The following is a 448,727-nucleotide window of genomic DNA, read 5'->3' as shown; positions in this document are numbered from 1 at the left end:
GGAGGGCCGGGCCAGGGCCGAGCGGATGCTGCGCGAGGCGCAGTCCGGGATCGACCTGAACGACCTGGGCGAGACGCCGCGGCTGGGCCTGGCCGTGGTGGGCCGACTGGCGCAGGCCAACGGGTTCCAGGTCTCGCTGCGCCCGTCGGCCTACGGCGGGGTGCGGGCGGTGCTGATCATCCCGCAGGACCGGTTGACCAGCGTGCCGGGCGCCGGGATGGCGCACGGGATCGGGGCGGCCTCGGGGCCGCGGCGAGCCGGTGCGAACGGCTGGGCCCGGCACAGCGCGACCCGGTCCTTCCCGTCGCCGGAGCGGGGGCGGCACGCCGCGGCCGGGCCGGCCGGCACTCAGGTTCGCACGGCGCAGGCGCGCACCGACCAGTCCGGTCCAGGGTCCGCCGACGCGGCCGCCGACCTGCCGCAGCGGCGGCGTCGGGTGCCGCGGGCCGTGGCCGGCCCCGAGCGGGCGGCGCCGCTGCGGAACGTCGAGCCCGGCCTGTGGCTGGCCGCGTTCCAGAGCGGCGTGAGCGACCCCGGCGGCGCGGGCAGCGTCGGCGACTTCGGCAGCGCGGACCACAGCAGCGAACACGAACGAGGGGACGGGTGATGATCTCTCAGCGAACGACTATGGACTGGTTGCTCCGAGACCTCGCCGAGAGCGTCCCGCAGACCCGGCACGTGATCGTGCTCTCGGCCGACGGACTGCGGATGGCCCAGTACGGCACCGACACCGACACCGCCGACCGGCTCGCCGCCGCCTGCGCCGGGCTGCAGAGCCTGGCGCGCGCCGTGGCGGACGAACTGCCGCAGGGCGACGGCCGGATGCGGATGGTGGTGATCGAGATGGTCGGCGGCTTCTTCTACCTGATGGCCGCCGGCGCCCGCGCCTACCTCGCGGTGCTCGCGGAGGAGGGGGTCGACGCCGGACTGATGGGCCAGCGGATGCGCGACCTGGTCGCCCGGATCGGCGAACACCTCACCACACCGGCGCGCGTCGACGGGCCGACTGGATGACCGACCAGCACCACGGCACCACGCCGCCCGGTCCCGGGCAGTGGGGCGAGGAGGGCCCGGAGCGGCTCTACGTGATCACCGGAGGCCGGGCGGCCGCGCACAACCGCACCTCGATCGACCTGGTCTCGCTCGTCGTCGCCCGGATCGGGCCGGACCCGATGACCCCGCCCGAGCAGGCCGCGATCCTGCGCCTGTGCGAGACCCCGCTCTCCGTGGCGGAGATCTCGGCCTACCTGCGGCTGCCGGTGAGCGTCATCACACTGTTGCTCGCGGACCTGCTCACCGCAGGCGCCGTGCAGGTGCGCGGACCGGTCCCCGTCGCCGTCCTTCCCGACCGTGAACTGATCGAGGCAGTGATCGATGGACTACAGCGCCTTTGACACCGGGCACGACGCGGTCCCCAGCGGGCCGCGCCGCGAGCACCTGCTGCCGCACACGGCCACCGCCGCGGTGAAGGCCGTGGTCGTCGGCGGCTTCGGTGTCGGCAAGACCACCTTCGTCGGCGCGGTCAGCGAGATCCGGCCGCTGACCACCGAGGAGACCATGACCCAGGCCGGCGTCGGTGTCGACGACCCCGGCGGGGTCCGCACCAAGACCGCCACGACGGTGGCCATGGACTTCGGCCGGATCAGCATCAACGAGCAGCTGGTGCTCTACCTGTTCGGCACGCCCGGCCAGGAGCGCTTCTGGTTCCTGTGGAACGGGCTGTTCGAGGGCGCGCTCGGTGCGGTGGTGCTGATCGACACCCGGCGGATCGAGGTCAGCTTCGACGTCCTGGGGCGACTGGAGGAACGGGCCGTGCCCTTCGTGGTCGCCATCAACTCCTTCCCCGAGTCCCCGCACTACGACCTGGACGCGCTGCGCGCCGCGCTGGACCTGCCGCCGACCGTCCCGATCCTCAGCTGCGACGCCCGCAGCCGCGAGTCCAGCCGCGACGTGCTGATCGCCCTTATGCACTACCTCCGCTCCCTCTCTACCGCTGCCCTGGAGCCTTCGTGACCGTTCCCCCTGCCGACCGCTGTCCGGTCGCCGGACTCGACCCCGAGGCCCTTCGCGGGCTGTTCGGCCCCGAGGCGGAGACCGACCCGATGGGCCTGTACGAGAAGCTGCGCGCCGAACACGGCGCGGTGGCACCGGTTCTGATCGCCCCGGGCCTGCCGGCCTGGCTGGTGCTCGGGTACCGCGAGAACCTGGACGTGGTGCGCACGCCGTCCCGCTTCTCCCGCGACCCCCGGCGCTGGCACGCCCTGCAGGAGGGCCTGATCGGCCCGGACCACCCGCTCACGCCGATCGTCGACTGGCAGCCGATCTGCGTCTTCGCGGAGGGCGCCGAGCACAAGCGGCTGCGCGGTGCGGTCACCGACAGCCTGGACCGGTTCGACCGCCGGGGTGTGCGACGGCACGTCACCCGGTTCGCCAACCAGCTGATCGACTCCTTCGGCCCGGGCGGCAGGGCCGAGCTGGTGCACGGGTTCGCCGAACCGCTGCCGATGCTGGTCATGACCCAGCTCTTGGGCATGCCGGACGAGTTCGGGCCGCGGATCGTGGCGGCGGCGCGCGACATGATCCAGGGCACCGAGACGGCCGTGGCGAGCAACCAGTACGTGGTCAGCACGCTCACCCAACTGTTCGCCCGCAAGCGGGAGAACCCCGGGCCGGACTTCACCTCCTGGCTCATCGCGCACTACGCCGGGCTGGACGAGGACGAACTGGTGCAGCACCTGCGGCTGATCCTGATCGCGGCCTTCGAGACCACGGCCAACCTGATCGCCAACACCTTGCGAATGACCCTCACCGACCCGCGGTTCCGCGCCAGCCTGGCCGGCGGGCAGATGACGCTGCCCGACGCGCTGGAGCAAGTCCTCTGGGACGAACCGCCGTTCACCACCATCCCGGGCCGGTTCGCCACCGGCGCGACCGAGTTGGGCGGCCAGCGGATCGCCAAGGGCGACATGCTGATCCTCGGCCTGGCCGCCGGCAACGTGGACCCGGCGGTGCGACCCGACCCCGAGGAGCCGATGCACGGCAACCGGTCCCACCTGGCCTTCGGCGGCGGCCCGCACGAATGCCCCGGTCGGGACCTGGCCCGCGCCATCGCGGACACCGGCATCGACACCCTGATGTCCCGCCTGCCCGACCTGCGCCTGGCCGTCGCGGAGCAGGAACTCACCTGGCGCTCCGCTCTGATGTCCCGTCATCTAGTGGCGCTGCCGGTGGATTTCACGGCCAGGCCGGCCGCGAACCCCGCCCCCGCCCCCGTCCTCGCCCCCGTCCACGGCGGGGCGCCCGGGCCGTGCGAGGACCACCAGGACCGGCCGGACGCCCCGGCGGCGGTCAGCGCCCCGGTGGTTGCCCATCGAGGCTGGCTGCGGGCCATCCTGGACCGGGTGCTGCGCTGGCGTGATCCGAAAACAGGCCCTAGCTAGTAGGGCTTGGTCAGGTCCGTATCGGCGTGGGTATGTCGCGGTGGAGCCCGCCCGGGGGTCGCGCGCCGGACTGCCCCGGCCTCGACCGGGCCGCCACCTCGTGGGAGGGAGTGCTCCGACGCCGTGGCAGGACTGCCGCAGAGGCACGCCGGGGTCGGCTCATCCCAGGACGGCAAGGTCTTGTGTCTTGTGGGTAGAACCACGCATGCCCGAACGGTCCGCACTGTCCATCATGTCCTGTGTGACACACACGATGGGGAGAGTGCAGTGACCGCTACTGAACGGGGGAACCTGCCCGCCGCCTTCACCGGCTTCGTGGGTAGGCAGCACGAGATCGCCGAGATTCGCCGCCTGCTGTGCACTCGGCGGTTTGTGACGCTCACCGGCATGGGCGGGGTGGGCAAGACGCGGCTGGCACTGGAGGTGGCCGCCGCGGCCCGGGACGCGTTCCCGGACGGGGTCTGGCTGGTGGACCTCGCCCCGGTGAGCGGCCCCTCGGCGGTGACGGCCACGGCGTCCAGCGCACTGCGGGTCCCCGACCTCGGTGCCCTGCCCGTCCTGGACCGGCTCGCCGGCTACCTGGCCGAGCGGCGGGCCCTGCTGATGCTCGACAACTGCGAGCACCTGCTCGACGCCTGCGCCGAACTGGCCGGCACGCTCCTGGCCGCTGCTCCCGAACTGCGCATCCTCGCCACCAGCCGTCACACCCTGGACGTCCGGGGCGAGCAGGTGTTCGCCCTCCCGCCGCTTCCGGAGGACGAGGCGGTGGAGCTCCTGCGGGACCGCGCCACCGCCGTCCGACCGGACTTCCGCGTCGACGAGGCCGACCGCCCGGCGCTCGCCCGCCTGTGCGCGGATCTGGACGGGCTGCCACTGGCGATCGAGCTGGCCGCGTCCCGGCTGCGCACGCTGTCCGTCGGGCAGCTCACGGAACGGCTGGAGAACCGCTTCACGCTGCTCACCGGCGGCAGCCGATCGGGCCCGGTCCACCACCGCACCATGCGCGGGGTGATCGACTGGAGCCATGAGCTGTGCACCCCGGCCGAGCGGCTGCTGTGGGACCGCCTGACCGTCTTCGCCGGCGGGTTCAGCCTGGATGCCGCGGAGAACGTCTGCTCCGGTGGCGCCATCACCGGCGCCGAGGTGCTGGACCTCCTCGACCGGCTCGTCGCCCAGTCCGTCGTGCTGACCTACGAAGTCGACGGTCTGCCGCGCTACCGGCTGCTGGCCACCATCCGGGAGTACGGCCGGGAACGGCTCAGGGAGTCCGGTGAGCAGGACGAACTGCGCCGCCGCCACCGCGACTTCTTCCTCGCCCTCGCCGAGCGCGTGAACCGGACCTGGTACGGGCCTGGCCAGTCCGAGAAGCTGGCCGGACTGCGCGTCGAGCACGCCAACCTGCTGGCCGCCCTGGACTACGACGGCGATCCGCGGCCCCGGTTCGCCCTGGCCGCCGACCTGTGCTGGCACTGGTGCACCGGCGGCTTCCTCAGCGAGGGGCGCCGCTGGTTCGACCAGGCGTTCGCCGCCTCGTCCGAGCCCAGCCCGGAGCGGGCCCGCGCGCTCCTCTCCGCCACCTGGGTCGCGCAGACGCAAGGCGACCTGGCGACGGCCGACCGCTGGCTGGACGAGGCCGACGCGCTGGGGGAGTCGTTGGGTGACGCTTGGGTGCGGAACCAGGTGAGCGGGCTGCGCGGGGTCTCGGCGCACTACCGGGGGCGGCCCGAGGAGAGCATCTGCCGGTATGAGAATGCCTGGAAGACCGCGACGGCGCTGGGCGACGAGCGCGAGGCGGCCTCCTGGCTGGTCGCGCTGGCCGGCGGCCTGGCGTACACCGGCGACCCCAGGGCGGCGGAGACCGGCGGACGGGTCGTCACCGCCGCCGAGGCGAGCGGCGAGCGGTGGGGCCGGGCCCAGGTCCTGATGGCCCTGGGCCACGACGCCTGGGCCCGAGGCGACCGGGAGCGGACCGAGGCCCTGGTCGGCGCCGCGCTGGAGAGCATGCGGGGCTTCAACGACCACGCGATGCTCGCCAGGATGCTGGAACTGCTCGCCTGGGCCGCTGCCGACGGCGGTAACCCCTGGCGAGCCGCCCGGCTGCTCGGTGCGGCGGCCGTCTTGTGGCGCGACGCCGGCAGCTCGATCTCCGCGTTCGGGCCGCAGCTGGCCGAGCAGCACGCCCGGTGCGAGCGGGCCGCCATCGACGCGCTGGGCGAGGCGCCGTACGCCAAAGCCTTCGCCGAAGGCGGCGCGCTCAGCACCCCCTGCCAGGCGGTCGGCTTCGCCCTGGCCGCCGAATCCGACGGCGGCACCGAGCCCGGGGAGAGCGCCCCGCCCGTCCCCGAGGAACCCGGCCACCAGGCGCGGGCCGACACCGACCAGCAGCCGGGTGCCGGCACGGTCCGATTCGGCGACCTGGTGTACTGCTCCGCGTCACTGGAGGTGTACCGGAGCGGGGAACGCGTCCACCTGACCACGACCGAGCTGAAGCTGTGGCGCGAGTTCGTCGCCTCCCCCGGCACGGTGCTCACCCGGGAGATCCTGCTGGATCGGGTCTGGGACTACGCCTGGTCCGGCGACAGCCATGTGGTGGACGTCCAAGTGATGCGGCTGCGCGCCAAGATCGGCCGCGACCGCATCGAGACGGTCCGCGGCTTCGGCTACAAACTACGCGCCTGAGCCGGGAAGGCTCGTCACCCACCCGGCCGCCGCCAGGCGCCGCCCCAGGTCGGACAGCCGGTCCGGCTCGTCCTCGAGAAGGAGGAGCAGGGCCGGCTCACCGCCGCTGGCACCGGCGATGTCGCCGAGGACGAGCATGAGGGTGTTCAGGGCACGGTCCGGCTCGTCCGCGAGGAGCCCGCCGGCCCGCCGGACGAGGACGGTCGGCGGCGCGCCTGCCCGGCCGGTCGTGGCGGCTCTCGACACGGTCTCCCGCAGGCAGTCGCGAAAGGCGTTCCAGTTGTGGCCGAAGTAGGCAGGGAAGCCGAGCCCAGCTGCCCAGGCGGTGAACAGGCCGTGACTGGTACGGCAGTTGGAGCCGTCCACGGCCCAGGAAACCGGAACGTTGTCCGCTGACTCAGCCAGGGGGCGGATCCACGTGGTCGTACCGGCCATTGCGGTTCTCTCGCTCTCGGTTCTTGATGGCGGGGCGGGGGTGCGGCGGATGGGTCAGTCGTCCGCCGCACCCCCCGATCTGTAAGCGTTCCCCGTGCCTAGTAGTGCCTAGTACCGGCCCAGGTAGTTCCACGACTGGTAGTGGTCGAACGTGGCGAAGGTGTCGCCGTTGTTGGTGTTGCGAACGATCCGCCGCGCGTTGCGCGGGACCTGCGCGTTGGGGTAGTAGTCCATGTCGTACTCGACGTAGGGAGAGTAGTGCGTGTTGCCCCAACTGTCCCGGTAGGTCCCGTACGCCTGGAGCGGCGAGACGCCCCGGTGCTGCTCGAACGCGGAGAGGTTGTTGTCCCAGTCGTTGAACCTGCCGCCGTAGTAGATGAACTGGATGGGGTGGTTCGGCTCGGCGGGTTCGTAGTATCCGAGCCACCGGTCGCCGGTCGCCTCGCCGGGCCACCCCGCGTTCTGCTGGTAGGTGAGCCAGGCGTAGGTGTTCCCCTGGTTGTAGGTGTGGCTGCCCCAGTCGATCCGGTGGTTGGCCCAGAAGTCCGCCGCTTCGAGCGCGGCGTCCCAGTCCCACGGGCTGACGCCGGCCGGCGGGTTGTTGCAGGTCTGGGTGCAGGCACCCGACGGCGGCTGGGCGATCGCGGTGCCGGCTTCGGCGACCGTGCCGCCCACGAGGGCGAGCAGCACGCTCGCGACGGTCAGGACGCGGTGTCGGCCCTTGAGCCGGGGCTTCGCACGGTGGTCCGCGTCGGACGCGGACGCCAGGGAAAGAGCGGAGGACATCAAGTCTCCTTGGCTAGTTCCGGTGTGTCCCGGAGCTGTTCCCCCCGGGTGCTGCCAAGGAAATCGGTCGTCCGTGTCAGTGGGCTCTCCGTCGGATCACAGCTGCCTGGCGGACGGAACTGACACCCGGTCGTGAGAAATGCGGGAGGGGCCCGCGGGCGATCGGGCGGGAATTGTCCTTCAGGCGCCGGCCAGCTCCGCGTTCGCCCGCTCCGTGATCAGCGCCAGCACGCGGCCCGTGGCTGCGAGATCCTCGGCCGGATCCGACTCCAGCAGCTTCGCGGCCGTCAACTCCTCGACCGCGCAGGGCGAGGCTGCGGGGTTCGAGGAGTTCGTCCTCGGCCTGGCGGAGTTCGTGCTGCCAGCCGGAAGAGCTGTTGGCCGAGCTGAACCGCCCCCGGTCCGTCGGGTAGCGTCGAGCGCTGAGCTGGTGGCCAGGGTCGGGACGGCCGCCGCGGCGATCTACCGCACATGGGCCAACACGGCTGCAACCGTGGACTTCCCGGCACCGGTGAAGCCTGCGAACTGGACAACGCTCATGGGCGCCTATCGTCGACCAGCCGCAAGGCGGGGGCAAGGCCGTGCCTGACTGTCACCGTTGCCTGGGAGACTCGTTCGGTGATTCCGAAGCTGCCCTTGGACAGCCCTCGTTGGCGTGACCTTGACGGTGTGAAGGCCGAGGAGGTGAAAGCACTCCTGGAGCAGTTGGCCTCCGCGGCTGACAGCGAGGACGGCGATGCGTGGAGAAGGAGCTGGACCTCCCTGACCGGTGGTCTGCTGGACGACGCGACCGTCTCCGACGGCGCCTACGCGGCCCTGCCGCATCTCGTCGAGGCGGCAGCGGCCCTGCCTTCGGGGCAGTCCGTCGACTTCTGGGTGGACCTGGGCTGCATCGTGACCGCAGAGGACAGGCCCCCCGTGCCGGCCGACCTCGCGGCAGGGTTCAGCGCCGCATTGCGGGCTGCCGAGGGGGCCGCCATCCGAAGCCTCCTTTCCGCCGGTGCTTCCGCCCAGGACTGCGCCCAACTCGTGCTCGCCTGCGTGGCGTTCGCCGGCCACCACGCGGGCGACACGCTGTGGCGGCTTCACGGTCTCCGGGAAAGCAGCCTTCAGCTGGTGTGTCCCGGGTGCGAGAGCGACACCGAGATCCCCGATTTCTTCGTGGACCCGGCGCGTCCGTCCTCTGAGGCCCCGGAGTTGCCTGATCCCGCCCACTTCCGAGCGGGAGAGCATCCCTGGGGCGAGGTCGCCGCGGCCTTGCGGGACGAGGCGCTCGGGGAGGGGTGGGAGCCCTTCCTGCGGGTGGCACGCGAGGTCGCGGCGGCCGGGGTACCCCGCGAAACGCCGGGGCAGGCCGTCCTGTGCCTGGTCGCCGGCATGGTCGCGGTCAAGGGCAGCCCGCAGTGGGCCGGGAGGGAATGGGCCCGCAAACTGATGTTGCTCACCGGACACTTCCGCTGCTGGGACTGCGAGCGGACCTGGACGATCGCCGACGGCCTGTCGGAGAACCCGGACGGCGCGCTCCCCCGGCACCGTCCGACGCAGGCCTCCACGGACTTTGACGGGTCGCCTGCCTCGGCGGAGTCGGCGACCGCGACGGCGACGGCCGGCCGAACACGTGGAGCGGCGACCCGGTTCAGGCAGGACGGGAACGTGGTGCTCGCGGCCGACGGCACGCCCTGGGGCCGTATCGCCGTGTTCTCTGATTCGGCGCCCGGTCCGTCCGGGTCCGGGGGTGTCGATTCACTGACGGTGGTGTCCCGCCCCGGTCGGCCGATGCTCGTGGCGGGCGCCGGGGAGAATGGCGTGGTGTACCTGTGGGACGTGGCGGACGGCCGACTCGTCCATGACCCGCTGCCAGTCCATCCTGACCGCATCCGTTCGCTGACGGCCCTGTCCCTGCCCGACGGCCGCGTCCTGCTGGCGAGCGGTGGCGACACCGGGACGATCGCCCTGTGGGATCCGGTCACCGGGCAGCCGGTTCGCGAACCGGCCGGCGACTGGCCCGGCGGGGTGACCGGAATGTGCTCCGCGACCGTCCCCGACGGCCGTACCCTGCTCGTCACCGCCACCCCCCGAGGTGCGGTCCGGCTGTGGGATCCGAACACCGGTGAGTGTGTCGGGCGCCTCAATCCCTATGGCAGTCCGATCCAGTCGATCGCCGCCGTCCCGATCTCCGCCGGCCACACGCTGATCGCGGCCGCGGACACCGCAGGGCGCCTTCACGTGTGGGATCCAGCCATGGACGACCCCTGGGAGCCGGGCGCGGCCGTGCAGCTGAGTGCCCGTGCGCTCGCCGGTGCCGACCACCGTGTGGCGGCTGTCGCGGCGGTGCCCACCCGCGACCGAACCGTGCTGGCCACGGGAGACAACCGCGGCGTGGTCATGCTGTGGGACCTTGCCACCGGTGCCCCGATCGGCGACGCTCTGCCCGCCTCCGCAGGCACCGCCGGCGCGTCGGTCATCACCGCCACCACCCTGCGGGGCGGGCGCACGATCCTGGTCACCGGCACCCGCCACGGTCACCGACTGCGGGTGTGGGAACCGGAGACCGGTGCGGTGGAGCACATCGCCCTGGATGTGGCACTCACCTGTCTGGCCGCCGCGGGTGCGGACCTGATCGTCGGACACGCGCTCGGAGTCCTCGGCCTCCCGCTCAGCAGGCAGTGAACGCGGCCTAAGGTGGGTTCTCGTGCCCTTCACGTTGAGCCATGCGGCCGCGGTCCTTCCCCTCCTGCAACGCGGCCGGGGGCGCGGACGGTTGATCGGATCCGCACTCGTCTTCGGGGCGATGGCACCGGACGTGCCGTACTTCGCCGGTGCCTTCGCCTGGGGCGACCGGGCGCACGCCTGGTGGGCGGTGCCCACGCTGGACGTGGCGATCTCGGCGGCGCTGGCCGGGGTGTGGCACCTCGTGCTGCGAGCACCGTTGACCGCTCTGCTGCCCGCACGCTGGGCCGGCGCGGCCCAACGGCTGACGCGCTCTCACGGCCCTCGGATCCCCTGGCCCAAGGCTCCCTGGTTCGCCCTGTCGGCGGCGATCGGAGCGACCACGCACGTGTTCTTGGACGGGTTCACCCATCCCGGGCGGTTCGGGACACGGCTGCTCCCGGCACTGGAGACCACCCGGATCCTCGGCGAACCGCTGTACGCCGTGCTGCAGTACGGCTTGTCGGTCCTCGGCCTGATGGTGCTGGGCTGGTCGGTGCTGCGGGAGTTGCGCCGGTCCGCGCAGGCCGGCGGCCGCCCGGAGGTGGTTGCGAGCCCGGCGACCCGCCGGCTGGTTCTCGGCCTGACCCTCCTCGCGGCCGTTCTGGGCGCGGCCTACCGGATGGCCGAGTGGAACCGTCCCGGTCTGCCGCTGCTCTCCCTGATCCCGGTCATCGCCTTTGGTGCGGTCACCGGCGTGGCCGGCGCGCTGGTGCTCTACTCCCTGGTCGCGTCCCGGCAGCGCGGCTGAGCGGCGACCTTCGAGATCCCCTCGCGGAGCGCCTCCTTGCCCATGTCGTCGGCCCCGATCGCGCCCAGCGCGTCCACCAGCGGCTGGAAGTACACCTGGGGGAAGTACGCGGCGTCGCTGTCGGCGTAGTCGGGGACGGCCAGCTCGGACCACTCCACCTCGATCGGCACCTCGAACGCTGCCGCCTCGTCGATCCGCGACTTCCAGCCGGGGTAGTCCTCGTTCTTGAACCGCTCGGCGCTGATGCTCCCGACACGCTCTCGGGGCGATCCCGGCCGTAGGCCGGGGCGAGTTCTTCGCCTGCCGTGATCCTTCCGGTCGCGGCACCGGGGGACATTCGGCCCGGGCGTTCGACCAAAGCGACCGGCCGAACCTCCTCAACCGTCTCAACCGAGGCGATCACGTCGCTCATCAGGTGCTCTTCCCTGATCGGGAGATGCTCCGGCCACCGAACGGACCCACCGCCGACGAAGTGAGGAACAGAGTCCTCCGGCCGGTGAAATTATGTATTCGATTTACGTAGTTCTACTGGCGCCTCCGGAAGGCAACGTTGGGAGACTCGCCCCATTAGCTTCCTGACGGAGCCGTGGTGTCACGCCGGGGAGCTTGCTGCCTCCCCACTGGGGCAACCGTCCCAGCGGTCCAACGGGTAGCGAACGCTGTCTAGTAGAGCCCAGCAGAACATAGGAGAGTCCTCCGTTGGTTTCCAAGATTCGTGTCCTTCTGGGCATGCTCGTGCTCTTGGCGCTGGCCGTCGGCGCCATCGTCCTGCTCGCGGCCATGAAGGCCGATGCCACCTGGTTCACGATCGTTCCTCTCGGCATCCTCTTCATCGGCGCGTCCGTCCTCCGGTCGCTCGGATGGTTCGGCAAGAAGGCCGGTGACTGACCACGCGGCTCGCAGGGCACGCAGTTCTACTACGGCGCCCTGCTCACGGGGCAACAGCAGGTCCGTCCGCCAGGCTCATCCGAGTCGTAGGGACTCAAAATGGCCCCGTGGTCCCGGAATCGGCTCGGGCGGGGCGGGTGGTGCTGTGGGAGGAGTCCGCACGGGACGGCGCGCAGGCCAAGACGCTGATGGACGCGGACTTCCGGGTGCGCCTCGCGCGGGAGCAGGGGCGGTCGTTGGCACAGTGGCGGCACGTCGAAGCCCCGTCGGGTAGGTGACCTTTCCAGGTCGCCTTCGTTCGACGGGGCTTCGTTGTGTACCGCTGCGGCTCCGGCGGACATCGTCACACCGCCGTGGCCTGCACACCCACAAGATCATCCCGGCTGTGAAGCTGCCCCTGGTTCGGGTGTGCCGGTGTCTTGCTGGTGGTTGTTCAGAAGTGGAGCATCCACTGGAAGTCGGACTGCGCGTTGCTGATGTGGACGTGGCTGCGGGTGCCGTAGGCGAGGGGGTTGTTCCAGTTGTATTCCTCGACGTCGAAGGAGCCGTCGGAGTAGACGGCGTTGACGTAGGCGACGTGGCCGACCTTGTGGACGTCGTTGACGGCGATGGCACCGACGCTGGGGGTGGTGTTGACGGTGACGCCGACGCGGCGGGCGGCGTCGTCCCAGGTGCCGGCGTTGCCCCAGGTGGTGCCGCCCCAGGAGTTGCTGAAGTTCGGGACGCCGAGACGGCTGGCGATGCGGTATGCCGCGAAGGCGGTGCAGTTGTCGGCGGCGAAGCCGCGGGTGCCGTGGTCGAAGTCGTCGGTGGGGCTCTGGTTGCCGGTGCCGCCGCCACCACCGCTGAGGAACTGGTGAGAGGCCTCGTTGTTCTTCAGCGTGGAGTTGAGGTTGCCCTTGGCGCCGGGGGCGAAGTCCTGGCTGGCGCCGCCGAAGCCGCTGTTGAAGTAGACGCGGACGGTCTGCCCGGTGCGGTTCCACACCGATGCGGCGTTGTTCTTGACGCAGACACCCTGGCCGTTTCCGGCGCCCTTGAACTCGTAGCAGCTCGGCTGGGTGGCCCCGTAGTCGCTGACGGAGCCGGTGAAGTCGGAGACCGAGCCGGCCTGGTCGCTGTTGTAGTAGAGGCAGAACTCTCCGGAGTCGCAGACTCCGTCGCGGCCGGCGGCGAAGGCGGGGGCGGAGGTGGCGCCGATGAGGGGGACGGCCATGGCCAGTGCGGTGCCGGCGACGGTGAGCGCGGTGCGTATGTTCTTCAAGGCCTACTCTTTTCGTGACGTGTAATAGATGGGTTCTTTGGTCGTGCTCGGGTGGTGCCGTGCGCGGTCAGTGGGTGCGCTGGTACTGCTCCCAGGTCTGGATGGGGATGCGGGGGCCGTCGTCGGCGGCGTGGTTGGCCAGGCCGTTGAGGCCGAGGTAGTAGTCACCGGTCTGGTTCTGGGCCTGGGTGGACAGATCGGTGTCGCTGATCGCTGCGGCGTGGATGTGCCACGGCCAGTCGCCCTGGGTGGGGTTGCGGACCCAGGCGGCGAACCCGACCTGGCGCAGTGCCTTGGCGACGGCGGTGCGGGTGCTGCTGGACATGCCGTCGACGTTGATGTCCACGACGCCACCGCCGTCGTGGGTGCCCGCGGAGGTGGGATCGCCGCCGGGGTTGTAGGAGCCCTGGGACAGGGTGAGGTGGAAGCCCAGGAGGCGTTCGGCTTCGGCGAGCATGTTCTGGGTGCGGGTGTCGATGGTGTATCCGTCGCGCTGCAGGCGCGCGCCGGGCCCGATCTGGTGGGTGACGGTGTATCGGCCCTGCCCGAGCGCGGTGAGGGAGGTGGCGCCGGGCAGTCCGTTGGCGTCCAGGCCGGTGTAGCCGAGGGAGCGCTGGAAGGCGGCGTAGGCGGTGGTGGTGCTGGTGCCGAAGTAGCCGTCCACCCAGCGGGCGTCGAGGAAGCCACGGGCCTGCAGAGCCTGCTCGACGGCCAGGACCGAGTCGTGGGCCCCCGGAGTCTGCGTGCTGTCGGCGCGTCGGGGATCGATCTGGGCAGCCAGGACGGTGGCTTCCATGTCCACCACGGGCAGCGCGGTGGTGGTGGCCGCCGATGCCTCGGCAGAGGACGGCGGGGTCGCCGCGTGGGCCGGTGCGGCGCTCAGCACCAGGCCGCTCAGGACGGCGACGGCCGCGAGCAGTCGGGTTGCGGTGTTGCGGGTCTTGATGGCGGATGCCATGTGGTGGTTCCTTCTGGTTCGGTGGAGGATCGGCCCTGACCTCGTCCCGGTGTCGGGCACCGGCGGGTGAGCGGGCAGATGGAGGGCTCCCGGCTGGGGCAGCGCTCAGCGGCACCGCTGGTGGGTGCGGCCGTCGCTGGCGTGGTTGCTGCGGAGAAGGGCGTCGTCTGCGCAGGCGCGCTTGCCGCTGCCCGGCGAAGCCGGGTGAGTGGTACGAGAGTTCAGCCGTTGTGGGACCCGCGCCATGGCGGTCGCCGTGGCGCCGAGGGGTCAGCAGCGGACGTCGGTCTTGACGGCGACATCGCCGGGGTAGGGAATGGGGCCGGTCCCGTTGAAGCCCAGGGCCTGGGTGCACTGCGACAGGGTGGCGGCGCCGGAGGACCAGATCTCCACGTCGTTGTGGCCGCACATGGGGTCCTGGACGTCGTGTCCGCCGTTGGTGACGATGGCCGCGCACTCATCCCAACTGCTGTGGGAGGACCGGTAGCTCTGCCACACGTACAGGTAGGAGTAGTTCTTCCCGCAGCCCTTGTACTGCTTCACCGACGCGAACGTCTCCCCGCCGACGTTGAGGTAGGCGGTGCTGCCGATCTGCGTGACGCTGGAACAACCGGACGGAGTGGAGGCCTGAGCGGTCCCGGGAAGCGCGATGAGCGCCGGCACCGCAAGGGCCGCAACGGCAGCGATCTTGGTCAGGATGGGCATACGCATGGCGAAGCAACCTTCTTTCAGGGAATGGGAATGGAGGAGATGCCCTCGGCCGCCGCCAGGGCGTTGGAGTGAGCCTGTGCCGCGGACGGGCCGGACTGCCGAGTCCCCGGTGCCGGGTTGACGGGGAGGTCCGGTTCGAGTCGGGTCACGTGGCGCCGGTCCACCCCGCCGGCGCAGCCGGCCAGGGACCTCGGGGCACGCGGACACCGGCGGATGAGGCGGAAGAGTCTGTAGTGACGATCGCTGCGCCGGCGATCAGGGCTGTCGCGGTCGGGCGCGTTTTTTCCGAGCGGACATCACGCGTGCTCGGCCGACCCGAGGTGTTCGGGTGGAGGCGGGCAGGTGGTCCTCAAGCTCTCGGTGCGACCGCGCTCATGTGGCCAGGAGAGCCGTGGGCTTGGTTCGTGGAGGTCTTACGTGAGGACGAGGCGCCAGCCGTGCAGGGCCGGCGTGTGCTGCAGAGCGCGTTCGCAGACGCGGCGCAGGTTCGCGGCTGCCGCATCCGGAGTGGCTGCGATGATCGCGGCAGCGATGCGACAGCGGTTGAGGTCGACGCGGGTGCGGATGTGCTCCACCCGGTCTTCGTGTTGGCTGTGCACCCAGATCAGATCGGTGACCGCTTCAGCCGTCAGCTGCGATGGCGCCGGATCAGGACAGATGAGAGTCACCGCGACCAAATGCACGGAATCCGGTCAACTCTGTGAGGGCGGTGCGGGGCGACTGCTGTCCCAGTCGAAACCCGAGCCGGTGACGGTGCCTTGGGCGGCCGAGCGATCTGCGACGACGCCGCTTGCGGCGGTGGCGCCCAGGCCGAAGGTGAATGCCACGACCATGGCAGCGCATACGATGCGTATTGAGTGACCCACGACTGTTCTCTCCCCTGTTTCGTAACCAATGCCGTGCCCGTGAATTGTTCGCGGAATTCGTCCCGGTTCTCGTCCCGGTTCTTGTGGCGCTTTCCGCTGCTGAGAAAGATCCTGCCGTCCACGCAAGGCGATGTCACGGCTACAGAGATGGCACCAAGTCGCTTGGCAGCTAGGTGCAAGATCATTTAGAAGTCAGGGTGGTGGCCGCAGACGGTACGGGGACCGTGAGGTGCCGGCGGCGATCGTGTTCGCCGTGACGTCCGGGTGTACCTGGGCCCAACTGCCGCCGTGCCGACGTCCATGGCAGCCAGGCCCTGATACCGCTCGTCGACGCCATCCCACCGATCCGCTCGCGGCGCGGCCCGGGACGACGCCGGCCGGGCAAGCTCCACGGCGACAAGGCCTACGACCACCGCTTCATCCGCACCCACCTGAGACGACGCCAGACCCCAGCCCGCATCACCCGCTGCGGCATCGACTCCTCCCGGCAGCTGGGTCGGCACCGCTGGGTGATCGAGCGCACCAACCGCCTGACTGGGCCTCTTCTGCCGACTCCACCGCCGCCACGAACGAAAGCCCGACCACTTCGCGGCCTTCGCCGGTATTGCCGCCACTGTCATCTGTGCACGTAAAACCGCCAAATCCGAAAGAAGACATTGCGTCTCCGGCCGCCATGCATCGATGATGATCATCGACATCGAGAGGGGGAGCGGTGCTGCAAGCACTCGGACTGAGCGCGCTGACGGAGAACGTCTACAGGACCCTGCTAGCCGAGCCGGACTGGGGGGTCGACCGGATTGCCGCCCACCTGCACCTGTCGGAAGCAGAGACACGTGAAGCACTCGACGAACTGCTGGAACTGACGCTGCTGCGGCCCGCGGCCGACTCCCATGCTCTGCGGGCCGTCAGCCCGGAGGTCGGACTGACCAGGCTGCTCGCCCACAACCAGAACCAACTGCTCTTTCGCCAGCAGCAATTAGAGAGCACCCGCACCGTGATCGCGGCCCTTTCCGCCGAGTACATCGACCGACGACCCGATGACGAGATGGTCCTGCGGCTGGACTCGCTCGAAGCCGTCCGCGACCGCCTTGAGGAACTCGCAGCGACCGCGACCGAGGAATGCCTGTCCTTGATGCGCGGGGGAGCCGTTCGCCCCGATTCCATTCAAGCCGGCAAACACCCCAACCAGGTGGCACTGGAGCGCGGAGTGGTCATCCGCAGCATCTTCCAGGACAGCTTCCGCAACGACCCCGACACCCTGCGCTATGCCCGATGGTTGGCCGATCTGGGCGGTTTGACGCGCACCGTGCCGCTACTGCCGATCCGACTGGTAATCGTTGACCGCAGCATCGCTCTGGTCCCGACCGACCCCAGTGACGGCCGCCGCGGCGCACTGGAACTGCGCGGTGAGGCCCTCATCCAGCCCTTGTGCGCACTGTTCGACGAACTGTGGCGCAGCGGAGCCGACTTCGGTCAGCCCGTCGCCCGTGACGATCGAGACCTCACCGGGTCCGAGCGCGCTCTGCTGCAACTGCTGGGCCATGGCCACACGGACCAGTCCGCCGCCCGCAAGCTGGGCCTGTCCTTGCGGACAGTGCGGCGAATGATGCAAGACCTGATGAATCGTCTGAACGCCGAAAGTCGCTTCCAAGCAGGGGCCGAAGCCGTGCGGAAGGACTGGCTGTGACCCCGAAGCAGCGGCCATGACCCCTAAGCAGCGGTACCGACACCGAGCCAGGCCCTGGCAGCGCCTGCTGGGAACCGGCGTGGCGCGATCCTGGACCGGGCCGTCCGCCGCTCCACCGATGCGGTGATCTGCCGCCTGCGCTCCCGCATCGTCATCCCACGCTGATCCGGCCGGCCGGACCGCCGGGGAGCGGATAATCAGGGCATGACAGAAGCTCAGCGGCCAGCGGACTGGCGGGCCCGGAAGAAGGCCGCGACCCGCCAGACTATCCAGGAGCAGGCCACCCGGCTCTTCCTGGAGAAGGGCTTCGACGCCACTACGGTGGAGGAGATCGCGGCCGCCGCCGGTGTCTCCCACATGACCTTCTTCCGGTACTTCAGGACCGAGGAGGAGGTGGCCGCGAGCGACGACTACGACCCGCTGATCGGCGGCAGATCATCGGCCAGTACGCCGACGCGGGGGTGCGCGACATGATGCTGCTGCGCGGTGACCCGCCGGGCGACCCAGGCGGCTCATGGGTCGCACACCCGCAGGGTCTGGGCTATGCCGCCGAACTGGTCGACCTGGTCCGCCGGACCGGCCGGTTCAGCATCGGCGTCGCCGCCTTCCCCGAACGGCACCCCCGGTCCCCTGACTGGGAGAGCGACATCCGCCACGTCGTGGCCAAGTGCCGGGCATGCGCCGCTCGCGGCCGTCCACCAGCACCTGGCGCGGCGCCGCCGACCGGTCCTCCGGACCGAGCACGCGGTAGCGGACCAGAGCCTGTGCTGGTACACCGACCCGGCGCAGGCGGCGGATCTCGCCCAGCCCGGTGACACCGGCCAGGTAGGCGACCAGCCCGCCGAGGGCGAGGAACACCGCTAGGCCGACCATTGGACCCTCAGCCCTCCTCGGCCGGGGCTCGGCGGCGCGGTCGCTCCTTCAGTTGGCGAGGCTGTCGAGCGCGGTTGCGGCGTAGTGGGGCCAGGCGTGGGCGTGGGCGACGGGGATGGCGACCCAGTCCTTGAACGGGCGGTGCTTGCCGGAGGGGTCGAAGAGTTCGGCTACGGGCAGGGCGAGGGCCTCGGCGTGGGCGGGCGTGCCGTCGCCGAGCCGGAAGGCCAGCAGGTCGGCCTTGAGACAGGCGAAGGCCTTGCCGTGGGCCTTGAGGGCGCGTTTGCCGAACATCGCTCCGACGGTGGCACCGCGAGGGGCGAGGTCACTGGCGATCTCGTCGAACAGGTCGTCAGAGGGCATGCGTCGGGTCCTCGCTCCTTCGAGTCGAAACGTCTCGCGACATCCAACCGGCATGCGGCCCGCCTGTGCCAACCCGGCCACCATGGCCGTGTCATCGATGCGCGGGTGCCGTACCTCGTCAGCCTCGTCAGCCTCGGCGGCCTCGGCGGCCTCGTCGGCCTCGTCGGCGGACCCGGGCGAGGTCGCGTTCGCCGACGGCCCGCTACTTGGGTGGCAGGGTCGCCGCGAAGGTGCGGCCTTGGTCGATCCAGTCGCCGAGAGTCGCGTCCTCGGTGAGGGCGGAGGAGGCGACGAGGATCCAGCCGCGCATCGGGCGCCCGGTGACGTCGAAGAGGCGGACGCCCGGGCGGGCCAGGGCCGCGTCCGTGTCGTCGGGGCCGATCCTGACGATGAGTTCGTCGCTGTGGACTCCGACGGCCATGTTGCCGTTCAGGAGGAACGCGAGGCCGCCGAACATGCGTTTCTCGGTGAGGCCGGGGACCTCGCCCAGCTGTTCGCGGATCCGCTGGGCCAGGCCTTCGTCGATGGCCATGGCAGCCTCCTAGAGGGTGAACAGCGGCTGTGGCACGCCGGTCCCCGTCGGTGGTCCCCGACGCACGGGAGGTGTTCGCGCAGTTCCTCCGCCAGGGAGGTGCGCCATCGGAGCCGCCGCGGCAGACCGGCGGGTTCGCACACGGCGAGTAACGTCGGTAGAGCCGGAGCAGCTCGCTTCCGCGCCGTCCGTTCGCCGGCGCTGTGCCCCGATGTCCTGACGCACCGTCAGGTTGTCAACTCTGCTCGGTGCGGGCCCAGATGGCGTGCAGGGATCCGGCCAGCCGCTCGGGCTCGATCCGGTGGGGCGGGTCGAAGTGGTGCCGGTCCTCGAATACCTCGAGTTGGAAGTCCGGGAAGACCTTCGCGAGTCGGGCCGCCACTTCCCCGTACTCGTCGGGATTGCTCAGGCCGCCGAGGGCGAAGTACACGGGTTTGTCGAAGGCGGTGAGCCTGCCGCGGTCGAGGTCGTAGGTCTTGAACGTCTTCAGGAAGGCCCGGATGCCGGCCGGGCGCTTGGCCATCCAGGGCGGCGGGGGACCGGGCGGCGGCGGAGGTGGCACCACCTCGGGCTTGACGCCCAGTCGCGTGAAGGCGGCCATGAACTCCCGTGGCGGCAGTGCTTCCAGTTCGTCGTACTGCGCCCAGAGTGCGGTGTGCTCCGGGCTCCAGTCCCAGCTTCCCGCCCAGGCCGGCTCCAACAGCGCCAGGCTCGCCAGTCGCTCGGGGTGCCGCTGTGCGACGGCCAGCGCCGATGCGCCGCCACCCGAGTAGCCCACGAGGTGGAACGTGTCCCACCCCCGTGCGTCGGCCTCGCGCAGCAAGCCCGCGACCTCGGTGTCCAGGCTGTAGTCGGCCGGCGGTTCGTCGGTCGCATACAGCTCCAGCTCCTTCGCGACGGCGTCGACGTCCGGGCCCAGAGCAACGATCAGCGCACCGTAGGCGAGGTCCGCCGGGAGCACGCTGCCAGGCAGCAGGATGACCCTGTACGGCTTCATAACCTCATCCTGACAGCTGCCGACCCGCCTGCAACCGACGTCGAGAGCCTGGCCGGAGATGACCGAGCACGACTGGGAGAGCGACGAGTGGCCCGGGGCGGCCTCGCGCGACGGTACGGACCGGACCACGGGCTCTTCGCCCTTGAATCGCGGCCTGACACTGCGGAGCCGAGACTGGAGGGAGAAGCCCCCGTGTCTCGGTGAGGAGCACGTCATGTCCGGTCTCGTACGCAAGAGCCTCGACACGCCCGAGGAAGTCCGTCCCTTCGAGCAGAACGCGGGGAAGGTGGAGCTGGTCAACCTGGACGCCGGAGCGGTGGGCCGCGGAACCTTCGAGCCGGGATGGAAATGGTCGAGTCATGTCAAGCCCATTGCGGGAACGGAGAGTTGCCAGGCCTCGCACATGGGCTATGTGATCTCCGGGCGGATGAACATCGTCATGGACGACGGCGAGTCGGCGGAATTCGGCCCCGGCGACTTCATGATCTGCCCGCCGGGGCACGACGCCTGGGTCGTGGGCGACGAGGCCTGTGTCGTCATCGACTGGCAGGGCTTCGCCGACTACGCCAAGAAGTGACGCGGGCGCGCGCGGTGGTGGAGTCGATGCGGCCAGGAACAGGTCCCTTATTCGTCCCTAGCATCACTCGATCGACCGTTGCTCCCCCAATCGATAGGAGGCCCGATGATCGGCGTGCTCGTGACTTTCACGCAGACTGACAAGTTCGATCGTTCAACTCTCGTAAAGATTGCCGGCGAACTCCGAGGACCGTTCGAAGGCATGCCCGGCCTTCGCTTCAAGAGCTTCATGCTCGACGAAGACGGCGTTCAGGCAAGGAACTTCTACGTGTGGGATGACGAGGACAAAGCCCGTGCCTTCTTCACGGAGGAGCTCGTCGACAAGGTGGCGGGGATTTATGGTGTCCCGCCCAAAATCGAATACCTCGATATCGTGGGGTTCGTCGACAACTCTGGCATCTGATTCTCGAGGGGGCTGTCGCGCAAACCCCTCGCTACTGCCACCGCGTCGGCGAGCGAGGCTCGCATTGAGAGCGCTGCTACTTGTACCAGACGGCTACGCCGCCGTGACTGGAGCAGGTGCCCTGATGGTGCGCGGAGAACGAGTACGTGCCGTCATTGCACAAGGCAGTGGCGCCAGCGCCCGGGTTCGGGACACCACCGCTGGAACCACCTGACGAGGACGAGCCTCCTCCGGACGAACCCCCAGCGGAACTCGAGTTCGGGTCGGGAGAGGCGCCCGGAGGCATGGCGGTGACGGTGACGGTCACGGTAGCGGTTGCCGTCGCCGGCGCCGGGGGCGCCGCCGTGACGGTGACGGTGACGGTCGCAGTCGCGGTTATCGGTGCGGGAGCCGGGGCCGTGACCGTCGAGGCTACGGTCTTTACGGCGGTGGCGGTCACGGTGGGACGAGCGCTGACTTCGGCATGGGCGGCGGCAACCTCGGCATGGTTGCCTTCTGTCACGAGCATGGCACCGAGCAAGAACAGTCCGAAGCCACCTGCCCATACGCGCTTCCGCTTCCGCAGCGGCCGGGTGTCTGGCGGAGTAGGTGCCGACTGAAGTCCGGGCTGGCCCCAACCAGGAGGGAACTGCGCAGTCATTGCGCTCCTTGAGAGACGATGCAAGGTCGCCATGGTGTCCGACGGATGATCGGAGGCACGGGGGGTTGAGCCAGCCGTTAGACGATCGCAACGTACCCGGGGTGCAGGTACCAGCTGCCGCCTGATCTGAGCGGTTGTGCCCTTCGCGTGCCCGAGCAGGCGGATCCGAGCGGTGGAACACGGTCAGCGGCGGGCCGTTGAGCCGTCGGCATGCGAGCGGCTCGGAGGCGCATGAGAGCAGGTCAGAGCCGGTTTGCACGAGGGCAGTCGGCGAGAATCCCCGAGCGTGGCTGGGCGACGCCATCCGTGACTCTCACTACCGCACCGCGCACGACGCCGCACTGATCGCATGCGGGACCAACATGGGACCACACACGGCGCCCTGAGCCGAACAATGCCTCGGAGCCGGTCCTACGGTTTCGCAGCCGGTGTGCTGGTCCGCCGGAAGGGCCAGGCGAGGGTGGTGTGGAAGCGGCGGGGGTCGGGGTAGGAGGCCGGGTCGTCGAGGCCGAGGCGGTCGGGCACCCGGGTGGGCTCGTACACGAAGGTGCGGAAGGCGATGTCCCAGATGGCCAGTACCGAGCCGTAGTTGACCCGTTCGCTGGCGCCGTGGTGCCAGCGGTGGGTTTCGGCGCCGATCAGCAGGTAGTTGAGCGCTCCGGTGCGGAGGTCGGAGTTGATGTGACTGATCGTCTGCTGGAGGTTCAGCACCACCAGGGCCAGGAACGCGGCGTCAGGGGTCGCGCCGCTGAAGCGGAACACCAGCAGGGAGATCATGAACCGGGAGACCAGCAGGTCGATGGGGTGGAAGATCGGGTGCATGAGGAGGTACAGCTGGGACGGCGAGTGGTGGACTCCGTGCGCCCGCCACAGTCGGGGGATGGTGTGGGCGGCCCGGTGGTAGGTGTACCAGAGCAGGTCGAGGGCCAGCAGGACGACCAGGGCCTGGACGAGGAGCGGGAGGCGGGCGAGCGGTCCGAAGCCGCCGGCCGGGACGAAGCGGGCTGCGACGAGGGAGACACCCATGGTCGCGACCTGCTCGACCACGAAGGCCAGTCCGATGAACGGCAGGTCGCGGCCGACGAAGTTGTCCCGGGTCATCCGCCAGCGGTCCAGCAGCGGGTTGACCCGCTCGACGATGAGTGCGACCACGATGGTGCCGATGGTCAGTAGGCCGAGCGTGGCGTCCCGCGAGATCGCCAGGCGGTGAGTGACCGCCGCCCAGACGGCTGCGGCCGTGGCTGTCGCCAGCAGCGGGTAGGTACCGTAGGTCAGACCTGGCCGTGCCGGTGTGTCGAGTTCCATGCCGCCAACTTCGCAGCTGACCCGAGAGGCTTGCTTTCCCGTGGGTGCACCGCTTTTGCCTTCCCGCGCATCTCGGGACGACTCCCAGGCCGGCCCCATCAGCACCGACCTGGTGGAGGCGGAGTTGCAGGCATACGCCCTCGCGCGAGGAGTGGCGCTGCCGGATCCGCGAACGACGGACGACCGCGCAGACGACCGGGCGAAGGTCGACTGGCTCGCGCCGCTCTGGGACGCGCTGTGCCTGGTCGGTACGGCGCAGCCCGGGCTGGCGTTCGCCGAGTCGGCCGAGACCACCGCGCTGGGCGGGGTGTTGGCGCCGATCCTCGCGAACAGCCCCGACATCGCGGCGCTGTTGGACAACCTGGGGCGTTTCCACCCGCTGATCGGCCGCAACGAGCTGGTCGTACGGCGGCGCCCCACCGGCAGCGGGCCCGCCACGGTCTCGGTGAGCCTGCGGGCACTGGACGGGGGTGCGGCACATCCGGAAACCGTGGACGCCTGCTTCGCCATGCTGTGCCGAACCGTCCGCCGGCTCGCCGGGGAGGGCGCCGTACCGGACCGGGTGCTGCTGCGGCGGCCCGCCCCCGAGCGGGCGCAGGCGTACCGCAGTGTGTTCGGCCCGGTGTCGTTCGGGCAGCCGGCGGATGCCTGCGTGTTCGGGCCGACCGCACTGCGTGCGCCCGTGCGACAGGCTGATCCGGTGGTGTTGGCGATGCTCGCCCCGTACGCGGAGCGGCGGCTCGAACTGCACCACACGCGGTGGTCGGAGACGGTCCGAGCAGCCCTCCAGGAGGAAGTGGGGCCGGACGGCCCGCCTCGACTGGCCGACGTGGCACGCACGATGGCGGTGGGCCGCCGCACGCTCCAGCTGCGCCTGCAGGAGGAGGGCTGCTCGTTCTCAGCCTTGGTGGAGGCCGTGCAACGGGACCGGGCGCTGGCCCTGCTGGCCGAGCCCGAGCCGGCCGGACTGCCGCTGGGCGCCATCGCGACCCAGGTGGGCTTCGCCACTCAGGCGGCCCTCACCCGCGCGGTACGGAGGTGGACGGGGCTGACCCCCTCGGGGTACCGGCGCGCTGCGGGCGAGCGCCGCTAGGGGTCAGCCGGTCGCGGTTCCGTGGGGCGACTGCGCGGATGGCGGATGCTGGTGAGCACCTGGCGTGTCGAACCGGGCCCGTGACGGCGTCGTAGGGGGAGGCGCCGTCGCCGAGGAGGATGGCTCCATGCAGATCCGGATCGACGCCTACGACCTGCCGGGCCGCACCTGCGCCGCCGGCCCCGACTTCCCCGGCTACACCAACGTCCACGTGGCGGTCCAACGTCGGGACCGGCGCGAGGAACTGCTCGACTGCCAGCCCGGCGACGCCGCCTCGGCAACCTGGCGGCTGGAGTGCACGGCCACCCCCGGCCCGTTGGGCATCGACCTCAAGGGCCCGTACATCCAGGGTCGTCCGGGCGGCCGGTTCATCTACCTCTCGTGGGGCAGCGTCGACGAAGTCGGTACCTTCACCCTGTTCCGACGCGCCAAGCTCATGCTGGACGCCGTCGACCCGGCCACCGCTGCCGCCGCAACCCGACTCGGGCAGCTCACCGGACGCCTTCGCCTCACCGACGCCAAGGGCCATCCCCTGTGTGCCGCCGTCCGGCCACCGCTCGTCGAATGGTCCGCCGAGGCCACCCGGTGAGCTTGGCATCCTGGGGTGCTGTCGGTGCCGGGGCTCAGCCCTGCCCGGCTCCGTGCCGGTCACGGACCCGCGGTCGCCCACCGAGCCAGGTCCGGTCCGGGATTTGCTGACCTCCAGGCAGCCACGCCGCCGCTTGGCCCAGTCCGGCGCGCAGGGCTCGGCGCGCGGGTCGACGCTGCTGGGGGAGTGCTTGCCCCACCAGCCCGGACCACTGTGCCGAGAAATCGAGGCTTCCGTGACCCAGATGACCGAGCATCAGCTCGCCACCCTCGCCCACCCCGACCTGCTCGCGCGGGCCACCTCCCCGCACGACGGGATGGCCGGCCCGATGACCTTCGCCGATCTGGCGGCCATGCGGCGGACCCAGCCGTTGCAGAAGGTCCGCAAGAACGAGAAGGACCTCACCGCCACCGAGCGGTCCCGCCTGCTCGACGCGTTCAACGTGATCAACCAGTCCGGCGCGTTCGGCAAGTTCGTCGCCGTCCACGCCGACATGGGCCACCACCAGCACCGCATGAGCTCCTCGCCGACCGACCTCGGCGCCCAGCGGTTCCTGCCCTGGCACCGGGTGCTCCTGGACCAGATGGAGAGCGCGCTGCGCCGCATCCACGCCGACGTGACTATCCCGTACTGGGACTGGACGGTCGACCAGCAGGTACCGGTCTGGATGGCGGGCGTGCTGCCGACCGTGGTGGTGCCCGGTGCGATGGGCGGCGTCATCCAGGTGACCCGCTCGCCCGGCGACCAACAGGCGCTGCGGCAGATCACCTCCCGGATCGACGCGGTGATGGGCGTCGGCGACTTCAACACCTTCGTGGACGGGCTGGAGTCCGTGCACGACGACATCCACGTCTGGGTCGGCGCCACCATGTCGGACCTGATGACGGCGGCCGCCGACCCGCTCTTCTACATGCACCACGCCAACATCGACCGACTCTGGTGGACCTGGCACCCGACCCACCAGAACGAGAACCCGACACTGAACGGCGACAACGCGGTGATGGACCCCTGGCGGGTCACCGAACTCACCACCCGCGACATCGCCAACTTCCACTACTCCTACCGCTGACCCGCGACGGCGGCTGTGCCCGGGTTGTCCGGGTGCCCGAGTGCCGGGTGCCCGGGTGCCCGCGTCAGTGAGCCAATCGGGCCGCGAGGCCGTCGAGTACGCAGTCCAGGCCGAACGCGAACTCGACGTCAGGGTCGAGGTCCTCGCCTTCGTGGACGCGGCGGGCGAGCATCGGGTGTTCGCCCGCCGCGAGGACGGCGCTGATGTAGGGGCCGAGGCTGCGCTGCCACTGCTCCTCGGTCAGGCCGGTGCGCTGCTCGGCGCGCCGAGCGGCCTGCTGTGTGGCCACCGAGCCCAGCACGTACGCGTGCACGGCTACGAGTGCCTGTGAGGCCAGCGTGATGTCGGGGGTGAGCGCGACGGCGGCGCGCAGGGCGGATTCGGCCCGCCGCAAGGTGTTGGGGCCGAGCGAGGGCCTGCCCGCCAGTTCGGCCGCCAGCCACGGGTGGCGCAGCAGGGTCGCGCGCTGGGCGTGCGCGACCGCGGCCAGGTCGGTGCGCCAGTCCGGGGTGGGCTCGGGGAGCGGGTCCTCGCCCTGGGCGGCGTCGACCATCAGGTCCACCAGCTCGTCGCGGTTGGCGATGTAGCGGTAGAGGGTGGCCGTCCCGGAGCCGAGGTCGCCCGCGACCCGGCGCATCGACACCGCGGCCAGGCCCTCCGCGTCGGCGACGGCCAGCGCGGCGGCCACGTACTGGTCCACTCCCGGGGCGCGTCGGGCCGGTTCGGGGCGAGGCCTGGTCCACACCGACCAGGGAGCGGGTTCGGTCATCGGGTGCTTCCCTTCCTCGTTGACCGGCATTCTAGCTTCTGGCTACGGTGTAGCCATGACGGAAACAGCGTATCTGGAAGCGCCGGTCCTCGTGGTCGGGGGCGGCAGCGTCGGGCTGCTCACCGCGGCGTTGCTCGCCCACCACGGCATCCCCGCGGTGCTCGTCGAACGCCGCTCGGGGCCGTCGGTCCACCCGCGCGCGACCGGCATCGGGCCCCGGACGGTCGAGATCCTGCGTGAACTCGGGCTGGACACCGCCGTCGACGCTGTCGCCGTCGACCTGCGGGGTGCCACGGCCAAGGCGGTGGCGCGGACGGTCGTCGAGATGGGCGCGGGCGATGTCGTGGCCGTGCCCATGCCGGTTCCGTCCGCCACCGAGCTGGACACGACGCCGTTCAGGCTGCGCGGCGTCTGCGCACAGGACCGCCTTGACGCCGTGGTGGCGGCCGACCTGGCGCGCCGCGGAGCGGCTGTGCGCTGGTCGACCCGCCTGGTCGGCATCGCGCAGGACGCCGACGGGGTCGACGTCGAGCTGGAGGGGCCCGATGGCCGCTACTCGCTGCGCTGCGCGCACGTGGTGGCCGCGGACGGCGCGCACAGCGCTGTGCGGACCGCGCTCGGGGTGGGTACCTCCGGGGTGGGCGACCTGGGCAAGTCGAAGATCAACATCCTGTTCGGCGCCGACCTCCGACCCCACCTGCGGGGGATGTCCTTCGGCACCTGCACGATCACCACGCCGGAGGCGCACGGCCTGCTGGTGACCGTGGACGGTTCGACCACCTGGGTCTTCCACGTCAGCTGCGACGTGGACGAGGGAGAGCGCCCCGAGGACTTCACGCAGGAACGCTGCGTCGCGGTCGTCCGCGCGGCGGTCGGCGATCCCGAGCTCGACGTCGAGGTGCGCAGCGTGCTGCCGTGGCGGCCCCGGAGCGCCCTGGCCGACCGCTTCGCCGTCGGCCGCGTGTTCCTGGTCGGCGACGCCGCCCACACCGTGGCACCCATCGGTGCGTTCGGCCTCAACACCGGCGTCGCCGACGCCCACAACCTGGCGTGGAAACTGGCCGCCGTCCACCACGGCGAGGCGGGCGCCGGCCTGCTCGACACCTACGCGCAGGAGCGCGAGCCGGTCGCCGCGGCGACGCTGGACCAGGCGATGCGCAGGTTCGCCGACCCGGCGCTGCACTGGGGGCGTGGACCCGAGGCCGACGCCGCCAGGGCTGCGGCGGGGGTGTGGGCGGCGCCGGTCGTGCACCTCGGCCAGCGGTACGACTCGGCCGCCGTCGTCGATCCGCGGCCGGAACTCCCGTCCACGGTCGACCTGGTGGCGGCGCTGGACGGGTCGCCGGGTTCACGGGTGCCGCACGCGTGGGTCGACGGGGTCTCCACGCTCGACCTGGTCGCATCCCGGTGGACCCTGCTGGCGGGCGCCGCGGGCGACCGGTGGCTCGCGGCCGCGGCCGGCGTCGGCCTGCCGGCACACCGGGTCCGCGCGCCGTGGCTGTCCGACAGCGGGGCCCTGCTCGTGCGGCCGGACGCGATCGTCGCGATGCGGGTCACGGTGCCGGTGCCGGATCCGGCGCGGTTCCTCGCCGAGGTGCTGGACCAGGTGCTGGCCAGGCCGGTCGCGGTGCCGAGCGTCTGAGCGTGGGGCGGGGCGCGCCCACCCGTCGTCCGCCGCCCGTCGTCCGCCGTGCCCTGCTGGGCGCTCGGCGCTGCGCGACGGTCCGCGCCGCGGTCTCCGGCGCGCTCCAGCCACGCCCGACTGGAAGTGGTCCGTCCGCTACCGTGGCCTTGACAGACCGTCATCGGGAGAGCGCATGCCGTACATCGTCGATTTCGAGAACGTGTCCACCGTCGGCCTGGAATCCTCCCCGGTTGCGGAGGCTCTCGCCGGACTACGCGCCAACGAGGCGCGCTATTACAAGAATAAGTACGATCACGCTTTCACCGTCAGCCCCGCAACCGAGGCACCGGAGACGCTCGACTGGGTGAACCGCGTTCTCGCCCAGGAGCGTGACATCGTCATCTCCGCCCGCCCGCTCGAGGTGACCTCATTCGAGGTGGACGGTCTTCGGATGGCTTATGTGTTCTACGAGTCCGGCCTGTCGATCAACGTGATGTACGGCATTGAGAGCGGGACGAAGCGCGCGGTCGGGTTCAAACTCTCCGAAGGCATGGAGGTTCCCGAGGAACTGGCGTCACGCTTCAAGTTCGCGCGTCAGAAGTCGAAGCTGGCCGGTGTGATCCGCGGTTCCTACTTCGTGATCAAGGGCGAATACTGAGCCCGAATACGGGTCGGCAGTCACGGGGGCAGGATTTCGAGGGTTGCGCTGGTGACTTCGAGGGTTGCGCTGGACTCGGGGCGGTTCACCCCGAGATCGCGGCCCGCAGGTGGGACATGGCCAGGGCGCAGAGTTCTGCGGTGTGCGGGCCGTCCGTCGAGGTCACGCTGCAGAAGAGGCGGCCGTCGAGTCCGTAGACGGTCACGAGAGGGGCGCCGGACAGGCTGGTGTGGGCGGCGGCGTACACGGCGGTCAGCCGGAGGGGTCCGTAGCCGGTGGGGACGGGCACGCGCATGTTGCTGAGAGAGACGTCGAAGACGGTCCGTTTGGCCTCGCTGCGCCCGAGGAGTGAACTCATGGTCGCGCGGGGGAGGTAGCGGAGCAGGCGGTGGATCCGGACCAGGGGCAGGAGTTCCTCCGGCCGCAGGGCGCGGTGGATGTCGGCTCCGGCGCGGCGGGCGACCTCCCAGGGGTCGTGTCGGGCGGCGCCGTCGAGGGTGGTCAGGAGGCTGGTCGCGTAGAGCCCGAGGGCCTCGCCGGGGGAGGGGGTCAGCAGCCGCCGTAGGTCCGCTGCCACGGCGATGCCGACCGGGCCGTGCGGGCCGTGCGGGCTGTGCTGGCCGTGGCGGACATGGCGGACGTGGCGGACGTGGCGGACGTGGCGGACGTGGCGGACGTGGCGGACATGGCGGCCGACCGGGCCGACTGGGCCGTGCCGGCCGAGCTCGGCGAGGGCGCGGGCGAAGGCGGTGGACAGGGCGGCCGTGACGGTGGTTCGTTCGGCTCGGCAGCGGGCGAGTAGGGCTGAGGTCTCGGGTGCGTCCAGGGACCAGGTGGTGTAGGCGAGTTGGCTGCCTGCGCCGGCGGCGCGGGCAGCCCGGCCGCTGCCGCGCAGCAGGCGGGCCACCGCGCGCAGGTCGCCGAGTCCGGCGCGGCGGTCGGGGAGCAGGTCGTCGGCGGGGGCGGCGACGACCGGGGACATGTCGGCGGCCGGGTCGGCGATCCGGCGGAGCAGATCGCGCAGCACGAAGGCGGCGGACAGGCCGTCGGCGACCAGGTGGTGGTAGATCCCGACGAGGTCGAAGGAGTCGCCTGCCTCGACCAGGACGAAGCGGGTCAGCGGGCCGAGGCGGATGTCGAACGGCTGCTGGAGTTCCTCCTCGACGATCCGGGCCCAGCTGTCCGGGGTTGCGGCCTTGACGACGCGCAGCTCCGGGTCCGGTACCCGGTCAGTGGTCAGCCAGGCCCGCCAGGGGCCGGGGTCGGCGATCCGGACCGCGAGCAGCGGGTGGCGGTGACGAGCGGCGGACAGGGCTTCGCGCAGGAGGGCGGGAGTGGTCCGGCCGTGGACCCGGCCGATCACGGCCATGTTGACGGGGAGCACCTCGCCCGCGGCCCACAGGAAGCGCTCGGTCGGCGAGAGTCGTCGGCGCATGATCGGTGTCCCGGTTCCCGCTGGTCATTCCTAAGGCCGCGCACAATTCCTGAAAATCGGCCAGTGTGATGTATCGACTGTGGTGTATCGACATCCCAGTGCATGGCACACCGTCGTTCCCGGTGAGCGAGTGCAGGGACCTTTATGTTCAGGGACCTTTATACCGCGTCCCGAGGACCCGTCCTGACCTCAACTGTTCGATCAGTCAACCGCGTTCGATATCGATTCGCGCAGCGCTGCCCGCCGGTGTCGCTCCGCCGCGTCGGGCGTCCGGAGTCCTAGGGTCGCTACACATCAGGAAATCTCGTCGATGGAGCGGCCCATGCCGGATGTCTTCCGAAAGCAGTCGCAACACGACTTCTACCGCGCCATGGTGGAATCGGGGACCCGACCGTACTTCCGCGCTCTCTCCGCGCGCGGCACCGAAGTCCTCGTTGATGGAAAGCGCCTCATCATGGTCGGCTGCAACGACTACCTGGGACTGTCGACAGATCCCCGGGTGGTGGCGGCCGCCTCCGCCGCGCTCGGCCGCTTCGGCGCCTCGTGCTCCGGTTCCAGGGCGCTCAACGGCAGCCTGGCACTCCATGAGGAACTGGAGGGCAGGCTGGCGGTGTTCCTCGGCCAGGAGGCGGCGGTGGTGACGACCACCGGCTTCCAGACCAACCTGGCGATCGCGTCCTTCCTCGGAAGGAACGACGCCGCCTTCGGGGACATGTCCAACCATGCCTCCCTGGTGGACGGCATCCGGCTGGGGTTCGGCGCGCATTACCGCTACCGGCACTCCGACATGATCCATCTGGAGAGTCTGCTGCGCGCAGCAGACCCCGCCGTCGGCAAACTGATCGTCACCGACGGCCTGTTCTCGATGAGCGGCGATCTGTGCCGCCTGCCCGAGATCGTCGCGCTGGCCCGCCGCTACGAGGCCAGGGTCGTGGTCGACAGCGCCCATGACATCGGGCTGATGGGCGTCGGCGGACGGGGCGTGGCCGAGCACTTCGGGTTGCTGGACGGCGTCGACCTGGTCACCGGGACACTGTCGAAGTGCTTCGGCTCGTCCGGCGGGATGCTCGCCGGCCCCGGGGACGTCATCGACTACCTGCGCTACAGCGCTCGTTCACTCCTGTTCTCCGCTGCGATGCCGGCGGCGGCGGCCGCCGCCGGCATCGCGTCGCTGGACATCATCGAGTCCGAACCCCACCGCCGGCAGCGGGCCTTGGACCTGGCCGAGCGGCTGCACAACGGGCTGCGCGCCCTCGGCTACGACACCGGCCAGTCGGTCACCCCCATCATCCCGGTCCACGTCGGCGACGCGGAGCTGTGCCTGCGCGCCTGGCAGGAGCTCTTCGACGCGGGGGTGTTCACCAACGCCGTCGCCGCCCCTGCCGTGCCACGCGGCCGGGCGCTGCTCCGGGTGACCGCCCAGGCCACCCACACCGACGACCAGGTGGAGCAGGTGCTCGACGCCTTCGCGCTGGTCGGACGGCGGCTGGGCCTCATCCCGGGGGCCGCGCCCGAAGGGTACGAACCGGTACGCATCGCCCGGCAGCGCCGATCCGTGGAGGTGGCGCTGTGACCGCCGTCGTGACGGCGGTGCGGGGGCGCCGCGACACCACCGCCTTCATCAGACTGCCGTACCGTGTCTATCGCGAAGACCCGCACTGGGTGGCCCCGTTGGAGCGGGAGCGGCGCGCGTTCCTGAACCCTCGGCGCAACCCGTTCTTCGACTTCGGGACGGCCGAGCTGTTCCTCGCCCGCCGAGGTGACGAGGTCGTGGGCCGGATCGCCGCGGTCATCGACCCCCGGTACAACGCGCGGCACCACCCGGGGCACGGCCTCTTCGGCCTCTTCGAGTGCGTCGACGACGTCCAGACGGCCGAGGCGCTCTTCACGGCCGCGGCCGACTGGCTCCGCGGGCGCGGGATGACGGCGGTGCTGGGGCCACTGAGCTTCTCCACCAACGAGGAGTGCGGCCTGCTGACGGAGGGCTTCGACAGCCCACCCACGGTGATGATGGCGCACAACCCGCCGTACTACCAGCGGCTCCTCACCGAGTGCGGCTTCGCCAAGGCCAAGGACCTGTGGTCGTGGCGGCTGCCGATGCCGCGGGAGGGCGAGCTGCCACCCGTCTTCGACCGGGTCGGCGACCGGGCCCGCAGCCGGCAGAACGTCACCATCCGGCCCCTCGATCCGAAACGGTTCGACGAGGACATGGCCCAGGTCAAGGAGATCTACAACGCGGCGTGGTCCCAGAACTGGGCATCCGTCCCGCTGACCGACCGCGAGTTCGACCACCTGCTGGCGGAGTTGAAGCCGGTGCTGCGACCGGAGCTGGTGATCCTGGCCCAGGTCGACGGCGATCCGGCCGCGTTCACGATGTGGCTGCCGGACGCGAACCAGGCGCTGCGCGCTGCGCGCGGACGGCTGACCACCTTCGGGCTGCCGACCGGGCTGGTCCGGATGGCACGCGCCGCCCGTCGGATCGACCGCGTACGCGCCGTGGCCGGCGGCGCCAAGGAGAAGTACCGCCACTCGGGACTCGTTCCGGCCGTCCTCGCCCAGGCGCACCGCGCGGCGCACCGCCTGGGCTACCGCGAGACCGAGTTCTCCTGGGTCCTCGAGGACAACGCCCAGAGCAACCGGGTGATCCAGGCCACCGGCGCCGTCCGGTTCCGTACCCATCGCCTGTACCAGCGCGCCATCGACCCGGCCGACACCCGGCCGCAGGAACGGGGCACCCCGTGAGGTACCTGGTGACCGGGGCCACCGGCTTCATCGGCCGGAACCTGCTCCGCCAGCTCGCCGAACGCGGGGACGAAGCCACGGTGTTGGTGCGCGATCGTGGCCGACTGCGCGCCGACGCCCTGGCCGTGCAGGTGGTCGAAGGCGATCTCCGTACGGGACGCGGCCTGGACCAGGCGGTCAAGGGCGTGGACCGCGTCCTGCACCTGGCCGGAGTGGTCAAGGCTCTTTGGCCACGCGAGTACGCCGAGGTCAACACGGCAGGGACCGGGCGGCTGTGCGCGGCCCTCGCCGCCGCGCCGAGCCCGCCACGCCTGGTCTACTGCTCCTCCCTGGCGGCAGCCGGGCCGTCACTGCCGGGCCGTCCGCGTCGGGAGGAGGATCCGCCCGCGCCCGTGTCGGAGTACGGCCGCAGCAAGCTCGGCGGTGAGCGGGTCGTGCACCGGCTGGCGGACCGCGTGCCCGGGGTCATCGTCCGCCCGCCCATCGTCTACGGCCCGGGCGACCGCGAGTTCCTGCCCAGCCTGGAGGCCGCCGTCCGGCGCGGTCTCCTGCCCACCTGCGGACCGGGCCCGCACCACTACTCGGTGATCCACGTCGACGACCTGTGCCGGGCGCTGCTCGCGGCGGCGGACGCGCAGGTGGTGGTCCGGCCCGGTGACACGGCGGAGGGGATCTTCCAGGTCAGCGACGGTGTCCAGTACCGCCTGGCCGACTTCGCGGCAGCCGTGGCGGCCGCCGTCGGGTGCCGCCCACCGAGGCTGCTGCCGATGCCCGTCCCCGTGGCGACGGCCGCGGCGTTGGGCGCGGACCTGGCGGCCAGGGCGCGCAGCACGGCGTCGATCTTCAGCCGGGACAAGGTGAGGGAGTTGCGGCACAGCACGTGGACCTGCGCCACCGACCGCGCGGCACGCGAGCTCGGGTTCTCCCCGGCCGTCACCCTGTCGGCCGGGCTCGCCGAAGCAGTGGTGCCCAGTGCCTCCCGCCGTCGGCTGCGCGATCCGGCCGGGGGCGGCTCGCGGTGAAGGCCGATGGTCGAATCCTTGTCGTGTCTCTGTACGGGCGTCTTACTCGTAGGTAACTTACTCCGGAGTCAGGAGTGTGACCCGCCTCACGACTTCGGGGAGCCATGTACAGAAGAACCGTTCGACGCCTAGCCATCGTCGCCGTCACGGCCATGGCGCTTTCCGCCGCCCCCTGCGCCTGGGCCGCGACGACAAGCAGCAGCACCACGGGCGATGCCTTCTACACCTACGGCGGGAGTGCGCCGCTGTCCTCGTTCGCGCCCGGCACCGTGCTCAACTCGCGGACCCTGCAGTACCACATCGAGGGCATCGCCACGCCGGTCACCGCGATCCAGCTGCTCTACCGGACCACCGACGCCCAGGGGCGACCGGCCGCGAACGTGACCTCGGTGGTGCGCAGCATCACGGGCAACACCACGAAGGCAGTGTCCTACCAGTCGTTCTACGACTCCCTGAACCCGCAGGACGGACCCTCCCGGGCGATCGCCGGGAAGGTGACCCTGGGCGGGACGATCGCCAACTTCGAATCCGCCGCCCTCTCGGCACTGGTGCTGCAGGGTGACAACCTCGTCATCCCGGACACCGAGGGCCAGTCCGCGGACTTCGCGGCCGGGCCGGAGTACGCCTTCAACACCCTGGACTCGATCCGGGCCGCGATCAACTCCCCCTTGACCGGGCTGAACGGCGGGACCAGGTTCGGCCTGATGGGCTACTCCGGCGGCTCCATCGCCACCGACTGGGCGGCGGCACTCGCCCCGAGCTACGCGCCCGACGTCAACCGGAAGCTCGTCGGCTTCGCCGAGGGCGGGGTGCTCGTCGACCCGGCGCACAACCTGAAGTACGTCAACGGCTCACTGGTCTGGTCCGGCGTCATCCCGATGTCGCTCATCGGGGTCTCCCGTTCGTTCGGCATCGATCTGACGCCGTACCTGAACAGCTACGGTCTCCAGGTCTACAGCCGGCTGCAGAACGGCTCGCTGCTCGACGCACTCGGCCACTACCCCGGTCTGACCTGGCAGCAGATCGCGAAGCCCCAGTACGCCAACCCGGACTCGGTGGCCGCGTTCGTCGAGGCGGTGAACAGGGTCGACCTGGGCTCGGCCCCCACCCCGACCGTCCCCGGCTACATCGCCCAGGGTGACGGGGGCGTGCTGGAGGGAACCTTCGCCAACCCGCCCGGCGTCGGAACCGGCGACGGCGTCATGGTCGCCGGCGACGTGCGGGCGCTGGCCAACCAGTACTGCGCCACCGGCGACAGCTCGATCAGCTACGACCAGTACAACCTGCTCAGCCACGTCGGAGCGGCGCCGGCATGGGCGCTCAAGGCAGGCTCGTGGCTCAACGACCGGTTCGCGGGCAAGCCGGCCCCGTCCGACTGCGGACACATCCCGGCGGGAAACTCGCTCGCGCCGGAGCGGACAGTTCCCTCACTCTGACGATCCGTCAGTTCTCCCGGGGTCAAGGGGTCGCAGGCACAACCCCTGTCGTCCTGATTGGAGTTTGATCCAGAGCCGCGAGCAGCGGACGGGGCGCCGGGGCGACGAGTTGCGGATCGACGGTGAGCGTGGTGACGCCCAGCGGTTCGGCGAGGGCGCGCAGGGCGGGCTCGGCGAGGGCGATCCAGGGGTGGGCGGGGCCGAGGGCGGCGGTGAGCCGCTGTTCGGTGGTGAAGCCGACCGCTGTGCGGTCACCGAGCGGGGTGCGGAAGAAGCGGGCCGTGTGACCCAGTGGGCCCGGCCGGACGGGGACGAGCAACTGTCCGGCCGGGACGGGTTCGGAAGGCTCCGGGTCTTCCGAGCTGTGGTGCTGGTACATGGGTTCCTCCAGGAAGGTCATGACGTCCGACTGACGCTATCCCCGCATCCGGCGACGGGTTGCCGGGCCCTGACGTCCCCTTGATCCCGGCGGCCGATCTCCTGACACGGCATTGACGGCGGCCGTGCGTGGGGCGGCGTGTGTCAAGGGTTCGTCAGAGCGGGCCCGGATCGCGTAGCCGGCGCATCAAGGCCCGGTGCGGGCGGTGCGGATCGGGTTTCCACTGGTCAGGAACGGGCTTGTCAGCGGCCCTGAGAACGGGAAGAAGTGCGTGATCATGACCATAGTCAGCTACGAACTCGTCGGGTTCGACAGCTCCCCCTCCGGCAGCCCGCGCCGACCGGCCGCCCCCACCCGGACCGTGACCCGGCCGCGCGACCTCCTCCGGCTGCCCTCGCTGCCCCAGCCCGAGGGCAGCGGCGCCCCCATCGACCCCTCGCCGGAACGCTGCCGGGATTCGGCGGCCCGCTGTCGGATCGCCATGGAGTTCCTGGACTGACCTCCCGTCAACACGGCCCCTGTCCGCCCCATCACGAGGAGCACAGCCCTCCATCCACGAGGAACGATCGCCTGTCAGTCCCGTCCGCCACACTGCCGCCCATGAACACTCCTGGTGGGGCAGCCGGCATCGAATCGGGCCCGCAACCGAACACCGTCCTGCTCGACACACCGTGGGCTGAACTGAGCCACGCGTACGGGTCGGCCGAGGACACACCGGCCCTGCTGGTCGGGCTGCTGGACGAGGACCCCGAGGTCCAGGCCCATACCCTGGGCCAGCTGCAGATGTCCGTCCTCCACCAGGGCTCGCTCTACAGCGGTACCGCGCCGGTCGCGCTGTTCGTGGCCGGGATCCTGGACCATCCGCGCGCCTCGGCCGCGCACGAGAGCGAGTACCCGTGGGACGACCGGGTCCGCCCACTGCGTGCCGCGCTGCTGGAGTGGCTGGGAGAGATCGCCGAGTCGGTCGGCCACCACGACGACCGCGAGCAGGATCCCGAGTACCCCGACCCGGCCGACCTCGCGGCCTGTCGCGCCGCCCGCCCCGCGATCCACCAGGCCGTGGCTCCCTACCTGGCCGATCCCGACCCCGTCGTTCGCGAGGCTGCCGTCGGTGCCGTCGGCCACCTCCTCAAGGCTCCCGAACTCCGCGACCGGATACCCGACGCCGCCCGGCGGCTTCGCACCATCCTCGCCGCGAGCGGGGACCGGCGGGAGCGTGCTGCGGCCGTTCTGACCCTCGTCGCCTGGGCACAGGACACCGGCGATCTGCTCACCGACCCGGATCCGGCGATCCGCGCCTGTGCCGCCCTCGCCCCGCTCCCCGCCGAGGACCCGCGCCCCACCGCGATCCTTCTGGAGGCACTGTCGGACCCGCAGGCCGCCGACCACTGGTTCGACGCCGAACCGCTCCCGCAGCTGGCCGGCTGGTTCCGTTTCACCCTCCTCCAAGCCCTGCTGGCCCGTACCACCGCCCTGGAGGAAGTCCTCGACGCCGCCCTGGCCCTGATACCCATGGCCAACGACTACACCGTCGAACGTGACTGGGGACCGCTCATGCTGCGCGCTTTCCCCGAGGGCAACGGCGGCAACGCCGGTGAGGCGGCGCTCACCGACGCTCAACGCCGACTCCTCAGCGCCATCGCGGCCAAGGACGACTGCTGGGGCAACATCGGCAACAAGATCACCTGGCTGCGCAGAGCCGGACTCCCGACGGACCGCGCCGCTTTCCGCGCCCTTCTGGCAGCCGACGACCGGCCCCTCGACCGCTGACGGCGGGCGCACTCTGACGCCGGGAGCACTCCGCAGTCATGCCGTGCCCTGGACTAGGCCGGCCGGGCCGGTACCTGTGGATCAGTGGGCCGGTGCCGCCTCGCCCCGCGTTGCCAGCGCGCTGCGGTCGAGCAGCAGTAGGGCGAGGTCGTCGGCCTGGCAGCGGATTTCCGGGATGGCGGTGGTCTCCAGCAGGTTGCCTCGGCGCAGCGAGCCCAGCGTCCACAGCGGTGCCGGTGCCCGGTCGTCGGCGGGGCGCAGTCGGCCGCCGGCGGTGGTGTCGAAGCCGCCGCCGACGGGGGCCGGAGTGCCGAGGCCGGTGCTGAGCAGGTCGGTGACCAGGGTGTCGTCGATCCTGGTGAGGTCTGCCTCGGAGCCGGTGCAGTTCAGTACCGCGCCCACCCGCAGCCGGCGACCGTTGTCCAACCGGACCTCGACCACATCGCCGTGGGCGTCCGCGGTGGTCTTGGTGTCGGCCACGGTGCCCCGGCCGATGCTGACCTGGCCCGCGTCCACTGCGGTGCGCAGGGCCCTGGCACTGACCGGCGGGATCCGGTGGCGGTGGGTCTCCCAGAGCCGCAGGTCCTGGGCCAGCAGCCGCGCCTGGTCGGCGGGTGAAAGCTGCTGCCACAGGGCGCTGGTGACGGGACGAAGGCTGTCGACCCCCATCCGCCAGTCGCCGTGGACGCGGCGGCAGTAGGCGATCTGGCGCAGCACCGCCCGGCGCAGCCCGGCCAGCCCTGAGCGGGCGTCGAGCTCCGGGGTGGCCGGGGCGAGGATCGGGGTGGTGGCGTGCGGCTGGGGGACCAGGCCGTGCCGCGACAGCGCGTGCACCACGCGTCCGGGGCGCTGCAGACTGAGCGCCATGTCCACCATGGTCAGTCCGGTGCCCACGAGCAGCACATCGCGGTCCTCGGGGACCGTCGCCAGTGCGCCGGGTGCCCAGGGGTCGGCCAGGAACATCCCCGAGGCGCGCAGCTCCGGTGGTACCCAGGCCAGGCCGGGCGCGAAGTTGCCCAGGGCCAGCACCGCGGCGTCGAAGTCGAGCGACTGCCCGCCGCGCAGCCGCAGGCTCAGCGGCGAGGCGGCCGATGACGCGGCAGAAGGCTGGTGGGTGATGCCGACGACGCGGTCGGGCACCCGGACCAGGTCGGGGGCGGCGTGGTGCTTGCCGGCCGTTTCCAGGCTCTCGGCGAGGTACCGGCCGAAGAGGCCGCGGGGCACGAAGTCGTGCTCGCCGCCGCGGTCGCCGAGCCAGCGCACGAAGTGACCGGGATCGTCCCGGTGGGCGCTCATCCGGCCGGCCGGGACGTTCAGCAGGTGGTGCGGCGCGTCGGTGCCGAACGCCAGCCCCCGGCCGGCGGGTTCGGGGTCGATGAGCCAGATCCGGGCAGGCGCGGGCCGGCCGGCGGCCGCGTTGTGGAGCAGCCGCAGCGCTGTCAGGGTGCCGGCGGCTCCCGCGCCCACCACGGCGATGTCGTGAGCGGTCCTGCTGTGGTTCACTGCTCGCCCTCGGGTGCGCGGTAGATTCGGCGGATGCTGGTGCCCAGCCGGGCGATGTCCGCGCCGTAGACGTGGATCGAGATCGCCTTGGTCGGACAGGAGTTGCGCACCCGGTGGATGTCGCCGGGCGGTGCGAAGGCGGCGATCGCGCCGGTGGGGTTCACCACGTCCTCGGTCGGGACCAGCCGGGAGGTCCGCCCGTCGGTCATCAGCCGGTAGCGGCGCTCGCGCTCCTGCCCCTCGTACACACCAGTGACGCACCAGGAGACGTGGTCGTGGATCTGGGTCTGTTGGCCCGGCAGCCAGACCAGGGCGACGATCGAGAAGCTGCCGTCCCGCTCGGCGTGCAGCACGTGCTGCCGGTAGCCGTCGGGATCGCCCTCGCGCTGGTCGGCGGTCAGCAGGTCCGCGGTGTCGAGCACCGGAGCGAGCAGCTCGCCGACCAGATGGGCCGTCAACTCCGGTGGTAACCCGCGCTGGATGACCTCACGGATCTCGGCGACGAGGTCGTCGATCCGTGGCGTGGTCCGGGCGACGACTGCGCCGGACGCAGTGGGAGACGTCATGCTGCCACCATCGAGCCGACCGCGCTGTCCCGTCCAAGGAGGATTCGCAGTCCTTTGCCAAGCAGGGCTTATGAGTCGGTCGCGGGGTGGCGCGTGGCGCGGTGACCGGCGGTGCGGGCACCGGTCACCCGGAGTCGTGGGTCCGGCACGTCGCGTTCCATAAGCAGAAGTTGGGTGTCCCAGGAAATAGCTGATGAGCAGTCAACTCTCTTGCGCCACACCGGAATGGTCTTGCAGATCAAGGTTTCGGTTGGCGTGTTCCTGGCGAAGTACTTCAACCATGGGCTTGTCGCCGGTTGCCGGTCATCCTGCTGTTGCTGTCTTCCGTGCGCCCCGAGGTGGGCGGCCCGCTCCGGTGTTGGGCCTGCGGGTCGACGCCGAGGCGAGGCGGACCGCAAACGTCCTGGCCGGGGTGGCGACCCACGCCAGACCGGTCGATCGGACCGTCGCACTGCGGCAGGCCACTGCGGTTGCCGGTGAGTTGGTGGCCGCGCTGTCGGCGCTGGCTCCGGCGGTGGTCGGTGAGGCGGTGCCGGCGGAGTCGACCAGTCAGTCGTTCTTCCGGGTCCGTGAGGTGGAACTGTCGGACCAGCAGGCTGCCCTGCACGGTGTCCTGGTCATCCACCGCGGTCTGGCAGACCTGTGTGATGCTCCGCTGTCGGGTGCCGATCTGGCGGTGGAGGTGGCCGGGATGCGGCAGTCGGTGCTCGACCTCACCGGCGTGGCGCTCGACCTCACCGGCGCGGGGCTCGACGTGACCGGCGTGGCGCTCGACCTCAACGGCGTGGCGGCGGACGCAGAGCCTGGACCTGTCCGGTCGCCGGCTCTCCCTGAGCCCGCCGCCGAGCCTTCGTTGGAGAGCGAGTGGACTGCTCGGTGGCTCATCGGCCACCAGGTCCACGTCCTGTTCAACATCTGCGCCGCGGTCGCCGTGGCCGACGCCACCCGCCATCTGCGGCACGGCGAGGACGCTGCCGCGCTGCGACGGCTGGCAGACGCGACGGTGTACGTGCGCGGTTTCCCGGCGGCCATGACCCACGCCAGTACGATCCCGGCCGACTACTACATGGCGGCGGTCCGCCACACCATGGCGCCCCCGTCGGTGGACGTCCCGTTGAGCGGGCGCCAGCATCGCGGATACAAGCTGTTCCGGGCGGCGATGAAGGACCTGTTGTCGGTGGTCCCCGACTCCTACGAGCACCTGGCGGCCCGCGCCCCGGAGTTGGCCGAGGCACGCGGCGCTCTGCTGGAAGCCGACATCGTGGACGGCGAACGGCACGTCACCCTCGCGTACTCGATGGTGCATCTGCGCCGTTCCATCGCTAAGAAGCCGGAAGGCCCCGACAACGCCGTCGCCGAACTACGGCTCATGCGCCATCGCCGCGCGGCCCAGTACGCCGCCCTGATCCGATTCGGGGACCACTACATCGCCGACGCCGTGGCCGGCCTGCGCCACCCGTGAGTCCCGCGTGTCCGCCGCCCACACCCGTCGCAGGAGAGCTGATGCCCGGCACCACTGAACACACTGTCGCCGAACACACTGTCGCCCCCGACTGGGAACTCGATCCGGCCGATGCCGACGCGTGCGAGCGGCTCGCCCGCACCCTGTGCGGCAACCCGCACGACCAGGTCGACAGCCCCGAGTGGGTCGCCCGGGCCCGGGACGCCTGGGACGACCTTCCGCTACCGCTGCGCCGCGCGGTGCGCCGGTTCCGAAGGCACTCCGGCCCGCACGGCACACTGGTGATCGGCGGCCTGCCCGTCGATCAGGCAGCCCTGCCCGCCACACCGGCCGTCCTCGGCTCGGTCCAGCGCGAGGCCGCCGTCCCGGCCGCGGTGCTCACCATGGTGGCCTGCGGGCTCGGCGATCCGCTCGCCTACCAGGCCGAGAAGTCCGGTGCCCTGGTGCAGGACGTCGTCCCCGTGCCCGGGCAGGAGACCTTCCACGGCAACGCCGGATCGGTGCCGCTGTCCTTCCACACCGAGAACGGCTTCCACCCCCACCCACCCGACTACGTGGTCTTCCTGTGCCTGCGCGCCGACCACGACCAGCTCGCCGGCATGCGGGTCGCCGGCATCCGCGAAGCCCTGCCGCTCCTCACCCCGGCCGCCCGCCAGGCCTTGTTCGCACCGGAGTTCATCACCACACCACCACCCTCCTTCGGCACCGGCGCTGCCACCGGTGAGCCCGCCGCCGAGCCCCGGCCGGTGCTGTCGGGAGCAGCCGAGGACCCCGACATCCGGATGGCCCAACTCGTCACCACCCCGCTCACCCCTCGCGCCACCGCGGCGCTGGCCGAATTCGGCCGCGCCTGCGAGGCGACCGCCCGCACCCTGCGGCTGTCTCCCGGCGACCTGGTCGTCATCGACAACCGCGTCACCGTCCACGGCCGCACCGCTTTTCAGCCCCGCTACGACGGAGCGGACCGCTGGCTGCAACGCACCTACGTCACCACCGACCTGCGCCGCTCCCGCGACCACCGCCCGCACGACGGCCACGTACTCGCCCGCTGACCCGTGGGTTTCCGCACCACGGCTACCCCGGGATCCTCGACGATCTCTGAGTGTGCTGACCGGGAGGGGGCACGGTGATCACCGAACTGGAACGCGACATCGCCGGATACGTACGGGAGTACGCCGCGGGGAGCGCCCACGGGCTGGCCGACGCACTGTCGGAGGTGCTGCAGCCGCGGACGTTCGCAGGGTTGTTGGAGGGGATCGCGGTCGACGAGGCGCGGTTCGCGGCCGTGTTGGGGCGTTCGGTCTGGCATCCGAACGGCTTCGCGAAGATCGTGCTGCTCGTCGGGGAGCAGTTCCGGCTTCGGTTGCACACCTGGGAGGGCGGCGAGGCCGTGGGGGACGCGCCGCAGGAGAACATCCACAACCACCGCTGGGACTTCACCGCCGCGATCCTGGCCGGGGGCTATCGCCACCAGGAGTTCCAGCCGCGCGCGTCCGGCGCCCCCTTCCTCGGCTACCGGTACCAGCCCTCCGCCGACCGCTCCTCGTACGCGCTGGTCCCCCTCGGGCCTCGCACGCTGGACTGCGTCTTCGAGGCGGACCTCACTCGTGGCAGCCGTTATCTCATGTCCCGCACGCTCTACCACCGCGTCGTGCCCCGCCAGGGCGCCGGGACGGTGAGCCTGGTGCTGGAGGGACCGCACCAGCCAACCCCGGTGGAGGTCTTCGCCGAGCCCGGCGTGACGCTGCCGGAGGAGGCCCCGCTCCCTCGACTCTCGCCACAGCTGCTGGTCCGGCAACTGCGGGCGGCGGCCGAGTTGCTGCTGCCGTAGGCCTGAGATTGCCCTTTGAAGGAAGTGATGAGACGTGTGAAGTCGGCTCGGCCGACCTCTCACGCCAGTAGGAGACGATCCAACGGGGGCTCGCCTGCTGCTCGGCGTGGGCCGAGTTGGTGGCGGCGCGCCAGGTGGCGATGAGGTGCGCGGTCTTCGCCTCCAGATCAGGGTCGCGCCAGGAGCCCTGCAACGCGACCAGGACAGGCAGGTGGAAGGACCCCTTGATTCGGTGCTCGACGTGCACGAGGTCCGGAGCAAGGCGAAGTTCCCGGCGATGTACGGGCCGGCGAAGAAGAGCCCGAACAGTACGGTCTGACCTGGCCCGGCCTGATCCTCGTAACGACAAGCGGCCTGTGGCCCAACTACTCCGCCGGGTCGGTGCGGCGGCGGCGTTGGTGATAGGTGAGGAGGAGGCCGGCGAGGGCGGTGGCTGTGCCGGCGGCTTCGGCGAGGGCGGAGGCGGTCTTCTCGGGGTACCAGACCGGCTCGTACATGTTGGGCAGGGGGCCGAGGGGGCCGACGTCGACGTAGCGGTAGAGGAGGACGGCGCCCACGCCTGCGGCTGCCACGGCGAAGGCGAAGGCCCAGACGGCCACGCGGCGGCCGGCCAGGAGTAGGAGGGCGGCGCCCAGGGCGGCGGCGCCGGCCTCGATCCGGAAGAGCGTGCCCTGGCTGATGTCGTTGCGGATGTAGTCGAAGCTCGGCGCGAGGTCGGCGTGGACGTAGGCGTCGACCGTCAGCGCTGCGGCCGTGAGCAGTCGTAGCAGCCACAGGGCGAGGGCTGCCGTGCTCATCGACGCTACCTGGGGACGGTGGCGCCACGTTTGTGCTCTTGGGGCGGCCATACCTACGGATACGGCTGCGGCGGTCCGGTCGTTCAAACGGTGTGGGGACGGTGCTCAGGGCACCAGCACCAGCAGGACGGGTCCGGTGGCGAAGGTCATGGCGCTGCCGTCGGGCAGGGTGAACGAGGTGCCGGCGGCGGGGTCGGGCCTGTTCCAGTGAGTGCTCCAGACGCTGCCGTCGCGCAGTACCTCGGCCGGGCCGGAGCCGGTGGTCTGGGTGAACACCTCGTTGTCGGGGTGACCGGCGTTGTGGTCGGTGAACAGGCCGGGGACGATGCTGACGTGCTGGACCACGACGGTCGCGGTGCCGGACCAGGCCGGGTGGCCGTCCACGGCGACGTCGTAGCTGCTGCCGTTGAAGTGGACGCCGATGGACGCGGCGGGCAGGTGCCAGGTCATGCTGCCGAGCGGGCTGCCGCCGCCCGGTGCGGCGCCGAACACGAAGCCGGGGGAGCGGGCGGGTACGGACGGGAACTTGGCGAGGATCTGGTGCGGGTCGACGAAGGTGGGGTCCATGGCGCGGTGGGTGAAGGCGCCGGGGTCGGTGAACGGGGTGACGTTCTGCAGGTCGGCCTGGGCGAGGAGCGGGAGGAGACCGCTGATGGCTCCGCTGTAGGCGAGGTCGAGGTGCCCGTACTGCTGGAGGAGCGGGATGTCGGTCTGCCGGGCGGAGCGCACGGGGCCGATCATGGCGGGCAGGTGGTTGGCGTCGTAGACGGCAAGGAAGCGGGACAGGCCGCCCTCGACCTGGATCCAGTACACGATGTCGGCCTGCGCGAGTCCCTGGTGGATCGCCTGGGTGTGCGCGCCGACGTTGTCGATCTTCACGGCGAGGGTGTTGCCCGCCATGCCGGTGTTGTCGAGCGGGTTGGGGACCTGCGCGGGCGGTGGTGAGGCCGGCGGCGTGGTCGGTGGCGTGGTTGATGGCGCGGGCTGGGTCGGGGCCGGTGGTGGCGCCGACTGCGCGGGTGGCTTGGGTGCGGAGTGACCGCATCCCTGGACGGCGACGAGCCCGATTCCGGCTCCGGCCGCCGCGAGCGGCAGTCCGATCTTCACGTGGGTGCGCAGGCCCGCGTACCGGGCTGCCGGTGCGCCGGCCGGGCTGCAGGTGTTCACCGAAAGCCCCTTTCGCCTCTACCGGTTGATACGATCGATTGTCGTACTGATGGGCGGATTCACCATGGCCAATGCGCAGAGCGGGGCATCGGAGCGGGACGAGCTGCTGCCGCTGCGGGACGAGCTGCTGCCGCTGGACGAGGGCGGCGAGTCGGCCTGCTGGCTCGACCGGCTGTGCCCGGCCTGCGGGCGAATGCCGGACGGAGCGGCCCCCGCGCACTGCAGCGGCTGCGGCGAACCGCTGGGCCGGGGCTGACGCGGGGGGCGACCGTCTCGGTGGGCGTCCGGCCTGGTCGAAGGCCAGCGATGACGCGGGCCGGGACGCGGGCCGGGACGCAGGCGGGGACCTGGGCCGGGACGCGGGCGGGGACCTGGGCGGGGATGCAGGCACGGACGCGCGCAGGAAGGGCAGCGGACCGCACAGGTAGGCGGTGGTGCCCTCGGGCAGGTCGAGGCCACCGAGGCCACCGAGGCCACCGAGGCCGCTGAGGCCGCTGAGGCCGCTGAGGTCGGCGCGGCCGGTGCGTTCGGCGGGCCAGTCGCCCTCGGGCTGCTCGTACCAGACGTGGGCCTTTAGGGCCGCGTGAACCGATGCCGCAGCACGCCGCACCCGGGTCGGTGGGGTCGGTGTGCGCACGGTGCCTGCCGGTTCGCGGCCCCCGGCGCAACGCCCGACCGCCACTGATGCTTAAATCGACGCCTGCGTCAGAAGGGTTCAATGGTCCAGGGGGTGACGGTGGGAGCACTGGGTCTCGCACGGGGGATCGAGGCGGTGTACGCCGGCCGAGGAGACAGTGCGGAGCTGGTCGACCTGTTGCGGAGTGCGACCGTACTCTGCCCGCTGGTCGACGGTGAGCCGCTGGTGGCGGAGTTGGGCTCGATCCAGTGGATCTACGCGTTCACCGACGAGGCGGCGCTGGCCCGCTTCGCCGTGGCGCGCGGCGACGGGGACCGTGAGTGGGACTTCGCCCGGATCGAGGGCGACCTGCTGTTGGACGTGGCGGTGCCGGCGCTCGACGGGCCGGGCGGGGTGGCCGTGAACGTGGGCTCGCCGGCGCCGATGTCGTTCCCCTCGGTGGTGACGCGATGAGCAGCAACGCGCAGAGCAGCGGCGGCGCTTCGGGTGCGGGCTACACCGTCCACCCGAACGCGCTGGAGAGCGCGGCCAAGGGCATCAACGACGCCATCGCCGAGTTGAAGACGCTCGGCTTCGACGGCGAGGCGGTGGAGGGCCGCGGCTTCGGCCACATGTCCATGGACACCTGGCAGTTCGGGCACGACAAGGCGCACGCCGCATTCTCGCACTTCCTGGACCGTTGGGGCTGGGGCGTGCGCACGCTGGTCCAGGACGGCAACCAGATCGCGGTGCGCCTGGGCCTGAGCGCCGGCCTCTACTACCAGCAGGAGCAGTACGTGGAGGGCGTGTTGAAGGACGCCGTCAACGCCGGCATGGGCAACCCGCACCTGACCGACGAGCAGGTCGAGGCCCAGTCCTGGAGCAAGACCTGGGCGGACAACCCGATCAACGACGACATCATGCACCCGGACAACGCCCAGGACTTCGCCAAGGCCAACGAGAACATCAAGAAGACCTGGACGGCCGAGGGCAAGGACTTCGTGAAGACCGAGAAGGCACGCGGCGGCCTCGACCTGCTGGCCGGGCTGCTGTGAGTGACGTGAAGGCGGGCATGCCGCCGGGGGTCGGCTTCGCCTACTTCCTCCCCGAGATGGACCTCGGCAAGACCGACGACCCGAAGCAGCTGCTGCACGGCGACCCCGACCAGCTGCACAAGAACGCCGTCCACCTGCGCAAGTTCCAGATCGCCTTCGAGGAGACCTACTCCGGCCTCGCCGCGCTGGACACCGAGCACTGGCAGGGCAAGGCCGGCGAGGCGTTCCGGGCCAAGTACCTGGAGCACCCGAAGAAGTGGGCGGACGCCTCGATCGCGTGCGGCGACGCCGCGATCGCGCTGGAGGACTTCGCGCACATCGTGGCCTGGGCCCAGGACCAGGCCCAGCAGGCGCACGACACCTACCAGCGCGCCGAGAACACCAGCAAGACCGCCAAGTCGCAGCACGACCAGTCGGTCAAGGACTACAACCAGGGCATCGACAGCTACAACAAGGCCGTCGCCGCCGGGCAGTTCCCGGACCGCAAGCCGACCGACCCGGGCCCGTTCCAGGACCCGGGCGACGCGGACCGCAAGGCCGCCCACGACCAGCTCGCCGAGGCCCGCCGCCAGCGCGACGCGGCGGCCGAGAAGGTCGCGCGGGTGCTCGACCACGCCACCGAGCTCGCGCCCAAGAAGCCGGGCTTCTGGCAGCAGATGAAGGACGACCTGCACGACCTGGTCGAGGAGGCGCCGAACGAGGTCGTCCACCTGGCCGGCGGGGTGGTCAAGGGCGTGGGCGACATGCTGAAGTTCGCCCGCTCGCTCAACCCGGAGGATCCGTACAACATCACCCACCCGGCGCAGTACGTCGACGGCGTGTCGACCACGCTGGCCGGCCTGGTGAACGCCGGCCAGCACCCGACCAAGCTGCTCAAGGGCCTGATCGGCGACGGCTGGGGTTCGGACCCCTCACAGGCCTTCGGCAAGCTGATCCCCAACCTGGTGCTCACCGCCGCCACGGACGGCGCGGGCGCCGCCGAGGGGGTGTCGGCCGACCTCGCCGAGGCCGGAGCCAAGGACGTGGCCACGACCGCCGCCGAGAGCGGTGCGGAGAAGGCCGGGACCAGCGCCGCCGAGGACGCCGGCAAGTTCCCCGCCGACTTCGGCGCCCCGCTCTCCGTCCCGGCCGCCGGCGGTGCGCCGGTCCTCGACACCGCGGCCATGGAGAGCGCCCAGACCTCGCTCGACAACATCGCCAAGGGCATCGAGGACCTCGAGCCGGACCTGTCCCACGTCACCACCGACCCGGCCGACCCGCTCAAGGTCGCCGCCAACCCCAACGTGGACGTCGGCTCGATCAAGGGCAACCCGCTCTGGCGCACCAGCAACGAGCCGCTCTACCGCTGGGACGGCCGGACACCCGACGAGATCATCGCCGACCAGGGCTTCCAGCCCAAGGACGTCGGGAACACCGACCTGCCCCGCTACGTCAGCCACAACGAGGACTCCGCGTTCGTCGGCACCAGTCGCGACCCCGCCTACACGCGCAACAAGCCCTACCGGTACGAGATCGACGCGCCCGGCGGCATCGACGTCAACGCCACGATCCCCGACAACACCTTCGCGGCCGAGTCGGAGATCGCGATGCCCGGCGGCGTCAAACTGGAGAACATCAAGGGCTGGCAGCCGTGGGACGACGCCAGGAAGAAGTTCGGCCCGTTCGAGCCCAACCCGTACTACAAGCCGAGTGCGGGTGCCGGGGGAGCCGCGCCACCGCCCGTCCCGTGAACCGTAAGATCATCTGGCAGGTGGAGGAGAGGAAGCCCCGATCATGAGCGCGCAGCCCGAGCAGCAGCCGCAGGCCCAGCAGCAGGCCCCGCAGCAGGAGCCGCCGCAGCCGGAGCAGCGGCCCGAGCCGCCGCTCACCGAGGAGATGCGCGCCGCGGCCAGGAGCCGCCCCAACAGCTGGCTGTACGCGACCGATCCGGCGTTCGGGCCGGACGAGCAGGTGCCGCCGTTCGGGATCATCGGCGGCTGGCAGGTGGACGAGCACGGGGTCATCGCCGGGTTCTGGCACAACCCGCAGTACCGGCCCTCCCCCCAGTCGCTCGGCCTGCCCGCGCCGCACAGTCCGGCGGAGGCCGCGCTGCAACGGGCGGCCACCGGCTACGGCGACTCGGAGCAGCTGCTCGCCGAGCTGGCGCAGGCCCCGCTGCTGCTGCTCGCCCGGCCCGAGGACGACAGTCTCTACGTCGAGAACGGCGTGGTCGACGCCTGCACCTCCGCCGAGCTGGTCCCCCCGACCTGGCCCGGCTGGCGCCAGGTGACGGGCCGTCAGCTGGCGGCGGCGCTGCCGACGGGCGGTGTCCGGCTCAACCCGGGCAGCAGCGTCTGCGTCACCATTCCGCTGGCGGACGTTGCCGAGGTCGCGCCGTGACGGTCGGCGAGCTGCGGCTCCCGCCCCTGACTGCCGGCCGGCGGCCGGCCGGATCGGCCCTGCTGGGCTGGCTGGACGACCCGCACGCCCCGCGCCTGTGCCTGGTCACCGGCGTCTCGGGCAGCGGCCGGAGCCACCTGCTGCGCTGGCTCGCCACCGCCTGCCCGCCCACCGCTCCCCGTCCGAACCGGCGGGTGCACGTGGTGCTGGACGCCGCCGGGCTGAGCCTGCGCGGCGCCACCTGGCAGCTCGGCCGCGCCTTCGCCCGGGCCACCCGGACACCCGCCGCCCTGCTGGCCGAACTCGCCCGGCTGCCCGAGCCGCCGGTGATCGCCGTCACCGACCTGCAGCGCGCCGCGGACGTGGCGGGGATCGCCAACGACCTGCTCGGGCGGCTGCTGACACTGCCGCGCCTGCGCCTGCTGGTGGAGGGCGTGGCGGTGCCCGGCGTCCCCGAGCCGGCCGTGCTCGACCTGGACGACCCGCAGTGGACCGACCCGCAGCGGTTCGCGGCCTGGTGCGCCACGCTCGGCGCACGACCCGAGGAGGTCTACCCGAGCCCCGGCCTGGCCCTGCTCGCGGCCCGGACCACCGGCGCCGCCCCGGGCGCCGACGTCTGCCAGGCCTGGTGGGAGGCCGTACCCGAGGAGCTGCGCCCGGCCGTCCACGCCCTGGCCGCCGCCGACCGGCCCCTGACGCAACGCCAGTGGGCCGCCCTGCCCGGGGCAGGCGACGAGGACACCGTGCGGCGCGCCGCCGCGCTGCTGCCGGCCCAGCCGGGCGAGTCCGGTTGGCGGCTGTGCCCCGAGCGCCTCGGCGCGCTGGTCGCCGCCTCCGGCCCGGTGCCCGGCCCCGCCGAGCTGGCCGCGGCCCTCACCCGTCAGTTGCCCCAGGCTCCCGACGGCGCCCTCGACTTCGCCACGGCCGACCCCGAACTCGTCCAGCTGCTGGCCGAGTTCACCCTGAGCGCCGGTTCCTCCAGTGACCTGCTGACCAACTCCCGGCTGCTGCTGCGCGCCACCCCCGCGACGATCGGCCGGGTGCTCGACGAGGCCCCCGCCGAGGTGCTCGCGACCCTGACCGGCCGGGCCTGGGACTTGGCAGGGCCGGCGATCACGGCCGTCCCCGATCCCGGCTCCCGGGCGAACGTGCTCCGCCTCCACCTGCTCGCCGAGCAGCCGGCGCCCCAGGCCGACACGCCCTGGCAGCTGGTCTGGGCGCGCTGGTCGCCGCTGCTCGGCATGACGCTCGGTCAGGGGCCTTACGAGGACCGCCTGCTGGTCCTCGAACCGGACGGCCGGCTGCGCGAACTGGACCGGGCGGACGGCCGGGAGGTGGACCTCCCGCGCTTCCTGCCCGAGGTGTCCGGGGCTGCGGCGCCGGACTGTGTGACCTGCACCAGGGGTGGCGACCTGGTCCTGCTCGGCCCCGCCGGAGCCTTCCGGCTGGTACCGCCGCCGTCCGTCGGTTCCTACCGCCACCCCGCACAGGTCGCCACGTGGATCGCCAAGACCTTCGGCGCCACCCTCACCGTGCTCGCTCCGCCCTACGGTGAGAGCACTCCGGGCCTGGCGTCGGGTGACACCGCCGGATACCTCCACTGGTTCCGCACCGACGGCTCCGACCTGCCCTCGCCGGAGCCGCTCCACCAGGGCCCGGTCAGCGCGCTCGCCATCGCCTCGGTGGCGGCGAACGAGGACCTGCTGCTCGCCAGTGGTGGGCTGGACGGCCAGGTCCGGATCTGGGCCCGAGGCCGCCAGCCCCTGGCCACCCCGGCGGACGCCCGGGCCACCCCGGTCAGCGCCATCGCCATGGCCGACACCCCGCACGGCCCGCTGCTGGTCGCCGCCTGGGCCGACGGCTTCGTCCGGCTGCGCCGCCTCACTCAGGAACACCCGGTCGCCGACCTCCTGCTGGGCTCGCCGGTGCGGTTCGCCGCGGTGGACCGGCTCGGCCGGATCTTCCTGGCGACGGAGGACGGCATCCTCGGCCTGCGGCTGACCGACTGAGCGGCAGCCGGCGGCCCGTTCCGGGGGAGGAGGCCGCCGGCGAGGTCTTGACGCCGCATGGGCCCGGGGCGAAGGTGAGCAGCACACTTGAAATGTTACGTGTGCCATTGCACAGTTCGCTCGGCGCCCGCCAGGCGCCACCAGCAGGCTGGGCGGGGCCGCCGGGCCAGGGAGGGGGGCCCATGGAGTTGGAACTTCGGCACCTGCGGGTGCTGTGCACCATCGCCGACAGCGGGAGCGTGGGGCGGGCCGCCGTGGTGCGCGGAGCCTCGCAGCCGGCGACCAGTACTCAACTGCGCCGGATCGAGGGCATCCTGGGTGCGCCGCTGTTCGAGCGCACGGCCGCGGGCGTGGCGCCGACCAGCTTCGGCGTCGAGGTGCTGGCGGCCGCACGTGAGGTGCTGGCCCGGATCGACGGTCTCGGCCGGCTGCCGGGGGAAGAACCCGGGCAGGCCCGGCAGGAGGTGCGCCTGGCGGCGGTCGGCCCCCTGCTGCTGCCCGGGCTGCTCGGCAGGGCGCGACACCAGCGGCCCGATCTGCTGTTCGGCGTGAGCGCCGGCCACCGTTGCTCGGACATCGTCGAGCTGCTGGAGCTGGAGCAGGCGGACGTCGCCATCGCGGTGGACTACCCGGGTGCGGAGCTGCGGCACTCGCCGGCCGTGGCGCACCGCGGCATCGTCACCGAGCCGGCCTTGGTGGCACTGCCGGCCGGCCATCAGCTCTGCCACCGCGCCGAGATCGCGCTGGCGGAGCTGGCCGAGGAGACCTGGCTGCTCGCGCCCGAGGACGGTGCCGGCTGGCCCGGGGTCTTCCACCGGGCCTGCGCCGAGGCCGGTTTCAGGGCGGCGACGGTGCAGGAGTTCCACGGTGGCCGGATGGAGCTGCAGGACATGGTCGCTGCCGGGCTCGGGATCTCGATCGTCCAGCCGACCACCCGGCCGCCGGGCGACGTGGTCGTCAAGCCGCTGGCCGGCACGCCGATCCGGGTCCGGCAGCTGCTGCTCTGGCGGACCGCCGGGGTGGATCCCGAGGTGGTGGAGACGCTGTTCGGCGCCGCGACCGCGGCGTACCGGGAGCTGGTCGCCGGTTCGCCGCGCCCGTGGTGTTATGACCTGAGTATGAATGCCATATGACCTGTGACATTGTTCTGACGAACATTCGATGCCAGGATTCACGCCGAATCCCCCCTCGCCTCGCCTGATGCTCAGTGAGCTCCCCCCACAGGAGAAGGACTTAGCGTGCGTCTGCGTATACCGATCCCCACCCTCATCGCCGTCGTCGCCGGCTGCGCCACCGCCGCCACCGTGCTGCCGGCCCCCGCGTTCGCCGCGTCCGGCCCGGTCACCGCCAAGCCGGCGACCGTGGCCTCCGCCGTCCTCCCGCAGCCGCTCGGCCCGGTGGTCGCCGCCGGCTCCGAGGACCTCGCCCCCGCCGCCGCCCCGCTGCCGCCGGCCCTGCTCGGCCAGGCCGTGATGGGCCAGCCGGCCGGGACGGCCGTGCAGACCACACCCCGTTCGGCCGCGCAGAAGGCGGCTCCGGCCAGGCCCGCCGCGGCCGGCCCGGCCGCCGCACAGAGCTGCACCCCGGCCGACTTCGGCAGCCGGAGCGGCTCCGACCTGGTCTCCTTCGTCCAGAACTCGACCGTCGACTGCGTCAACACGCTGTTCAACGTCACCGGCACCGACGCGGGCAACATCTTCAAGCAGCAGCAGATGCTGACCGTCGCCCACGCCTTCCAGAACCTGGCGGGCAGCTACGCCGGCAACAACTCGACCGGCATCTGGCAGCTGGTGCTCTTCCTGCGGGCCGGCTTCTACGTCCAGTCCTACAACTCGGGCGCGGTCGGGAACTACGACGCCTCGCTCTACAACGCCACCAAGGCCGGTCTGGACGCCTTCTTCGCCGGCAAGCACTGGACCGACGTCACCGACGACAACGGCACCGTGCTCTACGACGTGCTGGTGCTGACCGACAGCGCCAACCTGCAGGGCAAGTACCTGAACGTCTACAAGCAGGTGCTGAACGGCTACGGCAACTCCTACAACGCGTTCCCGAAGATGGTGAAGGCGGTCAACGCCGTCCTGTCCGCGCCGCTGTGGCGGGCCAACTGGAACGCGGACTTCGTCAGCGCGGTCACGGCGGACCCGAGCATCGTCAACACCCTGAGCAGCTTCGCGATCAACCACAAGGACCTGCTCGGCGGGACGAACGCCTACCTCGACTACAACGCGGGCAACGACCTGGCCCGGATGGCCGGCGACAACGCCACCATCGAGGCCGTGGCCAGGCCGCTGGTGAAGACGGTGCTCGACTCCGCGCAGATGACCGGCCCCACCGGCCCGCTGTACGTGCACACCGCCTACCAGGCGAACCAGTACGACGGCACCCAGTGCTCCTACTACAACACCTGCAACCTGGCGGCGAAGCTGACCGCGGCGGTGCTGCCGAACCAACTGGTCTGCGACAACCGCACCTTCGAGACCGAGGCCCTGTCGGCGGCCGACCTGGCGGCGGTCTGCGCCAGCCTGCGCGGTGAGGACACCTTCTTCCACAACCTGGTCAAGGACAGCGGGCCGGTCCCCGGGCAGTACGACAAGACCATCATCCTTGGGGTCTTCGCCAACCAGGCCGACTACGTCAACTACTCCTGGGCGATCTTCGGCAACTCGACCAACAACGGCGGCCAGACCGTCATGGACCCGACCGACCCCAACAACCAGGCCGTGTCGGTGATGTACCAGAAGTCGTGGAAGGACGGCTTCCCGGCGAACGTGTGGAACCTCAACCACGAGTACACGCACTACCTCGACGGCATCTACGACATGAAGGGCAACTTCGGCACCGAGATCTCCGTCCCGGACATCTGGTGGATCGAAGGGGTCGCCGAGTACGAGTCCTACGCCTACCGCGGCACCACCGACACCCAGGCGATGACCGAGGCGGCCAAGCACACCTACAAGCTCAGCACCATCTTCCAGAACACGTACGACAACTCGGACTCGGTCCGCACCTACCCGTGGGGCTACCTCTCGGTCCGGTACATGTTCGAGAAGCACCCGGCCGACATCGCCACCATGCTCGGCCACTTCCGCACCGGTGACTACCAGGGCGGCTACGCGGTCTACAACTCGATCGGCACCGGCTACGACGCCGACTTCGACAACTGGCTCAACAGCTGCGCCGCCGGCGCCTGTTACGCGGCCGGCCCGACGGCCCTGTTCGACCAGTCGGTGAACGGCGCCACGGTAACCCTGACCGACAAGTCGGTGGAGACCGCCAGTTCGGCCCAGATCACCTCGTGGAACTGGACCTTCGGCGACGGCACCTCGTCCAACCAGCAGAACCCGAGCCACAGTTACGCGGCCGCCGGCACCTACACCGTCGACCTGACGGTGACCGACAGCAGCGGCAAGACCGCCAGCACCCCGTCCTCGGTCACCGTGACCGTCGGCAGCGGCCCCGTCACCCTGCCGACCTGCACCGACGTGCGCACCGACGCGATGGGCCAGAACTGCTCCCGGCCCAACCGCGCCGAGACCGCCGGCAACACGGACTACCTGTACGTCTACCTGCCGGCCGGCACCACCACGCTGAAGGTCTCCACCGCCGGCGGCACCGGCACCGCGTACCTGTACTACAACGCGGACGGCTGGGCCTCGCCGAGCGCCTTCACCGCCTCCTCCACCAACCCCGGCACCACCCAGAGCATCACCGTCACCAACCCCACGGCCGGCTACCGGTACCTCAGCCTCTACGCCAACACCGACTTCAGCGGTGTCACGGTCAGCACCCAGTTCTGAGCTTTGGAACCTGAGCACTGACCTCTGAGTTCGGCTCACCCCGGGCAGTCACGGCCAGGGCGGCTTTCCGCCGCCCCGTGACTGCCCGGCAGTCGTTTCCGCCCGGTGGGCCGGGGCCGGGGCTGGGGGGCCGCCGGCGTCGTCCAGGCATCACGCGTTGTAGCCGGTGACCCGGCCGGGGCCGTCGGCGCCGCCGTAGGTGGTGTGGGCCCAGGTGTCGGTGATCGGGGCGGCGGTGGCGTCGTTGGCGAGGTGGGGCAGGCCGTACATGTCCTCGACCGTCCGCAGGACGTTGTAGTGGTTGACGGTCTCGCCGTAGCTGCCGGGGTGGACGTCGGCGCCGTAGAAGACGGTGGGGATGTGGTTGACGGTCTCGAAGTCGTCCTCGTCGAAGGTGACGACGAGCAGGCTGTTGTGGGTCCGGGCCCAGCTCGCGTAGCCGCCCAGGGTGTTCCTCACCCAGGTGTCGCCCTCGAGGATGTTGTTGTCGTGCATCGACTCGGACTGGTTGCCGTGCACGAAGGTGACGGTCGGCAGCGCCGCGTAGCCCGCGTCGGTGGTCGGGAAGCCGCAGCCCTGACCGACGGTCGGGGACGGGCAGCTCAGCCACTTGTCCACCGGGTTCGGGCTGGTCGCCGTCCCCGGCAGGTCCGCGAAGCGCAGCCAGGCGGCGGGGGTGGCCTCGTCGGAGTAGTCGCGGAAGCTGTATCCGTGCTGGATCAACTCGTTGGGCAGGTTGTCCGCGTGCACCGACCCCGGCGGGGGTGGTGTGCTGTTGGTCAGACCCTGGGTGGAGCCGGACATCAGGGCGTAGTAGTTGGGCAGGCTGGGGTGCCGGACGCCGTGCGAGTCGCTGAACGAAGCACCCTGCTGGGCAAGGGAGTTGATGTACGGCGCCTGCGCGGTGTTGCCGATGATGGTGTCGTGGCTCTGGTTCTCCATCATCACGATGACCACGTGGTCCGGCTTCGGCAGCCCGGAGGCCGCAGTTACGGGGGCGGCCGCTCCGGCCGCGCAGCCGGCGAGGAGCGTCGCGACCGGCAGCGAGCCGAACACGCGGCATCGGTTCAGGAATCGGTTCACGGGTGTGCTCCTCGGTGGTGGAGAGCGGATTCCTGCTGCTGAGCGGCCGCAGGGTGGACGCAGAGGCTAGCGTGAGGATGCCCGCGAAACCGCGCCGATGAGAGCGGGACCGACACAATCCCCCGCTGATGTTCGGCTCGCGGACGGCGGGACGTTCCCCCGGCTTCACCGGTCGAGCCCGCAGCGGGTAAGCGGTTGCCATCGGGGACGGTGCGGAGACGGCGACGACCCCACGATCAAGGAAGGCCCCGGACTTCGATCAGGTTTGCGTGGTGCGCCCATGGCCTTTCCTGTGGCGGCAGTGCCTGAGCCGTGCAGTGCCTGGGGTGTGGGGTGTCTGCGTCCCGCTACGCGGGTCGGGTTAGGGGTACCCAATAGTGGCGGCCCGCATTGTTCGGGGTGGTCGGCTCGGCGACTGTTGCAGCAAGGGGATTTCCCCTGTGGAAGCCAGGAGCCTCAGATGTCCACCCCAACTGCCACCGCAACCGCCATCACCTGCCGCACGGCCTCTCTCCGCACCAGCACCGAGCCCTCGTCCGTGCCGGAGCTGCGGCAGTTCGCGCGGGCCGTGGCACAGGAGTGGGGAGTGCCCGGTGAGGTGGACGAGGCGCTGGCGCTGATCGTCACGGAACTGGTCGCCAATGCCGTCCGGCACAGCGGCAGTCCCGAGGTGGCGCTGCTGCTGTCCGTCACCGGCCTGGTGCTGACCGTCGAGGTCCGGGACCGCGGGCACTGGCGGGCTCGGGCCCGCAGACGCTGCGCCGAGGACACGGCGTGCAACGGGCGCGGCCTGCAGTTGGTGGCGGCGTACGCCTCGGTCTGCGAGGTCAGCCGGACCCGCAGCGGTACCCGGGTGGTGGCCGAGCTGCGACTCGCCGCCTGAGCGGTGGCGGAGGAAACGCGGCCAGGCGGGCGAGCCGGGCCGCGTTTTGGCGTGTGCCGGTGAATTCGGCCCAGAGCGGTGGCGTTGAGGGCCGGCGCGAAGGATGAGTGTCTGAATTGCACCGATTCGGGATGGTTTCACGAGGCCGTGCCCCCGACGGTGGGAGGCAGGAGTCGTCCACCAGTCGGGGAGTTCCCGCCGAGCTGACGGCCGCAGTTCTCCGCACCGTCCGTCGGCGGCTCACTCCGCGCCGTCGGCGGGCGGCGCTCCGCTGTGCCCAAACAGGGACCGCTTCAGAGGTTTAAAAGTCCGAAAGCTAGCATGGTGGGTACCGCCTAGCTCGAAAGATGGACCTGTGACTGTCAATGAGGACGTGTTCACGAACTGGAAGACCCGCGAGGAGATCGCGGAGTCGATGATCCCGATCATCGGCCGACTGCACCGGGAGAGGGACGTCACCGTCCTGCTGCACAGCCGCTCCCTGGTGAACAAGTCGGTGGTCAGCATCCTCAAGACGCACCGGTTCGCCCGCCAGATCGCCGGTGAGGAGCTCTCGGTCACCGAGACCCTGCCGTTCCTGCAGGCGCTCACCGCGCTCGATCTCGGTCCCTCCCAGATCGACATCGGCATGCTCGCCGCGACCTACGCCACCGACAGCCGGGGTCTGTCGGTGGCGGAGTTCACCGCGGAGGCGGTCGCCGGCGCCACGGGGGCCAACAAGCTGGACCGCCGCGAGCCGCGCGATGTGGTGCTCTACGGGTTCGGTCGGATCGGTCGCCTGCTGGCCCGCCTGCTGATCGAGAAGGCCGGTTCGGGCAACGGTCTGCGGCTGCGCGCCATCGTGGTCCGCAAGAGCGACGACGACGACATCGTCCGCCGGGCCTCGCTGCTGCGCCGGGACTCCATCCACGGCCAGTTCCAGGGCACCATCACGGTCGACGAGGCGAACAACAAGATCATCGCCAACGGCACCGAGATCGCGGTGATCTACTCGAACGACCCGACCACCGTGGACTACACGGCGTACGGCATCAACGACGCGATCCTGGTCGACAACACCGGCCGCTGGCGCGACCGCGAGGGCCTGTCGAAGCACCTGCGCCCCGGTATCGCCAAGGTGGTGCTGACCGCGCCGGGCAAGGGCGACGTCCCCAACATCGTGCACGGCGTCAACCACGACACGATCAAGCCGGACGAGCAGATCCTGTCCTGCGCCTCCTGCACCACCAACGCGATCGTCCCGCCGCTGAAGGCGATGGCGGACGAGTACGGCGTGCTGCGCGGCCACGTGGAGACCGTCCACTCGTTCACCAACGACCAGAACCTGCTGGACAACTACCACAGCTCGGACCGCCGCGGCCGTTCGGCGGCGCTCAACATGGTGATCACCGAGACCGGTGCCGCCTCCGCCGTCGCCAAGGCGCTGCCCGACCTCAACGCGAAGATCACCGGCAGTTCGATCCGGGTGCCGGTGCCGGACGTCTCGATCGCGATCCTCAACCTGCAGCTCGCGCGTGAGACCACCCGCGAGGAGGTCCTCGACTACCTGCGCGACGTGTCGCTGACCTCGCCGCTCAGGCGTCAGATCGACTTCATCAGCGCTCCCGACGCGGTCTCCAGCGACTTCATCGGCTCGCGCCACGCTTCGATCGTGGACGCCGGCGCCACCAAGGTCGAGGGCGACAACGCGATCCTCTACCTGTGGTACGACAACGAGTTCGGCTACTCCTGCCAGGTCGTCCGGGTCGTCCAGCACGTCTCCGGGGTCGAGTACCCGACCTACCCGGCCCCGGCGGTCGCGGGGGATCTCGCGCAGTGAGCTGACGATCCGTCAACGGTCACGGCGGCCCCGCCCCCGGTTTGGGGGGCGGGGCCGCCGTGTCAGTGGCTAGCTCGGCGGGGCCGGGGCGTAGCCGGTGGGGCGGGCGGTGAAGGTGCCGCGGCCCTGGGTTCGGCTGCGCAAACGGGTTGCGTAGCCGAACAGTTCGGCCAGCGGGACCACCGCCGTGACCACCGCGGTGCCGGCCCGGGCGGACTGGCCGGTGACCCGGCCGCGACGGGCCGCCAGGTCGCCGAGCACGCCGCCGACGGCCTCGTCGGGCACGGTGGCGGTGACCTCGACCACCGGTTCCAGCAGCACCATGGTGCAGGCGCGCAGGGCCTCCCGCAGGGCGAGCCGGCCGGCGGTGCGGAACGCCAGCTCCGAGGAGTCCTTGGAGTGGGTGGCCCCGTCGGTCAGGGTGACCCGCAGCCCGGTCACCGGGTGCCCGCCGAGCGGGCCCTCGGCGAGCGCGTCCCGGCAGCCGGCCTCCACCGCGCGGACGTACTCCTGCGGCACCCGGCCGCCGACCACCGTGGACCGGAAGGCGAAGTCCGCGTCGGCCAGCGGCTCCACGTCGAGCACGACATGGGCGAACTGGCCGGCGCCGCCGTCCTGCTTGACGTGCCGGTAGACCAGTGCGGACACCCCACGGCCGACCGTCTCGCGGTAGGCCACCTGCGGGCGACCGACGTTGACCTCCAGCCCGAGGGCGCGACGGATCTTCTCCACCGCGACCTCCAGGTGCAGTTCGCCCATCCCCGACAGCACCGTCTGACCGGTCTCGGGGTCGGTCCGGACGGTCAGCGAGGGATCCTCCTCGACCAGTCGGGCCAACGCCGTCACCAGGCGTTCGGTGTCGGTGCTGCGCCGGGCCTCGACCGCGACCGAGACGACCGGGTCGGCCACCGTCGGCGGTTCTAGGACCAGCGGGGCGGCGGGCAGGCAGAGGGTGGCGCCGGCCCGGGCCGCCTTCGGTCCGACCACCGCGACGATGTCCCCGGCCACGGCCTGGTCCACCTCCTGGTGCCGGTCGGCCTGGACCCGCAGGATCCGGGCGATCCGCTCGCCGCGTCGCGCGCCGGTGTCCAGCACCGTGTCCCCCTTCCGGACCGTTCCCGAGTACACCCGCAGGTAGGTCAGCCGCCCGGTGGCGGTCGAGTTGACCTTGAAGACCAGCGCCGCGAACGGCGCCCCCGGGTCGGCGGGCCGCTCCTGCACCGAGCCGTCCGCCGAACCGTCGACGGTGCCGCGCACCGCCGGCACGTCCAGCGGCGAGGGCAGGTAGGCCACCGCCGCGTCGAGCAGCGGCTCGATGCCACGGTTGCGGTACGCCGATCCGCAGAGCACCACCACGCCGTCGCCGGTACGGGTCAGGTCGCGCAGTGCGGCGGCCAACGTCGCCTCGGTCAGCGTCGACCGTTCGCAGAACTCCTCCAGCGCGAGCGGGTGGAGCTCCGCGACCGCCTCCTCGAGCAGCCGGCGGCGTCGCTGCGCCTCGTCCCGCAGCTCCTCGGGCACCGGCCCGTCGGTGAAGCCGTCGCGGTCGTCGGCCCAGACCAGTGACCGCATCCGCAGCAGGTCCACCACGCCGGTGAACCCGTCCTCCCGACCGATCGGCAGCTGCACCACCAGTGGTGCCGGGTGCAGCCGCTCGCGGATCGAGGCGACCGCGGTGTCGAGGTCGGCGCCGGCCCGGTCGAGCTTGTTGACGAAGGCGATCCGCGGCACCCCGTGCCGATCGGCCTGCCGCCAGACCGACTCGCTCTGCGGCTCGACCCCGGCGACGGCGTCGAAGACCGCGACCGCGCCGTCGAGCACCCGAAGTGAGCGCTCCACCTCGTCGGCGAAGTCGACGTGGCCGGGGGTGTCGATCAGGTTGATCCGGTGGCCGTCCCAGGCGCAGGTCACGGCCGCGGCGAAGATGGTGATGCCGCGGTCGCGCTCCTGGGAGTCGAAGTCGGTGACGGTGGTGCCGTCGTGGACCTCGCCGCGCTTGTGGGTGGTGCCGGTGAGGTAGAGGATCCGCTCGGTGACGGTGGTCTTGCCGGCGTCGACGTGGGCGAGGATGCCGAGGTTGCGGACGGCGGCGAGCGGACTGGTGACACGAGTGCTGAGGGAGGTGGTACGCACGGCCCATGGCCTTTCGGAAGCGATCCGGGAAAGAGGCGGGCGCGATTGCCTGACGAAGCGTCAACTGTCCGAAGACAGGAGCCTGTTGATCGTCAGGAGAGCCAGTGCCGGCCGCGCAGCCGGGACTGGGGGCGCGAGGACACCAGGATCACCTCGAACCGCGACTGGGGAACGACGACAGCGGTGCGGTAGCGCACGGCCGGTCTCCCCTCACTCGTCACGGTGCGCGCCGCGACGTGGTGGCGGCGCGCGATCGGTTGCGAGTGTAGCCACGCCGTCGTGGCGAGCGCCTCGGATTTTTCGGCGATCGAGCCGCGTCCTTCGGCGATCGAGCCGCAGTGGGCCCTGTCGTACTCTTGAGGTCGCCGTGACCCCAGGAGACCCCGCGATGCACCTACTCGTCACCGGTGGCGCCGGCTTCATCGGCTCGCACTACGTGCGGATGCTGCTCGGGGACCCGGGGCGGCCCGAGCTGCGGGTCACCGTCCTCGACAAGCTCACCTACGCGGGCAATCCGGCCAACCTCGCCCCGCTGGCCGGCGACCGCCGGCTGGAGTTCCGGCAGGGCGACATCAACGACCGCCGGCTGCTCGACGAACTCCTCCCCGGCGTGGACACCGTGGTGCACTTCGCCGCCGAGTCCCACGTCGACCGGTCGATAGCGGACGGCTCCGAGTTCGTCCGGACCAATGTGCTGGGCACCCAGAGCCTGCTGGACGCCGCACTGCGCCACGGCACCGGGCGTTTCGTCCACGTCTCCACGGACGAGGTGTACGGCTCGATCGAGCACGGCTCCTGGCCGGAGACCCACCCGCTGCAGCCGAACTCCCCGTACGCCGCCTCGAAGGCCGCCGCCGACCTGATGGTGCTCGCCTACCACCGCACCCACGGCCTGGACGTCTCGATCACCCGCTGCTCCAACAACTACGGCCCGAGGCAGTTCCCGGAGAAGGTGGTGCCGCTCTTCGTCACCCGGCTGATCGAGGGGCGCACCGTGCCGCTGTACGGCGACGGCGCCAACGTCCGGGACTGGCTGCACGTGGCGGACCACTGCCGGGGCATCGAGCTGGTGCGGGCGAAGGGGCAGCCGGGGGAGGTCTACAACCTCGGCGGCGGCACGGAGTTGTCCAACCGGGAGCTGACCGAGCGGCTGCTGCGGGCCTTCGGGGCCGACTGGTCCCGGGTCCGGCAGGTCCCCGACCGCAAGGGGCACGACCTGCGGTACTCGGTGGACTGGAGCAAGGCGCGCGAGGAGCTCGGCTACCGGCCGCGGCAGGAGCTGGCCGCCGGTCTGGCGGCCACGGTCGACTGGTACCGGGAGAATCCGGGCTGGTGGCGGCCGCTTCAGCAGCGCGCGGCCGCCACCGGCTGACCGGGCCGGGGCTCCACGGGAAGGGGGAGCCTCGGAGCCTCGGAGCCTCAGACGAAGAGCTTGTCCAGGAAGGCGGACAGCCTCGCGGTGGTGCGCTCGATCTTCTCCTCCGTGGTCAGCGACTCCTCCAGCCGCCCGCCCGGCTCGGCCTTCTTCTTGCCGCGGACGTAGAGCGAGCAGGCCAGGTCGGTGCAGATGTACTCGCCCACCGAGTCCGCCTCGCTGCCGGTCCGGCGCGCCTTGCGGGCGCTCATCAGCGCCACGCCGCTGGACGGGTGCGTGGTGAGGCAGAGCGAGCACATGCTTCGGCGCATCGAGCCGGTCTGGCGCGGCGCCAGCCGGAGCGTCACACCGATCAGCTCGCCGCCGTGCTCGGCGACCAGGTAGCAGCGGTCCGGCGCTCCCGGATCTCGCCAACCCAGGAAGTCCAAGTCCTCCCATGGCTGTTCGGCCAGGTCACGGGGCACGGCGAGCCGCTTGGCCTCGCCCTTGGAGCAGTTGACGAACGAGTTGCGGATCAGGTCTTCGGTCAGTTCCCTCATGCTTCGGACGGTAGCACTGCCTCATCCTATTAGGCAAAAACTTATTACCCCTAGGCATGGCTCGGGCGGCGGGCGAGGCCGACCCCGCGGAGCGGTTCTATACAGTTAATTGCGCCGCGATTTAACTGTCGTATTCGATTCCTTAATGTGCAGCCACGCTTTTTTGAACTGCGCCCGGAGCTACCGTCGTTGACATTCCGTGACGGCGCTACGCGCGATGAACGGGTGCGGCCTGCGGAAATGGTCCGGCGCTCTGGCCTGCGGCGTGAGAAGCCTGCGAGATTCCTGCGAAAGACCTGTTGACCGCTGTTAACCCATTCTGGTTTGCTTCAGCGCGACAGACGGCAGCGTGCTCCATCCAGATCTGACTGATCGACAGTTGCCGTGGTCCGTACCAATTCCGATTCCCGGCCGACCTTTCCCGGAATTCCCCACACGGGTGAGGTATGCCCAGCCGCCGCCCGAGTCCTGATCGGAGCGGGCGGCGGGCTCGAGAGAGGAACCCGTAACCATGGGAAGCCCCCACAGCTCCCGTATAGCGAGGCGTGCTGCGCTCACCAGCGCCGTCTCCCTCGCCGTCGCCGCGGCCGGCCTGATGGTCGCCCCGGCCCAGGCCGCCACGGTCAACACCCCGGTGGTCTCGGGCCAGGCCCACCACACCGCGGCCGTCGCCGGCTCCGGCATCACGAACGAGTTCAACCCGTACAGCTCGACGCTCACCCGCAGCACCCTGCCGGGCATCCAGCAGTACGAGGCCATGAAGCGGGACCGCCTCGCGCACCAGCTGCAGGCGGCGGCGACCGGTCAGCAGACCCTCTCCTACGGCGGCGGTGTCGACGGCATCGGCGTGCAGAGCGGCCACTCCAAGGTCTACCTGGTGTTCTACGGTAACCAGTGGGGTACCCAGAGCACCGACGCCAACGGCAACGCGAAGTTCTCCGGCGACTCGGCCGGGGCCGCGGGCGCCACCCAGCAGATGTTCAAGGGCATCGGCACCAACGGCGAGACCTGGTCGGCCGACCTGACCCAGTGGTGCGACGGCCCGAACGTGGCCACCGGCGCGACCAGTTGCCCGGCGAACGCCAACTTCATCCCGTACCAGAGCGGCGGCGTGCTCTCCGGCGTCTGGTACGACAACGCGGCCGCCTCGCCGGCCTCGGCGACCGGCCACCAGCTCGGCGTGGAGGCCGTCAACGCGGCCGCCCACTTCGGCAACACCACGGCTGCCTCGAACCGCGACGCGTACTACATCATCCTGTCGCCGCACGGCACCAACCCGGACGACTACCAGAACCCGACCACCGGGTACTGCGCCTGGCACGACTGGAACGGCGACACCACCCTCACCGGTGGCGCGGCGAACTCGCCCTACGGCGACATCGCCTTCTCCAACCAGCCGTACAACATCGACCAGGGCGCCAACTGCGGCGTCGGCTTCGTCAACTCGCCCGGCACCCTGGACGGTTGGACGATGACCCTCGGCCACGAGTGGCACGAGATGATGTCGGACCAGAACCCGGCGGGCGGCTGGACCAACCACGTCACCGGCAGCTCGTACAACGGCCAGGAGAACTCCGACGAGTGCGCCTGGCTGAAGCCCGGCACCACGGGTGGCGCGGCCAACGTCTCCTTCGGCTCCTTCGGCTCCTACGCCGAGCAGGCCAGCTGGTCGAACGACACCAACTCCTGCGCCATCACGCACGCCATCCTGACCCACGGCACCACCAACACGGTCACGGTGACCAACCCGGGCACCCAGAGCGGCACCGTCGGCACCGCCGCCAGCCTGCAGATCAGCGCCAGCGACTCGGCCTCGGGCCAGACGCTGACCTACTCGGCCACCGGCTTGCCGGCCGGCCTGTCGATCAACTCCTCGGGCCTGATCTCCGGTACCCCGACCACCGCCGGGACCTCCTCGGTGACCGTCACCGCGACGGACACCACCGGCGCGGCCGGCTCCACCACCTTCAGCTGGACCGTGGCCACCAGCGGCGGCGGCACCTGCACCGCGGCCCAGCTGCTCGGCAACGCCGGCTTCGAGACCGGTAGCGCCGCCCCGTGGACCGCCAGCTCCGGCGTCGTCGACAACAGCGCCTCCCAGGCCGCCCACAGCGGCTCCTGGAAGGCCTGGATGGACGGCTACGGCAGCGCCCACACCGACACCGTGTCGCAGACCGTCACCATCCCGGCCGGCTGCAAGGCGACGTTCAGCTTCTGGCTGCACGTCGACACCGCCGAGACCGGCACCACCGCCTACGACAAGCTGACCGTGGCCGCCAACAGCACCACCCTGGCCACCTACAGCAACGTCAACGCGGCCACCGGCTACGTGCAGAAGTCCTTCGACCTCTCCTCCTACGCCGGCCAGACCGTCACCCTCAAGTTCACCGGTGTGGAGGACTCCTCCCTCCAGACCAGCTTCGTGATCGACGACACCGCGCTCAACGTCTCCTGACGACGGCGCACTGAGACCCTGCTGGGGCGGACCTTCCGGTCCGCCCCCGCAGGCGTTCCGCCGTTCCTACTCCACGCCGCTCTGGCTGGTGAGGCCGGTGACGCGCAGGGTGATGTTGAGCCGGCCGCTGGTCAGGCCGCAGGCGGGGGCGGCGGTGCCCGGGTGGATCTTCGGGACGCCGTGGTAGGCGAAGCGGGACGGGCCGCCGAAGACGAAGAGGTCGCCGGAGGCCAGCAGCAGATCGGTGTAGGGCCTGCTCCGGGTCTCGGTGTTGCCGAACCGGAAGGTGCAGGTGTCGCCGATGCTCAGCGAGACGACGGGGGCGCTGGACTGCTCGTCCTTGTCCTGGTGCATGCCCATCCTGGCCTCGCTGTCGTAGAAGTTGATCAGCGCGGTGTCGGGGGTGTAGTCCTCGCCGGCGGTCGGGTCCTGGTAGGCGTCGGCCAGGGCGCGGCGGCCCAGTCGCAGCAGCCAGTCCGGCAGTTCGGCGACCGGCCGGCCGTTCACGTCCTCCGCGGTGCGGGTGTACCGGTACGGCTGCCAGTGCCAGCCGAGGCAGACGGTCCGGACCGACATCACGCCGCCCCGGGGCAGCCGGGTGTGCCGCATCGGGACCGGGCCGGTGGCCCAGGAGCGGCAGGCCGCGACCAGCTCGCGCTGTTGCTCCTGGTCGAGCCAGTCGGGGACGTGGACCGCGCCGGGCGCCACGGTCAGGCGCGGGCGGGGGAGCAGGGAGTCCATCACCTCGATGCTACCGAGGGGGTGGGGCCGAGGGGGTGGTACCGAGGGGGTGGGGCCGGGGGCTGTGGGCCGGTCAGGCCCGCAGTTCGAGCAGCCGTTGGGCGGCGGCCGCCCTGGCCGGTTCGGGTTCCTCCTGGTGGGCGGCGTTGCGGGCGTAGGCGCGCAGCAGGCTGTGGAAGCGGTAGCGGCCGGGGCCGGCGGACTCCAGCAGGTGACTGTCGACCAGGGCCTCCAATGCCTCCTCCGCCGCCGCGGGCGGCTGGTCGAGCAGCGCGGTTGCCGCGGCGAGGCCGATGGTCGGGCCGGGGGCCAGACCGAGCAGTCGGAAGGCGCGGGCCAGTGCGGTGCCCTGGGCGTTGTCGGCCTCGCGCAGCGCGGCGTAGGAGAGCGCGAAGCTCGCGGCCACCGCGAGGTCGCCGATCTGCAGTTCGCGCATCCGGTGGTTCTCGTCGGTCAGCAGGTCCGCCAGATCGGCCAGTCGCCAGTTCGGGCGGCCGGCCAGTCTGGCGCCGACGATCCGCACCGCGAGCGGCAGGCCCGCGCAGGCCTCCACCACCTGCTGGGCGGCGCGGGGTTCGGCCTCGATCCTGGTCGGCCCGGCGACCTTCGCCAGCAGGGCGAGGGAGTCCTGCGGGGGCAGTACGTCCAGGTCGAAGAGGACGGCCGAGCAGAGGCCGGCGAGCCGGACCCGGCTGGTGATCACCACGGCGCACCAGGCGGTGCCGGGCAGCAGCAGGCGCAGCTCGGCGGTGTCGCGGGCGTCGTCCAGCACGATCAGGATCCGCCGGTCGGCGACCACCGTGCGGAACAGGTCCGCCCGGTCCTCGGCCGAGCCGGGGATCCGCTCCGCCTCGACGCCGAGGGCGAGCAGGAAGGAGGCGAGTACCTCGCCGACCGGTCGCGGCTGCCCGCCGTGGCCGCCGAGCCGGGCGTACAGCTGCCCGTCCGGGAAGTGCTCGCGGACCCGGTGCGCGACCTGGACCGCCAGGGCGCTCTTGCCCAGCCCGCCGCAGCCGGACAGCACGGCGATCGGCACCCCCTCGGTGCGGCCGGTGAGCAGCGCCTCGAGCCGTCGCAGCTCAGCCATCCGTCCGGTGAAGTCGGCCAGACCGGAAGGGAGTTGGGCCGGGACGCCGGGCGGTGCGGCGGGCGGCACGGGCGGGCGCTCGGCCGACTCGGGCGGCGCGGCGAGCGCCGGGTCGGCGGCCAGGATCCGGTCGTGCAGGGCGCGCAGCGCGGGGCCGGGCTCAACGCCCAGCTCCTGCACCAGGATCCGGCGGGCCCGCTGAAAGGCGGCCAGCGCCTCCGAAGTCCGCCCGTCCCGGTACAGGGCCAGCATCAGCCGCTCGTGGACCCGCTCGTCCAGCGGCTCCTCGCGGGCCAACCGGTGGAGTGGCGTGAGCAGTTCGGCGTGCCGGCCGAGCTGCAGGCCGGCGTCGATCCGATCCAGTCCGACCGCGAGCAGCCGGTGCCGCAGCGGCTCGCTCCAGGCATCCCGCAGGGTGTTGGAGCAGACGTCCTCCAACGGGGCGCCGCGCCACAACGCCTCCGCCTCGGACAGGTGCCGGAAGGCCTCGGCCCAGGCGCGCTGGGCGAGCGCCCGGCGACCGCGCAGCGCGGCGGCCTCGAAGCGGTGGACGTCCAGCTCCTCGGGAGCCACCCGGAAGCAGTATCCGGGGCTCTGCGCCACGATCCGCGCGCCGGCCGCCGGGCCCAACTGCAGCCGCAGCCTGGTCATCGAGGTGTGCAGCGCGCCGCGCACCCCCTTGGGCGGCCGGCCGTCCCAGACCGCCTCGGTCAGCGCGTCGACCGACACCACCGTGCCGCCGTGCAGCAACAGGGTGGCCAGCAGGGTGCGCTGCCGGTTGCCGGCGATCACCACTTCACGCTCGTCCGCACGGACCGACAGCGGTCCGAGTACTCCCAACTGCATGACATCCCCCAGACTTCATGACAACCCCGGACTGCACGACAACCCCGGACTGCACGACAACCCCGGACTGCATGACAACCCCGCAACGGGTCACTGGTTCGCCGTCGGCCGCCAGTCGGCGAGCGGCGGCTCCGCGACAACTCGTCGGCAGAGCGCGTGCGCCGCCCGCCCGGCGGCGCCCGCACTCCCGGCCAGTACGAAGACCGCGAGATCGATCCGGCCCGGTCGGCAGAGCACCCGCAGGTGCTCCACACCGTCGGCCGGTTCGATCAGCGACTCGATCAACGCGGTCAGGCAGTCCGGGTCCACGCTCGCGGTGTCGGGTCCGGTCAGCCGAAGGGTGATCAGGTACATGGCTCCATCAGGGGGTCGGGGGGTGTCCGTAGCCCCAGCCGTACCCGTCGAGGGCCGCCGCCCGCTGAGTGGGCGGACGGTGGGCGGAGGCCGACTCGACGGCTCCCGCGCCGAGGGCGATCAGGACTACGAGCACCAGCAGGGCGATCCGAGGCACAACGACTCCGCGCTCAAGAGGCACAACGACTCCACGCTCAGTAGGAAGGGAACGAACACCTGTGAACGGGGAAGTAGAGGAGAGGAATGGTCGGGAATTCCGCCCGGGGAAGCTCTCTTCCGATGAGCAGCAGCCTGGCTGACCGAACACCGGCTGTCATCAGTTCGTGCCTGGCACGAACGTGTCTGGCACCATCGAGACATGACGACCCGCCGTCGAGGCCGGAGGGTGACCTGCCGCTTCGGGGCGACTAACCGCCAGGTCCCAGGCAGGTAACCGGCTGGTTGCGGCCCTTGCTCCGGCTTGGTGGGCCGGAGAGACTGGGGGCTCGGGCGGGGGCTACCGGGGGGCGTTCATGCTGGAGCTTTTGGGGGTGTCCAGCCGAGCCGAGGCGGTCTATCGCGCCATGCTGGGCGGGCCGGACCACGGCGTCGACGACTTGGCCACCGACACCGGTCTGCCCGTCACCGAGGTCCGCACCGCCCTGAACGAGCTGGCCGACCTCGCCCTGCTGCGCCCCTCCGCACACCGCAGTGGCCTGCGCGCGGTCAGCCCGCAGGTGGGCCTGGCCGCACTGCTGGCGGCGGCCGAGGCCGAGTCGGCGGCCCGGCAGGCGCAGATCGAGGCGACCCGGGCGGCGATCGCCTCGATCGCCGCCGAGCACGAGCACGGCCCGGACGGCGACGGCGCCCGCCGCCTGGAGGGACTGGACACCGTCCGCTTCCGGCTGGAGGAGCTGCAGCAGCTGACCGAGTTCGAGTGCCTCTCGCTCAACCCCGGCGGCGCGCACCTGCCGGACGCCAGGGACGCCGCCAAGCCCCTCAACCAGCAGGCCCTGGAGCGTGGTGTGGTGATCCGCGCGGTCTGCCGGGAGAGCTTTCGCAACGACACCGACACCCTCGCCTACGCGCGCTGGATGACCGGCCTGGGCGGCCAGATGCGCACCGTGCCGGCCGTGCCGATGCCGCTGGTCATCGTGGACCGCAAGGTGGCCATCCTGCCGATCGACCCGAGTGACGCCCGGGTCGGTGCCCTGGAGGTGCACAGCCAGGGCATGCTGGCCGCGGTCTGCGCGCTGTTCGAACAGATCTGGGTCACCGGCACGCCGTTCGGCCAGCAGGCGCCCACCGACAGCCATGGCTGCACCCCGATGGAACGCAAGCTGCTGGAGATCATCAGCGACGGCCACACCGACGAGGTGGCCGCCCGCAACCTGGGCATCTCACTGCGCACGGTCCGCCGGATGATGGCCGACCTGATGGACCGCCTGGATGCCGCGAGCCGCTTCCAGGCGGGCGTGAACGCGACCAAGCGGGGATGGCTGTGAGCTCGCGGGGACGGCTGTGAGCCGCGCTGCAAGCTGGGCCGCGCTGCACGGTGAGGTGGGCGGCGCTGCACGCTGATCTGTCGGTGCTGCGTGATATGACGGTGGAGATCAAGAGTTGATCAACCGTCAGCCACCCGCACCACCCCGCGAGGAGCGCCACCGTGTCCGAGCCGACCCCCACCCCCCTGCAGCCGCTCGACGAGGACTGGCAGCGCGCCCTTGCGGTGGTCGCGCACCCCGACGACATGGAGTACGGCGCCGCAGCCGCCGTCGCCCGCTGGACGGCGCAGGGCAAGGAGGTCGTCTACGCGATGGTGACCAGCGGCGAGGCCGGGATCGACTCGATCGACCCGGCCGAGTGCGGGCCGCTGCGCGAGGCCGAGCAGATCGCCTCGGCCGCCGTGGTCGGCGTCGAGACCGTGGAGTTCCTGCACCACCCGGACGGCGTCCTGGAGTACGGGTTGCCGCTGCGTCGCGACATCGCCCGCCTGGTGCGCCGGCACCGGCCGGAGATCGTGATCACCACCAACTTCCGGGAGACCTACGGCGGGGTCTTCCCCAACCAGGCCGACCACATCGCCGCCGGCCGGGCCACCCTGGACGCCGTCCGCGACGCGGGCAACCGCTGGGTCTTCCGCGAGCTGACCGAGGAGGGGCACCAGCCGTGGGACGGGGTGCGCCAGCTCTGGGCGGCCGGCTCGCCGCTGTCCGGGCACGCGGTGGACACCACCGAGCACTTCGAGGCGGGCGTGGCCTCGCTGGAGGCGCACGCCGCCTACCTGGCCGGGCTCGGCGGTCAGATGGCCGACGCGCGCGGCTTCCTGGAGTCGATGGGCCGCGCCACCGGCAGCCGGCTCGGCACCCGGCTCGCGGCCCCCTTCGAGGTGATCAATCTGAAGTTCTGACCGGGTGCGGCGAGGGCTGCCGCGCCGGGGTGACCGTCCAGTCCGGGTGGCCCGGCATCGGCGGGGTCCGGGTGCCGTAGAGCCAGTCGGTCAGGAAGGCGTGCAGGTCCTGGCCGGCCACCTCGGAGGCGGTGGCGAGGTACTCCTGGGTGCCCGCCGAGCCGTTGCGGTAGCGGGACAGGTAGGTCCGCTCGATCCGTTCGAAGGTCGGCGCACCGACCTTCTCGCGCAGGGCGTAGAGCACCAGCACGCCGCCGAGGTAGCGCTGCTCGTCGAACAAGTCGGCCGCGTTCGGCGCGGCGACCGGTCCGGAGTCCTGGCGCCACTGGTCGCCCTTGGCGTAGGTGTCCTTCATCCGGGCGTCCAGCGTGGTCAGCCCGAGGGAGTCCGGCCAGCCGCGCTCGTAGCGGTACTGCAGGCCGTAGAAGTCGGCATGACCCTCGTTCAGCCACAAGTCGGACCAGCTGCTGGGGGTGACGCTGTTGCCGAACCAGGAGTGGACCAGCTCGTGCATCATGTGCGAGCCGATCTTCGGCTCGGGCTGCAGCAGGAAGTTCGGCTTGTAGAGGGTCAGGGTCTGGGTCTCCAGGCCGGTGAAGCCGAAGGCGTCGGGATCGTCGGTGTCCACCGGGAGCAGGCCGTAGGTCTCGAACGGGAAGTCGCCGAGCCGCTGCTCCAACCAGCCGAGCTGACCGGGGGTCAGGGCGAGGGCCGGTTCCAGCGCGGCGGCCCGGGAGACCGGCACCACATCGCGGATCGGCAGGCCCGCCGGGCCCTGGCGCTCGCGCAGCTCGGCCCGGCCCACCGAGACCTGGAGCAGCTCGGTGGCCATCGGGTCGCGGTACTCGTAGCTGCGGGTGGTCCGCCCGCCCTGCTCGCTGACACCGGTCGGGGTGCCGCCCGCGACGCCGAGCAGCCCGTCCGGCGCGGTGACGCGCACGGTGAAGGGCGCCTTGTCGTCGGGCCGGTCGTTGCACGGGAAGACGGTGTGGGCGCTGTTCGGCTGCCCGGCCACCGCGAAACCGTCGGCGGTCGGCACCCAGCCGGTGTGCGGGAGGTCGGACGCGTGCGGGTCGGCCGAATAGGCGACGGTGACCGTGAGCGTACGGTCGGCCGGGACCGGGTGCTCCGGGGTGACCAGCAGCTTCTCGCCGCCGGTGGTGAAGGTGGCGGGCCTGCCGTCGACCTGGACGCTGTGCACGTCCAGGCCCAGCGCGTCCAGTTCGACCCGCTGGAGGGCCTGGCGGCTGTGCGCGGTGATGGTCGCGGTCGCGTCGACGGTCCTGGTCAGGTCGCGGTAGTCGAAGGCGAGGTCGTAGCCGAGCGCGTCGTAGCTGCGGCTGCCGAGACCGGGGAAGACGGGGTCCACCCAGGCCGCTCCCGGAGCGGCCTGGGCCGGGGGTACCGCGCCCAGCCAGCAGGCGGCGGCCAGGGCGAGCGCGCAGGCGGGGGCGAGCCGGGCGGCGATGGTCGTCATGATCGCCACTCTAGGCCGGGACTGACGGGGTGTCAGGTACATCCCGTCGGCCTTGCCATTCGGTCACCCGAGGCAGGGTGCGCCTCGGTGCGGGTAGGGTCTCGGAGGTTCGTCGATGGTGGGAGGTGCGGGCCGATGAGTCGAGGCGTGCGTACGCCGGGCCGGCTGTGGGACGAGGCCGACCTGGCGGACCGTCGGCTGGCCGGGGTGGCCCTCAACCCGGCTGCGCCCGTCGAGGTGCTGCTTCGGCTGCTCGCCGTCGGGGCTCCGGCGGTGCGGATGGTGCTGTGTCGGGATCGGGACCTGCCCGACGCGGTGGTCGACGCGGCGGTCGCCCACCCGGACCCGCGCACCCGGAGCTTCCTCGCGGGCAATCCGCACGTCGATCCCGCCCGGCGCACCCGGCTGCTGGACGACCCCGAATGGCTGGTCCGCGCGCACCTGGCCGGGGGCCCGGCGGCCGCGGAGGTGCCCTGGCCCAGGCCGCTGCCCGACTGGGCCGTGGTGCGCATGATCACCACGTACGAGGACGACCTGCTCGGCGCCCTCTACCGGCAGATCTCCATGGAGTTCCGCCGGGCGATGCCCACCCACCCGGTGGCGAAGGTCCGCGAATTCGGGTCCGGGCCGTGGGACGCGCTGTCGACCGGGGTACGGGCCGCCCTGCTGGCCGACCCCGACCCGCAGGTGCGGGCCGCGGCCGCCCGCCACCAGCGCCTGCACGACCCGGCGCTGGTGGAGCAGGACCTCCCCGAACAGTCCTGCCACGCGCGCACCCACCTGCTGATCCACGGCGCCCTCAGCCGCGCCGTCGTCGCGCGGGTGCTCTCGGCGCCCGGCGGCGATGAGGGCCGGAGGATGATCGCCGGCAACCCCAGCCTGCCGGCCGACGTGGTCGTCCTGCTGGCCCGTGACCCGGACCCCGAGGTGCGCGAGCGCATCGCCTGCCGCGGCGACCTGGGCGCCGCCGAGCGCCGTACGCTCGCCGTCGACCCCGACCCCGCCGTTCGGCTGGCGATCTCGCTGCACCCGGCACTGACCGAGCAGGAGCGCGCGGCGATCGACTACCAGGTCGACCAGACCGGCACCTTCGACTACTCCCCGGAGCCCTTCCACCCTCGGGACCCCGAGACGGTCCGCCGCCGGGCGCTCTCCGCCCACCCCGTGCTGCGCCGCGGCGCGGCCAGGGACCACGGCCTGCCGCCGGACCTGCTGGCCCGCCTGGCCGAGGACGAGGACCTCGGCGTGCGGGTGCTGCTCGCCCAGAACCACCCCGATGCCCCCGCCCCGCTGCTGCTCCGCAGCTTCCTGGAGTACACCGGCCATCGGCGCGAGCACCTGACGACCCGTCCGAACTTCCCGACCCACGGCCTGGCGGCCTTCGCCGACCACCAGGACCCCGCCGTCCGCCGACTCGCCGCCCGCGACCCCGACCTCGCCCCGGCCACCGCCGACCGGCTCACCCGCGACCCCGACCCGCAGGTCCGAGCCGCGTTCGCCGCCCACCCGCGCCTGCCGCAGCCCCGGCTGCTGGAACTTCTCGACGACGAGGAGCTCGCCCACGCCGCCGCGGCCAACCCGGCGCTGCCGGTGGGCCTGATGCACAGTCTGCTCGACGCGGGCACCCATTAGGAGAGCTCGGTCAGGAGCGCTCTGTTAGTAGTGCTCTGTCAGGAGTGCTCCGTCCAAGGCACGAACGGCCGGCCGGGGAGCGTCCCCCGGCCGGCCGGCACTGTCCCGTTGCGGGGTCAGTGGGTGTTGACGGCGGTGTCGTCGAGCACGAACGAGGTCTGCTTGGTGTAGTCCTCGCTCCCGGTGAACTTCAGTGTCACCGTCTGGCCGGCGTAGGCCGACAGGTCGAAGGTGTGCTGGGCGTAGCCGGTGAGGTGGTCCAGGTTGGAGTAGGTGTGCAGGGTCGACAGCACGGTGCCGGAGCTGTTGAGGACCTGCACCTTGAGGGTGTCGTAGGCGGTGGTGGTGGAGGTCTCCGCGGTGTCGACGTGCAGCCAGAAGCTCAGCTGCTCCGAGGAGCATCCGGTCGGCAGGGTCACCGCTTGCGACAGGCTGTCGGTGTGGGTGGCGCCGTAGCCGTCCAGCCAGGCGTCCCAGGTGCCGGCGTGCGGCGGTTCGCTGGAGGACTTGCTGATCACGCCGGAGGTCGTGGACCAGGGCGAGGCGCTGCCGGTTTCGAAGCCCGGATTGCCCAGGAGTTGCTGCGGGGTGCAGCCGCTGGGCGTGGCGCTCGCCTCGTTGCTCTGGGCGCTCTCGCCGATCGAGTTCACGGCGGTGACCTTGTAGTAGTAGGTCTGTCCGTTGGCGAGCCCGGTGTCGGTGCAGGAGAGCACCACGGCCAGGTTGCCGCAGCCGCCCGAGGTGAGCTGGGTCTCCGAGCCGCTGGAGGTGCCGCGGTAGACCTTGTAGGAGGTGATGTTGACGCCGCCGTTGCTGGCGGGGGCCTGCCAGTTGAGCGTGGCCTGCCCGTTGGCGGGCGTGGCGGTGAGCCCGGTCGGGGCGCCCGGGGGAGTGCCGGCGATGGGCGAGGCCGTGATCGTCACGGTCGAGGTGGCGGTCTTGGCGGGGGTGGAGCTGTCGGTCGCCGTGAGCGTCGCCGTGTAGGTGCCGGCGGCGCTGTAGGTGTGGGTCGGGTTCTGCGCGGCGCTGGTCGCGGAGCCGTCACCGAAGTTCCAGCTGTAGGAGTACGCCGGTGTCCCGCCGGTGGCCGTGCCGGTGAAGGAGACGTTCAGCGGCACCTGTCCGGAGGTCGGCGCGGCCGAGGCGCTGGCCGCCAGCGGGTTGCCGACCGCGCTGACGTTCAGCGCGACCGTCGAGGTGGCCGTGTGGGCCGGGGAGGCGCTGTCGGTGACGGTGAGCGTTGCCGGGTAGCTGCCGGCGGCGCTGTAGGTGTGGCTCGGGTTCTGCGTGGTGCCGGCCGCCGAGCCGTCACCGAAGTTCCAGCTGTAGCTGTAGGGCGCGGTCCCGCCGGTGGCCGAGCCGGTGAAGTTGACTGCCAGCGGCGCGTTGCCGGTGGTCGGCGAGGCGGCGGCGGAGGCGGACAGCGGGGTGGTGCCCTGGATCCACAGGTCCTCCAGCGGGTCGCCGAGGGCTGCCTGGTCGTTGGCGGTCATCGGGAAGGTGCTCAGCCCGAGGTTGCCGTTCGGGTCGATGACACCCGGGTGGACGTTGTTCATCACCCGCTCCATCGCGGCCAGCACGTTGTTCGTGGAGTAGGCGACGTGTGAGACGTAACCCTGCTTCATGTACGTGGGCGAGGCGACGATGACGGTGGGCACCCGGTAGGTGTTGCTGACGTGGTCCGGGCCGTTGCTGCCGTTCTGCGTGTCGTCCTCGGTCACCACGATCACCGTGTTGTCCTTGTAGGACGCGTTGTTCATGATCGAGTCGACGATCTGCTTGGTGACCGAGTCGTTCTTCGGGACGTCCTGGTAGGTGCCCGGGTGGTCGTTGAACAGCTCGACGTAGGAGTACGCGGGCAGGCCGTTGGCCGTCACGAAGTTCAGGTAGTTGTTCGCGATGACCTGGTCGTCGTCGTTCTGCGCCTTGCAGGTGTAGTTGTTGTAGTCGAGCTCCTCCGGGATCGTCGTGCCCGGGCGGTTGACCGGCAGTACCTCGAGGGCGTTGGTGGCGGGGTTGCGCCAGTAGCCGCTGCCGGTGCTGAGCATCCAGTAGAAGTCGCCCTCGGTCACCATCGACAGCTGGGGCGTTCCGCTGCCGACGCCGGTCTGCGCCACGCAGGGGTCGGTTCCCTCGCCCGAGGGGCCCGAGGCGCCCTTGAGGAAGCGGTCGAACTGGGTGCCGGTGGCGGCGGGGTAGGACTGCTGCTGCGAGCTGGAGGAGGACTGCCCGGAGAACAGCCACCAGTGGTTGGGGCCGCTCGGGGGCTGGGTGCCGGTGCTGTAGGAGTCGAGCAGCGAGTAGGTCTTGGCGAGCGAGTGCAGGTTCGGCACCGAGCTGATGTGGTTGGTGCTCTGCACGACGCCGTTGCACCCGGACTGCACCGTGGTGGCGCAGTCGCCGAGGTAGTCGTCGAAGGTGTGGTTCTCCCGGGTCAGCACCACGAAGTGGGTGAACGGCGGGAAGTAGGGGGCGAGCGGGTTGGTCGCCGCGGTGGCGGCGGTGCTCTTCGCGCCTGCGGCTGCCGCGGTGCCCGCGGCGGCCGACTGGTCAGGGTAGTTGTGCGGCTGTGGGAACTTGGCGAACTCCACGCCCGGTGCCGCGAATTGGGCGCCCGTGCAGTTGTAGTCGTCGGGCTTGTAGGACTGCGGACGCTGCCCCTCGGGCAGGTCCTTGGCGTCCTCGGGGTCCTGGTCGGCGTTCCAGTTCTTCAGCGTGCACGAGCCCACGCCGGTCGCGGGGTGTGCCGCGCCCTGCGCCAAGCCCTGGGTCCCACCGAGCAGAAGGGCCAGGCCGGCCAGGCCCGCCGCCCATGATCTGGACTTCTTCATCGGCACTCCCGTATCGAGTCGCTGTCTACGCGCGATGAATCTGTGCCACTAGCGGGAGTGTGGCGACGGATCGGGTCCACGACAAGAGGCCCGGATTGATCCAGTTTGCTCTTTTCGAGGCAGCCATCCCGCGTTCGTCCACCGTTGTCAGCGGCGCCACGGGAGCGCTGACGTCACTGAGGTCCCGCTGTCGGCGCCGGACGGCACCGGCAGCGGGACCTCAGTGACCTCTGTCCGGTCAGTGGATCTGACCGACCTGGTAGTCGCCGGCGGGCTGCTGGGTGATGACGTTGCCGCGGTTGAAGGCGTTGATGATGGCGATCTGGGCCACCAGGGCGGCGAGCTGGTCCTCGTCGTAGTGCTTGGCGGCGTTCGCCCAGACCTCGTCGCTGACGCCACCGGCCGCGTCGGCGATGCGGGTGCCCTGCTCGGTCAGCTCCAGGGCGGCGCGTTCGGCCTCGGTGAACACGGTGGCCTCCCGCCAGGCCACGACCAGGTTGAGGCGGGTGGAGGTCTCCCCGGCGTGCGCCGCCTCCTTGGTGTGCATGTCGATGCATCCGGCGCAGCCGTTGATCTGGCTGGCGCGGAGCATCACCAGCTGGCGAGTCGCGGCCGGCAGGGTGGACTCGGCGAGCGCCTGGCTCGCGGCGATGAGGTGCTTGATGGCCTTGGCGGCGACCGGGCTGGCCATGACGTTCAACCGGGCTTCCATGGTGCACTCCTGTGTCGTTGTTGACGCTGGCACCTCTTGGACAGAGCAGCTCCCGCAGTCGTGACACGAAGGAATGTGAGCCGCGTCACGCCGGCGTCCGCCGGTCGCATCGCGGCTGGCTAGGCTGGCCGGATGGCGATCCACGGCTTCGCGACCACCGAGTTCCAACTCGTGCTGCTCCGGCGGATGGCCGACTACTGCCCCGAGCTGGTCGAGCAGGCGCTGCACCGACTCGGCTCCTCCCGGGCCGAGCAGCGGGAGGCCAACAAGCGCTGGCAGGCGATGATCCGCTCGCCCCGATTCCCGCACGGCGCCCGCCGTTACGCTGCCGTGCTCGGGCCGCCGGAGGCGAGCTTCGGCCGGCAGATCGGCGACCTCGCCTGCACGGTGCAGCAGTGGGTGCTGCCGCTCTGGCCCGAGCTCCGCTTCGAGATCCTGCTCGGGCCCGGTTCCGGCTCCAGTTCTGGCTCCGGCGGCGGATCCGGTTCCGGCGCCGGTGGCGGTCCGGTGTGGAACGAGTGGTTGGTGCGTGCCCCCGGCGGGACGCCGCCCACCCTGCGGACGATCGCCGATCTGACCCCGTGGAGCTGCGTCGTCTCCGATGTCGCCGCCGCGTTCCCGCCTGCCGTCCCGCGCGAGGGCAGCGCTCCGACGCGCTGGCAGCTCGACTTCACTGCCCCCGACGCGGCCGGCCGACCACTCTCCTGCACCGCCGACTTCACCTGGGGCCTGCTGCAGGAGACCCGGATCGGAGGCTCGTGAGCAGCGTCCGCGCGTCTCGGTGAACTCCTCGGCCGCTGCCACAAATTCGTTGGACAGTGCGCACACCGAGGGCGAGGGTTGGCCGCATGGAACAGGAGCAGGTCTGGGACGTCGATGCCGCCCAGCGCTACGACACGCCGGGCGAGGGCATGTTCGCGCCCGAGGTGTTGCGGCCGACCGTCGACCGCCTAGCCGAACTCGCAGGCGACGGGCGGGCGTTGGAGTTCGCCATCGGGACCGGACGGGTGGCCGTTCCGCTCGCCGAGCGAGGGGTGCCGGTGACCGGCATCGAGCTGTTCCGCCCGATGGTCGACGAACTGCGCACGAAGGCGGACGAAGCGACGATCCCCGTGGTCCTGGGTGACATGGCGACTGCCACCGCCCCGGGGCCGTACACCCTCGTCTACCTGGTCTACAACACGATCTCCAACCTGCTCACCCAGGCCGAGCAGGTCGCCTGCTTCCGCAACGCCGCCCGCCACCTCACCCCCGGCGGCCGGTTCGTGATCGAGCTCTGGGTGCCTGAACTGCGCAAACTCCCGCCGGGCCAACAGGCGATGGTCTGGCAGTCCGAGCCCGGCTACATCGGCATGGACACCTACGATGTCGTGCAACAGCGGGTCGTGTCACACCACTTCAGGTTCGACGAGACCCGACAGGCCCACCTGTCCCGCAGCCCGCACCGCTACATCTGGCCTGCCGAGCTCGACCTGATGGCTCAGTTGGCCGGCTTCGAGCTGGAGACCCGCCACGCGGACTGGACCGGCTCCGAGTTCACCGCCGAGTCCCGCTCCCACGTATCCGTCTACCGCCTCCCGCCGCACCACGAGGGGCCGTCCGCCTAGGGCTGGACAGGCCCTAGCAGCCGTTCGGTCGGGTGCGAAGCTCCCCGCGCTGCGCGTAGCATCCGACGAGAAAAACGCACGCATGTTCACATCGGGGGAGTAGTAACCGTGCTCGAAAGATCGACGGACGCATCGCTGGCAACGGCCGTACGGGTGGTGCGCACGGCTGCGCTGATGGTGCTCGGGGGCCTGGTGCTCGCGGCGTGCACGGCTGTCCCGGTCAGCGCGAGGAAGGACGGGCCGCGCGAGCCACTGGCTGTCAAGTCCCGGCAGGAGGCGATGGACTGGATGACCCAGGTGCTCGGCCACGTGCGGCAGACGGCCGGGGGTCAACGCAGCACGGCGATGCCGACCTATGGCTACTTCACCTGCCGGGGAGCGGACGTTGCGGCGCCGGCGGACCCCTACGTGCTGAGCTACGCCGGCCGTCTGGACGTCCCGGACGACCAGCGCGTCGAGGTCATCCGCAAGGTGCGGGACGCGCTCGGCGGTGAGGGGCTCAAGATCAGCGACTACCAGGAGTCCTCGGCCGGGACCCCGTCCGCCGTTCCCACCGCCTCCTTCCGGGCCGACGACGACCGTGACCACCACACCGTCCTGCTGGAGAGCGCGGAGCCCGGAAAGGGAGTGAACATCGCGGTCAGCACCCCCTGCCTGAAGCCGCCGGCCGGCGCGGCCTCGCCCACCCCGACGACCACCGGCTGAGGCCGCCCCCCGATCGCCGGTCGGGCTAGGTCCTGTACACCGGATTGGCTCGCTCGATCTGCCGGGCGAGCCACCGGACGTACAGGTTGGCGTCGTGCTCCTCGTCGCCGTCGATGAGCGCCGTCGCGTTGGTCGGGCGGGCACCGCCGGTGGCCGCCATGAAGACCTCGGCGAGGAACCACAGCCCTTGCAGCCGCTTCTTCGGCCGGCTCGGGCCCGGTTCGCCCAGCACCTGCCAGGCCCACCCCACGGCTACGGCGGCCACGTTCGGGTCCGCGATCGGGCGGCCGCGCCTGGCCTGCCGGAGGACCTGGCGCCGCGTGTCGACCGGAAGTTGACGCCAGCGCACTCTCGCCAGGTGCCCACGGGTGATCTCTTGCTCGCTCAGCACCGCTGCACTGCCTCCCCCAGATCATGGCCGAGACCTATACTCGGCCAAGGTGGTGTCGGCGTCGACCCCGGGAACAGCCTGTGAGCCAGCACTTGGTGAGCCTCGACGAGATCAGTCTGCAGGACTGGCCCGCCGTTCACTCGTGGGCCTGCCTCGCAGAGGTGTGCCGCTTCCAGCCCTGGGGCCCGAACACCGAGGAGCAGACGCGGGCCTTCGTGGCGTCCGCGGTCAAGGCCTGGTCGCAGACTCCTCAGCACAGGTTCCCCTATGTGGCGCGCATCGGGCAGGACGTCGTCGGCATGGGGGAGCTGCACGTGCGTAGTCCCCGTCAGCGCAACGGCGAGGTCGCGTACGTCGTGCATCCACGGGTGTGGGGGCAGGGCATCGGCACGGCCATCGGGCGGGAGCTGCTCGCCCGCGGCTTCGGGCAGTTGGGGCTGCACCGGATCCATGCCACCTGTGACCCGCGAAACCTCGGTTCAGCGCGAGTGCTGGCCAAGCTCGGTATGACGTACGAGGGGCAACTCCGTCACACGGCACTGATCCGTGACGGCTGGCGAGACTCGATGATCTTCAGCATCCTCGAGGACGAGTGGCGCTCCGCAGGCCGGTGAAGCTACCGATCCGGGCCCGGTCAGGGCCGGTTCGGGTCGGGGTGCAGCACCATGAAGAGTGACCAGGCGGGCGCGGTCGGGTCGTCCGGGTGGGCGGCGAACTCCTCGACCAGGGCGCGGAGCCGGGTCTGGAACTCCGCCATCTCCGCCGGCGGCAGGCGCAGCCCGAGCCGGGTGGCGTCGACCTCGGCCGCGGGGACCAGGGCCAGCTCCTCCAGGAACGCGTCGAGTATCGACCGGTCCTGCGCGGGCGCCTCGAGCTGCCAGGACTTCCGCGTCGCCAGATAGGGGATCTCGCGTGCGCCGCGTGCGCCGCGTCGCTCCGCCTGGGCCTCCAGGAAACCGGTGCGCACCAGCGTCCTGGTGTGGTGCAGCACGCTGGCGGGGTCGCAGCCGAGGATCGCCGCGATCTCCTTGTTGGTGCGCGCCTCGCCGAGGCAGATGCGCAGGATCCGCAGGCGGAGCGCGGAGGCGAGCGCCTTCGCCTCCGCGTCGGTCGCCGGCCGGCGTTCGGTCATGGTCGCCAGCCTACTCAAGCGCCGGGAGGAAAGTGATTGACAAAACCCAATCACTCTTGAACGGTAGCTCCCATGACTGCTGCTTCCGAGCCCTCGCCCGACCGATCGGCTGACGGACCGGCCGACGGACCGGCTGACGGACCGGCTCACCGATCGGCCGACCGCGGCGGACTGTGGCGGCACGCCGACTTCCGTCGACTCTGGGTCGGCGAAACGGTCAGCCAGTTCGGGACGATGGTCAGCCAGTTGGCGCTTCCGCTGGTCGCCATCCTGGTGCTGCACGCCGGCACCTGGCAGGTCGGGGTGCTGGCGGCCTGCGAGACCGCGGCGTTCGTGGCGATGGGCCTGCCGGCCGGCGCGTGGGTGGAGCGGATGCGCTTCCGCCGGGTGCTGATCGTCAACGACCTGGTGCGGGCCGCCCTGCTGGCCTGGGTCCCGGTGGCCCAGCTCCTCGGTGTGCTGACGATCGGGCAGTTGTACGTGGTCGCGCTCGCCACCGGGGTGAGTACGGTCTTCTTCGACGTGGCCTACCAGTCCTACCTGCCCCAGCTGATCGACCGGGAGCTGCTGGTCGAGGGCAATGCGAAGCTCCAGGCCAGCGAGTCGGTGAGCCAGATCGCGAGCCCGAGCCTCGGCGGCGCGCTGATCCAGGCGCTCACCGCGCCGTACGCGCTGCTCGTGGACGCGGCGAGCTTCCTGTGGTCGGCCGCGTGGGTGGCGCGGATCGAGGTCCGGCCGCCACGTCCCGAGCGCAGCCCCGACGCCAACCTGGGCCGGGAGATCCGCGACGGTCTGCGGTTCGTGCTCGGCAACCGGATACTGCGCGCGATCGCCATGTGCACCAGCTCGGCCAACCTGTTCGGTTCGGTGATCTCCGCCGTGTTCTACGTGCTGCTCGCCCGCCAACTGCGGCTCTCGCCGGGCGTCATCGGCCTGCTCACCTCGACCGCGGCGGTGGGTGGCCTGATCGGTGCGCTGGTGGCCGGACGGTTCGCGGCGAAGGTCGGGCAGGGCCCGGCCATCTGGATGGCGAGCACGGTCGCCGGACCCTGCGCGCTGGTCACCCCGTTCGTGCACCGTGACTGGACGGTGGGGCTGCTCGCGGTCGCGCAGGTCGCGATGTGGATGGGCATCGTGGTCTACAACGTCAACCAGGTCAGCTTCCGGCAGGCGCTGTGCCCGCCCGGGATGCTCGGTCGGATGAACGCGACGATGCGGTTCCTGGTCTGGGGCACGATGCCCTTCGGGGCGCTGCTCGGCGGCCTGCTCGGCTCCACGATCGGAGTCCGCGCCACCCTGCTGGCCGGGGCGGTCGGCCAGTCCCTCACCTTCCTGCCCGCGTTCCTGTCGCCGCTGCGCCGGATGCGCGAACTGCCCTGCTACGCCGATCCGGTGGCGGAGGGAGACCGCACGGCCGGTCCGTTGGTGCCCAGCGAGCCCTGAGCGCGAGCGAGCCAGGGCTGCCCACCGCTGCCTACTGTGCGACCGTACAGCGGGCATGAGCCTTGCCTGTGCGATGCACCAGGGGACTTGTCCCTCGCATCTGCGGCAGAATGAGCGCCCGATGAGGGCCGCAAGCGGAGCTTTCTCCGCCGACCGGCGATGCCGCTGTGAACTGTGTGCCGAGGTCAGGGCGTTCGAAATCCGGACGGCCCCCTGAGGCCTTGATGCCCTCAAGAGCGGTCGGTTCCGACCGACGCTCCGTCGCGGCGGGACAGAAGTCCCATGCCGTCAACTCCACCGAGGGAGAAATCTGATGGGCCGGATGTTTCTGCGGCGTTCCACCGCAGGGAAGGCGCTGATCCTGGGCGCCCTGCTGACCGTGGCGGTGTCGGGAACCGCCTACGCCAACACCGTGAGCGTCACCGTGAAGACCCCCGGGGCCACCGCTGGACCCACCACCATCGACTCCGAGATCTCGACCCACGCGGACTGCAGCAGCGGCCTGATCGCCGGCGGCGGCATCAACCAGGCCATCGGCACCGGCTCGGGGGTGAACGGCAACCACGTGATGGGCAGTTCGCCCAGCCCCGACGGGACCACCGAGTACACCGGATCGACCGGGGTCGTCGGGACCGACGTGACGCACTGGCTCGGCATCGGCGGAACCGGTGGCCAGGTCAACTCCTCCTTCTCCACGACACCGTACGCGGTGTGCTTCAGCAGCAGCCTGATCAACCACACCCAGGTCGTGATGAACAAGATCAACGCGCCCACCACGGCCGCGACGGTGGGCCTGGTCACGGCGACCTGCCCGGCCAACACGCGCCTGCTCGGCGGCGGTGTCCGGACCACCCCGGCCAGCGTCGGCAACTTCAAGGCGATCGCCAGCTTCCCGACCTTCAACAACTCCGCGCACGACTTCGGCCAGAAGGCCGCGGCCGACGGTGAGACCAACCCCGACTCCTGGACCGCCGTCGGGTGGGACAACGGCACGGGCAACAGCACCAACGAGACGTACGCGTACGCGATCTGCAGCGGAAGCGGGATCAACGTCAGCGGCGCCACGGTCAAGGTCCGCTTCAGCGAGGTGAGCGGCCCGACCACGGGCAGCACCGGCCAGACCGCGACCGTCGGTTGCGGAGGCGCGGACGGGAACCTGGTCAGCGGCGGCGCCGCCATCAGCGGTGGAAACGTCACGACCACCGACTTCACCGGACCGGGCTCCGGCGGCGACCACCTCAACGGAAGCTTCCCCAGCAGCTCCGGCGGCAGCCCGGTCGCCGACGGGACCACCACGGCGGCGTACTGGACGGCCTCCACCCACACCGGGGGAGTGGGCTCGACGGGTACCCACACCGACGTCTGGGCGCTGTGCGCCAACGACGGTGTCTGAGACAGCCTCAACAAACCAGAAAGAAGAGGACATCCGTTGAGCAACAAGATGCTGCGCCGCTCCACCACCACCGGAAAGGTGCTGGTCCTGGGCGCCCTGCTGACCCTGGCGGTGCCGGGAGTCGCGGACGCCAAGACCGCCAGCGCCACCGTGGCCACCCCCGGCGCCACCATGGGCCCCGCCACCCCCTTCACCGGGGTCTCCTCGCACGCTGACTGCGACAGCGGTCTCATCTCCGGCGGTGGGGCGGACCAGACCACCGGGGAAACCCAGGACGCCAACGGCAACCACGTAATGGGCATGGTGCCCAGCCCCGACGGCAGCACCGAGTTCACCGACACCCCCGGCGTCGTGGGCACAGATGTGACGCACTGGATGGCGTTCGGCGGAAGCGGGAGCCGCAGCAGCACCGCGTTCTCCACCACCCCGTACGCGGTGTGCCTCAGCAGCAACCTGATCCGACACACCCAGGTGGTCATGAACAAGGCCACCGGGCCCTCCGTCGGACTGTCGGACCGGATCGTCACGGCGAGCTGTCCGACGGGCACGGTCCTGATCGGTGGCGGCGCACGGACCACTCCGGCCAGCGTCGGCAGCCTCAAGCCGATCGCCAGCTTCCCCACCTTCAACGACGCCGCGCACCACTTCGGCAATATCGCCGCGGGGGACGGTGAGACCAACCCCGACTCCTGGACCGCCGTCGGGGGGATCGGCGGCGGCCGCGACAGCGGCAACATGACCTACGCGTACGCGATGTGCAGCGAAGCCGGCATCAACCTCAGGAACGTGACCACGACGGTCCACTTCGCCGAGGTGAGCGGACCCACCTCGGCCACCGACAGCCGGACCCTGACCGTCGGCTGCTCCGGCCGCCACGAGGACGGCGACCTGGTCAGTGGCGGCGCCGCCATCAGCGGTGGCAATGTGACCACCACCGACTTCTCGAAGGCGGGTTCCGGCGGCCCCCACCTCAACGGGAGCTTCCCCAGCGACGCCTCCGGCAAGCCGGCCAGTGACGGAACCGCCCAGCCGGAGCACTGGACGGCCGCCACCCACAGCGGCGGATCGCCCGCACCGGGCAGCTACTCCGACGTCTGGGCGCTCTGCCTGAACGTTCAGCACGTGCCCGGGAAGTGACGGTCCCGGTGGTTCGGTGAGACGGCTCCGGCCGCTGTGAGGGGGTTCCCTGGCGGCGGCCGGACGAGTCCCTCGCCGCCTTCCTCGCCGCCCTCGAGGCCGGCGACAAGCTCCTCCTCACACCGTGAGGACGATCTTCCCCCGCCCACGCCCCTGCTCGCTCAAGTCCTGCGCCGCAGCGGCCTCGGCCAGCGGGAAGGTGGCGCGGATCGGCAGCTGAAGCGTCCCCGCACCGTGCAGCGCCAGTGCCTGGGCGAGCGCGTCCGAGGTCCGGTCCTCGGACGGGTCGCTGCCGGTGAAGCGGGTGCCCGTGGTCTCGGCCTCGACGGGGTTGACGATGCTTCGGTGCGCTGGCCGGCGCGCTGCGGCTGAGCGAGGACGAGCGCGACCACCTGCACCTGCTCGCCGGTCACCAGCCGCCCGCCGCGCGGCCTGCGGGGTCCCAGATCGCGCCGGGGGTGCGGTACCTGATGGAGCGACTGATCGACACGCCCGTGCAGGTGGTCAGCGACCTCGGCGACCTGTTGGCGCAGAACGCGGAGGCGGACGCGCTGCTCGGGACGGTGTGCCAGGTCCAGGGGGAGGCCCGCAACATCGTCTGGAACTGGTTCGCCAACCCGGTGTTGCGTGAGCTCTACAGCGAGGAGGAGTGGGTGGAGAGCGGGCGGCACCTGGTCGCCGACCTGCGTGCGGCGGTCGGCCGGCGGGGCGCGGACGCCGAGGCGCGCGACCTGGTCGAGCGACTGCGCGCTCGTAGCCCGCAGTTCGCCACGCTCTGGGCGCAGCACGAGGTCGGAGTCCAGCGCTCCCGGCTGATCCGGTTGCCGAAGGGCCAGGTGCGACAGCGGGCCGACGCGGTCGAGTACCAGGTGGAAACGCTGCTGACCCCGGCGGCCGACCAGCGCCTGCTGCTCTTTACGACTGCGTAAATCCCCAGCCAAACCAGGAAAACCGCATCCCGGGCAGCTGGCGGATGGATAACTTGGTGGGACCGCAGCGAAGTTCGAAGACGTCGCTCCGGATCCTGGGGGGATCTCGCCATGCACAAAACCGGCCGCCGACGTGTCCTGGGCGCAGCGCTCTGCACCGCGCTGCTCACCCTCGGAGTCACCGCCACCACAGCCACCACCACCGCCCAAGCCGACACCACCACCGTCTCCGTCGACACCTACCGCACCGGCTGGGACCAGAACGAGCCGGGCCTGACTCCGGCCCAGGTCAGCTCCTCCGACTTCGGCCAGCAGTTCAGCGCCCCCGTCAACGGTCAGGTCTACGCCCAGCCCGTGGTGATCGGCAGCACGGTCGTGGTGGCCACCGAGACCAACCACGTCTACGGCCTGGACGCGGCCACCGGCGCGGTCAAGTGGACCGACACCTACGGCGCCCCGTGGCCGGCCTCCGGCGAGACCACCCCGGGCGCGACCTGGTCCTGCGGCGACCTCGCGCCGTACATCGGGATCACCTCCACCCCCGTCTTCGACCCGGCCTCCGGGTACGTCTTCCTGACCTCAAAGGAGGACGGCGGCACCTACCACCAGGCGCCCACCTGGAAGATGCACGCGATCAGCCCGACCACCGGTGCGGAGAAGCCGGGGTTCCCGGTGCTGATCGGCGGCTCGCCGTCCAACGACCCGACCGTGGTCTTCAATCCGGTGGAGCAGGGCCAGCGCGCCGGCCTGCTGCTGATGAACGGCGTGGTGTACGCGGGCTTCGGCTCGGTCTGCGACCACGGCGCCTGGCGCGGCTATGTGGCCGGGGTGTCCACCGGTGGGGCGCAGACGGCGCTCTGGGCGGACGAGACCGGTACGGCGAACCACGGCGGCGGCATCTGGGCGGCCGGTGGCGGCCTGGTCGGCGACAACCAGGGGCACATCGAGTTCTCCACTGGCAACGGCGTGTCCCCGCCGGTCGGTCCGGGCAGCAGTCCGCCGAGCACCATGTCGGAGTCGGTGATCAGCCTCACCGTCCAGGGCGACGGCTCGCTCAGGGCGAGCGACTTCTTCAGCCCCTCCGACGCCTCCTTCCTGGACCAGAACGACCGTGACCTCGGCTCCGGCGGCGTGATGGCGATCCCGGACAGCTACGGCACCGCCGCCGTCCCGCACCTGGCCGTCACCGAGGGCAAGGACGGCCGGGTCTTCCTGCTGAACCGGGACAACCTCGGCGGCCACTCGCAGGGTCCGAACGGCAGTGACGTGATCGTGCAGACCCTGGGCCCGTACAGCGGCTGCTACTGCCACCCGGCGTTCTGGGGCGGCGGCAGCGGCTACGTCTACTACTCGAGCAACGGCGGTCCGCTGCAGGCGTTCCGGCTGGGCACCGACGGGTCAGGCGCCCCGGCGCTCGCCCTGGCCGGCCAGGGCGCGATCAACTTCGGCTACCTGACCGAGGGCTCACCGATCGTCACATCCACCGGTACGACGCCTGGTTCGGCCACCGTCTGGGTGGAGCGGGCCGACGACATGTACGGCAACAACGGCACCCTGCTGGCGTACAACGGCACGCCCAACGCGGACGGTTCGCTCAGCCTGCTCTGGTCGGGGCCGATCGGCATCGCGCCCAAGTTCGTCACCCCGGCCAGCAGCAACGGCCGGGTCTACATCGGCACCCGGGACGGCCACCTGCTCGCCTTCGGCCGCCCGGCGGCCTCCGCCCTGACCGGCTCCCCGGTCTCCGTCGGCAGCGTCAACGTCGGTGCCAGCGGCAGCGGGACGCTGACCGTGACGGCCACCAAGGCGCTCACCGTCAGCAGTGTGACCACCGCAGCGCCGTTCGCCGTCACCGCGCCGGCGCTGCCGCACCCGATGGCGGTGGGGGACACCCTCGCCATCCCGGTCGGCTTCACACCGACCGCCGCCGGCGCCTCCTCCGGCATCGTCAACCTGGCCACGGACGCGGGGACGGTCGGCTTCTCGGTCACCGGCACCGGGGTCAAGGCGGGATTCGCGACCAATCCGGCGAAGGTGAGCTTCTCCGACCAGCCCACCGGAGTGCCGATCTCGGCCACCGTGCAGTTCACCAACACCGGCACCGGCAACGAGACGGTGAGCGCCGTGCAGTCGCCGGCCGCGCCGTGGAGCGTGACCGGTGCGCCGGCGCCCGGCACCGTGGTGGCGCCCGGCGGGTCCTTCATCGAGAACGTCACCTACCTGCCGACGGCGGCCGGCAGCAGCAGTACCACGCTCTCGGTCAGCTCCACCTCGGGGACCTTCGCGGTGCCGCTCACCGGCAGCGCCGTCACCGGCCAGGGCCATCTGACGATCACGCCGAGCACCCTGGCCTTCGGATCCATCCCGGTCGGCACCCAGACGCCGCAGCTCAGCTTCACCGTCACCAATGACGGCAACATCGCGGTGACACTGAACAAGGCCAAGGCGCCGGTGGGCACCTTCAGTAGCCCGAACGCGATCGCGGAGGGCACCGTGATCGGCCCGGACCAGTCGATCGCCGTCCCGGTGGTGTTCAGTCCGAGCGCGGCGGGCGCCGCCGCCGACAGCTACGAGATCACCGGCAACACCGGACAGGGCGACCTGTACGTCCAGCTGACCGGCACCGGCCTGGCCACGCTGCCCGCGCCGCCGACCGGCTGGCAGGCCAACGGCTCGGCGACGCAGGCGAACGGCGCGATCCAGCTGACGACTGCCGGCTCCAACCAGTCCGGTTCGGCCTTCTACGGCTCCCCGGTCGCCACCGACGGCCTGACCGCCTCCTTCACCGCGCAACTGAACGGCGGCACCGGCGGCGACGGCATGACCTTCGCCCTGGTCGACTCGACCAAGGGCACGGCCACCGGCACCGGCGTGGGCGGCGGCGGGCTCGGCTTCTCGGGGCTGACCGGGCTGAGCGTCGACCTGGTCTCCTCCTGGAGCGGGCAGACCGGGATGGGCAACTTCCTCGGTATCGCACCCGGCCCGGGCAGCGGGCACGACAACCTGACCTACCTGGCCTACGCCAAGGCGCCCACCGACCTGCGCACCGGCACCCACGCGGTGGGCGTCACGGTCGCGGGCGGGCACGTCAAGGTCTCGCTGGACGGCACCGGCCTGCTGGACTACGTCCCGGCCGCCGGGGTGATCCCGAGCAACGCCTACGTCGGGTTCACCGGGTCGACCGGCTACTCCACCGACCTGCACGCGGTCGGCAATGTGGTGATCACCCCGCCGGCCACCGCCACCGGCAGCCCGAAGCCGCTGACCCCGACGCCGACCGCAGTCGCCTTCGGCTCGGCCACCGTGGGCAGTTCGGCCGCCCAGTCGGTGATCCTGGCCAACAACGGCACCGCCACCGAGACCGTGACGGCCGTCAGCGCGCCCGCCGCGCCGTTCGGTGCGAACCTGCCGAGCGTCGGCACCACCGTCCCGGTCGGCGGCACCATCACCGTTCCGGTCAGCTTCACACCGACCCTGACGGGAAGTCAGAACAGCACCTTCGCCGTCACCACCACCAGCGGGACGGTCACGGTCTCGCTGGCCGGCGCCGGACAGCCGGCCTCCAGCGGCGGCACGCTGCCCGGATTCACCGACAGCTCCTGGAAGTTGAACGGGGTGGCGGCCAACAACGCGGGCGTGGTGGCGCTGACCACCGACGGGATGCACTCCTCGAAGGGGTCGGTCGTCAACAGCACGGCGGTCTCGCCGCTCGGTCTGCATGCCGTGTTCACCGAGCAGATCAGCGGTACCAGCAGCTCGCAGGGCGACGGCATGAGCTTCGCGCTGCTCGACGCCTCCACCAACACCGCCAACTCCCTCGGCAGTGACGGCAGTGGGCTCGGGGTGGGCGGGTTGAACGCGCTGGTCACCGGGCTCTGCGTGTTCGGGAACTTCGGGGTGAACACCGCGCCGGTGCTGGGGGTCGGCACCGCACGGGCCGGTACCGGCGGGTTCGGCACGCTCGCCACCAGCACCACGATCCCGGCCCTGCAGGGCGCGAGCCATCAGATCGACATCACCGTCACCACCGCGAGCCATCTGGTGGTGAAGATCGACGGCGTCCAACAGCTGGACGTCGCGGTCACCCTGCCGAACCGGGTGCTGGTGGCGTTCACCGCCGGGGTGGGTGCCTCCACCGACACCTTCGCCGTCTCGGCGCCGACCATCTCCTTTGCCTCGTAAGGATGTTCGGCGCAAGGGCGGTCTGGCGGGTCGGCGGAGTTACTTTCGAGTCAAAAGCCCGTGAATTCGCCTCCCGGTGCTGATAGGTAGTCAATACTCATGGCTGGACCGAGTTCGGTTCGGTCCGTGCTGGGGGGAACTTTCCATGATTTCAGCAGTTGTCGTGCTGTGCTCACTCCTACTATTCGGGGTCGCCGTCTTCACGCTCTGGTGGATGCTGCACGCCTGGCGCACCCCTGAGACCCTCGCGGCGACCAGCTTCGCCGACCCGGACGGCACGGGGGCGCTCTCCTTCTCGCTGCTCGTCCCGGCCCGTCACGAACAGGCCGTGCTGGAACGCACGGTGCTGCGACTGCTGGAATCCAGCCACCCGGACTTCGAGGTGATCGTGATCGTCGGCCACGACGACCCGGACACCGCCGAGGTCGCCCACCGACTGGCCGCCGACCATCCGCACCAGGTCTTCGTGGTCACCGACACGCACGCCAAGAAGAACAAGCCCAAGGCGCTCAACTCCGCCCTGCCGCACTGCCACGGCGATGTGGTCGGGGTCTTCGACGCCGAGGACCAGGTCCACCCCGAGCTGCTCTCGCACGTGGACCACGCCTTCCGGGACACCGGTGCGGACGTGGTGCAGGGCGGCGTCCAGCTGATCAACTTCCACTCCAGCTGGTACAGCCTGCGCAACTGCCTGGAGTACTTCTTCTGGTTCCGCAGCCGACTGCACCTGCACGCGGCCAAGGGCTTCATCCCACTCGGCGGCAACACCGTCTTCGTGCGCACCGAGCAGCTGCGACGGAACGACGGCTGGGACGCCAACTGCCTGGCCGAGGACTGCGACCTGGGGGTGCGACTGTCCAGCCAGGGAGCGAAGGTGGTGGTCGCCTACGACTCCGCGATGGTCACCCTGGAGGAGACGCCCGACTCGGTGCTCTCGCTGTTCAAGCAGCGGACCCGCTGGAACCAGGGATTCCTGCAGGTCTACCGCAAGCGGGACTGGCGCTCGCTGCCCAGCATGCGCCAGCGGATGCTGGCCCGCTACACCCTGGCCACGCCCTTCGTGCAGGCGCTCTCCGGTCTGATGGTGCTGCTCGGGATCGGCGTGGCGTTCCTGGCCCGGGTGCCGGACCTGGTCGCGCTGGTCTCCTTCTCGCCGCTGATCCCGATGGTGGCGATGTTCGCCTTCGAGGCGGTCGGGCTGCACGACTTCGGCAAGCACTACCAGCTGCGGATCAGGTTCCCGCACTATCTCAAGCTCATCATCGGCGGCCCGTTCTACCAGTTGATCCTGGCCGGCGCCGCGATCCGGGCGGTCTGGCGCGAAGTGCGCGGCCGCAAGGACTGGGAACTGACCCGGCACGTCGGCGCCCATCTCGGCGTCGAGGCCGGCGCAGCTTCCTGAGGTTCCTGACGGGGGAGGAAGGCACGCGATGGCTACCGTCATCGAAGAAACGTTCGTATCCGATCAGCATCAACCGCTTGTTGAAGAAGCCGCGTTCGACCCGGGCGGCCGGCCGGCTCGACTCGCCCGACGACTGGGCGCCCGCCCCGACCTGCTGATCGTCACCGTGCTGGTGGCGGTGGTGGTGGCGGTGCAGGCACTCAACATCGGCAACTTCCCGACCGTCAGCGACGACGAGGGCACCTACCTGGCCCAGGCCTGGGCGATCCAGCACGGCCACGGCCTGGCCCACTACAGCTACTGGTACGACCACCCGCCGCTCGGCTGGGTGCAGATCGCCGCGCTCTCCTGGATCCCGGCGCTGCTCTGGCACGGCGCGCTGGTGGTGATGAACGCCCGGGTGATCATGCTGCCGGTCAGCGCGGCCGGCGCCGCACTCACCTACCTGGTCGCCCGACGGATCGAACTACCGCGCTGGGCCGCCGCGTTGGCCACCGTGGTGTTCGGTCTCTCGCCGCTCTCGGTGACCATGCAGCGGGAGATCTACCTCGACAACTTCGCCGTGGTCTGGATGCTCGCCGCCTTCGCCTGCGCACTCTCGCCGCGCCGGCACCTGTGGCACCAGATCGCGGCCGGGCTGTTCGCGGCCGTCTCGGTGCTCTCCAAGGAGACGATGGTGATCGTCGCCCCGGCGCTGCTGATGGCGGTCTGGCGCGGCACCGACCGGGCCACCCGCAAGTTCGCCGTGGTCGGCTTCCTCACCGCCTTCTCGATGATCGGCGTGCAGTACCTGCTGTACGCCGTACTCAAGGGCGAGCTGCTGCCCGGTCCCGGACACAACTCGCTGATCGGCGCGCTGCAGTACCAGCTGGGGCGCGGCGGCTCCGGGAACATCCTGCGCTCCGGCTCGGTCTCCAACCTCACCCTGCACTGGTGGCTGGTCCGCGACCCGATCCTGATCTTCGCCGGCCTGGCCGCCTCGGCACTCGCCCTGGCGGTGCGCCGGCTGCGCGAGATCGGGGTGGCCGCCGTGCTGCTGGTCGTGGTCGCGATGCGGCCCAACGGCTACCTGCCCGCGATGTACGTGATCCAGGTGCTGCCGTTCTTCGCCCTCGCCATCGCCGGAATCGCCGACTTCGGGGTGCGCACGCTGCTGCGACTGCCGATCGGGAGGCTCGCGCGCTTCGGTGCGAGCCCGCGCGACCTGGTCGCGGTGCTCGCCATCGCCCTGCTCGGACTGGTCGCCCCGCACTGGGAGAGCGGCGACGAGACCGCCGACACCGCGCTGTCCAACAGCAACTACGTGGCCGCCGCGCAGTGGCTGGACAGCAACATCCCCGACCCCGCGCACCGGCGGATCGTGGTGGACGACGCGATGTGGCTGGACGCCGTCCAGGACGGCTTCCAACCCGGGCTCGGCGCCATCTGGTTCTACAAGGTCGACCTCGACCCCGCCGTCACCAGGACCCTGCCCAACGGCTGGCGGGACCTCGACTACGTGGTGCTCACCTCGGTCATCCGGCAGGACCCCAACGGCCTGCCCACCGTGCGCGCGGCGATCGCCCACTCCACCACGGTGGCCACCTTCGGCACCGGCGACCAGCAGATCACCATCCAGCGGGTCGACCACGACGGGAGTGGCCAGTGACCACCACCACCCCTGCCGCCACCGCCGGGCCGATCGCCGCCAAGGAAGCCCCGACCGGCCCGCCGGGCGCCGGCCGACGGCTCCGGTCGGCCCTGGTCGACCGGCTGCCGCTGCTGATCGTCCTGCTGCTCCAGTGCGCGCTCGCCTACCGGCTGGCCAACACCGCCTTCGAGGACGAGGCACTGTACGTCTACGCCGGCCACCGCGAACTGGACCACCTGCTGCACGGCGTGCCGGTCGGGGAGAACTACGCCTCCTTCTTCTCCGGCGCGCCGATGCTCTACCCGGTGGCCGCCGCCGCGATCGACGGCGTGCTGGGGCTGGAGGGCGTACGGGTGTTCAGCCTGCTGCTGATGCTCGGCAGCACGGCCCTGCTCTGGACCACCACCCGGCGGCTGTACGGCAAGGCCGCCGCGGCCATCGCGGCCGCGCTGTTCGCCACCAGCGCGCCGACGCTGTTCCTTGGCCGGCTGGCCACCTATGACGCCGCGGCGGTCTTCCTGCTGGCGCTGGCCCTGTGGCTGGTGGTCAGGACGGCCCGCGGCCCGCTGCTCGCGGTGCTGGCCGCTGCCCCACCCCTGGTACTGGCGGCCGGGGTCAAGTACGCCGCCGCGCTTTACCTGCCGACCGTGCTGGCGGCCGCCGTGCTCGCCGTCCCGGCCGGGAAAGCTGTCACGGCTGGTGCGGCGAGTACGACTGGTGCGGTGAGCCCGGCGGGACTCGTCTCCGAGGCGCCGTGGCGTGATTGGCGGCGCGGGGTGCTGCGCGGCCTGCTGCTGGCCGGCGGGGTCGGCCTGCTGCTCTGGGGCGGGCTGCGGCTGGCCGGGCCACAGGTGCGGGCCGGGCTGTCGCAGACCACCGTCAACCGGGCCGCCGGGAGCGAGCCACTGGCGAACATCCTGCGGCTCTCACTGGTGTGGGGCGGCTGGGTGTTCGTGCTGGCGCTGGCCGGGGTCGGGTTCCTGACGGTGCGGCTGGTGGCGGTTCGACGCAGCGGGTGGGCGCCGGTGCTGCTGGCCGGGGCGCTCAGCGGGAGCGCCGTGCTGGCCACCGTCTACCAGGCGCACCTGGGCACCAGCGTCTCGCTGCACAAGCACATCGGCTTCGGGCTGCTCTTCGCGGCACCGGTGGCCGGGGCCGGCCTGGCGGGGCTGAGCCGGATCGGTCGCTTCGGACGCATCGGACGCCTCGGCGGCCTCGGACGTGGTGGCGTCCCCGGGATCGCGGTCGGCGTCTGCGGGCTGCTCGCCTTCTACGCCGGGCACGCCGCCGGGCCGATGTACGGCGGCTGGCCCAACTCCTCGGGGCTGGTGAGCACGCTGCGCCCGCTGGTGACCTCCGGTGATGCGATCTACCTGGTCGAGGAGGACGAGGTGCCGCGCTACTACCTGCGGACCCGGACACAGCCGCAGCAGTGGCTCAACACCTACTTCTTCCAGTACACCGGACGGGACGGCAGCACCCTGACCGACCTGCCCGCCTATCAGGCCGCGATCACCGACGGTCACTTCCAGCTGATCGTGCTGGACGACGGTCCGACCGCCGCCCTGGACAAGCAGCTGACCGGCGTGCTGGAGAAGGCCCCCAATTACCACGTGATTGCGAAGATTCCGGGTGCCACCAGCCACGGAATCCAGTACTTCACGGTTTGGCAGCATACGTAGCATCTGACGGGGCGAGATCTGACGGAGAGTGAGTTGCCCAGAAGGGGAGCAGTCCGATATCTCTAAGCGGCGCTTCGGGTGATGACCACCCGTTGCTCCCCCCGCTCTCTCCCCCTTAAGGATCGTCGTGTCCATACCCACGAACGAGGTCGGCCCGGACGCCCAGGCGCCCGAGGCCTACGGCTACCCGCCGGTTGCGCCGCAGCCGCAGGGCAAGAACGGCTTCGCGGTCGCGTCGCTGGTCTTCGGTCTGATCGGTGGCATCCTGTTCGGCCTGGTCTTCGGCTTCATCGGCCTGTCCCGTGCGAAGAAGGTCGGCAAGGGCAAGGCGATGGCCTGGGTCGGCATCGTGCTGTCGATCCTGTGGATCGCCCCGATCGCCTACTTCGTTCCGGTCCTGCTGAAGGCCACCGACCCGGGCTGCATGGCGGCCAAGTCGACGCTGAACACGTACAACGACTCCAAGCTCAACGCCGACCAGAACAACCCGGACGCGCTCAAGACGGACCTGCAGACGCTGACCAGCCAGCTGGCCGCGGACTCCGCCAAGAGCAACAACTCGGCGGCGAAGACGGCGATCAAGAACCTGTCCGACGACTTCCAGCAGCTGGTGACCGCCATCAACACCGGCACCGTGCCGGGCGACGAGCTGCAGGCGAAGATCAACGACGACGCCAAGAAGATCGACACCGAGTGCGGGACGATCGGCAGCTGAATCAGCTGACGCAACTGAAGCAACTGAATCTCCGCTGATTCAGCTGATCGAGCCAGGTGGCGGACGCAGTCGCGCGGGGGGCGACTGCGCCCGCCACCTTCGTTCTGTGGGCAATTCGGTTGATCGGCCGCTGCCGGTGGGATAGCAAGAGCCCATGATTAACGGTCAACGGATCGGGCTGCGGGCCCGGCACGAGAGCGATGTCCCGGTGCTGCAGAGCGAGCTCTACGACGATGTGGCGACCCGGTCCCGCGCCGACTCCCGCCCCTGGCGCCCGATCTCGCCGGGCGCGGCCGACTCCCCGTACGCCCCCGCGCCGTCGAGCGGCGAGGTGGCCTTCTTCTCGGTGGTCGAGCTCACCTCCGGGGAACTGGCCGGCGAGGCCCTGCTCTGGGGCATCGACACCCACAACCGGACTGCTCACCTGGGCCTGTCCCTGCGCCCGTCCTTCCGCGGGCGCGGGCTGGGCACCGACCTCGTCCGCACCCTCTGCCAGTACGGCTTCACCGTCCGCGGCCTGCACCGCCTCCAGCTCGAGACCCTCGCCGACAACTCCGCGATGATCGCCGCCGCCACCCGGGCCGGCTTCGCCGTCGAGGGCACCCTGCGGCGGGCGGCCTGGGTGTACGGGGAGTTCCTGGACGAGGTGATCCTGGGGCTGCTGGCCGAGGACTGGCAGCCGAAGCCGCAGCCGCAGGTGTAGCTGTCGCCGGGTCAGGCGAGCTGGTCGGCGACCAGGACGGCGAACTCCTCGGGGGAGAGGATGCGGATCCCGAGCTCCTCGGCCTTGGCCCGCTTGGAGCCGGCCTTCTCACCGGCGACCACCAGCGTGGTGCGCTTGGACACCGAGGAGGAGGCCTTGCCGCCGGCCCGCTCGATCAGCTCGTTCGTCTCGGTGCGCGAGAGTGCGGCGAGTGCGCCGGTCATACTGCCGGTCACCACCACGGTCTCGCCGGCCAGCGGGCCGGCCTCCCCCTCGGTGGCCGGCTCGGCCGTGGCGGCAGCCGGCTCCGACACCGCGGTACCGACGCCCTGCGCGATCAGCTTGTCCAACACCGGTGCGAGGTCGGCGAGTTCGGCGACGATGACGCTCGCCTTCTCGGCGCCGATCCCGGCCACCTGGGCGAGGGTGTCGGCATCGGCCGCGCGGATCGCCGCCATGCTGCCGAAGTGGGCCGCGATCCGACGCGACATGGTGCGGCCGGTGCCGCGCACCCCCAGCGCGCAGAACACCCGGGCCAGCGGGGCCGTGCGGGCGGTCTCGATCGCGGCGAGGAGATTGTCCGTGCTGGTCTCGCCCATCCGCTCCAGACCGAGGAGCTGCTCCCGGGTCAGCGCGAACAGGTCCGCCACATCGGCGACCAGACCAGCCTCGACCAGCTGGACGGCGCGAGTGCCACCGAGGCCCTCGATGTCGAGCTGGTCGCGGCCGACGGCGTACCGGATCGAGGCGACCGCCTGGCAGCCGCGTCCGCGCACGCAGCGCCAGCGCTGCTCGGAGGTGTCGATCGCGTCGCCGCAGCGCGGGCAGGCAGCAGGGAAGACGATCGGCGTCTCGGCGCCGGTGCGCTCCTCCAGCACCGGCGCCTCCACCCGCGGGATCACGTCCCCGGCCCGGTAGACGAACACCTGGTCACCGATCAGCAGGCCGCGCCGGGTGATGTCGGCCGGATTGTGCAGGGTGGCGTAGGTGACCGTGACGCCGTCGATCACCACCGGCTCCAGCACCGCCCGGGGAGCGATGATGCCGGTGCGGCCCACGTTCCACTCCACCGCCAGCAGCCGGGTCACCTTGTGCTGGGCCGCCAGCTTGCGGGCCACGGCCCAGCGCGGCGCCCGTGAGCCGGAGCCGGCCTGCTGCTGGTCGGCGGCCGCGTCGGCCTTGATGACCACGCCGTCGATCCCGAACGGCAGCGTGGCGCGCAGTTCGGCGATCTCCGCCACCCGCTGCTGGGCCTGCGCCAGCGTGGCGCAGCGCGCAGGGTGCGCCGCGGTCGTCGCCGCGGTGTTCGCGCCGAGGACGGCCAGGCGCTCCAGGAGGGCGCTGTGGTCGAGGTCCTCGACGCCCACCGCGCCGTAGGCGAAGAAGGTGAGCTCGATCCGGTAGGGCCGGTCCTTGGCCCGCAGGGTGCCCGCCGCACCGCTGCGCGGGTGGGCGAACGGCGCCGCGCCGTGGGCGACACGTACCTGGTTGGCGTGCTCGAACTGCTCCTGGGTCAGCAGGACTTCGCCGCGCAGCTCGATGTCCACCGGCTCGGTCAGCTCGGCGGGCAGACCGAGCACGGCGTCCGCCGCGTGGCTGATGTCCTCACCCGCCAGGCCGTCGCCACGGGTGAGCACCTGCTGGAGCCGGCCGGCGCGGTAGCGCGCGGCGACCGCCAGCCCGTCGAGCTTGGGCTCCACGCACCAGCCGTCCACCGGATGCCCGAGGCGGCGCTCCAGACCCTCCGCCCAGGCGGCCAGCTCCTCGGCGGAGAAGACGTTGTCGAGCGACAGCATGGGGACCGAGTGCGGGACGTCGCCCTCGGCCGCGCCGCCCGCCACCTTGCCGGTCGGCGAGTCGGCCAGCACCTGGTCCGGGTGCTCGAGCTCGTACGCCTCGATGGCGCGCACCAGCGCGTCGTACTCGTCGTCACCCAGCGGCGTGCTGCCGTCGGCGTAGTAGGCCGCGGCCGCCGAAACGGCGCTGGCGACGGCATCGGCGTAGGCGGTGGGGGAGGCCAGAACGGCTGCGTCCTTCATGGACATCATCATCTCCACCAGCACTGACATTGCCAGCCAGGCCGGCCTGCCAGGCCGTACACTGCGGAGGCAGCCGCAGTTCCGGGCCGATCAGGGGGATCCGAACGACATGAGTCCGTTGGGCCTGCTCCTCCTGCTGCTCCCGCTACTGAGTGTGGCGCTCATCGCGATCGGGCTGGCCATGAAGGCCAAGCAGCGTCGACTCCGCCAGCGGGCCGAGGCCGCAGCGCAGGCCCAGGTTCAGCAGGGGTACTACGGGTACCAGCAGCAGCAGCCCCCGGATGCCCAGCGCCCCTTCTGAGGCAGCCGATCTCCGGTCGCCCACCGGCGTGCCCGTCAGCCCTCGTCCGCCGTTGGCGGTCGGTCGAGGAGGTGCTGGTCGGCGGCGTCGCCGGTACGGGCGTCGGTGCGGCGGCCACGTGCCAGGTAGTCCCGGACGATCAACTCGACCGCGTCCTGCGGACTCCTGGTACCGGCCAGCAGCATCACCTCGATCGCCAGGTCGCTGTCCAGACTGATCGTGACCTTCGCCATGACTCCCCCTCAAGTCGCTGCGTGCAGCCTACCCGTGGCCCGTGGCCCGTGGCCCGTGGCCGGTGGCCGGCGGGCGGATACGCGTCACGAGCAGCGGCAGCGTCCGACCGGGGACGGAGCCTGACGGGGTCGCTCCGATTCGGGTGGCGCCCATCGCGAGGTAGAACGACTCGGCATTGGGGTCCGCCTCGATGGTGAGGCGATCGAACCCGAGCAGTCGCGCGGAGGCGGTGACCTGTTCGAACAGGCGGCGACCGATGCCCTGTCCGATGACCTCAGGCTCGATGAAGAGCATGCCCAGGGCGCCTTCCGGTGGGCTGCCTTCCAAGGTGGCGAAACCCAGGATGCGGCCGTCCCGTTCCGCCACCACGGTCCGAAGCTCTTCGACCTTCGAGGCGGGGACGGTCAGTTCGTCCCGGCAGGCCGCCATGAACGCCTCGTCGTAGCCCCAGTGGGCCTTGGACCGAACCGCCAGTTCACTGAGGATCTCGGCCTCGCCCACCTGCGCCGCCCTGATCAGCACGGTCGCCCCCCAACCTGCAGCCCTGCTGCCATGAATCGCCCGATCCTGCCGAGCCCGGTCTACCGGACCGCGACAACCGTCGCAACGGCTTTCCGGCTCGCCTCGGCGACGTACGCACGCCGCCGAGGCGGGCGAATGCCTCAGCCGAGGTCCTTGCGCTCCAGTTCGACGCCGAGCACCTCGCGGATGTAGTTCTCCACGAACCCCGGCAGCCAGGGATCGCGGCCCTGCTCGGTGAAGCGGGCCACCAGCGCGGCGTCCGGCTGCTCGGTCAGCAGCACGATCCGCCAGGTGTTCAGCGGCTGCTGCTCGCCGCCGGCCACGCCGTGCTGGACGTGGAAGAGCGGCTGCCGGGGATCCGCGTGCAGCGGCGCGCCGTCGGCGTCGGGGAACTCCGCCCGGCCGAGGAAGGTCACCGTCTGCTGCTCCTGGTCGAGGTACACCTCCTCCAGCACCAGCCCGTACACCTCGGGCTCGGCCCACAGACGCTGGTCCGAGCTGCGGACGAACTCGTCCCCGAGCGCGCCGCCCGGCCGCCCCGGCGCCCAGGACGCGTCACTGCCGGACCGGACCACGTACGGGATGAACACCCCGGGAGCGGCCGCCTTCCTGGTCTCCAGGTCCCAGAGCATCGCGCGGGTGAAGTGCACCGGCTCGCTGGTGACATAGCGCTCGGCCAGCACCTGGTTGACGTCGACGGGCGGGAACTCCGCCCGGGTGGCCCGCGGATCGGCCCAGGCCTGCTCGAACTCTGCCTCTGCTGCCAGTACGGACATCGCTGTTCCCCCTGTCGCTGCGCGCTCCCGTCCCATCGGGAGCCGCTACCCGCACCGAACGCCTCCGGTGATCTTCTGATTCCCGTGGCCAGCCGGGCCGGGTGCCGATCCGGGCCCCGCAGAAAAGCACTAGACCATTCCGGTGCGCCGGTGGAGACTCCCGGCGCTCTACGACCTGTTCGCCCGTCAACTCGCCGATCAGCAACAGGGCCTGATCGCCTCGCACCTGCGCGCCGTGCCGGACGCCGCACTGCTGCGGGCTCCCGGCGACGGCCGGCCCATCGACCGACTGGCCATCCGGGTCGCCGTCCTGGAGCTGCTCCGGGCGCTGGCCGGCCGCGATGGTCGAAGGGGACCATCGCGGCCCGGGTGCGTCCGACTCCGCGGCGAGCCGCAAGGAATTCCGGCCCGGCAACCGTGCGCATCGCACGGTTGCCGGGCCGGAATTCCTTGCGGGGCTTCAGGGTTCGGAATCGGTGGAGTCCGCGATCAGCTTCTCGGCACGGTCCAGGCCGAAGTCCATCGCGGTGAGCACGGCGGGGAGCGTGAAGCTCGGGAAGAGGTGCTGGTGGAGCGCGCGCAGACGGATCGGCAGGTCCTGGTAGTGGGTCAGCGAGTAGGACATCAGCTGCACCCCCGCGAAGGCGCCGACCAGCACCTCGGCGGTCTCGGCCGGGTCCACGTGCGGCAGCAGCTCGCCCTGTCGGCCGGCCGCCTCCAGGATCTGCCGGTTGTGCTGGGACCAGTCCTGGAACGGCCCGCGCTGGTCCAGCCCCTCGGCCTGCCGGTCCAGGGTGAGCCGCACACTGGCCCGCACCAGCGGATCGGTGCGCAGCCGGTACGCCAGGATCATGCTGGAGTCCACCAGCTCCTGCAGTCTGAGGCTCTGCGGCTGCGGCAGGCCCTGGCTGTGCTGCTCGTTGAGGATGCAGCGGACCAGGTCGTCCTTGGACTCGAAGTGGAAGTAGAGCGCGCCCTTGGTCACCTCGGCGGCCTTGAGGATCTCCGCGATGGTGGCGGCCTGGTAGCCCTGCTGCTCGAAGACCGCGGCAGCCGCCTCCAGGATCCGGCGGCGGGTGCGGATCGCTCGGTCCTGCTTGGCCACAGTCGCCCTCCTGAGGGGTCGCGGACGAGTTCAAGTGCCGACTGCGGGCACGCCTGTTCGAGTGCTGACGCTTGAAAAGAAAACCAACCTGTTCGTACGTTCTTAACCGATGTTGGGCGCTGTAGGCGGCGCTGTCAACCAGGGGAGAACAAATGGACAGGTCAGAGCTGCTGATCCAGCCGAGCAAACCGACCCTGAGTTCGGTCTGGTTTCCGGATATAGCCGCACAGAATCCGACCACGCAGAATCCGACCGAACAGAATCCGACCGCCGGGGTCGCCAAGGAGCTGGTCCACCAGGTGACGGCGGCCGAGGTGGTGCCGACCGGCTGGGCCAGGACCGGTGAGGACCGGTTCACCCTCACCGCCCGACTGCCGCACCAGTACCCCTTCTTCGCACCGGCCCCCGGCGGCGGCCAACTGCCGCTGCTGCTGGTCGAGGGCATGCGGCAGTGCGTCCTGCTGATCGCCCATGTCGGCTACGAGGTGCCGCTCGGACAGCAGTTCGTGCTGCGCGAGCTGGACTTCGGCTGCGACCCGGCGAACCTCGCGGCCGCCGTCGGGACCGGCCAATTGACCGTCGAGATGGTCTGCTCGCGGATCGTCCGCCGGGCCGGCCGACTGACCGCGATCCGCAGCGAGATGACCGTCTGGCACGGCGACCGGTTCGTCGGCCGCAGTCGCGGCGACATCACCTTCATCAGCCCGGCGGTCTACCGGCGGATGCGCGGCGAGCGGATCGGCGCGGCCCGGCCGGTCGAGACCGAGCTCAGCTCCGAGCTCTTCGCCGGACCGGTCGGCCTCGCGCCGCTCGGCCCGCGGGCCTGGCAGCTGAAGATGGACACCGCCCACCCGGCGCTGGCCCGTCGGCAGGACGACCACATCCCGGGCATGCTGCTGCTGGCCGCCGCCCAACAGGCCGCCCAACAGGTTGCCCAACTCGCCGCTGCGCCGGGCGTTCGACCGGCCTTGCCACAGGGCGCCTTCGTCCCGGTCGCCGGGGACATCGCCTTCGATCGCTATGCCGAGTTCGACAGCCCGGTGGAGATCGAGGCGGGCGAACCGGTGCGCGACGCCGCCGGCGGCAGCACGGTGCGGATCACCGGCCGGCAGGACGGCGCGGAGGTCTTCCGCAGCACGCTGGTGAGCGCGCCGTGATCCTGGTGACCGGGGCCACCGGCACGGTCGGGCGCGAGGTGGCCCGGCAGTTGGCCGCGCGCGGTCCGGTCCGCGTGCTGGTCCGCGACCCTGGCAGGCTGGCGGTCACGGGTCCGCAGCTGGAGACCGTGCGCGGCTCGTACGCGGACGGCGCGGCCCTGGACCGGGCGCTGACCGGAGTGACGGCGGCCTTCCTGGTCACCAACCACCCGAGCGAGCCCGACGACGAGCGATTCGTGCGGGCCGCCCGCGCCGCCGGGCTGGGCCACCTGGTCAAGCTCTCCGCCTTCGCGGTCGGCGACCCGACGGCGACCGACTTCATCACCCGCCGCCAGCGCGCCAACGAGCAGCTGATCCGGGACTCCGGCCTGCGCTGGACCTTCCTGCGCCCGCGCGCCTTCATGGCCAACGCGCTCGCCTGGGCGGGCACGGTCCGCGCCGAGGGCGTGGTGCGGGCCCAGCACGGCGGCGCACCACAGGCCGTGATCGACCCCCGGGACCTCGCCGAGGTCGCCGTCCGGGTGCTCACCGAACCCGGGCACCAGGGCCGGAGCTACCAGCTCACCGGGCCCGAGCCGATCTCCGCCCGGGAGCAGACCGCGCTGCTCGGATCGGCGCTGGGCCGGCCGCTGCGGTTCGAGGAGCTGACGGAGCAGCAGGCCCGTGAGCAGCTGACCCGGCGTTACCCGGCCGTCCTGGTGGAGGCGCTGCTGCAGAGTGCGCAACAGCTGGCCGCCGGGCGCAAGGCGCGGGTGGATCCCACCACCGAGCAACTGCTCGGCCGCCGCCCGACCGGCTTCCGGCAGTGGGCCGTGGACCACGCGTCGGCGTTCGCCTGGGACGCCGACCGGGAGGCTTGGGGCGCCTAGAACGCCTGGGATGCTTCGGAGTTGAGCAGGACCGGCAGGGAGCGGTGGCCGTTGGAGAGGAAGGAGCCCAGCGGCTCCGGCGTCTTGTCCGGTTCGGCCAGGGCGAGCGCGGGGAACCGCTCGAACAGCGCGCCGAGCGCGATCACCGCCTCCAGCCGGGCCAGCGGTGCGCCCAGGCAGTAGTGCACGCCGTGCCCGAAGGTCAGGTGCTCGCGTCGGCCCGGACGGGTGGCGTCGAAGAGGTCGGCCGTGGGGCCGAAGACCTCGGGGTCGCGGCCGGCCCCGGCGATCGAGATCAGGATCGGGTCGCCGCGCCCGATCACGGTCCGCTCGTCGATCCGGATCTCCTCGACGGCGTAGCGCAGCGGGATGTGGGCGCCCGGCGGCTCGACCCGCAGGGTCTCCTCCACCACGTCCGCCCAGCCGATCCGACCGGCCGTCAGCAGCGCCCGCTGCTCGGGGTGGCTGAGGATCGCGTGGATCGCCTGGTCGAGCAGGTTCACCGTGGTCTCGTAGCCGGCCGAGATCATCAGCAGCAGGGTGTCCACCAGCTCCTGTTGGCTCAGCCCGGTGCCGTCCTCGTCGTGTACCGCGATCAGCGCGCTGGCCAGGTCCTCGCCGGGAGCCGCCCGCTTCGCCGCGACCAGTTCGTGCAGTGCGGCGTACAACTGCTGCCCGTTGGCGGCGGCCTGCTCGGGGGAGACGGCGGTGAGGAAGGTGACGTCGATGGTCCGGCGCAGCCGCTGCTGGGAGGCCTCGGGTATGCCGAGCAGTTCGCAGATCACCAGCACCGGCAGCTCGGCGGCGAACTCGGCGCGCAGGTCGACGACTTGGCCAGGGGCGGTGGCGGCCAGCCGGTCGAGCAGCTCGGCGGTGAGCCGGCGGATCCGGGGCTTCAGCAGCTGGGTTCGGCGGGCGGTGAAGGCCGAGGAGACCAGCTTGCGCAGCCGGGAGTGCTCGGCGCCGTAGGCGGTGATCATGCTGCGCACCGAGACCCAGATGGCCAGCGGCCAGTCGGCCGGGACGCGACCCTCGATCCAGTCGGGCCAGTGCTGTTGCGCGTCCTTGGAGACCCGGGGGTCGGTCATCAGACGCTTGATCAGCTCCGCGCCGGTGACCGACCAGGCGGCCACGCCGCCGGGCAGCAGCACCTGGGTGACCGGGCCGCGCGCGCGGATCCGGGTGATCTCACCGTGGATGTCGCGGCCCTCGGCGTCGAGGGCGATCGGTGCGGCTGGGCAGCTGGTTGGCCGGGGGGTCGCCGTCATGGGAGCACGGTAGGCAGCTGCGGCACCGCCGGGTCAACGGCAACCTGACGCAGAACAAACCGACGTCTTGGTATGGAAGATTGCCGGGTATGAGCTGTTGTAGCGTCAGCGGGAGGGCTGGAGCGGGCCGGGGCAGACGCCAACTCCCTTGAAACAGCGGGAAGGGTATGTTTTTATGGGTCAGGTAGGCCCAGTTCTTGACGCGGGAAGGCGTGTACCTCCCATGGCCATCACCATCGACGCCTGGTTCGACTACCGCAGCCCGCTCAGCATGCTGACGGGCCGACTGCTGTGCGAGGCGGTCGCCGCCGCAGACGATGTCGAGCTGCGCTGGCATCCCCACGAAGGCGGCGAGGGCCAGGTCTGGGCGGGGCTGCCGTCCTCGAAGGTCTGGGAGCACAGCGTGCGCCCGCTGGCCGCGCGACTGGGCGTCCCGGTGGCGCAGGCTCGCCCCGCCGACTTACCGCATACCCGACTGGCTTGGCGCGGCTACCAGTTCGCCTGTGAGCAGGGTCGGGCGAGCCTCTACAACGAGCAGATCTTCGCGGCCCGCTTCGAGGAGGGGCTCGACCTGGGCGACCCGGCGGTACTGGTCCGGGTGGCCTGGCGCAGCGGTCTCGACCCGGAGGAGTTCCGCTCGGCGCTCGGCACCGAGCGCTACCTGCACCAGCACCTGGCGGCGCTCGCCGAGCAGCCGGTCGGTGCGCCGATCCGGCTCACCCCGACCGTGGTGGTCGGGGGGCGGCGGATCGAGGGGGTGCCCAGCGGCGAGCAGTTGGAGCGGCTGATCGAGCGGGCCCGCCGACTCGCGCCGCCCGTTCCGCTGCCCGCCGAGCCTGCCCCGGTTGCCCCGGTCGCCCCGACGGTCCCGGCTGCCCCGCTGGGCCAGGCTGCCCCGCTGGCCCGGGCTGTCCCGCTGGTCAGCGTCGCCGGCCGGCGCTGACCGCGGCGCCTCGCCCGTTCGCGGACTCCAACTGCCCCAGTACCGTCTCCAGCAGCGCGCCGAGCGCCTGCGGGACGCCCTCCGGAAGCCGGTCCAGCAGGTGCTCGTGCTCCACCGCCGCAACGGCCGTGACCTTCCCGGCCAGCGCCGCGCCCTCCTCGGTGAGCCGCACCCAGGAGCTGCGCCCGTCCGCCTCGTTGGCCTCCCGGTTGACGTAACCCCCTTGGGCCAGGCGGTTGATGACATTGCTGGTGCCGCCGGAGGAGAGCCCGCAGGCGGTGGCCAGGCCGGTGGGCCGCAGCCGCCGCTCCGGCGCCTCGTGCAGCGCGAGCAGCACATCGGCGTCCGCGTGGGTGAGTCCGGCCTCGGCGGCGGCCGCCTGGGTGGCGGAGTTGACCAGCTGGGCCAGTCGGGTCGCCTGCCGGGCCAGCCGGTCCAGCGAGATCGCTGGGGCCGGGTCTGGGTGGTCCATCTCTGTCTCCTCTCGTCCGGCGTCGCACCGTCGCCGGATCGATCCAAGCATCTCACCAAAAGGTTTCCGGGAAGTTTTCCGGATAGGTGCAAGTCCGTCAGTCGGTCCGGGACTTGGCCCCTGCGTCGGTTGCTGGCAAGGGCTCGGCGAGTTAGCATCTATCCAGAAAGCTTTACCAAAAGCTATCAGTCGAATGAAGGGCGATGGCATGTCCTCCCCGGAAAGCCTGCGCGCGCTGGACGGGCACGCCCAGTCCGAGCTGGTCCGCAGCGGTGAACTGACCGAAGCCGAGTTACTTCGGGCGGCCGTCGAGCGGATCGAGGCCCACGACGGTCGGATCGGTGCCCTGGCGGTGACCGACTTCGACCGGGCCCTCAGCGCGGCCGAGCGGTCCGCCGGCCGCCCCCGCCCCGAGCGGGCCGGCCCGCTGTACGGCGTGCCGTTCCTGCTCAAGGACCTCGGGCCGACCGTGGCCGACCTGGAGGCCACCATGGGCTCCCGCTTCCTGGCCGGCTTCGTGCCCAGTCAGGGCAGCGAGTTGACCGACCGTTTCCAAGCCGCCGGGCTACGGGTGTTGGGCAAGACCAGGACCCCCGAGTTCGGCGTGCTGCCCACCACCGAGCCGCGGCACCAGGGTCCGACCCGCAACCCGTGGGACCTGAACCGCAGTGCCGGCGGTTCCAGCGGCGGGGCCGCGGCCGCCGTCGCGGCCGGCCTGGTGCCGATCGCACACGCCAACGACGCCGGCGGCTCGATCAGGATCCCGGCCGCCACCTGCGGCGTCTTCGGTCTCAAGCCGACCCGGGCCCGCACCCCGCTGGGGCCCGCCGTCGGGGACCTGATGAGCGGACTGGCCGCCGAGCACGTCATCAGCCGCTCGGTGCGGGACAGCGCGGCGGTGCTCGACGCGATCGCCGGCCCCGCGCCCGGCGACCCGTACTGGGCCCCGCCGGCCACCGGCTCCTACGCCGGCGCGGTCCAGCGCGGGCTGCGCGGGCGGAAGTTGCGGATCGCGCTCAGCACCCGGGCCGGGCTCGGCCCACTGGATCCGGCCTGTGGCGCCGCAGTTGAACAGGCCGGCAAACTCTGCTGGGAGCTGGGCCACGAGGTGACCGAGGCCGCGCCGAAGGTCCGGTTCGCCGACCTGGTCGAGCCCTTCCTGGTGCTCTGGGCGGCCGGCGTCTCCTCCGCGATCAGCTCCTACGCACAGCTCAGCGGACGGACCCCGGCGCCGGACCAGTTCGAACCGCTGACCTGGCGGCTCTACGAGCAGGGCCGGACGCTCAGTGCGGCCCAGTACCTGCTGTCGGTGGCCACCCTGCAGCGGGCGGCGCGCAGTCTGGCCGGCTTCTACCGCGAGTACGACCTGCTGCTGTCCCCGGTCACCGCCTGGCCGGCGCCGGTGCTGGGCAGCTTCGCCATCGGCACCCCCGACCAACAGCTCATGCGCGCCATCGAGTTCTGCCACGAGACGCCGCTGGCCAACCTGACCGGACAGCCCGCCATGTCGGTCCCGCTGCACTGGACCGAGGAGGGCCTGCCGATCGGGACGCACGTCACCGGCCGGTTCGGCGCGGAGGCGACGCTCTTCGCGTTCGCCGCCCAGCTCGAAGCGGCCCAGCCCTGGGCGAACCGTCTGCCCGCAGCCATCCACCTGCGATCGGAGAGCTAGCCTTGCTGAAAATCACCGTGGTGACCAGAGGTTCGGCCGCCTGGCTGGACGCGGGGGAACTGGTCCGCCGAACCTATGCCGAGGCGTACGGGGCGCGGATCAGCCCCGACCCCGACGCCTTCTTCCTGGCCGCCGCCACCCGGGCCGACGGCACCCGCGCGATCGCGGGCTGCGCCGGCTGCACCTACGCCTCGGCCACACCGTTCTTCTCCGAGCGCTACCTCGACCAGCCGATCGAGTCCGCGATCGCGCAGCGCCTCGGTACGCCGGTGGACCGCGACCGGGTGATCGAGATCGGCCCGCTGGCCGGGCACGGGGGAGCCGGGCGGGAACTGATCCGGCTCACCCCGATCATCGCGTGGAGCATGGGGATGGAGTACCTGCTCTGCACCGTGACCGGCGCGCTGCGCTCCTCGCTGGAGCGGGTCGGGATCACCTTCACTCCGCTCGGGCCGGCCGACCCGGACCGGATCGACCCCGGACAGCGGGCCGCCTGGGGCAGCTACTACGACCAGCAGCCGCGCACCGGGTTCATCGAACTGCGAGCACTGGCACCGCTGTTCGCGGAGGCGACCGGACGGTACGCGTTCCTCGACCCCGAGGTGGGGCTGCTGGCCCAGGGGGAGGTGTTGAGTCGTGCGGGCCGTTGAGCAAGCGCTCAGTCAGTACGCGGAGAGCGACCAGCCACTGGTCCGGGTACTGGACGAGCAGGGCCGGGTCGTCGCCCGGCACAGCTATCGGCAGCTCACCCGGGCGGCCCGGGCGCTGGCGGACCGGCTCTCGGCCGGGCTCTTGGACCGGCTCTCGCCCGGCCTCTCGCTCGGCCTCGGACCGGATGCAGCGCGGGTCGGCGTGATCTGCGGCAACACGCCCGAGTACGTGGTCGCCGACCTGGCCCTGCTCGCGTTACGCGTCACCGAGATCCCGGTACCGCTGGCCTTCAGTCGCGAGCAGGCGGCCGGTCTGCTGGAGACGGCCGAGCTGTGCCTGGTGGACGCCCAGGGCGCCGCCCGGCTCGCCGAATGGGGTCCGCAGGTGCTGCCCGAGGGCTGCCCGGTGGTCGAGGTGACGGCGAGTCAACTCGGGGGTGACGTCGGCGATTCTGCGTACCTGGTCCCGCAGGGCGCCGAGGACTGGATCTGCAAGATCATCCACACCTCCGGCACCACCTCGCGGCCCAAGGGCGTACGGATCCGGGCTCACGGCATCGGCGCCCTGATCGACTCGCTGCACACCGTGATGCCGCCGAACGCCTTCGCCCGCTACCTCTCCTTCGTCCCGTTCAGCCTGCTGATCGAGCAGGTCACCGGCCTGTACCTGGTGCTGCTGGACGGCGGCTGCCTGACCCTGCTGCCGCCCGCCGCCGCACTGGTCGGCACCAGCGCCGGCGCCGTCGAGGCCGCACTGCCACAGCTGGCCGCCGCCCGCCCGACCGCCGTGGTCGCCACCCCCGCGCTGGTGGCCGCCCTCGCCGAGGCGGCCCGGCAGGCCGGTCCCGAGCCCTGGCGCACCCTGTTCGGCACCGACGCCGCCCCGCTGGTCTGCTGTGGCGGTGCCCCCGTCCACCCCGACACACTGCGCGAGTTGGCGCTCGCCGGCATCGACGTGTACGAGGGCTACGGGCTCTCCGAGAACAGCTCGGTGGTCAGCTGGAACACCCCCGGTGCCCGCCGGATCGGCACCGTCGGCCAACCGCTGCCCCACGTTCGGGTCCGGCTCGGCGAGGACGGCGAACTGCTCGTCAACAGCAGCTCGCTGTTCGCCGGCTACACCCGCGAGGACCCGTCCAGCTGCGAGCTGGTCGACGGCTGGCTGCACACCGGGGACCTGGCCACCATCGACGCGGACGGCTTCGTCACCATCACCGGCCGCAAGAAGAACATCATCATCACCGCCGCCGGGCGCAACATCGCCCCCGAGTGGGTCGAGGCGCAGTACCTGCGGCTGCCGTTCGTGCGGGCCGTCGCCGTGGTCGGCAACGACCTGACCGAACTGCACGGCCTGTTCGTCATCGACCCCGCGATCGATCCGCAGGACGCCCGGGCGGCGATCGCCGCGCACGGCGCCGAGCACCTTTCCGCCGTCGAACGAGTCGCCGCGATCCATCTGTTGAGCGCCGAGGAGCAGGACTGGCGCCGCTTCTTCACCGTCACCGGGCGACCGGTCCGCGCCGCGATCAGCGCAGCGCTCAGCACCGACAGGACGGCCGCCGTCGATAAGGCACCCGCCGTCGATCGGGCACCCGATGTCGAGCAGGTGCCCGATGTCGAGCAGGCACCGACCGTCGACAAGACACCCACTACCGACAAGGGAGTACTCATGACCAGCCACCGGCCCGAAGTCCAGCCGCACGGCACCGGCACCGGCAAGCTGCTGCGCCCGGCCCCGGGTGCGACCCAACTGCGCGACCTGGACCCGGCGTTCGTCATCGGCCTGCTCGCCGAGGCCGGCCACCTGGTGCTGCGCGGCTTCCAGCCCTCGATCGAGGACTTCTCGCTCTTCGTCAAGGAGCACTCCGACCGGGTGACCCTCGACCCGGCCCGCACCTTCCACGGCGGCGACGTCGCACAGAAGGTGGACGCCGGCACCGCCGAGCTCGGCCTGCACCTGGAGAACGGCAACAGCCCGTTCATCCCGGACCTGACCTGGTTCCTGTGCGAGAAGGCCGCTGCCTCCGGCTCGCAGACCACCGTCTGCGACGGCTACCGGGTCTGGGACGCGGCCGAGCCCGCCGACCGGGCCGCCTTCGCCCAGGACATCGTCTACGCCCGGCGGGTGGACGAGGCCAAGTGGAAGCAGTTCACCGTGCACCAGTTGGGCGGCACCAAGAGCGTCGACCAGGTCAGCTTCGCCGACTTCCAGCAGCTGGCCGCCGCCGACGGCGCGGGCACCACCGTCACCCTGCTGCCCGACGGCGCCGTGCACTACGCCTACCGCACACCCGCCGCCCGCAGCACCCTGTTCGGCACCCGCCGGGCCTGGGCCAACAGCATCTTCGGGCCGTCCTTCAACTACCAGAAGCCGACCATCACGTTCGCCGACGGGGCCGCGCTGCCCGCCGAACTGACCGAGCGGTTCGAGCAGTTGACCGCCGAGCTGACCGAGGAACTGGACTGGCAGGACGGGGACGTCGTGCTGGTCGACAACACCCGTGTGATGCACGGGCGTCGAGCGATAACCGACCCGAACCGGACCATCTACAACGCGCAGAGCTACCTGCGCCGCGACCTGCTCCCGGTCCGCAGCGCCTCCTGACCCTGGCCAGCAGGCCCCGACCCGCAACCGGGAGACCACCTTGTCCGTCCTGCCCGTCACGCCGGGCCCGCTCGGCCTCGACGACCCCGCCGTCAGCGCCGTGCTCGCCCGCCTCTACGCCACCGCCCGCCACACCGACCAGGAGGTGATGGCCCGCGCCTTCGCCGAGGCCGCGAAGCGCCCCGTCCCGCCCACCCCGGCCGAGGCCGCCGCGCTCTGCGCCGAGGCCTCGCTGCCGGTCCACCCGCAACTCGGCCGACTGCTCTACACCTTGGGCCGGATGCTGCGCCCGCGCAGCGCGATCGAGTTCGGCACCTCGTTCGGCACCTCCACCATCCAGCTGGCCGCCGCGCTGCGCGACAACGGCGTCGGGCACCTGGTCAGCACCGAACTGGACCCCGGCAAGGTCGACCGGGCCAGGGCCAACCTGGCCGAGGCCGGGCTGAGTTCGCAGGTCACCCTGCTGCTCGGGGACGCCCGCCGGACGCTGGCCGACCTGCCCGAGCCGGTCGACCTGGTGCTGCTGGACGGCTGGAAGGAGCTCTACCTGCCGGTCCTGGAGATCCTCGAACCGGCCCTGCGCCCCGGCGCGGTGATCGTCTCCGACAACCTGCCGATGCTCCCCGAGGAGTACCTGGAGCGGATCCGCGACCGTCGGCGCGGCTATGTCTCGCTGGACCTGCCGCTCGGCGACGGCATCGAACTCACCACCTGGACGGGGGTCCTGGGGTGACCGGGCAACTCGCGATCGTCGGTGCGGGACCGCGCGGGCTCTCGGTACTGGAGCGGCTCTGCTCCCAACTCGCCCACCGGACCGGGCAGACCGGGCCGACCGCCGTCACCGTGCACGTGGTCGACCCCTACCCGCCGGGCGCCGGGGCGGTCTGGCGCACCGACCAGAGCCGCCGGCTGCTGATGAACACCGTGTCCTCCCAGGTCACCGTCTTCACCGACGAGTCGGTGGAGCTGACCGGCCCGGTGGTGCCCGGCCCCAGCCTGTACGAATGGGCCCGGTTCCTCACCCTGATGGGCCCGTTCGACGACTACGCCGAACCGGTCCTCGCCGAGGCCCGCCGACTCGGCCCCGACGACTACCCGACCCGCGCGCTCTACGGCCACTACCTGGAGTGGGCGTTCCGCCGGATCGTCTCCACCGCCCCCGCCGGCGTCACCGTGCGGGTGCACCGCTCGCGCGCCGTCGCCCTGCACGACACGCTCGACGGCAGCCAGCGACTGCGCCTCGCCGACGGCACCGAACTGCCCGACCTGGACGGTGTGGTGCTGGCCCTCGGGCACACCGCCGCCCGCCCCGGCCGCACCGAGGCCGCGCTGATCGCCCACGCCGAGCGGCACGGCCTGGCCTATCTGCCGCCGGCCAACCCGGCCGACCTCGACCTGTCCTTCGTGGCTCCCGGCGAGACCGTGCTGCTGCGCGGCCTCGGCCTCAACTTCTTCGACCACATGGCCCTGTTCACGGTCGGTCGGGGCGGCCGCTTCGAACAGCGCGACGGCAGGCTGGTCTACCGGCCCTCGGGCCGCGAGCCCCGGCTGGTGGCCGGCTCCCGGCGCGGCGTCCCGTACCACTCGCGTGGCGCCAACGAGAAGGGCCCGCACGGGCGGTACTTCCCGCGACTGCTCACCGTCGAGCACGTGGCGGCGCTGCGCAAGCGCGGCGCCGCCGGTGAACCGGTCGACTTCCGGGCCGAGTTGTGGCCGCTGATCGCCCAGGAGGTGGAGAGCGTCTACTACGAGGCGCTGCTGCTCCAGTCGGGTCGGCAGAGCGCCGCCGGGCCCTTCGCCCGGCGGTACCTGGCCGCCGAGTCCACCGCCGAACGGCTCGCAGTGCTGGCCGAGTTCGGGATCGCAGCGGAGCAGCACTGGGACTGGGAGCGGATCGCCCGTCCGTACGGCGACCGGGAGTTCGCCTCGCCGGCCGAGTTCCGCCACTGGCTGCTCGACTACCTGCGACGCGACCTCGCGGCCGCCGCCGAGGGCAACGTCAGCGGCCCGGTCAAGGCGGCCCTGGACGTGCTGCGCGACCTGCGCAACGAGATCCGGCTCGCCGTCGACCACGCCGGGCTGGCCGGCGACTCGCACCGCGACCACCTGGAACGCTGGTACACCCCGCTCAACGCCTTCCTCTCGATCGGCCCGCCGGCCTCGCGGATCGCCGAGATGATCGCGCTGATCGAGGCCGGGGTGCTCGAGGTGCTCGGCCCCGAACTGCGGATCACCGCCGAGGCGGGGCAGTTCACCGCCGGCTCGGCGGCGACCGCCGGTGAGCGGGTGCGTGCCCGGGTGCTGATCGAGGCCCGACTGCCCGAGCCCGATCTGCGCCGCACCGCCGACCCGCTGCTCTCCCAGCTGCTGGCCACCGGCCAGTTGGCACCCCACCTGGTCCCGGCGGCTGACGGCGGCGCCGGACACCTGACCGGCGGGGTCGCGGTCACCGGGCGGCCGTACCGCACCCTCGACGCCCAGGGCCGGGCACACCCGAGCCGGTTCGCCTACGGCGTGCCCACCGAGGCGGTGCACTGGGCGACGGCAGCCGGGATCCGACCCGGCGTCAACTCGGTCACGCTCAACGACTCCGACGCCATCGCGGCAGCGCTGCTCGCGTTGGTGTGCGTGCCGGATTCCGCCGACCACCGATCCGACGACCTCTCCGAGGCCGGAGTATGACGATCCATCAGCAACTGGAGCACAACCATGAAGACTCTTGAGGACCAGCTCACCGCAGGCGCGCTGGAGCTGCCCAACCGCGTGGTGATGGCGCCCATGACCCGCAACCGGGCCGACGCCGACGGCGTGCCCACGGCCCTGATGGTCGAGTACTACGCGCGCCGCGCCTCGGCCGGCCTGATCATCACCGAAGGCGTGCGGATCAACCCGGTCGGTCACGGTCCGATCGGCCAGGCCGGACTGCACACCCCGGCGCAGGTCGCCGGCTGGCGCCGGGTGACCGAGGCCGTGCACCGGGCCGGCGGCCGGATCGTGGCCCAACTCGCCCACCACGGAAGGATCGCCCACCCCAGTCTGCTCCCCGCCGGGGCCCGCCCGGTCGGCCCGTCCGCCGTCGCCGCAGTCGGCGACGCCCGCACCGCAGCCGGGCTGCTGCCCACCGTGCTGCCCTCGGCGATGTCCGCGCCGGAGATCGCCGACACCCTGGACGACTTCGGCGCGGCCGCCGCAGCGGCCCTGGAGGCCGGCTTCGACGGTGTCGAACTCCAGGGCGGCAACGGTTACTTGATCCAGCAGTTCCTCTCCGACAGCGCCAACCTGCGGCAGGACGCCTACGGCGGTGCACCGGTCGACCGGATCCGCTTCGCGCTGGCGGCGGTGCGGGCCGCCGTGCGCGCCGTCGGTCCCGGGCGGGTGGGCCTGCGGCTGTCGCCCGGTAGCGGCTACAACGACATCCTCGAGCGCGACCCCGCGACCCTCTACGGTCTGCTCGCCGACCAGCTCAACCGCGAACCGCTGGCCTACCTGCACCTGATCGAGGATCCGGACGCCTCGCTCGCCCGGCTGCTGCGGGCCCGCTACACCGGCCGGCTGCTGCTCAACCCGTTCACCGGCGACGAGCCCACCGACCCCGCCACCGCACAACACCGGCTGCGCGAGGGCAGCGCCGACGCGATCAGCTTCGCCCGGCTCTTCGCCGCCAACCCCGACCTGCCCGAGCGGATCCGCCAGGGCCTGCCACTGAGCGCCCCCGATCCCGACACCTTCCACGAGGGCGGCGCCCTCGGCTACACCGAACTCGGAGTACCCGCCGTATGAGTGAGCAGACCGTGAGTGAGCCGGCAGTGAGTGAGCGGGCCGTGAGTGAGCGGGCCGTGAGTGAGCGGGCCGTGAGTGAGCAGATCGACCAGTACGCCGTCATCGGCGACCGCTACGAGGACTTCAAGGACACGGCCCCCCTGGCCGGCCCGGAACAGTACAACGTGCTTCGCCAGTTGGGCGACCTGTCCGGTGCCCGGGTGCTCGACCTGGCCTGCGGGCACGGCCACTACACCCGGCTGATCAAGCAGGCCGGCGCGGCCGAGGTGGTGGGCGTCGACCTGTCGCCGGTGATGGTCGAACTGGCCCGGGCGGCCGAGACCGGGCAGCCGCTGGGCATCTCGTACCACGTGGCCGATGCCGTCGACCTGCCCCGACTCGGCCAGTTCGACCTGGTCAGCGCCGTCTGGCTGCTCAACTACGCCACCACCAAGGCCGAGTTGACCGCAATGCTGACCGGCATCCGGCGCAACCTGGCACCCGGCGGCCGGTTCGTCGCGGTCGCCGTGTGGCCCGAGTTCGACCCGGCCGGGCCGGCCTGGGACGCGTACGGGCTGCGGGTGGTCTCGGAAACCCCCGACGGGGACCGGGGCATCCTGGTCACCGACCTGATCGGCACCGAGACCTCCACCATCACCACCTCACGGTGGAGCCACGAAGCCTTCGACGACTGCCTGGCAGCCGCCGGCTTCACCTCCTACGCCTGGCACCGGCCCGAGGTGCCCGAGGAGGCGGAGGCGCGGTACGGCGCCGCGTTCTGGGACAACTACCGGGCCAACCCGGTGCCGGGACTGCTGGTGGGCTCGGTCCCCGCTGAACTGACGGCCAGTCAGCGACTCGGCGCCGATCTGCAGCGGCTGCGCCTCGACTTCGAGGCCGGCCGCTGGGCGCCCACCGAGCTGGAGCGCCGACTGGCCCACCGCCTGGTCACCTCCGCCGCCGGGACCGGCCTGCTCACCGGAGTTGCCGTCCGGGACACCTGCTGGGAGGGCTCGGAGGCCTTCCTGCGGGAGAACGGCGGCCGACTCGCCGCACTGCTCGCCACGACGGCGACGGTGGTCGACACGGCCGGGACCAGCCCCGAGGCGGACGCCGTGCTGGCGCTGCTGGAGCGGTTCGAGCGGTTCGAGGGGGCCGAGGGGTCCGAGCGGGTCGAACAGCTCGAGCAGCACGCGCAGCTCGACTGACCTACCCGGGTGGGCAACCGCGCGCGCCGCGCGGTTGCCCACCCCGTTTTCCCGATCGAGAGGTTGCCGCCGATGACCACTGCCGTCCGGACCGAAGCGCCACCGTCCGACCCGTTCCGGGGGATCGGGCTCACCAGCGTCCACCTGGTGCCGATCGCCCGGCTGCGCACCGCCGACTCGCCCCGCGCCGCCGCCGAGGACCCCGGGCACCTGCGCTCGCTCGCCGTCGCCGAGAGCGCTCTGCCGCCGATCGTCGTGCACCGGCCCAGTATGCGGATCATCGACGGCACCCACCGGGTCAGGGCTGCCCTGCTGCGCGGGCGCACCGAGATCGAGGTGCGGTACTTCGACGGGACCGAGGCGGACGCCTTCGTACTGGCCGTCGAGTCCAACATCGGCCACGGGCTGCCGCTGAGCCAGGCCGAGCGCTCGGCCGCCGCCGAACGGATCCTCGCCTCGCACCCGCACTGGGCCGACCGCGCGATCGCCTCGGTGGCCGGCCTGTCCGCGCACACGGTGGCGGCGCTGCGCCGGGCCCAGCAGTCCGAGCAGGCCCGCCCCGCCGCCCGGCTGGGCCGCGACGGGCGGCTGCGGCCGGTGAGCACCGCCCAGGGGCGGCGGGAGGCCGGCCGACTGCTCACCGAAGCCCCGGACACCTCGCTGCGTGAGATCGCCAAACGCACCGGGCTGGCGCCGGCCACCGTCCGCGACGTCCGCGACCGCCTACTGCGGGGCGAGGACCCCGTTCCGGCGCCGCGTACGCCTGCGGCTGCGGCTGCGGTTGTACCTGTGGCCGGCGCTGCGCCTGCGGCTGGCTCTGTGCCTGCGCCTGCCGCTGTGCCTGGGCCTGCGGCTGCCACCGGCGCTGGTGTGTCGCCGGCCGCTGCCGCTAACCCGGCCGACCAGTACCGCAGGTTGGCCCGTGACCCGGCGCTCCACCAGCACGAGACGGGCCGTCAGCTGCTGCGCCTGCTGAGCATCGCCGCCCTCCCCGCTGCGGACTGGGACACCCTCGCCGAGGCCGTCCCGCCGCATCACGCTGCGGCTGTCGCCGAACTGGCTGCTGCCGCCGCCGAAGCGTGGCGGGCCTTCGCGGAGCGAGCGTCCTGAGCAAGCGCTTGCTTGGGGGTGGCGCATTGGTGGGTGGGCGTTTGCTTGGCCGGTGGCCAGTGACTGAGCGCTTGCTTGGGGGCGGCGCGTGGTGGGTGGGCGTTTGCTTGGTCGGCGGCCATTGACTGAGCGCTTGCTTGGGCGGCGCGTAGCGGGGTGAGCGCTTGGGCTTGGGCGGCGCACCCTGACGGAGCGCTTGCTCCGCCGGGGCTCTCTGGCTAAGCGCTTGCTTACAAGCCACGCGCTGATTGAGCGCTTGCTTAGCCGCCGTCCGGTGATTCACCCCTTGGTCGGCCGCGCGGGTCCTGAGTGAGCGCTTGCTCAGCCTCGCCCGTCCTGACCAAGCGCTCACTCAGGACGCGTCCCCGCCGTCCCCGCTAGCCCCGGCCCCGTCCCCCTCTGGAACAGTGGCCGCGTGCTGCTGCCCACCACCGCCAACCTGGTCGAGCTCATCGAGGTCGTGCGAATCGCCGACCCCGTCGGTTGGTACGCGTGGACGGATACCGTCCCGGGCGAAACCATCGGGCTCTGGGAGGACGCGCAGCAGGTGCTTGCACAGCTCGAAGCCCTGCCTCCGGGCACCAAGATGCGCTGTTTCACACCACGTTTCGCGCTCCGGGCCCACACCGGGCAGCACCCGGACTTCCCGAATCAGGTGCTCTTCGAGATCGCGTTCTGCTTCCAGTGCGAGGACGCCTGGTTCTTCGGCCCGGCCGTTACGCGAGAGTCGGCGCGTCAGACCTTCGACCCCGACAGTCCTCCGGCCCGTGAGCTACTGCGCCGGTTCCGCGCCGAGGATGCCTAGGGGCTGTCCGGCCGTCAGCGCAGCGGCGTGCGGTGCAGCGTGACGAGCAGTCGCCAGACCTGATGGGCGATCCGGTCGGAGTCGCCCTCGATCAGCCCGTGCAGCCAGTCGGCCAGCACCCCCGCGAAGGTGGCGGCCACGGCGGAGGCGATCAGTTCGGGCTCCGGGGCGCCGACCAGGCTGCGTTCGGTGTGGCTGCGGGCCCGTAGGTCCTCGTGCAGCACCTGGCCGAGCGGCCCCGCGCCGCCCGGGAGCAGCAGTGCCCGGTACAGGCCGGCGCGCGGAGCTAGTTCGGCGAAGAAGGCGAGCAGTGCCGGGGGCGGGGAGGCTGGGTCGGCGGTGCCGCGCCAGGCGTGCAGGGCGTCCACCGCCTCGCGGACCACGTCCGCACAGGCGTCGACGGCCAGCGCCTCCAGGTCGCCGTAGTGCAGGTAGAAGGTGGCGCGGCCGACCCCGGCCCGGCGCACCAACGCGGCCACGCTCACCTCGGCCAGCGGGTGCTGTGCGCACTCGTCCAGCAGGGCCCGGCGCAGCTTGGCCCGGGTCCGGGCGGCCCGGGGGTCCGCCTGCGGCTCCGGCGCCGGGCGGTGCTCCGGCAGCGGGTGGGCCCCCCTCGCCGGCCGTGCCCCCCTCGCCGGCCGCTTCTCCGGCGTCGGGAGGTGCTCGGTCACTGAGCGACGAGCACGGCGGCGAGCGCCACCGCCCCGGGCAGGGCCTGGGCGACCAGGATGCGCCGGTTCGAGGTGGCGCCGCCGTACAGGCCGGCGACGAGCACGCAGCTGAGGAAGAAGACCTGGACCCGGTACCCCGTGGGATCGGCGGCGATCAGGCCCCAGATCAGCCCGGCTGCCAGGAAGCCGTTGTAGAGCCCCTGGTTCGCGGCCAGCGGGGCGGTGGCCCGGGCCAGGTCGGCATCGAAGCCGGACAGCTTGCGCCCCGGCTGCTTCTCCCACAGGAACATCTCCAGCACCAGGATGTACGCGTGCAGGGCGGCCACCAGGCCGACCAGGATTTCCGCTGTCGTCTTCACTTGCACGTTCCCGCCGCTCGATTTCATGGACAGGTGTCCACTATACCTGGACAGTCGTCTAGTACGCCTCCCAGACCGAGCAGTCATGCGCGAAGAGCACCCGTCGCGGGTCGAACTCGTTGAGCCGCTCCAGCCAAGACGGGTAGCCGGGAAGCGGCTCTGCCACGCTCTGCTGGACGGCCCGGCGGGCCAACTGGTCCGAGCCGAACTGCGAAGCGAAGTCATGTGCCTGACCGGCGAGGACCACGGTGCCGTCGCTCTGCCGGACCACGAGCGACTGGTGCCCGTCCGTATGCCCTGGCGTGGGAACGATCCAGACCCCCGGCCACACCTCGGCCTCGCCGACGAGTTCCCGGTAGGTCGCGCCGGGGAAGTCCACCAGCTCGTCGATCGTGTAGCCGCCGCGGCGGGCTGTGGCCAACTCCACGGCCTGCACCAGGATCGGCGTGCCGGGCAGCAGGGGGTTCCCGCCGCAGTGGTCGAAGTGCAGGTGGCAGTTGACCACCAGTGAGATGTCCGCGAGGGTGACGCCGGCGGACGCGAGGGCGCCCTTGAGCGCCCGGCGACGGGGTCGGTAGTGCGCTTCGGTCTCGGGATCGGCGGCACCGATGCCGCTGTCGAAGAGGATCAGTCCCTCGTCGCGCCGCACCAGATAGGCGAGCACGGGTTCGACGCGCGGCTGCGGCCCGCCGGTCTCCGATGCGGGACGGACGAAGTAGCCCAGGTCGAGTCGACGTATCGCCGCGTTGCTGCTCATCCGACCATCCTGACGAGGCATGGTCGCCATGGCCGGGCTGTCCGCCGACGGCATACTCCCCGGCCGGGCTGTCCGCCGACGGCGGATTCCCTGGCCGGGCGGTCCGCCGACAGCGGACTCCGCAGCGCCCGGTCAGTACCGCACCGACCGCGGCTGCGGTCAGTACCGCACCGACCGCAGCCGCGGTCCGTACGGAGCCGCGTCCAGCCAGTGGCCGGCGCGGGTGGAGAGCGGGGACAGTGCGGCGGCGCCGCGTTGGACGAGACGACGGCGCAGGCTGCCGGCCAGCAGGTGGTCCAGTGCCGCGCCCGCCGCGAAGATGTTGCGCTCGGCGGCGGCCCGCCGGTCCCGTGCGTACCGCGCCACCGCCACCGCGCCCTCGCGGGTCGCCTGAGCCGCGGCCAGGGCGTCCGCGATACCGGAGTTCATGCCCCGGGCGCCGAACGGGGGAAGCAGGTGGGCGGCTTCGCCGGCGAGCAGGATCCGCCCGGTGGGGTCGGCGAACTCGCGGGCCAGGCGCCGCTGGAAGCGGTAGACCGAGGACCAGGTGACCTCGGTGCCCGCGCCCGGCGGCAGGACGGCGGGCAGCCACTCGGCGGCCCGTGCGGTCAACTCCTGGGCGTTGTCGCCGATTCGGCACTGGATGTCCACTCGCCAGCCGCCCCGGAACGGGACCAGCAGGACGTTGCGGCCGCCGACGGCGGGGTGGCGGTAGTGGAAGACCCGCTCGGGCGGCGCGGGTTCGGGGCCGTCCGCGACGTCGATCACCACGAACTCGGTGGCCGAGCTGCTCCCCTCCAGCGCGATGCCCGCCTCCTCGCGGACGCGGGAGCGGGAGCCGTCCGCGCCGATCACGAAACCGGCCCGGTACTCGGCGCCGGACCGGGCCGTCACCCGGACGCCAGGCGACCGACCGGCGCGCACCGACACCACCGGGTCACCGGCGACCGTCACCACGCCGGCGGCGGCGCAGGCCTCGCGGAGCATCCGCTCCACCTCGGTCTGCGGCAGGCTGGTGAACGGCGGCGGGCCGTCGGCGGCCGGCCGGTAGTGGCGGGCGTGCACCTCCCGGCCCGCCCAGAGCGTGCGCTTGGTGCCCCACACCAGTCCCTGGGCGGCGATCCGTTCGCCGAGCCCGGGGGAGACCCGGTCCAGCCGGTCGAGGGTGGCCCGGTGCACGAAGATCGCGCGGCTGCCCGCTCGGACCGTCCCCGGCGGTTCGGCCTCCAGCAGGACGGTCGTCAAGCCGAGCGCGCGAGCCGCGAGCGCCGCGCTCAGCCCGACCGGCCCGGCGCCCACCACCGCCACCTCAGCCGCCCCCGCTCCCACGCGGGTCACGAGGCGCGCTCCAGCGTGGCCGGCACCACCGCCGGGTTGAACCACTCCTCGACGTACAGCGGTTCCTCCGCCGCGAGCCAGAGCATGTAGCCCCGACAGACGGCCTGCCCGCCTTGGGACCCCGGCGCGTCCCAGTCGCCCAGCGCACACCAGAGCAACTCGCGCCGCTGGCCGGTCCCGCATGCGGCGACCGCCCGCCCGAGCGGCACCTGCGGTCCGGTGATCGCCGCCGCCAGCGACGGGTCCCCGGGCAGTTGACCCGTCACCAGGTTCCGCGAGACCACCAGCCCACCGGGCAGCACGAGTTCGGTGCGCCGGACCAGTCGGGTGCCCTTCAGCAGATGCTGCTCGCACACCCGCACCTCGAGCAGCGCGCCGAGCCGCTGCTCCAGCTGCGCGGTGGTCGAACCGCCGTGCAGCAGCAGCCGGCGAGTGAACGGATCACCGAACTCCTCGGCGGGGATGCCGAGTGACGGTCTGGCCACGGCGGCGGATATGGCAGACATGACTGTGGTTCCTCCCCATGAGCGAATGAGCAAGCAAGCATGACGACGCCGTGGCCGCCCCGGGCGGGCGACCACGGCGTGTTCCCCACCGAAGGCTCAGGCGGCCGGCTGGTACCCGCCGACCTCGAGCCGCTGGGTGATGGCGACCCGGTTGAAGGCGTTGATCACCGTGATCACCCAGACCAACTGGGCCAGCTGGTCCTCCCCGAAGACCTTCACCGCGTGATCGTAAACCTCGTCCGCCACCCGGTCCTGGTGAACCAGGGTGATCGCCTCGGCCAGGCGCAGCGCGGCCCGTTCCCGCTCGGTGTAGAAGGCGGTCTCCTCCCAGGCGTTGAGGGCGTAGATCCGCTGCTCGGTCTCGCCGGCGTGCCGGGCGTCCTTGGTGTGCATGTCGAGGCAGTAGGCGCAGCCGTTGATCTGCGAGGCGCGGATGCGCACCAGTTCGAGCAGCGGCTTCTCAAGTCCGGCGTCGAGGGCGGCCTTCTCGGCGGTACCGGCCAGTTTGATCATCACACCGTAGCTGTCGGCGGAGAGTTGACGAAGGTTCAGGCGCGATTCGTTCGTGGTGGTCATGGACCGAATATAGGTCGCCCGACGGGCCCGCGCTCGCTGACAGTCACCGGCAGTTGAACGGTCCGAAGCCAGTGGGCGGCTCCTCCCGGCAGGCGCTTGACAGCCAAGGTGTCTCGCGGAAAAGATAAATTCACGATGTCGAGCCGGCGTGCCGCGCCCTGTCCGCCGCCCGCTCGACCCCGCGCGCCTGACACCCCCTCAATCCGGGGTCGCGTCCCGCCGCGCCCAGAACCCGTCCGGAACCCGAGGTCCCGACAGCCCACCGGGACCGACCGACGAAACGGTTGGACGTACATGACTGAGCTGGCAACGCCCGAGCACACCATCACAACGAGCACACCCACAGCAGTCGGCACCGAGGAACACCTGCGCGAGATCCTGCGCTGGCACTTCGACCCCGCCACCGGCGCCCCGTTCTGGCTGCGCAAGGCGCCCACCCTGGGCTTCGACCCGCGCACCGATCTCGAGACCATCGCCGACCTGCGCCGATTCCCGGACTTCAGCGAGGAGTTGCGCACCGTCCCGGTGGAGCAGCTGATCCCGCGCGGCGCGCTGAGCCAGAGCTTCGAGGTCTTCGAGTCCGGCGGCACCACCGGCGCCCCCAAGCGCGTGGTGGACAGCACCGCGCGTTCCGAGAACGTCGAATGGGTCAGCCAGGTGCTGGCCGAGCACGGCTTCCCGGCCACCGGCCACTGGCTGCACGTCGGCCCGACCGGCCCGCACGTGGTCGGCCGGACCGTCCGGCACCTGGCCCGGCTGCGCGGCTCGCTCTGCTTCACGCTGGACTTCGACCCGCGCTGGGTGAAGCGGCTGATCGGCGCCGGCCGGCCCGAACTGGCCGCCGAATACCGGGAGTACCTGCTGGACCAGGTCGAACTCGTGGTCAGCAGCCAGCAGATCAAGGTGCTCTTCATCACCCCGCCGGTGCTGGAGGCACTCTGCGCCCGCCCGGAGCTCTACCAGCGGCTCGCCGACACCCTGGAGGGCATCCTCTGGGCCGGCACCAGCATCAGCCCGGAGTCGCTGCACCAGATCGAGACCGTCTTCTTCCCGAACGCCAAGGTCGCCGCCATCTACGGCAACACCCTGATGGGCATCGCCCCGCAGCGCCCGCGCCAGTCCGGCGACAGCCACCCCTGCGTCTTCCGTCCGTATGTGCCGCAGTCCGTGGTCGAGCTGGTGGACCCGGTCACCGGCGGGCCGGTCGGGTACGGGGAGCGCGGCCAGGTGCTGGTGCACCAGCTGAGCCGGGACATGTTCCTGCCCAACGTGCTGGAGCGGGACACCGCGATCCGGGTCCGCCCGGCGGCCGGTGACCAGGTCGACGGGCTGGCCGACATCGGGCCGCTGACCACCGAGCAGGCACCCACCGTGATCGAAGGGGTCTACTGATGAACACCGAAAGGGCGCACCGATGAACGCCGCCCAGTCAGCTCCGCCTGGCCGGCCGTCCCCGCCCGTCGTCAACCCGATCCTCGGCGGCCAGGCCGTCGAGAGCCGCGACCGCACCGAACTGACCGCACTGGACGGCTCGGTGCTCGCCTCGATCGGCCTGGCCCCGAGGCTGCTCGCCCAGGCCGCCGTCAACCGGCTGCGCACGGCGGCCCAGCAGGCGGCGCAGCAGCAGACCGGCGGACCGCCACCCGGCCCCGAACTCTTCGCCACCGCCGGCGAACTGTTCGCCAATGCCGAGTTGGACGGCGAGAGCCCGGCCGAGTACCGCCGCCGGGTGGTGCTGGCCACCGGCACCCCGGGCCCGGCGGTCAGCCGGGCGATCGAGAACATCCGCCGCTCGCTCGGCCTGGTCGAGCGGATCAACCAGGCCGAGCTCCCGCTGCCCTTCGCCGCCCCCGGCTACCGCACCCACTGGGTCCCGCGCGGCGCCCTGCTGGCCGCCATCGTGCCCAACAACCACCCCGAGCCGAACGTCAGTTGGGTACGCGCCCTGGCCATGGGCCTGCGGGTACTGGTCCGTCCTGGCAGCAAGGACCCGTTCACGCCACGCCGGTTGACCCTCGCCCTGCTCGCGGCCGGACTGGACCCGGACGCGCTGGCCTTCCTGCCCGGTGGCCACGAGGTCGGCGAACACCTGCTGGCCCAGGCCGACCTGGGGCTGATCTACGGGGGCCCGGCCGCCGTCGAGCGGTACGCGAAGCGCAGCGACGTGCTGGTGCGCGGTCCGGGCCGGAGCAAGGCGCTGGTCGAGGCCGGCGCCGAGCGGGACGAGCAGTTGCTCGCCGCCCTGGTCGAGTGGATCGCCGAGGACGGTGGGGTGCGCTGCAACAACACCTCGCTGGTCCTCACCAGCGGCCCGGTCGAGCCGCTCGCCGAGGCGCTGGCCGCCCGGCTGGCCGCGCTGCCCGTCCTACCGGTCCTGGACGAGCAGGCCACCCTGCCCGCCACCGGCGAGGCCGACGGCAAGGCGCTGGCCGACCACCTCGCGGCCCTGACCGGCGGTGCCACCGCCACCGACCACAGCAGCGCCCACCACGATTCGCCGCTCGCCCACCCCGGCGATGGCAGCACCGTGCTGCGTCCGCTGGTGGTCTCGGTCACCGACGGCGCCGACCCGCTGGTGGGGACCGAACTCGGCTTCCCCTTCGTGGTGGTGGCTCCCTGGCGGGCCGAGCAGGGGGTGCGCCCGCTGCGGGACTCGCTGGTGGTCAGCCTGACCGGCGAGCACGCGGGGCTGGCCGAGCGGGTCCTGCGCGAGCCCTCGGTGCGCAAGGTGGTCACCGGGCTGGTCCGCCCCTGGGCCGGCGTGCCGGAGACCCCGCACGACGGCAGCCTGTCGCAGTTCCTGCTGGAGCCCAAGGGCCTGGTCGACGCGGAGGTGACCGGATGACCGCCCCCGCACTCGGTCGCGGCACCACCCCCGCACCGGGCCGTGGCACCGCACCCGCCCCCGCACCCGGCCGCCACACCACCCCCGCGCAGCCGCAGCTGCCCAGCACCGACTGGCGCAACCTGCCCGCCGACCAGCAGCCGAGCTGGCCCGAACCCGCGCTCGCCGCCCAGGTGCAGGACCAACTCGCCCTGCAGCCGGCCCTCACCGCACCCGCCGACGTCCGCCGGCTCGGTTCGGCGCTGGCCCATGTCGCGGCCGGCCGTGCCTTCCTGCTGCAGGCGGGCGACTGCGCCGAACCCGTCGGCGCACCGGGCCTGACCGCCGTCCGGGGCAAGCACCGGATGATCGGCGCGATGGCCGAACTGATCAGCGGGCGCACCGACCAGGCCACCCTGACCGTGGGCCGGATCGCCGGTCAGTACGCCAAGCCCCGCTCCAAGCCGGAGGAGAGCACCGAGAGCGGGGTGCTGCCGGTCTACCGGGGCGACCTGGTCAACGGCCACGCCCCCGACCCGGCCGCGCGCACCGCCGACCCCCGGCGGATGCTGACGGCGTACCACACCGCCCGCGCGGTGCTCAACGAACTGCACCTGATCGCCCACGAGACGGCCTCCGCGCTCGCCCCGACGGCCTTCGTCCCGACCGCCTGGGGCCCCAGCGTCCCGGTGCTGCCCACCCTCGCCTGGGACGGCACGCTGCGCTCGGTGCTCAAGGGCTACGGCCAGACCGTCCCGACCGCCGAGGGCTGGCGCCGCACCGGGCTGTGGACCAGCCACGAGGCCCTGGTGCTCGACTACGAGCAGGCGCTGGTGCGGCGCGACCCGCACACCGGCGAGCACTACCTGCTCTCCACCCACCTGCCGTGGATCGGTGAGCGGACCCGGCGTCCGGACGGCGCCCACCTCGCCTTCCTGGCCCAGGTGGCCAACCCGGTGGCCTGCAAGATCGGGCCCGGCACCGGAGTCGAGGACCTGCTCGAGCTCTGCCACCGGCTCGACCCGCACCGCCGTCCCGGACGGCTCAGCCTGATCACCCGGTTCGGGGCCCAGCTGGTCCGGGACCGGCTGCCCGCCCTGCAGCGCGCGGTCCGCGCGGCCGGCCACACCGTGGTCTGGGTCTGCGACCCGATGCACGGCAACACCGTCACGACCGCCGGCGGGATCAAGACCCGGCTGATGAGCGACATCCTGGCCGAGTTGACCGGCTTCTTCGAGGTACTGCACCGGGCCGGGCAGCGGCCCGGCGGCGTGCACCTGGAGATCGCCGGCGACGCGGTCACCGAGTGCCTCGGCCAGGGCGGACCCAGCACCGAGGAGGGGCTGACCCGCGCCTACCGCACGCTCTGCGACCCCCGGCTGAACAACAACCAGGCCCTGGTGACGGCGCAGACCGTCGCCGAGCTGCTCGCCAAGGGCTGAGCGCCCGAGCCGAGTGGCCAACCCGCACCGACCCCCGCCCCCGCGACTCCGTCAGAAAGCCGCGTGATGCGCACTCTACTGATCGACAACCACGACTCCTACACCTACAACCTCTTCCAGTTGATCGCCGAGGTGAACGGTGTCGAGCCGACCGTGGTCACCAACGACGACCCGGCCGCCGAGCGGCTCGACCCGGCCGCCTTCGACAACGTGGTCATCTCACCGGGCCCCGGCCACCCGGCCCGCCCGCGCGACTTCGGCATCTCCGCCCGGATCCTGCGCACCGCCGAGACACCGGTGCTCGGCGTCTGCCTGGGCCACCAGGGCATCGGCCACGGCGAGGGCGCCGAGGTGGTGCCCGCCCCCGAGCCGCGGCACGGCTACCTGTCCACGGTCAGCCACGACGGCCGGGACATCTTCGCCGGGCTGCCGCAGGACTTCACCGTGGTGCGCTACCACTCGCTGAGCGTCGCCGAGCCGCTGCCGCCCACCCTGGAGGCCACCGCCTGGTCCGAGGACGGCGTGATCATGGGCCTGCGACACCGGCAACGGCCGCTCTGGGGCGTGCAGTTCCACCCCGAGTCGATCTGCACCGAGCACGGCCGCCGGATGCTGGCCAACTTCCGCGAGCTGACCCTGGCCCACCAGGCGGCCCACCCGCGCCCGGCCGCCGCCCGGCCCCTCGTCCCCACACTCGACGCCCCCACCCCGGTGGCACCCGCCGTCCCCGTCCCCGTCCCCGCCCACCCCGCCGAGCCGCTGGCCGGTCTGCGGGTGCACCTGCGCACCATCGAGACCGCCGTCGACACCGAGGCCGCCTTCACCCACCTGTACGCCGGGTCCGGCGCGCCGGCCTTCTGGCTGGACAGCGCCCACGTCGAACCGGGCCGCTCGCGCTTCTCCTTCCTCGGCGACGCCTCCGGTCCGCTGGCCGAGACGGTCCGTTACCGCACCGACGAGCAGCAGGTGGAGGTCCACCAGGCAGGCCGGCTGCCACGCCACGTACCGGGGACGATCTTCGACTACCTGCAGACCCAGCTGCGCCGCCGCCGCACCGACGTGCCCGACCTGCCGTTCGACTTCACCGGCGGCTACGTCGGCTACTTCGGCTACGAGCTCAAGGGCGACCTCGGCGCGGCCAACAAGCACCGCTCACCCAGCCCGGACGCGATGTGGATCTTCGCCGACCGGGTGATCGTGGTCGACCACCAGGAGGACAGCACCTACCTGCTGGCCCTCAGTGACAACGGACCTGACGCCGAGTCGGCTGCCGTCCGCTGGCTGGACGGCACCGCCGCCACGCTGCTCTCGCTGCCCGCCGCCACCTCCTCGGCGCCGCTGCCCGGCCCCCGGCAGAGCCCCGACGCCGAGGCCTGGCTCACCCACGACCGCGAGCAGTACCGGGCCCGGATCGCCGAGATCCACCAGCAGCTGCGGGCCGGCGAGAGCTACGAGGTCTGCCTGACCACCTCCGCCTGGCTGCCCGCCGAGGAGGACGGCTACGCCTTCTACCGCACCCTGCGCCGGGCCAATCCCGCCCCGTACGCGGCCTATCTGCGCCTCGGCGAGGTGGAGATCGCCAGCTCCTCGCCCGAGCGGTTCCTGACCATCGACCGGGCCGGCACGGTGGAGACCAAGCCGATCAAGGGCACCGTGCCACGCGGCGCCGACCCCGAGCAGGACGAGGCCCTGCGGGCCTCGCTGGCCGCCAGCGCCAAGACCCGGGCCGAGAACCTGATGATCGTCGACCTGCTCCGCAACGACCTGGGCCGGGTCTGCGAGGTGGGCAGTGTGCACGTGCCCCGGCTGATGGCCACCGAGACCTACACCACGGTCCACCAGCTGGTCTCCACCATCCGCGGCCGACTGCGCCCCGGCAGTGACGCGATCGACGTGGTCCGGGCCTGCTTCCCGGGCGGATCGATGACCGGTGCGCCCAAGCAGCGCACCATGGAGATCATCGACGGCCTGGAGACCGAGGCCCGCGGCGTCTACTCCGGTTCGATCGGCCTGCTCTCCACCAACGGCACCGCCGACCTCAACATCGTGATCCGCACCGCCGTCAAGATCGGCGACCAGTGGCGGATCGGGGCCGGCGGCGCGATCGTGCTGGACTCCGACGCGGACGAGGAGTTCGCCGAGATGGTGCTCAAGGCCTCCGCCCCGCTGCGCGCCTTCCGGCTCGCCGACCCGCTCGCGGCCTGAGCGGAGCCGGCCGATGAACCTGCTCGCAGCTCTCGAACAGGCCGCCGCCGAGGGCGGTTGGGCCGATCGTCCGGCCTTCCACGAAGGGGACCGGACCGTCAGCCACGGCGAGGTCCAGCTGCTCGCCGCCCGCGCCGCCGCCGTGCTCGCCGAGCACGGCGTCGGCCGGGCGGACCGGGTGCTGATCGCGCTGCCCGACTCGATCGGCTGGGTGGTGGCGTTCCTCGCCACCGCCCGGCTCGGCGCCACCGCGGTGCTGGCCAACCCGGCGCTGACCGCCGAACGGCTGCGCCACCTGGCCGCCGACAGCGCCGCCGTGCTGCTGCTCGCCGAACCCGAGACCGCCGCCCGGCTCCCCGGACTTCCGCACCTGAGTACCGTTCTGACGGATCATCAGAATGTGGGCTCCCGGGACGCCGCGCCGATCGCCGAGGTGTCCGACGAGCACCCGCTCTACCTGCAGTACACCTCCGGAACCACCGGCCTGCCCAAGGGCGTTGCGCACCGGCACGCCGACCTCGCCCGGTACTACCACGGCGCCGGCGCCCAACTGCTCGGCGTAGGCCCGGGCGACACCGCACTCTCGGTGTCCAAGCTCTTCTTCGCCTACGGTCTGGGCAACGCCCTGGCCTTCCCGCTCTTCTCCGGCGGCGCGGCCGTACTGGAACCGGGCCCGCCGCGCCCGGCCCGGATCGCCGAACTGGTGGCCCGGCACCGGGTCAGCTACCTCTACGCCGTCCCGTCCGCCTACGCCAACCTGCTCGCCGAGACCGAACCGGCCGCCTTCGCCAGTGTCCGGGCCGCGGTCTCGGCGGGGGAGCGGCTCAGCGCCGAACTGGCCGAGAGGGTCAGCGGGTTCCTCGGCGCCCCGGTCTACGACCAGCTCGGCTCCACCGAGGCGGGCCACGCGATCGCCAGCAACGGCGCGGGTGGCCACACCTCGGGCACGGTCGGCTTCCCGGCCCCGGGCTTCGAGGTCCAGGTGCGCGACCGAGCCGGTCGGGTACTGCCCCAGGGCAGCGCCGGCGAACTCTGGGTGCGCGGACCGACCGTGATGACCGGCTACCTCAACCTGCCCGAGGAGACCGCCCGCACTCTGGTGGACGGCTGGCTCAACACCCGGGACCGGGCGCTGCTCAACCCGGACGGCAGCTTGGTCCACCTGGGCCGCACCGACGACCTGGAGATGGTCGGCGGCATCACCCTCTCCCCGGTGGAGATCGAGCAACTGCTGGCCCGCCACCCGCAGGTGCGCGATGTCGCGGTGGCCGGGGTCGGCAACGAACGCGGCGCCACCAAACTGCGCGCCTATGTGGTGCCGCACGTCGGCGTTGCCGATCCCGCCGCGCTGGAGGGCGAGTTGATCGCGCTGGCCCGCACCCACCTGGAGCCCTACAAGGTGCCGCGCGGGGTCGACCTGGTCGACCGCCTGCCGCGCACTCCCACCGGGAAGCTGCAGCGCTTCCTGGTCCGCCAGGGCCGCTGGTAACCGACCGCCGGCCCCCGTACCCCCAACTCCTGCTCAGAGAAAGCAGACCCGCCGATGTTCGCCAAGCTCGCCCGCAAGCTCGCCACCGGCAACCTCCCCGACACCGCCTTCTACCTCGGCCGGCTCTGGGAGCAGGCCGCCGCCAAGCACCCCGGCGTGCCGGTCACCCTGGATCAGCCGCTGGCCACCTTCCCCGCGCTCGGCACCGACTTCAGCTACGCCGCCCTGGCCGACGTGGTGGACGACCTGGCCGCCCGGCTCTGGGAGATCGGCATCCGCCCCACCGAGCGGGTCGCCGTGCACAAGAGCGACAACTTCGACATCTCGCTGCTGGCCAGCGCGGTCTCCCGGGTCGGCGCGGTGCCGGTGATGGTCTCCTCCGCGCTGCCCGGCGAGATCGTCGCCCAGTTGCTGGCCCGGCTCGACCAGCCCTGGCTGATCACCGACGCCGCCAAGCTCACCGGTCCGCTGGACGGCGTCCCGGTCGGCGAGTTGACCCGCGAGACGGTGCTGGCCGGCACCGAGCCGCACCAGGGACTGCGGCTGATCGCCGAGCTCACCGGCCTACCCCGGCGCCCGGCCGTCTACCTGCACCCCACCCAGCCGCACCTGATCACCCACACCTCCGGCACCACCGGCGTCTCCAAGCTGATGGTGCACAACGCCCGCGGCCTCTTCCACCGGCTGCTGCCCCAGCAGTTGATCGCCTGGCCGATCCGCCGCAAGGAGACCGTGGCGCTGTGCATGTCCTTCGTGCACTCGCGCTTCTTCCACTCGCTGGGTGTCTTCCTCAACTACGGCAACCCGCTGCTGGTGCTCAACGACCCGGACCCGGACAAGATCGCCCCGATCTTCGTCCGGCACCGCCCGGGCCTGGTGGAGACCCACCCCAACAACTTCGTCCAGTGGGAGGACCTGGCCACCGCCCCCGGCGCCCCGCTGTCCAGCGTCCGCTACTACAGCAGCACCTTCGACGCCATCCACCCGCGCACCATCCAGCGCCTGCTGGCCGCCTCCACCCGCCCCCGCCCACTGCTGATCCAGCTCTACGGCCAGAGCGAGACCGGCCCGATCTCCGGTGCCTGGTACACCCAGAAGAGCGCCGAGAAGAACGACGGCCGCGACGTCGGGTACGTGCTGCCCGGCTTCATCAAGGTCCGGGTGGTGGACGAGCAGGGCCGACCGGTACCGCAGGGCCGGCCCGGCCACCTGGAACTGCGCGGCCGCAGCACCGTGATGACCTACCTCGGCGAGCACGAGCGCTACCTGCGCAACAAGACCGACGGCTGGTGGCGCCTGGGCGACATGGGCTACCTCGGCCGGTTCGGCAAACTCCACCTGATCGACCGGGAGATCGACCAGATCGAGGAGATCGACAGCAACCTCGAGGTCGAGGACGTGCTGATGTCCCGGCTCGAGGAACTGCTCGAGGCGGTCATCGTGATCGGCCCCGAGGGCCAGGCGGTGCCGGTGGTCTGCACCCGGCGGGACGCCCCGCTCGACCCCGAGCGCTGGGCCCGGGCCACCGCCGACCTGCCGCAGCTGGCCACCCCGCTGCACTGGCCGTTCACCGCGGTGCCGCGCACCTCCACCTGGAAGGTGCGCCGGGTGGAGATCACCCGGATGCTCCGCGAGGACACCGCGCCGACCGTCCCCGCCGCCCGTAGCTGACGAACCGTCACTTCCAGATCTGGAGAAGCTCCATGTCCCCTTCCCCCGTGCTGGTCGTCGGCGCCGGACCGGTCGGCCTGACCGCCGCGCTGGCGCTGCGCAGCCACGGCCTGCCGGTCACCGTGCTGGAGGCCGAGCCCGCCGACCGGATCCGGCCCGGCAGCCGCGCGCTCTTCGTGCACCGCGAGTCGCTGCAGCTGCTCGGCCGGATCAGCCCCGGCCTGGACCGCACCCTGATCGAGAACGGCGTCATCTGGCCGACCCGGCGCACCGTCTACCGCAGTCGCGAGGTCTTCGCCCGCAGCTACTCGCCGCAGGCGCTGCGCCCCGGCGCCACCCCGCCCTTCACCAGCCTGCGCCAGATCGAGACCGAGCGGCACCTGCTCGCCGCCTGCCGGGCGGCCGGCGTCGAGTTCGCCTGGGGCTCGGCCGTCACCGAGGTCGCCACCGACGCCGCGGGCGTGCGGATCACCACCGAGGACGGCACCGTCCACACCGCGCAGTACGTGATCGGCGCGGACGGTGCCCGCTCCCAGGTGCGCCGCTCGCAGCGGATCGCCATGACCGGCGAGCGCTCCGAGGCCTTCCACGTGGTGGTCGACATCGCCGAGGACCCGGACCACCCGCTGCCGCTGGAGCGGGTCTTCGTCTACGAGCACCCCGAACTCGGCGGCCGCAGTGTGATGCGGGTGCCGTTCGCCGGCGGCTTCCAACTGGACCTGCAGTGCAAGGACGACGACCGCCCCGAGGACTGGGCGGACGAGGCGGCGGCCCGGGCCTGGGTGACCAAGGTGGTCGGCGCCAGGTATGCCGACCGGCTGCTCTGGGTCTCCCGCTACCACTTCCTGCACGTGGTCGCCGAGCAGTTCACCGACCCCGAGCGCCGGGTGCTGCTGGTGGGGGAGGCCGCGCACCTCTTCCCGCCGTTCGGCGCGCGCGGCATGAACAGCGGCATCGCCGACTCGGTGGCGGCCGCCGAGGCGGTGGCGCAGGCGCTGGTCGCCCCGGAGCCGGCCGACCGGCTGGCCGCCGTCGACGCCTTCGCCCAAGCCCGCAAGGCCGCGGCCCAGTTCAACAGCGAGGCGGCCCGCACCGCGCTCGCCCACCTGCGCCCGCGCCGCCGACTCACCCGGCTCAAGCAGGCCGCCGGAGCCGCCCTGTCGCCGTACCTCGGCTCCTGCGGGGAGTGGCTGGAACGCGCCCCGTATGGGCCGCGCACCGGTGTGGCGGGCGTGACGGCCGGGCGGTACTGAGCGATGAGCACCGCTACCGCCGAGCGCTGGCTCGCCTGGGACGCCGATCGCGGCTTCGCGACCGAAGCCGAAGCCGACTCGATGTCTTCTGCCGAATTGGCGGAGCTGCTGGTGGCCGACTCCTGGTTGGTCGAGCACGGCGAGGTCCGCGACCTGGTCCACCACCAGGCCCGATTCACCGCCGCCTGCGCCCAGTTGGGCGTCTTCGCGCCGACCGTGGACCGGTTCTGGCAGCAGGCCGTCGCCGAACTCCCGCGCACGGGCGCCTGGTTCCCGCGGGTCGAACTGCGCGGCGGGCCCGCCTCGAGCTGGGTGCAGCTCGGGCTGCGACTGCGCCCGGCGCCGCCGCTGGCGAGCACCGTCCGGGTGCTGCTCTGGCCGGCCGCCGACCCGCGCCGCACGCCCTGCCGCAAGGGTCCCGACCTGCCACTGCTCGCCGAGCTGAAGGCCGCCGCCCAGACGGCCGGCGCCGACGACGCGCTGCTGATCGGTCGGGACGGCCGGGTCCTCGAGTCCACCACCGCCAGCCTGCTCTGGTGGGAGGGTGACCTGCTCTGCCTGCCCGACGCCGAGGATCGCCTACTGCCCGGTGTCACCGCTGAACTGATCGTCCGTCAGGCAACTGACCTGGGCATCGAGGTGCGCCGCCGCCCGGCCGGGCCGGCCGACCTGAACGGCCGCGAGGCCTGGCTGGTCAACGCCCTCCACGGGATCCGCCCCGTCACCGCCTGGACGGGCACCGGCCTGCGCCCGGGGCCGGCCGAGCGGGCGCCGAACTGGCAGCGCCTGCTGGCGACTTCGGCCCGTCCGCTGCCCACCCCTCACGGAGAGAAGCTCACATGATCACCCGAAGGACCCTGCTCGGCACCGGCGCCGGTGTCGCCGCCTCGGCCGGCCTGCTGCTCGCCGGCCCGGCCGCCGCCACCAACCGCCGCCCCGGCCGCAACTGGGACCAGCTGGCCACCGCCCTGACCGGCGACCTGGTCCGCCCCGGCGAGGCCGGCTACGACCAGGCCAGGAAGCTGGAGAACGCCCAGTTCGACACCGTCTTCCCGCAGGCCGTGGTCTACGCGGAGACCCCGCAGGACGTCCGCACCGCGATGCGTTTCGCCCAGGACCAGGGCCTGCACACGGCGGTGCGCAGCGGCGGCCACAGCTACGCCGGCTGGTCCACCACCGAGGGGCTGGTGATCAACCTGACCCGGCTGAACAAGGTGACCGTGGGCCGGGACACCGTCAGCCTCGGCCCCGGGGTGCAGGCGGTGGACGTGGTCCCGCAGCTCGCCCCGCACGGGCTCACCGTGCCGGCCGGGTTCTGCCCCACCGTCAGCCCCGGCGGCTTCGTCACCGGTGGCGGCACCGGCTGGCAGTACCGCAAGTACGGACCCGCCTGCGACCGCCTGGTCTCCGCCCAGGTGGTGCTGGCCGACGGCCGGATCGTCAACGCCACCGAGCAGCGCCACGCCGACCTGCTGTGGGCCCTGCGGGGCGGTGGCGGCGGCAACTTCGGTGTGGTCACCGAGTTCCGGATGGCGCCCACCAGGATCGCCCGGGTCGCCCACTACACCCTCACCTTCGCCTGGCAGGACGCCGCCCGCGCCGTGGCCGGCTACCTCGACTGGACCACCCAGGCCTCCGCCGACCTGGCCAGTGACGGCGTGCTGCTGCTGCCCGACGCGAGCCCCGGCGCGGTGCCGCTGGTCATCGTCACCGGCGTCCACCTGGGCGGGGTCGCCACCCTGGAACGGGACCTCGCGCTGCTCGGCTCGCTCACCGGCGTGGCCCCCGCCACCCGGGTGGTCCAGGACCTCGGCTACGAGCAGGCGATGATGCAGGTCTTCGGCTGCGGCGACAAGACCGTCGACTCCTGCCACACCGTCGGCAACAACGCGCACGCCGCGCTGCCCCGGCAGGCCTACGTCAAGAACCGCGGCCGGATGTTCACCCGGGTGCTGCCGTCCACCGGAGTGGACCGCCTGCTCGCCGCCTTCGACGCGGACCGGCGGGCCGGCCAGACCCGGATCGTCAGCCTGCTCGGCCTCGGCAAGAACGCCAACGCCCGCTCGCTGGACCACGGCGCCTGGGCGCACCGCTCGGCCCTCTACAGCGGCACCCTGACGGTGAGCCTGGCCGACCCCAACCCGCCGGCCGAGGAGCGGGCCGCCGCGCAGAGCTGGCTGGACGGGGTCTTCCACGCGATCGACCCGTTCTCCAACGGCCACTCGTACGTGAACTTCCCCGACACCGCGCTGACCGACTGGGCCGACGCCTACTACGGGCCCAACCTGCCGAGGCTCAGCCGGGTGAAGCGGCAGTACGACCCGCATGGCTTCTTCCGCTTCGCGCAGTCGGTGCCGGCGGCCTGAGCCAGGCCTGAGCCAGGCCTGAGCTTGGGCTTGAGCCGGACCTGAGCCGGGTCTGCCCCGGGCCTGACTCGGGATGCGGGGTGGGGCGGGTGCGGCGAGGGTGGGGAGCGTATGTGCACTCGCTCACCCCGCAAAGGATGGCCATGGACGTCACCGACCTCACCCCCGCCGCCCTCGCCGCCCTGGCGGCACCCCGCCCGCTCCCGGCGGTCACCGTCGCCGTTCCCACCCACCGGCGCGAGCCGGACAGCGAGCAGGACCGGCTCTGGCTGAAGAACCTGCTCGGCGAGGCCCGGCGCCGGATCGAGGCCGACGAGTCACTGGCCCGCTCCGACCGCCTGGACGTGCTGGGCCGGCTGGACAAGGCGGTCGAGGAGGCGGACCTGCGGCACGCCCAGGACGGGCTGCTGCTCTTCGCCGCCCCCGGGGAGCACCAGGTCTGGTCGATCCCGCGCACCGTGCCCGCCCGGGTGGTGGTCTCCGACACCTTCCTGACCCGCAACCTGGTCGCCGCCCGCGCGGTGCACGCGCCGTACTGGGTGCTCACCCTGGCCGCGCACCGGGTCCGGCTGTGGACCGGTGCCGGGCCCGACCTGGCCGAGGCCCGGGTCGCCGGCTTCCCGCAAATCCCGGCCAATCCGGAGAAGTTCGACCCCCAGCGGGAGGAGCGGATCGGCGACACACCGAACGCGTACAGCAACGAGGACACCAAGTCCTTCTTCCGTGAGGTGGACGGCGCGCTGGCCGGGCTGCTCAAGGAGGACCCGCGCCCGGTCTTCCTGGTCGGCGTGCCCGAGGCGGTCAGCCTCTTCGAGTCCGTCACCTCCAGTCACCCGTCAGCGGCCGGCCGACTCGAGAAGGGCGGCCTCGGCGACGGCCCCGCCACCGCGCTGGCCCCCGCCCTCGCTCCCGTCCTCAGCTCCTACGCCGCCGCCCAGGAGGCCGCCGCGCTCGCCCGATTGGACCAGGCCGCCAGTCGCAAGACCCTCGGCGCCGGCCTGGACGAGATCTGGCTCGCCGTCACCGGGGGCCGGGTCGCCGAACTCGTCCTGGAGGAGCACTACCAGGCCACCGTCCTGATCGCCGACGGTCACCTCGAACCCGCCCCCAACCCGGGGGGCGCGCTCGGCGGTGCGGAGCGCGACGTCCGCGAGGACGTGGTCGACGAGATCGTGGAACGCACCCTGCTGGCCGGTGGAGAGGTGAGCTTCGTGGCGGACGGCGCCCTGACTGAGCGCCAGTCGATCGCGGCGGTGCTGCGGTACTGAGCTGGGGAGGGGCGGGGAGGAGCTGGGGCGGGGCGAGCTGACTGAGCGCTTGCTCACCGCCCCCGCTCAGCAGGGCGTGGCGAGTGCACGGAAAATCCCGTGCCTGCCCGGCGGCCCGCTGGCAGACTCGCCCCTCATGACCATCGACGCAGCCCGACGTACCCCAACCGTGCCGGGACCGCTGAGCAAGCGCTCATTCAGATGGTTCTTCGTGGGGCGGGCGGTATCGCTGTTCGGCAGTGCGATGACGCCGGTGGCGCTCGCCTTCGCGGTGCTCGACCGCAGCGCCGATCCGCGCTGGCTCGGTTATGTGCTGGCCGCTCAGATGGCGCCGATGGTGGCCCTGGTGGTGGTCGGCGGCGGCTTCGGCGACCGGTACCGGCGCGACCTGGTGCTGCGGATCTCCAATGCCGGAGCCGGGCTCAGCCAGGCCGGCGTCGCCGCCGTGGTGCTGACCGGCGCGCGCCTGTGGTTGCTGATCCCGCTGGCCTTCCTCAACGGCGTACTGGAGGCCTTCACCACGCCCGCGCTGCGCGGCATCGTCCCCGAGCTGGTGGCGACGGAGGACGTCCAGCGCGCCAACTCCCTGCTCAGTACCGTGCAGAACGCCTCCCGGGTACTCGGTCCGACACTGGCCGGTGTGCTCGCGGCAACGGTCGGCGGCGGCTGGGGGATCGCCTTCGACGCGTTCAGCTTCCTGGTCGCGGCGGCCTGCCTGACGCAGGTCGCGGTGCCCGCCAAGCAAGCGCTCAGTCAGCGCCTGCTGCCGGAACTGCGCGCCGGCTGGCGCTACTTCCGCTCGCTGCCCTGGCTCTGGTCGATCACCGCCTGCTTCGCCCTGCTGAACGCGATCCAGCTCGGCGTCTGGCAGGTGCTCGGCCCCGCGATCGCACGGCACAGCATCGGCGAGGGCGCCTGGGGCGCCGTGCTCAGTGTCAAGGCGATCGGGCTGCTGGCGTTCAGCCTGGTGATGCTGCGTCTGACGGTGCGTCGACCGCTGGTCGTCGGGCTGAGCGGGTTCGCCCTGTCAGGGGTGCCACTGGTGCTGCTCGGCACCCGTGCCTCCGCGGTCTGGCTGGGTGCGGCGGCCTTCCTGGCCGGGACGGTCACCGCCCTCTTCGGCATCCTCTGGGACACCACCCTGCAGACCCGGATCCCCGGCGAGCTGCTCTCCCGGGTCTGCGCCTACGACGACTTCGGCTCCTACGTCGCCATCCCGATCGGCCAGCTCTCGGCCGTGGCGATCGCCACCGCCGTCGGCACCGGCCCGGTGGCGGTGGCGGGCGGCATCGCCTTCACAGTCATCGCCCTGCTGCCGCTGACACTGCGCTCGGTCCGGGCCGTCACCACGGTGGGAGCGGACCGACCAGCTGCCGCTGCGGCTGACCCGGGGGGCGCCGACTCCGAGGCTGTGAGCGATTCGCCCCGGCCAAGTATGTGATCTTGGGCCAGGGCAGGACCGACTACTCGAAGGCCGGGATCGCAGCTTGTCAGGGCTCGAACGGGTGCTGGAACAACTTCCAGTGGCCTTCGGAGACCACTTCGGCGGCGCCATCGACCACCTTGATGGCGGTCTGCTCGTCAATCGCATACGCCGGGCCGGCGATCCCGGTCGCCCATCGTTCCGCCTCGGCCATGGTGTTCTCCGGGCAAGCCGGATGATCAAGGTGCGGGAAGATCGAAAAATCCACCACACCCAAGGTGCTGTCGCCGCCGGTGGGCGGCCTCCAGCCCACGAAGATCTCCCCGATGCGGGGAGTCATCACCATGCTCCCGGCGCTGAGTCCCACGTAGACCGTGTCGGGCAGTGCCGGCAGGAGTTCAGCCAGCCCGGACTCCCGCATCCAGTGGCCCAGGTACAGCGCGTCACCGCCGTTGACCAACAGGACGTCGGCCTCCCGGACCCAGGAGACCCAGCGCGCCTCCTCGATGCTGGGCAGCGCGGTGAGCTCCAACACGCCCACCGACTTCCACCCCAGCTCGGTCATGGGGCTGGGAGACCGTCCGCTGATGAATCGCCACGGCCCGCCCGGATCGGCGTCGGGGGCTCCGTACCCCGCAGTGGGGATGCAGAGGGCGCTGGACTCGGCGATCGGCTTGCCCAGGAGGTCGATCAGCGCGTCCTGGATGCTCACGTTCTTGATGCCGGAGTCGGTGAGGAGAAGCTTCATCAGGTCCCTCCCGAGGAATGTCGTTGACGCAGGCAGTGCCGCCACAGGCGGATGCCTCATGTTGCCAGCAGCGGCGCTGCGCTCGGCGCATTCCAGGAGGCAACCGGCCTGACGCCGGCCGCACGCGTCAACCCCAGCCGGTCAGTGGCAGGTGTAGGTGAACGAGGTGGCGGCGGTGCGGGAGGTCGGGGAGTCCACCTGCAGGGTCGCCGTGGCCGCCATGGTGCCCTTGCCCTCGAAGGTCCACCGCAGCACCACGTCGGTGTGGTGACGGCCCTTCCGGACCGGCTGCTTGAGTTCCTCGGAGACCGTGCCGTCGCTGCGCAGCCAGCGGTAGGAGACGGTGCCCGCGCGGCCGTCGGTCTCCAGCGTGCCGACCACCACCGCGGTGCCGTCGCAGTTCGGGCCCGCGGGGTCGGTGCGGACCGAGACGGCGGTCACGGCGAGCGGCGGTGCGAACCGCTGCCAGGCCAGGTAGCCGAGCACCGCGAGCAGCAGGAGCACGGCCACCAGCAGCACCGGCCGCCTGCGGCGGCGCGGGCGCGGCGTGGCGACACCGGCGACCGGCTCGCCCGGGTGCGCGGTGCCGTGCCAGACGGCGGCCGCGACTGGCGGGACGGTCGCCGTGGTGCTCGGCACGCCCGGGCCGAAGCGGCGCAGTCCGTCGGTGTGCCCGTCGATCTGGGACGGCACCTCGTCGGCCGGGACGGCGGGGAGTACGACGGTGGCGACCGTGGTGTCGGGGAGCTCCACCGTGGTGGCCGGGGCGCCCCAGGCCTCGCCGTCGAGGTAGGTGGGGCTGTCGGTGTCGGTCTCGGTCGCGGGAGCCTTGCGGAGGTTGGTGGTGCGGTCGAGGCGGACCGTGCCGTCGAGGCGCACGGTGAGCTCGGGGTCCTGAGGTGCGGTCATGATGTCTTCCTGGAACAGGTCAGCGGGGCGGGTTGCACTGGAAGGCGTACTGCTCCTGGTAGCTGTCCTGCCCCCGGAGTGCGGCCGGATTGGTGTCGACCTGCAGGCCCCACGCAGTGGCGTTGTCCGCGAAGGTGTGGTTGACCGGGATCGAGGCCTTGGTCTGCCCCTTGGCGAGGGTGAAGGTCTGGGTTGCGACCACCGTCCTGGTGGTGCCGCCGTCGATCCAGCTGACGGTCAGTGTCCCGGCGGCGGCGCCGTCAGTGGTGACGTTGACCGTGCCCTGGGTGCCGTAGTTCCCGTAGCAGCCGTACCCGGTGATGCCCAGCGTGAAGACCCGCAGCACAGGAGCGGGGCTCGGTGACGGCGACGGGGTGGTGGAGGCGGGGGCCGGCGTCGTCGGTACCACCACCGGCGGGGTGGTCGGCGCGGGTGCGACGGTCACGCTCGGCGTCGGGCCCGCCGATGTGGGCTTGGGGCCGGTGGCGCCCGGCTTGGGCGTAGGACTTCCTGGGGTGGGAGCGGCCGTCCCACCGGGCGTAGGGCTCGCCGACGGTGACGGCGAGGTCGAGGCCGCAGCGGAGGCGGAGGCGGAGGCGGAGGCGGAGGCGGCGACGGTCGGGGAGGGCCCGGCCGAGGACGCGTCGCCGGCCGGTGCCAGCGAGGTCGTCAGCTCCGGCGCCGGAGCGGCCACCGAGGTGACGCCCGAGGCGTCCGCGCTGTCGGCCACGGCCATCTTCGCCATGGTCCCCGCCAGCAGGGCCACGCCCACTGCTCCGGCTGCTAGCCGGGCCCGGCGGCTCACCCTGGGGCGGCGCGCGGGGTGCGGGCCAGGGGCGGTGCTCGGCGCGGCGTCGGCTGCCGGACCGTCAGCACTCACCGCGCCGCCGATCACCGTGGTGCCGTCCAGCACGGTGGTGGCCAGCGCCGTGGTGCCCGCGCCGGCCGCACCGCCGGAGGGCAGCAGCAACAGCGGGAGCAGCGCCACCAGCGCCGCCAGTGCGTCCCGTCCGCGCTCCTCCCACTCCTCGCCGTACCCGGCGCGCGCCACCTGCTCGAGCTTCGCCACCAGCGCGGTCGCGTTCTTCGGGCGCTCCTGCGGCGTCTTGGCCAGGCCGGCCCGGATCAGCGGCCGGACCGGCTCCGGCGCCAGCTCGTCGGGGATGGGGGCCTCGGTGTGCTGGACGGCCAACTCGGCGATGGTGGTGCCGCTGTAGGGCTTGGCGCCGGTGAGGCACTCGAAGAAGGTCGCGGTGGCCGCGTACACGTCGGCGCTGGGCGAGGCGGGCTCACCCGCCCACTGCTCCGGGGCCATGTAGACGGGGGTGCCGGCGATGCCCGGAGTCTCGCCGCTGCGGACCGCGATGCCGAAGTCCACCAGCTTGGACGAGCCGTCGGCCGCGATCAGCACGTTCTCCGGCTTGTAGTCGCGGTGCACCACGCCGGCCGCGTGTGCGGCGGCCAGGCCGAGCAGCGAGCCCTTGAGCACGACCAGGGCCGCCTCCGGCGAGGTGGCTCCCTCCTCGCGCAGCAGGGCGCGCAGCGCGATGCCGTCCACCAGCTCCATGACGATCGCGGCGCCCTGCGGGCCCTCCACGTACTCGTAGAGCGCGGCGACCTGGGGCGAGCGCAGGTCGCCGAGCAGCACGGCCTCGGCACGGAAGGCGGTGGTGTCGCCGACCGCCGAGCTCAGGTACTTGATGGCGACCCGGGTGCCGGTGGCCTCATGCCGGGCCAGCACCACATGCCCGCTCGCGCCGGAGCCGAGCTCGCGCTCGTGGGTGTAGCCGGGCAGCGTCCAGAGGCCGTTGGCCTCGGCGGTGCTGCCCTCGGTCGGGCCGTTCATCTGCAGTCTCTCCCGTGGGGGTGGGCGCCGCCGCTGGACCGGAGGAGACCGGTGCGGTGGCTGCCGCGAACTCCCGCGGCGTAGTCAGCGACGTGCACCGTAGAGCCTCGGGTTCCCGGTTACGGTAAATCCGAGGTCACGATTCGGGTGCTTCGCACGCGACCGCAAATCCCTTCGTGTACCTGCGAGTTCGGCCTGCCGCGAGCGGCCCGCCGGCGTCGGCTACCGCTCCGCCACCAGCAGTGTCTGCAGGATCCGCCCGCAGTCCCCGTGCACGTCGTCCAGGCGGCCGGCGGCCAGGCCCGAGCCGTCGGGGCTGGCGGCGGTGGCGGCGCTGAGGCAGAGCCACTCGCCGACCGGGTCGCGGTGCAGGGCGAGGGTGATGTCGGTGTTGATCACCAGGCGGCGCACATGGTCGAGTTCGAAGGCGACGGCCCAGTTGCTGTCGGCGACGGTCAGGGCGCGGGTCAGCGCGGTGTCCGACTCGCCGGCGACCAGCGGCAGCCGCTGGCGGGCCCAGGCCGCACCGGGACCGGGCGTGTCGAAGCCGCCCTCGGCGAAGCGCCACTCCATCGCGCTGACGTAGCCGTCGAGGTGGGCGCCGCGCAGGCCGTGGAAGGGCTGCTCGGCCGGGAGCGGCGGCGGGCCGGGCTCGGGGCGCAGCGTCGGCGTGTCCGCCGGGCTCGCGGTGACCCGCCACGCCCGGGCCAGCATCACCGGCCTGCCCTCGGCGGTGATCTCGCCCTCCAGCAGCTCGGTCCGGGCCCCACCCCGGAGGGTGCGCACGTCCACCTGCAGCTCGCCCACCGGCACCGGGTACGGCACCTCCAGCGTGACCCGGGCGATCCGCATGCCCGGGCGGGCCCGGTGCCGCTCCAGCGCACGGCCGAGCAGCGCCGACGGCGGGCCCGCGTGCTGCGTCTTCGGGCTCCACGGCCCGGCGGTGGCGGGGGTGCTCTCGTACCGTCCGTCGCCGAGGTCGCGGTAGAACGCCTCGGGCAGCCCGGCCACCGATCCTGACGTCATCCCGGTTCCCTTCCTCGGCTCGCTGCTGCGCCCTTGGAGGCTACCCGGGGCGATGCGCGGACCGGACGGGAGGCGGGCACCGGGTCCGGCCGACCCCGTGATTCGGCCGGGCCCCGGCGGTGCGCGGTGGGGCGCAGCCGGGGTCGCGCTGCAGGTCTTCGCTTCCCCACGAAGGTCAACATCGCGTCCCCGGCTGTTCCCAACAATCGTCGGCTCGGTTAACGTTTCGGTCGCGTTGGTGTCGCGTGGAGTGAGGGTCACCCTGGCTGTCCGGAACGCGGCCTACCGGGGGGAATCATGGAGTTCGGGCTGTTGGGGCCGTTGCACGTGCACGACGGCACCCAGGCGCTGTCGCTGCCGGCCACCAAGCAACGGATCATCCTCGCTGCGCTGTTGCTGCGGCCCGGGTCGATCGTCACCCTTGACGAACTCATCGACGCCGTCTGGGACGGCGAGCCGCCGCAGGGCGCGCTGATCACCTTGCGCAACCACGTGATGCGACTGCGCCGCACTCTCGGCCCGGAGGCCGGCGGGCGGATCCGCACCCGGGCGCCCGGCTATGTGATCGAGGTCCGGCCGGGCGAGCTCGACCTTGACCTGCTGAGCAGCCACCATGCGGCGGGCCGGGCGGCCTGCCGGGCCGAGCAGTGGCACCTGGCCGCCGAGCAGCTCAACGCGGCGCTGCGGCTGTGGCGGGGCGAACCGCTGGTGGACGTGCCCAGCGAGACGCTGCGCAGCGCGCACCGCTCGCACTTCGAGCAGGTCCGCCTCGAGGTGCTGCGCTGGCGGATCGAGGCGGACCTGCAGCAGGGCCTGCACGAGCAACTCGTCGCCGAGCTGCGCACGCTGGTGCGCGACCAGCCGCTGCACGAGCGGTTCCGGGCCCAGTTGATGCTGGCCCTCTACCGCGCCGACCGGCAGAGCGAGGCGCTGGCCGAGTACCGGGCGGCACGCACCGTGCTGGTCGAGGAGCTCGGCGTCGAGCCGTCCGCCGAACTCGCCGAGCTGCACGACCAGATCCTGCACGGCGCCCCGACCCTCGGCCTGCACGCCGCCCCGACCCTCGCCGGCACGCCGGCCCGGCCCACCGCCGTGCCCCGCAACGACCTGCCGCGCGACGTGAGCGACTTCACCGGCCGGGAGGCGGAGTTGAGCCTGCTGCTGGCCGGCCCGCAGCCGGGGTCCACCGCCACCCGGGTGGCGGCGATCGACGGGATGCCCGGCGTCGGCAAGACCGCGCTGGCCGTGCACGCCGCCCACCGGCTGGCCGGGCAGTACCGCGACGGCCAGCTCTTCCTGGACCTGCACGGCCACACCGCCGGGCGCCAACCCTTGGACCCCGCCCAGGCGTTGGCGCGTCTGCTGACCGCGCTCGGGGTGCCGGAGAGCGCCATCCCGCAGGACGTCGAGGAGAGCGCGGCGCTGTGGCGGGCCGAGTGCGACGGCCGCTCGCTGGTCATCGTGCTGGACAACGCCGCCGACGCCGAGCAGGTCCGCCCGCTGCTGCCGGGCAGCTCGCGCTGCCAGGTGCTGGTCACCTCGCGCCGTCGGCTGTTCGGCCTCGACGGCGTCGACCCGCTCTCCCTGGACGTGCTCGAACCGGCCACCGCCACCGCGCTGTTCGTCCGGATCGCCGGTCCGGCGCGCGGCCAGGAGCCGGCCGCCGAGCTGGCCGAGGCGGTCGCGCTCTGCGGCCGGCTGCCGCTCGCCCTGCGGGTCGCCGCCGCCCGGTTGCGCAGCAGACCGGCCTGGACGGTGGGTGACCTCAACCGCCGACTGCGGGCGCACCGGGATCGCGCCGAGCCCGACACCGACCACCGCGAGGTGACCGCCGCCTTCGCCCTCTCCTACGAACAACTCGAGCCCGAGCAGCGGCGGATGTTCCGGCTGCTCGGCCTGTTGCCCGGCACCGACACCGACGGTGCGGCGGCCGCCGCGCTGGCCGCCTGCGACGAGGACGAGGCGGTGGAACTGCTGGAGCTGCTGCTCGACTGCCACCTGCTGCAGCAGCGCGCCAGCGACCGGTTCGGCCTGCACGACCTGCTGCGCGACCACGCCCGCCGGACCGTCACCGCCGAGGAGCCGCCGACACCCCGTCAGGCGGCGGTGCGCCGACTGCTCGACCACTACCGGTGGCGCGCGGCCGCGGCGATGGACGTGATCGTGCCGCAGGAGCGGTTCAACCGGCCCACCGTGGAGCCGCTGGGCCCCGGGTTCGACGCCGTCCCGGATGCCGTCGCCTGGCTGGACGCCGAGCGGGCCAACCTGGTCGCGGCCGTCGGCCTGACCGACTTCCCGGTCCACCAGATCGACCTGTCCACGATCCTCGCCCGCTACCTGGAACGCGGCGCCCACTACGCCGATGCGCTGACCGTGCACACCGCCGCGCTCACCGCCGCCCGGGAACGCGGCGACCGGTCGGGCGAGGCTGGCACGCTGCGCTTCCTCGGGCTGACCGTGATGCATCGCGGCATGCATGAGCAAGCGCTTGCTCATCTGCAGGACGCGGTCCGGGTGTACCAGACCCTGCCGCCCTCCCCGGGCCTGTCCGCGACCCTGCTCAACATCGGCGTGGTCTGCGGCCGGACGGGTCGGCTCGACGAGGGGGCGGAGTACTTCGCCCGCGGCCTCGCCAGCGCGCGCGAAGTCGGCGAGCCGGTGCAGGAGGCCACCGCGCTGCTCAACCTCGGGGTGATCCGCCGCCGCCAAGGCCGGTTCGCCGAGGCGCTGACCAACCTGGAACAGGCGCTGACGGCGAAGGAGCGGCTGGGCGACCGGGTCGGCGAGAGCATCGCCCGCGACAACCTCGGCGTGGTCTGCCGCCGCCTCGGCCGGCTGGACGAGGCCCTGGAACACCACCGCCGAGCCCTGGAACTCGACCGCGAGTGCAACGACCGCGGGGGCGAGGCGATCACCCTGGACAACCTCGGCCTGGTCCACCAGCGCCGCGGCGAGCTGGACGCCGCGCTCGAACTGTTCCAGCAGGCCCTGGAGTTGAGTCGGACGATCGAGGAGCGCAGCGGCGAGACCGTCGCGCTCGGCAACATCGGCACGGTCAGCCGCTCGCAGGGCCGACTGGCCGAGGCCCTCGCCCACCACCAGGAGGCGCTGGCCATCGCCCGCGAGCTGGAGTTCCCGCTGGTCCTCGCCGAGGCCCGCAACAACCTCGGCGAGACACTGTGCGCCGTCGGCTCCCCGAAGGAGGCGCTGGCCGAGCACCAGGCCGCGCTGGAGCTCGCCGAGGGCTGCGGCGACCCGTTCGAGGCGGCCCGCTCGCACGACTGCCTCGGCACCGCGCAGCACAGCCTCGGCGATTCGGAGGCCGCCCTCGAACACCACCGCCGGGCCTACGCCGACTACCAGCGGCTCGGGGTGCCGGAGGCGGCGGCGCTGCTGGCGGCCGGGTGCTGCGCGGTGGCTTCGAGCGGGACTGCCGCCGCGGAGAGCGCTGATGTCGCTGACGCCCCGGACGGCGTCGGCTAGCGGGCGACACGCGCGGGGGCGTGGTTAGCGTGACCGCATGACGCTGCGCGAGGTTGCTGTGCTGTGCGCCGACCTGGCCGGCGCTCGGTCGGCCTCGGCCTCGGCCTCGCCGTCGCCGTCGCCGGCGGCGTCCCCGGGGGCGTCGCTGTCGGCGTCGCTGCCGCTGGTGGTCGCGCTCGCCGGAGCCGTCGGCAAGCGGAGCACCACCGCCCTGCTGGCCCGGTTGCTCGCGGTGGCCCCCGCACCCGCCACCGGGGGCGGTGCGCCGAGCGTCGCCGTGGTGCTCAACGTCGGCTGCACCCAGGGCGCCAGCAAGCAGGCCAGCGCCACCGCCCTCGGCACGCTGCTCGACGCGCTGCCGGCCGACGGCCTCGCGGTACTCAACGCCGACGACCCGTACGCGCTCTCGCTCGCCGCCCGCAGCAACGCCCCCGTCCTCACCTTCGGCCGCACCAGCGGCGACGTCCGCGCCGCCGCCGTGACCCTGGACCAGCTCGGCCGTCCCAGCTTCACCCTCACCGACCCGCGCGGCGCCGCGGCTCGGGTCCGCCTCGGCCTGCCCGGCGCCGACCAGGTCAGCTACGCCGCGGCGGCCGCCGCCGTGGCCCTGGGCGTGGGCCTCGGGATCGACCGGGTGGCGGCCGCACTGGGAGGCCGGGGGGAGGGGTAGAGGCACCGGGAACGGGCGCGGGGCGGGGGACGGGTGGGCTCTGGGGACGGGCAGGGGTCGGGTGGGGGTCTGAGAGCGGGCGCGGACGGGCTGACGGGCGGGGAACGCGCGCAGCACCTGGGGACGGGTGGGGCGCTGGGCACGGGCTCTGGTCTGGGGACCGGCGCGGGGCTGGTGGGGGTCTGGGCACGGGCTCTGGGCTGGGTGCGGGTGGGGGCTGGGCACGGGGCGGGGCGGGGGATGGTCTGGAGTGACCATGGGCTTTGGCTCCCTGACGGGTGCTGCCCCTACGATGCGGGCCATGAACGCAGGGGGTCCGGGAGGACAGCGGATTGACGACCGGTTCGAGCTGGTGGAACGGCTCGGCGGTGGCGGCATGGGTCTGGTCTGGCGGGCCTGGGACACCGCGCTGCACCGGGAAGTGGCGCTGAAGGAGGTCCGCCCGCCCGACCCGGCGATGGACGGCGGCGATCCCGCAGCGACCGCCGTGCTGCGGGAGCGGGTGCTGCGCGAGGCGCGGTCGCTGGCCCGGCTGCAGCACCCCAATGTGGTGGTGATCCATCACATCGTCGACCGGCCCGAACTCGCGCACCCGTGGCTGGTGATGGAGCTGGTCCCCGGCGGCTCGCTCGACCACCGCCTCAAGCAGGGCGCGCTGCCTCCCGCCGAGGCGGTGCGGATCGGGCGTGGCGTGCTCGGCGCACTGCGGGCCGCGCACGCCGCCGGGATCCAGCACCGGGACGTGAAGCCCGGCAATGTGCTGCTGCGCGCCGACGGGTCGCCGGTGCTGACCGACTTCGGCATCGCCGCACTGTCCGGGGCGACCAGTCTGACCACGACCGGCGGCCTGATCGGCTCGCCCGAGTACATCGCGCCGGAGCGGATCCGCGGGGTGGAGGGGGATCCGGCCTCCGACCTGTGGTCGCTCGGGATGCTGCTGTACGTAGCGGTCGAAGGACACCACCCACTGCGCCGGGGCACCAGCCTGGCGACGCTGGCGGCGGTGCTGGACGAGCCGCTGCCGCCACCGGTGCGCGCGGGGGCGTTGGGACCGGCCCTGGCGGCGGTGCTGGCGCGGAACCCGGGGGAGCGGCCGGACGCGGCGGCGTTCGACCGGATGCTGGCGGCGGCGGAGTCGGCGGGGGTGTTCGAGGAGACGATGCAGCTTCGGGTGCCGCCTGCCCTACAGCTCGTACCCCTCGCTCCCGTCGCACCCGCCGTACCCGTTCCGCCGGTCGCACCCGCCGTACCGGTTCCGCCGGTCGCGCCGTACCGGCGGCGCGGGCCGTTGCTGGCTGCCGCCGTGGCCGTGGTGGTGCTCGCCGGTGTGCTGGTCTGGGGGCTCGGGCAGGGCGCGGACGGCTCGGCGGCGCAGGGGGCGAAGTCGGCGCACTCGGCGCCACCGAACCCGAGCACTTCGGCCGGCGCGCCGACCAGCACCGACCCGGCAACCACCCCGGCAACCACCCCCGCCACGACCCTCGCCCCCACCACCCTCGCCCCCACCACCCCTGCCGCCGCGCCCAAGGTCGACTTCCTCACCCCCGCCGGCGCTCGCGCGCTCGTCGACACGCTGCGCCCGGCGATGGGCGGCACCCAGGTCACCGAGCTCACCGTCTTCCCGGACCACGCCTCGGCCCAGGCGCCGAACGCGGCGAACCACAAGCTGTACGACGTGTTCGACTACACCAGCGGCGGCGCGGTGGAGCGGACCAGCGGCGGGGAGCTGGCCTCCGGCACCCGGACGGTGGACCTGCAGACCGTCGACTGGAACGCGCTGCCCGCACTGTTCGCGCAGGCCCCGGCCCAACTCGGCATCGCGCACCCCACCTTCCGGTACATCATCGTCGACCCGGACTGGACCAACGACGCGCCCACGATCCGCGTCTACCTCGCCGACGACTACGGCGGCACCTACCTGGCCGCCGACGTCAAGGGGCATGTGCTCAAGACCTACCCGCGCAACTCCTGAACACCCGAGCTCCCAAGCACCCGAGCTCCTGAGCACCCCACTCCCGATCTCCCCGGAGACTCACCCGGCGGCGGCGCGCGGCTCGGCCCGGACCTGCATCTCGGCCCGCCCGGTGACGAGCAGCCAGGCCGGTAGCGCCGCCACGCACAGGAACGGCAGCAGCCCGGGGTCCGGGACGATCGCGGCCGCCGTGAACAGGCTCAGCCAGCCGGCCCGGGTGACCGCCATCAGCAGGCCCTCCACCGCGCAGGCCACCGCCAGTGCCACCGGGACGTCCGGCACGGCGGTGTTGATCGCGCAGCCCAGCGCCGCCGCCACGAAGACCGCCGGGAAGATCCGCCCGCCCCGGAAGCCGCTGGTTCCGGCCACCAGCAGGGCCACCAGTTTGACCGCAGCCAGCCCGAGCAGGCCCCAGCCGCTGTGCTGGGTGTAGCTGGTGGCGAGCTCCTTGACCTGGTCGAGCCCCTTGAACAGGGTGAGCTCCCCGCCGAGCGCCCCGAGCCCGCCGAGCAGCAGGCCGCCGAGGGTGATGGTGAGCGCCGGGTGGCGGAGCCGCTGGAACAGCCGGTGGAGCGGCGCGAAGGCGTAGACGGCCGCCATGCCGACGGCCGCCGCCAGTGCGCCGACCAGCAGCGCCCAGCCGGCGTCCGTCAGGCCTCCGCCCGGGAAGCGGGGCAGGTCGATGACGAACTCGTTGCCCGCGATCTCCAGCGTGGTGATCGCCCCGGCCGCCGCCGACACCAGCGGCGCGAAGAGCCGGTCCCAGAGGGCCGGCCCGCCGGGCTCGGCGGGCGCCTCGGAGAGGATCAGCGCCGCCGCCACCGGTGTCCCGAAGAGCGCGCCGATCGTGCCCGCCGCCGCCAGGGCGACCCAGAGCACGGCCTTGGTCCGGGGCAGCAGCTTGTGGCCCAGCCAGTAGGCCAGTGCGATGTTGATCATCGTGATCGGGTTCTCCGGGCCGAGGCTCACCCCGCCGGCCAGGGCCAGTACCGTCACCACCGCGAGGCTGGGCAGCACCCGGGGCGGCTGCGGCGCCTCCACCAGGCTGGTCGTCGCCGGATCGGGCCCGCCGTGACCGGGCATCAGCCAGACCACCAGCCCCACCAGCACCCCGGTGACCGTCAGCACCAGCACGATCCACCAGCGGTCGAACCCGCCGAAGCCGAACTGCTGCGGCAGGTAGTGCCACCAGAAGTGCTCCAGCTGGCCGGCCAACTTGCTCACCCCCAGCAGCAGGAGCGCGGACACCACCCCCACCAGCACCGCCGGCACCACCAATGCGAGCAGGACGCGCGCCGACATCTGCTGGTGCTCTCCATCGCCCATCGGGCACTCCTTCGCGCAGCGGTCCCCCCTCGACCCTGTGAGCCTGCGCGTCCCCCGCGCACCCCGACACGGCCGTTGGGGTGAGGAATCGACCCGCACCGGGTGACGGCCCCTCAGCTACCGTGGTTGTCCGAACAAGGGGGCAAGCCATGTCGACACGGCTGACGGCTGTGGTGGTGGAGGCGCTCGAGGTGCGGGCGCTGGCGGAGTTCTGGGCACGGGCGCTGGAGTGGGAGTCGGCGCCGGGCGACGGGCGGGTGGTGGTGCGGTCGAAGGCGGGGGACGGGGTCGAGCTGTGGTTCGTCCCCTCGGAACGGCCGAAGCAGGGCAAGAACCGGCTGCACCTCGACCTGGCCGGCGGCGAGGAGCCGCCCTCGTCGGTGCGCCGGTTGCTCGCCCTGGGGGCCGAGCGGGTGGACATCGGGCAGGGCGCGGTGCCGTGGGAGGTGCTGGCCGACCCCGAGGGGAACGAGTTCTGCGTCCTGCCGGTGGCGGACACCGGCGGGCCGCTCGTTCAGCTCTGCCAGGACGCCGCCGACCCGCGGCAGCAGGGCCGGTTCTGGGCCGAGGCGACCGGCTGGACCGTGGTGGAGCAGGGGAGTCGGGGCGTCCGACTGCGCGGCGCCGACCCTCCCCCAGCCTTCGGCCGGGGGGACCCCCATGGGCCGACCCTGGTGATGGGGCCGCCGGTCGCACCCAAGTCCGGTACCAATCGGCTGCGGTTCGCCCTCACCGCCGCCGGGGCGGCGGATCAGCTGCTCACCGACCCCGAGGGGAACGAGTACCACCTCGTCACTGGTGGTGGGGGAGCCGCACCAGGGACTCGGGGGTGAGGTCGGCCGGCGTCGGGTAGCCGTCCACGGCCATCAGCAGGTCGGCCTCGGCGAGCAGGCTGCGCAGCACGTGGACGATGCCGTCCGCGCCGCCGAGCGCCAGGCCGTAAGCGTAGGGGCGGCCGATGCCGACGGCGGTGGCGCCGAGGGCGAGGGCCTTGACGACGTCGGCACCGGAGCGGATCCCCGAGTCGAAGAGGACCGGCAGGCCGTCGGCGGCCTTGACCACGCCGGGCAGGGCGTCCAGGGCGGGCAGGCCGCCGTTGGCCTGGCGGCCGCCGTGGTTGGAGCAGTAGACGCCGTCCACGCCGGCGTCCTTGGCGCGGCGGACGTCGTCGGGGTGGCTCAGGCCCTTGAGGATGATCGGCAGCGTGGTCAGCGAGCGCAGCCAGGGCAGGTCGTCCCAGGTCAACGGGTTGCCGAAGACGCCGACCCACTCCAGCACGGCGGCGCCGGGGTTCTCCTCGGGGGTCTGCTTGAGCCGGGCCCGGAAGACCGGGTCGGTGAAGTAGTTGGCCAGGCAGTGCCCGCGCAGCTGCGGGAAATTGCCGGTGGCCAGGTCGCGCGGGCGCCAGCCGGTGATCCAGGTGTCCAGGGTGATCACGATGCCCTTGAACCCGGCGGCCTCGGCGCGGTGCACCAGGCTCGCGGCCAACTCACGGTCGGTCGGCGTGTAGAGCTGGAAGAAGCCGGGCGTGTCGCCGAACTCGCCGGCGACCCGTTCCAGCGGGTCGACGCTCAGCGTGGAGGCCACCATCGGCACCCCGGTGCGGGCAGCGGCCCGGGCGGTGGCCAGGTCGCCGTGCCCGTCCTGGGCGCACAGGCCGATCACCCCGACCGGGGCCATGAACAGCGGCGACGGCAGGGTGAGGCCGAACAGCTCCACGCTCAGGTCGCGCTGCTTGGCCCCGACCAGCATCCGCGGGTGCAGGCCCCAGCGCTCGAAGGCCCGGACGTTGGCCCGCTGGGTGTGCTCGTCGCCGGCCCCGCCGGCCACGTACGACCAGACGGACGGCGGTAGCGCGGCCTCGGCCCGGGCCTCCAGTTCGGCGAAGGCCATCGGCAGGGTGGGCAACACCCCGCCGAGGCCGTGCAGGTAGATCTCGTTCTGGTAGTCGCCGAACTGCTGGGGCATGGGCTCGCCTCTCTCGGCCGGGACAGCGTCCGGGCTGCGCTGCGTGGGAACCCACCCTCGGCCTAGGGGGCGATCACCGTCAACGCCCCGGGCAGGACCCGGACCCGCGCGGGGAGGGTGGCGATCTCGTCGCCGTCCGCGCAGACCGGGATCGGGCGGTCGGCGTCCACGGCCACCTCGCGGGCGGTCCGCACGGAGACCTCGGGGCGGTCGGTGTGGGTGCCGCGCTTGGCCTCGTTCATGAAGGAGACGATCTTCGAGCGCGGGCCGTCGCCGACCACCATCACGTCGAGCAGCCCGTCGTCCGGCTTGGCCGACGGCACGATCCGCAGGCCGTGACCGTAGGCGCCGGAGTTGGCGAGGATCACGGTGTGCGCGCGGACCTGGCTGTGCACACCGTCCACGGTGAGGGTGTAGCCGGCCGCTCGCCAGGACAGGATCGCGCGCAGCGGGGCCAGGCGGTAGAGCAGCAGGGCGGGCAGTCCGCGGCCGGCGTTGATGATCCGGGTGGCGACGGAATCGATGCCGATGTACACGTTGCCCGGCGCGATCACCCCGTTGACCTCCAGCACGTCGAGATCGCGTGTCGACCCGGTCAACAGCAGATCGGCCAGCGCCGCAGGGTCCACCGGAATGTTCAGCAGCCGGGCCAGGTCGTTGCCCCGCCCGGCCGGGACGACGGCGAAGGTGCCGTGGCCGGTGACGGCGCCGGCCACGACGTCCCGCACCAGGCCGTCCCCGCCGACCGCGACCACCACGTCGCCGCGCTCGGCGGCGGCCTTCGCGCAGCCGATCGCGTGCTCCCGGCTGCGGGTCGGCTCGGTGTGCACGGTGGCGCCGGCCGCGCGCAGCAGCGCGGCGACCGGCTCCCAGCGGGCGGCGGCGTGGCCACCGCCCGAGATCGGGTTCACCACCGCGGTGAACCGGCGTGCCTGCGTGGCGGCGGGCACCTCAGCGGCCGCTCTCGTCGCGAGCCAGCAGCACGCCCGGGTTGAGGATCCCCGCCGGGTCCAGCACCCGCTTGACCGCCCGCAGCGCCTCGATCGCCAGCGGCCCGACCTCCTGCGCGTAGGTCTCGCGGTGGTCGGTGCCGACGCCGTGGTGGTGGGTGATCGCCGCGCCGGTGGCCCGGATCGCCGCGTTGGCGGCCGACTTCGCGGCCTGCCACTGGCCGAGCGGGTCCTCGGTCTGGGCGCAGGCGACGGTGAAGTAGAGCGAGGCCCCGGTCTCGTAGACGTGCGAGATGTGGCAGAGCACCAGCGGCGGGGTGCCCTGGGCGCCCAGCGCGTCGGTCAGCGCCGCGGTGACGGCGGCGCGCAGCGCGGGCAGGTTGGACCAGAAGGTCACCGTCTCCAGCGTCTCGATCAGCACGCCCGCGTCCAGCAGCGGATCCCGCAGGTACGGCGCGCGGTAGCGCCCGGTGCGCCAGGCCTCGCCGGGCTCGGTGCCCATCGGCTGCCCGCCGGCCGCCGCCAGCACCTCGCCGGCTCCGGCCCGCCGCGCGGCCACCTCGGCCGCCGTGCCCTCGTAGCCGGTGACGGCCAGGCAGCCGCCGGGGCCGCCGCCGAACATCGCGGCCGGGTCGGCCAGGTTGACCGAGGTCTCGGCCTCGTCGGACAGGCGCAGCACGGTCGGCAGCGGCCCGTCCTGGACGAGCCGGCGCAGCGCCGCCGCACCCTCCTCGAAGGTGTCGAACCGCCAGGCCTCGTAGACCCGTTCGGCCGGGACGGGACGGACCCGGACGGTCACCGAGGTGATCACGCCGAGGGTGCCCTCCGAGCCCAGCACCAACTGGCGCAGGTCGGGCCCGGCCGCCGACTTGGGCGCGCTGCCGGTGGTCAGGGTGCCGCGCGGGGTGGCCAGGACCAGGCCGACCACCATCTCGTCGAACCGCCCGTACCCGGCCGAGGACTGGCCGGCCGAGCGGGCCGCCGCGTAGCCGCCGATGCTCGCGCCCTCGTAGGACTGCGGGAAGTGACCCAGCGTCAGGCCGCGCTCGCGCAGCAGCCGTTCGGCCTCCACGCCGCGCAGGCCGGCCTGCAGGGTGGCGGTGCGGGAGACCTCGTCCACCGCCAGCACGGCGTCCAGCCGCTTCAGGTCCAGCGCGACCACGCCCGCGAAGCCGGCCCGCTCGGGGGCCAGGCCGCCGACCACCGAGGTGCCGCCGGAGTAGGGGACGACGGCGTAGCCGAGTCGCTCGCAGCACTCCAGCAGCGCCACCACCTCCTCGTGCGAGCCCGGGTAGGCGACGGCGTCGGGCGCGTCGGAGGCGTCGCCGGCGCGCAGGCGCAGCAGGTCGGGGGTGGACCAGCCGCGGGTGTGGGCGAGGCGGGCCGCCGGGGTGGCGGTGACGTGCTCGGCGCCGACCGCTTCGGCCAGCGCCGCGAGGTCCACGGCGGGCTCGGGCAGCGGGAGTCGGTCCAGCTCCACCGGCGGCTTCTCGGGGGTGCGGACGCCGAAGGCGGCAAGGGTCTCCTGGGCGGCGGCCGGCAGTGTGGTGCGGTGGGCGGGGTCGCCCCAGCGGTAGGGGTGGAAATCGGTGAGGGGCAGGTCTGACTCGGTCATCGAGGTCCTCAGGTCCTGGGCTGGGGGAGAGTGCGCTGATACACTTGTACATGTGGTGTCGCAGCGAATCAACACTCAGGTAGAACTCAAGGCCGCCAACGCCATCCCCGAGGAGCGGATCCTCGACGCGGCGTACCAGCTGCTGCTCAGCTTCGGCATGCAGCGCATCACGATGGCCGACATCGCCCGCCAGGCGGGCGTGTCGCGGGCCACCCTGTACCGCCGCTGGGGCGGCGTGCGCGAGGTGCTCGGCGCCCTGACCATCCGGGAGTGGACGGCGCTCACGCTCGCCGCGATGCCGGGGGAGGCGCGGGCGATCGGGCGGGCGGAGCTGGTGGACGGGGTGGTCCGGCTGGTCCGGGGGATCCGGGTCCACCCGCTGCTGCGGAAGATCATCGAGGTCGACCCGGACTTCCTCACGCCCTATCTGCTGACCAGGCGCGGCACCAACACCAACCACCAGCTGGAGATGCTGACGGGCGCACTGGGCCTCGCGGTGGCCGAGGGTTCGGTGCGGGCCGAGGACCCGGAGCTGTTGGCCCGCGCGGTGCTGCTGACCGCCTGGTCGTTCACCCTCACCGGCCCGGTCTTCACCGACACCCCCGACGGGGCCGGCCCCGAACTCGACCGGCTCGACGCCGAGCTGCGTCTGCTGCTCGACCGCTACCTGGCGCCCCAACAGCAAGGCGGACACGCATGAACACCTCACTCAACGCCGCCCGCCGCTCCCGCGAGCTGGCCGAGCTGCGCGGACCGGACGTCGGCCCGGTCGACGTCCTGGTCATCGGCGGCGGAGTCACCGGTGCGGGGGTCGCGCTGGACGCCGCCTCGCGCGGGCTGTCCGTGGTCCTCGCCGAGAAGCACGACCTCGCCTTCGGCACCAGCCGGTGGAGCTCCAAGCTGGTCCACGGCGGCCTGCGCTACCTCGCCTCCGGCGCCGTCGGCATCGCCCGCGAGAGCGCCGTCGAACGCGACATCCTGCTCCGCCGCACCGCCCCGCACCTGGTGCACGCGCTGCCGCAGATCGTCCCGCTGCTGCCCGGCACCGGCTTCGGCGGCGCCGCCCTGGTCCGGGCCGGCTTCCTGGCCGGGGACGCGCTGCGGCTCAGCGCCGGCACCCCCTCGGCGGTGCTGCCGCGCTCGCGCCGGCTGGCCCCCGCCGAGGTGCTGCGCTACGCCCCCACCGTCGCGGCCGCCGGCCTGCGCGGCGGGCTGGTCTTCTGGGACGGCCAACTCGTGGACGACGCACGGCTGGTGGTCGCACTGGCGCGGACCGCGGCGGGGTACGGGGCGCGGGTGCTGACCCGCTGCGCGGCGTCCGGGGCCAGCGGCTCCGGTGCGCTGCTGCGCGACGAACTGACCGGCGACAGCTTCCGGTTGCGCGCCCGCACGGTGATCAACGCCACCGGGGTGTGGGCGGGCGGGCTGGCCCCAGGGATCACCCTGCGGCCCAGTCGCGGCACCCACCTGGTCTTCCCGCAGTCCGCCTTCGCCGGCCTCAACGCCGGGCTCACCGTCCCGGTCCCCGGCGAGACCAACCGCTTCGTCTTCGCCCTGCCGGCGCCGGACGGCCGGGTCTACGTCGGGCTCACCGACGAGGACGCGCCCGGCCCGATCCCCGACGAGCCGCAGGCCTCCGAGACCGAGATCGACTTCCTGCTGCGGACCATCAACTCCGCGCTGCGCACCCCGCTCACCCGGGCCGACCTGCTCGGCACCTTCGCCGGCCTGCGCCCGCTGCTGGACGACGGCACCGGCCGCACCGCCGACGTCTCCCGCAAGCACGCCGTGCTGACCGCCCCCGACGGCCTGGTCACCGTGGTCGGCGGCAAGCTCACCACCTACCGCCGGATGGCCGAGGACGCGCTCGACGCCGCCCTCGCCCGCACCCGGCTGCCCGCCGGCCCCTGCCGCACCCGCACCCTCCCGCTGGTCGGCGCCGCTCCCCGGGCCGCGCTGGCGGAGGTGCCGGGCCCGCTGCGGCTGGTCCGCCGCTACGGAACCGAGGCCCCGGCCGTGCTGGCCGCCGGCGAGAGCACCCCGGTCGCCCCGGGCGTGGCGACCACGATGGCCGAACTCCGGTTCGCGGTGGCCCACGAAGGCGCCCTGGACGTCGCCGACTTGCTGGACCGACGTACCCGACTTGGCCTATCACCGTCGGATCGTGCGTCGGCGCAGGACGCAGCGGCGGCAGCACTGCGACAGTAGGGCCATGGGCGACAAGGACGGCGAAACGCGATACATCTTCCTCGACCCGGACGGGTCGGGCTCGGGCCTGGGCTGGGTGGCCGTGATCGTGGCGGCGCCCACCGGCGTGGTCTACCGCAACCAGGGCGGCGGCCACGGCTGCATCCCCTACGAGCAGGAGGGCTACCTGATCCCGCTCTTCGGGGAGGGACTGGACGAGGAGCTGCGGGGGATCTTCGTCGGCGAGCTGGACGGCTGGGGTTCGCGCGGACTGGACTGGCCGGCGCCGCTGCTCGATCGGCTGCGCACCGCCGTCGGCTTCCACGTCTACGGTTCCGCGAACCGGGAGGACCTGTTCCCCACCCCACTGGTGCTGGACGAGTCCCGGCTGACCGAGGCCGACGAGGCCTGGATCCCGGTCCACACCCCGGACGGGCCCGGTCAATTGGTGTGGGAGAACTCCGACTAGGGCGCTACCGCAAGCCGCATGACGGATGATCAACTGCACAGTGCCGACCGGCTGGTTCGGGCCGACGAGCTCTACCACGCCGCCGTCTTCGGCGCCCCTGCCGCGCCCGCCGAGCTCGGAACGGCGGCGGTGAGCCGCAGCATGGTGTCGGCCACCGCCTGCGGGGTGGGACGGTCGAGGGCGTCGACCAGCTGCCCGTCGGCCAGGAAGAGCACCCGGTCCGCGTGCGCGGCGGCCAGCGGGTCGTGGGTGACCATGACCACGGTCGCGCCCAGCTGGTCCACGGCCTGGCGCAGCAACTGCAGCACCTCGCGCGCGGTGCGGGTGTCCAGGGCGCCGGTCGGCTCGTCGGCGAAGAGCACCTCGGGACTGGTGATCAGGGCGCGGGCGATCGCCACCCGCTGCTGCTGGCCGCCGGAGAGTTCCCCGGGCCGACGCCTGCCGTGCTCGGCCAGCCCCACCCGGGTCAGCAGCTCGCGGGCCCGGCCCCGGTCCGGCCGACCACCGGCGAGGCGCTGCGGCAGCAGCACGTTCTGCTGGACGGTGAGGGAGGGGAGCAGGTTGAAGGACTGGAAGACGAAGCCGATCCGGCTGCGGCGCAGCTCGGTCAGCTTGTTCTCGCTCAGCCGGCTGATCTCGGTGCCACCGAGCAGCACCTCGCCGGAGTCGGGGCGGTCCAGCCCGGCGGCACACTGCAGGAAGGTGCTCTTGCCGGAGCCGGAGGGGCCCATCACCGCGGTGAAGCTGCCCCGGGGCAGGGCCAGGTCGATCCCGCGCAGGGCCTGCACGGCCCGGTCGCCGCGGCCGTAGCGGCGCTGCACGGCGCGCAGCTCGACGGCGGGGGAGTCCTGCGGGGTACGGGGTGCCATGGTGGTCCTTCCGAGGGCGGTTGACGACGCTTCCCACGCTAGGAAGTGACGGGCCGGTGGACCATGGAGGTCGCAGGCGTCCCCGCGGTGGGGTTAACCCCACTCGCCCACTCGCCCACTCGCCCACCGCGGACCTCAGGCGTCCTGTGCCGGGACCGTCCCGTCCGCGATCGCCCGGACCAGCTCGCCGTGGTCGGCCAATGTCTGGTCGGCGTAGCGCATGGCGAACTCGGCGATCGCGGCGTCGAAGGCGTCGCTGCCGCCCAGGTAGCCCGCGATCGCGATCCGGTCGCCCGAGCGCGCGTGCGCCCGGGCCAGCGCGTGGCCGCAGAGCGCGGCGTAGGCGCGCAGCCCGCCGGCCGTCATCCGGTCGACCTCGGCGGAGCCCTTCATGTCGCGCAGCTGCCGGCCGTAGAAGTGTCGGCCCCCGGGACCGGTCGTCCAGCCGAGGAAGATGTCCCCGGCCGCCTGCAGCAGCCGCTGCCCGGCGACCACCCGGTGGCCCTGGTGATCAGGCACCGGCCCGGTGGCGAACGGCGCGAGCACCGACTGCTGCGCCTCCTTGACCTGCAGGAAGAGCGGGTCGCGCGAGTCGCGGCCCTGCAGCAGCACGATGAAGCAGCGGGTGCCGACGCTCCCCACGCCGACCACCTTGACCGCCACGTCGGTGAGCTGGAACCGGTCGAGCAGCACCCGCCGCTCCTCCGGCAGGGTGGCCCGGTACTGGCTGAAGACCTTGCCGACGGCCCGGTACTCGGGCACCGCGACCGGCTGCACCAGCGGCGGGTCGGCGATGATCCGCGGCCGGCCGTCGCGCAGCTCGGTGAGCTTCTCGAAGGCCTGCAGGCTGGTCCGCCGGCGCGCGCGTTCGAGGTTCTGCTCGGCCCGTCGGCGACGCTCGCCGGTGAGCAGCGGCAACACCTGGGAGGTGTCCAACTTCTGGTACCAGACATCCAGCTCGCCCATCCCGGCGAGGCGGCGCATCGCCGTCCGGTAGGCCTCGGCCGACGCCTTGGCGGACGCCCGGGCGGCGCTGTCGCGGTCGCCGTTCTGCCGGGCGGCGACCGCGATGCTGGCGGCCAGGCGCTTGACGTCCCACTCGAACGGGCCGGGGTGGGTCTCGTCGAAGTCGTTGAGGTCGAAGAGCAGTGCCCGCTCCGGGGAGGCGTACATGCCGAAATTCAACAGGTGGGCGTCGCCGCAGAGTTGGACGACCAGGCCGGTGTTGGGGCCGGCCGCCAGGTCGGTGGCCAGCACGGCGGCCGCGCCGCGCAGGAAGGCGAACGGGGACTGCGCCATCCGGCCGTAGCGGATCGGCAGCAGCTCCGGGACCCGGTCCGCGCCCTGCTCGACCAGCACCGCGACCGGGTCGGGGCGCCCGGTGGCCGGGATCCACTGCCCGTGCGAGCGCCGCCCGACCACCTTCCGGGCGTCCTGCCCCAGCTTGGCCCGTTCCGCCGGACTCGTCACCGCGCCGCCTCCTGCGTCGTCGTGGATCGTTCCCACATCCTCGACGCCGGGCCGGCGCCACGCACTCCGGGCGCAGCTGAGAGAGGCTCCTAGCCGCCCGGGCGGCCGAAGAGCTGCTCGAGCGAGCGGCGGTCGCGCTTGGTCGGACGCCCGGCGCCGCGGTCGCGCAGGGCGAAGCCGCCGGCCTGCTCGGCGGTGGGGCGGGGCAGGCTCTTGTCGACGAAGCACTCGGCGGCCACCGAGGCGCCCACCCGCTTGCTGATCAGCCGGGCGACCACCACCACCCGGTCCCAGTTCTCCTGGCGCACCCGCACCTCGTCGCCCACCCGCAGCGCCTGCGCGGGCTTGATCCGCTCGCCGTTGACCCGGACGTGGCCGGCGCGGCAGGCGGCAGCGGCGAGTGAGCGGGTCTTGGTCAGGCGCACCGACCAGATCCAGCTGTCCACCCGGACCGAAGCTTCGTCTACAGCCATGCTCCGACTCTACCTGCCGGCCGGCCCGCAACGGCCGAGGACCGGCAGCCCCGGGAGAGGGGGCTGACGGTCCTCGGCCGACCAGGACGGATCAGGCGCAGTGGCTCCAGCCACTGGTCCACGAGGCGGTCTTGTACGAGCCGCCCCACTCGACGCAGGCACTCGGTGCGTGCTCGACCACCGGTCCGGCGTAGTAGGTGAAGGTGCCCGGGTTGTTGGCGGAGTTGCCGCCCTGCACCGCGAGGGTGGCGTTCATCGAGACCGCACCGGCCGGGTTGGCCGCCAGGGTGGTCACGCAGTTGTCGCCGGTCGCGCTGTTGTAGAGCAGGTAGACGGTGGCGTCACCCAGGTTGTGGGTGTCGATCACCGAGTAGCCGCTGCCGCAGACCTGCGCGGCGGAGTACGGGTTGCCGGTCGCGGGGGACGGCGACGGGGACCCGGTGCCGCAGTGGCTCCAGCTGCTGGTCCAGGACGTGCTCTGGTAGGAACCACCCCACTGGACGCAGGAGTTGGGGGCGTTCTCGACCACCGGTCCGGCGTAGTAGGTGAAGCTGCCCGGGTTGCTGGCCGAGTTGCCGCCCTGCACCGCGAGGGTGGCGTTCATCGAGACCGCGCCCGCCGCGCTCTTCGCCAGGGTGGTCACGCAGTTGTTGCCGGTCGAGCCGTTGTACAGCAGGTAGACGACGGCCGAGCCGAGGTCGTGCGAGTCGATCACGCCGTAGCCGCTGCCGCAGACCTGGGTCGGGGTGTAGATGTTGCTGCCGACGGGGCCGGGCGCGCCGGAGCCGCCGCCGCAGTGCGTCCAACCACTGGTCCAGGAGGTGGTCTTGTAGGTACCGCCCCACTGGACGCAGGCGCTGGGCGCGGATTCGGTCACCGGCCCCGCGTAGTAGGTGAAGCTGCCCGGATTACTGCCGGAAGCGCCGCCCTGGACCGCGAGGGTGGCGTTCAGCGAGACCGCGCTGCTCGGCGAACTGACCAGGGTGGTGACGCAGTTCTGACCGGTCGAGCTGTTGTACAGCAGGAAGATCACGGCGCCGTTGAGGTCGTGCGAGTCGATCACGCCGAAGCCGCTGCCGCAGACCGCGCTCGGGCTGTACGGGTTGCCGCTGGTGACCGGGGGCGGGTTGTTGCCGCTGCCGCTGGCCACCGGGGTGGTGTAGGCCTTGATGTAGTAGCCGTCGTAGGTGTCCACGGTGCTCGGTTCCGAGCCCACCGACTTCTGGCCGGCCGAGATGGTGGACGCCACCACGCTGGAGCTGACCGCGAATCCGGCCATCGAGCCGGTGCCGCTGGTGCCGTTCCAGTCGCCGTTCGCGATGGTGATCGAGCCGTCCGAGTTGACCGAGCTGACGATCGCCACGTGGTGGATCTCGGAGTCGTAGATGCTGCCGAACTCGACCGCGTCACCCGGCTGCGGGCTGTACGAGGTGGAGGTGTGCAGTGTGCCGTTGTTCTGTCCGTAGGTGTAGAAGCTGGACGCGGCGGCGGTCAGACCGCCGGTGTAGAAACCGGAGTTCTGCCAGACCCACTCGGCGAAGTCGGCGCACCAGTACTCGGGACCGCCCGAGTAGCCGCCGGAACAGCTGTGGATGAACTGCGAGCCGCCCAGGCTGTTGGTGGTCGGGTGGTTGGCACAAGTACCCGCGGTCTTGCCGATGTTGGCCGCGGCCAGGCTGGCGGCGTTGCCGCCGGCCGCGGCGGACGCGGTGGTGGCCGGGGCCAGTGAGACCAGAGCCAGCATCAGGATGACCGCGGCGGCGCCGGATATTCGGCGCAGCAGACGCGTGAAGGAGGACACCATTCTCCTCGGGGGAGCGGAGTTGACGGGACGCCCGCGCCGCCGGTGCCGGAGCCGAGAGGGAGTCTCGGGTCCGGCACCGCGTTGTGGTCGGTGCGAGTGCGGTCAGTCTCGGTGCCTGGTCTATCGCGGCCATATAGCGCAGCTGGGCGTCTGACGATCAGTCAGTAATGCTGCCGGTCAGTGCTGGTGGCGATGGCTCAGTTGGTGTCCGGGTAGCGGCAGGCCGCGTGTTCGGCCGTGCCTCGTTCGGCGGCGCTGAGCTGGGCGGGCTGCCCAGTGGCGTCGCCGGGTGACAGCAGGCGGGCGTCCAGGATGTCGGTCGGATCGCCGCCGCCCAGGCAGCCCACCGCCACCACCCGAAGCTGCCCGGCACGAGCGGCCTCGCTCAGCGATCCGAGTCGCCAGGCGTAGTCGAAGGCCTTCTCCAGGCTGCCGTTGAGCTTGAGCTGGTGCCAGCTGGGGGCGTCGGTCCCACTGGCGTAGTAGCCGGCGAAGCCGACGATGCCCAGATGGGTGCCGGTCGCCTTCAGGTCCACCAGGCCCTCGATGTTCGTCGAGCGCGTCACGGTCAGCGCGACCGAGCTGGGCGGCGGGACGTCGTTCGGGCAGGAGCTGGGCTGCAGGTCGCCCGGCGGGTCGCCGTGGATGATCGCGGAGGCGACCACGCCGCCGCCGACCAGCTGGAACCAGCGCATGTCCATCGAGCCGCCGGTACGGTCCCAGACCACGTCGCCCAGGCAGTAGCTGCTGAAGTTCAGCTGGCAGCCGGCCGGGACGGTACGGATGGTGGGCGCGTTCAGGCTGGCGCCGGAGTGGACGTGCGCGCCGTTGTCGTAGGTCTTGCCGGTGAACCTGGCCGGTGTCCCGGCCCCGGTGCCGGTGGTGCCGGTGGTGCTGGAGTTGCCGGTGCTGCGCGAGGTGGCGCCGGTCACCGGGGTGGCGTCCGGGCCGCAGGCGACGGTCGCGGCCTGCGGCTCCTGATGGACCGCCAGCCGGGTCGCCAGCACACCGCCGATCAGGGCGAGTGCCGCGGCGGCGGCCGCAACGACGATGGTGGTGCGGCGCTGCCAGGGCCAGCGGCGTGCTGCCCAGCGGCGCTGCGCCGAGTCGGGGGTGCTGGCGAGCTGGTCGAGGGTGGATATGTCGGTGTCGGTGTCAGTGTCGGTTTCGGCAGCGCTGTCGGCCGTGCTGTCGGCCGTGCCGGCGGCAGCGGTGTCGCCGGCTGGGGCCGACTGCTCCTCGGGGGACCGCTCCTTGACGGCCTGTTCCGGGGCGGGCTGCTGCTCGGGCGGGCTGTCCGGCGCCGGCACGCGCTGCTCGGTCAAGGTGCGGTTGAGCTCCGTCCAGCGCCGTTCCCAGAGCTCGACATCGCCGCCGCAGGCGCCGACGTACGCCAGCGTCACCTCCAGCGTCGGCTGCCGCATACCGGCGGCCGCGTCGCTCAGCGTGCTGGCGCTGAATCCGGCCGTGGTGGCAAGAGCTCGGTAGGTCGGGTTGCCCGCCTGCTCGCGCACGGACCGCAAGTCGTGCGCGAAGGCCTGCAAGGGCCCCTCGGTCGGGTCGATGGGACGTGGTTTGCGGGCCAACGAGTCTCCTGGGCTCTGCCCGTACCGTCCCCTGCTGAGAGACGGTCGGGGCTGTCGTCCGAACGCGCGTTCCTGGTGGTGGTACCTGATGGAAGGTCAGTGTGGCGGTGTGATGGTACTCGGCCAGGTTTTCCGCACGCGAGTCCGGAGGTTCACCGGCGGGCAGCCCGCTGTTACCGGGAGTGGCCGCGGTAGGTAACGAATGATCACCTCCCGGTGGCTCCAGGTAAAACCGAATGTTGAATATTGCCCCAACCCTTGTTGACCTGCGCATGCCTGGCTAGCCTCATCGCGAGCCGGCCGACCGAACGAGGATTCGGGCAGCTCACACCCCCACGCGCCCGGGCTTCACCCTGCCCTGGCCTCAGCACGCTCCGCCCCCGGTTAACCAGCCACAGGAGGCAGTTCGTTGTTCAGCTCCCCCACGTCCGCCCGGGTCCGTCAGCTCGCGTTCGCGCTCACCGGCACCGCGGCCCTCGCTGTCTCCAGCCTCGCCGCCGCCGCGCCGGCGAGCGCGACCGGCAACACCGTCTACACCAAGGGCGGCACCTCCTGGGTGCGTTCCTGCGAGACCCTGGCGGCCGGTGACACCATGGCCTGCCACGCGCTGAAGGTCACCAGCACCGTCCAGCACGTCAGCCCGCTCGGCGTCACCCCCAACGCGACGCCGTCCGGCTTCGGCCCGAGCGACCTGCTGAGCGCCTACAAGCTGCCCGCCAACGGCGGCGCCGGCCAGACGATAGCCATCGTCGACGCCTACAACGACCCCAACGCCGAGTCCGACATGGCGGTCTACCGCGCCCAGTACGGCCTCCCGGCCTGCACCACGGCGAACGGCTGCTTCAAGAAGGTCAGCCAGACCGGCAGCACCACCAACCTGCCGGCCAACAACTCCGGTTGGGCCGGTGAGATCTCCCTCGACCTCGACATGGTCTCGGCGATCGCCCCCAACGCGAAGATCATCCTGGTCGAGGCCAAGACCGCGTCGATGACCAACCTCGGCACCGCGGTCAACGAGGCCGTCAAGCTGGGCGCCAAGTTCGTCTCCAACAGCTACGGCGGTGGCGAGTCCTCCGCGGACACCAGCTACGACAGCTCGTACTTCAACCACCCCGGCGTCGCGATCACCGTCTCCGCCGGCGACTCGGCCTACGGTGCGCAGTACCCGGCCGCCTCGAAGTACGTGACCTCGGTCGGTGGCACCGCGCTCAAGCGCGACTCCAGCGCCCGCGGCTGGAGCGAGTCGGTCTGGTCCACCAGCTCCACCGAGGGCACCGGCTCCGGCTGCTCGGCCTTCGACGCCAAGCCGACCTGGCAGAAGGACACCGGCTGCGCCAAGCGCACCATCTCGGACGTCTCCGCCGTCGCCGACCCCGCCACCGGCGTGGCCGTCTACCAGACCTACGGCGGCTCCGGCTGGGCCGTGTACGGCGGCACCAGCGCCTCCGCGCCGATCATCGCCGGCGTCTACGCGCTCGCGGGCACCCCGTCCGCCGGCTCCGTCCCGGCCTCGTTCGCGTACTCGCACACCAGCGCGCTGAACGACGTCACCAGCGGCAGCAACGGCTCCTGCTCGCCGTCCTACCTCTGCACCGCTGGTGCGGGCTACGACGGCCCGACCGGCCTCGGGACGCCGAACGGACTGGCGGCCTTCACCGGCTGACGCCCCATCGCTCCACGGAGCCCGCCGAGCCCCCACACGGGGGCGCGGCGGGCTCCGGCGCGTTCTGTGCGCCAGACCTCAGAAACCCCAGGTGCCACGTATGCTGACTGATCGTCAGCCGGTCTTCCCGCTGCTGCCCGTTGCGTGTCGCCCGCTGCCCGCTGCCCGCTGCCCGAAGGAGAGCTCGCCCATGAAGATCGCGGTCCTGGGAACCGGTGAGGTCGGCCGTCGGCTGGCCACCAAGCTCGCCTCGCTCGGGCACGCCGTCACGCTCGGCTCCCGGACGGCGGACAACGCCGACGCGACTCAGTGGGCCGCCGAGAGCGGCGGTGAGCACGGCACCTTCGCCCAGGCCGCCGCCGGCGCCGACCTCGTGGTGAACGCGACCGGCGGGATGGTCTCGCTGGTCGCCCTGGAGGCGGCGGGAGCCGAGAACCTGAACGGCAAGGTGCTCATCGACGTCGCCAACGCGCTCGACTTCTCCGAGGGCTTCCCGCCCAAGATCGTGCAGCCGGAGGGCATCAGCCTCGGCGAGCAGATCCAGCAGGCGTTCCCGCAGGCCCGGGTGGTCAAGACGCTCAACACGATGGGCAACGCCCTCATGGTCGACCCCAGCCGGGTCCCCGGTCACCACACCGTCTTCCTCAGCGGCAACGACGACGCCGCCAAGGCCGAGGTCGCCCAACTGCTCCAGTCCTTCGGCTGGACCCCCGCCCAGATCACCGACCTCGGCGACCTCTCCAGCGCCCGGGGCACCGAGCAGTTCGTGTCACTCTGGCTGCGCCTGTACGGATCCCTGGGCTCGCCGGACTTCAACATCGCGGTGATCAAGCCGTAGCGTCACAGTCCGAGTGGTAGCGGCACTGGTGGCGCTCCGTCGGCGATCAAGGCAGCCAGGGGGGTGGCCAGGTCGCGGGGGGAGAAGAGGTCGGGGCCGGGGTGGGCGGCGATCTCGGGCAGGGGCCACCAGCGGAAGCCGGTGATGTTCTCGGCGGCGAGTTGGTCGTCGGACAAGGCGCCCCGGGGGTGGAAGGTCGTGGTGCGGACGAGGAAGTAGTCGTTGACCACTCCGTCGTAGCCTGCGGCGTGGCCGGGGTCGATGACCTGCTGGTGCCAGACATGCGGCGGGTCGGCGTCGACGGTCAGCCCGACCTCCTCGGACAGTTCGCGGCGCAGGGCGGCGAGCAGGGTCTCGCCCTCCTCGATGCCGCCGCCGGGCGCGGCCCACACGACGATGGGCCCGGTCGGCTTGGGAATGACGAACCGACAGAGCAGGATGCGGTCGTCCTGGTCGAGGACGACCGCGCGGACCGAGCGTCGTAGTTGCACCGGGGGCCGATCAGTCAGTGGAAGCGGGTGACGAAGCGGCGCTGCCACGGGGTCTCCACCGCGTGCGACGAGTAGTGGTGGCGGACGTAGGCGACCGCTTCGGCGCTGGGGACGCCGTCCAGGACGGCGAGGCAGGCCAGGGCGGTGCCGGTGCGGCCCCGGCCGCCGGCGCAGGCGAGTTCGACGCGTTCGGTCTCGGCGCGGGTCCAGGCCTCCTGCAGTGCGGCCCGGGCGGTGGCGGGGTCGGCCGGTAGCCGGAAGTCGGGCCAGCGGACCCAGCGGGCCTCCCAGGGGACGGGGGGCGGTTCGTGGCCGAGCAGGTGGAGCGCGAACTCGGGCTGCGGGCCGGGCGGGAGGGGCTTGCCGAGGGCGCGGCCACGGACCAGGCGGCCCGAGGGCAGCGGCAGCACGCCGGCTGCGGTCGGCTCCCAGGTACTCGAGGTGTCCCAATCCGCACTCACGGAGTGAGCCTAACCCGTCCCGTCTAAGCTCACTCCGTGACCGAACTCGACTTCCTGCGTGCCACCCGGACCTCCTACGACGCCATTGCCGCCGACTACACCGCGCGCTTCGTGGACGAGCTCGCGATCAAGCCGCTGGACCGGGCGATGCTGGCCGCCTTCGCCGAGTACGTGCGGGCCGGCGAACCGGGGCAGGTGGCCGATCTCGGCTGCGGGCCGGGGCGGGTGACGGCGCATCTGCGGGGGCTCGGGCTGGACGCCTTCGGGCTCGACCTCTCGCCGGAGATGGTGGCGCTGGCCCGGCGGGCCTACCCGGAGCTGCGGTTCGAGGTCGGGTCGATGACCGAGCTGGGCGGCCTGCCCGACGGGTCGCTGGCCGGGATCGTCGCCTGGTACTCGATCATCCATCTGCCGCCCGCTCAACTGCCCACCGTCCTTGCCGAGTTCCATCGGATCCTGGCGCCGGGCGGACAACTGCTGCTGGCCTTCCAGGTGGGCGACGAGCCGGTGCACCGGGAGGAGGGCTTCGGCCGTTCGATCGACCTCACCTTCCACCGGCGCCGGCCGGAGCAGGTCGTCGAGCTGCTGGCCGAGTCGGGGCTGGCCATCCGGGCCCGGCTGGTGCGGGAGGCCGCCGAGGACGGGATGGAGAAGGTGCCGCAGGCGTTCCTACTGGCCACGAAGAGCACGAAGAGCACCAAGAGCGGCTGAAGCGCCCGGTCACCCCACCGCGATCGCGTCGATCGACACCCGCCGCCCGCCCGCCAGCGTCACCACCGCCGCCGACCGGGCCGGCGGGTCGATCGCGAACACCTCGGCGTACACCTCGTTGATCGCCGGCAGGTCGGCCAGGTCGGTGTAGAACAGCGTGGTCCGCACCACCTGGTCCAGCCCGCTGCCGGCCGCCGCGAGCACCTGGGCCAGGTTCGCCAGCGCCTGTCGGCACTCCGCGGCCGCGCCGCCCTCCGGCACCGCTCCGGTGGCCGGGTCCAGTCCGGTCTGCGCGGAGACGAAGAGCAGTTCGCCGGCGCGTACGGCGGGGGAGTAGGGGCCGTGGACGGGCAGGTCGGGGCTGCGGACGATGTCACGGGACATGGCGGGATCCTCGGGTGCTCGAACTGCGGGGCTAGGACGCGTGCGGCCGGCGGACGGTTCTGACCCGTGGACACCCGGCCCGGTGACCCGGCCGCTCCCCTAGGCTGCCCACCGTGCGCCTGAACCGACAGTACCGACCGTATCGACAGGACCGACAGCACCGACAGGACCGACATGGCTGACTGGGACTGGTCGACCATCTCGGCCCTCGCCACCGCCGCCGGCACCCTGGTGCTGGCCGGGGCCTCGTTCGCCTCGATCCGCTCCGCCGACCGGGCCGCGCTCTCGGCCGAGCGGTCGGTGCTGGCCTCGCTGCGCCCGTTGCTGATCGGTTCCCGGCTGGAGGCGCCCGCGCAGAAGCTGATCTGGCAGGACGGGCACTGGACCCACCTGCCCGGTAGCGCGGGCTACCTCCGGCTGGCCGAGGAGAACCTGTATCTGGCCGCCTCGATCCGCAATGTCGGGCCGGGCCTCGGCGTGATCCACGGCTGGCGGATCGCCGCCGAGGACACCTACCTGATGACCGGCCGCCCGGACCCGGCCGAGTTCCGCCGCCAGTCCCGTGACCTCTATGTGGCGCCCGGCGACACCAGCTTCTGGCACGCGGCGATCCGCGACCCCGAGGACCCGGACTACGCCCAGTTGCTCGACCCGGTGAAGAACCGGCGGCGGGTCAACATAGACCTGCTCTACGGCGACTCGGAGGGCGGCCAGCGCACCATCAGCCGCTTCTCGTTGATCCCGGTGCAGCGGGACGAGGAGAGCTGGGTCTGCCAGGTGGTCCGGCACTGGAACGTCGACCGGCCCGACCCCCGCTGACGACCGGCCCGATCCGCGCAGAGGAGAGGAACGGCCTCAGCCGATCAGCGGAGCCTGCGTCGCCGCCCGCACCTGCGCCGCCGAAACCCCCGGAGCGGTCTCCACCAGGCGCATCCCGTCGGCCGTCACATCGAGCACCGCGAGGTCGGTGATCACCCGGTCCACCACGCCGCGCCCGGTGGCCGGAAGCCCCAACTCCCGCACGATCTTGGGGCTCCCGTCCTTCGCGGTGTGCTCCATCACCACCACCACGCGGCGCGCGCCGTGCACCAGGTCCATGGCGCCGCCCATGCCCTTGACGAGTTTGCCGGGGATGGTCCAGTTGGCCAGGTCGCCGGTGGCCGAGACCTGCATCGCGCCCAGGATCGAGACGTCGATCCGGCCGGCGCGGATCATGCCGAAGGAGGCGGCGGAGTCGAAGTAGGCGGCGCCGGACCGGACGGTGACCGTCTCCTTTCCGGCGTTGATCAGGTCGGGGTGCTCGGCGCCGGCCTCGGGGTAGGGGCCGACGCCGAGGATGCCGTTCTCCGAGTGGAGCACCACCTGGATGCCCTCGGGCAGGTGGTTCGGTACCAGGGTCGGCAGGCCGATGCCGAGGTTCACGTACTGTCCGTCGCGCAGTTCCCGGGCGGCCCGGGCGGCGAGCTGGTCACGGTCGAGCGGCATCTCAGCGCACCTCCAGGACATCACGGACGTCCGACGCGTCCGGGACGTCCGACGCCTCCAGGACGTCCAGGACGGTTCGGCGTTCGATCCGCTTGTCGGTGGCGTCGGCGGCCGCGATCCGGTCCACGTAGATGCCGGGCAGGTGGACGGCGTCCGGCGGGATCTCGCCCGCCTCGACGATCCGTTCGGCCTCCACCAGGGTGACCCGACCGGCCATCGCGGCCAGCGGGTTGAAGTTCCGGGCGGCCGAGTGGAAGACCAGATTGCCGTGCCGGTCGGCCAGTTCGGCCCGGACCAGGGCGAAGTCCGCGGTGATCGCCCGTTCCAGCAGGTAGCGGCGGCCGCCGAACTCCCGTACCTCCTTGGGCGGTGAGGCCAGCGCCACCTCGCCCCCGGGTGCGTAGCGCCAGGGCAGGCCGCCCTCCTCCACCTGGGTGCCGACCCCGGCGGGAGTGTAGAAGGCGGGGATGCCGCAGCCGCCGGCCCGCAGCCGTTCGGCCAGGGTGCCCTGCGGGGTCAGCTCGACCTCCAACTCCCCGGCCAGGTACCGGCGGGCGAACTCCTTGTTCTCCCCGACGTAGGAGGAGGTCATCCGCGCGATCCGCCCCTCGCGCAGCAGCAGTCCGAGCCCCCAGTCGTCCAGGCCGCAGTTGTTGGAGATCACCGAGAGCCCCGAACTGCCGCTTGCCACCAGTGCGTTGATCAGGGTCGACGGTATCCCGCAGACCCCGAAGCCGCCGACGGCCAGCACCGCACCGTCGCCGATGTCCGCGACGGCCGTCGCGGCCGATTCCACCACCTTGTCCATCCGCCCTGCCTCCAGTCGACTCGCCGTCGGGCGTGTTCACTTTCGCCAGCGGGCCGACTCGCTGTCCATGGCGATCGGACACACCCACCCGGGTGTCGGGGCGGTGCGCCACCACATGCCGCTCGGCGGGCCGAGGCCGGGAGGAAGAGCCGAACAGGGAGCAAACGGTAGTGCAACGGACACGGAGCGTATGAGAATATCCGCATCCGGCAGACGCGCCGACCCTGGGTGATCTAGCCTTCGCAGCGGCCAAACGGTCCTGCGGAGAGGGGATTTGACGATCATGCAGAACACCCGAAGGGTGCTGCGGTTACCGGCCGTACTGACCGCGGTCTCGACCCTTTTGCTCGGCTCGACGGCAGCCTCCGTGACCTCGGCCGCCGCGACGCCGGCGGCCGCGCCGCCACCCACCGTGGTCACCGCGACCGTCCCGGTCGGCGCCGGCCCGATCGGTGAGGCCCTGGCTCCGGACGGGAGCCGGCTCTATGTCGCCAACTCCGGTGACAACACCGTGAGTGTGGTCGACACCGCCCGCGCCGCGGTGCTCGCCACGATCCCGGTCGGCCCGCAGCCGGTGGCGCTCGCGCTGACGCCGGACGGCCGGCGCGTCTACGTCGCCGACAAGGGCGGCAACGCGGTGAGCGTGATCGACACCGCGAGTGCCACGGTCACCGCCACCCTCACCGGCTTCGCCCAGCCGCAGGGCGTCGCGGTCAGTCCCGACGGCACCCAGGTGCTGGTCAGCAACAACGACTCCAACACGGTGAGCGTGCTCAGCACCGCCGACCACACGCTGGTCCGCACCGACCCGGTCGGCGACCGTCCGGGGGCGCTGGCGATCTCCTCGGACGGCCACTACGCGTACCTGGTCAGCCCGTTCACCGACACCCTGACCGTGCTGGACCGCACCCGGACGGACGCCGTGCTGGGCACCGTGCCGGTCGGCCCGCAGTCCTTCGCGCTGGCGCTCAGCCCGGACGGCTCACGGGCGTACGTGACCGACAGCGCGGGCGCGGCGGTGACCGTGGTGGACACGGCGAGCCGGACGGTGGCCGCGACGGTGGCCGTCGGCGGCTCGCCGCTCGGCGTCAGCGTCTCGCCGGACGGCGCCTACGCGTACGTCGCCAACGCGGGCGACGGGACGGTGAGCGTGCTCAGCACCGCGACCCAGACCGTCGGCGCCACCCTGGTGGTGCCGGCCGGTGCGGTCGCCGTCGGCTTCGCCCCCGACCTGCTGCACGCCTATGTGCTCGGCAACGGGCAGGTCAGCGTGGTGACCCCGGTGCCGGCTGTCACCGCGGTCAGCCCGTCCTCCGGATTCACCACCGGCGGCACGGTGGTGACGATCAGCGGCAGCGGGTTCTCCGGTGCCACCGCCGTCACCTTCGGCGCGGCAGGGCCCGCGAGCGCCGTCTCCTGCACGGCGAACTCCTGCACGGCCGTTGCGCCGCCCGGCGCGGCCGGTACCGTCGACGTGCGGGTGACCACGCCGGCCGGCACCAGTGCGATCGGCGCCGCCGACCACTTCAGCTACCTGCTGCCGACCGCCGACGTGAGTGTCGGACTCGCCGCGAACCCGGTCCCGGCGCTGCTCGGCGCGCACATCGACTACACCCTGACGATCGCCAACCACGGCCCCGCCACGGCGGACTCGACCACGGTCAGCGCCCCGCTGCCGCTCGGCACCACGGTCAGCAGCCCCGACTGCACGGTCACCCGCGCCACGGTCAGCTGCGCCGTGGGCCCGCTGGCCAACGGCGCCTCGGTCACCCGGCACTTCACCGTCCCGGTCGGCCTGCTCGGCATCAACCTGACCGTCACCGCCACCCGCACGGCCGGCAGCCCCGCCGACCCCAACCCGGCCAATGACAGCGCGGCCCGCAGCTGCACCGCGTTCACCTCACTGTTCATCAGCTGCCACTAGCGCAACCATGACGTCGCCGCGGTGGGCGCCGCCCCGTTGGGGGTGGGGCCCACCGCAGCGACGTGTGAGCGTCCGATCAGGCGTCAGCCGCCGCCAGTCCGCCCTCCACCAGCGGGCTCCCGGTGCCCGGCGAGTGCCGCTCGACCGTGGCCAGGTCCCGGCCGCGGGTCTCCTTGGCGCAGATCACCGCCAGTACCGTGATCACCGCCGCGGCCGCCACGTACAGCGCGATCGGGGTGGCGTTGCCGTAGTCCTTCAGCAGCGCGGTGGCGATCAGCGGTGCCGGGGCGCCGGCCGCCACCGAGGAGAACTGGGCGCCGATCGAGGCGCCCGAGTAGCGCATCCGGGTCGCGAACAGCTCCGAGAAGAAGGCCGCCTGCGGGGCGTACATCGCGCTGTGGAAGACCAGGCCGACGGTGACCGCGAGCACCAACTGCCCGAAGCTGTGGGTGTCCACCAGGCCGAAGAAGACGAAGGCCCAGACGCCGACGCCGACCGCGCCGACCAGGTAGACCGGCCGCCGCCCGACCCGGTCGGAGAGCGCGCCGAACAGCGGGATCAGCGCGAACTGGATCGCCGAGCCGATCAGCACGGCGTTGAGCGCGCTCTGCTTGTGGAAGTGGGCGTGCGAGACGGCGTAGACCAGGACGAACGTGGTCATCACGTAGTACGAGATGTTCTCCGCCATCCGGGCGCCCATCGCGACCAGCACATCCCGCCAGTGCTCGCGCAGCACCGCGACCAGCGGCAGGCTCTCCGCGGCCGAAGCCGGCGAAGCCTTGGCGGCCGCCTCGCGCGCCTGCGCCGCCGCCAGGGCCTGCTTGAACAACGGCGACTCGTCCACGCTCAGCCGGATCCACAGACCCACCATCACCAGCACCGCCGAGAGCAGGAACGGCACCCGCCACCCCCAGGCGAGGAACTCGCTGTCCGACTGGACGCTCGTCATCAGCGAGAGCACACCGGCCGCGAGCAGGTTGCCGGCCGGCGCGCCGCCCTGCGGCCAGGAGGCCCAGAACCCGCGTCGGCGCTGGTCGCCGTGCTCCGAGACCAGCAGCACCGCGCCGCCCCACTCGCCGCCCAACGCGAAGCCCTGCACCAGTCGCAGACAGGTCAGCAGCACCGGGGCCAGGACGCCGACCTGGTTGTAGGTGGGCAGGCAGCCGATCAGCGTGGTGGCGCCGCCCATCAGCAGCAGGCTGAGCACCAGCAGCCGCTTGCGCCCGATCCGGTCGCCGAAGTGGCCGAAGACCAGGGCGCCGAGCGGACGGGCGGCGAAACCGATCGCGTAGGTGAGGAAGGAGAGCAGGGTGCCGGTGAGCGGGTCGCTGTGCGGGAAGAAGACCTTGCCGAAGACGAGGGCGGCCGCGGTGCCGTAGAGGAAGTAGTCGTACCACTCGACGGTGGTGCCGATCAGGCTGGCGCCGACCACGCGGGTGAGCGATCTGGACATGGGTGAACCGTCCTGGGGGAGGGGTGGGTGGGTTGACGGAAGGTCAGCGGGCCGTCCAGCCGCCGTCCATGGTGAGCGAGGTGCCGGTGACGTAACCGGCGGCCGGTGAGCAGAGCCAGAGCACGGCCTGGGCGACCTCGGCCGGCTCGATCAGGCGCTTGATCGCGCTGCGCTCCAGCATCACCTGCTCGACCACGTCCGCCGCCGGGATGCCGTGAGCAAGCGCTTGGTCAGCGATCTGACGCTCCACCAGCGGCGTGCGCACGTAGCCGGGATTGACGCAGTTGCTGGTCACCCCGTACGCGGCGCCCTCCAGCGCGACCACCTTGCTCAGCCCCTCCAGGCCGTGCTTGGCGGTCACATAGGCGGCCTTGAACGGACTGGCCCGCAGGCCGTGCACCGAGGAGAGGTTCACCACCCGCCCCCAGCCGCGCTGGTACATGTGCGGCAGGGTGCGGCGCAGGATCCGGAACGGCGCCTCGACCATCACCCGCTGGATCAGTGCGAACCGCTCCGGCGGGAACTCGTGCACCGGAGCGACGTGTTGCAGGCCCGCGTTGTTGACCACGATGTCGGCGTCGGCCGGCAGTTGCTCGACCGCGTCCGGGTCGGACAGGTCGACCACGTACGCCGTCCCGCCGATCTCGTCCGCGACCGCCCGCGCCGCCTCGGCGGCCAGGTCCACGACGTACACCTTGGCCCCCGCCCCCGCGAGGGCCCGGGCGCACTCGCGGCCGATCCCGCCGGCCGCGCCGGTGACCAGTGCGGTGCGGCCGGCCAGGGTCTGGGCTGATGTCTGAGTGCTCTCCATGGCCGGAAACGGTAGGGATCGTGGTCCGGCCGACCCATGTGGGCTGCAGCCACAGCAGCCGACTTCGGCATGGTGCGGACCGCCATGCCGGCCGGGGAGCACTGGCGGGATCTTGATGAAGGGTGGCATTCCCGCCGCTGGTCAGCGCCCTGCGGCGGCGGGCAACCTTGATCCATGACCACCGCTGAGAACGCCGCCGCCACCGCTACCACTTTCGAGTCGGCCGCCACCACCCCCGACGCAGTCGTCCCCGACACCAAGGACTGGACCTGGGTGCTGGAGCAGGCCTGCCCCGACTGCGGCCTCGACACCCCCGCCGTCGACCCGGCCGGCGTTCCGGCCCTGGTCCGCGCCAACGCCGCCACCTGGACCGCCCTGCTGGCCGGCGACCCGGCCGAGCTGCGCCGCCGCCCCGACCCGGCCACCTGGTCGGCCGTCGAGTACGCCTGCCACGTGCGCGACGTCTTCCGTCTCTTCGCCCACCGGCTTGACCTGATGCTCAGCCAGGACGGCCCGCTGTTCGCCAACTGGAACCAGGACGAGACCGCCCTCGCCGAGCGCTACGCCGAGCAGGACCCGGCCGTGGTCGGGTCCGAGCTGGCCGCGGCGGCGGAGCTGGTGGCCGCGGCCTTCGAGCAGGTGACGGGGGACCAGTGGCAGCGCACCGGCGACCGCAGCGACGGCGCGCGGTTCACCGTGGCCAGCTTCGCCCAGTACTTCATCCACGACCCGGTGCACCACCTCTTCGACGTGACGGGCATCCGGGTCGGCTGACCGTCACCGGTGACCGGATCGTTCCGCATCGGGTCCCGATCGGGCCTTGGACGGGAGCGCGTGAGCGACCACCATGGTGTCCATGAACACCGCGCTGATCGTCATCGACGTCCAGGAGTCCTTCCGCCGCCGCCCCAACTGGGCGGCGGTCTCCAACCCCGAGATCGTCCCCCAGGTGAACCGCCTGGTCGAGGCCGCCCGAGCCAACGGCGACCTGGTGGTCTGGGTGCTGCACAGCGAGCCCGGCAGCGGCACGGTCTTCGACCCCGAGCTCGGCTTCGTGCACCCGATCGAGGGGCTCGAGCCCGCCGCCGGCGAGCCGGTCGTCACCAAGACCTCGCACAACGCCTTCACCACCACCAACCTGCAGCAGCTGCTCACCGTGCACGGCGTGCGCGAGCTGGTGATCTGCGGCATCCGCACCGAGCAGTGCTGCGAGACCACCACCCGGGTCGGCTCCGACCTCGGCTACCAGACGGTCTTCGTCACCGACGCCACCGCCACCCACCCGATCGAGCACTGGGACGCCCCCGCCGGCCGCAGCCTGGACGAGATCCTCGCCGACCCGCGTACCCTGTCCACCGACCAGATCATCGCCCGCACCGAGTACGCGCTCGCGGGCCGCTTCGCCCGCATCGCCACCGTGAAGGAGCTGACCGGATCGTGAGGAGCGTGTCGAAGCCGTGACCCGGGTGCTCTTCCTGCTGGTGCCGCAGCTGCACCTGCTCGACCTCGCCGGACCGGCCCAGGTCTTCTCCGCCGCAGCCGACCTGGGCCACGGCTACGAGATCGACTACGTGAGCGAGCAGGAGGACGTACCCACCGCCCAGGGCGTCACGCTGCGAGCCCGGACCGACTGGCCCGAGCTGCGGCCGGACGACCTGCTGGTGGTGCCGGGCTGGCGGTCCCGGACACTGCGCCAGGCCGGCGAAATGACGGCCGCCACCCTCGACCGGCTGACCGCCCATCACGCGGCGGGCGGCACCGTGGCCAGCATCTGCGCGGGCGCCGACGCGCTCGGCCGGGCCGGCCTGCTGGACGGCCGGCGCTGCACCACCCACCACGACCTGCAGGACGAACTCGCCCGGCGCTACCCGCGCGCCACCGTGGTGCGCGACGTGCTCTACGTGATGGACGACCGGGTGGTCAGCTCCGCCGGCATCGCCAGCGGCATCGACCTGGCCCTGCACCTGATCGCGGTGCGCCACGGCCCCTACGACGCCGCCCGGGTGGCGCGCACCATGGTGGTCTACGCCCGCCGCAACGGCGACGAGCAGCAGGCCAGCGCGATGCTGCGGCACCGCGCCCACCTCTCGGACGCGGTGCACCGCGCGCAGGACCTGATCGACGCCCGGTACGGCGAACGCCTCGCCCTGGCCGAGCTGGCCGGCGCGGTCGGGGTGAGTGAGCGCACGCTCACCCGCCGCTTCACCGCCGCCACCGGCCTGACCCCGCTGCGCTACCAGCAGGAACTGCGGATCGAACGCGCCGAGCACCTGATCGCCCAGGGCGCCACCGCCGAGGCCGCCGCCCGTACGGTCGGCTTCCAGGACGCCCGGATGCTGCGCCGGCTGCGAGCCCGGGAGAGCGACTGAGGCGCGGGCGCCGCTGCCCGCGCCAGCTTCCCGCCGTTCTTCCCACTCTTCTCCGCGCCGTCCTCCCCGCCGGTTACCGACCGGGGGCGGCACCCGTCCACCACGGTCGTCGTCCGGGCCCGGATCGCCGCCACTTCCCCGGACAGGTTGCCGCCCCGGTCCACTGACGATCGTTCAGCACCAGGATACCCAAGTCAATCCTCGGGTTTCCTTCCACATCCCCAAGTGAAAGCTTGGGCTACCGTGGCATCCATGACCCTCGACGACCTCCGCGTCTTCGTCGCCGCCTGCGAGAGCGGCAACCTCAGCGCCGTCGCCCGCGACCTCTCCCGCACCCAGTCGGCGATCAGTCAGCACGTCCGCCGGCTGGAGGCCGAGCTCGGGCTCACCCTGCTGGAACGCCGGCCGCGCGGCGTGGTCCCGACCCAGGCCGGGCGCATCCTGCATCGCGCCGCCGCGCAGGGGATCGGGCAGTTGGACCTGGCGCTGCGTCAGCTCCGCGACCTGCGCGACGGGGAGAGCGGCACCGTGCGGATCGCCACCGGTGCCACCACGGTGCGGCACTTCATGTCTGCGGGCGTGGTCCGGTTCCGTCGCCAATTCCCCGAAGTGGACCTGGAGTTCCGCACCGAAACGTCCAGTCGCGGCTGCTTCGACGCGCTCGCCGCGCAGGAGGCCGACCTCGCCTGGATCACCATCGGCGCCGCCGCGCGGGGCATCGAGCAGCGCCCGGTGCTCTCACTGCCCTGGGTGCTCGCCGTGCACGCCGAGGATCCGCTGGCCCGGCGCAGCACCGTGGAGCTCGCCGACCTCGCCGGCGTCCAGCCGATCCGGCTCCCGCAGAACTCCGCGGGCCGCGCCCACCTGGACGGCCAACTCGCCCACCCCGCAGGCGAACCGGGAGCCACCACCAGCGTCGCCGACTGGGACACCGCGATCCTGCTCGCCGAACTCGGCCTCGGCCACGCCGTGGTCCCCACCCTCCCCGGCTGGCGCCCCGCCGACCATCCCGCGCTGCGGTTCGTCCCGATCCCGCACCTCCCACCCCTCACCGTCGGCTGGGCGGTCCGCCAGTGGGACGCACTCAGTCCGCTGGCCCGCGAGTTCGCGCAGCTGGTGGAGCGGACCCAGTCGGCACCGTGACACCGACGGCGGCGGAGCCCGGCGTGGGCTCCGCCGCCGTCGACCTGTTCAGGCGCGGGTTCAGGCGCGGGTTCAGGCCTGGTGGGCGCCCTTGCGGCGGCGCATGGCCAGGAAGGTGCCGCCGCCGACCAGCAGGAGGCCGGCCAGGGCGGGGGCGATGACGTTGGCGCCGGTGGAGGCGAGGCTGCCGGAGCCGGCGCCGGCAGCGACGGTGGTCGAGGCGGACGGGCTGCCCGCAGCACCGGACGCACCGGCCACGGTGGCCGAGCCGCTGGGCGAGGCGGTGACCGAGCTGCCGGCCGAGGGGCTGGTGGAGACCGAGGCGCCGGCCGACGGGCTGGTCGAGGACGGCGACTTCGACCCGGAGGTCTCACTCACCGACGGGGTCGGCGTCGGGGGCTTGGTGGTGCTCTGCGACGGGCTCGGCGTGGGGCTGGGGGTGGTGGTCCCCGTCGCCGGGCAGGTGTGCGAGAGGTTGAACCAGGAGACCTCGCCGCCCTTCACCTCGGCGGTTGCCGAGGTGAGCGTGGCACCGGGCGCCGAGGCGACGTAGGCGTGCTTGTCGGACGGCGGACCGAAGGTGGTGATGACCTGCTGGCCGCCGGGCTGGAAGGTGACCGTCAGCTTCACGAAGTCGGTGGAGTTGGTCGGCAGCACGAAGTGCCAGCCGTCCTGGTTGGCGGAGATGCCGGGGCAGTTGCCGTGCTCGCCGAACCCACTGGCGGTGATCGGGGTGGGCTGGTGCAGCGGCACCGTGTACGTACTACCGCCCGCGGCCAGGGCGGGCGCGGCGAACGGAACGACCGTCAGGGCCGCCGCGGCCATGGTGACGGCGGCCCGGACGGGCAGGGATATGCGCATGAGGACCACTTCGCTGTCCATTGGAGATGGGGCAGGGGGCCTGAGCGCGGCTTCAGGCTGGTCGGCAAGGTACAGCGGTCACGATCCCGTTACGAGGCCGGGTCGGTCACATTTCTCGATGCTTGCCCGTGGCGGCCTCGTCCCAGTACGGTGATCGGTATGAAGCGCGCTGCCATCGCCATGACGACGACGCCGGAGAGTGTCCCGGCGCGCTGACTGCTGATCTGGTCCGAAGCCCCGGGGCGAACGCCCCGGGGCTTCGTGCTGTGCGGGCGTTCGCCTCACCATCCGTGAGGGAGAGCCCCATGAGTGCCATGAACGACGTGAACGCCATGAACGCCATGAACGACGTGAACGACCGCCGTGTGAACGACCACCGCAAGCTGGGCCGGGAGCTCGGCCTGTTCGACACCGACCCGCTGATCGGCGCGGGCCTGCCGTACTGGCTGCCCGACGGCGCGGCGATCCGGCACAGCCTGGAGGAGTACATCCGGCGCGAGGAGCGCCGGGCCGGCTACCGCCATGTGTACTCGCCGGTGCTGGGCAAACGCGAGCTGTACGAGATCTCCGGCCACTGGTCGCACTACAGCGAGGACATGTTCCCACCCATGGAGATGGGCGAGGACGAGCTGGTGCTGCGGCCGAGCCTGTGCCCGCACCATGCGCTGATGTACCGCTCTCGCTCCCACAGCTACCGCGAACTACCGTTGCGGATCGCCGAGTTGGGAGGAATGTACCGGTCCGAGCGGTCCGGCGTGCTGGGCGGCCTGACCAGGGTGCGGTCGATCCAGCTGAACGACGCGCACATCTTCTGCACCGTCGAGCAGGTGGCCGAGGAGGCACGCGGTGCACTGGAGTTGATCCGGCGGGCCTACCGCGCGCTCGGCATCGAGCCGGTCCGCTACCGTCTCTCCCTGCCGGGGGAGGGCGGCAAGTACGTGGCCGACCCCGAGCTGTGGCGCCGCTCGGCCGCGCTGCTGGTCGAGGTGCTGGAGGAACTGGGCATCGAGTACCAGGCGGTGGCGGGCGAGGCGGCGTTCTACGGGCCGAAGATCGACGTCCAGATCGCCGACAGCACCGGCCGCGAGTCCACCCTCTCCACCGTCCAGGTCGACTTCCACCAGCCGGCGCAGTTCGACCTGCACTACATCGGCCCGGACGGCGCCAAGCACCGCCCGGTCATGGTGCACCGCAGCATCATCGGCAGCGTGGAACGGGCGGTGGCGCAGCTGATCGAGCAGCACGGCGGGGCCTTCCCGGCCTGGCTCGCGCCCACCCAACTGGCGATCCTGCCGGTCTCGGAGGAGCAACTGCCGCAGGCCGAGGCCCTGCTGCGGCAGGCCCGCGAGCAGGACCTGCGGGTCGAGCTGCTCGGCGCGCAGGACGGCAGCCTGGGCGCCAGGATCCGGGCCGCCCGGCTGGTCCCGTACCAGGCGGTGATCGGCCCCAAGGAGGCGGCCGCCGAGCAGGTCGCACTGCGCCTGCGCGACGGCCGCCGCCTCGACCCACGGCCCGCGGCCGAAGTCCTGTCCCGGATCGGCGCGTTGGTGGCGGAGCAGAGCACCGAGCTGTGGGTGCGGTGACCAGCACCGACAGGTCGAAGCTCAGGCGTCGAAGGCCGTGCTGCCGCTGAGCTGGGCCGTCCGGTCCAGCTCGGCGGCGACGGTGGCCAGCTTGGCGCGGATGGCACCCACCGCATCCGCGCCGAGCGCCAGGCGCAGCGGCGGTTCGGGCAGCTCCAGCGCGGCGATCAGGGCGGCTGCGGCCTTGGCCGGGTCGCCCGCCTGCTCGCCATGGCTGGCGGCCAGGCCGCTGCGCACCGCGCCGACGGTGGGCTCGTAGTCCTCGATCACCGTCGCGCCGTGTAGCGAGGGGCCGGCGAACTCGGTGCGGAAGGCGCCGGGTTCGAGGATCAGGGTGCGGATCCCGAGCGGCGCGACCTCCCCGGCCAGCGCCTCGGTGGCCAGCTCCAGCGCGCCCTTGGCGGCACTGTAGGCGCCCACGCCCGGGAAGGACATGAACCCGCCCATGCTGCTCACCTGCACGATGGTGCCGCTGCGCCGGGCGCGCATGTGCGGCAGCACCAGGCGGGTCAGTCGCAGCGCCCCGAAGAACATCACCTCCAGGATCGCGCGCAGCTCCTCCTCGCTGGTCTCCTCGACTGCGCCGACCAGGCCGTAGCCCGCGTTGTTGACCAGCACGTCGATCCGGCCGTACTGCTCGATCGCGCTCTTGACGGCCAGTTGGCACTGTTCGGCGTCGGTCACGTCGAGCCGGACGGCCGAGATCCGCCCGGGGAACTCCTCGAGGAGCGCCGCGATGCTCTCCGGCCGGCGCACACCCGCGATCACGACGTCTCCGGCGGCGAGCGCGGCTCGGGCGAAGGCGGCACCGAAGCCGCTGTTGGCGCCGGTGATCAGCCAGCGGCGGGCGGAGTCGGGCACCTGACTGTCAGTCATCTGAATCTCCATCAGATCAACAGGTTTTCGACCGAGCGTACACGGGCCTTTCGGTCGGGGGTCCGGTCGACCTGGTACGACTGAGCGGGTGAAGGGCGGCGCGGCCGGGCGCCCTACCAGGGCGGTGTGCGGCATGATCGACAGCAGCAACATGTCGCCGGGTGGAGTGGCCGAGCGGCGAGGCAGCGGCCCGCAACGCCGTGTACATGGGTTCGAGTCCTATCTCCACCTCCGCACAGCACAGCGGGCCGGTCGAACCTCGGGGTCGACCGGCCCGCGCGCGGGGACTGCGTCAGCTCAGCGCCCACTGCTGGTTGCTGCCGCCGTTGCAGGGCCACAGCTCAAGCAGCGCCCCGTTGGCCACGCTGCCGCCGGTCACGTCCAGGCAGAGGCCGGACTGGACACCGGTGATGGTGCCGTTGGCGTTGAACTGCCACTGCTGGTTGGTCTGTCCGTTGCAGCTCCAGGTCTCCACCTTGGTGCCCGCCGTGGTCTGGTTGTTGTAGGCGTCCAGGCAGAGCGTCGAGGAACCGTCGTAAACGGTCGCCTGGTTGGCCGCGGTGCGGGTGAAGACCTGGCCGGTGCCGCCGTTGCAGGTCCAGATCTCCAGCTGCGCACCGCGAGTGGTGGAGCCCCGCGGGACGTCCAGGCACTTCCCGGAGCCGAGGGCCGCCAGCGAACCCGCGTTCACGGTACCGGCGTTGCCGCCCGAGACCCGGTACATCACGGTGCCGTGCGCCGGGACCGAGGCGCTGATCGCACCGGTGGTGCTGCTGCCGGCCCCGCTCCACAGGTCGAGCAGGCCGTAACCGGCCGCGCCCGTCTTGCCGATGGCGGCGGCACTGGTGCTGATCGTGGCCGGCGAGTTGTTCTCGTTGAACAGCGTAACGGCGACGTCCCCGTTGGCCAGCGGCTTGGCCAGCACGTCCAGGCCGCCGGTGCTGGAGACCAGGTGGCCCTGCTGGCCGAGGGAGTCCTGGTCGACCGCGATGACCCGGGAGTTGGTCAGGGTGGCGAGCGTGTCGGCGCTCGCGGCCGCGATGTTGGTGCCGGAGATCAGCGGCGCCGCCATCTCGGCCCAGAGGCTGAACTCGCTGCGGTCCTCGGTGGCGGACATACCGTTGCCCACCTCCAGCATGTCCGGGTCGTTCCAGTGCCCGGGGCCCGCGTAGGTGCCCAGGCCCACGTTGGCGTGGAAGATGGAGAGCATGCTGTTGTAACTGGCGTTGATGTCACCGGTGGTGCGCCAGGAGTTGCCGACCCCGGATCCCCAGAGCCAGGGCGACTCGTCACCCCAGTTGCAGAGGCTGTACAGGATCGGACGCCCGGTCGCCTTCAGCGCGTCGCGCATCGCGGTGTACCGGGGCTGCGCGGGCAGGCCCTGGTTGTTGCAGTTGTCGTACTTCAGGTAGTCGACGCCCCAGGCGGCGAAGGAGTTGGCGTCCTGGGTCTCGTGCCCGAGGCTGCCGGGGTAGCCGGCGCAGGTGGCGCTGCCCGCGTCCTCGTAGATCCCCAACTTCAGGCCCAGCGAGTGCACATAGGCCGCGGTGCCGGTGATGCCGTCGGGGAACTTGACCGGGTCGGGGACCAAGGCACCGCTCGCGTCGCGGGTCTTGGTCATCCAGCAGTCGTCGATGTTGACGTAGGAGTAGCCCGCCGCCTGCATGCCGTTGGTGTGCATGGCCTGGGCGGTGGACTTGATCAGTGCCTCGGAGACGTCGCAGCCGTACGCGTTCCAGTCGTTGAAGCCCAACTGCGGGGTGGTGGCGAGCGAGTTGTCCAGCGCCACGGCGGCCGGCGCGGTGGCCAGTGCGACGGCGGGGGCGATGGGTACCAGCAGCGCGAGGACGGTGAGGGCGGCGGCCCGACGCCGTCCGAGTGGTCGACGCAGGAGGGACCTGGTCGCCTGGCGAACCTGCATGAACGCTCCCTGGGTGGGGGTGAGGTCAGCATGAGCCAATCTGTTGGAAATAGGGAACTCCTGTTTAGACTGAGCGTCAAGAAGCAGGTAGGGGTCGGCTGTTCTGTTTGAATGCGTTCGGTATCGCCGGCTACTCAGCTCACCAGCTCGCGCTCCAGCGGGGTGCGGAAGCGCGGCGTCACCCGGACCTCGCCCAGCCAGCCGGCCAGTCGCTCCGCCTCGACACCGATCGCCGCCCGCGCCTCGGCGCCCGGCTCGGAGAACAGCCGCCAGACCAGTTCACCGTCCGCGCGCTGCGCCCAGCCGCCCACCACCCGGCCGTTCCACCAGACGGTCGGACCGGCATTGCCCGCCCGGTCGAAGAGCGCGGGCACGTCCTCCGGTCGCAGGTACCAGTCCCGACCCCGCCAGCCCATCACCGTCGGATCCAGGGCCGGCAGCAGCGCGGCCCAGGACTGCTGCTCGGGTTCGGCCGACTCGACGTCACCAGGCAGCACCAGAGCGCTGGTTCCGTCCTCCAACCGGACCTCGGCCACGGCCAGATCGGCCAGCGCCTTGCGGGTGTCGCCGAGCGTCCAGCCCGTCCACCACTTCACGTCCGCCTCGGTGGCCGGCGCGTAGCGGGCGAGCCAGCGGCGGACCACCTCGGCCTTGGCCTCGCGCGCCGGCACGTCCGGCCACTGCGGCACCAGCGCCCATGGGTAGCTGCTGCTCAGCCAGGATCCGCGGGGCCGGCAGCGGCGGACATGCCCGTCCGAGGCCAGCAGTCGCAGCAGCCGACTGCCCACGCTCTGCCGACCCTCGTACGCCTTGCCCGCCGACATCAGCATGGTCTCGCGCAACGCCGGTACGTCCTTGGACAGTTCGGCGGTGGTCGCCTCACCCCGGGCAGCCAGCGCGGCCAGCACCGCGCGCTCGGTCGCGGCCAGCCGCGCCTCGTCCCAGCCCTCGGCGTGCGCGAGCAGGTGCTTGACCAGGGTGGCCCGCTCCTTCATCGCGATCGCCCGGGCCGTGGAGGAGCTGACGTACGGCGCGAACTCCTCGGTGACGGCGAAGATGGTGCGCCGCATCGAGAGCAGCTTCACCAGCGTGACGTCCTGGTAGAGCGCGCGCTCCACCTCCGCCGCCGAGGGCTCGGCGAGCCGGGCGCAGGCGGAGAGGTAGACCGTCGCCGCGTCGGTGGCGTGCAGGCCCACCACGGCATCGGCGACCTGCTCCACTGTGGCGGCCCGGCCGGCCGGCTGCAGCAGGTGCCGCCGGCCGAGCCGGGCTCGGCGTTGCGCGTCGGTGATCACTGGGGGTGTCATGGGGGGAGCGTAGCCGGACGGAGTGTCAGGAGCCGTGCTGGTGGCCGTGGTTACCGTGGTGCTCATCGTGCTCATCGTGCTGGTGGTCGTGCTGGTGGCCGTGGCCGTGGCCGTGGCCGTGGTCGTGCTGCTCCGCGTCCGGTGAGCCGCCCATCATCCGCAGCATCGCCGGCCCGCCGGTCCGCAGGAACCGCACCACCAGCACCAGGGCCAGCAGCAGGAAGGCGATGTTCAGCCAGGTGGTGTAGTTCCAGCTGATCCCCTCCATCGGGATCACCGCGTCCCGCTCGCTCGGCACCAGCCCCAGTCCGCCGAAGACGATCTCCACCAGGTACCCGGCCGCCACCATCGCCAGGTAGAAGGTGCCGGCCAGGAAGGCGGCCATCCGCAGCCCGTAGTACTTCCGGTAGATGTTGAGGATCGGCAGGATCAGCAGGTCCGCGAAGATGAACGAGACCACCCCGCCGAAGCTGATCCCGCCCTTCCAGAGCACCACCGCCAGCGGCACGTTGCCGATCGAGCAGACGAAGGAGACCACCGCCACCAGCGGCCCGACCAGCGGCCCCCAGATCTTGCTGGCCAGTGGGTGGCCCTCGAAGAAGAAGGCGTGCCAGAAGCTTTCCGGCACCCAGGCGGCGATCGCGCCCGCGATGAACAGGCCCGCCACCAAGTCCTTGAGGATCGCCGTCCACTCCATCACGAAGACGTGCGAGGTGGCGGTGAAGCCCGCCCGGGAGAGCAGCCGGCGGCGGAACGAGCCCTCGCCCCCGACCGCCATGTCCATCGCGGCATGCCCCTCCATCGACCCGGCGAGCCCCCGGTCGGCCTGCTCGCGGGCCTCGCGCAGCAGCTTGGACCGCAGCAGCAGCCGGAAGAGCACCGCGAGCACCAGGATCATGATCGGTCCGCCGACGAACTCGGCCGCCGTGAACTGCCACCCCATCAGCAGCGCCAGGATCACCCCGAGTTCGACCACCAGGTTGGTGGAGGCGATCTCGAAGGCCATCGCCGCGGTGAAGTCGGCGCCCTTGCGGAAGAGCGAGCGGGCCAGCGCCACCGCCGCGTAGGAGCAGGAGGAGGAAGCGGCGCCGAGCAGCGCGGCGTTGCCCAGGGTGCGCGGCCGGTCGTCGCCGAGCAGGCGGACGATGGTGGACTTGCGCACCACGGCCTGGACCACCGCGGAGAGGGTGAAGCCCAGGATCAGCGCCCAGGTGATCTCCCAGGTCATCGATCCGGTGATGGCGAGTGCGTGTCGAATCGCGGACATGGCCTCGACCTCCGCTTTCCTCGGTGGTGGGTGAACGACCTGGCCAACCATATACCCCCTGGGGGTATTCCGGCTTCGGCGTCGGAGTGATCCAGGTGGTCCGGGAGTCCCGGGGGCGCCGGACGCGACGGCGCCCCCGGACCACCCTGCGGCTCAGCCCGCCGCGTTCAGCGTCAACGCGGCCGTGTGCAGCTGACCGGCCGTCTGGAACTGCAGGAACAGTCGCCAGTCACCGGGCTCGGCCAACTCGGCGTGGAAGGTCAGCGTCGGGCCGCCGCGCTCCCCGGTCGCCGTGGTCTCCGGGTGCAGATGGGCGAAGGCCTGGTCGCCCGCGTGGAAGGCGGTCAGGTGCGCGTACGTCTCCAGGTACGGCTGGAGGTCCGTGACCGGTTGGCCGTCCTTGCTGACGGTGACGGTCAACTCGTGCGCCATCCCCGCCATCAGCCGCCCGCCCGGGACGGTGGCCGTCACCGTGTAGCCGTCCGGGGTGGTCGCACTGCCGGCGGGCGCGGGCAGCGGGACCTCGGACTGCGGACCGGGGACGGTCGCGGTGCGGCTCAACACGTACGCCCGGCCCTTGCCCGGGCCGCTGTCCGGTGTGAAGGAGGCGTAGAACCGCCAGGTCCCGGCCTCGGGCGCGGCCAACTGCGCGGTCCAGCCGCCGCTGCCGTCGCCGGCCAGGGTGGGGTGGAGGTGCTGGAAGCCGGTCAGGTCCGAGCGGATCGCGTAGAAGTGCAGGCGCTGGGTCTGCTCGACGGCGAAGTCGGTGAGCGGCCTGCCGTCGGGGGCGGTGATGGAGAACCTCAGCGCGGCTCCCTGGCCGGCCGGGAGAGTGTCGGGCAGGCCGCTGAGGCGGTAGCCGTCCTGGGCGTCGGCGAGGCCGTCGCTGGTGGCGGAACCCATGCCGGGCATGGTGGACATGGAGGGCATGGAGGGCATGGACGGCATCGCGCTGGGGGAGTGCGAGTCCATGGTCCCGGAGTGCGAATCCATGTTCATGGACGAGGAGCCGCAGGCGGTGAGCGCCAGCGCGAGGGCTGCGGCGCCGGCGACGGCGGCGAGGGTGCGGCGGGAACGGGAGAACGCGGACATGCTGGGGCTACTTTCCAGGTGCGCGCCGCCGCCAGGGGCTGTCCGGGGCGCGGCGCGAAGTGAGCAGGACACCGTGCCGGGCCACCGGAGATCCGGGGCCCGGGAGGTGTCGGCCTAGTTCCGCGCTACGCAGACCTGGAGCAGGAGTTGTCGCCCGCTGTCGGGCGGTCCCCGGCGCCGGGCGCGGCGGCCGAGGCCGAGCCTCGGCCTCGGCACACCGATCTGCAGTACCAGGACTGCCGCGACAGCCGCCGCGACAGGGAGCGGGACGCTGCTGCGGGCCTGGGTGGCCAGGCAGCTCCCGCCGTGCGCCGGAGCGTGCGCTGCGGCATTCGCGGTGGCGTGCGTGGCGGCCGGGGAGAGGCGCTCGGCCATCGGCTCGGTCATCGGGTCGGGGACCGGCGCGGCCACCGGCTCGGCCGGGTGCATCGCGTGGCTGGGCATGCTGACGGTACGCGCGCCGTCGTGGCAGCCACCGACGGCGGTCGCCGGGGCGCCGTGCATCAGGAACAGCCCGACCAGCACGGCGCAGAGCAGCAGTAGCCGGGCCCCCGCCCGCCTCGCTGTCGCGCCGTGCCCGCTCACCGATTCCCCTCCCGTGCCGATCTCTGCCGGCCACTGTACCCGTACCCCCCTAGGGTACCCGCACGGGAGGGAGTGCCCAGTCGACTGCACCCCCGCCGACTGCACCCCCGCCGACTGCACCCCCGCCGACTACGCCGCCGCCGACTACGCCGCCGCCTTCTGTCGGGCCACCTCCCCCACTCGCTCGCCCAGCCGGCGGACCACCCGGCTGCCCGGTTGGGTGGTGACGCTGCGCCGCAGGACGTCGAAGTGCTCGTCGCCGCGCGCCGTGGACAGCGCCGCGTAGTCGTCCAGGAACTCGCCCCAGGTGCCGGCGGCGGCCTCTATGTGGCCGAGCTCCCACTGACGGGTCGCCAGCACCCCGTTGGCGTGCAGCCGCCCCTGGCGCTCGTTGGCCGGGCGGACCCGGTTGGACTGGCGCATCGCCTTGATCGAGCCCGGTAGGTCGCCGAGCGCGTACAGCACGCTGCTGACGTGGAAGTGGTAGGCCGCCCAGTCGTAGCCGCCCACCGCGTCGTTGCGCCCGTCGGCCTTGGCGAGCGCCGCCTCGGTCTGGTTGAGCCGGGCGAAGGCGAGCCGCTGGTCCTGCACCAGGGCCGCGCCGTGCGCCTGCTGGCCGCGCAGGAAGGCCGTCAGCCGGGGCCCGGCGGCCGGCGCGCACTCGGCGGCCGCGTCCGCGTACTCCAGCGCCCGTGGCCCGTAGCCCAGGTTGGCCGCCTGCAGCGCCATGCCGCGCAGGGTGCGGCAGTACGTCACATGGTCCTGGCTGTCCTGAGCCAGCGTCAGCGCCTCGCTGAAGTACTGCTGCCCCAGGCCGTGGGCCCGTTCGTACATCGCCATCCAGCCGGTCAGGTAGACCAGGTCGGAGGCGGCCGCCAGCATCGACTTCTTGACCTGCGCGGTGCCGTCGGCGGTCAGCCACGGCATCACGGTGTTGGCCAGGAAGGCGGCGCTCATCGGACGTGCGTGGCCGCCGCCGAGCTCGTCCAGGATCCCCGCGATCCGCTCGGTCATCGCGCGGACCGTCTCCACCTCGCTCTCTCCGATCCGTACCGTCCGCCCGGCGCGGACCTCCTGGCGCGCGCTGTCCAGGCGCTGCGCGAGCTCGCTGTAGCCGGGCACCAGTAACGCAGCGGAGTAGAGCCCGGCGGCGAGCATGCTGCGCCGGGACGGATCCATGTCGTTGCGCACCAGGTCGGCCAGCCCGCCCAGTTCCCCGCCGTCCTCCGTGCCGGCGGGAGCCGGGCCGAAGCCGGCCTGCTGCGAGGTCACCGGCCGGCCGAGCCGGCGGGCGAAGGCCTCCGCGATCACCGGCCGGACGGCCGCCCTCGGTCGGACGCCCCTGAGCCAGTGCGAGACCGAGGAGTGGTCGTAGGTCAGTTCCAGGCCGGCATCCCGGCCGATGCGGTTGACCGCGCGGGCCAGTTGGTCATTGCCCCAGTGGGCCTCGGCCAGTAGAGCGCTCAACTGTCTGTTCGGCGTGCGTGTCATAGCTCCCCCGCTGATTCACGTCATTCACGACTCCGTCCAGCATGGACCGTTCTCTTCTTTGGCGTAAGTCGATTGACTGTGTATCAGTCGTGGGGGGCGGCACACGTAGGCTCGGCCGCCCCCCTGATCGTCGAGGAGATGCCGAGATGGAGCGCGAGTACCGTCCCCTCCGGGACGAATTCCACGTCACCGCCGGTGTGGACGCGGTGCGCAGGGCCCGTGACCGGATTGTCGCGGTGGCCCAGCGCTGGGGTGTGCCACTCTCCCGCGACGCCTTGGCGGACTTGCGGCTCTGCGCCAGCGAGGTGGTCACCAACGCCCTCGAACACGCGGGCGGCGACTGCCGGGTGACGGTCCGTTGGACCGGCGACCAGCTCCGGGTGGAGGTGGTCGACCGGTCCTGCCGCGCGCCCGTGCTGCTCGCGGCCGGCGACGAACTGCCCTCCGGGCGCGGCCTCGCACTGGTGGCAGCCCTGGCCGGCAGCTGGGGCTGGGAGCCGACGGCCGCCGGCAAGGTCGTCCACTTCGCCTTCGCCGCCGACACCGCCGATGCCCCGGTCTGGCGCGACCCGGTGACGGCAGGCGCGAGCCGGCGGCGCGGCTAGGCAGCTTCGTCCTGCCGACCCGTCAGTTCTTGGCGAACCGTGCGATGGTTTCCAGGACCGCCTGCGTCATCGCAGGGCTGCCTGTGTGCCCCGACTCGTCGACCACCTTCAATTCGGCGTCGGGCCAAGCCTTCGCCAGCTCCCACGCGCTTTTCAGGGGACAGCCCAGGTCGAGCCGGCCATGGATCAGCACACCCGGGATGCCGGCCAGCCGGTGGGCGTCGCGCAGCAGTTGCCCGTCCTCCAGCCAGGCGTTGTTGGAGAAGTAGTGGGCGCAGATCCGGGCGAGGGCCACCAGCGCGTCGTCCGGCCGGTCGCTGTAGGCACCAGGGTGGCCGAGCGCCTCATGGGCGATCACCGCATCCTCCCAGGTGCACCAGTCACGGGCCGCCTTCAGCCGGACTGCCTCGTCCGGGCTGCTCAGCAGCCGGTCGTAGGCTGCCAGCAGGTTGCCGCCCCGGTCCGCCTCCGGCAGCGCGTCGCGGAACGCCTCCCAGGGCCCGGGGAGCAGCCAGCCCAGGTCGCGGTAGAGCCAGTTGATCTCCTCCGGCCGGCTCAGCATGAGACTGACGAGGACGATCTCGGACACCCGCTCGGGATATCGCTCGGCATAGGCGAGGATCAGCGTCGGGCCCCAGGAGCCGCCGAACAACATCCAGCGCTCGATGCCGAGGTGCTCACGCAGCCGTTCCATGTCGGCGATCAGGTGCTCGGTGGTGTTGTGTTCGAGGCTCACCGCCGGGTCGGCGGCATGCGGCAGGCTCTCGCCGCAGTTGCGCTGGTCGTACCGGATGACCCGGTACACCTCGGGATCGAAGACCGTGGTCGTGCCGCCTCGGCGCCCTCCACCGCCGGGGCCACCGTGCACGGACAGGACCGGTTTCCCCTCGGGATTGCCGCTGACATCCCAGTAGATCCGGTTGCCGTCGCCGACATCGAGCAGGCCGTGGTCGTACGGGGGAATCCGGGTGAACAGCTGGTCCATGGCAGTCTCCTCCTGGCAGGCGCGAGAACGAACTCGCCAGACTAATCGGCGACTTGGAGGAGGTCTCCCGATTTCCTCCCAGTAGGAGCCGGAGTATCCGCAGTACCTTATAATGGCCGTAATTCGGACCGGTCGTTAAGCTGGCCACTATGGAGACCATTCCGATCACCGAAGCCAAGGGCCGTATCGCCGAGCTGGCCGACCGTGCTGAACGTGAGCACGACGAGTTCACCCTGACCAGGAACGGCCGCCCCTCGGTCGTGATCATGTCCGTGGCGCAGTACGAGTCGATGATGGAGACCATGGCCGTCCTCGCCGATCCTGACCTCGTGCGCGATATCAAGGAGGCCAAGGAGAATCCCGACGAGCACACCACCGGAGACGAGATGGCCCAGTTGATGGCCGCACGCCTCGGGAAGAAGACGAACGCCGCGTGAGCGCCGAGCGTTGGGAGATCCGGTTCACGGCCGCCGCCCGGTGTGCGCTGGCCGAGGAGCTGCCCGAGGAAGTGGCTGCGGCGGCATACGAGACGATTACCGGGGCCATCGCCGTCAATCCACACCGGGTGGGCAAGCCGCTCGATGAGCCCTATGACGGTCTGTACAGCGCCCGGCGCGGGACCTACCGCATTCTCTACGAGATCAACGAGGCCAAGCACACGGTCGAGATCATCGCCGTCCGCCACCGGCGCAGCGCCTACCGCACCTGATCGGTGACCGGTCCTGTTGGGTGTGCCACCGTGTGTCACCCCTTCAGCAGCTTCGCCTCCAGTTCCGCGCTGATCCCCGTCGGCGAGTTCTCGGTGCCCTCCGGTGCCCCGCCCGGCAACTGCCGCTGCCAGGCCCAGGTGTCCGTGACCGTTTCCTCGATCGGGCGGCAGCGCAGGCCTGTTGCCAGCGCCTTGCTGACGTCGCCCTGGTGCATGGTGTCGTACAGCTCGCCCGGCGGGATCCAGATTCGGGCGATTCGGGCCAGCCGCCAGGGCAATCGGCCGACGAACTCGGTACCACCCAGCATCAGAAGTCTCCTGCCGGCGACTCTGCCTGCACGATCACCGGTTGGGGAAGAGCGGCAAGCTCTCGGCGGAACCGTGGATCACGCCCCGGCGGCCGTCACCACGACCCGGGGGAGCAGCGCCCGGTACGCCGCCTCGTCGTACGTCCCCGCCAGCGGGCTCAGTACCGTCGCCGCCGAGAGCGCGACGGCCTCGGCGAGCCGCTCCGGCCAGGGCGAACCGTCGACCTGGCCGGCCGTGAGTGCGGCCACCGCCGAGTCGCCGGCGCCGGTCGGGTTGCCGGTGAGCTGCTCGGGCGGGGTGGCCCGCCAGCTGCCCTCGGGGGTGACGGCGAGCAGCCCGTCCGCGCCGAGCGAGGCGATCACCGCCCGGGCCCCGCGTACGAGCAGCGCCTCGGCGGCCTGCTGCGGATCGGTCAGGCCAGTGGCCTCGCGGAGCTCGTCCAGGTTGGGCTTGATCAGATCGGGCCCGGCCGCGAGGGCGGGGAGCAGCCAGGGCGCCGAGGTGTCGAGCAGGACCGGGATGCCGCGGTCCCGGGCGAGCGCGACGAGGGTGGCGTAGGCGTCCACCGGGAGGCCGGCCGGCAGGCTGCCGGAGAGGGCCACGGCGGCGCAGCCCTGGTCGAGCAGGCGGGCGTAGTGCGCCTGGAAGGCCGACCACTCGGCGGGGCTGACGGCAGGTCCGGGCTCGTTGAACATGGTCACGTCGGCGGCCACCGGGTCGACCACGGCGATGGTCCGGCGGGTCTCGGCGCGGATGGTCAGCAGCGCGTCGGTGAGCGGGGTGGCGGACGCCTCGGACGCGGCCAGGTCCGCCCGCAGCGTCGCGCCCGCCGTGCCGCCGACCAGTCCGGCGACCACGGTCGGTCGTCCGAGCCGGCGCAGCACCTGCGCCACGTTGACGCCCTTGCCGCCAGCTCGGGTGGTCACGGCCGCGACCCGGTTGCTGCGGTGCAGTTGGACGCCGGGCACCTGGTAGGTGACGTCGAGCGCCGCATTGAGGGTGACGGTGAGGATCGCGGCGGGGGCGGCCAACGTGGGCTCCAGGGACTCTAGATTGATCGATTCTGCGTATTTGATAGCAGTTTCACGCTGATTTGCGCAATGGCGGGTGTGTCGACCGTGCCTCCTCGGTGGGCCGGGCTCGGCGGGTGAGGATCAGGCGATGAACACGAGGAACGACGGCGAGTCGGCAGGCGAGGCGGGAGGCGAGACGGCAGGCTGATCGCGCTGCTCAACGCGCTCACCCCGCTGGTGGAGGCGGCGCCGGCGGTGCACGCGGAGGGCGGGCCGCTGCGCGCGGAACTCGCCGCGCAGGTGCGGCAGATCGCGGACACGGTGGCGGGCGGTGGGGCGGGCGATGGGGTGGCCGGTGGGGTGGCCGGCGGGGCGGGTACGCCGAGGCCGGCGGGGTTGGTCGAGCCGGCCACTCCCGCGACCCCCGCGACCCCCGCCACTCCTGCCGCCCGGGCCGCCGTCGCCGCACTGCTGCACGTGCGCGAGGTGCTCGCGGGGAAGCGCGAAGGCATCCAGTACGTCACCGCGCCCGGCGCACTGCGGGTGCGCTTCATGGCGTCCGCCCGCGAGGTGCTGGCCTCCGGGGACTCCTGGCGGTACGGCCTGCGGCTGGCGCTCTGCATGGGGCTCGCACAGGCACTGGTCTCCACCGTCGCGGTGCCGCGCTCGTACTGGGTGCCGCTCACCGTCACCTTCGTCCTCAAGCCCGACTTCGGTTCGGTCTTCTCACGCGCCGTGCTGCGCGCGGTCGGCACGGCGGCAGGCCTGGTGGTGGCGGCCGCGATCCTGGAGGTGGTGCCGCGCGGCTGGTGGGAGGTGCCGGCGGTGGCCGCGCTGGCGGCCTCGCTGCCGATCGTCTCGCGGAGCAGCTTCGGCCTGCAGACGGCGGTGATCACCCCGCTGATCCTGATCTTCTCCGACCTGCTCAGCCACCAGGGCGTCGGGCTGCTGGTACCCCGCCTGGTGGACAGCCTGATCGGCTGCGCGATCGTCCTGGTCGCCGGGTACGCGCTGTGGCCGGAGAGCTGGCACTCCCGGGTCGGCGCGCAGCTGGCGGACGCGGTGGACGACACCGCCCGGTACATCGACTGCGCCTTCGCCACCCCGAGCCCGGTCCCAGCCACCCGGACCCGGCTGCGCCGCCGCCTCTACCGCGACCTGGCCGGCATGCGCACCGAGTTCCAACGCGCCCTCGGCGAACCACCCCCGATGGGCGCCCACGCCGCCGCCTGGTGGCCGCTGTTGGTCGCGGTGGAACGGGTGATCGACGCCGCCACGGCAGCCGCCGTCCGCGCGGCCCAGGGTGCTGCGCGGCCCACGGCGGCGGAGGTCACCGCTGCCAGCACGGAACTGCGCGCCCTCGCCACCGCCATCCGCACCAGCGCCCCACCCCCGCCCCCCACGCCCACAGCCCCGACCGCCCCCCTGGCCCCCGTCCACCGTGAAGCCGCCGCCGCCCACGACGCCCTGGCAGGGCGGCGGGGGGAGTGACGGGCAGCCGGCCGCGGGCGGTGGGGCCGGCGAAGCCGGTGGCTGCCTCGTCTGGGGCTAGTGGGCCAGGGAGCGGAAGCGGGTGAGGCGGGTGTGGGGGATGTCCAGGGTGGCGGCGCGGGTCAGTTCGGCGGCCACGGTGCGGGCGAGGCGGCGGGTGAAGGTGCCGGCGTCCTCCTCGAAGGGCTCCGGGAGGATCCGGTCGATCACGCCCTCGCGCAGCAGCTCGGGGGCGCTGATCCGTTGCTGGTCCGCGAGTTGTGGAGCCAGGTCAGGGGTGCGGTGCAGGATGACCGAGGCGCCCTCGGGCGGCAGCGGCGAGAGCCAGGCGTGCTCGCAGGCCACCGCGCGGTCCGCCGGGAGCAGGGCCAGCGCCGCGCCACCCGCGCCCTCGCCGAGCAGCAGGCTCACCACCGGGGTCGGCAGCGTGCTCAACTCGGCCACGCAGCGCGCGATCTCGCCCGCCAGTGCACCCTCCTCGGCCGCCTGGCTGAGTTCGGCGCCGTGCGTGTCGATCACCGTCAGCAGCGGCAGCCGCAGCTCCGCCGCCAGCCGCATCCCGCGCCGGGCGGTGCGCAGTGCGCCCGGGCCGACCGGTCCGTGCACGGCCGCTGCCGCCCGGTCGTGGCCGACCACCACGCAGCTGACTCCGTCGAACCGGGCCAGCGCCAGGCGCAGCGCGTCGTCCCGCTCGCCGGCGCCCGTCCCGGAGAGCGGGACCAGCGCCTCGGCCTGTCCCAGCACTTCGGCCAGCCCGGGGCGTTCGGGGTCCCGGGTCAGGGTGACGGACCGCCAGACCGGGCCGGCCGGCTCAAGTACCGCAGACGTCTCGTCAGGTGCTGTTCCATCGGCGGCACCCGCGAGCACCCCGAGTGCCGCTGTCAGCCACTCCCGCAGCTGTGCGGGCTCGAGCACCGCGTCCACCGTCCCGAACTGTTCCAGGTGCTCGGCCTGCTGGACGCCCTCCGGGAACGGTGCGCCGTACAGGGCTTGGTACACCCGCGGTCCGAGGAAGCCGACCAGCGCGCCCGGCTCGGCGGTGGTGAGCTGGCCGAGCGACCCCCAGGAGGCGAGCACGCCACCGGTGGTGGGGTGGCGCAGGTGGACCAGGTACGGCAGGCCGGCCGCCCGGTGCGCGCCCACCGCGTTGGCGATCGCGATCATCCGGACGAAGGCGGGTGTGCCTTCCTGCATCCGGGTGCCGCCCGAGGCGGGGAAGGCGATCAGCGGCAGCCGTTCGGCCGTCGCGCGTTCGACGGCCCGCAGTAGGCGGGCGGCGGTGGCGGTGCCGATCGAGCCGGCCAGGAAGCGGAACTCGCTGAGCAGGACGGCGACCCGCTGACCGCCGATCCGTCCCTCACCGGTCAGCGCGGCCTCGTCGGCCCCGCTGCGGGCCCGGGCCCTGGCCAGGTCCTCGGCGTAGCCGGGCGCCAGGGTGGGGCCGTACACCGGTGGCGTGTCCCAGCTGCGGAACGAGCCGGGGTCGAGGACCTGGTCGGCGAAGACCAGCGCGGCGGGGCGGGCCGGCGGCACGCCCGGTACCTCGGCGGGCGCTACTGGTCTCACAGGCAGTACGGGCGTTACCGGCGGTACGGGCCTCGGGGTCGATTCGTCCACAAGGTCAAGTGTCCGCACCCGCTCACGGCGCGGACAACCCCCGACTTGATCACATCGGACCGCTGCGCCCCGGCGCCGCCGGCCCCGGTGACTGCTGTGCTCGCCGGGCCTCGATCCACTCGCTGCTCTCGGTCTGGCTGATCTCGATGGTCCGCTCCAGCAGCGCATCGGAGTCCCGCTCGGCGGGGCGCCGCTGCAGGTAGCGGGCGATCTCGTGATGGAGCGTCAACCAGGCCACCGACGTGCGGGTCCAGCGCTCGTTCGGCGTGAAGAGCTGCCGGTAGCCCGTCAGGAAGAGGGTGAGCGCGGCGAGCGTGGCGGTGACGGCGGCCGGCGCGTCCAGCGCGGAAACCACCACGGTGCCCGCCGTGCTGACCAGCGCCAGCAGCTCGCTGGCCTTGTGCTGGAACTTCGCGGTGTCCCGGGACTTCCGGTAGAAGGCGAGCTGGCGCTGGGCGAAGGCGAGCGCCCGGTCGTCACCGTCCTCGCCTCTGCGACCGTCCCCGCCCGCCGGCGGCTCGGCCACCGCGCTCCCGGGGCTGCGCCGCTCCACCATCACCACATCGCGCCAGCGCCCCTGCGACTGCCCGATCCGCTCCCGGGTGCCGACCACCCGGAATCCGGCCCGCCGGTGCAGCGCCAGGCTGGCCGTGTTCTCCGGGAAGATCCCGGACTGGACGGTCCAGATCCCGGCCGCGTCCGTCGACGCCAGCAGCGCCCGCAGCAGGGCGAGGCCCACCCCGCGCCCGCGCGCGTCGGGGTGCACGTACACCGAGTGCTCGACCACTCCCGCGTAGGCGCTCCGGTCGGACACTGGCGAGACCGCCGCCCAGCCGAGTAGCTGCCCGTTCTCGCCCTCGTCCAGCGCGACCAGCCGGTGCTCGGGCAGCTTCGCGGCGTCGAACCGCTCCCAACTCGGAGCCTCGGTCTCGAAGGTGGCGTTCCCCTCGGCGATGCCCAGGGCGTAGACGGCCAGCACCTGTTCGGCGTGCTCGGCGCGCATCGGTGTGATGTTCACGTTGCACGATCGTAGACCCGCCCCAATCGCCGAAACAGCGCCTCCGCCCCGGCAACCGCCCGTCCGACCCAGCCGCGCACTGCTCCCGTACCCGCCGCGCGGCCTCCGGCAGGAAGGGTGCGAGCTCCTCACCGAGCGTGCGGCAGGCGTCGAGCAGGGCGCGCGCCTGCGAGCGGGAGACCGAGAAGTCCCGCAGCCCGCCCGCGAGCAGACCGAGCACCTCGTTGCGGCGCGCGGCCGGCTCGATCCGCAGCCGGTTCCCGGCGATCGCCGCGCGCAGCGGCTCGGTGTAGCGGGAGAGCCGGAAGAACCAGTTCTCCTCCGCCACCCACTCGGCCTCGGTGCCGTGCTCCGCACAGCGCCCCTCGACCAGCTCCTGAGGTGTGTAGAACTGCTCGCAGCCCACGCAGTACCAGCCCTCGTACCACCGCCGGTAGAGGTCCCCGGCCGCCTCGCAGCGCCGCCAGAGCTCCGCCACCCCAACGGCGTGGCGCGGATCCCGGCTGGTCCGGATGAAGTCGTCGAAGCTCAGCGCGAGCGGCTCGCGCAGTGCCTCGAAGGCGGCGGCGTTGCGGTCCACGAAGGTCCGCACATCCACCCCCGCCGCCTCGGCGGCGAGCACGTTCTTCAGCGAGTTCTCGTCAGAGGGGCGGGTTGAAGCGGGAGTAGTCGGGGGCGGTCCAGTGCAAGGGGAGCGCGGTGGGGGTGGTCAGTGCCTCGTGGAGGGTGAAGTCGACCAGGCGTTGGGCGCCGGGGACTTGGGCGGCATGGGCGGGGTTCCAGTCGGTGTGGGCGGTGCCGGTCAGTTGGAGGGTGGTGCCGGTTCGCCAGTCGATGAAGAGGAGTCCGGCTGCGGGGTTCTCGGCGAGGTTGCCCAGGGTGCAGAACATGGCGTTGCCCACGTAGTCGGGCCAGCGGAGTCGATCGGGCGCGAGCAGTTGGACGAAGCCGGGGTTGCCGCCCCGGTGCGAGGTGTCGACGTCGCCGGACCGGTCGGCGGTGGTGATGAAGAAGGTGTCCGATGCGGAGATCAACTCGGCTTGAGAACCGGTCAGTTCGGTGGTTCGGATGGGCGTGCCAGGGGCCTGCTCGCGCAGTTCGTACGCGCGGCTCTGGATGTACTTCGGACAGTTCGCGAAGACCTGGTCCAAGGTCACGGTCAGTCCTGAACCATCCGCCGCCGCACGTCCGTTCATCCGCATCCGGCGTCGCTTGGACGGTTCCAGGGCGATCATCCCCACCGGGGTCGGTCGGCGCAGCACCGCCGCCAGCGGGTCGCTTGGGCTGGGCAGTGCGTCGACTCGTAGCCCGTCGGGGTTCTCCGCCGCGCCGGGCAGTGCGGCGAGGAAGCCCGGCGGTCCGGTGAGCAGGCTCGCCCAGAGTCGACCCTGCGGGTCGGCCGCGCCGATCGCCAGCATCGGCTGGGCGGAGAGGAATTCGGCGGCGACGGCCGGAATCCGTCGGCTCTTGGTCGGTCCGGAGTAGCCGGGCCGGTCCAATCCGGCCTGGCGGCGTACCAGTTGCTCGCCGGAGAGCTGTGGCGGACGGTCGAAGAGCGTGTTCACGGTGACCTCCGGGGTGAGAAGGGGCCGCCGCCGCGAGCGGCTGGTCGGGGCGGGCTCGCGGCGGCGGGGGCAGCGGGGCCGGCCGGGGTCTAGAAGAAGCCGCAGGTCGGGGCCGCCCCGTTCGGGGCGGTAGCAGACTTGGCGCCGCTCGGGGTGAAGACCTCCAGTCGGATGCCGTCCGGGTCGGCGAAGAAGACGCCGCCGGAGTCGGCTCCCTCGCGGTGCGGGACCACGCCCTCGTAGGCGAACTCGGCGCCCAGTTCGCGCAGCAGCTCCTCGACCGCGCGCACCTCCTCGATGGTCTCCACGCGGAAGGAGAGGTGGTGCAGTCCGGGGGAGGCAGGGGCGAAGCTGCCTTCGCTCTGCTGCCAGAGGGTGACCACCGGTTGGCCGTCGCGGCCGAGAAAGGCGAAGCGGCGCTCGGGCTCGTTGCCCTCGCCGAGCAGGTCGAGGCCGAAGACGCGCTGGTAGAAGGCGCGGGAGCGGTCGACGTCGGTGACGTTCAGGCCGATGTGACCGGTCTGGAAGGACGTGGCGGTGGCGAGCTGCGGCATGGAGAAACCTCCGTATGCGGGTCCGGACCAGCTCCGGACTAACCGGTTATATCGAGTATGGAGGTTAGTTCGCGGAAGCGTCAACCGCTTGAGTCGGCCAAGCCGGTTAGAATCGACCGCATCCTCGGATTGGAATGCCATGACCCCCCAGGCGCCGCAGCCCCCGCAAGCCCCACGGCCTCCACTGGACGATCCGCGCCCGCTGCCCGGTGAGCCGCTCGCGCTCGACCTGCTCAACACCCGCTGGAACAACGGCGGGAACCCGCGCGACCTACTGGACTCGCTGGACGGACTGGCCCTCTGGCTGGCGCTGAACGGCTTCGCGGACCAAGGAGTGCCGGCCGACCGGGCGACGCTGGACGCCCTGGTCGCCACCCGGGAGGCGCTGCTGCAGTTGGAGCTGGGGAGGGTGGCGGGCGAGCAACTGCCCGAGGCCCGCGCCGAGCTGAACGCCGTCCTCGCGCACGGCTCGATCCGCCGCACGCTGACCGCTGACGGGCCCGCCCAGCAGGTCGAGACCGACGCCCCGGCCTGGCTGCCGGCCTGGAGTGCGGCGGAGGACTATCTGCGGCTGCTCGCCGAGGCCCCCGACCGGATTCGCTCCTGCGCCAGCGAGTCGTGCGTGCTCCGCTTCTACGACACCTCGAAGAACGGCACCCGCCGCTGGCACTCGATGGCCACCTGCGGCAACCGGGCCAAGGCATCCCGGCACTACGCGCGCACCAAGGCGTGACTGTGGGCGCCAAGGCCTGACCCTGTGTGGCAACCGCCCTCGGACCGACTGAACCCGCGTCAGACGGAGCATTGACACGGACTGGTCCAGACCGCTTCAGTGGTCTGGACCACGTGGGCGGCGGCAGGGTCGCTCCCTGCGCTGCCCCCGGTGGACATCCCCCACTTGTGGCAGTCGAGGCAGGAGCATCCCCACATGCGCAGTCTCAGCAGAGCTGATTCCACCCGTCCAAGTCCCCATCCCCGCCCGCGTCGTGGCTCCCGCCGACTGGCCGCGGTCGCCACCGCGTGGGTGGTTGCGGTCGGTGGCGTGGCCGGTCTGACGGTCGGTCTGGCGCCCACCGCCTCGGCCGGCGAGTACCTGGCCAACGGCGGCTTCGAGAGCGGCGGCCTGAGCCCCTGGAGCTGCACCGGCGGCACCGGAAGTGTGGTCACCGGCCATGCGCACAGCGGAAGTTACGCGCTCGCCGGGGCGGCCACCTCGGCCGACGACGCGCAGTGCACGCAGACCGTCACGGTCACCCCGAACACCACGTACACGCTGAGCGCTTACGTCAACGGCGCCTATGTGTACCTGGGCGTCAACGGCGGCGGCAGCACCTGGACGCCGGGCACCGGCGGCGGGTACCAGCAGCTCTCGGTCGGCTTCACCACCGCGGCGGGCCAGACCAGCGCGACCGTCTACCTGCACGGTTGGTACGGGCAGGGCGCGTACTACGCGGACGACGTGTCGCTCAACGGTCCGGGCAACCCGAGCCCGTCGCCGACACCCACCCCGACCCCCACGCCGACCCCCACGCCCACCCCGACGCCGACCGCCACGCCGACTCCAACGCCCACTCCCACGCCGACCCCCACTCCCACCACCACCCCGCCCCCCGGTGGCGGCCTGCCGACCCACGCCCTGGTCGGCTACCTGCACGCCAGCTTCGCCAACGGCGCCGGCTACCAGAAGCTCTCCGACGTCCCCGACTCCTGGGACGTCATCGACCTGGCCTTCGGCGAGCCCGACTCGGTGACCTCCGGCAACATCCACTTCAACCGGTGCTCCGTCACCGACTGCCCGACCGCCGAGACCGACGCCGACTTCAAGGCCGCGATCCTCGCCAAGCAGGCCAAGGGCAAGAAGGTGCTGCTGTCCATCGGCGGCCAGAACGGCGAGGTCCAACTCACCACCGCCGCCGCCCGCGACGCCTTCGTCAGCTCGGTCTCCTCGATCATCGACAAGTGGGGCCTGGACGGCCTGGACGTCGACTTCGAGGGCCACTCGCTCTCGCTCAACACCGGTGACACCGACTTCAAGAACCCGACCACGCCGGTGATCGTCAACACCGTCTCGGCGCTGAAGTCGCTGAAGGCCAAGTACGGCTCGAAGTTCGTGCTGACCATGGCGCCGGAGACGTTCTTCGTCCAACTCGGCTACCAGTACTACGGTTCCGGGCCCTGGGGCGGCCAGGACCCGCGGGCCGGCGCCTTCCTGCCGGTGATCTACGCACTGCGCGGCGACCTCACCCTGCTGCACGTCCAGGACTACAACTCCGGCTCCACCATGGGTCTGGACAACCAGTACCACTCGATGGGCGGCGCCGACTTCCACGAGGCGATGACCGACATGCTGCTCACCGGCTTCCCGGTGGCCGGCAACACCGGCAACATGTTCCCCGCCCTGGCGCCCTCCCAGGTGGCGATCGGCATGCCGGCCAACTCCTATGCGGGCAACGGCTATGTCGCCCCGAGCGCGGTCGACCAGGCGCTGGACTGCCTGACCAAGGGCAGCAACTGCGGGACGTACACGCCGCGCAGCGGCAAGCAGCCGAACCTGCGGGGCCTGATGACCTGGTCGATCAACTGGGACCAGTACAACGGCAACGAGTTCTCCAAGAACTTCCACAGCTACTTCGGCTGAGCAGCCGGGCCGCCCATCCTGTGGGGCAGGGTGGGCGGCCCGCCGAGCAGTTCATGACCATCCGTCAGGGGCGCGGCGCCTTCTCGCCATGGACGGCCAGGTACTCGGCGGCCAGCCATGGGCCGAGGTCCGTCAGCAGCAGGGAGAGCAGCTCGGGGTCGGTGCTGCCGGTCCGGGCGGCGGTGGCGGCGGCACGCATCTGCCCGCCGCGGGCGGGGTAGTAGCTCGCGAAGGCCTCGGCTGACTCCAGCAGGTCGCTGGTCCACCCCCGCCAGCGCGGCATCACCAGGGTGAAGCCGGTGCGGACGATCTTGCGTGCCGCCCCTCGGCTGAGCGCCACCGGATCCGCGCCCGCCGCCGCCCGTTCCCGCCAGCGGGGGAGGAGCGGCGCGAGGTCGCCGTTGGTCTCCCGGGCCAGCAGGGAGTCGGGACGGTAGCGGGGGAGCTGCTCGGCCAGGTCGGGGCCGAGCAGCGGGGTGCAGAGGCAGGCGACGAACCAGCCGAGGTCGTACCGCTCCAGCTCACTGAGCAGCGTCTCGGCGGCGAAGAGCAGCACGCCGCCCCCGTTGAGCTGCGCGAACCGCCCGTCCAGGTCCGCCAGCAGCGCGTCCGCGGCGGCCCGGTCCGCTGCGCCGGGTGGCTGACGCAGCGCCAGCAGCAGGTCCAGGTCGGAGACGCCGGGCACCGCGGTGCCGCGCGGGATGCTGCCGTAGAGGTAGGCGCTGTGCAGCCGCTCGGGCCCGAACGCTGCCGCGATCCGCTCCCGCGCGGCGGCCACCACTGGTGCGAACGCCAGGTCCACCCGGCTCAGCGCACCCTCACGGATGATCAGCCCGTCCTCGTCCAGCCCACGTCCAGCAGTCATCCGCCCAGCAGTCATCCGCCCAGCCTGCCAGACCGCCGCTGCCTACCGGGACGGGCCCCGGACCGGCGCTTCGTCAGCCGAGGGCGGGCGCCCAGGGACCCGCCACCACCCGGGCCTCCGCATCGCCCGGCCAGGGCGGCACGGTGACACCGAGGATCACCAGGCCCGGCCCATCCGTCTGGCCCGCCTGGTCCGCGCGGAACTGGAAGTGGGTGCCCAGCGGAATCGTCACGGTGGTGCCGGGCAGCAGCGCCGTGACCTCCTCGCGCTCGCCCTGGCGGCGCCACAGCAGCCCGGAGCCGGACAGCACCTGCCAGATCTCCTGCACAGTGGCATGGGTGACGGCCCGGGTCACCGCGCCCGGCGCCAACTCGAACCTGGCCAGGCTCGCGGCGCCCGCCAACAGGCCGACCGGGCGGACCAGCGAACCGTCCGGCGCCACCACCGCGGGGGCGTCGGCCAGCTCCCAACTGTCAAAAGGTTCCATGGAACCTGAGTATCCGTCAGGCCGTCCGCTGCCAGGCCCGCGCCGCCGCGATCCGGCGGGCCGTGCTCGGGTGGGTGGCGAAGAGCAGTTCCAGCAGCCGCGGCGGGTCCACATCGGCCACATTGGTCAGCGCGAGGCGCCGCTGCATCGCCACGAACTGGTCCGGGTCCTCGGTCAGGTCCAGCGCGTGCTGGTCGGCCCGGGCCTCGATCCGCCGGCTCACCGCGGCCTGGGCCGGCCCGCCCAGCGCGCCGAGCAGCGCCGCGCAGGCCGCCAGCAGCGGCAGCGAGCGCGGGTCGGCGATGTCGGAGGCGCCGGCCGCGTCCAGCAGCGGGCGCAGCGAGGTCAGCAGGCCCAGCAGTGCCACCGCCCCGGCCGCGCCCAGCGCGCCGAGCACCGTCCCGAGCGGCACGTCGCGGTGCTTCACGTGCCCCAACTCGTGCGCCACCACCAGCTCCACCTCGCGCGGCGCCGCCGTGCTCAGCAGGGTGTCGTACGCGACGATCCGCCGGGTCGCGCCGAACCCGGAGACGTAGGCGTTGAGTGCCGTCGTCCGCCGCGAGGCGTCCGCGACCAGGACGTCCCGCACGGCCACCCCGTCCCGCGCGGCGAGGGCCAGCAGCGCGGTGCGCTGCTCGCCGTCCGGCATCGGGGTGAAGCGGTTGAAGAGCGGCTCCACCAGGAGCGGGAAGAGGAACGAGAAGAGCACGGTGAGCAGGGCCGCCGCGCCGGCTGCCGGCAGCCACCACCAGCGGGTGGACCACCCGGTCAGCGCGTAGCAGCCGAGCGCGGTGGGCAGCGCGAGGGCCAGCGTCAGCAGCAGGGAGCGCAGCAGGTCGACGGCCCAGCCGCGCCAGCCCTGGGTGACCAGCCCGTACCCGCGCCGCACCACCCGTACCCGGGCCGCGAACGGCACCGCGAGCAGCTGCCCGAGCAGCACCAGCGCCAGCGTCCCGCCGAGCACCAGCGCCGCCCAGGAGCCGCCGAGCCGCTCGCCTGCCCACTCCACCAGGTGCGCCCCCGCCGGGGTCAGCCCGAGGACCAGGGACAGCGCCAGCCCCGCCACCCGCCCGCCGAGCGCCCAGGGCAGTTGCGCCCGCCGCAGGGCGCGGCCACGGGCGAGTTGCTCGGGCGTGAAGTCCGGCTCCAGGGTGAAGTCCGGCTCGGATGTGAAGCCCGTCGGGTTGCTCACCAGTGACCGCCTCCCAGCGCTCTCAGCCTGGCATCACGTTAGACCGCCCAGCCTTGGACCGTCCGGCCCACCCGTCCCAGCAGCTCTCGTTCTGCCTCGGCGGTGAGGCCCTCCACCGCCGGGCCGCCGCGGGCGTTGTCCCAGGCGAGGATGTCGGCAAGGGTGTCGGCGAGCGGGCGCAGCGTCAGGCCGGCGGCCAGCGCGCGCGAGACGTCGACCCGGTTGACGGCCGCACAGTCGGGGTCGCCGATCCACATCGGCACACCCATCCAGGAGTCGACACCGGTGGCCAGCAGGCGTTCGGTGGGGACCCAGACCGGCTCCGAGACGGTGTCGACCAGCTCCCGGCAGGCCGCGAAGAACTCGCCGAACGGCAGCGTCCGGCCGGTCGAGTTGTAGACGCCGCCCCGCTCGGTGGTCACGCAGTGCAGGATCCATCGGGCCAGGTCGCGGACGTCGATGAACTGCGCTGGGTCGTTCGGGTCGCCGGGCAGCAGCACCCGGCCGCCGCGCTGGAAGCGGCGCGGCCAGTAGGCGAAGCGGTCGGTCTGGTCGTGCGGTCCGACGATCAGAGACGGCTCAGTACGAGGACGACTCTGCGGCACGCCCAGCCCGGCGCGGAATGGGGCCCCTCCCGGCCGAAGGCTGGGGGAGCCGCGCGCTGATCCGACAAGATCGGCCGGACAGGCCCTAGCAGCGGATGATCACGCCTGTCGAGCGCTTTTCGGGCTCGCCACCCGCTCCACCGCGACCATCGCCGCGTCGTCGCCGAGCCGCCCGCCCGCGTGGTGGAGCAGGTCCCGGCGCAGGTGCGACAGCAGCACTGCGGGACGCTCGGCGGACCAGGCCTGGAAGCGCTCGGTCAGCGGGTAGAAGACCCGTGCGCTGTCGCGGGCCTCGACCACGCCGTCGGTGTAGAGCAGCAGCCGGTCCTCGCCGGTGAACGAGAAGACGTCCGGCCGGTACTGCGGCTCGATCAGGCCGCCGAGCCCCAGCGGCGGGGCCGGGCTGCGGGCGTCCAGGGTCAGCACCCGGCCGTCGTGCAGCAGCAGCGGCGGCGGGTGCCCGCAGTTGATGATCTGGATCTCCGATCCGTCGTCGGGGATGTCCAGGATCACGGCGGTGATGAACGACTCGCCCGCGTCGGCGCGGGCACCGCCCGTCCCGTCCTCCTCCTCGTCCGAGGGCGGGTCGCCGTCGGTCGCCGCCGCGAGGTCCCAGCTGACGCTGCCGTCGAGGTAGGCGGCCAGCTCGGGCAGGGTGGCCTGCAGATGTGCGGCGGCCCGGAACGCCCCCAGCAGCAGCGCCGCCTCGCCGAGCGAGGTCAGCCCCTTGCCGCGGACGTCGCCGATGATCAGCCGGGTCCCCGAGGTGGTGCGGGCCGCCGCATAGAGGTCGCCGCCGATCTGCGCCTCGGCCTCGGCGGCCAGGTAGACCGAGGCGATCCGCAGTGAGCCGATCCGGGTCGGCAGCGGGCGCAGCAGCACCCGCTGGGCGGCGTCCGAGACCGAGCGCACCTGGACCAGCTCCTGGGCATGCCGGTCCTGCAGCGCCCGGAACGCCACCACCATGGCCGACACCACGATCAGCGAGGCGATCTGGGCCTCGTGGTTGGCGGTGGTCAGTCCGTCCCGCAGCACGCCGATCACGGTCAGGGCCGCCACCGCGAGCACCCCGACCAGGGCGGTCAGCCGCGGGCCGGCGAAGGAGGCGGTGATCGCGGGGGCCACCACCAGCAGCGGTCCGAGGTGGATGTAGACCGGGCTCAGGACGTCGACGACGGTGATCACCGCGATCAGCGCAAGCGGCAGGATCACCAGGGCGCGGCCGGATCGCCGGGGCCGGGAGAGAGGGTCGGAACGCCACCCGACAGGCACCTTTCCTCTCTACACCCCGCCCGATCGGCGCGCACCGCGAGGTAGGGTCGCGCCATGGGGGCTGGGTGGAGCTTTGACGAGGACGCCGCGGAGCACGGCAGGGCGGACGGCAGCGAGCCGGCGGAGGTCGAGCCGGACGTCCTGGAGGGGGACCGACGGCCCCGGCGTACCCGTCGCGGGCTGTTGCTCGGCGGGGCGGCGCTGCTGGCCGGCGGCACGGCCTGGGCGCTGAGCACCGACGCATCGGCGCCCGCACCGACTCCCAGGGCGGCGCCGGACTCGGCGGGCCCCCGGATCAGTGGCCCGAAGCCGCTCTGGACCTACCGCAGTGACGGGCTCCTGGACCTCGCCCGCCTGGACGCGCCGCCGCGCCGGCCGCTGGTCCTGACGGATCAGGAGCTGACGGTCCTCGCGCCGGCCAACGGCACCCCGGTGCGGCGCTTCACGCCGCCGGAGAAGGTCGACCTGCTCACCGCCGGCTCGCTGCTGCTGGCCGGTGGGGCGCCCGGCCTCGGTATGCTGAGCGACCGGATCTCCGGCTACGACCTGGCCACCGGCAGCACCGACTGGCAGTTCGCCCTCCCGGCAGCCCCCGACGATCCGACCCGTCCGGTCGAGTCCCCCGGCGGCGCGACGCGCAGTCTGGTGGCGAGGGCCTGCGACGAGACCACGGTCTACTGCTCCACCGAGGTCTACACCCTCAACAACATCACCGGCCGCTTCTTCGCCGTCTCGCTGCTCACCCGACAGGTGCGCTGGGAACAGAGCCAGCAGCTCGGCGAGATGTACGACGTGGTGCACCCGATCGAGGGCGGCCGACTGCTGGTCTCGATGGGTCCGCGGCTCTCCCTCCTCGACGGCCGCGACGGCCGGCGGCTGTGGATCACCGACCGGCTGGCCGACACGGTCGTCCAACGGGCGGTCGACGACCAGCGCAGCTACGAGGTGCTGGCCGACGGCGGTGTGCTGGCGCGCAGCCTGGCCGACGGAACCGAGAAGTGGCGGCTCGCCCCGCACCCGGGCTCCGGCGACCGCTACCTGCGCCCGCTGCCGTCCGGCGGCCGGCTCTACCTGTTCACCGACGGCGGCCGGGTCACCGCTGTCGACACCGCCGACGCGACCGCGCGGTGGGAGCACCAGCTGCCGTTCCGCCTCGACGTGCGCAGCCGCCCCGTCCTGGCGGGCGACCTGCTGCTGGTGCCCGGCCCGACCAAGGACGGGGTGGTCGCCCTGGCCGCGCACCAGGGCACCGTCCGCTGGACCTTCCAGGACGGCGAACCGGGCGTGGACGTCTGGGCGGTGGCCGCCGACGACCAGCACGCCTACCTGGGGCACGACCACGCGCTGCACGCCGTCCCGCTGGCCTGACTGTCCGTCAAGACACGGCCATGCCACCTTGGTTATCCGTCCAGCGGCCTCATCGGTCCCGTGTCGGAAACCGTCGACGCAGCTCCACCAGCGCCGCGACCCGACCCAGCCAGCGCGCGAACAGGTGCTCCCGGCCGAGGTCCAGGCCGGTCGCGGCCGCTGCCCTGATCCAGCCGCGCACCAGCGCGCCCGCCGGCTCGCCCGGGGCGGGCTCGGTGAGGTCCAGGGCGGCGGTGAAGCCGCCGGCCCGGACGTGACGGGCCAGGAAGCCCAGCGGGTAGGGTCCGAGCCCCGCCTGCTCGGCCTGGTGGCAGGCGGCGATCGCGGCCTCGGTGAAGAGCGCGCGGCGCGGACCGCCGTCGAGCAGCAGGCCGCGGGTGATCGCGGCGGGCACGTCCAGGTCCGCGAGTTCGGTGTCCGCACGGACCTGGCTCGGCTCCGCTCCCACCGCCCGGTCCACGTCGGTGTTCATTTCGGCTGCTCCAGCGCGTAGGTGTACTGGCCGTTGATGAACTGTTCCTGGGGCATCCAGGAGGTGAAGCCCTCGGGGTGGTAGACCTCCAACCGGTCGCCGTCGCGGCCGATGATCAGCAGCTGCGGGGTGTCCGCCTGCTGGAGGCAGACGGGGAGCCCGTCGTCGACTGCGGCCTCGATCCGGCGCAGTGCGGCCCGGCGGTCCTCCTCGGGGTGGCGCGCCGCCCCTTGTTCCCCGAACGCCTCGCCGCCGCTGCACAGTTGCTGCACCCGTTGGTCGAAGCTGCCGCCGGTGGTGAGGCTGAGCATCAGCAGCGGGTCCAGCCGGGCCAGCGCGAGCAGCGTGGAGACCGGGACGTCGTCGCCGCAGCAGCTTTCGGGCGCAGGCGCTTGGCCGGTACCGAGCGGTGGCATCAAGTGCCGGGTGAGCCAGGCGGGATCGGTCCCGTGCCGGCGAATGGTCGCGTCGAAGCGCTGGATGTCCGCGAGCGGATGCCCGGCCGCCAGCGCCTTCCAGAGATAGGCCGCCTCCTCGGGCGAGGCCACGTTGGAGAGCAGGGCGCTGAACTCGGCCTGGTCGGAACCGTTCAGGCCGGCGAAGACCTGGGCGGCCCGGTCGAGCTGACGGTCCGTCAGAATCGCCCCGGCATCCTCGGCGGTCTGCGGGTCCGGCTGCCGCGAGGTCGAGTCCGAGGCCAAGTCATGGGCCCTGGCCGAGAGTTCATCGAGGCGGACGGCCGTGCTGGTGCCCGAGCTTTCGGCCCGGGTGGCCGCCGCCAGCCGGGCCGCCACGCCGTTGGCGGCGTGCGTCAGCGCCTCGCGGTTGCCGGGCTGAGCCAGCGCGGCCGCGCGCAACCGGGCACAGCCCTGGGCGTCGGTGCGTTGGGCCCAGGCGAGGTCGTCCGCCCAGCGGTCGAGCAGCCGGGCGGCGTCGGCGAGGGCGTCGCGGGTGGCCGTCAGTGCCTCGGCCACCGCGCGTACCGAGCCGGCCGCCTGTTCGGCCACCGATCCGCTCCAGGAGTCGGGGAGCCGGTCCCGCGCCAGGTCGCCCAGCTCGGCGCCGGCCCGGTCGTGGGCGGCGGCGGCCCGTGCGTAGGCCCGGGCGCGCTCGCGGATCGCGGCGGGATCGCCGACCGGCGACCCGACGGCCAGCGCCTGCTGGACGGCGATGACCGGGACGGCGGGTCGGTCGGCGGGTCGGTCGGCCTGTTGCGCCTGGTGAACAGCCTGCTGAATCGCCTGCTGAATTGTCTGCCGCGCTCGTCTCAGGTCGGTGACCTTGCTCATGGCCCGGTGCCGATCGAGGCGAGCGAGCTGCTCACGGCCGCCTCCACCGCCAGGTAGTTGGCGCTGCTGGCGGCCGTCTTCTGGGCCAGTCCGTCCACCGCCCGCCGAGCCGCCTCGAGCCCCGTCGCCCAGCCGGCCTCGAACCCGGAGCAGGCCTCGGCCATGCCGAACTCGCCGAACTCGCCGAAGGCGGCGGGCTGGTGGCCCTGCGGCCCGCCGAACTCGCGCTCCGCCGCCCGCAGTTCCCCGGCCAGCTCGTCGAGCCGCTCCGCCAGCGCGTTCAGCTCCCCCGGATGCACCTGATACCCGTCCATCAGCCTTCCCCCCGTACGCTCCCACCCGCCGACGCCCGAGCGCCCAGCCGAGCATAACCGTGCACCGGCCGGGACCAGCGGACCCGCCGAAGCCGGGCGTTGGGAGGGCTCGCGCCCGTTGGTCAGGAGGTGCCGCGCCGGGTGTCCGTCCAGTCGCCCGAGGGGATCGGTGCCGGGTGCGCGAGCAGCTGGGCGGCGGCCGCGGGGCCGGCCAGGTAGACCCAGGCCACGACCGGTTCGGGGGTGCCCGGCACGGTGACGGACAGGCGGCGGCGGACGTAGAGGCCGGTGTCGTCCGGGCGGCAGTCCTCCAGCCGGTCCAGCGCGGCCAGTACCTGAGGAAAGGCGGCCGGGTGGATGGTGAGCAGCTCGCCGATCACCCGGGCGCCGGGGGAGGGGAGCGCGAAGGGGTAGCCGGGGCCCGCGTGCAGGGCGGTGTCGGGCAGCACGGCGGGGCGGATCAGCTCGCAGCGGCCGGCCAGGTAGCGGTCATGGTTGCGCAGGCCCGGGCGGAGCGTGCCGTAGACGAAGAGCGGCAGCGGCGCTGACACGGCGGGTGCCTCCTCTGCTGGGCGGCGGGCCTGGGGCGGCGGGCCTGGGACGGCGGGCTGGCGCTCGGAGGCCCGATGCGCTGTCATTGGCCGTCGACAGTACAGCACCAACCCTAGGAGATGCCCATGACGTCGGTCGGGACCCGACAGTCCGCCCCGCCGACCGCGCCGCGTAGCGCAGGGCGGATATCCGGCACCGTCTGGGCCGCGCTCGTCGTGGTCTACGTGGTCTGGGGCTCCACCTATCTGGGCATCCGGATCGTGGTGGAGAGCATGCCCGCGCTGCTCTCCGGCGCGGCCCGGTTCCTCTGCGCGGGGGCGCTGCTGCTCGCTGTACTGGGCTTCAGGCACGGGGCGGGCGCGCTGCGGGTGACCGGGCGTCAGCTCGGCTCGACAGCGGTGGTGGGCGTGCTGCTGCTGGTGGTGGGCAACGGGCTGCTGGTGATCGCGGAGGGCAGCATCCCGTCCGGACTGGCAGCCCTGCTGGTCGCGGCGGTGCCGCTCTGGGTGGTGCTGCTGCGGGCCGTCTTCGGGGAGCGGCCCGGCTGGGCGAGGCTGCTCGGCGTCCTGCTGGGCCTGGGCGGGCTCGCGGTGCTCTCGGTGCCGGGGATCAGCGGGACCGTCTCGCTCGGCGGCGTGCTGACCATCATGATCGCCTCGGTCAGCTGGGCGGTCGGCTCCTTCGCCTCCGCGCGGCTGCCGATGCCGGCCAACCCGCTGGTGGCCAGCGCCTACGAGATGCTGATCGGCGGCTTCGGCTGCCTGCTGGTGGCGCTGGCCCGGGGCGAGGAGCGCGGGCTGGACCTCGGGGCGATCACCACCCGGTCCTGGCTCGCGCTGGTCTACCTGGTGCTGGTCGGCTCGCTGGTGGGCTTCACGGCTTACGCCTGGCTGCTCCAGCGGGCCCCGCTCGGCCTGGTGGCCACCTATGCGTACGTCAACCCGGTGGTGGCGGTGTTCCTCGGCTGGCTGGTGCTGGGGGAGGGGCTCAGCCTCCCGGAGCTGCTCGGCGGGCTGATCGTGGTCGCGGCGGTCTGCGTGGTGGTGAGCACCGAGCGGCGTTCCCGGGCCTGACGACCTACGGTGGAGACGGGGCGAGCGATTGGAGTCCGTGATGCCTGGATCCGTCACCATCGGTCACATCGAGACCGCGGCCATGGTCGAGCACACCGACGCCGAGCGGCTGGCGGTGTTGCTGGACGAATTGGGTCACCTGCTGGCGATGGACGGCCCGAACCGGCTGACCGACGAGCAGGTCGCCGCACTCTGCGCGGGCCGCGCCCAGCAACGGTCCGAGCTGGCGCACTGGTGCCGCGGCCTGGCGGCGCAGCTGCACGAGAAGCACTGATCCGCCAGGAGCGTCTTCGCTACCCTTCATCCCGATCAACTCTCCCGTAGCCGATCAACTCTCCTGTAGATCAAGGTAGTTGCTGGCGGAAACGATGGACGGGCCGGTCGCGCTGTGCCACCCTCATCAGCTATGGGGGTAGTCACGCGGCCGGTCCGCCTCGTTTTCGTCCCGCTGCTGTGTCTCGCCGCGCTCGCCTGCAGCCGGGGCAGCGCGGGCTCGGTCGGCGGGAGTCCGGGCGCCGCGTCCGCCGTGGCGCCGGGTGCGCCGGACCCGGTGAAGAGTGCGGCGGCACCGGTGGCGCCGCTCAAGATCCCGGACATCGTCACCATCCTCGGCAGCCCCTTCGGTGACCACGATCCCGACACCGTGTGGCCCGATGTCCAGGAGCTCTTCAAGCAGGCCTGCGCTGCCGCCTACGGTACGAAGACGCTGTGCGTGCAGCTGAAGCGGTCGTACAGCGTGGCAGCCGACGAACACCATCCGAAGTGCGGGCTGGCCGGGACCCAGCCCGCTGTGGGCCGTACGGCGGCTCGCGGCTCGACGGTCCTGGTCCTCGGCTACGGCCCCTGCCCGGCGCAGTCCGGCCCGAACCCCGCCGACCCGAACCCTGGCAGCCCGGTCCCGGTCAGCCCGAGCGCCGTGGCGACCAGACCCGTCGGCTCCGTGCCACCGTCCTCGCCCGTCCACTCCACCTCGCCCGCCCACTCCGCCTCCCCGACCCACTCCGCCTCGCCCGCCACGCCGTGAGCACCGAGCCGCCGCCGGCCTCCGGACCTCGCCAACTCGCCCGCCTCATCGGTGCGATCGTGGCACCGACCAGTCTGATCACCGCGCTGCTCTACTACTTCGGCTGGCACCACGCCTACTGGTTCTTCGACTACTTCGGCGTCAACTCGACCGTGCTCGGGCTGAGTACGGTCGACTACCTGATCCGCAGCCTGGACGCCCTGTTCGTACCCATGACCGTGACGGCGGCTCTCGGGCTGCTGACCTTCTGGGGCCACGACCTGCTGCGGACCCGGCTCGCCGGGGCCCTGGGCCCGCGGATCCTGCGGGTCCTGCTGCCGGCCCTGGCGGGGCTCGGGCTGCTGCTCACCCTGGGCGGCCTGTGGAGCGTGTTCACCTCGACCTTCCTCAGCGACCACCTGGCGCTCGCGCCGCTGAGCCTGGCCCTCGGCGTGGCGCTGCTGGCCTACGGCGTCCAGCTGCGCCGGCGCAGCGGTTCGGGAGCCGCCCGGGCCCGGTCCGGCTGGGCCCCGGTCGCCGAATGGGCGGCGGTGTTCGCGCTGGTCGGTCTGAGCCTGTTCTGGGCTGCCAACGACTACGCGGCCGCAGTCGGCCGGGCTCGTGCCCAGGAGTTCGTAGCCGGCCTGTCCGGCTATCCGGCGGTCGTGCTGTACAGCGAGCACAGCCTCAGCCTCACCGCGCCGGGTGTCATGGAGACCCGCTGCCACGACGCGGACGCCGCCTACCGGTTCCGGTACGACGGCCTCAAACTGATGCTGCAGTCGGGCGACCAGTACGTCCTGCTGCCCGAGCACTGGCGGCCCGCCGATGGTGTGGCGATCGTGCTGCCGCGCAGCGGCTCGGTGCGCCTGGAGTTCACTCCGGCTGCCCGTGGCACCGGGGCAGCCGCCCCCAGCTGCTGAGCGCCGGCCCCGGCCGCCGAGCACCGACGCCAACCGGGCTTCCTGTCAGCCCCCTTGACAGTGATCGCCGGACCGTGAGTACATGCCAACCGTGCTCATACCCTCCCCCCGCCGCTCCCTGGCGCGTGCCCTCACGGCCCTCACCCTGGCCGTGGCCGCCGCGCTGACCGTTCCGACGAGCGCCGGCGCCGCCACCGCGGCAGCCGCACCCGGTCATGTGGAGACCAACTACGGCGACCCGGTCACCGCGCTGCCGCCGATCTCGCGGCCGGACACCCCGCACTGCACGGTCACGGCCATGCAGCACGACTTCGCCAACAGCTACGGCCAGCCCTTCACCGGCACCCTCACCCCGCCCACCGACTGCCCCGGGCCGTGGACCAAGGTGGTGCTCGACTGGTCCGGCAGCGTCGCGGGCCGCCAGTACGACCGGCTGGCGGGCGTCTGGATCGGCGGCGCCGAGGTACTGCGCACCAGCACCCCCGAGCCCGACCCGGCCGGCATCAGCTGGCACCTGGACCAGGACCTGAGCAGCTTCGTCCCGCTGCTGCGCACCCCGCAGCCGCTGGTGGTCGACCTCGGCAACATCGTCAACTCCACCTACACCGGCACCTATCACATGACCATGACGGTCACCTACTACCAGGCCGACCGCGCCCATCCGCCGGCCGCCACCGCCGACCAGGTGCTGCCGGTCTCCCAGTCCACCACCGGCCCGGGCTGGTGGACCCTGAGCAAGGGCCAGACCGCCAGCTCCACCCTGAGCTTCCCGCGCAACCTCACCGCCGCCCGGCTGCAGGTCTACGCCCGGGGCGGCGGCTGCGAGGAGTTCTGGTACGCCAACGTGCCCGACGACTTCGCGGCCGCGCACCCCGACTGGGGCCTGTGCGGCGGCGGCACCTACCGCGAGGTGCAGGTCCAGGTGGACGGCCGGCTCGCGGGCACCGTGCAGCCGTTCCCGGCTATCTACACCGGTGGGATCAGCCCGCTGATGTGGCGTCCGATCCCCAGCATCGACGCCTTCCGCACCCAGCCGTACGAGATCGACCTGACCCCGTTCGCGGGCACCCTGACCGACGGCCGCCCGCACACCGTCACGCTGGTCCCGCCGGCCGGGATCAGCGACGGCTGGACGCTGGACGGCAGCCTCTTCCTGGACACCGACCCGCTGCGCGCACAGACCAGCGGCGCCGTCACCACCGACGACATCACCGCCGCCCCGCAGATCAGCACCACCGAGACGGCTCAGCCGGACGGCAGTCAGCTGATCACGGGGAGCACCGGACGGGACTGGACGGTGGCCGGCTACGTCGACACCTCGCGCGGCCGGATCAGCACCCGGGTCGAGCACCACGGCGAGTACCGCAACACCGACACGCTGGCCGACCAGGGGCAGCGCCAGGTGACCAGCCAGCGCGACAGCGGCTGGACCGTGGTCAGCACCGACCGTGACGGCCACGGCCGGCCCGAGCAGCGGCGCAGCAGCTGGTCGTACCCGCTGGAGGTGACCAGCAGTTACATCCCGGGCGCCGCCGCCGACAGCTTCCTGGTGCGCGGTCAGGTCACGGTGGCCAGGCAGCTGGTGGACGAGACCCGGCACAGCGCCGGCCGCTGGCAGCAGCAGGCCCGCTCCGAGGACCGGCTGACCGCGCAGGGCGTGCTGGAGCGGCAGTCGGGCACCGTGGTGCAGGCCGACGGAAGTGCCACCGAGCACTACCTGGGCAGCACGCCGGAGGGCGGCTGTTATGAACACGAACTGGCCGCCGATCACGGCTACCTGACCGAGGATCGAGTGACGTCTTCGAAAGACGGACGCCATTGCGCGTAACACTCCTGTTAAACCTTCAGAAATTGTGCGCACCCGATATTCCCGGGCTGTCCTGACACAGCGTTATGTCCGCGTTAAGGCGGGCCTGAGAAGGTCCGTGCCCAGGGCAGTGGCGGTTCGTCAGTTCAAGATCGAACACATCGCGAGAAGGAGTGAGATCTCCGTCACATCCGCCTTCGCCCGGGTTTTCGGTTGACGTCCAGTGATGCATCTGTGACCTGCGAAAACTCGACGGGGCGGGAGTGGTGGCTGGACGATCAGCCAAGTCCGACGGTCGAGTTGATCTTGTTCTCCGGTGTGTTCTGCGCTTCACTCTTGCGGGTGTCAGCGGCGGAACGGGGTGCGGCCGTCTTTCCGAGAGTGCGATCAGGGCTGGGCACGGCCTTGGTACTTGAAGCCTGACGAGAATGAGAGCACCGTTGCGTAAGAGGATGGCGCGGGCGCTGAGGGTTCTGCCCGCCGCGGCCGCACTCAGTGGGCTCACCGGCTGCGGCACCGCCACCCACGGCGGCACCGAGCTCTGGACGGTCGGCGGGGCGGCCGCCGTGGTGCTGGTCGGCGGTACCGCGGTGGTGGTTCGGCGGATCACCGCCCGTCCGCTGGAGCGGGCCCGCGACCTGGCCGCCCGCAACCTCTCCCAACTGCTGGACGAACGGGCCGGTCTGCTGGAGGAGCGCAACCGGCTGGCCGCCGAGCGCGACGCGCACGGCGGCCGGGTGCAGGCGCTCACCGGCGAGAGACAGCAGCTGCTCCAGGAGTACGAGGAACTCCAGCGCCACCACCAGGAGCTGACCCGCCGGCTGACCGAGGCGGCCGCCGCCCAGGAGGCGAACGCCGAGCGGCAGGAGGAACTGCTGCGCGAGTGCGAGCTGCTGCTCGCCGAGCGCGACGCCCTGGTCAAGGAGCGCGACGAGCTGCAGGGCAGCGTGGACGCCACCTTCGTCAACCTGGCGATGCGCACCCTGACCCTGGTCGAGCGCCAACTGGTGCTGATCGAGGCGCTGGAAGGCCGCGAGGCCGACTCGGCCCAGCTGGAGAGCCTGTTCAGACTCGACCACCTGGCCACCCGGATGCGCCGCAACAGCGAGAACATGCTGCTGCTGGCCGGCCTGGAGAACAGCCAGCGCAGCCGCAAGACGGTGACCCTGCTGGACGTGGTGCGCGCCGCGGTCTCCGAGATCGAGCGCTACGAGCGCGTCAAACTCGGCTTCCTGGCCGCCGTCCGGCTCAGCGGCGCGGTCGCCGACGACACCAGCCACCTGCTCGCCGAGCTGCTGGAGAACGCCACCGCGTTCTCGCCGCCGCAGGAGCAGGTCGAGGTCGGCGGCTGGCTGCTGGACAACGGCGAAGTGATGCTCTCGGTCAGCGACCGGGGGATCGGCCTGCCCGCCGAGCGACTGCGGGCCCTCAACGACCAGCTCTCCGAGCCCACCCCGAGCGACCCCGCCGAGCGGCGCGACGCCCTGCTGGCCGGCGCGCTGACCGGGCGCAGCATGGGCCTGTTCGTGGTGGCGCGACTGGCCGCCCGGCACGGCATCCGGGTGCAGCTGCGCGAGAACGGGCAGGGCGGCGGTGTCACCGCGATGGTGGTGCTGCCGCGCGAGGCCCTGCATCAGGACGGGCTCGGCACGGCGGACCTGGACGACCAGCGGCGTGCCGAGCGCAGCGCGGCCGCCGGGGCCGAGCAGGTCCGGGTGGCGGCGGAGGCCGCGGCCGCTCCGCTGCTGACTCCGGCGCCGATGGTGGCGGCGGTGGTGGCGCCGCAGCGCGGGCCGGTGCCGGGGGACGGGACGGGTGCGGCGGGCGCTGCCGCCGAATTGCCCACCCTGCCGCGCCGGCGGCCGGCGCATGCGGCTCCCGAGAGCGTCGCGGAGGACCTCGCGCCCGAGGCGCCTGCTGCCGCCTCCCCCGCTGCTCCTGCTCCCGTCGCTCTCGATGCCGCCGCTCCCGTGGCCGAGCACGAGCGCGCGGACGCCCTCGACAGTCCGATCCGAGAGCTGACGATCAGTCAGAATCAATCCCCCACTGGTGCGGTGACCGCACTTGGCCTGCCCAGGCGGGTGCCCAGCGGCAACGGACTGCCGGGCACCGGCGAGGCCCCGACCTCCGGCCTGCGCCGGGTCTCGGCCGAGCCCGTCCCCGAGCCGGGCCGCGAGCCCGCCACACCCGACAACCCGCCCAGCGCCACACCGACCCGCTCCCGTACCTCCGCCGAGGAGCTGCGCCGCCGACTCGGCGGTTTCCAGAGCGGGTTGCGCCAAGCGGCCCGTGAGACCGCCGCCGAGGGAGCCGAGGGACAGGACCGATGACCGACGACTACCACCTCGCCCCCGCGAGCACGAGCAGCCCCGCTCCCGCCGTCAGCCAGGCCGCGATGAACGTCCGCTGGCTGCTCGCCGACTTCCTCGGCACGGTCACGGCAGTGACCGAGGCCGTGGTGGTCTCCTCCGACGGGCTGCTGCTCGCCGACTCCCAACAGGGCCGCAAGGCCGACCAACTCTCCGCGATCGTTTCGGCGTTGACCAGCCTGGCCGGTGGTATGGCGCGGGCTGTCGAGTACGGCGGGGTGAAGCAGACCGTGGTGACCATGGACGAGGGCCACCTGGTGGTGATGGCCATCAGTGACGGCTCCTGTCTCGGGGTCTACGCCTCGCTGCACTGCGATCTGGGTGTGCTGGCCTATCAGATGGCGCGGCTCGTCGAGCGCGCCGGTCATGCGCTGACACCGCAGGTGCGCAGCGAGCTCCACCGGGCGATGGCCGTCCGATGAGCGAAAATGGGGAGGCAGGGAGCATGTCCGGCACCGCCGGTACCAGTGTCAGTGCGGCCGCGGGCGGGTTGGGGCTCGGTCTGCGGACCGACACCGTCCGTGCCGGGCAAGGGCGTTCGTCCCGGGTCCGGCCGTACGCGATCACCCGTGGCCGGACCAGGTTCGGGCGGGTGCTGCTGGTCGAGACCCTGGTGTCGGCGCTCAACCGCCCGGCCGACCCGGCCGACCGCAGCCTGCCCGAGCTGGCCGCGATCTGCGATGTGACGCGGGGTCAGATGCGCTCGATCGCGGAGATCTCGGCGCTGCTGCGGATCCCGCTCGGCGTGGTCAAGGTGCTGGTCAGCGACCTGGCCGACCAGGGCCGGGTGCGGGTGCACGGGGTCGACTCGGCCGAACTGCCGGACGGCTCCGACGAGGTCCCCGGCGCGAACAGGCGGGTGCTGCTGGAGAGGGTGCTGGGTGGACTTCGCAAGCTCTGACGGTGCCGCTGTCCCCGGGGTGCCGCTGGTGGCAGGCCGTGCGACCTCCACCAAGATCGTGGTGGCGGGCGGCTTCGGCGTCGGCAAGACCACGTTCGTCCGCTCGGTCTCCGAGATCCCGCCGTTGACCACCGAGGCGGTGATGACCGAGGCCGGCGTCGGGGTGGACGACACCGCCGCCGTCCCGGGCAAGACCTCCACCACGGTGGCGATGGACTTCGGTCGGATCAGCCTCGAATCGGACCTGGTGCTCTACCTGTTCGGCACTCCTGGCCAGGGCCGGTTCTGGTTCATGTGGGACGACCTGGTGCGTGGCGCGGTCGGTGCGGTGGTCCTCGCCGACACCCGCCGACTGGCCGACTCCTTCCCGGCGTTGGACTACTTCGAGGGCAGCGGCCTGCCCTTCGTGGTGGCGGTCAACCAGTTCGACGGCGCCCCGGCCTACTCGCCCGAGGCGGTGCGCGACTCGCTCGCCGTGCCGGCCCGGGTGCCGGTGCTGATCTGCGACGCCCGGCAACGCGTCTCCACCGTCGAGGTGTTGACCGCCCTGGTGGTGCACGCGCTCGCCGAGGAGCCGGCCACCGTCTGACGAGAAGTCAGCGCCATAGGCCTGTCGGTCCGACCGGCCCGCAAGCAGGACGTTTCCCCACCCTCTCCCAGCACACCTAGCAAGAAGGCAGACAGCGATGCGCAAGATACTGATCGTCGGAGCCGGGCAGGCCGGACTCCAGCTCGCGCTGGGGCTCCAGGCCAACGGTTACGACGTCACGGTGATGACCAACCGCACCGCCGACGAGGTGCGCGACGGCCGGGTCCTCTCCACCCAGTGCATGTTCGACACCTCGCTGGGTCTCGAGCGCGATCTCGGCCTCAACTTCTGGGAGGAGGCCGCGCCGAGAGTCGAGGGCATCGGCGTCTCGGTGGCCGCGCCCGAGTCGGTGGGGGTCCCCCCGGCCGGAGGCTGGGGGAGGGTGATCGACTGGGTCGGCCGGCTCGACGGCTACGCCCAGTCGGTCGACCAGCGGATCAAGATGGCCGGCTGGCTGGAGGCCTTCGAACAGCGCGGCGGCCAGGTCGTGGTGCACGGGGTTGCGGTCTCCGACCTCGACTACTTCGCCCGCAGCTACGACCTGATCCTGGTCGCCGCCGGCAAGGGCGAGCTGGTCTCGATGTTCGGCCGCGACGCCGCCCGCTCGCCCTACGAGGCGCCGCAGCGTGCGCTCGCCGTCGCCTATGTGCACGGTCTCGGCCCGCGCCCCGAGCACGACTTCAAGGCGGTCCGCTGCAACCTGGTCCCGGGCGTCGGCGAGCTGTTCATGATCCCCGCGCTGACCGCCACCGGCGGCTGCGACATCATCTTCTGGGAGGGCATCCCCGGCGGCCCGCTGGACGTCTTCGGCGACGTCAAGGACCCGGCCGAGCACCTGCGGCTCACCCTGGACCTGATGAAGACCTTCACCCCCTGGGAGTACGACCGCACCCTGGGCGGTGTCGAACTCACCGATGCCGGGGCGACCCTGGCCGGCCGCTACGCCCCCGTGGTGCGCAACCCGATCGGCGAGCTGCCGAGCGGCGGGCTGGTGCTGGGCGTCGCCGACGTGGTGGTCGCCAACGACCCGATCACCGGCCAGGGTTCCAACAACGCCGCCAAGTGCGCCGCCGTCTACCTGGACGCCATCCTCGCGCACGGCGACAAGCCCTTCGACCGCGACTTCATGCAGGGCGCCTTCGACCGCTACTGGGAGGACGCCCAGCACGTCACCAAGTGGACCAACGCGATGCTCGCCCCGCCGCCGGAGCACGTCCTCAACCTGATCGGCGCGGCCGGCCAACTCCCCCCGGTCGCCCACCGGTTCGCCAACGGCTTCAACAACCCGGCGGACTTCGAGGAGTGGTTCTACGAGCCGGAGAAGGCCGGCGCGTACCTGGGCTCGCTGACCGGCTGAGCGGTTGCCGGCTGACCGGCTGACCGGCTGACCGGTTGCCGGCCGGCGCTGCTGTCGGCTCCCTCGTGACCGGACAGGTCCTGGAGGGAGCCGGCGGCGTCTCAGCTGAAGCGCGAGCTGCGCACCGGCCCCGAGGAGCGGACCCGTTCGCGCGGGCCGGTGAGCCAACCGGCGGCAGCGCGCGCGGCGAAGGCGGCCAGCGCCTTGTCCGGGTCCGGCGGGGTGTTGCCGTCGCCCTGGTCCGGGGTCGGGTCGGCCGCCAGGATCGCCTCGGCCAGCTCCTCGGCGGAGCGCTCGTCCGGCTCCTGCTCCACGGGCTTGCCGTCGGCGCCGATCTGCAGCCCCGGCTCCCAGGGCGCGATCACGGTCTGCACCAGCAGCGTGCAGACATCGGCGGTCACCGCCGGTGCGTCCGTCCAGCAGCTCGCGTGCTCGTAGAGCACCTCGCCGCTCGCCCGGGTGTGCAGGCCGCCCAGCAGTTCCGGGTCGCACTCGTTCAGGTCGTAGGCCACCACCAGGGTGTCCGGGGTCCCCGGTTCGTAGGGCGCGGCCGGCAGCCCGAGCAGCTGCGCCGCCGCCAGTCCGAGGGCGCGGCTGCCCCGGTCCGGCAGCAGGGCGACCGAGGCGGGCTTGCGTCCGGTGGCGTCCAGCACCAGTCGCAGTCGCTCCAGGCCGCGCAGGCAGGCGCCGAAGTCGTCCTGCAGGAAGGCCCAGCGTCCGGTCATGCCTTGGGTGAAGCCGTGCGGGGAGAGGGTGGTGAGCAGCCCGCCGGTCAGCGCATGGTGCCAGCCGCGCAGGTCCTGGTCGTCGACCGGCGGCACGGCCGCAGCCCGGGCCAGCATCCGGCCGACCCGCTCGCCGGGCTGCACCCAGACCCCCTCCGGGGCCGAGAGCGCATCGAACGTCCGCTGTGCCACTTCGACTTGGCCACTCATCAGGGCGTTGTAGACCACCAGGTAGCGGTCCGGCCAGTCGGTCAGCAGGGAGTCGTGCTCCAGCAGCAGCGCGAGCGCCTCGGTGTGCCGCTCGCCGCGCTCCAGTGAGGTCACCAGCTCCAGCAGCACCCCGCGAGGGTCGACCGTGCTCTTGGTCTTGCGCCCGAACAGGCCGGTGCGCTGCGGGGCCAGGCTGCTCCGCAGTGCCTCGCGCAGCGCGGGGACGGCCAGCGCGGGGACCCCGCGCTCCACGCAGGCGTAGCCGAACTGGTAGAGCCGGTCGGCCTCCTGCGGCTTGGCCGCGAGCGCTGCCGAGGCCTCGGCCAGGTCGGCGAACCCCGCCCCCTGGGCCAGCTTCGCCACCAGCGGCGCGATCTCGGCAGACGACAGCTCGTCCGCGGCCAGGCGCAGCGTCCGCATCGCGCCCTGCGCGTCGCCTGCCGCGAAGAGCTCCCAGGCCTTGGACAGTTCGGTGGTCATGGATCTCCTGCTCGGCGGGTCGTGGATGCCGCCGAATCATGACCGGCCGACCGGGTCGGCGGCAAACGGATAACCGACCGGACCGCGGCGGGGCCCGGCTTGACAGGCCCTGACTGGCCTGGCTGGCCCGGGCGGCCTGGCCGACCCGACCGGCCGGTCGATCTTGGAATCCGCTACAGTCATCGGCACCCCGCCGGACCGGCTCCTCGACGGGCTCGCCGGCCACGACTTCACCGCCCGCGAGATCGCCGCCCGGCACGCGCTCGGCCTGTCCGAACACGACCCCGCCGCCCCGCGGCCGGCGCGGGCAACCCGCCCCAATCGGTCTGAGGAGGCCGCGATGACCCGGTTCACCGTACGGCGGCGCTGGTCGGGCGACCTCGCCGGCTGCGAACGCGCCCTCGCCGCGGTACACCGCGCGGACGGCTACCCGGTCGTGTGGCCCGAGCACCCCACCGACTGGCTGGCCGATTCCGACCAGTTGGCGGCCTGGGTGGCCGTCGCGCCGGACGGCACGGTGGTCGGCCACGCGGCGCTGAGCAGCGGGAGCGGTTCCTCCGCCGGCGCGGCCTGGGCCCGGCGCAGCGGGGGAGCGGCCGAGGAGACCGGCGCGGTGAGCCGGCTCTTCGTCGACCCGGGCGCCCGGGGCCACCGGCTCGGCGCCCGACTGCTCGACAGTGTGGTCCAGCAGGCCCGTTCCTGGCTGCTGTTGCCGGTCCTGGACGTGGTGACGGCCAACACGGCGGCGGTCCGGCTCTACCAGCAGCAGGGCTGGGAACGGCTACTGACGGAGGATCAGCACTGGTCCAACGGAATGACCGTGGCCGTGCACTGCTTCGCGCTCACCGCTGCGGACGACGGGCGATGATGTCGAAGAGGTGCCAGTGCTTGGGGCCGCCGAAGGAGTCGCCGTCCGCGTCCTCCTCGTCCAGCCGGACCACCTCCAGGCCGGCCAGCGACTCCTCGACCTGAGTCCGGGTCAGGAAGGTGCCCGAGCTGCTGCCGGCGTAGGAGTCGTGCTCCCCGAAGAGGTTCACCGCCAGCCAGCCGCCGGGTCGCAGCGCCCGTCGGACCAGCGCCCACACCCGGTCGAAGTCCGCCGCGGCGCAGTACGGCAAGGAGTAGCCCGCGTACACCAGGTGCGCGTGCGGCAGTGCACGCAGCAGGCCGAAGGGCACGCTCTGCACGGTCAGCCGCGGATGGTCGGCCGCCCGGGTGTGGGCGAGCACCTTGGCCTCGGTGTCCGGGTGCATGTCCACCGCGTGGGTCCGGTAGCCGGCCCGCAGCAGCGCGTCGGTCTCCCGGCCCAGGCCGCAACCGAGGTCGATCGCGGTCCGCCCTTCGCCGGGCCCGGCCAGGGCGAGCACCTCACGGCACAGCGGTCGGACCTCGCGGGTGCGCTGGGCGTCGTTGTAGTCGGTCCAGTGGGCGCGGGCGTAGGGCGTCATCGCTCGACGCTACCGCCGGTACAAGCGGCTTGGTAGCGTCCCGGCATGACTGATGATCGGATTCCGGCGACGCCGGGGGATGTCACCGAGGCGGTGCGCTGCCTGCTGGCGGGGCTGGGGCCGGCGATGGCGGCGGACTGGTCGGTGCCGGCGCGGGAGTTGGAGTGGAGCTGCTGGGAGACGCTGGAGCACGTCGCCGACGCGCTGCTCGCCTATGCGCTCCAACTCGGCCCCGAACCGGCGCCGCTGGACCACTACGTGCCACTGCGCTGGTCGCGGGACCGGCCGGGCGCACCCGGCGGGGTGGTCCTCGTCGACCGGGCGGCCGGCCCGACCGGGCTGCTGGAGGCGGTGGCTGCCTCCGGTGGGTTGCTGGCGGCCGTGGTCGCGGCCCGCAGCCCCGAGGTGCGGGCGCTGCACGGCTACGGGGTGACGGACCCGGAAGGCTTCGCGGCGATGGGCGTGGTGGAGACCCTGGTGCACGGCTACGACGTGGCGGGCGGGCTGGGCCTGGAGCTCAAGGCGCCGGCCGGGCTCTGCACCCGAGCGCTGACCCGCCTCTTTCCCTCGGTCCCCGCAGGCCCCGACCCGTGGGCAGCACTGCTGTGGGCCACCGGGCGGATCGAGCTTGCGGAACGCGGGACGGGACGGCGCCTCTTCAAGACCTGGCACAGCGCGCCGCTACCGGAGGAGGGCGCCTAGGGCCGGACCTGGCGCAGCCCACGCGCCGACCGGGCCGAGGCGGCCGCTACAGTCTGAGCCCGCAAGAGGCGCACGAATGCGCGTGGAGAGGGTGGGGATTGTGGTGCAGGCCCAGACGGTGCAGCCGAACGACGTGATCGGGGCACCGGCACCCGCGTCCGCCTCTGTCCACTACCCGCCCTCCGGCACCAACCGGTTCGCCCGCTGGGCGCGCCTGTCCGGGCTGCTCGGGCTCGCGCCGGTGGCCCTGGTCCTCGGTGTCATCGGGCTGGTCCAGGTGCGGCGCACCGGACAGCGGGGCAAGGGCGCGGCGGTCCTGGGCCTGGTGGCCGCGCTGCTCTGGACCGGGATCTGGGCCAACCTGGCAACCGCGTTCACCCCGCACGTCCAGCGCGGCAGCAACGGCGGAGTCGCGGTGGCCCAGGCGGACAGCGTCCTCGATCTGCACGTCGGCGACTGCTTCCGGGACACCTCGCACGGCTCCGAGGACGGCCTCGACGCGGTGATCCTGGTCCCGTGCGACCACACCTACGACGGCAAGGTGTACGCCACCCCGGTGCTCGGCTACCAGAAGGACCTCACCTCGGAGATGGCCGCGAAGGCGGCCTGCCGCAGCGCCCTGCCCGCCGACACCCCGTCCGGCGCGGCGGCCGGCTTCCTCTACCCCAACGAACTGCTGTACGAGAAGGGCACCAGTCGGGCGAGCTGCTACACGAGGCCGTGAACTTGGCTGTCGGTACGCCCTCCTCGCCCGGCCGGTCGGAGCCGGAGTACCGCCCCGATGCGGGCGAAATCACACCGGGGCTGGACCATCATCACGAAAGCTGCAAAGCCGTCAGGAGCCCCCGAAGGTCCCATCCTTCACACCAGCCACGAAGCAGCTCCACGCGTTCGCGGGGAACACCAGGGCGGGGCCTTCCGGATCCTTGGAGTCACGAACGGGCATGACACCGACGAAGCCGGCGGCAACTTCGATGCATTCTCCGCCGCTCTGGCTGTAAGACGACTTCACCCACCCGGCGCCGCTGAGGTCGATGCTCATTGAAGTCCCTTTCGGACAGTGCTGATCATGGCGAGCGAAGCCACCGTTGAGAGCGACTCCACCTGTAGCTGATCGTAGTCTCTTTCCCATGCCGCGCAGGTGGTCGAGTTCCGCTCCAGGTAGCCACGCGAGTTGGTCTCGCTGTAGCCGACCACGGATCGGTCTGGGAGCGTCAGCAGCACAACAGGGAAGGTGAAGGGCACCAGCTCACCGAGGGTCAGCGGCGCTGTCTGAACAGTGATGTTCGGGCGCTCGGTCAGCATGGTCACGTGGTCCAGCTGCCGCGCCATCACCAGGGGTCCGCCAACAAGCCGGGTCACACAACTCTCGTCCATGACTGTGTGGATGATCGGCGGATTCGGTCGTTCAAGTACCCGGTGCTGCCGGGTGACGAGGAAAGCAACACGCTCGTCCGCCTGGGCCTGGGTGATGCTGCCACGTCGAACGGATGCAGCTGCCAAGGCTGCCGCGTACTCGGGGGTCTGGAACAGCCCCGGAATCACGCCCGTTTGGAAGGAACGCAACTTCCGGCAGCGCGCTTCGCAGTCGGCGAACTCCTCGAAGCCTTCCAGCAGGGCGGCGCTCTTGATCCGTCGAAAGAGCTCCACGAAGGTTCCGCCGGTCTCGAACACTTCATCGGCTCTTACAGCGAAGTTGGGTGTTGGTGGGCGCTTCACTCGTTCGATGAATGAGATCAGGGTGTCCGAGTACCCCATGCGCCTGCCCAGCTCCACCTGAGACCAGCCTCGTGCACGCCGTGACCTGCGAAGTTCAGCCGCGAACCTGGCCGCTGGGGATGATGTTGAGTCAGTTTCCTTGGTCGCAAGGGCCATCCCAGAATTTTACCCGCCAGATCGGTGCGGGTGGAACCTCTGGAGTTCGGCCACCCTGGCGCCGAAGCTTGTAGCCAAGCGACTACGGAAGGGAGTGCGCGGTGAGTGCGCGCAGAACGCCTCCATCGGCGCAGTACAAGCCCCAGGTGGGCGAGTTGGTCCAGGATGCGGAACACGGCGGTGCTGAGGGTGTCTACATGGGCAGGGTGAAGCAGGCGGCCTACCTTCGGCCGAAGGGTGGCGGCAAGGAGTGGGAGACTCCGCTCGCCAGCATCGAACCCTTCCCGGGGCCACGGCAGTTGGTGCTCTCGATCAGGCCGGACACCCGCTACGCCACCCCGAGGCCGACGCCGAGGCCGGCAGCGAAGTAATGGATCTGGTGACCGAGGTGCCCGCCCCGGAGGAGGTTCCGGGCTGCATCGAGTGCGCAACCTTCAAGCGGAAGCTGGGCGAAGCCGCCGGCGACGCCTCCGCCCAGGCAGACGTGCGAGTCCGGTGGCGACGGCATGCACGCACCGAGCACGGGCAGAGATTCCCGGGACTCAGGGATTAGCCGCCAACTACAACGGTGACTGTGCCCGCTCGGGGCATCTGCGGGTGGACCTGGGCAGCTCTCTGCGGTGCGCCAGATGCGGCGGCACAACCCCGAAGTGATCTCCCGGCATTCGCCGGGACCGCGACCCCACCCAAGAAATGACACTGTCTGACGAAGGAGTAAGTCCTATGACCCACAGCGACATTGACCCGATCGATCAGCCCCCGCGCCGCATCGGGTGCCTGGTGGTCATCACGAACCCGGCCGGTGACGTGCTCGGGGTGCAGACCACCTACAAGCCGAAGCCGACCCTGCCCGGTGGCGCTGCCCATCAGGGCGAGAAGATCGCCCACGCCGCCGCCCGGGAGCTGTTCGAAGAGACCGGGATCAAGCGCGAGATCACCCACTTCCTCGCGCTCGACCAGACCCCGGCCAACCCGGACAGCGGCGCTACCGAGGGGTTCAACGTCGTGTGCGACGGCGGAACGCTCACCGCAGACGAGGCGGCGGCCCTGTCCGTTCCCGTCGGTGCTGCTGCCGAGATCTCCGCTCTCGTGTGGCTGCCGGTGGACCAGCTCACCGAACTGTGCGAGCCGTATCAGGCACGGCGTATCAGGCACGCGCTCGCGGCCCGCGAGTTCGCCCTGCGATTGCCTGTGCTGTACGCCGGCGAGGCCGCCGCATAGCGGCCCCAGAGACCCTCCCCTCACTACTCGGCCGACTGGCGCAGTAGCTCACCCGAACTGACGCTGCGTCAGTCCTGCGGCCGTCGCCGCTCGTACAGCGTCAGTCCCACCGCCAGTGCCGCGGCGCCGATGCCCAGTGCGGCCAGCAGTCGGGCGGCGTCCGAGGAGTGGGTGGGGGCCAGCGCCGCGAGCAGCACCAGGGCGGCGGCGCCGCAGGCGGCGAGCGTCGGGAGTGGGCCGGCGGGCAGGTGCGCGTGGCTGCGGGTGTCCACGTGCAGGAGGTAGCCGAGCAGCAGGGCGGTGATCGCCGCCGCCAGGGCGAGCTGCGGCGGGTTCAGCGCTGCCAGCACCACCGCGGCGGTGGCCAGCACGGTGTTGCGGTGGCGCGCCAGGCGCAGCAGCAGTCGGCTCGACGGGGCCACCGGACGCGCCGTCTGCGGCGGCGCCGCCCACCAGGCGAAGCCGGCGGCGAGCAGCGACGGCAGGAAGTCCACCGGACGGACGGTGGCCCGGTCCATCGGGTTGCAGGCGGCCACCAGCAGCGCCACACCGAGGAACCGCGAGGGCAACTGGCGCCCCGCGAACCGAAGAAGAGTCATCCGCGTGCCGCCCGTCCCGTCGCCGCTCATCCCCGACCTCCGTGGATCCGGCCGCGCAGCAGCGGCGCGACCGCCAAGTCCAAGCTCTCGCCGGGCGCGTGGGTGACCACCGGCACGCCCCGGTTGCGCAGCGCGAACCGGATCGCGGCCCGGTCCTGGCGCCACAGCCGCAGCGCCGACCCGGCCGCCTGGTCCGTCTCGTCCACCTCCGGGTCCGCGATCGGGATCTCCACCACGACCAGCGGGTACCCGCGGTCCGCCAGATCGCCGAGCACGTCCAGCACCCGCTGGTCGGCCAGCGGCGTGATCGCGTACACCAGCGCCCCGGCGGGCAGCGCCGGCGGGGGCAGCCGCTGCAGGTCGGGCGTGCGGTAGCCGAGGTCCTTGCGCACCTCGAGCACACTCTGCACGATCCGGTAGAAGTGCTGCTCCCCGCTGCCGGCCCGCAGCCAGCGGGTCTGCCCGCCGATCGAGACCACCCCGATCCGGTCGTGCTTGCGCAGGTAGGCGCGGGTCAGCCCGGCTGCCGCGCGCAGCGTCTCGTCCAGCGTGGAGGCCCCGGTGACCGGGTCGTGGAAGTCGCCGAGCGCGTCGACCAGCATCACCGTGTCCACCGCCCGCTCGGCGCCGAACTGGGTCAGCTGGATGCTGCCGCGCCGGGTGGTGGACGACCAGTGGATCCGGCGCTGCCGCTCACCCCAGACGTGCGGCCGCACCCCGATCACCTCCACCCCCTCACCGTGCTGGCGGGTCGCGTGCTCGCCGAGCCGCTCGGGCAGTCGGACCGGGATCGGGGTCAGGCCGGCGTGGGTGGGCACCGGGAAGACCTCCAGCTCGCCCAGGTCGACCCGGACGGTGCGACGGGCCAACCCGCCCCGGTCGTAGATGTCCAGGTCGACGGTGCCGATGGTCCAGCGCCCCCAGCGGACGGCCGCGAACTCCAGCTCCACGCTCGCCTCGCCGATCCGCTCGGCGACCTGCGCCACCCCGGGCCCGACGGTGACCGCAGGATCGAGCAGCCCGGCCTGCCCGTCGTGCTCGACGGCGATCCGCACCGCGACCCGCTCACCCTCGAAGCACCGCCGGGGCTCGACGGTCAGCGCGGTCGCCAGCCTGGTCGGCCTGGTCTGCCCGGGCGCGGCGAGGGCGACCAGCACGGCGGGCCCGGCCGCCAGTGCGAGCAGCCAGGCATGCCCGGTGAGCAGCGCGGCGACGGCGGCGACGGTCGCCACCGTAAGCAGTCGCAGGGTCCGCTCGCCGGTCCGCCAGCCGGCCGGCGGGGCACCGGCCCGCGCTCCGGCCTGAGCGCTTTCCCGGCCGGGCTCCTGACGCACCGTCATGAGAGCACGGCGGCGGCCGGCACCGTCTGCGGCGTCGGAACCTCCGCGAGCAGCCGCGCCACCACGTCGTCCGCCGCCACCTGACGCACCCACAGCTCCGGCTTCAGGGTGATCCGGTGCGCCAGCGCGGGCACCGCCACCGCCTTGACGTCCTCCGGGGTCAGGTAGTCGCGGCCCTCCAGCACGGCCCGGGCCCGCCCCAGCTGCACCAGCGCCAAACCGCCGCGCGGCGAGGCGCCGACCTGGATCTGCGCGTCCGCGCGGGTCGCCCCGACCAGCGCCATCACATAGTCGACCAGGTCGTCCGCCACCTCCACCCGCTCCACCGCGGCCCGCATCGCCAGCACCCGGGCGGGGTGGCCGATCGCCCGCAGCACCGCCTCCGGCGCGGCCCGGTCGATCCGGGCCCGCAGCATCGAGGCCTCCAGCTTCGGCTCCAGGTAGCCCATCCGGACCCGCAGCAGGAACCGGTCCAGCTGCGCCTCCGGCAGCGAGTAGGTGCCCTCGTACTCGATCGGGTTGGCGGTGGCGATCACCACGAAGGGGTCGGGCAGCGGCCGGGTGGTGCCGTCGATCGACACCTGCGACTCGGCCATCGCCTCCAGCAGTGCCGCCTGGGTCTTGGGCGGGGTGCGGTTGATCTCGTCGGCCAGCAGCAGGTGGGCGAAGACCGGACCGGGACGGAAGACCATCTCGCCGCTGTGCTGGTCGTAGAAGGGCGCGCCGGTGACGTCCGAGGGCAGCAGGTCGGGGGTGAACTGGACCCGGCGGAACTCCAGGCCCAGGGTGGTGGCGAAGGAGCGGGCCAGCAGCGTCTTGCCCAGGCCCGGCAGGTCCTCGATCAGCACGTGCCCGCCGGCCAGGACGCCGAGCATGACCAGCTCCAGCGCCTCGGGCTTGCCGACCACGGCCCGCCCGATCTCCGCCAGCACCTCGCGGGCGAGCTCTCCGGCCTGCTGGGGCGTCAGGTCATCGGTGGTCATCGGAGGTCCTCGCAAGTGATGGGGTCAGTGGGGTCAGTGGGGTCAGAGGGATTCAAGCCGCCGCACCAGGTCTTCCAGTGTGCGGTGCGGCACGGTGGCCGAAGGGGCCGCGTGCTCGGGATCGATCCACGGCCAGGCCGTCGGGCCGACCAGCGCGGCGGCGCGGGCCGGTTCGGTCCAGAGCGAGACGCCGTGCCGCTCGGAGAGCCTGGCCGCGTACAGCCGTTGCAGCTGTGGGCGCAGCGCGGCCGGGTAGCCGTTCGGGTCCAGGCCGTTGCTGACGGTCCAGTACCACTCGCCGAGCCCCGGCGCCCTGCTGCTCATCAGCCGCTCGCCGCGCCGGTAGCCGTGGTCCTGGGAGGCCGCACCGGCCGTGTACCGCGCGGTCAGCAGCGCGGCGCTGCCGAGCAGCACCGCGCCCAGCCCGAGGCCGGGCAGGCCGCCGACCAGGCCGAGTCCGAGCTCGGCGGCCAGTGCCACCCCGGCCAGCACGGTGACGGAGTGCCGCACCGAGCCGACGGGGTGGTTGCGCGGGTCGGCGCCGGGCCCGTTCTCAGGCCCGTTCCCGGGGCCGGTTCCATGCCCGTTCCCGGGCCCGTTCCCATGCCCGTTCTCAGGGCCGGTTCCCTGGTTGCCGCTGAAGCTGCGCCTGACCCGCCCGATCGCCGCGTCCTGCCGGGCCGCGTGCGTCGGGGAGGTGTACCGCTCGTGGCGCTGCTGACGATCCATCAGACGGTCGCCTCTTCACTCTGGGGCCGGTGCTGGTCCAGGTAGGCCGCGATGGCGTCCAGCGCCGCCCGGGCCCGGCTCAGCTGGGCCTCGCCCATCGGGTGGCGCGAGTAGCGGGCCTCGCGGAAGAGCGCGGTGAGCGCCGTCGCGTCCGCGCCGCGCACGGTGCCGGCCGCCACCGCGCGCTCCAGCAGCTCAGTCGGACTGTCGGCGGCCCGGCGGGTCACGCCGGAGGCGGCCAGTGACTCCTCCATCGCCGCGTAGCAGGCGATCACGGCGGCCCGCGCGTCCGAGCCGAGCAGTGCCCGGCGGCCGAGCTCGACGGCCTCGGCCAGCCGCTCCTCGACGCCGGCCCGTGGCACCGGCTGCGGCGCGGCGGAGCGCCGCGGACGGCCGCGCAACTGACGCCAGACCAGGAAGGCCGCGGTCAGCCCCATGAGCAGCAGGCCGACCTGCAGGACCAGGCCGATCAGGTGGCTCAGGCCCAGGTGGTGCCCCGGGACGTGCGGCGGGTGGCCGGTCAGCGGGGTCGACGACGGGGACGGGGCGAGCACCGACGCGTAGGGATCCGGCCGCAGGTCGCCGCGGTAGGCTCCACCACCGGTGGGCCGGTTCTGCATCAGATAGCAGGCCAGCAGCAGCACCGGCACGCCGATCGCGGCGCCGGGCAGCAGTCGTCGGGCGGCCTCCACCAGGCGCTCGGCGCGCGGTGGCAGTTCGCGCGCTTCGAGCACGGCCGCGCGGTAGCGCCGGTTCACCCGCTCCAGCGCGATCAGCCAGCCGAGGATCAGCAGCAGCACCAGGCCGAAGGCGCCGGTGAGCGGTGCCGAACCGGCCGAGAACAGCCCACTGGCCGGGCGCAGTTCCAGTGCTGCGAAGCCCAGACCGGCGACGGCCAGCACGGCCAGTGCCGGATGCGCGGCGGGGCGTCGGTCCTGCTGCGGCTCCGGCGGTTGTTCGGTCGGCTCGGCCGGCTCCTGCGGTGCTCCCATGCGTGCTGTGCTCCCCCCGTGCGGGCCCCGGATTGCGCTCTGCGGCCCGGCAGAACGGCAGCTTCGCACAGCCGAAGACCGATTGTCAGCATCCGGAGAGTCGAACGGCCGAGGTCCTCGATTGATCGATTACGCTGTGCTGCGCCTGTGGCGCAGGTGGACCAGAGGGCAGGACGAGGCCAAAAGGGGGGCCGGGGGATGGCCGGATACACGGTGAAGCCGGACGAGTTGGACGGGGCGGGGAAGTCGGGCCAGGCGGTGGCGGGCGCGATCCGCGGGGAGCTCCCGGGGTACGCCCAGGAGCACTTCAGTGACCCGGTCAGCGCCGACGCCCCCGGCCAGGGGATGTACGGATGGAAGATCGGCGACGCGGCGAACTACTGCTCGGACGCCTGGCACTACCACCTGGAACGGCTGGCCGGCCAGCTCGACAGCGCCGCCGGCAACCTGGTCACCACCGGTGCGAACTACCGGAAGGCCGAGCAGACCGGCACCCTGGAGCTCGACGGTGCGGCGGGAGGCGCCCAGTGAGCGAGGATCCGTACTGGTCGAAGCTGCGGTCCGTCGACGTCAGCAACCTGCACGCCGCCGCGGACCGTTGGGAGACCGTCGCGCAGAAGTTCACCCAGCACGCCGGCGACTGGCAGGTCCAGACCCAGCAGCGGGTGCTCAACTCGGGTTGGACCGGCGACGCGGCGACCGCCGCCGAAGCCCAACTCGAGACTCTCGAGCACCAGTTGAGGAACTGCCAGCAGGAGCTGGAGAACATCCACCTGGAGTTCCGGGCGGCCGCCGACCAGGTGCTGCTGCTGAAGGCCGATCAGGCGGCACTGGACAACGAGATCAAGGCCGATGGCTACTACCTGGTCGAACCCGTCGGCCAGATGCCCGAGGTCCGCATCCTGATGGAGGACCAGGCGAGCGGCGACCCGGGCATGGTCGGCGCCGACCCCGAGTTCCAGAAGCTGTTGACCGAGAAGAAGGCCAAGCGGCCGGAGATCATCCAGAAGATCAAGGACTTCGACCAGCGGATCAGGGACTTCGACGAGGGCTGGGCGAGCACCCTCGACCACCTCGCAGAGGTCGGCAAGGGCGCCTCGGTCGACGATGCCACCGTCGCGCAGGACACCAAGAACGCCCAGTGGGCCGACACCGCCGTCATCCCGCAGGACATCCAGAACAACAAGGACCCGAAGGCCACCGCCGCCTGGTGGAACTCGCTGCCCGACGCCACCCGCCAGCAGCTGCTCAAGGACCACCCGGACGTGATCGGCAACGCCGACGGCATCCCCGCCCAGGACCGGGACGCCGCGAACCGGCTCTACCTGCCGCAGCTGCGCGAGCAGATGGCCACCCAACTGGCCGGCGGGCACCCGGATCCCGGGGTGACCCAGGCCAAGCTGTCCGCCCTGGACGCGCTGCAGAAGCAGCTCGACACCCCGTCCAACCCGCCGATGATGCTGCTCGGCGTGGGCGGCAGCGGCCCGATCGTGTCCTACGGGAATCCCGACAAGGCCACCAACATCGCCAGTTACGTCCCGGCCAAGGGCGGCCTCGACCAGACGTTCGTCGACGGCGACCTCGGCTACGGCCGCCAGCTCGCGGTGGCCGCCAACCAGGCCGACCCCAAGTCGTCCACCGCCACCGTGGTCTGGATGAACTACAACGCCCCGCCCCGGGTGGCCGGCACCTCGATCTCGATGGACGGCGGCGGGGGCGGCTACGACGGCGCGGGCGGCTCGTTCCACCAGTTCCAGAGCGGCCTGCAGATCACGCACGACGGCGCGCAGCCCAACTACACGGCGATCGGCACCGGCGACCACAACGGCACCCTGATGGGCGCCACCCAGTTCGACGACTGGACCGGCAACACCGTGGTGACCGGCGACAGCGGCTGGACCGAGGACATGGACGTGAAGAACGTCGCGCTGCGCACCGACGCCAACGCCAACCTCGGCGACCCTGCCACCCTCAAAGCCACCGCGAACGTGGTCACCGGGCACGCCGACCGCAACAAGCCGATGGCGGGCCAGTGATGACGGTGGATCAGATCGAGGCGGCGCACCGGTGCGAGGCGCTGCTGGACCAGACCCTGGACGCCGTGCGACCCGCCCTGACCTGGCAGCACGGCGTGCCGGCGGCGGGGGAGGGCGAACTCGGCTGGTTCGTCAGCCGCAACCGCAACGTGCTCACCGTCGTCTCGGCCGCCCGGCGCGGTGCCCTGCTCGGCGTGGTGGAACGGCACTGGCGCCGCACCGGCCACCCCGTCACCTCGGTGAACGCCGACCCGGTCCTGCCCGGCCTCTACGCCGCCACCGCGGACGGCTACCGCCTCGCCCTGGACTTCGGCACCGCGGGCAACGCGTACCTCACCGTGCTCTCGCCCCCGGTGGCCCCCGCCGCCGGCCGCCTCCCCCACCCGCCCGGCACCCCGGGCATCGCCCGCCACCCCGGCACCCACGCGGACATGGCACCGATCCCGTCGGTGCACTGCCCGTTCTGGTCGGCGAAGGGGTAGTTGCCGCCACCCACCGCCCGCCAACCACGGCCCGCCACCCACCACCCACCACCCGCCAACCACCGCGTCAGCCTTCGCGGCTGGGGAGCATGGCCAGGGCCCGGGAGCGCTGTGCGACGAGGTCGGCGTAGGTGCCGTCGCGCTCGGCCCAGCGGTGCATGAGGACGCCCTTCACCAGGATTTCGGCCGGGGTGGGGTTCTGTGCGAGCAGGTCCATGACCTCGGTGGCGAAGTCGTCGAGCGGCAGCGCGTGCGGGTTCACCCTTTCCTGACCTGCTGTGGCGACGGCCGGGGGGACGAGCTCGACGACGCCGACACCGGTGCCGTCGAGCTGTGCGCGCAGTGCTTCGGAGTAGGCGTGCACTGCGGCCTTCGAGGCGGCGTAGCTGGGCATGGGCGGGAACGGCAGGAAGGCGATTCCGGAGGTGACGGTGACGAAGGTGCCGGCGCCCCGCTGGACCAGGTGGGGGGTGAAGGCGTCGATGACGCGGATGGTGCCGAGCAGATTGGTGTCGATCGTCGTCTCTGCCACCTCGAAGTGCGCGGGGTCGCGCAGGTCCTCCAGGAGCATGACCCCCGACATGGTCACCACGGTGTCCAGCTCGGGGTACCGGGCGAGCACGGCAGCACGGAAGGACGAGACGGAGGCCGGGTCCGTGACGTCGATGCCGAACGTGCCGAAACCCTCCCCGTCGAGTTCCGAGAGTGCCTGCGGGCTGCGGCCGCCAACGGCCACGGTGCTGCCCGCTGCGGCGAACCGGCGGGCCAGCTCTCGCCCGATGCCCGAGGTTCCGCCGACGATGAGAACGGTGCGGTTGGAGAGATCCACGAGATCTTCCCTTCAGTCAAAACGGTGTCACCGCAGTCTCGAAGGCATTCGCCGGGTGTGGCAGGGCCCCCGTCTTCCCTGGTCCTGCCAGGGCCCCCGCTGAGACACGCGCGCCGCACTACGGTGTCGGTATGAAGGATGAGGAATCCGGCAACCGGCTCGGCGGCTACCTTCGTGCCCGGCGTGAGCTGGTCTCCCCGGCGCAGGCAGGACTCCCGCCCGGCGGCAACCGCCGCGTGCCCGGCCTGCGCCGTGAGGAAGTGGCCTTGCTGGCCGGAATCAGTCCCGACTACTACCTGCGCCTGGAACGGGGCCGTGACAGGAACCCCTCACCCCAGGTGCTCGAATCACTCGCGCGCGTCCTGCGGCTCGACGACATCGAGCGGACGTATCTGCTCGGCCTCGCGGCGGCACACCCCAGAGCGCCACGTCGTAAGCAGCCCGAGCACGTACCGGCGCGGGTGCACGAGCTGCTGACCCACCTTCAGATCCCCGCGTTCGTCGAAGGGCGCGCGTTCGATGTCCTGGCCTCCAACCCCATGGCCGTCGCGCTCTCCCCCCGGCTGCGGCCCGGCCAGAACCGGCTGCGTTCGCTCCTCCTCGATCCTGAGGAACAGGCCTTCCACCAGGACTGGACGAAAGCCACCGCCGATTTCGTCGCCACCCTTCGCACCACCATCGGGGACGACACCGACAACCCCCGGTTCGTCGAGCTCGTCGGAGAACTCGCACTGTCCAGTCAGCGGTTCCGCACCCTGTGGGCCCGCCACGACGTCCGCAGTCTCGACGGAGGCACGACCACGGTCCACCACCCCGTCGTCGGTGAACTACGCCTCCACCGGGACAAACTCCCCATCGACGACGTCATCCTCGTCGTCTACTACCCCGACAAGGACAGCGACAGCGACGAGAAACTGCGGCTCCTCGCCGCACTCTCACACACCGAATCGAGTACTACCTCACCCACCCGGCGGGAACAGTCCGGCTAGGCTCCCCGAACAGGGGGCGGCCGGTTGTCAGCAGACGGCGGTCGAGGGTGTGGTGAGCCTGGGGAGGGCTACTCATGTCGACTGCGCAGGAGTGGGGGCGGCCGGCGCCGGACCAGACCTTGGACGGGCTGCTGGCGCTGGTGGGGTCCGTTGTCAGCCTGTCCACCGCACCGCAGGGACTGGGTGTCCTGGTGCGCCGGGTGGTCGTGCTCGATCCGTTGGAACCGGGTGTGCGGCCGGGGGACCTGCTGGTGGCCGTCGGTGTCGATCCGCAGTCCGAGGAGGCCGCAGCCCTGCTGCGCACCGTCGGGCGCGGCGGGGCCGCGGGCGTGGTCTTCCGCGAGGAAGGGGTGGGCCCGCGCAGTGCGGTCCTGCGTGCGGCGGCCGCCGAGGCCGGGACAGCCGTGCTCCTCCGGACGGCCTGGGCCGACTGGGCGAGCGTGATCGGGGCGCTGCGGGCGGGGCTGGCGGTGGCGGGCGCACCGGAGATCGCCAATGTGCCGCTGGGTGACCTGGACCGGCTGGCCGAGGCGATTGCGCTCCTCGTCGGCGGGGCGGTCACGATCGAGAACAGGGAATCCCGGGTTCTCGCCTACTCCTCCACCGATGCGGAGTTGGACCCGATCCGTCAGCAGACCATCCTGGCCGGCCAGGTACCGCTGTGGCGGCGAGTGGCGATGCAGGAGGCCGGGTTCTTCCGCGCGCTGTGGGGCTCCGCCGAGGTGCTGCACCGGCGGGCCGAGGGGGAGATCCCCGAGCGCCTGGTGGTGGCGGTCCGGGCCGGCAGCGAGCCGCTGGGCTCGATCTGGGTGGCAGCGGCCGGGCAGCCGCTGCCGCCGACCGCCGCCGACGCCCTGCGCACGGCGGCGCAGGCGGCTGCGGCCCACCTGCTCCACGACCGCTCCCGCCGCAGCGGCCAGGACGAGCTGGTGCTGGACGCGGCGCGGGCGCTGCTCGACGGCCGGGGTTCCGCCGACGTGCTGACGGAGCGGACCGGGTTGCCCAGAGCCAAGCCGTGCGCCGTCCTGTCGGTCTGCACCGATCCCGCTCCCGCAGCAGCCGGCCAGACCGGAGACCGGCTGGCCAACCTGGTGTTCCGGCACTGTGCCGAGCGCGCTCTGCTGCCGGTCGTGGTGCCCTCGAGGCGGGGTGTCCTGGTGCTGCTGGGCAACCTGGAACAGGAGCCGGCCCCGGCCGCCGCCCAGGTGTCGGGGCTGAGCGAGTCACTGGCCGGGAAGCTGTCGGCCGAGCTCGGCCTGCGGGTCCGGGTCGGCATCGGAGAGGTCCGGGGCCGGCTGGACCAGGCGCCGGACTCCCGCCGGACGGCCGACCTGGCGCTGCGGGCCCTGCTGTTCGGCAACTCGCCGCGGTCGTTCGCGCGCGCCGAGGAGCTTGCCGACGCCGTGGCCCTGCTGTACCTGCTGGACGCGCTGCACGACACGGTGCCTCCGGTGGACACGCCGGTGTCCCGGCTGGTGAGGTACACGACGCAGCGGGGCGAGGGCGCCCTGCTGGACACGCTGCGCGCCTACCTCGACCACTCCGGCGACAGGTCCAAGGCCGCGGAGGCACTGGCCGTCCACCGCAACACCTTCAAGTACCGGCTGGACAAGCTGCCGAAGGTGTGCGGCATCGACCTGGACGACCCCGACGCCCGACTGCTGGCCCAGCTCCAACTACGCTTGCTGGGACGCGATCCCGCCGACGAGCTCTGACTCCGTCGCCCCGCACGGGGAAAGCGGAGCGGCTCCGTCGCGCCGCACAGCGAGGAGCGGGCCGGCACCGGTTCATTGGCCGGTGGCACGGTGTCGCCGCGGCAGATCCGGGTTTCGGGACGAAGACGCGGCCGCCCGCTGACGGGCAGTCTGGTGCTACGCCCCCGGGAGCGACCCGGGCCGCGCGCACCGACGAGCCCTCGGAGCATGGCACTATGACTGATCATCAGCTGAACACCCTTCTGACCGCCGAGCGGCGCGAACTCATCCTGCGCGCAGCGATCCGGGAAGGGCTCCTCGATCCCGAGGACGCGCTGCTGGCGGGGTTCATCGACCTCGACGCCGTCGCGGCGACCGTCGCCGCGCTGCACCGCGCGTTCCCGGACTCGGTCGAGGTGCTGCACACCTTCGCGGCCAAGGCCAACTGCCTGGTCCCGGTGCTGGAGCGGCTGCGCGGCCTCGGCATGGGCTGTGAGGTGGCCAGCCCCGGTGAGCTCGCCCAGGCACTGGCCGCCGGCTTCGCCGCCGAGCGGATCGTCCTCGACTCGCCGGCGAAGACCAGCCGCGAGCTGGTCCGGGCGCTGGACCTCGGGGTCGCGGTCAACATCGACAACTGGCAGGAACTCTCGCGCGTCGACGAGATCCTGCGGGCCCGCGAGTCCCGGGGGGCCGGCGAGTCCCGCTCCCGGATCGGTGTCCGGATCAACCCGCAGGTCGGCGCCGGGTCGATCGGCGCGATGAGCACCGCCACGGCGACCTCGAAGTTCGGCATCGCCCTGGCGGACGACGGCAACCTCGAACGACTGGTGGCGGCGTTCCGGGACCGGCCCTGGCTCACCTGGGTGCACGCGCACGTGGGGTCGCAGGGCTGCCCGCTGGACCTGATGGCCGAGGGAGTGGCCGCGGCTGTCGCCTTCGCCGAGAAGGTCAACAGCGAGCTCGGCCGACGCCAGGTGGTCGGTATCGACATTGGCGGGGGGCTCCCGGTCAACTTCGACAGCGACCCGATGGCCCCCGGCTTCGACGAGTACGTGGACCGCCTGTGGGCCCACGCGCCGGCCCTGTTCACCGGCGACTTCCAGGTGGTCACCGAGTTCGGCCGCTCGCTGCTGGCCAAGAACGGGTTCACCGCCGCGTACGTCGAGTACACCAAGAGCTCCGGTGGGCGCCCGATCGCGATCACGCACGCCGGAGCCCAGGTCGCCACCCGGACGGTGTTCATGCCACAGTCCTGGCCGCTGCGGATCAGCGCCCACGACCCGTCCGGTGGCCCGAAGAGCGGGGACCTGGTGCCCCAGGACATCGCGGGACCGTGCTGCTTCGCCGGCGACCTGGTCGCAACGGCCCGCCCGCTGCCGCTGCTGGAGCCCGGCGACATCGTCGCACTGCTCGACACCGGGGCGTACTACACGTCCACGCCGTTCGGCTACAACTCCCTGCCGGAGCCGGCCGTGCACGGCGTCACCGTCGAGGCCGACGGCACCGTGCGGTTCGAACTGCTGCGCGCCGCCCAGAGCATCGACGAGCTGGTCGCCCGGACCAACCGGTGACCTGGTGGGGTTCCTCGCTCCGCCACCGGCCGCCGGCCGCCGCTGAATTCCCGCGTCACCGACACCACTTGGGAGAAGCCATGAGTCGATCACCCCGTCGTCCGACACCTGCGGCCATCCCCGTGCCGCCCGGCCGCCGGATCCGGTCCGCCGACCAGGTCGTCCTGGTCGTCGTCCTGGTCCTCGCGTCGGGCCTGGCCGTCGCCGGCGTCCCGACCGCCACCGTCCTCGAACTGCTCGCCGGCGCCGGCTGCATCGCCGTGCGCCTGCTGCAGCGGGAACCCGCGGCCCTGCCTGCCGTGCATCCGCAGCAGTAGTCACGGGACGCCCGTCGGCCTCCATCGTGCGTGACGGTCCGTCGGTTCAGCAGGTGGGCCGTGTCGGCTCGTCCGCCACGGCTGACCGCCGCGCCTGTCCGGCTTCGCCCGGTAGGGTCGCGGCGATACTGTCCGGGACCCGGTCGAGGCCGTACTGGAAGCGCGCGTCCGGTTCCATCCACGGGGTCTGCGTCTCACGGATGATCCGGGCGAACATCGGGTGTTTCCCGCTGGTGATGAGTCTTTGCACGTACGGACCGATGTCGCTCATCCACTGCCGCATGTCCACATTCGTCCGGCGTGCCTCCTCTGCCCAGCCGACCTCGGTGCGTACGACGCCGGCGACGTATCCGCTGATCAAGCCGACGAGGCCGGCGACCTCGTCGATGGCCAACCCGAATCCATCGAGCGCCCCGTAGGTGAACTCCAGCACCCGTAGGGAGTTCGGCCCCCAGACCGGGTGGCCTTCGGTCAGCGATGCCAGCCACGGGTGGCGGCGCCACAGCGCCCGTCTTTCGTGGGCCAGCAGGGACAGGTCGGCCCGCCAGTCACCGGTCGGGCGGTCGGGTAGGCCCATCTCGCCGGCGGCCGCGTCGACCATCAGCTCGATCAGGTCCTCCCGCCGGGGGACGTAGCGGTAGAGCGACATCGCGCCGGTGCCGAGTTCGGCCGCGATCCGGCGCATCGACGCGGCGTCGAGTCCTTCCGCGTCCGCGATCGCGACGGCGGTCTCGGTGATCTGCGCTCGGCTGTACGCCGGTCGCGGTCCGGGGGCCGACCGCTGCGGGCGTTCGGGGCGCATCCAGATGCTCATGTGGTCTGGACATCCTGGTCAACAACGCCGGGATCCTCGGCGACCAGGGCGAGATCGACGGCGTGACCAGGGACGGCTTCGAGCGGCTGCTCGCCGTCAACGCCGCAGCCCCGTTCTTCATCACCCAACTCGCCCTGCCACGGCTGCGCGACGGGGGCCGGATCATCACGGTCGGCACCATGTTGACCCGCGGCCCGGCCATGGCCCGGGCGATCGACTACGCCATGTCCAAGGCGCCCCTCGATGTGCTCACCTCGGCCCTCGCCAAGCAACTGGGCCCGCGCGGCATCACGGTCAACATCGTGGCACCAGGGGTGATCGACACCGACATGCATCAGGGACGGCTGGTCGGTGAGGCCCTGACCTGGCTGGAATCCCTGTCGCCACTGGGACGGCTGGGCACACCGGAGGACGTCGCCGACACGGTGGCGTTCCTGGCCTCCGACGACAGCCGCTACATGACCGGCCACCGCCTGGACGTGTCAGGAGGGACAGCCCTTTAGGTCGAACGTTCGGCGTGAGAGCGGCAGCGGCCGCGCTGAAGATCTTCTTCCAGGTCAGAGCGGAGCGGGGTACCAGCGCCGGTGGACGATCGGCTCGACGCACAGGACCGCCGCGCCGGCGACCGTGCCGACCAGCAGGGCGGGCCAGCCGCCGCCGGTCACCAGGGCGCCGAGGCAGGCGGCGGCGACGGCGAGTGGGCGCAGCAGGGTCAGCGGTCCGCAGCCGAGGACGATCGCCACCGTGCCGGCGCGGAACGGCAGCACGAGGTACACGGCCAGCGAGAGCAGCACCGCGGCCGCGAAGACCGCGAGCGGCAGCAGGTAGCCGAGGCCGCCGGCGGCGAGCAGCGCGTAGGTGCGGGAGCGGTCGGCGGCGGTCAGCAGCAGGGCGACGGCCGCCGCCGTCGGGGCGAGCAGCAGGACGGAGCCGACGGCCAGCCCGCGCAGCGCCGCTCGGGCGGCGCCTCGGCGCTTGCGGATCCGGGCGTCGCGTCCGGCGTAGGCGCGGAAGCCGCTGAAGGCCGCGTCGACCAGGCCGAGCGCGGCGAGCGGCAGGGCGGGGGTCATCGGGCGACCTCGGCGAAGTGCTCGGGGCCGACGAGCCGACGAGAGGCCCGGCCGAGCGCCCGGCGAAGCGGCGCCTCCAACTGCGGGCGGACGCCGAGGATCGGGCGCAGCGTGGTGCAGAACGGATTGGACAGGGCGCGCGGCTCGTAGAGCAGTGGCCGGATTCCAGGGGCGGTGGCGGCCCGCAGCAGCGTCTCGTCACCGTGGGCGCGCCGCGCGGAGGCGTAGCCGTCGTGGCGACCCAGCGGGTGGCGCATCCGCGAACGGTGGAAGATCCACGCACCCAGCGGCGCCAGGCGGGTGGTGGCGATGTCGTAGTGGCAGAAGGCCAGCGCGGGGGAGGCGGCTTGGGCTTGGAAGAACTCCGCCAGGGCGGCAGCGGGGAAGTGGTGCAGCACACCGGTGGAGATGTAGACCGTGGCGGATTCGGGCAGGTCGAAGGCGTTGCCGTGGACGAACTGGCAGTCCAGCCGCTCCGCGTGGGCCAGCCGGGTGGCCTCGCCGACCAGGGCGGCGTCGAGGTCCACGCCGACCAGCTCGACGTCCGGCCCCAGGACGCGGGTGGCCGCCAGCCAGCGGACCAGGTAGCCGAGGCCGGAGCCGATGTCGACCAGGCGCACCGGCCCGCTGTTCGCCGCCCCCGCCTCGCGGATGGTGGCGAACAGCGGGCGGAGCAGGTGGACCATCCGCTCACCGATCCGCAACTCCTCGCTGAGGCGCTGCAGTTCGGTGTGCACGCTGATCAGCAGGCGGTCCACGGCCTCCGGGTCCAGCACGTCGTCCTGGTCCACCGGCAGCTGGGCGACGATCCGGGCCGCCGGCCGGTCACCGTGCGCCCGCAGGGTGGCCAGCACCTCCTCGCGGCGGACCGGGAGGCGCCGGCCGGTGCGCGGATCCACGGCGGTGATCAGGTCGGATATCTCAAGGTGAGCCACGGTGCGGAACCTTAGCGGCTCGGGCCGCTTGGCAACCCGCGCGGCTCGGGCCGCGGTTCAGCCCGGGCTGCGGTTCAGCCCGGGCCGCCGCTCGCCGTCAGCCGGCGTTGATGCTCTCCAGCATGTCCAGTCGCGAAGCCCGGCGGGCCGGCCAGATCGCGGCGGCCAGGCCCACCAGGGCGGCTGCCGCGACGAAGCCGAGGATCGGCAGCGGCGGGATCACCGTCGTCAGATCCTTGAAGCTGCCCGCGATGGTGCCGTTGCCCGCCCAGGCGGTCAGGATGCCGAGGCCGACCCCGAGCACGCCGCCGAGCAGCGCGATCAGCAGCGACTCCAGCCGGACCATCCGCCGCACCCCGCGCCGGTCCAGGCCGACCGCGCGCAGCATGCCGATCTCGCGGCGCCGCTCGAAGACCGACATCGCCATCGTGTTGACCACGCCCAGCACGGCGATCACCACGGACATGCCGAGCAGGCCGTACATGATGCTCAGGGCGGCGTTGACCATCTCGCGGTTCTCCTTCTTCAGATCGGCCTGGCCCTTGACGGCGATCAGCGGGTTGCCGCCAGTCGCGTCCTTGAGTGCCTGCTTCAGCGCGGCCGTTGCGCCGGCAGTGCCCTTGACCAGCACCCGGTCCGGGCCCTGGCCGGCGCTGTGCGGGGCGAGCACCGAGTCGGCCACCACCAGGCCGTCGACCACGCTGTTCGCGGCGAACAGGCCGCCGACGGTCAGCGTGCCGGAGCTGCTGTCCGGGTAGCTCAGCCGCAGGGTGGAGCCGACGGCCAGGCCGTTCTTGTCCGCGTAGTCCCGACTGACCAGCAGTTGGCCCTTGCCCAGCGCCTCGGGCGAGCCGCCGGTGACGTTCAGGGTGGCCAGCGCGCCGATGGACTGCGGGTCCACGCCCGTGACCCACCGGGTCCGCGAGCCGTCCTCCACCGGCACCTGCCGCAGCACGCTGCTCGCCGCCACCCCCGGCGCCTTCGCGATCTGCGGGCCGACCTCGGGTGCCAGCTGCGCGAAGTTCTGCATGGCGACGGCGTAGTCCGCCTTGAGGTCGGTGCCGGCCGCCTGGTCCACCGCACGGTTCACCGAGGCGCCCACCACGGTCAGCGCGGTGATCAGGGTGACGCCGACCGTCAGCGCGGAGGCGGTGGCGGCGGTGCGGCGCGGGTTGCGCAGCGCGTTCTCCCGGGCCAGCTTGCCCGGGCTGCCGTAGAACTTCTGCAGCACCGGGGCGAGCAGCGCGATCAGCGGCCGGGAGAGCAGCGGGGTGAGCACGAAGACGCCCAGCAGCAGGGCGGCGGCGCCCAGGCCGACCGTGTTGGTGGCGTGGCTGGACGAGCCGAGCAGCAGCAGGCCCAGGCCGACCGCGCTGATCACCGCGCCGATGGTGTTGCGCAGCAGCAGGCTCTTCGGCGTGGCCGGCTGGTCGCCGTTGCTCATCGCGGCCACCGGGGCGATCCGGGAGGCGCGCCGGGCGGGCAGCCAGGCGGCGGCCACGGTTACCAGGACGCCCACCGCGAACGCGGTCAGCACCGTACTCGGGGCGACGATCAGCGGCCCGTCCGGCAGATTGGCGTCGCCCGGACCGTTGAGCACCCAGCGCAGTCCGGCCGCGATCCCGGTACCGGCGGCCAGCCCGGCCGCCGAGGCGAGCAGCCCGACCAGCAGCGCCTCGACCAGCACCGAGCGGGTGATCTGCCGGCGGCTGGCGCCGACGGCGCGCAACAGGGCCAGCTCCTTGGTGCGCTGGGCGACCAGCATGGTGAAGGTGTTGGCGATGATGAACACGCCGACGAAGAGCGAGATGCCGGCGAAGACCAGCAGCGAGGAGCTGAGGTTCTTGGTGGCGGAGGCGATCTGCCGGTCCTGGTCGGCCTGCAGCTCGGTGCCGGTCTGCGCGGTGAAGTCGCCGTCCGACGGGAGCAGTTGGCGGACCTGGCCGAGCAGCGTCGACTGCTCGGTGCCGGGCTTGGCGGCCACGTCGATCTCGTTGAACTGTCCCGGGGCGAGGTAGAGGCGCTGCGCGGTCGCGGTGTCGAAGGCGGCCAGCGAGCCGCCGGCGTTCACCCGCGGGTCGTTGACGTGCAGCGTGCCGGTGAGCCTGAGCTGCATCACCGGACCGTTGACGGCCACCCGGACGGTGTCGCCGATCCGGTAGCCGCCCTTCGCGGCGGTCCTGGCGTCCAGCGCCAACTCGCCCTGCTGCTGCGGGCCTCGGCCCTCGGCGAGCGGGTAGCGGGCGTCCTGTCCGTCCTTGCCCGGCACGTAGTTGGTGCCGGTGGTGGAGAAGCCGTTGCCGATCAACGAGCCGGTGTGGTCGGCGACTCCGGCGAAGCCGCTGACCACGCCCCGGGCCTCGGCGGCGCCGGGCAGCGCGGCGATCCGCTGGCGGGTCTGCTCGGTGAGCGGCGCGCTGCTCCTCCGGTCGCCGCGCTGGTAGCCGTTGCTGACCGCGCCGTCGTCGGTGACCGAGACGGCGATGTCGGTGTAGCTCTTGGCGTTCTGGGACTTCAGGGCGCTGCCGAGGGTGTCGGTGAAGACCAGGGTGCCGGCCACGAAGGCGGTGCCGAGCAGCACGGCGAGGACGGTCATCAGCAGCCGGCCCTTGTGGGCGAGCACATTGCGCAGGGCGGTGCGGTACATCAGCTGGTCCGGCCCTTCGCGTCGAAGCGCCGCATCCGGTCGAGCACGGTGTCCGGGGTCGGCAGCGACAGCTCGTCGACGATCCGGCCGTCGGCCAGGAAGATCACCCGGTCCGCGTAGCCGGCCGCCACCGGGTCGTGCGTCACCATCACCACGGTCTGCCCCAACTCCCGTACCGAGCTGCGCAGGAAGCCCAGGATCTCGGCGCCGGAACGCGAGTCCAGGTTCCCGGTGGGCTCGTCGGCGAAGACGATCGCCGGGCGGCCGGCCAGCGCGCGGGCACAGGCCACGCGCTGCTGCTGGCCACCGGAGAGCTGGCTCGGGCGGTGGCTCAGCCGGCCGGACAGGCCGACCGTCTCGACGATCCGGTCCAGCCAGGCCCGGTCCACCTTGCGGCCGGCGATGTCCATCGGCAGGGTGATGTTCTCCAGCGCGTTCAGCGTCGGCAGCAGGTTGAACGCCTGGAAGATGAAGCCCAGTTGGTCGCGGCGCAGCTGGGTCAGCTGCTTGTCCCTCAGACCCACCAGCTCGGTCTCGCCGATCCGGGCCGAGCCCGAGGTGGCGGTGTCCAGCCCGGCCAGGCAGTGCATCAGGGTCGACTTGCCGGACCCGGACGGCCCCATGATCGCGGTGAACTCGCCCTGCTGGAAGGCCACGCTGACCTGGTCCAACGCGACCACCCGGGTCTCACCGCTGCCGTAGACCTTGGTCAGTCCGGTGGCGGTGGCGGCGGCGGTCCTGGCCCGGGCCTGGGTGGTAGTCATCTGTGCTCCGTAGTGCGGTGGTGTGTGGTGTGCGGTGGTGTGCGGTGGTGTGCGGTGGCGTGTGGTGACCCCTCCATCCTCGGAGGCGGTTTGCCGCGATCCGTGCACCCGTCGAACGGTTGCCCGTACCCCGGCCGGAGGGGCGGCGGGGTGGGCTCTCCTCCTCAGGTATGACACCGCCCCTGGGATTCGGGCCCGAGCGGAACCGGGAGTGCGGACGGCGCGTGGGGGTACGTTCCGGTCATGACCTACACAGCCGAGGCCACCGTCCAGCGCAATGCCGATGTCGTCCGCCGCTACCTGCGGGTCTTCGAGACCCGGGATCTGAGTGAGCTGCGGGCCGTGGTCGCCGAGGACGTCCGGGTGCACGGAGCGGGCCGGCACGTCCAGGGGCGCCACCACCCCGAGGGCGCGGTGCTCAGCCCCGGTCTGTCCGACTGCCGGGTCCGGGTGGACGACCTCTTCGCCGCGGCCGACCGGGTCACGGTGGCCTTCACGCTGACCTACCGGCACGACCGGACCGGGCGCGACCTCACGATGACCGGGGTCAAGTCCTATCGGCTGGTCGACGGCGTGATCGTCGAGTTCTGGGGCGAGACCGACCTGTTCGGCCTGCTGCGCCAGGCCGGACTGGTACCGGACGAGCTGCCGCCGTTCTGAGCGCGTGCCGCTGGGGCTGGGGCTGGGGCTGGGGCTGGGCCTGGGGCCGGGACTGCGATTAGCGCTCCAGCGCTCGGCCGCCCAGCCGGCGGAAGAGCCAGGAGGCCGGTCCACCGCGCCGGGCTCCCATGGCCGCCTCCGCCTCCCGGGAGGCGGCGACGGCCGCGAAGCCGTACTCGCGCATCTCGGCCTCGTACCCGCCGACGGCGGTGACCAGGTCACGGTCCTCGGCGAGTGCGGCGACCAGGGTGCGGCAGAGCAGCGCTGCGTCGCGCAGGGCGGTGTTGGCACCGGAGCCTCGGGCCGGGCTCATCGCGTGGATCGCGTCGCCCAGCAGGGTGACCCGGCTGGGCTGCCAGGCCGGCACCGGCTCCGAGGTGCGGATCCGGGCCAGGAAGGTCTCCGGCACGGCGGCCAGGGCGACCAGTTGGCGCAGGTCGGGGTGGAAGGAGCTGGTCAACCGCTGGGCCAGCGCGTGCAGTTCGGCGGGAGGCAGGGCGCTCAGCCGGTCGTCCGGCAGTCCGAAGAGCTCGCCGTCGCCCGTGACCGCCCACATCAGGTAGTCCGCGGTCGGTGACAGTGCCGGGGCCAGCTGCTCCGGCGGTTGCCGGAAGCGGACCAGCCCCGTCGCCATGCCGATCCGGCCGCCGACCACCGCCATGAACCCGTCCCGCAGCGGTGCCGGCAGCAGCCGGTCCGCGGCCGGGGTCAGCGGGGTTCGGCCGTAGATGCAGCGCCCGCCGGTGTCCAGCACCCGCGCGTGCGGCAGATACTGGCGCCGCACAGCCGAGTTGACCCCGTCCGCGCCGACCAGCAGGTCCGCGTCGGCCTGCCGCCCGTCGGCGAAGTGCAGGCGGACGCCGGCCTCCCGCACCTGATAGCGCGTCAGTTCGCTCCGGTAGCTGATCCGGTGCTCGATCCGGCCGGCCAGTACCTCGCGCAGGGTCTGCCGGTTGACCGAGGTGGACAGGGTCTGCGGTGCGTACGGGTCGGTGGCCGGATCGGTGCGCACCTCGTGCAGCAGTCGCAGTCGCTCGCTCACCACCGTGAAGCCCCGTCCCGGTTGCCCGCAGGTGGCCAGGAAGAGCTCGAACAGCTCCGGCGGCAGGCAGTCACGCAGCGCCACTCCCGCGCGCGCGTCCACGTGGAGCCGGTAGCCCTGGGGGCGCGTGTGCAGCGCGGCATCCCGCTCGTAGACGGTGACCTCGATGCCCGCGCGGTGCAGCCCCTGGGCCAGGCAGAGGCCGCCCAGCCCGGCGCCGACCACCGCGACCTTCAACTTCCCCATCTCCACACCCCCGACCCGCCATCCTCCCGGGGGCGCAGGGCCAGAGCAAGACGGGAACTGTCGATCGTTCAGGTAGCGGGGGAAGCTGATGGGGGCTCTCCCGACACGGCGGGCAGGGGAGTAGGCGATGAGTGCCGAGACCGACAACACCCTCGGGGCTGAATCAGGGGCTGAATCAGGGGCTGGGACCGGGGCTGGGACCGGGGCTGGGACCGAGGCCGGGAGAGCAGCGGGCGAGCCAGGCCGACGCTGGTGGTCCGGGCGGCGCGGCCGGGCACGCAAGCAGCGCCCGTTCTGGCAGGAGCTGCCGATCCTGGTCGGGGTCGCGCTGGTCCTGGCGATAGTGATCAAGAGCTTCTTCGTCCAGGCGTTCTCGATCCCCTCGGTGTCGATGCAGAACACGCTCCAGCGCGGGGACCGGGTCCTGGTGGACAAGCTCACCCCCTGGTTCGGCGCCCGGCCGCAGCGCGGCGAGGTCGTCGTCTTCAAGGACCCGGGCGGCTGGCTGGGTTCGCAGGATTCCACCTCCAAGGGCAGTGCGGTGGGGCGCGGAGTGCAGGAGGCGCTCAGCTTCGTCGGCCTGATGCCCGCGGCGGGGGACAAGGACTTGATCAAGCGGGTGATCGCGGTCGGCGGCGACACCGTGGACTGCGAGCAGGGCCAGCCGGTCAAGGTGAACGGCACGCCGCTGGCGGAGCCGTACATCTATCCCGGGGCGACCCCGTGCGACTACATGCCGGTCGGCACAGTGACGGTCCCCAAGGACCACCTCTGGGTCATGGGCGACCACCGCAACGATTCCTGGGACTCGCGCTACCACCAGTTGCACGGCCCCAGCGATGGGTTCGTGCCGGAGAAGGACGTCATCGGACGCGCCTTCGCCGTGGCCTGGCCGCTCGACCGCTGGTCCACCCTGCCCGTCCCCGCCACCTTCCACCAGCGCCCGCTGGCCGCAGCCACAGCCGCAGCCGCTCCCGCAGCCCCCGCCGCGCTGGGCCTGGCCGGCGCGCTCCCGCTCACCCTCGGCTACCGCCGCCTTCGGCGCCTGCTCGACAGCCGGCGATCGACTGCGACTACCGCCCGCCGCGCAGGAACTCCCGGTTCAACATCCCGATCGCATTGAGCGGGATGCCCTTCGGACAGGCGGTGGCGCACTCGCCGGTGTTGGTGCAGCCGCCGAAGCCCTCGTCGTCCATGGCGGCGACCATCGACCGGACCCGGCTGCGGCGTTCGGGGGCACCCTGCGGCAGCAGGCTCAGGTGGACCACCTTGGCGGAGGTGAAGAGCATCGCCGAGCCGTTGGGGCAGGCGGCGACGCAGGCCCCGCAGCCGATGCACTCGGCGTGCTCGAAGGCCAGGTCGGCGTCCTCCTTGGGCACCGGCGTGGCGTGTGCCTCGGGCGCGCTGCCGGTGGGAGCCGTGATGTAGCCGCCGGAGCCGATGATCCGGTCGAAGGCGGTGCGGTCCACCACCAGGTCCCTGACCACCGGGAAGGCCGCCGCGCGCCAGGGCTCCACGTCGATGGTGTCGCCGTCCTGGAAGTGCCGCATGTGCAGCTGGCAGGTGGTGGTCCGCTCGGGGCCGTGCGCCTGGCCGTTGATCACCATGCCGCAGGCGCCGCAGATGCCCTCGCGGCAGTCGTGGTCGAAGGCGACCGGCTGCTCACCGCGTAGGATCAGTTCCTCGTTCAGGGTGTCCAGCATCTCCAGGAAGGACATGTCGGGGCTGATCCCGGCCACCTGGTAGGTGGTCAGCGCGCCGGGGGCGTCCGGTCCGGCCTGCCGCCAGATCCGCAGGGTGAGGTTCATGCGTAGCTCCGCTGGGTGGGGTGGACGTACTCGAACTCCAACTGCTCGCGGTGCAGCACCGGCGGGCCGGCCGCCCGGAACTCCCAGGCGGCGACGTAGTCGAACTCCTCGTCGCGGCGGGCCGCCTCGCCCTCCGCGGTCTGGCTCTCGGTGCGGAAGTGGCCGCCGCACGACTCGGTGCGGTGCAGCGCGTCCAGGCACATCAGCTCGGCCAGCTCGAAGTAGTCGACCAGCCGGTTGGCCTTCTCCAGCGCCTGGTTGAGCTCCTCGCCGGTGCCCGGCACCTTGATCCGGCGCCAGAACTCGGCACGCAGCTCCGGGATCCGGGCCAGCGCCTTGCGCAGCCCGGCCTCGCTGCGGGCCATCCCGCAGTTGTCCCAGAGCAGTTCGCCCAGCTCCCGGTGGAAGGAGTCGGGGGTCCGGTCGCCGTCGACCGCCAGGATCAGGTTCAGCCGGTCGGTCACCTCGGCCTCCAGCTCCGCGAGTTGGGGATGGTCGGCGGGGACCGGCCCGGTCGGGGTGCGGGCCAGGTAGTCGGCCAGCACGGCCGGCAGCACGAAGTACCCGTCCGCCAGCCCCTGCATCAGCGCGCTGGCACCCAGCCGGTTGGCCCCGTGGTCGGAGAAGTTGGCCTCGCCGATCGCGAACAGCCCTGGCACCGTGGTCTGCAGGTCGTAGTCGACCCAGAGCCCGCCCATCGTGTAGTGGATCGCGGGGTAGATCCGCATCGGCACCTGGTACGGGTCCTCGGCGGTGATCCGCTGGTACATCTCGAAGAGGTTCCCGTACCGCGCGGCCACCGCCTCCCGCCCCAACCGGGCGATGGCGTCCGCGAAGTCCAGGTACACACCCTGCCCGCCGGGGCCGACCCCGCGCCCCTCGTCGCAGACCACCTTGGCGGCGCGCGAGGCGATGTCGCGCGGCACCAGGTTGCCGAAGGCGGGGTACATCCGCTCCAGGTAGTAGTCCCGCTCGGCCTCCGGGATCGCCGCCGGCGCCCGCTGGTCGCCGGCGGCCCTCGGCACCCAGATCCGCCCGTCGTTGCGCAGCGACTCGCTCATCAGGGTCAGCTTCGACTGGTGCTCGCCGGAGCGCGGGATGCAGGTCGGGTGGATCTGGGTGAAGCACGGGTTGGCGAAGTAGGCGCCGCGCCGGTGCGCCCGCCAGATCGCAGTGGCGTTGGAGTTCTTGGCGTTGGTGGACAGGTAGAAGACGTTGCCGTAGCCGCCGGTGGCCAGCACCACCGCGTCCGCGAGGTAGGTCCGCACCTCGCCGGTCACCAAGTCCCGCGCCACGATCCCGCGGGCCCGCCCGTCCAGCACCACCAAGTCCAGCATCTCGGTCCGCGCGTGCAACTCGACGCTCCCGGCGGCGATCTGGCGCGACAGCGCCTGGTAGGCGCCGAGCAGCAGTTGCTGGCCGGTCTGGCCCCGGGCGTAGAAGGTGCGGGAGACCTGGACGCCACCGAAGGAGCGGGTGTCCAGCAGCCCGCCGTACTCACGGGCGAACGGCACGCCCTGGGCCACGCACTGGTCGATGATCTCCACCGAGACCTGGGCGAGGCGGTGCACATTGGACTCGCGGGCCCGGAAGTCGCCGCCCTTGACGGTGTCGTAGAAGAGCCGGCGGATCGAGTCGCCGTCGTTGCGGTAGTTCTTGGCGGCGTTGATCCCGCCCTGCGCGGCGATCGAGTGAGCGCGCCTGGGGGAGTCCTGGAAGCAGAACTGCACCACGTGGTAGCCCTGTTCGGCCAGCGTGGCGCCGGCCGCGCCGCCCGCCAGACCGGTGCCGACCACGATCACCGTCCGCCCGCGCCGGTTGGCCGGGTTGACCAGCTTCGCCTCGAACCGGCGCTGGTCCCAACGCCCTTCGATCGGTCCAGCGGGCGCCTTGGTGTCGGCGATCGGCTCGCCCACCTCGTAGTCCAGGAAGGAGGTCATCGCACGACTCCCGTCATCACGGCGATCGGAACGGAGAGGAACCCGGCGGTCAGCAGCAGCGCCAGCCCGTTGGCGGTCAGCTTCAACACCCGGTCGCGGCGAGGGTTGTTGAGGCCCAGGGTCTGCGCGGCGCTCCAGAACCCGTGCCGTACGTGCAGCCCGAGGGCCAGCATGGCCAGGCAGTAGATCCAGCCGCTGTACCAGGTGGAGAAGGAGGCGACCACGTTCTGGTACGGGTGCCCGGCCTCGGCCCGCGGGTTCACCGTCAGCGTCGTGAGGTCCAGGATGTGCCAGACGATGAAGAGCCCGAGGATCACCCCGCCCCAGCGCATGGTCCGGGTCGCGTAGCTCGCCCTTCGGCGTGCATGCCGGTACCCGGTCGGCCGGGCGGCGAGGTCCCGCCGACTCAGCTGGTACGCGGCCACCCCGTGCACCACCACGGCGGCGACCAGGGCGAGCCGGGCGATCCAGAGGAACCACTCGTGCCCGAGGAACGGCTGGCCGATGGTGCGCAGCCAGGCCGCGTAGCCGTTGAGCTCGCCGGCCCCGAAGAAGATCTTCAGATTGCCGAGCATGTGCGCCACCAGGTAGGCCAGCATGACCAGTCCGCTGACCGCCATGGCCGCCTTCTTGCCCACGCTGGAGTGCCACAGCGTCGCCAGGGTGGAGCCGCGGGTGCTCCTCGTCATGAGTGCCATGTCGACGACGGTAAAGAGAGGGCTGTTGATCCGTCCAAGACATGATTCGCCTTGCCACGATAGATCTTCTCTATGATGGCAGTGTGCAGCTCCAGCAACTCCGCTACTTCCTCGCCGTGGCCGACCTCGGCCACTTCACCCGGGCGGCCGAGCGCCTGCATGTCGCCCAGCCCTCCCTCTCCCAGCAGATCCGCGCACTGGAACGGGAGCTGGGCGCAGAGCTGGTGCATCGCGGCCGAGGTGCCAGCACCTTGACCGACGCCGGCCAGGCACTGCTCCCGCTCGCTCGGCGGATTCTGGCCGACGCCGACAGTGCCCGCGCAGCGGTGCGCGAAACCGTCTCGCTGCGCCGCGGCCGAGTCCGGCTGGGCGCCCCGCCGAGTCTGTGCACGAGCCTGGTCCCCGATGTGCTGAACGCCTACCGGGCCCGTTACCCGGGGGTGGAACTGCTGGTCCGCGAGGACGGCTCTCGCGACCTGGTGCGGGTGCTCGTGGCCGGCGAGCTGGACCTGGCGCTGATCATCACCCCGTCTGACGGAGCCGGTCTGGCAGTGGTCGAACTCCTCCACGAGGACCTGGTCCTGGTCTCCGCCCACTCCCCGCGTCACCGCCGACGCGCCCGGATCGAGGACCTGCGAGACCAGCCCCTGGTGATGTTCCGCGAGGGCTACGACGTCCGCGAGGCCACCCTGGCCGCCTGCCGCGCCGCCGGCTTCACCCCCGAATTCGCCGTCGAGGGCGGCGAGATGGACGCCGTCCTCGGCTTCGTCCGCGCCGGACTGGGCCCAGCCGTGGTCCCCGGCATGGTCGCAGCCCGCAGCGGCCTGACGGTCACCCCGTTCGCCGACCCCGCAATGGGCCGCACCATCGCGCTCGCCCACGGCGCCGAGGTCCCGCTGAGCCGCGCGGCGGACGCGATGCGCGAGGCGCTGATCAGCTACGTGGCGGGAGGCGAGGCGCAGCTATCGCCCGGGACCCGGGTGCTGGAGTGAGGACCTAGCCCGACCGCACGGGCGGGCTGAGAGCGACTCGCTACAGCTGGAGAGTGATCCCGCCGCTCGGTACGGTAGCTTTCTGTAGCTGACTGGACACGAGCCGCGGGGGTCTGCGGTGGGGGACAACGGCAGGACGTTCGGATCGTTCATCTCGCTCCGGCGGTCGATGCTGGGGTGGACCCAGCTCCGCCTGGCCACTGAGGTCGGGCGGAGTGAGGACTGGATGTCCCAGGTTGAGCGGGACCTGCAGCAGGTCAAGGACCTCACGCTCCTGCAGCGGCTGGCCGAGGTACTGAAACTCGACCTCGCCGAGCTGATCGCGTTGCCGCAACCGGCCGCCGACCGCGTGAGATCACGCAGCCGGAAGTCCTCCTCCGCTACGCTGACGAGCACTTCCGCTGCTGAGGAGGACGATGTGCGACGCCGCCCGTTCATGGCCCTGGCGGCTGCCGCCCTGTTCCCCCCGGCCGCTGGGCAGCGGTCCGCTCATGTTGCGGCGTCGGCGCCGTTGGCCTCCCTGGAAGACCTCCTGCTGTACGGGGCAGACCGAATCCCGCCGCCTCGGCGTGACCCGACCCCGGCTGGGGTTGCCGCCTCGCTGGTGACCTCCCGTCAGGAGTTCCGGGCGGCCCGCTATGACGCTCTCGCTCAGGCCCTGCCCGGCCGGATCACTGCCGCTCAGGCCGTCGGCACGCCGGAGGGTTCCGCGCGTAACGTCGCCCAGCTCTACAACCTCGCCGCCCGAGTGTGCATCAAGATCGGCGACAACAACCTCGTCGCCATCACCGCCGACCGCGCGCTGACCTCCGCTCGGATCGGTGGCGATCCGCTGGTCACCGCCGAGGCCCAGCGAATGGTTTCCAGCTCTTGGCGCCGTCAGGGCAGCCTTCCTCGGGCAACTGACATCGTGGTCGTCGCGGCCGAGGAACTCCTCGCGGACACGTCCGTGCCGGAGATCGCCCGCCTGGCCACCCGCGGCGACCTCTACGCCACCGCCGCGTACACCGCCGCGAAGACAGGTGACCGCTCCTACGCGCACTCCCTGATCCGCGAGGCCGCCGACAGCGCCGCTGCTGCCGGCCTGGTCGATGACATCCAGGGTGTCGCCCTGCACGAGCTATCAGTGCACTACGAGCTCGGCGACGCCGGCCGGGCGATCGAGCTGGCCGCCACTATCGATCCCACAGCGCTGCCCACCGCCGAGCGACAGGCCCGCTTCTTCACCGACGTGGCGCGCGCGTTCGACCAATGGAACAAGCCCGAGCAGTGCTTCAAGGCGCTGTTGGCCGCCGAGCAGGCCGCCCCGCAGGAGATCCGCCGCGGTGCCGTCCGCGACCTTGCCTCCGCACTGCTGCGGCACGACCGCAAGCTGATCGGTGTCCGGGAGTTCGCCGCCCGCGCGGGCGTCCGGATCGTCTGACCCGTAGCTGGACTACGACTCGTAGTCCGGCTACGGAAGCGGTCCTGGGCCCGGCAGTTCACTGAGGACATCCACCAAGTCCCAGCTGCCGAAGGCCCCGCTGATGCCGATGCACAGGACCACTCCCACCCCCGCCTACTGCCCGTCTCGCGCGCGTCCGGCCGCCCCGGCCACCGGCGCGGATATGACCGCCTTGCACAACTTCGCGGCGCTGAACGGTCAGCTCCGCGTCTCCGTCGGCCCTGACTGCAACGTCGCGTGCTGGTTCTGCCACAACGAAGGCGATGTCCCGCCCGGCACCACCGTGGACGACGCCAGCCAGCAGCCGCGCCGGCGCGTCCTGTGCGCCGACCACTACGTAGTGATCATCGGCGCGCTGATCGGCCACGGCCTCAAGCGCGTCTACTTCACCGGCGGCGAGACCCTGGCCTCGAAGCTGGCCAGGCCCGTGCTGGAGGGCATGCACCAGTTCGCTGCACCCGACGTCACGTTCGCCCTCATCACCAACGGCATCCTGCTGCCCCGCTGCCTTCCGTGGCTGCGGGAGACCCCGCTCGACAAGATCAAAGTGTCGCTGCACTACTTCAGCGACGAGTCGTTCCGGGACATCGCCCGGACCCGGCTCCCGGTGGCGACCGTGCTGAACGGCATCGATACTGCGCGGGAAGTCTTCGGGCAGGTGGAGCTGAACACCCTGCTCCAGCGCCAGAACGAACACGAAGTCAGCAGCATCCTCGACTACGCGCTCCAGCGACGGCTGCCGATTCAGTTCATCGAGCTGGTCGACACCTCCTTCAACGCCCCCGGGCAGAGCTCGGCGGTCTCTGCCGACGCTCTGGTCTCCCATCTGCGGACGTTGACCCGTCATGAGCGGGTGGAGATCGCGGGGGTCGGCCAGGGCCGGCGTGTATTCACTGTCGACGGCCTGGAAGTCGAGGTCATTCACCGCGCGCTCGGCCGCCACCACGTTGGCCAGTGCGGCACCTGCCCGGTCCGGCCGCAGTGTGTTGAGGGTTTTTGGGCCCTGCGGCTCGACCATGCCGGCGGCCTGATGCCGTGCCTTCTCCGCGAGGATCTGCGGCTCGACCTCACCGCGCTGCTCGACCACGCCGATGCCCCAGCTGCCGTCGCGGCCTCCGTGGCCGCCCACGTCGCCGCATTCACGGAGGGAAGGTTGTGAGCCCCGGCCTACACCCCTGCTACCAGCCGGCTGTCACCGGTCGAAATGGCGCCCTGCTGGTCCTCGAAGGGATCAGCGGATCGGGTAAGTCCACGCTCACCCGACTGCTCGCCGACCGTCTGGCCGCCGACACCATGCACGTCATCCCTAAGCCCCTCGCGGGCCTCATCGGATACGTCAACGACCATGGCGGGGCCCTGACCCAGTTCGCCTTCCACCTGGCCGGGGCGCTGGACTCCGCCGACTTCGCCCGCCGTCGTCTGGTCAGCGGGAACCTGATCGCGGACCGGTGGATCGCCTCGGTGATCGTCAGCCACGCCGCAGTCAACAACCTCGACCTGGACGTGGCGACTGCCGCGTTCAGCCCCTACCTCGGCTATCTGCCCCGGCCCGATCTGACGGTGTACCTGGAGACCTCCGAGAAGGAGATCCGGCACCGAATCGAGACCCGCCCCCACCGGGCAACCACCGACCGGTTCCTGACCCGCAGGCCCGGCCTAGTGCCCCACATCCAGGAGCTGTACCGGCTGTTCGCCGCGACCGACCCTACCGGCGCACAGATCAGCACCGACGGACGTACCCCTGAAGAGCTGGCCGAGGAGATCCACGCCCTGCTGGAGGAGAGCCCCCGTGCTCAACCCTGTTGACCTGCCCACCCTCTTCGCCGAGGACCGCATCCACGGCTGCCACCCCGGAGAGATCCACCCCGCCGTAGCCTGGTGGGTCGCCTCCTGTCTCGTCCTGGTCACCGAGTCCCACGGCGTCGCACTGGTCCACGACGGCGCCGACCTGGCCAAGGAGTACACCAGTCTGTTCTGCCGAGGCGCGATCAACTGCCGGCACTACGCGGCGACCGTCTCCGTCGTCGGTGGGGGCGGGGAAGAGCTCCTGGCCTATGCGATCCGGGCGTTGCGGGTTCCCGGCGCACTGATCACCACCGCTGGGGCCCAGGTGACCATCCGCCTGTTCGCCGCTGACGGCACGCCGATCCGCGTCGGTGGCGGGTTGGAGCGGATCTGCGACCTGATCGCCCGCGGCAAGGTGCCCATCCCCGTCAACGACACCGCCCGGGGCCGAGTCGTCAACCGGCACGACATCGCCATGCACTTCGCCACTGCGGAAGGATGACCGTGATCGACGCCGCAACCATCATCGACAGCCGGACGAACATCCTCTTCGTCACGCTGGACTCCCTGCGCTACGACGTGGCCAGGGCGACCACGCACTCCGGCCAGACCCCCCGCCTGGCCGGCCTGCTGCCCGGCGGACAGTGGGAGGAGCGTCGCACGCCCGGCACTTTCACGCTCCCCACCCACCTGGCGTTCTTCTCAGGGTTCCTGCCCAAGCTTCCCCAACCCAAGCAGCCGCCGCGACTGTGGGAGTGCCGGCCGCCGGCCTTCAAGACCGTCGACCCCAGGACGTTCGTGTTCGACGCCCCGAATCTCCTGACCGGCCTTGGCCAGCACGGTTACCGCACGGTCTGCATCGGTGGCGTGACCTACTTCTCCCGCGAGACGCCGCTCGGCTCGGTCCTCCCGAACATGTTCGACGAGGACTACTGGCGGCCGGAGTTCTGCTCGCCCGAGCCCGACTCCACCCGCTACCAAGTCGAACACGCCCTCGACGTTGCTGCCAACCGCCTCGACCGGCCGCTGTTCCTGTTCGTCAACGTCTCGGCCACCCACGTCCCCCACGGCCACTACATTGGCGACAGCTCCGACTCCTGGCAGTCCCAGAGCGCAGCCCTCGCCTACGCCGACGCACACCTCGGCAACCTCATCGACACCCTCACCAGCACCAAACGGTGGTTGATCATCATGTGCGCCGACCACGGCGACGCCTTCGGCGAGGACGGCTACATGGGCCGCGGGATCGCCCACCCAACGGTGATGAACGTGCCGTTCGCCTGCATGGTGGTCTGAGCCCGTCCTACGCTCCGTCCATGACCGACACCCAGCTGCCCACCCGGGACGCGGCCGTCATCGCCGCTCGCGATTCCAACGGCCTGGTCGCCCTGCTGGCCGCGCCGTTCCCCCACCACGGTGGCGAGTACCTGTTCCTCCCCGGAGGGCGCCAGGAAGGCGACGAGACCCCGGAAGAGTGCGCGCGGCGCGAACTGCGCGAGGAGGCCGGGATCACTGCCGAGACGTGGCGTCCTCTGGGCTCCTACGCCATCGTTCCCGGCTCGACGGCACGCCTGCACCTCTACGAGGCCCGCGACCTGACCATCGGCCCGCAGGAACTCGCACCCGGTGAGGAGGGCTTCAAGCTGATGTGGTGGCCTATGCAGGACGCACTCGCCGCTGTTGAGGACGGGCGGTTCCTCCTCCAGGGCGGACCGCTGGCCCTCCTGCTTGCCGACCGGCACCCGGGTGCTGGGGGTGGACGCGTAGCGGGCCGCGGGCTGCCTTAGGGTGCGGTGGGTGTTGATCGGGGGAAGATGACAAGCAGTACGGAGACCAGTGGGCCGCTGGAGCAGCTGATCGGCCTCAACCGCCGAGCTGAGGTTGGAACTCGACGTCGCCGAGGAGAGGCGCGGGCTCTACGCCGCAAGGCTCAGCTTGCCGCTGGAGATACACCGTTTCTCGTACCGGGATTCGACACCCGGTTACATCGAGGACGTCCGCCTCAGCAGCAAGCGGTACCGGCGGGTGCACAACTGGTTCCAGGCGATCGTCATCATCGGCTCGCTCGGGACCACGAGCCTCGCCGGTCTGGAGAGTTACTACCCGCAGCTCAAGTGGGGCACGATCGTGCTGAGTTTCAGCGTGGGGGTGTCGGCGGGTTTCACCGGATACTTCAAGTTCCGTGAGCGGAGCTTCTACCTGCAGCAGACCGCCGACTCCATCGAGCAGGAGCTCAGTTCCGTCCAGCTGCGGATCGGGCCGTACGGCCAGGCGAACGACGAGGAGGCCATGCGCGTGTTCGCGGAGCGGGTCGAGAGCCTGAAGGACGAGCAGCGCAAGCGCGAGCAGCAACTCGACCAGCCGAGTCAGGGGCGCGACGGCGCGAGCCCCTGACTCGGCCGAGCGGTGCTCAGCCCATGCTCTTCGCGCCGTCCAGGGACTCGCGGATGATGTCGGCGTGGCCGGCGTGCTGGGCGGTCTCGGTGGCGATGTGCAGCAGGACCCGGCGGGCCGACCACTCGGCATCGGGCTCGAACCAGGGGGCCTTGGGGAGCGGCTGGGTGGCGTTCAGGTCGGGCAGGGCGGTGACCAGCTCGTCGGTGCGCCGGGCCACCGTCTCGTAGTCGGCCAGCACACCGGCGAGGGTCTCGCCGGGCAGCATGCGGAACTCGTCGGCGCGGCGGGCGTAGTCGGCCTCGGTGAAGGCGGAGAAGTCGGGCATCGCCGACGGTCCGTCAACGATGAAGTTCGCCCAGAGCCGCTCGACCGAGGTGACGTGCTTGATCAGGCCGCCCAGGCAGAGCTCACTGGCCGTGGTCCGCTGCCCGGCCTGCTCGTCGGTGAGGTCACGGGTGGTGAAGCGCAGGAAGTGCCGCTGCTTGGCCAGTGCGACCAGGAGGTCGGCGCGCTCGCCGGTCACGGCCGGGGCAGTGGTGGTCAGGGTCTCGCTCATGAGGTCTTCGCCTTCCGTTGCTGTTGCTCCGTCGGTCGAGTTCCACATTAGGGAGCACAGCGGTCACTTTCTGACCTGAATTCCCGGGAGAATCGTCGACATGGCGAACACCAGCACCCGCACCCTGCGACTGCTCTCCCTGCTCCAGACCCACCGGTACTGGCCGGGCGAGGAGCTGGCCGAGCGCCTGGGCGTCTCGCCCCGGACCCTGCGCCGCGACATCGACCGGCTGCGCGAGCTGGGCTATCCGGTGGAGGCGCAGCGCGGCGTGGACGGCGGCTACCAGCTCGCCGCCGGCGCGGCGCTGCCGCCGTTGGTGATCGACGACGAGGAGGCGGTGGCGCTGGTCGTGGGGCTGCAGGCCGCTGCCGAGGGGGCGGTGGAGGGCATCGCCGAGGCGTCGGTGCGGGTGCTGGCCAAGGTGGTGCAGGTGATGCCGACCCGGCTGCGGCGCAGGGCCGAGGCGCTGCGGGCGGTGACCGTGCCCGCGGACTGGGGCGAGGCGGCCGGCGCGGCCGCCTCCGGCATCGATCCGGAGGCGCTCACCGTGGCGGCGCTCGCCTGCCGGGACAGCGAGCGGCTCCGCTTCTCGTACACCACGGCCGACGGCCGGCACGCCGAGCGGGAGGTCGAGCCGCACCGGCTGGTCTGCCTCGGGCGCCGCTGGTACCTCGTCGCCTACGACCTCGCCAGGCACGACTGGCGCAGCTTCCGACTCGATCGCCTTGCCGCGCCGCAGGGCGGCGGCGCACGCTTCCGACCTCGGGAGTTGCCCGGGGGTGACGCCGCCGAGTTCGTCCGGGCCGGCCTGATCGGCGCGCCCCGCCCGTACCAGGTCGAGGTCGTGGTGGACGGCCCGGCCGCGGCGGTGCGCGAGCGGATCGGCCGCTGGGCCACGGTGGAGGAGGTCGACCCCGAGCACTGCCGGGTGCGGATGACCAGCGACTCCCTGGACTGGCCGACCATGGCGCTCGGCGCGATCGGGGTCGACTTCCGGGTCCTGGAGCCGCCCGAGCTGGTCGAGCAACTGCGGGAATGGAGTGCCCGGTTCGGCCGGGCAGCCGAGGAAGTCCCAGGACGGGCCTCCGTCGGACGGCGTACGCCAGCGCGCGGGCGGGAGGTCGGGGCGGTCGACTGGGAGAAGCCAATGCCCCTCAACGAGACGGAGTGATCATGGCGATCATCGCTGTGTTCGACATGCCCGGTGTGACCCAGGCCCAGTACGAGGAAAGCGCGAACCGAGTGACCAAGGGAGGCGGTCCGGCCAAGAAGAGCTCGGACTGGCCGGTGCCCGGTCTGATCGCCCACATCGCAGGCCCCAGCCCCACCGGCTGGTTCGTGACGGACGTCTGGGACTCCGAGGAGTCCTTCGCCAAGTTCGGCGAGATCATCGTTCCGATCCTGCGGGACCTCGGGGTCGGCGACGCTCAGCCGAAGGTGTTCCCGGCGTTCAACGTCGTGACCTCCTGACGTTCCGTTCCGATCCTCCGCTGAGGCGACGCCAGGTTTGGCGTCGCCTTCTTGCGCGGAGGAGCCGCGGCTCCGCCTTCTTGCGTGGAGGAGCCGCGACTGCTGCCGGACCGTCCTCCAACAGCCCGTCAGAGCGGGCGGTGCATGATGTGCAGCCCGACATAGCCCTTCGTCGGGTGCCGGAACCCCTCCGGCAGCGTGCCCAGCACCTCGAAGCCCAGCGAGCGGTACAGCTTCACCGCATGCACGTTGGTCTCGACGACCGCGTTGAACTGCATCGCCCGGAAGCCGGCCGCGCGCGCCCACTCGACGGTGTACTCGCACAGCGCCCGACCCACGCCCCGCCCGGAGTGCGCCGGGTCGACCATGTAGCTGGCGCTGGCGATGTGCGAGCCGTTGCCCATGTGGTTGTTGTTCATCTTCGCCGTGCCCAGGACCGTGCCGGCATCGTCGACGGCGACGACCGTACGGTTCGGGGCCGACAGCAGCCACCAGTCCCGTCCCTGGTCCTCGCTGAGATCGACGGGATAGGTGAAGGTCTCGCCCGCAGCGACGATCTTGTGGAAGAACGGCCAGATGGCGGGCCAGTCCTCGGTGTCGGCTTCCCTGATCAGCATGCGCACAGAATGCCGCTGCGGCCGCGGTGCCGCCAAGGTTTTTCGCAGGGCGGCAGCTCGGCCCGCAGTTGCGGCTGACCTCCTGACCTCCTGACCTCCTGACCTCTTGTCAGCTTGTCAGCCTGTCAGCCGCAACAGTGCAGCGACTCCTCAGACCGGAGCCGGCGTCGGTGACGGGGCGGGGGTCTGGACGGCGCTCAGGGCCTTCAGGCCGTTCAGCAGGGCCTGGCCGCCCGGGGAGCCGAAGCCGGTGCAGGCGTCGTAGCCGATGCCGGCCGCGTAGAGGCCGTTGTTGCCCTTGACGATGTCGCGCAGCACGCCGTTGGCCAGCTTGGTGTAGAGCAGCGGGTTGAGGAAGCCGACCGGGGCGCCCAGAGCCTGGTTGATCCGGGCCAGCAGCGCCGACCACTGGGGTGCGGCCGCGCTGGTGCCGCCGATCTGCACCAGGTGCTGCCCGTCCACGCTGATGATCATCACGCCGGTGGCGGGGTCGGCCAGTGCGGAGACGTCCGGCAGTGCGCGTCCCCTGCGGTGCGGCGGGTTGACCGAGGGCGGGATGTTGGTGCCGGCCTGCCACACGGGCACCGGGAACCAACTGCTGACCCCGCCGCCGGTGGCGCTGCCGGGGCCGTCGTCCCAGACCGTCTCGCTGACCACGGTGGGCCCGCTGACCACCAGTCGGGTGCCGCCCACGGCCGTTACGTGCGGGCTGGAGGCCGGGAAGTCGGCGTGCGCCAGGGCGTCACTTGCCTGGTCGCGCGAGCCGTCGTCGCCGGAGGCGCAGCAGCAGCTGATGTTGCGTTCGGCCGCCCGGGCGAAGGCCTTGTCGGCCGCGTTGGCCGCCATCCTGGTCCAGGCCGAGCCCGGGACGGCCTCCGGGTTGCCGTAGCTGTCGGAGATGATCGAGGGCCGGTTGGTGGTGTCGGTGACGATCGCGTTGAGGACGTCCACCCAGCCCTGCTCGGTGAACTCGCTGAAGTAGACGACGATCTTGGCGCCCGGCGCCAGCGCGCCGACCACCTGCAGGTCGAGCATGATCTCGCCGGTGGAGTCCATCCGGTCGGCCAGTCGGTCGTCGCGGCCCGGGTCGTTGCCCGGTCCGTGCACCACCACGTTGCTGATCTGCGGCATCGGCAGGTGCAGCACCTGGGTGAAGTAGGTCTGCAGGGCGTCCAGCTTGTAGCCACCGGAGGGTGTGCCGGGCGGGGTCTCGCCGTTGAAGGCGAGCACCGCCACGGTCTGACCGGTGCCGTCGAAGCCGACGGGGAAGGAGTACGGCCCGGCCAGCGCGTCCGGCAGGAAGGTGCCGGCCGGTAGCGCCTCGGCGATGGTGTCGGCCGCGGCCAGATCGGCCATCGGCATCCGAGCCGCCTGACGGTGCAGCAGGTTGGAACCCAGCGGCCGGTTGTCCAGACCGAGCACGGCGGTGACCACGCCGGCCAGCTCGGTCGGCACGTGCACCGCGCCCTCCCGGCCGCGGTAGGTGCGCCAGTTCTCGTCGCGGTCCTGGTAGCGGTAGCGGGCCAGGGTGACCTGGAAGGCTGCGGACAGGTCGGCCGAGGTGCCGGACAACCGCATGCTGCGGGCCACCGGGTTGACCGCGCTGACCATCAGGTTGTGCTCGGCGGCGAACCGCTCGACCGCGTCGAGGTCGGCCTGCGCGGCCCGGTGCGAGGCGTCGAACGCGGCGTCGTCCGGCACCACGCGCTGGGTCGGCGGCACCAGGGCCAGTTCGTTGGGGTCGGGCGCGGCCGGTGCGTCGGGGTCGCGCCGCAGGTAGACGGTGACGGACAGGGTCTCGGTCGGGCTGGCCGGGCCGGCGAACTTGGCGCCGGGGCGCGGGACGCGGTCGCTGTCCGGTAGGGCGAGGTAGGGGCTGCGCGACATGGGTGTCACCAGCTTTCGGCCCCGGTTCGGCGAGGCCTGGAGAAGACAAGCAGGGAGAGAGGCGTACAGGGCATACTTCGCATGTACGCATACGTCGGACATGTACTTTGTATACTTAGCTTTACCCTTGATAGCGGGGGAGTCAAGGGGGTACAGAGTCAAGAGCGTGCAGAGTCAGTGCAGGGTCGAGGGGGTGGCGGAGCGAGGAGGAGCCCCCCATGGTGGCGAGAGCGGCAAGTGGGGCCGTGCCCGCGCGCGGGCGGCTCACCCGGCCCAAGGTGCTGGCCGCCGCGATCGAGCTGGCGGACCGTCAAGGCCTGGCCGCGCTCACCATGCGCCGGCTGGCCACCGAGCTGGGGGTCGAGCCGATGGCGCTCTACCGCTACGCCTCCGGCAAGGACGCGCTGCTGGACGGCATGGTCGAGGCCTTCTACGGCGAGGTGCTGGACCAGCTGGGCCCGGTCCGAGCCGGCGACTGGCGCCGCGAGGTGCACCGGATCGCCCAGGTCTTCTGCACGGTCGCCGCCGCCCACCCGGCCGTCTTCCCGCTGGTGGTCACCCGCCCGCTGGCGATCCCGATCTCCCGTCGCCCCGCGCCGATGCTGCACCTGAACGAGCGGATGCTCGACCTGCTCTCCCAGGGCGGCTACGACGACCACACCACGCTGCGGCTCTACCGCTCACTGGTCGGCTGGGTGCTCGGCTACCTGCTGGTGGAGAAACGACCGGTGGTGGACAACCCGGACGAGCCCGACCCGCTGCTGCGACTCGGGTTGCACCGACTACCCGTCATCGAATACCCGCACCTGCGCGAGCTGGCCCCGCTGCTCGGCGACTACGACGCGCCGAGCGAGCTGGCCGGCGGCCTCGACCTGCTGCTGGAGCAACTGCCGACGGCCAAACCGGCCCGGCGGGCGAGGAGATCACGCAAAGCGGAATAGGTGGCGGCGCCCCGGAGAACGACCGGCTGGTCCGCGCCGCGCACGCGGCCGTTCCCGCCACCGCCTGACGGACCGTCCGCCACCACCCCCGCACCCTGACCGGAACCTCCTCCGGCCGGGGTGCGGCGGGTCGTTCGGGCGCGTGTCACACGGCACTCGACCGCGTCGGCGCGGCACAGTGGCAGCTAGCGCCTGTCCGGCAGGACCGGCCGGACCGGCGCTGGACGGTCGGGTGCGTGCAAGGCTCGAACGCCCACCCGTATCCTGACCTACCAGCACGGACCCGCAGGACGTGGACTACGCTGCACCCGCGCCCGCCGGGCCGTCTCCAGCTTCACCCCCCCTGCCGCAGCCCGCCCCGCCACGAACCGGACGTTCCCATGACAGTGCTTCCCGTGCAGAACGCTGATGTACCGCTGCAGGACCGCTCCGCCGGTCCGGCCGCAGACCCCGCACCGGACCTGGGCGAGAACCTGCTCAGGTACGCCGAGCTGGGCGGCTTCACGCTGGCCGCCGACACCCACGCCTGGTACGCCGCCGCCGGGACGGTCACGGGTGCGGAGGAGGCGCGCGCCGCCTCCACCGTGCTGGCCGAGGTGCGCGACTGCGACCTGGCGATCCTGCGCGAGGCCGCCGAGCGGCTCGCCGCCGAGGCCGCGCTGCGCGAACCGGCCACCGTCGCCGAGGTGGTGACCCTGGTCGCCCTGCTGCGCCGGGTCCAGGACACCGCCACCACGCTGCGTTCGGGTGCGTACGAGGCGGACCTGGACGCGCTCGCGGCAGCCACCGCCAACGGCAGCTGGCGCAAGGAACGCGGCCTCAAGCTCTCCTGGGGCAACCGCCGTCGGCTGCGCGCGGAGGCCCGCCGACTGGCCGTCGCCGACCGCCCGCGACGCGACGCGCTGCACGCCGCCCTGGTCGCCGCCGCCGCCGAGCGCGCCGAGTGGCAGGCACTGGCCCCCGCCGCCGGCACCTCCACCGGTGCCCGACCGGTCGACGCCGAACTGCTGGAGAGCACCGCGCTGGCGGCCGACACGCTGTCCGCCGCGCTGCGCGCGCTGGCACGGCTGCTGGCGGACCGTGAGCTGACGGAGCTTGGGTTCGAGGAGCTGGCCGCGCTGGTGGAGGCGCTCGCCGCAGACGAGGGCACGCTCTACCGCCTGCCCGAACTGCGCACGCTGCGCGGCGAGCTGGAGGCGGACGGCCTCGGCGAGCTGCTCACGGAGCTGACGGCCGCTCGGGCGGACCGGGCGGTGGCGCAGGCTGCGTATGCGGAGTACCTGCGGGCCGCAGCGGTTTCGGACGCGGCGGAGGTTGCGGCGGAGGCGGAGCTCGAGGACGAGGCCGAGGCGGAGGCGGAAGCCGAGATCGAGGTTGCGGCCGAGGCCGAGGCCGACGATGAGGTCGAGGCCGAGGTCGAGACTGAGGTTGAGCTCGCTGCTGAGCCCGAGGTGGCCGAGGTGGCCGAGGTGGCCGAGGTGGCCGCGCAGATCCTGATCCCGGGGCCGGCCCCGGAGCCCGCTGCCGAGGTGATCACCCCCGCCAAGGTGGAGGCGCCCGCCCCGGTGGTGGAGGAGGAGGCAGCCGCTCCCGCCCTCGAAGAGGAGGAGGCGCCCGCCCCCGCCCTGGAGGAAGAGCCCCTCGTCATCGAGGAGCCCGTTGCCGCCGAGGAGCCGGTCGCGGAGCTGCCTGTCGCCGAGGAGCCGGCTGTCGAGGAGCCTGTCGCCGAGGAGCTGGCAGTCGAGGAGCCTGTCGCGGAGGAGCCGGCTGTCGAGGAGCCTGTCGCGGAGGAGCCGGCTGTCGAGGAGCCTGTCGCGGAGGAGCCGGCAGTCGCGGAGCCGGTTGTTGAGGAGTCCGCTGTCGCGGAGGAGGCGCTCGTCGAGGAGCCCGCAGTCGCGGAGCCTGTCGTCGAGGCGCCCGTTGTCGCGGCGCCCGTTGTCGCGGAGCAGCCGGTCGCGGAGGAGGCGCTCGTCGAAGAGCCCGCCGCCGAGCCCCTCCCCGAGGAGTCCGGCGCCACCAAGCACGCCCGGCGCCCGAAGAAGCCCGACCTCACCCCGGGTCGCCCGGTCACCGCCTACTCCGCCGAGGAACTGCTCGCCCTGGTCCGTTGGATCGACGGCGACTCGGTCGAGCGCAGCGACGACGACCTGCTCCGCGCCGCCATGAAGGAGCTCGGCTTCGCTCGCCTCGGCCCCCGCATCAAGGAGGCCCTCGGCGCGGCGGTCTCCGCCGCCCGCTCCACGGACTGACCCGGCAACACCCCGCTAGCAGCACAGGGCCCGGCCCCGAGCGAAGTGCTCGAGGCCGGGCCCTGTGCTGCTCACCAACTAGACGGACTCACGGCCTCAGCAACTGCGCAGCTCCGGCGTCTGGTTCAGCAGCTGCGCCCGCATCGAGGTGAAGCTGCGGTACTCCGCCCCCTGCTCGGCGCCCATCGGGAACACCGCCACCCGGTGGCAGTTCATGAACGCCAGCCGCACCCGGAAGTGCCGCTCCAGGCTGCCCCGGATCGCGTCGCTGGCCATCGCCCGGAGCAGCTGGCCGCGCTCGGCGTCGGACGGCGGCTCGATCTGGTTGTCGGCGAACGGCACGTCACCGGCGGCGAGTTCGGCGGTCAGGCCCTCAACCATCCGGTACGCGAAGGGCAGCGACTCGCGCACCGTGGCGACGAAGTCGGCCTCGGCCACCTCGCCCGCCTCGGCCTGGGCGAGCAACTCGGGGGAGACAGTCAGAGACATGGGGGCACGTCCTCTCACAAGACCAGCACAGTTTGGAAAATGAAAGCCATTTCCAATAACTGATCCTGGATCACTCGCTGACGCCCTGTCAAACGACACGCCAGCCGACATGCCAGCCGACACCAGCCGACGCGCCAGCAGACGAGCCGGCGCCCCCGATCGGCTACTGCGGCTACTGCAGCGGCACCGTGGTCAGCGCCGTCGGCGTGGTCCCCTTGAGCGCCCCGGCCATCGAGTCCCGCCAGATCGGCCCGGCCAGCGTGCCACCGAAGGCCTGGTCCACCACCTTGCCGCCGATGCTCTGGCCGTCCAGCGGCTTCGGGCTGTCGGTGTCGGTCACCACGGTGGCGCCGGCCAGCTCGGGCGTGTAGCCGACGAACCAGACCTGCTTGCTGTCGTTGGTGGTACCGGTCTTGCCCGCGCTGTCCCGGTCGGTGAGGCCGGCCGGGCTGCCGGTGCCGTCCTGCACCACGCCCTTGAGCATGGTGGTCACGGCGTCCGCCGTGTCGGAGGACATCGCCTGGGTGCACTTGCCCTGCGGGACGTTGATCGGCTTGCCGTCCGGGCCGGTCACGCTGTCGATCGCCGTCGGCGTGCAGTAGGTGCCGTGCGCGGCGAAGGTCGCGTAGACGTTGGCCATCTCCAGTGGGGTGAGGGCGTTGGTGCCCAGTGCCATGGCCGGCGTCACGGCCAGCTTGTCGCCGCCGGCCTGCTGGTTGATGCCCAGCTTGTTGGTCATCTGCGCCACGCTGCACAGTCCGGTGTCCGCCTCGAGGGCGGCGAAGTAGGTGTTGACCGACTGCGCCATCGCGGGCGCCATGCTGAACGGCCCCACCAGCGACCTGCTGTCGTTGTGCACCTCGCCGCCCGCCTTGTACTTCCCGCCGGAGCAGTCGGTCATCGCCGGCCACTGCATGCTGTACGGCGAGGCGTAGGACTGCGAGGGCGTGATGCCGCCCTCCAGTGCCGCCGCCGCCACGATCGGCTTGAAGGTCGAGCCGGTCGGGAAGCCGATCCCGCCGCCCATCGACTTCTCGACGTTGTAGTTGATCTGGGTCTGGTTGGCGTTGAAGCCGTACGGCCGGCTCTGGCCCATCGCCACGATCTTCCCGGTGCCGGGCTGCACCACGGTCATCGCGGTGGCCGCCTTGTCGGAGGCGTAGACGTGGCTGGTCACCGAGGTCTGCAGGGCGGCCTGCGCCTTGGGGTCCAGGGTGGTGTGGATCTGCAGCCCGCCGCGCTTCCACAGCGCCTGGCGGGCCTGCGCGCTGGAGCCGAAGGCCGGGTCGGCGAGCACCTGGTTCTTCACGTAGTCGCAGAAGAAGCCCGCGCCCTGCTGGGCGGTGATGCAGCCCTGCTGCGGGCGGCTGACATTGAGCGTGACCGGGCTGTTGATCGCCTCGTCGGCCTGCGCCTGGGAGATCGTGCCGTACTCCGCCATCTTCTTCAGGACGGTGTCCCGGCGCTCCTTGGCCGCCTTCGGGTTGGCCACCGGGTCGTAGCCGCTGGGCGACTGCACCAGGCCGGCCAGCAGCGCGGCCTGCGGCAGGCTGAGGTCCTTCGCGGAGCTGCTGAAGTACCGCTGCGAGGCGGCCTCGATCCCGTACGCCTGCTCGCCGAAGAAGGTGATGTTCAGGTAGTTGGTCAGGATCTGGTCCTTGGTCAGGGTCTCCTCGACCTTGATCGCGTACTTCATCTCCTTGAGCTTGCGCCCGACCGTCTGCGCCTGGGCCGCCTGCACCGCGGCGGGGTCGTCGCCCGCCTCCTCCACGAAGACGTTCTTCACGTACTGCTGGGTGAGTGTGGAGGCGCCCTGGGTGCCGGCGCCCGAGGCGTTGTTGCTGATCGCCCGGAGCACGCCCTTGGCGTCGATCGCGCCGTGGTCGTAGAAGCGGTTGTCCTCGATGTCGACCAGGGCCGACTTGATCAGCGGGGATATCTGGTCGCTCGCCACCACCGTGCGGTCCCGGTCGTAGACGGTGGCGATCACGCCGCCGGCGTCGTCGTAGATGGTGGACGCCTGCGAGAGCGGGGGCGTGGTGAAGTCGTCGGGCAGGTTCTGGAAGTCCTCGACCGCGCTCTTGGCCGTCAGTCCGAGCCCGCCGACGGCGGGGACCGCGACACCCGCGGTCAGGACGCCGGCCGCCGCGCTGACGCCCAGGAACCTGGCGGTGAGCTTGCTGTTCCGGACAAACTTGCCCATCTGCGACGAAGTCATGCCGAAAACTCTAGGCACGAAAGATGAGTAAATCGGACCAAAAGGTGGGCGTCCTCTGTCACAAGCCTGCGACAATGTGCGTCTACGGATCTTCGAGGTGCCGCCGATGACCCCCGGTACGACCCCGCCGGCTCCCGAGCTCCCGGGGCCGCTGGCCGCGCTCGCGCCCTTCCTCCAGCACTACGGCTACCTGGCGGTCGGCCTGCTGGTGCTGCTGGACAACGCCGCGATCCCGGTCCCCGGGCAGACCGTGCTGATCCTGGCCGCCGTCTACGCCGGCGCCGGCAAGCTCTCGCTGGCCGGCGTGGTCGCGATCGCGCTGTTCGCCGCGGTGCTCGGCGACTGCCTCGGCTACCTGCTCGGCCGCTCCGGCGGACGGGCCCTGGTGCACCGCTTCGGCCGCTACGTCGGTCTGACCGGCGCCCGGCTGCACAAGTCCGAGGAGTTCTTCACCCGCAACGGCGGCAAGGTGGTGCTGGGCGCCCGGTTCATCGACGTGCTGCGGCAGACCAACGGGGTCATCGCCGGCACCACCGAGATGCCCTTCCGCCGCTTCCTGCTCTGGAACATCCTGGGCGCGGTCGCTTGGGTGGGCGTCTGGAGCGCGGTCGGGTACCTGGCGGGGAGCAACATCGACCAGGTCTACCGGCAGGCGCTGCGCTTCCAGCTCTACCTGCTGCTGGCCGTCGTCGCCCTGGTCCTCGCGCTACTGGTCCGCTGGGTGCTGCGAAAGCGCCGCGGCTCCGAGTGAGCTGTCCGTCAGCGCGGAGCGCCGCCCGGAGCGAAGCGCCGCCGTTCCGAGATGGGCCGAACGGCGGCGCCCTGGGCGGCGGTGGGGGAGGTGGTCAGGGGAGCACACGCTCCACGGCAGCGGCGCCGTCCCGCGCCAGCGCCTGGCGCGCCCTCTCGACGCGCTCCGGAGTGAGGTCCCGTCCGGAGGCCATCACCAGGTCCTCCGGGTCGACCGGGTGCTCGGCTCCGGTGTGCAGCAGGTGGTCGGGAGTGGGCGACTCGCTGTCGATGGGCTCGGACATGGGAAGCCTCCGTTGGTCGGGGCGCGGTCGGCCGGATGGCCCTGCACTCACGAGTGTGGAGCCGACATGCCCGCCCGCGCACCTGGGACCGGCGAGTAGCCACAAATGGCCGTGCCGGAACTCCGGATCGCGGTTCGCCCCCTTGGCCGTCCGGGCGCGCCCGCCCGCCCGGCCGTGCTTAGTCTGCGGTCATGACCAGCCACGAAGTGACGTCCCGGGTCGGGGCACGTTCCCGGGAGCAGGTTGAGGAGGCGCTCGCGCGCCTCGAGTACATCGGCGACACCCCGTTCGAGCCCTCGCACGCGCACCACGGCGCGCTGGACGGCTACCGCTGGGCGCTCGGCCGCAGCCGGCTCGCCCCGGTGACCGCCAGCGTCGCCAGCGGCCCCGAGGGCCCCTGCCCGGCGCAGCTCGGCGCCGAGCAGCAGGCCGCCCAGGTCCGCCATCTGGACCTGCGGATGGACGCCGAACTGCGCGACTACGCCCGCGGTGTGCACGACGCGCTCGCCTGGGTCTGCGGCCGCAGCGACGTCCAGCCCTGAGCCCCGGGGCCGGTCGGCGCTCAGCCGAGGCTGCGCCGCAGGAAGGCCAGCTGGTGGCCCAGCAGCTGGGAGTTGTTGGCGGCGTGCGTGGTCGCGCTGAGCGGCAGCACCTCGTGCGCCTTCCCGGCCGCCAGCAGCGCGCTGGACAGCCGCAGCGTGTGGGCCGGGAAGACGTTGTCGTCGGCCAGCCCGTGTATCAGCAGCAGCGGTCGGCGCAGCTTCGGCGCGTCCAGCAGCAGTGAGCAGGAGTCGTAGCGGTCGGGGTGCTCCTCGGGAAGGCCGAGGAAGCGCTCGCGCCAGTGGGTGTCGTACAGGCGCTGGTCGGTGACGGGGGCGCCGGCCACGGCGGCGTGGAAGACCTCCGGTCGTCGCAGGACGGCGGCGGCCGCCAGGGTGCCGCTGTACGACCAGCCGCGCATCGCCACCCGGCCGAGGTCCAGCTCGGGGCGGCGCTCGGCGGTCTCGTACAGGGCGGCCACCTGGTCGTCCAGCACCGGGTCGAGGATCGAGCCGGCCACCTCGCGCTCCCAGAGCGGGCCGCGCCCCGGCGTGCCGGCGCCGTCCACCACCAGCACCGCGAAGCCCTGCTCGGCGAACCACTGCGACACCTGGGTCAGCCCACTCTGCGCATGGACCACCTTCTGCATGGCCGGGCCCGCGTACGGATCGAGCAGCACCGGCAGCGGCTGGTCGCCCGGCCGGTGCCAGGACGGCAGGAAGAGCTGGGTGCGCAGCTCGCGGGGCCCGACGGCGGACAGTTCGACGCGCAGTGCGAGCGCCGGGGTCTCGGCCTTCGAGGTGATCGGGACGGCCGGCCCGTCGGGGCGTCGCACGGTGGTCCGGCTGCCGGGGAAGTCCAGCGAGCGGGCGGTGTGCACCAGCGTGCCGGCCCGCAGTGCGCCGGTGTGCTGCCCGGGCTGCTCGGTCAGGCGCCGGATGCCGCGCTCGGGGTGGTAGCTCCACAGATGCGCCTCGGTCGGCTCGGCGGAGGCGGCGAAGAGCACCTCCTCGCCGTCCACGTCGAGCACCTCGAACAGCTGCAGGCCGGGCTCGGTGACCGGCTTTCCGTCGACGGTCAGCTGCCTGGTCGCGCCCTCGTCGGCGAAGCCGAGCAGGGCGCCGGCGGCGGTGCGGGCGGGCAGGCCGGGGAGCAGCTGCACCCAGTGCTCGTCGTGCTGCTCGTGCAGGGTGCTGGTGGCGCCGTCGCCGGGGTCCACGGCGAGCAGGCGTACGGTGCGCTGGTCGCGGGTCTGCACGGCGGCGAACGGGCCGTGCGCGTCCCAGCCGGCCTCGGTCAGGTACTCGAATGCGGCCCGGTCCCAGCGGACCTCGGTGCGGGTGCCGTCCAGGTCGGTCAGCCAGAGGGTGACCTCGGCGTTGGGGCTGCCGACGGTCGGGTAGCGGACCGAGCGGGGGCGACGGGCCGGTTGGGCCGGGTCGGCGATGTACCAGACGGGGACCTGGGACTCGTCCACCCGGGCGACCAGCAGGCGTTCGCCGTCGGGGGACCACCAGTAGCCGCGGGTTCGGCCCATCGACTCGGCGGCCACGTGCTCGGGGCGCCCGAACGAGACCTCCGGCCCGTCCGGGACGGCCACCGCCCGGTCGCCGGTCCCGTCCGCCTCGATCACCCGCAGCGCGGCGCCGCTCAGGTAGGCGATCCGGCGGCCGGTCGGGTCCGGGCGCGGGTCCACCACCGGGCCCTCGGCGGGCAGCCGGCGGGCCGCGCCGGTCACGGTGTCGACCGTCCACAGGCTGCCGGAGAGGGCGAAGGCGGCCAGCGCGGCGGTGGCGTCGGTGGCGTACCCGACGATGCCGCCGCCCTGCTGGCGGGTCCGCTCGCGCCGGGTCCGCTCCTCCTCGGAGAGCCGCTCGGTCGCGCCGCCGAGCAGCTCGACCGGGTCCACCAGCAGGCGTTCGGCCGCAGTGTCCAGGTCGAGCGACCAGAGGCAGCCGACCGGGTCGTCGCCGGCCCGGCTGCGCAGGAAGAGGACGGTGGCGCCGTCCGGGCGAAGGGTGAACCGGCCCGGGACGCCGAGCGTGAAACGACGGGTGCGGATGAGCTGAGCGGGCAGCGAGGTGGTCGGCATCCTGACACTCTGTCACCTGCTGTGGTGCCAGGGGGCCCGATTTTTCAGTGCGGCAGCTTCAGCACGGCAGTTTCAATGCAGCCGTTTCAATGCAGCCGTTTCAGTGCGGCAGGCCGTTGGCGGCGGCGAGTCGGCCGAGTGCGTGGTTGAGGGCCGCGCGGTCCCGCTCGTCCAGGCCCGCGGTGAGCTCGGCGTCCAGTTCCTGAGCGGTGGTGGCGCAGCGGGCCAGCAGCGCCCGACCCTGCTCGGTCAGCACCAGGTGCTGGCGGCGCCGGTCGCCCGGGTCGCGCAGCCGCCGCAGTGCGCCGAGCGCCTCAAGCCGGTCGGCGACGGTGACCATCAGGCTGGGGGCCACGCCCATGCCGCGGGCGGCCTCCAGCTGGGAGACCGGGCCGTCGTCGTGCAGCAGGGTGAGCAGGCCGACGTCCTTCGGCTTGAGGCCCAGCGCCCCGATCCGCTCGGTGAACCGGGCGGTGACGATGCTGCCGAGGGCGCCGAGCCGGAAGGTCGTGGTGGCCGGCAAGGGGGTGACGTCATTCATGGGAGGAACGGTAGCATCTGGAAATCGTTCTGTCCTGGAATGATTTGGGAGGCGTGGCCGCTGAACCCGCTGCTGCAGTGGCTGGGGTAACGCACGATGGCCGGGGGATGACGAGCGTTCAGCCGAAAAGGGTGGCCAATCTGACCATCCGGGGTGCGGTCGCCGCGCGGCAGGGCCAGTCTGAGCATATGGGCGGAGTCGAGCGGCCACACAGGGTGACCGGAGCCGGATCCGCCCAGGACCCTGGAGTTCTCACCCTGGAGCTGACCCGATGACCTCGGACCTGACATCCCACCAGCTCACCGCCGCCCGGCCGCCGATTCCGATCGATTACCACCCGATCGAGGGGCCCGCCCAGCAGTTGCTGGTCAGTGGCGAACAGCTGCACGCCAACGCCTGTCTCTACTGCGGCACCGAGCAGCAGCTGCACACCGCCGGCCATGCCTACACCCACAGCGGCGGTCTCGCCTGGGTGGTGGTGGCCTGCGCCGCGCACCTCGCGCTCGGTCGGGCCGAGGTGCAGGCGGCGGCGCTGCCGGTCGAGACACCCGAGCCCCCGGGCGAGGACGTGCACTGACGGTCCGTCGACGGTCCCGCTCACCAGGCCTGCCCGGTGAGCGGGACCGCTCGTTTTCAGGACGGGGAGCCGAAGTCCTGGGTCCACCAGGGGCCGCCGGGGCCCAGGTGGACGCCGACGCCGATCTCCTTGAAGGCGCAGTTGAGGATGTTGGCCCGGTGGCCGGGGCTGTTCATCCAACTGTCCATCACCGAGGCCGGATCGCTCTGGCCGCGGGCGATGTTCTCGCCCCAGCTGCTCCACTGGTAGCCCGCCGCGTCGATCCGCTGCTGGGGGCCGGCGCCGTCGGGGTTGGTGTGGTCGAAGAACTGGCGGGCCGCCATGTCGTCGGACTGCCGCTGGGCGGCCAGCTGCAGCTTGGCGTTGGAGCTGAGCGGGCCGCAACCGTTCTGGGACCGCTGCGAGTTGACCAGGTCCAGCACCTGCTGCTGATAGGCCGCCACGTTCGGGCTGGTGGGCGTGCGGGGGGCGGCCGAGCTGCGGCTCGGCGTCGGTGCGGGGGTGGGGGCAGCAGTGGGGGTGGGAGTGGGGGTGGGGGCGGCGGTGCTCGGCGGCGCCGAGGGCGAGGGCGGGGTGGTACTGGGCACCGGCGCGGGCGTGACCGAGGGCAGGCCGCCCGCCACCGCGTCCACCAGCACACCCGCCGTGCCCGGGATGGCCTCCGAGATCGACTCGGCCTGCGTGGTCGGCGCGCCGCCGGCCCGGGGCGCCGGGTCCCCGGCGGGCCGCACTCCGTCCCAGACCAGGCCCGCCGCCGCCACGGTGGCCAGCACCGCGAGCGCGGCCACCGCCAGACGCCGACGTCGGCCGCGGGTCCTGGCCCGAAGGCGCGCTGCGCGCCGTCCGGCGGGCCGGGTGCCCGACCGGTTGCCGGCCCGGTGCCCACCAGCGCCGTGGGAGCCGGTCGGCAGGCTCGCCGACACCGGCTGAGTGGCGAGGTGCCGGGGCAGCGGCAGCAGCGCCAGGCCCGCCAGCAGACCCTCGGCCGGCACCAGGTCCCGCGCCTGCCCCTGGCAGGGCGCGCAGTCGCGGACGTGCCGGGCGATCCGCTTGCGCCACAGCGCTCCCGGCGTGCCGTCCCAAGCCGCCGTCAGCTCGGCCAGCCCGGGGCAGCCCGGCCGGGCTGCCAGCGCCCGGACCAGCGAGCGGGCCGCGTCGAGGCGCTCCTTGACCCGCTGCACCCGCACGGCGGTGTGCTGCGGGCTCAGCTCCAGCGCCGCAGCCAGCTCCGGGCGGCTCAGCTCGCCGGCCGCCTCCTGCCACCACAGGGCCAGCACCTCGCGGTCGGCCTCGTCCAGCCAGCGGGTCGCCTCGGCGACCTCGTGCCGCTGCCCGGACAGGCCGAGGCGGACGATCGTCAGGCCGACGAAGTCACCGGCCGGGTCGGCCAGTTCACTGGCCTGGTCGAGATCGAGCGGGCCGCTGGCCTGGGCGCTCCGGTCGGCCTGGCGGGCCCGGTGGCGGTGACGCACCTGGTTCATCGCGATCGCCACCAGCCAGCTGCGGAAGGCACCCGGCTCGCGCAGCCCGGGCAGCCCGTTCACCGCGTGCAGCATGGTCTCCTGCACCACGTCATCCGTGTCCGGATGTCCGTTCAGCGCCCGGCCGACGATGTTGTAGACCAGCGGGAGGTGGCCGGCGAGCAGTTCCTGCCGGGCACTCTCGTCCCCCAGCCGCGCCCGGTCCGCCACATCGCGGTACCTGTCCCTGTCCACCCGTGCCCACTCTCCTCAATGACCCGTCCACTGTGGGAGACCCGGTCGGACCCGGCCGATAACGGAAACCCTTCGCCGAATCACCAGGTTCCGCCGACCAACCGAACTCGCGACCGCAGCAGACCCTAACGGCTCGGGCAGGCGGACTCGTCGGCCGGGAGGTGGATGGGCAGGCTCACCACCAGTCGGGCGCCGCGCTCGGCCGGTTCGGCGGTGAGCGTGCCGCCGTGGTGGACGGCCAGGTCACGGGCGATCGCCAGGCCCAGGCCCGCGCCGCCGTGGTCGCGGCTGCGCGCGTCGTCCAGTCGGGTGAAGCGCTCGAAGACCCGTTCCCGGTCGGCCGGCGGAATGCCGGGTCCGTCGTCGGTGACCTCCAGCACCGCCAGCCGCCCGTCCTCGACGGTCCGCAGCTGCACCGTGACCTCGCGCTCGGCGAACCGCTGCGCGTTGTCCAGCAGGTTGGTCACCACCCGGGTCAGCCAGAGCCCACTGCCGGCCACCCGCACCCCCGGGGTCAGCTCGGCGTGGACCGGCAGCCGGTCGCCGCGCCGCTTGGCCACCGCCTCGCCGACCAGCTCGGTGAGGTCCACCGGGCGGGCCGGCAGCGGCTCGGCCGCGTCGATCCTGGCCAGCAGCAGCAGGTCGGCGGCGAGCTGCTGCAGCCGGTCGGTGTCCTCCAGCGCGCCGCCGATCAGCTCCGGCCAGGCCGCCGGGTCGCGCACCGCGAGCGCCACCTCCAGCTGGGTGCGCAGCACGGTGATCGGGCTGCGCAGCTCGTGCGAGGCGTCCGCGATGAACTGCCGCTGGCGCCGTCCGGAGGCGTCCAGCCGGTCGAGGGTGGCGTTCATGGTGACGGCGAGTCGGGCGACCTCGTCGTGGGTCTGCGGCACCGGCACCCGGCGGTGCAGGTCGCGGTCGCTGATCGCGGCCACCTCGGCCCGGATCGCCTCCACCGGGCGCAGCGCACGGCCGGTGACCCACCATGTGACGGCGGCCACCGTGAGCAGCAGCAGCGGCATGCCGACCACCAGCGCCGTCGTGGTGGTGGCGTCGGCGGCGTCGAAGTCCCGCAGCGAGGTGCCCGCGTAGACGGTGACCAGGCCGCCGCCGGTCTCGGTGGTCACCTGGACCACCCGCTGGCGGTGCTCCTCGCCGAGCGGGCCGATGTCCCAGGTGCTGAAGATCGTGCCGGGGGTGCTCGGCCGGCGGTCGACGATCGCCGGCCGGCCGGTCAGGTTCTGGCTGGCGCTCAGCACGGTGCCGTCGGCGGCCACCACCTGGAGGAAGTCGGCGCCGTGGGTGGGCGGCAGCAGCGGGGTGAGCCGGCCCTCCTGGGCGAGCTGGGCGACGCCGGTGGCCTGCGCCTCGGCGTCGCTCTCCGCGTTGTGCAGCAGGTTCGCGTCCAGCAGGCCGAGCAGCGAGAGCGCGGCGATGGCCAGCGCGATGGCGACCACCGAGCTGGCGCCGAGGGTGGCCCGGGCCCGGACCGTCATCGGCCGCAGCCGGCGCAGGCCGCAGCGGCGGGGTTCGGCGGGCGCGGCGGGTCGGCGGGGTCCGGCGGGTGCGGGTATGCGCGGTTCGGCGGGTGTGGGTATCCGGGAGGCGTCAGCCACCGTCGGCCGCCAGCCGGTAGCCGGCACCCCGGATGGTCTCCAGCGCGGAGCGCCCGAACGGCGCGTCGATCTTGCGGCGCACCGCGCTGATGTGGACCTCCACCACATTGGGGTCGCCCTCGAAGGCGCTGTCCCAGACCTGCTCCAGGATCTCCCGCTTCGGGACCACCTCGCCGGCCCGCCGGGCCAGGTACTCCAGCACCGCGAACTCCCGCGCGGTGAGCCTGATCGGCGTGCCGCCGCGGGTGCAGCCGTGCCGGGCCGGGTCCAGCACCAGGTCGCCGAACTCCAGCGACTGCGGGCGCCGCCGTCCGGTGCGCCGGGCCAGCGCCCGCAGCCGGGCCACCAGCACCACGTAGGAGAAGGGCTTGGAGAGGAAGTCGTCGGCACCGGTGTCCAGCGCCTCGGCCTCGTCGTACTCGCCGTCCTTGGCGGTCAGCATCAGGATGCCGGCCTCGTTGCCGGCCGCCCGCAGCCGGGCGCAGACCCGGTAGCCGTTGACGCCGGGCAGCATGATGTCCAGCACGATCACGTCGTAGTCGTGCTCGCCGGCCAGCCAGAGGCCCTGCGGTCCGTCGTGGGCCACGTCGACCGTCATGCCCTCGGCCTGCAGCCCGCGCTGCAGCGCCGCGGCCAGCCGCTGCTCGTCCTCCACCACCAGTACCCGCATGCGGATCAGGATCGCAGGCCCGGATCGGCGTTTGCTGAAGACCCCTTCAGCTCCCTTCAGCTCGCCTTCAGCTTCCGCGTCCCATGCTGTGGCAGGTCCGCTCGCGGGGGATGGCACGTCTGCTCGCGGACCTGGGGGACAAATCGGCTATCTCCGGTGATTCTCCTGGCAGTTGGCCGACCCGTCGGCGGGCCGACACCTGGTGTCCGGGTCCCCGCCACGCGGGCTCCGGCTGGACGGCCTACCGTCACGGGCCAGACCGATGGCACCGCGGACCGGCCCCGGGCCGCTCCGCCGGATCCTGTCGGCACAGCGCGCGGCGTCGGGCGGCGTACCACGCAGTGAACTCGTGGGCCCAGCAGAGCTGTTGGGCGCACCTTGGAAGGAGCCTGATGCGGTCCAGACAGCCGCGCCGGATCACCGTAGTCTCCGCGAGCGTAGGGGCGGGCCACGACGGCGCCGCCCGCGAGCTGGTGCGCCGCCTGCGCGAGGCCGGGTTCGACGCCGAGTGCCACGACTTCCTCGACCTGCTGCCGCGCGGCTGCGGCCGACTGCTGCGGGGCAGCTACGCCCTGGAGCTGAAGGTCGCGCCCTGGGCCTGGGGCTGGCTGCTGCGCGGCCTCGAGAAGCACCGCGGCTCCTCCGGACTGGTCGGCTCGCTCTTCGCCGCGGCCGCCGCCAAGCGGACCAGGGCGCTGATCGGCCCCGACGTGGCCGCCGTGGTCTCCACCTACCCGCTGGCCAGCCAGGCGCTCGGCCGGCTGCGCCGCAGCGGCGGTATCGGCGTGCCGGTCGCCACCTTCCTCACCGACATGTCGGTGCACCCGCTCTGGGTGGCCGAGGGCGTCGACCTGCATCTGGCGCTGCACCAGGTCGCCGCCGTCCAGGCGGTCAAGCACGGCGCCGCCGACATCGAGATCTGCGGCCCGCTGGTCGGCCCCGCCTGCCGCCCGGCCCGCTCCGACGCCGAGGTGCAGCGCGAACGGGCCCGCTTCGGCCTGCCCGCCGACCGGCCGATCGCCCTGGTCACCGCGGGCTCCTGGGGCGTCGGCGAAGTCGAGCTGACGGCCCGTGAGATCGCCGAGACCGGCGTCGCCGTCCCCGTCACCGTCTGCGGACACAACGAGGCGCTGCGCCAGCGCCTGGTCCAGTCCGGCACCGGGGTGGCGCTCGGCTGGGTGGCCGACATGCCCGCCCTGCTGCGCGCCTGCGACGTGGTGGTGCAGAACGCCGGCGGGCTCACCTCGCTTGAGGCGATGGCCAGTGGCGTCCCGGTGGTCAGCTACCGTTGCCTGCCGGGCCACGGGGTGACCAACGCGGCCGCGCTGGACGAGGCCGGGCTCGCGGTGTGGATCCGCGGCGAACGCCGGCTGGGCAAGGCGCTGGTCGAGGCGCTCGCCGCCGGCCCGGTCCGCGCGCCGCGCTTCGCGCCCGGTGCCGAGCAGCTGGTCGCCGCCCTGGCGGGCGGTGTGCCCGCACCGATCCTGGAGGTGGCCTCGTGAAGACGTCCCGGGCTCTCGCCCTGACCGCCGGCGCCCTCGCGGTCGGCCACAGCCTGCCCGCCCTCACCTCGCTCGGCCCGGTCCGCCCGCTGCTCGCGCCCCGGCTGAGCGGCCCCGGCGACCCCGGACACGTCGCGCTCACCTTCGACGACGGCCCCGACCCCGCCTCCACCCCGCTCTTCCTGGCCGAACTGGAGAAGACCGGCACCAAGGCCACCTTCTTCCTGCTCGGCCAGATGCTGCTCAAGTGCCCCGAACTCGGCCGCGAGTTGGTCGCCGCCGGCCACGAGGTCGCGGTCCACGGCTGGGCCCACCGCCCGCTGCTGATCCGCTCCCCCCGGGCCACCAGGGACGACGTGCGCCGGGCCCGCGAGCTGATCGCCTCGGTGACCGGCCAGGAACCCCGCTGGTACCGCCCGCCCTACGGCGTCCTCAACGCCTCGGCGCTGTACGCCGCTCGGGAGAACGGCCTGCGCACGGTGCTGTGGACGCACTGGGGCCAGGACTGGACCGCCCGCGCCACCCCCGCCTCCGTCCTGCGCACCGTGACCCGCGCCCCGCTGGCCGGCGGCACGGTGCTGCTGCACGACTCCGACTGCACCTCCGCGCCGCAGGCCTGGCGCTCGACGCTGGGCGCGCTGCCGCGACTGCTGGAGCTGTGTGCGGAGCAGGGGTTGAAGGTCGGGCCGTTGCGGGAGCACGGACTGGTCCACTGACACTGCTCACGCGGTGACCGGGGTGTCCCAGTCGATGCGGTGGGCGAACTGCCAGGCCAGCTTCTCCGGCTTGACGAACCTCATCGCCACCGACATCACCGCGTCCCGCAGCACCCGGCCGACCGGGCCGGCGGCCTTGTCGGAGTTGGTGCGGGCGGCGTTGCCGATGATCCGTTCGACCCGGCCGCGGCGCAGCTGCTGGTACCGGGCGAAGGCCTGGTCGTGCGGCAGGTCCCGTAGGCAGCAGGCCAGTTGGACGGCGCTCTCGATGGCGAGCGAGGCGCCCTGGCCGGAGCTGGGCGAGGTCGGGTGGGCGGCGTCGCCGAGCAGGACCAGGCGGCCGCGGCTCCAGTGCGGTACCGAGGGGATGTCCTCGAACGGGCCGGTGACCATCAGCTCGGCCGGATCGGTCCGGCGCAGCAAGTCCAGTGCCGGGGTCCGGTCGTCGGTGAAGGCGCGCCGCAGCACGGTCAGCCACTCCTCGGAGCTCACCGCCCGGGCCTCGGCCAGCGTCATCGGCTCGGGGCGCGGCAGGTTGGCGAACCATCCGCCGGAGCCGTCGTCCGCCACCTGGTAGCCGAAGAAGGCGCGCTTGCCGAAGCTCATGATCATCTTGTCCCGGGTGGACGGCAGTCCGCAGGCGCGCAGTTCACCGCCGAAGCCGAGCAGACCGCAGTAGCGGGGCGGCGGGGCGGCCGGGTCGATGATCGACCGGACCGTGGAGCGGATGCCGTCCGCGCCGATCAGGATGTCGGCCCGGGCCTCGGTGCCGTCCGCGAAGCGGGCGGTGACGCCGTCGCCGGTGTCCTGCGCGGAGACGAGGCGCTTGCCGTGCACGATCTCGATGCCGCGGCCGGCCGCCTCCTCGTAGAGCACCCGGTAGAGGTCGGCGCGCCAGACGAACTGCGCGGGCGGCAGCCCGGCCGGGGTGCCGAACTCGCCGAGCAGCTTGCCTTTCCAACTCTGCATCGCGATGGCCGTCATGGGCGTTCCGATGCCCATGACGGCCTCGCGGGCGCCGATCAGGTCGAGTGCGTTGAGGCCGTTGGGGGCGATGCTCAGGCCGGCACCGACCCCGTCGGCGGTGCTGCGGTAGGCCTCGTAGACGGTGGCCTCGATCCCGGCGCGGCGCAGGGCCATCGCGGCCACCGGGCCGCCGATGCCGCCGCCGATCACCAGGGCGGTGCGGGTGTGGGTGCCGGTGCCGGTGCCGGTGCTGGTGTGGGTGTCGGTGCGAGGGCTGCCGGGGTTACTGCCTTCGCCGCAGGCGCGGAGGGCCCGGGGGAGGCCTGAACCTGCCGCCCTCGGCTGGGTAGATTGGCGGCATGGGACCTCTACGGGCGGACGTGCGCCATTCGGCTTCAACCTGGCGACAGCCCGTGCCTTCCGAGGCCTCGCCGCAACGCGGTGCCCTGCTGGACTCGATAGCGCGACGAGTCCAGGACCTGGGCCAGGGGCGGCTGTTGGTCGGAATCGACGGGTTCACCGCCGCCGGCAAGACCAGCTTCGGCCATGAACTCGCCGAGCGGATCAGTGCCGCCGGGCGACCGGTCCTGCGGGCGACGCTGGACGACTTCAAGCAGCCGTGGAAGGACCGGCACCTCTACGACCGCGAGTCGGGCGAGGGCTACTACCGCAACGCCTACGACTACGAAGCGGTCCGGCGGTTGTTGCTCGATCCCTTCCGCACGACGAACGAGACCGCGGTCGCTCTGTGCAGCATCGATCCGCTGACCCAGCGCAGCCACGCCACCGAGACGACACCGGTCGCCCCGGACGCGGTGCTGATCGTGGACGGCGTCTTCGCCTTCCGGCCGGAGATCAACGGTTACTGGGACTTCCGCATCTGGCTCCAGGTGGACGCGGAGCTGTCGGTCCAGCGGGGCGCGGCCCGCGACGGGGACTGGGCCGGCTCCGAGGCCGAGTCGCTGCACCGCAACCGCTATCTGGTCGCCGAGCGCATCTACCTCCAAGAGGCCGACCCCGTCCCGCTGGTGGACCTCGTCATCGACAACTCGACCTTCGCCGACCCGTGGATCCGGATCGCCCGGCCAAGCGCGTGACGCCCGCTGAGCCGTCGTCAGTGGTCGCCGGTACGGTCGACCCCATGGAACAGGAACTCACCGAGCACCACGCCCCGCTGCCCGGACGGGTCGGCCACGTGGCCGGCATCGAGTCGCTCACCCTCGACGGGCACCGCTACTACTTCGGCTTCGACTTCAGGAGCGACCTGGTCGTCTCGCCGCTGATAGCCGACCCGGACGCGATGGCGGCCTTCGCCGCCAAGCACCTGCGGCAGGTCGACGGCCGGCACGACGAGGCCTACTGGGCGGACCTCGTCAGCGAGGCGGTCGAGTACTCGGAACTGGTCGCGGACGATGCGGACCGGGAGTTCACGACCGCAGGGCTCCGCGCCGAGCTGCCCGAACCGGACAGCCACCTGCTCTACCTGCTGGACGCGGTCAGCGACTGGGACGACGAGTCCGACCTGCCGCCGGACGTCCAACAGGCCTATGAGCGGCTGGGGTTCGAGGAGGACGAGTTCGCGGAGTGCATCGACGAGTGCCTGGAAGCCGTGCTGGAGGAGGGGTCGGCCGCCCGGTCCGACGAGTGGACCGTCCTCCGCTTCTACCTCACCTCCGCGACCGCGCACCTGCCGGGCAACTGGGTGCTGCTGTTCGGGCCGTTGGGTTTCGGCTCAGCTGGTCAGTCCGACAGGTCCCAGAGCAGCCGGTAGTAGCTGATCCGCTCCGGGTCGCGCTCGATTCCGTAGGCCTCGAGCAGTGGCTCCTCCCAACCCGGGCCGTAGTTCCACTGCGTGCTCCAGGTGGCGATGGCGAGGTCGGCCCAGCGGTCGGCGACACCGAGTGCGCCGAGGTCGACGTGTCCGGTGCACCTGCCGTCGTCGCCGACCAGGGTGTTGGGAGCGCAGGCGTCGCCATGGCAGACAACGAGCTTGTCGATCGGGGGAGTGTCGTCGAGCACGCCGAGCGCGCGCTCGACGGTGCCGAAATGCTGGAGGTCCGGATGCCAGTCCGCCGGGTTGGTCCGGCCCGCCGCCGCTCGTGATCGAACGCCCTCCAGGCGCCGTTCGGCCGACCAGTCGAACGGGCAGTCCGCGACCGGCAGTGCCTCGTGCAGTGCGCGCAGCCCGGCGCCGATCGCGCGCACCGCCGTGTCGGGGTCGCGCTTCCAGTGGTCGTCCACCGCCATGCGTCCGGGCAGGCCGGCCGTGACGATCCAGGACCCCGTCTCGTCCGCGCCCTCGTCAAGTACGGGTGGTACCACGGTGAACCGCGCCGCCCAGCGCAGCCGCACCACCTCGGCCGACAGGTCGACACCGCTGTCGGGCGGCGTCCACTTCACGAACTGCCGCGCCTCCAGGCCGATCTGAAAGGTCAGGCCGCCGAGCTCGTTCTGCCACACGGCCTGCACCGGCCGCCCGGCGGCGAGTTCGGTGACGATCCGTGGAACCTCGACCGGCCCTTGGGGCGCCATGGCGATCATCGGGCCAGTCTCGCCGGACCGGCCGGTGGCGGGCCACACATTTTCCCGTCCGCTGACCTCGCTCAGCGGGCGGTGAGGACTCCGGCGACGCGGGCGAGGTCGAGTTTGGTCTCGTCCTCACTGCCCGGGCTCGCGGTGTGGATCACGATCTTCAGGCCGGTGTCCGCGTCGGCGAGCACGTCGCAGTCGACGGTGATCGAGCCGACGGTCGGGTGCTGGATCGTCTTGCGGTCCTCGGCGCGGCGGCCGACGGCTCCGTCGCGCCACAGTTGCGCGAAGCGCGGGTTGCCGTCGAGGGTTCGGCGGATGGTCTCGGCCAGTCGCGGGTCCTCCGGGTAGCGGGCGGAGGCGCCGCGCAGATCGGCGACGATCGCCCGATCCGATGCGTCACTGTTCGCGGAGACCACCGGCCAGCCGGCGAGGCCACCTTGGTCCCCGGGAGTGGGGAACCGGGACCGGACCAGGCTGCGCGCCTCCGGCGGGACGGCGGACGGGTCACCGAGGACAGCAGCCCAGCTCCGGTTCCACCACACCAGCCGCCAGTCCGCGGCGAACACGGCGACCGGCGCGTCGCCGAGCCGGGTGAGGACGCGCTGCATGCCGGGCGGGATGTGATCGCTGATCAGCCCGTCGCCCGGCGGCTGGAGGCCGGCGAGCCGGTACAGGTGGTCGCGTTCCTCGCGGCTCAGCTGCAACGCGCGGGCGAGCGCACCGGCGACCTGCGGCGACGGTGTCGTCGCCCGACCCTGCTCCAGACGCACGACGTAGTCGACGGACACCCCGGCCAGCTCGGCGAGCTCCTCACGTCGCAGGCCTGCCGCACGGCGCACCCGCCCCGACGGCAGGCCGACCGCTGCCGGGGTCAGCCGGTCGCGCCACGCCCGGATGGTCGCCCCGAGGTTCGTCTCGTCAGTCGTCATGCGTCCATTCTCCGCTGAGCTCGGCCCGCGAGGGTGGTACTGCTTGTCCTACCGAAGGCCTTTCCCTGGATGACCCGCGCGCGCCCGCCGATGCTGGATTCATGACCATCACACTGATCACCGGAGCGAACAAGGGTCTCGGATACGAGACCGCCCGCCGGCTCACCGAGCTCGGCCAGACCGTCATCCTCGGCGCCCGCGACCCCGAGCGCGGCCGGGCCGCCGCCGACGCCCTCGGTATCCGCTTCGTCCAGCTCGACGTGACCGACGACGCGTCCGTCGCGGCGTCCGTCGCCGACGTCCAAGCGCACGAAGGCCACATCGACACGCTCATCAACAACGCCGGAATCATCGGCCGCGCGGTCGCCGCCGAGGAACTGACCGGCAGCGACGCCGCAGCGGTGTTCGACACGAACGTCGTGAGCATCGTCCGCATGACCAGCGCGTTCCTGCCGCTGCTCCGGAAGTCACCGGCACCGGCCGTGATCAACGTCAGCAGCGGCATGGGCTCCTTCACCCTGACCCACGACCCCGACCGCGTCGAGTCGACGATCGCCGCACCGCTCTACACCGCGTCCAAAGCCGCCGTCACCATGCTGACCACCCAGTACGCCAAGGCCCTACCCGGCATCCGCGTCAACGCCGCCGACCCCGGCTACACCGCCACCGACCTCAACGCCCACCGCGGCCCCCAGACGGTGACCGAGGGCACCGACGCGATCGTCACCCTCGCCACCGAGGGCCCGGACGCGGGCACGGGACGCTTCATCGACCGGTTCGGGGTGGTGGGGTGGTGATGGGGAGGATGCTCATGACCTGCTGGTCCGGCTGTTCCTTGACGGTCGGAGGGCGCGAGGCCACACTGGCTGTATGACAGTTGTACGACAGAGTGGAGGAGGCGTGGACACCGCAGCAGCGTCCAGCAAGAAGCCGGCCAAGAAGCCAGCCAAGAAGGCTCCCGCGAAGACACCCAACGCGAAGACACCCAAGCGGAAGCCGGGTACGGCCGCGCTCGGGCCCAGTCGGCTGGCACAGGTCCGGCTCCGCAGCGATGAGATGCAGGCCCTGGAGGAGGTGATGCGGACGTTGCACCTCGGCTCGACCTCCGATGCTCTTCGCGAAGGACTGCGGCTCCTCGCACGGGAAGCGGCGGAGGTGGGGGCCGCCCAGGAGATCCGTGCCTTCTACCGAGAGCAGCCGGCACCCCTGCCTGATGGCGTGGCCCAGCCGAGTGAGGCGGAACTCGCTGCCGCAGACGAGATGCAGTGGTAAGCCCTGGCACGGCGCTGCGCGGCGAAGTGTGGGTGTGCGCGCTGCCTCAGCCAGTAGGGCCACATCCAGTAGTCGTCCTCACCGTCAACCGGATCGCCGAACCGCTCGCCTCAGTCACGGTCGCGCTGATCACCGGCACCTCTGGTCCGCAGGTCACGCATGTCCCGATCGGGCCTGACGCGGGTTTGACGAAGTACGACGAGTCGTACGTGAACTGCGCAGACCTTCATACCGTGGCGAAGGCGCGGTTGCGGAGGAAGCTGGGGCTGCTGGCCCCGGGGGAGCTGCACCGCGTGGAGGACTCCGTCCGGCTGATTCTCGGGTTGAAGCACTGACCTCGTGCGGGCAGAAGGCTTCCGCAGGGCAGGACCGCTGACACGGTCCTGCCCTCTGGACTGGCGGAGGACACGGGATTCGGACTCGTGAGGGGTTGTCTCAACACGCTTTCCAACTTCCTCCCCGCGCGGTCCGCTCGGGTTCACGCGAGACCGGGGACGTTGCAGATCTGGAAGGTTCGAATGCACCGCTTGGCCGTCGACTCCAGTTCCGAGATCTCCAGGAGCCCCACCGGCAGCAACCCCCGATACCGCTCCCACCACCCCGTCCCCCGCTCGACCGCCATGGCCACCAGCGCCTCCACGAACTCGGAGTCGCCCTCCTCGTACAGGCTGGCCGGCGTCCGCACCCGTTCCGCCGTGACCGGGTACAGGCCCTTCTCGATGTGCGTGATCTTCGTGCGGTCCAGCCCGATGGTCGCGGCGGCCTCGGCCGCGGTCTTCCCTGCGGCGTCCCGCATCTTGCGCAGTTCGATGCCAACCCGCTGCTGACGGGCGGTCGGCGTGGTCCTCGGTGGCATGCGGGCAGTCTTACGCCTGATGCGGCGATCAGTCCACTCCACCCAGGACGGCCGAACGCCTGCCCGATGCTGGCCGCCTCTCAGGCGACGCGGCGCAGCCTCCGGATGGTGAAGTAGAGCAGCGCCGCCGTCAGGGCCAGGAAGATCCCGGTCTCGATGGACTGGAACTCCCAGAAGCGGCTGGCCGGCTGGTAGGTAAGGAAGTTGTACGCGCCGCGACCGGCGGTCACGCACAGGTCGTCAGGGCCGGCTCCGGGTGCGGGAGTGGCCTGGCAGCCGATCTGGCCGTCGCGGAGAATGAGCTTGTCGGCCGCGGTGCGCACGCCTTCGGAGTAGACCCAGGAACCGGAGAGGCGATTGACCAGCACCGGACTGTCCACCGCGTAGGTCAGCACCTTGGCGGTCGCGTAGTGGGGTCGCAGCACGACCTCGATCAGCACTCGGACCAGCGCGTACCCGCCCAAGGTGGCCGCCATCGCCGGCAACACCTTGTGCCAGACGCTGCCCGCGAAGATGCCCAGCGCCAGCGCGAAGAGGGTGTAGCCGATCGGCGCGATGCCCTGGACGTCGAAGTAGCCGTAGGCGAACCGACCCGGGCCGGTGATGGCCAGTGGCTCGATCCACCAGGAGACGAGCAGTGCGTAGCCGGTGGCGACCACCAGGCCCACGGCGCCGATCAGGCCGAACTTGACCAGCGCCCAGTGGCTGCGGCTGACGCCCTGGGTCCAGACCAGCCGGTGGGTGCCCTGCTCGACCTCGCGGGAGACCAGCGGGGCGCCGAAGAAGAGGCCGACCAGCAGGGGAAGCAGGAGCAGCAGGACCGCCACCACGGGCAGGGTGCCGAACCTGTTGGTGAACTGCTGCTGCACGCTGCCGCACTGGTGGGTGGTGGCGGGGATCAGGTCGGCGGAGCCGAGGGCGGAGCGGCAGGCGGCCAGGCCGGAGCTGTCGAAGAAGTTGTGCATCTGCAGGCCGGTGGGCACCAGGGCGGCGCTGATCAGCAGCAGTGCGATGGCCGTGAACAGGGCCTGCTTGCGGTGTTGACGCCAGGTCAGCCAGATCATGCGAGCACTCCCGAGGCGGTGCGGGCGGCCGCGCGGGTCTCGGCGGCGGCGAGGTAGGCGAGAACCAGGTCTTCCAGGGTGACGTCGTGCACGATCCAGGCCGAGTCGATCGGCGAGCCGTCGGTGCGCACCAGCAGGGTGGACTGCCGGTCGGTGTGGCTGGCCCGGACGACCTGCGCCACGCCGGGGATCGGTGCGCCGTCGGTGCGGGGGCCGACCAGGGTGCGGTGTCGGGCGAGCAGTTCGTCGACCTCCCCGGCCAGTTGGACCCGGGCGGTCTGCAGCACGATCAGGTGGTCGCAGGCGCGTTCCAGGTCGGCGAGCAGGTGCGAGGAGAGCAGCACCGTGGTGCCGGTCTCGGCGACGGCGCCCATCAGCGCCTGCATGAACTCGTGTCGGGCGAGGGGGTCGAGGGCGGCTATCGGCTCGTCGAGCAGCAGCAGCCGGGGGAGTTTGGCCAGCGCCAGGGCGAGCGCGACCTGGGCCCGCTGGCCGCCGGAGAGGCGGCCGACCGGCTTGTCGGTGGCGATGCCGAGCTGCGCGAGTCGGTCGCGGGCCAGTGCGCCGTCCCAGCGGCGGTTGAGCTTGCCGCCCATGGTGAGAAGGTCGCTGGCGGTGAAGTCCCGGTAGAGCGGGGTGTCCTGGGCGACGAAGCCGATCTCGGCCAGGGTCGCGGTGTTGCCGCGCGGGTCCTGGCCGAAGACCTGCAGCTGTCCGGCGTCGGGCTTCAGCAGACCGACCGCGAGGTGCAGCAGGGTGCTCTTGCCGGCGCCGTTCGGGCCGACCAGGGCGGCGATCCGCCCGGCCGGCAGCTGCAGTGAGCAGTCCTGCAGGGCCCAGGTGCGTCCGTAGCGCTTGCCCAGCGCGTCGATCTCCAACGCGATGTCCGTCATGTGTGCTCCCGCGTTCGTTGAGGGGCGTTACGGGTCGAGAGTGGCGCGCATGGTGGTGTCGATCAGGGCGGCGATGTCCTCGTGGGCCAGGCCCGCGGCCTCGGCCCGGCGCAGCCAGAGCACCAAGTCCTCGCGCAGGCCGGCGTGGTGGGCCAGGGCGGGGCCGGCCAGCGAGCCGACCAGGAAGGTGCCCACGCCCGGTCGGCCCTCGGCCAGGCCTTCGAGTTCCAGCTCCCGGTAGGCCTTGAGGACGGTGTTCGGGTTGATCGCCAGTGCCTGGGCCACCGAGCGCACCTTGGGCAGTTGGTCGCCGGGCTGGGCCAGGCCGACCCGTAGGGCCTGTTTGACCTGCAGAACCAGCTGCATGTAGGTGGCCACCCGCGAGCGGCCGTCGAGCACGAACTCGATCACCAGTTGTTCTCCTATTGTCTTACGACAGTAAGACAGCCTGCCGATGACGAGCCGCCCTGTCAAGCAGCGAGACAGCGGTGAGAGGCAGCGGAATACAGCAACGGGGCGCCCGGTCCAAAGACCAGACGCCCCGTCAGGAGGCAGAGCAGTGCCGCTACGCCTTCCGCAGCACCACCGGCAGGTTCCGGTGACCGTTCGAGATGAAGGACTCCACCGGCTTCAACTCGACATCGGCCAGCGCCAGTTCCGGGAAGCGGTCGAAGAGCGCCGGGAGCGCGATCTCGGCCTCGATCCGGGCCAGCGGGGCGCCCAGGCAGAAGTGTGCGCCGTGGCCGAAGGAGACGTGGTCCTTGCCGGCGCGCAGCAGGTCGAACTCGGCCGCATCGGGGCCGTGCACCGCCTCGTCACGCCCGGCGGCCGCGTAACCGGCCAGGATCGCCTCGCCCTTGCGGATCAGCACGTCGCCCGCCTGGATGTCCTCCACCGCGTAGCGCAGCGGCAGGTTGGCCACCGGCGCCGCCACCCGCAGGGTCTCCTCGATCACGTCGTTCCAGGAGGCCCGGCCGGCGCGGACCAGGGCCAGCTGCTCGGGGTGGGTGAGCAGCAGGTGGATCGCGTTGTCCAGCAGGTTGACGGTGGTCTCGTGCCCGGCGCCCAGCATCAGCAGCAGGGTGCCGACCAGCTCCAGCTCGGTGAGCTGGGCGCCGTCCCCCTCCGCCTCGTCGTCCCGGGTGGTGATCAGCACGCTGGTCAGGTCGTCGCCCGGCTCCTTGCGCTTGCGGGCGACCAGCTCGGCCAGGATCCGGAACACCTCCTCACCGTTGGCCTGGGCCGCCTCGGCGCTGATCGTGGTGTCGAAGATGGCGTCCACGCAGTCCCGCAGGCCGGGCTGCAGGTCGTCCGGGACCCCGAACAGGTCGCAGATCACCTGGATCGGGATCGGGTAGGCGTACTGCTCGCGCAGGTCGACGGTGCTGCCGGCCGGGACGGCGTCCAGGCCGTCCAGCAGGCCGGTGACGATCTGCTGGACCTGCGGGCGCAGTGCCTCGCTGCGCCGGGCGGTGAAGGCCCCGGCGACCAGCCGGCGCAGCCGCCGGTGCTCGGTGCCGTAGGCGGTGAACATGTTCTCCACCGAGACCCAGATGTTCAGCGGCCAGTCCGCGGGTATCTCACCGTTGATGTAGGCGGTCCAGTGCTGCCGGGCGTTCTTGGAGACCCGCGGGTCCGCCAGCAGCTGCTTGACCAGCTGCTGGCTGCCTACCGCCCACGCCACCACGCCGCCAGGGAGCTCCACCTGGGCCACCGGCCCGTCCTGGTAGAGGCGCCGGTTTTCGCCGGGGAGGTCGCTACCGCTGGGGTCGAGTCGGAAGGGGCAGCGGTCGGGTTCCATGTACGGCCTCCTGGAGTGTCGTCAGTTTCGGTCGGTGCTGCGAGCACCGTGGGCGTCTGTGTCGCGAGCACCGTGGTCACGGTGGCCGGTGGGAACCGCACCGGCAGGGCGGCCAGCGCGCGGTGGAACGGGCCGGGGCGCCAGACCAGTTCGTCGGCCTTGCCGGCCAGTTCGAGGTCCGGGAGCCGGTCGAGCAGTCGCTCCACGGCGACCGAGGCGATCAGCCGGGCGTGTCCCTGGGCCGGGCAGGCGTGCGGGCCCGCGCTCCAGGCCAGGTGGGCCCGGTTGCCGGTGCGGGTGCTGCCGGCCAGGGCCGGATCGGTGTTGGCGGCCGCGAAGCTGATCACCAGCGGTTCGCCCTCGGGCAGCCGGACGCCCGCCAGTTCGACGTCCCGCACCGGGTAGTGGACGGCGTAGTTGGCCATCGGCGGGTCGGTCCAGAGCACCTCGTCCAGCGCGTCCTCGACCGGCAGGTTGCCGCCGGCCAGGTCGCCGGCGAAGCGGTCGTCGGAGAGCAGCAGCCGCAGCGTGTTGCTGATCAGGTTGAGCTGCGGCTCGGTGCCCGCGCCCATCAGCAGCACCAGGTGGTGCAGCATCTCCTCGTCGTCCAACGCGGCGGGGTGGGCCATCAGCCAGCTGGTCACGTCCGCGCCCGGCTGGGCCCGCTTGATCGCGACCAGCTCCAGCAGGGTGGCGGTCAGCTCGGCGTTGGCCCGCTCGGCGTCGATCCCGTCGAAGATGCCGGACATGCCGCGCACCAGCCGGTCGCCGAACTCGGCGGGGGAGCCGAAGAGTTCGTTGAAGATCAGGAGCGGCAGCGGCCGCGCGTAGTCGGCCACCAGGTCGGCCTCGCCGTGGCCGGCGAAGGCGTCGATCAGCCGGTCGGCGCTGCGCTCGACGTAGGCGCGCAGCGCGTTCGGGTCGATCCGGTCCAGCGAGTCGTTGACCGCGCCGCGCAGCCGGTCGTGCGTGTCGCCGTCGGTGAACAGGGCGTTGGGGCGGTAGGCCATCATCGGCACGGCCGGGTTGTCCGGGGTCACCCGTCCGTCCGCCAGGCCCTTCCAGCGGCGCGGGTCCTTGGAGAAGGTCTCCGGGGTGCGCAGCACGTCCAGGCAGGCCCGGTAGGAGAGCACCAGGGTGGCGGTCGCGCCCGGGTAGAGCTCGACCGGCGCGAGCTGCCCGTACGCGGCGCGGAGGTTGGCGTAGACGCCGACCGGGTCGGTGGCGAACTCCTGGCCGTGGAGCGGGAATCCGGTGCCGCCGGGCTGGTGCGCGGGGCAACCGGGGGGAGGGGAGGGGGCGTTCACACTGGCTCCGCTGCTGGGGATCGAGTGAGCAGGTACTGGACGAGTGAGACCAGCGCCCGGGTGGCGGACTGCGGATCGCGGGCGTCACAGCTGACCAGCGGGGTGCTGGGCAGCAGGTCGAGGGCCTCGCGCAGTTCGGCCTCGGCGAAGTCGGGCGAGCCGGCGAAGCGGTTGACCGCCACCGCGTACGGGAGCCCGTGCTCCTCCAGCAGGTCCATCACCGGGAAGGAGTGCTCCAGGCGCCGGGTGTCGGCGAGCACCAGGGCGCCGAGCGCGCCCAGGGTCATGTCCCGCCACAGCGGTGTGAAGCGCTGCTGACCGGGCGCGCCGAACAGGTACAGCACCAGGGACTGACTGAGGGTCAGTCGCCCGAAGTCCATCGCGACCGTGGTGGTCTCCTTCTCCGGCACCCCGGTCAGGTCGTCCACCTGTGCGCCGGCCTGGGTCATCGGCTCCTCGGTGCGCAGCGGTTCGATCTCCGAGAGGGTGCCGACGAAGGTGGTCTTGCCGACCGCGAAGTGGCCGGTGATCAGCAGCTTGACGGCGGTCTGCACGCCCTCGCCCAGGTAGCGGACCTGGCCCGGGTGACCGACGCCCGGGTAGCCGACCTCGCTCGGGTAACCGATCTCGCCCGAGTAACCGACCTCGCTCGGGTGACCGACTTCAGAGCCGGGCGCGGAGACCATCCAGCACCTCCTGGAGCAGCTGGGACGTGGGGAGTTGGGCGCGCGGGACGGCGGCCCTGGTGAGCAGGTGGCCGCTGTCGACCAGGTCGCCGAGCAGCACCTTGGTGACACTGACCGGCAGCCGCAGGTGCGCGGCCACCTCGGCGAGCGAGAGCGCGCCGTGTGCGCACAGGTCCACCAGCCGCCGCTGCTCGGGGCTGAGACCCTGCACCGGCCGGTCCGGCACCGCGGTGACCAGGGTGACCAGGTCGAAGGTGTTGCGGGTGGGCTCGGAGCGCCCGTTGGTCACCACATACGGCCGCACCAGGCCCCGTTCGTGGCCCCGCGCGCGGCTCACCGCAGCGCTCCCGCTTCCGCGTCCTGCCTGGGCGGTGCGGTCAACTCCCGGCCGAGCCGGTCCACCAGCTTCTGCATCCGGTAGCTGACCGCCTCCATGTCCACCGCCTCCCCGGCCGAGACCGCCAGATAGGCGCCGGGGCCGGCCGCGACCAGGAAGACGTAGCCGCCGGCGAACTCGATCAGGGTCTGCCGCCAAGGGGTCGGCTCGGTGTCGAGGAAGCCGGAGGTGCTGCGGCTGATCGACTGGACGCCGGACAGTGCCGCCGCCTGGCGGTCCGCCTCGTCCTTGGTGATGCCGGCCGAGTGGGCGCGCAGCAAGCCGTCGGCGGAGAGCAGGATGGCGTGTCGGGCCTCGGGAACAAGCAGGACGTCATCGAGCATCCAACCGAGATCGTTGGTCGGGTGGCTGTTCAACGAGGGCTCCTAGCGAGTCAGTTGCGCGTCAGTGGGGTGAAGGGGCGGAGGGGTCGGAGTCCCGGCCGGCTCGGGTGCCGCGGGCGAAGGCGCCCAGTCGGCGGGCGGTGGCCTCGGCGTCGCGGGTCCAGTCCTCGGGGAGCCCGGCCTCGGGCAGCCCCCTGGCCTCGGTGGTAACCGGCGCGGCCGCGGCGGCCGCCTCCAGCGGCTCGCGACGCCGTCGCTTGGGCAGGCCGCCGGCCGTCCGGGGTACGGGCGGCATCGCCTCGGCGGCGGCCGGGGCAGGGACTGGGGCGGGGACGGTGGCGGGTACGACGGCCGGGACGGTGGCGGGTACGACGGCCGGGGCGGCAGCGGGGACGGGCGCGGCCACCTGCCGTACGGGGGCCGCGGTCGGGAGGTACACCGCCGGCGCCGGCGCCAGCTGGGTGAGCAGCGCGGTCGGCAGGAAGACCACCGCGCGCACACCGCCGTACGGCGAGCGGGTGTCGACCGAGACGCTGAATCCGTACCGCGCGGAGAGCACGCCGATCACCGGGAAGCCGAACTGCGGCGGGTCGCCGAGCCGGGTGACGTCCACCGAGCGCCGGCCGGAGAGCAGTTGGCCGGCCAGCTGGGCCTCGCGCGGGTCCATCCCGACCCCGGCGTCGTCGATCACGATGCAGGCGCCGTTGTGCGCCGGCTGCAGGTTGACCTCGACCGTGGTGTTCGGCTGCGAGTGCCGGGCCGCGTTGTCCAGCAGTTCGGCCACCGCGAGCACCACCGGCTCGACCACCCGGCTGATCACGGCCAGTTCGATCTGGGTCCGGACCTCGACCCGCTTGTAGTCGCGGATCCGGGACTTGGCCCCGCGCACCACGTCGCTCAGCGAGGAGGCGGCGCGCTGGCGGCCCGGCCAGGAACCGCAGAGCACCGCGACGGCCTGGGCCCGGCGCCCGAACTGGGAGTTGGCGTGGTCGATCTCCAACAGGTCGCGCAGCACGGCCGGGTGGTCGTGCCGCTCCTGCATCTCGGAGATCGCCATCTGCTGCTCGTTGGCCAACCCCTGCAGCGCCCGCATCGCGCCCTTGAGAGCCGTCTTGGCGTTCTGGTCGGCCCGCTCCTGGGCCTGTTCCACGGCGGCGCCGAACTGCTCGGCCACCGCCTGCAGGTCACGCGCGTACTCGGTTCCGGCCAGCAACGGGTCGGTGACCACCGGATGTTCCATGGCGGCGCCGACCAGTGCGGGCAGTTGGACGGCCGCCAGGCGGTGCGCCTCGTCGTCCCGGGCCCGGACCGCGGACCTCAGTCGGGCCACTGCCCTGGCCCTGGCCCGGGCGGTGCGCCACTGGTGGACGAGCAGGACGAGGGTCACCAGCAGCCCGGCGGCCAAGCACCAGGTCACCGTCTGCGGTATCTGTGACATCAAGTTCCTTGCACGGGCGGACGGTTCACCGTCCCGACGGACGACGAGCGGGTCGCCGGGCTCAAGAGCTCAGGCGCCGCTCATCTAATCAGATTGACGACGGAATGTCAGAAGACTGTCTCACTAGGTGACTTGGTGGACAGACATCCTCCGGTCGGCTGGCCGGAAACGATCGTCCGGCTGGCCGATCTTCCACCTCCGGTCGGCCCGCCCGGGGTTCACCGGCCCGTCGCCGGAGACCCAGCGCAATCGACCGCTGATTGACACCGACCCCAAGTACCATCCGGTCTATGACACAGGCAGCTCGGGGGATGCCTCCGGTCACCACGGAGCTCACGGAGATCACGGAGCTCACGGAGACTCCGTTCACCGACCACTACATCGTCTGCGGCGCCAACGCGCTCGCCCACCGCCTGATCCTGGAGCTGATCGAGCACTACGAGGTCCCGGTGGTGGCGATCGTCCCGGACCGGATGCGCGACCACGGTCCGCGGATCGAGCGGATCGAGGGCGTGGCCGCCGTGCTGGAGTTCGGCAGCGTCACCGAGGAGGCGCTGCGCGCGGCCCATGCCGGCGGTGCGCGCGGCATCGCCCTGGTGGACGGCGACGACCAGGCCAACATCCACGCCGCGCTCAGCGCCCAGGGGCTCAACCCGGAGATCCGGATCGTGCTGCGGATGTTCAACCAGCGGCTGGGCGAGCAGATCCAGACCCTGCTGAAGAACTGCGCCGCGCTCTCCGGCTCGGCCACCGCAGCCCCGGCCTTCGCCAACGGCGCGCTGGCCCGCCCCAACTCGGTGCGGGTCGGCGACCGCTACCTGTACGTCGCCTACGACGCCGACCTGAACGCCGGCCACCTCTGCGTGGCCGCCGACCGGATCGACCGGCAGGACCTCACCCGGCTGCGGCTGCTGCCGGAAACCCAGCCCGCCTCCTCCGACTTCATCAGACTGGCCGCCGCCTTCGGCGAGGGCGGCCCGATCGCGGTCGGCGGGGTGCCGCACCAGGGCGGTGACCCGCCGAGCCGGGCGGACGGCGTGGCGGTCCTGCAGACCCTGCCGACCGAGCCACGGCTGAAGGTCGGCTGGCTCAACCGGCTGGCCTACCGGTTCCTGGACATGCTGCGCTTCTTCACCGGCGTGCGGATCCGACTGGTGCTGGGCGCCGCCTTCGCCGCGATCGCCGCCTCGTTCCTGGTGATCTGGTCCTTCAACCACAACTTCGCCTGGACCGTCTACGTCACCCTGCTGGACATGGCCGGCGCCGCCCAGCCCGACCAGCTCGGCGACTCCACCGGTGGCACCGGCGGCAGTTGGCAGCGGGTGGCCCAGGTGGTGATCACCTTCTGCGGCATCACCTTCGTCCCGGTGGCCACCGCGATCATGGTGGACGTGCTGGCCTCCGGGCGGCGCGGGCTGCCGCGCAGCCCCAGCGTGGGCCTGCGCGGGCACGTGATCGTGGTCGGCCTCGGCAACGTCGGCACCCGGGTGGCGATCCTGCTGCACGAGGCCGGGGTGCCGGTGGCCTGCCTGGAACGCGACGCGCAGGCGCGCGGTATCGGTGCGGTCCGGGCGCTCGGCATTCCGGTGGTTATCGGGGACGGCCCGCTCGCTGACCAGCTGCGCCTGGCCCGGGCCCAACGCGCCCGCGCGGTGGTCGCGGTGACCAACGACGACGCCACCAACCTGGAGGCCGCGCTGGAGGCCCGGGCACTGCGCGAGAGCGTGCGGGTCGTGCTGCGGCTCTTCGACGACGACTTCGCCCAGCACGTCTACGCCACGCTCGGCAACGTCGCCTCCCGCTCGGTCTCCTACCTGGCGGCCCCGGCCTTCGCGGCGGCCCTGATGGGGCGTGAAGTGCTCGGCACCCTCTCGGTCTTCCGGCACGTGCTGATGATCGCCGAACTGACCGCCGAGGAGGGCAGCGCGCTGACCGGGATGAGTCGCAACGAGATCGAGGCGATCGGCGGGATCCGGGTGCTCGCCGTCCGGCTGGCCCGCACCCCCGACAGCTACCAGTGGGGCTATGCCGACCGCAGCCGGGGCCTGGCGGTGGGCGACCGGATCGTGGTGGTCGCGACCCGGAGCGGGCTGGCCCGGCTCAACAACGCGGCGCCGGAACCTCTGACGGTGGAGACCACGGCCTGACCGACCCGCATCAGCGCAGCAGCGAGGCGCGGCGCCACATCGCCTCGCTGCGGCGGTCGATGATGCCCAGATCGGTGAAGAACTCGACCGCCTTGCGGGCCCAGTCCACCTTGGCGGCCCGCCAGTGCGGGTTGGCCTCGGCCACCCGGCGGGCCTCGCGCGGGTCGAGGCCGGCCAGCGCGTAGACCCGCGGGTTGACGCACTCGACCACGGCCTCGTAGGCGAGCACCCCCAGCACCTGGCGGAACAGGGCTCGTCTGGCCGGGCTCATCCGGGCCCAGCGACGCTCCAACTCCGGCTTGGCGTAGCCGATGTGGCGGGCCTCCTCGATCACATGGATCTTCGCCACCGAGCGGGCCAGCGGCTGCAGGCTGTCGTCCCGGATCATCTCGCGCTGCATCGCGTCGGTGAACTCCTCCACGAAGATCGCGCCCGCGAAGGTCAGCGTGGTGTCGTTCAGCAGCAGATGGAACTTGCCGCGCCGGTGGGCCCGCCTGGACGGACGGGCCGAGGGGTAGCCGGTCTTGGTGATGTACTTGGCGAACATGGTGGAGTGCCGGCACTCGTCGGCCACCTCGGTGAGCGCGTACTGCGCGTGCTGGGTGGTCAGGTCGCTGTCGTAGACGTGCCGGACCAGTCCGTTCATCAGGATCAGCTCGAACCAGATGCCGGCCGAGGTGACGCTGGCCAGCTGGTGGGTGCTCAGCGTGGCCTGCTGGCGGGGTGTCAGCTGCTGCCAGAGGTGGGTGCCGTAGAGCGAGACCCGGTGCGGGGGCAGGGCGAACTGGTCGGGGTCGATCGGGGCGTCCCAGTCGATCTCGGTCAGCGGGTCGTGCGAGTGCTTGGCGGAGACCTTCAGCAGGCGCTCGGCATTGCGCTCGCGGGCGTCGGAGAGAGCTTTCACGATGCGGCTCCGGTCGGTTCGGTGAGGGTGGTGTCGGTGTGCCCGGTGTCGGTGCGCCTGCTGTCGGTGCGCCTGCTGACGGTGCGCCTGCTGACGGTGGTGTCGGTGGTGCCGACGGGGGAGGCGCCGCCGAGGGCGCGCAGCGAGAACGCGATCAGTGCGGGGACCAGGGCGTCGGGTGCCCGGCCGTCGGCGAGCGGGCCGACCAGGGCCTCGCCCACCCCGCCGACCAGCAGTGCGGCGGTCAGCTCCGGGTCCTGCTCGGGCAGTCGGCCGGCCGCCACGCCCTCGGCGATCCGGGCGGCGATCACATCGCGGAAGGCCCGGCGGAAGACCAGCCGCTCGGCCTCCACCTCGGGGTCCACCGGCTCGGCCAGCAGCGCGTAGGCCAGCCGTGGCGCACCCAGCGCCCGACCCGCGAAGGTGCCGATCACCGAGGCGACCTGGGCGTGCAGGTCACCCGCGAAGGCGGCCGCCTCGCGGACCGCGGCCACCTCCCGGCCGACCACGGTGCGAAACAGCTCGGCCACCAGCTCGGCCTTGCTCGGAAAGGACCGGTAGACGCTGCCGGTCGCGATCCCGGCCCGGTCCGCCACCGCCGCCACCGAGCAGGCGGCGTAGCCGCGTTCGGCCAGCAGCTCGGTCGCGGCGTGCAGCACCGCGGCTCGCTGCGCGTCGAGCCGGGCTTGGACGGCGGGCGTCTTCCGGTAGGCCATGCGAAGAAGTGAAGCAGCGATTCAGGCCTTCAGCAAGACCCGTGCGCGGAGGTCGTGATCCGGGCGGGAACGCCGGAGCGGGGCCGTGGCAGGCAGCCACGACCCCGCTCGACGGGCGGTGGGTCAGGACACGTTGAGCGCGGTGTCGTCGATCACGAAGCTGGTCTGCTGGCTGCTGTCCTCGGTGCCGGTGAAGGTCAGGGTGACGGTCTGGCCGGCGAAGGAGCTGAGGTCGAAGGTCTTCTGCACGAAGCCGGTGGCCGCGTTGACGTTGCTCCAGGTGGCCAGCGGCGAGGAGTTGGCCGCCAGCTTGAGCGTGTCGTAGACGGTGCTGCCGCTCTCGGCGGTGTCGATGTGCAGCCAGAAGCTGAGCGAGGCCCTGCAGCCGGCCGGGATGGTCACCTTCTGGGACAGCGTGTCGGTGTGGCTGCTGCCGTAGCCGTCCAGCCAGGCCTTCCAACTGCCGGAGTGGGCGGCCTCGGAGGAGCTGTTGTCGATCACGCCGGAGGAGGCGGTCCACGGCGCGGCGCTGCCGGTCTCGAAGCCGGGGTTGCCGAGCAGTTGGGCCGCGGTGCAGCCGCCGCCGCCCGCGGGGGCGATGGTCCAGCTGAACGAGGCGCTGCCGGCCGGGCCGGTGGAGTCGGTGGCGGTGACCGCCGCGTTGAAGGTGCCGGCGGTGGTCGGAGTGCCGCTGATCAGGCCGTTCGAGGCGTTGATCGACAGCCCGGCGGGCAGCCCGGTGGCCGACCAGCTGAGCGTCCCGGTGGCGGTGTCGGTCGCGTTCAGCTGCAGCGAGGCGGCGGTGCCGACGGTGCCGGTCTGTGCACCCGGGTTGGTCACCGTGACGCTGCCGGTCGGGCCGCCGGTGGACCAGGCGTCGGTGATCGAGGTGGCCTGGGCGGCGGCGCCCGCGTACGGCAGGCCGTACATGTCCTCGATGGTGCGCAGCACGCTGAAGTGGTCGATCCGCTCGCTGTAGCTGCCGGTCTTCACGGGCTGGCCGTTGATCAGCGTGGCGATCTGGTTGTCCCCGGCGCTGTCGTCCTCGTCGAAGGTGGTGATCAGCACGCTGTTGTGGGCCTTGGCCCACTGGACGTAGCTGTCCAGGTGGGTCTTCAGCCAGTTGTCACCGGTGGCGATCGAGCAGTCGTGGATGTCGTTGCAGAGGTTCGGGATCACCCAGGAGACGGTGGGCAGTTGGGTGAAGTCGGTGGGGAAGGCGGAGAACGGCTGGTTGTCCGCCGCCGGGACATTGCTGAAGTTGACCCACGGGTTGTGCTTGCGGGCGTACTTGCCGCTGGTGCAGACGGTGGAGCCGGCCGACGGCAGGTCCTCCGAGTAGCCGGTGAAGGTCAGGCCCTTGGCGATCAGCTGGGCGCCCTCGTTGTCGGCGCTGAAGGTGTGCGGACAGGAGTCGTCCGTGACGCCCTGGTTGGAGCCGGAGAACAGGTCCAGGTAGTTCGGCTCGCTGGGGTGCTCGATCGCGAAGGCATTGGTGAAGTTGGCGCCGGTGCTGGCAAGTTGGTTGAAGTAGGGGGCCTGGGAATTGCCGATGATCGAGCCCTCGGCGGTGTTCTCGAAGAGCACCACGACGACGTGGTCAGGACGCGGCACACCGTTGGCCGCGGCGGCGGACGTGGCAGCGGTGACGGAGCTGATGCCGGTGACGCTGGTGACCAGGCCGCAGAGCAGGCCCAGAGTGGCGGCGAGGCGGGTGGCCGGACGTGGCAGACGCAACGCGGACTCCTCGGAGAGGTGGATGATGGTTGTCATCTTTCGCAATTGACGGTGTCCCTACAAGGGCCCGAACGAAAACACCTTGCGAACTCCCCCTCTCCGAGGAGTAGTTGATCAGTCCACGGACTACACCGGCTGGGCCAGCGAGAGCCCGAACCGCCCCTCGGCGTCCGTCCACCACTCGTGCAGTTCGAAGTCGGCCTCGGCCAGTTCGGCCGCCACCTTCTCGCGGCGGAACTTGGCCGAGATCTCGGTCCGCAGCTCCTCGCCCTCGGCGAAGGCCACTGTCAACTCCAGAGCCGGGACGGCGACCTGCTGCTCGCGCAGGGAGCGCAGCCGCATCTCGATCCACTCCTGCTCGGCGTCCCAGAGCGCGACATGCTCGAAGGCCTCCGGGTCGAACCCGGCGTCCAGCTCGCGGTCCAGCACATTGAGCAGGTTCTTGTTGAACTCGGCGGTCACACCGGCCGCGTCGTCGTAGGCCGCGACCAGCACCGCCGGGTCCTTGACCAGGTCGGTGCCGAGCAGCAGCGAGTCCCCGGGCGCCAGTTCGGCCCGCAGCGCGGCCAGGAAGGCGGCCCGCTCGGTCGGCGTCAGGTTGCCCAGGGTGCCGCCCAGGAAGGCGACCAGCTTCGGGCCGCGCACCGCACGCGGCAGCCCGAGCGTGGCGGTGAAGTCGGAGACCACCCCGTGCACGGTCAACTTCGGGTAGTCCAGCGCCAGCTGCCGGCCGGCCTCGCGCAGCGCGCTCTCGCTCACGTCCACCGGCACATAGGTCTCCAGGGTGCCGAGGCCGTGCAGCGCGTCCAGCAGCAGCCTGGTCTTCTCCGAGGAGCCGGAGCCCAGTTCGACCAGGGTGCGGGCCCCGGTGAGGGCGGCGATCTCGGTGGCCCGCTCGGTCAGGATGGCCCGCTCGGCACGGGTCGGGTAGTACTCGGGCAGTTTGGTGATGTCCTCGAACAGCTCGCTGCCCCGCTTGTCGTAGAACCACTTGGGCGGCAGCCACTTGGCCGGCGCGGTCAGGCCGCGGCGCGCGTCCTCGCGCAGCGCCTTGGCGAAGTGGTCGGCGGGGAGCAGTCGGGTGAGCTCGAAGGCGGTCATGGCTAACGGTCCTCTCAGGCGGCGGTGACGAGGTCCAGCGGACGGACCGTCACCGCGTCGGGGGTGGCCAACAGGACGGAGTGATCGGGCACCGGGGTCCAGCCGGGCCCGTCGTCGCCGGGTTCGGAGGCGACCAGCACCGAGCGGCCGAGCTCCAGACGGTGGAAGAGCGTGTCGCCCCAGGTGGTCGCGGCGATCACCCGACCGTCGGTGACCAGCAGGTTCAGCCGGGCATCGGTGCAGCGGGCGACCTCGGTGACGGTCGCGGCCAGCGCCCCGGTCACCTCCTGCCCGGCGCGCAGCCGGCGCAGCAGCAGGGCCCAGACCAGCGCCGAGTCGCAGCGTGCCTCCAGGCCGAGCAGCTCGGCGGGCGCCAGCAGGGCGGCCAGTTCGCCGGCCGCCGCCGGCCAGCCGGTCAGCGCGCCGTTGTGGCTGAACAGCCAGCCGTCGCCGGTGTAGGGCGCGGCGGCGGTCTGCTCGGCGGTGGTGCCGGCGGTGGCCGAGCGGACCGCAGCCAGCAGCGCGCGGGTGCGGATCACCCGGGCCAGGTCGGTGAAGTTCTCGTCGGCCCAGATCGGCACCGCCCGGCGGTAGCGGGCGGGCTGCGGGTCGCCGTCGACGTACCAGCCCAGGCCGAAGCCGTCCACGTTGACCGTGCCGTAGCGCTGCAGCCGGGGCGACCAGGACTGGTGGTAGAGCCCGTAGTCCGGCTCCACCAGCAGCTCCGCCGGGCTCACCGGTTCTCCCAGGTAGGCGAGATGGCGGCACATCAGCTGCCGTCCGGGAGGTCGCGGGCGGTCCGGAAGCCGGCGAAGATCTGCCGCCGGATCGGATAGTCCCAGTTGCGGAAGGTGCCCCGGCAGGCCACCGGCGCGACCGCGAAGCTGCCGCCGCGCAGCACCTTGTACTCGGCGGGCTCGCCGGGCCTGGCGAAGAAGACCTCGGAGTACTCCCGGTACGGCCAGGCCTTGAAGCCCGGGTAGGGGGCGAAGTCGCTGGCCGTCCACTCCCAGACGTCACCGATCAACTGCCGTACGCCGTACGGTGACTCGCCGTCCGGGTAGCTGCCGACCGGGGCCGGCTGCAGGTGGCGCTGGCCGAGGTTGGCGTGCTGCGGCCCGGGCGCCTGGTCACCCCAGGGGAAGCGGCGCGAGCGGCCGGTGGCCGGATCGTGCCGGGCCGCCTTCTCCCACTCGGCCTCGGTCGGCAGCCGCCGCCCGGCCCAGCGGGCGTACGCCTCGGCCTCGTACCAGGTGACGTGCAGCACCGGCTCCTCGGCCGGCACCGGCTCGACCCGGCCGAACCGGCGGCGCAGCCAGACGCCGTCCTCGCGGGTCCAGTAGAGCGGCGCGGTCAGGCCGACGGTCAGCCGGTGCTGCCAGCCCTGCGGGCTCCACCAGCTCGGCTCCTGGTAGCCGCCGTCCTCGATGAAGCGCTGGTAGGCGGCGTTGCTGACCGGCACGGTGTCGATGGCGAAGGCCGGCAGGTCGATCCGGTGGGCCGGGCGCTCGTTGTCCAGTGCCCACGGCTCGGTGTCGGTGCCCATGGTGAACGGGCCTGCGGGGATGACGACTTCGGCGGGCAGCCGGCCCGGCGGCGCGGGCTCGGGGGCCGGTGCGGCCAACACGGCGGCGCCCTTGCGCAACTGATGCGTGATCAGCATGGTCTCGTCGTGCTGCTGTTCGTGCTGGGCGATCAGTCCGAAGGCGAACCCCGCTCGCAGCAGTGGCGGCCCGGCCAACTCCACGCCGCTCAGCAGGTCCAGCACCCGGCCGCGGACCTCGGCGGCGTAACTGCGGGCCTCGGCGGGGGGCAGCAGCGGCAGGGTCGGCCGCTCGGAGCGCGGGTGCTCGAAGGCGTCGTAGAGCGGGTCGATCTCGGGGTGCATCGGGTCGCGGCCGCCGACGTTGCGCAGCAGCCAGAGCTCCTCCTGGTTGCCGATGTGCGCCAGGTCCCAGACCAGCGGTGACATCAACCGGGAGTGCTGGGCGGTCAGTTCGCCGTCGTCCACGCAGTCGGTCAGGCCGCTGGTGCGGTCCCGCGCGGCGAGCAGCTCGCCGGCGATGGCCTCGCGCAGCTGCTCGTCGGTCAGCCCGATCAGTCCGGCGGGCGCGGCGGGCGCGGTCGGCCGGGTCGGTCGAGTCGGGTGGGCCGGGTGGGTCGGCTCGGCCGGGGCGGGATTCAGCGGGGGGGTCAGCACGGTGCATCCTCCTGCGGCGCGGAAGAGTCGAGCAGGTCGTCGGCGGGACATCGGCCCCTGGCGGTGTAGCGCTCGGCGAACTCGGTGACGGCGGTGCGCAGTTGCCCGTCCACACCGAGCCGGTCCAGACCGCCTTCGGCGGCGGCGAAGCAGCCGAGGGCGGCCCGGCGCAGCACCGGGTCGTCCACGCCCCGGGCGGCGGCCCTGGTCCAGGCGGGACCGCGCGGCCCCGGCTCGGTCAGCGCGGAGGCCAGCGGCTCCAGGGCGGCCAGCGCCGCGTCGGCGGCCCGGCGGTCGGCGAAGAGCGCGGCCGTAAGAGCGGCGGGCACCACCCAGCCGTCGCCCGGCTGCGCGTCGATCATGCGCAGCTCCAGGTAGCCGCGTGGGCGGACCGGTGGGAAGAGCGTGCTGAGGTGGTACTCGAGGTCGGCCAGGCTGGGGCGCTCGGCCTCCGGGCGGCGCAGCCAGCCGCGGAAGGTCAGGCCGACCGGCGCGTTCCAGGACTTCCCCTCGGGGCGGCGGACGCAGAGCACCTGGGCGTCCAGCACGTAGCGGGCCCAGGCCTCGCGCGGATCGCCGTCCACGGCGGTCGGGGCCAGCGTGCGGCTGGGGTCCATCCGCGACCAGACGGTCTGCCGGGTGGACCGGTAACCGGTCGGGCGCCCGTCCAGCAGTGGGGAGTTGGCGAAGGCGGCGACCAGTACCGGGCCCAGTCGGTGGGCCAGCAGCCAGCGCTCCCGGAAGCCCTCGGCCCCGGGCCGGTCGGTGCCCGCGTCCAGGCAGACCTGGGTGGAGGCCGTGGTGCACATCATGATCTTGCCCCACGGGCCGGAACGGCCGAAGTATTCTTCCATGGCCAGGTATCGTGGCTGACGGAGGGTCACCTGACGGTCCCTCGGGTGGGGTTCGGTACCGTAGCCGGCGAGGGTCAGCCCCTGGGCGGCGAAGGCGGCGCGCAGGGTGCTCAGGTCGCGCCGGGTGGTCTCCACGCAGCCGACCAGGTCCGCGGCGGCGGGCGAGCTCAGTTCGACCTGGCCGCCGGGCTCGCGGGTGACTCGGGAGCCGAGTGGTAGTAACGGGTGGTCCGGGGGGAGCCGCAGCGCGTCGAGCGCCGCGCTCACCCGGGCGGGGGAGGGGGCGGCATGCGGCCGATCGGAGTCATGGACAAACCATTCGAGCTCGACGCCGACCTGCCCGGGAGGCCCGATCTTGAAACAGGTGCTGGCGACATAGGTCTCGGCGGCGTTCTCCGTCAGTGGAGTGACCGTCGGGGGCGCCTGCGGCTCGGCCCCGAGGGAGGGACTGGGCTGCCGTACGAGGTTCACTGCATCACGTCCTCATGATCCAGAGTGGGGTGGCCCCGTCTTCTTGCCCAGTCTGCGGCGAGGCATACGGCGATGCCAGTGAGGTGAGCCGCATCACATATGCCAGAACGCGTGGCCGCTTCGGAAATATGTGGGGAGGTTCTCCCCGTTTGCCGTACAGTCGATGGAAGTGGGGAAGAAGTCCCCGGAAACCGGAGACCCAGGAGAGGAGCGCAGCCATGGACACCCTCGAGGCCCAGCCGATGTCGGCCGAGGCACCGGCGTCGGCCCAGACCCCGTTGTCTGACCGGACCCCGGTGGCAGCCCAGCCGATGTCCGCCGGGACACCGGCCAGGTCTGCCGCCCCCCGCCTGCGCGCCGACGCCACCCGCAACCGGGAGCGGATCGTCGCCGCCGCCCGTAAGCTCTTCGCCGACGAGGGCGCCGACGTCCCGCTGGACGAGATCGCCAAGCGTGCCGGGGTCGGCAACGCCACCCTCTACCGAAACTTCCCGGACCGGGCCACGCTGATCCAGCAGGTCGCGCTCTCCGTGCTGGAAAGCATCATGGAGCGCGCCCGGGCGGCCCTGGCCGACACCGGCGACCCGTTCGAGGCGCTGCGCGACTACGTGCACGCGGCCGCCGACGAGCGGATCGGCGCGCTCTGCGCGCTGCTTACCGAGCACGTGGTGCTCCACGAGGACGAGGAGCTCTTCGCCGTCCGCGCCCAGCTGGAGGACGCGATGGAGGAGCTGATGGCCCGCGCCCGCGCGGCCGGCACGCTGCGCGAGGACGTCGGCCCCGGTGACGTCTTCGTGGCACTGGCCCGGCTCACCCGTCCGCTGCCCGGCAGCGACTGCATGAAGCACGACGAGTCCATGTTCGTCCACCGTCATCTGCAGCTCTTCCTCGACGGACTGCGGGCACCGGCGCCCTCGGCCCTGCCCGGACACGCCATCACGCTCCAGGAGCTGCGGCGTCCATGACCGGTGCCGGGCGCAGACCCGGCCCTTGATCCCTCCGCGGACGCGGCCCCGACCCGCATCCGACCGTTCAGCACCAACCTGCCGTTAGGTGAGTACACCCATGTCACAATCCGTCGTCCCGCAGGCCGACCCCAACCGCTGGAAGGCGCTAGGGTTCATCGCCCTCGCCCAGCTCATGGTGGTGCTGGACGCCACCATCGTGAACATCGCCCTGCCGTCGGCCCAGAAGGCCCTCGGCTTCTCCGACGCCAACCGCCAGTGGGTGATCACCGCCTACGCGCTGGCCTTCGGTGGTCTGCTGCTCTTCGGCGGCCGAATCGCCGACCTGTGGGGCCGTCGGCGCACCTTCATCACCGGTCTGATCGGCTTCGCGCTGGCCTCCGCGCTCGGTGGCGCGGCCCAGAGCACCGGCATGCTGATCGGCGCCCGCGCGCTGCAGGGCCTGTTCGGCGCCCTGCTGGCCCCGGCCGCGCTCTCGCTGCTCACGGTGAGCTTCACCGAGGCCAAGGAGCGGGCCAAGGCCTTCGGCATCTACGGTGCCGTCGCCGGTGGTGGCGGTGCGATCGGACTGATCCTCGGCGGCGTGCTCACCGAGTACCTGAACTGGCGCTGGACCTTCTTCATCAACGTTCCGTTCGCCGTCGTGGCGGTGGCCGGCGCGGTGCTGGTGATCCGTGAGCCCGAGGGCAGCCGCAACCGCAACAAGCTGGACATCCCCGGCGTGCTGCTGGTCTCCACCGGCCTGGTCTCGCTGGTCTACGGCTTCACCCGGGCCTCCGAGAAGGGCTGGGGCGCGACCAGCACGATCGCCCTGTTCGTCGCCGCCGCAGTGCTGCTGGCCGCGTTCGTCGCGGTCGAGAGCCGGGTCAAGGCCCCGCTGCTGCCGCTGCGCGTGGTGCTCGACCGCAACCGTGGTGGCTCCTACCTCGCGCTGGGCCTGGCCATCATCGGCATGTTCGGTCTCTTCCTCTTCCTGACCTACTACATGCAGAACATCCTGGGTTACTCCCCGGTCAAGACCGGTGTGGCGTTCCTGCCGATGGTCGCGGGCATGATCACCGGCTCCACCCAGATCGGCGCCCGCCTGATGAACCGGGTCCCGGCCCGCTTCCTGATGGGCCCCGGCTTCCTGGTGGCCGCCGGTGGCATGGCGATCCTGACCAACATCAAGATCGACTCCTCGTACTGGCTGATCCTGCCCGGCCTGGTCCTGATGGGCCTGGGCATGGGGACCGCGTTCATGCCGGCGATGAGCCTGGCCACCTTCCGGGTCCGCCCGCAGGACGCCGGTGTCGCCTCCGCGATGGTCAACACCTCGCAGCAGGTCGGCGGCGCCATCGGCACCGCGGCGCTGAGCACGGTGGCGATCAGCGCGAGCAAGTCGTTCGGCAAGTCCCACCTGAGCACCACGGTGCCGCAGGCGATCCAGCAGGCTCAGGCCCAGGTGCACGGCTTCACCACCGCCATCTGGTGGTCCTTCGGCTTCCTGCTGCTGGCCTCCGCGCTCTCCGCGATCCTGCTGAACGGTGGCGGCGCGCAGAACGTCCAGGTCGCCGCGGGCAGCGAGGGCGAGATCGCCGACGTCCCGGTGATGGCGCACTGATCACCGGCCAACTGATCACTGACTGAGCACCGACGGCGATTGGCTGCTGAACACCTACGGCGCCGCCCCTCCGTACCGTACGGAGGGGCGGCGCCGTCGCGTTCAAACCCGATGGACAGCCGCGCGCGGTGCGTGATCGACTCGGTTGGCCAGCGGTTTGAGTGAAGGAGCAGCTGAATGACCGTCAGTCCCAGTGCCGGTAGTGCCAGTGGTGCCGGTAGCGCCGTCGGTGTCGGCGTCAGTCCCACCACCCCCGTCGACCGGCTGCGGCTGGCCGTCGCGCGTACGGCCGAGCTGGTACGGGGCCGCGCGGCCACCGGGCTGACACACGACGACGCCGACGACCAGCAGGGCACCGTCGCCACCAACGGCGCGATCGACTTCGACCCGCTGCGGCTGCTCGCCGAACTCGACCGGCAGGGCGCGCCGGTGGTGGTGATCGGCCAGGTGGCCGGCATCCTGCACGGCTCCCAGGAGCTCACCGGCGACCTGGACCTGCTCTGGGACGGCGCGCCCGAGCACGCCGCAGCGATGGCCGCCGCCTTCGCCGCGCTGGACGCCCGACTGACCGACGAGGACGGCGCCGAAGTCCCCAGCACAGCCGACTCCTTCCGGCTGCGCAAGCTCGACTTCGCCACCGCGAACGCCGCCGGTGACTGCTGCACCCCCGAACTGCCCTGGGGCTCGCTGGACGTCTCCGCCTTCGCCGCCCGCGCACTGACCACCCCCGGCCTGGACGGCACGGTGATCCGCTACCTGCGCCGGGACGACCTGATCGCGATGCGCCGCGCCATCGGCCGGCCCAAGGACCTGCGCCGCGCTGAGGAGCTCGAGCGACTGTCGGCGCGACCGGTGCAGCCGCTGTACCCGCCGAAGCCCCGCCCGGGCGACCGGGTCGCGGTCCTCTCGCCGGGGGCGGCCTTGCCCGCGATCTTCCCGCACCCGTACGAGCTCGGACTGCGGCGGCTGCGCGAGGAGTTCGGCCTGGAGCCGGTGGAGTACCCGACCACCCGGAAGCTGGGCGCCAGTCCGCAGGAGCGGGCCGCCGACCTGCACGCCGCCTTCGCCGACCCGAGCGTCAAGGCGGTCATCGCCAGCATCGGCGGCGATGACCAGATCACCGTGCTGCCGCACCTGGACCGCGAGCTGATCGCGGCCAACCCCAAGCCCTTCTTCGGCTACAGCGACAACACCAACCTGCTGCTCTTCCTGCGCAACAGCGGCGTCGTCAGCTACCACGGCGGCTCGGTGATGGTGCAGCTCGGGCGCGGCGGCTCAGTGAACCCCGCCACCGCCGACTCGCTGCGCGCAGCGCTGTTCGAGACCGACGCGGGGGAGTACGAGCTGCGACCGGTCAGCGAGGCGGGCGACCAGGAATGGGACTGGGCGACCCCCGAACTCCTCGCGAGGGAGCCGGTGATGGAGCCCGCTGAGGGCTGGGTCTGGCACAACGCCGACCAGGTGGTCGAGGGCGCCGGCTGGGGCGGCAACCTGGAGATCCTCTCCTGGCTGGCGATGGCCGACCGGGAGATCCACCCGGCCGAGGAGTACGCCGGACAGGTGCTCTACCTGGAGACCTCCGAGGAGATGCCGCGCGGCGAGGAGGTCTACCGGATCCTGCGCAACCTCGGCGAGCGCGGACTGCTGCGCCAGTTCCCCGCACTGCTGATGGCCCGGGCCAAGGCCTGGAACTTCCGGCAGCAGCTGGAGCCGGCCGCCAAGGTCGAGTACCGCAAGGCCCAGCGCGAGGCGGTGCTGCGGGCGCTGGCCGAGTACGCGCCGCAGACCATGGCCGTCTTCGACGTCGACTTCGGCCACACCGACCCGCAGCTGGTCCTCCCCTGCGGCGGCCGGATCCGAGTGGACGGGCCGGCCCGCCGGATCACCGTGCGGTACTAGAAGGCTATTTGAGTCGCCCGACCACCGAGCTGAGGTCCGCCGCCAGCCGCAGCTCGGTGGCGCGCAGCGCCGGGTGCTCCAGCCAGTGCAGGCGGGCGGCGTCCGGGCGGCCCTCGTGCAGGGGCGGCCAGCCGGTGGACGGGGTGAAGTCGTCCACCACCACCGTGCCACCGGGCGTGAGCAGCCGCTCGGGGTCGGCGGGGGCGCCGTCGCCCTTGCCCTGGCCGCCGCCGTCGAGCACCAGCAGGTCGAACGGGCCGCGCTCGTAGAGCTCGGTCCAGTCGCCGCAGACCACCTCGACCTGCGGCAGGTCGGCGAAGACCTCGGCTGCGGCGGCGGCCCGGCCCGCGTCACGCTCCACACTGATCAGCCGCACGTCCGGCGCCGCGCCGCTCGCCAGCCAGGCCAGGCCGACCCCGCACCCCGTCCCGCTCTCGCCGATCAGCCGTGGCGCGCCCTGGGCCAAGGTCCGCAGCAGCAGGCCCTGTTCGGGGCGACAGGAGTGGCCGAAGCCGTGCGCGTCGGCTGCCGCCAGGGCCTCGCGGACCGGTGGCGGCAGGTCGGTCGCGGTGCGGTGTGCGATGGTGCCGTGCGGGGACATGCGATGTGACCTTTCTGATGGACTGTCAGATTCGGTTGACGCTGCCGAGGTTGCCGGCGCGGTGCGCTCCTGTCGGGTTGTTGGTGGCGGTGTTGGTGGCGGTGTTGGTGGCCCGCTGGTTGCCAAAGGCGGCGGCAGGTATCAGTGACGCTTCGTCAGATTGGCTCGACGGCGGGAGGTTTCGCCGAGGGCTGCGAGGTCGCGGTCGCCGTCGCCGTGTGCGATGCCCTCCAGCAGGGCGTCGCGCAGCAGACCGGCCAGCGGGAGCGGGACCTGGGCGGCGGCGCCCGCGTCCAGGGCCAGGCCGACGTCCTTGAGGCCGAGGGCCAGCCGGAACCCGGCCGGGTCGTAGCGGCCGTTGGCGATCATGCCGCCGTAGCCCGCGTAGACCGGGCCGGGGAAGACCGTGCCGGTGAGTACTTCGAGCAGGTCGGCCGGGGCCAGCCCGTTGGCCTCGGCCAGCGCGGCCGCCTCGGCGAACGCCTCCACCGCCGAGACCAGCATGAAGTTGGCGCTGATCTTGGCGACATTGGCCAACTGCGGCTGCTCGCCGAGTCGGTAGGTCTGCCGGCCCATCGCCGCGAACAGCGGGGCCACCCGGTCCAGCAGCGAAGTCTCACCCGCCGCCAGGATGTTGAGGTTCCCGGCGGCCGCCACATCGGTTCGGCCGAGCACCGGCGCCGAGACGTACCCGATGCCGTGCTGCTGGTGCAGCTCGGCGGCCCGGCGGGCCAGGGCGGGGGAGACGGTGGCCATGTTGACGTGCACGTCCAGCCTGGCGGACTCCAGCAGCCCGCCGTCCAGCAGCAGCGACTCCACGGCATGGTCGTCCGCCAGCATGGAGACGACCACCTCGTTGGCCAGTGCCTCGGCCAGCGTGCCGGCGGCCCGGGCACCCTGCTCGACCAGTGCGGCCACCGGCTCGGGGGAGCGGTTCCAGACCTGCACCTGGTGCCCGGCCCTGACCAGTTGGGCGGCCATCTCGCGCCCCATCGCGCCCAGGCCGACGAATCCGACATTCACGGGTGGCTCCCTGCTCTCGGTGGTGGACTCTCCGTATCCTAAGCGTTCGTGATTTCGGGTGGCGCGGGGCAGTTGACGCCTGGTCAGGCCTGGTGCTGGGGCGCTTCCGGTGCTGGTGGGCAGGGGTGCGAGAGGTCTCGGTCCGGGTCTCACCCGCTACGCGGGGGCACCCCAGAAGTACCACGCGACCGTCAGCCGGGCCCGGGTGGAACTGGTCGGTCACCACGCGGCCGAACCCGGCGGGGACGACTTCACCGCGTTCGCCGAACGCCACCATGACCTGCTCGACAAGCGCCTTCTGTCCCGCTTCTACCACTCGGCGACGCTGGCCTTCGCCCAGGCAAGGACCGATTGGGTCGAGCCGGATCTCGCCCCGTTCCCGTGGCGCGAGGCCGGTCGGTGACAGCGGGGCACTGACGTGGACCGCCTGGGCACGGTCAGCACCGGCGATGCCGCCACGCCAACTCCGGATCTGCCATGGGCTCGTGGTGCGTTCGCCCGAGTAGCACCCGATCTACGCGGCACGGCCCCTTCGGATGCAAGTCATGGGCGGCATCCTGCCACAGCCCGCGATCGGCCGGGCAGGTCCTACAGCGCAGTGGCCGCAGTGGCCGCAGTGGGCGCCGGCTGAGCGGTGCCCTGCAGGGTGTCGCGCGCCTCCTGGGCCGACAGGCTGTCACCGTCGCCGTTGGCGATCTCGGCCAGCAGGGCAGGGTGGGCCACGTCCAGCGCCTGGGCCGGGTCCGTCTCGACGTCCGGGGTGATGCCGACGCCCTCCCAGTTGGTGCCGGAGACCGGGTTGATCGAGCGGGCGACCGGGATGGTCGCCTCCAGGTGCGGGTGCAGCGTGAAGCCCTGGCGCGGGTTGGCGCCGCCGCCGGTCCGCTCGCCGTAGACCAGGGCGCGACCCTGCTGCTGCAGGTCGTAGACCAGCTCCTCGCCGCCGGAGAAGGTGGCCCGGCTGGTCAGCAGGGCGAGCGGCTTGCTGCCGCCGAACTTGGCGCCCTGGACCTGCGGCAGGCTCCAGAACTGGCGCTCGCTGTCCTCCTCGCGGTCGTAGAGGGTGTTGAGGTGGGTCGGGCGGTCCAGCAGGTAGCTGCAGATGAAGGAGACGGTGTCCGGGTGGCCGCCGACGCAGTCGCGCAGGTCCAGCACCAGAGCCTCGGCCCGGGAGACCAGGTTGAGCGCGGCGGTCAGCGCGTCGGCGGTCATGTCCAGCGGGAACAGGATCGGCGCCAGCTTGAGGCGCACCACCCCGCCGGCGAGCCGTTCGATCAGCGGTACCCCGCCCAGCGACAGCTCTGCTGCCCGGTTCAGCTCCTCGCGCACCGCGCCGTCCTTCTCTGTCGGCACCTCGTACGGGTGGAACTTCAGTCGCAGGTGCCGGTCGCCGTTCACCGACTGCAGGTCCTCGGTGACCAGCCGGCCGAGCGCCTCGACGTCCGTGGCCTGGTGGTAGCGGCCGGCGGCGAGGCGGTCGGTGAGCAGTTCGGCGAGTTCGGCGCCGACCTCGGGGAAGACGTAGAGCTCGCTGGTGAGCCGCGCGGTTTCGGTGACGATCCCGGTGATCTCGGCGGGCTGAAGCTGGGCCATCTGGTTCCCCCGTGGTGCTGATGTTCGGTCAGGTCGAGGGAAGTAGAGCATGCGGCTTGCTAAAGCGTCAAGAAAAGCGGACGCTTAGGTCATGACCTCCGAGGAGCTGGACCTCAGTAGCCCCGAGCAGCACAAGGCGCTCGCCCATCCGATGCGCCAGCGGCTGCTCTTCGCCCTTGGTGGCGAGACCGGCACGATCAGCGGCCTTGCGGCCGTGTTCGGCGTGCAGAAGGGCACCGTGGCGCACCATCTGAAGGTGCTGCGCGAGGCCGGACTGGTCGAGGTGGTGGAGACCCGTCGGGTCCGGGGCGGCACCGAGCAGTACTACGGGCGTACGGCGCGCCGGATGGCGCTGGCCGATGACGCGGGAGTGGCGGCCGACCTGTTCGCGGCCGTGGGTGCCGAGTACGCGGCTGCTCCGCGTGAGCCGCTTGCACCATTGCTGACGATTCGTCATCTGAGGCTGACGCAGGCGCAAGCTGAGCGGTTGGCGGCCGCCTTGCAGGAGGTGGTGGACGGGGCCGAGGAGGCGGTGGAGGGGGACGCGGTGCACGCGGTGCTGGTGGCGCTGTATCAGCGGCGGGGGTGAGGTGTGGTTGCGGCGGGGGTGGACGCCGATGCCGCCGGAGACAATCAGGTTGTCGCCCGTGATGTAGCCGGCGCCAACGGTGAACACCACGGAAGCGCCTTCGTTCAGCTTGGCGAGAGCGGGGCCGATGACAGGCGGGGGATGGGCAATGGCAGATGACGGATAACAGGTGACGGCTGACAGATTTTGAAATCTGTCAGCCGTCATCGCGAGAACAGACGAGCTCAGCGCGCCATCACCGCACGTTCAGCTCACCACCCCCCCACCCAGTCAGCGCCGAGCGGCGCCGATCCGAGTGCTGTCGCCCGGCCCGAACGGCACTGGGTGGGCGACGGTGGCCGCGACGCCGGCGGGTACGGCCGGGCGAGCCGACGGGGCGCGCGAGACGCCCTCGGCCGTCGTCGTGCCGGCCGGACGGCTGACCGCCGTCGTGGCCAGGCGGGCGGCCTGCGGAGCAGTCGGCGCGGCGGCGACCTGGACGGTCACCGCGCTCTCGCCGGCCGCAGGCAGCAGCCAGCCCGAGAGCTCGCCGGCGTACGCAGTCCCGGCCGCCGTGCCGGCCGCACCGTTCGGCTGGACCTGCACCGCGCCGCTGGGCGCCGTCACCGGGACCGCGACCCCGGCGGGCGCCGAAACCGTGACGGTGTTCCCGATCTGATAGGCCGTCACCGTCCCGGCCGTCAGGGCCGAGCGCCAGGCCGCCTGGTTGCGCTGCTGGGCGGCGAGGTCGGCGAGCCGCAGGTCGGCCACCGGGGTGTTGGCGTTGAAGAGCGACTGGTAGGTGGTCAGGATCTGGTTGAGCAGCGGGTACGCGATCCGGTCCTCGGTGAAGTTGCCCTGGTAGAGCACCGTCGGCGTCGGGTCGTTGCCGAGCACCCGCTGCAGGGCGATCGCCGCCTCGGTGGGGACGATGGTGCTCTGGTAGCCGGTGGCGGTGTCCAGCGGCGCAGCCAGGCAGGTGCTGGTCGCGGAGCCGGTGCAGGCACCGCTGCCGCCCTGGGCCGCCGAGGTGTAGGTCCAGTTGTACTCGTCGGTCTCGGCCGCCGCGGTGGACGCGTTGTGGTAGAGGTCGACCTGGTGGCCGGGCACCGTGGTGGCGGCGCCGATCTGCCGACTGGCCGGCTCCACCGAGCCGTTGGCGCCCAGTGCGGTCACGCCGAGCGCGGCGAGCGCCGGGGTCAACGCCGGGTTGTCCTGCGGCTGCTGCGGCGCCACCGCCAGGCCGGAGTACTGGCTGCTGACCAGTTCGCCGGTGTCCACCGGCAGGCCCTTGGCCTGCGCCCAGGCGGTGTTGGCCTGGACCGCCGAGGTGATCGCCGCCTGGTCGGTCCACTGCACCGCGCCGCTCGCATCGGTGGCGCAGTTCCACGGCACCACGGTCACGTTCCGCACGCAGCCGAGGAACGGCCGGCCGTAACTGCCGTTCACCCAGCGGAAGGCGGCGGCGTCGGCCGCGAACTGCGCAGTGGTGGCGTCGGATCCGGTGGCGGCGACGGTGCTGTCACTGCCGCTGCCGTCGTAGACCAGGTCGAGGGTGAGGTTGTTGGCCGCCTCCCACTGCTTGGCGTAGTCCACGTCGGCGGCGCTCAGCCGGATCGGCGCCGCGTCCGGGCTGCTCGCCGGCGGGTTGCAGTTGACGTCGCCCACGGTGCACTTGAGGGTGCTGCTCCAACGGCTGTCGGAGAGCAGCACGTTCTGCACCTGGACCGAGAAGTAGTTGCGGTCGAAGCCGAGGTGGACGCCCTGGGTCAACCAGTCGACCAGCCCGCGCGCCAGCAGTCGCCACTGCCGCTGGTACGAGTTGTAGGCGAAGGTGACGACCAACTCGTCGTGGCCGTCGTGGTGGTAGACGCCGAGCAGGCTGCCGTTCGCGGTGGTACCCGGGATCGGCATCTCCACCAGCGGGGTGAAGCTCGCGCCGGCGTCCTGGGTGGCCAGCGGCGTCGACAGGAATCCGTAACTCTCGGTCACGGACGGATTGTTGTCCTCGAACGGGACCGCGCCCTTGAGGTAGCCGAAACCGCCGGCCGCGCCCGCCGCGCTGACCTGCGCGGTCATCCCGTCCAGGGCGCCCAGGTAGCCCGGGTTCTGCGGCCAGTTGAGACCGCTGTACGGCTGCGGATAGGTGCTCGCGTCCACCTGGCGGACGTTGTACGTCTGCTCGTAGGAGTCCAGTGCGACGGTCTCGGCCGAACCGGTGCCCAGCGCGTGCGCGGAGGAGAGCACCACGCCCTGGTACTTGGCCTCCACGCTGCCGTCGGGAAGAGTGGCGGTGAGGAAGGCCGCGTCGACGGTCGGACGGTTGTGGTCGTAGACGTTGAACGCGGTGAACGGGATGCCCTCGCCGGTCAATTCGGCGGTGATCGCGGCCACGGACGGGCCGCCGTCATCGATGACGAGGATGCGCAGGTCGGTCCGGAACGCGGGTGCGGTGTCCGCGTGTGCGACGGTGGTGGGTGCGCCGAACGCCAGCAGGGTGACGGTGCCCAGTGCGGCGGCCCAGCGTGTGGTGAAACCCCTCAAACCCATGTGGTTCTGCCTCCACGGAATGCGGCACCCGCGTCCCGCGGGCGCCTCGGACAGCAGTGCTGCGCACCCGGGCCAGTGCCCGGGTGCGGGTTCTTCCGGTGGATCCCCCCGTGGCGGGACGCCCCCCAGCGTCCCGCGGTCGGCGCGCGTCGCGTCGACGGCGTGACGCTAACCCAGGCGCGGCGGACAGGGCCAGGGGGCACAGCACGGCCGGGGCGGTGCGGCTGGCCGATTCCGCAGGGCCGACGGAGTCAGGACTGACGGTGCGTCAGCTTCCCTCCCAAGGCTTCGCCCGGGCCGTTGCGCCTAGGCCAGGGGCATAGGACGGGCACCGCCGATCCCCGCGCGTGCCGCGGGACGGCAGTGCCCGGGGAGCTGTGGCCGCGCTCGGCTAATGGCGTGAATTCACCGCTGGCCCGGGCAGCAGGAAGCGCGCAACGGATCACTCGTACCGGTAGAGCAGTGCCTCGCGCTCGCGCTGCTCGATCTGCTCGACCGTCAGACCGTCCAGCGTGGCGGACAGGTGGGAGAGGGTCACCTCGGCGGAGCTCGGGGCGGCCTCCTTGGGGAGCCACTGCCCGGGCTTCCAGACGAAGCCGCGCAGCAGCGACTTCGGGCAGTGGCCGTAGACCTCCTCCACCCGCACCACGATCGCGCTGCGCGGCGGCTTGCCCACCGCCGTCAACTGCTCGAGCAGCTGCGGCTCGGTGGAGACGCAGGCCCGACCGTTGACCCGCAGGGTGTCGTTGCGGCCCGGGATCAGGAAGACCAGGCCGACCCGGCCGGTGGCGACGATGTTCTGCAGCGAGTCCAGCCGCTTGTTGCCGGTCGCATCGGGTATCGCCAGCGTGTGCTCGTCCAGCACCGCGACGAACCCGGCCGGCCCGCCGCGCGGCGACACGTCGCAGCTGCCGTCCGCGCCCGCGCTGGCGATCAGCACGAAGGAGGAGCAGCCGATCAGCCGCCGCGCCACGTCGTGGATCCGGTCCACCTGCTTGTGCACGGCGGCCTCGCCCGGCATCTCGTAGACCTCGCGCAGTGTGGCGAGGTCGGGCACGGCGTCGGCTTGCAGGGCGTCGTAGAGACTGGCGGCGGGCTGCGAAGTAGTCGTCATACGGCGCAATCTAACCGAGGCCGCCCGCCCACCGGATACGGTTATTTCCGTGACGCCGACGGAGGACTCCCTGCTCACCGCCCTGACGGAGCTGCGCGCGGCGCTCGGACCGCACGGGGTACTGGCTCCCGACGACCCGGCGGCCGGCTTCGTGCGCGACGAGCGCGGTCTGCTGCCCGCGCACCCCGCCGCCGTCCTGCGCCCGCGCAGCACCGCCGAGGTGGCCGCGGCGGTCACCGTCTGCGCCCGGCACGCCGTCCCCGTGGTGCCGTTCGCCGGCGGCACCGGCCTGGTCGGCGGCGCGATCCCGCTCGGCACCGGCACTCAGCTGGTGCTCAGCGTCCGGGCCCTGGACCGGATCCGGAGCGTCGACGCGGCCGACTTCGCGCTCACCGCCGAGGCCGGCTGCGTACTGAGCGACCTTCAGCAGGCCGCGGAGGCCGAGGGGCTGCACTTCCCGCTGCGCCTGGCCTCCGAGGGCAGCGCCCGGCTCGGCGGCGCGATCGCCACCAACGCCGGCGGCAGCAATGTGCTGCGCTACGGCATGACCCGTGAGCTGGTGCTCGGCCTGGAGGCGGTGCTACCGGACGGCCGGATCTGGCACGGCCTGCGCGCCCTGCGCAAGGACAACGCCGGCTACGACCTCAAACAGCTGCTGATCGGCTCCGAGGGCACCCTCGGCATCGTCACCGCCGCCACCGTGCTGCTGGTCCCCAAGCCCCGCCACCACGCCGTCGCGCTGCTCGCCCTGCCGGGCCTCGACCCGCTCACCGGGCTGCTGGCGCTGGCCCGCGAATGGCTGGAGGACCGGCTCACCGCGCTCGAGCTGTTCGGCCGCACCGGCCTCGAGCTGCTCCTCGCCCACCAGCCGGGCAGCAAGGACCCGTTCGCCCACCCGCACCCGCGCTATCTGCTGGTGGAGGCCACCAGCACCCGCGACGGCGCCGGCCTGCGGGCCCAGCTGGAGGCCTTCCTGGCCGAGGCCACCGAACGCGGCCTGGCCGCCGACGCCGTCCCCGCCCTGGACCGCCCGCAGGCCCAGGCCCTCTGGGCGCTGCGCGAGGGCCTGCCGGAGGCGGAGAAGCGGGCCGGCGGCGCGGTCAAGCACGACGTCGGAGTGCCGCTCGGCGCCGTCGCGGCCTTCGTCGAGGCGGCCGAGCAGCGGATCGGCCGGGCTTTCCCGGGCGTGGCGGTCAACGCCTTCGGGCATGTCGGCGACGGCAACATCCACCTCAACGTGCTGGCCCCGCGGAGCCGGGCGGCGGAGGTCTCGGCGCTGGTCTTCGAGCTGGTCGCCGAGTTCCACGGCACGATCAGCGCCGAGCACGGGATCGGCGTGCTCAAGCGTGCGGCACTGCCCTACACCCGCACCCCGCTGGAGCTGGACCTGCAGCGCGCGGTGAAGCGGGCACTCGACCCGCTGGGGATCATGAACCCGGGGAAGCTGCTGCCCTGAAGGGCCGGTGCACCGGTCAGGCCTTCTGCGGCAGCCGGAAGGTGCCGATGATGACGGTCGATCCGAGCACGTCCGGGTCGATCGTGCTGATCAGCTGCTCGTACGACAGGGAGTCGCCGGGGACGGGGACGGTGGCGCTGTCGAGGGCGTACAGGGTGAAGATGTAGTGGTGCACCTGCCCGGTGGCCGGCGGGCACGGGCCGCCCCAGCCGACGACCGGGAGCCCGTTCGCGTCCCAACTGGTCGATCCCTGCGTGTACTCGAGCTTGCCGTGACCCTTCAGCCGGTCGACGTTCCCGGGGATGTCGTACACCACCCAGTGGTGCCAGCCGCCCGCGATCGGCGCGTCCATGTCGTTGACCAGCAGCACATAGCTCTTCGTTCCGGCTGGGGCGTTGTGCCAGTCCAGCTCGGGCGCCAGGTTCTTGCCGTCGCAGTGGGAGTGTTGGCCACCGTAGGTGCCGCCGAACTCGGTCCAGACCGGCAGCTTGCCGCCGTCGTGGAAGTCGGGGCTGGTGAGGGTGAACGGGGTGAGTCGGTTGCCGGGGGCGGCGCTTCCCGCCGAGGCGGCGCCGCCCAGTGCGAGTGCGGTGGCCAGCGCGGTGGCGGCGACCGCGGCGCGGCGCGACCAGTGGCGCGCGCGGGTGATGACAGGCATGGCGAACCCCCGTGTTCAATGTCTGATGATTGGTCAGGAATGGACCTGAGCCAGCTAACTGTGCTCCCCGGGTGGCGTCAAGAGAGCATGGAACGCAGTGGCCCCGCCACCCGGAAGCGCGGGTGGCGGGGCTGTCCAACACGGATGACGGTGCGTCAGCTGATCGCGAAGTCGTCGCCGTAGACGTCGCCCTGGGCGTACCAGCCGTGCAGGTAGACGGTCACGGTGCCGTTGGCGCCGGTGGTGAACGGGACGGTCAGCTTGGTCCAACCGCTGCCCGAGGCCCAGCTGGACCCGGTGGCGCCACCGCTGACGCCGAGGTACGCGTAGTCGCCCTGAACCCAACCGGTCAGCGTGTAGGCGTGGTTGGGCAGCAGGGTGACGGTCTGGTCGCACTCACCGGTCTGGCTCGCGGTGGGCGCGGCTTGCAGCGCGTGGGAGCCCGAGTGCACCGGGGCGGAGACCACCGCGCCGCCGCTCTGGCAGGTCCACGGGCTCAGACTGCCGCTCTCCAGACCACCGTTGACCAGGGCGCTGCCGCCGCTGCCGCCGGTGACGGTCAGCGTGTAGCCGGCGCTGTGGCTGCCGGAGGCGGCGGTGCCGGTGATGGTCAGCGGGTAACTGCCCGGGGCCACGGCCGAGGTGGTGCTCACCGACAGGGTGGCGGTGCCGCCGGCCGTGACGGTGCTCGGGCTGATCGAGGCGGTGACACCGGCGGGCGCGCCGGAGACCGACAGCGTCACGGTCTGCGCCGAGCCGGAGGTGACCGCGGTGGTGATCGTGGCGGTGGTCGAACCGCCCGGCTGCACCGAACCGGCGGCGGGCGAGTCGCTCAGCGAGAAGTCGTTGGACGGGGTGCCGCTGCCCGAGGTGAACGGCTCCAGCACGTGGCTGAAGTCCCAGGTGCCCTGGCTGATCCCGGAGCAGGTGTCGGAGCCGGCGGTGCCCACGCAGCCGCCGTTGTCACGCTGCAGCGCCCAGAACGAGAGGGTGTTGAGGCCCTTCGCGGTGGCCCAGGCCTGGACGTTCTGCGCGTCGGCGACCGTGGTGGTCTCGGCTGCGCCGAAGTCGTCGATGCCGGGCATCAGGATGATGCCGATCGAACCCCAGAGCTGGGCGGCGGTCTTGCTCGGGTAGAGCTTGGCCAGCTGGCCGTAGAGGCCGGTCGCGGCGTTCTCCGCGTCGGTGCCCATCACGTGCGAGGCGTTGTCGTAGTAGTCGAACGTCATGATGTTGACGACGTCGATCCGCGCGTTGTTGCTGACCGCGTTCTTCAGCACCGCCAGGCCGCTGGACGCCAGGCCGCTGGTGGTGGTCGGCAGGGTGTAGGAGAACTGGACGTTGCGCCCGTTCGCCGCCGCCCAGTCCTCGACCAGCTTGACCGCCTTGTTGCGGCGGTCGATACCGGTCGTGTTGGTCAGTGAGTTGTCCTCGGTGTCCAGGTCGATCCGGTTGACGTTGTAGGTCGTGATGACCTTCTCGTAGGCCGCCGCGATCTGGTTGACGTCGGCGCAGCTGTCGGCGATCTCGGTGCCGCCGTTGTCGGCCGCGTAGCCGCCGAAGGAGGGGATGACGTCCCCGCCGTTGGCCTGGATGGTGCTGATGTCGCTGCCGAAGCTGGAGTTGGCGATCGGGGTGCTGGTGTCGCCGTCCCAGTAGACGGTGCAGGAACCCTTGGTGGCGGCCTGGACGAAGGCCATGCTGAGGAACTTGTCGCCGGACTGCGCGGCCAGCGCCGCCGGGCCGCTGCCCGGTGTGTAGGCCTCGTAGTACGGGGCGAAGACGTGGGCGGGCAGCGGTGCGGCGGTGGTGGCCGCGTGGGCGCCGCTCGCGCCGACCAGCAGGCCGGCCGAGGCGGCCAGCGTGGCGCCGGCGGTCAGCGCGGCCTGGACGGATCTGTGAAGTCGCATCAGTGCTCCAGCAGACGTGATGGGGGAAGGAAGCGCACAACAGGATTTGCGCATGACAACCACCGGCGCCTGGGCGTCGGTCGGCGGTCATGGCAAGTAGCCGGGGGCGGTGGGCAGTTCAGGGCAGGGCAGGTCCCTGCCGGCCGGTGGTCACACCCCCACAGTGCATCCCGGTCGGATGGACGAGTCTTATCGTTGGACTAGACCAGTTATCTGTCAAGAGTCCTAACAATCGCTCGGTCCGATCCGACCGGTTCCGTCAGGTCGTCCTGGGCGCGGATCTGATGCTGGGTCAGGCCTTGCTGCCTGCGGTCGGCGCGTCAGGCTCCCGTGCCCGCCGTCAGCAGATCCCCGCCGTCAGCAGATCCCTGCCGTCAGCAGGTGCCCGCTGACGCCGAGCAGCGAGGGCTCCGACTCGCCGGCGCGCAGCGCGTCCAGCACCACCGCCCGCTCGGCCGGATCGTCCAGCCGCTGGTCGATGCCCATCAGCCAGGCCGCGCCCTCCAGGCCGTACTGACCGGTCGGAGTCAGCCCGGCCTCGGCGAACTCCGCCGGGACCTCGGCGGCCAGGTGGAAGTAGGCGGTGGTGAAGAGGTTGTGCTCGCTCGCCGGGCGCAGCGTCCCGGTCGCCACGCAGGCGTCGGTGGCGGCCTGGTTGGTCGGCTCGAAGTAGGCGCCGGTGCGCATGGTGTCGTGCAGTCCGGCGAAGCGGTTGATGGTCGCCGCGACCACCAGCCCGCCGGGCCGCACCACCCGGCGGGCCTCGGCGAGCGCGCGCAGCCGGTCGGCGCGCTCGGGCAGGTGGTAGAGCGGGCCGAGCAGCAGCGCGAGGTCCACCGAGTCGTCGGCGGCCTCAAGGGCGCGGGCGTCACCGTGCAGAGCGGTCACGCCGGGTAGCCGGCCGGCCTGCTCGACGTGGAGCGGAACGGGGTCGACCAGCGTCACCAGGTGCCCGTCGGCGGCCAGCCACTCGGCGTGCACGCCGGCGCCGCCGCCGACGTCCAGGATCCGCAGCGGCCCGGTGCCGAGGTCGGCCAACAGGCGTCGCAGCACGTCCTGGGTGCGCCACAGCTCCAGGCGGTTGTGCGCGCGCAGCAGGCGGCCGGCCTCCTCGCCGCGCGCGTAGTAGGCGAGGATCTCGGGGGCGAGAGAGTGCGTCATGAGAATCAAGCCTGGCGGGTGCGGCCGATCGGGGGCAAACCGGTTTCCCTTCGGCTGCTCACTGTCACCAAGTTGGTGACCATGCCCACAGGCGTTTCGGGACTACGATCGCGGGTCGTCGCCGACGGCGGCCTGGTTGAGCGGCTGTCCGGGGGCGGCCGGGCCAAGCTACTACCGGGCGTCGTAGCAGCCGGGTTTGCTGCCCGGCGGCGGGCCACGTTAAACCTGGACGAGTCGCCAAGCGCGCCGCCCGCATCGGGTCAGAGGATCCGGTGTCTTCAGTAACTCCGGTGGAGCGCTTTCCGTACGGGCACCGACCGACTCCGGGGTGCCCCACGGTCACTGACGCATCAACGCAGCACCGCACGGCCCTCGCGCCGCGCCGCTGCCGTGCGCCCGGGACCGGCTACACCGAAGAGGTATTCCTGTATGCGTAGCGCCCTGATGGCCACCGTTCGTCGACGATCCTCCGTGGTTCTCGCCTCGGCCGGCCTGGCCACCGTCTGTGCCGCGTCCGCCGTGGCCTTCGCGCTCCCCTCCGACGCCGCCACCGTTGCCGAGGCGTCGGCCCCCAAGCACACCGCCGCTGTGACCACCGACCAGCAGGCGCACGCGCTCAAGCTCACCCGCGACGCGATGCCGGCCGGCGTGACCCCCGTCACCGCCGCCGGTGACACCGGCAAGATCGAGGCCGCCCCGTACCTGAAGGGCGCCACCCAGTCCGGCGCCGGGCACACCGTGACCACCGCGCCGTACGCGGCCCCCGAGCAGGCCAAGCCGGCCACCCCGGCCGCGCAGCCGCAGCAGGCCCCGGCCCCGCAGCCCGCCGCCCAGCCGCAGCAGGCGCCCGCGCCGCAGCCGGCCGCGCAGCCCGCCCCGCAGCAGGACCAGCAGGCCGCCTCGCGCTCGCAGGAGCGCGCGCCGCTGGCCGCCGCCCCCACGGTCACCGACACCAGCCCGAGCGGCATCCGCGCGCTGGCGCAGAGCATGGTCCCGGCCGACCAGTGGAACTCCTTCGCCAACATCGTCAGCCACGAGAGCAGCTGGAACGTGACGGCCACCAACCCGTCCTCCGGCTCCTACGGCCTGGGCCAGGCGCTGCCCGCGAGCAAGATGGCCTCGGCCGGCTCCGACTGGCGCACCAACCCGGTCACCCAGATCAAGTGGACGCTGTCCTACATGAACGACCGGTACGGCAGCCCGAACGCCGCCTGGGCGTTCTGGCAGACCCACCACTGGTACTGATCGCCCCTGCACTGGCCGGCCCCTGCACTGGCCGGCCCCTGCACTGGCCGGCCCCTGCACTGGCCGGCCCCTGCACTGACCGGCGAGCACGCCGACGGGCCCCGGAGGAACTCTCCTCCGGGGCCCGTCGGCGCAGCCGTCCCAGTGGGTCCGGGCTCAGCCCAGCCCGTTGCTCTTCACCCAGTCCTTGGCCACCACCGCGGCGTCCTCCTTGTCCACCGCAACCCGCTTCATCAGCGCGGTCAGACCGGCGGTGTCCAGCTTGGCCGAGACCGCGTCCAGCGCCGCGCTCGCCGTGGCGTTCACCCCGGCCTTGTTGATCAGCGGGGTCACGTTCTGCGCGCCGAACAGGTTCTTCGGGTCGGTCAGCGAGACCAGGCCCAGCGAGACGATCCGCGGGTCGGTGGTGAAGACGTTGCCGACCTGGATCGTGCCGTCCTTGATCGCGTTGGCGGTGGTGTCGGCGGTCGGCTTCCACTCCTTGAAGTTCAGCCCGTAGACGTCCTTGAACTGCTGCTCCCGGCGGGACTTGAACTCCGGCGGGCCACCGATGGTGAACTGCCCGGCCTGGGCGGTCAGATCGGCGATGGACTGCAGGTTGTACTTGGCCGCGGTGTCCTTGCTGACGGTCAGCGAGTCCTTGTCCTCGGCGGCGGCGGACTTCAGGATCGCCAGACTGGCCGGCAGCGTCTTGGTCAGCGCGGCGTCGATGTCCTCGGTGCTCGCGGCGGTGGCCTTGCTGTCCAGGTAGGCGAGCAGCGCGCCGTTGTACTCGGGCAGCACGGTCAACTTGCTGTCCTTGATCTGCCCGTAGAGCAGCTCGCGGCTGCCGATGTTGAACTTCTCGGTCACCTTGACGCCCTTGGCCTGCAGGGCCTGCGAGTAGATCGAGGCGAGCAGCACGTTCTCCGGGAAGTTGGCCGAACCGACCACTACGGTCGAACCGCCGTCGGCGGAACCGGAGTTGCCGGTGGAGGAGCCGGAGGAGCCGGAGGAGCCGGAGTTGCCGCCGAGCGGGTCCTTGGCGGAGGAGGAGCAGGCGGTGGCGGCCACAGTGACGGCAGCGGCCAGTATGGCGGCGCGGAAGGTGCGCGAAAGCATCAACTGAGTCCTTTGCGAAGAGTGGAGAGTGGGAGAGGGGAATCCGGTCAGCCGCGCGGTCGGCGCAGCCCGGTGGGCAGCGCGAACCGGATGAGCGCGGCGAAGAGCAACTGGGTGGCCACCGCGAGCAGCACCACCAGCAGCGCGCCACCGACGGTCTGCGGGAAGTCGTGGGTGGCCAGGCCGTCGACCACATAGCGGCCGAGCCCGCCCAGGCCGACGTAGGCGGCCACCGTGGCGGTGGCGATCACCTGCACCGCGGCCGTGCGCAGCCCCGCGAGCAACGCCGGCAGCGCCCACGGAACACAGACCTGCCAGAGCACCTGACGGTGCGTCAGACCGATGCCGCGGGCGGCATCGCGCAGGTCCGGATCGGTGCCGCGGACCCCCTCGCAGGCCGCGACCAGCAACACCGGCGCGGCCAGCGCCACCAGCGGCACCAGCACGGCGGTGTCGCCGACGCCCGCCACCAGCACCGCCAGCGTCACCAGGCCGAGGGTCGGCAGCGCGCGGGCGGTACCGGTCAGCGCGGTGACCAGGCCGGCCGCCCGCCCGGTGTAGCCGAGCAGCAGACCGAGCGGGATCGCCAGCAGCGCGGCCAGGCCGAGCGCCTCGCCGGAGAGCAGCAGGTGCTCGCCGATCCGGTGCACGATCGAGTCGGCACCGTGCTGCCGGTCGGGCGAGCCGAAGAAGTCGGACAGCCAGGAGAGCCAGTTCACCGCCCCACCACCGCCTCACGCCGGGCCCACGGCGCCAGCACCCGGCGGGCCAGCAGCAGCACCGCGTCGGTGACCAGCGCGAGCGCGGCCACCAGCACGATCCCGGCCACGATCGGCGTCGGGAAGGTGAGTTGGAAGCCGGTGATGAACAGGTAGCCCAGCCCGCCGCGCCCGACCAGCGCGCCCACACTCGCCAGCGAGATGCTGGAGACCGCCGCCACCCGCAGCCCCGCCACCAGGTACGGCACGGCCGCGGGCAGTTCGACGGCGGCCAGTCGCCGCCAGGGTCCGTACCCGAGCGCCGTCGCGGCCTGGCGCACCGGCTCGGGCACCGCGCGCAGCCCGTCCACCGTGGTCGGCAGCAGCACGGCGAGCGCGTAGCAGGTGAGCGGGATCATCACGGTGGCCTGGGTGGCCAGGCCGGTGTACGGGATCAGCACCACGAAGACCGCGAGCGCGGGCAGCGCGTAGACCACGTTGAAGACCGCGGCCAGCGGCTGGTACAGCCGCGGGAACCGGGTGCAGAGCAGGCCCAGCGGGAGGGCGAGCAGCAGGCCGAAGAGCACCGGGAGCAGCGAGATCACCGCGTGGTCCAGGAGCAGGCCGCGCAGGTAGTCGACGTGGGTGCCGAGCCAGTGCCAGCGGACCAGGGGTTCATCGCCCATGGCCGGTCCCCGCCGCTATGTCGGTGGCGCCACCCGGATCGGCAGCGCTGTCGGCCGGCGCCCCGGGGTCCGACGGGGTGTCCACGACGCCACCGGCCGGCGCCTCGGGGCCCGAGGCGTCCAGTGCGTCCAGGACCGCCGCGCGGGGTGCCAGACCGAGCACCCGGCCCTGGGCGTCCACCGCCACGGCGGCGCGGGCCGGCGAGAGCACCGCGCTGTCCAGGGCGCTGCGCAGGGTGTCCGTCCCCGGGTGGTAGACCGCGACCTGACGGATCGTTTCCCCGGGCCCCCGCCACCCGCTCGGCCGGCCCTCGTCGTCCACCGTCAGGGTCCAGCCCTCGTACGGCTCGTCGGCGGGCCGCAGCGCGATCCCGCCCGCCGGGCGCAGCCCGAGACCGCGCAGCCCCCGGTCCCGGCCGAGGAAGTGCGCCACCTGGTCGTCGGCGGGGGCGGCGAGCAGCGTCGCCGGGTCGGCCACCTGCCCGATCCGCCCGTGCTCGCGCAGCACCACGATCTGGTCGCCGAGCCGCACCGCCTCTTCGATGTCGTGCGTCACGAAGAGCACCGTCTTGTTCAACTCGGCCTGCAGCCGCAGCAGCTCCTCCTGCAGACCGGCCCGGACCACCGGGTCGACCGCGCTGAACGGCTCGTCCATCAGCAGCAGCGGCGGATCGGCGGCCAGCGCCCGGGCCACACCGACCCGCTGCTGCTGGCCGCCGGACAGCTGGAACGGGTAGCGCTTGGCCGTCTCCGGTGCCAGCCCGACCAGCTCCAGCAGCTCCATCGCCCGGGCCCGGGCCCGCTTGCGGTCCCAGCCCAGCAGGTAGGGCACGGTGGCGATGTTGTCCAGCACCTTGCGGTGCGGGAAGAGACCCGCCTGCTGGATCACGTAGCCGATGCCGCGGCGCAGTTTGGCGGGCTCCAGCCGGGCCACGTCCGTCCCGTCCAGCAGCACCCGGCCCGAGGTCGGTTCGACCATCCGGTTGACCATCCGCAGGATGGTCGTCTTGCCGCAGCCGGACGGACCGACCAACACGGTGGTCCGGCCCGCGGGCACGCTGAGATCGAGCCCCTCGACGGCGACCGTGCCGTCGGGATGGCGCTTGCCGGCGCCGTCGAATCTGATCACGTGAGCTTCCTGCCTGGGTGCCGGGGCACCGGTTTCGGGTACGGCGGGTGAGACGGTGTCAGGGGCCGACATCCGAGGCTGCCTGCCCCCGCCAGGACCAAGGGAAACCCTGAACGGTGATCAGTGACGCATCCGACACGCCGAGCGGTACGGGGGACGGGGCCGGTCGCTACGGGGGATGGGCCAGGCCCGGCTCAGTCGCCCCCCGGCACGGTGGGCAGCCCCGCGGCCGCCCAGGCGACGAATCCGCCGTCCAGGTCGGTGGCGCGGTGCAGGCCGAGCTCGCGCAGCGAGGCCGCCGCCAGGCAGGAGGCGTAGCCCTCGGAGCAGACCAGCACCACCGGCAGCTCGTATCCGGTGGCCTCCGGGATCCGGTGACTCCCCGTCGGATCCAGCCGCCACTCCAGCACATTGCGCTCGATCACCAGCGCGTCGGGGATCTGGCCCTCCCGGGCCCGCTGCGCGGCCGGGCGGATGTCCACCAGCAGGGCATCCTGCCGCTGCCAGGCCTGGTGCGCCTCCACCGGCCCCGGTCGGTGCACGCCCGCCCGGGCCCGGGCCACCAGCTCGTCCACGGTCACCACTGCTCCGCCACCTCCACCACGGTCTGGCGCAGGCCGCTGGCCCGCAGCTCGTAGCGCGCGATCTCGCTGAGCGGCGGCGAGTAAGCGTGCAGGCTGACCGCCGGGCCGCCACCGGTGTTGCGGACGTCGTGCAGGAACTCGGGACCGAAGGCGCGGATGGACCCGGCCGGCAGTCGGCGGGTGTGCAACTCGCCGTGCTCACCGCCCAGCGAGAGCTCCTCCAACTCGCCGAGCGCCACGGCGTAGGCGCCGCGCGAGCCGCCGTGGTCGTGGAACCCGGTGGACTGGCCGGGCAGCCAGCTGATCAGCCAGACCTCGTGGTCCTCGGTCAGGCTGAGCCGCTCGTACCAGCGTTCCTCGGTGGAGAGGCGGACCTTGTCGATCCACTCCTGCGGCCGTTCGGCCAGCTCGGCGACCACCGCCCGCAGCGCGGCGGGGCTGAGCGGGGTGATCGGTGCGGGTACCGGTGCGGCGGTGGATGTGGGTGTGGGTGTGGGTGTGGGTGTGGCTGTGGGCGTTGGGCTCGCGAGATCTGTGCTCATGGCGGTCCTCGGGAAGCTTGAGTGCGCCGCGCACGGGTGGCGGACACAGGGCAGCGGTGAAGTGGTGGCGACATGGGTGCGCCCGTCCCCCGGCAGATGGTCACAGGGGTGAAACGCGGAAAAGCGGCGACAGAGGTCAGCCGGTCAGCAGGCACACATGTCGCTCGCCTGGCGTCGCAGATCGACGTGCAGGCGGCAGACGAGAGTGGTGCCGTGCTCCATGCCGCGATACTGGTTGATCGGCCACCGGCACGTCAAGCGAGCCATGCGGTTCGGCGGAACAGGGCGGTCCAGAGAAACGGCTCGCCGAAGAGCGGGGAGTCGTCCGGTTCGTCCCGCATCCGGCGCAGCTCGACCTGGGCGAGCTCGGAGAAGATCCAGCGCAGCGAGTCCGGCGTGTACGCGAGACCGCCGTGCAGCCGGGACTGGTGGTAGAAGTCCGCGTCGGGCAGCTCGGAGCCCATCGCGCCGGCCGCGAAGCAGGTGAGGCCGAAGTGACCGCCGGGGGCCAGCAGGCGGTCGAGCAGCGCCAGGTAGCTGATCCGGCGGTGCGGCGGCAGGTGGTGGAAGCACCCCGAGTCGTAGATCAGGTCGTACGGGCCGGTCAACTCGGCGCCGGTGAGCGCGAAGGCGTCCCCGCAGTGGAAGCGGATCGCAGCCCCCGCCTCGCGGGCCCGACCGGCAGCCCAGGCGAGGGCCGTCGGAGAGAGGTCGACCGCGTCTACCTGGAAGCCCGCAGCGGCCAGGTGCAGGGCGTTGCGGCCCGGTCCGCAGCCCAGGTCCAGCGCCCGTCCGGGGACGATCAGCCCACGCTCGAGGTAGTCGGCCAGGCTCTCGTCCGGCTTGGCCGCGAAGAACGGGACCGGCTTTGCGCGGTCGGCGTAGAAGGCGTCCCACCAGCGGGCCCCGTCGGCCGTCCAGCGGTCGGCGTCCGGTGCGAAGAGGCCGTCCAGGAGCTCCAGTACGTCCTCGATCGTTCGGATCTTCCGGTCCATCAAGTCCCCTCTCCCGATGGGGAGATGCTAGCCACGAAGGCGGCAGAAGCCCAGCTCGGGACGGGTGCGCCGATGCTCTGGGCGAGCGCCCGGAAGGCCGTGGCGGCACGGGGTGGGGGATCACCCGTGGGTGCGGACGCGCGGCGGCCCAGGCCCTCGTGCAGGGCCGTGGCGGGCGGGTTCTGGGCGGCGCCGGGGCGGGTTTCTTGTCGGGCGAATCGACCCCTGGCTCGGACCTCGACGGTTATCGTGGGGACGTGTCGCGTTCATGCGGCACCGTGCACGAGGACGTGGGGGCCTTCTGTGGACATCGACGCAGCCAGCACCATCACCGAAGCGATCACCGCCGCCGCCGGCGCGGCCGGTACCGCCGTCGGCCGCCAGGCGTGGGAGGCTCTGCAGGCCGTGGCCCGTCGCACCTTCAGGCGGGGCGAGCCGGGCGCCGAGCTGACGACCGTGTCCGAGGAGCCGGTGGACCCGGCCGACCAGCAGCAGGTCCGCGAGTTGATCACCACGCTGATCGACCGTCGTGAGCAGGACCCGGAGCTGGCCGCCGAGTTGGCCGACTGGGTGGGCACGCAGGTGTTCGTGGTGAAGATCGATCAGACCAGCACCGTCAGCAACACCGTCCGCGACAACGCCCAGGTGACGAAGCTGGTCCAGGGCCGGGACTTCGGCGGTTCGATCACTTTGTGAGCACCCGGGCGCTGCCGCCGGCGGTGTTGGTGTTGGTGACGGTGTCGGTGCGGGTCAGTTGCTGTGCGGGTCAGTTGTTCTGCGACGCGTCCGACTCGGCCGCGGCGGCCGCGCTCTCGGCGGCGTCGATCTTCTGCTGCATGTCGCCGAGCTGAGGGTCGCCGGTGGACGAGCCGGCTCCGGCGGAGGCGGCTGCGGCCGGGGCGGGCTGCTGCGGGGAGCCACCGGCCGCGCCGGAGCCCGAGCCGCCGCAGCCCGTCAGGGTCACCGAGGCCACCAGCACCGCCGCGGCGAGTCCGAGCGCATGCTTCACTGGGCGCCGCCCAGGCCCTGCGAGGTGCACCAGGTGTCCACCGCCTTGAGGTCGTTCTGACGGGTGGTCAGGGTCGGCACCAGGCTCTTGCGGAAGGTCAGCCGGTCGTTGAGGTAGGTGTACACCTCGGTGTGCCCGGCCTTCTTGGCCTCGTCCACCCGCTGCTCCAGGCGGGCGATCGAACCAGCCTCGGTGACCGGCCCGTTGAGCCGGTTCAGCGAGGCCTGGACGCGCTGTTCGGTCTTCGACAGGCGCTTGCAGATGCCCTTCGCACCGTCGCTGGTGGGCGAAGGCAGGGTCTTCGGGGACGGCGTGCCGCCGGCGGCCTGGGCGGGCGCGGCGGCTGCGAGCAGCGTGCCGCCCAGTGCGAGGGCGCCCAGGGCGGCGCCGGCCTTGCGGTAGGAGAGCATGACGAGGTCCTCCAGTCTCTGCTGGTACCCGGGCGGCGACCCCGCCCGACTGGGCAGGACGGTAGGGCTTCTCTTTGTGGATTCCTTGTGAGCCGCCGTGGCACCTGCGGCTGGGGCACCTGCCGTCGTGGCATCTGCCGCCGTAGCGCCTAAGGCAGTAGCGCCTACGGCTGTTGTGCGCCGCCGATCCAGTCCCGGCGGGCCGGCAGCGGCAGGGTCGGCGCGTCCGGGGCGACCAGCGGCAGCCGGATCTCGAAGCGGCACCCGCGCCCGCTAGGTGGCGTCCCGACGGTGACCGTGCCGCGGTGCAGCGCCACCTGTTGGGCGACCAGGGTCAGGCCGAGGCCCGTACCGGGGCTGTCCCGGCGGCGGTGGAAGCGGTCGAAGACGGCGGCCCGCTCGGCGACGGGGATGCCGGGGCCGTCGTCGTCCACGGTCAGCACCGCCTGCCCGCCCTCGCGGCGCAGCGTGACCACGATCGGCGCCCTGCCGTGCACGGCGGCGTTCAGCAGCAGGTTGTCGCAGGCGATCCGCAGGCCCGCCTCCCAGCCGAAGACGCGCAGCTCGCCGGTCGGCTCCACGCCGCCGGCCAGCTCCACGCCGACGGCCAGCTCCACGCCGACGGCCGACTCCGGTCGTCGCCGCCGCAGTTCGGCCACCGCGGCGGAGACCGGTTCGGCCAGGTCGAGCGGGCCGAAGGCCTCTTCCTCCACCAGGTCGCCGCGGGCCAGGGTGCGCAGTGCGGTGAGCAGGTCGAGCAGCCGGCGGTGGTCGGCCCGCAGGTCGGTGAGGATCTCGGCGCGTTCGGTGGCGGGCAGGTCGGGATGGGCGCTGAGGACGTCCAGGTTGGTCTGCAGGCCCATCAGCGGGGTGCGCAGCTCGTGCGAGGCGGCCGCCGAGAAGGAGCGCGCAGTCTCCAGCGCCTGCGCCGTTCGGTCGGCCTGCTCGTCGTAGCGGGCCAGCGCGCTCTCCAAGGCGGCGGCCAACTCGTCCACCTCGCCGATCCCGCTGCGCTGGTGGCCGAAGTCGGCGGCGCCGGCCCTGGGGTCGAGCGCGGCGGCCCGTCGGCCGAGTCGGCTGAGCGGCGCGGTGGCGCGCCGGGCCAGGCCGAAGACGAGCAGCCCGGCGAGCGGCGCGGTGAGCGCTGCGACCAGGATGATCCGCCGGCGCACCGCGTCGACCTGCGGGTTCGCGGCGGAGGACGGGGCGGCGACCCAGACCGTCCCGGGGTTGGCGCCGCTCACCGGACGGGCCAGCACCCGCCAGCTGCGGCCGTCGGAGCGGACCGTGACGGGGGTGAGCGCGCCGCCGGCCGCCGGCAGCGCGGTGGGCAGCGGGCCGCCGGCCGTGACCTCGGTGCCGTTGGCGTCGTCCACCCGGACGCCGACGTCGAGCGCGGCGTCCAGCACCTTGCGGTGCTGGTTCTGCTCGGCCGCCGCCCGCCCCTGGTGGTCGGCGTTGAGCAGCGCGCGGGCGTTCGGCAGGACGAGCTGCGCGCGCTCGCGCAGCTTGGTGTCCTGTTCGGCGCGCAGGTCGTGGTTGACCAGGCCGAGCAGCAGCGCGCCGGCCGCGAACACCAGCAGTGGGACCACCAGGGCGACCCAGAGCGCGATCCGGGTGGCGAGCCTCATCGGGCGGACTCCGGGGTTCCGGCGGCCCCGGGCGTCCGCAGCACGAACCCGACCCCGCGGACGGTGTGGATCAGGCGCGGTCGGCCGCCCTCCTCCAGCTTGCGGCGCAGGTAGCTGATGAAGGTGTCGACCGCGTCGGTGCGCACGTCGAAGTCGTAGCCCCAGACCCGGTCCAGCAGCTGGTCCCGGGTCAGCACCAGGCCGGCGTTGCGGGCCAGGTGCTCCAGCAGCTCGAACTCGCGGCGGGTCAGGTGCACCGGCTGGCCGTCCCGGCGCACTTCGCGGGTGGCGGGGGCGATCTCCAGCGGGCCGACCCGCAGCGTGTCGTCGCCGGCGATGTCGTCGCCGGCGACCGGTGGCCGGCGGCGCAGCAGGGCGCGCAGCCGCAGCACCAGCTCCTCCAGCGCGAACGGCTTGACCAGGTAGTCGTCGGCGCCCGCTTGCAGGCCGGCGACCCGGTCGGCCAGCTCGTCCAGGGCGGAGAGCATCAGCACCGGGAGGTCGCAGCCCTGCTCCCGCAGCCGGCGGCAGACCTCGGTGCCGGACAGGTCGGGCATCGAGACGTCGAGCACCAGGACGTCCGGCGGCTCGGCGGCCACCAGCTCCAGGGCGGCCCGGCCGCCGTCGGCCGAACGCACCGTGAAGCCGCTCAGCCGCAGACCGCGCTCCAGCGAGCGGCGGATCGTGTCGTCGTCGTCCACCACCAGCACCTTCCCGGTGCTGTCCGCGCTGACCATGGGCTCCTCCGTCTCTTGGCGGACCCCACGGTGACACGGGCGGATGAGAGTTTTCCACCAGGGTATGAGCAGGCCCAGGGGTCTGTCCGGGGGCAGTCGCAACCGAGCCGGGGCGACGTGCGTCTCGAACAGCAGAACATCACATCAGGGCAGGGGACCAGAGAACATGGGCATCGTCAGTTGGATCGTGCTCGGCCTGTTGGCCGGGGGCATCGCCAAGCTGCTGCTGCCCGGGCGTGACCCGGGCGGTCTGATCGTCACGACGCTGATCGGCATCGCGGGATCCTTCGTCGGAGGCTGGCTCTCGACGCACTTCCTGCACCGCCCGGTCAACAAGCACTTCTTCGACCTCGCGACCTGGGGCTCGGCGATCGCGGGGGCGCTGGTGCTGCTCATCCTGTACCGGCTGTTCTTCGGCAACTCGCGCCGCTGAACCGCTCCGGACCGCCCGGAGTGCTCCGGACCGCTCCGGAGCACTCCGGGCCACTTCAGCCCGAAGGGCCGTGGCGTTGGTACGCCACGGCCCTTCGCGTCCGCTGAGTGCTGCGGTCAGGAGATGCTGAGCGCGGTGTCGTCGATCACGAAGCTGGTCTGGAGGGAGGAGTCCTCCACACCGGTGAACTTGAGGGTCACGCTCTTGCCGGCGTAGGAGGAGAGGTCGAAGGACTTCTGCACGTAGCCGGTGGCCGCGTTGACGTTGCTGTAGGTGGCCAGGGTGGTGCTGTTGGCAGCCACGGTCAGCTTGTCGTAGGCGGTGCTGCCGGTCTCGGCGGTGTCGACGTGCAGCCAGAAGCTGAGCGAGGCCTTGCAGCCGGCCGGGATGGTCACCGTCTGGGAGAGGGTGTCGGTGTGGCTGCTGCCGTAGCCGTCCAGCCAGGCCTTCCAACTACCGCTGTGCGCGGCCTCGGAGGAGCTGTTGTCGACCACGCCGGAGGAGGCGGTCCACGGCGCTGCGGAGCCGGTCTCGAAGCCGGGGTTGCCGAGCAGCTGGATGGCTGCGCTGCAGTTGCCGCCGCCCGAACCGACGGTCCAGGAGAAGGTGGTGGAGCCGGCGGCGCCGGTGGAGTCGGTGGCGGTGACCGTCACCGTGTAGCTGCCCGCGGTGCTCGCGGTGCCGCTGATCAGGCCGGTCGAGGAGTTGATCGACAGGCCGGTGGGCAGACCGGTGGCCGAGTAGTTCAGGGCCGTGCCGGAGGCCGTGTCGGTGGCGTGGATCTGCAGGCTGACCGAGCCGCCGACGGTGGTGGACTGGCTGCCCGGGTTGGTCACCGTGACGGTGTTGCCGGTACTGGTGCCCGAGGCGAAGGCGGCGGTGCCGTTGGGGGTGCCGAGGCCGGTCGGGCCGTCGTAGCCGGGGGCGGCGGTGCAGAGGTAGGACGGGGAGCAGCTGCCGTTGTTGCCCGTGGTCACATCGTTCAGTGAACTGGTGTGGGAGTACGGGTACTTGGCGGGGTAGTCGGAGGCGCCGGGGGCGCCGGCCAGGGCGTAGACCGAGGCGATGATCGGCGAGGAGGCGCTGGTGCCGCCGTAGACCGCCCAGCCGGAGCCGCCGTAGGTCTGGTAGACCGCGACGCCGGTGGCGGGGTCGGCGACCGCCGAGACGTCCGCGATGGTGCGCTTGGCGCAGCCGCTGTCGGTCTGCCAGGTCGGCTTGGCGTCGTAGGCCGAGCAGCCGGAGCCGGTGCCCTCGGTGGAGTTGGTGTGCCAGACCGACTCGCTCCAACCACGGGCGCTGGAGTCGCGCTTGAGCGCGGTGCCGCCGACCGAGGTCACGTACTTCGAGGCGGCCGGGTACTCCGCGCCGTAGGCGGAGTCACCGGAGGAGACGGTGATCGCCACGCCCGGGTGGTTGAAGTACTGGCTGTCCGAGGTGGTGTCGGTGGAGTCCTCGGAGCCGCCGTAGCTGTTGGAGACGAACTTGGCGCCCTGGGCGACGGCCTGGTTGACCGCGGTGCCCAGGTCGCCCATGCTCGCCGAGGTCGCCTCGACCAGCAGGATGTGGCAGTTCGGGCAGACCGCGCTGACCATGTCGACGTCGAGCGAGATCTCGCCCGCCCAACCGCTGTCGGCGGTGGGGTAGTTGGTGCCGCCGTTCTGGTCGATCTTCTTGAAGCAGCCGTTCGCCGTGGTGCAGGCCGGCAGCCCGTACTGGGAGCGGTAGGCGGCCAGGTCGGACTCGGCGTTCGGGTCGTCCATCGCGTCCACGATCGCCACCGTCTGACCGGAGCCGGCCGAGGCGGGCAGCGCGTAGGCGGACGCCAGGTCGCTGGGGCCGAAGCCGGACGGGGTGGCGTTGGGGGACAGGGTGTGCGGCTGGACCAGGTCGGTGCGGGCCAGCGCGAGACAGGCCATCTGACCGGGGTGGGTCGGGGCGGCGCAGGCCCGCTTCACGGCGACCTGGCTGCTGCCGGCGTCGGCGCCGACGCTCGCCGTCGTGATGCCGGTGCCGGTGCCGGTGCCGGTGCTGGTACCCGCGGCGTGGGCGGTCGGCGCGAGCAGGCCCAGGACGGCGAGGCCCGCGGCGGGCAGCAGGGCGGTCAGCGCGCGCAGCTTGCGCGGGCGTGGACCGGCTGAGGAGTGTGTGCGCAAGAGAGAACCCTCCGTGGGGGTCGGGGCGCGTCCGGCCGGCCTGGGGTACGGCCGGCGGGTGGGGCGCGCCCGGTGCTGGCGGATCTCGGCACGTGCGGACGGACCGACGGCTCGTGGCCGCGGACCGGGGCGCCGTCTGCGGGTGCAGACCGCAGGCGGACGCCAACTGGCGTAGGGGGTACGGGTGGTGCGGGGGTGGTGCGAGAGACGCGCTGTGCAGAAGCGCGGGCGGTTGACCGCGGCCGCGTGAGGGGGAGCGCGGGGGAGGGGCGGCAGCATGGCACGGAGGAGTGTCAAGGGCATGACACACAGCAGCCCCGCAGCAGTCCCGGTGGTGGCGGGCTGATGCGGGGCCGACGTTAGTTGCCGTTGACATCGGGCGGCAAGGAGGCGGACGGATCCTTTGCCAGCCCAAAACTCTCAATTAGGCTGATCAGTCGTGGTGTTGACGATTCGACAGGTCTCGACCACCGGCTGACGGTGGATCACTTCGCGGGGGTTCGCCCCGGCTTCCGGCCCCCGGCGGCCGGCTTGCCCCAGGTACCGGTCAGACCGGCCTTGAGCAGCGCCCAGAGCGCTTCGAAGTCCGCGTCGGAGCGGCGCACGTCGGCCCACTCGGCCGCGTGCACCGGGTCGTGGAAGTGCGCGGTGGCCAGGAAGACCGAACGGGCCGTGCTCTGCACCGGCACCGCACTGAACTCGCCCTGCCAGATGCCGTCCTGGATGATGTGCGCGATCTGCCCGGTGAGCGTCTCCAGGTGGGCCGCGACGGTGCCGCTGTGCTCGCCGACCAGGGTGAGGTAGGTGGCGAACAGCTCGGGGTCGTCCAGCGCCTTCTTCCGCTTGGCCGCGAAGAGGGTGGTCAGCCAGCGGTGCAGCCGCTCGCCGGCCGGGCCGGTCTCCGCCGTGATCGCCTGCAGGGCGTCGTGCGCCTGGTCGAGCCAGCGCTGGGTGACGGCCTCGCGCAGCGCCGCCTTGCTGGGGAAGTGGCGGTACACGCTGCCGTGGCTGACGCCGAGGGTGCGGGCGATGTCCACCACGGTGGCCTTGGTCGGGCCGAACCGCCGCAGGACGTCCTCCGCCGCGCTCAGGATCTGCTCGGGGGTGAGAGTGCTATCGGTGGTCACGGGGTGGCTACGTCCTTACTGGGGGTTGCTCGGCTTGCTCGGGCTCACTCGGGTTCGCGAGCAGCGCGCCGCCCCCGGCTGGGAGCAGCGCCCTCGGTCCCGATCAGTGCTCGCTGTCCAGGTGGGCCATCTGTGCGGCAGCGTACCTGTCGCCGGCGGCGGCACCAGCCGGGACGGCCGCCTCGATGGCCGCCAGGTCGGCCGCGTCCAGCCGGATGTCCAGGGCGCCGAGCGCCTCGGCGAGCCGCTCGCGGCGGCGGGCGCCGACCAGCGGCACGATGTCCTCGCCGCGCGCGGCCACCCAGGCGATCGCGACCTGCGCGACGCTGGCGCCCTTCGCCTCGGCGATCCGGCGCAGCTGCTCCACCAGGGAGAGGTTGTGGGTCAGGTTGTCGCCCTGGAAGCGCGGGCTGGCGCCGCGGAAGTCGCCGCCGTGCAGCTCGCGGTCCGGCGCCCAGTGGCCGCTGAGCAGGCCGCGGGAGAGGACGCCGTAGGCGGTGATGCCGATGCCCAGTTCGCGGGCGGTGGGCAGGACCTCGGCCTCCAGGCTGCGGGAGATCAAGGAGTACTCGATCTGCAGGTCGCTGATCGGGTGCACGGCGGCGGCCCGGCGCAGCGTGGCGGCGCTGACCTCGGAGAGGCCGATGTGGCGCACGTAGCCGGCCTTCACCAGCTCGGCGATGGCGCCGACGGTCTCCTCGATCGGAACGTTCGGGTCCAGCCGGGCCGGGCGGTAGATGTCGACGTACTCGGTGCGCAGGCGGCGCAGCGTGTAGGCGAGGGCGGTCTTGGTGGCGGCGGGGCTGGCGTCGTAGCCGACCCAGGCGCCGTCCGGGCCGCGCTGGGCACCGAACTTGACGCTGATCTGGACCGACTCGCGGTCACGGCCGCGCAGTGCGTCGTGGATCAGCAGCTCGTTGTGGCCCATGCCGTAGAAGTCGCCGGTGTCGATCAGGGTGAGGCCGGCGTCGAGGGCGGCGTGGATGGTGGCGATGCTCTCGGCCTCGTCGGCCGGCCCGTAGAGGTCGGACATGCCCATGGCGCCGAGGCCGAGAGCGGAGGTGATCGGGCCGGTGCGGCCGAGTTGGCGGGTGGCGATGGCGCTCATTCGAGGCTCCGGGGGTTGGGGGAGTGGTCGGGTGGGGCTTGGCCGGGACGGTCGAAACCCTTGCGATGACAACTATGGCATGACGGATGACAGATTTCAATATCTGTCATCCGTCATCTGTCCGCGCGTCACTCGACTCGCGTCATGCACGCCGCGACTCGCCACTCGCGCCGCGTGCCACCCGGCTCGCGTCAACTCCACTTCATGCGCGCCCCCTTGACGTGCCCTCACACCCTCCCTACGTTTGCTTCTGCTTAATTCCGTTGGCTTTCTGATCGAAATCGCGCACAACCAACCACCCACCCACTCACCCCACCCACCCCCCACGGGAGGACGCACCCGATGCGCACCACTCCTCGTGCCACCACCCTTCGTGCTCTCCTCGCTCCGCTCGCCCTCTGCCTGGCTCTGCTCGGCATCCCCACCCCCGCCACGGCGAGCCCCACCGCAGCCACTTCCGCCGCCGCTACCGCTGCCACCACCAACCTCACCGTCGACGGCACCTCCCCCGGCCGCACCTTCGACGGCGTCGGCGCGATCAGCGGCGGTGGTGGCAACTCCCGCCTGCTGCTCGACTATCCCGAGCCCCAGCGCAGCCAGATCCTGGACTACCTGTTCAAGCCCGGCTACGGCGCCGCCCTGCAGATCCTCAAGGTGGAGATCGGCGGCGACACCAACTCCACCGACGGCGCCGAGTCCTCCATCGAGCACACCCGCGGCACCGTCGACTGCAACGCCGGCTACGAGTTCTGGCTGGCCGAGCAGGCCAAGGCCCGCAACCCCGCGATCAAGCTGTACGCGCTCTCCTGGGGCGCCCCCGGTTGGGTCGGCAACGGCAACTTCTGGTCCCAGGACATGGTCGACTACCTGATGTCCTGGCTCGGCTGCGCCCAGCAGCACGGCCTGGCCATCGACTACCTCGGCGGCTGGAACGAGCGCGGCTACAACGCCGCCTGGTACGAGAACCTGCACGCCACCCTGGCCGCCAAGGGCTACACCGGCACCAAGGTGGTCGGCGCCGACGACAACTGGTCGATCGCCACCGCCATGCGCTCCGACAGCGCACTGAACAACGCCGTCGACATCGTCGGCACCCACTACCCGTGCGGCTACATGTCCGCGATGACCAAATGCTCCAGCACCGCCGACGCCGTCGCCACCGGCAAACAGCTGTGGGCCAGCGAGAACGGCTCCGAGGACGCCGACACCGGCGCAGCCCCGATGGCCCGCGCGATCAACCGCGGCTACCTCGACGGCAAGATGACCGCCTTCATCAACTGGCCGGTGGTCGCCGCCCTCTACCCCAACCTCGGCTTCAACACGATGGGCCTGGTGACCGCGAACCAGCCCTGGTCCGGCGCCTACACGGTCGGCCGCAGTACCTGGGCCACCGCCCAGACCACCCAGTTCACCGCCCCCGGCTGGAAGTACCTGGACACCGCCTCCGGCTACCTGGCCGGCAACCGCGCCAACGGAAGCTACGTCAGCTACGCCGCCCCCGACCGCTCCGCCTGGAGCACCGTCTTCGAGACCATGGACGCCACCGCCGCCCAGACGGTGACCCTCAGGACGGCGAACCTGCCCGGCGGCACCCTGCACGTCTGGTCCACCGACTTCTCGAGCAACGCCGCCAGCGCGCACCTGGTCCCCGGCTCGGACCTCACCGCCACCGGCGGGAGCTACCAGCTCACCCTGCAGCCGGGCCACATCTACACCGTGACCAGCACCACCGGCCAGGGCGCCGGCGCCGCAGCCGCCCCGCAGCGCGGCCTGCTCGCGCTGCCGTACAGCGACAGCCTGGCCGGCACCGCGACCGGCCAGGAGGCCCGCTACTTCAGCGCGATGAACGGCGCCTTCGAGACCGTGCCGTGCGCCGGCGGCCGTGCGGGCCGGTGCCTGCGCCAGCAGGCTCCGACCACCCCGATCCGGTGGACCAACGAGCCGGCCGACCAGCCCTACGCCACCATGGGCGACCTGAGCTGGAGCGACTACACGGTGGGCGTGGACGCACTCCTGGAGAAGTCCGGCACCGCCGAGCTGCTCGGCCGGGTCGGCACCCAGGGGCGCAACAACAACGGCCTGAACGCCTACAACCTGCGGGTCGGCGACAACGGCGCCTGGACCATCCTGAAGAGCGACACCACCTGGTCGTTCACCACGCTGGCCTCCGGCACCGTCCCGGCGCCCGGCCTGAACAGCTGGCACCACCTGGCGCTGACCTTCCAGGGCGGCAGCATCACCGCCAAGCTGGACGGCACCACCCTGGCCACCGTCAGCGACAGCAGCTACGCCGCCGGCCAGATCGCCCTCGGCACCGGCGGCTACTACCCGGCCCAGTTCAGCAACCTGACCATCACCCCCGGTCCGGCCACCCCGCTGGACGGCAGCTACCAGCTGGTCAACGCCAACAGCGGCCAGGTGCTGGACGCCGCCAACCAGGGCACCATCGACGGCACCCCGGTCATCCAATGGACGTCCAACAGCGGCAGCAACCAGCAGTGGCGGCTGGCCGCCACCGGTACCGGCTACTACACGATCACCGGCGTGGCCAGTGGCAAGGCGCTGGACGTCCCCAACGCCACGGCGGTCCCGGGCACCCAGCTCCAGCTCTGGACGGCCAACGGCGGCGCCAACCAGCAGTGGCTGGTGGTTCCGGCCGGCGGCGGGCGCTACACGCTGGAGGCCCGCTCGGACGGTGACCTGCTGGACATCGAGGGCGGGTCGCTGAACACCGGCGCCCACGCGATCCAGTGGCCGGCCAACGGCGGCGCCAACCAGCGCTGGCAGCTGGTCAAGGTCGGCTGACCACCCGCCCGGCCCGCACCCACCGCGGCGGCCGCGGTACGGCTCACCCGTACCGCGGCCGCCGCCGCACGGGATCGCCCCGGGCGCCCGCCGCGGTCGGCGCTCAGTCGCTGACCCGGCTCCGGTTCTGGTAGGCCAGGTCCTGGTACTCGGGGTGGCGCTCCATCCAGCCGTGGATGAACTGGCAGGTCGCCAGCACCGCGAGCCCGCGCTTGCGGGCGTCGTCCAGCGCGGCCCGGGCCAGCGCACTGCCGACCCCCCGGCCCTCGAACCGCGACTCCACCACGGTGTGCGGGTAGACCACCAGGTCCTCGCTGCGCAGGTAGGTCGCGAAGCCGGCGGGCTCGCCGTCGATCTCGGCCTCGAACTGGTCCGCCGACGGGTTGTCACGCACGATCACGGTCATCCGGTTGCTCCTCGTAGCTGTGGCTGTGTCACCCATCATCCCCGCCGTCACCCGTCGGCCGAGGGCGGCGAGCTGACGTCCTGTGAGTCGCCGTGCTGGTCTCAGCGGCCGACCCGCCCGTCACCCATCCGGCGTGGATCGGTGCGCCCTGGGCCGTTCGTCGGGCCGACGGGACCGCGCGGGTCCATCGTGGAGGAGTGGGCTCGATCCGGTGACCGCGCCCGCACCGGCCGGTCCGGGTCGAGCGCCGCGACGCGCCATCAGCCGCGCCCCGAGGCCCCGCCAGCACACCTTGGCGGCCCCGCGCACGACCCCGGCCCGACCCGGCACCGCACCTGGCGGCAACCAGGGCCACTCGCCGGGGACCGAAGCGTTCTTCTAGGCTCACTTCGGCTTCCCCTGCCACGGTGACACCCACGCCGCCGCCCGGAGGCCGCTGCCCCTCGGGGGTCCCGGTCGTGTCGGGGCCTCCGGACCGAGCGAGGAGGACGCATGTCGACCAGCCGTTCCATCGCACCACACACCCTTCGGCCACCAGCGGTCCGCTCCCGGCGCCTGCTGCACTGTCCGGCCACCTCGATCGCCGGCGGGCGTCCGTCGGCCCGCGGTGCGCTGAGTACGGATCGCCTCCGCGGAGGTGCCCGATGAGTCCGCACGCCACCCCGTCGGCGCCCGCCGCGACCGGCTCCGGCGCCCAGCAGAGCACCCCGCAGAACGCCCAGCAGAACGCCCAGCAGGGCGCCCAGCCCACCACCGCCGACCCCGCCCCAGGTGCCACCCCGGGCGTCGAGGCGCTGCCCGGCCTGCCGAGCACCCTCACGGCCCGGGCCCGGACGCTCTCCGGCGCGGTCCGCCGCCGCTGTACCGAGCTGGCCGAGATCGAGTCCCCGAGCGGCGACGCCGAGCGGCTCAACCGGCTGGCCGAGGAGCTGATGGCCGGGTACCGGGCGACCGGCGCCGAGGCCCGTCGGGTGGCGGGCGCGGCCGGCGACCACCTCCTGCTGCAGTGGCCAGGACAGGACGAGAGCCTTCCGCACCTGCTCTTCGTCGGCCACCACGACACCGTCTGGCCGGCCGGGACCCTGGCCGACTGGCCGGTGACCGAGCACGACGGTGTGCTCAGCGGCCCTGGCGTGCTCGACATGAAGGCCGGTCTGGCCCTTCTCGAAGGCGCCTTCGCCCTCCTCGCCGACCTGGGGTTGCGACCGCACCGCACGGTGCGGGTGGTGGTGACCGCGGACGAGGAGGTCGGCAGCCCGGACGGCCGCCGCGTGGTGGAGCGCCAGCTCCCCGGCGCCGCCGCCGTCCTGGGCCTGGAACCGCCGCACGAGGACGGCCGCCTGAAGACCGCCCGCCGCGGCTCCACCCGGGTGCGGCTGATGGTGACCGGCCATGAGGCGCACGCCGGCAGTCACCCCGAGGACGGCACCTCGGCCGTGGACGAGCTGGTGGACCAGCTGGTCGCGGTCCGGGACCAGCTGGGCCACCAGCCGGGCACCGAGCTCAACACCGGCCGGATCCGTGGCGGGACCCGGGCGAACGTGGTGGCCGGGCAGGCGGAGGCCGAGCTCGGGCTGCGCTTCTCGACGCCGGAGGCGCAGGCCAGCACGTTGGACACGCTGGCCCACCTGACCGCGCTGCGCCCGGGAGCGCTGGTCCGCACCGAGGTGCTGTCCAGCCGGCCGGCCTGGGTCGAGCGGTCCGGCAACAACCTGCTGCTGCGGCACGTCCGCTCGCTGGCCGCCGCGCTCGGGCTGCAGCTGGACGGCGCGCCGGCCGGCGGGGCCGGGGACACCAACCTGGCCGGAGCCCGCGGCCTGCCGACCCTGGACGGCCTCGGCGCGCTCGGCGCGGGGGCGCACGCCAGGGACGAGCGGATCAAGCTGGACCAGCTGGCGCCGCGGATCGCCCTGCTGGCCGGGCTGCTCGCGGTGCCGCTGCCGCGGTTGCGCAGCCGTCCTGGGGCGGCGCCCGAACCGCTGCGCGGTCGTGGCCAGTAGCAGATCGCCGCGGTAGGTCACCGAAAAGGAGCGGGTCCTTCGGGCCCGCTCCTTTTCGGTTCTTGTCATCAGTAGGTCACTGGCTACACAATGGAACCGACCGAACGGTCAGTCGGGAGGAGTGGTGATGGTGCCAGTGCAGACGGCGGAGCCTTCGGATCCGGCGCAGAGCGCCGAACTCGCCGAGCGCTTCGAGGCGGTGATCGCCGCCGAGCAGCGGATCGAGCCGCGGGACTGGATGCCGGAGGCCTACCGGGCCACCCTGATCCGCCAGATCGCCCAGCACGCGCACTCCGAGATCATCGGCATGCAGCCCGAGGGCAACTGGCTCACCCGGGCCCCCTCGCTGCGCCGCAAGGCGATCCTGCTGGCCAAGGCCCAGGACGAGGCCGGCCACGGGCTCTACCTCTACGCCGCGGCCGAGACCCTCGGGGTGGACCGGGCGGAGCTGACCGAGAAGCTGATCAGCGGCCGGCAGAAGTACTCCTCGATCTTCAACTACCCCACCCTGAACTTCGCCGACGTCGGCGTGATCGGCTGGCTGGTGGACGGCGCGGCGATCTGCAACCAGGTCCCGCTCTGCCGCTGCAGCTACGGTCCGTACGCCCGGGCCATGGTGCGGGTCTGCAAGGAGGAGTCCTTCCACCAGCGGCAGGGCTACGAGCTGCTGATGACCCTGATGCGCGGCACCGAGGCGCAGCGGGCGATGGTGCAGGACGCGGTGGACCGCTGGTGGTGGCCGTCGCTGATGATGTTCGGCCCGCCGGACGGCGACTCGCCGAACACCGCCCAGTCGATGGCCTGGCGGATCAAGCGGCACACCAATGACGAGCTGCGGCGGCGATTTGTCGACATGACGGTCCCGCAGGCCGAACACCTCGGCGTCACCCTGCCCGACCCGGAGCTCAGCTGGAACGAGGAGCGCGGCAGCTGGGACTTCGGCGAGCCCGACTGGTCCGAGCTGATGCGGGTGATCAAGGGCGACGGACCCTGCAACACCCAGCGGATCGAGGTCCGCCGGACCGCCCACGAGGAGGGCGCCTGGGTCCGCGAGGCCGCGGTGGCGTACGCGCAGAAGGAGAACGAACGCAATGCCTGACCAGTCCTGGCCGCTCTACGAGGTCTTCGTCCGCCCCCGGCGCGGCCTCAACCACGTGCACGTCGGCTCGCTGCACGCCCCCGACGACCGGATGGCGCTGCTCGCCGCCCGGGACCTGTACACCCGGCGCAACGAGGGCGTCAGCCTCTGGGTGGTCCCGTCCACCGCGATCACCGCCGCCGCCCCCGACGAGCGCGACCCGTTCTTCGAGCCCAGCGGCGACAAGGTCTACCGCCACCCCACCTTCTACGACATTCCCGAGGATGTCCCGCACATCTGACCGGGCCCTCGAGCTGATTGGGCAGCCACCGATGACGGACGATCACGTCTACCTCACCCTCGCCGAGGGTGACCACGAGGCCGAGGCCCGCTGGGCCTACGGCACCGGCTTCGCCGACCCGCTGCTCGGCGTCGACACCGCGCTCGCACCCGGCGTCGACGGGGCCGACCTCTCGCTCTACTGCCAACTGCTCGGCGACGACGCCCTGATCCTGGCCCAGCGCCTGATCGAGTGGTGCACCCGGGCGCCCGAGCTGGAGGAGGAGGTGGCGCTGGCCAACCTCGGCCTCGACCTGCTCGGCCAGGCCCGGCTGCTGCTCACCCGGGCCGGCCAGGCCGACGGCAGCGGCCGCACCGAGGACGACTTCGCCTACTGGCGGGCCGAGCACGAGTTCCACAACGTCCGCCTGGTCGAGACCGAGAACGGCGACTTCGCCTACTCGATCGCCCGGCTGCTGCTCTTCGCCACCGCCCGCCGGGCGCTCTACGAGCTGCTCGCCGACCGGGCCCCGGACGCCGTGGTGCGCTCGGTGGCCGCCCGCGGCGTCAAGGAACTCGCCTACCACCAGGAGTACGCCACCGCCTGGCTGCTGCGCCTGGGCGACGGCACGCCGTACTCGGCGCAGCGGATGCAGGCCGGCCTGGACGCCGTCTGGCCGCTGCTCGACGAGCTGTTCACCGCGCACGAGGTGGAGCTGCGCCTCGGCCTGGACCCGGCCCAGCTGCGCCCCGCCGTGCTGGCCTCGCTGACCGAGGCGATCGAGCGGGCCACCCTGACCGTCCCCGCCGGCCGGGCGCTGGCCCGGGTCGGCGGCCGGGCCGGGCGCGAGGGCGTGCACACCGAGGCGCTCGGCCGGCTGCTCGCCGAACTGCAGTGCGTGGCCCGCGAACACCCGGGGGCGACATGGTGACCACCCCGGCCGGGCCCGCGCGGCCGGCCCGTGCGCACCGGAGGCCGACATGGTGACCACCCTGGCCGCCCGGCACGCCGCCGAGCTCGCCGGCGCCGTCCCCGACCCCGAGCTGCCGATGCTCACGCTCGCCGAGCTCGGCGTGCTGGCCGAGGTCGAGCAGGACGGGCCGACCGTCACGGTCTGGCTCACCCCGACCTACTCCGGCTGTCCGGCCGTCGCCGAGATGGCCGCCGACGTGCGGCACCGGCTGGAGCGGGCCGGCTTCACCGAGGTCGAGGTCCGGCTGCGGTTGGACCCGCCGTGGAGCACCGACCTGATCACCCCGGCGGGCCGCGCCAAGCTGGCCGCCGCCGGCATCGCCCCGCCCGGCCCGGCCGGGCTGCTCCGGCTCGGCCGCACCCGGCTGGCCGTGCACTGCCCGCAGTGCGGCTCCGGCGACACCGAGGAGCTGTCCCGGTTCGGCTCCACCGCCTGCAAGGCGCTCTGGCGCTGCCGGGCCTGCCGGGAGCCGTTCGAACGCATGAAGGAGATCTGATGGCGACCCGCCGCGCGCAGTTCCACCCCCTGCGGATCGCCGCCCTGGACCGGCTCTGCGACGACGCCGTGGCCGTCACCTTCGAGGTCCCGGCCCCACTGGTCGCCGACTTCGAGTTCAAGGCCGGCCAGAGCCTGACGCTGCGTCAGCTCGCGGACGGGGCCGACGAGCGGCGCTCCTACTCGATCTGCTCGCCGGTCGGCGGGCCGCTGCGGATCGCGGTGCGCGAGGTGCCGGGCGGGCTCTTCTCCGGGCAGCTGGTCCGCCGCGCCGCCGTCGGGGACACCGTCGAGGTGCTGCCGCCCGGGGGCGCGTTCACCGCCGACCTGAGCGTCCCGGCCCGGCACGTACTGCTCGCGGCCGGCTCCGGGATCACCCCGATGCTCTCGATCGCGGCCACCGTGCTGGCCGCCCACCCCGAGTCGACCGTGACCCTGCTCTACGGCAACCGGCGCAGCGACACGGTGATGTTCGCCGACGAGCTGGCCGACCTGAAGGACCGCTACCTCGACCGGTTCGAGCTGCTGCACGTGCTCTCCCGGGAGGCCAGGGACGCCGAGCTGCTCAGCGGCCGGCTGGACACCGAGCGGGTGCGCGCGCTGCTCACCGCCCTGGTGGACGTCCCGGCGGTGGGTCACTGGTGGCTCTGCGGGCCGTTCGGCATGGTGGCCGAGGCGCGGGCGCTGCTCGGCTCGCTCGGGGTGGCGCCGGAGCGGGTGCACCAGGAGCTGTTCCACGCCGAGGACGAGCCGATCGCGGACCGCCCGGCGGAGCAGGAGCCCGACGAGGAGGGCTTCGCCGAGGTCACCGTGGTGCTCGACGGGCGGCGCAGCACGCTGCGACTGCCGCGCGAGCGCAGTGTGCTGGACGGCGCCCAGCACTCCCGCCCGGACCTGCCGTTCGCCTGCAAGGGCGGGGTCTGCGGCACCTGCCGGGCGCTGGTGACCGAGGGCGAGGTGGAGATGCGGCGCAACTTCGCGCTGGAGGAGAAGGAGCTGGCGGCGGGTTATGTGCTGACCTGTCAGGCCCGCCCGGTCTCGGACCGGGTGACGGTGGACTACGACGCCTGAGCAAGCGCTTGTTCGCGCTGGCCGAGCGCTTGCTCTGCCTGAGCGAGCGCTTGCTCTGCCTGAGTGAGCGCTTGCTCAGGAGCGCCGATCAGCTTGACGATCCCGTTCACCGCCGCCCGTCCCGCCCGGTTCGCGCCGATGGTGCTCGCCGAGGGCCCGTACCCCACCAGGTGCACCCGTGGGTCGGCGGCCGCCCGGGTGCCGTCCAGCCGGATCCCGCCGCCCGGCTCGCGCAGCCCGAGCGGTGCCAGGTGGCCGACCTCGGACCGGAAGCCGGTCGCCCAGACGATCGCGTCCACCGCCAGCTCGGTGTCGCCCCAGGCGACGCCGTGCTCGGTCAGCCGGTCGAACATCGGGCGCCGGTGCAGCGCGCCGAGCTGTTCGGCCCGGCGCAGCGCCACCGAGGGGCCGAGCCCGGTCACGCTCACCACGCTGCGCACCGGCAGGCCCTCGCGCACCCGCTGCTCGACCAGGGCCACCGCCGCGCGCCCCGCCTCCGGACTGAACGGCCCGTTCCGGAAGACCGGCTCGTGCCGGGTCACCCAGACCGTCTCGGCGACCTCGGCCAGCTCCGAGAGCACCTGGATCGCCGAGGCGCCGCCGCCCACCACCACGACGCGCTGCCCGGCGAAGCCCGCCGGTCCCCGGTAGTCGGCGTAGTGCAGCTGCCGGCCGGCGAACCGGCCGGGGTAGTGGGGGAGGAACGGGCGGGTCCAGGTCCCGGTGGCGTTGATCAGGGCACGGGCCGACCAGTCGCCGGCGGAGGACTCCACCAGCAGCCGCCCACCGGCCTCACGCACCGCGCTCACTCTGGCCGGGCGCACCACCGGCAGCGCGTGCCGGGCCTCGTACGCGGCGAAGTACCCGGGCACCACCTCGCGGGCGGGCGCGTCCGGGTCGGGCGGCGGCAGCTCGAAGTCCGGCAGGTCGTGAAAACCGTGCACCGTGGCCATCCGCAGTGAGGGCGAGCGGTGCGCCCAGGCACCGCCCGGCGCGCGGTCGGCGTCCAGCACCACGAAGTCGCGGTACGGCGCGAAGCCGCGCCGGCGCAGGTGGTAGGCGGCGGAGAGGCCGGCCTGACCCGCGCCGATCACGACCACGTCGACTTTGGTTGCCGCATCAACAGTCACGCCCGTGAAACATCCCGGGCGCGGCTAATCATCCCGCAGTCATCGGGGGGCATCAGGGGGTCATCGGGGGCTCATCCCGCCGGGCTGATCACCACGGCCGTCCCGTACGCGCAGATCTCCGTCCCCAGATCCGCCGCCTCCGTGACGTCGAAGCGCATCGCCAGGACCGCGTTCGCGCCGCGCGCCCTGGCCTGCTCGACCAGCCGTTCCATCGCCTGGTTCCGCGACTCCACCAGGGTCTTCGTCAGACCCTTCAGCTCCCCGCCCAGCATCGACTTGAACGAGGCACCGATCTGCGTGCCCAGGTGCCGACTGCGCACCGTGAGCCCGAAGACCTCCCCGATCACCTTGTCCACCCGGTGTCCCGGCACGTCGTTGGTGGTGACCACCAGCACGTCCGTACCCGGCCCGGGACCGCCACCGTACTCGTCGAGGTTGCTCATCCCCCCATCCTGCGCGCCCGCTCGCCCCGATCCCGGCAGCGCCACTCGATGGCGTCGAGCCCGAAAACCTGGACCAGGGCGGTGAGCACCGCTGCGAAAAGCCGTACCGTTAGCGCATGGGCGAGCGTAGTGATCATCCGCAGGGGCCGGGCGCGACGGACAATCCGGGGGCGCTGGAGATCGAGGCGACCGTGGTCCTCGGGATCCGGGTCACCGACTGGCCCGCGTTGCGCGCCGCCGCCGTCGCCGCTGTCGAGGAGCTCGACTTCTCCGGGATCGACCCCGCCGCGCAACGCATGGAGCTGCTGCGCGAGGTGTCCGAGGACCCGCACGCCGCACTCGGCGCGCTGCTCCACCCGGACCGGCTGATCGGCGCGCTGCCGGGCATCGAGGCGCTCGGCGGCACCCTGGAGATCAGCACCACCGACGACTTCGCCCCCGACTTCGCCGAACTCTTCCCGCTGGACGGCGAGGACGGCGAGGCGGGCGACTGGACCCTCACCCCGCGCACCGCCTGCCTGCTGCACACCCAGCTGCTCGCGCTCGCCGACGCCGCCTACGACGACCTCGAGGAACACGGCGACGAACCGGTGATCGAGGGCGAGGACCAGGAGTGGGCGGTCTTCGCCCGGCTCCCCCGGACCAGCTGGCGGATGCACCGGGCCTGGCGCCGCGCGATGGCCCGCACCTTCGACGACCTGGCCGAGGACCTCGGACTCGGCGAGTGGCCGCTGCCGCGCTGCCCCGGCGAGGAACTGGCGCTGCGCTGCGCGCTCGCCGACGCCCGCTCACTGCTGAACACCCAGCCGCAGGCGGTGGCGGACCTGATGGGCGAGCTGCCCGCCGACCTGTACGACTACGACTGGGAGGGCTGCACCGACGAGCTGCTCGGGGTCTACGACATGGCCGGCCAGGACCCGGAGGAGGACGCCGCCGTCCGGCTGGAGAACCTGCTCGCCGCCACCCACCCCGAGGGCTGGTTCCTCAGCTACGAGGAGGCCGAGGAGCGCGACCCGGGCCGCGGCTACCGCAGGTAGCCTGGGCCGGTGACCTCAGCTACCACGCCCTTCGACGCCCCGAGCCCGGCCGACGACCCCAACGACCGCGATTCCCGGCCGCAGTACGTGCTGCCGCTGGTGGTCCAACTGGAGAAGGCCGACCCACCGGCCCGGACCGACGCACTGGAGACCTCGGCCCGCGCGGTGCTGACCCTGCTCGCCGACCCGCGCGCGACCGGCGAGGGCGAGTGGGCCGAGGCGGTGCTGGCCTGGGAGGACGCCCGGATCCGCAAGGTGGTCCGGCGGGCCCGCGGCGGCGAGTGGCGCAAGACGGGCGAACTGCCCGGCATCACGGTCACCGGCGAGCAGGCCCGGGTGCGGGTCTTCCCGCCGATCCCGCTGGACGGCTGGCCGAAGGAGCTGGCGAAGCTCCAGGTCTCCGGTACCGACCTCAGCGACCCGGACGACCTCGAACTGCCGGTCCCCGACCCGTCCGTCCCGGTGCTCTGGCTCAACCCCGAGCTCGAGATGAGCGCGGGCAAGACCATGGCCCAGACCGGTCACGCCGCCCAGCTCGCCTGGTGGCGGCTGGACGAGACCCAGCGCAAGGAGTGGGCCGGAACGGGCTTCGCGCTCGCCGTCCGCACCGCCGACCCCGCCCGCTGGGCCGCGCTGACGGCCAGTGGGCTCCCGCTGGTGCGCGACGCCGGGTTCACCGAGATCGCCCCCGGCTCCTGCACGGTGGTCGCCGACCACCCGGCGCTGCGCTGACGGCTCCTCGGGTGGCGGGCCCGAATCAGACGCTGGGCCCGAATCAGACGCTGGGCCCGAATCAGGCGGCGGGCCCGAATCAGACGCTGGGCCCGAACCGCCGCATGCCTCCGACGGCTCTTCGGGCCGTCGAGCGCGGCGAGGGCTCCCGTGCGGATGTCGTCACGCGGAGAACCAATACCGGGAATCAGGCCGCGACCAGCTCCTTCTCGCGGGCCGGTGTCTTGCCCTTGGGCTTCTTGTTCGGCAGCGAGAGCCGGAAGACCTTGCGCCACGCGGAGAGCACCTGCTTGGGCAGCGGCCCGGTGACGTACTCCAGCTCGTACTTTTCGAACAGCGCGCGCACCTTCACCGCGACTTCGGCGTACCGGTTGCTCGGCAGGTCCGGGAACAGGTGATGCTCGATCTGGTGAGACAGGTTGCCCGTCATGAAGTGCATGGCCCTGCTGCCGCTGATGTTCGCCGAGCCCATCATCTGGCGCAGGTACCACTGGCCGCGCGTCTCGCCGTTGACCGACTGGCGCTCGAAGACCTGTACGCCCTCGGGGAAGTGCCCGCACATGATCACCGAGTGGGACCAGATGTTGCGGACCAGGTTCGCGGTGAACGTGGCGGCGAGCGTGGTGAGGAACGACGGGCCCGACAGCAGCGGATGGATCACGTAGTCCTTGAGCACCTGCTTGCGGATCTTGCGGCCCACAGCCTTGGCCCGCGCGCGGAACTCCGGGTTCCTGCGGTGGCGCTTCTGCAGGTTCTTGCCGAGTTCGAGGTCGTACGCTGCGATGCCGTACTCGAAGAAGCAGGCGTTGACGAAGTTCCACAGCGGCTGACCGAGGTGGAGCGGGTGCCACTTCTGGTCCTCGTCGACGCGCATGATGCCGTAGCCGAGGTCGTTGTCCTTGCCGATCACGTTGGTGTACGTGTGGTGCAGCTCGTTGTGCGAGTGCTTCCACTGATCGGCCGGCGAGACGTGGTCCCACTCCCAGGTGGTGGAGTGGATCTTCGGGTCCCGCATCCAGTCCCACTGGCCGTGCAGGACGTTGTGGCCGATCTCCATGTTGTCCATGATCTTCGCCACGGACAGGCCGGCGGTGCCGAGCAGCCACGCGGGCGGGAAGATCGAGAACAGCAGCACGCCCCTGCTGGCCAGCTCGAGCTTGCGCTGCGCCGAGATGACCCTGCGGATGTAGGCGGCGTCCTTCTCGCCGCGGTCGGCGATCACCTCGTCGCGGATCACGTCCAGCTCGCGGCCGAGCTCCTCGATCTGCTCCGCAGTCAGGTGGGCGGTGGGGTCGATGGTGGTCAAGGCGCTTCTACCGTTCGATGTCGCAGGGGCCCGCCGCGGCGGACACGCAGGTCTGGATGAGGACGCCCGGCTCGGCCTCGGTGATCTCGCCGGTGCGCAGGTCGCGGACGGCGCCCGCCCTGAGCGGCGTGACGCAGCCGAAGCAGATGCCCATGCGGCACCCGGAGGGCATGAGCACGCCGGCTTCCTCGCCGATGTCCAGCAACGGCGTGGTGCCGTCCGCGTCGACGGTCTTGCCGGTGGCGCTGAACGTGACCTCGCCGCCGTCGTCGCCGGCGACGACGATGCGGGGGCGGAACCGTTCGGTGTGCAGGCGCTCTTGGACGCCGTGCTCGGTCCAGTGCTCCTCTGCGGCATCGAGCAGGCCCGCGGGCCCGCAGGCCCAGGTCTCGCGCTCGGCCCAGTCGGGCACGAGTTCGCCGAGACGGGCGATGTCGAGCCTGCCGTCCGTGGCGGTGTGCACCTCGGTGAGGCGCAGCTTCTTGTCCGCGACCAGGCCGTGCAGTTCGTCGCGGAAGATCACGTCTTGCGGCTGCGGCGCGCAGTGGACCATGACGACGTCGTCGAACTCGGTGTCGCGCAGCATGCCCATCACGGGCGTGATGCCGCTGCCGGCCGTCAGGTAGAGCACCTTGGCGGGCCGGGCCTGCGGCAGCACGAAGTCACCGGTCGGCTGGTCGAGCTGGATCAGCGTGCCCGGTGTCGCCCTGTGGACGAGGTGGTTGCTGACCTTGCCGTCCGGGATCGCCTTCGCGGTGATCGTGATGCGGCCGTCCTGGCGGTCTGTCGGTGAGGTGATGGAGTAGGCACGCCACAGGCGCCGCCCGTCGACGTCGACCCCGATCCGCACGTACTGACCGGCCGTGTGGCCGCGCCAGCCCCGTCCCGGCCTGATCACGACGGTCGCGGCGTCACCCGTCTCGGGGTGCACGGCCTCGATGCGCCCACGAAGGTCGGCGCCCGCACGCAGCGGGCTGACCAGGTCGAGGTAGTCCGACGGCAGCAGCGGCGTCGTGACCATCTCCAGCAGTTTCCACGCCCTGCTGCGGAGGGCTGCACTCGTCATGACTCCAGCTTGCTGCGCCTCGGGGCGTAAAGTCCTGACCATAGGACGTAAATCTGGTCGGCTGAATTGTTCGCAGGGAACAAGAACGTGAGCTATGCAATCCGGAGGGCCGGCGAGCTGGCCCTGGACGAGACGACGGTCACAGCACTTCGGGCCGCGCTGACGACCACCGCCGACGAGGTCGTCCAGGCGATCATCGACGAGGTTCCTTCCTACGCCAACGCCCTTTCGGGCCGCATGGGCGGCACCATCCGCCGAGCCGTCCGCACCGCCCTGGGGCACTACCTGGACCTCGCGAGCGGGAACGTCACCAGCGGTGACGCCGGCGACGCCGCATACGAGCTGGGCCGCGGCGAGGTGCGTGACGGCCGCTCGATGGACGCCCTGCTCAGCGCCTACCGCGTCGGCGCCCGCGTGGCCTGGCGGTGCCTGGCAGCGGGTGCCGTGCCCGCAGGTCTCCCCGCCGCCGAGGTCGCCAAGTTCGCCGAGCTGACCTTCGCCTACATCGACGAGCTCTCCGCCGCGAGCGCCGCGGGCCATGCCGACGAACTGGCCGCCCGGGGGAGGGCCCGCGAGCGCCACCTGGAACACCTGGCCCGCGACCTCCTCGCCGACGCGGGCCCGGACGTGCTGCTGGCCGCTGCTCAACGAGCCGGGTGGCAGCCTCCGGTTTCGCTGACCGCGGTCCTGCTGCCCGCCGCCCAGGCCCGGCCTGCCTACCGGGTGCTCGACCCGGGCACTCTCGTCCTCGACGATCTGCCGGACGCCACCGGTGTGCTGCTCGTCCCCGATGCCGACCGACCACACCTCTTGCGGCAGCTGACCGACCGCACCGCCGTGGTCGGCCCGGCCCGGCCATGGACTCGTGCGTCCGCCTCCTACGCGCGAGCCGTGCGCGCGCGCTCCCTCTCCTGCGACATTCGCGACACCGAGGACCACCTGCCCGAGCTGGTGCTGAGCGCCGACATGGACGCGTTCGCAGACCTGCGTGCCCGAGCCCTCGCGCCGTTGCGGACCTTGCCTGTCGCGACCGCACGGCGGTTGGAGGAGACGTTGCGGGCGTGGCTGCTGCACCAGGGCAGGCGGGACGAGGTGGCGGCGGCGTTGTTCGTCCATCCTCAGACAGTCCGGTACCGGATGTCGCAGCTGCGGGAGCTGTTTCCGGATCTCGCCTCGCCACACCGGGTCCTCGAACTGACCCTGGCGGTGGGTCTGCGGGGCAGCTGACGCGTACTTCGACCGTCCACGACTGTGTCTGGCCGCCTCGCCCGAGCGGTACGCAAGCACTCTGGTCGCCGACCACCCGGCGCTGCGCTGACGGCTCCTCGGGCGGCGGGCCCGGACCAGACGGTCGGCCCGGATCAGACGCTGGGCCCGAACCGCCGCACGGTGGCCGCGCCCAGCGCGGTGCAGGCGGCCAGCACGCCCCACAGCAGGCCGGGCCCGATCGCCAGCATCGCCGTCAGGGCGGCCGGCGCGGCGGCCCGGCCCAGGCCGTTGGAGAGCTCCCAGCGGGAGAGCGCGTGGCCGAGCCGGTCCGGCGGGGCGGCCGCCACCACCAGGGCGGTGCCGGCGCCGGAGTAGAGGATCTCGCCGGCCGTGTAGAGCACCGCGACGCCGCACAGTGCGCCCGCACCGGCCTGGCCGCCCAGCGAGCCCGCCGCCCAGAAACCCAGGTACGACAGGGCCAGCACCAGGCCACCCGCCGTCAGCACCGAGCGCCGGGAGCGCCGCGCCAGCCAGAGCACCACCGCCAGCTGGGTGGCGATCACCAGCACGGTGTTGCCCACGAAGATCCCCGAGGACCAGGCGGGCGACACGTGCAGCCGGGTGACCAGCAGCGCGGGCAGCGCCACCTCCAGCACGTCGAAGCAGAACGCGAAGGGCAGGTTGGCCACGCTCAGCACGGTGCTCCGACCACCGGCGGAGCCCGGCACCGACCCCGCCCCGCCCCCGACCCCGCGCCCGACCCCGCGCCCGACCCCGAGCGGGTCCGCCGGGCTACCGGCCCCACCACGTGCATCGACCAGACCAGCCCCGCCGCCAGCACGCAGGCCGCCGCGGTGACCACCGCCAGCGCCCGCAGGGTGCCCGCCCCGCCGGCCACCGCCACGGTGGCGATCAAAGCGCCGGCCCCGAGCCCGGCATTGCGCACCGTGCGCCCGGCCGCCAGCGCCGCGTCCCGGGCCCGGCCGTCGGCCAGCGCGGCCACCGTCGCGGCATGCGCCGTCGGCCAGTTCTGACTGCCCAACCCCAGCAGCACCGCGGCCAACGTGAAGCCCACCGGCCCGTGCGCCGCGAGCAGCACCAGCACCCCGGCGGCCCGGGCCAGCAGGGTGGCCGCCACCGGCAGGCTGCGGGCGCCCCGGTCGATCCAACGGCCCGTCAGCGGAATCGCCGCCCATCCGGCCAGCAGCCCCAGCGAGAGCGCCAACCCGGCCCGTCCGGCGCTCAGGCCGAGCACGCTCACCCCGTACAGCAGCAGGAACGGCCGCAGCAGCCCGGCGCCGAGCGCGTCCACCAGCAGCGCCAGCGCGTAGCGTCCGCCACCGACGAGTCCACCACCGACGAGTCGACGACCGAGGAACTTCGGCAGCCTGGCTGCCCGAGGGATCTCCTGAATCAGCGTCATGCCAGCGACGGTGGGGCACCGGGCGGCGCGCGGGCACGCGGATTGACGACTCCCGTCAACCCGTGCCGAGCCGGCCCGACGCCCCTGGCAGGATCGGCCCCGTGAGCCTCACCATCGACGTCACCGGGCTGCCCGACGAGCGGCTGCTCTTCGCCCCGTCCCCACTCGCCGAGCTGGTCGCCGTGCTGCACCTGCTCGCCGAGCCCGGGCACCACCCGACGCGGCACAGCTGGGCCACCGCCACGGCGGGGGCGCTCAAGCCCGAGCTGGCCGACCGGCTGGACGAGGCGGACTTCCTCTGGCGCCACTCCCGCGCCGACTTCCTGCTGCCGGCCCGCCCTGGCGCCACCTTCGCCGAGGAGCTGGACGCCGTCGACCGGCTGGACGACGAGCGGTACGTCGCGGCCGCGCTGATCACCACCTGCGGCTCCGCCCGGCTCAGCTACCGGCCGGCCGCCTCACCGCTGACCGACGGGCCCGCCCGGGAGCGGGCCCGGGAGCTGGCGCTGGCCCGGGGCCCGCGGCAGGCCGCCTTCACCGAACGGCTGCTGGCCGACCCGCCGGCCGTCCGGGCCCTGGTCCGGCGGCTGTTGGAGGACTGCGAGCAGGCGTTCTTCGCCGAGACCTGGCGTCAGATCGTGCCCACGCTGGCCGCCGACGCCCGACAGAAGGCCGACCTGCTGGCCCGGCACGGGGCCGGCCAGGCGCTGGCGGCGATCTCATCGGCCGTCACGCTGGAGCTGGACGGGAGCGGCGGCCGCCGGATCGTGGTGGACAAGCTGCAGGACAACGCGGTGAGCGCCACCCGCGCCGGCGGCGCCACTTTCATCCCCACCGTCTTCGGCCGCCCGCACCTGGTGGTGGTGCACGCCCGTGGCTGGCGTCCGGTGGTGCAGTACCCCGTCGCCGAGGCCGGACTGGCCGAGCCGGTCTCGCTGGCGCTGATCCAGCAACGGCTGGAGGCACTGGCCCATCCCGTTCGACTGCGGCTGGCCCGCACCATCGCCCGCGGCCCGTCCACCACCGGTGAGCTGGCCGCCGCCTGGAACCTCACCGCCCCCGAGGTCTCCCGCCACCTGGCCGTGCTGCGCAAGGCCGGCCTGCTGACCACCCGCCGGCGCGGCCGCTACGTGCTCTACGCGCTCGACCTGTCCACCAGCGCCCGGCTGGGGGCCGACCTGGTGGAGGCGGTGCTGCGCTGAGCGGGGGTGGGGTAAACCGAACCCGCGACTCTCGTGCTGGCACGATCGTTTCGCTGACGCGACGTCAGCACACTGGTGCCATGACGATCCGTAAGCGCATCCTTCCCACGGCCGCCGCGGTGCTGGCAGCCGCACTGCTCGGCAGCGCCGCCACCCCGGCCTTCGCCGCGCCCGCCGGTCCGGTGACGGCCCAGCGGGCGCACCTCACACTCCCGGACCCCACCGGCCGGTACCCGCTCGGCACGGTCTCGCTGCACCTGGTCGACGGCTCCCGTGCCGACCCCTGGGTGAGTACCGTGCCGCACCGCGAGTTGATGGTCAGTGTGGTCTACCCCGCCGTGCACACCCAGCGGTATCCGCTCGCCCCGCAGTTCACCCCGGGGGAGGCCGCCGCCTTCGACGCGTACACCGGGTTGCGGAACTACTCGGTCCCGGTCGGCACGGTCGACTGGGCCGCCACCCGCACCCACGCCCACCAGGGCGCCCCGGCCGACACCCGGCGCGGCCCGTTCCCGGTGCTGCTCTACTCGCCGGGCGGCGGTGATCCGCGCAACTGGGACACCACCCTGGTGGAGGACTTGGCGAGTCGGGGCTATGTGGTGGTGACCATCGACCACACCTACGAGTCGCCCGGCGTCCAGTTCCCCGACGGCTCGGTGCGCACCGGGGTGCTGACCGACGAGGTGATCGGGCAGGCCGTCCAGAACGGCACCCTGAAGGAGCTGCTGCAGAAGGTGTTGGACACCCGGGTCGCCGACACCCGCTTCGTGCTGGACCAGCTCCGCACACCGGGGACGCTGCCGTCGGGGCTGGCCCAGGCGGCCGACACCGGCACCATCGGCATGTTCGGCCACTCCGCAGGTGGCTTCACCGCCGCCGAGGCGATGCACGACGACGACCGGATCAAGGCCGGCGTCAACATGGACGGCCCGCTCGGCAACAACCAGTTGGAGAGCGGTACCGACCTCGCCCCGGTCGCCGCGGACGGGCTGGACCGCCCACTGCTGCTGATCGGCAGCCAGACCAACACCCACCACACCGTGGCCGCGTGGAGCGCCTTCTGGGACCGCACCCAGGGGTGGACGCGGGACCTCAACCTGCCCACCGCCAAGCACGGCGCACTGACCGACGCCGAGAGCCTCCTGCCGCAGATCGCCCGTCAGACCCCGCTGCCGGACGGCTTCCTCGCCGAGCACCTGGGCACCGCTGAGCCGTGCGCCACCATCGCCCTGGAACGCGGCTATCTGGCCGGGTTCTTCGACCAGCAGCTCAAGCACCAGGACTCCGGGCTCTTCGACCGCCCGGCGCCGCCTCCGGCGAACTTCGTCGAGTAGGCGGCGCCGGGTACGGGCGTCAGCGACCCCAGCGGACCTCGGGCTGGTGACCGTGGGCGACCTTGAGCAGGGCCTTGGCCACGACCTCGGTCTCGTCCTCGGTGAGGAAGGAGGAGAAGTGCTGCCGGATGCCGCGGACATAGACGGGCGCGGTCTCGCGGAAGGCCTGCTCACCGGCTGCGGTGATGCTCGCCCAGACCACACGCTTGTCGTTGGCGTCGGGGGACTTCTGGACCAGATCCTGCTTGGCCATCTCGTCCACCAGGCGGCTCACCCGGGTACGACTGAGCACCACACGGTCGGAGAGCTCCTGCATGCGCAGGCCGCCCGGGCCGGCGGCGCGTAGCTCGAGCAGCACGTCGTACCAGGTCAGCGGGATCGAGCCGCCTCGCTGGACGTCGGCCTCAATGGCCCGTAGGGCCGCGCTGTGCGCGAGCAGCATGGCTCGCCACGCTTCAAGTCCTTCATCACCTTTGCTCACGGGGAAGAGTCTATCGGGACTTGCGTGCGGGCGCACACACATTTTAGAGTGTGTGCACCCGCACAGATTCGTTCCGAGGGAGATCACCCGCATGGCTACCACCATCGAGCGCGACGAGGTCCAGAAGAAGATCCAGGACGGTGCCACCGTGCTGGAGGCGCTGCCGGCCTCCTACTTCGAGGACAAGCACATCCCCGGTGCGCTCAACCTGCCGCTGGACGACCTGGACAAGATCGCCGCCGAGCGGCTCACCGACAAGGACGCCGAGATCGTCGTCTACTGCTCCAACACCGCGTGCAGCAACTCCGGTGTCGCGGCCGACCGGCTGATCGAGCTCGGCTACACCAAGGTCTACAAGTACGCCGCCGGCAAGGAGGACTGGGTCGAGGCCGGCCTGGCGACCGAGACCGGCGCCTGAGTCCACTGGCGCTCGAGCCCGGATTCCGAGTCCGCCTTCTGACGAGGAGAAGTACCCACATGACCATCGAGAACGCGCCCACCCGCACGCTCGGCGGCGTCGAGCTGCCGGCGGCGGGGGAGTGGAAGCTGGACCCCGGCCACGCCGAGGTCGGCTTCGTCGGCCGCCACTTCATGCTGACCAAGGTCCGCGGCCGCTTCCGCGGCGTGGACGCCACCATCGTGATCGGCGAGGTCCCGGCCGAGAGCAGCGTCACCGCCGTGATCGACATCACCAGTCTGGAGACCGGTGACCAGGCGCGTGACGAGCACCTGAAGTCGGCGGACTTCTTCGAGGCCGAGAAGTACCCGCAGGCCGTCTTCAGCTCGACCTCGGTCAGCTGGGAGGGCACCGGCGGGACGGCCGTCGGGGATCTGACGATCAAGGACGTGACCCACCCGGTCACGCTGAACATCGACTACCTCGGCTACGCCCGGGACCCGTGGGAGAACGACCGGATCGTCTTCTCGGCCCGCGGCAAGCTCAACCGCGAGGACTGGGGCCTGACCTGGAACATGCTGCTGGAGTCCGGTGGCCTGCTGGTCTCCAAGGAGATCGAGCTGGTGCTGGAGCTCGAGGCGGTCCGGCAGGCCTGACCCCGCAGGCTCGGGGCGTCGGTCATGACTGTGTGGGGTGGCCCGTCGTTGGACGGACCACCCCACACGTCTACGAGCACGTCTGCACGTCTGCAAGCACCCGTGCGCGCCTGCGGTTACGTCCGCACGCCTGCCAGCACCCGTACACGCCTGCGGTTACGTCCGCACGCCTGCCAGCACCCGTACACGCCTGCGAGCGCGTGTTCAACTGGCGATGACGCCCCGCACCAACAGTGCTACCGAGGAGCGGATCCGTTCCGGCGTCACCTCGGCCGAGCGCAGCGCGTGGTGCAGCTCGCCGGCCACCGGGGCCAGCAGCAGATGGGCCGTCACCTCGGTGTCCAGCCCGGGACAGGACTCCGCGAGCAGCATCGACAGGTGCTGGCGCCACAGCTGGTAGGAGCCCACCCGATACCGCGCGCCGGGTGCCGCGGTCTCCGAGAGGCGAATCAACTCGAGGTTGCGTTCCAGCAGTTCGAGATAGGCGTCGAAGAACGCGATGATCCGGGTGGCCGCGTCGGCCCCCGGGCCGAGCGGCGGCGGTCCGAACAGGATGCGTTCCTGCAGCGCCCGGTCCTCGGCGTCCAGCAGGGCGGCCGCCAGCCCCGCCTTGCTGCCGAAGCGGCGAAAGAGCGTGCCCTTGCCGACTCCTGCCGCGGTCGCGATCGCGTCCAGCGAGACCGCGCCCACGCCCTGCTCGGCGAACAGACGCGCGGCCACCACCAGAATGCGGCCGCGATTGCGCGCGGCATCGGACCGCTCCCGTGGCGGACGGGGCCCGAGGTCGACGGGCACGCTGCTGGTTCGTGCCGGATTCATGCCGGTCATCCTAGGTGACGTTGTCCATCGGCCGACCTGACGGATCCGCAGTTGTACGCGCTTGTCCGGCTCGAACGCGTCTGCCTATATTTCCGCAGGACCGGACCATGGTCCGTTTCTCCTCACCACCTCTCTCCTCTGCTCCACCCTCACCTTCGCGTTCCATGCAGCCCACCCGCCCACCCGCGGGTGCCACGTTCACCCGTCCACCCACGGGTGACAGGAGGCCCCTATGAACCCGAACCAGAGCCAGACCGCGATCGATTCGGCCGTCGACCCGGCCGTCGATCTGCTCGATCTGACCCAGCACGAGATCGAGGCGCTGCGCACCAGGTACAACCTGGCCGACGCGCACACCCACCAGCAGCAGTCGCCGCGTCAGCGCGAGATCGTGGCCTCGTTGCCGAAGCTGTGGTACCAGGCCGAGGAGGGCCTGCAGGCCCACTACGAGCAGCGGTTCACCGAGGCGTTCTTCCGCCTGCACCGCCAGCCCACGGCGCTCGCCCGCAACAAGACCATGCTCTCCTACGCCGCCTCGATCTCCACGATGGTGGCCGGCATGTTCCTCAAGCAGCGCCGGATGGCCGTGACGCTGATCGAGCCCTGTTTCGACAACCTGCACGACGTGCTGGCCAACCTCGGCGTGGCCGCCTACCCGCTGGACGAGTCCGCGCTGCACGACCCGGACCGGATCTACAGCGAGCTCAAGCGCCGGGTCCGCACCGACGCGCTCTTCCTGGTCGACCCCAACAACCCCACCGGCTTCAGCCTGCTGCAGTTCGGGCGGCGCGGCTTCGAGGAGGTGGTCCGCTTCTGCAAGGACCACCACAAGGTCCTGGTGATCGACTTCTGCTTCGCCTCCTTCACGCTGTTCGACTCCGAGGCCACCCGCTTCGACGTCTACGAGCTGCTGGAGAGCTCGGGGGTGACCTACCTGGCGATCGAGGACACCGGGAAGACCTGGCCGGTGCAGGACGCCAAGTGCGCGATGATCACCTCCAGCGACGACATCCGCGAGGCCGTGTACAACCTGCACACCAGCGTGCTGCTCAACGTCTCGCCGTTCACCCTGAACATGCTGGCGCACTACCTGGAGGACGCCCGGCACGAGCAACTCGCATCGGTACGCGATGTGTTGAACCGCAACCGGGACCAGGTACGGAAGACCCTGGACGGCACCATCCTGCAGTACCAGGAGCCGGCCGTGAAGGTGAGCGTGGCCTGGGCCAAGGTCAACCACCCGCTGCTGACCGCCACCGACCTGCAGCGCCTGCTCTACGTCGAGGGCGTCTACGTGCTGCCCGGCCGGTACTTCTACTGGAGCGAGCCGAGCCGCGGCGACGCCTACATCCGCTTCGCGCTGGCCCGCGACCCCGAGATGTTCGCCGAGGCGATGGACATCACCCGTCAGGTGCTGGACCGCAATGTCGCCTGAACCGGCGGCAGTCGAGTTCGTCGACGCGACGCTCTTCCTCGGCATGAACAGTGCCGAGGAGAGCGTCCGGGTGGCCTGCAAGGCCTTCTTCGTCGCCCGGCTGGCCGGGCGGGTGACGATGAGCCTGGAGCAGGTCGGCCGCTGCGACGACCTGGTCTGGCAGTTCTCGCGCGAAGTGCAGGACGCCTACTACCCGTTCATGGACTTCCTGCACACCGTGATGGCGATCGACCGGACCGGCTACACCGAGGACGACCTGCGCCACGCTCCCGACAGCGCGAAGTACGGCGAGCTGGCAACCCACGAGCGGCTGGCCCTGGGCATGGTGATCAACCGCGGCGGGGTGCTGCGTACGGTGAGCTCCCGCCTCCTCGGACGACCCGAACTGCCGGCCCAGGCCGTTCAACCAACCCCGGAGCCGGCTGCCGAGCCGAGCTTCCCCCAACCGCTGGAGCGGCTCTACCAGCAGTCGCTGGCCCTGCGCCTGGCTCCCACGGCGTTGTGACTGGAGAGGAGTAGGACATGATCCGTGGAGTGACCGCCGCCCTGGTGACGCCGCTGACCCCCGGCGGTGCGGTGGCCGAGCAGGACGTCGCCCGGCTGGTCGGCTCGGTGCGCGAGCACGTCCGCGCGCTGCTGGCGAACCTGAGCACCGGCGAGGGCTGGGCCCTGACGGACAGTCAGTGGCTGGCCATGCTGGCCGCCACCCTCCGGCACGCCGACGGAGTGCCGGTGCTGGCCGGAATCCAGCGGGCGACCACCCGCCAGGTCCTCGATCTGGCCCTCGAGGCCCGGGAGTTGGGTGCGGCGGCGGTTGTCGCCACCACCCCCTACGGGCCGCAGGTCAGCCAGCAGGCCGCCTACCGGCACTTCGAGATCCTGAGTGCCGAGGCCGGCCTGCCGGTGATCGTCTACAACGAGAGCGCGCTCTCCAACAACACCACCGAACTGTCCACCCTGCTACGGATCTGCCGGCTGCCCAATGTGGTCGGGGTCAAGGAGTCCTCCGACGACCCGGCTGCGATCCGCCGACTGATCGAGGCGGCTCCCGGTGTCCCGGTCTGCCAGGGCATGGAGCGACTGCTGCTCGACTCGGGCCCGGTGGACGGCTATGTGGTCGCCCTGGCCAATGTCGAACCCGCCTTCTGCGCCCGGCTGTTCGACGCCCCACCGGCGGCCAGGCAGGCCATGGCGGCCGAACTGGCGGCGCACTGCGACCGGTACGAGCTGGACCGCGACGACTGGTACCGGCCGTTGAAGACGGCGCTGGCCGGCCGGGGCGTGCTCAGCACCGAGTACACGGTGGCCGATCTGACCTGTGCGGAGCTCACCGCCGCCGACGGCGGTGAGGCACCGTGACGGTGGTCGAGCCGGAGCCGCAGACGGGGACGGTGACCGAGCGGCCGATGCGACGGCTCTTCCTGCTCAACCGCGAACTGCCCAGCGTGGCCGGGCTGACCGCGATCCTCGAGCTGGAACGGCAGTGGATCGTGCCCAAGATCTGCCAACTCGCCCAGGCCATCGGTCCTGAGGTGACCAGCAGGGCCCAGTGGCTGGCCGCGCTGGACGGCCTGTTGGCCGCCGAGCGGCCGGGCACGCCGGCCGGCGAGTACCTGGCCGAACAGGCCGACCGCGAACAGTTCGCCGCCGTGGTACGGGAGTTCGCACTGGACGGGCTGACCGAGGCGCAGAACTTCTTCCCCGCCGTGCCCCGGCTGCCGATCCGCGCGCAGATGGCGGTGATGCGGGTGCTGATCGACGAGTTCGGCTGCGGCAACCTTCGGCAGACCCACTCGCAGCTCTACCTCGACCTGCTGGCCGAACTCGGCCTGCCGCAGGAGCTGGAGAGCTTCCTGGACACCACCTCCGAGGAGACCTTCGGCTTCCTCAACGTCTTCTACTGGCTCACCCAGCGGGCGCCGGCGGTGGAGTACTTCCTCGGTGCGCTGGCCTACCTCGAGGCCAGCATTCCGGACGCCTTCACCGTGCAGGCCCGGGCCTGCGAGCGGCTCGGGCTGGCGCACGGGCGGTACTACACCGAGCACCTGCACATCGACACCTTCCACCGGGAGGAGATGCAGGTGGCGATCCGCGAGCTGGAGGCGGCGCGCGGGTTGGACGCGGGCAAGCTGTGGGTGGGGGCGCTGCTCCTGTCCGAGCTGCTCGGCACCGCCTTCGAGGCGGCGGTCGAGCGGGCCCGGCGGGTGAAGGTATGACTGAGCGCTTGCTCAGCGAGTCCCCCGAGGTGACTGAGCGCTCGCTCAGCGAGTCCCCCGAGGTGACTGAGCGCTTGCTCGGGGAGTCCGCCGAGGTGGCTGAGCGCTTGCTCGGTGAGCCTGCTGAGGTGACTGAGCGCTTGCTCAGCGACCCCGCCGAAGTGACTGAGCGCTCGCTCAGAGAGCCCGCCCAGCTGACTGAGCGCTTGCTCAGCGACCCCGCCGGCGATCCCGTCCTCACCGAGCTGGACGGCGGCGAGCGCCTGCGGGTGCGGGTCGCCGGCCGGGAGTTCGTGATCGACGCCGCCTGCCCGCATCGCAAGGGCCGCCTGGTGCACGGCTACGTCAACGCCCGCACCCTGCGGATCACCTGCCCGCTGCACCGCACCACCTTCGACCTCGCCACCGGTTGCCCGGTGGCGGGGCCCACCACCGATCCGCTGACCGTGCATCAGACAACCGTGCATCAGAGTGGAGGCGCCCAGTGAGCTACCAGGTGGAGCAGGTCTGGCTGCCCGCTTCCGAGCGGCTGCTGCAGTGGGACGACAGCTTTCACGATCTGATGCTCGGCGACCGGCTGCGGATGACCGCCTACCAGGCCGCCATCACCGAGGCGGTCCGCCCGGGCGACACCGTACTGGACCTGGGCACCGGCACCGGGATCCTGGCTCGTTGGGCACTGGAGGCCGGCGCCGCCCGGGTCTACGGGATCGACCTCAACAAGTCGGTCCTCGACCAGGCCGCCGAGAACCTGGCGGCGGCCGGCTTCGGTGACCGCTTCGTCCCGTTGCACGGGCTCTCCTTCGACCTGGAGCTGCCCGAGCGGGTGGACCTGGTGGTCTCCGAGATCCTCGGCAACCTCGCGGACAACGAGAACGCACCGGTGATCCTGGACGACGCCCGCAGCCGGTTCCTCAAGCCGGGCGGGATGATGCTGCCGCGACAGGTGGAGAGCTACCTGGTCCCGGTGGCCGCTGAGCAAGCGCTCAGTCAGTTGGCCGGTGGCGAGGTGCAGGACGCCGGAGACAAGCGGGAGTTCGCCCGACTGCTCGACCGGCGCGGCGCACGCGGACCCTTCGACCTCTACTACGACACGATCCTGCCGCTCTCCGGCTACCTGGCCGCGCCCCGGCTGCTGCGCCGGTTCGAGTTCGACAGCCCGCTCGAATCACCCGACTACCAGGTTGAGTTGGCGTTCACGGCGCAGCGCGACGGCCGATTCACCGGTTTCAAGGGGTACTTCGCGGCCGCGCTCTCGGCGACCGTGGCCCTGGACATCTCCGGCGACCAGGTCGGCGAGACCACCTCGGACAGTTGGAAGCACTGCTACCTGCCGGTGGCCGAACCGGTGACGGTTCATCAGGGCGACCGGATCGTGCTCAGTTTCGCCCGGGTCACCGAGCCGGACGGCGACCGGACCTTCCGCCAGGGCTACCGCTGGAGCGGCCGGGTGATCTCCAGCCCGCGCTCCGGCACTCGCACCCTCACCCGCTTCGACCACCGCACCGCCTGACACTGCTCGGCCTGACACAGAACCGCCTGATCGCACCGCTTGACCGCACCGCTTGACCGCACAGCCTGACCGCGCCCGACAGCAAGGAGCCCCACCCATGCAGGACCCGCGCCTGCCCGTCACCGCCGACACCATCGCCGTCTACACCGACCTCAACTGCTCCTTCGCCCATGTCGCCGTGCACCGCCTGCACGAGACCAGGCGGCGGCTCGGTCTGGAAGGCACGCTCTGGTTCGACTTCCGGGCCTTCCCCCTGGAGTTGTTCAACCGGGAGGTCAACGCCCGCCCCGGAGTGGACTCGGAGATATCGGTGCTCGGCGCCCTCGAACCCGAGGCGGGCTGGCGCCTGTGGCAGGGCCCCGACTGGACCTACCCGGTCACCACGCTGCCCGCCCTGGAGGCCGTCCACGCGGCCAAGTCCCAGGGCTGGCACGCCAGCGAGCAGCTGGACCGGGCGCTGCGCCGGGCGTTCTGGGCGCAGGGCCGGTGCATCTCACTGCGCCACGTGATCCTGGAGGTCGCCGAGGAGACCGGCGCGGTGGACGTCCCGGTGCTGGCCGCCGCGCTGGACACCGGCTCGGCCCGCCACGCGATCATGTCCCAGTTCCACAGTGCCCAGGACGGTCGGGTCAACTGCAGCCCGCACCTCTTCCTGACCGACGGCACCGACAGCGCCAACCCCGGAATCTCGGCCCGTTGGCTGAACGGCGACTTCGGCAGCGGCTACCCGGTCATCGACCAGGACCAGCCGGCCGTCTACGAGCAACTCCTCACTCATGCCGCCTCGTTGCTGAAGTCCTGAGCCCGGCCGTCAGGCCTGGTACGCGTGGGTCTGGGCGGCCTTCACGGCCGCCCAGACCGCCGTGCCGGGCGCGAGGTCGAGCGCTGCGGCGCTCGCGGGCGTCAGGTCGGCGGCCAGCTCCAGCGCGCCGGTGAGCTCGGCGCGGACCTGGTCGCCGTGCAGGTCCAGGCCGGTGACGGTGAGTTCCCAGACGTTGCGGGCGCTGCCCTCGGGCCGGCTCCGGTGGAGGGTCACCGCCGAGGGCGGGAAGGCGACGAAGGCGGGGCCGGGTACGGTCTCGGCCGTGGCCAGCACCATTCCGTTCGCCAAGGTCACCTGCTGCGCGCCGCCCACCCCCTGGAAGAGGTTGAGCCCGACGAGACGCGCGATGTAGTCGGTCTGCGGATGCCGGGCCACCTCCTGCGGCGTGCCGGCCTGAACCTGCGCGCCGTCCTCGATCACCACCAGCCGGTCGGCCAGCACCATCGCATCCAGCGGATCGTGCGTCACCAGCACCGCCACCGCCTCGAACTCGGCCAGGTGCTTTCGCAGTTGAGAGCGCACATCGAGCCGGGTACGGGCGTCCAGGGCGGCCAGCGGCTCGTCGAGCAGCAGCAGCCGCGGCCGCACCGCCAACGCCCGGGCCAGCGCGACCCGCTGCGCCTGACCGCCGGAGAGCTTGCCGGGGCGGGCGGCGGCATGACCCTCCAGGCCCATCCGGGTCAGCCAGGTCAGCGCCTCCGCCCGCGCCGACTGCTTGGAACGGCCCCGGCAACGCAGCCCGAAGGCGACGTTGTCGAGCGCGCTCAGGTGCGGGAAGAGCAGGTAGTCCTGGAAGACCACGCCCACCGGACGCTTCTCGGCGGGCGTGTGCCGGTCCGCCGCCGGGTCCTCCAGCACCGTCCCGTCCAGGCTCAACCGCCCCCCGCTGAGCGGCAGCAAGCCGGCCAGCGCGCGCAGCGCCGTGGACTTGCCGGCGCCGTTCGGCCCGAGCAGCGCGACCACCTCGCCGGCGGCCGCCTGCAGCGAGAGGTCGAGCAGAAAGCCCGGCCGCTCCACCCGTAGCTGCGCATCCAGGGACATGACCTGATCCTCCGTCACGGCGTGCTCATCCAACGGCCGCGCAGCCCGACCAGTACCGCGATCGAGACCACGAGCAGCACCAGGCTGAGCGCGATCGCCGCCTGCGGATCGTTCTCCATCGCCAAGTAGACCGCCAGCGGCATGGTCTGGGTGCGCCCGGGAAAGTTCCCGGCGAAGGTGATGGTCGCGCCGAACTCGCCCAGTGCCCGCGCCCAGGCCAGCACCGCCCCGGCCCCCACGCCCGGGGCGATCAACGGCAGCGTCACCCGCCGAAAGGCCGTCAGCCGCGAGGCGCCCAGCGTCGCGGCCGCCTCCTCGTAGCGCGGGTCGGCCGCGCGCAGCGCCCCCTCCACGCTGATCACCAGGAACGGCATCGCCACGAAGGCCTCGGCGATCACCACCCCCGTGGTGGTGAACGGCAGGGTGATCCCGAACGCCGAGTCCAGCCAGCGCCCCACGATCCCGTTGCGGCCCAGCACCAGCAGCAGCGCCACGCCCCCGACCACCGGCGGCAGCACCAGCGGCAGCGTCACCAACGCGCGGATCAGCCGCCGCCCGGGGAACTCGGTGCGCGCCAGCAGCCAGGCCAGCGGCACCCCGAGGACCAGCGACACCGCTGTGGCGGCGGTGGCGCAGAACAGTGAGAGCTTCAGCGCCTCCCAGACCTCGGGGCTGGTCAGCTGCTCCGGCAACGCCCGCCAGGGGGCCCGGACCAGCAGTCCGACCACCGGCAGCACCAGGAAGAGCAGCCCGAGCAGCGCCGGTAGCAGCAGGGCTACCGGGATCCGGCTCCGGGAGGCGCGCCGACTCACGAGGAGGGCGAGGCCGAGGCCGAGGGCGAGGGCGAGGCAGCCGTCGGCGCCTGGAAGCCGGCCGCGGTCAGCACCTGCTGCGCCTCGGCGGACTCGACGTACGCCACGAAGGCCTTGGCCGCGTCGGGGTTCGTCGACTTGGCCAGGTCGGCGATCGGGTAGTCGTTGACGGCCTTGGCGGCCTCCGGGAAGTCCACGCCCTCGACCTTGCCGGCGTCGGCCTTCACATCGGTCTGGTAGACCAGCGAGGCGTCCACCTCGTTGAGCTCCACCTTGGTCAGCGCGCCCTTGACGTCCTGCTCCTGGGTGACCGGGGTGACCGAGACGTTGCCCGCCTTCAGCGCGGTCTGCGCGGCCGAGCCGCACGGCACCTGCGGGGCGCAGAGCGCGACCTTCACGCCGGGCGCGGCGAGGTCCTTGAGCGCGGCGATGTGCTTCGGGTTGCCCTTGGGGACCGCGATCTCCAGCGTGTTGCGGACGAAGACCTTCGGGTCGGACGCGTTGCCCTTGGCGTCGGTGACGGTCTTCATGGTGGCCGACGAGGCCGCCGCGAAGACGTCCGCCGGGGCGCCGCCGACGATGCTCTGGGCCAGCGCCGAGCTGCCGCCGAAGTTGAACTTCACGCTGGTGCCCGGGTGGGCGGCCTCGAACTTCTTGCCGAGTTCGGTGAAGCTGCCCTGCAGCGAGGCGGCGGCGAACACGGTCACGGTGCCCGAGAGCTTCGGCCCGGAGGCACTGGCCGAGCTGCCGGCCGAGCTGTCCGAGGAGGCCTTCGAGGACGAGCCGCTGCTGGAGCAGGCGGTCAGGCCGGCGGCCAGGGCGAGCGCGGCCAGCGTGGTGGCGGCGGTACGGGTCCGGGTGGTGGTCATGAGCGGTTCCCCTCCTGCCGCGCCCGACAGGGGCACGGCGGTGCGGTCAAGTGCGGGCCGGTCCGCCGCGCGGTGCGACGGAAGGGGGCGGCCCTGGTGCCGCCGGCCGGGTGCCCCGGGTGAGGGAGCTCCTCGCAGCTGCGGTCGTTGTGCCGATCATAGTGCCGCAGATGCGAGCCTTGAATCCCTTGTGCCTTCACACAGTCAGATTGACACGGACACCCTGCCCGAGCTGTGCGAATCGTGGGAAAACCGCTGGCCGGACGTGCCGACGACCCGTCAGAGTGGGGGCTCGCCGATTCGTCCAAGCCGAATCGCGCGAGCCGAATCGCACAAGATCGCAACCAGGGGGAGACGATGTCCACGCTGCGGGTCACCGCCGAGCGGCTGACCGTGCTCGACCACCCGAACGCCGACGCGCTGGAGCTGGCCCAGATCGGCCTCTACCGCGCGGTCGTGGCCAAGGGCGCCTACCGCACCGGGGGAGTACGCCGTGTACATACCCGAGCAGTCGGTGCTGCCCGCCGAGCTGATCGAGGAGCTCGGGCTGACCGGCCGGCTCGCCGGCCCGGCCGCCGACCGGGTGAAGGCGGTCCGGCTGCGCGGCGAGCTCTCCCAGGGCATCGTCTGCCGGCCGCGCGCGCTGGCCGGCACCGACCTGGCCGAGGCCGCCGCCACCGGGCAGGACTTCGCCGAGCTGCTGGGCATCACCAAGTGGCGTCCGCCGATCCCGACCGCGATGAACGGCGACGTCGAGGCCGCGCCCGACCTGCTGCCCTGGGTGGACATCGAGAACCTGCAGCGCTTCCCCGACATCTTCGAGCCCGGCGAGCCGGTGGTGCTGACCGAGAAGCTGCACGGCAGCTGCTGCCTGCTCACCTACCACGCCGCCACCGGCACGGTGCAGGTCTCCTCCAAGGGCATCGGCGCCCAGTACCTGGCGCTCAAGGAGGACGAGCGCAACCTCTACTGGCGTGCGGTACGGGCCCACGGCGTCGCCGAGGTGGCGGCCCGCCTGGCCGAGCAGCTGGGCGCGGAGCGGGTCGGGATCTTCGGCGAGGTCTTCGGCGTGGGCGTGCAGGACCTCGGCTACGGCACCTCGGCCCGCACCGAGCTGCCCGGCTACGCGGCCTTCGACGTCTCGGCGCTGATCGACGGTCAGCTGCGCTGGCTGTCCGCCGCCGAGCTGCTCGCGGGCCGACTGCCGCTGGTCCCCGAGGTCTGGCGCGGCCCGTTCGACCCGGCCGTGGTGCTGGCCCACGCGGACGGCCGGGAAACCGTCTCGGGCCGCGCCCTGCACCTGCGCGAGGGCGTGGTGGTCCGGCCGGTCGAGGAGCGGCACAGCGCGGTGCTGGGCGGCCGGGCGATCGCCAAGGTGGTCAGCGGGGCGTACCTGACCCGCAAGGGCGGCACCGAGTACGAGTAACAGCTCCGGCCCGGGCGCTCCAGGCCACGGGCACTCCGGGGTCGTGGGCGACGCACCGGAGCTGACGTGGTGTCAGGAAACGGCGGCGAGTGGACCGTACGCTGACAAATATGATCACGCACGAGGAGCAGCGGCGCCGCGAGCCGTCGCCCCAGGGGCGCTGGACCGAACTGCTCGGCAGCTACCGCCGGACCAGGGCGGCCGCCTTCGCCCGGGGCGGCGAGCCGGCGGCGGCTGCCGAGTCGGCCGCGCTCGGCCACGAGCTGGCGCTCGCCGCGCCGGCGCCGATCGCGGCGGGGCTCTTCGATCCGGCGGCGGAGTCCGAGGCCGGCCCCGGTGCGGTGGCGGGGGAGCGGGACGGCTGGGTCGGCCCGCTCTGGGAGGTGCTGGCCGGCCGGCACCGCTGGGCGGAGCTGGCCCCGCTGCCGATCGCCGAACCGGTCCGCACGCTGATCGCCCACACCCGGATCCTGCTCGGCGAGGAGCTGGCGGAGCTGGCGGAGCTCGGGGAGCTCGCGGAACCGGCGGCCCGCCGAGCCGGCCGAGCCCGCCGACCCGGCGCCGACTCCCCTTGCGAGGTCCCCCTCGCCCTGCGCCCCTGGGAGCAGGCCCGATGGGAGCCCGCCGACCGGGTCACCAGCTACCGCCCCGGTGGCGCGGCGGCCACTCCGCACTTCCCGCTCCCCGACAGCCGCGAGGGCCTGGCCCCGCTGCGGCTGCCCAAGCCGGCGGTCGCACTGCCCGGTGCCGCGCAGCCCGCCACCGTCGCGCTGCGCGGACTGTGCGAGTGGCTGGAAGCCCGCTGCGTGCGCGGCACCGCCCCGCAGGCCGCCGCACTGTTCGCCCCCGCCGCTCGCGACGCACCGGTCACGGCGGGCTACCTCCCGTTCGCCGCCGCCTACCCCGCGCTGGTGCGGGCCGGCTCGGGTGCGGGAGCCTACGGCCGCTCGGGTGGCGCGGCGCGCGGGCGGTTGGCCGTCTGGCGGGTGCTGGCGGCGATGGCCGACCCGTCCGGGCAGTGCACTTCCGCCGAGGTGGACGCCCTGGTGGCCCGGATGCGCTGCTTCACCTGGTGCGGGCCGGCGGACGAGATCTGGCATCTGCACCTGGCCCTGGAGGATCCGGCCACCGGTCTGGCCTGGGCGGTCAGCGGCTGCGACTACGACTGAGGCCGACCGGTCTCAGGACGGCCACGGTTCGGCGCAGGAGCCCTGGTGGTAGCAGTGGCCGGACCTGCCAGTCCTCCTGCCGCTGCTGCCGGGCGCGCTCGACGGAGTCGGTGATCTGGGTGGACGGTCGCGAGTGCTGACGGAGATTCATGTCCCCAGCGTGGCCGTCAAGTGGACCGCTTCGACAGGGCCAATCTGCCGAGAGTGGCCTGCTCTGGTGCCCGCCCCCACCGCTGTCATAGGCTCGTTGCCGTGATCAAGGGCGTCATGTTCGACTTCAGTGGCACGTTGTTCCGGGTCGAGTCGACCGCGGAGTGGGTGGCCGCGGTGGCCACCGCCGCGGGCCTCACGCCGGCCGAGGGCGAGACCGGGGCCGAGGCCGAGCTCGCCGAGTTGGTGCGGCGGTTGGAGCACTTCGGCGCGCTGCCCGGTGGCGTCGCCCCCAGCGAGCTACCCGCCGAGGTCGTGGACCTCTGGGAGGTCCGGGATCTGACATCGGCTCAGCACCGGGCCGCGTACACCGCCCTGACCCGGGCGGCCGCACCCCTGGCGGGCCTGGACGCGGACGCGCTGTACGACCGTCATATGAGCCCGGCCGCCTGGCGCCCCTACCCGGATGCCGAATCGACGCTGCGCGAGCTGCGCCGTCGGGGCGTCCCGGTGGCCGTGGTGAGCAATATCGGTTGGGACCTGCGCCCGGTCTTCCGCAGCCACGGCTTCGACCAGTTCGTCGACGCCTATCTGCTCTCCTACGAGTTCGGCGCGCAGAAGCCGGATCCGACGATCTTTCAGGCTGCGTGCGACCACCTCGGGCTGGCCCCGGTCGACGTGCTGATGGTCGGCGACCACCTCGCCGCCGACGGTGGCGCCACCGCCCTCGGCTGCGCCTTCCACCAGGTCGCCCACCTCCCGGTGGCGGCTCGCCCGGCGGCGCTGACCCCGATCCTGGACCTGCTGGGCTGATCCACGGCCCGGCAGCGGCGGCGGCCGGGCCATCGGCAGCCACCGCCGGTCAGCCGACCCGGACCGCCAGCGCCAGGAAACGGCTGTCCTCGTCCACGTACCGCTCCAGCCGCCAGCCGGCGCCGGCCAGCAGCGGGCGCAGGTTGGGCTCGGCGCGCAGGTCCTCGGGGGTGATCCGGCGGCCGTGGCGAGCGGCCAGTGCGGCCCGCCCGATGGGGTGGAAGAGCGCGAGCCGCCCGCCGGGGCGGGTCACTCGGGCGAGTTCGGCCAGGTTGGCGGCCGGCTCGGGCAGGTGGGCGATCAGGCCGGCGGCGAAGACGGCGTCCAACGCGGCCGTGCGCACCGGCAGTTGCCCGCAGTCGCCGACGACCAGCGCGGCCACCGCGGCGCGGCCCGCGCGGGCGGCCTGCTGGAGCATCTCGGGCGTCAGGTCGAGGCCCAGTACCGTGCCGTCCAGGCCGACCGTCCGGCGCAGCGCGGGCAGCGCCCGCCCGGTGCCGCACCCCGCGTCCAGCACCGCCTGGCCCGGGTGCAGCCCCAACTCGGCCACCGCCGCCTCGTAACGCGGGCCGTCATCGGGGAAGCGGACCTCCCAGTCGGCGGCGCGGACCGCGAAGAACTCCCTGGTGCGGGCGAGTTCGGCGGCATGGTCCAGCGGCGCGTCGTTCATGGTCGCGAGCCTACCCGTGACCCCCGGAGCCCCGTGTCGTTGAACCGGGCAGCGCGGCAGTCGACAGGGCATGAACTAAGGTTAGCCTTACCTAATCTTAGACTCTCCTGATCTTGGAGTCTGCTGTGACCCTCACCGCGCCCAGCACCGAGTCCACCGCGCCCGGCAGTGCGATCCTGCGCCGTCAGCGGGTCCGGGAGTCCGCTGCCCGCACCTATGCCCGCTCCTTCCCGATCGTGCCGGTCCGGGCGCACGGCATGACGGTGGAGGGCGCCGACGGCCGGCGGTACCTGGACTGTCTGGCGGGGGCCGGCACCCTCGCGCTCGGCCACAACCACCCGGTGGTGCTCGGCGCGATCCGCCGCACCCTGGACAGTGGCGCTCCGCTGCACCTGCTGGACCTCGCCACCGCCGAGAAGGACGACTTCACCACCGCCCTGCTGGAGAGCCTGCCCGCCGAGTTCGCCGCCCGGGCCCGGGTGCACTTCTGCGGGCCGGCCGGCACCGACGCGGTCGAAGCCGCGCTCAAGCTGATGCAGACGGCGACCGGCCGGCGGAGCGCGCTCGCCTTCACCGGCGGCTACCACGGCATGACGGCCGGCGCGCTGGCCGTCACCGGCAATGTCGCGGTCAAGGAGCCGCTGCCGACCGGCGGCGAGGTCGTCCGGCTGCCGTACCCGTACGCCTACCGCTGCCCGTTCGGCGTCGGCGGCGAGGCGGCCCACCGGCTGGCGGCCGTCTACACCGAGCGGCTGCTCGACGATCCGGCCGGCGGCGTGGTCCGACCGGCCGCGATGATCCTCGAAGCCGTGCAGGGCGAGGGCGGTGTGGTGCCGGCCCCCGACGACTGGCTGCGCGAGATGCGCCGGATCACCGCCGAGCGCGGCATCCCGCTGATCGTGGACGAAGTGCAGACCGGGGTCGGCCGCACCGGCGCGATGTGGGCGGTCGAGCACAGCGGGATCGTGCCGGACGCGATGGTGCTCTCCAAGGCGATCGGCGGCAGCCTGCCCCTGGCCGTGGTGGTCTACCGGGAGGAGTTCGACGGCTGGCGGCCCGGCGCGCACACCGGGACCTTCCGCGGCAACACGCTCGCCATGGCGGCCGGCGCCGCCACCTTGCGCTACGTGGCCGCGAACGGGCTGGTGGCGCGGGCCGAGCAGGTCGGGCGGTTCCTGGCCGCCGAGCTGACGGCCCTGCAGTCGCGGCTGCCGGTGATCGGGGAGGTGCGCGGGCGCGGGCTGATGCTCGGCGTCGAGCTGGTGGACGCCACCGCCGAGCCGGATGCCTGCGGGGCCCGCCCGGCCGACCCGGCGCTCGCGCTGCGGGTCCGCGAGGCCTGTCTGGCGCGCGGGCTGATCGTGGAGCTCGGCGGCCGGCACGACGCCGTACTGCGACTGCTGCCCCCGCTGACCATCACGGACGAGCAGGCGCGCGCCGTGGTCGACCGGCTCGCCGACGCGATCGCGGCGGCCGCCGAGCGGACGACCGGCGACTACACAGCTGGCGACCGGACGACCGGTGACCGGACGACCATCGCCGGGGTGACCAGGTGACGGCGGACCTGGACGCGCTCAGCGGAGGTGTCGACGGCCCCGCCGCGCTGCGCCCGCTGCTCGCCACCGTGCTGGACGCGCTGGCCGCCGGAGCCGCGCGGCGCGGCGGCCCGCTCCCGGCCGGCGACCCCGCGTCGCTGGCCGAGCCGGTGACCCGCGCGCTGGCCGCCGGAGCCGGCCCTGACGCACCGGCGGCCGACGCCCTCGCCACCCTCACCGAACTGCTCGCCCACGGCGCCGCCGACCCCGCCGACCCGGCCTGCGCGGCCCATCTGCACTGCCCCCCGCTGGCCGTCGCGGTGGCCGCCGATCTGGCGGTCAGCGCCCTCAATCCCTCGCTCGACTCCTGGGACCAGGCCCCCGCCGCCACCGTGCTGGAGACCGAGCTGCTCGCCGAACTCGCCGCGCTGGTCGGCTATCAGCCAGGCGAGAGTGCCGGCGTGCTGACCTCCGGCGGCACCGAGTCCAACCTGCTCGGCCTGATACTGGCCCGCGACCAGGCCCTGCGCACACCCCTGTCCCGCCCGGAACTCGACGGACTGGACCCGGCCCGGCGCCCCCGGATCTTCGCCTCCCGAGTCGCGCACTTCTCCGTGCAGCGGGCCGCAGCCGTCCTCGGTCTCGGCGAGCGGGCCGTGGTCGCGCTGCCGGTCGACGCCGAGCAGCGACTGGACGCCGGGGCGCTGGCCGAGGCCCTGGCCGCGAGCCGGCGGCTGGGCGAGACCCCGGTGGCGGTGGTCGCCACCGCCGGCACCACCGACACCGGCGCCGTCGACCCGCTGCGCCGCTGTGCGCAGTTGGCCGCCGAATACGGCAGCTGGCTGCACGTGGACGCCGCCTACGGTGGCGGAGCGCTGCTCTCCGACCGGCTCGCCCCGCTGCTGGACGGTGTGGAACTGGCCGACTCGGTCTCGCTGGACTGGCACAAGTTCGGCTGGCAGCCGGTGGCGGCCGGCGTCTTCCTGGTCCGCCGGGCCGAGACTTACGCCTCGCTCTCCCGGCGCGCCGTCTACCTGAACCCGGCCGACGACGAGCAGGCCGGCTACCCGAGTCTGCTCGGCCGCTCGCTGCGCACCACCCGCCGGGCCGACGCCTTCAAGATCGCGGTCACCCTGCGGACCCTGGGTCGGGCCGGCCTGGGCCGCCTGGTCGACCGCTGCCACGAACTGGCGCTGGCCGCCGCCGAGCTGGTCCGCGCCCGGCCCGAGCTGGAACTGCACGGCCACCCGCTGCTGAGCACGGTGCTGTTCCGCGCGCTGCCCCGCGATCCGGCCGCCCGAGCCGACCCCGCCGCCGTCGACCGCCACAACGCCGAGCTGCGCCGCCGACTGCTCGCCACCGGCCGGGCCGTCCTCGGTCGGACCGAACTGCCGTCGCCCGCACCGGGTGTGACGGAGGGCCTGGTCCGGCTGAAACTGACCCTGCTCAATCCGCATACCACCGAGGCCGAGCTGGCCCGGCTGCTGGACCAGGTGGTGCGCACGGCAGCCGAGATGCGCTGAGAGGGAAAGTCCCGCAGCCCACAGTCGGAGTCCGATTCCGTGCGCCGGGAATCGGAGGAAAACACATATCAGTGACACTCCGTGAGGCATTTCGGGAAGCAGTTGAACCCGGTCCTGACCAGTGAAAGCCGGTGGGCTGTTTTCGGCCGAGCGAGGCACGATATTCAGCCAACTACCAGGCACTACTTGCGTATCGCCGGAGCACGGGAGATAACGTCTAGTAGTCGCCGCCACACCGGGAGCACACGGCTCCCAGGGACTAGCGGCACAAGGGGAGTCCGTCATGCGCAACCGCGGCTTCGCGGTGGCTGCGTCATGTCGTAGCGATCGGGCGCGGCCGGTGACGGCCCCGGCGTCCGTGGTGTCCACCCCCGGCGGCGCGCCTCGGGCCTGCGCCGTACGTGAATTCAGCGTCACATTCCGATGAACGCGCGTCAATAGTCGCACCTGCTGCGCGATGTCCCGCGCGCCGTGTCATCTTCTGCATTCTTCCGCGCATCCGTGAACGGCTGCGCGCTTTTCCCGGTGCCCTCGGCGCCGGGCCTTTCCCCTGACTTGCTGTGAACTCAGCCATGCGACGCGGAGGCCGCGCGATGAGCAATTCGCTCCTCAGCACCAAGCCCTTGAGCACCCCGCCCTCGAGGACTCAGCCCGGCCCGTACGAGGCTTTCCCCTTTTCCGACCGCTGCCGCCAGGTGTGGGAGCTCGGTGACCATCTGCTGATCGGAGTCAGCCCCGGCAACAGTTACTTCAGCGCCCCTCGAATAGCCGAACTCGTCCGCTGGGGACGGGAGTTCTTCGCCGGCGTGGACATCGTCTACGCGGACCTGCACGTGGACACCCAGTTCGAGGCCTTCGGCTACACCCCCGAGCACGCCCGCCGTCGAGCCGCCAAGGAGGTCAAGACCACCGCGCGGCGGATCGAGCGCGGCGTGGCCGAGGCCGGCCGGGACGGGGTCGGCGTGCACGCGCTCTCCGACTTCCTGCCCGACCGCGGCTACCAGCGGCTGCGCGGCGAGATCGAGCAGGCGCTGCACGAGGACCCGGAGTTCCGGACGGCGGCCGAGGGCATGGCCCGGGGCTTCCTGGCCGCCCGACTGGCGCCCGAGCAGACCGTCACCGCCGAGCAGTTGGCCGCCGGGCTGCGGTACATCTGCGCCGAACTGCCGTTCTTCCTGGACACCCCGCGGCTGCTCGACGTGGCCAGCTCGATCTCCTGCTACCACGTCGAACTCCCGCTCACGCCCGTCCTGTTCGGGCGCGGCGAGGGGCTGCGGGCCGAGCCCGAACAGGGCTACGCGGTGGTCCGCCCCAGCCGGCTCAGCGCCGCGGCCTGAGCCCTTCCGCCCTCAGTACATCTCATCCAACTCCCAAGGAGCAGTGCCCTGATGACTCTTGCCGACCTGCCGACCTTCCCACTCTCCCGGCGCGGCGACGTGCTGCCCCCGGAGGCCGAGCGGCTGCGTGCCGAGCAGCCGGTGGCCCGGGTGCGGACCATGACCGGTGACGAGGCCTGGCTGGTCAGCAGCTACGCGCTGGCCAAGCAGGTCCTGGAGGACGAGCGGTTCAGCCTCAAGGACACCGCCAACCCGGGCGTGCCGCGCCAGTACGCGCTGACCATCCCGCCGGAGGTGGTCAACAACATGGGCAACATCAACAGCGCCGGCCTGCGCAACGCCGTGATGAAGACTCTCTCGCCGCGCGCCGACAAGGAGTTGGGCGGCTGGCTGGAGGCGGAGGCGCACCGCCTGCTCGACACGGTGATCGCCCAGGGCGGCCCGGCCGACCTGCGGGACGCCTTCACCGAGCCGTACTCGGCGGCGCTGCACTGCCGCCTGCTCGGGGTACCCACCGACGACTGGCGCCGGCTGATGTCGGGCATCGATGTCGCCTTCATCACCAGCCCGCAGCCCTTCGAGGGCTCAACTCCCAACTGGTACAAGGATCTCGGTTACATGCTCGAGAAGCTCAACGCCGATCCCGCGCCCAAGGAGGGCCTGCTCGGCCGGTTCGTCGAGCTGCGCCGCTCGCCGGACGTCTCGGATCAGGTCAGCGACGAGCTGCTGGCCACCGTCGCCCTCTCGCTGTTCGGCGCGGGCGCGGTCTCCACCTCCTCCTTCCTGCTGCACGCCATCATCATGCTCGCCCAGCACCCCGAGCTGGCCGAGCGCCTGCGCGGGGAACCGGCCCTGATCGGCCGCGCGGTGGACGAGATGCTGCGGGTCAACCTGTCGATCGGGGACGCGCTGCCCCGGATCGCGCTGGCGGATGTCCAGGTCGGCGAAGTACTCGTCAAGCAGGGTGAGTTGGTGCTGGTCCTGATCGAGGGTGCCAACTACGACCCGGAGGTCTTCCCGGACCCCGAGCGGATCGACTTCGACCGGCAGAGCAACCCGCACCTCGCCTTCGGCGGCGGCCAGCACTTCTGCCCGGCCTCGGCCCTCGGCCGCACCCACGCCGAGATCGCCATCACCGCCCTGGTCGAGCGGCTGCCCGCGCTGCGCCTGGCCCTGCCGGTCGACCAACTCGCCTGGCGCCCGGGCTTCATCAAGCGCCTGCCGGAGCGCCTCCCGATGATCTGGTAGCCGGACCGGAGCCAGCCGCGCCGCAGCCGACGGGGACCGGCTGCGGCGCTGCCCGTTCGGGCCGGACCTGTTGACGCGTTGGGGCGTCGGGGGTTGGCTCATGGGGTTCGCCGTCGGGCGACCGGCCGCGGGGGCGGCCGATACGGGAGGGGAATCCCATGTTCGGAATCGGTCGAAGCAGGATGCTGACCGCGGCCGGTGCCGTGGCCGTCACCGCCGCGCTGGCGGCCGCGGGTGCGACGCCGGTGGGTGCGACGCCCGCGCCTGCCGCACCGGTGCAGGTCTGCCTGGCGCCCGGCGGCGCGCAGCCGGACCAGGCCTCCTACCCGGACGGGCTCAGCGCCGACGGGCGCACCGCCCTCTTCGAGTCGCTCGCCACCAACCTGGTGCCGGGCGGCAACAACGGCAACGGCGGCATCTTCGCCTGCGAGCTGCGCAGCGGACGCGTCGAGCGGGCCGACGTGAGCGACTCGGGAGCCCAGCCCGACGGCTTCTCCTACGAGGGCGCGCTCAGCGCTGACGGACGGTACGTGGTCTTCACCTCGGCCGCCGGCAACCTCGCGCCGGGCGCCACCCCGGGGATCGAGAACGTCTACCTGCGCGACCTGCGGCGCCACCACACCGAGCTGATCAGCGTCGGCACCGGCGGCGGACCGCAGGTCGGCGGCAGCTCCCAGCCGGCCGTCAGCGCGGACGGGCGCTACGTCGCCTTCAGCTCCAACCGCGCCGACCTGGTGCCCGGGGACACCGACTCGGCCGCCGACGTGTTCGTCCGGGACCGCCGCACCGGCACCACGGTGCTGGTCTCCGTGCACAGCGACGGCTCCCCGGCCGCCGCGGGGTCGTTCCGGCCCTCGATCAGCGCGGACGGCTCGCGGGTGGTGTTCACCTCCCGGGACCGCGGCCTGGCGGGCAGCGCCGCCGCGCCGGCTGCCGTGTCGGCCGTCGCTGCGGCCGGGCAGGAGGCCGCGCCGCGCAAGGCCCGCTTCTACCCGCTCTTCACGCACGACCTGCGCACCGGCCGCACCGCCGTGGCGAGCGCCGAGCCGGACGGCACCACCGCGGACGTCACCGACGGCATGATCAGCGCCGACGGCCGCCATGCGGAGTTCACCTCGCTCGACAACAACTACCTGGCACCCAGTCAGGTGATGGTGCGTGACCTGGACCGCGGTACCACCACGGTGGTCAGCACCGCGCCCGACGGCACCGCGGGCGACCAGGACTCCTCGATGGTCGGGCTGAGCCCCGACGGCCGCTGGTCCTACTTCTCGTCCAGCGCCGGCAACCTGCTGCCTGGCGGCGGCGCCCCGGGCCAGAGCTTCGGCTACTACCGGCGCGATCTGCGCACCGGCCGCACCCAGCGCCTGCCGGGCATCCCGGACCTGGCGAACGCCGGCACCGAGGTGACCGGCTCGGCCGTCGACGCGGCGGGCAGCACCCTGCTGTTGGGCGCGGACGGCAGCAAGCTGCTGCCCGGCGACACCAACCAGACCCCACAGCTGTTCACCCTGCGCCTGCCCCGCCACTGACCGGAACGGGATCGGCGCAGGCCTTGTCACCTGACAGACAGCGCCTGCGCCGACGCCTCTGGGGCCGTCAGCGCCAGCGCCAGTGCCTGTCCGGACACGCCCTAGTCGTGCAGCCCCAGCAGGATCGCCCGGGTGCGCTCCCAGGTCTGCGGGTCGCAGGCGACCAGCAGGCCGTCCTCGCCGCCGGGCGGGTCGGCGCGGTAGGGGGAGCCGTCCAGTCGGGCCGAGACGCCGCCGGTCTCGCGGACCAGCAGGGAGCCGGGGGCGTGGTCCCAGGGCAGGGTGCGCCAGTACAGCAGGAAGTCCAACTCGCCGTCGGCGACCAGCGGGTACTCCATGCCGGCCGAGCGCCGACCCTCCGTCAGCTCGCCGAAGGCCGGTATTCGGGTGTGCAAACCCGGGAAGAGGCCGGGGCGGCGCAGATAGCGCTTGACCGACCCGCGCCACTTCTCGGGGTCGTGCCCGGCGGGCAGGCGGGTCAGCCGCCGGCCGTCGCGCCAGGCGCCCGCGCCGAGCTCGGCCGCGTACGAGGTGCGGGTCATCGGCTGCCAGATCCAGGCGGCCACCGCCTGGCCGTCGCGCACCAGCGAGACCATCACGGCGAAGTCGGGGCGGCCGGCGATGAAGTTGGCGGTGCCGTCCACCGGGTCGACCAGCCAGCAGGCCGGTTCGTTGTGCAGGGCGCGGGCCAGGGCCGGGTCGGCGGCCACCGCCTCCTCGCCGACCACCGGCAACGGAAGCAGCTCGCGCAGCCGCCGGGCGATGATCACCTCGGCCTCGCGGTCGGCGATGGTGACCATGTCGCCGGGGGCCTTCTCCATCACCTCGCCGGCCGCCAGCGCCCGGAACCGCGGCTCGACGGCCTCGGCGGATGCCTCGGTGAGGATCTCGGCCACCTTCTCCATGAGCACCCCGGCGCTCCCTTCGCTCGCTACCACTCTCGCACGCCGGGTCGCCCGCGACCTGCGGCGACCACCCGGTGGACGGACACGGCTCAGCGGCGGGCCGCCAGCCGTGCCACCTGACGGCGCCCCAGCTCGGTGGTGCGGCGCATGTGCCGGATCAGCAGCCCGAGCTCCGCCTCGGTGTCGCCGTCGAAGAGGGCGTCCCAGTCCACGGCCAGCTCCTGCCACAGGGCGCCGAAGCGGGTCATCGCCTCGGGCACCAGCTGGACCAGTACTCGGCGCCGGTCCTGGCTGTCCCGCTCCCGGGTGACGTAGCCGGCCCTCTCCAGCCGGTCGACCAACCGGGTGGCCGATCCGCTGGTCAGGCCGGTCAGCTCGGCGATCTGCCCGGTGGTCACGGCCTCCGGTTCGAGCGAGAGCAGGCTGAGGCACTGCACGTCCGTGGGGTGCAGGCCCAGGTGGTCGGCGACGGCCTGGTTGAACAGCACGTACGAGGCGACGTAGCGCCGCGACTCGGCGCGCAGCTCGGCCAGCAGGGCTTCACGGGTCATGGCAGCCTCCGTCGAAAATAGTTGCGCCACGCAGACATCTGCCCGTAGCGTTCTCTGCATGACGCAGGAATTCTACTCCGCGCCGGTCGCCGTGACCGGTGCCACCGGCGCCCAGGGCGGCGCCGCCGCCCGTGCGCTCCTCGCCGCCGGCCGACCCGTCCGCGCGCTGACCCGCGACCCCCTCTCACGGGCCGCTGTCGAGCTTCGCGAGCTCGGCGCCGAGCTGGTCCGGGCCGACTTCGACGACCACGAGTCACTGCTCGCCGCCCTCGACGGAACCGGCGCGCTCTTCGCGATGTCCACGCCCTTCGGCACCGACTTCGACACCGAGGTCCGCCAGGGCATCGCACTGCTGGACGCGGCGAAGGCCGTCGGCTCGGTGCGCCACATCGTCTTCACCTCGGCGATGAACGCCGACCTGGGGACCGGCATCCCGCACTTCGACAGCAAGTGGCGGATCGAGCAGCACCTGGCCACCCTCGGGCTGCCCTGGACGGTGCTCGGCCCGGGCGCCTTCATGGAGAACTACGCCAACGACTGGACGCTGGAATCCCTCCGCGAGGGCTACTTCGCCATCCCGATGCCGGCCGACAGCCCCCTCCCGCTGGTGGCCGCCGCCGACATCGGCGCCTTCGCCGCGCTGGCCCTGAGTGACCCGGCCCGCTTCGCCGGCCGCCGGATCGAGCTCGCCTCCCAGTGGCGCACCCCCGCCCAGATCGCAGCGGCGATCAGCGCGGCGAGCGGACGGGAGATCGCCGCCCGCGAGGTCCCGCTCGCAGTGGTGGAGACCTACTCGGCGGACCTCGCCGCGATGTTCCGCTACTTCCAGGAAGTGGGCCTGAAGGTGGATCTGGACGCGCTGCACGCGGAGAGCCCCCAAGTCGCCTGGCACACGATGGAGCGGTGGGCGGCCGAGCGGACCTGGGGGCTGGTCGGCTGACGGTTCGTCGGGCATCGAGCCACGGGCCGGAGATCGGCTGGCGAACTCGCTCGTCCCGGAGCCCCTTCAGGCGATGACCCCCGCCGGCTGGGCGTAGCGGCGCGCGGTGGCGGTGGTGGCCGCGAGCAAGAGGGCCGCGCCGGCGGCGCCGCAGCTCACGCCGAAAGGGGCGGCCGGGCCGCCGACGTCGGCTGCCCAGCCGGCCAGTACGGTGCCGGCCGACTGGGCGAGCGTGATGCTGCTGACCAGGCCGGCCATCGCCTCGCCCAGCCGGGCTCCGGGCACGGTCCGCTCGACCAGGCCGAACATGGTGATCATCTGTGGCGCGATGGCCAGTCCGACGCAGCCCACCGCCACCGCCAGGCCGCCCAACGTGTCGCCGATCAGCGGAAGCAGCAGGGTGGCGGCGAGCAGCAGTACGGTGCCCGCCCGCAGCCGGGCGGGCAGGTCGAAGCGGGTCGGCAGCGCGGCCATCGCGATGCCTGAGCAAGCGCTCACTCCGCCCATCAGGCCGTAGATCAGGCCGGCCGTGCCCGGGTGGCCGAGGTGCACGGTGGTCGCGGTGACGCCGACCTGGATCGAACCAAAGCCGACCCCGAGCAGCGCCATGCCGGCCAACAGCAGCACATACGGCACGGTCAGCAGCCGGACCGGCGCGCTCAAGGCGGGCCGGGTGGCGGTGACCACCGCGCCGGGCGGTGCGGTCGGGTGCAGGGCGAAGAGGGTGGCGCAGCAGCCGACCAGGGCGGCCGCCAGCAGCATCCCGGCGGCGGGTGCGAACAGCGCGGCGAGCAGGCCGATGATCGCGGGGCCGGTGGTGAAACTGATCTCGTCGATCAGGCCGTCCAGCCAGAGTGCGGCCGAGGTCTGCTCGGCCTTCCCCTCGGCAAGCCAGAGCCAGCGGCTGCGCGAGAGCGGGCCGACGGCCGGGACGGAGAGGCCGGCGGTAGCAGCGATCAGCAGTTGCAAGCCGAGTGCGGCGTCGAACTGGGAGGCGGCGACCAGGGCGAGCAGGGCCAGCGTGTTGACTGCGGCGGCCGGCAGGCCGATCCGCCGCTGGCCTCGCCGGTCAGCGGCTCGGCCCACCAGGGGCCCGCCGACGGCCTGGCCAAGCGCCAGTGCACCGGTCACCGCAGAGCCGCGCCAGACGCTGCCGGTCTGCTGACTGACCATCAGCAGGGTCCCGATCGGAGCCATCGCGGCCGGCAGGCGTCCGAACAGGGACCAGGTCAGGACCCGACCCCCGGTCAGTCCAACGGCGGTACGGAACTTCCCCACGGCGGCCATGGACGCCCCCCATCGGGTCGACCCGGGGCGCCCGCCTCCCCGTCGTCGACCCCACAGGTGAGCAACCAGCGGGTGAGTCTCGACGGTAGAACGGACCGAGCACGGACCGTAATCGTATGATCATCCAGTCCTCAGTGTCGGCGCTGCAGCAGCCCCTCGTACTCCGCGCGCACCCGCCGGTCCAGCGCCAGGCCGAACTGCGCGTCCGCCACCGTCCGGGCCAGCGGCCGGATCCGGTGCAGCTGCTCGGTCAGGTGGGCCGCCTCGCCCGGGGGCAGTGGTTCATCGCCCCGCAGGGCGCCGAGCAGCTGGTCGCGGATCAGGCCGACGAAGACCTCGGCCACCGCGTCGGCGTACTCCTGGGCCTCGCGGCTGGCGTCCAGCACGGCGGCCAGCGGGATGCCCTCGGCGATCAGCGCCACGGTGGCGTCCATCAGCCGGCGGCTGACGTGGGTGATGCCGTCCTCGGTGACCGTGATGTAGCCCTGGGCCAGCGACTTCGCGGTGTTGGCCTCGGTCAGCTGGTCGCCGAAGGCGGCGGCCAGTTCGTCCCAGCCGAGGGAGACCGGGGTCTCGTCCGACAGGGGCGAGGTGATCGCGTCGGCCAGGCCGATCAGCTCCGCGACGTCCTGGCCGCTCTCGCCCGCACCGATCAGTTCGGCGATGCCGCCCAGGGTGTGGCCGCGGTCCAGGAGTTCGGCGATCACCCGCAGCCGGGTCAGGTGCGACTCGCCGTACCAGGCGATCCGGCCCTGCTTGCGCGGCGGCGGCAGCAGCTTGCGCTCGCGGTAGAAGCGCAGCGTGCGGGTGGTGATGCCGGCGGCCTCGGCGAGCTCCTCCACCCGGTACTCGCGGGGCTGCCCCGGCTCGTTCTCGGTCTGCGCCACGCGGCCAGCATAGGGCGAGGCGCCCTGGAATTTCGCCACTCCTGCCCCCTTACTAGAACCAGTGTCAACAGCTACCCTACCAACCGTGCCAGTGATTACTGGCGCGATCACTCTCCTCTACGCTCACCCACCGAGCCACCCTCGTGCGCCCAGAGAGGACCCCGCCGGATGGCAGCCCGAACCCCCAAACCGCGCACCACCCCAGACCCGCAGCGCCACGACAGCGCAGTCCCGCACGTGCGGGTCGCCGTGATCGGCTCCGGCTTCGGCGGGATCGGCGCCGGCGTGCGACTGCGCCGGGCCGGGATCACCGACTTCGTGATCCTGGAGCGGGCCGACTCGGTCGGCGGCACCTGGCGTGACAACAGCTACCCGGGCTGCGCCTGCGACGTGCCCTCGCACCTCTACTCCTTCTCCTTCGCGCTCAACCCCGACTGGCCGCGCAGCTTCTCCGGCCAGGAGGAGATCCGCGCCTACCTGGAGCGGGTCACCGACACCTACGGCCTGCGCCCGCACCTGCGGCTGCGGCACGAGGTCACCGAGGCCCGCTGGGAGCCGGAGCAGACCCGTTGGCGGGTCACCACCAGCCAGGGCCAGTGGACGGCTGACGCCGTGGTCTCCGCCACCGGACCGCTCTCCGCCCCGCAGATCCCCGAGATCCCGGGCCTGCCGGAGTTCCCCGGCAAGGTCTTCCACTCCTCCCAGTGGGACCACGAGTTCGACCTCACCGGCAAGCGGGTCGCGGTGGTCGGCACCGGTGCCTCGGCGATCCAGATCGTCCCCTCGATCCAACCCAAGGTCGGCCGGCTGACGGTCTTCCAGCGCACCCCCGCCTGGGTGCTGCCGAAGATCGACCGCGAGATCAGCGCGCTGGAGAAGCGGATCCACCGCGCCGTCCCGGCCACCGCCGCGCTGCGCCGCGCCGTGCTGTTCGCCGTCCGCGAGCTGCAGGTGGACGCCTTCGTACGCCGTCCCGGCGCGCTGCGCCTGGTCCAGCGCCTCGCCGAGCGGCACCTGGCCCAGCAGATCGGCGACCCCGCACTGCGCGCCAAGCTCACCCCGGACTACCGGATCGGCTGCAAGCGGATCCTGCTCAGCCACACCTACTACCCGGCGCTCGCGGCCCCCAACACCGAGGTGGTCACCAGCGGTCTGCGCGAGGTGCGCGGCAGCACCCTGGTCGCCGCCGACGGCACCGAGACCGAGGCCGATGTGATCATCTTCGGCACCGGCTTCCACGTCACCGACATGCCGATCGGTTCGAAGGTCTTCGGCGCCGAGGGGCAGAGCCTGGCCGAGGAGTGGAAGGAGGGCATGGAGGCGCTGCGCGGCTCCACCGTGCGCGGCTTCCCCAACCTGTTCTTCGTGATCGGCCCCAACACCGGGCTGGGCAACAGCTCGATGATCCTGATGATCGAGTCCCAGCTGAACTACCTGATCGATGCGCTGACCACCCTTCAGTCGGTCGGCGCCACCGCCCTGCAGCCCACCCGGCGGGCCCAACGGCACTGGAACCAGCGCCTGCAGCACAAGATGGCACGCACGGTGTGGACCACCGGCGGCTGCCGCAGCTGGTACCTGACCGAGGACGGCAAGAACACCACCCTGTGGCCCGGCTCCACCGGCTCCTTCCGTCGCGCCACCCGCCGCCTCGACCTGACCGAGTACGACCTGATCAAGCGTCAGCCCACCCCGGCCGCCGCCCCTGCCCAGGAGGTCTCCGCATGACCCAGGACTTCCGGCGGACCCGGGTCCGCTCCGCCGACGGCACCTGGCTGAACACCCAGGCCTACGGCCCCGAGGGCGCCCCACGGGTGGTACTGGCCCACGGCTGGACCTGCAATACCGACTTCTGGGCGCCGGTGATCGACCGGCTGGCCGCCGACCACCGGGTGCTCGCCTACGACCAGCGCGGCCACGGCCGCAGCGACATCCCGGCCACCCGGCACGGCTACTCCACCCGGGCGCTGGCCGAGGACCTGGAGGCCGTGGTCACCCACTTCGTGCCGGAGGGCGAGCGGGCCGTGCTGGCCGGCCACAGCATGGGCGGGATGACGATCATGGCGGCCGGCGGCCACGGCGCGATCGCCGCGCGCACCGCCGCCGCGCTGCTCTGCAGCACCGGCCCGGCCGACCTGGTCGAGCACGCGCTGGTGGTCCCGGAGCGAGCGCCGGCCGGCCTGCGGCGACTGCTGACCCGGCAGATCCTGCACTCCCGGCTGCCGCTCGGGCCGGTCACCCCGGTGGGCAAGGCCGTGCTCAAGCACGCCGTGATGGGCAGGGCGGCCACCCGGGACCAGGTGCAGGCCTGCGCCGAGATCGTGCACGCCTGCCCGGCCTCGGCACGGGCCCGCTGGGGCCGGGTGCTGGCCGGGCTGGACGTACGGCCGGGCTTGACCATGCTGGAGGCGCCGGCCGCGATCGTGGTCGGCACCGCCGACAAGCTGACCCCGCCGGTGCAGGCGCGGGCGATGCGGACCGCGCTGCGCAGCAACGACGGCTACCTGGAGCTGCCCGGCGTCGGCCACATGGCGCCGCTGGAGCGCCCGGACGAGGTGTCCTCGGAGATCCGACGCCTCGTCAGCACCCACCTGAGCTCTGCCGAGAGGACTGAAGTCGCATGAGCGAGCGAAGCGAGGGACCCCTGAGTCGAGCTGCTGCGCCACTGAACGCGCAGGTGGTCGTCGTCACCGGGGCCGCCCGCGGCCTCGGTGCGCTGATGGCCCGCAAGATCGCCGACCGCGGCGCCCGGGTGGCGCTGGTCGGCCTGGAACCGGAGCTGCTCAAGGAGGCCGCCGCGCAGTGCGGTCCGGAGGCGAGCTGGTGGCAGGCCGACGTCACCGACCTGACCGAACTCAGCGTCGCCGCCCAGGGGATCAAGGAGAAGTACGGCCGGATCGACACCGTGGTGGCCAACGCCGGGATCGCGATCGGCGGCCCGCTGCTGGACAGCGACCCGGCCGCCTTCAACCGGGTGATCGAGGTCAACCTGCTGGGCAGCGTCACCACCGCCAGGGCCTTCCTGCCCGCGCTGATCGAGAGCCGCGGTTACCTGCTGCAGATCGCCTCGCTGGCCGCGATCACCCCGGCCCCGCTGATGAGCGCCTACTGCGCCAGCAAGGCGGGCGTGGAGTCCTTCGCCCACGCGCTGCGCGCCGAGGTCGCCCACCAGGGCGTCAAGGTCGGTGTCGGCTACCTCAGTTGGACCGACACCGACATGGTGCGCGGGGCCGACCAGGACGACGTGCTGCGCGAGATGCGGACCAAGCTGCCCTGGCCGGCCAACCGCACCTACCCGATCGGCCCGGCCGTGGACCGCCTGGTGGCCGGGATCGCCCGCCGCTCCGCACATGTCTACGCGCAGGCCTGGCTGCGCGGCATGCAGCCGGTGCGCTGGCTGCTGCCGCCGCTGATCGCCGCCGTCGGCTCCCGCGAAGTGGCCCGGCTCGCCCCGAGGTTGGCCGCCACGGCCGCCACCCGGCTGCGCGCGGTGGGCGCGGGCGGTGCGGCCGACGAGGCCGCCCGTGACCGGGGCCGGGTCGGCTGAGGCGAAGCCGAGCCCGGGGTCTTCCAAAGCAAGCCCCGGGCTCTCGGGGGCCGTTCAGACCCGCGCGGTGACCCGTCGGCGCAGCCGCTGGCCGCGCCGGTACAGCCGCTGCAGGCGCTGCACCGCGACGAACTCGTCCATCCGGTTGGCCAGCGTCAGCTGGTACTTCACCCGGGTCGGCCTGCTGCGCAGCCGGGCGATCCGCTCCACGCCGATCTCGCGCAGCAGCCGGGAGACGTGCTCCTGGTAGAGCGCGCGGTAGGCCTTGTCGCCGTCCGGCACCCACCAGAAGAACATCGGGATCTCCTCGACCAGGCAGTTGTGGTCGTAGGAGCGCAGGTTCTCGGCGAACTTCGGCTCGTCCCGCGAGCTCAGCCACTCGCGGACCAGCTCCATCGAGCGGACCCGGTCCACCAGGCCGCGCGGGTTGGTCCGGCCCTGGGTGATCGACGGGTCGTCGGGCTCGCGCTCGCGCCAGTTGTAGAGCACGTCGGAGAGCACGTCCACGCTCTGCGCCAGGTAGTGCAGCGGGACGCTGACCGGGGCGTCCTCGTAGAGGATGCCCTCCGGGTAGAGCAGCCCGGCGCCGTCGAAGAAGCTGCGCCGGTACACCTTGTTCCACGCGGTGCGGTCGGTGACCAGCGCCGGGACCTCGGTGACGTGGGTCTTCAGCAGGGTCCTGCGGAACGGCTTGGTGTGCGCGCCGGAGGGACGGTGCCCGGTGGAGTTGAACCGGTCGGCGTTGCAGGCCGCGAAGTCCGAGCCGGTCCGGTCCAGCGTCTCGGTCATCAGCTGGTAGGCCCCGGGCAGCAGGGTGTCGTCGCTGTCCACGAAGGCCAGGTACTCGGTGCCGTCGGTCAGGTGGCGCCAGCCGGTGTTGCGGGCCGCCCCCAGGCCCTTGTTCTCCTGCCGGACCAGGCGGAACCTCGCGTCCGCGGCGACGTACTCCGCGGCGATCTCCGCGCTGGAGTCGGTGGCACCGTCGTCCACCAGGACGCACTCGAAGTCGGAGAACGTCTGCGCGGCGATCGAGTCCAGACACTCCCGCAGGTAGCGCTCGACGTTGTAGATCGGGACGACGACGGAGAGGCGAGGGGCCATCGGCGGTGCGGGCCTTTCGATCGGGGGCGGGCCAGATCCTACTCGCACGCCGCACCGGGTCCGATAGCGTCAGTCCATGACAACTGCCCTCATCACCGGCGCGACCGCCGGTATCGGTGCCGCCTTCGCCCGCCGCCTGGCCTCGGACGGTCACGACCTGGTGCTGGTCGCCCGGGACACCGCACGGCTGACCGAGGCCGCCGAGCAGCTGCGCGAGCGGTTCGGCGTGAAGACCGAGGTGCTGACCGCCGATCTGGCAACGGATGAGGGGATCAGCGCGGTCGAGAAGCGGCTCAAGGACAGCGCCGAGCCGGTCGGCATCCTGATCAACAACGCCGGCTTCGGCCACCGCGGCGCCTTCCTGGAGGTCCCGCTGGAGCAGGAGCTGGACATGCTCAAGGTGCATGTCGAGGCAGTGCTGCGACTGACCAGCGCGGCGGTGCCCGGGATGCGCGAGCGCGGCTTCGGCGGGGTGGTGAACGTCGCCTCGGTGGCGGCCTTCCTGCCGCGCGGCACCTACGGCGCGACCAAGGCCTGGGTGGTCAACTTCACCCAGGGGGTGCTGCGCGACCTGGGCGGCTCCGGCGTGCGGCTGCTGGCGCTCTGCCCGGGCTTCACCCGGACCGAGTTCCACGAGCGGGCCGGGATGGGGACCAAGAACATCCCGTCCTGGAGCTGGCTGTCCGCCGAGCGGGTGGTGGACGAGGCGCTGCGCGACCTGGCCCGGGGACGGAGCCTGTCGGTGCCCGGGAAGCGGTACAAGCTCGTGGTGGCGATCGCCCGGCTGCTGCCGGCGGGGGGCCTGGGCGGGGTCTCGTCCAAGGCCGCGCGCACGTACTGACAAGGCCGCGCGTGTACTGAGCGGGCGCCGAGGGTTGCTGGGGGAATAGAGCGTGGGGGATAGCTCATTATTAGTTTTGCTAACAATGAGCTATCCTCTTCATGCTGCCTGCCAACGGAGGTCCGATGAGGCCCGACACCATCGACTGGACGCCGCCCGCCAAGGAGGCCGGCCAGCCCCAGCCGCCCGCCCAGCTGCGCCGGATCCTGGCGCTGTTCCGCCCCTACCGGGGCCGCCTCGCCGTCGTCGGGCTGCTGGTCGCGGCCTCCGCGGTGGTCTCGGTGACCACCCCGTTCCTGCTCCGCGCCGTGCTGGACATCGCGATCCCGCAGGGCCGCACCGGCCTGCTCAGCCTGCTGGTGCTCGGCATGATCGCGGCCGCCGTGGTCAACAGCGTCTTCAACGTCCTGCAGACGCTGATCTCCACCACGGTCGGCCAGCGGGTCATGCACGACCTGCGCACCGCCGTCTACAGCCACCTGCAGCGGATGTCGCTGGCCTTCTTCACCCGCACCCGCACCGGCGAGGTGCAGTCGCGGATCGCCAACGACATCGGCGGCATGCAGTCCACCGTCACCTCCACCGCCACCTCGCTGGTCTCCAACCTGACCAGCGTGGTCGCCACCGTGGTCGCCATGGTCGCGCTGGACTGGCGGCTCACCGTGGTCTCGCTGCTGCTGCTCCCGGTCTTCGCCTGGATCAGCCGCCGGGTCGGGCGCGAGCGCAAGAAGATCACCTCCGAGCGGCAGAAGCAGCTCGCGGTGCTCTCCTCCGCCGTCCAGGAGTCGCTCTCGGTCAGCGGCATCCTGCTCGGCCGCACCATGGGCCGTTCCGACTCGCTGTCCCGCGAGTTCACCGAGCAGTCCGACCAGCTCGCCGACCTCGAGGTGCGGGCCAGCATGGCCGGGCGCTGGCGGATGAACGCGATCCAGATCGTGATGGCCGCGATGCCCGCCGTCATCTACTGGGCGGCCGGCCTGACCGCCGCCGGTGGCGCCCCGATCGTCTCGATCGGCACCCTGGTCGCCTTCGTCTCGCTGCAGCAGGCACTCTTCCGCCCCGCCGTCTCGCTGCTCTCCACCGGCGTCGAGGTGCAGACCTCGATGGCGCTCTTCCAGCGGATCTTCGAGTACCTCGACCTGCCGGTGGAGATCGCCGAACCGGCCGAGGCGGTCCGGCTGCCCGCCGTGCGCGGCGAGGTCCGGTTCGAGCGGGTCGACTTCGGCTACGACCCCGAGCGGCCGGCCGGCACCCTGTCCGAGATCGACCTGACCGTCCCGGCCGGCAGTTCACTGGCCCTGGTCGGCGAGACCGGCTCCGGCAAGACCTCGCTCAGCTACCTGGTGCCCCGGCTCTACGACGTCACCGGCGGCCGGGTCACCATCGACGGCGCCGACGTGCGCGACCTCGCCTTCGAGACGCTCTCCGCCGCCGTCGGCGTGGTCGCCCAGGAGACCTACCTGTTCCACGCCTCGGTCGCGGAGAACCTGCGCTTCGCCAAACCCGAGGCCACCGACGCCGAGTTGGTCGAGGCGGCCCGCGCGGCCCAGATCCACGACCACATCGCCGGCCTGCCGGACGGCTACGACACCATGGTCGGCGAGCGCGGCTACCGCTTCTCCGGCGGCGAGAAGCAGCGCCTGGCGATCGCCCGGACCATCCTGCGCAACCCGCCGGTGCTGATCCTGGACGAGGCCACCAGCGCGCTGGACAACCAGACCGAGCGAGCCGTCCAGCAGGCGATCGACGCGCTCGCGGTGGGCCGCACCACGATCACCATCGCGCACCGGCTCTCCACGGTCCGACAGGCCGACCAGATCGCGGTGCTCGATCATGGCCGAGTGGTCGAACTGGGAACCCACCAGGAGCTGTTGGAGCTGGGCGGGCGCTACGCCGCGCTGCTGCGCCGGGAGGGGACGGATCCGCAGCGGGAACGGCCGGCCCAGGAGAGCCGGGAGGCCCAGGAGGCCCAGCTAGTCCACGAGGCCCAGGAGGCCCAGGAACTCCAGCAGGTCCAGCAGGTCCAGCAGGTCCAGCACGAACTGGTGCCTGTTCAGGCGGCCTTGGGCACCTCGTTGTAGACCTCGGCCAGCTCCTGGCCGGAGAGCGCGTGGATGGCCGCCATCACCTCGTCGGTGACCTGGCGGCGGACCCGCGCGTTGCGCGCCTGGCCGTGCAGGTGCGAGAAGTCCAGCGGCTCGCCGAAACGGACCGTCACCTTGCGGATCCGCGGCCGCCTGGTGCCCACCGGCTGGATCTCGTCGGTGCCCGCCAGCGCCACCGGCACCACCGGCACACCCGCCGTCAGGGCCAGCCAGGCCACCCCGGTCTTGCCCCGGTAGAGCCGCTTGTCCAGCGAGCGGGTGCCCTCGGGGTAGATGCCGAAGGCCTTGCCGTCGTTCAGCACCTCCAGTGCGGCGTCCAGCGCGGCCTGGGCCAGGTGGATCTCGCCGCGCCGCACCGGGACCGCCTCGATCGCCTCGAAGAAGCTGCGGACGATCCGACCCTTGCCGCCCTTGCCCTGCCAGTACTCGGCCTTGGCCAGGAAGCTGATCGGACGCGGCGCCGTCAGCGGGATCACCACGCTGTCGATGAAGGAGAGGTGGTTGCTGGCCAGGATCACGCCACCCTTGCGCGGCACATTCTCCAGACCCTCCACCTGCGGTCGGTAGATCGCCTTGGAGAGCGGTTTGAGCACGAGCTTGGTGACGAGCTTGATCATGGTCCCTCCCCGGGTACCGGTCTGCGCGGATCGGCCGGTCCGGCCCCATCGCCGTTCCTGGAAGGAACTTTCATACCATCAGCTCCCACGCGCGTGCCGGTGGCGTGAGCGGTGTCACAGCGGTTCCGGTGCGCATACTGCGCTTTACCGCGGCCGCCGCAGGGAGCGGGAGAGCCGGCCGGTGCGGCGCAGCTCGTCGTAGGGGAGGCGGGCGCCGCGGGCCGCCAGCCGGTACTGGATGCCGCGCAGGCCGCCGGGGTAGCGGTAGCCGGGCGGCCGGTGCTCGGCGAAGTGCGCGGTGATCCGCCGGAAGAACTCCTTGCGCAGCTCGGTCGGGACCAGGCCGGGGGAGTCGTAGACGGTCAGCGCCTGCTTCACCGTCCGGTCGAAGACCAGGGTGCGCAGGTCGGCCAGTTCCGGGTGCCGGTCCAGGAAGGCGAAGATCGCGTCGTACTGGACGAAGGCGTCGGCGTGCTTGGGCGAGGCGGTGGCGGTGATCGCGCCGGGGCGCCCGCGCCGGTAGTTGTAGCAGGAGCGGTCCAGGTAGCGCAGGTGCGGCGCGGCGAGCAGGGCCGGGTAGGTGACCGAGATGTCCTCGTAGTAGCCGCGCCCGAAGGCGACGTCCAGGCTGTCCAGGTAGGCCCGGCGGAAGACCTTGTTCCACACCGACAGCACGGTCTGCAGGATCGCCGGGTGCTCGCGCAGGGTGGCCCCCTCGGGGCGCTCCAGCGGGGAGCCGGCCAGCAGGTGGCGCCAGGGGTTGGGTTCGGTGCTGCCGTCGGGGTAGACGTGGTCGAAGCCGGTGAGCAGCACGTCGACGTCCTTCTTGCGGACCTCGGCGAGCACCGCGTCCAGCGCGCCGTCGGGCAGCCAGTCGTCGCTGTCCACGAACCAGAGGTACTCGCCCGTCACCTGCGGCAGGGCGGCGGTGCGGGCACCGCCGAGGCCCTGGTTCTCGGTGAGGTGCAGGACCCGCAGGCGCGGGTCGCGGGCGGCGTACTCGTCCAGGATCGCGCCGCAGCCGTCGGGGGAGAGGTCGTCCACCGCGACGACCTCGAAGTCGGTGGCGGTCTGGTCCTTGAGGATGGAGTCCAGGCAGCGGGGGAGGAACTGCTCCACCCCGTGGACGGGGACGACGATGCTGAGGAGGACGGGCACCGGCACACCCTATCGAGCGTTCACCGGTCGAGGGCATCGAGCATCGGCGGGTCAACGGCGACCGCCGGTGCCGCGCCCGTGGGCGGACGACACCGGCAGTCGGTTGTGGCGGCCCAGCCGACCCTCAACGGCCGACCGCCGATCCGCCACCCTCCCGGAGCCTGGCCACCGCAGCGTCGAGGCGGCCGGACAGTGGACCCAGGGGATGGTGGAAGCAATCAGATCATGTGTTCATCTATCGAACGCAGCTCAAGGCTTTCGCTCAGTGAATCCGCGTTGGAACAGATACTGCTTGGATGTAACGGGCTCGTCAATCCCCCATGTTCGTTCAGTTTCTGAATATTGGATTCAGGGCATTGCCGGGCATCCTCGCCGCTCCCGTGTTGACACTCAGTCTCATAAGAGGGAATGGCCGTCGCCGTGCCACGGACTTTCCGGAGCCGGAGTCTCCGCTCTGCCGGCGGACCCGAGACAAACGGACCTGACATGACGTCAGGGGAACGGCTTCGGTCGGTTTTGCCCTGATCGATGCTCAGTCGTGACCGAGCCAGCCGTCCCTGATGCCACGTGAGTTGTCATCACACGATACGGTGGCAGCACACCAGGACGGTTGCGTGAGGACCGTCTCTCACGGATAGTCTTCGCCTCACGGCCCTGGCGCCTCGTAGGGGTGGGAAACTATGGAACACATGCAAGTGCGGAGCAGGCCCCGCGTGCCGGCCATCCAGTGCGGTGTGGGCGCGACCGGGCGGCGGATCGACCGTCACCTGGCGGTGCTCGGCGCGCCCGCGGTCCCCGCGGTCGACACCGTCGAGGCCCTCGGTCTGATAAGGGAACTGACGCCCCGTGGCGTGAGCACCCTGGCCGCCCCGCGCCGCAGCACCACACGGATCCGCCTGCTCGCCCCGCTCCGGCGCCTCAAGCGCAGCCTCTTCGGCAGCCGGGGCTAGTAGGGCTTTCTGTCAGCAACCCGATGGGCGATCGCCCATCGGGTTGTCGGCGTGTCCGCACTGTGAGTGGGGTGTTGTCCTGGGCGCCGCTCCCGGCGCAGGATGGCGCCATGGCCGACAGCTTCCAGACCCAGACCTTCGAGATCACCACCGGCGACCGCGAGGTCGCGCTGGACATCACCGAGCGCTGTGCGGACTTCCTGACCGAGGTGGCGGCCGGCCGGGACGGCCTGCTCAACGTCTTCGTCCCGCACGCCACCGCCGGCGTCGCCGTACTGGAGACCGGCGCCGGCAGCGACCAGGACCTGCTGGCCCTGCTGCGCGAGCTGGTCCCCGCCGACGACCGCTGGCGCCACCGCCACGGCAGCCCCGGCCACGGCCGCGACCACGTGATCCCCGGCCTGGTCGCCCCGCACGCCACCCTGCCGGTGATCGGCGGGCGGATGGCGCTGGGGATCTGGCAGTCCGTGGTGCTGATCGACACCAACGGCGACAACCCGCACCGTACGCTCCGGCTCTCCTTCCTGGGATGATGGCCGGTATGACCGCCGACTCCGCCCCCTACTGCGAGCCCGCCGACGTCGACCCGCTGCAGGCGCTCACGCCCGCCGAGGACGCCGGCGGCCCCCGCGCGGACTGCGTGCTGTGCGGGGAGCCGACCGAGTACCCGGCCGGTACCGCCGGTGCCACCCTGTGCGCGGTGTGCGCCTGGCAGCAGGCCGGACGCATCGCCTGCTCGGGCTGAGACCCGGCCCCTTCTCGCGCCGCGGCCCGGCCCCTTCTCGCGCCGCGGCCCGGCCCGTCAGGGGGCGTCGGGGCCGGTGAGCTGGAGGGTGGAGCCCTGCCGGGACTTGCGGACCAGCAACTGGGCGGGAATGCGTTGGCGCAGGTCGGCGACGTGGCTGACGATGCCGACGGCGCGGTCGCGTTCGCGCAGGCCGTCCAGGACGTCCATGACCTCCTCCAGGGCCTGCTCGTCCAAGGTGCCGAAGCCCTCGTCGATGAAGAGGGTGTCCAGCGGCATGCCGCCGGCCTCGTCGGTCACCACGTCGGCCAGGCCGAGGGCCAGCGCGAGGGAGGCGAAGAAGCTCTCGCCGCCCGAGAGGGTCGCGGTGTCCCGTTCCGTTCCGGTCCAGGCGTCCACCACCAGCAGCGACAGGCCCGAGCGGCGGCCGCCCGCACCGCGTTCGTCGCTGTGCACCAGGGTGTAGCGGCCGCCGGACATCCGGACCAGCCGGGTGCTGGCCGCGGCCGCCACCTGCTCCAGCCGGGCGGCCAGCACGTACGACTCCAGACGCATCTTCAGCCGGTTGTCCACGCTGGTGCCGCCCGCGAGTTGGGCCAGCCGACTGATCTCGCCGAAGGCGGCGAGCCGGGGCGCCAGCTCCACCGCCAGGGCGGCCAGCTGCCGGCCGAGCGCGCGCAGCGCCTCGCACCGCTCGCGGGCGGCGTGCTCGGCGGCGGAGGCGCCCCGCAGGGCGTCGGTGGCGGCGTGCAGCGCCGCCTGGGCGCGCGCCGGATCGGCCGGGGGAGCGGCCGCGGCGGCGACCAGCTCGGGGCGGCTCAGCTCCTCGCCGACCGTCCGGTGCTCGGCGGCGCTGTCCTCCAGCCGCCGGCGCAGCGCCGCGAGCTGCTCGGCGGGCAGCACGGCGGCCGCCGCTTCCTGGGGTGTCGCGAACCCGGCCTCGCGGGCGGTCCGGGCCAGCTCGTCCGCGCTCTCCTTCAGCCGGGCGGCGGCCTGCTCGGTGGTCCGGGCGGCCTGGGCGGCGGCGGCCAGCGCCTCGGCCAGCCGGCCGAGCCGGGCCGAGCGCTCGGCCACTGACGGGGCGTCACCACGGGCCTCGGCGACCTGCTCGGCCAGCTTGGCGCGCTGGTCGGCCAGCGCCTCCAGACTCGCGGTGCGGGCGGCCGCGCGTTCGCGGGCCTGCTGCAGCTGGGCGGTGTACTGCTGCTGACGGTGGGCGAGGCGCTCGCGCTCCTGCAGCAGCAGGGTCAGCTGCTCGGCGGCGCGCACCGCGGTCCGGTGTTCGGTGGTCAGCTCGGTGAGGCGCAGGCCGAGCTGCCCGGTGGGCTCGTCGCCGGCTGTCGCGGTGGCGGTGGCCTGCCGCAGGCGAAGCTCCGTCAGCTCGCCCTCGGCCCGGGCGTGTTCGCGCTCGGCGGCCAGCTGGGCGGCTGCGGCGGCCTGCTCGTCGGCGGCTCGGACGGGCGCTGCGGTGCTGGTGGCCGGGGCCGGGTGCTCGGGGGAGCCGCAGACCAGACAGGCCTCGCCGGACCGCAACCGGCCGGCCAGCTCGGCGGCCATCCCGTCGAGTCGGCGCTGGCGCAGGTCGAGGGTGTGCTCGCGGGCGGTCAGGGCGGTGTCCCGCAGCTGCTGGAGGCCGCGCTCCTGCTGGTCGATGGCGGTGTGCAGCTGGTCGCGGCGCTGGGCGGCGGCGAGCCGCTGCTGGAGCTCGGTGCGGCGGGCGGCCAGCTGCTCGACCTGGGCGGCCGCCGCGCGGGCCGCCTCCTCACGGAGCGCGCGGGCCTCGGCCTCGGCCTCGTGGTCGGCCAGCCAGCCTGCGGCCTCCTCGGCGAGCTCCTCGGCCCGCTGCCGCTCCCCGGCCTCGCGCCGCTGCTCGCCGGCGAGGGCGGCGAGCCGGCGCTCGTCGGCGGCGGCCGCCTCGAGCCGGCCGATGGCGGCCCGGACGGCCGCCTCGGTGGCGGCGAGGCGGGGGGCGGGGGCCTGCGGGTCGAGCGGCTGGGAGGCGGGGCCCGGCGAGCTCGGCGATGGGGTGGTGGAGGCCTGCTGGTGGTGCGCCAGGCGGGTTCGGGTGTGCTCCTCCGCTGCCCGGGCGTGCTGGTACGCGGTGTCGGCCTGGGCGTGTCCGCGCAGCGCCGACTCGACGGCCAGCGCCGCCTGGGCCAGCGTCAGCCGTTCCCGTTCGGTGGCCTCCCGGGCTTCCCCCGCCGCGAGGGCGGCCGCTCGGCGGACCGCCTCGCTGTGCCGGGCCTGCCGGTGCGCCAGGTCCTGAGTGGCCGTCAGCTCGCGTTCGGCCGCGGCGTGCCGCTGCTCGGCCGCGAGCAGGGCCGAGCGGCGGACCGTGAGCCACTCCGCGGCGTCCCCGCGAAGGACCGCCGCCCAGCCGAGCGCGGCCTGGGCGAGGGCGTCGTCGGCTGCCTCGCCCTCGGCCGGGAGCCATTCCTCGGCCGGCCGGGCCGAACCGGCGCCGGCTCCCGCGGCCTGTTCGGTGCGGCTGACCAGTTCGCGCAGGCGGCGGCGGTCGGCCTGGACGACGGTCTCCTGTTCGCGGCGGCGCTCGCCGAGCCAGCCCTCGACCCGGCGGTACCGCTCGGTATCGAAGAGCTTGCCGAGCAGCTCGGCGCGCTGGGTGGCGTCGGCCCGCAGGAAGCGCGCGAAGTCGCCCTGCGGGAGCAGCACGACCTGGCAGAACTGTTCGCGGCTCATCCCGATCAGCCGCAGGATCTCCTCGCCGGTCTCCTGGTGCGAGCGGCTGGCGGCCCGCCAGCCGGGCTGCCCTTCGCCGGTGTCGGCGACCCACTCGCGCAGCAGGGTCTGCGCCTTCTCGGTGGTCCAGCCGGTGCCGCGCTTCTTGGGGCGGCGCTGTTCGGGCAGCCGGGTGATCTGCAGCCGGCGCCCGCCCAGGGTCAGTTCCAGGACGACTTCGGTGAGCTGCTGCGGGTCGGCGTGGTCGCTGCGCATCCGGTTGGCGCGGCGGCTGCCGGGCAGTTCGCCGTAGAGCGCGAAGCAGACCGCGTCCAGCACGCTGCTCTTGCCCGCGCCGGTGGCGCCGCGCAGCAGGAAGAGGCCGCCGGCCGCGAGCGCGTCGAAGTCCACCCGCTCGCGTCCGGCGAACGGGCCGAAGGCGGTGACGGTCAGCTGATGCAGCCTCATCGGGGCAGCTCCGCGCGGCGTTCTTGGTCGGTGCGGACCTGTTCGAATCCCTCGCGCAGCCAGTGGCGTTCGGCGCCGCCCAGTTCGACACCCGGCCGGACGTGCCGCACGAAGCCCTCGGCCACCTCCAGATCGCTGCGGCCGCGTACCCGGGAGGCGTAGGAGACGGCGCCGTCGCCGGGCTCCCCGGCGGGTTCGAAGAGCAGCTGCAGGGTGTGCGGGAAGCGGCGGCGCAGCCGTTCCATCGGTTCGGCGGGGCGGCCGGGGTCGGTGAGGGTGACCTGCACCCAGGACTCCTCGTGCTCGGCGTACCGGGCGTCGGTGAGCAGCTCCTCCAGCGTCCCGCGCAGGCAGGCGAGCGGGCGGGGGACCGGGCAGGGGATCCGCTCGGCCTCGACCGAGCCGTCGGCCGCGAGGTCGACCAGCCACATGGTCTTGCGCTGGCGGGCCTCGGAGAAGGAGTAGGCGAGCGGCGAGCCGCTGTAGCGCAGGTGCGGGGCGAGGGTCTGGGCGCCGTGCAGATGGCCCAGCGCCGCGTAGTGCACGCCGTCGAAGACCTCGGCGGGCACGCTCGCCACGCCTCCCACGGCGATGTCCCGCTCGCTGTCGCTGGCCGCGCCGCCGGTGACGAAGGCGTGCGCGAGGACCACGGCCCGGGTGCCGGACGGGCGCTCGGCGAGGTCGGCGCGGACCCGGTCCATCGCCGCGCCGAGCACGGCCGCGTGGCCGCCGCGCTCCAGGCCGAACCGTTCGCGGACCAGCAGCGGTTCCAGGTACGGCAGCCCGTAGACCGCGACCGGGCCGTGCCGGTCGGCCAGCAGGACGGGGGTGCCGACCGCGTCGGGGTCGGTGCGCAGGTGGATGCCGCTGCGCTGGATCAGGCCGGCGCCGACGCCGAGGCGGCGCGCCGAGTCGTGGTTGCCGCTGATGAAGACGGTCGGGACGTCGAGGGCGGCGAGGCGGTGCAGCACCTCGTCGAATAGGGCGACCGCCTCGAGGCCGGGCAGCGCCCGGTCGTACACGTCGCCGGCGACCAGTACGGCGTCGACACTCCGGGCCTCGACCACGGCCACCAGGTGGTCGAGGAAGACCCGCTGGGCGTCGTGCAGGCTCTCGCGGTGGAAGGAGCGGCCGAGGTGCCAGTCGGAGGTGTGCAGCAGTCTCATCGCCCCGACCTCGCCCGCATGCCCGCCACGCTCCCTGTCCGCACTCCCCGTCCGCCCGAATCCGTACCGAGTATTCCAGGAGCCGCCGACAGTCCTGTGCCACTCGTGAAACGCGGGACGCCGGGGACGCTCTGCGCGGGACCCGCTGCCGGGCGCTCCGGCAGCGGGTGACGGGAGTTACGGCGCCATGACGTAGCAGTAGAACCCGAACTGGGCGGAGCCGGTGGCACCGGTGACGACGTCGGTGACGGTCAGGTTCACGAGGTCCGCGGTGTAGGCCGGGCAATGGCATCCGGTGATCGGAGCGGTCCGACTGTGCAGGGGGCGGGCGGGTGCCACAAGGCTGTCCACGCAAACTCATATGAATGTACAACTGATTCCAGTCACCTCAGCTCATGCGCACCACGCCGGTGCCCCATGCGGGCGTGAGGACTGTTCATCGACCGCCTGTTCGGGGAAGATCAACAGGTCGGACCACGCGCGACCCCCGATCCACGCGACGGCGCCGGCCACCGCACCAGGACAGCCGGCCCGAGGTGCCCGAGACCCGGAGGGGGCCCCATGCAGCGGATCGAGTACAGCGCGGAGATCGCGGATCTGCTCGGGCGCATCCGGCGTCGGCCCGCCGCGGGGTGGCCCTGGCGGCCCGGGGAGCCGGTGCCGGACTGGCTGCCGGTGAAGCAGTCCTGGGGCTGGCTCTTCGCCCCGGACGGGCGGGTGCTGACCCTGGTCAACCCGAAGGACGGCATCGTCAGCCTGCCCGGCGGCTCGCTGGAGGCCGAGGACGGCGGTGACCCGGCGGCGGCCCTGGCCCGCGAGGCGGCCGAGGAGGCGCAGGCCGTGATCGGTCCGGCGCACTACCTCGGGTACCTCTACGACCGGATCGGCTCCGCCAACAACGGCCACGAGTGCGCCCGGGTCCGGATGGCGGCCGTGCTGCGCGAGGTCGGCCCGAGCCTGCCCGACCCGGCCTCCGGCCGGCACTACCGCCGACTGCTGGTCGCCCCCGGCCTGGCGGTCGAGCTGCTCGGCTGGGGCGCCCCGGGCCTGCGCCAGGCCCGCGCGGCGGTCCGCGCCGCGGTGACCCAGCTGGGCGTCCCGGCGGCGGCCAACGAGGTGATCGAGGAACTCCCGGAGGCGGGCTGCGAGGTCTTCCCGGTCGGGAGCTGAGCGGTCGGCTAGATTCGAGGGCGACCAAGGGGGGATCCGCATGACCGGGCCGCGCACGGGACTGTTCCACCATGTCGAGCTCTGGGTGGAGAGCCTGGTGCTGGCCGAGGAGCAGTGGGCCCCGGTGCTGCTCGCGCTCGGCTGCACGCCGTTCCAGAGCTGGGCGACCGGGCGCAGCTGGCGGCTCGGCTGGGGCTCCTCCGGGCCGGAGGCCGGGGGAGGGTACCTGGTGCTGGAGCAGTCGCCCGCGCTGCGTCCCGGTGAGCACGACCGGCTGCGCGCGGGGCTCAACCACCTCGCGGTGCACGGTTCCCGAGCCGCCGTCAGCGCCGCCCTCGCCGCGGGCTGGACGCTGCGGGTGGACACCGGCCCGACGGTGCACCTGGTGGACGGTCAGGGATTCGAGCTCGAAGTGGTTTGCGGCGACGACTGATCCGAACTGGTCAGTAACTGCCGCCGCCAGCTGACGCCATTTCGACATTGTGGCCAACTCCAGTGCCACTCAAGAGAATTCGCGTCAACATCTTTGGCATGGGCACTTCCCCAGATCCCGGGCCGCTGGTACCACGGAGTAACCCGCGTCACACTCCTGTGGAGGTGCAATGCGTCCCGTCCGTGTTGTCTCCGGTGCCGCCATGGCGATCGTCCTCGCCGTCGGCACCCTCTTCCTGGCCACCCCGGCCAACGCCGCGAGCATCAACTACGTCGCGCTGGGCGACTCGTACTCGGCCGGTGTCGGCTCCGGCAACTACGACAGCAACAGCGGTAGCTGCAGCCGCAGTTTCAGTGCCTACCCAGTGCTGTGGAAGAACGCGCACTCGGTGTCCGGCTTCAACTTCGTCGCCTGTTCCGGCGCCAGAACCGGCGACGTCCTCAACAGCCAGATATCGGCCCTCAGTTCCAGCACCAGCCTGGTCAGCATCACGATCGGCGGCAATGACGCCGGCTTCGCCGGCACCATGCAGACCTGCGTGCTCAGCGGCACCAGCGCCTGCCTGTCGGCGGTCGCCACGGACGAGGCGTACGCCCAGAACACGCTGCCCGGCCAGCTCGACCAGGTCTACGCGGCGATCCACGCCAAGGCGCCCAACGCCCACGTGGTGGTGCTGGACTACCCGCACCTCTACCAGGTCCCCGGCAGCTGCTGGTTCGGCATCAGCGACACCTCGCGCAAGGCGATCAACGGCGCCGCCGACACGCTCGACGGTGTGATCGCCAAGGAGGCCGCCAACGCGGGCTTCACCTTCTCCGACGTGCGGGGGGTCTTCGCCACCCACGAGATCTGCGGCAGCAGCAGCCAGTGGCTGCACAGCACCACGCTGCCGATCGACGAGAGCTACCACCCCACCTCGGACGGCCAGCAGTACGGCTACCTGCCGGTCTTCAACGGCGTCGCCTGACGCACTGTCAGCAGTTGAACAGGCGGCTGCCCGGGTGCACTTGAACACCCGGGCAGCCGTTCAACTGTTCAGTCGGTCAGCACGGACCGTCGTCCGCCCAGACGCCCCACTGGCCGCTGGCCGTCGGCACCTCGTTCAGCGTCCACCACTTCGCGTGGTAGTTGCGGCCGTTGTACGAGACCTTGTTCCCGTTGGTGTACGTGGTGGTCGCGCTCCACGCCGGCAGGGTGCAGACGCCGGGGTTCGGCGAGCCGGTGGTCGGCGGCGGGGTGGTCGGCGGGGTGGTCACCGGCGTGGCGCCGGCGAACTTCACCGTGTACTTGGTGAAGTCCCACGGGTTCTGCACCACGCTGGAGCAGGAGCCGGAGAGCCCCGGGTCGACCGAACCGCTGCACTGGCGGTCCCGGTTGACGGACCAGAAGGTGTAGCGGGCCAGCCCGTGCGCCGTCGCGAAGTCCAGCACCGTCTGGAAGTCGGCCTGGGTGAAGTACTCGGCCGCGTCGGTGCGCCCGTTCATCATCGAGATGCCCTCGTGGGCGTAGGCGGTCGCCGCGCTCCAGCCGAAGGTGTTCTGCAGGATGGTGTTGAACTGGGTCAGCGCCGCGGTCTGCGAGGCCGCGCCGTTGAAGCCGCCGTCGAACGGCATGATCGAGAAGTTGTTGGGCGTGAAGCCCTGCGACTTGGCCTCGTTCAGCATCTGGGTGCCGAACCAGCCGGTGCCGGCGGTGGTGCCCGCGGTGGTGATCGAGACGTACAGGCCCGGGTTGTCGGCCTGCAGGATCTTCGCCGCGCCGATCTCGTTGTGGATCGCCGCGGTGTTCTCGTACTCCGGCTCCTCCAGGTCGAAGTCGATCGCCTTGAGCGCGTACTTGGTGATGACCTTCTGGTAGCCGGCCGCCGTGGCCTCCGGGGTGCCGCAGGTCTGGCCGAGCTTGGTGCCGCCGTAGCCGCCGACCGAGACCGAGACGTCGCCGCCCTTGGCCCGGATCTGCGAGATCACGTTCGGCATGGTGGTGTCGGTGTCGATCGAGGAGGTGCCGCCCCAGGCGGGGCTGCAGCTGCCGCCGTCCAGGATGAAGGCCAGCTGGAAGGCCTTCTGCCCGGTGGCGTCCATCACCGCCCCGGCGTCCGGCGGGCTGTTGTCCTCGGGCATCAGGTACGGCGCGGAGGCGTACCAGTTGTTGCCGAGTGCGGAGCTCGCGGCGGTGGTGGCGAGCGCCGAGCCGCTGCCGGCGAAGGCAGCGACGCCGCCGGCCAGCAGGCCGAGCGCGGCCAGGCCGGCCAGCAGACCGGTGCGCTTGCGGCGGTGCCGGCCGCCGGGCTCGGCGGGCGTGGGGGCAGGGGGTAGCTGGGTGCGTTCCATCGGGAACCTCTCCAGGAAAAGGCAGTGGGGGACCGCCCCGCGCACGATGTGGGGGAGCGCGGGGCGGGTGACGCACAGGCGCCGAATCGGACTGCGTGCCCAATAAAGTGGACTAGACCAACTGATAGGTCAAGGGCTTCGCCGGGACTTAACCCGGACTTGAGGCGAAGCCAAGTCTCAGTGCAGGTAGGTGATCAGCCCGGCCGGCCGCAGACCGGCCGCGTTCGCCGCGTCCAGGGCGCGCTGCAGATCGGCCGCCAGGGTGTCGGTGAAGTGCATGATCACCACATCACCCGGCTGCAGCAGGCCGCCCCGGTAGACGGTGGAGGCGCCGAAGCTGAAGTCGGCGGTCGCGGTCAGCACCGTGCGCAGCCCGCAGTTCGCCGCCGCCTGCAGGGTGGCCGCGTTGTAGGCGAAGTACGGCGGGCGGAAGACGGTCGGCGTGCTGCCGTAGATCCGCTGGTCGATGTCGCGGGCGCTGCAGATCTCGGCCTGCTGCTCGGCCGGCGACAGCGTGGTCAGGTCCCGGTGCGAGACGGTGTGGTCCTGCACCGAGGAGCCGGGCACGGCGGTGACCTGCTGGAAGTAGTCCGGCTGGAACCCGGAGGGCATCGGCAGCGGGAAGGCGGTGATCGGCAGCTGGTGGTCGGCGATGAACCGTGCGGCCTCCGGCGTGCGGTACCAGCCGTCGTCGATGGTGAAGAAGACCACCCTGTCGGTGGTCGGCACGTTCCAGGTGGCCCGGGCCGGGTCCACCGCCGGACCGTCCAACTCCACGTCGTCCGCCCGGTATCCGCCCTGGTTGTACCAGCCGTGCAGGTAGAGCTGGACCGAGCTGGTGTCCGCGCCGGTGGTGAAGCTGGTGGTCAGCTGCTGCCAGCCGCCGTCGGTGCTCGCGGTCCAGGCGGGCGGCACGTCGTGCCCGGTGCCGGTGGCGCCGAGGAAGACGTACGAGCCGTTCACCCAGGCGGAGAGCGTGTACGTGGTGTCGGGTCGGACCGAGACGGTCTGCCCGCACTGGCCCGGGCTCGCCGCGCCGGCGGGGGTGACGGACAGCGCGGCCGAGCCGCTGTGCGCGTCGGCGGTGACGGTGGCTTCGCCGGCGCCGCAGTTCCAGCCCGGGATCGAGCCGTAGTCGGCCAGCGGCAGGGTGGGGATCTCGAAGCCGGGATTGGTGGCCAGGTTGACCACCGCCGGATCGAGCCCTGCCGGATTAAGCCCTGCCGGTTCGAGCCCTGCCGGTTCGACCACTGGCGGGGCGTCGGCGTGGGCGACCGGAACGGTCGGTCCCAGCAGGCCGATTGCGGTGCTCGCGGTGACTGCGGCCAATCTGCGCAGCATGGTAGGCACGACGGTGCTCCATAGTGTGGGGGCGACGTGTTGACCGAGGGTCGCGGTGGGGAGCCCGCTTGGCGTGCCGCACACAAGCCGAGGCAAACAATGGACTGGACCAGAGCAGCCGTCAAGGGAATCGCCAGTGAACAAACGATCAGCTGGGGAAGCGTCACCTTGCCCCCGGCCGAGGCTGCCTCAGGGGGTGTAGAGTGCCTCGATGTCCGCCGCGTACCACTCCGCGATGGCCTGCCGGCGCAGCTTGAGCGAGGGCGTCATCAGCCCCTGCGCCACCGTGAACCCGCCCGGCAGCAGGCGGAAGGCGCGGATCGACTCGGCCCGTGAGACGGCGGTGTTGGCGGCCGCCACCGCGCGCTGGATCTCCGCGTGCAGATCCTCGTCGGCCAGCGCCGTCCACTCGTCCACCGGCGCCCGCTGGTGCGACTGCTGCCAGTGCTCCAGGGCCTGCGGGTCCAGCGTGATCAGCGCCGCGATGTACGGGCGGTTGTCGCCCACCACCAGGCACTGGGCGACCAGTGGATGGGCCCGCACCCGCTCCTCCAGCGCGGCCGGCGCCAGGTTCTTGCCGCTGCTGGTGACGATCAGTTCCTTCTTGCGCCCGGTGATGGTCAGATAGCCGTCCTCGTCCAGCGAGCCGAGGTCCCCGGTGGCCAGCCAGCCGTCGCGCAGCGCCTCGGCGGTGCACAGCGGGTGGTTGAGGTAGCCGCCGAAGACGGCGCCGCCGCGCACCCAGACCTCGCCGTCGGAGGCGATCGCCACCTCGGCGCCCGGGATCGGCTTGCCGACGGTGCCGAACTTGGGCGCCCCGGCCGGGTTGGCGGTGATCGCGGCGGTGGTCTCGGTCAGCCCGTAGCCCTCGTAGACGGTCATCCCGGCGCCCGCGAAGAAGAGGCCCAGCTCGCGGCTGAGCGCGGAGCCGCCGCACATCACGCTGCGCACCCGCCCGCCCAGGGTGGCCCTGATCCGCTGGTACACCAGCCGGTCGTAGGCGAGGTGCCGCATCCGCAGCGAGGGCCCCGGGCCGGCGCCGTGCCCCAGCGCCTTGCGCTCGTTGGCCCGGGCCCAGCGCACCGCCGTCTCGGCGGCCTGGGCGAAGACCTCACCGCGCCCGGCGGTCTCGGCGGCGAGCCGGGCCGAGGCGTAGAGCTTCTCGAAGACATAGGGGACGGCGTGCAGGAAGGTCGGGCGGTAGGAGGCGAGCGCCGGCAGCAGGGTTTCCGCGCCGAGCTCGGCCAGGTGGCCCAGCCGGATGCCGCCGCGCACCGCGGCCACCTGCACCATCCGCCCGTACACGTGGGCCAGCGGCAGGAAGAGCAGGGTGGCGGGCTGCTCGCCGACCGCGTTGGTGAAGACCTCGCCCCAGCCGGCCAGCACGTTGTCGGCCTCGGCGGTGAAGTTGCCGTGGGTCAGCAGGCAGCCCTTGGGGCGCCCGGTGGTGCCGGAGGTGTAGATCACGGTGGCGATGGACTCCGCGGTGACCGCGAGCCGTTGACGGTGCACCAGGCCTTCCGGCACCGCAGCGCCCTCGGCGGTCAGCTCCCGCACGCAGTCGTGGTCCAGCTGCCAGATCCCGTCCAGCCGGGGCAGTGCGTCGCAGACCGCGCCGAGCGTCATGGCGTGGTCCTCGTTCTCCACCACGCAGGCCACCGCCTCGGTCTCGGCGAGGATCCAGCGCACCTGCTCGGCGGCGGCGGTGGGGTAGACCGGTACCGGGATGGCGCCGATCGACCAGAGCGCGTAGTCGAAGAGCGTCCACTCGTACCTGGTCCTGGACATCAGGGCGACCCGGTCACCGAACCGGACCCCGCGGGCCAGTAACCCCTTGGCCAGCCCGAGCACCTCGTCGCGGAACCGGGCGGCGGAGACCGGCTGCCACTGCTCGGCGCCGTCGGCGCGGGACAACTGGACCAGTTCGGGCGTGAGTTCGGCCGTCTCGTAGACCGAGTCGGCCAGCCCGCCCGGCGCGGGGGGCGCCAGCGGCGGGGTGTTCAGCACGCGCACGATCCTTTCGGCCCTCCCAGCCGCACCTGCGGACACGGTCGGTGGGGCGCCCGTCGACCCACCGTGACCTTGCCGAGGTCCGCAAGCGACGGTAGCGGATCGTCGGGGCGCTGCCCAGACTCCCGCGAATCCCCCATGGGATCGACACCGTCAGGACCCGACTGTGCCAACGGTCATGCGCCTGCCAACAACGGTTCAGGATCGATCGGCACAGGCCATCGAATGAGCTCGAATGGAGTAGTAAGCTCGCGCAGATCCACCGGCCCGGCGCCCCAGCCCGGCCGGTTGCGGGCACACCTGACCGAGGACTCCATGCGTCTGCGCAGCAGCTCGATCCGCGCGAAGATCATCGCGCTGCTCCTGGTGCCCATCGTGGCGTTGGTCGGCCTGTGGGCCTACGCCACGCTGGTCACCACCAGTGACTTCTGGAACCAGCTGAACATCGCCACGACCTACCACGCCTTCGGCGGACCGGTCGACCAACTCTCCCGCGACCTCCAGGACGAGCGCCGGGCCGCCGTCATCCGACTGGCCAAGCCGCGCGCCCAGGGCGTGCAGGACGACTACCAGAAGGCCCAGGCGGTCACCGACCGGGACATCCTGCTGCTGCAGCAGCGGGCCATCGGCTCGGACGCCGGCAAGCTGGACAGCACCGAACGGGCCCGACTGCAGGACGTGCTGAAGGCGGCCGGGCAACTGACCCAGCTGCGCCAGCAGGTCGGCCAGCAGGGACTGGCCTGGGAGTACGTGCTCGGCCGCTACAACGACCTGATCAAGCCCGGCTACGCCTTCCGCTCCGCCTTCGTCAGCCGCCAGTCGGGCCAGCTGCCCCGCCAGGGCACCATCCTGATCGAGCTCTCGCGGGCCCGCGACTACCTCTCGCAGGAGGACGCGGCGATGCAGGGCCTGCTCGCCACCGACGCCCCCGGCATCCTGCAGTACCAGGCGGTGCTCGACCCGATGCACAACCAGCAGGCGCTCTTCGGCGTCTACATCGGCGAGTTGGGCCAGCCCGACCAGGACGAGTACCTGGCGCTGCGCGGCAGCGACGCGTGGAACACGGTGGACGTGGCCGAGCACGAGTTCCAGGCCGCGGCCGAGCCGGCCGACGTGCAGCACAGCCTCTCCGCGCCGCGCTGGCAGGCCGCCACGGACCGGGTGCTCGCCGGCCTCAGCGCCGAGAACACCATACTGGCGGGCTCGCTCGGCGACCGGTCCCGCTCCTACGCGATGGGCCTGCTCTGGCGCGGCCTGATCGCCGGTGTGGTGGGCCTGGCGGCGATCGTGCTCTCGCTGCTGATCTCGCTGCGGATCGGGCGCGGGCTGGTCCGCGAGCTGATCAACCTGCGCAACGCCGCCCACGAACTGGCCGGCACCCGGCTGCCCTCGGTGATGCACCGGCTGCGTGAGGGCCAGTCGGTGGACATCGCCGCCGAGGCCCCCGAACTGAACTTCGGCTCCGCCGAGATCGGCCAGGTCGGCCGGGCCTTCAACGCGGTGCAGCGCACCGCCGTGCAGGCCGCCGTGGAGCAGGCCGAACTGCGGCGCGGCGTCTCGGCGGTCTTCGTCAACCTGGCCCGGCGCAGCCAGGTGCTGCTGCACCGCCAGCTGACCCTGCTGGACACCATGGAGCGACGCACCGAGGACCCGGCGGAGCTGGAGGACCTGTTCAAGCTGGACCACCTGACCACCCGTATGCGCCGGCACGCCGAGGGCCTGATCATCCTCTCCGGCGGCTCGCCCGGGCGGGCCTGGCGCAAGCCGGTGCGGATGGTGGACGTGGTCCGCGCGGCCGTCGGCGAGGTGGAGGACTACGCCCGGGTGATCGTCCGGCCGTTCCCCGGCACCGGGCTGCTCGGCAGCGCGGTCGCCGACGTCACCCACCTGATCGCCGAACTGGTGGAGAACGCGGCGGTCTTCTCGCCGCCGCAGACCCAGGTCACGGTGCAGGGCGAGGTGGTCGCGCACGGCTTCGCGCTGGAGATCGACGACCGCGGACTCGGGCTGAGCGAGCAGGCCCTGCTGGAGATCAACCAGCGCCTGGAGGTGGAGCAGGCCTTCGACCTGGCCGACACCGACCGGCTCGGGCTCTTCGTGGTCAGCCGGCTGGCCCGACGGCACGGGATCCGGGTCAGCCTGCGGGCCTCGCCGTACGGCGGCACCACCGCCGTGGTGCTGATCCCGCGCGAGCTGCTGGCCGAGGTGCCGGGCGGGGTGACCGGGCCGGCCCCGGACGGGGCGCCGAGCGCCGGGCCCGCCGTGCCCAAGCAACGCGACCTGGTGGCGGTGGCCGGCGGCGGCGCGGGCCGGGCGCGGCACCAACGGCCGGTCACCGGACCGCAGCCGGCCGGCACCGAGGCCTCCCGCACGCCCGGCGGGCTGCCCCGGCGGCGCTCCGGCCAGGGGCCGGTGCTGGTGCCGGCCCCGTCCGGCAACGGCCGGCACCGGCGCGAGGACGACGAGCCCGAGGCGGGCCCGGCCAGTACGGCCGCCGCCCCCGCTGCCGTCAACCCCGCTGCCGTCGATCCCGCCGTCGACGCGGTGGCCGGCGGGCTGCTGCCGCGCCGGGTCCGGCAGGCCAACCTGGCGCCGCAGTTGAAGGAGGTGCGGGAGCCGGAGCGGCCCCCCGCCGCGCGGGAACGCTCGCCGGAGGAGGCGCGCGCCGCCTTCAGCTCCTTCCAACGCGGCCTCAGCCGGGGCCGCGCCGAGCCGGTGCGGCCCCAGCCCGCGCCGCCCGTGCGGCCGGCGCCCGCGCCGCCGGCCGCCGCACCCATCCCCCGACGGGCGCTCGCGCCATCCCCCGTACCGCCGGCCCTGCCGGCAGCACCAAGCCCAGCACCACCCGCACCCGCGGAAGGACCTGATCGATGACCGCAATGACCCAGCCGTCCGGCGACCTCAACTGGCTTCTGGATGACCTGGTGGGACGGGTCGCGTCGCTGCGGCACGCGGTCATCCTGTCCAGCGACGGCCTGGCCACCGGTGCCTCGCAGGGCCTGGGCCGGGAGGACGCCGAACACCTGGCCGCGGTCGCCGCCGGGTTCCACAGCCTGGCCAAGGGCGCCGGGCGGCACTTCGACGTGGGCGGCGTGCGGCAGACCATGGTCGAGCTGGACGAGGCCTTCCTGTTCATCACCGCCGCCGGCGACGGCAGCTGCCTGGCGGTGCTGGCCGATGCCGACTCCGACATCGGCCAGATCGCCTACGAGATGGCCCTGCTGGTCAAGCGGGTGGGCGAGCATCTGGCGGCCGAACCGCGGCACCCCGCCGGATGACCGGGCCGGCGGCGGCGGAGGACTCGGCCGAGTCCCCCGATCCGGAGTACTGGTTCGACGACGAGGCGGGCCCGGTGGTGCGCCTGTTCGCGATGACCCGGGGCCGGACCAGACCGGTCGGCGACGGCTTCTTCGACCTGATCTCGATGATCTCGGCGAAGAACCGGGCCGACCGGGACCCGGACCTGCCCGAGCCGGTACTCGATCCGGAACACCTGGCGATCCTCGAACTGTGCGCCGACGAACCGCTCTCGGTCGCCGAGCTCGGCTCCTACACCGACCTGCCGGTCAGCGTGGTCCGGGTGCTGCTCGGCGACCTCGACGACGCCGAGCTGATCGACGTCACCCGCCCCGTCCCGCTCGCCGAACTGCCCGACGAGCGCCTGCTCCGAGAAGTGATCAATGGCCTCCGCGCACTCTGACGTCCCGTCGACCCCGCCGCCCGGCGCGCAGCCCGGCCCGCTGCCCCGGTCGCTGCCCGGTGGGATCGCGCTGAAGATCCTGGTGGCCGGCGGCTTCGGCGTCGGCAAGACCACGATGGTCGGCGCGGTCAGCGAGATCCGGCCGCTGCGCACCGAGGAGCGGCTCAGCGAGCTCGGCCGGCCGCTGGACGACACGGCCGGGGTGGAGGCCAAGGGCACCACCACGGTGGCGATGGACTTCGGGCGGATCGACCTGCGCCCCGGGCTCGCGCTCTACCTCTTCGGCACCCCCGGGCAGGACCGGTTCTGGTTCGTCTGGGACGAGTTGGCGCGCGGTTCACTCGGCGCGGTGGTGATCGCCGACACCCGGCGGCTGGCCGACTGCTTCCCCTCGGTGGACTTCTTCGAGCAGCGTGGGATCCCGTTCGTGATCGCGGTGAACTGCTTCGAGGGCACCCCGGTCTTCGCCCCGGAGGACGTCCGGGCCGCGCTCGACCTGGACCCGGGTGTGCCGGTGCTGCTCTGCGACGCCCGCCGCCGGGAGGACTCCCGCGACGTGCTGGTCCGCCTGGTCGAGCACGCGGCCGCGCGGCGCTGAGCGAGCGCTTGGTCGGCCCAGGGAGTGGTCTGATCCACCGTCGGCATGGATCGCGCCCGGCGGATCTGCTTCAATAGGCGCATGCACATCACCGTGGACAGCAGCCGAGGCCGTCAGGACCTCGAGCCGTTCTGGCCGTCCCGGCAGCCGCATCTCTTCGACCAGACCTGTCCGGGTTCGCTTCGCGCGTCCCGGCTCGCCCACCGCTGATCCCCGGTCACTGACCCCGGATCGGGTGCGGACAGCAGAGTCCCCCGACGCGCAGACGACGTCCACCCGAACGTTCCGCGCGAAAGAGCTGCTTCATGTCTACCTCCTCGGCCATCCTGACCCCGCCCGCCGCCACCCCGCACCTGCGGGCTCTGCGTTCGGTCTCCGCCCCGCCCACCACCGCAGAACGCCGGCACACCGGACCGGTACCGCCCGCCCTGCCGCCACGGCAGGCGGTCGGAGCGCAGGCTGTCAGCCCCGAGCTGCTCGGTGCGCTGCCGGAAGGCGCCACCGTGGTCGCGGCGTTGCCGCAGTCCGTCCTGCCGCAGGCGCTGCTCGCCCAGTACGGCGCCCAGTTGACGGCCCCCGACAGCGGGCAGCCGATGGTCGGCTACCTGGTGCTGGTGCCCGCCGCGCCGGCACCCGTCCCCGTGCCGCAGGCTGCTGCGGCCCCGCTGCACGCCCCGGCCGCGCTGCACGGCCTGACCGCGCTGCACGTTCCGGGCCCGGCCCCGGTTCCGGCGGCCGCCGACCAGCCGGTGACGCCGGCCGGTCGCGGCATCAGCGTCGACCTGGACCGGCGCAACGCCTACGTGGACGGCGAGCTGCTCGATCTCACCTACCTGGAGTTCGAGTTGCTCGCCCACCTCACCCAGCACCCGCAGCGGGTGCACACCCGCGACCACCTGGTGACCGCCGTCTGGGGCTACGGCCACGTCGGTGACGGCCGCACCGTCGACGTCCATGTCGCCCGGCTGCGCCGCAAGTTGGGTGCCGCCCACCGCGACAGCATCGTCACCGTCCGCCGGGTGGGCTACAAGTACGCGCCCAGCAGCCGGATCTGATCCGGCCGCGGCCACCTGTTCCGGCTCAGGCGCTCAACCGGTCGATCTCGGCCAGTTCCTCGGCGGTCAGCGGTCCTGCCGCCAACGCGTCGAGGTTCTGGTCGAGTTGGGCCACGCTGCTGGCACCGATGATCACCGAGACCACCCGCGGGTCGCGCAGCACCCAGCTGAGCGCCAGCTGGGCCAGCGTCTGCCCGCGCTGCTCGGCCACCTTGTTCAGGGCCCGCAGCTGGTCCAGCTTGGCCGGGGTGAGCGCCGCCTCCTTGAGGAAGTGTCCCACCGACATCCGCGAACCGGCCGGCACCTCGCCGCTGAGGTAACGGTCCGTCAGCAGGCCCTGGGCGAGCGGGGAGAAGGCGATCAGGCTGGTCTGGGTCTCGCCCACCGCGTCCAGCACGCCCTCCTCGACCCGCCGGTTCAGGATCGAGTACGGGCACTGGTTGAGCAGCACCGGGGTGCCCAGCTCGCGCAGGATCGCCACCGCCTCGCGGTGCTGGTCGGCCGGGTAGTTGGAGATCGCCGCGTACAACGCCTTGCCCTGGCGCACCGCCGAGGCGAGCGCGCCCATGGTCTCCTCGAGCGGCGTGTCCGGGTCGTAGCGGTGCGAGTAGAAGACGTCCACGTAGTCCAGGCCCATCCGGCCCAGCGACTGGTCCAGGCTGGCCAGCAGGTACTTGCGGCTGCCGCCGTCGCCGTACGGGCCGGGCCACATGTCGTAGCCCGCCTTGCTGGCGATGAACAGCTCGTCGCGGTACGGACGGAAGTCCTGGGCGAACAGGTGGCCGAAGTTCTTCTCCGCCGAGCCGTACGGCGGACCGTAGTTGTTGGCCAGGTCGAAGTGCGTGACACCCCGGTCGAAGGCCCGGCGCAGCACCGCGCGCTGCACCTCCAGGGGCTGGGCGTCGCCGAAGTTGTGCCACAGGCCGAGCGAGACGGCGGGCAGCTGCACGCCGCTGCGCCCGGCGCGGCGGTAGGTCATCGAGGCGTAGCGGGAGTCGGCCGCGAGGTAGGTCATGCGGCCATCCTGCCAGGTCGGCCGAGGGGGGATCAGGAGGCGGCCAACATGCGGAGCAGCTCGGGGAGCTTGCGCATGTCGTCGAAGACCACGGTGCCCGGGCCCGCCAGCCGCTCGGCCGGGATCATCCCGCTGTAGTAGCCGAAGGAGGGCATCCCGGCGGCGCGGGCGGCGGCCAGACCGAGCGGACTGTCCTCCACCACCACGCAGGCGGCCGGGTCGACGCCCAGGGCGCGGGCCGCGTGCAGGAACAGGTCGGGCGCCGGCTTGCCCTCGGCCACGTCCTCGGCGCCGCTGAAGATCCGCCCGGCGAACCGGTCGTAGAGGCCGGTCAGGGTCAGGCCGCGGCGGATCCACCGGTGGCTGCTGTTGGAGCCGACACAGCTCGGCAGATCGATCGCGGCCAGCGCCTCGACGATCCCGTCCACCGGGGCCAACTCCTCGGTGACCGCCTTGTCGTGCAGCGGCCGGAAGGGCTCCCACCAGTCGGTGGGCAGCGTGCGGCCCAGATGCGCCTCGATCTCGGCGGTCATCGCCGCGTGCGAGCGCCCGACGAAGCGTTCGATGATCTCCTCCTCTCCCATCGGCCAGCCCAGGCTCGCCAGCGCCACCGCATCCGTCCGGATCGCGATCCGCTCGCTGTCGATCAGGACACCGTCACAGTCGAAGATCACCAGTTCGATCATGTCCCGCACCCTAGTACGCTCGCGGTGGAGAAGAGGAGGTCCGCGATGCCCGGCGACACTGTGATGCCCGGGGACCCGGTGATGCCCGGCGACGCTGTGATGCCCGGCGACATCGGCAGCCGCGCCGATCTCGAGCAACTGCTGCGCCGCTTCTACGCCGCCGCCTTCGCCGATCCGCTGATCGGGCGGTACTTCACCGAGGTCGCCGCGATGGACCTCGAAGCGCACCTGCCGCGCATCACCGACTTCTGGGCGAGCTCGCTGCTGCGCGCGGCCGAGTACCGGCGCAACCTCTTCGCCCCGCACGCCGCACTGCACGCGCGCGAGCCGCTGACCGCCGCCCACTACGGCCGCTGGGTCCAGCTCTGGGCCGCTGCGGTGGACGGCCGCCACCAGGGCCCGGTGGCCGAGCGCGCCAAGTCCCAGGCCCAACGGATCGCCCGCACCCTGATCCGGCGCACCACCGGCGAGGACCCCGGCACCGGCGGCCCCGGCGGCTTCGTCCCGCTCTCCGCACTGCTGCTGCGCAGCACCTGAGCGGGCGCTAGTCGGCCACCGCGACGCGCAGTGGTGAGATCCGGGTGGCGACCACGTTGACCGCGCCCTGGTTGCGTTCCAGCCGGCCGTGGATCAGCAGGCCGGCCCGGTCCAGCGCGGTGCGGCGGTGCGCCTCCCAGACCGGGCGGCTGCAGACCACGTTGATCAGGCCGGTCTCGTCCTCCAGGCTGAGGAAGAGCACTCCGCCTGCGGTGGGCGGTCGCTGCCGGTGCGTCACCAGTCCGCCGACGATGATCTCGCTGCCGTGCGCGATCCCCGCCAGCTCGGCGGCCGCAAGCGCGCCGATGTGGCGCAGCGAGGGGCGGACATGTTCCACCGGGTGACTGGTGGCCGAGGAGCCGGTGGCCCACAGGTCGGCGATGGTCTCCTCGACGGGCGTCATCGCGGGCAGCTCGGGCGCACCGGCCCCCGGGGTGGTCCCGGGCAGCAGTCCGGGCCCGGTGGTCGCCAACGCACCGGCTGACCACAGTGCCTGACGTCTCGTCAGTCCGAAGCAGCGGAACGCGCCGGCCGTGGCCAGCGCCTCGAGCACCGGCGCCGAAAGGCCGGTCCGGTGCGCGAAGTCCTCCAGCCCCTGGTACGGCTGCCCGGCCGCGACGGCCTGTGCCTGCTCCTCGCCCAACCCGCGCACGGTGGCCAGCCCCAGCCGGATCGCCGGCGCATCCCGCGGCCCCTCCAGGGTCGGGCCGGCCGCGCTGAGGTTGACGTCCACCGGGTGCACGGTGACCCCGTGCCGGCGGGCGTCCGAGATCAGGCTGAGCGGGGAGTAGAAGCCCATCGGCTGGTTGGCCAGCAGGGCGCAGGTGAAGGCCGCCGGATAGTGGTACTTGAGCCAGGCGCTGGCGTACACCAGGTAGGCGAAGCTGATCGAATGGCTCTCCGGGAAGCCGTAGTTGGAGAAGGCCTCGATCTTGGTGAAGACGTCCTCGGCCACCTCGGCCGGGATGCCGCGCTCGGCCATCCCGTCCAGCAGCCGCCGGCGCAGCTCGGCCACCCGCTGGTGCGAGCGCTTGGACCCCATCGCCTGGCGCAGCCGGTCCGCCTCGGCGCCGGTGAACCCGGCGCAGTCGATGGCCAGTTGCATCATCTGCTCCTGGAAGAGCGGTACCCCGAGGGTCTTGTCCAGGGCCCGCTTCATCAGCGGGTGCGGGCAGTCGGCAGCTTCCTGGCCGGCCCGACGGCGCAGGTAGGGGTGGACCGAGCCGCCCTGGATCGGTCCGGGGCGGATCAGCGCGACCTCCACCACCAGGTCGTAGAACTCCCGCGGCTTCAGCCGGGGCAGGGTGGACATCTGGGCCCGTGACTCCACCTGGAAGACCCCGACCGTGTCGGCCCGGCAGAGCATCTCGTAGACCTTCGCGTCCTCCTTCGGGATGCTGTTCAGGTCGAGCCGGCGCCCGTGGTGGGCGGCCACCAGGTCGCAGGCGTCGTGCAGCGCGGAGAGCATGCCCAGGCCCAGCAGGTCGATCTTGACCAGGCCCGCGCCGGCCGTGGACTCCTTGTCCCACTGCAGCACCGAGCGGCCCGGCATCCGGGCCCACTCGGTCGGGCAGATCTCGCCGATCGGCTCCCGGGTCAGCACCATGCCGCCCGAGTGGATGCCCAAGTGCCTCGGCAGGCCGTGCAGTTGCCGCCCGAGGTCGAGGACGTCGGAGGGGATCACGGCGTCCTCGCGCGGCGGCCCGTGGAAGTCGACCTGCCGGGAGAAGGCGTTCACCTGGTCCGTCGGGTAGCCGAGCACCCGGGCCGCGTCGCGCAGCGCGAGCCGGGGGCGGTAGGTGATCACATTGGCCACCTGGGCGGCGTGCTCGCGGCCGTAGCGCCGGTAGACGTACTGGATCACCTCCTCGCGGCGGCGGTGCTCGATGTCCAGGTCGATGTCGGGCGGGCCGTCCCGCTCCAGGCTGAGGAAGCGCTCGAAGAGCAGCTGGTACGCGATCGGGTCCACGGCGGTGATGCCGAGCGCGTAGCAGACCGCCGAGTTGGCGGCCGAACCCCGGCCCTGGCACCAGATGTCGGTCGCCCGGCAGAACTCCACCAGGTCGTGGACGATCAGGAAGTAGCCGGCCAGCTCCAGCTGTTCGATGACGGCGAGCTCCTTGGCCAGCTGCGCGTGCGCCTGCGCGTTCGCGGGGTCGAAGCGCTCGGCCGCGCCGCGCAGCGTCAGTTCGCGCAGCCGGTCGAACTCGGTCTGCCCCTCGGGCACCGGGAAGCCCGGCAACTGTGGGTCCAGGCTGGTGAATTCGAACGAGCAGGAGCGGCCGAGCTCGGCGGTGGCCTGCTGCACACCGGGGAACCTGGCCAGTCGGCGGGCCATCTCGGCGCCCGAGCGCAGATGCGCGGTGCCCGCCGCCCTGGTCCAGCCGGCCGCTTCCTGCACCGTCCGACGGGCCTGCAGCGCGGCCAGCCCCTGGGCCAACCGGCCCTCGGCGGGGGTGGCGTGGTGCACGTTGTTGGAGGCCACCACCGCCAGACCGGCCTGGTCCGCCAGCGCGACCAGCCGGTCGTTGTCCGGATCGTCGCCGGGCAGCCGGTGGTCGATCAGCTCGACGAAGACGTTCTCCTGGCCGAACGCCTCGGCCAGCAGCTGGAGTTCGCGCAGCGCCGCAGCCGGTCCGCGCTCGCCGAGAGCCCGCCGCACCCGGCCGTTGCGGCAGCCGGTGAGCACCGCCCACTCGCCGCCGTGCGCCTCGGTGAGCTGCTCGAAGGCGTACACCGGGCGCCCCTTGCCCTCGCCCGCCAGCTGGGCGGCGGCGATGGCGGCGGAGAGCCGACGGTAGCCGGTGGGGGAGCGGGCCAGCACCAGCAGGTGTTCGCCGCGCAGACCGGGCGCGCCGCGCAGACCGAGCTCGGCGCCGAACGCGGTCCGCAGGCCGGTTCCCCTGGCGGCCAGGCTCAACCGCACCGCGCCGTACAGGCCGTCGTGGTCGGTGACGGCCAGGGTCTCCAGGCCCAGCCGCAGCGCCTCGGCGACCAGGTCCTCGGGCTCGCTCGCACCGTCCAGGAAGCTGAAGGCGGAGTGCACGTGGAGTTCCGCCCAGGGCGTCTCGACAGCCGTGAGCCGCGGGCGCTCGGCGGCGACCGGGCCGGCCGGGGTGGCCGGGTCGGCTGCCGCCGATGGCGCCGGGGCGGTCATCCGGCGGCGGAGTTCATTCCAGGGGAGCTGGTGCTGACTGTCGAAGCCCATGGTGCGGGTGGTCCTTGCTCGGTTCTGCTGATGGTGCGTCAGATTTGTTGGGGTGTCAGCTGTAGGCGGCCTCCACACCCCAGCCGCCGCCCTCCAGGACGAGCAGCAGCGCCCGCCCGTCCGCGAGGGTGACCTGGAACCTGGCCCGGCGGCGGGCCGCGTCCGGGTCCCACCACTGCTCGACGGCGGGCCACGGCCCGGCCCAGCCGGTGATCACCGAGATCCGCCCGTTCAGCACCAGCTGGGTCGGCGCCGCGGAGACCTCGGCCCGGCCGGTCACCCCGACCGGCTGCCCCGCCGCGTCCAGCACGGTCACCGGCAGCGGTGTCCGCAGCACCACCCCGGGGGCGGGGTGGGTGAGCCGACCCGGCCAGGGTGCGTCCCGGTCGGCGGCCGGCTCCGGCTGCTCGCCCCAGGGCACCCTGACCAGCACCTCGCCCGGACCGCGCCCGCCGACCCGCTCCACCCGGCTCAGCCCGCCGTACCCGAGCAGCGCCTGCACCCGGGCCGCGGCCCGCTCCACCCGGTCGGCGACCAGCGCCTGCCCCCAGAGCGCCAGCTGCCGACCGTGGTCCGCCACCAGCTCGTCCGGCACCAGGCGTAGCGCGGTGAACCCGACCCCAGCTTCCGGCCCGGGAGACCAGGCCTCAGCCTCCGGCCCGGGAGACCCGCCCCCAGCCGCCGGCCCGCGGGACCCCCACGCCCTCGGCGCGAACTGCCCCGAGGTCTGCCAGGCCTGCAGCTGCCAGCGCACCCGCTCGGCCAGCGCCGGTGCGGACAGGCGCCCCTCGTGCTGCCAGAGCCGGGCCGCCGTGCTGCCGTCCGCACAGGTCACCTCGACCGAGACCCGCCGACAGGCCAGTCCGGCACCGGCCAGCTTCTGGTGCAACTGCTCGGCGAGCGCCCGGCCGACGAAGACCAGCGGCTCGGCCAGCAGCTCGGGCGGGTCGAAGCGCTGCTCCACCGCGAGGTCGACCCCGGGGGTCCGGGTGACCGGCGGGCGGGCCTCCAGGCCCCGCGCCAGTCGGTGCGCGGCCTGCCCCGCAGTCCCGAAGCGGTCGGCCACGGTGCCCGAGGGCAGTCGCGCGAAGTCCCCGAGGGTGGGCACGCCGAGCCGCACCAGCAGCTCCGCGAGCGGCTCGTCGGCGAGCACCGAGACGGGATAGGGCGCGAGGAACTCCGCCGTCCGCCCGGCCGGCACCAGCACCCCCGCCCGAGCGGCGAGCACGCCGGCGAAGACGCCGTCCGCCACCCCGACCCGAGGGCGGGGGGCCGTCTCGTCGTCGGGGGTCTGCTCGGCCGGGGCCTGGGTGTCCTGATCGACGTGGGCGTCCTGGTCGGCGTGGGTGTCCTGGTCGACGTGGGTGTCCTGGCCGGCGACCGGGCCGCCCCAGTCCGTCTCGCGGTCCGGTCCGCCCGGCAGCTCCCCGCGCTCTGCGCCCAGCACCGCCAGCGCCCGGGCCACCGCGCCGGCCAGTGCCCGCTCGCCGCCGAAGTAGCGGGCCGGGCCCTTGACCTGGATCGCGCACAGGCCGGGGCGCAGCACCTCGACCCGGGGGGTGAACGCCTCGACGGCGGCCACCACGGGTTCGAACCGCCGGGTCTCCGCCTCCGGATCCCGCTCGCGCAGCCGCAGTTCGGGGCAGAGCCGGTGGGCGAGGCGCAGCCGCTGCCCGCGCCGCACACCCGCCAGTCGGGCCGAGTCCGAACAGGCCAGCACCCGCCCGCCCTCGACCACGGCCACCGGGGTCCGCGGGTCGTCGCCGACCCCGCCGGTGGCGACGATCGGCCAGTCCGGGTACCAGACCACCAGCACCCGCAGGGCGTCGATCTCGACAGCAGTCATCTCACACCGCCGTCAGCCGCCCCCGCCCCACCGCGTCGCCCGGCTGCTCGCCGTGCCCCACCCCGATCGCGGCGGGCGCGAGGGCGCCGCCAGCTGCCTCCTGCGGAGTCAGCGCCCGCACCACCCCGTGCTCGTCCGGCAGCCAGACCCGCCCCGAACGCCCGCGCGCCGCCGCGCCCCGGCCCTCGACCAGGACCTCCGTCTGCCGTCCGGCCAGCAGCCCGTGCCCGGCGCCCAGCCCGACCCAGCGGCTCTCCCGCACGCTGAGCCGCAGCTCGGCCCCCGGCCAGGCGCCGGCCACCAGCAGCACGCAGCCGGTCCGTCGCAGTACCGCCCCGATCCGCGCCGCCAGCTGCGGTGCCACCGCCCCGGCGGTCGGCCGCAGCAGGATCACCGCCACCGCACCCGCCAGCGCCGCCACCACCTCGGGCCACTGCCGCCCGGGCTCGTCCACCAGCAGCAGCCGCCCGGGGTCGATCCCGTACCCGCTGGCCGCGAGCAGCCCCAGTTCGGGCAGCCCGACCGCCGCGAACCACCCGTCCGCCGTCTGCCCGCCCCCCGAGGCCAGCGCGAGCAGCAGCCCGGCGTCGTCCGCCACCGAGACCGCGGCCCCTCGCCGCAGCCCCCGCCCGGGCAACAGCCGCGCGAGCACGTCGGGCACCGGCACCGGCCCGTCCTCGGAGGGCGCCGGTGCCGCCTGCGGGAGAAGTACGGGGGTGGCCACAGGGCCAAGGATCGAACATCCGTTCGCAAAGATTCAAGTCAGATTCGAACGGACGGGCGATTTTCTTTCGAATGGTCGCGCTGGATGACAGCTGGTCGCGATAAATGTCACCTGAGTCACCGGCTGGTGTGATCTTGTAGGCGTTTTACCCGAACCGATTACTGAGAGGGACGGTGGACGGCCATGGTTGCCGACTGGGAGTGGGACGACACGCTGTTCTCGGGTACGGCCGGCTACTACCAGCGCGGCAGGCTGCCGTACGCCCCCGGGCTGGTGGACGTGCTCGCCGAGGTCCTGAAGCTCGACGGGCGAGGGCGCCTGCTCGACGTGGGATGTGGACCGGGCACCTTGGCCCTGGAGCTGGCGCGCCTGTTCGGTGAGATCGTCGGCGTCGACCCGGACAGCGGGATGATCACCGAAGCCGCGCGCGGGGCCGCCCGGGCCGGAGTGAGCGCGAAGGCGCGGTGGGTGCGGGCCCGGGCCGAGGAGCTGCCCGCAGGCCTGGGCACCTGCACCGTCGCGACCTTCGGCAACTCCTTCCACTGGATGGACCGCGACCTGGTGGCGGCGACCGTCCGGGGCATGCTCGAGCCGGGCGGGGCACTGGTGCACATCGCGGACCTGAAGACGGAGACCCGAACAGTCGACGGCCTTCCGCACCCCGCGGTGCCCTATGCGGCGATGGACGAGCTGGTCCGGCGCTACCTGGGACCGGTCCGACGGGCCGGCCGGGGCGTGCTGCCGCACGGGACACCCGGCGGTGAGGCAGCAGTGCTCGCCCGGGCGGGATTCACCGGTCCCGAGCGCCATGTCGTCCCCGGCGGACAGGCCCTGGAACGCACCAGCGAGGACGTGGTCGCGGGGGTGTTCTCGATGTCGTTCTCGGCGCCGCACCTGTTCGGCACGGGCCGCGACGACTTCGAGGCGGACCTGCGCCGACTCCTGCGGGAGGTCTCCCCGTCGGGCCGGTTCTCCGAACGCCAGCCGAGCACCGAGGTCTTCGTCTGGTGGAAGGACCCGGCCGAACCGGCACCGCTGCCGGCCGGGTGACCCTTCCTCGGCTACGCAGCTCGGCGGCTGCGGTCCGGGAAGCGGTAGGACCGGGGGTTGGAGCGTAAATCGCTTGCCGAGGCACCCGGGCCGCGAGCAGCATGGCGCGCATGACTTCCGCCTCGCCGTCGCGTCCGCTGGTCCTCCCGCTCGGGGAAGAGACGCGCCGACAGCAGGCCGGTGCTTCCGGACGGACCGTGCCGACCGCGCCATGAGGGGCGCCGTGCTGGCCGGCCTGTTGGCCGGTTACGGCATAGCCGTGCCCGTCGGCGCCATCGGCGCGCTGCTGGTCGGCCTGGCGGCGCGCACCGGTTGGCGGGTCTCGGTGGCGGCCGCGCTCGGGGTCGCGACGGCTGACGGGGCGTATGCGGCGCTCGCGGTGTTCGGTGGGCAGAGCGTCGCCGAGGTCCTTGAGCCGGTGTCAACTCCCTTGCACTGGGCGGCCGGTGTGGTGCTACTGGTGATCGCGGGGCGGACCGCCTGGGGGGCTCGGAAGCGCGGTGCGGGCCCGTCGGTGCTCGCCGCCTCGCCGGCGCGCGCCTATCTGGCGCTGCTCGGCCTGACCCTGCTCAACCCGGCCACGGTGGTGTACTTCGCCGCGCTGGTGCTCGGGGGTGCGGCGGATGCGGGCGGCGGGGTCGCACTGGCCGCCGCGGTCTTCGTGCTCGCCGCGTTCCTCGCCTCCGCCTCCTGGCAGGTGCTGCTGGCCGCCGGCGGCGCGCTGCTCGGGCGGGTGCTCACCAGCGAGCGCGGTCGGCTGGCCACCGCGCTGCTCTCCAGCGCGCTGGTCGCCTACCTCGCGGTCCACCTGCTGCTGCAGGCCTGACGGCAAGGGACTGGCGGCAAAGGGCAGACGGCAGGGGGTAGATAGCAAGGGACTGGCGGCAAGGGTCCGGTGGAGCGGACGCGGAGCCGCCCGCCCGCGTGGGGGTGCGGGCGGGCGGCGGTCCGTGGGGGATCAGCCCTTGGGGTGAGCGGTTGCTCAGGCGAAGGCCTCGGTCATCGCGGCGGCCATCCGCAGGTGCGGGCGGGCCTCCTCGGCGCGGCCCTGGCGCTCCAGGGTGCGGCCGAGCATCAGGTGGGCGTAGCTCTCGGCAGGGTCCTGGTCGAGGATCCGGCGCAGTTCGGCGGCGGCGCGGCCGAGCTGCGCCGAGTGGTAGTAGCTGCGGGCGAGCAGCATCCGGGCGGCCAACTGGGTGGGCTCCGCGGCGACCAGGGGTTCCAGGATCAGCGCGGCATCCGCATAGGCCTTGGCATCGAAGAACAGCTGGGCCCGGGTGTACTCCTCGGCGGGAGTGGGGGCGATCACGACGACTTGCTCCTTTCGGCGTACTCGAACTACCGACCCGGACAACAACACGTGAAGATTCAACTATTCCGCGGTCACTATCGCGTGTCGGCCGATCCCTGTCCACCCTTTTTACGGGCGGGCGCGGCCACGAAACGGGCACGAAAGGGAAACGGTACTGGCGCTCTGTACCTACTAGTATGTACAGTCAGCACGGCAGGCAACGAACAGCGACCGGACCGAAACAGGGGGAACCCCGCCATGCAGGCGATGCAGTACGAGATCACCTTGCCGGCCGACTACGAGATGGAGATCGTCCGGCGCCGGGTCAAGGAGAAGGGCCACCTGCTGGACGCCTTTCCGGGCCTCGGACTGAAGGCCTTTCTGATCCGCGAGCGCGGCACGGCCGGCTCACCGGTCAACCAGTACGCGCCGTTCTACCTCTGGCGCACCGCCGAGGGGATGAACAGCTTCCTGTGGGGCCCGGGATTTCGAGCGCTGAGTGCGGATTTCGGGCGCCCGACGGTGAACTCCTGGCTCGGCGCGGCATTCCGGCGCGGCCCGGAGTTCGGCACCGCCCCGACCACGGCCGTGCGCCGGATCGAGCCGCTCCCGCTCGGCGCGGACCCGGCGGAGGCGATCGAGCGGGCCGCCGAGCGGCTGCCCAGTACCGGGCACTCCACCGCGCTCGCCGTCGACCCGGCCCGCTGGGAACTGCTGACCTTCAGCCTCGGCGGCGAGGAACTGGCCGCCGAGGGCGACCGCTTCCAGGTGCTGCACCTGTCCGCCCCGGAGCTGTCCGAGCTGACCCAGGGACGGCACTGGTGAACCCCGGCCTGAACCTGAACCCCCACCTGAACCGCGAAACGAACCCCGCCCCGACCCCGGCCTGACCCCCGCCCTGACCTCCGCCACCCTCGACCGCGAGGCCGGCTACCGCCTGCTCGACGAGTACCAGGACCGCGCCACCCAGGAGGCCGCGCTCCCCGCCCTGGAGCGGATCGCCCCCGGCTTCCCCGACTGGATCGTCACCAGCCTGTTCGGCGGCACCTACCAGCGCGACGGCCTGGAGCCGAGGGACCGCCAACTGGTCAACCTCGCCACCCTGGCCACCCTCGGCGGGGTGGATCCGCAGCTCACCGGCCACATCCGCAGCAGCCTGCGGGTCGGCCTGACCCGCCGTCAGGTGGTGGAGGTCTTCGTCCACCTGGCGCCGTACATCGGCACCCCCAAGGCGCTCGCCGCACTGCGCGTCGCGGCCACCACCTTCGAAGGACTGGACACCGAATGAGCGCCACACCTGCGGCCCCGAAGACCTCGCACGCGGTCCGCACCGTGCTCGGCGACCTCGACCCCGCCGAGCTCGGCACCTGCAACGCCCACGACCACCTCTTCCTGCGCAGCGCCCTGCTCCCGGGGCAGGAGCTGGACGACCCGGCCGCGGCCGCCGCCGAGCTCGCCGCCTTCCACGCGGCGGGCGGCCGGGCCGTGGTCCAGTGGACCCCGTACGGTCTGGGCCGGCGCGCCGCCGAGCTGCCGGCACTCTCCCGCGCCGCCGGCGTCCACCTGGTCGCGGCCACCGGCCTGCACCGGGCCGCGCACTACGAGCGGCTGCCCGCGCCCGACACCCTGGCCGAACTCTTCGTCACCGAACTCACCACGGGGATCGGCGCCACCGGCCCCAGGGCCGGCCTGATCAAGGTGGCCGGCGGCTACCACGGCCTCGACCCGCACGCCCGCCGCACCCTCACCGCCGCGGCCGCCGCGCACCACGCCACCGGCGCCCCGATCGCCGTCCACCACGAACTCGGCACCGCCGCGACCGAGGTGCTCGAACTGCTCTGCGGCTCCCTGGAGGTGCCCCCGAGCAGCGTCCTGCTCGGCCACCTCAACCGCTTCCCCGATCCGCGCCTGCTCCGCGAACTCGCCGCCTCCGGCGCCTATCTCGCCTTCGACGGCCCGTCCCGCGCCAACCACGCCACCGACTGGCGGCTGTTGGAGGTGCTGACGGCGCTCGCCGAGGCGGGCCACGGCGAGCAGCTGCTGCTCGGCGGGGACACCACGACCGCGGCCGCCCGCTCGACCGGCGACGGACCGGGCATGCCGTTCCTGCTCACCGGCCTGCGCCCGCGGATCGTCCGGGAGTTGGGCGAGCGGCAGGCCGAGCTGATGCTGCGTCAGAACCCGGCCCGCGCCTTCGCGGTCGCCTGGCGGTAACCAGCCCGGCGGTAACCAGCCTGGAGGCAACCGGCCTGGCGGTAACCAGCCCGGCGCCGGCGCGGGCGCCCCGTCAGAGCACCGGCTCCAGCGTCCCCGTGTGCAGCTCGCCAACCCGGCCGCCCTCGCCCTCGTAGGTCCAGAAGACCCGTACGGTCAGGTTCGTCAGGTCCATCACATGGCTCACCGTGATGCCGCTCTGCTCGGTCCAGCTGACGAAGTACACCTGCGGCGCGACCTGGGCGACATGCAGCGCGACGTCCTCCCACTGACCGGCCGACTCGCCGAGGCCCTCCCAGCGCAGCCGCCGACCGTCGGCCGAGTAGGCGTTGCGGAAGGCGGCACCGTTGTCGACCTGGAAGAGGTACGTCCGGCCGGCGAAGCCGGGCAGGGCAGCGGTCTCGGTCATGCTGGCGGAGTTCCTCTTTCCTGACAGGGAAGTACGGATGCTCCCCAAGTTATCCGACCGGCCAGCTGGAGGGACAATGGTTCCGCGACACGCCCGTGCCGCCGCGCGCCGGTCCTCCGGCCAGCGGGTGGCCCGCCGGCGAGTGCGGCAGCGTGGCGGGTCGGGAGGTCGAACATGCGCAAGGTTGCCGACTGCCGGGAGTTCCCGAGCGTGATGAACTGCTCGCTCGCCATCACCGGTGAGGAGGAGGAGGTCGTCCGGGCCGCCACCGAACACGCGGTCTCGGTCCACGGCCACGAGGACACCCCCGAGCTTCGCCAGCAGGTCCGCGCCTCGCTGAAGGACGAGCTGGTCCTGCAGCACACCTGACACATCCACCATCCCGCCCCGGGCGTACGGAGAATTCCGTATGGTCCGGGGCGGGCGCCGTCTGCTGCAGTGAGGGGAGTGGCCAACCCCGAGGAGGCGGGCGCGATGAGCTTGGACGAAGACCGGGTGATGGAGTTCCTGGGACGGGTGGTGACCGACGCCGGAGCGGCCGTGGCGGGCCTGTGCACCTCGCTCGGCGACCGGCTGGGCCTGTACACCGCGATGGCCGGCGCGGGGCCGATGACCGCCGCCCAGCTGGCCGCGAGGACCGGTCTGCAGGAGCGCTACCTGCGTGAGTGGCTGGCCGCGCAGGTGGCCGGCGAGTACGTGGTCTACGACGAGGCCGCCGGCAGCTACCTGCTGCCCGACGAGCACGCGGCGGTGCTGGCCGACCCCGATTCGCCCACCTACGCAGCCGGCTTCCTCACCATGATGCAGGCGCTGTACGCCACCGAGGACGCCCTGATGGACGCCTTCCGCACCGGCAGGGGAGTCGGCTGGGAGGAGCACAGCAGCGCGCTCTTCGCCGGCACCGCCAAGTTCTTCCGCCCGGGCTACACCGGCGCGCTGGTCCCCGAGTGGATCCCCGCCATGAACGGCACCGAGGGGAAGCTGACCGAGGGCGCCGAGGTGGCCGACATCGGTTGCGGCTACGGCTACTCGACCATGCTGATGGCCAAGGCCTACCCCGCCTCGCACTTCCACGGCTTCGACTTCCACCAGCCCTCGATCGATGCGGCCCGGGCGATCGCCGCCGAGCAGGGCCTCAGCGACCGGGTCAGCTTCGACGTGGCCACCGCCCAGGACTTCCCCGGCGGGAACTACGACCTGATCACCTTCTTCGACTGCCTGCACGACATGGGCGACCCCGGCGCCGCGCTGCAGCACGCCCAGGAGGCGCTGGCCAACGACGGCGCCTGCATGATCGTCGAGCCGAACGCCTCGGAGAAGGTCACCGAGAACATCAACCCGATCGGGCGCGCCGTGGTCTCCGCCTCGGTCGCCGTCTGCCTGCCCTCCGCACTGGCCCAGCACGGGCCGCAGGCGATGGGCAACCACGCCGGGGAGGAGGCGATGCGGCACCTGGCCGACGACGCCGGGCTGCACCACTGGAGGCTGGCCGCCGAGAGCCCGGTGAACCGGGTGTACGCCGCCAGCCGCTAGACCGCCGCCGCTGGGCCGCCTCCGGTGGCCCGCAGCCGCTGGACCACCGCCACTGGCCGCCCTTGTTGGGCCGGGCGGTATCGGGCCGGGTTTGTCGGGGCCCGGCTTGACCCGGTCTCCCCGGAGGGAGCACGCTTCTGGAGTGGCTCCGTCCGGGGAGGCCGGGTTGCGACGCATCTGCGCCGTGATCGACCTACTGCTCGACGCCGTCGACGAGGAGACCCTCCTCCCGGCGTTGCTGCCACTGCTGCTCCGCACGGTTCCCGGGGACAGCCTGACCTGGTCCACCCGCACTCCCGCCGGGCGCTTCCCGGTGCACACGCCGGTCGACCTGTTCAGCCCGGAGGCGGTGGCCGGCTTCTACCGTCACGCCCCCGCCGACCCGCTCTTCCGGCACACCGACATCAACGGCCCGGGCGTGCCGCTGCGCCGCTCCGACCTGCAGTCACTGACCGAGTACCACCGGCTCGGCACCTACAACGAGGTGCTGGGCGGGGTGCACGCGGACTACCAACTGGCGATGGCCTTCCCGGCCGGCTGGGCGCCGACCGGGCGGCGCACCGTCTGCCTGGTGGTGAACCGCAGCGGCAGCGACTTCGGGCAGCCGGACCTGGATTCGGCGGCCCTGCTGCGGGCCCGGCTCAGCCACGCGCTGGACCGGCTGGCCCCGCCGCCGCTGCCGCAGCGGGCCGCGCTGACGGCCCGTGAGTCGGCGGTACTCGACCTGCTCGCCCAGGGATTGACTGACCGTCAGATCGGGCACCGGCTGGAGGTCTCGGCCCGCACCGTGGACAAGCACCTGGAACACGCCTACGCGAAGCTCCAGGTGCACAGCCGGGTCGAGGCGGCGGCGCTGTGGCAGGGCCGACCGGTCGGCACGCTGTGGCAGGGTCGGCCGGTCGGCAGCTGAGAGCGCCTCCCGGGGGCGGATGACGACTGATTCCCCTGTGACCTCTGTGACATTGATGATGATCAGATCATCTGCCTACGCTCAAGCTGTCCGCCACCAGCAGCGGGCCCAACCGCCGGGACGCCGAATCCTGCCTGCCCGTCGGTCGGTACCACAGCACCGCTGACAGGCAGGAGCGGGGGACCCAAGGCAGTGATGCCACGACCCTGCTCCGCGTGCCCTCCGGGCAGGCCGGGCGAGGTAGCGGCTTGGGGTGAGGCCGTCCCTTTCCCATGACGGCCGGGCCATCTTGCGGTCCGAACCCGACAGCTAACCCCGAAGGCGTCGCAAGAGGACCCTAGATGATCTCTTCCGCCACGCCTGCCCGCCTCGGCGTCCTCGCCGGCGCACTCGGTCTGCTCGCCGTGCCCATGGTCGGCCAGGCCCACGCCTGGTCCTGGAACCCCTCCCCGACCGCCACGCCGACCGTCACCCAGGACCGGCTGACCCCCACCACCGCCGCCACCGGCGTCGCCACCAGCGCCGCGCTGACCGTGCACGCCACCTCCTGCTTCACCGTGAAGACGCTCGGCGTCGGCGTGCGTGACGCGGCCGGCAACAACCTCGACTTCCCGGGCTCGCGCAGCAACGCGCAGATCTGCCCGTCCGGTGTCTCGCTGACCACCGGCAGCCGCAGCTTCCCGGCAGGCACCTACAACATCTTCGGCTTCTACCAGGACCAGGCCGGTGCCTGGCACAACCTGGCCACCCAGAAGCTGACCGTCGGCAACGGGACCCCGGCTCCGGCCCCGGCGCCCGCGCCGGCCCCCGCTCCCGCGCCGGCCCCACGCCCACCCCGGCGCCGGCTCCCACGCCCACCCCGACGCCGACGCCCACGCCGACCCCGACCCCGTCCCCCACCACCGGCTCGCCGATCCCCGGCAAGTCGCTGACCTGGTCGGACGAGTTCAACGGCCCGCTGGACACCTCGCGCTGGAACACCTCCACCACCAGCTCGTTCAAGTACGGCAACCACAACCCCGACGACAACAAGCTGGACTGGCTCGACCCGTCCGACGTGTCGCTCGCGAACGGTGTCGCCACCTTCACCGCCCAGCCCAGCAGCCACACCCTGGAGAACGGCAAGCAGGCCTGGACCACCGGTCTGCTCACCACCGAGGGCACGCAGCAGGGCTTCAAGGTCAAGACCGGCGACTACGCCGAGACCCGGGTCCAGCTCCCCGGCGGCACCGGTGCCTGGCCCGCGCTGTGGACCTGGCAGAACGGTGGCAACGAGATCGACTCCTTCGAGTACCACCCGGACAACCCGAACCTGCTCGAGCTGACCAACCACGTCAACGGCGGCCAGAAGTACCTGACCGACGCCAACGCGGTCAAGCCCGGCCAGTGGGTCACCATCGGCACCTACTACGGCGCCAACTCGGTGGACTGGTACGTCAACGGCGTCAAGGTCTTCTCCGACAACACCGGTGTCGGCGCCAACTGGTCGGCCTACCTGATCCTCAACCTGTCGATCAGCGCGGGCCAGTACCACTCCGCCCCGACCAGCTCCACCCCGATCACCACCGCGGCCGACTACGTGCGGGTCTACCGCTGATCAGCCGGCCCGGCCTCAGCCCGACCCCCTAGTCAGACCCGGCGACCCGGATCACGAACGACCCCGTGTTGTTCGACCGATCCGGGTCGTCGTCGCTCCTGACCGTAACCCAACCGCCGTACAAGGTCCCTGACGCCCAGTCAGCCACCCGCACCGGCACCAGCGCAGTCGCACTGCGCAACTGCGGCAACCCCGCCGGAAACGCACACCGCACCACCCGGCCGGCCTCACTCGCCACACACCCCGCCGGAAAGTACGGCCCCACCGCCCGAGCCCCCACCGGCACCCGCACCGTCACCGTGAACGCCCCCGCCACCTCGGGCCCACCATTGGCGACGAAGGCATGCACGGTAGTACTGCCACCGGCGGCGACGGGATCGGGATCGAGCGGGACGACCTGCAGGTCGGCGCCGGACGGAGCCGGACCGGCCGCCGTCAGCGCGCCGACCGCGCAGAGCACGAGTACCGCGCTCACCCAGCTCCGCCTCATCGGTCCTGGCCTTTCGCCGCAGCTCTGGAGAGCTACGACGCTACGTCTCCTCCTCCGGCGGGGCGCCGTCGACACGCGGGGACATCATCCGGCTGGGGTTACGGGCGATCTCCATGAACTCCGCAGCCTGGACGTGCATGTCCAGCAGCGGCTTGCTCGGCAGCGAGGAGAGCTGGAACGGTTGGCCCGGTCGCAGATCGCTCATCCCGATGATCGCGGCCAGCGAGCGGACTCCGTGTTCGTAGCGGGGGATGGTGAGCAGTGCGTCCAGGACGCCGTCCTGGATGTCCAGGATCTCCTGCTGCTCGTTGCCGTCGCCGCATCTGGTGCGCGCGATCCCCCTGGCCGCGAGCAGGTCGTACACCACCATCGCGCGCTGCAGCATGAAGTACGGGTCGCCCTCGTGCTGGTTGATGTCGGAGATGTTGATGTACCCGCGCAGCCTGCTCAGGAAGTCGGTCACTTTGCCCTCGGGGCCGGCCAGTTTCGGCGCCTGGGTGCTGAACTCCTGGAAGCTGTCGGCCGAGCTGCCGGCGAAGACGAAGATCGACGCGGCGACCCGGTGCACGGCATCGCCTTGGCGGAACTGGCCGTCCTCGATCGGGGCCAGGAAGTACCGAAGCCAACCGAGTGGCGTGTCGCCGAGGCTGGTGTCGAACTCGTCCCAGAACGCGACCGGAATCTTGCCGTCCAGGGCGACATCACGCACCCGGTGCAAGGCGCCGACCAGGTCGGCGGGCGAGCTGTACTGCGACAGGTTGAATTCCAGGTTGTCGAACAGTCGCTGTTTCTTGAAGTCCTCCTCCTCCTGCTCCTTCAGCAGTTGCTTCACCGCATACGACTTTCCGGACCCCGGTTTGCCGAAGACCGCGATCGCCAACGGCGGCGCGCCCAAGGTGGCGGTCCGCCGGTAGTCCATGATCAGGTTGCGGATGGCCCGCAGCCCCTCGATCTCGTTGCGTTCGATGGTGGTCATCCGGCCGAAGCGCCCGATCGGAATGTCCGGCAGAGCGCCGAGCCCGGCCCTGGCCACCTGGCGGGCGCTCTCGGTCAGCTTCTCGCCGCTGCCTGCTTTGAACCGAAGCAGCGAAAGCTGGGTATTGGAGCCGTTGGGGATGGCGATGTCGCTGATCACTTTGTAGTCGCGCTTTTCGCTGTCCTTCGCTGCACGTCCCAGGTCGACCGGCGGGAAGCCGAAGCTGTGGTCGTCCGCGTGCAGCTGGAATCCCTTGTCGTAGACGCGGTTCATGGCGATCAGCCCGTCCCGCAGGGCTTGCGGAAGCTGGCCGGGATTGCCGCGCAGCAGCCGGCGGGCCAGCGCGACACACAGGATGGTCCCGTAGCCGAACATGGTCCCCTGCCGGTTCCGCTCGTGCCAGGACCGTTCCATGAGTTCCTGATGGAACGCCAGCGTGCAGCGCCGCCCGGTGAGTTCAGGCTGCTCGAGCAGCACCGCACCGCTGGGCCCGAATGACACCACGACCCTTTGCAGGCGCGCGAGTTCGGCGATCTCCGGGCACTGCCTGACTTCCCGCCCGACATCCTGGATGCAGTTCTCCCAGGACAGGTCGTTGCTGATCGCCGCGCCCCTTTCGCGCAGGCAGGGCGCGGTGGTGACCAGGATCAGCCGGTGGGACAGCCAGTCGCCGGGGTCGCTGGACCGTTTGACGATCTCCTTCCAGAGGTCTCCATCGGCCAGCAGATGGCTGACCTTGAGCAGGACCCACGGATCGTCGTCAAGTTCGCTGTGACGCTCGGGCAGCACCCCGGACCAGTTCTCGGGGTCACTCCGGAAATCGAGACCGGAATCATCGATGATGATGACGGACGCCTTCGGGTCCGATGGCTCGTCGGGAATCCTGTACTGATTTTCCTTGGGCTTTGGGCGCGCTACTGTCGTGTACCCGAATCCGAGGTATTCCTTGGCTCGAACTGCCTCGTTGCCCTCCATGTCCTGGTAGCGCGCCAAGGAGGTGAAGGAGTGTTCAAATGGGTTGACGAATGCGGTCAGGGTAGTTTCGTCCGGCAGCTCAGGGGCTCTGACCAGGGCATCCTCGGTCGGGATCGCGTCCATGAGCATCGTGGTCAGTAGGAAGGAACCGCCCGGCATCCATCTCGGCGTGACCTTGGTACGAAGTCGGTCGTCGTACTCTGTGCTGCGTGGTGTAGTGACCTCCTCCAGAGCCCAGTCGATGGTCTGGTCGCCGGTGACCCTGATGATCCGTTGCTTGTCGGGCATGGCTGTCATCTTCTCGGGTTTCGCGGGCTGTTGCGGAAAATGTTCCTACGTTCCATTGGACACCCGTGATCCGGGCCGCGCTACCCCCAATAAAAATGACGGCAAAATAAATTTTGCCGTCATTTTCTCAACGTCAGACCCCCGTCACGCCGCCAGCACCCCGCCCAGCCGCTCCGCGATCCCCCGCATCACCTTCACCAGCCCCCCGCCTCCGGTCTGCTCCTCCAGGGCCCGGATCCGCGCCTCGGGGCCCGACACCGACAGGGCGGTGGGGGTGGGTGCGGCGGGGACGGCTACGGCGATGCAGCGGACGCCGATTTCCTGTTCCTGGTCGTCGACCACGTAGCCGACCTCGCGGGCGTGGGCCAGTTGGGCGAACAGGGCGGTCACGTCGGTGACGGTGAATTCGGTGTGGGCGGGGAGGGGTTGGGTGCCGAGGACGGCTCGGGCCTCGTCCTCGGGGAGTTGGGCGAGCAGGGCCTTGCCGACGCCGGTGCAGTGCGGCTGGACCCGGCGGCCGACTTCGGTGAACATCCGCATCGAGCGGCGGGACTGGACCTGGCCGACGTAGACCACCTCGCCGCCCTCCAGGACGGCCAGGTTGGCGGTTTCGCCGGTGGCTTCCATGAGTTCGGCCAGATACGGTCGCGCCCAGCTGCCCAGCAGGCGTCCTGCGGTCTCGCCGAGGCGGATCAGGCGCGGCCCGAGCGTATAGCGTCGCGCGGTGTCCTGGCGTACGTAACCCTGCTGTGCGAGGGTACGAACGAGTCGATGGATGGTCGGCATCGGGAGGCCCGAGGTGGTGGACAGTTCGCTCAGGGTGGCGACCCCGCTGGAGTCGGCGAGGGCTTCCAGGAGTTGGAAGGCGCGCTCGACGGACTGCACGCTGCCACTGCTGCTGCGGTCCGAGGCTGAGGTGCTGGCCACCGGCGTTCCCTTTGCTGTCGGGGGAGGAGTAGAGTCCCAGCGATCCACTCAACAAACCGTTGAAATTCTGTATCGCGGAAACTAGTCTCCACCTTACAGAATCGAACTCGCCAGTAGGTGGGTCGGTATCGAGGGAAGCCTCCACCGGGGCTCCCTACACAGTTCAACCGTCCAAGGAGTGTCCTGCCCATGGCCACAGACCAGGGATCCGGCGGCGGCACCGCCGCGCCGGTCGTCACTGTCGCCGGTCCGCGCGTCCCCCGTGCGGAGGAGGTGCTCACTCCGGAGGCGGTGTCCTTCGTGGTCGGCCTCCACCGGGCTTTCGAAGGTCGCCGCCAGGAGCTGCTGGCCCGCCGCCACACCCGCCGGGCCGAGATCGCCCAGGCCGGTACGCTCGACTTCCTCCCTGAGACCGCCGAGATCCGCGCTGCGGACTGGCAGGTCGCCGAGGCACCGCGAGCCCTGCAGGACCGGCGGGTCGAGATCACCGGCCCGACCGACCGCAAGATGGTCATCAACGCGCTCAACTCCGGGGCCAAGATCTGGCTGGCCGACTTCGAGGACGCCACCTCGCCCACCTGGCAGTCGGTGGTCTCCGGCCAGATCAACCTGATCGACGCGTTCGAGGGCCGGATCGACTTCACCTCCGCGCAGGGCAAGGAGTACAAGCTCAAGCCCGCCGGGGAGCTGGCCACCGTGGTGGTCCGCCCGCGCGGCTGGCACCTGGACGAGAGCCACCTGATGGTGGACGGCGTCCCGGTGGCCGGCGCGCTGTTCGACTTCGGCCTCTACTTCTTCCACAACGCCAAGCGCCTGCTGGCCAAGGGTGTCGAGGACCCCAACTCGGGGCCGTACTTCTACCTCCCGAAGACCGAGAGCCACCTCGAGGCGCGGCTGTGGAACGACGTCTTCACCCACGCGCAGGCCCAGCTCGGCATCCCGCACGGCACCATCCGGGCCACCGTGCTGATCGAGACCATCATGGCCGCCTTCGAGATGGACGAGATCCTCTACGAGCTGCGTGAGCACGCCGCCGGTCTCAACGCCGGCCGCTGGGACTACCTCTTCTCGATCGTCAAGAACTTCCGCGACGCGGGCGAGCAGTACATCCTGCCGGACCGCAACAGCGTCGGCATGACCTCTCCGTTCATGGCCGCCTACGCCCGCCTGCTGGTGCAGACCTGCCACAAGCGCGGCGCGCACGCGATCGGCGGCATGGCCGCCTTCATCCCGTCCCGCAAGGACCCCGAGGTCAACGCGGCCGCGCTGGAGAAGGTCAAGGCCGACAAGGACCGCGAGGCCGGGGGCGGCTTCGACGGCTCCTGGGTCGCCCACCCGGACCTGGTCCCGGTGGCCCGGGCCAGCTTCGACGCGGTGCTCGGCGAGCACCCGAACCAGAAGCAGAACCCCGGCTCCACCGAGCCGGTGACGGCCGCTCAGCTGCTCGACGTGGCCGGCGCCGGCGGCTCCTGCACCGAGGCCGGTCTGCAGAACGCGGTCGCCGTCGGCCTGCGCTACTGCGAGGCCTGGCTGCGCGGGCTCGGCGCGGTCGGCATCTTCAACATGATGGAGGACGCCGCCACCGCCGAGATCTCCCGCTCGCAGATCTGGCAGTGGATCCACAACGGCGTGGTGCTCGCGGACACCGGCGAGAAGGCCACCGCCGAGCTGGTCCGCACGCTGGTCTCGCAGGAGCTGGCGACGATCGCCGCCGAGCTGGGCGACGAGGTCTACGCGGCCGGCCGGTGGGCCGAAGCCCGCGAACTCTTCGAGCAGGTCTCGCTCGCCGAGGACTTCGTCGACTTCCTGACGCTGCCAGGCTACGCACTGCTCGGCTGAGCGCTTACTGCCAATTCGTACGGTCCGCCGGGTCGAACACTCCCCGGTGGACCGTGCGCTTTTCACCCCTGGGAGTCACCGAGATGGTCCGCATGTTCCTCAACGGCCAGGCGATGCGCGGCGGGGAGTTCCACCCGCTGCTCGGCGACGCGCCGTTCCTCGGCGTGGTGCGCACCGCGCCCGGCCACCGCTTCTTCTCGATCCGGGACGTCTGCCCCGGGCTGCTGCCGGACCCGCAGGTCGACACGGCCATTGAGGGGGAGCTCTACGAGCTGAGCCTGGAGCTGCTGCGCGACGTGATCCTGCCCGGCGAGCCGCGCGAGCTGGAGTTCGGCGTGATCGAGCTGGCGGACGGCAGCGCCTGCTTCTCGATGGTGCTCAGCCGCGGCGAGCTGGAGCGCGGGGTGCACAAGGAGATCACCGAGTTCGGCGGTTGGCGGGCCTACCTGGCCACCCTGGGCCGCACCTTCTGAGCGGCCGCACCGTCTGACCGATCACACGTTCTGACCAGTCACACGTTCTGACCAGGGGCGACCTGCGCAGACGCGAAGCCCGTTCCGACGAAGCCCGATCCCCCTGGGGGTCGGGCTTCGTCCGTTCCACCAATGGCCAGACCTTCAACGAGTTGTTGAAGATGGACCCGTTGAACCCTTGACGCCCCGTCGAGCTGAGACCTACCTTGATTTCGCATCCTAAAAGCAATATTCCGCATGGCGGAATTCTAGCTGACCCGCAGGAGTAACCCGATGCCTCGAATGACAGCCGCGCGCGCGGCAGTTGAGATCCTCAAGCGCGAAGGCGTCGAGGTCGCGTTCGGCGTGCCGGGCGCCGCGATCAACCCGTTCTACCGGGCCCTCAAGGAGGGCGGCGGGATCAAGCACACGCTGGCCCGGCACGTCGAAGGCGCCTCGCACATGGCCGAGGGCTACACCCGCACCAAGGCCGGCAACATCGGTGTCTGCATCGGTACCTCCGGCCCGGCCGGCACCGACATGATCACCGGCCTCTACTCGGCGATCGCCGACTCGATCCCGATCCTGTGCATCACCGGCCAGGCGCCGACCGCGGTGATCCACAAGGAGGACTTCCAGGCCGTCGACATCGCCTCGATCGCCAAGCCGGTCACCAAGGCGGCGACCACCGTCCTGGAGGCCGCCCAGGTCCCCGGCGTCTTCCAGCAGGCCTTCCACCTGATGCGCTCCGGCCGTCCCGGCCCGGTGCTGATCGACCTGCCGATCGACGTCCAGCTGACCGAGATCGAGTTCGACCCGGACACCTACCAGCCGCTGCCGGTCTACAAGCCGGCCGCCAGCCGGGCCCAGATCGAGAAGGCGATCCAGTTCCTGCTGGAGTCCGAGCGCCCGCTGATCGTCGCCGGTGGCGGCATCATCAACGCCGACGCCTCCGAGCTGCTGGTCGAGTTCGCCGAACTGACCGGCACCCCGGTCATCCCCACCCTGATGGGCTGGGGCATCCTGCCCGACGACCACGAGCTCAACGCCGGCATGGTCGGCCTGCAGACCTCGCACCGCTACGGCAACGCGAACTTCCTGGAGTCGGACTTCGTCCTGGGCATCGGCAACCGCTGGGCCAACCGCCACACCGGCGCGCTGCCCGTCTACCGCGAGGGCCGCAAGTTCGTCCACGTGGACATCGAGCCGACCCAGATCGGCAAGATCTTCGCCCCGGACTACGGCATCGCCTCCGACGCCAAGGCCGCCCTGGAGCTCTTCGTCGAGGTGGCCAAGGAGCTCAAGGCCGCCGGCAAGCTGCCCGACCGCAGCGACTGGGCCGCCTCCACCCAGGAGCGCAAGGCCCAGCTGCAGCGCCGCACGCACTTCGACAACATCCCGATGAAGCCGCAGCGCGTCTACGAGGAGATGAACAAGGCGTTCGGGCCGGAGACCCGCTACGTCACCACCATCGGCCTCTCGCAGATCGCCGGCGCGCAGATGCTGCACGTCTACAAGCCGCGGCACTGGATCAACTGCGGCCAGGCCGGCCCGCTCGGCTGGACCATCCCGGCCGCGCTCGGCGTCGCAACCGCCGACCCGCAGACCCCGGTGGTCGCGCTCTCCGGCGACTACGACTTCCAGTTCATGCTGGAGGAGCTGGCCGTCGGTGCGCAGCACAAGATCCCGTACGTCCACGTGCTGGTGAACAACGCGTACCTGGGCCTGATCCGCCAGGCGCAGCGCAACCTCGACATCAACTTCCAGGTCAACCTGGAGTTCGAGAACATCAACTCGCCGGAGCTGGGCGTCTACGGCGTCGACCACGTCAAGGTGGTCGAGGGCCTGGGCTGCAAGGCGATCCGGGTGACCGACCCGAACGAGCTCGGTGCCGCCTTCGAGCAGGCCAAGAAGCTGGCCGCCGAGTTCCAGGTCCCGGTCGTCGTCGAGGCGATCCTGGAGCGCGTCACCAACATCTCGATGGGTGGCGCCGGCATCGACGCCATCAACGAGTGGGAGGAGCTGGCCACCGAGCCCGGCCACGCCCCGACCGCGATCCGCACCCTGAAGGTCTGACCCGGCCCCAGGACCTGAAGGCCCGGTGACGCTCCCCCCGAGGGGGCGTCACCGGGCCTTCGCCGTCCTGCCGGTGCTACCGGGGCTCACGCCCGATGGCCTTCACCACCGGGCAGGGGTTGCCGCGGGTGAAGGCGTAGCGGCCGGTGATGGTGTAGGTGCCGGGAGCCGGGGCGTAGAGCACCGTCCAGTCGCCGGACTCCGCCAGGCAGCCGTCATTGGTGCTGGTGGCGCCCTGGATGCCGAGCCACGGGGACCAGGGCAGCAGCAGCCGCACCAGGCCCGCCGAGGGCACCTGCACGGTCAGCGCAGCCGGCCCGGCCTGGCTGACCACGGCGGGCGGGTCGGCCAGCGGGCTCGCGTCGGTGACCCGGTAGAGCCGCCAGCTGCCGTGCTGCCAGACCGGCGCCAGCCACGGCTGACCGGCGCCCACCAGTGCGGCCTCGTCCACCGCCGCATCGTCCGGCCTGTCGGTGGACAGGGCCACGTAGCCCACCCCCCAGCGCAGCAGCCAGGCGTGGTAGTCGACGGCGGACAGCTGGTCGGTGTAGAAGAGCGGGTTGCGGGTGACGTCCGCCTGCCGGTTCCAGCCGCGCGCCAGGTCGACGTAGGGCGCCACCCCGCTGGCCTCCCAGTGCGAGGCCAGCGGCACCACCTCGACCCGGCCGCGGTCGGCACCCACCCGGTGCAGCTCGTCGATCAGCGCCTTGCCGTCCCGGGCCGGTGCCGAGACCGGGACGGTCACCACCAGGTCGCCGGCGGTGCGGCCGGCCAGCCAGACGGCCACCGCCAGGAAGCCCGCCGAGACGGCCAACGCCCGGCCCCGGGCCGGCCGGCTCTCCAGCAGCACGGCGAGCAGCACGGTGCCGGCGAAGAGCAGGCTGAGCCGCTCCACATTGCTGCCGACCGGGGAGGGGATCAGCCAGACCAGCACCACCCCGAGCGCGTAGACCACCGCCCCGCGCCGCAGCGCCGCCCAGCCGACCGGGGCCAGCCAGGCCGCCGCCAACGCGGCCGCCACCACCGGCGCGGCGGTCCACCAGTCGAACGGCTGCTGGCCCTTGAACGGGAAGAGCAGCGCGGTGCCGGCCACCACCACGATCGGTGACACCGCCAGCGGATAGCTGTCCCGCCGACGGCCGGTCAGGAAGAGCGCGGCGGCCGCCACTTCGAGGAAGAGCCCGACCACCGGACTGCCCATGGTGGCCAGCGCCGCCAGCACGACCAGCAGGGTGCGCCGGAAGCGGGGCCCGGGACAGGTGAAGGCCAGCACGGCGGCGGCGAGCCCGAAGGCCACGCCGATCGCGAAGGTCACCCGTCCTGACGCGACGTCACACCAGAGGGCGAACGCCGTCCACAGCGCCGGCGCCATCGGGCGGCGCAGTCCGGAGCGGATCAGCAGGGTGGCGGCCAGCGCGGCGGAGACCGTGCCGGCCAGCACCCCGGTGGTGCGGACCCCGAGCAGGCCCATCAGATAGGGCGAGAGCACGCTGTACGAGGCGGTGTGCATGCCGCCGTACCAGGACAGGTTGTAGGCCGATTCGGGGTGCTGGCGGGCGAACTCGGTCCAGGCGTACTGGGCCGCCAGATCGCCCGCGTCATTGGCCAGCGCCAGCGCCCAGATCACGTGCAGCAGCCCGGCCAGCACAGTGGCGGCGAGCACCGGGTGACGCCGCGCCCGCCGCAGCGTCCTACGCAGTACGGCGGGCGGTCGGGCAGCGGGGATCGCCGACCCCACGGTGGTCATATGGTCTCTTTCGGCGCATGATGGACGATTCCTGGTCAGCCGTAACCTACGGTGCCCCGCCTGACGGTACGCCACAGCCCCGGACCCTCGCCGTGGGTCCGGGGCTGCAGTCCGGTCGCCGCCTGTTGGCAGCGGCCGGAGTCCGGGTCACGCACCGTCCCTGGGCGGCCCGGAGTTCATGGTGAGGAAGGGTCAGGCGCGGGAGGCCAGCTCCTTGGCGGCGCGGGCGCAGGCCAGCGCGATCTGGTCCTCGTTCACGGTGGTCAGGGTGTCCTTCTCGACCACGGCGTTGCCGTTGACGAAGAGCACCGACAGCGGGGGCAGCGCGCCCAGGGCCAGGGCGGCCACCGGGTCGGCGATCGAGGAGTGCATGATGCCGTCGACCTTCCACAGCGCCAGGTCGGCGAGCTTGCCCACCTCGATCGAGCCGATCTCGTTCTGCCGGCCCAGCACCCGGGCGCCGCCCATGGTGCCCAGGCGCAGCGCGCTGCGCGCGGTGAGCGCGTCGGGGCGGCCGTGCAGACGGTTGATCAGCAGGGCGTTGCGCAGCTCGGTGCCCAGCTCGCCGGACTCGTTGGAGGCGGTGCCGTCCACGCCCAGGCCGACCGGCACGCCGGCCTTCAGCATGTCCGGCACCCGGGCGATGCCGGCGGCCAGACGGGCGTTGGAGGAGGGGCAGTGCGCCACGCCGGTGCCGGTCTCGGCGAACTTGGCGATGTCGGAGTCGTTCATGTGGACGCAGTGCGCCATCCAGACGTCCTCGCCCAGCCAGCCGGTGGACTCGAAGTAGTCGGTCGGGCCCATGCCGAACAGCTCCTTGCAGAACTGCTCCTCCTCGGCCGTCTCGGAGCCGTGGGTGTGCAGCCGGACGCCCTTGCGGCGGGCCAGCACGGCGGCCTCGCGCATCAGTTCGGTGGAGACCGAGAAGGGCGAGCAGGGCGCGATCGCGACGTGCAGCATCGAGCCGAAGGAGGCGTCGTGCCACTTGTCCACGGCCGCCTCGGAGGCGATCAGGATGTCCTCGGTCTTCTCCACCGCGTGGTCCGGCGGCAGGCCGCCGTCCTTCTTGCTGCGGTCCATCGAGCCGCGCAGCGCGGTGAAGCGCATGCCGAGCGACTGGACGGCCTCGATCGAGGCGCCGAGGATGTCGCCGCCGCCCTGCGGGAAGACGTAGTGGTGGTCGCTGGCGGTGGTACAGCCGGACTTGAGCAGCGCGGCGGCCGAGCCGAGGCTGGCGGCGTGCACCAGCTTGTCGTCGATCCGGGCCCAGGTCGGGTAGAGCGCGACCAGCCAGTCGAAGAGGATGTTGTCCTGGGCCAGGCCCCGGGTGATCCACTGGTAGAAGTGGTGGTGGGTGTTGACCAGACCCGGGGTGATCAGGTGGCCCTCGCCGTTGATCCGGCGCACCACGTTGTCCAGCCACTGCGGAGCCGGGCCGTCGCCGACCGACTCGATCACATTGCCCTTGATCACGACGTGGCCGCGGGCGTACTCGGTGTCGTTGGCGTCGACCGTGGCGATCGCGACGTTCTCGATCACGATCCGCTGGTCGGCGGGCGGGGGCTGGACTGCCATGGTGACTCCTAGGGAGTGGGGGAGGGCTGAGCGCGTGGACCCGCGCGAGCTGAGGGCGCGTCGGGGAGGCTGGGTGACGGGCCGTCAGCCCGCGCGGGGTCCGGCTAGGGTGTCACCGCCGTCAGCGGTACTGCGGTCCCGAGGGCGGGACGGCGGAGTGAGAATCCCTCGGGTGGCGGTGCCTCGGATCAGGCGACCGGGATGACCGGGACGACGCCCTCGCGGTGCACGGTGCCCTCGATCAGGCCGTACATCCGGTCGGCGGCGTAGTACACCTCATTCTCGTTCTTCAGGTCGAAGGGCGAGAGGTCGACCAGGAAGTGGTGCTTGTTCGGCAGCTCCAGGCGGACCTCGTCCACCTCGGCGCGGTTGTTCAGCACCCGGGTGCCCATCGCGTGCAGCGTCTGCTGCAGCGAGTAGGAGTAGGTCTCAGCGAAGGCCTCCAGCATGTGGCGGCGCACGTGCTGGTAGGAGCGGTTCCAGTTCGGCTGGGCCTCGCCGTCGCGGCCGCTGAAGGAGTACTTCCAGCGGGCCGTCACCTGGGTGGCCAGGATCCGGTCGTAGGCCTCCTGCAGGGTGGTGTACCGGTCCTTGATGTAGCCCCAGAACTCGGAGTTGGTCGTGTTCATCACGATCAGGTCCTTGAGGCCGGAGATCACCTGGACGGTCTCACCGTCGTAGACCACCTCGCAGGTGCGCACCTCGCCGCCGTTGCGGACGAAGGAGTGGCCGACCTCCTCGGAGCCGATGAAGCGCGAGGTGTTGTCCGGGGTCTTGATCCGGTCCCAGACGTACTCCTCGATCCGGATCCGGGCGCTGTGCACCACGCCGCGCTCGGTGTTGTCGACGAAGTGGCGGGCCAGCAGGATGCCGAAGGCCTCCGCCGACTCGATGCCGTACTCCTTCGCGAAGGCGTAGACGGTGTTCTTGGTGGTGTCGGTGGGCAGGCAGTTGGCGTTCGAACCGGTGAGGTGAACGTCCTCGAACTCGCCCTGGAGCGAGACCGAGACGTTCAGGTCCTTGATCTCGTGACGGGTGCTGTCACGGTAGACCCGGACGATCCGGTTCTCCGCCTTGCCGTACTGGTTCTGACCGAGCACGTGGGCCATCATCGGCTCCTTGCTGTCTAGCTTCCGCGGTAGACGGAATATCCGAAGGGGTTCAGCAGCAGCGGCACGTGGTAGTGGTGCTGCGCGGGCGCGACCGTGAAGACGATCGAGACCTCGGGGAAGAACGGCGTCTCGTCCGACTTCTGCGCGTAGTAGGCGGCGGTGTCGAACGTGAGCCGGACGACCGAGCCCGCCTCCACGGCCGGCAGGTCCTTGGCCCGGCCGTCGGAGTCCGTGGCGGAGGTGCCGAGCACCGTCCAGCCACCCTCGGTGTTCAATGCGAGCTCGACCGGGACGCCCTCGGCCGGGCGGCCGAGGCTGGTGTCGAGCACGTGCGTGGAGATGCCAGTCATGGCGTGAATGACCTTACTGGTGGCAGGGGGTGACTGTCCGTCAGGTCAACGATCCGGTCAGTGGGCCGGCTCGTCCAGCAGACGGTTGAGACGAATGTCGTTGATCTTGCGCAGTTCGCCTCGGACGATCTCGGCCTCGGTGGCCGCGTCGTTGGGGAAGCGTTCGCGCAGCGCGGCGAGCATGGTCTCCGCGGTGCGGCCGGTGGCGCAGATCAGGAAGACGTGGCCGAACTTCGCCTCGTAGGCGGCGTTGGCCTGCTGCAGGTCGTCCAGGAGCGCTTGGTCCACTCCTTGGATGCCGGCCTGCTCGCGCTCGGAGGTGGCGTCGCCCGCCTTGGGCTTGCCGATCCGGGCGTGGCCGGCCATCGCATCGCCCAGGTCGGCGGTGCTGAGCCCGGCCATCGCGGCCGCGTTGGCGGCCAGCAGGGACTCGCGGTCCGACCAGGGGCGGGCGGCCGCCACGGCGGCGGCCCAGCTGGGGCTGGAGCAGACCTCGAGGAGGGTCTTCGCCAGTTCGGCGGCGGGTGCCGCCGCCAGCGCCGCGAGGGCGCCGGCTGCGTCAACTGACGCGTGGGGGTGGTTGGTCACGGGTGGACCTCCTGAAGAGTGGTGCCACCCGCACAAGCTAGATCCACCACCCCCGGCCGTCAACACTTTGTTGAAGCCTTGGTGGTTACGTTTCGAACCGCCGGAGATGTCCGGCCGGTTTCGTGTGCGATCCGCCAAGTGTGTCCGGATCCACGCTCGGCAAGACTGGCCTGGTCAGCCGGTCTTCGGCTCCTCGATCTGCCGGTTGAGGTAGTTGTACACCGTGAACCGGCTGACGCCCAGGGCGGACGCGACGGTCTCCACTCCGTGTCGGACGGTGAAGGCGCCGCGCTCCTCCAGAAGGGCGACGACGCGCTGCTTCTCCAGTCGGTCCAGCTCGCTGAGCGGCCGGCCGTCGAACTGGCGGGTCATCTCGGCCAGCAGGCGGTCGAGCGCACTGCTCAGGTGGGGCAGCCGGATGGCGACAGCCGGCTCGCCCTCCCACTCCAGGACCACGTCGTCCGGCTTCGCCTCGCCGACCGCGAGCGGGGTCGCGCCGACGGCGTCGAGCAGCGGCTTTATCGCCAGGGTGAGCGGGTGCTCCAGGGCATCGGTCACTGCGAACCCACTCCTTCGGGGGTCTCAGGGTCCGCAGAGCTCTCCGGGACCACGCTGACCTGGACCGAGATCCGGCTGGCGCCGGCGTCCAGGGTGTCGTGCAGCAGTCGGGTGACTGCCGCGAGGACCTGCTCGGCCTCGCCCTCGGCGCTGGTGCCGAACGGGCCGACCGAGACGGCCAGGCCCGCTTCGTCCACCACCCGGCGGGCGGCCACCGCATGGTCCGGGAAGCTGACCAGCTCGAACGGTTCTGTCGTGAACTCCACCATCAATCGCACGCGCTCACTGTAGCGAGGCACTGGTCGGCGGGGGAGGTCCAACGGCTGCACCTTTCAACAGAATGTTGTTCAACAAACTGTTGCAGGACGCTTGACAGTCCCTCGGGTCGGCATGGCAAGCTTCCACCAAGCAGAATCCCTCTTCCGCATCATGGAATTGCGATGAGGGGAGCCTCCCGGCCGAAGGCTGGGGGAGAAGAAGTGAAAGGTGAGGGACGTGACAGCCGCTTCCGAGTACGCGTCTTTGCAGGGACGCGCCACGATCAACCTGTCGATCCTGTTCAGCGAGCTGCCGCTGCTGGAGCGCCCGGCCGCCGCGGCCGCCGCGGGCTTCACCGCCGCCGAGCTCTGGTGGCCGTTCGGCACCCAGACCACCCCGGCCGAGGCCGAGCTGGACGCGCTGCGCAAGGCCTTCACCGACGCCGGTGTCCGGCTGACCGGCCTCAACTTCCTCGACGACCTGTCGGTGGGCGCCAAGGGCACCGCCTCCGTCCCGGCCGAGCGCGAGCGCTTCCGCGAGAACATCGCGGTGGCCGCAGAGCTTGCCGCTTCGCTCGGCGCCGGCGCGCTGAACGCCATCTACGGCAACCGGGTCGAGGGCGTGGACCCGGCCGAGCAGGACGCGCTGGCCCTGGAGAACCTCGTGCTGGCCGCCCGGGCCGCCCACTCGATCGGCGCGGTCCTGCTGATCGAGGCGCTCAACCGCAACGACGCCCCCGACTACCCGCTGCACACCGCGGCCGCCGCCGTCGAGGTGGTGGACAAGGTCAACGCCGCCACCGGTCTCGGCAACGCCAAGTTCCTCTGCGACTTCTACCACCTGGCGGTCAACGGCGAGGACCTGAACGCCGTCATCGACACCTACGCCGACCGGATCGGCCACGTGCAGATCGCCGACAACCCGGGCCGCAACGAGCCCGGCACCGGCGAACTCGACCTGGCCGCCCTGCTGGAGCGCGTCACCGCCGCCGGCTACACCGGCCCGGTCGGCCTGGAGTACAAGCCCTCCACCGGCGTCAGCGCCGACAGCTTCGAGTGGCTGCCGCGCACGCTGCGCGCCAACCAGTAATCCCCTCCCCACTTCTTCACGTAAGGAACGCGACGCGATGAGCGCCTCCCGCAAGATCGCCTTCATCGGCCTCGGCATCATGGGCAGCCCGATGGCCGCCAACCTGGTCAAGGCCGGCCACCACGTCACCGGTTTCAACCTCGAGCAGTCCGCGATCGACGCCCTGGTGGCGGCCGGCGGCCACGGTGCGATTAGCATCGCGGACGCGGTGAAGGACGCCGAGGTCGTCATCACCATGGTCCCGGCCGACCCGCACGTCGAGGCCGTCATCCTCGGTGAGGGCGGTGTGCTGGAGAACGTCAAGGCCGGCACCCTGGTGATCGACATGTCCTCGATCACCCCGCAGACCTCGATCAAGGTCGAGGCGGCCGCCAAGGAGAAGGGCGTCCGCACCCTGGACGCCCCGGTCTCCGGTGGCGAGGCCGGCGCCATCGAGGCGGTGCTGTCGATCATGGTCGGTGGCGAGGCCGCCGACTTCGCCGAGGCCAAGCCGCTCTTCGACGCGCTGGGCACCACGGTCATCCACGTCGGCCCGGCCGGCGCCGGCCAGACCGTGAAGGCCGCCAACCAGCTGATCGTGGCCGTGAACATCCAGGTCGTGGCCGAGGCCGTGGTCTTCCTGGAGAACGCGGGCGTCGACCTGCCGGCCGCGCTGGACGTCCTCGCGGGCGGCCTGGCCGGTTCCACCGTGCTGAACCGCAAGAAGGCCAACATGGTCAACCGCGAGTTCGCCCCGGGCTTCCGGATCGACCTGCACCACAAGGACATGGGCATCGTGACCGCCGCCGCGCGCGCCGTCGAGGCCCCGCTGCCGGTCGGCTCGCTGGTCGCCCAGCTGGTCGCCTCGGCCCGCGCCAACGGTGACGGCTCGCTGGACCACTCGGCCCTGCTGCGCGGCGTCGAGCGCCTCGCCGGCCGCGAGGTCAAGTAACCCTCGGGGTTATCCAGACTCCTCCTGGTGGCGTGTACCTGTCCGGTCGTGCCCGCGTCACCAGGAGGACACTTTCGGCCGGCAGCGGGGTTGGTGCTCATCCTCCCGCTGCTGGTCGTGCCAACCGGCGGCGCGCGTGCTTCGGTCGCACGCAGGCGCCGCCCGGTCCCCTCCCCGCCGAGGGGAGCCTCCCGTACGTCGGAAGCGGGACGGGAGGAACGGCGGGGAGGGGACCGCACCCCTCGGGTGGCGACGCCCTCGAGCGGCGACGCCCTTGAGCTGCGACGCCATTGAGTTGCGACGCGTCGCACCATTGAGTGAAGCACCATCAGTTCGACTCGGAAGTGAGGCCCGCACTATGCCCGCCACCCCCACTCAGGGCCATGTGGTCGTAGCTCCCGACAAGTTCAAGGGCACCCTGGAGGGTGCCGAGGTGGCCGCCCGGCTGGCCGCGGGAATCCGTCGGGTCGTCCCCGGCGTCGAGGTCCGCGAGCTGCCGGTGGCCGACGGCGGCGAGGGCACCCTGGCCGCCGCGCTGGCGGCCGGCTTCACCCGGATCCCGGCCAAGGTGGCCGGACCGACCGGGCTGCCGGTGGACGCCGCGATCGCCGTCAAGGGCGACACCGCCGTGGTCGAGCTCGCCCAGGCCTCCGGCCTGGCCCGGCTACCCGGCGGACGCACCGCCCCGCTCGGGGCCGGCTCCTACGGGGTCGGGCAGCTGATCGGACGGGCCGTCAGCCTGGGCGCCAAGCGCGTCGTGCTGGGCCTGGGCGGCAGCGCCTGCACCGACGGCGGCGCGGGCATGGTCCAGGCGCTCGGCGCCGGCCTCTACGACGGCGAGGGCATCGAGCTCCCGCCCGGCGGTGCGGCCCTGCGCCGGCTGCACCGCTTCGACCCGGGCTCGCTCGCGGACGGGCTCGGCGGGGTCGAGATCGTGGTCGCCTGCGATGTGGACAACCCGCTGCTCGGTCCGCGGGGGGCCACTGCGGTGTACGGCCCGCAGAAGGGTGCCGATGCCGAGGACCTGCTGGTCCTGGAGGCCGGCCTGACCCGCTGGGCCGACGTGGTGCGCGAGAGCACCGGCGTGGACTTCCGCGATGCCCCCGGCGCCGGGGCCGCGGGTGGGGTGGGATTCGGCGCCCTGGCCCTGTTGGGGGCCACTATGCGACCCGGCATCGAGCTGCTGCTCGAACTGCTGGGTTTCGACGAGGCCGTGCGTGGGGCACGCCTTGTCGTCACCGGTGAGGGATGCCTTGACGCGCAGACGTTGCACGGCAAGGCCCCCGCCGGAGTTGCTGCGGCGGCCACCGGGGCGGGGGTTCCGGTGGCCGCTGTGGCAGGTCGGTTGGAGTTGTCCGAGGACGAGTGGCGCGGGGCCGGTTTCGCCGCCGCGTACGCGCTCACCGACCTCGCCGAGCAGCCCGGCGACAGCCTCACCAAGGCTGCGGAGCTGGCCGAGGTGGCGGGCGAGACGCTCGCCCGGGACCTGCTCGTTGCCTCCTGATTGCCGCTTGGTTAATCGTATCTTCCTACATTGACGTTTTGTTGAAGGCGGGCCTAGGCTCCGAGCCACCCCCACCGCAAGCAGCTCAACCCGCAACCGTCCGGAGGTCCTTGATGCAGCAGTCGACCGCGGTGATCCGTTCCCGTCGCGTGGTTCTCCCCGACGGTGAGCGCCCCGCCGACGTGCTGGTCCGGGACGGGAAGATCGAGCAGATCGCCGCCCACGGCTCGCTGCTGGTCGGCGACTCCCAGCTGACCGACCTCGGCGAGGTCGCGTTGCTGCCCGGCCTGGTCGACACCCACGTGCACGTCAACGAGCCCGGCCGGACCGAGTGGGAGGGCTTCGCGACCGCCACCCGGGCCGCCGCCGCCGGCGGCGTCACCACCATCATCGACATGCCGCTCAACTCCATCCCGCCCACCACCACGGTGGCCGGGCTGGCGGCCAAGCGGAAGATCGCCGAGGGACAGGCCTGGGTCGACCTCGGGTTCTGGGGCGGCGCGATCCCCGGCAACACCGGCGACCTGGAGCCGCTGCACCAGGCCGGTGTCTTCGGCTTCAAGAGCTTCCTGGCGCCCTCCGGCGTGGACGAGTTCCCGCACGTCGAGCAGGCCGACCTGGAGGCCGCGCTCACCGAGCAGGCCCGGATCGGCGCGCTGGCGATCATCCACGCCGAGGACCCGGCGGTGCTCGGCGCCGCCCCGCAGGTGCCCGGCGTGCACTACCGCGACTTCCTGAACTCCCGGCCCGACGACGCCGAGGCCGCCGCCGTGGCCCGGCTGCTGGACACCGCCCGGCGCACCGGCGCCCGGGTGCACATCCTGCACGTCTCCTCGGCCGCCGTGCTGCCGCTGCTGGCCCAGGCCCGCGCCGACGGCGTCCGGGTCACTGCGGAAACGTGCCCGCACTACCTGACGCTGGCCGCCGAGGAGGTGCCGGACGGCGACACCGCCTTCAAGTGCTGCCCGCCGATCCGCGACGAGTCCAACCGCGACAAGCTCTGGGCGGCGCTGGCCAACGGCGAGTTCATCGGTGTCGTCTCCGACCACTCGCCGTCCACCCCCGACCTGAAGCTGCTGCAGAAGTACGGTGGCAGCGGCGACTTCGCGGCGGCCTGGGGCGGCATCGCCTCGCTGCAGCTGGGTCTGCCGGCGATCTGGACCGAGGCCCGCAAGCGCGGCCACTCGCTGGCCGACGTGGTCCGCTGGATGGCGAGCGGGCCGGCCTCGCTGGTCGGCCTGGACGGCACCAAGGGCGCCATCGCGGTCGGCCACGACGCCGACCTGGTGGCCTTCGACCCCGACGGCGAGTTCGCCGTCGACCCGGCCGGCCTGCACCACCGCAACCCGGTCACCCCCTACGCGGGCAAGACCCTGACCGGCGCCGTCAAGGCCACCTGGCTGCGCGGCCGGGTGGTGGACGTCAACGCCGAGCCCTTCGGGCAGCAGATTCTTCGGCACAGCTGATTCTTCGGCACCCGCTGATTTCACGAACGCGCTGAGGAGCGACGAGACATGAGTGACAGTCAGACCCCGGCCGCTCCTTTCACCGAGCTGGTCAACCTCGCCTCCCGGCTGCTCGGCGCCGGAGTGGTGGCCACCAACGAGGACACCTTCGCGGACGCGGAGAACCTGCTGGTCGCCAAGCCGGCCGAGTTCCGGCCGCACACCTTCGGCCACAAGGGCCAGATCATGGACGGCTGGGAGAGCAAGCGCCGCCGCGGCGTCAGCGCCGACCAGCCGCACCCGACCGACGAGGACCACGACTGGGCGATCGTCCGGCTCGGCGTGGCCGGCCGGGTGCACGGGGTGATCGTGGACACCGCGCACTTCACCGGCAACTACCCCGAGACCGCCTCCGTCCAGGCGGCCTCGATAGCCGGCCACCCCTCGGTCGAGGAGCTGGACGCCGCGCAGTGGACCGACCTGGTGCCGCGCACCGCGCTGCAGGGCAACACCGCCCACGAGTTCGAGGTCACCGACCGGACCCGGTACACGCACATCCGGCTGAACATCTGGCCGGACGGCGGTGTGGCCCGGCTGCGGGTGCACGGCGAGGTGCTGCCCGACCCGCGCGACCTGGACGGCCTCACCTTCGACCTGGCCGCGCAGGAGTTCGGCGGCGTGGCCGAGGCGGCCTCGGACCGGTACTTCTCCTCCCCGCACAACCTGAACGCTCCCGGTCGCGCCTCCGTCATGGGCGAGGGCTGGGAGACCCGGCGTCGGCGCGACAAGGCCA

At 72.2% G+C, this 448,727-nt stretch carries 431 protein-coding genes, 1 tRNA gene, 5 pseudogenes and 1 riboswitch (2 of these 438 running past the window's edge); of the genes and pseudogenes, 231 read left to right on the top strand and 206 right to left on the bottom strand.

Annotation, left to right across the window (positions count from 1 at the left end; genetic code table 11):
* The 6 genes from BR98_RS08800 to BR98_RS42270 form a co-directional block, all read left to right on the top strand.
* Positions 1-607 carry the final stretch of a sensor histidine kinase gene (locus BR98_RS08800; protein WP_407639424.1) on the top strand. The gene continues 947 nt to the left of window position 1, outside the view, so the window shows 607 of its 1,554 coding nt (coding positions 948-1,554); the start codon falls outside the window, past its left edge; the stop codon is at positions 605-607.
* Positions 607-1,014 carry a roadblock/LC7 domain-containing protein gene (locus BR98_RS08795; protein WP_035841541.1) on the top strand — a complete coding sequence of 136 codons (408 nt, stop codon included), beginning with the start codon at positions 607-609 and terminating at the stop codon, positions 1,012-1,014. Before BR98_RS08800 ends, BR98_RS08795 begins: the two co-directional genes overlap by 1 nt.
* On the top strand, positions 1,011-1,394 hold the full coding sequence (locus BR98_RS08790; protein WP_035841539.1) for a DUF742 domain-containing protein: 384 nt from the start codon (positions 1,011-1,013) through the stop codon (positions 1,392-1,394). The genes BR98_RS08795 and BR98_RS08790 overlap by 4 nt, the downstream gene beginning before the upstream one ends.
* Positions 1,375-2,013: a GTP-binding protein gene (locus BR98_RS08785; protein ID WP_035841537.1), complete on the top strand. Its 639-nt coding sequence runs from the start codon at positions 1,375-1,377 to the stop codon at positions 2,011-2,013. The genes BR98_RS08790 and BR98_RS08785 overlap by 20 nt, the downstream gene beginning before the upstream one ends.
* Positions 2,010-3,440 (top strand): cytochrome P450, encoded by a 1,431-nt coding sequence (locus BR98_RS08780; RefSeq protein ID WP_198042146.1) that lies wholly within the window; start codon positions 2,010-2,012, stop codon positions 3,438-3,440. Before BR98_RS08785 ends, BR98_RS08780 begins: the two co-directional genes overlap by 4 nt.
* Positions 3,441-3,707: 267 nt before the next feature.
* The gene (locus BR98_RS42270) at positions 3,708-6,119 is read left to right on the top strand and encodes a winged helix-turn-helix domain-containing protein (RefSeq protein ID WP_063774729.1); all 2,412 of its coding nucleotides are present in this window, start codon (positions 3,708-3,710) and stop codon (positions 6,117-6,119) included.
* Here the strand turns inward: BR98_RS42270 and BR98_RS36155 are convergent.
* Both BR98_RS36155 and BR98_RS08765 read right to left on the bottom strand, forming a co-directional pair.
* On the bottom strand, positions 6,108-6,485 hold the full coding sequence (locus BR98_RS36155) for a barstar family protein (protein ID WP_198042145.1): 378 nt from the start codon (positions 6,483-6,485) through the stop codon (positions 6,108-6,110). The two genes, BR98_RS42270 and BR98_RS36155, sit on opposite strands and share 12 nt — an antisense overlap.
* Before the next feature lie 177 nt (positions 6,486-6,662).
* Positions 6,663-7,340 carry a hypothetical protein gene (locus tag BR98_RS08765; RefSeq protein WP_035841536.1) on the bottom strand — a complete coding sequence of 226 codons (678 nt, stop codon included), beginning with the start codon at positions 7,338-7,340 and terminating at the stop codon, positions 6,663-6,665.
* A gap of 471 nt (positions 7,341-7,811) precedes the next feature.
* Between BR98_RS08765 and BR98_RS08760 the strand changes: the two genes are divergently transcribed.
* Together BR98_RS08760 and BR98_RS08755 are read left to right on the top strand one after the other, a co-directional pair.
* A complete protein-coding gene (locus tag BR98_RS08760; RefSeq protein ID WP_232247291.1) occupies positions 7,812-10,010 on the top strand; it encodes a WD40 repeat domain-containing protein in 2,199 nt (732 codons plus the stop codon).
* A gap of 22 nt (positions 10,011-10,032) precedes the next feature.
* Complete coding sequence (locus tag BR98_RS08755; protein ID WP_083976167.1) at positions 10,033-10,800, top strand: DUF4184 family protein; 768 nt, start codon at positions 10,033-10,035, stop codon at positions 10,798-10,800.
* On the opposite strand, the gene BR98_RS08750 is transcribed toward BR98_RS08755, so the two are convergent.
* A complete protein-coding gene (locus tag BR98_RS08750) occupies positions 10,767-10,970 on the bottom strand; it encodes a hypothetical protein (protein ID WP_051969469.1) in 204 nt (67 codons plus the stop codon). The two genes, BR98_RS08755 and BR98_RS08750, sit on opposite strands and share 34 nt — an antisense overlap.
* Positions 10,971-11,499: 529 nt before the next feature.
* Between BR98_RS08750 and BR98_RS08745 the strand changes: the two genes are divergently transcribed.
* Both BR98_RS08745 and BR98_RS39085 read left to right on the top strand, forming a co-directional pair.
* On the top strand, positions 11,500-11,688 hold the full coding sequence (locus BR98_RS08745) for a hypothetical protein (RefSeq protein WP_035841535.1): 189 nt from the start codon (positions 11,500-11,502) through the stop codon (positions 11,686-11,688).
* Between the two features lie 107 nt (positions 11,689-11,795).
* A complete protein-coding gene (locus BR98_RS39085) occupies positions 11,796-11,966 on the top strand; it encodes a hypothetical protein (RefSeq protein ID WP_198042191.1) in 171 nt (56 codons plus the stop codon).
* Between the two features lie 155 nt (positions 11,967-12,121).
* On the opposite strand, the gene BR98_RS37660 is transcribed toward BR98_RS39085, so the two are convergent.
* The 4 genes from BR98_RS37660 to BR98_RS08725 all read right to left on the bottom strand — a co-directional run bounded on the left by BR98_RS37660 (position 12,122) and on the right by BR98_RS08725 (position 15,301).
* Complete coding sequence (locus BR98_RS37660; RefSeq protein ID WP_198042144.1) at positions 12,122-12,949, bottom strand: CHAP domain-containing protein; 828 nt, start codon at positions 12,947-12,949, stop codon at positions 12,122-12,124.
* Positions 12,950-13,016: 67 nt separating this feature from the next.
* The gene (locus BR98_RS08735) at positions 13,017-13,907 is read right to left on the bottom strand and encodes a peptidoglycan-binding protein (RefSeq protein ID WP_051969468.1); all 891 of its coding nucleotides are present in this window, start codon (positions 13,905-13,907) and stop codon (positions 13,017-13,019) included.
* 270 nt (positions 13,908-14,177) lie between these two features.
* A complete protein-coding gene (locus BR98_RS36150; protein ID WP_157537514.1) occupies positions 14,178-14,618 on the bottom strand; it encodes a hypothetical protein in 441 nt (146 codons plus the stop codon).
* Positions 14,619-15,031: 413 nt separating this feature from the next.
* Positions 15,032-15,301 carry a hypothetical protein gene (locus BR98_RS08725; protein ID WP_157537512.1) on the bottom strand — a complete coding sequence of 90 codons (270 nt, stop codon included), beginning with the start codon at positions 15,299-15,301 and terminating at the stop codon, positions 15,032-15,034.
* Between the two features lie 370 nt (positions 15,302-15,671).
* Here BR98_RS08725 and BR98_RS40985 point away from each other — a divergent pair.
* The 4 genes and pseudogenes from BR98_RS40985 to BR98_RS40980 all read left to right on the top strand — a co-directional run.
* A pseudogene (locus BR98_RS40985) lies at positions 15,672-16,117 on the top strand (transposase); the annotation flags it as partial.
* A 79-nt stretch (positions 16,118-16,196) separates the two neighbouring features.
* A complete protein-coding gene (locus tag BR98_RS08720; protein ID WP_035841531.1) occupies positions 16,197-17,171 on the top strand; it encodes a helix-turn-helix domain-containing protein in 975 nt (324 codons plus the stop codon).
* Positions 17,172-17,375: 204 nt separating this feature from the next.
* Positions 17,376-17,645 carry a TetR family transcriptional regulator gene (locus tag BR98_RS08715; protein WP_051969466.1) on the top strand — a complete coding sequence of 90 codons (270 nt, stop codon included), beginning with the start codon at positions 17,376-17,378 and terminating at the stop codon, positions 17,643-17,645.
* Positions 17,591-17,854 (top strand): annotated as a pseudogene (locus BR98_RS40980) (methylenetetrahydrofolate reductase); the annotation flags it as partial. The gene BR98_RS08715 and the pseudogene BR98_RS40980, both read left to right, overlap by 55 nt.
* A 238-nt stretch (positions 17,855-18,092) precedes the next feature.
* Here the strand turns inward: BR98_RS40980 and BR98_RS08710 are convergent.
* From BR98_RS08710 to BR98_RS08700, 3 genes are all read right to left on the bottom strand, one after another.
* Entirely contained in the window at positions 18,093-18,407 is a 315-nt protein-coding gene (locus BR98_RS08710; RefSeq protein ID WP_035841530.1) for a hypothetical protein, read from the bottom strand.
* A 202-nt stretch (positions 18,408-18,609) separates the two neighbouring features.
* On the bottom strand, positions 18,610-18,939 hold the full coding sequence (locus BR98_RS08705; RefSeq protein ID WP_035841528.1) for a TfoX/Sxy family protein: 330 nt from the start codon (positions 18,937-18,939) through the stop codon (positions 18,610-18,612).
* 235 nt (positions 18,940-19,174) lie between these two features.
* Positions 19,175-19,936 carry an alpha/beta fold hydrolase gene (locus BR98_RS08700; protein ID WP_035841526.1) on the bottom strand — a complete coding sequence of 254 codons (762 nt, stop codon included), beginning with the start codon at positions 19,934-19,936 and terminating at the stop codon, positions 19,175-19,177.
* A 214-nt stretch (positions 19,937-20,150) separates the two neighbouring features.
* Here BR98_RS08700 and BR98_RS08695 point away from each other — a divergent pair, with 214 nt between their 5' ends.
* Together BR98_RS08695 and BR98_RS08690 are read left to right on the top strand one after the other, a co-directional pair.
* Positions 20,151-20,513 carry a cupin domain-containing protein gene (locus BR98_RS08695; RefSeq protein WP_035843680.1) on the top strand — a complete coding sequence of 121 codons (363 nt, stop codon included), beginning with the start codon at positions 20,151-20,153 and terminating at the stop codon, positions 20,511-20,513.
* A 105-nt stretch (positions 20,514-20,618) separates the two neighbouring features.
* The gene (locus tag BR98_RS08690) at positions 20,619-20,915 is read left to right on the top strand and encodes a hypothetical protein (protein WP_035841523.1); all 297 of its coding nucleotides are present in this window, start codon (positions 20,619-20,621) and stop codon (positions 20,913-20,915) included.
* A gap of 76 nt (positions 20,916-20,991) precedes the next feature.
* On the opposite strand, the gene BR98_RS40975 is transcribed toward BR98_RS08690, so the two are convergent.
* Together BR98_RS40975 and BR98_RS08685 are read right to left on the bottom strand one after the other, a co-directional pair.
* Positions 20,992-21,201: a DUF3761 domain-containing protein gene (locus BR98_RS40975; protein WP_232247353.1), complete on the bottom strand. Its 210-nt coding sequence runs from the start codon at positions 21,199-21,201 to the stop codon at positions 20,992-20,994.
* Positions 21,202-21,966: 765 nt separating this feature from the next.
* Complete coding sequence (locus tag BR98_RS08685) at positions 21,967-22,860, bottom strand: sterol desaturase family protein (protein WP_051969465.1); 894 nt, start codon at positions 22,858-22,860, stop codon at positions 21,967-21,969.
* A gap of 55 nt (positions 22,861-22,915) precedes the next feature.
* Here BR98_RS08685 and BR98_RS39075 point away from each other — a divergent pair, with 55 nt between their 5' ends.
* The 3 genes from BR98_RS39075 (at position 22,916) to BR98_RS08670 (ending at position 25,611) form a co-directional block, all read left to right on the top strand.
* Complete coding sequence (locus BR98_RS39075; protein ID WP_198042143.1) at positions 22,916-23,953, top strand: helix-turn-helix transcriptional regulator; 1,038 nt, start codon at positions 22,916-22,918, stop codon at positions 23,951-23,953.
* A 127-nt stretch (positions 23,954-24,080) separates the two neighbouring features.
* Positions 24,081-24,542, top strand: coding sequence for a DUF5990 family protein (locus BR98_RS08675; RefSeq protein ID WP_035841522.1), 462 nt, complete (start codon positions 24,081-24,083; stop codon positions 24,540-24,542).
* Between the two features lie 244 nt (positions 24,543-24,786).
* A complete protein-coding gene (locus BR98_RS08670; protein WP_157537503.1) occupies positions 24,787-25,611 on the top strand; it encodes a tyrosinase family protein in 825 nt (274 codons plus the stop codon).
* Between the two features lie 64 nt (positions 25,612-25,675).
* Here BR98_RS08670 and BR98_RS08665 read toward each other — a convergent pair whose 3' ends face one another.
* Positions 25,676-26,380, bottom strand: coding sequence for a TetR/AcrR family transcriptional regulator C-terminal domain-containing protein (locus tag BR98_RS08665; RefSeq protein WP_198042142.1), 705 nt, complete (start codon positions 26,378-26,380; stop codon positions 25,676-25,678).
* Positions 26,381-26,435: 55 nt separating this feature from the next.
* Between BR98_RS08665 and BR98_RS08660 the strand changes: the two genes are divergently transcribed.
* Together BR98_RS08660 and BR98_RS08655 are read left to right on the top strand one after the other, a co-directional pair.
* Positions 26,436-28,022 carry an FAD-dependent monooxygenase gene (locus BR98_RS08660; RefSeq protein ID WP_035841517.1) on the top strand — a complete coding sequence of 529 codons (1,587 nt, stop codon included), beginning with the start codon at positions 26,436-26,438 and terminating at the stop codon, positions 28,020-28,022.
* A gap of 175 nt (positions 28,023-28,197) precedes the next feature.
* The gene (locus BR98_RS08655; RefSeq protein ID WP_035841516.1) at positions 28,198-28,662 is read left to right on the top strand and encodes a hypothetical protein; all 465 of its coding nucleotides are present in this window, start codon (positions 28,198-28,200) and stop codon (positions 28,660-28,662) included.
* A gap of 85 nt (positions 28,663-28,747) precedes the next feature.
* On the opposite strand, the gene BR98_RS36140 is transcribed toward BR98_RS08655, so the two are convergent.
* Positions 28,748-30,097, bottom strand: coding sequence for a condensation domain-containing protein (locus BR98_RS36140; RefSeq protein ID WP_051969462.1), 1,350 nt, complete (start codon positions 30,095-30,097; stop codon positions 28,748-28,750).
* Between the two features lie 322 nt (positions 30,098-30,419).
* Here BR98_RS36140 and BR98_RS08645 point away from each other — a divergent pair, with 322 nt between their 5' ends.
* From BR98_RS08645 to BR98_RS08630, 4 genes are all read left to right on the top strand, one after another.
* Positions 30,420-31,670 carry an aminotransferase class I/II-fold pyridoxal phosphate-dependent enzyme gene (locus BR98_RS08645; protein WP_232247290.1) on the top strand — a complete coding sequence of 417 codons (1,251 nt, stop codon included), beginning with the start codon at positions 30,420-30,422 and terminating at the stop codon, positions 31,668-31,670.
* Positions 31,667-32,839 (top strand): N-acetyltransferase, encoded by a 1,173-nt coding sequence (locus BR98_RS08640; RefSeq protein ID WP_198042141.1) that lies wholly within the window; start codon positions 31,667-31,669, stop codon positions 32,837-32,839. The genes BR98_RS08645 and BR98_RS08640 overlap by 4 nt, the downstream gene beginning before the upstream one ends.
* On the top strand, positions 32,836-33,861 hold the full coding sequence (locus BR98_RS08635) for an NAD-dependent epimerase/dehydratase family protein (protein ID WP_035841515.1): 1,026 nt from the start codon (positions 32,836-32,838) through the stop codon (positions 33,859-33,861). Before BR98_RS08640 ends, BR98_RS08635 begins: the two co-directional genes overlap by 4 nt.
* A 104-nt stretch (positions 33,862-33,965) precedes the next feature.
* Positions 33,966-35,297, top strand: coding sequence for a lipase family protein (locus tag BR98_RS08630; protein ID WP_035841514.1), 1,332 nt, complete (start codon positions 33,966-33,968; stop codon positions 35,295-35,297).
* 22 nt (positions 35,298-35,319) lie between these two features.
* On the opposite strand, the gene BR98_RS08625 is transcribed toward BR98_RS08630, so the two are convergent.
* A complete protein-coding gene (locus BR98_RS08625; protein ID WP_035843659.1) occupies positions 35,320-35,676 on the bottom strand; it encodes an SAV_915 family protein in 357 nt (118 codons plus the stop codon).
* Positions 35,677-35,953: 277 nt separating this feature from the next.
* On the opposite strand from BR98_RS08625, the gene BR98_RS08620 reads away from it, so the two are divergent.
* Positions 35,954-36,175, top strand: a complete 222-nt coding sequence (locus tag BR98_RS08620) for a hypothetical protein (RefSeq protein ID WP_157537501.1) — start codon at positions 35,954-35,956, stop codon at positions 36,173-36,175.
* 101 nt (positions 36,176-36,276) lie between these two features.
* A complete protein-coding gene (locus tag BR98_RS08615) occupies positions 36,277-37,446 on the top strand; it encodes a hypothetical protein (RefSeq protein WP_051969461.1) in 1,170 nt (389 codons plus the stop codon).
* Positions 37,447-37,527: 81 nt separating this feature from the next.
* On the opposite strand, the gene BR98_RS08610 is transcribed toward BR98_RS08615, so the two are convergent.
* Positions 37,528-38,949, bottom strand: coding sequence for an FAD/NAD(P)-binding protein (locus tag BR98_RS08610; RefSeq protein ID WP_051969460.1), 1,422 nt, complete (start codon positions 38,947-38,949; stop codon positions 37,528-37,530).
* Positions 38,946-39,515, bottom strand: a complete 570-nt coding sequence (locus BR98_RS08605; protein WP_035841510.1) for a cysteine dioxygenase family protein — start codon at positions 39,513-39,515, stop codon at positions 38,946-38,948. The genes BR98_RS08610 and BR98_RS08605 overlap by 4 nt, the downstream gene beginning before the upstream one ends.
* Positions 39,516-39,870: 355 nt before the next feature.
* Between BR98_RS08605 and BR98_RS08600 the strand changes: the two genes are divergently transcribed.
* From BR98_RS08600 to BR98_RS36135, 3 genes are all read left to right on the top strand, one after another.
* Positions 39,871-40,977 (top strand): hypothetical protein, encoded by a 1,107-nt coding sequence (locus BR98_RS08600; RefSeq protein ID WP_232247289.1) that lies wholly within the window; start codon positions 39,871-39,873, stop codon positions 40,975-40,977.
* A 41-nt stretch (positions 40,978-41,018) separates the two neighbouring features.
* Positions 41,019-42,029 carry a clavaminate synthase family protein gene (locus tag BR98_RS08595; protein ID WP_035841506.1) on the top strand — a complete coding sequence of 337 codons (1,011 nt, stop codon included), beginning with the start codon at positions 41,019-41,021 and terminating at the stop codon, positions 42,027-42,029.
* 74 nt (positions 42,030-42,103) lie between these two features.
* Entirely contained in the window at positions 42,104-42,808 is a 705-nt protein-coding gene (locus BR98_RS36135) for a hypothetical protein (protein WP_051969459.1), read from the top strand.
* 365 nt (positions 42,809-43,173) lie between these two features.
* On the opposite strand, the gene BR98_RS08585 is transcribed toward BR98_RS36135, so the two are convergent.
* Both BR98_RS08585 and BR98_RS08580 read right to left on the bottom strand, forming a co-directional pair.
* Positions 43,174-43,605, bottom strand: a complete 432-nt coding sequence (locus BR98_RS08585) for a hypothetical protein (RefSeq protein ID WP_051969458.1) — start codon at positions 43,603-43,605, stop codon at positions 43,174-43,176.
* 105 nt (positions 43,606-43,710) lie between these two features.
* The gene (locus tag BR98_RS08580; RefSeq protein ID WP_051969457.1) at positions 43,711-44,772 is read right to left on the bottom strand and encodes a DUF3048 domain-containing protein; all 1,062 of its coding nucleotides are present in this window, start codon (positions 44,770-44,772) and stop codon (positions 43,711-43,713) included.
* A 49-nt stretch (positions 44,773-44,821) separates the two neighbouring features.
* Here BR98_RS08580 and BR98_RS08575 point away from each other — a divergent pair, with 49 nt between their 5' ends.
* The 8 genes from BR98_RS08575 to BR98_RS08540 all read left to right on the top strand — a co-directional run bounded on the left by BR98_RS08575 (position 44,822) and on the right by BR98_RS08540 (position 54,631).
* A complete protein-coding gene (locus BR98_RS08575) occupies positions 44,822-45,028 on the top strand; it encodes a hypothetical protein (RefSeq protein WP_035841504.1) in 207 nt (68 codons plus the stop codon).
* 480 nt (positions 45,029-45,508) lie between these two features.
* Positions 45,509-45,862: an SseB family protein gene (locus BR98_RS08570; protein ID WP_232247288.1), complete on the top strand. Its 354-nt coding sequence runs from the start codon at positions 45,509-45,511 to the stop codon at positions 45,860-45,862.
* Positions 45,859-46,443, top strand: coding sequence for a hypothetical protein (locus BR98_RS08565; protein WP_051969455.1), 585 nt, complete (start codon positions 45,859-45,861; stop codon positions 46,441-46,443). The genes BR98_RS08570 and BR98_RS08565 overlap by 4 nt, the downstream gene beginning before the upstream one ends.
* A complete protein-coding gene (locus BR98_RS08560; RefSeq protein WP_157537499.1) occupies positions 46,440-48,173 on the top strand; it encodes a putative T7SS-secreted protein in 1,734 nt (577 codons plus the stop codon). Before BR98_RS08565 ends, BR98_RS08560 begins: the two co-directional genes overlap by 4 nt.
* 43 nt (positions 48,174-48,216) lie before the next feature.
* Positions 48,217-48,822 (top strand): type VII secretion system-associated protein, encoded by a 606-nt coding sequence (locus BR98_RS08555; RefSeq protein WP_051969454.1) that lies wholly within the window; start codon positions 48,217-48,219, stop codon positions 48,820-48,822.
* Positions 48,819-50,831, top strand: coding sequence for a WD40 repeat domain-containing protein (locus BR98_RS08550; RefSeq protein ID WP_035841500.1), 2,013 nt, complete (start codon positions 48,819-48,821; stop codon positions 50,829-50,831). The genes BR98_RS08555 and BR98_RS08550 overlap by 4 nt, the downstream gene beginning before the upstream one ends.
* 182 nt (positions 50,832-51,013) lie before the next feature.
* The gene (locus BR98_RS08545; RefSeq protein ID WP_035841498.1) at positions 51,014-51,964 is read left to right on the top strand and encodes a LysR family transcriptional regulator; all 951 of its coding nucleotides are present in this window, start codon (positions 51,014-51,016) and stop codon (positions 51,962-51,964) included.
* 105 nt (positions 51,965-52,069) lie between these two features.
* Positions 52,070-54,631, top strand: coding sequence for a collagenase (locus tag BR98_RS08540; protein ID WP_035841497.1), 2,562 nt, complete (start codon positions 52,070-52,072; stop codon positions 54,629-54,631).
* Positions 54,632-54,781: 150 nt separating this feature from the next.
* Here BR98_RS08540 and BR98_RS08535 read toward each other — a convergent pair whose 3' ends face one another.
* Positions 54,782-55,714 carry an alkaline phosphatase family protein gene (locus tag BR98_RS08535; RefSeq protein ID WP_051969453.1) on the bottom strand — a complete coding sequence of 311 codons (933 nt, stop codon included), beginning with the start codon at positions 55,712-55,714 and terminating at the stop codon, positions 54,782-54,784.
* Positions 55,715-56,174: 460 nt separating this feature from the next.
* Here BR98_RS08535 and BR98_RS40175 point away from each other — a divergent pair, with 460 nt between their 5' ends.
* Both BR98_RS40175 and BR98_RS08525 read left to right on the top strand, forming a co-directional pair.
* Positions 56,175-56,597: an ATP-binding protein gene (locus BR98_RS40175; protein ID WP_051969452.1), complete on the top strand. Its 423-nt coding sequence runs from the start codon at positions 56,175-56,177 to the stop codon at positions 56,595-56,597.
* Between the two features lie 355 nt (positions 56,598-56,952).
* Entirely contained in the window at positions 56,953-58,416 is a 1,464-nt protein-coding gene (locus BR98_RS08525) for a glyceraldehyde-3-phosphate dehydrogenase (protein WP_035841495.1), read from the top strand.
* Positions 58,417-58,485: 69 nt separating this feature from the next.
* On the opposite strand, the gene fusA is transcribed toward BR98_RS08525, so the two are convergent.
* Complete coding sequence (gene fusA, locus BR98_RS08520; RefSeq protein WP_035841492.1) at positions 58,486-60,549, bottom strand: elongation factor G; 2,064 nt, start codon at positions 60,547-60,549, stop codon at positions 58,486-58,488.
* Between the two features lie 388 nt (positions 60,550-60,937).
* On the opposite strand from fusA, the gene rfbB reads away from it, so the two are divergent.
* On the top strand, positions 60,938-61,921 hold the full coding sequence (gene rfbB / locus BR98_RS08515; RefSeq protein ID WP_035841489.1) for a dTDP-glucose 4,6-dehydratase: 984 nt from the start codon (positions 60,938-60,940) through the stop codon (positions 61,919-61,921).
* Positions 61,922-61,968: 47 nt separating this feature from the next.
* On the opposite strand, the gene BR98_RS08510 is transcribed toward rfbB, so the two are convergent.
* A complete protein-coding gene (locus BR98_RS08510; RefSeq protein WP_035841487.1) occupies positions 61,969-62,463 on the bottom strand; it encodes an FBP domain-containing protein in 495 nt (164 codons plus the stop codon).
* A gap of 511 nt (positions 62,464-62,974) precedes the next feature.
* Here BR98_RS08510 and BR98_RS40970 point away from each other — a divergent pair.
* On the top strand, positions 62,975-64,918 hold the full coding sequence (locus tag BR98_RS40970; protein WP_083976157.1) for a putative Ig domain-containing protein: 1,944 nt from the start codon (positions 62,975-62,977) through the stop codon (positions 64,916-64,918).
* A gap of 66 nt (positions 64,919-64,984) precedes the next feature.
* Here BR98_RS40970 and BR98_RS08495 read toward each other — a convergent pair whose 3' ends face one another.
* From BR98_RS08495 to BR98_RS39065, 4 genes are all read right to left on the bottom strand, one after another.
* The gene (locus BR98_RS08495) at positions 64,985-65,659 is read right to left on the bottom strand and encodes an alpha-ketoglutarate-dependent dioxygenase AlkB family protein (protein ID WP_035841486.1); all 675 of its coding nucleotides are present in this window, start codon (positions 65,657-65,659) and stop codon (positions 64,985-64,987) included.
* A 73-nt stretch (positions 65,660-65,732) separates the two neighbouring features.
* Complete coding sequence (locus BR98_RS08490) at positions 65,733-67,592, bottom strand: AfsR/SARP family transcriptional regulator (RefSeq protein WP_083976155.1); 1,860 nt, start codon at positions 67,590-67,592, stop codon at positions 65,733-65,735.
* Between the two features lie 90 nt (positions 67,593-67,682).
* Positions 67,683-67,946 (bottom strand): hypothetical protein, encoded by a 264-nt coding sequence (locus BR98_RS08485; protein WP_035841484.1) that lies wholly within the window; start codon positions 67,944-67,946, stop codon positions 67,683-67,685.
* 7 nt (positions 67,947-67,953) lie between these two features.
* Positions 67,954-68,103 (bottom strand): hypothetical protein, encoded by a 150-nt coding sequence (locus tag BR98_RS39065; protein ID WP_157537497.1) that lies wholly within the window; start codon positions 68,101-68,103, stop codon positions 67,954-67,956.
* Between the two features lie 373 nt (positions 68,104-68,476).
* On the opposite strand from BR98_RS39065, the gene BR98_RS08480 reads away from it, so the two are divergent.
* Together BR98_RS08480 and BR98_RS08475 are read left to right on the top strand one after the other, a co-directional pair.
* The gene (locus BR98_RS08480; protein ID WP_232247287.1) at positions 68,477-69,430 is read left to right on the top strand and encodes a helix-turn-helix domain-containing protein; all 954 of its coding nucleotides are present in this window, start codon (positions 68,477-68,479) and stop codon (positions 69,428-69,430) included.
* 161 nt (positions 69,431-69,591) lie between these two features.
* Entirely contained in the window at positions 69,592-70,335 is a 744-nt protein-coding gene (locus BR98_RS08475; RefSeq protein ID WP_035841482.1) for a PIG-L deacetylase family protein, read from the top strand.
* Here BR98_RS08475 and BR98_RS08470 read toward each other — a convergent pair.
* Positions 70,319-71,812 (bottom strand): M1 family metallopeptidase, encoded by a 1,494-nt coding sequence (locus BR98_RS08470; protein ID WP_083976398.1) that lies wholly within the window; start codon positions 71,810-71,812, stop codon positions 70,319-70,321. The genes BR98_RS08475 and BR98_RS08470 overlap by 17 nt on opposite strands.
* A 135-nt stretch (positions 71,813-71,947) precedes the next feature.
* Here BR98_RS08470 and BR98_RS08465 point away from each other — a divergent pair, with 135 nt between their 5' ends.
* Entirely contained in the window at positions 71,948-73,444 is a 1,497-nt protein-coding gene (locus BR98_RS08465) for a hypothetical protein (protein ID WP_232247286.1), read from the top strand.
* Between the two features lie 116 nt (positions 73,445-73,560).
* Here the strand turns inward: BR98_RS08465 and BR98_RS37030 are convergent, their stop codons facing one another.
* A complete protein-coding gene (locus tag BR98_RS37030) occupies positions 73,561-76,275 on the bottom strand; it encodes a PKD domain-containing protein (RefSeq protein ID WP_063774726.1) in 2,715 nt (904 codons plus the stop codon).
* Positions 76,276-76,513: 238 nt separating this feature from the next.
* A complete protein-coding gene (locus tag BR98_RS08455) occupies positions 76,514-76,987 on the bottom strand; it encodes a carboxymuconolactone decarboxylase family protein (RefSeq protein ID WP_035841478.1) in 474 nt (157 codons plus the stop codon).
* A 132-nt stretch (positions 76,988-77,119) separates the two neighbouring features.
* Here BR98_RS08455 and BR98_RS08450 point away from each other — a divergent pair, with 132 nt between their 5' ends.
* The 3 genes from BR98_RS08450 (at position 77,120) to BR98_RS08440 (ending at position 79,299) form a co-directional block, all read left to right on the top strand.
* Positions 77,120-77,749: a hypothetical protein gene (locus tag BR98_RS08450; RefSeq protein ID WP_035841476.1), complete on the top strand. Its 630-nt coding sequence runs from the start codon at positions 77,120-77,122 to the stop codon at positions 77,747-77,749.
* 86 nt (positions 77,750-77,835) lie between these two features.
* Positions 77,836-78,594, top strand: a complete 759-nt coding sequence (locus tag BR98_RS08445) for a class I SAM-dependent methyltransferase (RefSeq protein WP_035841475.1) — start codon at positions 77,836-77,838, stop codon at positions 78,592-78,594.
* Between the two features lie 108 nt (positions 78,595-78,702).
* Positions 78,703-79,299 (top strand): hypothetical protein, encoded by a 597-nt coding sequence (locus BR98_RS08440; protein ID WP_157537496.1) that lies wholly within the window; start codon positions 78,703-78,705, stop codon positions 79,297-79,299.
* A gap of 25 nt (positions 79,300-79,324) precedes the next feature.
* Here the strand turns inward: BR98_RS08440 and BR98_RS08435 are convergent, their stop codons facing one another.
* Positions 79,325-79,690, bottom strand: coding sequence for a hypothetical protein (locus tag BR98_RS08435; RefSeq protein ID WP_035841473.1), 366 nt, complete (start codon positions 79,688-79,690; stop codon positions 79,325-79,327).
* A gap of 95 nt (positions 79,691-79,785) precedes the next feature.
* Here BR98_RS08435 and BR98_RS08430 point away from each other — a divergent pair, with 95 nt between their 5' ends.
* Positions 79,786-80,304: a GNAT family N-acetyltransferase gene (locus tag BR98_RS08430; protein ID WP_035843627.1), complete on the top strand. Its 519-nt coding sequence runs from the start codon at positions 79,786-79,788 to the stop codon at positions 80,302-80,304.
* A gap of 20 nt (positions 80,305-80,324) precedes the next feature.
* Here the strand turns inward: BR98_RS08430 and BR98_RS08425 are convergent, their stop codons facing one another.
* Complete coding sequence (locus BR98_RS08425; protein ID WP_035841471.1) at positions 80,325-80,822, bottom strand: ArsR/SmtB family transcription factor; 498 nt, start codon at positions 80,820-80,822, stop codon at positions 80,325-80,327.
* A 72-nt stretch (positions 80,823-80,894) separates the two neighbouring features.
* Between BR98_RS08425 and BR98_RS08420 the strand changes: the two genes are divergently transcribed.
* From BR98_RS08420 to BR98_RS08410, 3 genes are all read left to right on the top strand, one after another.
* A complete protein-coding gene (locus tag BR98_RS08420) occupies positions 80,895-82,265 on the top strand; it encodes an MFS transporter (protein WP_083976152.1) in 1,371 nt (456 codons plus the stop codon).
* 313 nt (positions 82,266-82,578) lie between these two features.
* Positions 82,579-83,658, top strand: a complete 1,080-nt coding sequence (locus tag BR98_RS08415) for a hypothetical protein (protein WP_035841470.1) — start codon at positions 82,579-82,581, stop codon at positions 83,656-83,658.
* Positions 83,659-83,694: 36 nt separating this feature from the next.
* Complete coding sequence (locus tag BR98_RS08410; RefSeq protein ID WP_035841469.1) at positions 83,695-84,795, top strand: hypothetical protein; 1,101 nt, start codon at positions 83,695-83,697, stop codon at positions 84,793-84,795.
* 117 nt (positions 84,796-84,912) lie between these two features.
* Here the strand turns inward: BR98_RS08410 and BR98_RS42490 are convergent, their stop codons facing one another.
* Entirely contained in the window at positions 84,913-85,134 is a 222-nt protein-coding gene (locus BR98_RS42490) for a zinc-binding dehydrogenase (protein WP_083976396.1), read from the bottom strand.
* A 119-nt stretch (positions 85,135-85,253) separates the two neighbouring features.
* On the opposite strand from BR98_RS42490, the gene BR98_RS08405 reads away from it, so the two are divergent.
* The 7 genes from BR98_RS08405 (at position 85,254) to BR98_RS08375 (ending at position 96,038) form a co-directional block, all read left to right on the top strand.
* Positions 85,254-85,724 carry an MmyB family transcriptional regulator gene (locus BR98_RS08405; protein WP_267886043.1) on the top strand — a complete coding sequence of 157 codons (471 nt, stop codon included), beginning with the start codon at positions 85,254-85,256 and terminating at the stop codon, positions 85,722-85,724.
* A 111-nt stretch (positions 85,725-85,835) separates the two neighbouring features.
* Entirely contained in the window at positions 85,836-89,906 is a 4,071-nt protein-coding gene (locus tag BR98_RS08400) for a choice-of-anchor D domain-containing protein (RefSeq protein WP_051969448.1), read from the top strand.
* A 145-nt stretch (positions 89,907-90,051) separates the two neighbouring features.
* Positions 90,052-91,308, top strand: coding sequence for a glycosyltransferase family 2 protein (locus BR98_RS08395; protein WP_035841468.1), 1,257 nt, complete (start codon positions 90,052-90,054; stop codon positions 91,306-91,308).
* A 28-nt stretch (positions 91,309-91,336) separates the two neighbouring features.
* Positions 91,337-92,956 carry an ArnT family glycosyltransferase gene (locus BR98_RS08390; protein ID WP_051969447.1) on the top strand — a complete coding sequence of 540 codons (1,620 nt, stop codon included), beginning with the start codon at positions 91,337-91,339 and terminating at the stop codon, positions 92,954-92,956.
* Positions 92,953-94,620 carry a glycosyltransferase family 39 protein gene (locus tag BR98_RS08385; protein WP_051969446.1) on the top strand — a complete coding sequence of 556 codons (1,668 nt, stop codon included), beginning with the start codon at positions 92,953-92,955 and terminating at the stop codon, positions 94,618-94,620. Before BR98_RS08390 ends, BR98_RS08385 begins: the two co-directional genes overlap by 4 nt.
* Positions 94,621-94,747: 127 nt before the next feature.
* Positions 94,748-95,335 (top strand): DUF4190 domain-containing protein, encoded by a 588-nt coding sequence (locus tag BR98_RS08380; protein WP_035841466.1) that lies wholly within the window; start codon positions 94,748-94,750, stop codon positions 95,333-95,335.
* A gap of 154 nt (positions 95,336-95,489) precedes the next feature.
* Complete coding sequence (locus tag BR98_RS08375) at positions 95,490-96,038, top strand: GNAT family N-acetyltransferase (protein WP_035841463.1); 549 nt, start codon at positions 95,490-95,492, stop codon at positions 96,036-96,038.
* Positions 96,039-96,049: 11 nt separating this feature from the next.
* Here the strand turns inward: BR98_RS08375 and ligA are convergent, their stop codons facing one another.
* Complete coding sequence (ligA, locus tag BR98_RS08370; RefSeq protein ID WP_083976150.1) at positions 96,050-98,077, bottom strand: NAD-dependent DNA ligase LigA; 2,028 nt, start codon at positions 98,075-98,077, stop codon at positions 96,050-96,052.
* Here ligA and BR98_RS40170 point away from each other — a divergent pair.
* Entirely contained in the window at positions 98,076-98,378 is a 303-nt protein-coding gene (locus tag BR98_RS40170) for a hypothetical protein (protein WP_035841461.1), read from the top strand. The genes ligA and BR98_RS40170 overlap by 2 nt on opposite strands.
* Before the next feature lie 35 nt (positions 98,379-98,413).
* Here the strand turns inward: BR98_RS40170 and BR98_RS08360 are convergent, their stop codons facing one another.
* The 4 genes from BR98_RS08360 to BR98_RS08345 form a co-directional block, all read right to left on the bottom strand.
* On the bottom strand, positions 98,414-98,611 hold the full coding sequence (locus tag BR98_RS08360) for a hypothetical protein (protein ID WP_035841460.1): 198 nt from the start codon (positions 98,609-98,611) through the stop codon (positions 98,414-98,416).
* 28 nt (positions 98,612-98,639) lie between these two features.
* The gene (locus tag BR98_RS08355; RefSeq protein ID WP_051969445.1) at positions 98,640-99,134 is read right to left on the bottom strand and encodes a GNAT family N-acetyltransferase; all 495 of its coding nucleotides are present in this window, start codon (positions 99,132-99,134) and stop codon (positions 98,640-98,642) included.
* A 140-nt stretch (positions 99,135-99,274) separates the two neighbouring features.
* On the bottom strand, positions 99,275-99,910 hold the full coding sequence (locus BR98_RS08350; protein ID WP_035841459.1) for a hypothetical protein: 636 nt from the start codon (positions 99,908-99,910) through the stop codon (positions 99,275-99,277).
* Between the two features lie 460 nt (positions 99,911-100,370).
* Entirely contained in the window at positions 100,371-101,015 is a 645-nt protein-coding gene (locus BR98_RS08345; protein WP_035841458.1) for a ScbR family autoregulator-binding transcription factor, read from the bottom strand.
* 152 nt (positions 101,016-101,167) lie between these two features.
* On the opposite strand from BR98_RS08345, the gene BR98_RS08340 reads away from it, so the two are divergent.
* Both BR98_RS08340 and BR98_RS08335 read left to right on the top strand, forming a co-directional pair.
* Positions 101,168-102,172: a ScbA/BarX family gamma-butyrolactone biosynthesis protein gene (locus BR98_RS08340; protein ID WP_051969444.1), complete on the top strand. Its 1,005-nt coding sequence runs from the start codon at positions 101,168-101,170 to the stop codon at positions 102,170-102,172.
* A complete protein-coding gene (locus BR98_RS08335) occupies positions 102,169-103,041 on the top strand; it encodes an NAD(P)H-binding protein (protein ID WP_035841457.1) in 873 nt (290 codons plus the stop codon). Before BR98_RS08340 ends, BR98_RS08335 begins: the two co-directional genes overlap by 4 nt.
* On the opposite strand, the gene BR98_RS08330 is transcribed toward BR98_RS08335, so the two are convergent.
* Positions 103,038-104,309, bottom strand: coding sequence for a cytochrome P450 family protein (locus BR98_RS08330; RefSeq protein WP_051969443.1), 1,272 nt, complete (start codon positions 104,307-104,309; stop codon positions 103,038-103,040). The genes BR98_RS08335 and BR98_RS08330 overlap by 4 nt on opposite strands.
* A gap of 223 nt (positions 104,310-104,532) precedes the next feature.
* Here BR98_RS08330 and BR98_RS08325 point away from each other — a divergent pair, with 223 nt between their 5' ends.
* Positions 104,533-105,252 (top strand): DsbA family oxidoreductase, encoded by a 720-nt coding sequence (locus BR98_RS08325; RefSeq protein ID WP_051969442.1) that lies wholly within the window; start codon positions 104,533-104,535, stop codon positions 105,250-105,252.
* Here BR98_RS08325 and BR98_RS08320 read toward each other — a convergent pair.
* Positions 105,230-105,724 carry a MarR family winged helix-turn-helix transcriptional regulator gene (locus tag BR98_RS08320; protein ID WP_051969441.1) on the bottom strand — a complete coding sequence of 165 codons (495 nt, stop codon included), beginning with the start codon at positions 105,722-105,724 and terminating at the stop codon, positions 105,230-105,232. The genes BR98_RS08325 and BR98_RS08320 overlap by 23 nt on opposite strands.
* Positions 105,725-105,932: 208 nt before the next feature.
* Between BR98_RS08320 and BR98_RS08315 the strand changes: the two genes are divergently transcribed.
* From BR98_RS08315 to BR98_RS08275, 9 genes are all read left to right on the top strand, one after another.
* Positions 105,933-107,396 carry an amidase gene (locus BR98_RS08315; RefSeq protein ID WP_035841455.1) on the top strand — a complete coding sequence of 488 codons (1,464 nt, stop codon included), beginning with the start codon at positions 105,933-105,935 and terminating at the stop codon, positions 107,394-107,396.
* Between the two features lie 20 nt (positions 107,397-107,416).
* The gene (locus BR98_RS08310; RefSeq protein ID WP_232247285.1) at positions 107,417-108,046 is read left to right on the top strand and encodes a thermostable hemolysin; all 630 of its coding nucleotides are present in this window, start codon (positions 107,417-107,419) and stop codon (positions 108,044-108,046) included.
* The gene (locus BR98_RS08305; protein ID WP_035841451.1) at positions 108,033-110,651 is read left to right on the top strand and encodes an AMP-binding protein; all 2,619 of its coding nucleotides are present in this window, start codon (positions 108,033-108,035) and stop codon (positions 110,649-110,651) included. The genes BR98_RS08310 and BR98_RS08305 overlap by 14 nt, the downstream gene beginning before the upstream one ends.
* Positions 110,652-110,691: 40 nt before the next feature.
* A complete protein-coding gene (locus BR98_RS08300) occupies positions 110,692-111,384 on the top strand; it encodes an O-methyltransferase (protein ID WP_232247284.1) in 693 nt (230 codons plus the stop codon).
* Positions 111,381-113,333, top strand: coding sequence for an FAD/NAD(P)-binding protein (locus BR98_RS08295; RefSeq protein WP_035841450.1), 1,953 nt, complete (start codon positions 111,381-111,383; stop codon positions 113,331-113,333). Before BR98_RS08300 ends, BR98_RS08295 begins: the two co-directional genes overlap by 4 nt.
* Before the next feature lie 27 nt (positions 113,334-113,360).
* A complete protein-coding gene (locus BR98_RS08290; RefSeq protein ID WP_035841448.1) occupies positions 113,361-114,431 on the top strand; it encodes an alkene reductase in 1,071 nt (356 codons plus the stop codon).
* A gap of 71 nt (positions 114,432-114,502) precedes the next feature.
* Positions 114,503-115,618, top strand: coding sequence for a class I SAM-dependent methyltransferase (locus tag BR98_RS08285; protein ID WP_232247283.1), 1,116 nt, complete (start codon positions 114,503-114,505; stop codon positions 115,616-115,618).
* Between the two features lie 72 nt (positions 115,619-115,690).
* On the top strand, positions 115,691-116,728 hold the full coding sequence (locus tag BR98_RS08280) for a ParB/RepB/Spo0J family partition protein (RefSeq protein WP_035841446.1): 1,038 nt from the start codon (positions 115,691-115,693) through the stop codon (positions 116,726-116,728).
* Positions 116,729-117,143: 415 nt separating this feature from the next.
* Positions 117,144-117,533, top strand: a complete 390-nt coding sequence (locus BR98_RS08275; protein ID WP_035841444.1) for a hypothetical protein — start codon at positions 117,144-117,146, stop codon at positions 117,531-117,533.
* Between the two features lie 14 nt (positions 117,534-117,547).
* Here the strand turns inward: BR98_RS08275 and BR98_RS08270 are convergent, their stop codons facing one another.
* The 6 genes from BR98_RS08270 to BR98_RS08245 form a co-directional block, all read right to left on the bottom strand.
* Positions 117,548-118,132: a TetR/AcrR family transcriptional regulator gene (locus tag BR98_RS08270; RefSeq protein WP_035843596.1), complete on the bottom strand. Its 585-nt coding sequence runs from the start codon at positions 118,130-118,132 to the stop codon at positions 117,548-117,550.
* 68 nt (positions 118,133-118,200) lie between these two features.
* Entirely contained in the window at positions 118,201-118,590 is a 390-nt protein-coding gene (locus tag BR98_RS08265) for a DUF1304 domain-containing protein (RefSeq protein ID WP_407639423.1), read from the bottom strand.
* 31 nt (positions 118,591-118,621) lie between these two features.
* Positions 118,622-119,320, bottom strand: coding sequence for an N-acyl homoserine lactonase family protein (locus BR98_RS08260; RefSeq protein ID WP_035841441.1), 699 nt, complete (start codon positions 119,318-119,320; stop codon positions 118,622-118,624).
* Positions 119,321-119,479: 159 nt separating this feature from the next.
* Complete coding sequence (locus BR98_RS08255; protein ID WP_232247282.1) at positions 119,480-120,658, bottom strand: FAD-dependent monooxygenase; 1,179 nt, start codon at positions 120,656-120,658, stop codon at positions 119,480-119,482.
* Positions 120,655-121,164 (bottom strand): hypothetical protein, encoded by a 510-nt coding sequence (locus BR98_RS08250; protein ID WP_035841439.1) that lies wholly within the window; start codon positions 121,162-121,164, stop codon positions 120,655-120,657. The genes BR98_RS08255 and BR98_RS08250 overlap by 4 nt, the downstream gene beginning before the upstream one ends.
* Before the next feature lie 96 nt (positions 121,165-121,260).
* The gene (locus tag BR98_RS08245) at positions 121,261-121,740 is read right to left on the bottom strand and encodes a carboxymuconolactone decarboxylase family protein (RefSeq protein ID WP_035841437.1); all 480 of its coding nucleotides are present in this window, start codon (positions 121,738-121,740) and stop codon (positions 121,261-121,263) included.
* 294 nt (positions 121,741-122,034) lie between these two features.
* Here BR98_RS08245 and BR98_RS08240 point away from each other — a divergent pair, with 294 nt between their 5' ends.
* From BR98_RS08240 to BR98_RS08190, 11 genes are all read left to right on the top strand, one after another.
* The gene (locus BR98_RS08240) at positions 122,035-123,132 is read left to right on the top strand and encodes an AMP-binding protein (protein WP_157537485.1); all 1,098 of its coding nucleotides are present in this window, start codon (positions 122,035-122,037) and stop codon (positions 123,130-123,132) included.
* Between the two features lie 22 nt (positions 123,133-123,154).
* Positions 123,155-124,585 (top strand): aldehyde dehydrogenase family protein, encoded by a 1,431-nt coding sequence (locus tag BR98_RS08235; protein ID WP_051969439.1) that lies wholly within the window; start codon positions 123,155-123,157, stop codon positions 124,583-124,585.
* Entirely contained in the window at positions 124,582-126,006 is a 1,425-nt protein-coding gene (locus BR98_RS08230) for a 3-deoxy-7-phosphoheptulonate synthase (RefSeq protein WP_083976142.1), read from the top strand. Before BR98_RS08235 ends, BR98_RS08230 begins: the two co-directional genes overlap by 4 nt.
* Positions 126,007-126,072: 66 nt before the next feature.
* Entirely contained in the window at positions 126,073-128,211 is a 2,139-nt protein-coding gene (pabB, locus tag BR98_RS08225) for an aminodeoxychorismate synthase component I (RefSeq protein ID WP_035841435.1), read from the top strand.
* Between the two features lie 13 nt (positions 128,212-128,224).
* A complete protein-coding gene (locus BR98_RS08220) occupies positions 128,225-129,700 on the top strand; it encodes an AMP-binding protein (protein ID WP_035841434.1) in 1,476 nt (491 codons plus the stop codon).
* 54 nt (positions 129,701-129,754) lie between these two features.
* Positions 129,755-131,371, top strand: a complete 1,617-nt coding sequence (locus BR98_RS08215; RefSeq protein WP_035841433.1) for a class I adenylate-forming enzyme family protein — start codon at positions 129,755-129,757, stop codon at positions 131,369-131,371.
* A gap of 32 nt (positions 131,372-131,403) precedes the next feature.
* The gene (locus BR98_RS08210) at positions 131,404-132,624 is read left to right on the top strand and encodes an FAD-dependent monooxygenase (RefSeq protein ID WP_035841431.1); all 1,221 of its coding nucleotides are present in this window, start codon (positions 131,404-131,406) and stop codon (positions 132,622-132,624) included.
* A 3-nt stretch (positions 132,625-132,627) separates the two neighbouring features.
* A complete protein-coding gene (locus BR98_RS08205) occupies positions 132,628-133,467 on the top strand; it encodes an aminotransferase class IV (protein WP_198042140.1) in 840 nt (279 codons plus the stop codon).
* Positions 133,464-134,990, top strand: coding sequence for an FAD-binding oxidoreductase (locus BR98_RS08200; RefSeq protein ID WP_035841430.1), 1,527 nt, complete (start codon positions 133,464-133,466; stop codon positions 134,988-134,990). Before BR98_RS08205 ends, BR98_RS08200 begins: the two co-directional genes overlap by 4 nt.
* 143 nt (positions 134,991-135,133) lie before the next feature.
* A complete protein-coding gene (locus tag BR98_RS08195) occupies positions 135,134-136,258 on the top strand; it encodes a baeRF3 domain-containing protein (protein ID WP_035841428.1) in 1,125 nt (374 codons plus the stop codon).
* Between the two features lie 136 nt (positions 136,259-136,394).
* Positions 136,395-137,699 carry an MFS transporter gene (locus tag BR98_RS08190; RefSeq protein ID WP_083976138.1) on the top strand — a complete coding sequence of 435 codons (1,305 nt, stop codon included), beginning with the start codon at positions 136,395-136,397 and terminating at the stop codon, positions 137,697-137,699.
* A gap of 49 nt (positions 137,700-137,748) precedes the next feature.
* Here the strand turns inward: BR98_RS08190 and BR98_RS08185 are convergent, their stop codons facing one another.
* The 4 genes from BR98_RS08185 to BR98_RS08170 all read right to left on the bottom strand — a co-directional run bounded on the left by BR98_RS08185 (position 137,749) and on the right by BR98_RS08170 (position 142,210).
* Positions 137,749-138,429, bottom strand: a complete 681-nt coding sequence (locus tag BR98_RS08185; protein WP_035843581.1) for a Type 1 glutamine amidotransferase-like domain-containing protein — start codon at positions 138,427-138,429, stop codon at positions 137,749-137,751.
* Positions 138,430-138,570: 141 nt separating this feature from the next.
* A complete protein-coding gene (locus BR98_RS08180) occupies positions 138,571-139,338 on the bottom strand; it encodes a hypothetical protein (RefSeq protein WP_051969438.1) in 768 nt (255 codons plus the stop codon).
* A gap of 19 nt (positions 139,339-139,357) precedes the next feature.
* Positions 139,358-141,184 (bottom strand): serine/threonine-protein kinase, encoded by a 1,827-nt coding sequence (locus BR98_RS08175; protein WP_051969437.1) that lies wholly within the window; start codon positions 141,182-141,184, stop codon positions 139,358-139,360.
* 222 nt (positions 141,185-141,406) lie between these two features.
* Positions 141,407-142,210, bottom strand: coding sequence for a thioesterase family protein (locus BR98_RS08170; RefSeq protein ID WP_035841426.1), 804 nt, complete (start codon positions 142,208-142,210; stop codon positions 141,407-141,409).
* 297 nt (positions 142,211-142,507) lie between these two features.
* Between BR98_RS08170 and BR98_RS08165 the strand changes: the two genes are divergently transcribed.
* From BR98_RS08165 to BR98_RS08155, 3 genes are all read left to right on the top strand, one after another.
* A complete protein-coding gene (locus BR98_RS08165) occupies positions 142,508-145,693 on the top strand; it encodes an AfsR/SARP family transcriptional regulator (protein ID WP_051969436.1) in 3,186 nt (1,061 codons plus the stop codon).
* A 37-nt stretch (positions 145,694-145,730) separates the two neighbouring features.
* Positions 145,731-146,363 carry a Mur ligase family protein gene (locus BR98_RS08160; RefSeq protein ID WP_051969435.1) on the top strand — a complete coding sequence of 211 codons (633 nt, stop codon included), beginning with the start codon at positions 145,731-145,733 and terminating at the stop codon, positions 146,361-146,363.
* Positions 146,364-146,664: 301 nt separating this feature from the next.
* On the top strand, positions 146,665-148,335 hold the full coding sequence (locus BR98_RS08155; protein WP_035843570.1) for a serine/threonine-protein kinase: 1,671 nt from the start codon (positions 146,665-146,667) through the stop codon (positions 148,333-148,335).
* Between the two features lie 60 nt (positions 148,336-148,395).
* Here the strand turns inward: BR98_RS08155 and BR98_RS08150 are convergent, their stop codons facing one another.
* Positions 148,396-149,661 carry an ion channel protein gene (locus BR98_RS08150; protein WP_063774724.1) on the bottom strand — a complete coding sequence of 422 codons (1,266 nt, stop codon included), beginning with the start codon at positions 149,659-149,661 and terminating at the stop codon, positions 148,396-148,398.
* A 149-nt stretch (positions 149,662-149,810) separates the two neighbouring features.
* Here BR98_RS08150 and BR98_RS08145 point away from each other — a divergent pair, with 149 nt between their 5' ends.
* Positions 149,811-150,494 carry a VOC family protein gene (locus tag BR98_RS08145; RefSeq protein ID WP_063774723.1) on the top strand — a complete coding sequence of 228 codons (684 nt, stop codon included), beginning with the start codon at positions 149,811-149,813 and terminating at the stop codon, positions 150,492-150,494.
* Here BR98_RS08145 and BR98_RS08140 read toward each other — a convergent pair.
* From BR98_RS08140 to BR98_RS08130, 3 genes are all read right to left on the bottom strand, one after another.
* The gene (locus BR98_RS08140) at positions 150,454-151,629 is read right to left on the bottom strand and encodes an alpha-hydroxy-acid oxidizing protein (protein ID WP_035841424.1); all 1,176 of its coding nucleotides are present in this window, start codon (positions 151,627-151,629) and stop codon (positions 150,454-150,456) included. The two genes, BR98_RS08145 and BR98_RS08140, sit on opposite strands and share 41 nt — an antisense overlap.
* A 62-nt stretch (positions 151,630-151,691) precedes the next feature.
* Complete coding sequence (locus tag BR98_RS08135) at positions 151,692-152,579, bottom strand: diacylglycerol/lipid kinase family protein (RefSeq protein ID WP_035841421.1); 888 nt, start codon at positions 152,577-152,579, stop codon at positions 151,692-151,694.
* 1 nt (position 152,580) lies between these two features.
* The gene (locus BR98_RS08130; protein ID WP_035841420.1) at positions 152,581-154,194 is read right to left on the bottom strand and encodes an FAD-binding oxidoreductase; all 1,614 of its coding nucleotides are present in this window, start codon (positions 154,192-154,194) and stop codon (positions 152,581-152,583) included.
* Positions 154,195-154,246: 52 nt separating this feature from the next.
* On the opposite strand from BR98_RS08130, the gene BR98_RS08125 reads away from it, so the two are divergent.
* The 3 genes from BR98_RS08125 to BR98_RS08115 are packed head-to-tail and all read left to right on the top strand — an operon-like array spanning position 154,247 to position 156,850.
* A complete protein-coding gene (locus BR98_RS08125; protein ID WP_035841418.1) occupies positions 154,247-154,894 on the top strand; it encodes a TetR/AcrR family transcriptional regulator in 648 nt (215 codons plus the stop codon).
* On the top strand, positions 154,891-156,402 hold the full coding sequence (locus tag BR98_RS08120) for a glycerol-3-phosphate dehydrogenase/oxidase (RefSeq protein ID WP_035841416.1): 1,512 nt from the start codon (positions 154,891-154,893) through the stop codon (positions 156,400-156,402). The genes BR98_RS08125 and BR98_RS08120 overlap by 4 nt, the downstream gene beginning before the upstream one ends.
* A 4-nt stretch (positions 156,403-156,406) precedes the next feature.
* Complete coding sequence (locus tag BR98_RS08115) at positions 156,407-156,850, top strand: DUF6210 family protein (protein ID WP_035841414.1); 444 nt, start codon at positions 156,407-156,409, stop codon at positions 156,848-156,850.
* Positions 156,851-156,921: 71 nt separating this feature from the next.
* Here BR98_RS08115 and BR98_RS08110 read toward each other — a convergent pair whose 3' ends face one another.
* The 5 genes from BR98_RS08110 to BR98_RS36120 all read right to left on the bottom strand — a co-directional run bounded on the left by BR98_RS08110 (position 156,922) and on the right by BR98_RS36120 (position 163,052).
* Entirely contained in the window at positions 156,922-157,719 is a 798-nt protein-coding gene (locus tag BR98_RS08110; protein ID WP_035841412.1) for an ABC transporter ATP-binding protein, read from the bottom strand.
* Positions 157,720-157,854: 135 nt separating this feature from the next.
* The gene (locus BR98_RS08105; protein WP_035841411.1) at positions 157,855-159,189 is read right to left on the bottom strand and encodes a DUF2252 domain-containing protein; all 1,335 of its coding nucleotides are present in this window, start codon (positions 159,187-159,189) and stop codon (positions 157,855-157,857) included.
* An 89-nt stretch (positions 159,190-159,278) separates the two neighbouring features.
* Entirely contained in the window at positions 159,279-159,662 is a 384-nt protein-coding gene (locus BR98_RS08100) for an RNA-binding S4 domain-containing protein (protein WP_035841410.1), read from the bottom strand.
* 91 nt (positions 159,663-159,753) lie between these two features.
* A complete protein-coding gene (locus BR98_RS40165) occupies positions 159,754-161,466 on the bottom strand; it encodes a CHAP domain-containing protein (protein ID WP_051969433.1) in 1,713 nt (570 codons plus the stop codon).
* Between the two features lie 197 nt (positions 161,467-161,663).
* Entirely contained in the window at positions 161,664-163,052 is a 1,389-nt protein-coding gene (locus BR98_RS36120; protein ID WP_157537483.1) for a helix-turn-helix domain-containing protein, read from the bottom strand.
* Positions 163,053-163,461: 409 nt separating this feature from the next.
* Between BR98_RS36120 and BR98_RS08075 the strand changes: the two genes are divergently transcribed.
* Both BR98_RS08075 and BR98_RS08070 read left to right on the top strand, forming a co-directional pair.
* Entirely contained in the window at positions 163,462-164,715 is a 1,254-nt protein-coding gene (locus BR98_RS08075; RefSeq protein ID WP_035841408.1) for a S53 family peptidase, read from the top strand.
* Between the two features lie 190 nt (positions 164,716-164,905).
* Positions 164,906-165,553, top strand: a complete 648-nt coding sequence (locus tag BR98_RS08070) for an NADPH-dependent F420 reductase (RefSeq protein ID WP_035841406.1) — start codon at positions 164,906-164,908, stop codon at positions 165,551-165,553.
* A 2-nt stretch (positions 165,554-165,555) separates the two neighbouring features.
* Here BR98_RS08070 and BR98_RS08065 read toward each other — a convergent pair whose 3' ends face one another.
* Entirely contained in the window at positions 165,556-166,044 is a 489-nt protein-coding gene (locus BR98_RS08065) for an NUDIX hydrolase (RefSeq protein ID WP_157537481.1), read from the bottom strand.
* Between the two features lie 14 nt (positions 166,045-166,058).
* The gene (locus BR98_RS08060) at positions 166,059-166,505 is read right to left on the bottom strand and encodes a protein-tyrosine phosphatase family protein (RefSeq protein ID WP_035841404.1); all 447 of its coding nucleotides are present in this window, start codon (positions 166,503-166,505) and stop codon (positions 166,059-166,061) included.
* A 36-nt stretch (positions 166,506-166,541) separates the two neighbouring features.
* Here BR98_RS08060 and BR98_RS08055 point away from each other — a divergent pair, with 36 nt between their 5' ends.
* Positions 166,542-167,216 (top strand): class I SAM-dependent methyltransferase, encoded by a 675-nt coding sequence (locus BR98_RS08055; protein ID WP_035841402.1) that lies wholly within the window; start codon positions 166,542-166,544, stop codon positions 167,214-167,216.
* Positions 167,217-167,225: 9 nt separating this feature from the next.
* Here BR98_RS08055 and BR98_RS08050 read toward each other — a convergent pair whose 3' ends face one another.
* Positions 167,226-167,600 carry a RidA family protein gene (locus BR98_RS08050; protein ID WP_035841400.1) on the bottom strand — a complete coding sequence of 125 codons (375 nt, stop codon included), beginning with the start codon at positions 167,598-167,600 and terminating at the stop codon, positions 167,226-167,228.
* Between the two features lie 174 nt (positions 167,601-167,774).
* On the opposite strand from BR98_RS08050, the gene BR98_RS08045 reads away from it, so the two are divergent.
* Complete coding sequence (locus BR98_RS08045; protein ID WP_035841398.1) at positions 167,775-168,419, top strand: hypothetical protein; 645 nt, start codon at positions 167,775-167,777, stop codon at positions 168,417-168,419.
* Positions 168,420-168,455: 36 nt separating this feature from the next.
* Here BR98_RS08045 and BR98_RS08040 read toward each other — a convergent pair whose 3' ends face one another.
* The gene (locus BR98_RS08040) at positions 168,456-169,085 is read right to left on the bottom strand and encodes a 3-oxoacid CoA-transferase subunit B (protein WP_083976136.1); all 630 of its coding nucleotides are present in this window, start codon (positions 169,083-169,085) and stop codon (positions 168,456-168,458) included.
* 1 nt (position 169,086) lies between these two features.
* Complete coding sequence (locus BR98_RS08035; protein WP_083976134.1) at positions 169,087-169,893, bottom strand: CoA transferase subunit A; 807 nt, start codon at positions 169,891-169,893, stop codon at positions 169,087-169,089.
* 283 nt (positions 169,894-170,176) lie between these two features.
* Here BR98_RS08035 and BR98_RS08030 point away from each other — a divergent pair, with 283 nt between their 5' ends.
* Positions 170,177-171,817 carry a beta-propeller fold lactonase family protein gene (locus tag BR98_RS08030; protein WP_157537479.1) on the top strand — a complete coding sequence of 547 codons (1,641 nt, stop codon included), beginning with the start codon at positions 170,177-170,179 and terminating at the stop codon, positions 171,815-171,817.
* A 76-nt stretch (positions 171,818-171,893) separates the two neighbouring features.
* Here BR98_RS08030 and BR98_RS08025 read toward each other — a convergent pair whose 3' ends face one another.
* Together BR98_RS08025 and BR98_RS08020 are read right to left on the bottom strand one after the other, a co-directional pair.
* The gene (locus BR98_RS08025) at positions 171,894-173,270 is read right to left on the bottom strand and encodes an MFS transporter (RefSeq protein WP_035841394.1); all 1,377 of its coding nucleotides are present in this window, start codon (positions 173,268-173,270) and stop codon (positions 171,894-171,896) included.
* A gap of 43 nt (positions 173,271-173,313) precedes the next feature.
* A complete protein-coding gene (locus BR98_RS08020; RefSeq protein WP_035841392.1) occupies positions 173,314-174,081 on the bottom strand; it encodes a 3-hydroxybutyrate dehydrogenase in 768 nt (255 codons plus the stop codon).
* A 174-nt stretch (positions 174,082-174,255) separates the two neighbouring features.
* Here BR98_RS08020 and BR98_RS08015 point away from each other — a divergent pair, with 174 nt between their 5' ends.
* The 4 genes from BR98_RS08015 (at position 174,256) to BR98_RS08000 (ending at position 177,593) form a co-directional block, all read left to right on the top strand.
* Complete coding sequence (locus BR98_RS08015) at positions 174,256-174,855, top strand: DinB family protein (protein ID WP_083976132.1); 600 nt, start codon at positions 174,256-174,258, stop codon at positions 174,853-174,855.
* An 82-nt stretch (positions 174,856-174,937) separates the two neighbouring features.
* Positions 174,938-175,522: a cysteine hydrolase family protein gene (locus BR98_RS08010; RefSeq protein WP_035843542.1), complete on the top strand. Its 585-nt coding sequence runs from the start codon at positions 174,938-174,940 to the stop codon at positions 175,520-175,522.
* 16 nt (positions 175,523-175,538) lie between these two features.
* Positions 175,539-176,450 (top strand): GlxA family transcriptional regulator, encoded by a 912-nt coding sequence (locus BR98_RS08005; RefSeq protein ID WP_035841390.1) that lies wholly within the window; start codon positions 175,539-175,541, stop codon positions 176,448-176,450.
* 252 nt (positions 176,451-176,702) lie between these two features.
* Positions 176,703-177,593 (top strand): LysR family transcriptional regulator, encoded by an 891-nt coding sequence (locus tag BR98_RS08000; protein ID WP_035841388.1) that lies wholly within the window; start codon positions 176,703-176,705, stop codon positions 177,591-177,593.
* Between the two features lie 72 nt (positions 177,594-177,665).
* On the opposite strand, the gene BR98_RS07995 is transcribed toward BR98_RS08000, so the two are convergent.
* Entirely contained in the window at positions 177,666-178,454 is a 789-nt protein-coding gene (locus tag BR98_RS07995; protein WP_232247281.1) for an LPXTG cell wall anchor domain-containing protein, read from the bottom strand.
* Between the two features lie 365 nt (positions 178,455-178,819).
* Between BR98_RS07995 and thrS the strand changes: the two genes are divergently transcribed.
* A complete protein-coding gene (gene thrS / locus BR98_RS07990) occupies positions 178,820-180,037 on the top strand; it encodes a threonine--tRNA ligase (protein WP_035843540.1) in 1,218 nt (405 codons plus the stop codon).
* Positions 180,038-180,058: 21 nt separating this feature from the next.
* Here thrS and BR98_RS07985 read toward each other — a convergent pair whose 3' ends face one another.
* Complete coding sequence (locus BR98_RS07985; protein ID WP_035841384.1) at positions 180,059-180,913, bottom strand: oxidoreductase; 855 nt, start codon at positions 180,911-180,913, stop codon at positions 180,059-180,061.
* Positions 180,914-181,073: 160 nt separating this feature from the next.
* On the opposite strand from BR98_RS07985, the gene BR98_RS07980 reads away from it, so the two are divergent.
* Positions 181,074-181,144: transfer RNA gene (locus tag BR98_RS07980), tRNA-Cys, on the top strand.
* Positions 181,145-181,205: 61 nt separating this feature from the next.
* Here the strand turns inward: BR98_RS07980 and BR98_RS07975 are convergent.
* From BR98_RS07975 to BR98_RS07950, 6 genes are all read right to left on the bottom strand, one after another.
* Positions 181,206-182,834, bottom strand: coding sequence for a glycoside hydrolase family 27 protein (locus BR98_RS07975; protein ID WP_051969430.1), 1,629 nt, complete (start codon positions 182,832-182,834; stop codon positions 181,206-181,208).
* 134 nt (positions 182,835-182,968) lie between these two features.
* Positions 182,969-184,141 carry a winged helix DNA-binding domain-containing protein gene (locus tag BR98_RS07970; RefSeq protein WP_035841382.1) on the bottom strand — a complete coding sequence of 391 codons (1,173 nt, stop codon included), beginning with the start codon at positions 184,139-184,141 and terminating at the stop codon, positions 182,969-182,971.
* A 25-nt stretch (positions 184,142-184,166) separates the two neighbouring features.
* On the bottom strand, positions 184,167-185,408 hold the full coding sequence (locus BR98_RS07965) for a permease (RefSeq protein WP_083976131.1): 1,242 nt from the start codon (positions 185,406-185,408) through the stop codon (positions 184,167-184,169).
* Positions 185,409-185,561: 153 nt separating this feature from the next.
* Positions 185,562-186,500, bottom strand: a complete 939-nt coding sequence (locus tag BR98_RS07960; protein WP_035841380.1) for a hypothetical protein — start codon at positions 186,498-186,500, stop codon at positions 185,562-185,564.
* A gap of 114 nt (positions 186,501-186,614) precedes the next feature.
* Positions 186,615-187,085, bottom strand: coding sequence for a hypothetical protein (locus BR98_RS07955; protein WP_035841378.1), 471 nt, complete (start codon positions 187,083-187,085; stop codon positions 186,615-186,617).
* Between the two features lie 144 nt (positions 187,086-187,229).
* Positions 187,230-188,576, bottom strand: coding sequence for a hypothetical protein (locus BR98_RS07950; RefSeq protein ID WP_035841376.1), 1,347 nt, complete (start codon positions 188,574-188,576; stop codon positions 187,230-187,232).
* A 146-nt stretch (positions 188,577-188,722) separates the two neighbouring features.
* Between BR98_RS07950 and BR98_RS36115 the strand changes: the two genes are divergently transcribed.
* Positions 188,723-189,181 carry an ATP-binding protein gene (locus BR98_RS36115; RefSeq protein ID WP_051969428.1) on the top strand — a complete coding sequence of 153 codons (459 nt, stop codon included), beginning with the start codon at positions 188,723-188,725 and terminating at the stop codon, positions 189,179-189,181.
* Between the two features lie 22 nt (positions 189,182-189,203).
* Here the strand turns inward: BR98_RS36115 and pip are convergent, their stop codons facing one another.
* Entirely contained in the window at positions 189,204-190,166 is a 963-nt protein-coding gene (gene pip / locus BR98_RS07940) for a prolyl aminopeptidase (RefSeq protein WP_035841374.1), read from the bottom strand.
* A 149-nt stretch (positions 190,167-190,315) separates the two neighbouring features.
* Between pip and BR98_RS07935 the strand changes: the two genes are divergently transcribed.
* Both BR98_RS07935 and BR98_RS07930 read left to right on the top strand, forming a co-directional pair.
* Positions 190,316-190,603, top strand: coding sequence for a type II toxin-antitoxin system Phd/YefM family antitoxin (locus tag BR98_RS07935; protein ID WP_035841371.1), 288 nt, complete (start codon positions 190,316-190,318; stop codon positions 190,601-190,603).
* Positions 190,600-190,875: a type II toxin-antitoxin system RelE family toxin gene (locus BR98_RS07930; protein WP_035841370.1), complete on the top strand. Its 276-nt coding sequence runs from the start codon at positions 190,600-190,602 to the stop codon at positions 190,873-190,875. Before BR98_RS07935 ends, BR98_RS07930 begins: the two co-directional genes overlap by 4 nt.
* A gap of 35 nt (positions 190,876-190,910) precedes the next feature.
* Here the strand turns inward: BR98_RS07930 and BR98_RS40160 are convergent, their stop codons facing one another.
* Together BR98_RS40160 and BR98_RS07920 are read right to left on the bottom strand one after the other, a co-directional pair.
* The gene (locus tag BR98_RS40160; RefSeq protein WP_035841368.1) at positions 190,911-191,183 is read right to left on the bottom strand and encodes a hypothetical protein; all 273 of its coding nucleotides are present in this window, start codon (positions 191,181-191,183) and stop codon (positions 190,911-190,913) included.
* Between the two features lie 78 nt (positions 191,184-191,261).
* Entirely contained in the window at positions 191,262-192,215 is a 954-nt protein-coding gene (locus BR98_RS07920; RefSeq protein ID WP_232247280.1) for a 1-phosphofructokinase family hexose kinase, read from the bottom strand.
* A gap of 219 nt (positions 192,216-192,434) precedes the next feature.
* On the opposite strand from BR98_RS07920, the gene BR98_RS07915 reads away from it, so the two are divergent.
* Complete coding sequence (locus BR98_RS07915; protein ID WP_051969427.1) at positions 192,435-193,688, top strand: FUSC family protein; 1,254 nt, start codon at positions 192,435-192,437, stop codon at positions 193,686-193,688.
* A gap of 57 nt (positions 193,689-193,745) precedes the next feature.
* On the opposite strand, the gene BR98_RS07910 is transcribed toward BR98_RS07915, so the two are convergent.
* The 3 genes and pseudogenes from BR98_RS07910 to BR98_RS40955 all read right to left on the bottom strand — a co-directional run.
* Positions 193,746-195,254, bottom strand: a complete 1,509-nt coding sequence (locus BR98_RS07910) for an acetyl-CoA carboxylase carboxyltransferase subunit alpha/beta (protein WP_232247279.1) — start codon at positions 195,252-195,254, stop codon at positions 193,746-193,748.
* 100 nt (positions 195,255-195,354) lie between these two features.
* Complete coding sequence (locus BR98_RS40960) at positions 195,355-195,861, bottom strand: DUF4231 domain-containing protein (RefSeq protein WP_232247352.1); 507 nt, start codon at positions 195,859-195,861, stop codon at positions 195,355-195,357.
* Positions 195,841-196,308 (bottom strand): annotated as a pseudogene (locus BR98_RS40955) (N-acetyltransferase family protein); the annotation flags it as partial. The gene BR98_RS40960 and the pseudogene BR98_RS40955, both read right to left, overlap by 21 nt.
* 152 nt (positions 196,309-196,460) lie before the next feature.
* Between BR98_RS40955 and BR98_RS40950 the strand changes: the two are divergent.
* Positions 196,461-196,616, top strand: a complete 156-nt coding sequence (locus tag BR98_RS40950; protein WP_232247278.1) for a hypothetical protein — start codon at positions 196,461-196,463, stop codon at positions 196,614-196,616.
* On the opposite strand, the pseudogene BR98_RS37595 reads toward BR98_RS40950, so the two are convergent.
* The 3 genes and pseudogenes from BR98_RS37595 to BR98_RS07895 form a co-directional block, all read right to left on the bottom strand.
* Positions 196,553-196,915, bottom strand: a pseudogene (locus tag BR98_RS37595) (class I tRNA ligase family protein); the annotation flags it as partial. The gene BR98_RS40950 and the pseudogene BR98_RS37595 sit on opposite strands and share 64 nt — an antisense overlap.
* A gap of 49 nt (positions 196,916-196,964) precedes the next feature.
* Positions 196,965-197,888 (bottom strand): pyridoxamine 5'-phosphate oxidase family protein, encoded by a 924-nt coding sequence (locus BR98_RS07900; RefSeq protein ID WP_051969425.1) that lies wholly within the window; start codon positions 197,886-197,888, stop codon positions 196,965-196,967.
* 89 nt (positions 197,889-197,977) lie between these two features.
* Positions 197,978-198,442, bottom strand: coding sequence for a VOC family protein (locus tag BR98_RS07895; protein ID WP_035841366.1), 465 nt, complete (start codon positions 198,440-198,442; stop codon positions 197,978-197,980).
* Between the two features lie 139 nt (positions 198,443-198,581).
* Between BR98_RS07895 and BR98_RS07890 the strand changes: the two genes are divergently transcribed.
* Positions 198,582-199,175: a CGNR zinc finger domain-containing protein gene (locus BR98_RS07890; protein ID WP_035841364.1), complete on the top strand. Its 594-nt coding sequence runs from the start codon at positions 198,582-198,584 to the stop codon at positions 199,173-199,175.
* A 195-nt stretch (positions 199,176-199,370) separates the two neighbouring features.
* The gene (locus BR98_RS07885; protein WP_051969424.1) at positions 199,371-201,080 is read left to right on the top strand and encodes a chitinase; all 1,710 of its coding nucleotides are present in this window, start codon (positions 199,371-199,373) and stop codon (positions 201,078-201,080) included.
* 64 nt (positions 201,081-201,144) lie between these two features.
* On the opposite strand, the gene BR98_RS07880 is transcribed toward BR98_RS07885, so the two are convergent.
* From BR98_RS07880 to BR98_RS07860, 5 genes are all read right to left on the bottom strand, one after another.
* Positions 201,145-201,945 carry a nucleotidyltransferase domain-containing protein gene (locus BR98_RS07880; RefSeq protein WP_035841362.1) on the bottom strand — a complete coding sequence of 267 codons (801 nt, stop codon included), beginning with the start codon at positions 201,943-201,945 and terminating at the stop codon, positions 201,145-201,147.
* A gap of 73 nt (positions 201,946-202,018) precedes the next feature.
* Positions 202,019-202,432 carry a cupin domain-containing protein gene (locus tag BR98_RS37020; RefSeq protein ID WP_063774722.1) on the bottom strand — a complete coding sequence of 138 codons (414 nt, stop codon included), beginning with the start codon at positions 202,430-202,432 and terminating at the stop codon, positions 202,019-202,021.
* A 16-nt stretch (positions 202,433-202,448) separates the two neighbouring features.
* A complete protein-coding gene (locus BR98_RS07870) occupies positions 202,449-203,624 on the bottom strand; it encodes a M48 family metalloprotease (protein ID WP_232247277.1) in 1,176 nt (391 codons plus the stop codon).
* Positions 203,625-203,662: 38 nt separating this feature from the next.
* Positions 203,663-204,229, bottom strand: coding sequence for a Rossmann-fold NAD(P)-binding domain-containing protein (locus BR98_RS07865; RefSeq protein WP_198042137.1), 567 nt, complete (start codon positions 204,227-204,229; stop codon positions 203,663-203,665).
* A 99-nt stretch (positions 204,230-204,328) separates the two neighbouring features.
* Positions 204,329-205,444: a PP2C family protein-serine/threonine phosphatase gene (locus BR98_RS07860; RefSeq protein ID WP_407639440.1), complete on the bottom strand. Its 1,116-nt coding sequence runs from the start codon at positions 205,442-205,444 to the stop codon at positions 204,329-204,331.
* 111 nt (positions 205,445-205,555) lie between these two features.
* Between BR98_RS07860 and BR98_RS07855 the strand changes: the two genes are divergently transcribed.
* Positions 205,556-206,869 carry a PQQ-binding-like beta-propeller repeat protein gene (locus BR98_RS07855; protein ID WP_035841358.1) on the top strand — a complete coding sequence of 438 codons (1,314 nt, stop codon included), beginning with the start codon at positions 205,556-205,558 and terminating at the stop codon, positions 206,867-206,869.
* A gap of 49 nt (positions 206,870-206,918) precedes the next feature.
* On the opposite strand, the gene BR98_RS07850 is transcribed toward BR98_RS07855, so the two are convergent.
* From BR98_RS07850 to BR98_RS07835, 4 genes are all read right to left on the bottom strand, one after another.
* Positions 206,919-207,341, bottom strand: a complete 423-nt coding sequence (locus tag BR98_RS07850; RefSeq protein WP_051969423.1) for a hypothetical protein — start codon at positions 207,339-207,341, stop codon at positions 206,919-206,921.
* Entirely contained in the window at positions 207,338-208,630 is a 1,293-nt protein-coding gene (locus BR98_RS07845; RefSeq protein WP_035841357.1) for a hypothetical protein, read from the bottom strand. Before BR98_RS07845 ends, BR98_RS07850 begins: the two co-directional genes overlap by 4 nt.
* Complete coding sequence (locus tag BR98_RS07840) at positions 208,627-208,944, bottom strand: type VII secretion target (protein WP_035841356.1); 318 nt, start codon at positions 208,942-208,944, stop codon at positions 208,627-208,629. The genes BR98_RS07845 and BR98_RS07840 overlap by 4 nt, the downstream gene beginning before the upstream one ends.
* 122 nt (positions 208,945-209,066) lie before the next feature.
* Complete coding sequence (locus BR98_RS07835) at positions 209,067-209,495, bottom strand: gamma-glutamylcyclotransferase family protein (RefSeq protein ID WP_035841354.1); 429 nt, start codon at positions 209,493-209,495, stop codon at positions 209,067-209,069.
* A 126-nt stretch (positions 209,496-209,621) separates the two neighbouring features.
* On the opposite strand from BR98_RS07835, the gene BR98_RS07830 reads away from it, so the two are divergent.
* The 10 genes from BR98_RS07830 to BR98_RS07785 all read left to right on the top strand — a co-directional run bounded on the left by BR98_RS07830 (position 209,622) and on the right by BR98_RS07785 (position 219,518).
* Positions 209,622-210,569, top strand: coding sequence for an EamA family transporter (locus tag BR98_RS07830; protein WP_051969422.1), 948 nt, complete (start codon positions 209,622-209,624; stop codon positions 210,567-210,569).
* Between the two features lie 40 nt (positions 210,570-210,609).
* Complete coding sequence (locus BR98_RS07825) at positions 210,610-210,843, top strand: hypothetical protein (RefSeq protein WP_035841351.1); 234 nt, start codon at positions 210,610-210,612, stop codon at positions 210,841-210,843.
* Between the two features lie 132 nt (positions 210,844-210,975).
* Positions 210,976-211,593, top strand: coding sequence for a hypothetical protein (locus BR98_RS07820; RefSeq protein WP_035841350.1), 618 nt, complete (start codon positions 210,976-210,978; stop codon positions 211,591-211,593).
* A 59-nt stretch (positions 211,594-211,652) separates the two neighbouring features.
* Positions 211,653-212,495 (top strand): hypothetical protein, encoded by an 843-nt coding sequence (locus BR98_RS07815; protein ID WP_157537472.1) that lies wholly within the window; start codon positions 211,653-211,655, stop codon positions 212,493-212,495.
* 82 nt (positions 212,496-212,577) lie between these two features.
* The gene (locus BR98_RS07810) at positions 212,578-214,323 is read left to right on the top strand and encodes a peptide-N4-asparagine amidase (RefSeq protein WP_051969421.1); all 1,746 of its coding nucleotides are present in this window, start codon (positions 212,578-212,580) and stop codon (positions 214,321-214,323) included.
* A gap of 419 nt (positions 214,324-214,742) precedes the next feature.
* Positions 214,743-216,632 carry an ATP-binding protein gene (locus BR98_RS07805; RefSeq protein WP_157537470.1) on the top strand — a complete coding sequence of 630 codons (1,890 nt, stop codon included), beginning with the start codon at positions 214,743-214,745 and terminating at the stop codon, positions 216,630-216,632.
* Positions 216,629-217,093, top strand: a complete 465-nt coding sequence (locus BR98_RS07800; protein WP_063774721.1) for a roadblock/LC7 domain-containing protein — start codon at positions 216,629-216,631, stop codon at positions 217,091-217,093. The genes BR98_RS07805 and BR98_RS07800 overlap by 4 nt, the downstream gene beginning before the upstream one ends.
* 23 nt (positions 217,094-217,116) lie before the next feature.
* A complete protein-coding gene (locus BR98_RS07795; protein ID WP_083976120.1) occupies positions 217,117-217,572 on the top strand; it encodes a DUF742 domain-containing protein in 456 nt (151 codons plus the stop codon).
* A 19-nt stretch (positions 217,573-217,591) separates the two neighbouring features.
* Positions 217,592-218,161, top strand: a complete 570-nt coding sequence (locus tag BR98_RS07790; protein WP_232247351.1) for a GTP-binding protein — start codon at positions 217,592-217,594, stop codon at positions 218,159-218,161.
* Positions 218,162-218,258: 97 nt separating this feature from the next.
* Positions 218,259-219,518: a styrene monooxygenase/indole monooxygenase family protein gene (locus BR98_RS07785; RefSeq protein ID WP_035841346.1), complete on the top strand. Its 1,260-nt coding sequence runs from the start codon at positions 218,259-218,261 to the stop codon at positions 219,516-219,518.
* A gap of 101 nt (positions 219,519-219,619) precedes the next feature.
* On the opposite strand, the gene BR98_RS07780 is transcribed toward BR98_RS07785, so the two are convergent.
* Positions 219,620-220,933 (bottom strand): hypothetical protein, encoded by a 1,314-nt coding sequence (locus BR98_RS07780; RefSeq protein ID WP_051969419.1) that lies wholly within the window; start codon positions 220,931-220,933, stop codon positions 219,620-219,622.
* Between the two features lie 163 nt (positions 220,934-221,096).
* Here BR98_RS07780 and BR98_RS07775 point away from each other — a divergent pair, with 163 nt between their 5' ends.
* Entirely contained in the window at positions 221,097-221,801 is a 705-nt protein-coding gene (locus BR98_RS07775) for a GNAT family N-acetyltransferase (protein WP_232247275.1), read from the top strand.
* Here BR98_RS07775 and BR98_RS07770 read toward each other — a convergent pair.
* Positions 221,776-222,381 carry a class I SAM-dependent methyltransferase gene (locus tag BR98_RS07770; protein WP_035841343.1) on the bottom strand — a complete coding sequence of 202 codons (606 nt, stop codon included), beginning with the start codon at positions 222,379-222,381 and terminating at the stop codon, positions 221,776-221,778. The two genes, BR98_RS07775 and BR98_RS07770, sit on opposite strands and share 26 nt — an antisense overlap.
* Positions 222,382-222,426: 45 nt before the next feature.
* Between BR98_RS07770 and BR98_RS07765 the strand changes: the two genes are divergently transcribed.
* Positions 222,427-223,083, top strand: coding sequence for a maleylpyruvate isomerase N-terminal domain-containing protein (locus BR98_RS07765; RefSeq protein ID WP_157537468.1), 657 nt, complete (start codon positions 222,427-222,429; stop codon positions 223,081-223,083).
* 100 nt (positions 223,084-223,183) lie between these two features.
* Complete coding sequence (locus BR98_RS07760; protein WP_035841341.1) at positions 223,184-223,807, top strand: DUF4190 domain-containing protein; 624 nt, start codon at positions 223,184-223,186, stop codon at positions 223,805-223,807.
* A gap of 111 nt (positions 223,808-223,918) precedes the next feature.
* On the opposite strand, the gene BR98_RS07755 is transcribed toward BR98_RS07760, so the two are convergent.
* Positions 223,919-224,125 (bottom strand): DUF397 domain-containing protein, encoded by a 207-nt coding sequence (locus BR98_RS07755; protein WP_035841339.1) that lies wholly within the window; start codon positions 224,123-224,125, stop codon positions 223,919-223,921.
* A complete protein-coding gene (locus BR98_RS07750; RefSeq protein WP_083976119.1) occupies positions 224,122-224,958 on the bottom strand; it encodes a helix-turn-helix domain-containing protein in 837 nt (278 codons plus the stop codon). The genes BR98_RS07755 and BR98_RS07750 overlap by 4 nt, the downstream gene beginning before the upstream one ends.
* 723 nt (positions 224,959-225,681) lie before the next feature.
* On the opposite strand from BR98_RS07750, the gene BR98_RS07740 reads away from it, so the two are divergent.
* Positions 225,682-226,179 (top strand): NUDIX domain-containing protein, encoded by a 498-nt coding sequence (locus BR98_RS07740; RefSeq protein WP_051969418.1) that lies wholly within the window; start codon positions 225,682-225,684, stop codon positions 226,177-226,179.
* A 68-nt stretch (positions 226,180-226,247) separates the two neighbouring features.
* Here the strand turns inward: BR98_RS07740 and BR98_RS07735 are convergent, their stop codons facing one another.
* The 5 genes from BR98_RS07735 to BR98_RS07715 are packed head-to-tail and all read right to left on the bottom strand — an operon-like array spanning position 226,248 to position 230,822.
* The gene (locus BR98_RS07735; protein WP_051969417.1) at positions 226,248-226,808 is read right to left on the bottom strand and encodes a hypothetical protein; all 561 of its coding nucleotides are present in this window, start codon (positions 226,806-226,808) and stop codon (positions 226,248-226,250) included.
* Positions 226,805-228,118, bottom strand: coding sequence for a DUF58 domain-containing protein (locus tag BR98_RS07730; protein WP_083976116.1), 1,314 nt, complete (start codon positions 228,116-228,118; stop codon positions 226,805-226,807). The genes BR98_RS07735 and BR98_RS07730 overlap by 4 nt, the downstream gene beginning before the upstream one ends.
* Positions 228,115-229,101, bottom strand: coding sequence for an AAA family ATPase (locus tag BR98_RS07725; RefSeq protein WP_035841336.1), 987 nt, complete (start codon positions 229,099-229,101; stop codon positions 228,115-228,117). Before BR98_RS07725 ends, BR98_RS07730 begins: the two co-directional genes overlap by 4 nt.
* Before the next feature lie 42 nt (positions 229,102-229,143).
* Entirely contained in the window at positions 229,144-229,830 is a 687-nt protein-coding gene (locus BR98_RS36110) for a hypothetical protein (RefSeq protein ID WP_051969416.1), read from the bottom strand.
* Positions 229,830-230,822, bottom strand: coding sequence for a DUF4129 domain-containing protein (locus tag BR98_RS07715; RefSeq protein WP_051969415.1), 993 nt, complete (start codon positions 230,820-230,822; stop codon positions 229,830-229,832). Before BR98_RS07715 ends, BR98_RS36110 begins: the two co-directional genes overlap by 1 nt.
* 198 nt (positions 230,823-231,020) lie before the next feature.
* Between BR98_RS07715 and BR98_RS40150 the strand changes: the two genes are divergently transcribed.
* The 3 genes from BR98_RS40150 to BR98_RS07700 are packed head-to-tail and all read left to right on the top strand — an operon-like array spanning position 231,021 to position 233,340.
* Positions 231,021-231,353 carry a hypothetical protein gene (locus tag BR98_RS40150; protein WP_035841335.1) on the top strand — a complete coding sequence of 111 codons (333 nt, stop codon included), beginning with the start codon at positions 231,021-231,023 and terminating at the stop codon, positions 231,351-231,353.
* Positions 231,350-232,858, top strand: a complete 1,509-nt coding sequence (locus BR98_RS36105) for an alpha/beta hydrolase (RefSeq protein WP_051969414.1) — start codon at positions 231,350-231,352, stop codon at positions 232,856-232,858. Before BR98_RS40150 ends, BR98_RS36105 begins: the two co-directional genes overlap by 4 nt.
* Complete coding sequence (locus BR98_RS07700) at positions 232,858-233,340, top strand: hypothetical protein (RefSeq protein ID WP_051969413.1); 483 nt, start codon at positions 232,858-232,860, stop codon at positions 233,338-233,340. The genes BR98_RS36105 and BR98_RS07700 overlap by 1 nt, the downstream gene beginning before the upstream one ends.
* 67 nt (positions 233,341-233,407) lie before the next feature.
* Here the strand turns inward: BR98_RS07700 and BR98_RS07695 are convergent, their stop codons facing one another.
* Entirely contained in the window at positions 233,408-234,169 is a 762-nt protein-coding gene (locus tag BR98_RS07695; RefSeq protein WP_035841333.1) for an SDR family oxidoreductase, read from the bottom strand.
* 131 nt (positions 234,170-234,300) lie between these two features.
* Between BR98_RS07695 and BR98_RS07690 the strand changes: the two genes are divergently transcribed.
* The 4 genes from BR98_RS07690 to BR98_RS07675 all read left to right on the top strand — a co-directional run bounded on the left by BR98_RS07690 (position 234,301) and on the right by BR98_RS07675 (position 238,740).
* Positions 234,301-235,158: a helix-turn-helix transcriptional regulator gene (locus BR98_RS07690; RefSeq protein WP_035841331.1), complete on the top strand. Its 858-nt coding sequence runs from the start codon at positions 234,301-234,303 to the stop codon at positions 235,156-235,158.
* A gap of 74 nt (positions 235,159-235,232) precedes the next feature.
* Positions 235,233-236,873 (top strand): PucR family transcriptional regulator, encoded by a 1,641-nt coding sequence (locus tag BR98_RS07685; RefSeq protein ID WP_051969412.1) that lies wholly within the window; start codon positions 235,233-235,235, stop codon positions 236,871-236,873.
* A gap of 215 nt (positions 236,874-237,088) precedes the next feature.
* Positions 237,089-238,423: a type III PLP-dependent enzyme domain-containing protein gene (locus BR98_RS07680; protein ID WP_035841329.1), complete on the top strand. Its 1,335-nt coding sequence runs from the start codon at positions 237,089-237,091 to the stop codon at positions 238,421-238,423.
* Between the two features lie 80 nt (positions 238,424-238,503).
* Complete coding sequence (locus tag BR98_RS07675) at positions 238,504-238,740, top strand: hypothetical protein (RefSeq protein WP_157537465.1); 237 nt, start codon at positions 238,504-238,506, stop codon at positions 238,738-238,740.
* Between the two features lie 46 nt (positions 238,741-238,786).
* Here the strand turns inward: BR98_RS07675 and BR98_RS07670 are convergent, their stop codons facing one another.
* Positions 238,787-239,554, bottom strand: coding sequence for a TetR/AcrR family transcriptional regulator (locus tag BR98_RS07670; RefSeq protein ID WP_063774719.1), 768 nt, complete (start codon positions 239,552-239,554; stop codon positions 238,787-238,789).
* Between the two features lie 5 nt (positions 239,555-239,559).
* On the opposite strand from BR98_RS07670, the gene BR98_RS07665 reads away from it, so the two are divergent.
* Positions 239,560-240,057, top strand: coding sequence for an SDR family NAD(P)-dependent oxidoreductase (locus BR98_RS07665; RefSeq protein WP_083976114.1), 498 nt, complete (start codon positions 239,560-239,562; stop codon positions 240,055-240,057).
* 54 nt (positions 240,058-240,111) lie between these two features.
* Here the strand turns inward: BR98_RS07665 and BR98_RS07660 are convergent, their stop codons facing one another.
* The 4 genes from BR98_RS07660 to BR98_RS07645 all read right to left on the bottom strand — a co-directional run bounded on the left by BR98_RS07660 (position 240,112) and on the right by BR98_RS07645 (position 244,970).
* Positions 240,112-240,624 carry a hypothetical protein gene (locus BR98_RS07660; RefSeq protein ID WP_035841325.1) on the bottom strand — a complete coding sequence of 171 codons (513 nt, stop codon included), beginning with the start codon at positions 240,622-240,624 and terminating at the stop codon, positions 240,112-240,114.
* Positions 240,621-241,559, bottom strand: coding sequence for a class I SAM-dependent methyltransferase (locus BR98_RS07655; protein ID WP_035841324.1), 939 nt, complete (start codon positions 241,557-241,559; stop codon positions 240,621-240,623). Before BR98_RS07655 ends, BR98_RS07660 begins: the two co-directional genes overlap by 4 nt.
* 97 nt (positions 241,560-241,656) lie before the next feature.
* Positions 241,657-244,206, bottom strand: a complete 2,550-nt coding sequence (locus tag BR98_RS07650) for an ABC transporter permease (protein ID WP_035841323.1) — start codon at positions 244,204-244,206, stop codon at positions 241,657-241,659.
* Positions 244,206-244,970, bottom strand: a complete 765-nt coding sequence (locus tag BR98_RS07645; RefSeq protein ID WP_035841322.1) for an ABC transporter ATP-binding protein — start codon at positions 244,968-244,970, stop codon at positions 244,206-244,208. Before BR98_RS07645 ends, BR98_RS07650 begins: the two co-directional genes overlap by 1 nt.
* A 243-nt stretch (positions 244,971-245,213) precedes the next feature.
* On the opposite strand from BR98_RS07645, the gene BR98_RS07640 reads away from it, so the two are divergent.
* On the top strand, positions 245,214-245,630 hold the full coding sequence (locus BR98_RS07640) for an ester cyclase (RefSeq protein ID WP_035841320.1): 417 nt from the start codon (positions 245,214-245,216) through the stop codon (positions 245,628-245,630).
* 58 nt (positions 245,631-245,688) lie between these two features.
* Here BR98_RS07640 and BR98_RS07635 read toward each other — a convergent pair whose 3' ends face one another.
* Positions 245,689-246,918, bottom strand: coding sequence for an FAD-dependent oxidoreductase (locus BR98_RS07635; protein ID WP_157537464.1), 1,230 nt, complete (start codon positions 246,916-246,918; stop codon positions 245,689-245,691).
* A gap of 127 nt (positions 246,919-247,045) precedes the next feature.
* Between BR98_RS07635 and lepB the strand changes: the two genes are divergently transcribed.
* Positions 247,046-248,041 (top strand): signal peptidase I, encoded by a 996-nt coding sequence (gene lepB / locus BR98_RS07630; RefSeq protein WP_083976113.1) that lies wholly within the window; start codon positions 247,046-247,048, stop codon positions 248,039-248,041.
* Here the strand turns inward: lepB and BR98_RS07625 are convergent.
* Genes BR98_RS07625 through BR98_RS07615 form a run of 3 tightly spaced genes read right to left on the bottom strand, consistent with a single transcriptional unit; the run spans position 247,992 to position 251,364 of the window.
* The gene (locus BR98_RS07625) at positions 247,992-248,726 is read right to left on the bottom strand and encodes a succinate dehydrogenase/fumarate reductase iron-sulfur subunit (protein WP_035841318.1); all 735 of its coding nucleotides are present in this window, start codon (positions 248,724-248,726) and stop codon (positions 247,992-247,994) included. The genes lepB and BR98_RS07625 overlap by 50 nt on opposite strands.
* The gene (locus BR98_RS07620; RefSeq protein ID WP_035841317.1) at positions 248,723-250,666 is read right to left on the bottom strand and encodes a fumarate reductase/succinate dehydrogenase flavoprotein subunit; all 1,944 of its coding nucleotides are present in this window, start codon (positions 250,664-250,666) and stop codon (positions 248,723-248,725) included. Before BR98_RS07620 ends, BR98_RS07625 begins: the two co-directional genes overlap by 4 nt.
* The gene (locus BR98_RS07615) at positions 250,663-251,364 is read right to left on the bottom strand and encodes a succinate dehydrogenase cytochrome b subunit (protein WP_035841316.1); all 702 of its coding nucleotides are present in this window, start codon (positions 251,362-251,364) and stop codon (positions 250,663-250,665) included. Before BR98_RS07615 ends, BR98_RS07620 begins: the two co-directional genes overlap by 4 nt.
* A gap of 83 nt (positions 251,365-251,447) precedes the next feature.
* Between BR98_RS07615 and BR98_RS07610 the strand changes: the two genes are divergently transcribed.
* The 8 genes from BR98_RS07610 (at position 251,448) to BR98_RS37590 (ending at position 257,979) form a co-directional block, all read left to right on the top strand.
* Complete coding sequence (locus BR98_RS07610; protein WP_035841314.1) at positions 251,448-252,356, top strand: LysR family transcriptional regulator; 909 nt, start codon at positions 251,448-251,450, stop codon at positions 252,354-252,356.
* Between the two features lie 118 nt (positions 252,357-252,474).
* A complete protein-coding gene (locus BR98_RS07605) occupies positions 252,475-253,779 on the top strand; it encodes a helix-turn-helix domain-containing protein (RefSeq protein WP_083976111.1) in 1,305 nt (434 codons plus the stop codon).
* A gap of 184 nt (positions 253,780-253,963) precedes the next feature.
* Positions 253,964-254,959 carry a radical SAM protein gene (locus BR98_RS07600; protein ID WP_035841313.1) on the top strand — a complete coding sequence of 332 codons (996 nt, stop codon included), beginning with the start codon at positions 253,964-253,966 and terminating at the stop codon, positions 254,957-254,959.
* Positions 254,956-255,606 carry a dTMP kinase gene (locus tag BR98_RS07595; RefSeq protein WP_035841311.1) on the top strand — a complete coding sequence of 217 codons (651 nt, stop codon included), beginning with the start codon at positions 254,956-254,958 and terminating at the stop codon, positions 255,604-255,606. The genes BR98_RS07600 and BR98_RS07595 overlap by 4 nt, the downstream gene beginning before the upstream one ends.
* Positions 255,590-256,087 (top strand): hypothetical protein, encoded by a 498-nt coding sequence (locus BR98_RS07590; protein WP_035841309.1) that lies wholly within the window; start codon positions 255,590-255,592, stop codon positions 256,085-256,087. Before BR98_RS07595 ends, BR98_RS07590 begins: the two co-directional genes overlap by 17 nt.
* Positions 256,084-256,881 (top strand): STM4013/SEN3800 family hydrolase, encoded by a 798-nt coding sequence (locus BR98_RS07585; RefSeq protein WP_035841307.1) that lies wholly within the window; start codon positions 256,084-256,086, stop codon positions 256,879-256,881. The genes BR98_RS07590 and BR98_RS07585 overlap by 4 nt, the downstream gene beginning before the upstream one ends.
* Before the next feature lie 20 nt (positions 256,882-256,901).
* Positions 256,902-257,372: an NUDIX hydrolase gene (locus tag BR98_RS07580; RefSeq protein ID WP_051969409.1), complete on the top strand. Its 471-nt coding sequence runs from the start codon at positions 256,902-256,904 to the stop codon at positions 257,370-257,372.
* 94 nt (positions 257,373-257,466) lie between these two features.
* A complete protein-coding gene (locus BR98_RS37590; RefSeq protein WP_232247273.1) occupies positions 257,467-257,979 on the top strand; it encodes a DUF4231 domain-containing protein in 513 nt (170 codons plus the stop codon).
* 16 nt (positions 257,980-257,995) lie between these two features.
* Here the strand turns inward: BR98_RS37590 and BR98_RS07570 are convergent, their stop codons facing one another.
* Complete coding sequence (locus BR98_RS07570; protein ID WP_035841305.1) at positions 257,996-258,538, bottom strand: DinB family protein; 543 nt, start codon at positions 258,536-258,538, stop codon at positions 257,996-257,998.
* A gap of 100 nt (positions 258,539-258,638) precedes the next feature.
* Here BR98_RS07570 and BR98_RS07565 point away from each other — a divergent pair, with 100 nt between their 5' ends.
* A complete protein-coding gene (locus BR98_RS07565) occupies positions 258,639-259,709 on the top strand; it encodes a helix-turn-helix transcriptional regulator (protein WP_083976107.1) in 1,071 nt (356 codons plus the stop codon).
* 2 nt (positions 259,710-259,711) lie between these two features.
* A complete protein-coding gene (locus BR98_RS07560; RefSeq protein ID WP_035841303.1) occupies positions 259,712-260,008 on the top strand; it encodes a hypothetical protein in 297 nt (98 codons plus the stop codon).
* Between the two features lie 128 nt (positions 260,009-260,136).
* On the opposite strand, the gene BR98_RS07555 is transcribed toward BR98_RS07560, so the two are convergent.
* Positions 260,137-260,625 (bottom strand): GNAT family N-acetyltransferase, encoded by a 489-nt coding sequence (locus tag BR98_RS07555; RefSeq protein ID WP_035841302.1) that lies wholly within the window; start codon positions 260,623-260,625, stop codon positions 260,137-260,139.
* A 150-nt stretch (positions 260,626-260,775) separates the two neighbouring features.
* Entirely contained in the window at positions 260,776-262,512 is a 1,737-nt protein-coding gene (locus BR98_RS07550; protein ID WP_051969408.1) for a S53 family peptidase, read from the bottom strand.
* 218 nt (positions 262,513-262,730) lie between these two features.
* Between BR98_RS07550 and BR98_RS07545 the strand changes: the two genes are divergently transcribed.
* Positions 262,731-263,453: a TetR/AcrR family transcriptional regulator gene (locus BR98_RS07545; protein WP_051969407.1), complete on the top strand. Its 723-nt coding sequence runs from the start codon at positions 262,731-262,733 to the stop codon at positions 263,451-263,453.
* Between the two features lie 395 nt (positions 263,454-263,848).
* Complete coding sequence (locus BR98_RS40145; protein ID WP_051969406.1) at positions 263,849-265,702, top strand: hypothetical protein; 1,854 nt, start codon at positions 263,849-263,851, stop codon at positions 265,700-265,702.
* A 96-nt stretch (positions 265,703-265,798) separates the two neighbouring features.
* On the opposite strand, the gene BR98_RS07535 is transcribed toward BR98_RS40145, so the two are convergent.
* Both BR98_RS07535 and BR98_RS07530 read right to left on the bottom strand, forming a co-directional pair.
* Positions 265,799-266,191 carry an SCO5389 family protein gene (locus BR98_RS07535; RefSeq protein WP_035841301.1) on the bottom strand — a complete coding sequence of 131 codons (393 nt, stop codon included), beginning with the start codon at positions 266,189-266,191 and terminating at the stop codon, positions 265,799-265,801.
* A 172-nt stretch (positions 266,192-266,363) separates the two neighbouring features.
* The gene (locus BR98_RS07530; RefSeq protein ID WP_083976100.1) at positions 266,364-268,409 is read right to left on the bottom strand and encodes a transglycosylase domain-containing protein; all 2,046 of its coding nucleotides are present in this window, start codon (positions 268,407-268,409) and stop codon (positions 266,364-266,366) included.
* Positions 268,410-268,515: 106 nt separating this feature from the next.
* On the opposite strand from BR98_RS07530, the gene BR98_RS07525 reads away from it, so the two are divergent.
* The gene (locus BR98_RS07525; protein ID WP_035841299.1) at positions 268,516-269,160 is read left to right on the top strand and encodes a DedA family protein; all 645 of its coding nucleotides are present in this window, start codon (positions 268,516-268,518) and stop codon (positions 269,158-269,160) included.
* Positions 269,161-269,254: 94 nt separating this feature from the next.
* Here BR98_RS07525 and BR98_RS07520 read toward each other — a convergent pair whose 3' ends face one another.
* Positions 269,255-269,443, bottom strand: coding sequence for a hypothetical protein (locus tag BR98_RS07520; protein WP_035841297.1), 189 nt, complete (start codon positions 269,441-269,443; stop codon positions 269,255-269,257).
* Positions 269,444-269,634: 191 nt separating this feature from the next.
* Between BR98_RS07520 and BR98_RS07515 the strand changes: the two genes are divergently transcribed.
* Positions 269,635-269,985: a hypothetical protein gene (locus BR98_RS07515; protein ID WP_157537461.1), complete on the top strand. Its 351-nt coding sequence runs from the start codon at positions 269,635-269,637 to the stop codon at positions 269,983-269,985.
* 20 nt (positions 269,986-270,005) lie between these two features.
* On the opposite strand, the gene BR98_RS07510 is transcribed toward BR98_RS07515, so the two are convergent.
* A complete protein-coding gene (locus tag BR98_RS07510; RefSeq protein WP_035841295.1) occupies positions 270,006-272,075 on the bottom strand; it encodes a S9 family peptidase in 2,070 nt (689 codons plus the stop codon).
* Positions 272,076-272,175: 100 nt separating this feature from the next.
* Positions 272,176-272,616: a MarR family winged helix-turn-helix transcriptional regulator gene (locus BR98_RS07505; RefSeq protein WP_035841294.1), complete on the bottom strand. Its 441-nt coding sequence runs from the start codon at positions 272,614-272,616 to the stop codon at positions 272,176-272,178.
* A gap of 271 nt (positions 272,617-272,887) precedes the next feature.
* Here BR98_RS07505 and BR98_RS07500 point away from each other — a divergent pair, with 271 nt between their 5' ends.
* Positions 272,888-273,193, top strand: coding sequence for a hypothetical protein (locus BR98_RS07500; protein WP_035841292.1), 306 nt, complete (start codon positions 272,888-272,890; stop codon positions 273,191-273,193).
* A gap of 56 nt (positions 273,194-273,249) precedes the next feature.
* Here the strand turns inward: BR98_RS07500 and BR98_RS07495 are convergent, their stop codons facing one another.
* The 3 genes from BR98_RS07495 to BR98_RS07485 all read right to left on the bottom strand — a co-directional run bounded on the left by BR98_RS07495 (position 273,250) and on the right by BR98_RS07485 (position 277,191).
* Positions 273,250-274,908: a sigma-70 family RNA polymerase sigma factor gene (locus BR98_RS07495; RefSeq protein ID WP_051969403.1), complete on the bottom strand. Its 1,659-nt coding sequence runs from the start codon at positions 274,906-274,908 to the stop codon at positions 273,250-273,252.
* A 125-nt stretch (positions 274,909-275,033) separates the two neighbouring features.
* Positions 275,034-276,419, bottom strand: a complete 1,386-nt coding sequence (locus BR98_RS07490) for a sensor histidine kinase (RefSeq protein WP_407639439.1) — start codon at positions 276,417-276,419, stop codon at positions 275,034-275,036.
* A gap of 94 nt (positions 276,420-276,513) precedes the next feature.
* The gene (locus BR98_RS07485; protein ID WP_035841291.1) at positions 276,514-277,191 is read right to left on the bottom strand and encodes a response regulator transcription factor; all 678 of its coding nucleotides are present in this window, start codon (positions 277,189-277,191) and stop codon (positions 276,514-276,516) included.
* 392 nt (positions 277,192-277,583) lie between these two features.
* On the opposite strand from BR98_RS07485, the gene BR98_RS07480 reads away from it, so the two are divergent.
* Together BR98_RS07480 and BR98_RS07475 are read left to right on the top strand one after the other, a co-directional pair.
* Positions 277,584-278,693 (top strand): MGDG synthase family glycosyltransferase, encoded by a 1,110-nt coding sequence (locus BR98_RS07480; RefSeq protein ID WP_051969402.1) that lies wholly within the window; start codon positions 277,584-277,586, stop codon positions 278,691-278,693.
* A complete protein-coding gene (locus tag BR98_RS07475; protein WP_051969401.1) occupies positions 278,690-279,409 on the top strand; it encodes a polysaccharide deacetylase family protein in 720 nt (239 codons plus the stop codon). The genes BR98_RS07480 and BR98_RS07475 overlap by 4 nt, the downstream gene beginning before the upstream one ends.
* Before the next feature lie 6 nt (positions 279,410-279,415).
* Here the strand turns inward: BR98_RS07475 and BR98_RS07470 are convergent, their stop codons facing one another.
* Entirely contained in the window at positions 279,416-280,585 is a 1,170-nt protein-coding gene (locus BR98_RS07470; RefSeq protein WP_232247271.1) for an FAD-dependent oxidoreductase, read from the bottom strand.
* Positions 280,586-280,788: 203 nt separating this feature from the next.
* Here BR98_RS07470 and BR98_RS07465 point away from each other — a divergent pair, with 203 nt between their 5' ends.
* Both BR98_RS07465 and BR98_RS36095 read left to right on the top strand, forming a co-directional pair.
* Positions 280,789-281,472, top strand: a complete 684-nt coding sequence (locus BR98_RS07465; protein ID WP_232247270.1) for a nucleoside/nucleotide kinase family protein — start codon at positions 280,789-280,791, stop codon at positions 281,470-281,472.
* A 44-nt stretch (positions 281,473-281,516) separates the two neighbouring features.
* Positions 281,517-282,146: a hypothetical protein gene (locus BR98_RS36095; protein ID WP_157537459.1), complete on the top strand. Its 630-nt coding sequence runs from the start codon at positions 281,517-281,519 to the stop codon at positions 282,144-282,146.
* Here the strand turns inward: BR98_RS36095 and BR98_RS07455 are convergent.
* Both BR98_RS07455 and BR98_RS07450 read right to left on the bottom strand, forming a co-directional pair.
* Entirely contained in the window at positions 282,116-282,916 is an 801-nt protein-coding gene (locus tag BR98_RS07455; protein WP_035843416.1) for an aminoglycoside 3'-phosphotransferase, read from the bottom strand. The two genes, BR98_RS36095 and BR98_RS07455, sit on opposite strands and share 31 nt — an antisense overlap.
* Positions 282,917-282,978: 62 nt before the next feature.
* On the bottom strand, positions 282,979-283,836 hold the full coding sequence (locus BR98_RS07450; RefSeq protein ID WP_035841290.1) for a helix-turn-helix transcriptional regulator: 858 nt from the start codon (positions 283,834-283,836) through the stop codon (positions 282,979-282,981).
* A gap of 101 nt (positions 283,837-283,937) precedes the next feature.
* Between BR98_RS07450 and BR98_RS07445 the strand changes: the two genes are divergently transcribed.
* From BR98_RS07445 to BR98_RS07435, 3 genes are all read left to right on the top strand, one after another.
* Positions 283,938-284,633, top strand: coding sequence for an SDR family NAD(P)-dependent oxidoreductase (locus BR98_RS07445; RefSeq protein ID WP_035841288.1), 696 nt, complete (start codon positions 283,938-283,940; stop codon positions 284,631-284,633).
* Between the two features lie 103 nt (positions 284,634-284,736).
* Complete coding sequence (locus BR98_RS40945) at positions 284,737-285,108, top strand: hypothetical protein (RefSeq protein WP_232247269.1); 372 nt, start codon at positions 284,737-284,739, stop codon at positions 285,106-285,108.
* On the top strand, positions 285,102-285,443 hold the full coding sequence (locus tag BR98_RS07435; protein WP_035841286.1) for a type II toxin-antitoxin system PemK/MazF family toxin: 342 nt from the start codon (positions 285,102-285,104) through the stop codon (positions 285,441-285,443). Before BR98_RS40945 ends, BR98_RS07435 begins: the two co-directional genes overlap by 7 nt.
* Before the next feature lie 143 nt (positions 285,444-285,586).
* Here the strand turns inward: BR98_RS07435 and BR98_RS07430 are convergent, their stop codons facing one another.
* From BR98_RS07430 to BR98_RS07390, 10 genes are all read right to left on the bottom strand, one after another.
* Positions 285,587-285,964, bottom strand: coding sequence for a helix-turn-helix domain-containing protein (locus tag BR98_RS07430; protein WP_051969399.1), 378 nt, complete (start codon positions 285,962-285,964; stop codon positions 285,587-285,589).
* Between the two features lie 80 nt (positions 285,965-286,044).
* Complete coding sequence (locus BR98_RS07425; protein WP_035841284.1) at positions 286,045-287,028, bottom strand: ABC transporter permease; 984 nt, start codon at positions 287,026-287,028, stop codon at positions 286,045-286,047.
* A complete protein-coding gene (locus tag BR98_RS07420; RefSeq protein ID WP_035841282.1) occupies positions 287,025-287,921 on the bottom strand; it encodes an ABC transporter ATP-binding protein in 897 nt (298 codons plus the stop codon). The genes BR98_RS07425 and BR98_RS07420 overlap by 4 nt, the downstream gene beginning before the upstream one ends.
* A 27-nt stretch (positions 287,922-287,948) precedes the next feature.
* Positions 287,949-288,332: a GntR family transcriptional regulator gene (locus tag BR98_RS07415; protein WP_035841280.1), complete on the bottom strand. Its 384-nt coding sequence runs from the start codon at positions 288,330-288,332 to the stop codon at positions 287,949-287,951.
* A gap of 154 nt (positions 288,333-288,486) precedes the next feature.
* The gene (locus BR98_RS37570; RefSeq protein ID WP_232247267.1) at positions 288,487-289,635 is read right to left on the bottom strand and encodes a cytochrome P450 family protein; all 1,149 of its coding nucleotides are present in this window, start codon (positions 289,633-289,635) and stop codon (positions 288,487-288,489) included.
* Positions 289,590-291,029: a cytochrome P450 gene (locus BR98_RS07410; RefSeq protein ID WP_035841279.1), complete on the bottom strand. Its 1,440-nt coding sequence runs from the start codon at positions 291,027-291,029 to the stop codon at positions 289,590-289,592. Before BR98_RS07410 ends, BR98_RS37570 begins: the two co-directional genes overlap by 46 nt.
* A complete protein-coding gene (locus BR98_RS07405; RefSeq protein WP_083976093.1) occupies positions 291,026-291,715 on the bottom strand; it encodes a GTP-binding protein in 690 nt (229 codons plus the stop codon). The genes BR98_RS07410 and BR98_RS07405 overlap by 4 nt, the downstream gene beginning before the upstream one ends.
* Positions 291,693-292,052, bottom strand: coding sequence for a DUF742 domain-containing protein (locus BR98_RS07400; RefSeq protein WP_035841276.1), 360 nt, complete (start codon positions 292,050-292,052; stop codon positions 291,693-291,695). Before BR98_RS07400 ends, BR98_RS07405 begins: the two co-directional genes overlap by 23 nt.
* Positions 292,049-292,435 carry a roadblock/LC7 domain-containing protein gene (locus tag BR98_RS07395; RefSeq protein WP_035843412.1) on the bottom strand — a complete coding sequence of 129 codons (387 nt, stop codon included), beginning with the start codon at positions 292,433-292,435 and terminating at the stop codon, positions 292,049-292,051. Before BR98_RS07395 ends, BR98_RS07400 begins: the two co-directional genes overlap by 4 nt.
* Positions 292,436-292,496: 61 nt before the next feature.
* Positions 292,497-293,876: an ATP-binding protein gene (locus tag BR98_RS07390; RefSeq protein WP_157537456.1), complete on the bottom strand. Its 1,380-nt coding sequence runs from the start codon at positions 293,874-293,876 to the stop codon at positions 292,497-292,499.
* Between the two features lie 287 nt (positions 293,877-294,163).
* On the opposite strand from BR98_RS07390, the gene BR98_RS07385 reads away from it, so the two are divergent.
* Entirely contained in the window at positions 294,164-296,020 is a 1,857-nt protein-coding gene (locus BR98_RS07385; protein WP_083976092.1) for an NAD-binding protein, read from the top strand.
* A 10-nt stretch (positions 296,021-296,030) separates the two neighbouring features.
* Here the strand turns inward: BR98_RS07385 and BR98_RS07380 are convergent, their stop codons facing one another.
* The 7 genes from BR98_RS07380 to egtA all read right to left on the bottom strand — a co-directional run bounded on the left by BR98_RS07380 (position 296,031) and on the right by egtA (position 304,003).
* Positions 296,031-296,924: an AurF N-oxygenase family protein gene (locus BR98_RS07380; protein ID WP_232247266.1), complete on the bottom strand. Its 894-nt coding sequence runs from the start codon at positions 296,922-296,924 to the stop codon at positions 296,031-296,033.
* Positions 296,921-297,640 carry a TetR/AcrR family transcriptional regulator gene (locus tag BR98_RS07375; protein ID WP_083976090.1) on the bottom strand — a complete coding sequence of 240 codons (720 nt, stop codon included), beginning with the start codon at positions 297,638-297,640 and terminating at the stop codon, positions 296,921-296,923. Before BR98_RS07375 ends, BR98_RS07380 begins: the two co-directional genes overlap by 4 nt.
* A 123-nt stretch (positions 297,641-297,763) precedes the next feature.
* Positions 297,764-299,413 (bottom strand): alkaline phosphatase family protein, encoded by a 1,650-nt coding sequence (locus BR98_RS40140; RefSeq protein ID WP_063774718.1) that lies wholly within the window; start codon positions 299,411-299,413, stop codon positions 297,764-297,766.
* Positions 299,414-299,503: 90 nt separating this feature from the next.
* Entirely contained in the window at positions 299,504-300,478 is a 975-nt protein-coding gene (egtD, locus tag BR98_RS07365) for an L-histidine N(alpha)-methyltransferase (RefSeq protein WP_035841269.1), read from the bottom strand.
* Between the two features lie 14 nt (positions 300,479-300,492).
* Positions 300,493-301,248 carry an ergothioneine biosynthesis protein EgtC gene (egtC, locus tag BR98_RS07360; RefSeq protein WP_035841268.1) on the bottom strand — a complete coding sequence of 252 codons (756 nt, stop codon included), beginning with the start codon at positions 301,246-301,248 and terminating at the stop codon, positions 300,493-300,495.
* Complete coding sequence (egtB, locus tag BR98_RS07355) at positions 301,248-302,579, bottom strand: ergothioneine biosynthesis protein EgtB (RefSeq protein WP_051969624.1); 1,332 nt, start codon at positions 302,577-302,579, stop codon at positions 301,248-301,250. The genes egtC and egtB overlap by 1 nt, the downstream gene beginning before the upstream one ends.
* Before the next feature lie 92 nt (positions 302,580-302,671).
* On the bottom strand, positions 302,672-304,003 hold the full coding sequence (gene egtA / locus BR98_RS07350; RefSeq protein ID WP_083976087.1) for an ergothioneine biosynthesis glutamate--cysteine ligase EgtA: 1,332 nt from the start codon (positions 304,001-304,003) through the stop codon (positions 302,672-302,674).
* A 311-nt stretch (positions 304,004-304,314) separates the two neighbouring features.
* Here egtA and BR98_RS07345 point away from each other — a divergent pair, with 311 nt between their 5' ends.
* The 3 genes from BR98_RS07345 (at position 304,315) to BR98_RS07335 (ending at position 308,470) form a co-directional block, all read left to right on the top strand.
* Entirely contained in the window at positions 304,315-304,968 is a 654-nt protein-coding gene (locus tag BR98_RS07345) for a TetR/AcrR family transcriptional regulator (RefSeq protein ID WP_035843401.1), read from the top strand.
* A gap of 100 nt (positions 304,969-305,068) precedes the next feature.
* Positions 305,069-306,571: an MFS transporter gene (locus tag BR98_RS07340; RefSeq protein WP_035841267.1), complete on the top strand. Its 1,503-nt coding sequence runs from the start codon at positions 305,069-305,071 to the stop codon at positions 306,569-306,571.
* Between the two features lie 852 nt (positions 306,572-307,423).
* On the top strand, positions 307,424-308,470 hold the full coding sequence (locus BR98_RS07335; protein WP_035843399.1) for a S66 family peptidase: 1,047 nt from the start codon (positions 307,424-307,426) through the stop codon (positions 308,468-308,470).
* Between the two features lie 4 nt (positions 308,471-308,474).
* Here the strand turns inward: BR98_RS07335 and BR98_RS07330 are convergent, their stop codons facing one another.
* Together BR98_RS07330 and BR98_RS07325 are read right to left on the bottom strand one after the other, a co-directional pair.
* Complete coding sequence (locus BR98_RS07330) at positions 308,475-309,071, bottom strand: O-methyltransferase (RefSeq protein ID WP_035841264.1); 597 nt, start codon at positions 309,069-309,071, stop codon at positions 308,475-308,477.
* Positions 309,072-309,212: 141 nt separating this feature from the next.
* On the bottom strand, positions 309,213-310,094 hold the full coding sequence (locus tag BR98_RS07325; RefSeq protein ID WP_035841263.1) for an NAD(P)-dependent oxidoreductase: 882 nt from the start codon (positions 310,092-310,094) through the stop codon (positions 309,213-309,215).
* 109 nt (positions 310,095-310,203) lie between these two features.
* Between BR98_RS07325 and BR98_RS07320 the strand changes: the two genes are divergently transcribed.
* Positions 310,204-310,497 (top strand): hypothetical protein, encoded by a 294-nt coding sequence (locus BR98_RS07320; RefSeq protein ID WP_051969397.1) that lies wholly within the window; start codon positions 310,204-310,206, stop codon positions 310,495-310,497.
* Between the two features lie 185 nt (positions 310,498-310,682).
* Here BR98_RS07320 and BR98_RS07315 read toward each other — a convergent pair whose 3' ends face one another.
* A complete protein-coding gene (locus BR98_RS07315) occupies positions 310,683-311,687 on the bottom strand; it encodes a S41 family peptidase (protein WP_051969396.1) in 1,005 nt (334 codons plus the stop codon).
* 91 nt (positions 311,688-311,778) lie between these two features.
* On the opposite strand from BR98_RS07315, the gene BR98_RS07310 reads away from it, so the two are divergent.
* Positions 311,779-312,276 carry an ArsR/SmtB family transcription factor gene (locus tag BR98_RS07310; protein WP_035841261.1) on the top strand — a complete coding sequence of 166 codons (498 nt, stop codon included), beginning with the start codon at positions 311,779-311,781 and terminating at the stop codon, positions 312,274-312,276.
* Positions 312,277-312,546: 270 nt separating this feature from the next.
* Here BR98_RS07310 and BR98_RS07305 read toward each other — a convergent pair whose 3' ends face one another.
* Together BR98_RS07305 and BR98_RS07300 are read right to left on the bottom strand one after the other, a co-directional pair.
* Positions 312,547-314,805 (bottom strand): hypothetical protein, encoded by a 2,259-nt coding sequence (locus BR98_RS07305; RefSeq protein WP_063774717.1) that lies wholly within the window; start codon positions 314,803-314,805, stop codon positions 312,547-312,549.
* A 442-nt stretch (positions 314,806-315,247) separates the two neighbouring features.
* Positions 315,248-315,919 carry an MSMEG_1061 family FMN-dependent PPOX-type flavoprotein gene (locus tag BR98_RS07300; protein ID WP_035841259.1) on the bottom strand — a complete coding sequence of 224 codons (672 nt, stop codon included), beginning with the start codon at positions 315,917-315,919 and terminating at the stop codon, positions 315,248-315,250.
* Positions 315,920-315,968: 49 nt separating this feature from the next.
* Between BR98_RS07300 and BR98_RS07295 the strand changes: the two genes are divergently transcribed.
* The gene (locus BR98_RS07295) at positions 315,969-317,375 is read left to right on the top strand and encodes an FAD-binding oxidoreductase (RefSeq protein ID WP_063774716.1); all 1,407 of its coding nucleotides are present in this window, start codon (positions 315,969-315,971) and stop codon (positions 317,373-317,375) included.
* Between the two features lie 16 nt (positions 317,376-317,391).
* Here BR98_RS07295 and BR98_RS07290 read toward each other — a convergent pair whose 3' ends face one another.
* The 3 genes from BR98_RS07290 to BR98_RS07280 all read right to left on the bottom strand — a co-directional run bounded on the left by BR98_RS07290 (position 317,392) and on the right by BR98_RS07280 (position 321,104).
* Positions 317,392-318,033: a YbhB/YbcL family Raf kinase inhibitor-like protein gene (locus BR98_RS07290; RefSeq protein WP_051969395.1), complete on the bottom strand. Its 642-nt coding sequence runs from the start codon at positions 318,031-318,033 to the stop codon at positions 317,392-317,394.
* A gap of 155 nt (positions 318,034-318,188) precedes the next feature.
* A complete protein-coding gene (locus BR98_RS07285; protein ID WP_035841258.1) occupies positions 318,189-319,943 on the bottom strand; it encodes a glycosyl hydrolase family 18 protein in 1,755 nt (584 codons plus the stop codon).
* Between the two features lie 357 nt (positions 319,944-320,300).
* Positions 320,301-321,104: a class I SAM-dependent methyltransferase gene (locus tag BR98_RS07280; protein WP_035841256.1), complete on the bottom strand. Its 804-nt coding sequence runs from the start codon at positions 321,102-321,104 to the stop codon at positions 320,301-320,303.
* Between the two features lie 429 nt (positions 321,105-321,533).
* On the opposite strand from BR98_RS07280, the gene BR98_RS40940 reads away from it, so the two are divergent.
* Positions 321,534-322,349: an aggregation-promoting factor C-terminal-like domain-containing protein gene (locus BR98_RS40940; RefSeq protein WP_232247265.1), complete on the top strand. Its 816-nt coding sequence runs from the start codon at positions 321,534-321,536 to the stop codon at positions 322,347-322,349.
* A 156-nt stretch (positions 322,350-322,505) separates the two neighbouring features.
* On the opposite strand, the gene BR98_RS07270 is transcribed toward BR98_RS40940, so the two are convergent.
* The 7 genes from BR98_RS07270 to BR98_RS07240 form a co-directional block, all read right to left on the bottom strand.
* Positions 322,506-323,450 (bottom strand): ABC transporter substrate-binding protein, encoded by a 945-nt coding sequence (locus tag BR98_RS07270; protein WP_035841254.1) that lies wholly within the window; start codon positions 323,448-323,450, stop codon positions 322,506-322,508.
* Positions 323,451-323,497: 47 nt separating this feature from the next.
* On the bottom strand, positions 323,498-324,169 hold the full coding sequence (locus BR98_RS07265) for an ABC transporter permease (protein WP_035841252.1): 672 nt from the start codon (positions 324,167-324,169) through the stop codon (positions 323,498-323,500).
* Entirely contained in the window at positions 324,166-324,834 is a 669-nt protein-coding gene (locus BR98_RS07260; protein WP_035841251.1) for an ABC transporter permease, read from the bottom strand. The genes BR98_RS07265 and BR98_RS07260 overlap by 4 nt, the downstream gene beginning before the upstream one ends.
* Entirely contained in the window at positions 324,824-325,963 is a 1,140-nt protein-coding gene (locus BR98_RS07255; RefSeq protein ID WP_083976085.1) for an ABC transporter ATP-binding protein, read from the bottom strand. Before BR98_RS07255 ends, BR98_RS07260 begins: the two co-directional genes overlap by 11 nt.
* A 194-nt stretch (positions 325,964-326,157) precedes the next feature.
* Positions 326,158-326,544, bottom strand: a complete 387-nt coding sequence (locus BR98_RS07250; RefSeq protein WP_407639422.1) for a rhodanese-like domain-containing protein — start codon at positions 326,542-326,544, stop codon at positions 326,158-326,160.
* Positions 326,541-327,089, bottom strand: a complete 549-nt coding sequence (locus BR98_RS07245) for a cysteine dioxygenase (protein ID WP_035841247.1) — start codon at positions 327,087-327,089, stop codon at positions 326,541-326,543. The genes BR98_RS07250 and BR98_RS07245 overlap by 4 nt, the downstream gene beginning before the upstream one ends.
* A 254-nt stretch (positions 327,090-327,343) precedes the next feature.
* Positions 327,344-328,084 carry a class I SAM-dependent methyltransferase gene (locus BR98_RS07240; RefSeq protein ID WP_035841245.1) on the bottom strand — a complete coding sequence of 247 codons (741 nt, stop codon included), beginning with the start codon at positions 328,082-328,084 and terminating at the stop codon, positions 327,344-327,346.
* Between the two features lie 303 nt (positions 328,085-328,387).
* Here BR98_RS07240 and BR98_RS07235 point away from each other — a divergent pair, with 303 nt between their 5' ends.
* A complete protein-coding gene (locus tag BR98_RS07235) occupies positions 328,388-328,780 on the top strand; it encodes a hypothetical protein (RefSeq protein ID WP_035841243.1) in 393 nt (130 codons plus the stop codon).
* A gap of 70 nt (positions 328,781-328,850) precedes the next feature.
* Here the strand turns inward: BR98_RS07235 and BR98_RS07230 are convergent, their stop codons facing one another.
* From BR98_RS07230 to BR98_RS07215, 4 genes are all read right to left on the bottom strand, one after another.
* On the bottom strand, positions 328,851-329,093 hold the full coding sequence (locus tag BR98_RS07230) for a hypothetical protein (RefSeq protein WP_035841242.1): 243 nt from the start codon (positions 329,091-329,093) through the stop codon (positions 328,851-328,853).
* Positions 329,090-329,503, bottom strand: coding sequence for a hypothetical protein (locus tag BR98_RS07225; RefSeq protein WP_035841241.1), 414 nt, complete (start codon positions 329,501-329,503; stop codon positions 329,090-329,092). The genes BR98_RS07230 and BR98_RS07225 overlap by 4 nt, the downstream gene beginning before the upstream one ends.
* A 164-nt stretch (positions 329,504-329,667) precedes the next feature.
* Positions 329,668-331,134: an ATP-binding protein gene (locus BR98_RS07220; RefSeq protein ID WP_035841240.1), complete on the bottom strand. Its 1,467-nt coding sequence runs from the start codon at positions 331,132-331,134 to the stop codon at positions 329,668-329,670.
* The gene (locus tag BR98_RS07215) at positions 331,131-331,871 is read right to left on the bottom strand and encodes a response regulator transcription factor (RefSeq protein ID WP_035841239.1); all 741 of its coding nucleotides are present in this window, start codon (positions 331,869-331,871) and stop codon (positions 331,131-331,133) included. Before BR98_RS07215 ends, BR98_RS07220 begins: the two co-directional genes overlap by 4 nt.
* A 166-nt stretch (positions 331,872-332,037) precedes the next feature.
* Here BR98_RS07215 and BR98_RS07210 point away from each other — a divergent pair, with 166 nt between their 5' ends.
* Complete coding sequence (locus tag BR98_RS07210) at positions 332,038-332,304, top strand: GlsB/YeaQ/YmgE family stress response membrane protein (protein WP_035841237.1); 267 nt, start codon at positions 332,038-332,040, stop codon at positions 332,302-332,304.
* Positions 332,305-332,420: 116 nt separating this feature from the next.
* Here BR98_RS07210 and BR98_RS07205 read toward each other — a convergent pair whose 3' ends face one another.
* The 3 genes from BR98_RS07205 to BR98_RS07195 form a co-directional block, all read right to left on the bottom strand.
* Positions 332,421-334,223, bottom strand: a complete 1,803-nt coding sequence (locus BR98_RS07205; protein WP_456152112.1) for a putative Ig domain-containing protein — start codon at positions 334,221-334,223, stop codon at positions 332,421-332,423.
* A 722-nt stretch (positions 334,224-334,945) separates the two neighbouring features.
* Complete coding sequence (locus tag BR98_RS07200; protein WP_051969393.1) at positions 334,946-335,587, bottom strand: TetR family transcriptional regulator; 642 nt, start codon at positions 335,585-335,587, stop codon at positions 334,946-334,948.
* 103 nt (positions 335,588-335,690) lie between these two features.
* Positions 335,691-336,695: an aldo/keto reductase gene (locus BR98_RS07195; RefSeq protein ID WP_035841235.1), complete on the bottom strand. Its 1,005-nt coding sequence runs from the start codon at positions 336,693-336,695 to the stop codon at positions 335,691-335,693.
* 342 nt (positions 336,696-337,037) lie between these two features.
* Here BR98_RS07195 and BR98_RS41935 point away from each other — a divergent pair, with 342 nt between their 5' ends.
* A complete protein-coding gene (locus BR98_RS41935; protein WP_083976083.1) occupies positions 337,038-339,500 on the top strand; it encodes an RICIN domain-containing protein in 2,463 nt (820 codons plus the stop codon).
* A gap of 103 nt (positions 339,501-339,603) precedes the next feature.
* Here BR98_RS41935 and BR98_RS07185 read toward each other — a convergent pair whose 3' ends face one another.
* Positions 339,604-339,906, bottom strand: coding sequence for a GNAT family N-acetyltransferase (locus tag BR98_RS07185; protein WP_035841233.1), 303 nt, complete (start codon positions 339,904-339,906; stop codon positions 339,604-339,606).
* A 644-nt stretch (positions 339,907-340,550) separates the two neighbouring features.
* Between BR98_RS07185 and BR98_RS07180 the strand changes: the two genes are divergently transcribed.
* From BR98_RS07180 to paaE, 6 genes are all read left to right on the top strand, one after another.
* Positions 340,551-341,906: a M20 family metallopeptidase gene (locus tag BR98_RS07180; RefSeq protein WP_083976082.1), complete on the top strand. Its 1,356-nt coding sequence runs from the start codon at positions 340,551-340,553 to the stop codon at positions 341,904-341,906.
* Positions 341,907-342,033: 127 nt separating this feature from the next.
* Positions 342,034-343,005 carry a 1,2-phenylacetyl-CoA epoxidase subunit PaaA gene (gene paaA, locus BR98_RS07175; protein ID WP_035841232.1) on the top strand — a complete coding sequence of 324 codons (972 nt, stop codon included), beginning with the start codon at positions 342,034-342,036 and terminating at the stop codon, positions 343,003-343,005.
* Positions 342,998-343,285 carry a 1,2-phenylacetyl-CoA epoxidase subunit PaaB gene (gene paaB, locus BR98_RS07170; RefSeq protein ID WP_035841229.1) on the top strand — a complete coding sequence of 96 codons (288 nt, stop codon included), beginning with the start codon at positions 342,998-343,000 and terminating at the stop codon, positions 343,283-343,285. Before paaA ends, paaB begins: the two co-directional genes overlap by 8 nt.
* 31 nt (positions 343,286-343,316) lie before the next feature.
* On the top strand, positions 343,317-344,195 hold the full coding sequence (paaC, locus tag BR98_RS07165; protein WP_035841227.1) for a 1,2-phenylacetyl-CoA epoxidase subunit PaaC: 879 nt from the start codon (positions 343,317-343,319) through the stop codon (positions 344,193-344,195).
* A gap of 49 nt (positions 344,196-344,244) precedes the next feature.
* Positions 344,245-344,733, top strand: a complete 489-nt coding sequence (gene paaD, locus BR98_RS07160; protein ID WP_035841225.1) for a 1,2-phenylacetyl-CoA epoxidase subunit PaaD — start codon at positions 344,245-344,247, stop codon at positions 344,731-344,733.
* Positions 344,733-345,803 carry a 1,2-phenylacetyl-CoA epoxidase subunit PaaE gene (paaE, locus tag BR98_RS07155; RefSeq protein WP_035841223.1) on the top strand — a complete coding sequence of 357 codons (1,071 nt, stop codon included), beginning with the start codon at positions 344,733-344,735 and terminating at the stop codon, positions 345,801-345,803. Before paaD ends, paaE begins: the two co-directional genes overlap by 1 nt.
* On the opposite strand, the gene BR98_RS07150 is transcribed toward paaE, so the two are convergent.
* Positions 345,791-346,933, bottom strand: coding sequence for an FAD-dependent oxidoreductase (locus BR98_RS07150; RefSeq protein ID WP_083976080.1), 1,143 nt, complete (start codon positions 346,931-346,933; stop codon positions 345,791-345,793). The genes paaE and BR98_RS07150 overlap by 13 nt on opposite strands.
* A 71-nt stretch (positions 346,934-347,004) precedes the next feature.
* The gene (locus BR98_RS07145) at positions 347,005-347,376 is read right to left on the bottom strand and encodes a YbjQ family protein (protein WP_035841220.1); all 372 of its coding nucleotides are present in this window, start codon (positions 347,374-347,376) and stop codon (positions 347,005-347,007) included.
* Positions 347,377-347,492: 116 nt separating this feature from the next.
* On the opposite strand from BR98_RS07145, the gene BR98_RS37555 reads away from it, so the two are divergent.
* Together BR98_RS37555 and BR98_RS07135 are read left to right on the top strand one after the other, a co-directional pair.
* Complete coding sequence (locus tag BR98_RS37555; RefSeq protein WP_157537454.1) at positions 347,493-348,413, top strand: hypothetical protein; 921 nt, start codon at positions 347,493-347,495, stop codon at positions 348,411-348,413.
* Positions 348,414-348,422: 9 nt separating this feature from the next.
* The gene (locus tag BR98_RS07135; RefSeq protein ID WP_035841217.1) at positions 348,423-349,145 is read left to right on the top strand and encodes an aminoacyl-tRNA hydrolase; all 723 of its coding nucleotides are present in this window, start codon (positions 348,423-348,425) and stop codon (positions 349,143-349,145) included.
* Positions 349,146-349,332: 187 nt separating this feature from the next.
* Here the strand turns inward: BR98_RS07135 and BR98_RS07130 are convergent, their stop codons facing one another.
* Positions 349,333-350,451 carry a fatty acid desaturase family protein gene (locus BR98_RS07130; protein WP_035841215.1) on the bottom strand — a complete coding sequence of 373 codons (1,119 nt, stop codon included), beginning with the start codon at positions 350,449-350,451 and terminating at the stop codon, positions 349,333-349,335.
* 7 nt (positions 350,452-350,458) lie between these two features.
* Positions 350,459-351,517, bottom strand: coding sequence for a ferredoxin reductase (locus BR98_RS07125; protein ID WP_035841213.1), 1,059 nt, complete (start codon positions 351,515-351,517; stop codon positions 350,459-350,461).
* 87 nt (positions 351,518-351,604) lie between these two features.
* Here BR98_RS07125 and BR98_RS07120 point away from each other — a divergent pair, with 87 nt between their 5' ends.
* Positions 351,605-352,744, top strand: coding sequence for a PucR family transcriptional regulator (locus BR98_RS07120; protein ID WP_035841210.1), 1,140 nt, complete (start codon positions 351,605-351,607; stop codon positions 352,742-352,744).
* 134 nt (positions 352,745-352,878) lie between these two features.
* On the opposite strand, the gene BR98_RS40925 is transcribed toward BR98_RS07120, so the two are convergent.
* On the bottom strand, positions 352,879-353,415 hold the full coding sequence (locus tag BR98_RS40925; protein ID WP_232247263.1) for an MFS transporter: 537 nt from the start codon (positions 353,413-353,415) through the stop codon (positions 352,879-352,881).
* A gap of 2 nt (positions 353,416-353,417) precedes the next feature.
* On the bottom strand, positions 353,418-354,149 hold the full coding sequence (locus tag BR98_RS40920; RefSeq protein ID WP_232247262.1) for an MFS transporter: 732 nt from the start codon (positions 354,147-354,149) through the stop codon (positions 353,418-353,420).
* A gap of 101 nt (positions 354,150-354,250) precedes the next feature.
* Between BR98_RS40920 and BR98_RS07110 the strand changes: the two genes are divergently transcribed.
* Together BR98_RS07110 and BR98_RS07105 are read left to right on the top strand one after the other, a co-directional pair.
* Complete coding sequence (locus BR98_RS07110) at positions 354,251-355,351, top strand: DUF5937 family protein (protein WP_035841208.1); 1,101 nt, start codon at positions 354,251-354,253, stop codon at positions 355,349-355,351.
* A gap of 80 nt (positions 355,352-355,431) precedes the next feature.
* Entirely contained in the window at positions 355,432-356,685 is a 1,254-nt protein-coding gene (locus tag BR98_RS07105; protein ID WP_035841205.1) for an alpha/beta hydrolase family protein, read from the top strand.
* Positions 356,686-356,704: 19 nt separating this feature from the next.
* Here the strand turns inward: BR98_RS07105 and BR98_RS07100 are convergent, their stop codons facing one another.
* On the bottom strand, positions 356,705-357,166 hold the full coding sequence (locus BR98_RS07100) for a MarR family winged helix-turn-helix transcriptional regulator (protein WP_035841203.1): 462 nt from the start codon (positions 357,164-357,166) through the stop codon (positions 356,705-356,707).
* 91 nt (positions 357,167-357,257) lie between these two features.
* On the opposite strand from BR98_RS07100, the gene BR98_RS07095 reads away from it, so the two are divergent.
* Complete coding sequence (locus tag BR98_RS07095; RefSeq protein WP_035841201.1) at positions 357,258-357,584, top strand: rhodanese-like domain-containing protein; 327 nt, start codon at positions 357,258-357,260, stop codon at positions 357,582-357,584.
* Positions 357,585-357,643: 59 nt separating this feature from the next.
* A complete protein-coding gene (locus BR98_RS07090) occupies positions 357,644-358,219 on the top strand; it encodes a YceI family protein (protein ID WP_035841199.1) in 576 nt (191 codons plus the stop codon).
* Between the two features lie 204 nt (positions 358,220-358,423).
* On the opposite strand, the gene BR98_RS07085 is transcribed toward BR98_RS07090, so the two are convergent.
* A complete protein-coding gene (locus BR98_RS07085) occupies positions 358,424-359,038 on the bottom strand; it encodes a TetR/AcrR family transcriptional regulator (RefSeq protein WP_051969390.1) in 615 nt (204 codons plus the stop codon).
* Positions 359,039-359,270: 232 nt separating this feature from the next.
* Between BR98_RS07085 and BR98_RS07080 the strand changes: the two genes are divergently transcribed.
* The 7 genes from BR98_RS07080 to BR98_RS07050 all read left to right on the top strand — a co-directional run bounded on the left by BR98_RS07080 (position 359,271) and on the right by BR98_RS07050 (position 365,004).
* Positions 359,271-360,473 (top strand): pyridoxal phosphate-dependent aminotransferase, encoded by a 1,203-nt coding sequence (locus BR98_RS07080; RefSeq protein ID WP_051969389.1) that lies wholly within the window; start codon positions 359,271-359,273, stop codon positions 360,471-360,473.
* Entirely contained in the window at positions 360,463-360,978 is a 516-nt protein-coding gene (locus BR98_RS07075) for a DUF6190 family protein (protein WP_035841196.1), read from the top strand. The genes BR98_RS07080 and BR98_RS07075 overlap by 11 nt, the downstream gene beginning before the upstream one ends.
* 17 nt (positions 360,979-360,995) lie before the next feature.
* Positions 360,996-361,832: a dihydrodipicolinate synthase family protein gene (locus tag BR98_RS07070; protein WP_035841194.1), complete on the top strand. Its 837-nt coding sequence runs from the start codon at positions 360,996-360,998 to the stop codon at positions 361,830-361,832.
* Positions 361,829-362,689, top strand: a complete 861-nt coding sequence (locus tag BR98_RS07065) for an iron-containing redox enzyme family protein (RefSeq protein WP_051969388.1) — start codon at positions 361,829-361,831, stop codon at positions 362,687-362,689. Before BR98_RS07070 ends, BR98_RS07065 begins: the two co-directional genes overlap by 4 nt.
* On the top strand, positions 362,686-363,177 hold the full coding sequence (locus BR98_RS37550) for a Rieske (2Fe-2S) protein (protein ID WP_083976078.1): 492 nt from the start codon (positions 362,686-362,688) through the stop codon (positions 363,175-363,177). Before BR98_RS07065 ends, BR98_RS37550 begins: the two co-directional genes overlap by 4 nt.
* A complete protein-coding gene (locus tag BR98_RS07055) occupies positions 363,174-364,202 on the top strand; it encodes a methyltransferase domain-containing protein (protein ID WP_051969387.1) in 1,029 nt (342 codons plus the stop codon). The genes BR98_RS37550 and BR98_RS07055 overlap by 4 nt, the downstream gene beginning before the upstream one ends.
* A gap of 97 nt (positions 364,203-364,299) precedes the next feature.
* The gene (locus BR98_RS07050; RefSeq protein ID WP_035841191.1) at positions 364,300-365,004 is read left to right on the top strand and encodes a DsbA family oxidoreductase; all 705 of its coding nucleotides are present in this window, start codon (positions 364,300-364,302) and stop codon (positions 365,002-365,004) included.
* Positions 365,005-365,013: 9 nt separating this feature from the next.
* Here the strand turns inward: BR98_RS07050 and BR98_RS07045 are convergent, their stop codons facing one another.
* Genes BR98_RS07045 through modA form a run of 3 tightly spaced genes read right to left on the bottom strand, consistent with a single transcriptional unit; the run spans position 365,014 to position 367,747 of the window.
* A complete protein-coding gene (locus BR98_RS07045) occupies positions 365,014-366,066 on the bottom strand; it encodes an ABC transporter ATP-binding protein (protein ID WP_035843356.1) in 1,053 nt (350 codons plus the stop codon).
* 14 nt (positions 366,067-366,080) lie between these two features.
* A complete protein-coding gene (locus BR98_RS07040) occupies positions 366,081-366,878 on the bottom strand; it encodes an ABC transporter permease (RefSeq protein WP_035841189.1) in 798 nt (265 codons plus the stop codon).
* Positions 366,875-367,747 (bottom strand): molybdate ABC transporter substrate-binding protein, encoded by an 873-nt coding sequence (gene modA, locus BR98_RS07035; RefSeq protein WP_051969386.1) that lies wholly within the window; start codon positions 367,745-367,747, stop codon positions 366,875-366,877. Before modA ends, BR98_RS07040 begins: the two co-directional genes overlap by 4 nt.
* Positions 367,748-368,104: 357 nt before the next feature.
* On the opposite strand from modA, the pseudogene BR98_RS07030 reads away from it, so the two are divergent.
* The 3 genes and pseudogenes from BR98_RS07030 to BR98_RS07020 all read left to right on the top strand — a co-directional run bounded on the left by BR98_RS07030 (position 368,105) and on the right by BR98_RS07020 (position 371,305).
* A pseudogene (locus tag BR98_RS07030) lies at positions 368,105-369,173 on the top strand (RNA ligase (ATP)).
* 110 nt (positions 369,174-369,283) lie between these two features.
* A complete protein-coding gene (locus BR98_RS07025) occupies positions 369,284-370,342 on the top strand; it encodes a hypothetical protein (RefSeq protein WP_035841186.1) in 1,059 nt (352 codons plus the stop codon).
* A gap of 255 nt (positions 370,343-370,597) precedes the next feature.
* Entirely contained in the window at positions 370,598-371,305 is a 708-nt protein-coding gene (locus tag BR98_RS07020; RefSeq protein ID WP_157537634.1) for an HAD-IA family hydrolase, read from the top strand.
* 49 nt (positions 371,306-371,354) lie between these two features.
* On the opposite strand, the gene BR98_RS07015 is transcribed toward BR98_RS07020, so the two are convergent.
* Positions 371,355-371,975, bottom strand: a complete 621-nt coding sequence (locus tag BR98_RS07015) for a class I SAM-dependent methyltransferase (protein ID WP_035841184.1) — start codon at positions 371,973-371,975, stop codon at positions 371,355-371,357.
* Positions 371,976-372,088: 113 nt separating this feature from the next.
* Between BR98_RS07015 and BR98_RS07010 the strand changes: the two genes are divergently transcribed.
* From BR98_RS07010 to BR98_RS36080, 5 genes are all read left to right on the top strand, one after another.
* On the top strand, positions 372,089-373,531 hold the full coding sequence (locus BR98_RS07010; RefSeq protein ID WP_232247261.1) for a diaminobutyrate--2-oxoglutarate transaminase family protein: 1,443 nt from the start codon (positions 372,089-372,091) through the stop codon (positions 373,529-373,531).
* Positions 373,528-375,033, top strand: coding sequence for a pyridoxal phosphate-dependent decarboxylase family protein (locus BR98_RS07005; protein WP_035841182.1), 1,506 nt, complete (start codon positions 373,528-373,530; stop codon positions 375,031-375,033). Before BR98_RS07010 ends, BR98_RS07005 begins: the two co-directional genes overlap by 4 nt.
* Before the next feature lie 593 nt (positions 375,034-375,626).
* On the top strand, positions 375,627-376,370 hold the full coding sequence (locus tag BR98_RS07000; RefSeq protein ID WP_083976074.1) for a tRNA-dependent cyclodipeptide synthase: 744 nt from the start codon (positions 375,627-375,629) through the stop codon (positions 376,368-376,370).
* 51 nt (positions 376,371-376,421) lie between these two features.
* Positions 376,422-377,618, top strand: coding sequence for a cytochrome P450 (locus BR98_RS06995; RefSeq protein WP_035841180.1), 1,197 nt, complete (start codon positions 376,422-376,424; stop codon positions 377,616-377,618).
* Positions 377,619-377,776: 158 nt separating this feature from the next.
* Positions 377,777-379,150 carry a TolB family protein gene (locus BR98_RS36080; RefSeq protein ID WP_083976072.1) on the top strand — a complete coding sequence of 458 codons (1,374 nt, stop codon included), beginning with the start codon at positions 377,777-377,779 and terminating at the stop codon, positions 379,148-379,150.
* 101 nt (positions 379,151-379,251) lie between these two features.
* On the opposite strand, the gene BR98_RS06985 is transcribed toward BR98_RS36080, so the two are convergent.
* A complete protein-coding gene (locus BR98_RS06985; protein ID WP_035843338.1) occupies positions 379,252-380,055 on the bottom strand; it encodes an inositol monophosphatase family protein in 804 nt (267 codons plus the stop codon).
* An 89-nt stretch (positions 380,056-380,144) separates the two neighbouring features.
* Positions 380,145-380,606: a MarR family winged helix-turn-helix transcriptional regulator gene (locus tag BR98_RS06980; RefSeq protein ID WP_035841170.1), complete on the bottom strand. Its 462-nt coding sequence runs from the start codon at positions 380,604-380,606 to the stop codon at positions 380,145-380,147.
* A gap of 58 nt (positions 380,607-380,664) precedes the next feature.
* On the opposite strand from BR98_RS06980, the gene BR98_RS06975 reads away from it, so the two are divergent.
* A complete protein-coding gene (locus BR98_RS06975) occupies positions 380,665-381,546 on the top strand; it encodes an NmrA family NAD(P)-binding protein (RefSeq protein WP_035841168.1) in 882 nt (293 codons plus the stop codon).
* A gap of 66 nt (positions 381,547-381,612) precedes the next feature.
* Here the strand turns inward: BR98_RS06975 and BR98_RS06970 are convergent, their stop codons facing one another.
* Entirely contained in the window at positions 381,613-382,833 is a 1,221-nt protein-coding gene (locus BR98_RS06970; RefSeq protein ID WP_035841165.1) for an MFS transporter, read from the bottom strand.
* Positions 382,834-382,964: 131 nt separating this feature from the next.
* Positions 382,965-383,720: a MerR family transcriptional regulator gene (locus BR98_RS06965; RefSeq protein WP_051969384.1), complete on the bottom strand. Its 756-nt coding sequence runs from the start codon at positions 383,718-383,720 to the stop codon at positions 382,965-382,967.
* Positions 383,721-383,888: 168 nt separating this feature from the next.
* Here BR98_RS06965 and BR98_RS06960 point away from each other — a divergent pair, with 168 nt between their 5' ends.
* The 3 genes from BR98_RS06960 to BR98_RS06950 are packed head-to-tail and all read left to right on the top strand — an operon-like array spanning position 383,889 to position 387,267.
* The gene (locus tag BR98_RS06960; protein ID WP_083976068.1) at positions 383,889-385,448 is read left to right on the top strand and encodes a flavin-containing monooxygenase; all 1,560 of its coding nucleotides are present in this window, start codon (positions 383,889-383,891) and stop codon (positions 385,446-385,448) included.
* The gene (locus BR98_RS06955; protein WP_035841163.1) at positions 385,445-386,344 is read left to right on the top strand and encodes an alpha/beta fold hydrolase; all 900 of its coding nucleotides are present in this window, start codon (positions 385,445-385,447) and stop codon (positions 386,342-386,344) included. The genes BR98_RS06960 and BR98_RS06955 overlap by 4 nt, the downstream gene beginning before the upstream one ends.
* Complete coding sequence (locus tag BR98_RS06950; RefSeq protein ID WP_157537452.1) at positions 386,341-387,267, top strand: SDR family oxidoreductase; 927 nt, start codon at positions 386,341-386,343, stop codon at positions 387,265-387,267. The genes BR98_RS06955 and BR98_RS06950 overlap by 4 nt, the downstream gene beginning before the upstream one ends.
* A 54-nt stretch (positions 387,268-387,321) precedes the next feature.
* Here the strand turns inward: BR98_RS06950 and BR98_RS06945 are convergent, their stop codons facing one another.
* Entirely contained in the window at positions 387,322-388,368 is a 1,047-nt protein-coding gene (locus BR98_RS06945) for a glycosyltransferase family 2 protein (protein ID WP_035841160.1), read from the bottom strand.
* 76 nt (positions 388,369-388,444) lie between these two features.
* On the opposite strand from BR98_RS06945, the gene BR98_RS06940 reads away from it, so the two are divergent.
* A complete protein-coding gene (locus BR98_RS06940) occupies positions 388,445-389,209 on the top strand; it encodes an SDR family NAD(P)-dependent oxidoreductase (protein ID WP_035841158.1) in 765 nt (254 codons plus the stop codon).
* 125 nt (positions 389,210-389,334) lie between these two features.
* Positions 389,335-391,290: an ABC transporter ATP-binding protein gene (locus tag BR98_RS06935; protein WP_083976066.1), complete on the top strand. Its 1,956-nt coding sequence runs from the start codon at positions 389,335-389,337 to the stop codon at positions 391,288-391,290.
* Here BR98_RS06935 and BR98_RS06930 read toward each other — a convergent pair.
* Together BR98_RS06930 and BR98_RS06925 are read right to left on the bottom strand one after the other, a co-directional pair.
* Positions 391,263-391,931, bottom strand: coding sequence for a lysophospholipid acyltransferase family protein (locus tag BR98_RS06930; RefSeq protein ID WP_035841157.1), 669 nt, complete (start codon positions 391,929-391,931; stop codon positions 391,263-391,265). The two genes, BR98_RS06935 and BR98_RS06930, sit on opposite strands and share 28 nt — an antisense overlap.
* A 144-nt stretch (positions 391,932-392,075) precedes the next feature.
* Positions 392,076-393,089, bottom strand: coding sequence for a glycosyltransferase family 2 protein (locus BR98_RS06925; protein ID WP_198042135.1), 1,014 nt, complete (start codon positions 393,087-393,089; stop codon positions 392,076-392,078).
* Positions 393,090-393,769: 680 nt separating this feature from the next.
* Between BR98_RS06925 and BR98_RS06920 the strand changes: the two genes are divergently transcribed.
* The 3 genes from BR98_RS06920 to BR98_RS06910 all read left to right on the top strand — a co-directional run bounded on the left by BR98_RS06920 (position 393,770) and on the right by BR98_RS06910 (position 394,784).
* Positions 393,770-394,039, top strand: coding sequence for a hypothetical protein (locus BR98_RS06920; protein ID WP_035841154.1), 270 nt, complete (start codon positions 393,770-393,772; stop codon positions 394,037-394,039).
* Between the two features lie 110 nt (positions 394,040-394,149).
* On the top strand, positions 394,150-394,572 hold the full coding sequence (locus tag BR98_RS06915; RefSeq protein ID WP_035841152.1) for a YjbQ family protein: 423 nt from the start codon (positions 394,150-394,152) through the stop codon (positions 394,570-394,572).
* Between the two features lie 8 nt (positions 394,573-394,580).
* Complete coding sequence (locus BR98_RS06910; RefSeq protein WP_035841149.1) at positions 394,581-394,784, top strand: hypothetical protein; 204 nt, start codon at positions 394,581-394,583, stop codon at positions 394,782-394,784.
* Positions 394,785-394,841: 57 nt separating this feature from the next.
* Here the strand turns inward: BR98_RS06910 and BR98_RS06905 are convergent, their stop codons facing one another.
* From BR98_RS06905 to BR98_RS39040, 3 genes are all read right to left on the bottom strand, one after another.
* On the bottom strand, positions 394,842-397,931 hold the full coding sequence (locus BR98_RS06905) for an AAA family ATPase (protein WP_035841147.1): 3,090 nt from the start codon (positions 397,929-397,931) through the stop codon (positions 394,842-394,844).
* Positions 397,928-399,097 (bottom strand): exonuclease SbcCD subunit D, encoded by a 1,170-nt coding sequence (locus tag BR98_RS06900; RefSeq protein ID WP_035841145.1) that lies wholly within the window; start codon positions 399,095-399,097, stop codon positions 397,928-397,930. The genes BR98_RS06905 and BR98_RS06900 overlap by 4 nt, the downstream gene beginning before the upstream one ends.
* Positions 399,098-399,274: 177 nt before the next feature.
* On the bottom strand, positions 399,275-399,448 hold the full coding sequence (locus BR98_RS39040) for a hypothetical protein (protein WP_157537450.1): 174 nt from the start codon (positions 399,446-399,448) through the stop codon (positions 399,275-399,277).
* A 210-nt stretch (positions 399,449-399,658) separates the two neighbouring features.
* Between BR98_RS39040 and BR98_RS06895 the strand changes: the two genes are divergently transcribed.
* The 3 genes from BR98_RS06895 to BR98_RS06885 all read left to right on the top strand — a co-directional run bounded on the left by BR98_RS06895 (position 399,659) and on the right by BR98_RS06885 (position 401,667).
* Complete coding sequence (locus tag BR98_RS06895; protein ID WP_063774714.1) at positions 399,659-400,267, top strand: NUDIX domain-containing protein; 609 nt, start codon at positions 399,659-399,661, stop codon at positions 400,265-400,267.
* Between the two features lie 40 nt (positions 400,268-400,307).
* Entirely contained in the window at positions 400,308-400,700 is a 393-nt protein-coding gene (locus BR98_RS06890; protein WP_035841142.1) for a VOC family protein, read from the top strand.
* A gap of 202 nt (positions 400,701-400,902) precedes the next feature.
* Positions 400,903-401,667 carry an SGNH/GDSL hydrolase family protein gene (locus BR98_RS06885; RefSeq protein WP_324606661.1) on the top strand — a complete coding sequence of 255 codons (765 nt, stop codon included), beginning with the start codon at positions 400,903-400,905 and terminating at the stop codon, positions 401,665-401,667.
* A 76-nt stretch (positions 401,668-401,743) separates the two neighbouring features.
* Here the strand turns inward: BR98_RS06885 and BR98_RS06880 are convergent, their stop codons facing one another.
* The 3 genes from BR98_RS06880 to BR98_RS06870 all read right to left on the bottom strand — a co-directional run bounded on the left by BR98_RS06880 (position 401,744) and on the right by BR98_RS06870 (position 406,384).
* Positions 401,744-403,030 (bottom strand): chitinase, encoded by a 1,287-nt coding sequence (locus BR98_RS06880; RefSeq protein ID WP_083976064.1) that lies wholly within the window; start codon positions 403,028-403,030, stop codon positions 401,744-401,746.
* A gap of 177 nt (positions 403,031-403,207) precedes the next feature.
* On the bottom strand, positions 403,208-404,371 hold the full coding sequence (locus BR98_RS40130; protein ID WP_051969383.1) for a polysaccharide deacetylase family protein: 1,164 nt from the start codon (positions 404,369-404,371) through the stop codon (positions 403,208-403,210).
* 189 nt (positions 404,372-404,560) lie between these two features.
* Complete coding sequence (locus BR98_RS06870; protein WP_035841136.1) at positions 404,561-406,384, bottom strand: AMP-dependent synthetase/ligase; 1,824 nt, start codon at positions 406,382-406,384, stop codon at positions 404,561-404,563.
* 312 nt (positions 406,385-406,696) lie between these two features.
* Between BR98_RS06870 and BR98_RS06865 the strand changes: the two genes are divergently transcribed.
* From BR98_RS06865 to BR98_RS06845, 6 genes are all read left to right on the top strand, one after another.
* Positions 406,697-409,255, top strand: coding sequence for a sensor histidine kinase (locus BR98_RS06865; RefSeq protein ID WP_051969382.1), 2,559 nt, complete (start codon positions 406,697-406,699; stop codon positions 409,253-409,255).
* Positions 409,252-409,659: a roadblock/LC7 domain-containing protein gene (locus BR98_RS06860; RefSeq protein ID WP_035841134.1), complete on the top strand. Its 408-nt coding sequence runs from the start codon at positions 409,252-409,254 to the stop codon at positions 409,657-409,659. The genes BR98_RS06865 and BR98_RS06860 overlap by 4 nt, the downstream gene beginning before the upstream one ends.
* The gene (locus BR98_RS06855; RefSeq protein WP_035841131.1) at positions 409,656-410,081 is read left to right on the top strand and encodes a DUF742 domain-containing protein; all 426 of its coding nucleotides are present in this window, start codon (positions 409,656-409,658) and stop codon (positions 410,079-410,081) included. Before BR98_RS06860 ends, BR98_RS06855 begins: the two co-directional genes overlap by 4 nt.
* Positions 410,062-410,679, top strand: a complete 618-nt coding sequence (locus tag BR98_RS06850) for a GTP-binding protein (protein ID WP_083976060.1) — start codon at positions 410,062-410,064, stop codon at positions 410,677-410,679. The genes BR98_RS06855 and BR98_RS06850 overlap by 20 nt, the downstream gene beginning before the upstream one ends.
* An 81-nt stretch (positions 410,680-410,760) precedes the next feature.
* Positions 410,761-410,889, top strand: coding sequence for a hypothetical protein (locus BR98_RS41930; RefSeq protein ID WP_267886042.1), 129 nt, complete (start codon positions 410,761-410,763; stop codon positions 410,887-410,889).
* Positions 410,890-410,984: 95 nt separating this feature from the next.
* Positions 410,985-411,734 carry a winged helix-turn-helix domain-containing protein gene (locus BR98_RS06845; protein ID WP_035841130.1) on the top strand — a complete coding sequence of 250 codons (750 nt, stop codon included), beginning with the start codon at positions 410,985-410,987 and terminating at the stop codon, positions 411,732-411,734.
* 25 nt (positions 411,735-411,759) lie between these two features.
* On the opposite strand, the gene BR98_RS06840 is transcribed toward BR98_RS06845, so the two are convergent.
* Positions 411,760-412,749, bottom strand: coding sequence for an aldo/keto reductase (locus tag BR98_RS06840; protein ID WP_035841129.1), 990 nt, complete (start codon positions 412,747-412,749; stop codon positions 411,760-411,762).
* Between the two features lie 32 nt (positions 412,750-412,781).
* Positions 412,782-413,435 (bottom strand): HAD family hydrolase, encoded by a 654-nt coding sequence (locus tag BR98_RS06835; RefSeq protein ID WP_035841126.1) that lies wholly within the window; start codon positions 413,433-413,435, stop codon positions 412,782-412,784.
* A gap of 45 nt (positions 413,436-413,480) precedes the next feature.
* Here BR98_RS06835 and BR98_RS06830 point away from each other — a divergent pair, with 45 nt between their 5' ends.
* Positions 413,481-413,972 (top strand): group III truncated hemoglobin, encoded by a 492-nt coding sequence (locus BR98_RS06830; RefSeq protein WP_232247259.1) that lies wholly within the window; start codon positions 413,481-413,483, stop codon positions 413,970-413,972.
* Positions 413,973-413,979: 7 nt separating this feature from the next.
* Here BR98_RS06830 and BR98_RS06825 read toward each other — a convergent pair whose 3' ends face one another.
* Genes BR98_RS06825 through BR98_RS06815 form a run of 3 tightly spaced genes read right to left on the bottom strand, consistent with a single transcriptional unit; the run spans position 413,980 to position 419,750 of the window.
* A complete protein-coding gene (locus tag BR98_RS06825; RefSeq protein WP_035841124.1) occupies positions 413,980-417,180 on the bottom strand; it encodes an error-prone DNA polymerase in 3,201 nt (1,066 codons plus the stop codon).
* 55 nt (positions 417,181-417,235) lie between these two features.
* Positions 417,236-419,026: a DNA polymerase Y family protein gene (locus BR98_RS40125; protein WP_051969381.1), complete on the bottom strand. Its 1,791-nt coding sequence runs from the start codon at positions 419,024-419,026 to the stop codon at positions 417,236-417,238.
* 1 nt (position 419,027) lies between these two features.
* On the bottom strand, positions 419,028-419,750 hold the full coding sequence (locus BR98_RS06815) for a hypothetical protein (RefSeq protein WP_157537446.1): 723 nt from the start codon (positions 419,748-419,750) through the stop codon (positions 419,028-419,030).
* Between the two features lie 183 nt (positions 419,751-419,933).
* On the opposite strand from BR98_RS06815, the gene BR98_RS06810 reads away from it, so the two are divergent.
* Entirely contained in the window at positions 419,934-420,800 is an 867-nt protein-coding gene (locus BR98_RS06810) for a class I SAM-dependent methyltransferase (protein ID WP_035841123.1), read from the top strand.
* Between the two features lie 211 nt (positions 420,801-421,011).
* On the top strand, positions 421,012-421,626 hold the full coding sequence (locus BR98_RS06805) for a LysE family transporter (RefSeq protein ID WP_035841121.1): 615 nt from the start codon (positions 421,012-421,014) through the stop codon (positions 421,624-421,626).
* 156 nt (positions 421,627-421,782) lie between these two features.
* Here BR98_RS06805 and BR98_RS06800 read toward each other — a convergent pair whose 3' ends face one another.
* Positions 421,783-422,109 carry a tetratricopeptide repeat protein gene (locus tag BR98_RS06800; protein WP_035841120.1) on the bottom strand — a complete coding sequence of 109 codons (327 nt, stop codon included), beginning with the start codon at positions 422,107-422,109 and terminating at the stop codon, positions 421,783-421,785.
* A 240-nt stretch (positions 422,110-422,349) separates the two neighbouring features.
* Between BR98_RS06800 and BR98_RS06795 the strand changes: the two genes are divergently transcribed.
* The 3 genes from BR98_RS06795 to BR98_RS06785 all read left to right on the top strand — a co-directional run bounded on the left by BR98_RS06795 (position 422,350) and on the right by BR98_RS06785 (position 424,305).
* The gene (locus BR98_RS06795; RefSeq protein ID WP_035841118.1) at positions 422,350-422,916 is read left to right on the top strand and encodes a DUF4865 family protein; all 567 of its coding nucleotides are present in this window, start codon (positions 422,350-422,352) and stop codon (positions 422,914-422,916) included.
* Between the two features lie 61 nt (positions 422,917-422,977).
* Complete coding sequence (locus BR98_RS40915; RefSeq protein ID WP_051969379.1) at positions 422,978-423,379, top strand: carboxymuconolactone decarboxylase family protein; 402 nt, start codon at positions 422,978-422,980, stop codon at positions 423,377-423,379.
* Positions 423,376-424,305 (top strand): phosphotriesterase family protein, encoded by a 930-nt coding sequence (locus tag BR98_RS06785; RefSeq protein WP_051969378.1) that lies wholly within the window; start codon positions 423,376-423,378, stop codon positions 424,303-424,305. Before BR98_RS40915 ends, BR98_RS06785 begins: the two co-directional genes overlap by 4 nt.
* Positions 424,306-424,378: 73 nt before the next feature.
* Here the strand turns inward: BR98_RS06785 and BR98_RS06780 are convergent, their stop codons facing one another.
* Complete coding sequence (locus tag BR98_RS06780; protein WP_035841113.1) at positions 424,379-424,714, bottom strand: MoaF-related domain-containing protein; 336 nt, start codon at positions 424,712-424,714, stop codon at positions 424,379-424,381.
* Positions 424,715-424,888: 174 nt separating this feature from the next.
* Here BR98_RS06780 and BR98_RS06775 point away from each other — a divergent pair, with 174 nt between their 5' ends.
* The 5 genes from BR98_RS06775 to BR98_RS06755 all read left to right on the top strand — a co-directional run bounded on the left by BR98_RS06775 (position 424,889) and on the right by BR98_RS06755 (position 428,754).
* The gene (locus BR98_RS06775) at positions 424,889-425,083 is read left to right on the top strand and encodes a DUF1059 domain-containing protein (RefSeq protein ID WP_035841110.1); all 195 of its coding nucleotides are present in this window, start codon (positions 424,889-424,891) and stop codon (positions 425,081-425,083) included.
* Positions 425,084-425,188: 105 nt separating this feature from the next.
* On the top strand, positions 425,189-426,247 hold the full coding sequence (locus BR98_RS06770; RefSeq protein ID WP_035843303.1) for a class I SAM-dependent methyltransferase: 1,059 nt from the start codon (positions 425,189-425,191) through the stop codon (positions 426,245-426,247).
* A 142-nt stretch (positions 426,248-426,389) separates the two neighbouring features.
* Entirely contained in the window at positions 426,390-427,157 is a 768-nt protein-coding gene (locus BR98_RS06765) for a helix-turn-helix transcriptional regulator (RefSeq protein WP_051969377.1), read from the top strand.
* A gap of 150 nt (positions 427,158-427,307) precedes the next feature.
* Positions 427,308-427,495, top strand: a riboswitch (cyclic di-AMP (ydaO/yuaA leader).
* Positions 427,496-427,498: 3 nt separating this feature from the next.
* The gene (locus BR98_RS40120; protein ID WP_035841108.1) at positions 427,499-428,089 is read left to right on the top strand and encodes a hypothetical protein; all 591 of its coding nucleotides are present in this window, start codon (positions 427,499-427,501) and stop codon (positions 428,087-428,089) included.
* Positions 428,090-428,214: 125 nt separating this feature from the next.
* Positions 428,215-428,754: a glycoside hydrolase family 16 protein gene (locus BR98_RS06755; RefSeq protein WP_324606660.1), complete on the top strand. Its 540-nt coding sequence runs from the start codon at positions 428,215-428,217 to the stop codon at positions 428,752-428,754.
* Between the two features lie 28 nt (positions 428,755-428,782).
* Here the strand turns inward: BR98_RS06755 and BR98_RS06750 are convergent, their stop codons facing one another.
* The 3 genes from BR98_RS06750 to BR98_RS06740 all read right to left on the bottom strand — a co-directional run bounded on the left by BR98_RS06750 (position 428,783) and on the right by BR98_RS06740 (position 432,410).
* Positions 428,783-429,229, bottom strand: a complete 447-nt coding sequence (locus BR98_RS06750) for a DUF11 domain-containing protein (protein WP_157537444.1) — start codon at positions 429,227-429,229, stop codon at positions 428,783-428,785.
* A 55-nt stretch (positions 429,230-429,284) separates the two neighbouring features.
* Positions 429,285-431,483: a hypothetical protein gene (locus BR98_RS06745; protein WP_035841104.1), complete on the bottom strand. Its 2,199-nt coding sequence runs from the start codon at positions 431,481-431,483 to the stop codon at positions 429,285-429,287.
* A gap of 144 nt (positions 431,484-431,627) precedes the next feature.
* A complete protein-coding gene (locus BR98_RS06740) occupies positions 431,628-432,410 on the bottom strand; it encodes an IclR family transcriptional regulator (protein WP_035841102.1) in 783 nt (260 codons plus the stop codon).
* A gap of 189 nt (positions 432,411-432,599) precedes the next feature.
* Here BR98_RS06740 and aceB point away from each other — a divergent pair, with 189 nt between their 5' ends.
* From aceB to gcl, 3 genes are all read left to right on the top strand, one after another.
* Positions 432,600-434,249: a malate synthase A gene (gene aceB, locus BR98_RS06735; RefSeq protein ID WP_035841100.1), complete on the top strand. Its 1,650-nt coding sequence runs from the start codon at positions 432,600-432,602 to the stop codon at positions 434,247-434,249.
* Positions 434,250-434,332: 83 nt separating this feature from the next.
* Positions 434,333-434,722, top strand: coding sequence for an allophanate hydrolase-related protein (locus BR98_RS06730; protein ID WP_035841097.1), 390 nt, complete (start codon positions 434,333-434,335; stop codon positions 434,720-434,722).
* Positions 434,723-434,995: 273 nt separating this feature from the next.
* Positions 434,996-436,777, top strand: coding sequence for a glyoxylate carboligase (gcl, locus tag BR98_RS06725; RefSeq protein WP_083976056.1), 1,782 nt, complete (start codon positions 434,996-434,998; stop codon positions 436,775-436,777).
* 76 nt (positions 436,778-436,853) lie between these two features.
* Here the strand turns inward: gcl and BR98_RS06720 are convergent, their stop codons facing one another.
* From BR98_RS06720 to BR98_RS06690, 7 genes are all read right to left on the bottom strand, one after another.
* Positions 436,854-438,524 (bottom strand): MFS transporter, encoded by a 1,671-nt coding sequence (locus tag BR98_RS06720; protein WP_232247258.1) that lies wholly within the window; start codon positions 438,522-438,524, stop codon positions 436,854-436,856.
* Between the two features lie 192 nt (positions 438,525-438,716).
* Positions 438,717-440,099 carry an 8-oxoguanine deaminase gene (locus BR98_RS06715; RefSeq protein ID WP_035841093.1) on the bottom strand — a complete coding sequence of 461 codons (1,383 nt, stop codon included), beginning with the start codon at positions 440,097-440,099 and terminating at the stop codon, positions 438,717-438,719.
* 188 nt (positions 440,100-440,287) lie between these two features.
* Positions 440,288-441,208 (bottom strand): factor-independent urate hydroxylase, encoded by a 921-nt coding sequence (gene pucL / locus BR98_RS06710; protein ID WP_035843295.1) that lies wholly within the window; start codon positions 441,206-441,208, stop codon positions 440,288-440,290.
* A gap of 17 nt (positions 441,209-441,225) precedes the next feature.
* Positions 441,226-441,561, bottom strand: coding sequence for a hydroxyisourate hydrolase (gene uraH / locus BR98_RS06705; RefSeq protein WP_035841091.1), 336 nt, complete (start codon positions 441,559-441,561; stop codon positions 441,226-441,228).
* Positions 441,562-441,618: 57 nt separating this feature from the next.
* Complete coding sequence (gene uraD, locus BR98_RS06700; RefSeq protein ID WP_051969376.1) at positions 441,619-442,149, bottom strand: 2-oxo-4-hydroxy-4-carboxy-5-ureidoimidazoline decarboxylase; 531 nt, start codon at positions 442,147-442,149, stop codon at positions 441,619-441,621.
* 174 nt (positions 442,150-442,323) lie between these two features.
* Complete coding sequence (locus tag BR98_RS06695; RefSeq protein ID WP_035841088.1) at positions 442,324-442,707, bottom strand: helix-turn-helix domain-containing protein; 384 nt, start codon at positions 442,705-442,707, stop codon at positions 442,324-442,326.
* Positions 442,704-442,985, bottom strand: a complete 282-nt coding sequence (locus BR98_RS06690; protein ID WP_407639421.1) for a thiamine-binding protein — start codon at positions 442,983-442,985, stop codon at positions 442,704-442,706. The genes BR98_RS06695 and BR98_RS06690 overlap by 4 nt, the downstream gene beginning before the upstream one ends.
* Positions 442,986-443,229: 244 nt before the next feature.
* Between BR98_RS06690 and BR98_RS06685 the strand changes: the two genes are divergently transcribed.
* The 5 genes from BR98_RS06685 to alc form a co-directional block, all read left to right on the top strand.
* Positions 443,230-444,054, top strand: coding sequence for a hydroxypyruvate isomerase family protein (locus BR98_RS06685; protein WP_035841085.1), 825 nt, complete (start codon positions 443,230-443,232; stop codon positions 444,052-444,054).
* 37 nt (positions 444,055-444,091) lie between these two features.
* A complete protein-coding gene (locus BR98_RS06680) occupies positions 444,092-444,985 on the top strand; it encodes a 2-hydroxy-3-oxopropionate reductase (protein WP_035841083.1) in 894 nt (297 codons plus the stop codon).
* A gap of 358 nt (positions 444,986-445,343) precedes the next feature.
* Positions 445,344-446,489, top strand: a complete 1,146-nt coding sequence (locus BR98_RS06675; protein WP_035841081.1) for a glycerate kinase — start codon at positions 445,344-445,346, stop codon at positions 446,487-446,489.
* A gap of 113 nt (positions 446,490-446,602) precedes the next feature.
* A complete protein-coding gene (gene allB / locus BR98_RS06670; RefSeq protein ID WP_035841079.1) occupies positions 446,603-447,955 on the top strand; it encodes an allantoinase AllB in 1,353 nt (450 codons plus the stop codon).
* Positions 447,956-448,003: 48 nt separating this feature from the next.
* Positions 448,004-448,727 carry the 5' portion of an allantoicase gene (gene alc, locus BR98_RS06665; protein ID WP_083976050.1) on the top strand. It continues 542 nt past the right edge of the window, so 724 of the gene's 1,266 nt are visible here — the first part of the coding sequence; its start codon is at positions 448,004-448,006; its stop codon lies off the right edge, out of view.

The sequence above is a fragment of the Kitasatospora azatica KCTC 9699 genome, from assembly GCF_000744785.1.
Taxonomy (GTDB): Bacteria; Actinomycetota; Actinomycetes; order Streptomycetales; family Streptomycetaceae; genus Kitasatospora; species Kitasatospora azatica.
This window is presented reverse-complemented; position numbering and strand designations above follow the sequence as displayed.

What these genes read in the sequence shown, in the direction of transcription:
- BR98_RS08795 (WP_035841541.1), top strand. Translation starts at nt 607, where the DNA reads ATGATCTCTCAGCGAACGACTATGGACTGGTTGCTCCGAGACCTCGCC.
- BR98_RS08790 (WP_035841539.1), top strand. Translation starts at nt 1,011, where the DNA reads ATGACCGACCAGCACCACGGCACCACGCCGCCCGGTCCCGGGCAGTGG.
- BR98_RS08785 (WP_035841537.1), top strand. Translation starts at nt 1,375, where the DNA reads ATGGACTACAGCGCCTTTGACACCGGGCACGACGCGGTCCCCAGCGGG.
- BR98_RS08765 (WP_035841536.1), bottom strand. Translation starts at nt 7,340, where the DNA reads ATGTCCTCCGCTCTTTCCCTGGCGTCCGCGTCCGACGCGGACCACCGT.
- BR98_RS08760 (WP_232247291.1), top strand. Translation starts at nt 7,812, where the DNA reads ATGGGCCAACACGGCTGCAACCGTGGACTTCCCGGCACCGGTGAAGCC.
- BR98_RS08735 (WP_051969468.1), bottom strand. Translation starts at nt 13,907, where the DNA reads ATGGCATCCGCCATCAAGACCCGCAACACCGCAACCCGACTGCTCGCG.
- BR98_RS36150 (WP_157537514.1), bottom strand. Translation starts at nt 14,618, where the DNA reads ATGCGTATGCCCATCCTGACCAAGATCGCTGCCGTTGCGGCCCTTGCG.
- BR98_RS08715 (WP_051969466.1), top strand. Translation starts at nt 17,376, where the DNA reads ATGACAGAAGCTCAGCGGCCAGCGGACTGGCGGGCCCGGAAGAAGGCC.
- BR98_RS08710 (WP_035841530.1), bottom strand. Translation starts at nt 18,407, where the DNA reads ATGCCCTCTGACGACCTGTTCGACGAGATCGCCAGTGACCTCGCCCCT.
- BR98_RS08705 (WP_035841528.1), bottom strand. Translation starts at nt 18,939, where the DNA reads ATGGCCATCGACGAAGGCCTGGCCCAGCGGATCCGCGAACAGCTGGGC.
- BR98_RS08700 (WP_035841526.1), bottom strand. Translation starts at nt 19,936, where the DNA reads ATGAAGCCGTACAGGGTCATCCTGCTGCCTGGCAGCGTGCTCCCGGCG.
- BR98_RS08695 (WP_035843680.1), top strand. Translation starts at nt 20,151, where the DNA reads ATGTCCGGTCTCGTACGCAAGAGCCTCGACACGCCCGAGGAAGTCCGT.
- BR98_RS08690 (WP_035841523.1), top strand. Translation starts at nt 20,619, where the DNA reads ATGATCGGCGTGCTCGTGACTTTCACGCAGACTGACAAGTTCGATCGT.
- BR98_RS40975 (WP_232247353.1), bottom strand. Translation starts at nt 21,201, where the DNA reads ATGCCTCCGGGCGCCTCTCCCGACCCGAACTCGAGTTCCGCTGGGGGT.
- BR98_RS08685 (WP_051969465.1), bottom strand. Translation starts at nt 22,860, where the DNA reads ATGGAACTCGACACACCGGCACGGCCAGGTCTGACCTACGGTACCTAC.
- BR98_RS08675 (WP_035841522.1), top strand. Translation starts at nt 24,081, where the DNA reads ATGCAGATCCGGATCGACGCCTACGACCTGCCGGGCCGCACCTGCGCC.
- BR98_RS08670 (WP_157537503.1), top strand. Translation starts at nt 24,787, where the DNA reads ATGACCGAGCATCAGCTCGCCACCCTCGCCCACCCCGACCTGCTCGCG.
- BR98_RS08665 (WP_198042142.1), bottom strand. Translation starts at nt 26,380, where the DNA reads ATGACCGAACCCGCTCCCTGGTCGGTGTGGACCAGGCCTCGCCCCGAA.
- BR98_RS08660 (WP_035841517.1), top strand. Translation starts at nt 26,436, where the DNA reads ATGACGGAAACAGCGTATCTGGAAGCGCCGGTCCTCGTGGTCGGGGGC.
- BR98_RS08655 (WP_035841516.1), top strand. Translation starts at nt 28,198, where the DNA reads ATGCCGTACATCGTCGATTTCGAGAACGTGTCCACCGTCGGCCTGGAA.
- BR98_RS36140 (WP_051969462.1), bottom strand. Translation starts at nt 30,097, where the DNA reads ATGCGCCGACGACTCTCGCCGACCGAGCGCTTCCTGTGGGCCGCGGGC.
- BR98_RS08645 (WP_232247290.1), top strand. Translation starts at nt 30,420, where the DNA reads ATGCCGGATGTCTTCCGAAAGCAGTCGCAACACGACTTCTACCGCGCC.
- BR98_RS08630 (WP_035841514.1), top strand. Translation starts at nt 33,966, where the DNA reads ATGTACAGAAGAACCGTTCGACGCCTAGCCATCGTCGCCGTCACGGCC.
- BR98_RS08625 (WP_035843659.1), bottom strand. Translation starts at nt 35,676, where the DNA reads ATGTACCAGCACCACAGCTCGGAAGACCCGGAGCCTTCCGAACCCGTC.
- BR98_RS08620 (WP_157537501.1), top strand. Translation starts at nt 35,954, where the DNA reads ATGACCATAGTCAGCTACGAACTCGTCGGGTTCGACAGCTCCCCCTCC.
- BR98_RS08615 (WP_051969461.1), top strand. Translation starts at nt 36,277, where the DNA reads ATGAACACTCCTGGTGGGGCAGCCGGCATCGAATCGGGCCCGCAACCG.
- BR98_RS08605 (WP_035841510.1), bottom strand. Translation starts at nt 39,515, where the DNA reads ATGACGTCTCCCACTGCGTCCGGCGCAGTCGTCGCCCGGACCACGCCA.
- BR98_RS08595 (WP_035841506.1), top strand. Translation starts at nt 41,019, where the DNA reads ATGCCCGGCACCACTGAACACACTGTCGCCGAACACACTGTCGCCCCC.
- BR98_RS08585 (WP_051969458.1), bottom strand. Translation starts at nt 43,605, where the DNA reads ATGAGCACGGCAGCCCTCGCCCTGTGGCTGCTACGACTGCTCACGGCC.
- BR98_RS08575 (WP_035841504.1), top strand. Translation starts at nt 44,822, where the DNA reads ATGGGCGGATTCACCATGGCCAATGCGCAGAGCGGGGCATCGGAGCGG.
- BR98_RS08565 (WP_051969455.1), top strand. Translation starts at nt 45,859, where the DNA reads ATGAGCAGCAACGCGCAGAGCAGCGGCGGCGCTTCGGGTGCGGGCTAC.
- BR98_RS08555 (WP_051969454.1), top strand. Translation starts at nt 48,217, where the DNA reads ATGAGCGCGCAGCCCGAGCAGCAGCCGCAGGCCCAGCAGCAGGCCCCG.
- BR98_RS08545 (WP_035841498.1), top strand. Translation starts at nt 51,014, where the DNA reads ATGGAGTTGGAACTTCGGCACCTGCGGGTGCTGTGCACCATCGCCGAC.
- BR98_RS40175 (WP_051969452.1), top strand. Translation starts at nt 56,175, where the DNA reads ATGTCCACCCCAACTGCCACCGCAACCGCCATCACCTGCCGCACGGCC.
- rfbB (WP_035841489.1), top strand. Translation starts at nt 60,938, where the DNA reads ATGCACCTACTCGTCACCGGTGGCGCCGGCTTCATCGGCTCGCACTAC.
- BR98_RS08510 (WP_035841487.1), bottom strand. Translation starts at nt 62,463, where the DNA reads ATGAGGGAACTGACCGAAGACCTGATCCGCAACTCGTTCGTCAACTGC.
- BR98_RS40970 (WP_083976157.1), top strand. Translation starts at nt 62,975, where the DNA reads ATGGGAAGCCCCCACAGCTCCCGTATAGCGAGGCGTGCTGCGCTCACC.
- BR98_RS08495 (WP_035841486.1), bottom strand. Translation starts at nt 65,659, where the DNA reads ATGGACTCCCTGCTCCCCCGCCCGCGCCTGACCGTGGCGCCCGGCGCG.
- BR98_RS08490 (WP_083976155.1), bottom strand. Translation starts at nt 67,592, where the DNA reads ATGCAGTTGGGAGTACTCGGACCGCTGTCGGTCCGTGCGGACGAGCGT.
- BR98_RS08485 (WP_035841484.1), bottom strand. Translation starts at nt 67,946, where the DNA reads ATGTACCTGATCACCCTTCGGCTGACCGGACCCGACACCGCGAGCGTG.
- BR98_RS08470 (WP_083976398.1), bottom strand. Translation starts at nt 71,812, where the DNA reads ATGACGACCATCGCCGCCCGGCTCGCCCCCGCCTGCGCGCTCGCCCTG.
- BR98_RS08465 (WP_232247286.1), top strand. Translation starts at nt 71,948, where the DNA reads ATGAGTCGAGGCGTGCGTACGCCGGGCCGGCTGTGGGACGAGGCCGAC.
- BR98_RS37030 (WP_063774726.1), bottom strand. Translation starts at nt 76,275, where the DNA reads ATGAAGAAGTCCAGATCATGGGCGGCGGGCCTGGCCGGCCTGGCCCTT.
- BR98_RS08455 (WP_035841478.1), bottom strand. Translation starts at nt 76,987, where the DNA reads ATGGAAGCCCGGTTGAACGTCATGGCCAGCCCGGTCGCCGCCAAGGCC.
- BR98_RS08450 (WP_035841476.1), top strand. Translation starts at nt 77,120, where the DNA reads ATGGCGATCCACGGCTTCGCGACCACCGAGTTCCAACTCGTGCTGCTC.
- BR98_RS08445 (WP_035841475.1), top strand. Translation starts at nt 77,836, where the DNA reads ATGGAACAGGAGCAGGTCTGGGACGTCGATGCCGCCCAGCGCTACGAC.
- BR98_RS08425 (WP_035841471.1), bottom strand. Translation starts at nt 80,822, where the DNA reads ATGACCGAACGCCGGCCGGCGACCGACGCGGAGGCGAAGGCGCTCGCC.
- BR98_RS08420 (WP_083976152.1), top strand. Translation starts at nt 80,895, where the DNA reads ATGACTGCTGCTTCCGAGCCCTCGCCCGACCGATCGGCTGACGGACCG.
- BR98_RS08415 (WP_035841470.1), top strand. Translation starts at nt 82,579, where the DNA reads ATGGGCCGGATGTTTCTGCGGCGTTCCACCGCAGGGAAGGCGCTGATC.
- BR98_RS08400 (WP_051969448.1), top strand. Translation starts at nt 85,836, where the DNA reads ATGCACAAAACCGGCCGCCGACGTGTCCTGGGCGCAGCGCTCTGCACC.
- BR98_RS08395 (WP_035841468.1), top strand. Translation starts at nt 90,052, where the DNA reads ATGATTTCAGCAGTTGTCGTGCTGTGCTCACTCCTACTATTCGGGGTC.
- BR98_RS08390 (WP_051969447.1), top strand. Translation starts at nt 91,337, where the DNA reads ATGGCTACCGTCATCGAAGAAACGTTCGTATCCGATCAGCATCAACCG.
- BR98_RS08375 (WP_035841463.1), top strand. Translation starts at nt 95,490, where the DNA reads ATGATTAACGGTCAACGGATCGGGCTGCGGGCCCGGCACGAGAGCGAT.
- BR98_RS40170 (WP_035841461.1), top strand. Translation starts at nt 98,076, where the DNA reads ATGGACATCATCATCTCCACCAGCACTGACATTGCCAGCCAGGCCGGC.
- ligA (WP_083976150.1), bottom strand. Translation starts at nt 98,077, where the DNA reads ATGAAGGACGCAGCCGTTCTGGCCTCCCCCACCGCCTACGCCGATGCC.
- BR98_RS08360 (WP_035841460.1), bottom strand. Translation starts at nt 98,611, where the DNA reads ATGGCGAAGGTCACGATCAGTCTGGACAGCGACCTGGCGATCGAGGTG.
- BR98_RS08350 (WP_035841459.1), bottom strand. Translation starts at nt 99,910, where the DNA reads ATGTCCGTACTGGCAGCAGAGGCAGAGTTCGAGCAGGCCTGGGCCGAT.
- BR98_RS08340 (WP_051969444.1), top strand. Translation starts at nt 101,168, where the DNA reads ATGGACAGGTCAGAGCTGCTGATCCAGCCGAGCAAACCGACCCTGAGT.
- BR98_RS08330 (WP_051969443.1), bottom strand. Translation starts at nt 104,309, where the DNA reads ATGACGGCGACCCCCCGGCCAACCAGCTGCCCAGCCGCACCGATCGCC.
- BR98_RS08325 (WP_051969442.1), top strand. Translation starts at nt 104,533, where the DNA reads ATGGCCATCACCATCGACGCCTGGTTCGACTACCGCAGCCCGCTCAGC.
- BR98_RS08320 (WP_051969441.1), bottom strand. Translation starts at nt 105,724, where the DNA reads ATGGACCACCCAGACCCGGCCCCAGCGATCTCGCTGGACCGGCTGGCC.
- BR98_RS08315 (WP_035841455.1), top strand. Translation starts at nt 105,933, where the DNA reads ATGTCCTCCCCGGAAAGCCTGCGCGCGCTGGACGGGCACGCCCAGTCC.
- BR98_RS08290 (WP_035841448.1), top strand. Translation starts at nt 113,361, where the DNA reads ATGAAGACTCTTGAGGACCAGCTCACCGCAGGCGCGCTGGAGCTGCCC.
- BR98_RS08280 (WP_035841446.1), top strand. Translation starts at nt 115,691, where the DNA reads ATGACCACTGCCGTCCGGACCGAAGCGCCACCGTCCGACCCGTTCCGG.
- BR98_RS08265 (WP_407639423.1), bottom strand. Translation starts at nt 118,590, where the DNA reads ATGAAATCGAGCGGCGGGAACGTGCAAGTGAAGACGACAGCGGAAATC.
- BR98_RS08260 (WP_035841441.1), bottom strand. Translation starts at nt 119,320, where the DNA reads ATGAGCAGCAACGCGGCGATACGTCGACTCGACCTGGGCTACTTCGTC.
- BR98_RS08250 (WP_035841439.1), bottom strand. Translation starts at nt 121,164, where the DNA reads ATGTCTGCCATATCCGCCGCCGTGGCCAGACCGTCACTCGGCATCCCC.
- BR98_RS08245 (WP_035841437.1), bottom strand. Translation starts at nt 121,740, where the DNA reads ATGACCACCACGAACGAATCGCGCCTGAACCTTCGTCAACTCTCCGCC.
- BR98_RS08240 (WP_157537485.1), top strand. Translation starts at nt 122,035, where the DNA reads ATGACTGAGCTGGCAACGCCCGAGCACACCATCACAACGAGCACACCC.
- BR98_RS08235 (WP_051969439.1), top strand. Translation starts at nt 123,155, where the DNA reads ATGAACGCCGCCCAGTCAGCTCCGCCTGGCCGGCCGTCCCCGCCCGTC.
- BR98_RS08230 (WP_083976142.1), top strand. Translation starts at nt 124,582, where the DNA reads ATGACCGCCCCCGCACTCGGTCGCGGCACCACCCCCGCACCGGGCCGT.
- pabB (WP_035841435.1), top strand. Translation starts at nt 126,073, where the DNA reads ATGCGCACTCTACTGATCGACAACCACGACTCCTACACCTACAACCTC.
- BR98_RS08220 (WP_035841434.1), top strand. Translation starts at nt 128,225, where the DNA reads ATGAACCTGCTCGCAGCTCTCGAACAGGCCGCCGCCGAGGGCGGTTGG.
- BR98_RS08215 (WP_035841433.1), top strand. Translation starts at nt 129,755, where the DNA reads ATGTTCGCCAAGCTCGCCCGCAAGCTCGCCACCGGCAACCTCCCCGAC.
- BR98_RS08210 (WP_035841431.1), top strand. Translation starts at nt 131,404, where the DNA reads ATGTCCCCTTCCCCCGTGCTGGTCGTCGGCGCCGGACCGGTCGGCCTG.
- BR98_RS08205 (WP_198042140.1), top strand. Translation starts at nt 132,628, where the DNA reads ATGAGCACCGCTACCGCCGAGCGCTGGCTCGCCTGGGACGCCGATCGC.
- BR98_RS08200 (WP_035841430.1), top strand. Translation starts at nt 133,464, where the DNA reads ATGATCACCCGAAGGACCCTGCTCGGCACCGGCGCCGGTGTCGCCGCC.
- BR98_RS08195 (WP_035841428.1), top strand. Translation starts at nt 135,134, where the DNA reads ATGGACGTCACCGACCTCACCCCCGCCGCCCTCGCCGCCCTGGCGGCA.
- BR98_RS08190 (WP_083976138.1), top strand. Translation starts at nt 136,395, where the DNA reads ATGACCATCGACGCAGCCCGACGTACCCCAACCGTGCCGGGACCGCTG.
- BR98_RS08185 (WP_035843581.1), bottom strand. Translation starts at nt 138,429, where the DNA reads ATGAAGCTTCTCCTCACCGACTCCGGCATCAAGAACGTGAGCATCCAG.
- BR98_RS08180 (WP_051969438.1), bottom strand. Translation starts at nt 139,338, where the DNA reads ATGACCGCACCTCAGGACCCCGAGCTCACCGTGCGCCTCGACGGCACG.
- BR98_RS08175 (WP_051969437.1), bottom strand. Translation starts at nt 141,184, where the DNA reads ATGAACGGCCCGACCGAGGGCAGCACCGCCGAGGCCAACGGCCTCTGG.
- BR98_RS08170 (WP_035841426.1), bottom strand. Translation starts at nt 142,210, where the DNA reads ATGACGTCAGGATCGGTGGCCGGGCTGCCCGAGGCGTTCTACCGCGAC.
- BR98_RS08165 (WP_051969436.1), top strand. Translation starts at nt 142,508, where the DNA reads ATGGAGTTCGGGCTGTTGGGGCCGTTGCACGTGCACGACGGCACCCAG.
- BR98_RS08160 (WP_051969435.1), top strand. Translation starts at nt 145,731, where the DNA reads ATGACGCTGCGCGAGGTTGCTGTGCTGTGCGCCGACCTGGCCGGCGCT.
- BR98_RS08155 (WP_035843570.1), top strand. Translation starts at nt 146,665, where the DNA reads ATGAACGCAGGGGGTCCGGGAGGACAGCGGATTGACGACCGGTTCGAG.
- BR98_RS08150 (WP_063774724.1), bottom strand. Translation starts at nt 149,661, where the DNA reads ATGGGCGATGGAGAGCACCAGCAGATGTCGGCGCGCGTCCTGCTCGCA.
- BR98_RS08145 (WP_063774723.1), top strand. Translation starts at nt 149,811, where the DNA reads ATGTCGACACGGCTGACGGCTGTGGTGGTGGAGGCGCTCGAGGTGCGG.
- BR98_RS08140 (WP_035841424.1), bottom strand. Translation starts at nt 151,629, where the DNA reads ATGCCCCAGCAGTTCGGCGACTACCAGAACGAGATCTACCTGCACGGC.
- BR98_RS08130 (WP_035841420.1), bottom strand. Translation starts at nt 154,194, where the DNA reads ATGACCGAGTCAGACCTGCCCCTCACCGATTTCCACCCCTACCGCTGG.
- BR98_RS08120 (WP_035841416.1), top strand. Translation starts at nt 154,891, where the DNA reads ATGAACACCTCACTCAACGCCGCCCGCCGCTCCCGCGAGCTGGCCGAG.
- BR98_RS08115 (WP_035841414.1), top strand. Translation starts at nt 156,407, where the DNA reads ATGGGCGACAAGGACGGCGAAACGCGATACATCTTCCTCGACCCGGAC.
- BR98_RS08110 (WP_035841412.1), bottom strand. Translation starts at nt 157,719, where the DNA reads ATGGCACCCCGTACCCCGCAGGACTCCCCCGCCGTCGAGCTGCGCGCC.
- BR98_RS08100 (WP_035841410.1), bottom strand. Translation starts at nt 159,662, where the DNA reads ATGGCTGTAGACGAAGCTTCGGTCCGGGTGGACAGCTGGATCTGGTCG.
- BR98_RS40165 (WP_051969433.1), bottom strand. Translation starts at nt 161,466, where the DNA reads ATGGTGTCCTCCTTCACGCGTCTGCTGCGCCGAATATCCGGCGCCGCC.
- BR98_RS08070 (WP_035841406.1), top strand. Translation starts at nt 164,906, where the DNA reads ATGAAGATCGCGGTCCTGGGAACCGGTGAGGTCGGCCGTCGGCTGGCC.
- BR98_RS08050 (WP_035841400.1), bottom strand. Translation starts at nt 167,600, where the DNA reads ATGTCCCGTGACATCGTCCGCAGCCCCGACCTGCCCGTCCACGGCCCC.
- BR98_RS08045 (WP_035841398.1), top strand. Translation starts at nt 167,775, where the DNA reads ATGGCTGACTGGGACTGGTCGACCATCTCGGCCCTCGCCACCGCCGCC.
- BR98_RS08040 (WP_083976136.1), bottom strand. Translation starts at nt 169,085, where the DNA reads ATGCCGCTCGACCGTGACCAGCTCGCCGCCCGGGCCGCCCGGGAACTG.
- BR98_RS08035 (WP_083976134.1), bottom strand. Translation starts at nt 169,893, where the DNA reads ATGGACAAGGTGGTGGAATCGGCCGCGACGGCCGTCGCGGACATCGGC.
- BR98_RS08030 (WP_157537479.1), top strand. Translation starts at nt 170,177, where the DNA reads ATGCAGAACACCCGAAGGGTGCTGCGGTTACCGGCCGTACTGACCGCG.
- BR98_RS08025 (WP_035841394.1), bottom strand. Translation starts at nt 173,270, where the DNA reads ATGTCCAGATCGCTCACCCGCGTGGTCGGCGCCAGCCTGATCGGCACC.
- BR98_RS08020 (WP_035841392.1), bottom strand. Translation starts at nt 174,081, where the DNA reads ATGGAGAGCACTCAGACATCAGCCCAGACCCTGGCCGGCCGCACCGCA.
- BR98_RS08015 (WP_083976132.1), top strand. Translation starts at nt 174,256, where the DNA reads ATGACCACCGCTGAGAACGCCGCCGCCACCGCTACCACTTTCGAGTCG.
- BR98_RS08010 (WP_035843542.1), top strand. Translation starts at nt 174,938, where the DNA reads ATGAACACCGCGCTGATCGTCATCGACGTCCAGGAGTCCTTCCGCCGC.
- BR98_RS08000 (WP_035841388.1), top strand. Translation starts at nt 176,703, where the DNA reads ATGACCCTCGACGACCTCCGCGTCTTCGTCGCCGCCTGCGAGAGCGGC.
- BR98_RS07995 (WP_232247281.1), bottom strand. Translation starts at nt 178,454, where the DNA reads ATGCGCATATCCCTGCCCGTCCGGGCCGCCGTCACCATGGCCGCGGCG.
- BR98_RS07985 (WP_035841384.1), bottom strand. Translation starts at nt 180,913, where the DNA reads ATGACTGACAGTCAGGTGCCCGACTCCGCCCGCCGCTGGCTGATCACC.
- BR98_RS07975 (WP_051969430.1), bottom strand. Translation starts at nt 182,834, where the DNA reads ATGCAGGTTCGCCAGGCGACCAGGTCCCTCCTGCGTCGACCACTCGGA.
- BR98_RS07970 (WP_035841382.1), bottom strand. Translation starts at nt 184,141, where the DNA reads ATGACACCCCCAGTGATCACCGACGCGCAACGCCGAGCCCGGCTCGGC.
- BR98_RS07965 (WP_083976131.1), bottom strand. Translation starts at nt 185,408, where the DNA reads ATGTCCGCGATTCGACACGCACTCGCCATCACCGGATCGATGACCTGG.
- BR98_RS07960 (WP_035841380.1), bottom strand. Translation starts at nt 186,500, where the DNA reads ATGTCCGCGTTCTCCCGTTCCCGCCGCACCCTCGCCGCCGTCGCCGGC.
- BR98_RS07950 (WP_035841376.1), bottom strand. Translation starts at nt 188,576, where the DNA reads ATGACACGCACGCCGAACAGACAGTTGAGCGCTCTACTGGCCGAGGCC.
- BR98_RS36115 (WP_051969428.1), top strand. Translation starts at nt 188,723, where the DNA reads ATGGAGCGCGAGTACCGTCCCCTCCGGGACGAATTCCACGTCACCGCC.
- pip (WP_035841374.1), bottom strand. Translation starts at nt 190,166, where the DNA reads ATGGACCAGCTGTTCACCCGGATTCCCCCGTACGACCACGGCCTGCTC.
- BR98_RS07935 (WP_035841371.1), top strand. Translation starts at nt 190,316, where the DNA reads ATGGAGACCATTCCGATCACCGAAGCCAAGGGCCGTATCGCCGAGCTG.
- BR98_RS40160 (WP_035841368.1), bottom strand. Translation starts at nt 191,183, where the DNA reads ATGCTGGGTGGTACCGAGTTCGTCGGCCGATTGCCCTGGCGGCTGGCC.
- BR98_RS40960 (WP_232247352.1), bottom strand. Translation starts at nt 195,861, where the DNA reads ATGGTGGAGCGGCGCAGCCCCGGGAGCGCGGTGGCCGAGCCGCCGGCG.
- BR98_RS07895 (WP_035841366.1), bottom strand. Translation starts at nt 198,442, where the DNA reads ATGCCGCAGCTCGCCACCGCCACGTCCTTCCAGACCGGTCACATCGGC.
- BR98_RS07890 (WP_035841364.1), top strand. Translation starts at nt 198,582, where the DNA reads ATGACCCCCCAGGCGCCGCAGCCCCCGCAAGCCCCACGGCCTCCACTG.
- BR98_RS07885 (WP_051969424.1), top strand. Translation starts at nt 199,371, where the DNA reads ATGCGCAGTCTCAGCAGAGCTGATTCCACCCGTCCAAGTCCCCATCCC.
- BR98_RS07880 (WP_035841362.1), bottom strand. Translation starts at nt 201,945, where the DNA reads ATGACTGCTGGACGTGGGCTGGACGAGGACGGGCTGATCATCCGTGAG.
- BR98_RS37020 (WP_063774722.1), bottom strand. Translation starts at nt 202,432, where the DNA reads ATGGAACCTTTTGACAGTTGGGAGCTGGCCGACGCCCCCGCGGTGGTG.
- BR98_RS07855 (WP_035841358.1), top strand. Translation starts at nt 205,556, where the DNA reads ATGGGGGCTGGGTGGAGCTTTGACGAGGACGCCGCGGAGCACGGCAGG.
- BR98_RS07850 (WP_051969423.1), bottom strand. Translation starts at nt 207,341, where the DNA reads ATGAACACCGACGTGGACCGGGCGGTGGGAGCGGAGCCGAGCCAGGTC.
- BR98_RS07845 (WP_035841357.1), bottom strand. Translation starts at nt 208,630, where the DNA reads ATGAGCAAGGTCACCGACCTGAGACGAGCGCGGCAGACAATTCAGCAG.
- BR98_RS07840 (WP_035841356.1), bottom strand. Translation starts at nt 208,944, where the DNA reads ATGGACGGGTATCAGGTGCATCCGGGGGAGCTGAACGCGCTGGCGGAG.
- BR98_RS07830 (WP_051969422.1), top strand. Translation starts at nt 209,622, where the DNA reads ATGACGTCGGTCGGGACCCGACAGTCCGCCCCGCCGACCGCGCCGCGT.
- BR98_RS07825 (WP_035841351.1), top strand. Translation starts at nt 210,610, where the DNA reads ATGCCTGGATCCGTCACCATCGGTCACATCGAGACCGCGGCCATGGTC.
- BR98_RS07820 (WP_035841350.1), top strand. Translation starts at nt 210,976, where the DNA reads ATGGGGGTAGTCACGCGGCCGGTCCGCCTCGTTTTCGTCCCGCTGCTG.
- BR98_RS07810 (WP_051969421.1), top strand. Translation starts at nt 212,578, where the DNA reads ATGCCAACCGTGCTCATACCCTCCCCCCGCCGCTCCCTGGCGCGTGCC.
- BR98_RS07800 (WP_063774721.1), top strand. Translation starts at nt 216,629, where the DNA reads ATGACCGACGACTACCACCTCGCCCCCGCGAGCACGAGCAGCCCCGCT.
- BR98_RS07795 (WP_083976120.1), top strand. Translation starts at nt 217,117, where the DNA reads ATGTCCGGCACCGCCGGTACCAGTGTCAGTGCGGCCGCGGGCGGGTTG.
- BR98_RS07785 (WP_035841346.1), top strand. Translation starts at nt 218,259, where the DNA reads ATGCGCAAGATACTGATCGTCGGAGCCGGGCAGGCCGGACTCCAGCTC.
- BR98_RS07780 (WP_051969419.1), bottom strand. Translation starts at nt 220,933, where the DNA reads ATGACCACCGAACTGTCCAAGGCCTGGGAGCTCTTCGCGGCAGGCGAC.
- BR98_RS07770 (WP_035841343.1), bottom strand. Translation starts at nt 222,381, where the DNA reads ATGACGCCCTACGCCCGCGCCCACTGGACCGACTACAACGACGCCCAG.
- BR98_RS07765 (WP_157537468.1), top strand. Translation starts at nt 222,427, where the DNA reads ATGACTGATGATCGGATTCCGGCGACGCCGGGGGATGTCACCGAGGCG.
- BR98_RS07755 (WP_035841339.1), bottom strand. Translation starts at nt 224,125, where the DNA reads ATGAGCATCGACCTCAGCGGCGCCGGGTGGGTGAAGTCGTCTTACAGC.
- BR98_RS07750 (WP_083976119.1), bottom strand. Translation starts at nt 224,958, where the DNA reads ATGGCCCTTGCGACCAAGGAAACTGACTCAACATCATCCCCAGCGGCC.
- BR98_RS07740 (WP_051969418.1), top strand. Translation starts at nt 225,682, where the DNA reads ATGACCCACAGCGACATTGACCCGATCGATCAGCCCCCGCGCCGCATC.
- BR98_RS07735 (WP_051969417.1), bottom strand. Translation starts at nt 226,808, where the DNA reads ATGAGCGGCGACGGGACGGGCGGCACGCGGATGACTCTTCTTCGGTTC.
- BR98_RS07730 (WP_083976116.1), bottom strand. Translation starts at nt 228,118, where the DNA reads ATGACGGTGCGTCAGGAGCCCGGCCGGGAAAGCGCTCAGGCCGGAGCG.
- BR98_RS07725 (WP_035841336.1), bottom strand. Translation starts at nt 229,101, where the DNA reads ATGACCACCGATGACCTGACGCCCCAGCAGGCCGGAGAGCTCGCCCGC.
- BR98_RS36110 (WP_051969416.1), bottom strand. Translation starts at nt 229,830, where the DNA reads ATGGATCGTCAGCAGCGCCACGAGCGGTACACCTCCCCGACGCACGCG.
- BR98_RS07715 (WP_051969415.1), bottom strand. Translation starts at nt 230,822, where the DNA reads ATGGGAGCACCGCAGGAGCCGGCCGAGCCGACCGAACAACCGCCGGAG.
- BR98_RS40150 (WP_035841335.1), top strand. Translation starts at nt 231,021, where the DNA reads ATGGCCGGATACACGGTGAAGCCGGACGAGTTGGACGGGGCGGGGAAG.
- BR98_RS07700 (WP_051969413.1), top strand. Translation starts at nt 232,858, where the DNA reads ATGACGGTGGATCAGATCGAGGCGGCGCACCGGTGCGAGGCGCTGCTG.
- BR98_RS07690 (WP_035841331.1), top strand. Translation starts at nt 234,301, where the DNA reads ATGAAGGATGAGGAATCCGGCAACCGGCTCGGCGGCTACCTTCGTGCC.
- BR98_RS07685 (WP_051969412.1), top strand. Translation starts at nt 235,233, where the DNA reads ATGTCGACTGCGCAGGAGTGGGGGCGGCCGGCGCCGGACCAGACCTTG.
- BR98_RS07680 (WP_035841329.1), top strand. Translation starts at nt 237,089, where the DNA reads ATGACTGATCATCAGCTGAACACCCTTCTGACCGCCGAGCGGCGCGAA.
- BR98_RS07675 (WP_157537465.1), top strand. Translation starts at nt 238,504, where the DNA reads ATGAGTCGATCACCCCGTCGTCCGACACCTGCGGCCATCCCCGTGCCG.
- BR98_RS07670 (WP_063774719.1), bottom strand. Translation starts at nt 239,554, where the DNA reads ATGAGCATCTGGATGCGCCCCGAACGCCCGCAGCGGTCGGCCCCCGGA.
- BR98_RS07660 (WP_035841325.1), bottom strand. Translation starts at nt 240,624, where the DNA reads ATGACCCCCGCCCTGCCGCTCGCCGCGCTCGGCCTGGTCGACGCGGCC.
- BR98_RS07650 (WP_035841323.1), bottom strand. Translation starts at nt 244,206, where the DNA reads ATGTACCGCACCGCCCTGCGCAATGTGCTCGCCCACAAGGGCCGGCTG.
- BR98_RS07645 (WP_035841322.1), bottom strand. Translation starts at nt 244,970, where the DNA reads ATGACTACCACCCAGGCCCGGGCCAGGACCGCCGCCGCCACCGCCACC.
- BR98_RS07640 (WP_035841320.1), top strand. Translation starts at nt 245,214, where the DNA reads ATGACCTACACAGCCGAGGCCACCGTCCAGCGCAATGCCGATGTCGTC.
- BR98_RS07635 (WP_157537464.1), bottom strand. Translation starts at nt 246,918, where the DNA reads ATGGGGAAGTTGAAGGTCGCGGTGGTCGGCGCCGGGCTGGGCGGCCTC.
- lepB (WP_083976113.1), top strand. Translation starts at nt 247,046, where the DNA reads ATGAGTGCCGAGACCGACAACACCCTCGGGGCTGAATCAGGGGCTGAA.
- BR98_RS07625 (WP_035841318.1), bottom strand. Translation starts at nt 248,726, where the DNA reads ATGAACCTCACCCTGCGGATCTGGCGGCAGGCCGGACCGGACGCCCCC.
- BR98_RS07620 (WP_035841317.1), bottom strand. Translation starts at nt 250,666, where the DNA reads ATGACCTCCTTCCTGGACTACGAGGTGGGCGAGCCGATCGCCGACACC.
- BR98_RS07615 (WP_035841316.1), bottom strand. Translation starts at nt 251,364, where the DNA reads ATGGCACTCATGACGAGGAGCACCCGCGGCTCCACCCTGGCGACGCTG.
- BR98_RS07600 (WP_035841313.1), top strand. Translation starts at nt 253,964, where the DNA reads ATGACCGCCTTGCACAACTTCGCGGCGCTGAACGGTCAGCTCCGCGTC.
- BR98_RS07585 (WP_035841307.1), top strand. Translation starts at nt 256,084, where the DNA reads ATGACCGTGATCGACGCCGCAACCATCATCGACAGCCGGACGAACATC.
- BR98_RS07580 (WP_051969409.1), top strand. Translation starts at nt 256,902, where the DNA reads ATGACCGACACCCAGCTGCCCACCCGGGACGCGGCCGTCATCGCCGCT.
- BR98_RS07570 (WP_035841305.1), bottom strand. Translation starts at nt 258,538, where the DNA reads ATGAGCGAGACCCTGACCACCACTGCCCCGGCCGTGACCGGCGAGCGC.
- BR98_RS07565 (WP_083976107.1), top strand. Translation starts at nt 258,639, where the DNA reads ATGGCGAACACCAGCACCCGCACCCTGCGACTGCTCTCCCTGCTCCAG.
- BR98_RS07560 (WP_035841303.1), top strand. Translation starts at nt 259,712, where the DNA reads ATGGCGATCATCGCTGTGTTCGACATGCCCGGTGTGACCCAGGCCCAG.
- BR98_RS07555 (WP_035841302.1), bottom strand. Translation starts at nt 260,625, where the DNA reads ATGCTGATCAGGGAAGCCGACACCGAGGACTGGCCCGCCATCTGGCCG.
- BR98_RS07550 (WP_051969408.1), bottom strand. Translation starts at nt 262,512, where the DNA reads ATGTCGCGCAGCCCCTACCTCGCCCTACCGGACAGCGACCGCGTCCCG.
- BR98_RS07545 (WP_051969407.1), top strand. Translation starts at nt 262,731, where the DNA reads ATGGTGGCGAGAGCGGCAAGTGGGGCCGTGCCCGCGCGCGGGCGGCTC.
- BR98_RS07535 (WP_035841301.1), bottom strand. Translation starts at nt 266,191, where the DNA reads ATGTCTCTGACTGTCTCCCCCGAGTTGCTCGCCCAGGCCGAGGCGGGC.
- BR98_RS07530 (WP_083976100.1), bottom strand. Translation starts at nt 268,409, where the DNA reads ATGACTTCGTCGCAGATGGGCAAGTTTGTCCGGAACAGCAAGCTCACC.
- BR98_RS07525 (WP_035841299.1), top strand. Translation starts at nt 268,516, where the DNA reads ATGACCCCCGGTACGACCCCGCCGGCTCCCGAGCTCCCGGGGCCGCTG.
- BR98_RS07520 (WP_035841297.1), bottom strand. Translation starts at nt 269,443, where the DNA reads ATGTCCGAGCCCATCGACAGCGAGTCGCCCACTCCCGACCACCTGCTG.
- BR98_RS07515 (WP_157537461.1), top strand. Translation starts at nt 269,635, where the DNA reads ATGACCAGCCACGAAGTGACGTCCCGGGTCGGGGCACGTTCCCGGGAG.
- BR98_RS07510 (WP_035841295.1), bottom strand. Translation starts at nt 272,075, where the DNA reads ATGCCGACCACCTCGCTGCCCGCTCAGCTCATCCGCACCCGTCGTTTC.
- BR98_RS07505 (WP_035841294.1), bottom strand. Translation starts at nt 272,616, where the DNA reads ATGAATGACGTCACCCCCTTGCCGGCCACCACGACCTTCCGGCTCGGC.
- BR98_RS07500 (WP_035841292.1), top strand. Translation starts at nt 272,888, where the DNA reads ATGACCTCGGACCTGACATCCCACCAGCTCACCGCCGCCCGGCCGCCG.
- BR98_RS07485 (WP_035841291.1), bottom strand. Translation starts at nt 277,191, where the DNA reads ATGCGGGTACTGGTGGTGGAGGACGAGCAGCGGCTGGCCGCGGCGCTG.
- BR98_RS07480 (WP_051969402.1), top strand. Translation starts at nt 277,584, where the DNA reads ATGCGGTCCAGACAGCCGCGCCGGATCACCGTAGTCTCCGCGAGCGTA.
- BR98_RS36095 (WP_157537459.1), top strand. Translation starts at nt 281,517, where the DNA reads ATGGAACAGGAACTCACCGAGCACCACGCCCCGCTGCCCGGACGGGTC.
- BR98_RS07455 (WP_035843416.1), bottom strand. Translation starts at nt 282,916, where the DNA reads ATGATCGCCATGGCGCCCCAAGGGCCGGTCGAGGTTCCACGGATCGTC.
- BR98_RS07450 (WP_035841290.1), bottom strand. Translation starts at nt 283,836, where the DNA reads ATGACGACTGACGAGACGAACCTCGGGGCGACCATCCGGGCGTGGCGC.
- BR98_RS07445 (WP_035841288.1), top strand. Translation starts at nt 283,938, where the DNA reads ATGACCATCACACTGATCACCGGAGCGAACAAGGGTCTCGGATACGAG.
- BR98_RS07430 (WP_051969399.1), bottom strand. Translation starts at nt 285,964, where the DNA reads ATGCCACCGAGGACCACGCCGACCGCCCGTCAGCAGCGGGTTGGCATC.
- BR98_RS07425 (WP_035841284.1), bottom strand. Translation starts at nt 287,028, where the DNA reads ATGATCTGGCTGACCTGGCGTCAACACCGCAAGCAGGCCCTGTTCACG.
- BR98_RS07420 (WP_035841282.1), bottom strand. Translation starts at nt 287,921, where the DNA reads ATGACGGACATCGCGTTGGAGATCGACGCGCTGGGCAAGCGCTACGGA.
- BR98_RS07405 (WP_083976093.1), bottom strand. Translation starts at nt 291,715, where the DNA reads ATGGTCTCCGCGCCCGGCTCTGAAGTCGGTCACCCGAGCGAGGTCGGT.
- BR98_RS07395 (WP_035843412.1), bottom strand. Translation starts at nt 292,435, where the DNA reads ATGCTCGATGACGTCCTGCTTGTTCCCGAGGCCCGACACGCCATCCTG.
- BR98_RS07385 (WP_083976092.1), top strand. Translation starts at nt 294,164, where the DNA reads ATGACACAGGCAGCTCGGGGGATGCCTCCGGTCACCACGGAGCTCACG.
- BR98_RS07375 (WP_083976090.1), bottom strand. Translation starts at nt 297,640, where the DNA reads ATGGCCTACCGGAAGACGCCCGCCGTCCAAGCCCGGCTCGACGCGCAG.
- BR98_RS40140 (WP_063774718.1), bottom strand. Translation starts at nt 299,413, where the DNA reads ATGACAACCATCATCCACCTCTCCGAGGAGTCCGCGTTGCGTCTGCCA.
- egtD (WP_035841269.1), bottom strand. Translation starts at nt 300,478, where the DNA reads ATGACCGCCTTCGAGCTCACCCGACTGCTCCCCGCCGACCACTTCGCC.
- egtC (WP_035841268.1), bottom strand. Translation starts at nt 301,248, where the DNA reads ATGTGCCGCCATCTCGCCTACCTGGGAGAACCGGTGAGCCCGGCGGAG.
- BR98_RS07345 (WP_035843401.1), top strand. Translation starts at nt 304,315, where the DNA reads ATGTCCGCCGGGACACCGGCCAGGTCTGCCGCCCCCCGCCTGCGCGCC.
- BR98_RS07340 (WP_035841267.1), top strand. Translation starts at nt 305,069, where the DNA reads ATGTCACAATCCGTCGTCCCGCAGGCCGACCCCAACCGCTGGAAGGCG.
- BR98_RS07330 (WP_035841264.1), bottom strand. Translation starts at nt 309,071, where the DNA reads ATGTCCCCGCACGGCACCATCGCACACCGCACCGCGACCGACCTGCCG.
- BR98_RS07315 (WP_051969396.1), bottom strand. Translation starts at nt 311,687, where the DNA reads ATGGCCCAGCTTCAGCCCGCCGAGATCACCGGGATCGTCACCGAAACC.
- BR98_RS07310 (WP_035841261.1), top strand. Translation starts at nt 311,779, where the DNA reads ATGACCTCCGAGGAGCTGGACCTCAGTAGCCCCGAGCAGCACAAGGCG.
- BR98_RS07305 (WP_063774717.1), bottom strand. Translation starts at nt 314,805, where the DNA reads ATGGGTTTGAGGGGTTTCACCACACGCTGGGCCGCCGCACTGGGCACC.
- BR98_RS07300 (WP_035841259.1), bottom strand. Translation starts at nt 315,919, where the DNA reads ATGACGACTACTTCGCAGCCCGCCGCCAGTCTCTACGACGCCCTGCAA.
- BR98_RS07290 (WP_051969395.1), bottom strand. Translation starts at nt 318,033, where the DNA reads ATGCCTGTCATCACCCGCGCGCGCCACTGGTCGCGCCGCGCCGCGGTC.
- BR98_RS07285 (WP_035841258.1), bottom strand. Translation starts at nt 319,943, where the DNA reads ATGCGACTTCACAGATCCGTCCAGGCCGCGCTGACCGCCGGCGCCACG.
- BR98_RS07280 (WP_035841256.1), bottom strand. Translation starts at nt 321,104, where the DNA reads ATGACGCACTCTCTCGCCCCCGAGATCCTCGCCTACTACGCGCGCGGC.
- BR98_RS40940 (WP_232247265.1), top strand. Translation starts at nt 321,534, where the DNA reads ATGCGTAGCGCCCTGATGGCCACCGTTCGTCGACGATCCTCCGTGGTT.
- BR98_RS07270 (WP_035841254.1), bottom strand. Translation starts at nt 323,450, where the DNA reads ATGCTTTCGCGCACCTTCCGCGCCGCCATACTGGCCGCTGCCGTCACT.
- BR98_RS07260 (WP_035841251.1), bottom strand. Translation starts at nt 324,834, where the DNA reads ATGGGCGATGAACCCCTGGTCCGCTGGCACTGGCTCGGCACCCACGTC.
- BR98_RS07245 (WP_035841247.1), bottom strand. Translation starts at nt 327,089, where the DNA reads ATGAGCACAGATCTCGCGAGCCCAACGCCCACAGCCACACCCACACCC.
- BR98_RS07240 (WP_035841245.1), bottom strand. Translation starts at nt 328,084, where the DNA reads ATGGACCGGAAGATCCGAACGATCGAGGACGTACTGGAGCTCCTGGAC.
- BR98_RS07225 (WP_035841241.1), bottom strand. Translation starts at nt 329,503, where the DNA reads ATGCTCTCCTACCGCAAGGCCGGCGCCGCCCTGGGCGCCCTCGCACTG.
- BR98_RS07220 (WP_035841240.1), bottom strand. Translation starts at nt 331,134, where the DNA reads ATGAGGCTCGCCACCCGGATCGCGCTCTGGGTCGCCCTGGTGGTCCCA.
- BR98_RS07215 (WP_035841239.1), bottom strand. Translation starts at nt 331,871, where the DNA reads ATGGTCAGCGCGGACAGCACCGGGAAGGTGCTGGTGGTGGACGACGAC.
- BR98_RS07210 (WP_035841237.1), top strand. Translation starts at nt 332,038, where the DNA reads ATGGGCATCGTCAGTTGGATCGTGCTCGGCCTGTTGGCCGGGGGCATC.
- BR98_RS07205 (WP_456152112.1), bottom strand. Translation starts at nt 334,223, where the DNA reads ATGGCCTGTCTCGCGCTGGCCCGCACCGACCTGGTCCAGCCGCACACC.
- BR98_RS07195 (WP_035841235.1), bottom strand. Translation starts at nt 336,695, where the DNA reads ATGAGCGCCATCGCCACCCGCCAACTCGGCCGCACCGGCCCGATCACC.
- BR98_RS41935 (WP_083976083.1), top strand. Translation starts at nt 337,038, where the DNA reads ATGCGCACCACTCCTCGTGCCACCACCCTTCGTGCTCTCCTCGCTCCG.
- BR98_RS07185 (WP_035841233.1), bottom strand. Translation starts at nt 339,906, where the DNA reads ATGACCGTGATCGTGCGTGACAACCCGTCGGCGGACCAGTTCGAGGCC.
- BR98_RS07180 (WP_083976082.1), top strand. Translation starts at nt 340,551, where the DNA reads ATGAGTCCGCACGCCACCCCGTCGGCGCCCGCCGCGACCGGCTCCGGC.
- paaA (WP_035841232.1), top strand. Translation starts at nt 342,034, where the DNA reads ATGGTGCCAGTGCAGACGGCGGAGCCTTCGGATCCGGCGCAGAGCGCC.
- paaB (WP_035841229.1), top strand. Translation starts at nt 342,998, where the DNA reads ATGCCTGACCAGTCCTGGCCGCTCTACGAGGTCTTCGTCCGCCCCCGG.
- paaC (WP_035841227.1), top strand. Translation starts at nt 343,317, where the DNA reads ATGACGGACGATCACGTCTACCTCACCCTCGCCGAGGGTGACCACGAG.
- paaD (WP_035841225.1), top strand. Translation starts at nt 344,245, where the DNA reads ATGGTGACCACCCTGGCCGCCCGGCACGCCGCCGAGCTCGCCGGCGCC.
- paaE (WP_035841223.1), top strand. Translation starts at nt 344,733, where the DNA reads ATGGCGACCCGCCGCGCGCAGTTCCACCCCCTGCGGATCGCCGCCCTG.
- BR98_RS07145 (WP_035841220.1), bottom strand. Translation starts at nt 347,376, where the DNA reads ATGAGCAACCTCGACGAGTACGGTGGCGGTCCCGGGCCGGGTACGGAC.
- BR98_RS37555 (WP_157537454.1), top strand. Translation starts at nt 347,493, where the DNA reads ATGGGCGAGCGTAGTGATCATCCGCAGGGGCCGGGCGCGACGGACAAT.
- BR98_RS07125 (WP_035841213.1), bottom strand. Translation starts at nt 351,517, where the DNA reads ATGACGAGTGCAGCCCTCCGCAGCAGGGCGTGGAAACTGCTGGAGATG.
- BR98_RS40920 (WP_232247262.1), bottom strand. Translation starts at nt 354,149, where the DNA reads ATGACGCTGATTCAGGAGATCCCTCGGGCAGCCAGGCTGCCGAAGTTC.
- BR98_RS07105 (WP_035841205.1), top strand. Translation starts at nt 355,432, where the DNA reads ATGACGATCCGTAAGCGCATCCTTCCCACGGCCGCCGCGGTGCTGGCA.
- BR98_RS07095 (WP_035841201.1), top strand. Translation starts at nt 357,258, where the DNA reads ATGGCTACCACCATCGAGCGCGACGAGGTCCAGAAGAAGATCCAGGAC.
- BR98_RS07090 (WP_035841199.1), top strand. Translation starts at nt 357,644, where the DNA reads ATGACCATCGAGAACGCGCCCACCCGCACGCTCGGCGGCGTCGAGCTG.
- BR98_RS07085 (WP_051969390.1), bottom strand. Translation starts at nt 359,038, where the DNA reads ATGAATCCGGCACGAACCAGCAGCGTGCCCGTCGACCTCGGGCCCCGT.
- BR98_RS07080 (WP_051969389.1), top strand. Translation starts at nt 359,271, where the DNA reads ATGAACCCGAACCAGAGCCAGACCGCGATCGATTCGGCCGTCGACCCG.
- BR98_RS07075 (WP_035841196.1), top strand. Translation starts at nt 360,463, where the DNA reads ATGTCGCCTGAACCGGCGGCAGTCGAGTTCGTCGACGCGACGCTCTTC.
- BR98_RS07070 (WP_035841194.1), top strand. Translation starts at nt 360,996, where the DNA reads ATGATCCGTGGAGTGACCGCCGCCCTGGTGACGCCGCTGACCCCCGGC.
- BR98_RS37550 (WP_083976078.1), top strand. Translation starts at nt 362,686, where the DNA reads ATGACTGAGCGCTTGCTCAGCGAGTCCCCCGAGGTGACTGAGCGCTCG.
- BR98_RS07050 (WP_035841191.1), top strand. Translation starts at nt 364,300, where the DNA reads ATGCAGGACCCGCGCCTGCCCGTCACCGCCGACACCATCGCCGTCTAC.
- BR98_RS07045 (WP_035843356.1), bottom strand. Translation starts at nt 366,066, where the DNA reads ATGTCCCTGGATGCGCAGCTACGGGTGGAGCGGCCGGGCTTTCTGCTC.
- modA (WP_051969386.1), bottom strand. Translation starts at nt 367,747, where the DNA reads ATGACCACCACCCGGACCCGTACCGCCGCCACCACGCTGGCCGCGCTC.
- BR98_RS07025 (WP_035841186.1), top strand. Translation starts at nt 369,284, where the DNA reads ATGATCACGCACGAGGAGCAGCGGCGCCGCGAGCCGTCGCCCCAGGGG.
- BR98_RS07015 (WP_035841184.1), bottom strand. Translation starts at nt 371,975, where the DNA reads ATGAACGACGCGCCGCTGGACCATGCCGCCGAACTCGCCCGCACCAGG.
- BR98_RS07000 (WP_083976074.1), top strand. Translation starts at nt 375,627, where the DNA reads ATGAGCAATTCGCTCCTCAGCACCAAGCCCTTGAGCACCCCGCCCTCG.
- BR98_RS06995 (WP_035841180.1), top strand. Translation starts at nt 376,422, where the DNA reads ATGACTCTTGCCGACCTGCCGACCTTCCCACTCTCCCGGCGCGGCGAC.
- BR98_RS36080 (WP_083976072.1), top strand. Translation starts at nt 377,777, where the DNA reads ATGTTCGGAATCGGTCGAAGCAGGATGCTGACCGCGGCCGGTGCCGTG.
- BR98_RS06985 (WP_035843338.1), bottom strand. Translation starts at nt 380,055, where the DNA reads ATGGAGAAGGTGGCCGAGATCCTCACCGAGGCATCCGCCGAGGCCGTC.
- BR98_RS06980 (WP_035841170.1), bottom strand. Translation starts at nt 380,606, where the DNA reads ATGACCCGTGAAGCCCTGCTGGCCGAGCTGCGCGCCGAGTCGCGGCGC.
- BR98_RS06975 (WP_035841168.1), top strand. Translation starts at nt 380,665, where the DNA reads ATGACGCAGGAATTCTACTCCGCGCCGGTCGCCGTGACCGGTGCCACC.
- BR98_RS06970 (WP_035841165.1), bottom strand. Translation starts at nt 382,833, where the DNA reads ATGGCCGCCGTGGGGAAGTTCCGTACCGCCGTTGGACTGACCGGGGGT.
- BR98_RS06960 (WP_083976068.1), top strand. Translation starts at nt 383,889, where the DNA reads ATGGCAGCCCGAACCCCCAAACCGCGCACCACCCCAGACCCGCAGCGC.
- BR98_RS06955 (WP_035841163.1), top strand. Translation starts at nt 385,445, where the DNA reads ATGACCCAGGACTTCCGGCGGACCCGGGTCCGCTCCGCCGACGGCACC.
- BR98_RS06950 (WP_157537452.1), top strand. Translation starts at nt 386,341, where the DNA reads ATGAGCGAGCGAAGCGAGGGACCCCTGAGTCGAGCTGCTGCGCCACTG.
- BR98_RS06945 (WP_035841160.1), bottom strand. Translation starts at nt 388,368, where the DNA reads ATGGCCCCTCGCCTCTCCGTCGTCGTCCCGATCTACAACGTCGAGCGC.
- BR98_RS06940 (WP_035841158.1), top strand. Translation starts at nt 388,445, where the DNA reads ATGACAACTGCCCTCATCACCGGCGCGACCGCCGGTATCGGTGCCGCC.
- BR98_RS06935 (WP_083976066.1), top strand. Translation starts at nt 389,335, where the DNA reads ATGAGGCCCGACACCATCGACTGGACGCCGCCCGCCAAGGAGGCCGGC.
- BR98_RS06930 (WP_035841157.1), bottom strand. Translation starts at nt 391,931, where the DNA reads ATGATCAAGCTCGTCACCAAGCTCGTGCTCAAACCGCTCTCCAAGGCG.
- BR98_RS06920 (WP_035841154.1), top strand. Translation starts at nt 393,770, where the DNA reads ATGGAACACATGCAAGTGCGGAGCAGGCCCCGCGTGCCGGCCATCCAG.
- BR98_RS06915 (WP_035841152.1), top strand. Translation starts at nt 394,150, where the DNA reads ATGGCCGACAGCTTCCAGACCCAGACCTTCGAGATCACCACCGGCGAC.
- BR98_RS06910 (WP_035841149.1), top strand. Translation starts at nt 394,581, where the DNA reads ATGACCGCCGACTCCGCCCCCTACTGCGAGCCCGCCGACGTCGACCCG.
- BR98_RS06905 (WP_035841147.1), bottom strand. Translation starts at nt 397,931, where the DNA reads ATGAGGCTGCATCAGCTGACCGTCACCGCCTTCGGCCCGTTCGCCGGA.
- BR98_RS06900 (WP_035841145.1), bottom strand. Translation starts at nt 399,097, where the DNA reads ATGAGACTGCTGCACACCTCCGACTGGCACCTCGGCCGCTCCTTCCAC.
- BR98_RS06895 (WP_063774714.1), top strand. Translation starts at nt 399,659, where the DNA reads ATGCAGCGGATCGAGTACAGCGCGGAGATCGCGGATCTGCTCGGGCGC.
- BR98_RS06890 (WP_035841142.1), top strand. Translation starts at nt 400,308, where the DNA reads ATGACCGGGCCGCGCACGGGACTGTTCCACCATGTCGAGCTCTGGGTG.
- BR98_RS06885 (WP_324606661.1), top strand. Translation starts at nt 400,903, where the DNA reads ATGGCGATCGTCCTCGCCGTCGGCACCCTCTTCCTGGCCACCCCGGCC.
- BR98_RS06880 (WP_083976064.1), bottom strand. Translation starts at nt 403,030, where the DNA reads ATGGAACGCACCCAGCTACCCCCTGCCCCCACGCCCGCCGAGCCCGGC.
- BR98_RS40130 (WP_051969383.1), bottom strand. Translation starts at nt 404,371, where the DNA reads ATGCTGCGCAGATTGGCCGCAGTCACCGCGAGCACCGCAATCGGCCTG.
- BR98_RS06865 (WP_051969382.1), top strand. Translation starts at nt 406,697, where the DNA reads ATGCGTCTGCGCAGCAGCTCGATCCGCGCGAAGATCATCGCGCTGCTC.
- BR98_RS06860 (WP_035841134.1), top strand. Translation starts at nt 409,252, where the DNA reads ATGACCGCAATGACCCAGCCGTCCGGCGACCTCAACTGGCTTCTGGAT.
- BR98_RS06855 (WP_035841131.1), top strand. Translation starts at nt 409,656, where the DNA reads ATGACCGGGCCGGCGGCGGCGGAGGACTCGGCCGAGTCCCCCGATCCG.
- BR98_RS06850 (WP_083976060.1), top strand. Translation starts at nt 410,062, where the DNA reads ATGGCCTCCGCGCACTCTGACGTCCCGTCGACCCCGCCGCCCGGCGCG.
- BR98_RS41930 (WP_267886042.1), top strand. Translation starts at nt 410,761, where the DNA reads ATGCACATCACCGTGGACAGCAGCCGAGGCCGTCAGGACCTCGAGCCG.
- BR98_RS06845 (WP_035841130.1), top strand. Translation starts at nt 410,985, where the DNA reads ATGTCTACCTCCTCGGCCATCCTGACCCCGCCCGCCGCCACCCCGCAC.
- BR98_RS06840 (WP_035841129.1), bottom strand. Translation starts at nt 412,749, where the DNA reads ATGACCTACCTCGCGGCCGACTCCCGCTACGCCTCGATGACCTACCGC.
- BR98_RS06835 (WP_035841126.1), bottom strand. Translation starts at nt 413,435, where the DNA reads ATGATCGAACTGGTGATCTTCGACTGTGACGGTGTCCTGATCGACAGC.
- BR98_RS06830 (WP_232247259.1), top strand. Translation starts at nt 413,481, where the DNA reads ATGCCCGGCGACACTGTGATGCCCGGGGACCCGGTGATGCCCGGCGAC.
- BR98_RS06825 (WP_035841124.1), bottom strand. Translation starts at nt 417,180, where the DNA reads ATGGGCTTCGACAGTCAGCACCAGCTCCCCTGGAATGAACTCCGCCGC.
- BR98_RS40125 (WP_051969381.1), bottom strand. Translation starts at nt 419,026, where the DNA reads ATGACTGCTGTCGAGATCGACGCCCTGCGGGTGCTGGTGGTCTGGTAC.
- BR98_RS06810 (WP_035841123.1), top strand. Translation starts at nt 419,934, where the DNA reads ATGGTTGCCGACTGGGAGTGGGACGACACGCTGTTCTCGGGTACGGCC.
- BR98_RS06805 (WP_035841121.1), top strand. Translation starts at nt 421,012, where the DNA reads ATGAGGGGCGCCGTGCTGGCCGGCCTGTTGGCCGGTTACGGCATAGCC.
- BR98_RS06795 (WP_035841118.1), top strand. Translation starts at nt 422,350, where the DNA reads ATGCAGGCGATGCAGTACGAGATCACCTTGCCGGCCGACTACGAGATG.
- BR98_RS06785 (WP_051969378.1), top strand. Translation starts at nt 423,376, where the DNA reads ATGAGCGCCACACCTGCGGCCCCGAAGACCTCGCACGCGGTCCGCACC.
- BR98_RS06780 (WP_035841113.1), bottom strand. Translation starts at nt 424,714, where the DNA reads ATGACCGAGACCGCTGCCCTGCCCGGCTTCGCCGGCCGGACGTACCTC.
- BR98_RS06775 (WP_035841110.1), top strand. Translation starts at nt 424,889, where the DNA reads ATGCGCAAGGTTGCCGACTGCCGGGAGTTCCCGAGCGTGATGAACTGC.
- BR98_RS06770 (WP_035843303.1), top strand. Translation starts at nt 425,189, where the DNA reads ATGAGCTTGGACGAAGACCGGGTGATGGAGTTCCTGGGACGGGTGGTG.
- BR98_RS40120 (WP_035841108.1), top strand. Translation starts at nt 427,499, where the DNA reads ATGATCTCTTCCGCCACGCCTGCCCGCCTCGGCGTCCTCGCCGGCGCA.
- BR98_RS06745 (WP_035841104.1), bottom strand. Translation starts at nt 431,483, where the DNA reads ATGCCCGACAAGCAACGGATCATCAGGGTCACCGGCGACCAGACCATC.
- aceB (WP_035841100.1), top strand. Translation starts at nt 432,600, where the DNA reads ATGGCCACAGACCAGGGATCCGGCGGCGGCACCGCCGCGCCGGTCGTC.
- BR98_RS06730 (WP_035841097.1), top strand. Translation starts at nt 434,333, where the DNA reads ATGGTCCGCATGTTCCTCAACGGCCAGGCGATGCGCGGCGGGGAGTTC.
- gcl (WP_083976056.1), top strand. Translation starts at nt 434,996, where the DNA reads ATGCCTCGAATGACAGCCGCGCGCGCGGCAGTTGAGATCCTCAAGCGC.
- BR98_RS06720 (WP_232247258.1), bottom strand. Translation starts at nt 438,524, where the DNA reads ATGACCACCGTGGGGTCGGCGATCCCCGCTGCCCGACCGCCCGCCGTA.
- BR98_RS06715 (WP_035841093.1), bottom strand. Translation starts at nt 440,099, where the DNA reads ATGGCAGTCCAGCCCCCGCCCGCCGACCAGCGGATCGTGATCGAGAAC.
- pucL (WP_035843295.1), bottom strand. Translation starts at nt 441,208, where the DNA reads ATGGCCCACGTGCTCGGTCAGAACCAGTACGGCAAGGCGGAGAACCGG.
- uraH (WP_035841091.1), bottom strand. Translation starts at nt 441,561, where the DNA reads ATGACTGGCATCTCCACGCACGTGCTCGACACCAGCCTCGGCCGCCCG.
- BR98_RS06680 (WP_035841083.1), top strand. Translation starts at nt 444,092, where the DNA reads ATGAGCGCCTCCCGCAAGATCGCCTTCATCGGCCTCGGCATCATGGGC.
- BR98_RS06675 (WP_035841081.1), top strand. Translation starts at nt 445,344, where the DNA reads ATGCCCGCCACCCCCACTCAGGGCCATGTGGTCGTAGCTCCCGACAAG.
- allB (WP_035841079.1), top strand. Translation starts at nt 446,603, where the DNA reads ATGCAGCAGTCGACCGCGGTGATCCGTTCCCGTCGCGTGGTTCTCCCC.